Genomic DNA, 461,373 nt, shown 5'->3' with positions numbered 1-461,373 from the left:
GGACAAATCCTGCGAGATTTCGTTGTTCTAAGTAATCAAATACCTGATCGTAAATCGCCTGCCCGTACGGCTGAGCAAGCGCATTCAGAGCTAATTGCTCCAGGTCCTTCACTGAGGACTGGCGAAGCAAATATTTCACTCTGGCTACATTGGCGGTATTCATGCTCAGAGAACGATACCCTAATCCAACCAATAGTAAAGCCCCAATAGGGTCGCCCGCCAACTCGCCGCAAATGCTCACCGGGAGTTTATAAGCCCGACACGTTTTTTCGATTTGTGCCAGAGCTTGTATCACGGCTGGATGCACCGATTCATATACGCCAGACACGCGTGCGTTGTTACGGTCTACAGCAAGAAGATATTGGGTTAAGTCATTGGTTCCAACCGAAACGAAGTCTATTTTATCTGCCATAAATGACAGTAAATAGAGCATAGAAGGGACTTCTAACATGACGCCTACACGAGGTTTGCACACATTTTTGTGACTTTGCGACACCTCGTCATAGGCCTGTTGGATCAGAGCAAGTGCGTCATCCAGCTCTTGGTTGCCAGATAACATGGGTAATAAAATGTTGAGATTGTTCAGACCATCACTCGCTTTGAGCATGGCACGAAGCTGGATAAGGAAAATATCGGGATGGTCCAGAGTAAAACGTATTCCACGCCAACCCAGGAAAGGGTTGTCTTCCTCAATAGGAAGATAAGGTAAAGGTTTGTCGCCACCGACATCCAACGTCCGCATGACTACGGGTTTGTTCGGATACGTTTCGAGCACTCGACGATATTGTTGGTGTTGTTCTTCTTCAGAAGGAAAACGATGCTGAAGCAGAAAAGAGATTTCAGTTCGATAGAGCCCGACACCATTAACTCCCTGATTAACAGAAATGTTGGTGTCAGCACTCAAGCCCGCATTAAGAAGCACGTCAACTTTACAGTCATCCTGAGTTTTCGCTTCTTGATGAAGCTCTTTCTCCACCATTTTTGAGAGTTCGAATTCTTCATCTCTCAGCGAGCGATACTCTTTCAGTAACTGCGCTGGCGGCTCAACGAAAATTTCACCGCTGTAACCATCAACAATCCCTTCTTTCCCATTGAGGTTTTGCGGAGTGACGTTCGCCCCCATTATGGCAGGGATACCCAGCGCACGAGACAAAATCGCCGCGTGCGAGTTAGCCGCTCCCTCAATAGATATCACAGCAAGTAACTTGTCTTTGGGTAAGCTAGCGAGCGTAGATGCCGTAAGTTCATTGACCACCAAAATGACGGGCTGGTTGAGCTCTAGCTCCCCCACTTCACTGGTATGCAAAAAATAAAGCAGTCGCTGCCCCAGTTCACGAATGTCTTGAGCTCGCTCTCGCAAGTACACGTCCGACATCTGAGCAAACCGGTTTGAGTAGGTTTCTACGACCTGGCGCAAAGCCCAGTCTGCACGATCCCCCTTCTGGATTTGCTCTTTCAGATCGTTTCGCAGCATGGGGTCGTTCAATAAATGGGTGAAGAGGTCGAAAATTGCCAACGTATCTTTGTTGATATCGTTGTCCAGTTTCTTCCTTAAACGGCGAAAGTCTGCTTTTGCGCTTTCCATCGCCAGTGCGAGCCATTCTTGCTCCTGTTCAACATCAAGAGTACTGGCCGGGTAAACGTCTGAAAGTTTGGGCTGCGTGTCGTCCCACCAGAATTCGCCGACTGCAACACCAGGTGACGCCGCAATTCCGCTTAATTTCTGGCTGTTGGCATCATTCAGAAGCCAGTGACCTTGCGCTTGAGCATGGGCAATGATCACCGCAAGCTGAGCGGACAAAGTGACGAGAAATGATTCTTCCATTTCTGAAAACAGCCGAGGTGATTTTTGCTGAATAACCAATACACCAAGCACTTGTTTTCGATGAATAATAGGGGCACCTAAGAAGGAGTGATAAATGCCCTCCCCAAGTTGAGGAAAGAATTTAAAGCTAGGGTGAGTAGATACTTCAGCAAGGTTAAGGGGCTCGGCGGTTCTTCGGACTAAACCCACCAGCCCTTCATGATAACCAATGTGGATTTCGTCCCCTTCGAATTTCAGACCTTTGGTGGCCATCAATTCAAGGCGGGATAATTCATCGTTTGCAAAATAGACGGTGCAACACTCAGTTTGCATGGCATGACAAGTTTCGTTGACCAAGACATCTAATGCCTCATGAATGTGTTCAACTCTGGAAACCTGTTCAACTATATCCCGCAGCTGAGTGAGCATTTAATCTATCCTCTTCGATTCTTTCGCTTACCTTTTACTTTCCGCTCTCTAAACGGCATCGCCAACGTGGCAAACTCTTTCATCGCTCGTCGATAAACGTCACGTTTAAACGAAACAACCTGTCTTACGGGGTACCAATAACTTACCCATCTCCAACCATCAAATTCAGGGGTATTGCCACGTTGCATATTGATTTTAGACTCATCGCAGTCTAAACGCAGCAGGAACCATTTCTGTTTTTGTCCGATACAAACTGGTTTTGAATCCCATCGTACCAGCCGTTTGGGTAGCTTATAGCGTAACCAATGACGACTGGTCGCGACGACTTTTACGTCTTTTTGAGTCAAACCTACTTCTTCATACAGCTCACGAAACATTGCCTCTTCGGGTGTTTCGCCATCATCGATTCCCCCTTGAGGAAATTGCCATGAATGCTGCCCGTATCGTTTTGCCCAGAATACCTGACCATGGTTGTTACAAATTACAATTCCCACATTTAAGCGGTAACCATCGCCATCGATCACTGGCTAACCTCTAATATAAATCTCTGTTAAGTGTGATTTTTCCACATATCCCCAACTTGGGCAAACTTACATGTCGCATAATGCGTTTTTTTCTGTGCGACAAAGCCAGCACTGGATAACTTTTCATCAAAACCTAAGTTATCAACACAAGAATGAGACCAGCGCCACATTTATTCACCTTTTCTGTGAATAAGTGTGTGAAGAAACCGAACACAATGGGAAAAACCAGATCTGCTTACTGCGTACCACTCCAAGAATTGAGTGTTCAGATCAAAATAAAACAAAATAAAAACAAAAAGTTAAATTAAATACACACCTAATATTATCTTTAATGATTAACGAAAATGTTATTCAAATACAGATCGGTTAAAGATCCACCACACAAGCCTTTATCCACATCAAGAGGTCAAAAACTGACTAAATGTAGCCAGAACGTAACAAATACGTTCTACAAAACCCCTGAATATAGATCCAGTTGTTTTAGCTTTGGCGAGTTTTCTATTTTTTCTGTGGATAAGTTATTAAAAGATCCTTGGAATCCGAAGTGCTTTTTAAATGATCACCCCATTCACTCAGGATTATCTTCTGGCAGATGTGATAACATGCGTTTTTTAACTGAATAACCCCTCCATGAAACCGACTCCAACATCAGAACAAGAGCTCTATGAAAGAGCGTTATCCATAGCCGGCTATACTCTTTCTGAGCTAGCGGAAGAAGCCAACATGGATGTTCCTGAAAACTTAAGGCGCGATAAAGGTTGGGTTGGTCAGTTACTGGAATGGCATTTAGGCGCAAGTGCCGGTAGCAAGCCACAACAGGATTTTGTTGATCTTGGTATTGAGCTCAAAAGTATCCCAATTAGCCATAAAGGTACTCCTCTCGAAACCACTTTTGTTTCTGTCGCTCCACTCATTGGTGTGCAAGGGCTGACATGGGAACATAGCCATATCAGACAAAAGCTCTCTCGTGTTCTCTGGATCCCTGTCGAAGGAGAGAGAGAATTGCCAGTCGGCGACAGACATGTCGGTTGCCCAGTTTTGTGGTCACCCACAGAAGAAGAAGAGAAGATCTTAAGACACGACTGGGAAGAACTCATGGAGTTTATTGTGCTTGGAAAAGTTGAACAAATCACTGCCCGACACGGTCAGGCATTGCAACTGCGCCCCAAAGCAGCCAATAGCCGTGCTTTAACTGAGGCCTACGGCAGCGATGGCACGCCTATCATGACGCTCCCTCGAGGTTTCTACCTCAAGAAAAACTTTACCCAAAAGATCCTCGAACAATTCTTTGATCAATAACTCTCGCCAACATTGTATCGCCGACATCTTCAGAGGCACCTAATGAATAGACAGCTCGATATCATGATATGGAGCGACACCAGTCTCACCACATTCATCGTAAACGTTGTGTAATCTTAGATAGGCAGTATGAACACCCATTTTATGTAATGCAGCTTTCACCAGTTCCAGTGAATCAAAGTGCAGGGGTTCATTTTTACCTTTGATGGGTTCAAGCTTGTGTTTGTATTCCACAGCAAGCAAATAACTGGACAAATTTGCACAACTGATGACGAATATTTTGGGCTCTTTACCTTGCTCAATATGTTTTGCGTGCACCCAGTGATTCAGTTGTTCTCTTTGCATTTTCCCTTCCTTGGCTGGCATTCGAGCCATGCATTTTTGTTATGGGGTTTGTAAAGCATAGTCAACAACTGAGTTATTGTTAAATAAGTCATTATTAGTTTTTACTTGACCGCTGCCATAACAATCAGTTTATAGTGGAAGAAAAACGAGGAATGTTTATGCAATTAAGGAAGTTACCGCATTCAACTCTTGAAATCAGTCCGTTGTGTTTAGGAACCATGACCTTTGGTGCACAGAACACCGAGGCTGAAGCTTTCTCTCAACTTGATTACGCCTTGGAAAGAGGCATCAACTTTATTGATACCGCAGAAATGTACCCAGTTCCTCCCAAAGAAGAGACGCAAGGAAGAACAGAAGAATACATTGGGAACTGGCTTGAAAAATCCGGTAAACGCGAAAAAATAGTGCTCGCGACAAAGGTAGCAGGACCGCGCGGCATTCCCTACATCAGGGACAACATGGCGTTAGACTGGCGTAACATTCACCAAGCCGTCGATGACAGTTTGCGCCGATTAAAAACAGACTACATCGATCTCTATCAAATCCACTGGCCAGAGCGCCAGACCAACTGCTTCGGTCAACTCAATTACCCTTATCCGGAAGAGCAACACGATACACCGATACTGGAAACTCTTGAAGCGCTTGCAGACATTGTTAAGCAAGGGAAAGTTCGCTATATCGGGCTTTCGAATGAGACGCCCTGGGGAGTCATGAGTTATATAAGGCTAGCCGAAAAGCATGGATTACCAAGAGCGGTTTCTATACAGAATCCTTACAACCTGTTGAATCGAACTTTCGAAGTTGGGCTGTCTGAAATCGCTCACCATGAAGGCGTCGAGTTACTGGCGTATTCGCCTCTTGCATTCGGTGTATTAAGTGGAAAGTACCTAAATGATGCCCGTCCAGATGGAGCACGTTGTACTCTGTTTGAACGCTTCGTTCGATACTTTACCCCCAATGGCATCAAAGCAACGGAAGCTTATGTCAATCTTGCCCGAGAACATGGGCTAGATCCGGCTCAGATGGCATTAGCGTTTGTTAATCAGCGTCCATTTGTTGCTTCCAACATCATTGGAGCAACCACTATGGATCAGTTGAAGAGTAACATTGACAGCTTGGACGTGAATTTGTCAGAAGAGTTGCTGAACTCTCTACAAGAGATTGGAGTGCAATACTCCAACCCTTGTCCCTGATTGACAGGAAATTTTTTGATTGGAGGGGCTAAGCAGACTACCTGCTTAGCCCCTTTTACTACGTTGGAATTCGCGTTCGTATTAGTCGGCGAAGATGACGAACACGGCGTTCTGCTGTAGCTGAAGGTTGCTCATTCGCACCCACTAGACGACCGTCTGGGTCAAGACCAATATCTTGCAACAGGTGGGCGTTGTGCCATGGAATGTTTTGCTGTGCTCTCGCAACACGACGTTTCCAGGCTCGCTCTTCGCGTTTGATATCGGCTTTAACTAATAAAGTGGCTAGTTGAATGTAAATTGAGTGACGCATAACTTTTCTCCAGATTGTAAAACAGGCTGGATAAAGCGATCGGAAAAACAGGATTCAATAAAAGAGACTTTCCCAGTCAGACCGCTTACCCGCAGCCTGAAAGGTTACGGATTAATTAACTATCAGATGTAGGCAGTTCACTACCACGAACGTTGGTGGTATTGCCCATATCGGTGGCGACACAAATTTGCTGTGCTTTGAAAATGATTAGCATTTTGTGCCTCCCTGAGTTACTTAATCCAAAATAGAAGTGATTTGATGTGACTTGCTGTCACGGTTAAATTCTAACCCCGAAAGGATATTATTCAAGCAGTTATTTACTTTATTTATAAATAAAGCAAATACATCTGTATGCAACTGGATCGAAGCTTATTCACTGGAATAATATTTAAAGTTTCAGTTATAAAATAGAATATATGTTCATAAGAAAACGCAAATACGATAAAAAAACGCTCGCAGTTTATGCGAGCGTTTGCTTTTGGTTTTGTATCTGAATCAGGATTTATGCTCTGGTTTCAGAAATCAGATTATGCTTATTCAGCAAACGATACATTGTCGCTCGTGATACACCCAATTCTTTTGCGGCTGGCGTCACCTGACCATCATGTGATTCCAATACCAATACTAAAGCATCCCTCTCCGATCGCTCTCGTATGCTACGCAAACTTCTTTGGTTGTCAGCACGTTTTGGTAAATCGAGTTGTGACTCTTCAATAACCACTGAATCTGACATCAGTACAACGCGCTTAATCTGATTCATTAACTCACGAACATTTCCTGGCCAATGGTGCTGAGTTAATGCTCTCAGAGCCTGATCAGAGAAGCTACGCGCCTGAGCGTTGTATTCACGGGAATACACGTTCAGGTAGTGATTCGCCAGTACAGCGATATCGCCAGAGCGCTCTTTCAGACTAGGAACGTTAATTCTCAGTACATTGAGTCGGTGGTAAAGTTCTTCGTTAAAGTCATCATCGAGAAGGGCTTTTTCCATGTCGGAATGGTTTGCAACCAGAATCCTGACATCAACCTCTTTCGCCCCTTCTTTTGTTTCGACTTTTCCTTCCTGTAAGTAGAATAACAAATGCTGTTGTTGAGATAGCGGCATGTTCAAAATATCGTTGAACAGAATTGTGCCTCCATCAGCTTGCTCTAGCAGTGAGGACTCTCCCCAGTCGTCGCCTCTGCCAATGCCGAAAATATCCATTTCCATTCGCTGCTCAGATATCGCACCGCAATTCACACTGAAAAACGGACCTTTTGAACGGGCCGATGTCGTGTGGATTGCCTGAGCAACTTTTTCTTTCCCTGATCCTGATTCCCCAAATATCAAAATACTGACATCGGTAGGTCCAATTCTTCTTACCTGATCTCGCAGACGCTTTATAGGCATTGACTCCCCAATCATGCCCATATCACTAGTCTGACCATAACTCGGCCAAACTTTTTTCTCCAGTTTCAGCATTCCAAGTTGGTGGCCAATTGTATTGAGTAATTGTGCGTCTGGTATGGGCGCAGTAAAAAAATCAATACAAAAGTTTACTATGAACTGACATATGGTATCGGAACTCAGTTGAGACTCCCGAATAAATGCCAGCCAACGAACCTGCTTGTGGCTGCTGACCAAATTAGCCAATCCATTGAGACTGAACTCATCTTGGCTTAAATCAACAATCCCAATGCAAGGACCAATCTCTGAGAACAATGTTTGTGCTTCACGAAGGTCATCACATCGCTGGCAACGCCAACCTACCTGCTCTAACACTGCAAGCCAAGGTTCGTATGTGCCTCCAACAACAACAAGTGAACCCGGTACAGAATCCATTCGGAATTGAGTACCCATTAATACTTCCTTAATCAATCTATATTGTTGTTACGATCTTCATCGTGGTTTTAAGGTGCTTGACGATTTAAATATGAATTAATCTTGCGACAATAAAACGTCTCATAGTTAAGACATAGTATAGATTGTTAAACAGTCAAGCATGAACAGACTAACCAATAACTGTTGTCAATAGTGAGACACATAAAGATAAAGTGAAAAGATCGCTCGTTTTGCAGAGCAAAATCACATATTTATAAAATTTCAGCACTCAAATTAAGATCAAAAAAAGCCACCCGAAGGTGGCTTTAATTTTGAGACACAAAATTTTTACTGCTGTGGTCGCATTGCTGGGAATAGAATTACATCACGAATGGTATGCGTGTTTGTGAATAACATTGCCAATCGGTCTATACCAATTCCCTGTCCTGCTGTTGGTGGCAGACCATGCTCAAGTGCTGTGATGTAGTCTTCGTCGTAGTACATCGCTTCGTCATCACCCGCATCTTTTGCTTCAACCTGAGCTTTAAAACGAGTGTCCTGATCTTCAGCATCGTTAAGCTCAGAGAAACCATTTGCTACTTCACGGCCACCGATAAAGAACTCAAAACGGTCAGTGAAGAACGGGTTGTCGTCGCTACGGCGAGCCAATGGAGAAATATCTGCTGGGTAGCCAGTGATGAAGGTTGGCTGAATCAGCTTAGGCTCGGCTGTCTCACCGAAAATCTCTTCAAGCAGTTGACCACACGTCCAGAACTCTTCCACTTCTACGTGAACAGATTTCGCAATTGACACCATTAGGTCACGGTCTTGCAGATCCGCTTCTGTCAGTTTCTGAATTGCTTCGTGCTCTGGGTTGTAGTGTTTGATAGCTTCAAACATGCTCATACGAGCGTACTTACCACCGAATTCAACCGTTTCGTCACCGTAAGGCATAGACGTTGAACCAAGAACATCCAGCGCTACCGTACTTAGCATCTCTTCAGTCAGGTCCATTAGGTCCTTGTAGTCTGAGTACGCTTGGTAGAACTCCATCATCGTGAATTCTGGGTTGTGACGAGGAGACAAACCTTCGTTACGGAAGTTACGGTTGATTTCGAATACACGGTCAAAGCCACCCACAACCAAACGCTTAAGGTAAAGCTCTGGCGCAACACGCAGGTACATATCGATGTCTAGCGCATTGTGGTGAGTGATGAACGGGCGAGCCGTTGCACCGCCAGGAATCACGTGCATCATTGGTGTTTCAACTTCCAGGTAGCCTTTGCCACTCATGAAGTTACGGATAGAAGACACCAGCTTAGAACGGATGATGAACGCCTGACGAGAATCTTCGTTCACAATCAGGTCAACATAGCGTTGACGGTAACGCATTTCCTGATCCGTCAGGCCGTGAAACTTCTCTGGAAGTGGACGCAGTGCTTTGGTCAGCAACTCGTACTCTTCCATGTTCACGTAAAGGTCACCTTTACCAGACTTGTGAAGCGCACCTTTCACACCGATGATGTCACCGATGTCTAACCCTTGGTATTTTGCTTTCAGTTCTTTCTGAACATCTTTCGCTGCATAAGCCTGAATACGACCAGAAGTTTCCTGAATTACAAGGAAAGGACCACGCTTCGCCATGATACGACCCGCGATCGCCACTACGTGGTTCAGCTCTTCCAGTTCTTCTTTGCTCTTTTCACCGAACTCTTTCTGAAGGTCGCCAGCCAAGCTGTCACGACGGAAGTCGTTAGGGTGACCGTTAGCGTTGCAAGTCTTGCGAATTTCATCCAATTTCGCGCGACGCTCGGCAATCAGCTTATTCTCTTCTTGTGAATGGGCTTCTAGTTGCGTTTCATTTTGAACAGCATCAGTCATTTTCGATGTATCCTGTCGATTGTCGGTGAAAGCTTACAGACCTGATTTCAGGCTGGCTTCGATAAATTTGTCCAGATCGCCGTCAAGAACCGCTTGCGTATTGCGGTTTTCAACGCCGGTACGTAAATCTTTGATTCGGGAGTCATCCAGTACATAAGAACGGATTTGGCTACCCCAGCCGATGTCAGACTTGGCGTCTTCATTGGCTTGCTTCTCTGCGTTCTGCTTTTGAAGCTCAAGTTCGAATAGCTTCGCTCGAAGCTGCTTCATTGCCTGATCTTTGTTTTTGTGCTGAGAACGGTCGTTCTGACACTGCACCACAGTATTGGTTGGAAGGTGGGTAATACGTACCGCAGATTCCGTGGTGTTAACGTGCTGACCACCAGCTCCCGACGCACGGTATACGTCGATGCGAAGATCGGCAGGGTTAATGTCGATAGCAATGTTTTCGTCAATCTCTGGGTAAACAAACGCAGACGCAAATGAAGTATGACGACGACCGCCTGAATCGAATGGCGATTTACGAACCAGACGGTGAACGCCCGTTTCAGTGCGAAGCCAACCGTAAGCGTACTCACCTGAAATACGAACCGTTGCCGATTTCAGACCTGCTACTTCACCTTCAGATACTTCAATCACTTCCGCTTTGAAGCCTTTGGCTTCAGCCCAACGCAAGTACATGCGAAGCATCATGTTGGTCCAGTCTTGAGCTTCTGTGCCGCCTGAACCCGCTTGCAAGTCGATGTAGCTATCAGAGGAGTCGTGATCGCCAGCAAACATACGACGGAATTCAAGCTTCTCTAGCTTTTGTTCAAGTTCAGCCAACTCTGGCTCAATCTCGTCGAAGGTTTCCTGATCTTCTTCTTCAACCGCCAGTTCCAGAAGACCATCAACGTCTTCCACACCCTGGTCTAGCAAGTCGATGGTTTCTACCACCGCTTCCAGTGATGCACGTTCTTTACCTAAAGCTTGTGCTCGCTCTGGTTCGTTCCATACATCCGGCTGTTCAAGTTCTGCGTTTACTTCTTCTAGACGCTCTTTCTTGGCGTCATAGTCAAAGATACCCCCTCAGGACATTTGTGCGCTCAGTCACGTCCTGCAGGCGGTTTTTAATTGGATTGATTTCAAACATGTTTGCTCAACATTTTAGCGTAGAATTTAACCGAGGAATTCTACTTAAAAATGTGACAGAGATACAGGAAAAATTTGCGCAATTTGAGCTGTGAAATTGCAGATGCCCGCTGCTCTCAATCAACAGCGGGACAGGGTTGAAAGGCAATACTCGATGCGAGGTTACTTGGCTTCGATATGATCGATCATCAGCTGAAGCGACTGATTGCCACGAAACTCGTTTACATCCAGTTTGTAGGCTAAATGTACGGTTTTCACCGACGCGTCTGGCCAGCGACGTAAATCGATATTGAACGCAATGCCATCTATCATGATATTGGTCGGGTGTCCCTTATGCAGCGGTTCTAACATCAATTTGAGGTGCTTCTCACCCACCAGTTTTTGGTGCAGGACTTTGAATTCGCCATCAAAAATGGGCTCTGGGAATGCTTGACCCCACGGTCCGGCTCCACGTAAGGTTTCAGCTACGTGCATGGAAAATTCTTCGGGTAGCAACTCACCATCAGACATCACTACGCCTTTGAGTGAGGCTTCATCAAGATCTTGCCTGACCGCTTCATCGAACAGCTTGCTGAATTTTTCAAAATCGACTTCATCTATGGTCAATCCTGCCGCCATGGCGTGACCACCGAATTTAGCGATCAACCCAGGATTTTGCGTGTCGATTCTGTCCAATGTATCTCGCATATGCAGACCGGGAATAGAGCGGCAGGACCCTTTGATTGTGCCTTCTCCACCGTCGGCAAAGGCGATCACCGGGCGATGAAACTTCTCTTTAATGCGTGAAGCTAAAATACCGATGACACCCTGATGCCAGTCTCGCTGGAACAAGGCTAAGCCATAAGGTAGCTCCGCATTTTCACCAAATTGCAGACGTTCACAAAACGCCATGGCTTCTTGCTTCATGCCTTCTTCGATTTCTTTACGGGTTTGGTTGAGTCCATCCAACTCACTCGCCATGCGGCGCGCAGCGTGGATATTGTTGCTCATCAGAAGCTCAACCCCAAAAGACATGTCATCCAAACGCCCCGCCGCATTAATGCGTGGACCTAAGGCAAATCCGAAATCGGATGCCACCAGTCTACGGGCATCTCGTTTAGATACTTCAATAAGCGCCTGAATTCCTGGGCGAGCTTTACCCGCACGAATGCGTTGTAACCCTTGATGTACCAAAATTCGGTTATTCTCATCCAGAGGCACGACATCGGCGACGGTTCCAAGTGCAACTAAATCGATAAGCTCCATTAATTTGGGTTCTTGCATCCCCTGTGAGGCAAACCAGCTGAGCTTTCGCATGTGAACGCAAAGCGCCATCATCATGTAGAACGCAACACCAACACCAGCCAAAGATTTTGATGGAAACTGACAAGACTCAAGGTTGGGGTTAACAATCGCATCGGCAATGGGAAGCTCATTTCCCGGTAAGTGATGATCGGTGACGATAACCGTTAATCCCCTCTCCTTTGCGTAACGCACACCATCTATCGACGATACGCCATTGTCGACCGTCATGATGACTTCAACACCCAGTTCCAGAGCCTGATCGACCACCTCCGGGCTTAAGCCGTAGCCATCTTCAAAACGATTTGGCACCAGATAGTCCACGTTGGGGCAACCCAGCATCCGAAGCGCAAGCACTGACAACGCAGAACTGGTTGCACCATCTGCATCAAAATCCCCTACGACGATGATGCGTTTTTGTTTCTGAATCGATTCAAACAAAATCTCTACGGCTTGCTGTATTCCACCCAGTAGTTTGTATGAGTGAAGCGCTTTCGCTGCTTTCTCTAACTGGTTAATACTTTGAACACCGCGTGCGGCGTAGATGCGTTGCAATAAAGGGGGAATGGAGTCAGGTAAGGAGTGAGGCGCGTCTTGCGGACGTCTTTGAATTTCAATCATAAGAATGGCGTTTGCCTGAGGTTTCCCTCAGGCATCCGTTGGTCAATTAGTTAAGTCTTTCTAGCTGAGCAGTCAAATCTTCCGGAGACAGATAACCGCCAATCACATTACCATTACTGGTTACGATAGCTGGTGTACCACGTACACCCAACTTAGAACCAAGATCACGATGTGCAGCGATGGTGTTCTGACATTGTAACAGCTCACTGGTTTCTTGCGAGAAAGTACGCTCAAGCTTTACTTCGTCCATTGCGGCTTTCTGATCATTGGCACACCAGATTTGTGACATTTGATGCCCTACCTGACTTTGTGCACCGGCACGTGGGTAAGCAAGGTAGCGAACGGTAATACCATTCTTGTTGTAGTCTTCCATCTGACGGTGCAGTTTCAGACAGTAACCGCAATCTACGTCGGTAAATACTGTCACGACGTGCTTCTCTTCTTTGGCTTTGTATTCAATCCAGCTTGAAGAGAAATCTTTGATTTTTTCTGCGTAACGCTTGGCGATCACGTCTGTGAAGTTACCTTTGTCGTCCAGGGCATAGATTTTACCTTGAATGAAGTAGTCCCCTTTTTCTGTAGAAAGGAACAACCCTTGATTGGTTTCTACTTCGTAAAGACCCGCAATGTCACTGTCATCTACGGATGTCACCATCAGACCAAGCTTGCTGAAACGCTCTGTGATGGATTTTGTGTCTGCGTCTGCTGCGAATAGAGAAAATGAAGCCAGCGCGCCCGCTGCTACAACACCAAGTTTGCGCATGAAATGCATGTTTTCACCTTAAAAGTTAATGTACGAACTACGCCCTTGGGTGGTGCTGTTCGTGAATCTGTTTGAGTCGCTCTGTTGCGACGTGAGTATAAATTTGCGTGGTCGATAAGTCACTATGACCCAATAACATTTGCACCACTCTCAAATCTGCACCGTAATTCAACAGGTGCGTTGCAAATGCATGTCGGAGCACGTGAGGCGACAACGCATCCGTGTCGATTTCTGCCAGCGTGGCGTAAAATTTAATTCGATGCCAGAACGTCTGGCGCGTCATTTGTCTTGCCCGCTTGCTTGGGAACACCACATCCGATGACGTTTCCCCCAAAATGCTTGGACGACCATGTTCTAGGAAGGTTTCGATCCAATCAACGGCATTTTCTCCCATTGGGACCAACCGCTCTTTTCCGCCTTTACCTGTTACACGAACAACGCCCTGCCGCAGGCTAATATTTTCCATCGTCAGGCTAACCAGTTCAGTGACCCGAAGCCCGGTCGCATAAAGAAGTTCAAGCATGGCTTTGTCGCGAAGCTCTATTGGGTCATTAGGATCTGGCGTGTTGAGTAAATCTTCAACCTGCTGTTCACTCAAATCCTTGGGCAGCCGCTTGGGCAGTTTGGGGCTCACCAGCAAAGCACTTGGGTCGTCTGCTCTTATCTTTTCACGGTGAAGATACTGAAACAGACGGCGAATCGCCGAAAGCATTCTCGCTCGCGACGTCTGTTTATAGCCTTGATCCATCAGCCAGCCTTGATAGTCCTGTAACCCAGAGACGCTGATGAAATCAAGCCGGAAGTTCTCTTTCAACATCCAGCTCAGCAACTTGGATAAATCGTTACGGTATGAAGCGAGCGTATTCTCAGACAATCCACGCTCCATCCACATGGCATCAAGAAACTGCTCCATTAAGTAGGTATCTGGATGACTTGTTTCCGTCATTCTTATCTCTCTTTTTATCGGTAACACTCATGAGAGTATGTGAGGCATGAAAATAATACTATTAAAATTCACCTACAATCGTATAAACCCTGCAAATTTGAGTATGTTATGAGCATCCCCCTCCAAATACTTATGACCGAAAATCCATCTTGTCGCAGAGCCTAGCATCTGAAGGTTATTTGGGTATAGAATCTGCCATCTCTTCGACAAACAATGACAGATCATGAAAATCGGACTTTTTTACGGCTCAACAACCTGCTACACAGAAATGGCAGCGGAAAAAATTCGCGCCTTCATCGGCGAAGATTTAGTGGACATATTTAATGTAAAAGAAACACCACTATCATTGATGAACAACTATGATCTGTTATTGCTAGGGATTTCTACGTGGGATTTCGGTGAAATTCAAGAAGATTGGAGTGCGATATGGGAGCACATCGGTGGCGTGTCGCTAAACGGCAAACACGTCGCATTGTTCGGCTTAGGCGATCAAGAAGGCTATGGCGAGTGGTTTCTCGATGCGATGGGGCTTCTTCATGATGAACTGATCCCGACAGGCGTAAAATTCATTGGCTACTGGCCAAATGAAGGCTATGAATTCGAGGCATCTAAAGCCCTTACGGAAGACAAATCACAGTTTGTCGGCCTAGCTCTTGATGAGGATTCCCAGTACGAGTTCAGTGATGAGCGCATCGAAAAGTGGTGTGAGCAAATCCTGGTGGAATACCACGACTCACTGTAACTCTATACATTTATAAAAAAGGGGCTGATGATTATCAGCCCCTTTCTTGTTTTGTTTACTAAGTCGCGATTATGCCGCTTCTTCCGACAACTCTTTACGAGGTGCGCCAATGAAGAACATGCAGATGATCGCCGCCATAGTTGGCATCAGCCAAGCCATGCCCACTTCAAACAGTGGAAGCATATTGAATGCGTTGACATTGATACCCGAAACCTTCGCAGCATCCAGAAGAGCAAACACAAATGCCACCAAAACTACTACGCGGTACGCTACGCGCGGATTTGGCAAGCGATCGCGTACAAACGCCAGCGCAACCAAAGCAATGGCTACTGGGTAAAGGGCAAACAGAACTGGGACAGACAGTGAAATCAGCTGGCTCAGACCAACATTTGCCACCACTGCACACGCGACTCCAATAACCACAACCCAGGTTTTGTAGTTGATTTTGGTGATAGAGCTGAAGTAATCAGAACAAGCTGAGATCAGACCAATAGCTGTTGTCAGACACGCCAATAGAACAATCACAGACAGAACCGTCTGACCCGACGCACCGAATAGAGCCTGTACGTATAGGCTTAGGATCACACCACCGTTATCTGCACCAGCAGCCACAGTACCACTTGTAGAACCCAAGTAGAAAAGAGACACATAAACAAATGCCAGACCCGCTGCTGCGATCACCGCTGCGCTGATCAGGTATTTAGTCGTCGGTTTGGACTCGGTAATGCCTTTGCTACGCAGTGCATCCACAATCAGAATACCGAACATCAGCGCACCGAAGGTATCCATGGTGTTATAACCTTCAAGGAAACCTTTGATCAATGGCTGAGTCACATACTCGCCCTGCGCTTCTGTTGGAACGCCTTGTGGGTTTAAAAATACAGACACAGCTAATGTAATCAAACCGATGAACAGCACTGGCGTTAGCACTTTACCAATGGTGTCGATCAACTTGCCCTGAGACCAGGCAAAAAACATCGCAATGGTAAAGAATGCAATGGAGAATATAGTCAGATGCATTTGCTCTGCGTTAGCAATGAACGGCTTCACTGCCATCTCGTACGCAACCAAACCTGTACGTGGGGCAGCAAATGCAGGACCAATAATAATGAAGATCAGTACGACAATAAGTGTCGCTACCTGTTTAGGAAGGTGCTTAGAAAGATGTTCCCAAGATCCACCCGCTACTGCAATAGCAATAATGGTGATCAAAGGCAGACCTACCGCAGTAAACAGAAAACCGGACATGGCAGGAAACAAATTTTCACCTGCTAATTGACCCGCAAGAGGAGGGAAAATAATATTGCCCGCTCCTAAAAAGAATGCAAAGAGCATAAAGCCCAGAGCAACGACATCAGTTGTTTTTAGTTTTTGATTCACTTAAAACCCTTATAAAAATCTTGTGTTTGCAAATATTCTGAAATTTTATTCTAGAATTAAGGGGCGAATAATGAACAAAAGCGATAACAGAAACAAGAGAATGACAAAAAACACAATAAAAATTCAATCAGAACACCATTTAGCAGATAGAATCACTGGCTATATGTGATATTTCAGCTCATATAACTAATCAAAATCTTTATCTTTAAAATAACAAGAATTTAATATATTTAACCACTCGACCAAACCAGCATATGAAGAACAGAACCAAAGACTTTCAATTCAAACAGTTTAAGATTCGCGGTGGTCGTAGTGGAATGCCAGTCAGTACCGATGGCGTATTACTGGGTGCCTGGGCTTCAATCCCACCTGCCGGTCAACTGCTGGATATTGGTACTGGGACTGGTTTACTGTCTTTAATGTGCGCTCAGAGATCCGATGACAACCTCGTGATTACCGCAGTTGAGCTAGAGCAAGATGCCTTTGAAACTGCAAGCTTAAATTTTGCAGACAGCCCCTGGAGCCAAAAGATACGTCCTGTTTGTGGCGATATATTAAACCTGTCATTCGATACCCAATTCGACGCCATTATCTGTAATCCGCCTTACTTCAACAGCGGAGAACAAGCATCAGACACCCGTCGTGCCGACGCCCGCCACACCAATACGCTAACTCACAGCGCTTTAATGAAAACCTGCTGGGCACACCTTACTGATACAGGCATAGCAAGCTTTGTGCTGCCTGTGGTTGAAGGGGAACAATGCATCGAGATCGCACAGGCGCAAGGCTGGCACTTATCTCAGTGTTGTCGTGTTCAGACAACCGTTCGAAAACCAGTAACCCGACTGCTTTTTACCCTGACCAAACAGCCGTGTGAAACGCAAGAGTCCTCTTTAGTGATCAACCAGGGTAATGGCTACAGTTCAGAATTCATTGCTCTTACCCAAGGCTTTTACTTAAAGATGTAAAGATCCTGCTGGAAAATGCGTTTTATCTGATGGGTTATGGGTGTATACCCAAGTGACCTCAAGATGCAGGATTCAGAGCCTCATATTCTGTTTCAGTTCAAGCCTCTCTACTTAAAAATCAGGAACGCAGCGGAATGACCCGTCCTTTCCAAGTTCTTTGACGATGAAATGGGACAGAATATGGGCTCCCAAGGGCGAGTTTAGCTGGCTTTCATACTGCGTTACCGATTTTTGATTTAGAGCCACTAGATCTTCAAATCGATGCCTTGTCTGAAAGCCTGTTAAATCTCGCTGAACCTAGCATCTTGAGGTTACTTGGGTATATAATTCGCGCCCAATTAATCATTCACACGCTTGTGGAGACCCACTGTGATCAGAACTTTTGCTGAACTCGAACTCGATCCAAATCTGTTGGAAGCCATTGAAGAGATGGGATACGAACGCCCAACTCAAATTCAGGCTGAAGCAATTCCGCAAGCACTGGATGGTCGCGATATCCTCGCGTCAGCCCCTACCGGAACTGGTAAAACCGCCGCTTTCGTCATTCCTGCACTGCAATATTTGCAAGATTTTCCGCGTCGTAAAGCGGGACCTGCACGTATTCTGATCCTGACACCAACTCGTGAGCTGGCGATGCAGGTTGCGGATCAAGCCAGAGCTCTGGCGAAGTACACAAACTTGAAGATCTTCACCATTACTGGCGGGGTTCAGTATCAGGAGCACGCGGATATTCTATCCACCACACAAGATATCGTGGTCGCGACACCGGGTCGTTTGATGGAATACATTGAAGCGGAGCGTTTTGACTGCCGCGCTATTGAATGGCTGGTACTGGATGAAGCGGATCGCATGCTGGATATGGGTTTTGGCCCGACAGTTGACCGCTTATCAGCAGAGTGTCGCTGGCGTAAACAGTCTATGTTGTTCTCGGCAACGCTTGAAGGTCGTGGTGTGGAAGGCTTCACAGCGGATCTTTTGAAAAATCCAGCCGAGCTGGATGCAGAACCTTCTCGCCGCGAACGCAAAAAAATCACTCAGTGGTATCACCGCGCCGACTCCATGGAGCACAAATATCAGCTTCTTAAGCACGTGGTAACCGAACAGGCGGAACGTTCCATTGTATTCTTAAAAACACGCGATCGCCTGGCGGACTTGCGTTCTAAATTAGAGAGTGACCAAATTACCTGTGCGTGGATTCAGGGTGAGATGCCGCAAGATCGACGTAACAACGCCATTCGCCGTTTCCGCGATGGTGAAGTGAACGTTCTGCTGGCAACCGATGTGGCCGCGCGTGGTATCGATTTGCCAGACGTATCTCATGTCATCAACTTCGACATGCCTCGTACAGCGGATGTTTACCTGCACCGAATTGGTCGAACCGCTCGTGCTGGTAAAAAAGGAAATGCGTTGTCTATCGTTGAGGCGCACGACCAGCCGATGCTGGATCGCGTCGCTCGTTACACCAAAGAAGACATCAAAGAGCGCTTTATTGAAGGCATGAGACCGCAGCACAAAAAGCCAGTATTCAAGAAAAAGAACAAGAAGAAAGAAGCGAAGAAAGCCGACAAGAAAAAAGGCGCTAAGAAAAAGAAGAAGTAATCTTTTCTTCAATATTAAATATAAAGAAGTATAAAAGGCAGCGATTTCGCTGCCTTTTTGTATTCATCTTCAGACCTAGTCACCAAGAGGCTGCCTGTCTCCACCACCACGGTGTGAATCAAGCGCCACTTTCAGTCGGCGTAACCGATCACGAGATCGTCTTTTATGGCTGACGGCCAGTTCCATTGAAATCACATCCACCAGCGCCAGCATCGCGTATCGTGACGCTGAAGGTTTATAGATAAAATCCGTTTCCTGAATGACAATGGGCAATGTCAAATCACATACTTCTGAAAGCGGGCTGCCCTGACTGGTAATGGCGATCACCTTCAGGCCATACTGCTTTGCTGTTTCTGCCACTTCAAGAATCGTTGGTGTATATCCGGTAACCGACATCACCACCAGCACATCATTGCTGTCTGCGGTTGCCGCGACCATGCGTGAAAGCAAGCCGTCATTGTAAGCGGCAACCGGATAGCCTAAGCGGAATAAGCGATGCTGAAATTCCTGCGATATCATAGTGGACCCACCACCCATTCCAACCGCCAGAGTCTGGCGAGCATTGTGGATCCATTCCGCAGCCTGTTTCACGTCTGCTTCATCAATGACTTTTCGGTTGAGATCCATAGAATGCTTGATGGATTCGTAAATCCCCTGCATCCCAGTTTGATCTATCGGTTCATCAATGAAACGCTGCCCCACCGCCAGCGACTGCGCCAGTTTTATCTTGAGATCACGAACATTGATGCACCCGACGGCTTTTGCAAAACGGGTGATGGTCGCCTCACTGACACTCGCCTGTTGCGCCATCTCGGTAATACTGGCGTTAGCAGCAGATGCCAGATCATCAGCAATGAAATTCGCCACTTTTTTTTCTGCTTCGCGAAGACTGGTATATCGCTCACTGATTTTGGAAAGAATATCGATATCGACAGACACGGATTGCTCTCAGTATGAAGTTTTCATTTGGTTAGATACTTTCTAACATAATTACCACACTATCTATACCCCTAACCTCTCAAGTCGGTAGATTGCGATACAAAATACGCTTATCCCCAAGGCTTAGTATCCGTTCAAGGCAACGACTAACCCCATTACACACTATCAATTTTATCTTTATTAATTAAACAATTAGATTAAATAACTCAAAGAACGATACCTACTTCATCTGGTCTCTAATCGTGATCCATTTCAAATAACAACACAAAATGTGTGTGTTGTTACTTTTTTGCAACAAGAGGAAAAAACGAGCAAATTAAGACCACAAAACAATCAATTAGATCGTGATAGTTTTTGTTTTACCAAAACAATGTAGACTGACAATATTTTATTTTTCAATCAGTTACAAAACAACCACATTCAATGTTAGAAACTAACATATTTGTGATCGTTTTATCAGTTATAAACAATCATAGTGACTAAATTATCTTCCAAGCAAAGCACAACTCTATCAATAAAATCATTGCTGACTGGAAGGAGCCGCCGTCGCCATGTCGTTTTCTGTCGTACCTCATATAAAACAAACTCTCAATCGAGTTAACCAGTTCATCGTCGGGATCTTAATGATTATGCTGATTCTGGACGTGTGGATCGGTGTTCTTGATCGCTATGTATTTCAGTGGCAACTGGTGTGGGTTGAAGAACTCGCCCGCTACATCATGATCTGGGCGATCTTAATGGCCGTTCCCTGCTGCACCGCTGGACGAGAGCATATGGGGCTGGAGTTTGTTGTTCGACGATTTCCCCAGCCTATACAGACTCTGATAAAGCGAACACTCGGCTTACTCACCTGCCTGTTCTTTTTCTATATTGCCTACCTTGGGTACTTCTTCGCCATGAAAGGTGCAAATCAGCTTTCAACGGTTTTCGCTCTGCCTATGTCCTATGCCTATGCAGCCGTTCCGGTGACTTTTGCGCTTTCGGGTTTTCAGGCTTTATTGGTCTGGATTGAAGATTGTGCCGGGCTCACTCCCCCAGCCAATAAAATAGCTTCACAGGAGGAGACGCCATGCTAGTCGGTGGTCTATTCCTGATATTGATGCTGCTAGGTGCTCCTATTGCCATAGCGCTCGGTGTTGCTGGGCTAACAGGTATGTTCGAAATGGGGGGAGCACACTTTGCGTCTCTGGCTCCGAGTAAAGTCTTCAACGGCTTAAACATTTTCCCATTCCTTGCGATGCCATTTTTCATTCTCGCGGGTGAAATCATGAACCATACGGGCATCACTAATCGCTTGGTTTATCTGGCGGAAGCGTTGGTGGGGCATTTTCGTGGAGGCTTAGCGCACTCCAATATGGTGGCATCCGTTTTCTTTTCAGGGATTACAGGCAGCGCGACTGCTGACGCCGCAGCATTTGGAAGAACGCTGGTTCCTGCCATGGAAAAACAAGGCTACAGCCGTTCGTACGCCTGCGCTGTAACTGCGGCAGGTTCCATCATTGGTCCCACTATTCCACCTTCCGGGTTGATGGTGGTCTACGGGTCCTTAATGGGGGTATCCATTGGTGGTCTGTTTGCAACGGGTATATTGCCCGGGTTACTGGTGTGTTTTGTCTGTATGGCGATCATCGCTGCCATGGGCAAGCGTAAAAACCTGCCAAAGATGAGCGAGAAGTCTTCACTGACCGAAGTGTTAAAGCATTTCCGACATTCTGCACTGGCTCTGTTGATGCCCCTTATTATTTTGGGCGGCATTGTGTTTGGTATCGTAACCCCAACGGAAGCCGCATCCATTGCGGTAGCATACGCTCTAATCATCGGGTTTCTTATCTATCGCAACCTCACCTTTCCGGCACTGTTTCAAATGGTGGTGCGCACGGCTCAGATTTCCGCGGTAATTTATCTGATCATCGGGTCTGCATCGATTCTGGGTTGGTGGCTCAGCTTCAACCAGATTCCACAAATGATCGCCGATATCTTTATCTCGCTATCCGATAATCCAAATGTAATTCTGTTTTTGATCATCAGTTTGCTTCTGGTGGTCGGCATGCTCATGGACATCAATGTCATGTTGATCATTCTTGCCCCCATCCTTGTACCACTGACGGCAGAAATCGGTATGCACCCTCTGCATGCAGGCATTGTGTTTGTGCTGGCACTCAATATTTCTCTGATGACACCACCAATAGGCGCTTGTCTGTTCGTCTTGTCTTCGGTCACGGGCGCTCGGATAGAAGGCATATCCAAGGAGCTGATGCCCTTTTTATTCGGACAGCTGCTTTTGCTGTTCACTATCGCGTACTTCCCCGACTTAGTCCTGTTCATACCAAGACTGCTTGGGTACTAACCAAAACATTAAAGGAGTAATGATGAAGCATTTAACCAAATCGCTGCTGGCGGTAACCCTTGCCACCTCCCTACTGGCTGCCCCCTATTCTATGGCTGCAAAAGTACTTCGCATTGGTCATGACAACAAAGCCGACATGATGGAAAATCCGGCGCATGCCTTTACTGGTGTGTTTAAAAACATTGTTGAGACCGCTTCTAATGGCGAAATTAAAGTGCAGGTCTTTCCGAGTAACCAGCTTGGCAGTGCCAAAGAGCATATTCAGATGGTTAAAGATGGTCAGCTACAGGGCACTTTATCTTCCGTTGGGGCATTGGCCGGTTATTACCCTCGCATTGGTATCTTAGACGTACCTTTTGCGTTCAATAACAATGCTGCGACTTACGATGTACTGGACGGGGCATTTGGTAAGGCATTAGCCAGTGATATTGAATCTGAAATGAAAGACGTCCGCGTACTGGGTTTCCCTGATACAGGTGGCTTCTTCTCGGTGACTAACTCAAAACGTGCGCTGGAATCTCTGGACGATTTCAAAGGGCTGCGCATTCGTACCATGACGTTGCCAACACACCAGAAGATCATTCAGTCTCTGGGGGCTCAAGCTTACCCGCTGGCTTGGGGCGAAGTATATTCTTCCTTGCAAACAGGCGTAATTGACGGGCAAATGAACCCAATTCCTACCGTTTCATTTGCCAAGTTCAACGAAGTGCAGAAGTACCTGACTCTGACCAACCACCTGTTTGCCCCGTATACCTTTATGATCAACCGTGATTTCTTTGATGGCTTGTCTGCCAACGAGCAAAAAATTGTCCGTGATGCGGTGCAAATTGCTCTGAGTGCCAACCGTGGTTTATCTCGCCTGATTGAAGCCTCTGAAGACCGTGGATTGGAAGGGTTGAAGAAGAAAATGAAAGTGAACTCATTGACCGATGCACAACGCCAACAAATGCGCGACGTAACTCAGCCAACGATCAAAGCTTACATCAAAGAAACACACGGTAAAAAAGGAGAAGAACTGCTGAACCTGTTCTTAAGCGAAGTCGATAAAGCAAATCAGTCTTCCTATCTTCAGTAAAGCCATACCTTCTTTCACTATAGGGCTGCGATAATGCAGCCCTATATGCATTCAATTTAATATTGATCGCATTTCTGATCCCCGCTTCCAATAAAAGGCTGTCAAGTTGACCTTACCTCCTCAGAATACTTTCATTTGTTCAAAAGCAGTTGGAGGTAATTTTGAAAACAATGAAAGCCCTGTTGGTTGCAGCTCTGGTTAGCGTCAGCTTTTCCAGCCTCGCCACTCCTGAATTAACGTTTCTCAACGCCAAACAGTCCGCCAAAGAACTTGGAAAAAATGACGCCTTTATGCGTCGTCTGAGTCAGTTCGATATGGAAGCGCGAATGAAAACGGAAGATCACGTTATCAAGCCGGAATTTCGCCGTTTTGTTCGTTCCAACACGTTGGACTGGACCGCGGAAGACAAAACCAAAGTCACTCAAGTGTATGAGAACTTGCAAAAAGAGTTAGCAAAGTATCCGCTCGACCTGCCTAAAGAAATCAAAATGATTCTGACGACGGGTAAGGAAGAAGGTACTGCCGCTTACACGCGAGGCAAAGCCATCATACTTCAAAGAGACAAGTTGGAACTGGGTATCGAGCTAAAGCGAATTATGGCGCATGAAATTTTCCATATTTACTCTCGCCTGAACCCAGTTAAGAAAGATGAACTGTACAACAGTATTGGCTTCCAACATGTTGGGGAAATTGAATTCCCAGATGATTTGGAAGACAGAAAAATCACCAACCCTGATGCTCCCGTCAACGACTACGCCATTAAAGTCGGCTTGAATAACGAGCAGGTCTGGGCAATGCCTATCCTGTATTCAGTATCTGAAAAGTACGACCTGAAAAAAGGTGGTGAATTCTTTAACTACCTGCAATTCAAATTCTTAGTTGTCGCAGACCAACATGGCGAGTGGACCTACGATGATGACGAGCCTGTTATCGTCGGTCGTGCCGAACTGACTGGTTTCTTTGAGCAGGTGGGTACTAACACCAACTACATTATTCACCCGGAAGAAATTCTGGCAGACAACTTCGCACTATTGATGCTGCGTTCACCAGTGGTGAATTCGCCAGAAGTTATTGAGCGTATGAAAGCGATTCTTAGCCAGTAAATGCTGTCATCAGAAAGTGATATAAGAAAAGCCGCCTGATATGGCGGCTTTATTATGATTTCAATCTGAAATGATGTTCTTACTTCGCCAATGGTAGCGCCTGCTGGTCGATGTCGAACAAATGGCAATACTGCTCTCTGAGTTCCACATGCAGAATCTGACCGTTATCCAGTTTCAAGGACACCGCCTCTTCTCCATCCAGCATTAGGCTGAGCTTTTCAATGTCACCCGAATAGCAATGCACGTAAGACACCGCACCAAGATACTCAGCAACATTGATGGTCATAGGCACAATGCAACGTCCTTCTTCCACGTCGTCACGAACGGTTAAGTGCTCGGGACGAATACCAAGTGTAATGCGATCGCCTGCTGACAGATGCTCGCCATTTCTTGGCAAGGTCAATGTGTAGTGATCCGCTATGCTGACAGTGGTTTGCGATACGCTCGCCTCTAGCACGGTCACTGGAATGAAGTTCATTTTCGGCGAACCAATAAAGCCTGCAACAAACTGGTTCTGCGGATGGTAATACAGCTCCAGCGGCGGTCCTACCTGCTCAACACAACCATCTCTGAGCACCACAATTTTGTCTGCCAGTGTCATGGCTTCAACCTGATCATGTGTGACGTACACCATGCTGGTCGCTAAAGTGCGGTGCAGCTCGGCGATCTGAATTCGCATATCGACCCTAAGCTCAGCATCGAGGTTAGACAAAGGCTCATCAAACAGGAACAGTTTCGGGTTACGCACAATCGCACGACCAATCGCCACGCGCTGGCGCTGTCCGCCCGACAGTTCTTTGGGTAAGCGGTCAAAGAGCTGGTCCAGTTTCAGCAACTTACCAGCGTGATCGACTTTTTGTTTGATCTCTTCTTTGGGCTGCTTGTCGATAGACAGGGCAAACGACATGTTTTCACGCACTGTCATTTGTGGGTACAACGCATAAGACTGGAACACCATGGCAATCTCGCGATCAGCTGGTGCTTCATCGGTCACGTCTCGTCCATCAATAAAAATCTCGCCCGATGTCGGCTCTTCCAGCCCGGAAATCATTCTCAGTAAAGTGGATTTACCACAGCCAGACGGTCCGACAAAGGTGACGAATTCTTTATCATTGATTTCAAGGTCGATGCCTTTCAGAACATCCACTTTTCCATACGATTTTTTGATGTTTTTGAGTACTACTTGAGCCATGGTTATTCCTTAATTCCACCTTGAGTCAAACCTTGAATAAAGGCTTTGGATGCCAGCAAGAATGCGATCAATGTTGGTGCCATCATGATGATTAGTCCTGCGAACATCATGTGCCACTGGATGGCAAATTCGTTCTGGAACTCCTGCAAACCCAACGTCAGTGGGTAGAGATCTCTGTCTTGCAAGAATAAGAGTGGGAAGATGTATTCGTTCCAGGCACTCACAAAGGAAAGCAGCGCCACCGTTGCGATTGCAGGCTTCACCAGTGGCAGCACAATGCGCCAGTAAATCTGGAATGGCAGAGCACCATCCACCCGTGCTGCCTGTTCTATTTCTGGTGACAAGTTCTTAAAGAAGGTACTGAGAATAAATACCGCCACCGGCATCATGCTCGCTGCCTGAACCAGAATGATACCGAGCAAAGAGTTCAACAAATCTAAGCTTTGCACCACCACAAACAGAGGTGCCATTGCCAGACGAAGCGGAACAATCACTCCCAGCATAAACAGGATGAAAATCAGCTTGTTGCCTCTGAACTGAACCCGAGCCAGAACAAAGGCCACCATGGTACTGAACGCCACCGCCAGCACTACCGTACCTAAGCTGATGATCAGAGAGTTTAAGAAATAGCTGCTGAAATTCGCTTGTTCCCATGCACTGAGATAGTTCTCGAAATGCCATTCTTGCGGCATACCAAATGGCGAGCGAATCACCTGCCCAAGATTGCCTTTCACCGAGTTAATGAAGGCCAAACCAAACGGCAGAGCGACAATCAATGCCCATATCAGTAGTAGAAACTGTACAACGACCTGCTCAAGGGGTTTAAGTTTGAATATACGTTCCATGTCTTCCCCCTATCGATTACGCATGTTGCGCAGTGCCAAGTAAATCGACGCTGGCAAAATCAGAACCGATATCACCATGCCTATTGCAGCTGCCATACCAAGGTCTGCTGTTCCTGAACCACCACTGGTTCCAAAGGCAGTTCGGTACTGGAACGTCCCCATGATGTCGGTGGAGTAGTAAGGTCCAGCATCCGGTCCCATAAGAATCAACACGTATTCCGCATTATTGAATACGTCTACCATCGTAAGGATGGTAATCAGAACAAACGCAGGGGTAAGCACAGGAAATACCACGTGCTTAATGCACTGCCAGCGGTTTGCGCCATCCAGTACTGCCGCTTCTAACAAGTCGGAGCGAACGCCAAGAATGGCAGACAAAATCAACATGATAGAAAAGCCCAGTTTTTGCCATGACTGGAACATGGCAATGGTTGGCAACGCCGAACTTTCATCCCCTAAGAACATCAGAGGCGCGGTGATGACATCCCAGTTCAGAAGAAGTTGATTCAGCGGACCACGAACATCAACAATAAGCTGCCCTAAGAACGCAACCGCTACGGCGGCCAGCGGATAAGGCATAAAGAACAGCAATTTGTACCCGGCTTTACCTGCAGTATTCCAGCTCAGCAGCAAGGCGAAGGTCGTGCCTAAAATGAGGAAGACAGAGATACAAATCGCGAAAAATAGTACGGTCTGGTAAAACGAATTCCACAGTTGCGTGCTCATGTAATCATCTGTCAGCAACTTAGTGAAATTGTCGAATCCAACGAATGTGGCAGGACCTATGCCTGGCCAGTCAAAAAATGAAAGCACAAGAGTGCCGAATAAGGGCAAAAGATTAAAAACCCCATACAACAAGCAACCGGGAATCAGCAGCAACATGTACTGAATCTTTTCTTTCTGCTTGAAACTCAATCCTTTGGGGCGGGAAAACTCGGTCATACTGACTCCAGCGGTATGTAGGCGACCTGGTTATCAGGTCGCCGTCTTTCTTCTGTTTTTACAGATGTTGGCTTTTACAGATTTTTAGCTTTAAAGCCTTTTTCAATTTCACTCGACAGACCTTTGCTGTCGACTTTGCCTGCTAAGAACTTCTGGAAAGCAGGACCTACAACTTCCTCATACTGAACATTGAAAGGACCTTTCCAGGTCAGGTGTGCCTGAGCTTGGTTAGACACAAACGTCGCCGCTTCAGCCTGATGAGCACCTTCGTATTTAATGCCGCTTGCGTAGGTTGATAACTCGCCCACGTGGTCAGCAAAAAGCTGCGCAAACTCTTTGGTTGCGGTATACGCCAGCAGTTTGTCTGCTGCGGCTTTTTTCTCGCTGTTGGCATTCACCAAATACGCACCATCAGCAAAAGCATAGACCTTGCCACCTGCACCAGGGACTGGCATTAGACCCAAATTCGCATCCGGATTAGTCTGAGCAATGGTGGATAATGGCGACGTCGACCATAAGCCATCAATAATCATGGCTGAATCGCCAAGTGCCACGTTTGCACGCATGCCGTTATAGTCCTGCGCTGCCGCTGACGGGTTGATGTATGGCTTCCAGGTCGCAAATGTGTCCACCACTTTTTGGTAACCACTGGCAGTAAACGGCTCGTCACGTGTAGCCACTTTCGCCATCTCATCGCCAGATAAGCCTGCTTCTAAACCTGCACTCATCATGGCAAGTGCCCAGCCTGCACGCCCCGGAACTTCAAGAGGGGTAACACCTGCTGCTTTCAGCGTTTTCATGACCTGCTCAAACTCTTCCAGAGACTTCGGTTCTGTCAGGTTGTGCTTGTCGAAAATGTCTTTGTTGTAGATGATCTGAACGGTTTGAACAGCAAAAGGTACACCGTAGACCTTTCCGTCGGATCCCGTTGCAGCCCCAAGCGTTGCCGGAGAAATACCTGAGAGATCCACATCGCTGCCAACAGGTTTGATCACACCTGCTTTCGCGTATTGATCAATAAAAGAAGCACCCGGGCGCCCCTGAAACAGATCAGGTCCACCATCACTTTGTAAACCAAGGCGTAAACGAGAGTTGTAATCCACACCTTTAAAGACCTCGACTTTAATATCGACATCTTTCATGTTCTTTGAGACTGCTTCCCATAGAGGACGCTCCTGTTTGCGCCATGTCCATATGGTTAGGGTTTCTTCTGCAATAGCAGAGATGGGTAAAGCCACTGTAAATGCCGTAAGTGCAACCAGCGCTTTTACTCCTTTCTTAAACTTCATCGTTTTATCCTCTAGTTAGTTTACACGGGAAACTAACCATATAATCTAGGCGATTTTTTGTGCTATACAACGATCGTGATCACATTTAGTTAACAAAATTATCAACGAAAAATAAGAAAGGTCGTACGGATCATACTTCACTCAATCAAAGAAATTCGTTTACTTTTTATTCTTGATTCCTCAAATTGAAGTCGCTATAAAGAACATAATCATTTAGTTTCCATCATCAACTTAACTATGAAGCCTAGCCAAAACAGCAAGATTGTTAACTTATCCAGAGTGCTCGATTGTATCTGGCGTCATAACCGCATATCGCGGGTAGAGGTTGCCGAACAGCTGGGTTTGGATAAATCGACGATCACCAAAATTGTGAGTCTGCTTACTGAGAAAGATCTGATTTCAGAAGTCACGGCTAAACCCGCCAATAGCAAAGGCGGTCGTCCAAAAGTGTCTCTTTCACTTAACAGTGACATTGGAGTACTGGTTGGAATCGAACTGACTGACAGCGTGATCAATGTGTCAGTTGTGAATGTGGAGTGCCTGATCGTATACCGTACTATCATTCCATTTCAGCCAACCCGTGGGGTGATTTCAGAAATTGCACACGTTTTGACTCCTGTTCTGAAAGAAATTGAAGCCAAGTTCGACAACATTTTAGCTATCGGTATCGGGCTTCCTGGTCTTGTTGACCCTGAAAGCGGTCAGGTGTCGCTGTCGAACGCTCTGGAAATTGATAAGCCTCTGGCTCTGGTTGATCAATTGAGCCAGATTTTCGCGTACCCGATTTTCATCGACAACGATGCCAACTGCGCGGCGTGGGGTGAAATGATGCAGACCCGACGCGAACCGACGGACAATTTCCTGTACGTGCTGTTTACTTCACACCATAGGAACACCGACTCGGAACATTTGGGGATCGGTTTGGGGTTCGTCCTGAACAACGACTTGTTTTATGGTGACGACTTTTCTGCTGGTCAGTACAAAAGTGAGCTAGTGAATGGCAAAGAGTCTGCCGACCTGACCTTAATTCTTCAGGAGTTCGCTTCTTCGTTAGTGCTTTTGGGGCGTCTTATGAACATTCATCACTTAATTATTGGTGGTGAAGCGCAGCGTTATGGTGCGAATCTGGTTTCGTACATTGATCAAAAGCTTTCTAAAACTGATGGACCAAAAACCTGGAACCCTAACATCAGTTTCTCAACGCTTGGAACACAGGCTGTTTCAGCCGGTGCCGCAGCAATGGCCTGGCAAAAACTCATCACTAAAGACATTGCACTGTTTAGCGTCTTGCCCTCCCCTAGCCGTATTTAATCGAGGTCTGTATGGCAGATAAATGCCCATCTTTGTTTCCCGCTCCTAAATCTCTCACCTTTGAGCAGGGCGAGCTGTTTATTCCTGGTCTTTCAAAGGGCATGATCCCAAAAGTCATGGGGGAGCGAATTTCATCACCCATGGTGGAATACCAGATGTGCAGTGACTTCAGTGATCAGGCATTTGGTATTCAGATCACCAGACAACTGGTGTTGATCCAATACAAAGATGAATCTGGGATCTTGTATGCCCACCACTTGATCAATCAGCTTGTGGATCAGTGCGCCTCTTCATTGCCATTTCTGACTTTGTTCGATCAGCCGGATTTTCCGCAACGCGGCATTATTCTGGACGTGAGCCGTGACAAGATCCCGACCATGGACACGCTGTTTGAATTGATCGACTTCTGGTCTTCTCTGCGGATCAACCAGTTACAGTTTTATACCGAGCACACTTTTGCTTACCAACAGCACCACACGGTCTGGCAGGACTACGATCCGCTGACTCCACAACAAATTCGGGCTCTGGATTATTACTGTAAAACCAAAGGCATCGAGCTTATCCCTAATCAGGCAACATTTGGTCATATGGAAAAATGGCTGTGTCATCCGGAATACACCTACTTAGCTGAGCAGACGTCTGGTTTTTATGATCAACGAGGGGACTTTCGCCCGGAATCATTTGGCTTAAACCCTGTGTCGCCAGATGTACCTGGCTTTATTACTGACCTGCTGGATGAACTGCTGCCCAACTTTTCCAGTAAAACATTGAACATCAATTTTGATGAAACCATGGATTTAGGTGTAGATGGCAGTAAGGCGGAGTGTGAATCTCTCGGGCAGGGTCAGGTATACCTCAACTATCTCAATAAGGTGTTGGAACTGGCACGCCAGCGCGGAATGTATTGCCAAATCTTCAGTGACATGCTGTTCCGGTATCCGGAAATCCTGCCTCACCTCCCTAAAGAGCTGGAACTGCTCAACTGGGGATACGAAGAAGACCATCCATACGATGAAGAACACGCCAGACTGGCTGAGTTTGGTTACCCTTTTCAGGTTGTGGTTTCAACCAATACGTTTGCTTCTGTAGCGGGGCGCTGGAAGTCGGCGCAAGTGCACATGAGACGCGCCGCTATTTCTGCGTTGAAGTACGGCGGTCAGGGGTATCAAATTTCTGAATGGGGCGACATGGGGCACGCCCAGCAGTTTTCTTTCTCACTGCCCGCATACGTGTTCGGGGCGGCAATGGCCTGGGGAGAAGCCCAGCATCAGGACATTCCAATGAGCAAAGTACTGGGCGCTTTCTGGGGTAAAGAATATCAAAGCCTGACAGATGCCTTGTTAGAAGTACAAGATGCATATCTGGACTCTGGTGTCACTACCCCCAACTGCGCCTTTTATGGACCATTTGTGTTCGATCAGAAATCGCGTCGCCACATTCGCCGAGCACAGCTCGAAGGCACAGAGAAGATGCAACAAAGCATCATGTCGTTGACTGCAATGGAAAGCAAGTTAGACGGGGAAAGGGAAAGTACGCTGAAAAGTGAATTACTGTGGACGCTTAAAACCATGAAACTGGCCACTGAAATCGCTATCGGATATGCACAAAATCAGTGCCGTGAAGTGGAGAGTTTCCCAAATTCGCTCAAACGAAAACTGGTTAGAATGGTGGCTGATATCGAGTCGGAATATGCGATTCTCTGGCAGGAAAAGTTCCGTCTTGGTGGCTGCAAGCAGAGCATGGCGCGCCTTCAATATCTCAGACAGCTGCTTTCTCAATAACCTGAACTCGAGTTCAATACTAAAAAGCCCCAACAGTCATCACCGTCGGGGCTTTTTTAAATTCAGTTCTATTATTTTTGCTCTTCGCGCTTAAAGACAAGTTCTGTTGCCGTGGATTCTGCTTCGTCAAAGTAGTAGCCAGCAGTGTCAAATTTGGTCAACGCTTCCACTGAATCCACTTTGTTCTGAATGATGTAGCGAGCCATCATGCCGCGCGCTTTCTTAGCGAAGAAACTGATCACCTTGTACTGACCATTCTTACAATCTTTAAAGATTGGCGTGATGATAGTGCCATCCACGTTTTTCGCTTTCACAGCCTTAAAGTACTCATTAGACGCCAGGTTAACCAATACGTTATCACCTTGCTCTTCAAGCGCTTTGTTGACTTCTTCAGTAATGATGTTGCCCCAGAACTGGTAAAGGTTAGTACCGCGCTCATTTCCAAGCTTAGTACCCATTTCCAATCGGTAAGGCTGCATCAGATCCAGCGGCTTCAACAACCCGTAAAGACCGGATAGCATTCTCAGATGAGACTGAGCATAATCAAACTCTTCTTCGGAGAAAGACTGTGCCTCTAGCCCTGTATACACATCGCCTTTGAACGCCAGAATCGCCTGACGCGCATTCTCGGTAGTGAAGGTTTCGCTCCACTCTTCAAACCTTGCTGCATTTAGCCCTGCAATTTTATCGCTCACCTTCATCAAACCTGAAATGTCTGCAGGCGTAAGCTTTCGACATTCCTTGATAAGCTCAGCACTGTGCTCAACCAGTGTTGGTTGCGTAAAGCGCTCTGTCGCAAGCGGTGATTCGTAATCCAGTGTTTTTGCAGGTGATACAACGATAAGCATGACTTTTACTCTGTTTGGCTGTTTTTATGTAGTAAGCATATAAAAAAAGCCATGCTAAGTCAGCATGGCTTTTCCAATCGTATCGATTAGCGATGTCTATTATTTAGTCGCTTTGTCTTTGTTGTCCCAGATACCATCTTCAAGCTGAGATTGCAGCTCTGGGTAATCTTTCACATCAAAGGTAGGCACTTTGCCTGCTTTCAACTGTTTGTTGTAGTCCTTCGCCAGCTTCACCACGATGCCTGACAGCAACAGGATGGCTACAAGGTTCACAATCGCCATTAAGCCCATGGACACATCTGCCAAGCCCCAAACGGTTGGCAGTGTTGCCATTGAACCAAACATCACCATACCCAGAACAATCAGACGGAATAGGATCAAGCCCTGCTTGCGATTGTGTTCAAGGAAAATCAGGTTGGTTTCCGCGTAAGAGTAGTTTGCGATGATGGATGTAAAAGCGAAGAAGAAAATCGCTACGGCAACAAAGATGCCACCCCATTCACCCACCTGGCTGCTCAATGCACGCTGAGTCAGCTCGATACCAGTGATTTCACCGTGAGGTACATACTCACCAGACATCAGGATAATCGCTACGGTGGCTGAACAGATAACGATGGTATCGGTAAATACACCCAGCATTTGCACGTACCCCTGAGAAGCAGGGTGCGGCGGGTAAGGTGTTGCAGACGCTGCTGCGTTAGGCGCAGAACCCATACCGGCTTCGTTCGAGAACAGACCACGTTTGATACCCTGAATCATTGCCTGTGCAATCGCGTAGCCCAAACCACCAGCCGCCGCTTCTTGCAGGCCAAATGCGCTCTTGAAGATCAGAGACAGCACAGCTGGGATTTTTTCAAGGTTAGTCAGCATGACAAATAACGCCAACACAAGGTACGCCAGAGCCATAACAGGAACAATTAGCTCAGCAGTGCGAGCAATCTTGCGCAGACCACCAAAAATGATGAACGCTGAAATCACAACAAGCGCAATACCGACGAATTTAGCTTCAACACCAAATGCCGTTTGCATGGCACCTGCAATGGAGTTTGCCTGTACCGCGTTGAACACCAGACCAAACGCGATGATGAGGAAAATAGAGAACAACACGCCCATCCAACGCATGCCCAGACCTTTTTCCATGTAGTAAGCCGGACCACCACGGTAGTTACCGTCGGCATCACGGGTTTTGTATAGCTGTGCCAGAGTACTTTCGGCAAACGATGTTGCCATACCTAGCATGGCAATGAGCCACATCCAGAAAATGGCACCAGGGCCACCCGCTGTCAGTGCAACCGCTACACCGGCCATGTTACCAGTACCAACACGCGCAGCCAGAGAGGTACAAAGTGCTTGGAAAGAAGAGATACCTGCTGCGTCTGACTTTCGGCTGTTCTTCAAAACGGAGAACATGTGACCAAAGTGTCTAAACTGAATGAAACCCAGGCGCAATGTGAAGTAAACACCCACGCCGACAAGTAGATAAACCAGAATCGATCCCCAAAGAAGATCGTTCATCAAATGAATTAAATCTGCCACGATAACCTCGCATAGAGTTATGACAACGACACAGCATAGCGCTGTGCTCCCATTTTCAGTACAGAATGAGAGGAATGGATTCCTCATTGTTGTATTTTTTGCTCTGTACTGCCTCTGCTCTTTTCACCGAATCTAGTCATGTGAATGTCAGAGTGATTATTTTGACCGCGAGGATAATGCAGACCTGCATCGCAAAAATCAATATGCAATTAATTTCATTTATTTGTTATTTTTCACTATATTTGCACGAACTATTAACACAACAAACAACATATATCGCACAACAACCATACAAAGCACCTAAAAATTATTTACAAAAAAACGTATCCACTAAAGGTCAAATTCTGCGTGCCACAAATATAGCGCAACCCTTTGCGTAGCGAGCTTTTCGGTAATTTCACCAATGAACAACCATTCATCACCCACCAATATTTTTTTGCCGCGAACAAATTATGACTCGCATATTCACCCTTGTGACCAACGAGGACGCTTCTTTAACATAAATAAATGTCAGAAATTTGCTTTATTTGATGCTGATCGCGCGTTTTTTGTACATTGAAATTGCGCGCAAATTGTGAATTTACGCAGGGTTTCTCATAAAACCTTCATAAAAGAGAAACAAATGAGAAACACATCAAGGTTATTCTGCAGCCAATTATGTTACTTAAAAGTCTCCAATTAGGAGTCTTTATAACAAGAAAAGAGAGGTCGCATATGGATGGCTTTCAACTCGAAGATATCATGGCTATGGATGGTCAGCAGACACGCTCTACACGCTCTAAGCCAGCTAAAAGGAAATGGCGTGAAATAGAAGCGATTAAGGACAGACAACGCTTGCAACGTGAACTTATGGAGATGGATGTTTGTAACGAGTACGACTTAGACGACATCGATTTATAACTTAAAAGGCACCTTTCGGTGCCTTTTTCGTTTTTGTCTAATAGGGTCATGGCTCTAAGCCGTGGTCCTAGATTGCTTCATATTTGGTTTGCCGGACTCTGGCGGCAAGCTGACGGTATTGATCGGCAATCGTATCACCAAATACCGGGTCTTCATCATCGTGAAGCCACTGGTTTTCGACGACTCTCCAGTCCTCCGCCGTAAATGTCTTTGCGATTTGCGGTAAGACTTCCCTTTCTTCCAATTCCAGGTGGTTTTTCTGCCGGGAAATGAAGTCTTCCAGTTGATCCGCAAACATATCGAGAGGGATAACGGCATCGTGCAAAATCATCTCAACAGTATTCTGAAAGGCTTCTGTTACTTCAGACAGAGCTACGTGCTCTTGCTCTAAATCATCAATCTGCTGTTGCTGACCGTAATGCTTGGCATAGTGCAAATACAGAATGTCTTCTTTTGGGTGATGAACGGCTTGAGAGTGATCCGCTAAGTAATCGGTGATCTCTTTGATTAGGCTGTAGTTAATGGGCTTTTCGTTTTTCAGCTGTTCCAGTTTTCCATTTAGGATCGCCAACAAACGCACCATATAACCATGTTCTCGCCTTATTCTTTCTATAATCATGGCTTCCTTCCTCTTATTATACCCAACTGACCGCAAGATGCTGGGTATATACAGTCTAGGAACGAGAAAAGAAGCCTTCATTGATATTGATTAAAAATCAGTCAGAAATTGGTTGCCAGTTTATCGGTTTGTGACTTTGACCTAGGAGAATCTCGTTAGCTTTAGAGAAGTGCCCGCATCCAAAAAAGCCTCGGTGCGCGGAAAGTGGAGACGGATGGGGAGCAGCAAGAACATGATGTCTATTTCTATCAATCATTTTGCCTTTTTTCTGAGCATGCGAACCCCAGAGTAAGAATACGACACCTTCTCGGTGCTGGTTAACGGCTTCAATGACGCGATCGGTAAACGTTTCCCAACCTGTTTTTGAATGCGAATGCGCTTTCCCCTGCTCTACCGTGAGTACGGTATTGAGCATAAGAACGCCCTGCTCCGCCCAGCTTTTCAAGTAACCATGATTTGGGATTTCAAAACCCTGGATATCCTGAGCCAGCTCTTTGTACATATTGACTAATGAAGGTGGCGGCTTAATCCCGGGTAAAACAGAAAAGCAAAGACCGTGCGCCTGATTCGGACCATGGTAAGGATCCTGCCCTAACAAAACGACTTTCACATCTTGAAATTCGGTAAACCGGAAAGCGTTAAAGACATCGCTCTCAGGTGGATAAATCACCTTGCCATTGGCACGTTCCTGACGAACAAACTGCATAGTGTCGGCAAAATAAGGCTGTTCTTTTTCTCCGCCAATAACGTCGTGCCAAGTCAGTGACTCGCTCATAGTATCCTCGCTGTCTTTTCAAGATTAGGGACTAAAGACCCTAGATATCAGCTTGATATTCTATCGAAAAGTACAGCGAGGTGACCATACCCATGCCACAGTTTGACTTAGGTACTTTCTGGATTCCGGCTATTTTGCAGGTTGTTTTCCCTGCTGAGGCGTTCTCCAGTGTCCTGTTCCGCGTTGATGACGGTTAGGCAGAGGCAATGGTTTGGGTACACGTCCCATTGGCAATTGACTATTCATAAGTCACTCCTCACATATGAGTTACTGATTCTGATTGTTCTCATCTCAGTATTTTCTATGAAAGATCAATGCCAACTTTTTCAGCTTGTTTCAGTATTCTGATGGAATAACCGCAATGCCTGAATCTCGTCTTTCCAGATTTCTGGTTCAATTGTTTCTAAGATCAATGGGATACCGTCAAACCGGCTATCCTGAGCAATATACTGAAAGCAATCCCAGCCAATCTCACCTTTACCCAGAGAATGATGTCTGTCGACTCTTCTACCTAATTCCACTTTTGAATCATTCAGATGCATTGCACGTAGGTAGTGCATTCCAACAATGTCATCAAACGCCTTGAAGGTTTCTTCACAGGCTTCTGCTGTCCTTAGATCGTACCCGGCTGCAAATGTGTGGCAGGTATCAATACATACCCCAACACGAGCTTTGTCATCTACCTGTTCAATGATTTCCGCCAGATGTTCAAAGCGCCAGCCTAAGTTGGTGCCTTGTCCTGCGGTATTTTCGATCACGGCAACCACATTCGGTACGGCTTGGTGAGCAATATTGATGGACTCCGCGATTTTTGCCAGACATTCCTGCTCAGAGATCTTTTTCAAGTGGCTACCTGGGTGAAAGTTCAAAAGTTTGATTCCGAGCTGCTGACAGCGCTCCATCTCATCAATAAATGCGGCTCTCGACTTTTCTAATTTTTCCTGCTCTGGTGCACCTAAGTTAATGAGGTAAGAGTCGTGCGGCAGAATGTGTTCGTCGCTGTACCCTAACATTTCGCAGTTCGCTTTAAACGCCTTTATGGTTTTCTCTTCCAGTGGCTTTGCAACCCACTGACGCTGATTCTTTGTAAAGAGTGCAAAAGCGTTTGCTCCTATTTCACGCGCCCGCAATGGCGCTTGATCGACTCCGCCAGCAGCAGAGACATGTGCTCCAATGTACTTCATAGCTTCTCTTGTAATTGGTTATCGAAAGCCTTTCACCTTACCAACCAGAGCAACTGGGTTACAGAGGTTTCTGGTGAAATCTTCAACACATATTGTAGTAATATTACAACAAAATTAACGTTTAAATATTTTTGATAGTTTAAAATAAATTGTAAATACTATGTTTTATAAAGATTAATTGATTTAACTCAAGAAATTTACCTTCCAAAAATTAAGGATTTTGGTTGTTTTTTGACGCAAATCAATATTATGATTGAGGTTATTGGCTATATAATACCTAGCTCGACAAAAAACCGAAATTTACACCAATTTTAATCACCACGTAAGTGGACTAGGAGACAGGAATGATCCAGGGTATTCAAATTACTAAAGCGGCAAACGATGATCTACTTAACTCTATCTGGCTACTGGACAGCGAGAAAAACGAAGCTCGTTGTGTAGCAGCAACAGCGGGTTATGAAGCAGATCAAGTGGTTCCGGCTTCTGATCTTGGCGAGTTTGAAAGCCGCGAAGTGGCAATCGAAACCGCTCCTCGTATTGAAGGTGGTCAGCATCTAAACGTTAACGTACTTAAGCGTGAAACTCTGGAAGATGCAGTAAACAACCCAGAAAACTACCCTCAGTTGACTATTCGTGTATCGGGTTACGCTGTACGTTTCAACTCTCTGACTCAAGAGCAGCAACGCGACGTTATTGCTCGTACATTTACTGAGTCTCTATAAGACCGACAATTAAAAGAACATAAAAAAACAGCGCTCAATGAGCGCTGTTTTTATTTGAGTACTGAAAAGCGTTTACTTCTGAACTCGACGAAGTACAGCTTTCAATGCATCGAAGTCGTTATCTAATTCTTCAGACAACAGCTCCATCGCCGCGTGTTTTGCAAGCGGACCAGGAACATCTATGTCTGTTTCCAGAATATCATCAACCACTTCTTTGAATTTCGCAGGGTGAGCAGTACACAGGAACAGACCAGTTTCACCTTCTTGAAGCTGCTCGTCCAGAACGCGGTAAGCGATAGCACCGTGTGGTTCACACAGATACCCCAGCCCATTTAGATCGCGTACAGATTCCGCACTTTGCTCGTCGGTTACTGCGCCCTTACCTAAAGTATCCAGCCCCCAGCCTTTAATCTGGCATAGCTCTTCGATTCGCGGCCAGTTGTTTGGCTGGCTGACGTCCATCGCATTCGACGTAGTCGCCACGGTTGGTTTTGGATCCCACTTACCCGTTTCCAGGTAGCGTGGCACGGTGTCATTAGCATTGGTTGCCGCGACAAAGCGCTTGATTGGTAAGCCAAGCGCTTTTGCCAGCAAACCTGCAGTCAGATTACCGAAGTTACCACTTGGTACTGACACCACCAGGTTTTCGCGCTCTTCTTTGCTCATTTGAGCTGCAGCTTCAAAGTAGTAGCAAATTTGAGCCATCAAACGGCTGATATTAATAGAGTTTGCTGAGTTAAGACCGATCTCTTCACGCAGTGCTGCATCATCAAACGCGTGCTTCACCAACGACTGACAGGCGTCAAAGTCGGCATTGATCGCTACGGTGTGAATGTTTTTGCCCAGAGTACAGAACAGTTTCTCCTGCATTGGGCTGATTTTGCCTTTCGGGTATAGGATAACAACGTTGATGTTTTCCATACCGTAGAATGCATGAGCAACCGCGGCACCTGTGTCACCGGATGTTGCTGTAAGGATGGTAATTTTTCCACCGTCGGACACTGCTGCTAAAGATTGCGCCATAAAGCGGCCGCCAAAATCTTTAAACGCCAGCGTTGGACCATGGAACAGTTCCAGTGCATAAACGCCATCTTTCACTTGCTTGATTGGCGCAGGGAACTGGAATGCGGCATCTACAAGCTGGTTTACTTGCTCTGGCGATAATTCTTCACCAATAAAAGCAGAGAGGATCTTGCCACTACGCGTGACAAAATCTTCGGCAAGTAGTGCATCGACATCTTCAAACTTGGGCAATTCTGAAGGGAAAAACAGACCTTGGTTACGGCCTAGTCCCTGGCGCACGGCTTGGCCAAAGGACACTTGTTCGTCATTTTCTTTGATGTTGTAAAGCTTCATAGCTCACTTCCTGTTACGGTCGAACCCTGTTTGTCTAAACGGCAAACGTGAACGAACCCTTCCTCATTTTGTACGTAATTCTGTTCTAGCCAGCGAGCAACTCGCTCAGCGACATCTTTTTCTTTGCAAATACTAAATAGCGTCGGACCACTGCCTGAAATGCCAGTTGCCAGCGCACCTGCTGTTGCAGCGTATTTGCGAGCATCAGCGAAGCCAGGAAGCAGTTTCTCACGATATGGTTCTGCGATCACGTCTTTGATCATCTTGGCAGCCAATTCCGGTTGATTGGAATGGCAGGCATGAATGAAGCCTGCCAGATGACGACCGTGCGCGATGATGTCTTGACGGCGGTATTGCGATGGTAAAATCTCACGCGCTTCCGCAGTGGATACCTTAATTCCCGGATACGCCATCACCCAGTACCAGTCATCGAAGCAAGGTACTTCCTGTGAAATAATACCAAGCTCTTCCAGCATCAACTGAACACCGCCCAAGTAACAAGGTGCAACGTTGTCATAATGGACACCGCCAGAAATCTGCCCTTCCATTTCCCCCATCAGAGCCAGCAGCTCTGTTTCATTCAGCGGGTTTTCATGGAATTGGTTTAAAGCATCCAACGCGGCCACAATAGAACATGCACTAGACCCAAGACCAGAGCCAATCGGCATGTTCTTTTCCAGAACCATGTGCACAGGCTTCAGTTCGACGTTCTTTTTATCCAGCTCGCGTGCAAACACACGCCAGCAATCATAAACAATGTTTTCTTTCGGATTTGTTGGGAGTTTGCTGACGAAATCTCCAGCTGTATCCAAAGTAAATGCTTCACTGCCCTCTTTAACAAGGACGCGATCACCAAGCAAAGTACCATCAACCGGTGACACGGCAGCCCCCAGCACATCGAAGCCAACACTCACGTTGCCGATAGAGGCAGGAGCATAAACCACTACACTCATTTTTATACTCCTAATTTCCAGCCTAACGTACGCATCACATCTGCGAAGACACCTGCCGCAGTCACTTCTGTACCCGCGCCGTATCCGCGCAGCACCAATGGAATTGGCTGATAGTAACGGCTGTAGAATGCCAGGGCATTTTCGCCATCTTTAATCTTGAACATTGGGTCGTTTTCATCCACTGCCGCAATGCTCACTTTGCACTTGCCGTCCAGAATTTCACCGACATAGCGAAGCACTTTCCCTTCTTCTGCCGCTTTCTTAGACAACTCACTGAAATGCGCATCCGCTTCTGGCAGGCGAGCCATAAACTCTTCCACACTTCCGCTGTCATCAAAACCCGGAGGCAGAGCCGCTTCTACAACGACGTCGTCCAGCTCAAGTTCTAAACCAGATTCACGGGCAAGGATCAGAAGTTTACGTGCCACGTCCATACCCGAAAGGTCATCGCGTGGGTCTGGCTCAGTAAAACCGTTGTCTTTTGCAATGTTAGTCGCCTGACTCAAAGTCATGCCTTCGTCCAATTTGCCGAAGATGTAAGACAGTGAACCAGAAAGAATACCGTTGAATTTCTCTAGCTCATCACCCGCAGAGATTAGGTTTTGTAGGTTCTCGATAACCGGAAGACCTGCACCTACCGTTGTTTCGTACATCAGCTTGCGGCGAGACGCACGCGCCACATCGCGAAGTTGGTGGTAGTACGCCATGCTTGCTGTGTTGGCCTTTTTGTTTGGCGTAACAACGTGGAAACCTGCTGCAAGGAAGTCGGCATATTGATTAGCGATGTTTTCGCTAGACGTACAATCCACCAGCACCGGGTTGATGATGTGGTTACGCTGTACAAGTGCAATCAGACTGGCAAGGCTGAACTCTTCCGACGCGTGAGTCATTCGATCACGCCAGTGGTCAAGCGGCAGACCTTTGCTATCTAGCAGCAAGCCTTTGCTGTTTGCTAACCCACAAACCCGTATTACGATGCCTTTGTCTGCCAGTTTTGCTTGCTGACGCTGGATCTGATCCACCAGCTCACCACCGACTCCACCAACACCGACCACAAATACATCAAGGAAGTGCTTAGAATTAAAGAGATTTTCGTGACACGCTTTGATGGCTTCAGACACTTTGTCTTCTGGAATCACCGCAGAAATGGCACGTTCGGAAGAACCCTGTGCGATAGCCACTACGTTAACGTTCACTTCCGCTAATGATGCGAAGAAGCGAGACGCAACACCGCGAGAGGTACGCATACCATCACCAACCAGAGTAACGATGGCTACATCATTCATAAACTCAACTGGCTCTAGCAAGCCATCTTTGAGCTCAAGTTCGAATGCATCACTAAGTACCTGTTCAGCTTTAGCTTTATCCGCCTGTTCGATGCAGAAGCTGATGCTGTACTCAGAAGAAGACTGGGTAATAAGAACAATAGAAACGCCCGCAGATGACATCGCGCCAAACACGCGGCTCGCCATGCCAACCATGCCTTTCATGCCAGGACCTGACACGTTTACCATGGTCAGTTTGTTCAGGGTCGTGATGCCTTTGATCGCCAGGTTGTCTTCGCCTGTGTCCTGACCAATCAGCGTACCCGCACCTTGTGGGTTAAAGCTGTTTTTGATCAGACACGGGATATGGAACTGTGCGATAGGTGCAATGGTTTTTGGGTGAAGAACGGAAGCGCCGAAGTAAGACAGCTCCATCGCTTCTTGGTAGCTCAGAGACTTAAGCAGTCTTGCATCGTCAACCAGACGAGGGTCACAGTTGTATACACCGTCTACGTCTGTCCAGATTTCACAACATTCTGCGCGCAAGCACGCTGCCAGAACTGCCGCAGAGTAATCGGAGCCGTTACGACCAAGGGTTACCAGTTCACCTTTCTCATTTCCAGCGGTGAAGCCAGGCATGATGTAAACATGATCTTTAGGAAGAGGGTTAGCACGGAAGTTATTGGTTGAGACATCAACATCGACCATAGCTTCAAGGTGGTCGCCTTTAGCAACAAGGTATTCAACAGGGTCTATCAGGAAAGAAGGATGACCTTTTGCTTCCAGAACAGCTTTCATTAGCTGAATGGAAATGCGCTCACCTTTACTGATGATACGTGCATTAACATTATTTGGGCACATACCCAAAAGATTGATGCCATGTACAAACTGACGAAGCTGACTCAGAGAGGTCTTCAACTGATTGTTGAAACCCGCGCTTTCCAAATTCGGTACTTGCTTCTGTACTTCGTCAAACAGCGATTGAAGAGAAGACTCCAGCTCCGCGATTTGTAGATCCGCTTCGCCATTTCTGAGTGCACCTTCAATAACTGACACCAATTTGTTGGTGGTTTTTCCTGGGGCAGACAGCACCACTGCCACCTGCTCTTGCTTCGCGTTATTAGCAATGATGTCTGCCGCTCTTAAAAAGCGATCAGCATCTGCCAACGACGATCCACCAAACTTTAAAACTCGCATCCCTTCCTCCGGTATATTTTAAACCTGCATAAAAAAAGGCCTGTATCTTGTGGGATACAGGCCTTTTCTTGAAATTTCTTTCGCTTAACAGCCCGCCCCAACAGTTATAATGTCGGTAATAATAATGGTGGTGGTTACTGTTGTGCGGTGATTAAGCATGAATAATTTTTTTATCTTACTGTGTACGTGTGTTTGCTTAACTTTACGTTTACCGATTTTCCTCGTCTGAGTCAATGAAAAGATTATTTTTTTTACCCTTCCCTCGGTATTTTATGTAAGTTTAAATAGAACGATGAGCCTTAATTCATATATCAATCAATAAATTATCAAGCCTTGTTCTTCAATAGCCATACGAAATCATTGAAATTGTGCATACGTCAGAAAATCGTCATTCTTTGACAAAATGCAGTGATTGAGTGAGTATGATCCCAAAGCGCGATCAATCTCTAAAAAAAGATCGTGGGTACACATCAGATAAGCTATATTCACTAAGTAGATTATTCAGCAAGGAGGCAGATATGAAGAAACCACTTCTCATTTTGAGCCTGCTTGCAATGCCTGCTATTTCTCAGGCAGAAGACCTACCAAGTTTAACGCCTGAAAAGCCATCCTCGCACAATTGGTTTATCTCAAGCCAAGCGCAACCTAATACACAGTTTGATAGCTGGCAGATAGACAGTGGTTATTCCTATAACCTGTTTGATTCTGTCGATGTTTATGTGGGTGCCAGTATCACTAACTCTGAATCCCCACGCTATAACGGCTTTTTAAGTGGTGTGAACTACAAGTTCAGTGAATCTTTCTCGGTGAACAGTAGCGTTCGTGCAACTAAGCCTTACGAGCAAGACAGCCTAAACCCTCAACAAAAGCTTATCTCTGCCGAAGTATCCAGCCGATTAAAACTGTCTGAAAACCTCGACTTGCATGCCACATTAGATTATGAAGAAATTCAAAAAGGTGGGGTGGAAGTTGGTTTAGGATTTCGCTTCTAAACCAACCTCGGTATTTCCGCTTTCAGCGGGCTGATGATCTTAAGTTACTTTCAATTCTTTCTTCGAAATAACGATGCCATTCCAATCAGAATACAGGTAATCACCTGGTTGTATCATTTGCCCCTGAATAGTCAGACCAACATCGATTTCACCGATGTCTCGTTTTTCCGTTTTGAATGGGCAGGTTGTCAGTGCTTTTACTCCTAAGTCCATTTCTGACATGGCGCCAACATCACGTACCGCTCCCCAAATCACGACCCCTTCCCACTGATTGTTTATTGCAGTGAGGGCAACTTGATCGCCCATAAGTGCACGTTCACTTGACCCATTTCCGTCCACGACCAGCACTTTTCCTTTGCCGTTCTCATTCAAGGCTTCTTTAACCTTAGAGTTATCGTGATAGCAACGAACCGTGACAATTTCGCCCCAGAACGCGCCTCTTTGACCAAAGTTCTGCAATGGCAGATCCAGTAAGGTCAGTTGGTCTTCGTACTGATCACAAAGATCAGGCAGTAAGTCTTTCATGGTTCCTCCTTGAGATTATGTTGCTTCTATAACTATATACCCAACTACCTTCACCGCTTTGATATAGCGTGAGATAGAGAGCAAGCTCACATTCGATTAGGTTATATCCATTGCCCTATATATTTCATGGCGTTAGCGAACGAATCTCACTTTTTCGCTAAACGTACCGGCGTTCATTTGTTCTCCGCTCACAAAAACCAGAAACAGATCTCCATCCTCGATGTAGTAGATGGCATTCTGCTCATAGCGCTTGGCTAGCTCTATCGCTTTTTGTAGTGATATTTCTACAATGTAGCTTTCTTCACACCACTGCTTTGTTTCATCTCCGGCCAATACTGGCTGGTGAACATGCTCTGCAAGGTCGGCTTCCAACTGCTTATTTCTTAAATTGTTGTCGAAATCCGAAACCTTTTTACTTCTTGGATTACAGGCAGTTATTACACAAAACCGATGAAATGCGATCGGCTTATCAGTGTAAAAATATGTTGCCAAATACGCTTGTATGAGGGAGCTATCAATCTGCATAAAAAATTCAACTTTTTATATACATTTACTATCTATTCTTGTTAGTTTTCTTCTATTGATATAAATCAACAAAGTGAATGGAATTGGTATTTGGGCGTTGTTAGCAAGCTGTTAACAATATAAAATCCAGTTCAACAATCGGCAGAAAGCAAGCATGACATAGGATTTGGTCTTCTTAAAATCAGACTTCCAAGGACGGCGTACCGCGTGAAGGTGGTGTTTTTTTGCGTAGTATCGTTTATTATCAAAAACACTTTACCTGTATGTTATTTTTCTGCCTAGAATTTATTCTATTAGCACAGTTTTAGTTACAATTTAGGTACCGCCAATGCAAACCCCGCAGATTCTCATCGTTGAAGATGAGCAAGTAACCCGCAATACGCTGAAAAGCATTTTCGAAGCAGAGGGATATGCTGTCTATGAAGCAAGTGATGGTGAAGAAATGCATCGTGTACTTGCCGAAAACCAAGTGAACTTGGTTATCATGGACATCAACCTACCGGGTAAAAATGGTCTGTTGCTAGCACGTGAACTTCGCGAGCAAGCTAACGTTGCCCTGATGTTCCTGACAGGTCGTGACAACGAAGTTGATAAGATCCTTGGTCTGGAAATTGGTGCAGATGATTACATCACCAAGCCATTTAACCCTCGTGAATTAACCATCCGTGCTCGTAACCTTCTGAACCGCTCGATGACCAACGGAGCTGTACAGGAAGAAAAACGCAGCGTTGAGAAATACGAATTTAACGGTTGGGAACTGGACATCAACAGCCGCTCGCTAGTGAGCCCGGCTGGTGACAGCTACAAGCTTCCACGTTCTGAATTCCGTGCACTGCTTCACTTCTGTGAAAACCCAGGCAAAATTCAAACCCGTGCAGACCTTCTTAAGAAGATGACAGGTCGTGAGCTAAAACCACACGATCGTACTGTTGACGTAACTATTCGTCGTATTCGTAAGCACTTTGAGTCTGTGGCAGACACGCCAGAAATCATCGCAACTATTCATGGTGAAGGCTACCGCTTCTGTGGTGACCTGGAAGAATAATACGATTCCAGATATTCAAAAGCCGATGCATCTGCATCGGCTTTTTTGTTATTTAGAAAATCCTCTAGGAGCTTTAGCTCTAATAAACGCTATCTACTTTTACTGCTTCCTGAGTCAGCCAGTAGTTTTTTTCCGAATCAGTAAGCTGTAGACCAACATCCACCTTTTCAGCTTCATCCAATGGCATATCCGTACTGAATGCCACTTCCCAGCGGTTTTCACTGTGGTTTCTTACATCAATTGCCTCAATCTCAACCCATTGAGACATGTCCCCTTGCTTGATGATCAGTGCCTTAGCATCTAAGTGAGCAGGCAAGTCATCACGACCATCCAGATACAAAGCGCCATGCAACATATGCCCTTGTTCACCCTCTATACCTGGCATTTTATTCAGCCACAAGTTCACCGTCATACGAACCGTTGTACCGGCAACTGTCTCTTGTGCCGTCGTCTTTTCCCACGGCACTGCGCTAGAATCTTGATGTTGAGCGCACCCAGCCACAGCTAACACCGCCACTAAAGCCAGCTTTTTCATTGTTGTTTTCCTTTTTCGTTTTCTAACCACGCTTTAAGAATATCGATATCGTGTTTATAGCCACCCCGGATTTCTTCAACCCAGTCATGGATGTTTTCCCACCAGGCAGCAAGTTCTGGTGATTGTGCTTTCTGAGCCACACTCTGAATATGTTTGAGTCCAATCGACCCAGCAGCCCCTTTGATCTTATGGGCTTCAGATACGATGCCGTCTTGATCTTTTGCCATCATATTGGAGTCCAACACTTCCATGTATCCCGGCATCATGCTTTCAAACAGCTTAATGCTCTCAAGGACAGGTTGTGTACCGACGATACCGACGTAGGATTCTAACATCTCCAAATCCAAAATCTGACTGGTGAGCTGAGTTTCTGAAGATGGACTAACTTCCGGCTCTTCATTGCACACTTTTTCATCAACCACGGAAGGAAGATCGGACAGAGCTAATGCTTTTTTAATTCCTTTTACAGACAAAGGTTTACTGATGACTTCATCCATCCCTTTGCGAAGGTAATCGGCTTTGTCTTTTAGAACATTGGCGGTTAACGCAACCAAAGGCGGCAAGTGTTTGTAGTGCTCTCGAAACGATGACGCCACATCAAATCCGGTCATGTCTGGTAGCTGGATATCGAGCAGAACAAGATCATATTGTGTCGGCTCAAATTTGGCGATGGCTTCTTCACCTGTCATCGCAACTTCCACACTGTGACCAAGGCTCTCAAGCAAGGAGCGAGCAACAGTGATATTAAGTTCGATGTCTTCCACCATAAAGATGCGCAAAGACTGATTAATGTGGCTATCAATGATGGATTCATCACTGTCGATCTCTACCAATGGGGCTTTCAATGTCACGGTAAATGTACTGCCAAAGCCTTCTTCACTGGCAGCTTCGATGTCACCACCCATCATATTGATTAACTGACGGGAAACGGCCAGACCGATACCAGTGCCTACGGCATGTAGGTTGTCTTTACCCGATTTCACCTGATAATACATGGCGAAGATCTTCTCTAACTCCGCTTCCGGAATCCCAATCCCCGTATCTTCAATCTCAATGGTGATCTCGGCATGGTCATCAACAATGTCGGAACTGACACTCATGACAACGCCACCTTCTTTGGTGAATTTCATCGCATTGCTGATCAAATTCCAGAGCACCTGACGAAGCCTGGTGGCATCTACGTCAATTCCTGATGGCAGCTCGGTCAGTCTTTCTAAATCAAACCGCAGTCCCTTCTGCTCAGCCATCAGGCTCGATAGGCTTTCGATTTCTGCAACAAACTCGGTGAAATCGAGTGGTTTAGGGAAAAGTTCGAGCTTGCGACGATCAAACTTATCCATATCAATGATGTCATTGAAAATATTGCCCAAGCTCACCGCACTCACGTTGATGGTCTGCATGTACTGACGCTGTTCCTGCGACAGCTTGGTGTCGAGCAACATACGGCTTAAACCTACAATGCCGTTGAGAGGAGTACGCAGTTCGTGGCTGATGGTTGAAATAAACGTCGTTTTGTCCTGACTCGCTTTCTCTAGCGCATCCTGATATTTCTTGCGCTCAGTAATGTCACGACCAAACCCAACCAGACCAAGGTGTTTGCCTTCTTTGCTGTAGAAAGGCACCTTACGCAGTTCGAAGTACGCTTTGCGTCCATCCGGGTATTCCAGCCACTGTTCGTAAGTCAGCGAGTTGTTGTTCGAGAAGACCTGCTCATCGGTTTCCACTACCTGTTGCGCCACTTCTTTGCTGTAAACATCCCAAGGAGTCAGCCCGACCAGGTCATGCTCTCGCTTACCGGTCAAATCCTCCATCGCGCGGTTACAACCCGAAAACTCACCCTTGGCGTTTCGGTAGTAAATCAAGTCTGGAGAGGCATCGATGAATGAGCGCAAAAGTGCGGTTCTTTCTGCCAGTTCAACCTGAGCTTTTTCTCTCTGAAAAACCTCGCTTTCCATGTCTCTCAGCAATTGCTCTCTGGCGACTTCCACTTTTTGTCGTTCTTCAATCTCCAGATTCAACTGAAGAATGTTCTCCTGCAGTTGCTGGTTTAGCTCCTGATCTCGTGAACGCATGTCTTTGAGTTTTGAAACCAGCTTGGACAGACGCTGTCGGGATTCTTCAAGCTGATCCACCACAACAGAAAGGAAGTACACCGCCCAGGGTGTAATCAGAAGACCAAAGAAAACGGAACGGATTATGTCGATATCATCAACCATCCCCTGTAAGGCGAGCGTAATACCAACCTGAACAAATACGGCGAGGGCAACCAGTGCCAAAGCGAGAAGAATAGAGAAACGCACAATACCCAGTTTGACTAGCAGGTCGACATAGTATTGCGCCAGATTCTTAATCGGCTTCATGAAAGCTCCGTTTAAAATGAAGAAAGCAGCGCACAGAAACCCGTATTGTAACGGGAGTTGGGAGAAGAAACTTAATGACGCCTCACATCCGCGCTAACACAATGAAATCAAACCATTTGGGATTGATTACGCCCTTTTTGTTTGGCTTTGTAAAGCGCCTGATCTGCCATAGAAATGAGCTGACTAGGCATTTCTGTAATAGCGGGAACACAAGAGACGATTCCGATACTGATGGTGATCCGGTCGGAAACTGGCGAATGGTCATGGCCGATGTTTAAGTCGTGCACGCTTTGCTGAATGTTTTGCGCAACGTTGATCGCCCCTTCAGAGCTGGTATCCGGCAGAATAAAAGCAAATTCTTCACCACCGTATCGCGCAACACAGTCAGATGAACGTGAAAGCACTTTTTCAAATGTCGCCGCCAGTTCAATTAACGCTGAGTCGCCACGCTGATGACCGTAGTTGTCGTTGTAATCCTTAAAATGGTCAACATCACAAAGCATAACGGTGAGGGATTTTTGCTGACGAACGTGTAAACGCCACAACAATTCCAGTTGCTCGTCGAAGCGACGTCGGTTGGCGACTTTGGTTAATCCATCAATAAAGCTCAGTTTTTCCAGCTCCCGGTTCGCTTTTTCCAGTTTTTCTTCCACTAAAAAGCGTTCCGTGACATCGCGTGCCATGACCAGAACACCGTTTGTACCTGAAGCGGGGTTACGATACGGGGCTTTCACCACGTCATACCAGATTGTGTCACCACTGGTACGCTCAACACGGTCGATGTAGCGTAAGGTGGTGCCTTCCTGCATGACCTTGTCATCGCTGTCTTTGTATCTCATGTAGGCATCGCGAGAGACAACTTCTTCTACTCGTTTGCCAATCAGATCATTTGGCTTTGCCACGCCAAGGGCTTCCACATAAGGCTGGTTACAGGCTTCATAAATTCGGTTTTGATTGAACAGGCCAATAGGGTCCGGGCTGGCTTCAAGTATCGACTGCAGTATGGTGTCTCGCTGCGCCAATGCGATTTCTGTGTCTTTACTGCGCTCCATTTCGTCACGAAGTGCCTGCTGGGTATGGTGCCAGTCTGTCACATCGTAACTGATACCTATAGTGCCAATGACATCACCGTTATCGTTGGTGAGCGAATTCAATCGGGTTTCAAGCAAGCACGACTGACCGTCTTCAGAGGTCGTCCATCGCTGCTGACTGTGTCTTTGTTTGCTTAGCTGTCTGGCGCTGTTTTCACCTTCTTCTGCCCGACCTTTCCAAAACTGTTCAAACGCACGGTTGGTTCCCATTAGCTCGCCCACTTTGTCGGTAAAGAAAACAGGCTGGGAAATAGAATCTAATACTCGTTTTGCGATCACTAAAGATTGCTGAGCTTCTGTCTGTTCACGTTCAGAAAGCTGATAGGGAGTTAAATACGTTATCCAGACACTTTTGCGTTGATAGCGCGTTTTGCGTCCGGAAAAGGTTAAAACGATATCGTGATGTTCAGAGAGAGACAGGTTGTGATGAAATGTAGATTGACGAGACTTTGCGTTCTCGTTCATCAGCTTAATGAGCTCATCATTCGAAACCGTATCTGGCAAAAGATACTTTTCGCCAACCCGACGAATCGCCAGAAGTTGTAAGGCTTCTGTATTGGCATCCAGAACGCAGCCAGATGATGCATCTAATGCAACCATTGCCGTTGGAGTATCATGCAGCAAAGTGATGAGCTGTCTATTGAAATGCAGGCGGGCTGCCAAAGCCAATGATGCTCCAGCCAAGATTGCCACTATATCAATTCCAAAACCATGGGTGTTATCCCAGAGCCAGTGAACAAAGTCTTCCATTATGATATTCGCCTGTTTTGCCTGATATGCCCAAGTGACCTCAAAATACAGGATTCAGAGCTTTATCTCCTGTCTCAGTTCAAGGAAAAGAACGCAGCGTAATGAGCGATCTTTTCCAAATTCTTTAACGAAGAAATGAGTCAGGAGATAAGCTCCCAAGGGCGAGTTTGCTTGGTTTTCATACTGTGTTATCGATTTTTGATTAAGAACCACTAAACCTTCAAATCGATGCCTTGTCTGAAAAACAAGCCATCCTCGCTGAACCTAGTATTTTGAGGTTACTTGGGCATAAGATTGTACACAAAAGCAGGCATTCGTGTTTAATTGAATTCGTAGTTCTGATGAATTGAACTTCAATTATTGAGCTTTAAATATTTGGCTTTACATACTCAAACGGAGTCCCGATTAAGCTGCCCTGTACACCAAGCTTATCAAGCGAACGACCAATTTCCGTCATCGCCAGCCAACGCTGTTCACACCAATCCGGTGCCAATAAGGTCGGTTTTCTCGCAGATGCACTGACACGGTGATACACCACCTCGGGAGGCGTTCTTCTTATCATTTCAGAAGCAATGTCGACATACTCCTCCATTTTTGGAGCATTCATTCGCCCTGCTTTCCAGCTTTTGGCCATGATACTCCCCTCTACTATATGAAGGGGGTGAAGCTTGATACCGTCAGTACCTACGTCAGTCACTTTGTCTAACGTATCCAGGCAAGTGGCTTTATCTTCGCCAGGCAAACCGACAATTAGGTGAGTACAGACCTTTATACCCAGTGCCCGTGCCTTTTTGGTGATTTCAGCATAGCACTCAAAATCGTGCCCTCGGTTAATTCGCTTGAGGGTTCTGTTGTTCGCCGTTTGTAAACCTAGCTCAAGCCAGATCTCAAACCCTTGACTCACATAACCAGAAAGAAGTTCCAGAACCGCATCAGGAACGCAATCCGGTCTGGTTCCGACGCAGAGCCCGACAATGTCTGCGTACTTCAGCGCTTCTTCATACATGGATTTGAGCACCTGAACTTCGGCATAGGTACTGGTGTACGCCTGAAAATACGCCAGATACTTTTTGGCACGAGTCACCTCGCCCGCTCTATCAGTTAGCTGTTCCTGGATGCTTTTTACCTGTGCCTGTTCATCAGCAAAGGACGCGACGTTGCAGAAAGTGCATCCACCCACGCCAATCGTACCGTCACGGTTTGGGCAACTGAATCCTCCATGTAAGGTCAGCTTATGGACTTTCTCACCATATCGACGCTGTAAATCTTGCCCAAGTGTATTTACTGATTCATGCAACTGCTTCATGACTTTTCAAATTGCCTCAACAAAAGAATCTTCTTTTAGCCTGAAAACCCAGTGTCATATGAACAAAAAAACATCAAACAAGAATCATTCTCATCTGTGTAATTAAATTACAAAACACCGAAAATTATCACCATATTTTAGAAGCACGAAAAAGCTGGATTACGGACAAAAATCAATAAAGATGCAGAAAACACAGGAAAAAGTGCAGATGTTATCGTTTTGTTAAGCTAAAACTGCATAAATCCGCTGAAAAAATGTGCATTTCAAGTAAACTTTGAATGGCTTTTGCCATTACAAAAATGTAGGATAGTTACACAAATCACGTTTTTTTGAGCAATGTCGGCCAAATAAAGAACGCGAATTAATCGGAAGATATCCACTCCCCTCAATACAAACGCCTAATAATCAGGCAATTCACGATGGATATCACCAAGGAATAGTGCTCTTCGCTAATTAAACTTCCGCGAAGAGCAGAAAGGAATCAAGACCATCAACACCGATGGTTTCGAGTTCAAAAATATAAAAAGGAACAGGTGCGTTTGCGCGAGTAAGTTGCGCCTGTAAAAAACTGGAAGGATGTATCTATGGTAGATAGAGAGCAGAAGACACAAGGTCTTTATACTCCTGAACTGGAGCATGATGCTTGTGGTATCGGTTTTGTCGCTCACCTAAAAAACCGTAAATCTCATGAAGTTGTTACTCAAGCTCTAGACATGCTCGCTCGCATGGAACACCGTGGCGGTCAGGGTTGTGACCCTTGCTCTGGTGATGGTGCGGGTATTTTGCTTCAAAAGCCTCACGAGTTTCTGTTAGAGGAAACCGTCAAACAGGGCATCAAACTCCCCTCTTTTGAAAAGTACGGTGTGGGTGTTGTTCTGTTTCCTAAAGACGAACATAAACGCGCTCAGTGTCGTGACATTCTGGAACGCAATGCGAAACGCCTGGACTTAGAAATTCTTGGGTATCGTGTTCTTCCTGTCGACAACTCAATGATTGGTGCGGATCCACTCAGCACAGAGCCTCAGTTTGAGCATGTGTTTGTCACTGGTGGTCCTGGTACAACACCAGACGAGCTAGAGCGTAAGCTTTACGTGCTGCGTAACTACACCGTTCGTGTGTGTCTGGAAAGCGTGTCAAACATTGGTGATGATTTCTACATCAACTCCATGTCTTGCAAAACCATCGTCTATAAAGGTCAGCTAACAACAGAGCAAGTACCTCAGTACTTCCTGGACCTTCAAAACCCGACTATGGTTACCGCGCTTGCCCTTGTGCACTCTCGCTTTTCTACCAATACCTTCCCGAAATGGCGCTTAGCTCAGCCTTTCCGTTACATTGCCCACAACGGTGAAATCAACACGGTTCGCGGTAACCTGAACTGGATGAAAGCGCGTGAAGCCATTTTGGAATCTGACCTGTTTACTCAGGCAGAGATCGACATGCTTCTGCCTATCTGTCAGGAAGGCAGCTCGGATTCATCTAACTTCGACATGGCGCTTGAGCTCCTGGTCCTTTCTGGTCGTAGCTTGCCTCATGCGTTAATGATGATGATCCCTGAAGCATGGCAAGAAAACAAAAACATGGACCCAACGCGTCGTGCGTTCTACCAATACCACGCTAACGTGATGGAACCGTGGGACGGTCCGGCTTCTGTTTGTTTCACCGACGGTGTTCAGGTAGGTGCCACACTTGACCGTAACGGTCTGCGTCCATCTCGCTACACAGTAACGAAAGATGACTTCCTAGTGATGGCATCAGAATCCGGTGTAGTAGAAATTGAACCTGAAAACGTTGAATTCCGTGGTCGTCTGCAACCTGGCCGTATCTTCGTGGCTGACCTTGAGGAAGGTCGCATCATTTCTGATGAAGAAGTGAAAGACGGCATCGCCAACGCGCAGCCTTATGAGAAGTGGGTCGACGAAAACCTGCTTAGCCTTAAGAAGCTGCCAGACGCGAGCAACGAATTTAACCAGCCTTCTCCAGAGAAACTACTCCACAAACAACAATCGTTTGGTGTGAGCTCGGAAGAAGTGAACGAAATCATTGTTCCAATGGCAAAAGATGGCAAAGAGCCACTTAGCGCCATGGGAGCAGATTGGCCGCTGGCAGTGCTTTCGCACCAGTCACAGCACCTGTCTAACTACTTTAAGCAGCTATTTGCTCAGGTAACCAACCCACCAATCGATCCGATTCGTGAGCGTATGGTCATGTCTTTGAATACCTACCTGGGTAAAGATCAGAACCTGCTGACAGAAACACCTGTTCACTGTCAGAAGGTAGAGCTGGAATCTCCGGTTCTTTCTAACTCTGAACTTGAAAAGTTACGCGCTATCGATAACGAACACCTGCAAGCGAAAACGCTGGATATCGTATTCCAGGCGAACGAAGATGCAGGCAAGCTTGAGCGTGCTCTAAAACGTATCTGCCAATACGCAGAAGACGCGGTTATCGATGGTTACTCAATCATCCTGCTGACTGACCGTGCAGTGAACTCAAACCACGCTGCAATCCCAGCAATGCTGGCTGTCGGCGCCGTTCACCACCACCTGATTCGCAAAGGCTTACGCGCTAAGTGTGACATCGTAGTGGAAACGGGTGACGCGCGTGAAACGCACCACTTCGCCACGCTGGTCGGTTACGGTGCAAACGCTGTAAACCCATACCTTGTCGTTGAGACAATGGTAGCGCTGCAGCGCACTAAGAAACTGGATCCAGAAGCCAGTATCAGCGACCTGTTCGAGAACTACCGCAAAGCCATTAATGGCGGTCTGCTTAAGATCTTCTCTAAGATGGGTATCTCGACACTTCAGTCTTACCACGGCGCTCAAATCTTTGAAGCTCTGGGGATCAGCAAGTCTGTGGTAGAGAAATACTTCACAGGTACCGTCACTCGTATCGAAGGTCTCACCATCGATGACATCGCGAAAGAAGTTTTGGTTCGCCACCGTGTCGGTTACCCGACCCGTGAAATCCCGGTTCAGGTTCTGGATGTGGGTGGCGTTTATCAGTGGAAACAGCGTGGTGAAAAGCACCTGTTTAACCCTGAAACAATCTCATTGCTTCAGCAGTCGACTCGCAACAAAGATTTTGCTCAGTTCAAGCAATATGCAAGCGCGGTTGATGCACAAGGCGACAACGCTGCCACATTGCGTAGCCAGCTAGACTTCGTGAAAAACCCGGCAGGCTCGATTCCTGTGGAAGAAGTGGAACCAATCGAAAGCATCCTCAAGCGTTTTGCTACGGGTGCAATGTCGTTCGGTTCTATCTCTTACGAAGCACACTCAACCCTAGCGGTTGCGATGAACCGTATCGGTGCGAAATCCAACTCAGGTGAAGGCGGCGAAGACCCAGCACGTTTCGAACGCAAGAAAAACGGTGACTGGGAACGCTCTGCTATCAAGCAGGTGGCTTCAGGTCGTTTCGGTGTCACTTCTTACTACCTGACCAACTCAGATGAAATCCAAATCAAGATGGCTCAGGGCGCGAAACCGGGTGAAGGTGGTCAGCTACCGGGCGATAAAGTAGACGACTGGATCGGTGCGACTCGTCACTCCACTCCGGGCGTCGGTCTGATTTCTCCACCGCCACACCACGACATCTACTCTATCGAGGATTTGGCGCAGCTGATTTACGACCTGAAAAACGCTAACCGCGCAGGTCGCGTCAATGTGAAGCTGGTATCCGAAGCAGGCGTAGGTACGATTGCCTCTGGTGTTGCCAAAGCAAAAGCCGACGTGGTTCTTATCGCTGGCTTTGATGGCGGTACTGGTGCTTCACCAATGTCCTCTATCCGTCACACGGGTCTTCCTTGGGAACTGGGCTTGGCAGAAACTCACCAGACACTTCTGAAAAACGGTCTGCGTAACCGTATCGTGGTGCAAACCGACGGACAGATGAAAACGCCACGTGACCTTGCCGTTGCGACGCTTCTGGGTGCAGAAGAATGGGGCGTGGCGACAGCCGCTCTGGTTGTAGAAGGCTGTATCATGATGCGTAAGTGTCACAAAAACACCTGTCCAGTAGGCATCGCAACTCAGAACAAGACACTCCGTGAGCGCTTTGATGGTCGTGTTGAAGACGTTGTTACTTTCTTCCAGTACATGGCTGAAGGTCTGCGTGAAATCATGGCTGAGCTTGGCTTCCGTACCATTGATGAAATGGTTGGTCAGTCTCAGAAGCTGAAAGTACGCGACAACATCGCTCACTGGAAATACAAGAACCTAGACCTCACGCCAGTGCTGCACATTGAGCAAGCGCGTGAAGAAGATGGTGTCTTCAACCAGAAAGAACAAAACCACAACCTTGAAGAAGTACTGGACCGTAAGCTGATCGAACTGGCGCAGCCTGCGCTGGAGTTTGGTGAACCAGTCAGCGCAGAGCTGAAGATCATCAACACCGACCGTAGCGCCGGAACCATGCTGTCTAACGAGATTTCTAAAGTCTACAAAGACCAGGGCTTACCACAGCCAATGCACGTTAAGTTCAGCGGCAGTGCGGGTCAGTCATTCGGTGCCTTCCTTGCCAAAGGTGTGAAGTTTGAAGTCGAAGGCGACGCAAACGACTACTGGGGTAAAGGCTTGTCTGGCGGTACTTTGGTGCTATACCCAGACGCGAAATCCAGCATTGTTGCGGAAGACAATATCGTTGTCGGTAACGTATGTTTCTACGGCGCGACGTCCGGTGAATCTTACATTCGCGGCATGGCGGGTGAACGATTCTGTGTACGTAACTCCGGTGCCAAAGTCGTTGTTGAGGGCGTGGGTGACCACGGCTGTGAATACATGACAGGTGGCGTCGCAGTTATCCTTGGCTCTACAGGTCGTAACTTTGCGGCGGGCATGAGTGGCGGTGTTGCTTACGTTTGGGATACAGCGGGTGATTTTGAAACCAAGCTCAACCCAGAACTGGTCGACCTGGACCCAATTGAACAAGAAGACGAAGACTTGCTGCGTGAGATGCTCACTAAGCACGTTGAATTCACAGGAAGTGAAGTTGCTCAGTCTTTCCTTGATAACTTCGAAGCCAGCTTAGCCACCGTGGTGAAAGTTATGCCACGCGACTACAAAGCGGTGCTTCAGAAGCGTAAAGCGGAAGCAGAACAAAACCAAGAAGTGGAGGCAGTGTAATGGGTAAGCCTACTGGATTTTTAGAGCATGGTCGTGAGCTTCCAAGAAAGCTCGACCCTAGCGTTCGTATTGAGAACAACAAAGAGTTTGTGCTGAACGAAGAGTTTGGCACCAAAATCAATACTCAGGCTTCTCGTTGCATGGATTGTGGTGTGCCGTTTTGTCATAACGGCTGCCCGATTGGCAACATCATTCCTGAATTTAACGATGCGGTATACCGCGACAGCTGGGAAGAGGCGTGGAACATTCTAAGTTCTACTAATAACTTCCCAGAGTTTACTGGTCGCGTCTGCCCTGCTCCTTGTGAAAGTGCGTGTGTATTGGGTATTAACCAAGACCCAATCACCATCTGTAACATCGAGAAAACCATTGTTGAAACAGCCTACCGCGAAGGTTACGCCAAGCCGAAAACGCCTCGCTCGCGTTCGGGCAAAACTGTCGCCATTATCGGAAGTGGTCCTGCCGGTCTGTCTGCTGCAGAGCAGCTAAACAGCGCGGGTCACCTAGTGACGGTATTTGAGCGCGATGAAAAAGTCGGTGGTCTGCTGCGTTTCGGTATTCCTGATTTCAAACTCAGCATGTCTGTCATTGATCGTAAAATCGACCTGATGGCAAAAGCGGGCATCAAGTTTGTTGTAAATGCGCACATTGGTGTCGACATCAACGCAGTTCAGCTACGTGAAGATTTCGATGTGGTTCTGCTGACTGGTGGTTCTACTGTCCCACGTGATCTGCCAGTTCCGGGTCGTGAGCTGAAAGGCGTGCATTTTGCGATGGAGTTCTTAGGTCAGAACAACCGTCGTGCAAATGACATGGATCTGAAAACTGAAGAAATCCACGCCATAGACAAACACGTTGTCGTGATTGGTGGTGGTGACACAGGTTCTGACTGTGTGGGTACTTCTAACCGCCACAAAGCAGCGAGCATCACTCAGGTAGAAATCATGCCGATTCCACCAGAGAAGCGCCCTGCAAACATGCCATGGCCTCAATACCCGATGATCATGCGTACTTCGACATCTCATGAAGAAGGCTGTGACCGCCACTGGAATATCCTGACCAAAGAGTTCATCGGCAACGATGATGGTCAGGTAACAGGGCTTCGCATTGCAGACATCGTCTGGAAAGACGCCAAAGCGGGTGAGCGTCCAACGTTTGAAGAAATCGCGGGCAGTGAGCGCGTGATCCCTTGTGATCTGGCATTCCTGGCGATGGGCTTCCTACACCCAGAACCAACCGGCGTTCTGGCTCAGCTCGATATCAAACTGGATGATCGTGGCAACGTCGCGACTCAAGACTTCCAGACTAATCAAGATGGTGTCTTTGCTGCGGGCGATATGCGTACAGGTCAGTCATTAGTTGTTCGTTGTATCAACGAAGGTCGTGAATGTGCGCGTGCTATCGATGAACACCTGATGGGTAACACTAACTTAGAAGCGAAAGCGGATTCTTTGATGCTTTCAGTATAAAAAATAGGGAAAACTGTTCTCGGTTTTCCCAACTCCTTCCTGAACTTTGCCAGCACACATGTGCTGGCATTTTTTATACCTGTTTTTGTAAATTAATTGTTAATGCAAATATCATAACTCTTTGTTTGTAAAATATTTAAATGGAATAAAACTCCAAATTCCACCCTTATTTCCGACAAATCCCCAATAACTTGACGTTTTCTATCATTAGCTATAGGTTGTGAAGTTGGTGAAAACAAAATGACACCGCAATGTTAATAAAACAGAGAGTTTGGCAACTATAATAAATGGGTGAGAACACCCAACGCCCACTCCATATAACTATAAAAATAAGTTACACACATCCCTTACCAGGAAGGTAGGAAGCAAAGGGAGAATGCAATGGCTCTTTACGATCCACGTCTTGAAAAAGACAACTGTGGATTCGGTTTGATCGCCCATATGGAAGGTCAGCCGAGTCACAAACTTGTCCGCACGGCTATCTCAGCCCTCGACAGAATGACACACCGTGGTGGTATTGCCGCCGATGGAAAAACCGGTGATGGCTGCGGACTTTTACTTCAAAAGCCAGATTCATATCTGCGCTTAATCGCCCAGGAAAACGGTTGGAACCTAGGTAAACAGTACGCGGTTGGTATGATTTTCTTCAGCCAGGACACCGCAAAAGCACAACAAGCAAAAACCATCATCAATGAAGAGCTGGCTAAAGAGACGCTCACCATTGCGGGTTGGCGCGATGTGCCCACTAATACTGACGTGTTAGGCCCTATCGCAACAGAATCCGTTCCAACGATTGAACAAGTCTTTATATCGGCGCCCGCAGGTTGGCGCGAGCGTGATATTGAACGCCGCCTCTACATTGCCCGCCGCCGCATTGAAAAACGTATAACCGACGATGACGATTTCTACATCTGTAGTCTGTCCACTCAGGTCATCGTTTACAAAGGGCTGTGCATGCCTGCGGATCTGCCTCGTTTCTATCTCGACTTAGCCGATCTGCGTATGGAATCTGCGATTTGCCTGTTCCACCAGCGTTTCTCTACTAATACACAACCTCGCTGGCCACTGGCTCAGCCATTCCGGTATCTGGCACACAATGGGGAAATCAATACCATTGAGGGCAACCGCCAATGGGCACGCGCACGCGCCTATAAGTTTTCCTCTCCTCTCTTGCCGGACTTGCAAAGTGCCGCTCCGTTCGTGAACGAAACAGGCTCGGACTCTTCCAGTCTGGACAACATGTTGGATCTCTTCCTTGCAGGAGGAATGGACGTGTTCCGCGCGATGCGCATGCTGGTGCCGCCTGCGTGGCAAAACCACCCAGATATGGACCCAGAGCTCCGCGCTTTCTACGATTTTAACTCCAAACACATGGAGCCATGGGACGGTCCGGCCGGCATTGTTTTGTCTGACGGTCGCTACGCTGCCTGTAATCTAGACCGTAACGGACTTCGCCCGGCGCGTTATGTGATCACCAAAGACAACCTGATCACCCTTGCCTCAGAAGTGGGTATCTGGGATTACGCTCCGGATGAAGTATCCGAAAAAGGTCGCGTTGGTCCCGGCGAGCTTTTGGTCATCGACACCCGAAAAGGCAAGCTGTGGCAATCGTCTGAAATCGACAACGATCTCAAGAGCCGTCACCCTTACCGCGAGTGGATGGACAACAACGTCCACCGCCTGACGCCTTTTGCTGAGCTAAACGAAGAAGAAGTCGGTCAACGCAGCTTCGATGCCGATGAGCTGAAGGTGTACCAAAAGCAATTTGCCATGAGTAACGAAGAGGTCGATCAGGTCCTTCGAGTGCTCGGCGATATGGGCCAAGAAGCCGTCGGTTCTATGGGTGATGACACCCCTATGGCAGTGCTTTCCTCCAAAGAGCGACTGGTTACCGATTACTTCCGCCAGAAGTTCGCTCAGGTAACCAACCCACCGATTGACCCATTACGTGAAAAACACGTGATGTCACTGGCCACCAGCGTTGGTCAGGAAATGAATGTGTTCTGCGAAACCGATGGACACGCTCATCGCGTGGCATTTGATTCACCCGTGCTTCTCTACTCAGACATGCTCCAGTTGCTTGAGCTGAGCGACGAACACTACCGCAATACTATTCTGGACATCAGCTTTAACCCTGATGAAAAATCTCTGGAACAAGCCATTCTGGACTTGTGCGATCAGGCAGAAGAAGTCGTTCGTCAGGGTACGGTACTGGTGGTGCTCTCTGACCGAGACATTCAAAAAGGCAGATTGCCGATCCCTGCTGCTATGGCAGTCGGGGCAGTACAGACACGCCTTGTTGATGCCAACTTGCGCTGCGATGCCAACATTTTGGTGGAAACCGCAACCGCCCGTGACCCACACCAATTTGCGGTGTTGCTAGGCTTTGGTGCGACTGCGGTATACCCGTATCTGGCATACGAAGCGCTGGGAAAAATCATTGATGATGGCGCACTGGATCGCACCTATGGTGAAGCGATGCAGAACTATCGCAACGGCATCAACAAAGGTCTGTACAAAATCATGTCCAAAATGGGCATTTCGACCATTGCATCGTACCGTTGTTCGCAACTGTTTGAAGCTGTGGGTTTACACCAGGACGTGGTCGACCTGTGCTTTAAAGGTGTGACCACTCGAATTCAAGGGGCGTCGTTTAGCGACTTCCAACAAGACATATACAACCTTTCACGCAAAGCCTGGGCGAAACGCAAACCTATCGATCACGGCGGTCTGTTGAAGTTTGTGCACGGCGGTGAATTCCACGCCTACAACCCTGATGTAGTCGGCACCCTGCAAACCGCAGTGAAATCGGGTGAAGCATCGGATTACCAATCCTACGCCAAACAAGTCAACGAACGCCCGATTGCCATGCTTCGCGACATGCTCAAGTTGAAGAAAGCCGATAAACCTTTGCCACTGGAAAAGATTGAGCCAAACACTGAATTGTTCAAACGCTTCGATTCTGCGGCGATGTCGATTGGTGCACTCAGCCCTGAAGCTCATGAAGCCTTGGCGATGGCGATGAACCGTTTGGGTGGTTACTCCAACTCAGGTGAAGGTGGTGAAGACCCACGTAGATTTGGCACCGAGCGCAACTCCCGAATCAAACAGGTGGCATCCGGTCGCTTCGGTGTTACCCCACACTACCTGACCAATGCCGATGTATTACAAATCAAGGTCGCACAAGGGGCGAAACCCGGTGAAGGCGGTCAGCTTCCAGGCCATAAAGTGACGGCAGAAATCGCCAAACTGCGATATTCCGTACAGGGTGTCACCCTGATTTCACCGCCACCTCATCACGACATTTATTCGATAGAAGATTTGGCTCAGCTGATCTTCGACCTGAAGCAGGTTAACCCAAATGCTTTGGTGTCCGTCAAACTGGTGTCTGAACCGGGTGTAGGCACCATTGCCACAGGTGTTGCCAAAGCGTATGCCGATTTGATCACCATTTCCGGATACGACGGCGGCACCGCAGCCAGCCCACTGACCTCAGTTAAATACGCAGGTTGCCCTTGGGAATTAGGTTTGGCCGAAACCCAGCAAGCGCTGGTCGCAAATGGGCTTCGCCATAAGATTCGCCTGCAAGTGGATGGCGGATTGAAAACCGGTCTGGATGTAGTGAAAGCCGCCATTCTGGGTGCAGAAAGCTTCGGCTTTGGTACTGCTCCTATGGTCGCCATGGGCTGTAAGTTCCTGCGCATCTGTCACCTGAACAACTGCGCCACTGGCGTAGCGACGCAAGATGAAACCTTGCGCAAGCAATACTTCAAAGGCTTACCCGATATGGTGGTCAACTACTTCACAGGATTAGCCGACGAAGTAAGAACCATCATGGCTGATCTAGGGGTGGAAAAACTCACCGACCTGATTGGCCGTACTGACTTGTTGGAAGCGCTAGAAGGTATGACGGCTAAGCAAAGTAAGCTGGACCTGTCTGGCATTCTGGAAAAGCCAGTATCACCGCAAGATCACCCAGTGTACTGGACGCAGCCAAATACCCCATTTGATAACGCCGCGCTCAATCAGAAGATCATGTCCGATACCCTAGCGGCTGTTGAAGCCAAACAAAGCGCCAGCTTCTACTACGATGTGATCAATACGGATCGCTCGGTCGGAGCACGACTGTCGGGTGAAATAGCTAAGCGTTACGGTAACCAAGGCATGGCATCCACTCCGGTTAAGCTGCACCTCAATGGCACAGCTGGTCAGTCGTTTGGTGTCTGGAACGCTGGTGGTGTTGAACTCTACCTCACTGGGGATGCCAACGATTACGTAGGCAAAGGCATGGCTGGCGGTAAGATTGCCATCAAGCCGCATCTGGGTACGGCATTTACCTGTAACGAAGCCACCATCATCGGTAACACCTGCTTGTACGGTGCCACAGGCGGCAAGCTGTTTGCGGCTGGTAAAGCCGGTGAACGTTTTGGCGTTCGAAACTCTGGCACCATTGCCGTTATTGAAGGCGCAGGCGATAACGCGTGTGAATACATGACAGGCGGTGTGGTCGCGATTTTAGGCGCAACAGGCGTAAACTTTGGCGCAGGTATGACTGGCGGCTTTGCTTATGTTCTGGACACAAACGACGACTTTGCAGGGCGCGTGAATAACGAATCGGTCGAAGCCATTTCTCTGGCGGATCTCTATATCCATCAAGAGCATTTGAGAGGATTGATCGCTGAGCATCTGGACGAAACAGGTTCTGCCCATGCAGAAAACATTCTGGCGAATTTTGATGAGTGGATCCCTAAATTCTACTTGGTGAAACCGCAAGCCGCTGACCTGAGAACATTACTCGGTCACCAAAGTCGTAGCGCAGCTGAGTTGCGTGTTCAGGCACAGTAAGCAGGGAGAGATTCATGAGCCAGAACGTATACCAATTTATTGATGTAAAACGCGTAGACCCAGCTAAAAAGCCGCTTAAAGTACGCAAAATTGAGTTTGTAGAAATCTACGAACCTTTTACTAAACAACAAGCCACCGCACAGTCGGATCGCTGCCTGGACTGTGGCAACCCTTACTGTGAGTGGAAATGCCCGGTTCACAACTACATTCCGCAATGGCTAAAACTCGCCAATGAAGGGCGAATTTTAGAAGCGGTGGAACTGTCTCACCAAACCAACAGCCTGCCAGAGGTATGCGGGCGAGTATGCCCGCAAGATCGTCTGTGTGAGGGTTCTTGTACTCTTAATGACGACTTTGGTGCCGTCACCATTGGTAATGTGGAGAAATACATCACCGACAAAGCCTTTGAAATGGGCTGGAAACCAGACATGTCTGGGGTGGAATGGACAGACAAAAAAGTCGCCATCATCGGCGCTGGGCCTGCTGGTCTCGCCGCCGCCGATATTCTGGTGCGTAACGGCGTAAAACCCGTGGTCTTCGACCGCTACCCAGAAATCGGTGGTTTGCTGACGTTTGGTATCCCTTCCTTCAAACTGGAAAAAGGCGTGATGGAAAATCGTCGCCGAGTCTTCAGCGAGATGGGTGTGGAATTTCGCATGAACGTTGAAGTGGGCAAAGATGTTCAACTTCAGGAACTGGTGGATGATTATGATGCCGTTTTCCTGGGGGTCGGAACCTACAAAAACATGCGCGCCGGGCTAGAAAACGAAGACGCACCGGGCGTATACGACGCCCTGCCATTCCTTATCTCCAACACGTACAAAGTCATGGAGCTTGAAACCGATGACCCGTTTGTCGATATGGCAGGCAAGCGCGTGGTGGTTTTGGGTGGTGGTGACACCGCTATGGACTGTGTTCGTACTTCCGTTCGCCAGGGTGCCAGTAACGTTATCTGTGCCTATCGTCGAGACGAAGAAAACATGCCCGGCTCTCGCCGCGAAGTGAAGAACGCCAAAGAAGAAGGCGTTAACTTCATGTTCAACCTTCAGCCGCTGGGTGTTGAAGTAAACAAAGAAGGCAGAGTCGTCGGCGTAAAAGTCGTTAAAACAGCGTTGGGTGAACCAGACGAAGCCGGTCGCCGCCGTCCAGAACCTGTGGCTGGCAGCGAACACATATTGGATGCTGATGCAGTGATCATGGCGTTTGGTTTCCAGCCACACAAAATGAGTTGGCTCGAACCGTTTGGCGTGGACTTGGATCAGTGGGGTCGAATCAAGGCGCCTGCGGATCAAGAATTCCAGTTCCAGACCTCGAACAAAAAGATCTTTGCTGGTGGCGACGCCGTAAGAGGGTCTGACTTAGTGGTTACTGCCATAGATGAAGGTCGAAAAGCGGCAGAAGGCATTCTGGATTTCTTAGAAGTTTAACTCGCCATTTCCACACCACTTCATTAACCTAAAAGCAAAGAGCACCAAGCTCTTTGCTTTTTTATTATAAGGAGAATGCTTCCATGAAAACTCTCGGCGTCCTATTCGGCTCTCTGGTTTTCCTTACTGCTTGCAGCCAAGAACCCACCTCGATTCCAGACCGAACTGCGCATCCTTGTGGTGACAGTCCAAACTGTGTGTCCACCATTGATGAGCGCGAAGATTTTGCGATTAAGCCGTTTAAGCTCACTTCTGCGGATGTCACCTTGGAACAAATCGAAGCACTGGCGTTAACCATGCCGGGCTCAGTCACTGCCACAAAAGATGGCGACTACATACGCCTTGAGTACACCAGTGACTTCTTTGGTTTTGTCGATGACTTGGAAATCAAAGTCAGCGATGGTTATTTAATTGTTCGCTCTGAGTCACGAACTGGGCATTCCGACTTTGGCGTAAACCGCGAGCGTGTGGACGAGTTGCGTAAAATCTTGCTTGAGAAAGGGCTTATTCACTCCCACTAACCCCTTTTTACCTTTCCCTGATACCCGATAAAACGATTTGTGACCGTCATGGACACAAATCGTCCAACAACTGCTAACGAATATTCAATCTATTGAGCACAAACTGATTACCGATAAATAAGCCCGAGAATTGCGCTCAAGCCTCCTACCTACCCTGGTACTTAACGACTTGTTTTGATGTGTATTTCCTCGGTTAGTCATTACAAAAGGAATCGTTTATGTTGAATGCGTTAAAAGTGTCTGCGTCTGCCATCTTGTTGGTTTTAACGGGCTGTGGATTGGATTCGGAACAGGTGAAAAAACAGGAGAAGCCCACGGTGAATGCGGGTGCAGACCAGCAAATTGTTCTCCCAGCAAACAGCATAATATTGCGTGGCAGCGCAAAGTCTGAGCTCAGTATCTACAAAATTGAATCGCTGGCCTGGACTCAGGTCTCTGGTCCCCAACAACTTAGCATTCTCAATGCGGATACGCTCACCGCAACAGCTATGAATCCAAATATTGCAGGTACTTACGTATTTCAACTTCTTGCTCGCGACAGTGGCGACCGTACCAACAGCGATCGTGTGAAAGTGATTGTTCAAGAAAACAATGCTTCAAACCCTGCTATTCGATTTTCATCCGAATACTCGATAGGCAAAACTCAAAACCGCGAATCATTTGAAAACGAATGGGAAACCGTTGCTGAGCAGTACTCCCATCACGGGCAACTTGATGAGCAATGGCAATCCATGAATAAGCAATATAACGAAGGCGCCACTCCTGCTCCAACACTTGAACCATACCTCGTGTTTTACCGTAAGGGCTCTGATGGTGTCATTCATTTCCGAAACCTGAACACCGTTGATCTCTCTTCTCTCAAACAACAGGTCGAGAGTGCGCTATTCAAGCTCACGGATACCCCTTCGATTACACTAGACTTTTCAATGAGTGGCAAAGCAAATGATCAGGTCTTACTGACGCTTATTGAGGTACTGAGAGGCACTCAAACTGCAGAAATTATCACGCCAGAAGAGTCTGGCTTACCCAATACTCAAATTCGTGTTCAACCAAACGGAATCCATCAAAACCTCACCTTTACAGGTGGCAAATTGGCGGATCACCTTTCTCACCTTTTTGAGTACTCTGAGCTCACCTTGCCAATTCCAACAGTTCAACATGAAACAACGGATGATAAATCTCAGATTGCGTTTCACTGATAAAGCGAAAAAACAGCTCCGTCATATCATGACCAATGAGTGTCATACACCTTGAATCCTTGCCCCAGCCATTCGCTGGGGCATTCTTTTTCAGTTATTTTCCAGAATTCAAACATAGTTCACTCCACCCACCTTGCAAAAAATGGGGAAATTGAAGAAAGTATTTAGTCATTAGGTTTCATAGTGGGGTAATAATGGAAAAGAAAGTGGTCTTAATCGTCGATGACAGCCAAGAGATACTCGACGCATTAAGCGAATACCTTGAACGTTCCAACTTTTCTGTCTTAACCGCTATGGATGGGGAGCAGATGTGGGAATTACTCAAATCTCATACCCCAGATTTAATCATTTTGGACATTATGTTGCCTGGCGATGATGGTCTTACGCTTTGCCAGAAGATAAGACAAGACTCCCACGTTCCTATCATTATGCTCACCGCAGTCACTGATGATGCAGACAGAATCGCCGGGCTGGAAATCGGTGCAGACGATTACATCACTAAATCATTCAACCCACGTGAACTGCTGGCAAGAATCAAAGCGTTGCTGCGCCGGGTCACCTTTAACGCCGATCAGACGGAAAGGAAATTGAAGTTTTTAGACTGGACCTTCGATACGTTGAAAAGGCAGTTAAGACACGACGATGGTCAGCTGGTTTCCTTGTCTGGGGCGGATTATTGCTTACTTTCTCTTATGCTTGAGCAACCCAATCGCCTCCTAAGCCGTGACGAAATAGCACAAGCTCTTTGGGGACGCGATGCCGAACCCATGGAGAGGGGCATTGATGTTCAAATCAGCCGGCTGAGAAAACAGTTAAGAGACGAAAGCCGCAATATTATTTTAACTGTCCGTAACCGCGGGTACATGCTGGTAATAGATTCCAAATGATGCATAAAGGTATGCTGCACTCAATGGTGCCTAGAATTACCGTATCCATGTTTGCGGTCATTCTACTGGCTGAGGTCTTCGCAGGGATCGTCTGGTTCAAAGCAACATCAGCATCAAAAAGAGAATCAGCCAGTATCGCGGTTTCTACCATTACTTCAGCGGCAGCAGAAACCATCAACTACTTCGCTGACCTGCCTGTTAACTATCGTCATTTGATTCTTGAGCAGCTTCGTAATATCGGGGGGACCCGATTTTTTGTATCAATGAACAATAGCGCTCTCACTATGCCTTCTCTGGTGGAACACGCGCTCGTCCCTGCCATGGAAGCTCAGGCGATAGAGCAACTAGAAAGTCAGATAAAGCACTCGCAATCTTTAAAGGTTACGCTCACCAGCCGTGAAGAAATTTTATTGTTCAATACTGGGTTACATCTTGATGAGCTCCCTGCTCTCTGGAAAGACTACAGCTTGGTATTAGGCAAACTCGACTTGCCGATTATGGTGATTCAAGTCCAGCTACCCGAGGACAAATGGCTCTACCTCGCCACGGTTTTACCTCTGTCTTTTAATGACCTTAAAAACAGCGTTATCGATGGTCGGCAAATCACCTTCCTCCTGATTGTGACGGTGCTACTCGTAGGGGTTTCATACGTGGTTCTCAGCCGGGAAATTCGCCCCTTTCGCTCCCTTGCCCGTTCAGCAACGCTAATGGGAGCCAATATGGAAACTGAGGAAATTAAAGAAGAAGGTTCCAGTGAAACGCGAGCTGCTATACACGCGTTCAACAAAATGAACCGGCGTATAAAAGCCTACCTTCGCGACCGGGACATGTTCTTCAATGCAATCTCACACGACATCAAGACCCCCCTAGCTTGCTTAAAGCTTCGAACAGAAATGCTGGAAGATCCTCCAACCAAAGCCCGATTCGAAAAACTGCTTAATGAAGTAGAGCTGATGCTCAATGGCGCACTTCAATGTATGCGCGACAATGACATTCATGAAGAGCTGGAATGGTTTGATCTCAATGACTTCGTTGAACAGTGCGCTGCTGTCCACAACCAAAATCAAGAGGTGGTTCGACTGCATCAAATGCCGCCAATACGTTTATACGGAAAACCACTGGCGATTAAGCGCTGCCTGTTCAATCTGGTCGACAATGGCGTTAAGTATGGTCAGACCGTGGACATCAACATGTACGTCAATCAGGATTCTATTCAGATCACCCTACACGATGCAGGTCCTGGTATTGCCAATGATCAGTTGGAAGAAGTCTTTAAACCTTACTACCGTATTCATGATGATGTGGATGGGTCTGGGTTAGGGCTGTATATCTCCCGAAGCATTGCTCGCAGTCACGGCGGCGATGTCACTCTGTCAAATTCTCCAGATGGTGGGCTGGAAGTGGATATTGTACTGGCAAAAATTGTATGAAAATCGGATATAGCCTTATTTTGCTGCTCACCGCAGCGCCAGCTTTTTCAAAGCCTTCTTTCGAGTTACTGCATTGGTGGACAGCTAATGGCGAAAATGCAGCGTTATCCGTTATTGAAGATCGCTTTCATCATTCCCCCGTTCGCTTAGTTGGAGACTCCATTACTGGCGGGGGTGGCGCACCCGCCAAAACCATATTGCAGGCCAGAGCCATTGCAGGCAACCCACCCAACATCGCCCAGATGGAAGGCCCCGCAATACAATCCTGGGCAGCATTAGGCTTTTTACACAATGTTAATGCCGTCGCGGACGCTCAAAACTGGGATCAGGTTTTGTACCCTGAAGTGCAGAAAATCCATCGTTATGAAGGGAATTATGTCGCCATCCCGCTCAACATTCACCGATTGAACTGGATGTGGGTAAACACCGAAGTATTAACTCAACACGGTGTCGCCATTCCTCATGACTGGCATTCCCTTCTCACTTCGCTCACCGAGCTAAAAGCCAAAGGCATCACCCCTTTGGCATTAGGTAGGGAGCAATGGCAAATCGTTCAGCTTTTTGAAAACATTGCATTTGGTATCGGTGGCGCAGATTACTACCGAAAAGCTTTTGTGCAATTAGAGCCACAAGCCCTAAAAAGCCAGGAAACGGAAGATGCCTTACAGAGGTTCCGAGCAATCGCCAACATAACCAGAGAGGACATGAGCGATAAACGCTGGGATCAGGGAACTCAGTCTTTAATTGAAGGACGTGTCGCCTTCCAAATAACCGGAGACTGGGCGTTAGGAGAAATGTTATATGCAAATTCAACGATACCTGACCATATAGACTGCATTGCCTTCCCTTCTACTGAAAAAGGATTTATCTACAACATCGACAGTCTCGCCTTTTTCAAAGCGCATCAAGATGACTTAGAAACACTCAGTTATGTCACAACATCATTATCTCAGCCGGAATTTCTTTTGACATTCAGCCAAAAAAAAGGTGCAATTCCAGCACAGAAAAACATTTCTGTGGAGACATTATCTCGGTGTCAAAAAAAATCGCACTTCGAATTTAATCAGGCTATTAATACGGGGAATGCGATGCCGAGCTTTATTGACTCTATGGCAGTCAATCCTATTATTCAAAATGCAGTGTCGAAAGAACTTTATAAATTTTTTAATGATCCTTCCATTAAAACGAAAACACTCATTAACAACTTAAGTGCGTTAAGCCATAATATTTAATGAGAAATACAAAGTGTTTTTATCTTATTTTTTACAATCCAGAATAAACGTATCCATTTCTAAAAAAACACTTACAAAGTAATTACAAACTTGAACCTTTAAACATAAGTAACTCTTTAGTATCTATCAATAACGAACCGATTTGATGATATATGGAGTTACAACAATGAAGTTAACCTCGACGTTAATTAGCCTTTCAGCGTTACTTCTTTCAACCAATATTCAAGCCGAAGAATATCGCATTATTAGCCCACACCACGACGACGCGTTATTGGTCTTTTCAGGTTATATATCCAGCCTGAATCTCACTAACGAAAGTGATGAGCGAATTGTTGATGTGATGTTTGGCGCGTCCAACTACTCTACCAACCACTTAGATGTACTGACCGATAAAAGAGTACTGACTATCACCAAGGCACGCTACGCAGAAGACTATGATGCGTTAACTGACCTGTTTACGGGGTGGGATAAATTCAGATTCAGAAGTTACGGCTACTACGATGCACCACTGAGGAAATATGTAGGGGACGTCACTGCCGGAGGCGGTCCTGCTGGTACTTTCCGCAACTTCAGACAGATTGAAATTGATACTTTCAACATGATGGTGCACAACTTCACTTCCATCTTGCAGCGCGAAAACTGCACCTTACTTGTGCCAATTGCCAACGGGATTCACATTGACCACTTCATGACAAAAGAAGCGGTGATCACGGCAGCATACAAATTAGGAAACCAAGCCAAGTGTAAAATTAAGTTCGGGCAGGACCAACCCTATACAGACGCCAACCCACAAAATGTGAATTTAGAAATTGCGGCATTAAAATCACGTTTACCTGATGGAGCGATTACCGAAGAAGTTTATGATATTCCATTAGAACCTGGCACCAATGAAACCATTAAATTAAATAAATTTAAGAAACACTACGTAACTCAATACGACACCGGATATATTGGTCCACTGACATCGAATTTAAGAGAAGTGGTTTATGTTTGGGATCCTGCGACATACGGTCAGGTAAAATCTCATCGCCACTGTGATGGTTCAAGTTACTGCAGACTGGCGCCATAATCCGAATATAAATAACAAGTAGTGGCTTATTACATCACCCCTAGTCACCTTAGTGTATGGTCATTACTTCAAGGCACCTTCGGGTGCCTTTTTCATTATTAACTCTCATACATAATTTCAAAAATCACCAATTGTAATTTGTCTTTTACAAAGTGAAAGCATTTGTAACCTTGAGCATGGACTAAGTTGATATTCTTCCAAAACATAAGAAAGAAATCGAAACGTGAAATATAGAAGGATTTAACAATGTTCGAGAATATGAAAAGTGCCCTATCGCGGCTTTCTTTAATAGGGAAAGCGTTAATGCTCCCCATATCCATATTACCTGCGGCCGGTCTTTTACTGGCCTTTGGTGCAAAACTGGATATTCCATTAATGATGCGTGCAGGTGGCGTTATATTTGATAACTTGCCACTGCTATTTGCTGTAGGTGCAGCGGTTGGTTTAACTAAAGAATCAGGTATCGCAGCACTGGCAGCCATCGTGGCACTTGTTGTAATGAACGCCACCATGGGGGTTGCTTTAAACATTACCCCAGAAATGGCGATGGGCGGTGGACGCTATGCCATGGTTATGGGTATCCCATCCCTACAAACCGGTGTGTTTGGTGGCTTGATCGCGGGTATTTTAGCGGCAGTGATGTACCAACGCTTCTATCAGACCAAATTGCCTGACTTTTTAGGCTTCTTTGCTGGTAAACGCTTTGTGCCAATTATCACTGCATTTACCGCATTCCTGATCGGTCTGGTACTTCCTCACATCTGGTCTTACATTCAGTCTGGCATCGATGCCCTTTCCCATATGGCTAACAGCGGTAACATGTATGTGTCTACCTTCATCTACGGCTTTATGGAACGTGCTCTTATCCCTGTTGGCTTACACCACATCTTCTACAGCCCATACTGGTTCTCTTTCGGTGAATACACCACTGCAGCAGGTACTGTTGTAAACGGTGACCACACCATCTGGTTCAAAATGCTAGAAGACGGCGTGACCAGCTTCTCTACAGCGGAATACCAGGAAGCAGGCAAATTCCTTTCAGGTAACTTTGCTATTTACATGTTTGCATTCCCAGCTGCTTGTCTGGCGATGTACCACGAAGCCAAAGACAAAAATAAGAAGATTGCCGCAGGTATTCTAGGTTCTGCTGCACTGACTTCTTTCGTTACAGGTATCACTGAGCCAGTTGAGTTTGCGTTTATCTTTGTTGCACCACTGCTTTATGTGTTCTCTGCCATCATGGCGGGTGTGTCTTATGCGGTAACTTATGCGCTAGACGTTCACATTGGTAAGACTTTCTCTGCAGGTATCATCGACTTCGTTTCGTTCGGCGTATTGCCAGCCATGGATGGATTCAAGACAAACTGGATCAACGTCATCCTTTGGGGTAGTGCAATGTCCGTGATTTACTACGTGGTATTCCGCTTCGCTATCCGCAAGTTTGACTTTAAGACAGTGGGTCGTGAAGACCGTGACAGCGCGGCAATCACTCTAAGCAATGAAGAGTTGGCGAAAGAAATCACCGTACTGATTGGTGGTAAAGAAAACATCACAAACATCGGCGCATGTATCACTCGTCTGAGACTGCAAATTAAAGATCAGTCACTAGTGAAGGACGAGGAAATCAAAGCTCTGGGTGCTATGGGAGTGATTAAAGTAGGCTCTAATGGCTTGCAAATCATTCTAGGCTCTAAAGCTCAGTTTGTAGCAGACATCATGAACTCTGATGGCGAGGAGTCTCCTCAGACTCTATCGACTTCGACAAGCTAATAGTCAGATAACATTCCTATAAAACGTCGCGCCCAGCATGTTTAATAACAGGCTGGGCGCGATTGGTTTTACACAGAAAATATTTCGCACCTTCAGGTTAGAGAGAGCACAATATTCCTGCTACAATCCGCTGTAATTGAATCATCAACTTAGAGACAACAAATGAAAATCGGTATTATCGGTGCCATGCAGCAGGAAGTGGCTATCCTGAAAGAAGCGATGACGAATTGCGTAGAAGAAAACCGCGCAGGTTGCACTTTCTACACAGGTCAGATTAACGGCGTAGAGGCTGTTTTGCTTCAATCTGGTATTGGTAAAGTTGCCGCATCTGTCGGAACAACTTTGCTACTGGAAAGTTACAAACCAGACGTTGTGATCAACACAGGTTCAGCGGGTGGTTTTGATTCTTCTCTGAACCTTGGTGATGTTGTTATTTCAACTGAAGTGCGCCACCACGATGCCGATGTCACCGCATTTGGTTATGAAATTGGTCAGATGGCGGGTCAGCCGGCTGGATTTGCTGCCGACGAAAAACTGATGGCAGTTGCGGAACAAGCACTTTCACAAATGGAAGAAAAACACGCGGTTCGCGGTTTGATCTGCACGGGTGATGCGTTTGTATGTAGCGCAGAACGTCAGTCATTCATTCGCAAACACTTCCCAAGCGTTATCGCAGTGGAAATGGAAGCGGCTGCTATTGCTCAGACTTGTCACCAGTTCAAAGTCCCATTTGTTGTGGTTCGCGCTATCTCTGATGTGGCAGACAAAGAATCGCCAATGAGCTTTGAAGAGTTCCTGCCGCTCGCGGCGAAAAGCTCTTCAGAAATGGTTCTGAAAATGGCTGACTTGCTGAAGTAAGCGTATCTATGGAAGCGCTTTTCACCAAGCTGTATTCCAACGGCGCCCTATTGGTTTTGTGGGGCGCTTTGCTGTTCCACTTTATCCTCCCTATTCCCAAAGCCGTTCATCCGGCGACTCTATGGCATAAATTCGCAGAGCTCCTTGCCAGCAAGGTCAACAACAACCAGCAACACAACCAGAGCATGCTTTCTGGCAGCTTAGCCTGGGCGTTGATGTGTTTCCCGGCATTGGTTTTCTTCATCGCACTTAGACCATTGGTCTGGCAACCTCAACTGTTTGACCTGGCTTTGCTATTGTTGGCAATCGACTGGCGAAGTAACGAATCGCTCGCCAAACACTTGATGGAAGCGTTATACAGGGAAGATAAGAAACGCGCCCGCCGGGAGCTGGCTCCACATGTCAACCGGGTGACGAAGACATTATCCCCGCTTGGGCTGGGTAAAGCTGGCGCGGAAACTCTGATTATGGGGTACGGACGCAATGTGGTTTGCGTGTTGTTCTGGTATGCCATCGGTGGTGGTATCGGGGCATTTATGTATCGCCTGATTATGGAACTGGCAAGAGCCTGGTCACCTAGCCGCAGCGAGTTTCTTCCATTTGGGGTGCCTGCTATTAGAATGCTGGCAATCATTGAATTTATCCCTCTGCGCCTCTTCAGCCTGTTGGTTTCAGCGGGGAAGAATATGTCGGCAGCGTTATCTGGCATGATTTCTCAGGGCAGAACCTGGCCAACTCCCGGTCCTGGTTGGTTAATGGCAGCAGTCGGCAACAAGTTGGAACTGTCTTTGGGTGGTCCTGCCATTTATGGCGATAAGAAAACCGCCAGACCAAAACTTGGTGGTCGTATTGCCCCTTCTTCTTATCATCTTTCTCAAATTCAACATCTGCTGGCATGGCGTATTTGTGTCTGGGTTTTACTCCAGAGTCTGGTCATGGCGGCTATTTACCAAGGTGTCTAAATTGAAATATCGTATTGCTTTGCTGGCGACCGTGTTGTTCAGCTCAAGCTTACTGGCTGATTCCAGCGTAAAACGAATCATATCTCTGGCTCCGCACGCAACCGAAATCGCTTTTGCCGCGGGGCTTGGCGATAAACTGATTGCTGCTACCGACCACAGTGACTACCCAGACGCAGCTAAAAAGCTGGAGCGAGTCGCAAACTATCAGGGCATCAAGCTTGAGCGGATTGTTGCTTTGCAACCTGATCTCATCATTACCTGGCCAAGTGGTAACCCGGCAAAAGAACTGGATAAACTGAAAAAGCTCGGTTTTAAGATTTACGAATCGAAAACAGGCACTTTTCAAGACATCACAAACAACCTTATCCAGTTAAGCCAATACGCCGATGATCCAACCATTGGTAAGAAAGCCGCTAAAGACTTTGAGCTGGCTCTGGCGAACTTAAAGCAACGTTACGCAACCGACCAACCTGTTAAGTACTTTTACCAGTTGAGCACCAAACCCATTATTACCGTTGCCCAGCACAGTTGGCCAAGTGAAGTGTTTTCTTACTGTGGCGGCGAAAACATCTTTGTTGATAGTGCATCACCTTACCCTCAGGTAGGTGAAGAACAGGTTGTTATCCGTCAGCCCGATGTTATCTTTACATCGCGACATGCTGTTCAGAACGAATCGCTCTGGAATGGCTGGGCATCGCAAGTGCCTGCGGTTCAGCATAAGCAAGTCTGGTCTTTGAATTCCGACTGGATTAACCGCCCGACACCACGCACGGTTTACGCTGTAGAACAGGTGTGTGATTTCTTTGAACAAGCCAGAAAAAACATAAAGTAAGAACCGTCATGGATGCAACATTACTCTATCTGATTGACATGTTTGGTACGGCAGTCTTTGCCATTTCTGGTGTTCTTCTGGCTGGTCGCCTGAAGATGGACCCATTTGGCGTTGTGGTACTGGGCAGTGTGACGGCAATTGGCGGCGGCTCGATTCGAGATATGCTCTTGGGAGCCACACCCGTATTCTGGATTTCAGACACCGCTTATCTCTGGGTCATTTTGTTCACCTGTGTCGCCACTATGGCGATCATCCGGCGACCAAAGCGCCTGCCTTGGTTTGTGCTGCCAGTCTGCGATGCGATTGGTCTTGCGGTGTTTGTCGGAATTGGCGTAGAGAAAGCCTTAAGCTATCAAGACAGTGCACTGGTCGCTGTAATCATGGGTGTGCTCACAGGCTGCGGTGGCGGGATTATACGAGACGTTCTGGCAAGAGAAATCCCCATGGTGCTTCGAAGCGAAGTGTATGCCACAGCCTGCCTGATTGGGGGCATTGTTCATACCAGCGCTATTGCTCTTGGCTTAGATCACTCCCCGGCTCTGCTGTTAGGTATCTTTACCACCCTGACCATTCGCTTAGCAGCCATTAAATGGCACCTTTCACTGCCTGTGTTTGCCATCAATAAGTAACCTCAACTCAGGGTACGTAATACCCCTTCTTTCGAATCGAGCCCACATCACTGATGTGGGCTTTTTTAATCCTTAACATTCATGATGATTTCTTGAGCAACTTCTCATTTACGCTCCCTTAAAACTGATTAAGTAAAGTTTTTTGTTTACTTAATCAATATCAGGCTTATATTAATAAACAAATTACTTTACTAATAAAACATCAGTGGCAGGAAGTACTATGAGCGAAGTGAATCGCAACACCTTAGATTTGATCCATCAGGCACATCAATTTGATCCAAATTACGGAGACAGGTTAAGTAACCACCTTACAATGGCTTTGATCGCATTAGATCTGGGTGGTGCGCCAGCAAATCGAGTCACCGAGTTTTATCAGGAGTATGTCGGCAGGCTTGAACCACTTTGCTGTGATCCTTCCAATCAAAGTCGATCGCTAGGTGATCGGGCAGACTTTCCTAACTGGGTGGATTTTTATCAGCAAGAGCTAGACTCACAGGGTATTGAAGTAACCTTGTCTCTGCACTTACCGGATCTGTTTAACGGTGTTTCCGCCGCGGCTTTTCATGGATTGATCCGGCTTTCATATGCTATCGATGCACAAAGCACTCGCGAAATTGCTCATGCTCTTGCTTATCTGGCAACTGAATATCAACCGATTGGCGAGCTGCGAAATGACGCTGGTTATACGCTAAAAGAGCAGCTCAGACTTGCCCATCAGCACTATGCAGATTTCCAGTTTGGTCCGGGCATTATTGTGGATCGTATTCAGGAAGTCGCTGACTCAGAGCAGTTTCGTTTTGTTGCTTCTTCCCCTTCCGATCTGTCCAGACCTTTAGTTGCAGAAGCCGTAATCACCCCTTTTATTCACACTAACGATTTTACATTGCTGCATGGTGTCACCGGATTTCAGGCTTTTCTGAATATTGAACGCTTTCTTCCTGATCCCAATAAAGGACTACAGCAATTCTGGCAGGCGTATATCGCCGCTTACAGCACCAGCCTCCCTAATGCGGAACGTCCGAGTGACGAGCTGACTGACTCGCCATCAGAGCCTTCATGGGAAAACACCATGAAACGAGCCAGCGCCAGCCCGGATGATCACACCATAAAACTGGTCTACAGCTGTTATCGGATCCACCAAATTATTCCAACCCCTCTGTGCATGAAGGCAGCGCAAATGCGCCTTGCTAAGGAGTCATTATGAGTACCTATGTCGAACACGCGAACGTAACGGTTAACAACATCGAACGTGCCATTGCATTTTTGCAAACCGCGCTACCGGATTTTGAAATTCGCCATCAAGGAAAAAGTCAGTATCGATGGTGTCATATCGGAACGGATTCAACCTACATCGCCCTGCAAGAAGGCAACATCAATGAAGATGACAACCGTACGCCTTATCGCCATGTCGGGATCAATCACATCGGTTTTGTTGTGGATGATGCCGATGAAGTGCAGCGAAGGTTGGTTGAACAAGGTTACCGACAAAATGACATGGAGACTGAACACCCTTTTCGCAAACGCCTGTATTTCTACGATCACGACGGCATGGAGTGGGAATTTGTTCAGTACCTGAGTGAAAAGCCTTCGGAAAGAAATGATTATTTATACCCAAATACCCCAAATACTTAAAATAAGGAGAAACGTCAGTGGCTAACATCGCAATCGTGTATTTTTCGAAATGTGGCGCAACCAAGGCTCTTGCTGAGGACATTGCAGGAGGCATACGAAGTGTGCCCAATGCCGAGCCTGTTTTACTGGAAATTCAGCCGAAGGACATCATCGAGGGTCGCTACACAAACGACGTAATATTTGAACAACTGAAAGCTTGTGATGGCATTATCTTTGGGTCACCCACATACATGGGCGGACCAGCCGCTCAGTTCAAAGCATTTATGGACACCAGCAGTGATGCGTATTGTGAACAGGATTGGAAAGACAAATGGGCAGCAGGCTTCACCTGTGGAGGCAGCCTGAATGGCGAACAAGAACAAACGCTGTTCTCGTTTTTTGTTCTGGCATGCCAGCATGGCATGGTGTGGGCGGGCTTGAATACTTCAGAGCACACCAGCGACAAAGGTCTGAATCGTCTTGGTTCGAACATCGGTTTGACTGCCTGCAACAATCATATCGACGAATTGGTGGATGAAAACGATGCTCAAACGGCTCAATATCTCGGTCTGAGAGTTGCCAGGCTAGCGACTAAATAACCACTAAAGCCAAGCAAATTCAACGTGCTACAAACTTCTGAATTTGCTTGGTTATCTTCTCACTTTATTGACTGAGTTTGTGTGCATATTTGCACCTAATAAAATGTGAACCTATCTGCTATTTTTATATTGAAAAGTATTTATCCGTATTAACCTAATCACATTTATATTTTTACCGGATTCTATTTATACTATTATTAATATATATTCATTCTAAACAAAGCGTATTTTGTTTAAGAGCAGAGGAACATCTCATGAATATGTACCTTAAATGGCAATCTAAATTTCAGTTCACCTTGCTGGACTGGTATACGCTTGATCACCAAATTTCATTTCACCTGTCTTCTGAATAATCCAATCCAGCCTGACTTGAGAGCATAGGCTTCAATAGAATCAAGATCTGAGCCTTTCACGCATTGAACCCTTTCAGGATTTCGCTGCTGTTGGCTTCAGCTAATGAATAAACCTGTTGTTTATTTTCTATTATTAGTCTGGCTCTCTAAGTTCTGATTATTTCAATTTATTAAATATATTCCGACATTATTTATTTAGTGGACATCGCTACATCCCTCAAATAGCGAATTCCTAAATAAAAATGACGGCTGGATAGATCTATTCATTCACATATGTGAATTAAAAAGGCAGAAAAATGGATAATTTTAAGCACTTACCAGAACCATTTCGCATTCGTGTTATTGAGCCCGTCAAACGCACGACAAAAGAGTACCGTGAGCAAGCCATCTTAAAAGCAGGAATGAACCCGTTTTTGCTGGACAGTGACGATGTGTTTATCGACCTTCTCACCGACAGCGGAACAGGAGCGATCACCCAACAGATGCAAGCAGCCATGCTGATTGGTGACGAAGCCTACAGCGGCAGCCGTAGCTACTATGCGTTAGCCGATGCGGTCAAAAACATCTTTGGATACCAATACACCATCCCAACTCACCAAGGACGTGGTGCAGAACAAATTTATATCCCTGTATTGATTCGAAAACGAGAAAAGGAGAAAGGACTCGACCGCAATAAAATGGTCGCTTTATCAAATTACTTTTTCGACACCACTCAGGGGCACACTCAGGTGAATTGCTGTGTCGCCAAAAACGTCTATACCGAAGAGGCGTTCGACACTTCCATTCACGCAGATTTCAAAGGTAACTTCGATCTGCAAAAGCTTGAAGCCGCGATTTTAGAAGCTGGTGCTGAAAATGTTCCTTACATTGTCAGTACCATCACCTGTAACTCGTCTGGCGGGCAGCCTGTTTCTATCGCCAACCTGAAAGCCGTCTATCAGATAGCCAGACGCTATGACATTCCAGTCATCATGGATTCCGCACGATTTGCAGAGAACGCCTACTTCATTCAGCAGAGAGAACCGGGATATCAGGACTGGAGCATCGAAGCCATCACCCGTGAATCCTACCGCTACGCCGACGGCTTAGCGATGTCGGCTAAAAAAGATGCCATGGTACAAATGGGCGGGCTGCTTTGCTTTAAGGATGACTCGTTCGAAGACGTATACAACGAATGCCGCACTCTATGTGTCGTGCAGGAAGGCTTCCCTACTTATGGAGGACTTGAAGGCGGCGCGATGGAACGTCTGGCAGTCGGTCTTTACGATGGTATGCGACAGGATTGGCTGGCTTATCGAATCGGTCAAATCCAGTATCTGGTCAATGGTCTAGAAGCCATTGGAATCACCTGCCAACAGGCTGGCGGGCATGCAGCATTTGTTGACGCCGGTAAGCTTCTCCCTCATATTCCCGCCGATCAGTTCCCAGCACACGCTTTAGCTTGTGAGCTATACAAAGTTGCAGGAATTCGCGCCGTTGAAATTGGCTCTCTTTTGTTAGGGCGAGACCCGGCAACAGGTAAACAGATCCCATCCCCCGCGGAACTGCTTCGTCTGACGATCCCGAGAGCAACCTACACGCAAACCCACATGGACTTCATCATTGAAGCCTTTGAAAAAGTGCTGGAAAACACTCAGAACGTAAAAGGACTGACGTTCACCTATGAGCCAAATGTTCTGCGTCACTTCACTGCTCGACTGGAAGAAGCGGAAACCTCTTCAGCAGACCAGCAGGCAATGCCTATGACGGAAGCATAATTCAATCAGGCACACTTCGGTGTGCCTTTTCAATACTGCAAAGTCGCGTTAGCAATATGTTTGGCATTTCAAATGCTGGGCAGGGGTTGTTACGCGCCATAAAGAAGGATTTAAGGTAGTTATTATGAAAGGAAAACCCTCTATTTTAGGCGGTGCATGCATTATTGCCAGCGTCTGTGTTGGGGCAGGAATGCTTGGTTTACCCAGTGCTGGAGCAGGAGCGTGGACGGGGTGGTCGATGCTCGCCATTGCCTTCACCATGATAGTAATGACGCTATCAGGATGGATGTTACTGGAAGCATTTAAGCACTACGATCTGAAAGTATCATTCAATACCGTGACTAAAGATATGCTGGGCAACAATATGAACCGCCTGAATAACGTAGCGGTGTATTTTGTTGGCGGGATCTTGCTGTACGCTTACATCACATCTTCCGGCTTGATATTGCAAGACATGCTCTCGGTAGACAGTAAGATCGCTTCGGTTCTGTTTGTTCTGGTGTTCTCATCGTTTGTGTGGCATTCGACCCGAGCGGTGGATCGCATCTCGGTCGTGCTTATTGCTTTTATGGTTTTAAGCTTTGTGTTCGGCGTTTCAGGTTTGGTTGCCAATGTAGATCTGAGCATTCTGTTTGACCGGATCAATCAGGAAACCAGCTACGCCCCGTATGCCATGGCAATGCTGCCCGTCGCACTTACCTCATTTGGTTACCACCACTCTGTTTCTAGCATGCGCTGTTATTACGGCGAAGAAAAGCGCGCTAAGTACGCCATTCTTGGCGGCACAGTGATCGCCTTGTCTCTTTATTTTCTCTGGGTGATGAGCATTTACGGCAACCTGCCCAGAGACCAGTTTGGTCCTGTGATTGAGCAAGGCGGTAACGTCGATGCCCTTCTTTCTGCGCTGGGATCCGTCATCGAATCAGAAAAAGTCGCCAATGCCATCAATACCTTCTCGATCGCAGCCATTCTTTCATCTTTTATTGGTGTTGGATTGGGAGTCTTCGACTATCTGGCAGACCTTTTAAAATTTGAAGACTCCAAAGCGGGCAGAACCAAAACCTGGGTTGCCACCTTTCTGCCACCACTGATTCTTTCACTGCTTTTCCCGTTCGGGTTCTTAGTGGCCATTGGCTATGCCGGCGCTGCCGCTACGCTCTGGGCCTGCATAATTCCAGCCTTACTGGTGCGAAAATCCCGCCAACGAGAAGACGGAAACGAGGGCTTCATCGCCCCCGGTGGCACACCATTCATTTTTATAGTGATGGGCTTTGGAATCCTGACCGCCCTTTTCCACTTTATGTCCATGCTTAACCTCTTGCCTGCATTTGCAGGATGACACTCACCCGATTAGATATGGAACCGTTATGAAAACTCTCAATACACCACTTGCCCCTCAAGCCATTGGTCCTTACGTACAGGGTAAAGACATCGGAAATCTCGTTTTTACCTCTGGGCAACTTCCTGTTCACCCAGAAAATTCAACCATTCCGGACAGCCCGGAAGCTCAGGCCACACAGTCCTTGCGCAATGCGCTAGCGATCCTCGAATCTGCAGGTTTAGGTGCTAAGGACGTCATCAAAACCACGGTGTTTGTGCAGGACTTAGACGATTTCGGTGTTATTAACGCCGCTTACAAAGTCTTTTTCGACGCTCACGATGTCCCTTACCCCGCACGTTCCTGCGTTCAGGTAGCTCGTTTACCTTTGGATGTGAAGGTAGAAGTTGAAATGATCGCTGCCCGAACTTAAGCCACTTTCTGCCCCAATAAGCCGCTGTAAAGGCGGCTTACATTTCAAACACCAATAGTGACCCAATTCACATTCTTACCAACGCGTCTGTATCCTTTCTGACAATTCGACGGTCTGTCATATATCGGCATAACGCCTTTATTTCTATGAACTAGTGTTATTAGGGTCTGTTGACCTTAGCGTCATATCTACCCAACTGGGAGCGTCATTATGGAAAACGACTTAATCCGGGATCATCAAACCATTCTTCTAACCGGAGAAAGTGAGCAAGAAAAACGCGAAGAGCTACTGAAATATTTCGACCAGACCTGGCGTCTTTATGAGTCTCTGTTTGAAGTGATCAATAACGATGAAGCTTATTACAAAAAAGCGGAGCCACTGCGCCACCCGCTGATTTTCTACTTCGGTCACACCGCCACTTTCTTCATCAACAAACTCAAGCTCGGCAAGATCATTGAAAACCGCGTCAATGAACACTTTGAGTCTATGTTCGCCATAGGCGTTGATGAAATGTCCTGGGATGATCTGGATGACGCGCATTACGACTGGCCCGCCGTGGACGATGTGAGAAGTTACCGTGATGAGGTTAAAACACTCATCGAATCCACGATCCAATCGATGGAACTGACGCTACCCATCACTCAGGATCAGCCTGCCTGGGCGATCTTGATGGGAATAGAACACGAGAGGATCCATCTGGAAACCTCTTCCGTGATCATCCGCCAGCTTCCTCTGGAAGATGTTTCCTCACACCCCGTCTGGGCTTCCTGTACCGATACGGGTTCTGCGCCTGAAAACAGCTTGGTGAGCGTTGCCGGAAAACACGTCACCTTAGGCAAAGGTGAAGATGACCTCACTTATGGATGGGACAACGAATTCGGTCAGCAAAGCTGCCAGGTACAGGACTTTAAAGCGTCTAAGTTTTTGGTTTCCAATCAGGAATACAAAGAATTCGTCAAAGACGACGGCTATCGTCAGTTGCGTTTCTGGAACGAAGAAGGACAAGCCTGGCTTGAATATACCCAAGCCGAAATGCCCAGATTCTGGCGTTTAAAAGAGGGCGTTTACTGGCAGAGAAATCTGACTGAAGAAATCCCGCTGCCGCTGAATTGGCCGGTAGAAGTAAACCAACTGGAAGCCAAAGCGTTTTGTAACTGGAAAGCAGAGCAAAGCCAAAAGTCTGTCCGCCTGCTTACCGAAGCAGAATGGCAATTACTGCGTGACAATATCGAAGAAGACGCGCCTGTCTGGCATGAAGTCCCGGGCAACCTTCAACTGGCATTTTATGCTTCATCCTGCCCTGTGAATCGCTTTGGGCACAACGGCATTTACGACGTTATTGGTAATGTCTGGCAGCACACTGAAACGCCTATCGATGGCTTTAGCGGATTTGAAGTTCACCCACTGTACGACGATTTCTCTACCCCAACCTTTGATGGCAAGCACAACCTGATCAAAGGTGGCTCTTGGATCTCAACCGGAAACGAAGCCATTCGTGGCTCGCGCTATGCGTTCCGTCGTCATTTCTATCAGCATGCTGGTTTCCGTTATGTCGAATCGGATCAGAATCCGCAAGACATGGTATCGATGAACATCTATGAGACTGATGAGCTTATCTCCCAATACCTTGAGTTCCACTATGGTGATGAATATTTCGATGTGCCCAACTTCTGCGTCAACGGCATTGCGCAGGTAATGCAGACGATTCAGGTGAGAAACAACGCTCGTGCATTGGATATTGGCTGCTCTGTCGGACGCGCCACTTTTGAACTGGCAAAACACTTCGGTCATGTTGATGGCATCGATTTCTCGGCACGCTTTATCCAGCAAGCCTACGCTCTGACTGAGCAAGGAGAGAAACGCTACACCATTCGCACCGAAGGCGATCTCGTCGAGTTTAAGAGCGTCACGCTAGAGAAGCTGGGTTATTCACACCTGACCTCTAAAGTGAACTTTATGCAGGGCGACGCTTGTAACCTCAAGCCTCAGTACACTCAGTACGACTTGGTTTATGCTTCAAACCTGATTGACAGGCTTAACGATCCGAACGCTTTTCTGACCAGTATCAGCGAGCGCGTTAACCAAGGTGGTCACCTTGTGATTGCTTCTCCTTACACCTGGCTGGAAGAATACACTGAGAAGAGTAAGTGGCTTGGTGGTATCAAAGTGAATGGGGAGAATCACACCACGCTGGATGGGTTAACCGAGGCGTTGATAGGCGAATTTGAACTGGTGGCAGTAAAAGAAGTGCCGTTTGTTATTCGTGAAACCCAACGCAAGTTCCAGCACACCTTGTCTGAAATGAGCATCTGGCGAAAACGCTAACTCGCAGATAAGAACTTAAAACAAGGGCTCTGTTTAGAAGCCCTTTTCTTTTGCTATTTTGTTTTTTGATAACTTAACGCAATTTCTGCTGCAAAGTAAAAACTCGGACTTGGCAGTGCAGCACTTATTTATTATGTACTTACTATCGCGAATTTTTACAAACCAGCCTAAAATCGGAAGGTATCATATACAGCCCGCCAAAAATAACACCTTCATCTGTAGTCCATTTCATATCAATGCTAGCTTTAGTACCATCTTCAACTAGCTCAGTAATAGGGTACTGCTTACCTAACATATCTTTGTGAAGTGTTTTCATATCGTCGTCTAAAGTGTCAAGAAACTCAGGGTAAATATATAGCACTTCAACTACATCTCCTGCTTTAACCTCATTACCATCAATATCGACCATTTACTTACCTATACCGTAACTGCCCTTCTATATAATCGACCAAGGGTTAAACCCCATTGATTCTATGGCATCCAACCCATTTAAAAACATAGAGTTAAACAATCCCATTATCTGTTCTTGGTTGTAAAAAATAAACAAAGTCTTGCCAAAAGCAGGCACAAGATAAATTTCATGATTTTATATCGACTCGCAACATCCTTTGCTCCACTTTCTCCTTTCAAACAAGTCTGAGTTTTCACTTCTCCTAAACTCAGGTTTTCAAAGGGCTCTGGCGATCTTTTCACATTGGAATGACAGAAACCCACAACTTATTGTTCAAAAAACAACCTACCAATCTCAACAATGACACTTTACTTTGTTTATATATAAAAACAACATTTATATAGGAAAGCTTTTATCGTAACCAATTTGGATGGTAGCGACAGACATGTCATACGAAAAATCGACAAGGATAAAAGGGCTTGCCTGGGATCATGAACGCTGCTGCGGTCCGCTTGATGCCAGTATCCCTTTGTTTAAAAAGAACAACCCACATATTGAAATCCAGTGGGACAAGCAACCGCTCAGTGCATTTGGTGAAGGTGACCTGAATCAGGTGCTGAAGCAGTACGACTTGCTCATCATCGATCACCCTTTTATCGGGGAAGCCAGTGAGGGCAATTACTTCCACGATCTGAAAAACCTGCTGCCAGATGGGCTAATAAAGGCTCACTCGCTTGATGCTGTTGGTCCCTCGTTCGAGTCTTATTGCCACAATGAGCAATTGCTCGCTTTGCCTATTGATACGGCCTCTCAGGTAGCGGTCAGCCGCCCCGATATAATGGAGTCTCAGGGTTGGCATTTGCCCAGAACTTATCAGGAGCTGATTGAACTGAGCAAAGCGGTGCAGAAAAAAGGGCTTTACATCGGCTACCCTGCTGCCGACATCGACATCATGTGCAGTTACCTCACCATTAGTGCCGCACTTGGTTCTCCACTGAAAGATGATGGAGCATTTACCGATTTCACTACGTTTTCAAAAACCATTGGCATGCTCAAAGAGATGCTTTCATTTGCTCATCCTGACTCGCTCGAATGGAACCCTATCCAGTGCTATGACTATATGATCGAGCATGATGACATTCCCTATTCCCCTTTAGGTTTTGGCTACCTGAATTACTCTGCCAGTGCTTTTTCTACCAAGCTCAGTTTTCACAACATTGTGGCTTTCAACAATGAATTACCAGCCCGCTGCGGGCTATTAGGTGGGGCGGGAATTGCCATAAGCAAACACAGCGACAAGCCACAAGAAGCTACCAAGTACCTCGCCTTTCTTTGCTCTCCTGAATATCAGAGTTCGGGATACATCTTTGCGGGCGGTCAGCCAGCGTTTGGGGCAGCCTGGCGCAACAAGCAAGCCGACGAGCAGTTTGGGCATTTCTTCTCTCAAACCCTTGAGGCAACAGAGCAAGCTTACCTGCGCCCAAGGTTCTCTGGGTTTATGACCTTCTTTCGCAGCGCGATGCCAGTCATTGCCAGCCTTGTGACCAGCGACTCTGGCAATACATCTCAAGCTTGGAAAGACCTATCTGAACGATTCAAAACCTGCCAGCCATCTCAAGCCAAGACAATAAAGGATTTTTAGCATGAACAAAGCACTAAACGGCGTCAAAGTTCTGGATTTCAGCCACCTTCTTCAAGGTCCGTTTGCTACCCAGATGCTAGGAGACATGGGGGCTGACATCATAAAAATTGAGCGACATGGAAAGGGCGACTTGTTCCGTAGCCTCACGTTTTTCAATAAGTGGGTAGGAGGAAGCGAAAGCCCTAACTTCCTGGCCTGGAACCGCAATAAACGTTCTCTGGCGGTCAATTTAAAAAATCCAGACGTGTACCAGTGCATCATGGAAATGGCAAAAACGGCCGATGTGGTGGTTCAAAACTTCCGCCCGGGGGTATTGGATAAATTGGGCTACGGTTATGAAGATTTTAAAGCAGTAAATGACCGCATTATCTATTGCTCGGGTTCAGGGTACGGGGAGAGCGGACCTTACCTGAGCCGACCGGGCCAGGACATGCTGGTTCAGGGTTTGACGGGTCTGGCATCCAACACCGGTCAAGCCAGCCAGCCACCGGTACCGACTGGCGCGGGTATTGCCGACCAAATTGGTGCCATGAACATGGTTTATGCCATTTTGTCCGCTCTGTATTACCGCGAGAAAACTGGAAAAGGGCAGAAACTGGAAATCAACTTGCTGGCGGGAATGATGGCGCATCTGGGGCAGGAATACCTTACGGTACTCAACCTAGATCAGGATTTTGAACGCCCGGATTCAGGGATTGGACACCCGGGAATGGACGCACCTTTTGGTGTTTACCAGTGCAGCGATGGCTTTGTCAGCATTGCCATGAGCCCGTTTTCAACACTGATTGATGTGCTAGGTGCTGACCACCTTTCAGCCTACGACAACCCTCAGGTTCTGTTTGATAAACGAGATGAGATCTGGGAAGCCATCAACAAAGAGACCCAGAAATTCACGCAAGCCGAACTTATGCAACGTCTGTTGGAAGCCGACGTATGGTGTGGCGAAATAAAGGATTTTCGTCAGGCAAGTGAAGACCCGCAGGTCACGCACCTCGGCATGATCACTGAATATCAACACCCTACTGCGGGCGACGTAAAAGTGGTCGCACCCGCGGTAACCATGAGCGAAACCCCTCCCAAGATTGACCGCCCGGCGCCTTTAGTTGGGCAACACAGTATCGAAATCCTTCGCGAACATGGAATCGCGGAAGAGCTGATTGAAAAACTGACTCAGTCAGAAGATGTAACGGTGCAAATGAAGCATGAAAGCCAGGGGAAGTAGGTTCTGGCTGTTATGCCGTATTGCTGTCGGATGTATTCCTCATCAAGAGGTAAACACCATCTAGGAGAAGCAAAATATGAAAGGATTCATAACCAAAGCAAGCCGTCTGGCGTTGCTATCTGTCTCGCTGATGACAGCAGGAATCGCTGTCACCGCTGAAGGGCCTAAAACAGCCGGATACATAGTCAACTACGCCACCCACGAATGGTATCAGAACGTGATCAAGGGGATGGAACAGCGCGGCAAAGAACTGGGCGTCAAACTGGAAGTGATCGACGCCAATCTGGACATCGCGAAGCAGGTCTCTGCCGCCGAAGATTTCATGGCGAGAAACGTGGATGTGCTGATCATTACGCCAGTCAACGAACAGGGCGTTGTCCCTATTCTTCGCCGGGCAAAAGCTAACGGTATCCCGGTAGTGCTTGAAGGCAGCCCAGCCAAAGGCATGCAAACCTTAGTCGCCATCTGTGACTACGACACGGGTTACAACGCGGGTGTCGAAACCGGCAAGCTCGCCAAAGACACCATTAAAGGACAGGTAAGAGTAATGAACGTTGGTCTACCTCTTCTTTCTGCGACCGTGCTTCGCAGCCAGGGATTTATGGACGGCTTACAAACCATTCTGCCTGATGCGGTGATGGTGCATGATCTGGACGGAGGCGGTAACCCGGATCGCTCTCAGGAAGTCTCTTCTGCGGCACTGGCGGCAGACGCCAAAATCAATGTGATATACGGCATCAATGATTCATCGGCGTTAGGCGGTTTGCAGGCATGGCGAGCGGCTGGTCTGTCTGAAGATCAACTCATCGTAGTGGGTACAGGTGGTGAAGGTCTGGCATTTCTGAACGAAATGTCTAAAGAAAACAGCCCGCTAAAACTGGAAGCGGCTATGTTCCCTGAAAAAGTAGGATTTACCACAATGGACACCGCAGTGGCGCTCTACAAAGAAGAAAGCCTGCCTGAGCATGTTGTGAGCCCAACCACCACGCTGACTCTGGCGAACTACAGCAATTATTACTCTTACGACGGCAAGTCCCGTCAGATCCAGTGGGACACCGTCAACAGTCTGGTCCCTGCGAAAAAGTGTATGAAGTACGCGTCTGATCTTTAAAGGCTATGGCGGCAACAGGAGTTGTTGTCGCCTGTTCGCAAAAACTAGTAGGAGTAAGGCTATGGATAAGCCGTCTTCGCCTGCATTTTGGCAGAAGATCAGTCACTCAAAGTCGTTGTTTCTGGTGATATTGCTGGCAGCACTGATTATTGGACTCAGCATTTCATCGGATCGATTTCTCACGCCAGCGAATGCAGTCGCAGTGCTGCATCAGTCATCGTTGGTGCTCATCGTTGCGGTGGGCATGACACTACTTTTGATTAGTGGTGAAGTGGACATCTCAGTTGGCGCGGCAATGGGATTTGCTTCTTGTGTGGTGATGGATGTTCTCAATGCTACGCATAGTCTGCTTGCGGGTATTGTGGCTGGGGTTTTGTTTGGTGTGGCTGTGGGCGTCTTCAATGGATTGGTCACAACCCGCCTAAAAGTAAACTCACTGATTGGCACCATTGCGACCATGATGATTCTGCAGGGTGGTGTCTTTTTGTATACCCGTGAGGCTATCCAGAACCACCATCAACTGCCCGCATTTTCCAGCGTCGCTACTGGCTATTGGCTAGGCATTCCCGTTCCGATCATCATTGCCATTGTCGCAGTCATTATTGGTGGCGTGCTCTTATCCCGAACCCGTCAGGGTCGCCTTATTAGTGCCGTTGGAGCCAATCAGAATGCGGCTAAACTGTCGGGAATTTCCCCCAGTAAAGTTAAGATAACCGCGTTTATTATCTTGGGCGCATTAACAGGGATTGCCGCCGTCATTCTGGCATCACTTCTGAATGCGGGTCAGCCAACCGCCGGAAAGGGCTTTGAGCTGATTGTGATTGCGGCGGTTCTGTTAGGTGGCACCAGTCTGTTCGGCGGCAGTGGTTCTATTTTAGGGACGGTGCTGGCAGTGATGATTTTAAAAATCATCGATAACGGAATCATCATTCTTGGCTGGAATCAGGACTGGCAAATCATCATCCCGGGCGTGTTTCTTATTCTCGCGGTCTACCTCGACATAGTAAGGAGGAAGGCGTCTTATGAATGAGCAGAATCCACTAATTCAAATCGATAACCTCACTAAGTCTTTTCCTGGCGTGAAAGCGCTGGACGGTGTGTCACTAGAGCTTTTTCCGGGCGAAGTTCTGGCGCTGATTGGTGAAAACGGTGCGGGAAAATCAACGCTCATCAAGATCCTGTGTGGTGTATTTCCCGCTGATGAAGGCAGCGTTTCACTGAGTGGAGATGTGATGCATTTCCAGACCCCTTCCGATGCGCTTAAAGCCGGGATCAAGCCTGTCTTTCAGGAGATCGCTCTCATCCCTGAATTTACTGTGGCTGAGAATATCTTTATGGAGAATCACCCGCTCACCTCATTTGGGACCATTGGCTGGAAAAGCATTCGACAACAAGCCGCAGAACTGTTCGATCAACTGGGGTTCGACTTAGATCCCGACGCTAAAGTCGCTGACTTGCCCATCAGTCAGCAGCAACTTGTCGAGATCACCAGAGCCATCAGTTCAGACGCCAAAGTCGTGGTGATGGACGAGCCAACATCTTCACTCAGCCCGGCCGAAATCAAAAACCTCTTTGTGGTCATCAACAAGCTCAAAGCAATGGGTATTGCAGTGATTTACGTCAGCCACAAACTCGACGAGTTATTTGAGATCGCCCAGCGTTGTGTGGTGCTTCGAGACGGCTGCCATGTGTCCACCAAAGCCATGTCTGAACATACTCACGACACCCTAATCCGAGACATGGTGGGCAGAGAGATAAGCGACCTTTTCCCGAAAACCGAGCATCAAACCAAGGAAACTCGATTGGAAGTCAAAGGCGTGAACGCAGGGCAAAAACTGAAAAATATCGATTTTCATGCACGTTCCGGTGAAGTAGTTGGCTTTTTTGGCTTGGTTGGCGCGGGACGTACAGAACTCGCCAAAGTACTGGTTGGATACGATCCAATCAGCGAAGGCGAAATCCACATCAACGGAGACCCCCTCAAACCGCACGATACTTCAAAAGCAAAATCCTTGGGGATTGGCTTGATGAGTGAAGACCGCAAAGAGGAAGGGTTGATGCTGGAAGCCGATGTGCAAAGCAACATGAGCCTTGCCTCGCTGGAAAAACTCACCCAGTACGGATTTGTCAGCGACAGCCAAGAACAGCTGTCCTGCGATGAATTTGTCGACCGATTCAAAATCAAAATCACCTCCTTATCGCAACTGTCCGGCACCTTGTCTGGCGGAAATCAGCAGAAAGTGATGCTGTCTCGCTGGCTGATGTACGGGCTATCGGTGCTGGTGGTGGACGAACCCACAAGGGGAATAGACGTGGGGGCAAAATCGGAAATTTACGCTCTGATCGATTCGCTGGCCCAACAGGGAATGTGCGTTGTTGTCATGACCTCTGAGATGCCTGAGTTATTAGGCTTGTGCGATCGGATCTATGTGATGTCTGAGGGAAGGATCACTGCCGAGTACCCACGCAGTGAAGCAACACAGGAGAAGATACTTGATGCAGCCATCCAATAGTTCCAACTCACCCAACTCTGCCTGGAGCTGGCTGATCAAGCATAACGAGTTTGCGCTGGCGCTATCTCTTTTAATGATCATTCTGGTGTTTTCTCTGCTGTCTGAACATTTCTTTAGTGTCAGGAACCTCACCAATGTTTTTGGTCAGGCGTCGATCATTCTCACCTTGTCTATTGGCGTCAGTCTGGTGTTTATCTCCGGGGAAGTCGACATCTCTGTTGGTTCGCTGGTCGCGGCCGTCGCCATTCCTCTTATTGAGGTGATGAATGTCACCGAATCAATGACCCTTGGGATCTTAGGTGCGCTCGCCTGCGGTCTGCTCATCGGCGTGATAAACGGGTATCTGGTCGTCTACCTCAGGATCAACTCTCTCATCGTCACGCTGGGTACGCTGTTCATCATTCGGGGCGGGGTTTACCTCTACACCGGAAAAAAGGCCATTGCCGATGAAGTCTATTTAGAATCTTTCTTCCAGCTCGGAAACGGGCGTTTTATGGACGTGCTCCCATACCCTGCCCTAATTGCAGGAACTTTGGTTATCCTGCTCGCTTTTGCCTTAAGGCATACGCGCTTCGGGCGCAAAGTCTACGCCATTGGGGGCGATGCCAAAGTAGCACGGCTTGCAGGGTACAACGTGCAAAAGGTGAAGTTCACCTGCTTTGTGCTCTGCGCCTTGATCTCAACCGTAGGCGGAATACTACTGGCATCTCGATTAGGGTCGGCGGTTCACCTGGCGGGTCTGGGTTACGAATTTCAGGCAGTCGCCGCCGCGGTGCTGGGTGGAATCAGTTTAGCAGGCGGAATCGGCAGTTTGGTTGGCGTGCTTCTTGGGGTACTGATTCTGGCGTTTGTCTCTAATGGCTTAGGCATGCTCGGAGCCCCAACAGAATGGCAATTAGTGGTCACCGGCATCGTGATCATCATTGCGGTCACGCTCGATTCAATGAAAAAACAATAGGTAACACTATGACCAGACTCAATGGAAAAGTTGCGGTAGTCACTGGCGCTGCCGATGGTATCGGTCAGGTAATCGCGGAAACCATGGCAAAGGAAGGAGCGTCTGTCGTCCTCGCCGACATTCAGGAAGAGAAAGGACAGCAAGCCTCCCAAAGTATTGTGGAATCCGGAGGCAATGCCCTGTTCATCAAAACCGACGTGAGTCAGGAAAAAGACATGCAGGCACTATTGGAACAGACTGTTCAGCGCTACGGTAAGTTAGATATTTTAGTCAACAACGCTGCCGTCGCCATTGGAGGCATGCCGATAAATGAAATGACCGAAGATCAGTGGCAGAACATCATAGCCGTCAATTTCAGCAGCGTGTTCCGAGGTTGCAAGTTCGCCATTCCACATATGATAAAAAATGGCTCGGGTTCCATTATCAACATGGCGTCTGCACAGGCACACAATGGGTTGCAAGGCTGGAGTGCGTACGCAGGTATTAAGGGAGGAATCATCGCCATGAGCAAGCAGCTCGCCGTGGAGTTTGGTCCCAATAATATCCGAGTTAACACCATTTCTCCGGGCACCATCAGCACTCCTATGGTGGAGAAGGTGATCCGTGAAAGTGAAGACGGCGAATCCATTATGCGCTCCTTTGTAGACATGCACCCAATAGGTCGAATTGGCAAGCCAGAAGAGGTAGCAGAAACCGCCGTTTATCTTGCGTCTGACGCTTCTGGTTTCACTACAGGGACGGACATCCGCGTCGATGGCGGATTATGCATTACGGCTCGTTACAAGCCGGATAGCTGGTACTAAAGTCGACTAAGCAGGGGGAATCATCGTTATGAGTTTAGTAAAAGCCAATCGCCCAGAAATAACGTCACTAAAAGCGCTCGCTTCGCGGGTTGAGAGTGGAAGCCGACTGTCAGTAGGTGGTCACCATTTTGCCCGGCTGCCCATCGCTCTGATTAGAGAGGTATGTCAGCAACGAGTCACTGGTTTGCGCTATTTTAACTGGGCTGGTGGCTTGCCTCTTGAGATGTTGCTGGAAGCGGAAGCCGTCGAGAGTATCGATATCTGTTTTTCTAGCCTTGATGTGTTCGGGCTTGCGCCAAAGTTTCGCCAAGCGGTCGAAAAACAGGGAATACCGATGACCGACTGGCCGGCTTTGGCGTTGACTCAAAGCCTGAGAGCCGCCGAGCAAAACCTGCCCTTTCTCCCTATGCAAAGCCCAGTCGGCTCAGAACTGAATGAAACCTGCCCGGCACTCACTCCCTATTTCGATGAAGAAAGCCAGCAAACGCTGTCACTGGTCAAAGCCCAAATGACCGATGTATTGCTGCTTCACGCCCCTCGTGCTGATGAATCAGGAAACGTCGAACTCTATGGCGCTCATTCGCTCGACAAATTGGTTGCTGGCGCGGCGAAACAGGTGTTGGTGACCGTAGAAGAAATCGTCCCAGATGGCACCTTACAAAAGGGATTGAGAAACACCATCATTCCCCGAAATAAGATTAGCGCGATAGCGGAAGTCCGAGGCGGCTCGTACCCTTGTTCTTGTCTGCCTTACTACACCACGGACTACCAAAGATTGATGGAGATAACCCAAAGCTCGCAACCTCTGGAATCCGAATTACAGCAGCGCGAAGTGCCAACACTGATCCAGCAAGCTGCACAACTTCCATTGAGTGATCTTTTATCCTCCTACTCCGCCTTATCAACCGATGAGAAGGACTCGCCAGCAACCGCTGCCGATATCATGACCATTCGGGTTGCCAGAATGCTGAGTAATGAAAGCTACGCCAGCGCCGGGGCAGTATCCCCTCTGGCAAACGTGGCTTACCGGTTGGCAAAAGCCAGTCATGCACCAGACATGATGTTCACCACCTTTAGCGGCGGCACCGTTGATATTCAGGCAGGCACCATGAGCTTAACCTTGCTGGAATCGATGGACACGCAAAGTGCAGCAGGGCATACCGGCGGTGAAGATACCTACTGGACTGCCTATCAGGGAGGTCTGGTCAGCCATGAAATTGTGGGAACTGCGCAGATTGATGCCAAAGGCATGACAAACACCTTGTCTATCTCTAAACCCAACGGAGGCTTCGTGCGTTTACCCGGACAAGGAGGCATGGCTGATGTCGCAAACATGCATCAGCATTTTATGGTTTACTTACCCCGCCACACCCCTCAGGCACTCGTTGAACAAGTCGAGCTATGCAGTGCAGGTCGGCGACTTGTGTCAGAAGAAGAACGCAGGAAGTACGGTTATCAACCGGGCAAAATCACCCTTATCACCAATCTGTGTTTGTTCGAATACGATGAAGAAGAAGGGCAACTCGTGGTCGTGGAAACCATGCCCGGCGTGAGCAGACAGACCATCACAGAGCAAACCGGATTTAAAGTCCTGTTCTCTGACCTGTGCCGAGAAATGGAACCAATACGGGACGAGGAGTTGGCGCTACTAAGAAACCAGATCGATCCGCTGGGGATAAGAAGGCTGGAATTTGTCAGCGCTAAAGAACGGCAGACATTACTCAGCAGTATAATTAATCAGGATCGTCAGTTAGTCACTGCGTTACTCAAACCATCGGCTTAGGTTCAGAAAACATTTCGTACAGGTGCACAATGGCAAACAGAGAAAGTAAGTATTCAGTTCCGGCAGTAGATAAGGCGCTCAGTGTTTTAGAGCTGCTGTCTGAGTCCCCGGACGGAGCAACCCAGACAGAAATTGCGCGTTTGCTTGGGCGCTCCATCACCAGTCTGTATCGAGTGATTCAGGTGCTTGAAGAAAAAGGTTACATCTATTCCACGGGTCCCAAGTCCACCTATCACCTGTCTTTGAAAATGTTTGAAGTGGCCAATCGCCATTATCCGGTGCAGACTCTGGTTGAGGCTGCTCACGTGGAAATTAAGTCCGTGTGCAAAGCGACTCTTCAAAGCTGCCATATTGCGCTTCTCAACGGTGAAGAGATCATCATCATCCACCAGCAAGATCCCCCTCTCGGAACGCATTACTCTGTCGCGACAGGCAGTCGTTATCCGGCTCTGGAAACCAGTTCTGGGGCAGTAATGATCGCTTATTCAGATCAGGAAGTTCAGCAGACGTTCTACGACTCTTTGCCTTCAGACAAAGAGAGAAAAGCGCTAAAAGAAAGGCTGAATAACATCATCCAGTTAGGGCATGAGCGAATGGAATCGCAAGTGGTAGCGGGTATTCTTAATTTGTCTGTCCCTCTGTTTGACTACCGAAATCGGGTGGTTGGCGTGGCGACTTTGCCTTTCCTTTCTCAAAAATACGCTCAGGAAACCAGCCCGGAAGAAGCACTCGAACTGCTTAAAAACGCCTGTAAAACCATTTCCTGTAACCTCGGTTACCAGCATTCTTAGACAGGCAGGCATCTCATTCAGTGGCACCCGAATTCATATCAACGGACGATAATCGGAGGTAACAATGTCAAACGACAACGCCTTGTTTACCAGAATCAAGGAAGAGCTATTCAGCGCCGTGATTGGCGATGTCATGGATAAAATGGGGTATACGCAGCAGTTCTTTCCCCCTTATCTCACCACTTTGCGACGAGACATGGTGATTGCTGGCAGAGCCATGACGGTATTGGAAGCTGACGTATTTGAGGAAGTTTCTTCTGAAAGCGCCAACCCAATAATGGCAAAGCCTTTTGGGCTGATGTTTGAAGCATTGGATAGCCTGAAACCCAACGACGTATACGTCTGTACCGGCTCATCTCCGGACTACGCGCTCTGGGGAGGGCTCATGTCTACCCGAGCGATAAAACTCGGTGCCGCTGGCGCAATACTGGATGGCTACATCCGTGACAGCAATGAAATCCTCTCACTCGATTTCCCGATCGCAAGCCGCGGATGCTACGCACAGGATCAAGGTCCGCGTGGCAAGGTCATTAACTACAACGTCCCTCTAAGAGTGGGGCAAGTACAGATTCAACCTGGAGACATCATTTTTGGTGACTGCGATGGTGTGATTTGCATCCCTAAAGAAATCGAAGACGAAGTGATTTCCAAGGCACTGGAAAAAGTGCGCGGTGAAAGCGAAGTGCGAAAAGCTCTTGAAAATGGAATGAGCACCGTAGAAGCGTTTGAACGATTTGGCATCATGTGAGGTAGAAATGGAACTCTATATCGGCAGTTATTCAAGTCATCTTGAAGGAGTCATCACCAACGGGAAAGGCATATACAAAGTCAGCTTTGATCCGGAAACCGGGCAGTTTGGTCAGGCGCATTTGCATTTGAAGTGCGATAACCCCACGGCACTTGCTATCTCCTCTGACGTGAAAAATCTCTACACCGTGCGCGAGGTTTTTCAGCATAAGAACCCGGCGATGATTCACCTGCACTCAGATGAAACCCACACGGTTTGGAATGTTCAGGGTGAACTGCCTTGTCATATCGCTTTGCATGAAAATCCGAATTTTATTACCACCGCTCAATACTGGACGGGAGAAGTTTCTCTGTTTCAATTTAACGAACAGGGAGGTGCTCAACTCATTCGACATATAGAACATCAGGGCACCGGACCGAATACCAACCGTCAGGAAGGTCCTCATGCTCACTATTCCGCCTTCACAGATGGCGGTTATCATCTGCACTCTTCTGACTTAGGTGCGGATAAAATCTGGAGTTACGAACTGGACGATTCGGGCAAAATTCTTAACAGCGCATTTTGCGACGTCCCCTCTGGCTGTGGACCAAGGCATATGGTCATCAGCCCAGATGAGCGATTCGCCTATGTCTGCTGCGAACTGGATGAAAGTTTGCTGGTACTTACTCGAGAAGATCTTGGCTGGCGTTTTCATTCTCAAATCCAGGCTTTTGATTGCGATAAAGAGACCGAAGGATCGGTTTCTGCTATTCGGCTTTCTCCTAGCGGGCGGCACCTGTACGTGTCTGGAAGGCGACAATCTCGCATCGCTCATTTCACCATCGATGCCCAAACCCAGTTACCCAACCGGGCAGGCGATTTTGCAACGGGTGGTGAATGCCCAAGAGATTTTACCTTAACCCAGGATGGTCAATGGATGCTGATAGGCAATCAATACACAAATCAGGTGGTCAGTATGAGGTTGAATCAGGAAACTGGTAAACCTGAAAAGATATCTGGAAAACTCGATGTGGGAACCCCTGTTGCTATTCTCGAAATCCCCAATGCCAATTAGCACCTCATAGCACGACCCAAGTCTAATTTACTTTTCCCTGCTGCTTTTTTACTCTGTAAAGAAGCAGTCAGTTATTAGACGTTACGCAAGGAAGCCGTATGCCCATTGTATTCACCGATGTTGTTACCCAGACCCGTTCTCACCCGCTTTCCATATCTAACTGGACAATCCAAGAGAATCAGAATTGGGGGATATTTTGCGCCAAAGGCGACATCGGAGAGCAGCTTTACCATGTGCTTTCACAATCCATTGAATTGAAAAGCGGGCAGTGTGAAGCAACCGATCTTCGCATCGCTTACGTGTCTCTCAGCCAGCAGCAAGCACTTCTGGAGCAAGAACTTGCCGACGATGACACCGACTTTATGGACAGATTCGACAATGGCTCAACCGTGCGCGAGTTGCTTCTCAGCGATGAAAACAATCAGGAAGACGTGGAAAAACTCATCCAGCAACTCGATCTGGAGCATCTGCTGGATCGTGGTTTTCGTCTGCTCTCAACAGGAGAAACCCGTAGGCTAATGCTGGCGAGAGCCGTGCTGGAAAAACCAGACCTCCTGATTCTCGACGAGCCCTATACAGGGTTAGACATTGCCCACCGAACTGCCCTCGCTCCCTTTCTAGAAGCGTTGAGTGCGCAAATGCGGTTACTCATTCTGGTCTCACGTGAAAACGAGCTACCAGAATGGATAGAGCACATAGCCCTTTTTGATAATGGCAAACTCACGCAAAAATTGACCAAATCGGAATGGCGGCAGCACCCCATCATCAATCAGATCAATGCGCAGACCCAGAAACAAAGTGAGCAGGTGCTTGAGCTGTATAACAAGTACCAGCATCAGACAGAGTTTTCTGATCCTCTGGTGGAGCTGACAAATGGCAAGGTTGAGTATACGGATCAGAAGATCTTCTCTGGTGTAAACTGGCAAATCAGGCACCACCAGCATTGGCAGATCCGAGGTCCAAACGGGTGCGGGAAGAGTACTTTACTGGGGCTTATCTTTGGTGACCATCCACAATGTTACAGCAACGATATCCGACTGTTTGATATGAAGCGCGGCAATGGCGAGACGGTTTGGGATATCAAAAAACACATCGGTATGGTGTCGTCCGCGCTGCACTTGCAATATCGGGTCAGTTGCAAAGCCATCGAAGTGGTTTTGTCTGGCTTTTATGACTCCATTGGGCTTTATGAAGCATCAAGTAAAACGCAAGTTCAAATGGCGCAAGAGTGGCTCGCCATTTTCCACATGAGTGACATTGCCAATCACCCTTTCCGTGAACTCGAATACGGGCAACAACGTTTATTGTTGATTGCCAGAGCGTTGATCAAGCGCCCTGCTCTTCTCATTCTTGATGAGCCTTATCAAGGTTTGGATTTCCTGGGAAGACGCTTAGTAATGAATTCGTTAGAACTGATTGCAAAACATAACCTTAGTCAGCTTCTTTTTGTCTCTCATTACGAAGAAGACGCCATAGAAAGCATTCATCATTTCGTTGATTTTGTACCCAGCGAAGACGGTGAAAGCTATGTCGTAAAGATAACCTAATAGGTGCTATCGCTCACATAACATACAATCACTTCACCAAAATCATTGACGTTTTTTTGCTCAAACATCAACCTAACAAAAGTTCGACAATCAAACTTTTGTTAGGTTTTTATATGACAGAACGCGAACAACAAATTTTTCAACTGATTAAGCAAGATCCCATGATCCCGCAGCAGGATATCGCGGATAAACTCGGGATCAGCCGAAGTGCTGTTGCGGGTCATATCATGAATATGACCCACAAAGGCATCATCCTAGGGAAGGGGTACATTTTGTCAGAGTCTAAATATGCCGTCGTGATTGGCGGTGCCAACATGGATATTTTAGGTCAGCCACAGCAAGCCATGCACCAAGGGGACTCCAACCCTGGCGTGGTCTCATGTTCACCGGGTGGTGTAGGCAGAAACATTGCTGAAAATATTGCCCGATTAGGCACAGAGGTCCGGCTCATTTCCGTAGTAGGAAACGACACCTACGGTCAACTCATCATTGATAAAACTCGTCAGGCTGGCGTCGATGTATCTCCGGTCATGAAGCTCTCCGATGGTACTACTTCCACTTATCTTTCACTGCTGAACGAAGATGGCGACATGCAGGTTGCTGTATCGGATATGTCGATTCTGGATAAGCTGACCATCGAATCTCTGGAACCGCATATTGAAGTACTAAAGCGTGCGGAAGTGATCGTCGTAGACACCAACCTGAGCGAGTCGGTACTGGAATACATCTTTAGCCAGTTTGCAGATAAGCCGATTTTTGTGGATACGGTTTCCAGTACCAAAGCAGTCAAAATCAAACCTTATCTTTCACATATCCATACCCTCAAGCCCAATATCAAGGAAGCGCAATCCCTTTCGGATCTACCGCACCACGACGCCGATGACCTCGAAACAATTGCCGACTGGTTTTTGAATCAGGGCACGCAGCGCATCTTTTTGAGTCTTGGAGAGGAAGGAGTCTTTTACAAAGACGCTCAAGGATCTCAGCACTTTCCAACTGTGAGTACAGACATCAAAAATGCCAATGGTGCAGGTGATGCTTTCTTAGCGGGCTTAGTCCATAGCTACATCAATAAATGGTCGGTCGAGCGAAGCAGCGAATTTGCAATGGCAGCCGCCAGCGTTGCCTTGTCGGATGTCGCTACCATCAACCCTAATTTCTCAGAAAATGCCGTTAAGCGCGTTTTGAATGAAGCTGAATGTTAAAGGAGACGAAATGTTAACTCAGTATTTGGATATTGCTCCTGAAGTTGCTGACGCAATCGAATCTGGTAAGCCTGTGGTGGCTTTGGAATCCACTATTATTTCTCATGGTATGCCTTACCCGCAAAACGTCGAAACGGCACTGAAAGTCGAACAAACCGTAAGGGATAATGGCGCGATTCCAGCGACTATAGCGATTTTACAAGGTCGCCTGAAAGTGGGCATGAGCCATGAAGAAATCGAATATTTGGGCAAAGCCGGGCAAGATGTGATTAAAACCAGTCGCCGAGACATTCCGTTTATCGTGGCTAAAAAAGCAGATGGCGCTACCACGGTTGCCTCAACCATGATTCTGGCGGCAATGGCAGGCATCAAAGTGTTCGCAACAGGTGGCATTGGCGGTGTTCATCGTGGTGCTGAAACCAGTTTTGATGTGTCAGCCGACCTTCAGGAGCTTGCTAACACCAATGTTGCTGTAGTGTGTGCTGGCGCGAAGTCTATTCTCGATATTGGCTTAACACTGGAATACCTTGAAACCCATGGTGTTCCTGTCATTGGCTATCAAATCGACACACTTCCGGCATTTTACACCCGCGAAAGTGAGTTCGGCGTCGACTACACCTTAGAGACCCCAGAACAAATCGCCATTGCCCTTAAAGCCAAATGGGAACTCGGGTTAAATGGAGGTGCCGTCATCGCCAACCCAATTCCCGAGCAGTACGCGATGAACAAAGCTGAGATCGATGAGGTAATTGCTCACGCCATCGAAGAAATGGACAGCAAGGGCATCAAAGGCAAAGAATCTACCCCTTTCCTACTGGCTAAAGTCGCTGAAAAAACCGCTGGTAATAGCCTCGCTTCCAACATCCAGCTTGTCCTGAATAACGCCAAGTTAGCAGCGCAAGTGGCTTCAAGTTTTTGATTTGACACGGTGTGCTCTGCATTAGTGGGGCGCACTCTCTTCCCTTTAAATCTAAAACTTTGACCTACCTCTAAACATTCCGTATCTCATTTAATTTACACGTCTTTTTGAGTTGTAATTGCAAATATGCAACAAGGAAAGTATTGTGCAATCACTCATTAAAGATCCCATTAGAGATATTAAGAAAAACGCTCTTCTCGCTAAACTGGATTACACACTAAACAAGAAAAAGCTCTTCAAAGAAATAGATCGTATACCCGAAACATCTGGAGCGGGGGTGGTTTACATTGATAGCAATTTTACGGTAGTGGAGTTAAGGAAGTTTCAATCTACCTGCAGAATTAACCCAATAAACATTATTCTTCGAGAACCTCCAAAACAAATCACACCTCAGCAATTTGCTACCCAAATAAAGTCTTCAAATCGAGAATCCAAACTTGTTGGTGAAGCCGTTGGTGCGGGGCTAAGTTGCGTATCTGCTGTGATTGGCTGGGTTGTTGTGGTTGGCAGCTCTGCTGCAATTCCAATTACTGGTGGTACTAGCGCCGCAGTAACGTATCTTGGTTATGCAGCTGCTGTTGCATCAACTGCACAATGCGCCGTTGGCGGAGGTAGATTTATTGCAGAAATGACGAACCCTAAAGGACTAGATTGGCTCGACAGCCAAGAGTGGTATCAGAATACTGCGCGGGCACTCGATTTGGTTTCACTAGGTGGAGTTGCTGCCTCTGGAGCTCTTACTATAAAAATGGTTGCCAATCTTAGGAGTACAACCTCTAAGTCAACGATGGAAGTGCTCAAAGGTCTGAATCGTCAGGAGAGAGCTAGATTAACTAGAGAGATTTCTCGACAAAACCTTAACAATGTTTCAAATAAGGCTTATAAACAACTACTTAAGGCTGGGTTGGTCAAGCGCAGACACTCTAACATGGAAATCACTAAAGCAATCAGATTACAACTAAAGGATGCGATTGGTGCTTCGGTTAGTTTTACGGGCAGTGCTAGTTCGGGAACAGTTAACGCGCTCGCGATTGGTGTCTATGAGGAACTAAAGTTTGAGTGATGATAAACATATCCACCTAACGATTAAGAGCGTAGCTTCCGCACTTTCAGTTATCCTACTCCTTATCATTGGTGGATCGTTAACGATGTCGCTTATTGAAGCTACTTTTAACATCGGGGAACGATTTGGCTATTTTTATTACTGGGTAGTGATGATGGGCATAGCCATCATGCTCGTCTGTATCCCTAATGGAATGATGATAATCCACGGGTTGAAATTTTTTAGCCAGGTTAACATGTACAACTGTTACTTCCAATTGGCTACAGCTCTGGTTTTATTCAAAACAGGACCTGTCTGGCTATACATATCCTTGTCTAACGTCGCAATTCCACTTCTATGCTTTTTCTTATTAAGGGGAAAGTCATACAAAAACTTTGTCGAGTTCTATTATGTTCTCCAAACCAATCGACGATTAGAACGTAAACGGCTCAAAGAGCTAACGAAACAAAGATAACTTTCGATACAGACAACAAAAAGCCCGCTCATTGAGCGGGCTTTCGTATTCTAGAAGGTAAAATTTAAGCTAGGCTTTCTTTTACTTTCGCGTGCAGTTCTTGAACCGAAGTAACGTTGGTTTTCGCATCTGCAGTGTGAGCCATACAAGTTGCAAACGCTGCGTTTAGCGTTGTTGTGTAGTTCACTTTCTCTGCCAGAGCACCACGACGCAGAACCTTCGAATCTTCAATCGCCTGACGACCAGCTGCCGTGTTGACGATGTAGGTGTATTCGTTGTTCTTAATACGGTCAAGAATGTGTGGACGACCTTCGTGTACCTTGTTTACCAGGCGTGGGTTGATACCCGCTTCACCAAGGATAACTGCAGTGCCGTGAGTCGCGTCCAGTTGGTAACCTAGCTTAGTCAGCTTAGACGCTAGGTCTACAACGCGTTGCTTGTCGCCTTCACGAACAGACAGAAGTGCACGACCACCTTCTGGGTAAACATTGCCACAGCCTAGCTCCGCTTTAGAATAAGCTTCTGCGAATGTTGCACCTACACCCATAACTTCACCAGTTGAGCGCATTTCAGGACCAAGCAGTGGGTCAACGCCCGGGAACTTGTTGAATGGCAGAACCACTTCTTTCACTGAGTAGTATGGTGGAATGATCTCTTTGGTAAAGCCTTGTGACTCAAGAGACTGACCTGCCATAACACGTGCAGCGATTTTCGCTAGCGGTGCACCCGTTGCTTTCGATACGAATGGTACAGTACGTGCTGCACGTGGGTTAACTTCGATTAGGTAAACTTCGTTGTCTTTAACCGCAAACTGCGTGTTCATCAGACCACGTACACCTAGTTCGAACGCTAGCTTTTCAACTTGCTCACGCATCTTATCCTGGATTTCCTGGCTTAGCGTGTAAGCAGGAAGCGAACATGCTGAGTCACCTGAGTGAACACCCGCTTGCTCGATGTGCTCCATGATACCGCCGATAACGACGCGTTCACCGTCACAGATAGCATCGATGTCAACTTCTGTTGCGTCATCTAGGAAGCGGTCCAGAAGTACTGGGGATTCGTTAGATACGCTCACAGCTTCGTTGAAGTAACGGCGCAGGTCTTGCTCGTCGTATACGATTTCCATCGCACGACCACCCAATACGTAAGAAGGACGGACAACCAGAGGGAAACCGATTTCTTTTGATTTCTCAACCGCTTGGTCAATCGTAGTTACTGTTGCGTTTTCTGGTTGTAGCAGACCTAGGCGGTCAACTGCTGCCTGGAAACGCTCACGGTCTTCTGCGCGGTCGATTGCGTCAGGGCTAGTACCGATGATTGGCACACCTGCTGCTTCAAGAGCACGAGCCAGTTTCAGAGGAGTCTGACCGCCGTACTGCACGATAACGCCTTTTGGCTTCTCAACGCGAACGATAGAAAGTACATCTTCAAGAGTAACTGGTTCGAAGTACAGACGGTCTGATGTGTCGTAGTCTGTAGAAACTGTCTCAGGGTTACAGTTCACCATGATGGTCTCGTAACCGTCTTCACGCAGTGCTAGTGATGCGTGTACACAGCAGTAGTCGAACTCGATACCTTGACCGATACGGTTTGGACCACCGCCCAATACCATGATCTTGTCTTTATCTGTTGGCTGCGCTTCACACTCGTCATCGTATGAGGAGTACATGTATGCCGTATCAGAAGAGAATTCCGCTGCACAGGTATCCACACGCTTGTAAACAGGGTGAATATCATACTGGTCACGCAGACGACGAATTTCGCTTTCAGAAACACCCAGTAAAGTAGACAGGCGAGCATCAGAGAAGCCTTTGCGCTTCATCTTGCTTAGGACTTCTTGAGTCAGACCTGCAAAGCCACCAGCTTTCACTTCGTTTTCTAGGTTAACTAGCTCTTCGATTTGAACCAGGAACCAACGGTCAATTTGAGTCAGGTTGAATACGCCATCAACAGACAGACCGGCACGGAATGCGTCAGCCACATACCAGATACGCTCAGCGCCCGCTTCTTTAAGCTCGTGGCGGATTTTAGATAGTGCATCAGGAGAGTCCAGATCCACCATTTCATCAAAACCGTTCACGCCAACTTCCAGACCGCGCAATGCTTTTTGCAGTGATTCTTGTTGGTTACGACCAATCGCCATCACCTCGCCCACGGACTTCATCTGAGTCGTCAGACGGTCGTTCGCGCCAGCAAATTTCTCGAAGTTAAAGCGAGGAATCTTAGTCACTACGTAGTCAATGGTTGGTTCGAAAGATGCAGGTGTTGCGCCACCAGTGATGTCGTTCTGAAGCTCATCAAGAGTGAAGCCAACCGCCAGTTTCGCTGCAATCTTCGCGATTGGGAAACCTGTTGCCTTCGATGCAAGAGCAGATGAACGAGATACACGTGGGTTCATCTCGATGATAACCATACGGCCATCTTTCGGGTTAATACCAAACTGTACGTTTGAACCACCCGTTTCAACACCGATTTCACGCAGTACCGCCAGAGATGCGTTACGCATTAGCTGGTATTCTTTGTCCGTCAGCGTTTGTGCTGGCGCGACAGTGATTGAGTCACCGGTGTGAATACCCATTGGGTCGAAGTTTTCGATTGAACATACGATGATACAGTTGTCCGCTTTGTCACGAACCACTTCCATCTCGTACTCTTTCCAACCGATTAGAGATTCGTCAATCAGAAGTTCGTTGGTTGGAGACAAGTCCAGACCACGACGACAGATTTCTTCGAATTCTTCTTTGTTGTATGCGATACCGCCGCCTGTACCACCCATGGTGAATGAAGGGCGGATAATACAAGGGAAGCCAACCATATCGAGTACTTTGTAAGCCTCTTCCATGGTTTTTGCGGTGTCGGCGCGTGGACACTCAAGACCGATAGACTTCATCGCCTTATCGAAACGAGAACGGTCTTCTGCTTTATCAATAGCGTCAGCCGTTGCACCGATCATCTCGACACCAAACTCAGCAAGCACACCGTGCTTCTCAAGATCCAGTGCACAGTTCAGTGCCGTCTGACCACCCATTGTCGGTAGAACCGCATCAGGGCGCTCTTTTTCAATGATTTTACGAACCACTTCCCATTGGATTGGCTCGATGTAAGTCGCATCTGCCATTTCTGGGTCAGTCATGATGGTGGCTGGGTTAGAGTTCACCAGAATGACGCGGTAGCCTTCTTCGCGAAGTGCTTTACACGCTTGAGCACCAGAATAGTCAAACTCACACGCTTGACCGATAACAATAGGACCAGCGCCCAGAATTAGAATACTTTGTAAGTCAGTACGTTTTGGCATTTTCTCTCTACTCCAAATTACGCTGAGTGCTGTTTAATGAGGTCGATGAAGTGGTCAAATAGCGGCGCAGCGTCGTGTGGACCTGGGCTTGCTTCTGGGTGACCCTGGAAGCTGAACGCTGGCTTATCGGTACGGTGAATACCTTGCAAAGAACCGTCAAACAGAGACTTGTGCGTAGCACGCAGGTTCTCAGGCAATGTCTCTTCATCCGCAGCAAAACCGTGGTTCTGAGAGGTAATCATCACAACGTTACGGTCAAGATCTTTTACTGGGTGGTTAGCACCGTGGTGACCAAACTTCATCTTCACTGTCTGAGCGCCAGATGCCAGTGCCAGGATCTGGTGTCCAAGACAGATACCGAAGATTGGAAGCCCCTTTTCAAGGAACACTTTGGTCGCCTCGATAGCGTAAGTACATGGCTCTGGGTCACCAGGACCGTTAGACAGGAAAACTCCATCTGGGTTAAGTGCCAGAACTTCTTCTGCAGATGTTTCAGCAGGAACAACCGTTAGGCGGCAGCCTCGGTCAACAAGCATGCGCAGGATGTTGCGTTTTGCACCGAAGTCGTAAGCGACAACGTGGTATGGCAATTCACTGTCGTCTTTCGCTTCTGGAAGACCACTCTCGAGCGCCCACGAGCCTTGTTTCCATTGATACGCTTCTTTTGTAGTAACTTCTTTCGCAAGGTCCATTCCTTTCAAGCCAGGGAATTCTTTTGCTTTTGCCAGAGCCAAAGCTTCATCAAGGTTGTTGCCAGCAACAATACAACCGTTCTGAGCGCCCTTCTCACGAAGTAGACGTGTCAGCTTACGTGTATCGATATCGGCGATGCCAACGATGTTTTGAGACTTGAGGTAATCGGAAAGAGACTGTTCGTTGCGGAAATTAGAAGCGATAAGAGGGAGATCGCGAATCACAAGGCCTTGTGCGTGGATTGAAGAGGATTCTTCGTCTTCGGAGTTTGTTCCGGTATTGCCAATGTGAGGATAAGTAAGAGTAACGATTTGTTGAGAATAGGAAGGATCGGTGAGGATTTCTTGGTACCCCGTCATCGAGGTGTTAAAAACGACTTCACCAACAGCTGAGCCATCTGCTCCAATGGATTGTCCATGGAACACAGTCCCGTCTTCTAGGACTAACAGTGCTGACTTACTCAAGGCAACCTCCAGAATAAAAATGCATAATTAGTGTATTTAATTGCAAATTCTACCATGTATTCGCGATAAAAACGCGTTTTCAGGGAATTCAGACAAATTGGCGGTATTCTAGTGATCACTGTGATTTGTGTCAACATTCTCAGTAAAAGAAATTTATCATTTGTCTGCTAAAACACATTAATCGCTGTTAAAGCCATATAAATGTAACTTATCTACCTGTAAGTCGGCTCAAAACACACACTATTCATGAATTTTACCGTCATTTTTGCAGAAACCATGTAAAAACCATAAGTTGTAAAACGCAAACGTTCATCACAGTACAGTTAAATGTATTTTTAAGTCATTAAGATTGGAATTTGTACGGAAAGCCTTAAATAGCGATAAAAACAGAGCTTAATTTGACAGGTTTGCAGAGATAATTTAGAGAAGAATTGTGTCAGAAACACAATGCGCCAGAGGGCTCTGGCGCATAATTATTTAATTAAAGCTCGTTTAGACCAAGAACGTCTGTCATGGTGTAGAAGCCTGCAGGTTTACTTGCTAACCAGACTGCCGCCTTGACTGCACCGTTTGCAAAAGTCATACGATCAGTGGCTTTGTGAGTAATTTCTACTCGTTCACCAATGTCAGCAAACATTGCGGTATGCTCACCAACAATATCGCCTGCACGAATCGTAGCGAAGCCAATTTCATCTTTGGTTCGTTCACCTGTGATACCTTCACGAGCATAAACAGCGACATCACTTAACTGATTGCCCATGGCACCGGCTATTGCTTCTCCCATGCCAATTGCTGTGCCTGATGGCGCATCAACCTTATGACGATGGTGCGCTTCAACGATTTCAACATCGCAGTAGTCGCCCATCACTTTGGCAGCTTTTTCTAGCAGCTTGAATACTAGGTTGACACCAACACTGTAGTTTGGCGCCATGACGATAGGAACGGATTTCGCGGCTTCATCAATTTGAGCACGCTCTTCATCGGTAAATCCCGTCGTACCAATAACAATTTGCTTACCATGTGCTTTACACAGTTCGATGTTCGCTAAAGTGCTCACCGGAGCGGTAAAGTCAATGATTACGTCAAAGTCAGCAACTGCTTTGGCAAAGTCATCGACAACGGCGACTTCAAAGCGACCTTCGCCACACAGTTCTCCGGCATCAACGCCAATTAAGGAAGATTCTGGTCTTTCAGAGGCTGCGCCGAGCTGCGCATCAGAATTCAGGTGGGTAGCTTTAACTAGATTGCGGCCCATACGGCCTGCTGCTCCTGCAATCGCAATTTTTACCATTGCGTCAGTTCTCCATTTGTTACGATGTGATCAATGTAACGTAAAGGGCAGAAAGTTACCACAGTTAAACAAGGTTTATTATTTATACAGAAAGCAGATACAAAAAGAGCCGCAATTGCGGCTCTTTCTCGGTTCAGGGTAATTAGATCTTACCGTGACACTGTTTGTATTTCTTACCACTTCCACATGGACATGGCTCGTTTCGACCCACTTTACGCTCATCACGCTGAACTGGCTGCTGTGAACCTTCAGAAGATTCATCATCTGCGAGTTGGTTTTCAGCCTGCTGATGCTGGAATTGAGCTCGACGAGCGGCTTCCTCAGCCTGTGCACGACGCTGAGCTTCCATGCGCTCTACTTCTTCTTCCTGCTGAACTCGAACTTTACTTAATACAGTAATCACGTCGAATTTCAGAGAATCCAGCAGACCTTCAAACAACTCAAACGATTCACGCTTGTACTCTTGTTTCGGGTTCTTCTGAGCGTAGCCACGAAGGTGAATACCCTGACGCAAATGATCCATTGCCGCCAGGTGCTCTTTCCAAAGCGTATCCAGAGTTTGAAGCATCACAGATTTTTCGAAGTTGCGAAGAATGTTCTCACCCACCACGCCTTCTTTCTCTTTGTATACTTCAACTGCTGTCGCAAGAATTTTCTCACGCAGCGCTTCTTCGTACAGTTTGTCGTCTTCGTCCAACCAGCTTTGAATTGGCATTTCCAAATCGAAGTCTGCTTTCAGGCGATCTTCAAGACCTTTAACATCCCACATATCTTCCAGAGATTGTGGTGGAATGTATTCGTTGATCACGCTATCGAACACGTCCTCACGGTTTTGTTCGATCATGTCACTGATGTCATCAACGTTCATCAGTTCATCACGCAGTTCGTACACTACTTTACGCTGATCATTGGCAACGTCATCAAACTCAAGAAGCTGTTTACGGATGTCGAAGTTACGACCTTCCACTTTACGCTGTGCTTTTTCGATTGAGCGAGACAACATCTTACTTTCGATCGCTTCACCTTCTTCCATACCACTTTGGATAAGGCTGGCCATACGATCAGAAGTAAAGATACGCAGTAGGGAATCTTCCATCGACAGGTAGAAACGAGAAGAACCAGCATCACCCTGACGACCAGAACGACCACGCAACTGGTTGTCGATACGACGAGATTCATGACGCTCTGTACCAATGATATGCAGACCACCCGCTTCAAGTACTTTGTCGTGAACTTCTTTCCAGTCTGCTTTGATTTGTTCAATTTGCTCTTGAGATGGGTTGTCCAGCTTATCTAGCTTGGCCTGCCAGCTACCACCCAACACAATGTCGGTACCACGACCAGCCATGTTGGTTGCAATGGTAACTGCACCCGGTGTACCCGCTTCTGCGACAATCTCAGCTTCTTTCTCGTGGAACTTAGCGTTAAGAACGTTGTGCTTAATTTTGGCTTTCTTCAGCGCGTTAGATAGCAGTTCCGACTTTTCGATGGAAACCGTACCTACCAGCGATGGCTGACCCTTCGCGACTCGTTCTTTGATGTCCTCAATGATAGCGTTGAATTTCTCTGTTTCGGTGCGGTAAACGACATCCGGCATGTCATCACGAATCATTGGTTTGTTGGTTGGGATAACCACAGTTTCCAGACCGTAAATAGACTGGAATTCGAATGCTTCAGTATCAGCTGTACCTGTCATGCCCGAAAGTTTTTCGTACAGACGGAAGAAATTCTGGAAAGTGATGGAAGCCAGCGTCTGGTTTTCGTTTTGAATCTTAACGCCTTCTTTTGCCTCAACTGCTTGATGAAGACCTTCAGACCAGCGACGCCCAGGCATAGTACGACCAGTATGTTCGTCAACAATCACAACTTCATCATCTTCATTAACGATGTAGTCAACGTTGCGCTCAAACAATACATGGGCACGCAATGCGGCATTCACATGGTGAAGCAAGCTAATGTTTGTTGGTGAGTAAAGCGTATCGCCTTCCTCCATCAAACCGTTTTTGATCATCAGTTCTTCAACAAACTCCTGACCATTTTCGGTTAAGTGCACCTGCTTGGATTTCTCGTCCAAAGTGTAGTGACCATCACCACGATATTCTTCGGTATCTTCTTTTTCCTGACGAACAAGATGAGGAATGAGAGTATTGATTCGTGTGTAAAGATCAGAGCTGTCTTCAGCAGGACCGGAGATAATAAGAGGTGTACGCGCTTCATCGATTAGGATGGAGTCCACCTCATCGACTACCGCAAAGAAACGCTCGCGCTGAACGCGGTCTTCACTGCGGAAAGCCATGTTGTCACGTAGGTAGTCGAAACCAAATTCGTTGTTTGTCCCGTATAGGATGTCCGCCTGGTAAGCTTCTTTTTTTGCCATTGGAGGCATGTTTGGTACGTTGACGCCAACGGTCATACCAAGGAATTCAAATAATGGGCGGTTAGTTTCCGCATCACGGGAAGCCAGGTAGTCGTTCACCGTTACAATGTGAACACCTTTACCAGGTAGTGCGTTTAGGTAGGCTGGCAAGGTCGCCGTTAGCGTTTTACCTTCACCAGTACGCATCTCTGCGATTTGACCGCTGTTAAGAACCATACCACCAATCAACTGAACGTCGAAATGGCGCATGCCGTAAACACGTTTAGACGCTTCACGAACCGTCGCAAAAGCTTCTGGCAGAAGGCTGTCTAGAGTATCACCTTTTTCTAGACGCTCACGAAACTCAACGGTTTTCGCTTTCAGTTCTTCATCGGATAGCGCTTCAAACTCTGGCTCGTAATTATTAATTTCTTTAACTATTTTTCTCAGGCGACGCAGAGTTCGGTCATTGCGGCTGCCAATCACTTTTGTCAGTAGCTTAGTTATCATTTTCAGTGAATCTCTCTGTTTAGATCGTGCTCGATCTATCCTTGTAACTATCAGTCTCTACCAGTTCCAAACTAAGAATACTGAGATACATCATGTTTGTAAGAATATTGAGGCGGCTTAATGGAAATTCAAGCGCCAATCCTAATTTTCGAATTTGGCACGTATATTAAGGGATTCTCTTGTTGACAACCATGGCTAATAGCAATTGTTTGAGACAGGTATAGAAAAATTCGGTGTTCGAGCAAGAAACCCTCAAGTTTCCTTGATACGTATGCCCAAGTAACTCTAAGAAGCTTGGTATTCCTTGACTTGTGCTCTACACTCTCGACTAAACCGTTGTAAAGAGGTGGCTATGCGCGATCACCGCCCAACCCTGACAAAAGATTTACTTGAGTCCCAGCAGCTGAGCAAATTACAGGAGCACGCACGTCAAATTAATGACTTAAATACTGTGCTCAAATCTATTCTTGCTCCCAATTTGTTGGAGCATTGTCGTGCGGCCAATATCAAAGATAATCACCTGGTGATTGAGGCTGCCAGTGCATCGGTGCAGATGAAGCTGAATTACGACAGGTTGAACATCCTGAGCCAGCTTCGCTCTAAAGGCTATGCGAAGCTAATGGGAGTAGAAATTCGAATCAACCCTGCCCTTTATCGAGGGCAAGTACATCAGGAAAAAGATGAAGAGTGGCAAGAGGTGCCCGTTTCCGAAGTTGCTGCGGAATTTCTAAAGGCCACAGCCAACATGCCTTCAGCAACACCCAAGATCAAACAACGGCTGGAAAATATTGCCAAGCTTGCTGAAAAAAATAAGCAGTCATAATACAAATTCAAGACACAAAAAAGCCGAGCTTCTGCTCGGCTTTTCTAATTCTGTCTTAAGCTTACGCCAAAACCATATTTGGTTCACCGAAAGCAACTGGTGAGCCGACTTCTTCTTCGAAGGTTGCCCATTCCCAAGCTTCCTGATCGGCTAGCACTGCACGCAAGACTTTATTGTTTAGAGCATGCCCTGATTTGTAAGCACGCAACTCACCAACAATGCTGTGACCGCACATGTACAGGTCACCGATAGCATCCAATACTTTGTGCACCACAAACTCGTTGTGGAAACGCAGACCTTCTTCGTTGAGAATGCGGTATTCATCCAAAACGATGGCACAGTCAAAGCTACCACCTAAACATAGGTTTTGAGATTGCAAGTACTCAATATCTTTCATGAAACCGAAAGTACGAGCTCTTGAAATGTCTTTGACAAACGCCTGAGAAGAGAAATCGAAAAGTAGGTGCTGTTCATCAGATTCAATCGCAGGGTGGTCGAATTCAATTTCGAAATCCATGCGGAAACCATCATGCGGAACCAACTCAGCCCACTTATCGCCGTCTTCTACGCGGATTTTCTTCTTAATACGAATAAATCGCTTAGGAGCGTTTAGTGTTTCGATGCCAGCTGATTGAAGTAGGTAAACAAACGGGCTCGCACTACCATCCATAATAGGAATCTCTGGAGCGTCTACTTCAACGATAACGTTGTCGATACCCATGCCAGCAAGTGCGGCATTTAGGTGCTCAACGGTTGAGATACGGATACCGTCGTCGTTAACCAGTGCGGTACAAAGCATGGTGTCGCGAACGGACTCTGGATCGGCTGGGAAATCAACAGGTGGATTCATATCCGTTCTGCGATAGATAACCCCTGTGTTTGCCGGAGCTGGACGAAGAGTAAGTGTGACTTTTCTACCCGAGTGTAATCCCACTCCGGTTGTTTTCACCATCTCTTTCAGAGTTCTTTGTCTGATCATTACCTACCCCTACTGCGCATACAGCCTGTGCGACCGTAAAATTCGACCGCACATGCTACCACGTTTCTGACGAATATCAATATTTTCGTACAATAATCAGTCAGCTTGGCGTCTTAAGAACGCTGGAATGTCCAAGTAACCGTTTTCTTTCTCTTGCTTAGGTGCAGTGTTTGCACCACTTTGAGCAGGAGTAGAAGGGTTAGCTGGCGCTGCAGGCTGACTCTTCACCTCATCACCTTTCGGCAAGTTATTTGCTTGCAAAGGCTGTGCCGTTTTTTCTTCAACTTTGGCTGCCGGAGCAGACGCTTGTTGAGCTGGCGTGGTGTTTTGTGGTTTCGAAGCCCCTGTTACTAAAGTAATTTCTGGCTTTTTCTCGTTACCAATTCCGGTTGCAACGACCGTTACGCGGATTTCATCAGTCATATCTGGGTCCAGAGATGTACCGATAACCACCGTCGCATTATCAGATGCAAACGCTTTTACAGTATTACCGACAGTTTCGAATTCGTCCAGACGCATATCCAAACCTGCAGTGATGTTCACAAGAACACCGCGCGCGCCTGCCAAATCAATGTCTTCAAGAAGAGGGCTAGAAATTGCCGTCTCTGCCGCTTCTTCCGCACGATCTTCCCCTTTGGAAACACCGCTACCCATCATTGCATGACCCATTTCAGACATCACAGTACGAACATCTGCGAAGTCGACGTTAATCATGCCAGGGCGAGTAATCAGTTCTGCAATACCTTGAACAGCATTCTTCAGCACGTCATTCGCGCTTGCAAACGCTTCAAGTAAAGTGACACCACGTCCCAGTACTTTAAGCAGCTTTTCATTTGGAATCGTAATTAGAGAATCAACATGCTTCGAAAGCTCTTCGATACCCTGCTCGGCAAAAGCCAGACGCTTTTTACCTTCGAACCCAAACGGTTTAGTTACAACGGCTACAGTTAGAATGCCCAGCTCTTTTGCGACTTCCGCAATTACTGGTGCTGCACCTGTACCTGTACCACCGCCCATACCGGCTGCTATAAATACCATATCGGCACCGGTGAGAATTTCTTTAAGTCTGTCTCTGTCTTCTAACGCCGCTTCACGACCAACCTGAGGGTTTGCGCCTGCACCCAGACCTTTAGTGATGTCTCCACCAATCTGAATGACACTGCTGACGCTTGTTTTACGAAGTGCTTGAGCATCTGTGTTGACACTGATGAATTCCACGCCTTCAATAGATTCACGTACCATGTGCTCGACGGCGTTACCACCGCCACCACCAACTCCAACGACTTTAATTACAGCATCGTCAGACATTTCCATCATCGGTTCAAACATTTGTTATCTCCGTTTTTCCTGTTTCTCAGGTTAAAACTCTTTCTGTATCCAATTACGCATTTTCTGAAACAACCCAGTGACATTATTTTGTCGCTTAGGTTCGTTGTAGTCGCCTTCTTCAGAGAATTGACTGTCCTTTGCGTAATGAAGTAATCCAACTGCCGTAGAATGATACGGCGCTTTTACGTAATCGGTAAGACCGCTGACTTCCAGAGGCTTACCTACTCTAACCTGGTTGCGAAATACCCTTTCAGCACATTCCACAATCCCTTCAATTTGTGCGGCTCCGCCCGTTAATACAACCCCGGCAGCCAAGTGGTGTTTAATACCCTCAGCTCGCAGTTTATCCTGAACCGTATCTATGGTCTGGTTTACCAAGCCCATAAGTTCAGTATATCTGGGCTCTATCACTTCGGATAGTGTTTGCCGTTGCAAACTTCGCGATGGTCTTCCTCCAACGCTTGGCACATTTACTGTGTCATCTTTGGAAACAAGCTCACTTAATGCGCAACCGTATTTCACTTTTATCTCTTCAGCATCGCTGACAGGAGTACCAAAAGCAAATGCGATGTCGCTTGTTACGGCGTTTCCAGCATAAGAAAAGACTTCTGTATGCCTTAATGCACCGCCCGTCCATATCGATACGTCCATAGTACCCGCACCAATATCGACGACACAGACGCCGAGCTCTCGTTCATCCTCTGTAATGACCGCATTACTTGATGCGAGACCAGAGAAAACCAACTGCTCGACTTTCAATCCGCAACGCTCAACTGCTTTTATGATATTTCTCGCCATGTCGTTGTGGCAAGAAATCAGATGAACGCTTACCTCCATTCTTACTCCTGATAATCCAAGCGGGTTCTTAATGCCTTCTTGGTAATCAATAGTAAATTCTTGAGGAATTACATGTAAAATTCGCTGCTCGTCGCCGATTTTTATCGACTTTGCAGTGTGGATCGCCCGATCCATATCGTCTTGGGACACTTCTTCGTCTGAAATTGTCCCCATGCCTTTTTCAATACGGCTGGCGATGTGTCGACCAGAAAGTGAAATAAATACTTTGCTGATCTGGCATTCCGCCATGAGTTCCGCTTGATCAATAGCTCGCTGTACTGACTTAACCACAGATTCAAGATCGTTGACGCCGCCTTTGTCCATGCCTCTGGACGGACTGGTCCCAGCGCCAATAATATTTATCTGTCCATCTGGTAGACATTCGCCTACCAAGGCGGAAACGGTCGCAGTACCAATATCAAGACCAACAATGATGTTGTCATCTGTGGTTTTAGTCATCTGTGCTCTCTTGTACTAAATCCTGATCTGGAAACCAACCAATTGCCGCTCCCGTATCATATCGTAAGTCGATATGACTAATCTGTTGCGATTTTGAACCAAGCTTTTGATAAAGCGCAACAAAACGTGCTATTCGTTCAATAAGTGATTCTTTTCCCAACTCCAAGCGTATCCCGCTGGTCAAAATCACTTGCCAAGCTCGCCTGTCGTTCAGTAAAACCGAAGAAACCTCTAAATCTATTGGATTCAATTGCGCCTGAATTTTATGCCACGCTTCCAAAACTTGATGGTGACTCCCTTCGGGACCGTAGAGTTTAATCTTATCGTTTGTCAGTTCTGCAATATCGGCGTTAAAAACATTGCCTTCCATGTTCAACATGGAAATGCCATTCCAGATGGCCTGCGCTTCATGTTCAACCAGATACACTTTTACCGTGTCTGGCCACTGTTTACGAATTGAAACGTGAGAAACCCAAGGTAACGTTAACAGTGCATCTTGAAGTTGGTCGACGTCTTGGGACATAAACGTACCAATATGCTCCAGAGATGCGAATGCACTTTGCACATTCTCTGCCTTCACATGGGTTAACTCGCCTTGCAAAACCAACTTCGATAATGGCAGCCGTTGCTCATCCAACATCCAGTTTAAAGTTGAAAAGAGCAGCCAGCCGATAAACAAGACCACAATCACCAAGAAACTCAGCCCCCACCAGTTTGGTGAGGTTTTGTCTGCGACGATGTCGTACGCTTCTATTTCGTTTTCCTGGCTCACTGAGTACATACCAATGCAATCGACTTTTTCACGATATTCTTATTCAATTCGGAGCAGAACATCCAAAAACCAAAGATCATTCGCCTGATTTACTCAAACTAGCGATTATACTGACCGCTATCCCATAGTCCATTAACCATAGAAATAAATATGGTCTAGTGTGACACACCGGACAAAAAACAGGCGAATTAACGGCTTGGCTACTGGCTCTCGCGCATACGTTCCACGTTCAACTCTAAGCGTTCTAGCTCCTTGGCAACCTTACCGACATCTCCCGCACCCTGAGTCAAAACCAGATCGCCTTCTTGGATTACATTGGCAAGAACGCTTGGCAAACTGTCTCTGTCCGGGACAAATATAGGATCGATTTTTCCTCTGCTTCGGATGGTTCGACACAGTGAACGCCCATCAGCACCAGCAATTGGCGCTTCACCCGCTGAATACACATCCAGCATGAGCAATACATCCACCTTCTCTAAAACATTAGCAAAATCATCGTATAAGTCACGAGTTCGGCTGTATCGATGCGGCTGAAACACCATGACAAGGCGTTTGTCTTCCCAACCAGCTCTTGCAGCCTGAATGGTGACGTCCACTTCACTAGGGTGGTGACCATAATCGTCCACCAGCATAGCGACACCATTTCCTGTTTCGAATTCACCAAGATGATCAAAGCGTCGACCCGTTCCCTGAGTGCCCGCCATGGCTTTTAAAATCGCGTCATCAGACACATCATCTTCCGTCGCAACCGCAATCGCAGCGGAAGCATTCAAGGCGTTATGTTTACCCGGGATATTCAGAGTAATGTCCAAATCCGCTTTCCCTTGGCGAACGACAGTGAACTTACCTTGCTGCCCTTCCTGGCGGTAATTTTCTATGCGAACGTCCGCATCTTCAGAGAAACCATACGTAATTACCTGACGGCTGACGCTCGGAATCAGTTCGCGAACTACAGGATCGTCAATACACATAATTGCCTGACCATAGAAAGGCAAATTGTGCAGGAAGTCGATGAAGGTTTGTTTAAGCGTTTCAAAATCGCCACCATAAGTATCCATATGGTCGGCTTCAATGTTGGTGACGATACTCACCATTGGCTGAAGGTGCAGGAAGGATGCATCACTTTCGTCGGCTTCTGCAATCAGGATACGGCTTGAACCTAAGCGTGCATTGGTTCCTGCGCTTTTCACTAGTCCGCCGTTAACAAACGTAGGATCGAGACCCGCTTCCGAATAAATTTGAGTCACCAAAGCCGTCGTGGTGGTTTTACCATGAGTGCCAGCGACAGCAATCCCATGTCGGAAACGCATTAATTCAGCCAGCATTTCGGCACGGCGTACCACCGGTATACGTCTTTCTTTAGCGGCTACAAGTTCAGGGTTTTCCTGAGAAATGGCGGTTGATACAACCACTACGCTGGCTTTTTCAACGTTACTCGCATCGTGACCAAAATAGATGGTGGCACCTTTGCTGCTCAGTCTTTCTGTCACTGGGTTTTCAGCGAGATCGGAGCCGGAAATATGGTAGCCTTCGTTTAGCAGTACTTCGGCAATTCCACTCATACCCGCACCACCGATACCGACAAAGTGAATGGACTTCACCCTTCTCATTTCAGGCACCATTGCGCGGATTTGAGAGATATCTTGATTGTGTTCGATTGTCATAGGTGATTTCTCTTTATCGGTTTACGATTTTTGTGTCAGTTGGGCGATGGCTTGAGCCACTTCTTGATCGGCGTTTGGTTTTGCGGCTTCACGAGCCTTGATTGCCATTTCAGACAAAGCATTGCGATCTAACTGCTTGATCGCATCAGTCAGTTTTTCAGCAGTTAAGTCAGGCTGTTCAATCATCTGGGCTGCACCAGCTTCCACAAGATGATCGGCATTCAGAGCTTGCTGGCGATCTTTGTGCATGAAAGGAATGAAAATAGCCCCGACACCCGCCGCAGAGATTTCAGATACGGTTAACGCTCCAGAGCGGCAAACCACAAGATCTGCCCATTCATATGCAGCAGATACGTCATCAATGAACTCCGTCACCTCTGCCTGATTACCGGCTTTCTCATAGTCCGCCTTGACCGACTCTTGATTGCCTTTACCAGCCTGATGACGAATGGTAAATCCGTCGCCAAGCAACTTAGCTGATTCCGGTAGCGTAGTATTCAAAATTCGAGCGCCCTGGCTACCACCCATAACCAAGATTCGGATGTCTCCTACACGCGCATCTAATCGAGAGTCTGGCGAGTTGATGGCAATAACATCCTGCCTGACTGGGTTACCCACCACGGGTACACCTTTGAATGCTCCCGGAAAAGCTTGAAAGACCTTAGTAGCAATTTTTGAAAGCCATTGATTCGTTAATCCTGCTACCGCATTTTGTTCATGAAGAACAAGGGGGATACCAGACATCCATGCAGCCACACCACCAGGACCACTCACGTAGCCACCCATGCCGAGCACTACGTCAGGCTGCCAGGCTTTTATGTGTTTCTTGGCTTGAAATATGGCATTCAGGATCTGAAAAGGCGCTTTGATCAGCTTTAGAATGCCTTGCCCACGAAGCCCTTTCACCTTTATAAAATCAATTTCAATACCATGCTTTGGCACAAGGTCGGCTTCCATCCGATCCGCGGTTCCAAGCCAACGAATTTCCCATCCTTGTTCTTGCAAGCATTTGGCTACCGCCAAGCCCGGAAAGACGTGTCCTCCGGTACCGCCAGCCATCACCAGTAATCTCTTATGCTGTTTCATTTTTTATCTTTTTTGTCGATACATTCTGTTGCTGCACCATTCGCCGTTCATGGTCTATTCGCATCAATATGGCAACGGCAACAGACATTACAATTAAACTCGAGCCGCCATAACTAATCAGTGGCAGCGTCAATCCTTTGGTCGGCACCATGCCAGCGGCAGCACCAACATTCACAAGCGTTTGGAAAGCAAACCAGATTCCGATACCAAAAGCCATATAGCCTCCAAACATCTGCTTCTCATCAAAGGCTTTCTTTCCAATCAAAATGGCTTTGAGAACTAAGGCAAAAATCAGAATCAGTACAATGGTTACGCCGACAAAACCCAGCTCTTCTGCAATCACGGCAAACACAAAATCGGTGTGTGCTTCTGGCAGGTATTCAAGCTTTTGAATCGAATTTCCCAGCCCCTGACCAAACCATCCACCGCGTCCAAATGCCATCAGAGACTGAGTTAACTGATAGCCGCTTCCAAATGGGTCATCCCATGGATCCAAGAATGAGGTTACACGTCTGACACGGTAAGGCTCTACCAAGATCAGTACTACTACGCCGGCGATTCCAACCATCATAAGCGCGAGAAACTGCCAGAGTTTCGCTCCCGCAATAAACAGCAAACCAAACATGGTGACTAGCATTACGATCACAGTTCCTAAATCCGGTTGCCCAAGCAGTAAGAGTGCGACTAATCCAAACACGATAATGGGCTTCATAAACCCACCAAAGAAAGTGCTGCGAACTTCTTCTTGTTTACGCACAAGATAGCCCGACATAAACATGAAGAGCGAAAGCTTGGTTAACTCGGCTGGCTGCAGGTTAAAAATCCCCAAAGGTATCCAGCGTGATGCGCCGTTTACCGATTTACCCGCTACAAGGACGATTATCAGCAGAACAAAGCACAACCCAAGCAAGTAATGGCTGTGGCGGAACCATCTATCCATCGGAATCTGGATGACAACCGTCGCAGCAATCAAACCGGCAACACAAAAGACCAACTGCTTATACATGAAGTAAAACGGCGTGTCGGTCAGCCGACTACTCACGGGAAAAGATGCGGACGTCACCATCACCAAACCAATCAGCATTAAGCCAAAAGACAGCCAAAGTAGCTGTCTGTCAAATAGGGCTTTAGGTGCGGGTTCGAATAACCAGCTTTTGCTATCGGAGAAGAAGTCGGAGATGCGTCCCAATCGAAATTCCTCGCCAGTCACGAAGACGCATAATGCTGGGCAAGCTTGGTAAAGGCATCGCCACGCGTCATGAAATTCGGATACTGGTCAAAGCTAGCACACGCTGGGGATAGCATGACGATATCTCCCTTGCCTAAGTTTGGTGCAATGTTCTCCAGTACATCATCAATGGATTCCCATCGCTTAGCAGAAGAATGCAGATTCATAAATTCACTGCCGTCTCTTCCATAGCAATGCAACTGAGCCGGAAGCTCAGCGAGCACAGGTTTTAGCTCAGAAAAATCCGCGCCTTTGCCATCTCCGCCCACCAGCAAATGTAAAGTACCATCACACTGTAAACCAGACAGTGCCGCCAATGTACTGGCTAAGTTCGTTGCTTTTGAGTCATTAACCCAGGTTACACCATGGGATTTGGCAACGACCTGGCAACGGTGTGTTAGACCCGTATAGCTCTTTAGAGCGTCTTCCGCTTTTTTAAATTCAATGCCTACCGCATCCAGCAATGCCATTGCAACCAACGCATTCATGCTGTTGTGCTGCCCGACAATACTAAGTGAAGAAGTCGAAATAAAGGAATCTTCCCCTTTCGAAAGATACGTTGTACCTTCCACTTCTTTCAATTGATAGTCGGCTTGGCTTGGCGCAAAAGTGACGACCTGACCATCAAAGCCAGAAAAAGGATGTGTCGAACTGTCTTGTTGATTCACAATGGCTTTTTCGGCATTGAGGAAGATTCGCTGCTTGGCGTTTCCATATGCCGCTAAGTCGTCATAGCGGTCCATGTGATCTTCGGTCAGATTCAGATAAGCAGCGGCTTTGAGTGAAAGGTTAGAGGTGGTTTCTAACTGGAAACTGGAAAGCTCTAACACATACAAGTCTGCGTCTTCCAAAAGCAAATCCAATGCAGGAACCCCAATATTGCCCCCGACTTTGGTTTTGCACCCAGCAGCATTCGCCATTACACCTGTCAAATCCGTCACGGTACTCTTGCCGTTTGAACCTGTGATGGCAACAACGGGTTTAGTGACTGCCCAGCCAAACAACTCAATATCACCAACCACTGGAATACCCAGTTTGATCGCGGTTTGAATCTCTGGAGTTGCTACCGCAATGCCGGGGTTTGCAACAATCAGATCGGCTTCTGCCAGCCAGTGTTCGTTCCAACTTCCAGAGTGCAATTCAACCGAGTCTGCCAACCGTTCTAATCCCGGAGGGTTTTCTCGCGTATCAATCACTCTGATGTTCAGAGGCTTTTCTTGTCGAAGAAGGTGGTTAACTACGGATAGCCCCGTAATACCAAGCCCGACAACGACCACTTCGTTGATATTATTCCAGTTATTTTTTGCCGTCACGCTCATGTATTAACGTACCTTCAGCGTAGCCAAACCAATCAGAACCAGAATAATCGAAATGATCCAGAAACGCACAATCACGCGTGGCTCAGGCCAGCCTTTCAGTTCGTAGTGGTGATGAATCGGTGCCATACGGAAAATTCGCTGCCCGCGCAATTTGTATGAACCGACCTGAAGAATGACTGAGACGGTTTCCATCACAAAAACACCGCCCATGATTACCAGAAGTAATTCCTGACGCACCAGAACAGCAATGGTACCCAGAGCGCCACCAAGAGCCAGTGAACCCACATCGCCCATAAATACTTGAGCTGGGTAGGTGTTAAACCACAAGAAACCCATACCCGCACCGACAATAGCAGTACAGACCACCACCAATTCACTGGTGTATGGAATATGAGGGATATGCAGGTAGCTGGCGAAATTAACATTACCTGTCGCCCATGCAATCACAGCAAAGCCCGCAGCCACCATTACTGTTGGCATAATTGCAAGACCATCCAAACCATCCGTCAGGTTCACCGCATTACTGGTGCCAACAATAACAAAATAGGTAAAGACGATATAAAGCAGACCAAGTTGAGGCATGACGTCTTTAAAGAATGGCACCACTAATTGAGTTGCCGCTGTATCTTTGCCGTGCGCATACAATGCAAAAGCAACCACCAGAGCAATAGCGGACTGCCAGAAATACTTCCAACGCGCGATCAACCCATCGGTATTTTTGCGTACCACTTTGCGGTAGTCATCAACAAACCCCACCGCTCCGTAACCCAGCAAGACTGCCATTACAGCCCAGACATAAGGGTTAGACAGATCCGCCCACAGCAAGACCGTGATAGCAATGGCTGCCAAGATCATCACGCCGCCCATGGTTGGTGTACCACGCTTACTGAAGTGAGATTCCGGACCGTCGTTACGAACTACCTGACCAATTTGCAGCATCTGCAAACGCTCGATCAACCTTGGTCCCATCCATAAAGAAAGACCAAGTGCAGTCAGAACACTGAGAATGGCGCGAAATGACAAGTATTCGAACAAACGAAAGAAAGAAAAATATGGCTGAAGTAGTTCTGCAAGCCAAATGATCATTATTGAATCTCCTTCAAAGCAGCGACAACCATACTCATTCCAGCGCTGTTTGCGCCTTTGACTAATAGCGTGTGCGTTTGATTTTTTTGTATTTCCAGCTGCTGCTTAATAAATTGGATCATTGCGTCGTGAGAGGCAAAATGTTGTCCTCCACACTCTTCACTGATCACTTTCGTGTCATCCCCGTAGGTCAACACGTATTCGAAATTAAATGGTGCGGAATGTTGTCCGACTTGGCGATGAAGTTCAAGACTTTCATCACCTAATTCCGCCATATAACTCAAAATTAGCCAGCGGATCCCTTCATAGTGGCTAAGTAATTCGGCCGCTGCCTTCATTGCAGGGACACTGGCATTGTAACTGTCGTCGATCAGGCGAACATTGTCATTGAGTTCGATCACTTCTACCCGACCCGAGACATTTGTCATGTTAGCCAAGCCAGACTGGATTTCTGTCAGCGTAGCGCCAGCGTTTTGTCCAAGTGCGGCCGCGGCTACGGCATTGCCAACGTTATGTTCACCTACCAAGGTTAATGTAACGGGAACTTCGCCTTTTGGGGTATGAAGTGTAAAAGAAGGCAGCCCTTCTGATGAAATCTGAACATCTGAGGCATAGAAGTCTGCGTTGTTATCGCTTGCTGAAAGAGTGATGACTTTTTTATCGGCTAATACCTCTCTCCAGTAATCGCCGCCATTGCTATCTAAATTCACAACGGCAACATCGCCCTGCGAAAGCCCTTGATAAATTTCACCTTTTGCTTGCTTTACACCATCCATAGAGCCAAAACCTTCAAGGTGCGCTGCGGCTACATTGTTTACCAAAGCGATATTTGGCTCGACCAGTCGAGTGGTGTAAGCAATTTCTCCAATGTGGTTTGCTCCAAGCTCGATTACTGAGTAGTCATTCGCAGCTTCTGAGCGCAATAAAGTCAACGGAACGCCAATATCATTATTGAAGTTGCCTAACGTCGCCAAAACGTTGCCTTTTTGCCTCAGGATCGCACTCAGCATCTCTTTAACCGTTGTTTTTCCACAACTGCCGGTCATTGCGATGGTGAAACTATTACTTTTCTTGTGAACCCAGGCACCAAGTGAACCTAATGCTTGAGTCGTGTCTTTCACCACTATCTGAGGAAGCTCAACAGGTAACAATCGGCTAACTAATAATGCCGCCGCCCCTTCTTCTTTCGCTTGTTCACAGAAGTCGTGGGCATCAAAACGTTCGCCGATAATGGCAATAAACAGGGCCGATTCCTCGATGTTTCGAGTATCCGTCGATACGGTATCAATCTGTCTGTCTTGACCATGCAGTTGTCCGTTCAGGATTTCTGCGGCTTCTGAAAGAGAAAAACTGATCATCCTTTGATTCCTAAAAGTTGTTCTGCGGTTTCCCTGTCGGAATAATGGATCGTTTCACTGGCAAGCACCTGATAGTCTTCATGACCTTTACCTGCCAGTAATATAATATCTTGGTGGGAAGCGTTTTCTAATGCATGAAGGCACGCTTGGAAACGATCGTGTTTCACAACAGCGTTTTCCGGCGCTTTCATCCCAGCCAGCATGTCTTTCACGATTGTCTCTGGCGATTCGCTTCTTGGATTGTCATCGGTCAAAATGGCGTGGTCAGCCAAGCGCTCGGCAATTTCTGCCATCATAGGTCGCTTACCTGTATCCCTGTCACCACCACAGCCAAAGATCGCCCAAAGATTGCCTTCACAATGGACTCGGAGCGCCATCAGTGCTTTTTCCAACGCGTCTGGTGTGTGTGCATAATCCACCACAACTTTAGCTTTGCCTTCTGCCTGAAATAGCTCCATTCGACCGATTACGGGTGCCAACTTAGGCGCGACTGTTGTTAACTCAGACTTTTCAAAGCCTAACTCGAGAAGAGAACCCAAAGCCAACAACACGTTACTGGCATTAAACGCACCAATCAAAGGTACGACTAACTCCCCACTACCCCAGAAACCATCAAAGGATAATTTAATCCCCTGAGTGCTGTATTGCACGTCTGTTGCGAAGAGTGCTTTCTCAAAACCTGGCTTTTCTTGCAGAGAAACGGCAAGGGCACTATCTAATCGAGCCACCCATTCAGCTCCAACAGGATCGTCTACATTGATGACTGGCTTATGGCACTTGTGGTCACGGAAAAGACCAAATTTGGCGTCCGCGTACTCTTCCATAGTGTTGTGGTAATCAAGGTGATCACGACTCAAATTGGTGAACACACCAACGTCAAACGTCAGCGCTTTGATGCGGTTCTGAACCAGCCCATGTGAAGAGGCTTCAAGTGCGGAAAAATCAGCGCCTTGTTTGCGCAGTTCAGAGAGCGTTTCAACGACTTCGATAGCGCTGCCCGTTGTATTCAATGCAGGTTCAATATTATTCAGAAACCCGTTGCCCGCCGTCCCCATCACCGCTGCTCTTTTACCAAGTAACTCTATCCATTGAGCGATAATCTGAGTGATCGTGGTTTTTCCGTTAGTACCCGTTACCGCGACCAGCGGCATGTCAATATCGCCACAAAGTTCGATAGCTAGCGCAGAAAGCTGAGCTGGCAAGTCTTGAACGTAAACAATAGCAGCGCCATTCATCTCTTCGATTATTCCGTGAGCATGCTCTTCATTTGCCTGAGCAATCACAGCCGCCGCTCCTGACGTCAGCGCTTTAGGAATAAAATCATGACCATTAGAAACATGTCCGGAAAGCGCCACAAATACGTCGCCTTCTTGAATCTTGCGGCTATCAAGGACCAACTTGCTGACGGGGCAATCCAGTGATTCAGGGATCTTACTGTCGATATAGGGTCGAATCAAAGATGATAGGTTCTGCACGCTCAATCCTCTCGTGTCTATTATTCTGAAAACTGGTTTTCGTCTGGTGCAACATTTAAGATTTGCAGTGCGCCTTTCATAACTTCTGCAAATACTGGCGCCGCTACCGTACCGCCATAATACTGATCGCCTTGCGGTTCATTCACTAACACGACAAGTGCCAGCCTAGGATCACTCACCGGAGCAATACCTGCGGTGTAAGCAAAATATTCATCACTATAGCCACCAGCGGTCGCTTTTCTCGACGTACCCGTTTTTGCAGCAATGCGATACCCCGGAACGGCGGCTCTGGTCGCACTGCCACCTTTTTGAGTCACTTTTTCCATCATACCGAGCACCAGTCTTACGTTGCGTTCATCAATAACTTGCCGCGACACATCGTGTTGGTTGTTTTTCACAATATGAAGAGGGCGATACAAACCATAGTTGCCCAGAGTTGCGTAAGCATGGGCAAGCTGAATTGGTGAAACAGACAAACCATAACCAAAGGATAAGGTTGCAATTTCAAACTTCGACCAGCGACGACGAGAAGGGAAGATACCTGTGGTTTCGCCAACCAGATTAAGCCCGCTGACTTCACCAAACCCAACCGAGCTGTACATACCAAGTAAGGCTTCAAGAGGCATGGCTAACGCAAGTTTGGTCACACCGATATTACTGGATTTCTTCAGAATGGTCGTAAGGTCGGCTTTTCCTACTTTGGATACGTCACGAACGCGGCTACCACCAATTTGCATGATGCCGTTCCCTGTATCGATTTCGGTATTTTCATCCGCAACGCCATTTTCCAACGCAGCCAGAATCACAAATGGTTTGACGGTGGAGCCGGGTTCAAATGCGTCTGTAATGGTTCGGTTACGCATCCGATAGTTTTGAAGCTGAGAGCGGTTATTCGGGTTGTAAGAAGGCGCGTTCACCATCGCCAGAACTTCGCCTGTTTTCACATCCAATAACACGGCGGAGGCTGACGTTGCATTGTGATCCGCGACAGCCTGTTTCACCGCTCTATAAGCAATGGACTGTAATCGCTGGTCAACCGTGAGTTGCAGTGGCTGACCTTCTTCACGTTCTTCCAGAGAAATGTTCTCAACCACACGACCAAATCTATCTTTGCGAATGGTTCGTTTACCCGCTTCGCCCATCAGCCACTTATCGTAAGAACGTTCAATCCCTTCTAGACCGTGTCCATCAATTCCGGTCACACCGATTAAGTGGGCACTTACCTCACCCGATGGGTAATAGCGGCGAGACTCTTGTTTCAAACCGATACCCGCCAGTTTCAGCTCGCGAATGTAGTTTGCCATGGCGGGACTCACCTGACGCTGTAAGTAGATAAAGCGTCGAGACTTATTCTTTTTGATGCGCTCAATCAGCTTTTGGCGATCCAGCCCCAGTACGTCGGCAAGCGCATACCAACGCTCTTTGGGCTCTAAGCCAGATTCTTTAAAAATGGTTACCGGATCCGCCCAAACCGCTTCAACAGGTACGCTGACCGCCAGTTGCTCACCATTGCGATCTGAAATGATGCCACGAGCCGATGGCAATGCTTTTACCCGAACGGAGCGCAAGTCACCTTGTTTAATCAGGTTGTCTGGCTCCACAACCTGAATATAAGCCAGACGGGCAATGAGCGCAGCCATCGCGCAGAAAACAAACCCCAGCACGACGACAAAACGCCAACGGATTAAGGTTGGCGCTTCTTGTGTCGCGTTTTTCTTAGCTTTGGAAGAAGGTTTAGACTTACTCATTTAAACGAAACTATGACCTCTTTGTCTGCATCGGGTCGCTTCATATTCAGCTCTTTCTGAGCCATTTCCTGCACGCGACTGTGCTCTGCCAATGCATTTTCTTCCAGAATCAGATTTCGCCATTCGTTATCCAGACGATCACGCTCTACAAGTGCGTTATCCCTCTGGTGAATGGCTTGCCGCGTATCGTGTGTGGTATGAACCACCCACATCGCGGAAGCAAAAGCCAGCAACAGCAAGGTAGCCGGAACCCTACCGACGGTAATAATGTCGATAAAGATCAATTTAGCTAGGTTAGGCTGAAATGGCTTTTTTTCTGACATCAGATTTTTTCCGCAACCCTCAGAACAGAACTGCGAGAACGGCTGTTCATCTCAACTTCTTGAGAGGAAGGCTTCAGTGCCTTGCCAATGGTTTTCATTCGGGCACTGCCAAGAGCCTTGATTTGATCTTCGGTCATCGGAATACCGTGTGGCACTTGTGGTCCTTTGCTCTCTTTACGCATAAAGCGTTTAACCATGCGATCTTCCAGAGAATGGAAACTGATCACCGAAAGGCGACCTTCTGGCGCTAAAATCTCGGCAGCTCCTTTGAGCGCAGTGTCAATCTCTTCAAGCTCGCTATTGATGTAGATGCGAAATGCCTGAAAGCTACGGGTGGCCGGGTGTTTCTTCTCTTTGAAACTCTTTGGAGCGGCATCGGCAATCAACTTAGCCAGTTGACCTGTGCGAGTCATTGGCTCGTTTTCTTCATTTTCACGATACGCCACGATGGCTTTAGCAATGCGTCTAGCATGCTTGTCTTCACCAAACTCGCGAATCACCCAAGTAATATCATCCAGATCCGCTTCTTTCAGCCATTCAGAAACCGGAATACCCGAAGTAGGATCCATACGCATGTCTAATGGACCGTCTTTCATAAAGCTGAAGCCTCGTTCGGCATCATCCAGCTGAGGGGAGGAAACACCAAGATCTAGCAACACACCGTCCACTTTACCGACTAATTCGTAGCGCTCGGCATATTCAGCAATCCCAGAGAAAGGACCATGGATGATGGTAAAACGAGGATCGTCAATTTTGTTGGCTTCGGCAATAGCAGTAGGATCGCGGTCGATGCTGTACAAGCGACCATTTTCGCCCAGTTTGGAAAGGATTGTTCGGCTGTGACCACCACGACCAAAAGTGCCGTCTATATAAATGCCGTCTGGTTTGATCGCTAAGCCATCGATGGATTCATTTAATAAAACGGAAATGTGCTGAAAAGTCTCTGTCATGGTGTTCTCTTGTGCCAAATGGCAAAAAAAAGCAATGGTTTAGTGTACTGATTTCGGTCTAGGCTGCCAGTACTTAATCTTAATTTGTGAGGATTTGTATCCAAGTCACGCCTAGTTGTCTCAACTCAACGCCTAGTTTAGTAGGAATCGTCTGATATGCGTCAGTAAATAGCAAAAAACCCATCATCGCTCGGTAAAGTAATGATGGGTTCAGAATAGGTGGAGTCGACATATAAGCCGGGTTCTGTTCCGCTTTCGCGGCAGTAGCCATTCGTCTAGGCCAGCAATCGCTCACTGGCTCAAGCAACCTACCCGCTTCCTTACGCGAGCAACGCAATGTGGAAGCCTATTTGGTCTTGCTCCGGGTGGAGTTTACCCTGCTACGGACTGTTGCCAGCCGCACGGTGCGCTCTTACCGCACCCTTTCACCCTTACCTGTGCCCTTGCGGGTCATCGGCGGTCTTCTCTCTGCTGCACTTGTCGTGGGCTTGCGCCCCCCAGGCGTTACCTGGCACCCTGCTCTATGGAGCCCGGACTTTCCTCCCCTTCGTCAGTCTCCCGAAGGACATCAACGAAGCAGCGACTACCCAGTCAACTCCGACCGCGGATTGTATAGAGATAGCCGTCTACTGTCTACAGACTCATTAGTTTTAGGTGTATTTAACAACGAGATCGAACAAAGCTTGCGCAGTTCGCCATCAATCTTGGCTAGTCGAGGTTCGCCAGTCCCCATTTGTAGAGGGCATTTTTCTTCAGGTTGTAAATCTCTGCCGTCATCGCTGCCGCTTTCTTCAAAGGCAGCTCTTTTGTCAGAATAGTTAATGTGCGGGTAACTTCATCAGGGATTTCATCGGAAGCTTGTTCACGAAAGCCATGGATAAGCAGCACCATTTCACCTTTCTTACGATTATCATCTTCCTCGATCCACGGGATCAGTTCACCTAATAGCATTCCCTGAATTGTCTCGTAAGTTTTGGTGAGCTCACGCGCAAGCACCACTTCTCTATCAGGACCAAGAATGTCCAGCATATCCTGTAGAGAATCCATGATGCGGTGAGGGGATTCGTAGAAAATACAGGTACGTTCAGCTTTGGCAATTTCCAGGAACTTATCCTTGCGTCCTTTACTCTTAGGTGGGAGAAAACCTTCGAAGCTGAATCGGTCAGATGGCAACCCAGCGGCGCTCAAGGCAGTCACCACAGCGCATGCACCAGGTAATGGCACAACCTTGACACCCGCCTGACGACACTGATTGACCAAGTGATAACCTGGGTCACTGATCAAAGGTGTTCCTGCATCGGAAACCAATGCAATAGACAGCCCTTGCTGCAACTTATCGACTAAGACTTGCGCTTTCTGCTGTTCATTGTGATCATGCAACGCATAGGTTTTAGTCGAAATGTTGAAGTGAGAGAGTAACTTGCCAGTATGGCGCGTATCTTCAGCCGCGATCAAATCGACACTGGACAATACCTCTATGGCTCGCTGCGTAATGTCTCCCAAATTTCCAATTGGGGTGGGAACAATATAAAGAGTTGAGATCTCAGACGGGGAAGAATTATTGTCTGTCATTTGTTTACCATCACTTCAACGATTAATATAGAGACTATTTTTGTATTTTGTTTAACAAGAACTCATGGCTATGAAGCACCAGAATAAATTTAGTGTACCACGCCTTCTGACCCCTATCGCCCTAGCTGTCACTTTAGCGGCGTGTTCAAGCACTTCACAAACACCCGTGAATGTGGACATCACACAAGACCCGACGCAAAGTGCTCAAGCCTATATCATGCAAGCGGACAGCGCGAACGGTGGCATTCAAAATGATCTGTTGATCATGGCTTTAAAAGCTGCGCTGCAAGAGAACGATTTGGTCAGAGCCGATCATTTAGTAAAACGCCTGTCTAAGCAAGCATTATCACCACTTCAGATGTCTGAATGGCAAATGTCACGCTCTCAGCTCTCATTGCGCCAGGGTGAAATTCGCGAAGCACTCCAGCAATTGAACTACCAACCTTGGTGGGAACTGAGCAATACTCAGTGGGTGGAATACCACGAATTCCGAGCACGTTTGTTTGAGCTGCTTTCTGACCACGTTAATGCGAGCAGAGAATACATCGCTGCCAACCAGTATTTGGCAGAAGAAGACCAGACTCAGAACCTGCAAAATCTATGGTTAAACCTGAACTCTTATTCCGAGTTTGATATTGCTTCTCTGCAGACAGAAGAAGATGAAACCGAACTGCAGGGCTGGATTCAGTTAGCGGTATACATGAAAACCATCGCAGGCAATCCGGCTCAGCTCAAAAGCACACTAGAGTCTTGGTTTACCGCCCATCCGGATCACCCAGCCAATCGTTATGTACCAGACGAAGTTCAGGCTATTCTGGCGTTGGAAATCGTTAAACCCAAAAACACCGGGCTGGTTCTGCCATTGAGTGGCAAGTACGGCAAACAGGGGCAACTGGTTCGTGATGGTTTCATTCACGCCATGATGGATGATTTCAATCGTGAAGAGATGGCAACGTTAACGGTATTGGATTCTGCCGCGCTTTCTACAGAAGACATTCAGCAAGAGCTGGAAAAGCGTAATGTCGACTTTGTTGTCGGTCCGCTTGTCAAAGATAAGGTGGAAGTCCTGCAGCAATCAACTCAGCTTCCAATGCTGGCGTTAAACATTCCTGACGATAAACTTCCAGAGACTCGTGTTTGTTACTTCACCCTCTCTCCCGAGCAAGAAGTCGCGCAGGCGGCGAAGTATCTGTTCACCAATGGTTTCCAATACCCTCTCATCCTGGCTCCTGTTGGCGGCTTTGGCGAGCGAGTCACTGAAGCATTCAAAGCAGAGTGGGAAAAATACAGCAAGAACCCTGCAGCTTTCAGCTATTTTGGCAACCGCTCTCAACTTCAGAAGAACATTAACTCGGTATTCGGGTTAACCGATAGTCAGGTGCGTATTGCTCAGCTTAATCGCTTGATCAATATTCAGACCGAATCTCAGCCTCGTAGCCGCCGTGATGTGGATGCGGTATACGTGGTAGCCAAAAGCTCTGAGCTAACTCTGATAAAACCATTTATTGAAGTCGCGATAAACCCCGATACCACCCCGCCTAAGCTGTTTTCCAACTCACGCAGCAACAGCGGTAAAAAGCGTCAATACGAAGATTTGAGTGGCGTAGTCTACAGTGACATTCCGATGTTGATTGAACAAAACTCCGCTCTGAAAAAGCAGCTTGAAGAAACCTGGCCGAAAAGTGGAAACGTTGAAAAACGCCTTCACGCACTTGGTATGGATGCTTACAAACTGATTCTGGAGTTGCCACAAATGAAAGTTATGCCAGAATATTCGGTAAAAGGGCAGACAGGTACTCTGACGATCAACAACGAGTGTGTGGTTCAGCGCGAAGTAAGCTGGGCGGAGCATGAAGCTATTTAACCGTCGTGCACTTGGAGAAAAATACGAAGCCCTTGCCAGTAAGCATCTTATTGGTAAGGGGTTATCGCTCATTGAATCCAATTTCAATACCAAGGTAGGTGAACTGGATTTAATCATGTCTGAACAAAATACTTTGGTATTTGTCGAAGTTAAATATCGAAAGCAAAGTCGGTTCGGGCATGCGGCGGAAATGGTAACACCCGCTAAGCAAAAAAAGATCGTGAAAACAGCCATGTTGTGGCTCAGAAAAAACAACCTGTCTCAGTACAACACTGACTTCCGATTCGATGTGGTCGCAATTCACGACAATGGACGCGATATCGAATGGATAAAAAATGCAATAACTCAAGGATAATCAATGCTAGACAGCATTAAAGAAAGTTTCACTGAAAGCATTCAGATTCAAATCGCAGCCGCTGAGGCTCTGCCAGATCACATCACTCACGCTGCACAAGCGATGGTGACCAGCTTGCTTAACGGCAACAAAATCCTATGTTGCGGGAATGGCGGCTCTGCTTCTAACGCACAACAGTTTGTTTCATGTTTATTGAATCGTTTTGAAACTGAGCGCCCTAGCCTTCCGGCGATGGCTTTGACGGCAGACAACACCACATTAACTGCTGTCGCTAACGACTATCACTACGAAGAGATTTTCTCAAAGCAAGTGCGTGCGTTTGGTCAGGCGGGCGATATTCTCCTGGCTATCTCTACCAGTGGTAACAGTAAAAACATCATTAAAGCCATGGAAGCGGCAGTAACTCGCGACATGACAATCATTGCTTTCACAGGTAAAGATGGCGGTGAGATGGCTGGGTTATTGGGCGAATCCGATGTGGAGATACGAATTCCTTCGCATCGCACTGCGCGTATTCATGAAGTTCACATGGTAACGCTGCATTGTTTATGTGACCTGATTGATCAGGTACTTTTCCCATCTCATGACGAGTAAGGGAACCAATTAGAGGCTTGCTAGAGGTACGCAAAATGAAGAAATGGATTTTGGCTGCTGCGTGCAGTCTCAGCCTGACGGGTTGTGCTGGGCTACTTGTCGCTGGCGCTGCGACAACAGCAAATATTGTCACCGACACCCGAACAACTAAAGAGCAGTGGCAAGACAGTCAGCTTGAGTTTGAAGTTGCGGGTCTTGGCAACAAAGCCCCTTTTACTGGAAACGTAAAAGCAACTGCAACGTCGTTTCGTGGTAAAGTGATATTGATTGGTCAGGCAGTAACTGAAGAATACAAACAGCAGTTTGGTAGCCAGGTCAATCAGGTTGAAGGTGTACAGAGTGTCTCAAACCAACTTAGAGTGAGACCACTGCTGGATCTTCAAACCATTACTCATGACAGCTGGATCACCACAAAAGTGAAAACCAGCCTGATTGCCAATGAAGACTTAACCACCGTAAAGATCAAAGTTATCACTGAAGATGGCGAGGTTTTCCTGTTGGGTTATGTCACGCCTGAACAAGCGGATCTAGCCACCGACATCACTCGAAACATTTCAGGTGTTAAGCAAGTGATCAGAGCTTTTGAAATCTCACAACCTCAGACTCAGTCACAGTAGTCTGGCGGAAACAAAAAAAGCAGCGACTTGTCGCTGCTTTTTAGATTCTACGATAGAGAAAATCTACTTAACCACTCGTAAACTAGGGCGCCCTTTCGGTCTGGACGGAGCCTCTTCCTCAGGTTCTGCGTCTTCCACTTCAGGCTCACTGTCGACGACATCGAAGCTGACTTCTTCTGTCACAGTTGCCACAGTTTCTTCAAGATCGCTCTCTTCGACTTCCATGTAGCCCTCTTCAGGTTCGAACATGGTGCCCGCGCCATTTTCACGTGCATAAATGGCATGAACGGCATAAAGAGGTGCTATCACAGAATGCGGACGACCTCCAAAACGGGCATTGAACGTAATCGCATCATTACCCATTTCCAGGTTACCCACTGCGCGAGGGGCGATATTCAAGATAATTTGACCATCTTGAATAAATTCCTGAGGAACACGGACACCCGGTAAAGTGGCATCCACTACCAAGTGAGGAGTAAGATCGTTATCGACCAACCACTCATAAAACGCACGCACCAGATAAGGGCGGCGAGGTGTCATTTTCTCAATATCCATTAACGAGCCAGACGCATCTCACGCTCAGCTTCTGTTAGAGAAGCCAGGAAAGAATCACGTTCAAATACACGGTTCATGTACACTTTCAGTTCTTTAGAACCAGGACCGATCAAGTCGATACCAAGCACAGGCAAACGCCACAATAGTGGAGCCAGGTAGCAGTCAATCAGGCTGAACTCTTCACTCATGAAGTATTCGTATTCAGCAAAGATTGGCGCTAGTGTCAGTAAGTCATTACGCAGTTTCGTACGTGCTGACTCAGCTTCTTCCGCGTTACCTTTCTGTACCTTCTCAGCCAGTGAATACCAGTTGTTCTCAATACGGAACATCATTAGTCGGCTGTTACCACGAGCAACAGGGTATACAGGCATCAGTGGCGGGTGCGGGAAACGCTCGTCCAGATACTCCATAATAATCTTGGAGTTATACAGTGCTAGTTCACGGTCTACCAGCGTTGGAACCGTCTTGTAAGGGTTAAGTTCGATAAGCTCACTTGGTAAGTTTGCTTCATCAACCAGTTCAACTTCGAAACTCACCCCTTTCTCAGCCAGAACAATACGAACCTGGTGGCTGTACATGTCAGAAGCACTAGAAAATAGAGTCATCACGGAACGTTTATTGGCAGCTACAGCCATTGAGCCCTCCAGCACACTTAAATATAAAAAAAGCAATGGAGGCTAACGGCCTCCATTGTAGAAAAATTAGCGATGTATGATAGCACGATTAGTGAACATCACGCCAATACTCTTTCTTGAGGAATACCACCACAATAGTCAACAGGACAAGGAAGGCCATGACCCACCATCCCATCGTGTGGCGCTCCAGTTTTACTGGGTCCCCGGAGTATTCTAAGAAGTTAACCAAATCTCGAACCGCACTGTCATATTCCGTTGGGCTAAGCTCACCTCGACCATCTGTTTCAATGCCTACAACGACCTGTTTTTCTTCTCCATCGACAACTTTTGTTTCATAGATAGCAGTTGGAATGCCTTGTAGCTCTTCCAACACATGAGGCATACCGACACTTGGGAACACGACATTGTTCACACCAAATGGTCTGGATGGGTCTGCATAGAATGAGCGAAGGTATGTGTATAGCCAATCCGCACCACGAACACGAGCAACCAGAGTCAAATCTGGTGGCGGCGCACCAAACCAGTTTCCTGCCTGCTTATCTGGAATAGAGTTTTCCATCAAAGAACCGACTTTTACCTCAGGGTCAAAAATCAGGTGCTCTTTCATCAGCTCGATAGGAATCCCTAAATCCGTCGCGACGCGTTCATAACGCTGGTATTGCGCAGAGTGACAACCGAAACAATAGTTCATGAACAGCTTGGCACCGTTTTGCAGTGACGCCTGATCGGATAAATCATTGTTTGCTTTATCTAAAGGTACGTTTGCTCCTGCAGCCATGGCTAAAGACGGCAACAGTGCAAAAAGCATTACAATCCACTTTTTCATTTGAATGTCACCCTCTCTGGTAAAGGTTTCGTGGCTTCATTTTTGCTGTAGAAGTACAGCAATACGAAGAACATGAAGTAACACAAGCTAAAGATCTGCGCGAGCAATGTGTAGGTAGGAGTTGCTGGCAACGCCCCCAAAATACCCAGCGCAATAAAGCTGATGGTGAACTGAATGATATTGAACAAGTGGAACTTGCTGCGGTAACGGTAAGAGCGAACTTTACAGCGATCCAGCCAAGGCAGAACAAACAGCACTGCAATTGAAGCCCCCATGGCTACTACACCAAGGAGTTTGTCTGGAACCGCACGCAAAATTGCATAGAACGGAGTGAAGTACCAAACTGGCGCGATATGCTCAGGTGTTTTCAGCGGGTTCGCAGCTTCAAAGTTAGGCGGCTCAAGGAAGTAACCTCCCATTTCTGGGTTGAAGAACAACACGTAGCAGAATAAGAACAAGAACCCAGCGACCCCTACCAGATCTTTCACCGTTCCATAAGGATGGAATGGAATGGAATCGATGATGTCATATTTCTTACTGTAGTAATCGTGGAACTTGAACTGGGTTTTGTAATCATCACCCATGGTGCCTTTTGGAAGTTTAGTCTCAATACCATCTGGGTTATTGGAGCCCACTTCGTGCAGTGCCAATACGTGCAAAACAACCAAAAGCAGTAATACGATAGGAAGCGCGATAACGTGAAGTGCGAAGAATCGGTTCAGCGTTGCGCCTGAGATAACATAGTCACCACGAATCCAAAGTGTCAGGTCATCACCAATTACAGGAATTGCACCGAATAGTGAAATGATTACCTGCGCACCCCAGTATGACATCTGACCCCATGGTAGGAGGTAACCCATAAAGGCTTCTGCCATTAACACCAGGAAGATTAGCATCCCGAAGATCCACAATAATTCACGTGGCTTCTGGTAAGAGCCATAAATTAGACCGCGGAACATGTGTAGATACACAACAACGAAGAATGCAGAAGCACCGGTTGAGTGCATATAGCGGAGTAACCAACCGTATTCCACATCACGCATGATGTATTCAATGGAGGCAAACGCACCATCACCAGAAGGAACGTAGTTCATTGTCAACCAGATACCCGTTAGGATCTGATTGACCAACACCAGCATTGCCAAAGAACCGAAAAGGTACCAAAAATTGAAGTTCTTAGGCATTGGGTATTCAGAAAGGTGCTTTTTATAAGCATTCATTGCGGGCAGGCGTTTTTCTACCCAGTCAAGTATCGCTTGCATTAGGCTTCCCCTCCTTCATCCACCCCGATGAGGATTTTGGTGTCACTCAGGTACATATGCTCAGGAACAACCAAGTTCAACGGTGCTGGTACGCTTTGGAAAACACGACCTGCCATGTCGAATTTCGAACCATGACAAGGACAGAAAAATCCAGATTTCACGCCCTGAACTTGCTCTCCGAAAGTATCAGGAAGGTAAGTAGGCGAACAACCTAAGTGAGTACAGATGCCCACGGCAACGAAGTACTCAGGCTTTATCGAACGGTAGGCATTTTGTGCATAGGCAGGTTGCTGCTCTTCTGCCGAAGCAGGATCACGAAGTTGACCATCCAGATTCTTAAGTTCTTCTACGACTGAGCTAGCACGACGGACCACCCAAACAGGCTTGCCTCGCCACTCAACGCGAACCATTTGTCCTTCTTCCAGCTTACCGATTTCGACCTCTACAGGAGCACCGGCAGCTTTGGCTTTTGCACTAGGGTTCCAAGATTTAATGAAAGGAACGGCGACCGCGATCCCACCAACAGCGCCCACAACTGCAGTTGTGGCTGTCAGGAAACGCCGGCGTCCGTTATTTATAGGCGCATTGCTCATCCAACATTCTCCCATTTGCTCCCTGTGTCTTATTATTTTTCCGACTTCCAACAGAGCATGGCTAAAAATTACGCGTTTTTTATACTTATTTGCTTAAGAAATGATAAATAAAACCCTACTTTTTGACAAGGTAATACTACTTTTTCGTAACATACGTCACCGAAAGTGGCGATTACATCACAAAAGATGGGGTTATAGGAGAAATGTGGCGGAAGAAGGAAGAGTTACAAGGAGTTAGGTAAATGAAAACAAACAAAAAAGCCCGGCAAAAATGCCGAGCTTTTGGACCACAATCCAGTAAAAACTGGAGCGATGTCTTTCGAAATAACGAAAGATTAACGCTTAGAGAATTGTGGACGACGACGTGCTTTACGTAGACCAACTTTCTTACGTTCAACGCAACGAGCGTCACGCGTAACGTAGCCAGCTGCACGTAGAGCAGGACGTAGAGACTCATCGTACTCCATAAGAGCGCGAGTGATACCGTGACGGATCGCGCCAGCTTGACCAGAGATACCACCACCTGAAACAGTGATGTATAGGTCTAGCTTTTCAGTCAGTTCAACTAGCTCTAGTGGCTGACGAACAACCATACGAGAAGTTTCACGACCGAAGTAAACATCAAGACTACGCTTGTTGATTACGATGTTGCCGCTGCCTGGTTTGATGAAAACACGAGCTGCTGAGCTTTTGCGACGGCCAGTGCCGTAGTATTGGTTCTCTGCCATTTTCATAATCCCCGATTAGATGTCTAGTACTTGTGGTTGTTGAGCAACATGGTTGTGCTCAGCGCCAGCGTAAACTTTCAGCTTACGGTACATAGCACGGCCAAGAGGACCACGTGGTAGCATGCCTTTTACCGCTAGCTCAAGAGCCATTTCAGGCTTACGGTCGATCAATTTTTCAAAAGAAATTGATTTTAGACCACCTGGGAACTCAGAGTGACGGTAGTAGATTTTGTTCTTAGCTTTGTTACCAGTAACAGCAACTTTCTCAGCGTTAACAACGATGATGTAATCACCAGTGTCTACGTGAGGAGTGTACTCAGCTTTATGCTTGCCACGTAGGCGAGATGCAATTTCACTTGCTAGACGACCTAGAGTTTTGCCCTCTGCGTCTACAACATACCAGTCGCGTTTTACAGTTTCTGGTTTAGCAACGAAAGTTTTCATGCTAATAATTACCTATTAAAAAATTTACACTTAAGGAACAATGACTTGCTCCCACTGTCTAAGGGCTTCATTAAGCACCCCTTCGAGTGTTGATAACCCTCGGCTTAGCTACAATCTCTGTGTTGCCAGAGGCCTGCAGTAACGGTAGGTCGCAGGATTATAGAGAAGAGTGAGGAAAAAATCACCTTTTTTTCACCAAAAAACGTATTTTTTTCCTCGTTGCGATTGGAAGTGCGTGAACTGAGGTATTTTACTGACTAAGGTAAGTGCTCTTTTGCTAAATAATCATGACTTTGCATTTCAATTAGACGTGACTGGCAACGTTTAAATTCAAAGTTCAGATGCCCTTCTGTGTACAGTTCTTCGAGTGCTACTTCTGATGAAATGATGAGTTTTACGTTTCTTTCATAAAACTCATCCACTAACGCGATAAAACGACGTGCTGCATCATCGTTGGTTTTACCCATCTGCTTCACATCAGCCAAAAGAACAGTGTGATATTCACGGGACATTTCGATGTAGTCATTCTGGCTTCTCATGGATTCACAAAGCTGCTCAAAAGATGCCATTAGTACGTCATCATGACAGTTGAGAACTGCCACGTCTCTGTGATTCACCTCAATACTCAGAACTTCTTTGTGACCGTCTCCAACCAGTTGTCGGTAGTACTTTTTCAGGTTCAGTGTGGCGTCTTCATCCAATGGGTAGTGAAAGATTTCCGCTTGTTCTAGCGTTCTGAGCCGGTAATCGATGCCACTGTCTACGTTCAGTACTTCGCAATGTTTTTCAATAAATGCAATCGCTGGTAAGAAACGGGCACGTTGTAAGCCATTGCGGTAAAGGTCATGAGGAGGAATATTGGACGTTGCTACCAATACAACATTTCGGGCAAACAGTGCCTGCATCAAAGTCCCGAGAATCATGGCGTCAGTAATATCTGAAACGAAAAATTCGTCAAAGCAGATGATGTCTGCCTCTGCTTTTAATACATCAGCCACTTTTTCCAAGGGATCAGACACCTCTCCTAAAGCCCTGAGTTCGTCGTGCACGCGATACATAAACCGGTGAAAATGCACTCTGAGTTTCTTTTCCGTGGGTAAGGCTTCATAAAACGTATCCATCAGATAAGTTTTACCTCTGCCGACACCTCCCCAGAAATAAAGCCCTTTTGGAGGCTCTGGTGACTGAGGCTTTTTCCCCATCAGCTTTTGCCACGTTGATATGGGTTGAACTGGCGCACTCAAATAGTCTTGGAACTGGTGGTAAAGGGTATCCAGCTTTTCAACCGCTAACTGTTGGGCAGGGTCAACGGAAAATCCGTTTTTTTCTATATCTTGTTGGTATTTATGTTTCGGTGTCATTGGAAACTACATTCAGTCCTGGGGCATCAATGGTGTTGATATTATTAAGATTATAGCAAGACGTATAAAAAGCTTACTGTCGAATTATCGGGACAAACAGAGGACGCTTTTTCTTTATCGTATTCTGAACTCATAGTACCATGAGCCTTCGGTTGTGTAACACACCAATAACATAACTGCGTGTATTTTAGGCGTCTCTACGCCACAACTCACCAGATTACATACAAAAACACAGCCAACTGTAACGATGATAAAGGAGCACTTATGCCTGGGATGTACATTGTCATTGGGATTGTGATCGGATTGATTGCCGGTTATTTTCTGGCAAAACTCATGACACCTGACGCTAATAAACAGAAGTCCATTCAGAAGGAACTGGAAAAGTCCAAGTTTGAATTAGAGCAACAAAGACAAGAATTGGCGGACCACTTTGCTCAAACCGCCGAAATGTTGGATGTGCTAGGAAAAGACTACACCAAGCTGTATCAGCACATGGCGAAAACCTCAACCGAGTTACTGCCTAGTGTGCCAGAGCAAGACAACCCGTTTGTGAAGAAAATCGCTCAACATACTGAAGAAGCGCCTGTTCCTGAGTCTGATGATCAGCAACAGCCAAAAGATTATGCTCATGGAGCGACAGGGCTTTTGAAGGATAAAGAGAAAGAAATCGTGAACTCACCAGCGACTGAGCCCGCAGAGAAGGTTTCTTAGTTCTTCCATACTTGAAAAATCGATGATTGAACTTTATCTAGGTTACTGAGTCATAATCTTCACCTATCAAAGAGGAGCCTTATGATGAAAAAACCTTTGCTTGTTTTAAGTGCATTAACATTAAGCTTAAGTTCAATCATCGCACCACTGCCTGCAACAGCGGCATTGCCTGCAGCCGTAAGTGGTGAACAGTTACCTAGCCTCGCCCCTATGCTGGAAAAAGTAACCCCAGCGGTTGTCAGCATTGCGGTTGAAGGCAAACAGGTTGCGACTCAGCGCGTACCTGAAGCATTCCGATTCTTTTTTGGACCTGATTTCCCAGCGGAACAGGTGCAAGAACGTCCATTCCGTGGCTTGGGCTCTGGTGTTGTTATCGACGCCGGAAAAGGTCACATTGTTACCAACTATCACGTGATTAAAGGCGCAGACGAAATTCGTGTCCAGTTACACGATGGTCGTGAATACGACGCAGAACTCATCGGTGGAGATGAAATGTCTGACGTGGCACTTCTGAAGTTGGAAAAAGCTGAAAGCCTAACCGAAATTGCTATTGCTGATTCAGATAAACTTCGAGTCGGTGATTTCACGGTCGCCATCGGTAACCCATTCGGTCTAGGTCAGACCGTGACTTCGGGCATAGTATCTGCTTTGGGTCGTTCCGGGCTCAACGTGCAAAACTTTGAGAACTTCATCCAAACAGACGCAGCCATCAACAGTGGTAACTCCGGTGGTGCCCTCGTCAACCTGAATGGCGAACTGATCGGTATCAACACCGCGATCCTTGGACCTAACGGTGGCAACGTGGGTATTGGATTTGCCATTCCTTCCAACATGATGAAAAACCTCACTGGTCAGATCCTTGAATTTGGTGAGGTGAAGCGTGGTCTGTTGGGAGTACAAGGCAGTGAAATCACCTCTGAGCTTGCTGAAGCTCTTGGTTATGAATCGATTAAAGGCGCATTCGTAAGTCAGGTAGTGCCAGACAGTGCAGCGGATGAAGCTGGCTTACAAGCAGGCGACATTATCGTTTCGCTTAACGGTAAGTCCATAAGCACCTTCAGCGAATTACGCGCCAAAATCGCTACCTTGGGAGCGGGTCGCGAGATCACCATTGGTGTTATCCGTGACGGAAAGAACAAGACATTTGACGCGACTCTGCAAGAAGCTGGTGACACTAAAACTCGTGCAGATAAACTGCATGAAGGCTTAACAGGAGCCGAGTTATCCAATACGGATGCGAGTGACGATCTACAAGGTGTGAAAGTCACCAAAGTAGAAAAAGGCTCACCTGCCGATGCTTATCAGCTAAAAGAAGGTGACATCATTATTGGCGTTAACCGTACACGCGTTAAAAATCTTGGTCAGCTAAGAACTATCCTGGAAGATAACCCAAGTGTGTTAGCCCTCAATATTCAACGTGGGGACAGAACGCTTTATCTTGTTGTAAGGTAAAGATTTTCATATCACAAAGGGAAGCAGAAATACTGCTTCCCTTTTTTATGTCTGCTATTCATGCATATTCAACAAGGAGAAACGCTAAACATATTGACAGACCGCTGACATAGCGGGCACTGGCATCCTCTTACTAATCAGTGCTATGCTTTCCTTCTTAATATAATCAAATTGTTATGGGTTTCCCCCAGTCTTATTGCGCCCACTCTGAGGATGATATGTGGAAAGTCCTTTTACGCTCTTCATTATTAGGTCTGCTTACTGCGGGTTTGCTACTTACGGTTGTTCCTTCTTTGCGGACGGCGGCAGTTGAGGTCACAACAACCAATTCCCCATCAGAATTTGAAAGTCTTCAGGTATCATTTAGTCACGCAGTGCGTCGTGCGGGTCCTGCCGTCGTTAATATCTACAGCCGAAAACAAAGTGATACCGCGCAACGTGGATTCATTGTTGAAGATTTGGGTTCCGGCGTTATCGTCAGTGAAAAAGGCTACATCATCACCAATTACCACGTAATTGCGAGCGCCGATCAGATTGTTGTTGCCCTTCAAGACGGTCGCTATTCTGCCGCCCAGCTAGTGGGTAAAGATCGTAGAACAGACTTAGCCGTTTTACGTATTGAAGGTAATAACCTTCCTGTCATTCCACTAAATTCAAACTACCAGGCAAAAGTCGGTGATGTCGTATTGGCGATTGGTAACCCATATAACCTTGGGCAGACCACAACGTTTGGCATCATTTCAGCGACAGGGCGCTCATCGATTAGTGCTGATGGTCGGCAGCCGTTTATTCAAACAGACGCCGCGATCAACCGAGGCAATTCCGGCGGTGCTTTGGTGAACACCAAAGGCGAGTTAGTTGGCATCAATACCGCATCTTTCCAACAAGCCACAAATGTAGAAACCTATGGGATATCTTTTGCCATCCCATACTCGCTGGCTAATGCAGTGATGGAAAAAATCATCGCCGATGGTCGAGTTATTCGCGGTTATATCGGTATTGACGGACAAGACATTAACTCAGTTTCTTCTCGCCTATTAGGAGGCGAATATGTTGGTGGTATTATCGTTATGGGTATTACTCCCAACAGTCCAGCAGATCAAGCAGGGTTTGAGCGTCAGGATGTAATTCTGGAAATTGGCGGTGCCAAGGTGAATGGTCGCGACAGCGTTCTGGAGATAGTCACCGGCTTACGTCCGGGTATTGAAGTAGAGATGAAAGTGCTCCGAAAAGGCGAAGAGATAATGCTGAATGTACTTGTCGGAGACGACCCACAAGGTTAAATAACCTGAACTCATAAAAGAAAATCCCCGGTCATAGCCGGGGATTTTTTTATTCTGCGTTACTTTCCGTTTCCGGTTCGTCAGGCTGAGCCTGGTTTTCAACCTCGATACGGGTCACGCGTTGTAAGCCTCTCGGTAACAAGCTGCCGCGACGACCACGCTCGCCTCGGAAGTTATCCAGATCCGTAGGTTTAAGACCAAGCTTGCGCTTACCTGCATAAATGGTCACTGATACACCGCTTGGCAACGACATCAGATGAGAAACGGTTTCCTCACGAGATTTGGCTTTGGCGGAAGGAATATTGATGATCTTGTTCCCTTTACCTTTGCTTAGCTGAGGCAAGTCTTTCATTGGGAAGATCAACATTCGACCTTGGTTAGTGATCGCAAGAATTTCATCCTGATCAAGATCCGCTATCGCACTAGGTGTCATCACCTCAGATCCTTGCGGTAGGTTCACCAGAGCTTTACCACTGCGGTTCTTGGATAACAAGTCACTGCCCTTACAGACAAAACCATAGCCTGCGTCAGAACCGACTAACCATAGCTGCTCTTCTTCACCCATGATGACTCGGCTGATGGTAGTACCTGCTGTGATATTCAGGCGACCAGTAATCGGCTCCCCTTGACTTCGAGCTGAAGGCAAAGAGTGAGACTCTAGTGAATAGCTTCGCCCGTCAGTTCCAAGGAACACCGCTTGCTGGTTACTCTTACCACGCGCATGCGCCAGATATTTATCACCAGATTTGTAGTTCAAGCCTTCTGCATCCACATCGTGCCCTTTAGCATGGCGAATCCAGCCTTTCTCAGAAAGTACAACAGTGATTGGTTCGCTTGGCATGAGATCGCGCTCTGTCAGAGCTTTGGCTTCCGCACGCTCTACAATTGGAGAGCGACGATCATCACCGAATTTCTCAGCGTCTGCTTTGATTTCTTTCTTCAGAAGCGTATTCAGACGGCGCTCAGAGCCTAGCAGAAGTTCCAGCTTCTCACGCTCTTTCTCCAGCTCTTCCTGCTCACCGCGAATCTTCATCTCTTCCAGCTTGGCAAGATGACGAAGCTTGGTGTCCAGAATCGCATCGGCTTGAATATCGGTAATTCCAAAGCGAGACATTAGCACTGCTTTTGGATCGTCTTCTGTACGAATGATTTCAATCACTTCGTCCAGGTTAAGATACGCGACCAACAAACCTTCCAAGATATGCAAACGCGCAAGCACTTTGTCCAGACGATGCTGCAAACGACGGCGAACGGTCGCACGGCGGAACTCGATCCATTCTTTCAGAATCATCACCAGCCCTTTAACCTGAGGGCGGTTGTCCAAGCCGATCATGTTGAGGTTTACACGGTAGCTCTTTTCAAGATCGGTGGATGCAAACAGGTGATTCATCAATTGATCGCAGTCTACGCGATTGGATCTCGGTACGATGACAATACGTGTTGGGTTTTCGTGATCCGACTCATCACGAAGATCGTCCACCATTGGCAGTTTCTTCGCACGCATCTGATTCGCAATTTGTTCTAGCAACTTGGCACCAGATACCTGATGAGGCAACGCCGTAATGACGATTTCACCGTTATCTTTTGACCAGACCGCACGCATTTTGATGCTGCCACGACCGTTTCGGTAGATCTTCTCAATGTCGGCTTTTGGCGAAATGATTTCCGCTTCAGTCGGGTAATCCGGCCCTTGTACATGCTGCATTACATCTTGCAGCTCAAGTTTTGGATTGTCGATCAGCTGAATCGTTGCTTCCGCCACTTCACGAACGTTATGCGGTGGGATGTCAGTAGCCATACCAACTGCGATACCAGTAACACCGTTCAGAAGGATATGGGGCAAACGCGCTGGCAGCATTTGCGGCTCTTTCATTGTGCCGTCAAAGTTAGGTTGCCATTCAACAGTTCCCTGACCTAGCTCACCAAGCAGAACTTCAGCAAACTTAGACAGTTTGGCTTCGGTATAACGCATAGCAGCGAATGATTTCGGATCGTCCGGCGCACCCCAGTTACCCTGACCATCTACCAGCGGGTAGCGGTAAGAGAATGGCTGTGCCATCAATACCATGGCTTCGTAACAAGCAGAGTCACCATGTGGGTGATATTTACCTAATACGTCGCCAACGGTACGCGCTGACTTTTTGTATTTGGCCGCAGCGGAAAGACCCAGCTCCGACATTGCGTAAATAATGCGTCGTTGAACAGGCTTCAAACCATCGCCAATGTATGGCAAAGCCCGGTCCATGATCACGTACATGGAGTAATTCAGATAGGCGTCTTCGGTGAACCTGCGCATTGGCAGTTGTTCAACACCATCAAAAGTAATTTCTGTCGACATCTATTAAACCTCAGCCAAATCGCCGTTGCTTTGTAGCCAGGTACGGCGGTCATCCGCACGTTTCTTACCAAGCAACATATCCATCATTTCCATGGTTGCGTCACTGTCATCGATAGTGAGCTGCACTAATCGACGAGTGTTTGGATCCATGGTGGTTTCGCGCAACTGAAGCGGGTTCATCTCACCCAGACCTTTGAATCGCTGCACGTTGATTTTGGCTTTTTTCTTAGAAAGTCGCTCAAGGATGCCTTCTTTCTCGTCATCATCAAGCGCGTAGAATACTTCTTTACCACAGTCGATACGGTAGAGTGGCGGCATCGCAACATAGATATGCCCGGCTTCAACCAACGCTCGGAAGTGACGGGTAAACAATGCGCAAAGCAGGGTTGCGATGTGCAGACCATCCGAGTCCGCATCGGCAAGGATACAGATCTTACCGTAACGAAGCCCTTCAAGGTTATCATTGTCAGGGTCAATACCCAGTGCGACTGAAATATCGTGCACTTCCTGAGAGGCAAGCACCTGATCTGCTGACACTTCCCAAGTATTCAGAATTTTACCGCGCAGTGGCATGACTGCCTGAAACTCACGATCACGAGCCTGTTTTGCAGAACCGCCCGCCGAGTCCCCTTCCACAAAGAAGATTTCGGTACGATTTAGATCTTGTACGGAACAATCGGTCAGCTTACCGGGCAATGCCGGTCCTGATGCGACTTTCTTACGCACCACTTTCTTGCTCGCGCGCATGCGTCGATGGGCATTGGCAATACACAGTTCCGCCAGTTGCTCTGCCAGTTGAGGCTTTTCATTCAGCCATAGACTGAACGCATCTTTAACGACACCAGAAACAAACGCGGCGGTTTGACGTGAAGAAAGACGTTCTTTAGTTTGCCCTGCAAACTGAGGATCCTGCATTTTAATCGACAGTACGTAGGAACAACGGTCAAAAACATCATCACCAGTCAGTTTCACACCACGTGGCAAGAGGTTACGGAACTCACAGAATTCACGCATGGCATCCAAAAGCCCCTGACGCAAACCATTTACGTGAGTACCACCTTGTTTGGTTGGAACCAGGTTAACATAGCTTTCGGTGATCATCTCACCGCCTTCCGGCTGCCAGATAACTGCCCAGTTCGCCATTTCGGTTTCTGCAGAAAACTCACCAATGTATGGCTCTTCCGGAAGAACCGTGTAGCCTTTTACACCTTCTGCAAGGTAGTCTTTCAAGCCATCTTCATAGAACCATTTGTGTTCTTCATTATTCACCTTGTCACTGAAGGTGATTTCTAGACCGGGACAAAGAACAGCTTTAGCACGCAGGTTGTTAACCAGTCGAAGTACAGAAAATTTGGCACTATCGAAATATTTGGCATCTGGCCAGAAATGAACGGAGGTCCCGGTGTTACGCAGACCACAAGTGCCTGTTACCGTGAGGTCGCTGACTGTATTACCGTTTTCAAAAGCGATTTCGTGTATATGCCCTTCACGCTTAACAGTTACTTCTACGCGTTTAGACAGGGCGTTAACAACGGAAATACCTACCCCGTGCAAGCCACCAGAAAATTTATAGTTGTCGTTGGAGAACTTACCACCCGCATGAAGCTTGGTCATAATAAGTTCAACACCCGAGATCCCTTTCTCTGGGTGAATATCGACAGGCATACCACGACCATCATCGATCACTTCAAGTGACTGGTCGTTGTGGAGAATGACTTTTATCTTCTTTGCATGCCCAGCAAGTGCTTCGTCGACTGAGTTATCGATAACCTCTTGGGCAAGGTGGTTAGGTCGCTCAGTTTCGGTATACATACCAGGACGATGTCGTACTGGGTCGAGACCTTCGAGAACGGACAGGTCTTTCGCATTATATTGTTCAGTCATAATACGGATTAATACTCAAAATGATTAGAATGCAATCAGCACCTTGATGCGTGATTGTTAAGTTTTTTGGTGACATTGTGGAAAATTGCGCCTAGTTGGAGAAAAAGACATCAAAAGCACAATGATAAAACTATGATGGAACATAGTCTGGAACAGACAAGGGGATGTCAAGTGACTGCGAGAAGTTAACCTCAAAATTATGACCCCATCCCCACTTGGGTTATCTACCCATGCATGTTTGATTTTATGGGCTACAGAGCCTAGGGTCTGTTAACCTTTCGCGGTTAAATTTTGTTCGAGTTCTATGTGTTTTAATCGCGGCGCAAGGTCTTTAGCTTAGTCATTCTAAGCAAATATCTTGCAACAAAGAGTAAAGCGCATAGAACCGAACCCTTTGGGCAGCATTTGTGGCTCCTTTCTACTGTGTTACCGCTTATTGATGTAGAGCGACTACACCGAATAAGCGGTGCCTTGTATAAAGAACCCACAAATGGCTGCAAAAATCAGCTCGAAAGGTCAACAGACCCTATAGCTTGAGGAACTGAATGATTTGTTTGGGGTATCTTTCAAAGTCCACAAAGCTATGATCTCCCCCCGCCTCTACAGTCTGTTTGGCACCCTTATAACGCTCTACAGCCTGACGATAATCCAATACTTCGTCTTCTTCTTGTTGAAGTAACCAAAAGTCAGAAGGTTGTTTAATTTCATCCACATCAAGCGCTTTGAGCTCATCCATGTGATTGGCTTCCAACACATACTCTTCCTGCGTATAAGGATTAGTCTGTGGACCCAGAAAATCTGCAAGTAGTTCATAAGGTTTCACTGCCGGGTTCACCAGCACCGCTTTGAATCCGTATAAGCTGTTCAGCCAGGTCGACAGATAGCCCCCAAGTGAGCTACCAATCAAACCAATTTGATAATCGGACTGATATTTTTCAATGGTTTCCAACAAAAACGACTCTGCCAGCTTTGGGTAACATGGCATCTGCGGAGCAACTACTTTGATGTCTGGTCGATTAGCCCTGCACCATTCAATCATCACATTGGCTTTGTGTGACTGTGGAGAGCTGTTAAAACCATGAATATAAAGCAGAAGCGATGGCTTAGCAGACATTCGACTAATACCCCCCAGCCGAGAAATCAGGAAGAAACTCGCCATCGGGCAGGCGACCTACTTCTAGTTCTAACTCGCCATAATGAGTCAGAGTCAGCATACGCCAGCCTGGTGAAAGGTTGTCTAACGCAAAGTCATCGCTGTTGGGTTTAAACTGGACACAGGTTGATGGCGTAGCAACAACTCGAACGCCTTGATAAATGACGTCGAAATCCTGATGTACGTGCCCACACAACACGGCTTCAACCTTATCGTACTTGCTCAATATCGACCAAAACGCATCGGCGTCTTTTAAAGAGTGTTGATCAAGCCAGTGGCTCCCCACCAAAACAGGATGATGGTGAAGTAAGACAACCGTCTTGTGATTTGGGTATTCGCTCAGCTTTGCGTCAAGCAGGGCGAGCTGCTCCTCGCTCAGTCGACCATGGGGCACACCTTCTACCTGGCTGTCCAATAAAATGATCTGCCATTTATCGTTAAGAACAACGTGCTGAGTGGTCTGAATTTGAGTAGAAGGCAGAATACTGTGCATTTCCGGTTTAAAGTCGTGGTTACCAGGCAACCAGAAACATGGTTTCTTTAGCAATGCGATTCCATCTTCAAATCGCTGGTATGACACAGCAGTATGGTCCTGAGAAATATCACCGGTAGCCAAAATAGCATCAAATTCAATTTCATTTGAACGGATAGCATTAACCACAGCCTTGAAGCTCTCAAAGGTGTTAACGCTCAACAGACATCCGTCTTCAGGCTCAAATAAATGCGTGTCTGTAATCTGCAATAGTTTGATATCGCGACTTGAATCTAAGGACAATTTCAAAATATAACCCAGTTAAATCTCTCTACACTGTTTTAGTAAATTGGCGTTCGGCTGATACCGTTTTTTAGACAGAACGTAAGCCACTCACCTAAGAATTGGTTAAGTTGAAACTTTTCGTCCTTTTGCGCCATTTTTGTATTGGGATAATCATAACGAGCAAAGACCCGTGAAATCTGCTCGCTTGCACACACTTCTGCAACGCGAGCATCGTGATAGAGACGCACCGTCATCCTCGGAAGTGGAAAAACGGGCTGTTCGTCACATTGGCATACGTCGATGAGTGTTGTGTACTTGGTGACTTCGCTCACCTCTAACTGATAAGCCATAGACGCCACCTGATAAGAACGCACATCCCCCACGCTGGGTTGCCCAGGCAGCAATGCATTCAGTTTGGCGTAATTGGTCTCATACACTCTCATAAGAGCGGCGAGATCAACGTGATATGGCTTATTCAACATGGTTTACTTCCAACGGGATTTTAGTTCTTCGTGATGCAGTTCCAACCATTGCAATGCAATTATTGAGGCACCATTCTCAATATTTCCGTCTCTGACGAGCTGATAAGCATCCTGGCGACTCATAACGTGCACTTTTATGTCCTCGTCTTCATAGTCTAAGCCATGAATGCCCTGAGCGCTCGCTGCATCAACCTGCCCAACAAAAACGTCCAGTTTTTCAGAGCACCCGCCAGAAGAGGGATAATAACTTGTTATGGATTCAATTTTCCCAACTTCAACCCCTGCTTCTTCCATGGCTTCGCGCCTTACCACTTCTTCAGAAGACTCATCAGTATCGATAACGCCGGCAACAATTTCCATTTGCCATGGGTTGGCGTGTTCCAGAGCCCCGACTCGGATTTGCTCGATCATCACCACTTTATCTTCGATAGGGTCGTAAGGCAGTAACGCCGCAGCGTGACCTCGCTCAAACATTTCTCGTTCGACGGGCTCGCTCCAACCACCAGCAAACAATTTATGCTGGAAGGTGTATTTCACCATCGAGAAAAAGCCTCGATAAAGCGATTTTCTTGAGATGATTTTTACATCTTGTGGAGTAAACTGTTGATGTTTGTTGTCTGATTGCTGCATTCCATGTCTCCGGAGATGAGAATTCTAATCATTGTATCCTTTAATCTCCAATGATTGCGCTCAACTTTTTTGATAATGATTGCAAAAATATTTAAATGAATAATTTAATTGCTGTGCTTTCCAGCGATTAATTGCTAAAAAATGCAAAGATAGGCATAAAAAACAAGCGAGTTAGGTTAAACTCGCATTGCTTCAATTTTTATTTTCACAAGGCAGGATAGGCAAAATGAAAAAGCTGCTTCCACTATTGATTACCGCCGCACTGAGCAGTAATGCAGCCTGGGCAGATAACCTGGCAGAGATATACGATCTAGCAAAACAAAACGACCCACAATTACTTGGCGCCGCCGCACAACGTGAAGCAGCCTTTGAAGCCGTGAATAGCTCTCGCAGTACCTTGCTTCCTCAAATTAACCTCACTGCTGGATATAACATCCTTGAGAGCAGTAAAAACGAACGTGATGGCAATGCATTGACTGCCGGCGTTGCTTTTAAACAAGAATTGTATGACCGTAGTAGCTGGGTAAGCTTGGATCAAGCAGAAAAAACTGCCCGTCAGGCAGACTCAGTATACGCAGCAGAGCAACAAGGTTTGATCCTTCGTGTTGCACAAGCCTATTTCGAAGTGCTTCGAGCACAAGACAGCCTTGACTTCGTTCGAGCTGAAAAAGCTGCGGTTGCTCGTCAGCTTGAGCAGACTAAACAACGCTTTGAAGTCGGTCTGTCTGCAATTACAGACGTGCATGATGCACAAGCACAGTATGACAGTGTTCTTGCTTCGGAAGTACTGCAAGAAAACACTCTGGCGAATAGCTACGAAGCGCTTCGTGAAATCACAGGTGAAGAGCACCAAAATCTCGCCATTCTGGACACTAAACGTTTCTCTGCAAGCCGCCCAGAGTCCACTACAGAATCTCTGATTGAAAAAGCTCAGCAAGAGAACCTCTCATTGCTGGCAAGACGTATTTCACAAGATATTGCTAAAGATTCCATTTCTCTGGCAGATGCTGGTCACTTACCGAGTCTGACTCTAGACGGTGGTTACAAGTATACAGATAACTCTGGCTCTTCATTGCCAGGTGGAAACGATAACTTTAACGACTTCAATATTGGCATTAATCTAGCCGTACCGCTTTACACTGGTGGCAACATCACTTCTAAAGTGAAGCAGGCTGAAGCCAATTACGTTAAATCGAGCCAAGAGCTTGAGCAAACCTACCGCACGGTAGTGAAAGATGTGCGTGCACACTACAACAACATCAACGCAACTATTGGTGCTATCCGTGCTTATAACCAGTCTGTGGTTTCTGCAAGGTCAGCGTTAGAAGCGACCGAAGCAGGCTTCGATGTTGGTACTCGTACTATTGTCGATGTACTTGATTCAACACGTCGTTTGTACGATGCTAACCGCAATCTATCTGATGCACGTTACAACTACATCCTGAGTGTTTTACAGCTTCGTCAGGCTGTCGGCACATTGAGCGAACAAGATATTCTAGATATCAATGCTGGTTTGAAATCCGCGAGCTAATCGCTAGGATTGAAGATATAAAAAACGACGCTTAAGCGTCGTTTTTTTGTTTTAAAAGAAGGGAAGACTAACCGCGTCCACCTTTGATGGCTTCAATAATTTCTGTCGTTGAGCAACCATCTTCGAAATTAAGAACCCGAACTTCACCGCCAGCAGCAATCACTTCCTCACCCCCCGCAATTTCTTCCGGTTTGTAATCACCACCTTTCACCAGCAGGCTCGGCAGAACTTCAGAAATTAAGCGTTGTGGTGTTTCTTCGCTGAACGGCACAACCCAGTCCACCGCGCCCAACCCAGCCAATACCGCCATACGGCGATCAGTAGAGTTTACAGGTCGACCTGGACCTTTTAACGCCTTGACCGACTCATCGGTATTGACGGCAACAATCAGTCGATCACCCAGTTCTGCTGCATGATTTAGGTAAGAGACATGACCTGCGTGCAGGATATCGAAGCAACCATTGGTCATGACCACTTTCTCACCTTTTGCACGGGCTTTCTTCACTGCATCGATTAGGTCAGCTTCAGTAATTACACCAAAATCGGTGTCCTGAGAGCCGTGTACTGCTTCAGCTAGCTCAATAGTAGAAAGCGTCGATGTACCCAGCTTGCCAACCACCACACCTGCTGCTGCATTCGCCAGCGCACAAGCTTCATCTAGTGGCTTACCAGCCGCAACAGACGCTGCAAGTACCGAAATAACGGTATCACCCGCGCCTGTTACATCGAACACCTCTTTTGCCTGTGTTGGCAGGTGGAAAGGTTCTTGGCCTTTGCGAAGCAGAGTCATGCCGTGTTCACTTCGAGTGACCAGCAGAGCTTCAAAATCGAACTCCTCGATCAGAGCTAAGCCCTTTTCAACCAACTCTTCTTCGTTTTTGACTTTGCCTGCAACCAGCTCAAACTCCGCCATATTAGGGGTAAGCAACGTGGCACCGCGATAGCGCTCAAAATCTGCCCCTTTAGGGTCAATGAAAACCGGCACATTCGCAGCGCGTGCTTTCTGGATAAACTGTTGAACGTGTTCCAGAGCGCCCTTTGCATAATCAGACAAAATCACTGACTTCACGTTTGGCAACGCTTTTTCCATACGCTCTAAAACGTATTGCGCATCGGTATTTTCGAAGCTGTCTTCAAAATCAAGGCGAATCAACTGCTGCCCACGGCTCATCACTCGAAGTTTGGTGATGGTCGGGAAATCAGGCAGCGCGACAAAATCGCATTTCACTTTCAGAGACGACAACTTATCATTCAGAACTTTTGCAGGCTCATCTTCACCGGTTAACCCAACAAGGTGGGCATGGCCGCCCAGTGCTGCAATGTTCATGGCCACGTTTGCCGCACCGCCAGGACGCTCTTCGTTGTCTTCGACCTTAACCACAGGTACTGGGGCTTCTGGGGAAATGCGTCCCGTTGGTCCGTACCAGTAGCGGTCAAGCATCACGTCGCCAACAATAAGCACTCCTGATTGAGCGTAATCCGGCAAAATTGGTTTCATGTTTGTCTCCAAAAATACAATTCCGGCGGCATAGTAACATAGCCACCAGAACCAAAAAAAGTGGGGTTCAGGCGTAACAGTCAGTCCTGAACATGTTGTCTTTTAGTCGATTAGCCACTCACGCCATGAATGGATAACGCATTCACGTTCTTCTTTAAGTCGATTTTCTGCAATATCCGCATCTTGATTCAACAAGTTACGGTGATGAATTTCATCCCGAATCGTAGTGTATGCCGACGTTAACTTCGCGGCTTGCTGTGCTGGCAACAATGACAGGTTTGCTGCGGCTTCAAGAATGCGCACATTATCGGAGTAAGTCAGTAAAGATTCCGATTGCGAACTGAAGTTTAGGACAAGGTATTGCACCAGAAATTCAATATCCGTGATGCCGCCGGGATCCTGCTTCAACATAAAGCGACCCGCTTTCTTTCCGCCTAAGTGGTCGCGCATTTTTTCACGCATCTCCACCACTTCTTTCTTCAGTTTGTCCTGTTCACGAGATTGCGACAGAACCTTAGCGCGAGTTGCTTCAAAGGCTTCTTTTAAAGGCGCATCGCTATAAATTGCGCGCGCACGCACTAACGCCTGATGTTCCCATGTCCAGGCATCCTGAAGCTGATACTCTTCAAACGCATCCGTTGGACTCACCAACATTCCAGACGCACCAGACGGGCGAAGACGCGTATCGGCTTCATACAAAATACCCGACGCTGTCCGAGTAGAGAAAATGTGGATGATTCGCTGAGCAAGGCGCAGGTAGAACTGTCGACCATCGATTTCTTTCTTGCCATCGGTGTACACGTGAACTGGGCAATCGTGCATGAACACGATGTCCAGATCCGAGTTGTAACCCAGCTCCCAGCCACCAACTTTGCCATACCCAATCACCGCAAAGCCTTTTCCATCTCTGTCTTTAAGGTGGGTAGGTTCACCGTACTTTTCCGTAACTTGTAGCCAGGCTTGCCCAACGACCGCTTCAACAATGGCTTCTGCAAGATACGTTAAGTGGTCACTTACTTTCATGACGGGCAACACACCAGCAATGTCAGCCGCCGCAATTCGAAGAATGCAGATCTGCTTAAACTGACGCAGCGCTTCCATCTGCTGCTCCATATCGTCCTCGGGGATTCGAGCAAGATAATCACGCAGCTCCGACTTGTATTCCGTTAAGGGGATTGGATTATAAAGGTGCTGGGGATCGAGCAGCTCATCCAGAAGAATGGGGTAGCGGGAAAGCTGCTCGGATATCATTGGGCTAGCAGTGCAAAGCCTTACGAGCTGAGTCAGTGCAGCCGGGTGTTCGTCCAGAAGTTCAAGATAGGTTGTACGAGTACAAATATTGTGCAGAAGGTGTAACACTCGTGGTAAACCGAATTCCGCATCCTTGTGGTTATACAAAGCATGGAAGATTTTCGGCATTAGGCGGTTTAAAACTTCACGCCCTCTCGGTCCCAACGTTTTTTTCGCCAGATCGGTTTTAAAGCCAACAATGGTTTGCACCATGGGCTCTGGGGCTTCGACTTTTAAGTCATCTTCCAGAATGTGAGTAAGCACTTCCTCTTTATGAGCAAGATCCCACATTTCACTGAAGTGCTTGGCGACGGTTTGTGTCTCTTCCTCTTCTTCGCCAATCAGCAGATCGAACACACCATGAATGTTCTCCATGTGCTGGCTGATTTGCGCTCGCAATGCTTCCCAACTTTCCGCTTTGAGAGCAAATGCCAGTCTCTGCCTATCCAACTCTTTGTCTGGCAAAGTCTGGGTTTGTTTGTCCCCAATTGCCTGAATCAAATTTTCTAGTTTTCTGAGGAACAGATAACCTTCGCGCAGTTGCCCAACTTCTTCTGAGTTGAGCAAGGCTTTGTCTTCGATAGCATTCAACGTTTCAAGCAAGCCACGGCCACGCAAGCTTGGCTCACGACCACCGCGAATTAATTGGAAAACCTGGGCGATAAACTCCACTTCCCGAATACCGCCAGCACCCAGTTTAATGTTGTCCGACAAACCACGACGACGCACTTCGGTGCTGATCATTGACTTCATCCGACGCAATGACTGAATGGCACTGAAATCAATGTAACGGCGGAAAACAAACGGGCGTAACATCCCTCGAAGTTCCTGATATTCCGGGTACATTTCCCGCCCCATGACACGGGCTTTGATCATGGCGTAGCGCTCCCAGTCACGCCCCTGCTCTTGGTAATAATCTTCAAGAGCAGCATAACTCATTACCAATGGACCACTTTCGCCAAACGGACGCAGTCGCATATCAACTCGGTAACAGAAACCGTCGAAGGTTTGTTGATCCAACGCTTTAATTAAACGCTGACCTAATCGTGTGAAGAATTGCGCATTAGCAATACTGCGTCTGGCACCTTGAGTTTCGCCGTTTTCCGGGTAGGTAAAAATCAGGTCGATATCAGACGAGAAATTTAACTCGCCGCCACCCAGCTTTCCCATACCAATGATGAGCATTGGTTGAGCTTCACCATTTTCATTACATGGGGTCCCCCACTCGTTGCAGCAGGTTTGATAGAGATGGTGGTAGGTTTCAAAAATCAATGCTTCTGCTAATGCCGACAAATGAAGCAGACTGTTTTCCAATGACCAGGAAGAAGTGAAATCTCGCCACGCAATGTAGACCATTTCCCGACGACGGAATTCTCGAAGCCTTTTCATCATGGCATTCTCGTCTTCCGTTTTCGCCAGAAGCTTCTTCAATCTATCGCGATAATCCACCGATCGATTCTGCGTCGCCAGCATCTCTGGCAGGCGTTTACACAGCTTTTCATCTCGCTGCAAGCTGTCGGAAATAAAATCGCTTAATCCAAGAACACGTTCCAACTCGACCAGTTTGTTCTCTGGCCAGGTTTCAAACACGGATGGGTATTGTTCTTCGATCTTTTGACGTGAGAGTTGGGCTTGTTCGGCAATCGGCGTCGGTAAGGTCATTGTCTATCCCTGTCAACGAGTTAGGTTGTTTTTATTCGATTTACCATATCACATAAAAAAACGCCCACATATGGAATGTGGGCGTTATTTAGCGATTTTACAATCAAACATTAAACGACTGTATTTTACCATCCAGCTCTTCGGCATTGGTCTGCATGATTTCGGAGGTTTCAAGCAGCTCGCCGACAACCACAACCGAAGCTTCAACCAGTTCACGGACATTGGTCAGGTTCTGGTTCATCTCTTCAGCAACCGTACTCTGCTGACCCGCAGCGGTGGCGATCTGGAAGTTCATGTCGTTGATTTCACTTACCTGAGCCACAATACCATCAAGCTCGGTGCCAGCATTGGTAACCAGGTCGACCCCTTCAGCCGCTTCCACAACACTTTTTTCCATCAGCTCTACCGCAGAATTGGCACTGCTTTGTAGCTGAGTAATCATTTCCTGAATTTCAACTGTTGCTTGCTGAGTACGTTGTGCAAGATTTCGAACTTCGTCGGCGACGACTGCGAAACCACGACCTGCTTCACCAGCACGAGCCGCCTCAATAGCCGCATTCAATGCCAACAGGTTAGTCTGCTCAGAAATCCCCTGAATCGTTCCTACTACGCTACCAATGGATTCAACACGCTCTTCCACTTGGTTAACTGCTTGTGCCGACTCGGAAATGTCTCCTGATAGCTCACTCATTTTGCCAACTGTGTCCTGAACAAATCGTTGACCTTGCTGAGCTTGTTGAGAGGCATTTTCTGTCACAGATGAAGCGTTTTGTGCATGCTCTGCGACGGTTTGCACCGTTGTTGTCATCTCGCTCATCGCAGTTGCGAGCTGGTCGATTTCGTTAAACTCTTCTTGTGCCGATTCTTTTGTCTCAGACATGCTGATCGTCATGACTTCGGTAAGACCAGACAACTCTTGTGATGAGTCGATCTGCATCTTGATCACTTCTTGCAACTGAGCTCGTGTCTTTTCCAGCTCGCGAGCCAGATCGCCGTACTCATCTTTGCATTCCATGTTGATCGGTGTGGAAAGATCTTTGTCCGCCATACGCTGGATGCTGGATGCGATGTATTGAGTCTGGCGAAGCATGATTCTTGCCGCGCCCAGTAGCAATACAACAAATACGATGATCATCACAATGGTTTGCCAGAACACTTGCATTAGGTATTCGTCGTAACGCATCTGTGCAACATCGCCGCTTTGCGAGGCGACAACAAACCAGTCGGCACCATTGATCTTACTGGCATATTCAAAACGATTACCGTTTTCCAGCTCAAAACCAAAGCCCGAAGAAGCACTACCAATCAGACTGGAAAGCTGTTGACCATTTTCTGTGGTTTGAGAAAGATCCGAGATTTGTCTGGCAGAAGGATGACCTAATACCTTGCCAGTATTGCGTTCCACCAGATAAACATAGTGATAGTTGTCTGAATTCTTAACCAGAGCGGTGATTGTTTTTTCTGCCAGAGACTTGGCATCTGAACCGTTACTCGCTAATACGCTATCAATAAATGAAGCTTGAGCGTGAGAAACTTCTTTGGCTTGGTCTTTTTGGACAATTACCAAGGAGTCATAAAAAGTGCTCGCATCCCACAATTGTTTCGCAATGATCAAAACGGTACTGAATACCATCAACATTACGAGTTTTGGGACCAAACGAATGTCAGTAATGACTCGTTCCCACGGCTTGAATTTCATGCTCGCCATCGCACCTACTCCACCTTTTGTTCATCTTTCATTGCGAACGTTCATTTTTAATAGGGCACGAACGTTGCCGCATTCCTTATAAGACGTAGCTTTATCGTTGTTGAGGATTTATTTTACGCCTCGTATGAAAAAAGCATGATAACAAAGACATCAGACAGTCATTGAGCTACCAGTCACTTTTCGTCTACGGATTGCCCTAATTGTGATCCAATGCTTGTTGTTCACGCATTTTGTTGAGAAACCCGTGATTTTTGTATCGGCATTGATACAGAAACCTGAAGTAACTTTTTGAGTTAGATAAAGAAATGAGCTCGAATTGAGCTAAAAAATAAAGAGCTGATATTAAACTTGTCACATAGATTACCCAAGTGATGGAAATTCACTTGGGTAATGGATTTTAGATTTTTGCTATTTATTGCCAGTAAGGTGTGGCATCGATGCTCATCTGGCGAGTCTGTTCCATGGCATGCAAGATGGAGTTCTCCTGGCGAATCAGCCAACGCTCCAGTTGCGCTTGCTCATCACCTTCCAATTGCTCCAACAACGCATGCAAAGGTTCTAACATTAAAAGATCATCAATTCCCTGCCTGAGATCTTCCCATGGCAGCCGGAAAGCATTGCGGTCTTCAAAGTCATAAATAGCTGCGAAGCAGACGCCAGTGTAAAGATTGCGGGTCAATCGGTATTGCTGGTCAATGTATTCCTGTCGGTTCAATTGACGCTCCGGTGGAAACGCTTCAACCAGCTCAGCCCAAGTTCTGTCGAGTTGTTTTGCCGAGAACTGTCGCACACCTTGTGCCATTTTCTCTCTTGCTTTGTCATCAAGAAACGGCTGCCAGCCACGGGTCAGAATCCAGCGGCTCAGATCCAACAACAAACCTGTGTAGCGCGATGAACAAAGTAACTTAAGTGCCTGTTCTCTGTCTGGCAGGGCGTCCCGTTGAATACCAAGCTGATCCACCAGCCATTTCCGAGCATCCAGTTTACGCAGAACGTGCCCTTTGTCTTCCATCAGATCGTCAAGGTAAACCGCAGTTTTCAACCAGTTCAGTTCTTCTTCTAGCCACATCAGTTCTTGGCGAAGAATTGCACTGGCGCGGCGGGGGACAATGCCGCCAAACACAGAAAGAGTCTGACGAATGAATCCGATGGAATGTGCAATTTCATGAAGCGCGTTGAATTCATCACGCTCAACATAAATTTGTTCGTGATAATGCCAATGTTCCAGTGCATGTTCTAACGACTGAATGAAGCAGTATTCCGCGTTGTGCGAAGTTTCTGTAGAAACCAGAGGTAGCGGTTTTACTTTGTCACCTTCATAACCATAAGCAAGTCGGTAACCGCGTGCGGCTTTGCTTAAGTTACCTAATCGCATCCCACCATTTTCACTCAAGTTGCGGGCGAGATTGAAAAGCGCATCTGTCTGACCAGACTTAAGCTCAAGTTCAACTTCACAGATCTCATCCCGGTTGCCACTTGCACTCACCCACCCCTGATCAAACGCGACTTCAACCTGACTGCCGTCAGACATACTGATAAGCCATTGCTCGCGTTTGAAATCGGTAGAAAAAATGGGAGTAAGCTCTTGCTGAAGCACGTCTAATTCTTTGCCTACTGGCCATATGTCGTTAGGATGAAGTGTCAGGTCGGGAGAATTGCTGGAATGTTCTGCATTATATTCAGGTCGTTGATGCAAACCTGCGACAACACGCCCTGCGGTTTTGACTGTCTGAACAAAGACATCGTCGTAGCGTCGAATCCGTAGGCCAGTGTCGTGTTGTCTTAACCAATTATCCGGTGTATCAAAGTAGGTGTTACCCAGCTCTCGACAACTGTGCTGAAGAACTTTTTCCTCAGCTATTTTGGCAACCAAAGTCGTTGAAAATTCAGGTGAAACAAAAAACTTCAGTTCTATCTCGGTTTCCATATTTTTACCTTTAACGGATGACCCTGACAGCATATTGCCTAATACCATCATCGGCAAGTGGCAAATATAGCCCAAATGATGATCTAAAACAGTTTTAATGATGGATTGATTAGGTTAACATGCGCGACTTTATAGCCATCGTTCAAGATTTCGCCTTATGGCAGAAGTTTCTATAGGTTATATTTTTTAGGTTGAATAACCATGCCAGTAAATACAATTATGGGGTTATTTGCAAAGTCCCCAATTAAACCTTTGCAACGCCACGTTGTGTGTGTGAATGAGTGCTGCTCCCACCTGGTAAATTTCTTTGAAGTTTGCTCTCAGGGCGATTGGGAAAAAGCCAGTGAAATTCGCGCACAAATTTCTCATCTGGAGAAGGAAGCGGATTCCCTTAAGCGAGAAATTCGCTTAAAGCTGCCTCGTGGTTTGTTCTTACCTGTAGACCGCACAGACATGCTTGAACTGCTGACTCAGCAAGACAAGCTGGCCAATCTGGCGAAGGATATTGCCGGTCGCGTCGTCGGACGTCAGCTGCAAATTCCAGAGCCGCTTCAGGAAAACTTCATTTTGTATGTCAAACGTTGCCTTGATGCTGCCGAGCAGGCGCAGAAAGTGATCAACGAACTGGACGAATTACTGGAAACTGGCTTTAAGGGTCGCGAAGTCACTTTGGTGGCAGAGATGATCCATCAACTGGATGCCATCGAAGATGATACAGATGCCATGCAGATTGAACTGCGCCAGCAACTTATGGCGATCGAATCGAAGTACAATCCGATCGACATCATGTTCTTATACAAGATTTTAGAATGGGTAGGTGGCATCGCCGATCAAGCTCAGCGCGTTGGCGCAAGGCTTGAGCTGATGTTATCTCGTTCATAAACGAAAACTGAAACACATAACATGAGATGGGATTGTAATAAGGCGCACGGAGAGCTTGTGTGCCTTTCTTGTGCGCTTGTACAAAACTCCCCTCATACGTTATCCAACAACTAGGTATTACGATGGATATCCTCGCGAACTACGGCACTATCATTATTTTAGTTGCAGCATTATTTGGCTTCATGATGGCTATCGGTATTGGTGCAAATGATGTAGCAAACGCCATGGGTACATCAGTCGGCTCAAAAGCGCTGACTGTAAAACAAGCGATCATCATCGCGATGATTTTCGAATTTGCCGGTGCTTACTTAGCAGGCGGTGAAGTAACGGATACGATCCGTAAAGGGGTAATCGAAACCTCTCTGTTTGCTGATCAGCCAGACGTTTTGGTCTACGGTATGATGTCTGCCCTTCTGGCAGCGGGTACCTGGCTACTATTGGCTTCCTACATGGGCTGGCCAGTATCTACAACACACTCTATCATTGGTGCCATTATTGGTTTCGCCTGTATCTCCGTTGGTACTGAAGCCGTTGACTGGGCCTCTGTTCAAGGCATCGTAGGTAGCTGGATCATCACGCCAATCATTTCTGGTTTCTTCGCTTACGTGATCTTTGTGAGTGCACAGCGCCTGATTTTCGATACGGAAAACCCACTGATCAACGCGAAACGCTTTGTCCCTGTGTACATGTTCATTACCACCATGGTTATTGCGCTTGTTACTATCAAAAAAGGTCTAAAACACGTTGGCTTACACCTGAGCAACACAGAAGCATGGCTATGGTCTGCCGGTGTCTCTGGTCTAATTATGATCGGCGGTTACCTGTACATTCAGAAGAAATTTGCTCACCGCGAAGACGACCACAGTTTTGCTGGCGTTGAAAGTATCTTTAGCGTACTGATGGTTATCACTGCGTGTGCCATGGCTTTTGCACATGGTTCTAACGACGTTGCGAACGCAATCGGTCCTCTTTCAGCGGTAGTATCCACAGTTGAAAATCTGGGTGAAATCACCACGAAAAGCTCTATTGCCTGGTGGATCCTTCCTCTTGGTGGTATTGGTATTGTTGTCGGTCTGGCGACTATGGGTCACAAAGTAATGGCTACCGTAGGTACAGGCATTACAGAACTGACTCCAAGCCGTGGTTTCGCTGCTCAGCTTGCAACAGCTTCAACCGTTGTTCTGGCATCGGGTACTGGTCTGCCAATTTCAACTACTCAAACTTTGGTCGGTGCGGTTCTGGGTGTAGGTTTCGCCCGTGGTATCGCAGCACTGAACCTAGGTGTAGTGCGTAATATCGTTGCTTCCTGGGTCGTAACACTACCAGCAGGCGCGCTGCTTGCTGTTGTGTTCTTCTATGCAATCCAAGGGATGTTTATGTAAGGCTTTTGTTAGCCACATGTCATTATTGACTCAAACGCACAGAAAGGGAGGCTTTGCCTCCCTCTTTTGTTGCACCAGTGCCTGAAACTTCATACTATCTGTGTCTAATTAAGAATAAAGGGGTAGCGTCAAAGTGTTATCCCACCTCATCATCAGTTAAGGGACGTACCGTGAAAAAACTTATTTGTCTGGTCCTCTTTAGCATGCTTGCCGCACCAGTCAGTTTTGCCAAAGACCGCTACATTTCAGACAACCTATTCACTTACATGCACGCTGGACCGAGTAACCAGTTTCGTATTATTGGCAGTGTAAATGCAGGCGACAAAATTACCTTAGTCGCGACAAACCGTGAAACAGGATACAGCCAGGTCGTTGACTCAAAAGGTCGTAAGGGTTGGGTAGAAAGCAAATACGTATCGACCAGACCAAGCATGGCAGAACGCTTACCTAAGCTGGAAAAAGAGCTGGGTGAAGTAAAAGAGAAGCTGGCTAACGCCCGTAAAAATTCAGATGATGAAAAAGCAGGGCTGGTGGATTCTCTTGAATCGCGTAATGAACAAATCAAAGAGCTTGAGAAAAACTACGCAGACATGAACAAGCAGTTGACCGCGTCTCAGAGCGAAGTACGTGAACTGCGCGCCAAGCTAGACACTCAAAAAGAAGACTTGCTGCTTAAGTACTTCATGTACGGTGGTGGTGTTGCCGGAATTGGACTTATCTTGGGTTTGATTCTTCCGCACCTTATCCCGCGTAGAAAGAAATCCCCTTCTGGTTGGGCATAATTGAATTATCTAGATTCTGATGACATTAAAAAGGGCTCCTCTCGGAGCCCTTTTGCTATTTAACCTGTTCTCGGGATAAGAGAATAGCTAACGCCACTCATACAATGCAGGGATTTCTATCTTCTCCCCTTCAAAGTCCACCACTACGGTTCTTGGAGTGATACTTTCAATCTTGACTCGCTCATCCACCCAATCGCCTTCTTTCACTTCCTGACCATTGACCTTCACCCAACGTCTGTCACTGCTTGAGGCGTACATGTGAGTCTGAAGGTTCAGCGCGGGTAATTTTCCACGAAAACGACGTTCATTCCCCACTAACTCTGTGACTTCATATTGAGCATCGTCCCGATCGCGCGAACTTCCGGAGGTAGATGTGTCGCTGATCGCAGACTGAACCATTTGCGCCAACTCAGGAGAGAGTTCAGACAAATCAAGATTATCCAGCGACTCACCTGAGCGTTCAGGCTTGGCAGATTCCGTTTCTACAGGTTGGTAGACAAATTCCTGTGGCGTATTGTCAACAAGTTGCCCGTCAACCGCTGGAAGCGCCACAAGTTCACCAAACTGAGGAAAGTCCAGAATCTTAGCCTGCTGCACTTTCACACTTTCAACCTGAACAATAGGAGACGTGTCTGGCTGGTAGTTTAAGTAGTGCCAACTGGCAACCAAAATCGCCGGAGTGAACAGTATGACTGTTTTAAAAAATCCAGACCCACTTGCTGCTCGTGCTGGTTCTGCGCGAACCTGAGCCGCCTGAGGACGCTGATACCCCGATTCTGTTTGCTTGAGCCTTTGCAATACATTAGACATCGGTTGGCTCCTCTTTCTTTGGCGTTAATGTGGGTGCCGATTCATTGGTGATCAAATCCAAAAGCTGCAATGTTTTTGCTCCGACTATTCCATCCACAAACAACCCCTGCCAACGCTGAAACGCCTCCACTTTCTCTTTGAGGCTTTCATCGAAAATGCTGTTACTTTCTGAGCTTTCCCCAAGAGCCTTCGAAAGCATACCTTCTAACGCCGCCACAGGCCCACCCTGATTTCCTAACTTTAAGGTCTGAGCGATAGGGTCGTGCCAGATTGTTCGATACTCTCCTGCCCACTTTTCTTCTAGCCAGAAGCGGGGAATTTCCACTCGCTCATCGCCTAGAAGCAGTTGCGCGTTATCGTTGTTCAGGGAGAACAACACAGCGTAATGACGTTGGTTATTCACGTTCAGTGCAAACACCACTGGGCGATTCTGCTTGCCCACTTCATCCAAGGTGCCCGTTTCAACGGTACAGTAATAGGCTGACTCTGTCCTTTCGCATTCAGAATCTCTTACCGAGCCCTGAAGCCCCCAGACATTAAATAGCTTCAACGTTGCTGCAATCGCATCATGACTGCCAGACAATATGGGAGAGAGCGTCTGCTCAACTGGCACTTTGACTGTCTGAGTTTCTACACGTACTTCCCTTGGCGCTTCTGGCATCCATTTTTGTAGGGCAAGTGGCGTAGCAAAGTAAGAAAAAGCTGCCAGTGCAGCACTCGAACCCAATAACATCAGAGAGGGTAGCACACTAGTTCGTGAGGATTTTGTGGTTATGACTGATTCGACAGGTGCTTGAAATGCCATCACGTCTTCACTCGCCGCCTGAGCGATCGTCTTATTCACCGTTTTCACGCCACTTTGGCTGGCGTATTGAAGGCACTTGTCACACACCAGGTTAATCAACCTTGGAATGCCCTGAGTAAATCGGGCTATGGTTTTCACCGCAGCAGGTTCAAACAGTTCAGAAGACCCATTCGCCAGCGCCAGACGAAAGTCAATGTATTCGCCGATTTCCGCGGGATTAAGCGGCAATAAGTGATAACGCCCTGTTATCCTTTGCGCTAACTGACGCAGCTCTGTGGTTTGCAATTTGGCTTGCAGTTCTGGCTGACCGATTAACAACACTTTCAACAGTTTCTGGCTGTCAGTTTCAAGGTTGGTCAGCAATCTGAGCTGCTCTAGAACGTCAGGTAAGAGGTGCTGTGCTTCATCAATAATCAGAAGCGTCTGAAACCCGTTGTCATGGTTGTCGAGCAGGAATTGCTGAATCGACTGAGTCAGAATCTTCAGAGAAGCTTCATCTGGATACTCAATCCCAAACTCATCACAAATCGCTTCAAGTAAATCCTGACTGGAATAGGTAGGGTTGAGAATCAACGCTGCTTTGGTCTCTTCACCCAGAGCAGACAACATGGCTTTTGACACGGTAGTTTTCCCCGTGCCTACTTCGCCCGTCAGCATCGCAAAACCGCCCCCCTCACCTAAACCGGATTGAAGGTGGTTCATCGCTTCACGATGACGAGCGCTTAAATACAGGTACTTTGAACTGGGTACTATTGAGAATGGCAATTCAGTAAAACCGAAAAAATCCTTATACATGCTCATCTCTCTTCGCTAAGATTCTGGCAAATTACCATTGTGACGAGGTTTGTAAAGCCTCACGACAAATTAGGGAGTCAAACTTGGACGTATATTTAGTCGGTGGCGCCGTTCGTGACCAATTACTGGGCATTTCTGTCCACGACAAAGATTGGGTAGTCGTAGGCAGTTCACCTGAACAAATGCTGTCACAAGGCTTTCAGACCGTAGGGAAAGACTTTCCGGTTTACCTGCACCCTAAGACTCATGAAGAGTACGCACTAGCGCGAACAGAACGTAAATCAGGTCATGGGTACACCGGATTCGAATGTCACTTTTCTCCTGATGTGACCATCGAAGATGATCTTCTGCGTCGTGATTTAACGATCAATGCCATGGCACAGCATGAAGACGGCACTATTATCGACCCCTATGGCGGGCAACAAGATCTTCAAAACAAAGTGCTAAGACACGTATCGGATGCGTTTGTCGAAGATCCATTACGCGTTCTTCGTGTTGCGCGTTTTGCCGCCAAGCTTGCGCCTTTAGGATTTACCGTGGCGGATGAAACCCTAGAATTAATGAGCAAGATAGCGCAATCCGGAGAACTCTCACACCTGACAGCGGAGAGGGTCTGGCAGGAATGGCATAAGTCTCTCACTACCGAAAGACCTGACGTTTTTCTTGAAGTGCTCAGACAATGTGGCGCTATGAAAGTCGTTCTTCCTGAATTGGATGTTCTGTTTGGTGTACCACAGCCTGCGCAATGGCATCCGGAAATTGATACGGGGATCCACACTTTAATGGTTGCAAGGCAGGCTGCCGATTTGAGCAAGGATCCAGTCATTCGCTTCGCCGCACAGGTGCATGATCTTGGAAAAGGCGTGACACCGGAGGAAGAATGGCCAAGTCATAAAATGCACTGCCATACCGGTCTCAAAGTGATCAAGCAGCTGTGTAGTCGCATCAAGATCCCAAATGAATATCGCGACACGGCTTTGGTGGTGTGCGAACACCACACCAACATTCACAGAGTAGAAGAACTTCGAGCGAATACGAAACTCAAGATCCTCAATAAACTGGATGTATGGCGAAAACCTGAAAGGCTAAAGCAACTGTTGATCTGTTGTGAGGCGGATCATCGTGGACGTTTAGGTTTGGAAGACAACCCCTACCCTCAGACCCACATTTTCAATCAAGCCTACCAAGCGGCATTAAGAGCCGACGTGCAAGATGTGATTCGGGATGGGTTTACCGGAAAGAACATCCGGGAAGAGCTAGACAGAAGACGCTTGAATTTTATTAAAGAAATATAAGCCACGAAAAAGCGCCACCTTCTAAGAAAGTGGCGCTTTTTGCTCTAAGCTCTAAGCTCTAAGCTCTAAGCTCTAAGCTCTAAGCTCTAAGAAATTATTCTTGAGGTACCACTTTACCAATGTAAGGCAAGTTACGGTATTTCTGAGCGTAATCAATACCAACACCGACAACAAACTCGTCTGGGATTTCAAAACCGATAAATTTCGCATCTACTTCCACTTCACGACGAGAAGGCTTATCCAGCAACGTACAGATTTGAATAGACGCAGGCTCACGAATCTCAAGGATCTCACAAACTTTGCTTAGCGTATTACCTGTATCGATGATGTCTTCCACCAGCAGCACGTCTTTGTCCTTAATGTCGTCATCCAGATCTTTCAGGATGCGGACATCGCGTGAACTTTCCATCGCATTGCCGTAACTTGATGCTGTCATAAAGTCCACGGTGTGGTTTTGACCGATAGTACGGGTAAGGTCAGCCATAAAAACAAACGAACCACGCAGCAGTCCCACCAGCACCAGTTCTTTGTCTGAGTTCTTGTAATGTTCGGTGATTTTCTCGCCCAATTCGACAACGCGCTTCTGAACATCTTGCTCAGAAATCATGACTTCAACTGTATGTTTCATACTGCTCTCAATTTATTAGTGACTGATTTTGTAGAATAAATCACATTATCTAAAATTTATATTTTCGTTAATGTGCGTCCATTAACACATTTTACCATTGCAAACTACTCAGGGAAATTTTTAACTTGGTCATGAAAATGAGTACTTTCCGACATTTCTTCATTGACACTTTTATATGCACCATTACACTCATAATGCAAATCTAATTATAAAATAATCATTAAACTTTATATGTTGGCAAGGAAATAAAAACTATGGATACAGTAAAAAAACGTCCAAGAACAAGGCTATCTCCACAAAAGCGTAAAGAACAGCTTCACGATATTGCTATCGAAGTGTTCGCAAAACGCGGCATCGGTCGCGGGGGTCACGCTGATATCGCAGAAATTGCACAGGTTTCTGTTGCAACCGTATTCAACTACTTCCAAACACGTGAAGATTTGGTTGATGAAGTACTGAGTCAGGTTGAAAAGCAATACGCGCTATTCATCAATGAAAGCTTGAAGGTTGACGCAACAGCTGAAGAAAACCTGACAAGCCTAACGCAAAACATCATCAAAGCGGCACTGGATGGCACTCACTGGATGAAAGTCTGGTTTGAGTGGAGCACATCCACTCGTGAAGAAGTGTGGCCACTGTTCCTGTCTAGCAACGAAGAGTCTCAAAAACGTATTGAAGACATGTTCCTGACAGCAATGGAGCGTGGTGAAGTATGTGACGAGCATAAAGCCGAAGACTTAGCGAAACTGCTTCACGGCATCTGCTACTCATTGTACGTACAGGCAAACCGTAACCCGGATCCTGAGTACTTAGAAGGTTTGGTTGGAAGCTTCCTTGGCATGCTTTGCATTTACAAGCAAGACCACTAATCATTAATCAAATACTGCTGAATTGAAAAACGGAGGGTTTACCCTCCGTTTTTATTTCCGTTAAACAAAATCGGGTTTTCAACACAACAAAAAAACCGCTGACAAGCAGCGGTTTTCATCATTCAGTATTAAGAAAAATTACTTTTTCTTCTTAACCGCTTTTTTGTTTGGAAGGTCAGTGATTGAACCTTCAAACACTTCTGCAGCCAGACCCACAGACTCATGCAGAGTTGGGTGAGCGTGGATAGTCAGAGCGATATCTTCTGCATCACAACCCATTTCGATTGCCAGACCGATTTCACCCAGTAGCTCACCACCGTTAGTACCAACGATAGCACCACCAATTACACGATGAGTGTCTTTGTCGAAGATAAGCTTAGTCATACCATCTGCACAGTCAGACGCGATTGCACGACCAGACGCTGCCCATGGGAAAGTTGCTGTTTCGTAGTTGATGCCTTCTGCTTTCGCTTCTTTCTCAGTCTTACCAACCCACGCCACTTCTGGCTCAGTGTAAGCGATTGAAGGAATAACTTTAGGATCGAAGTAGTGCTTCTTACCAGCAATAACTTCTGCAGCAACGTGACCTTCATGCACACCTTTGTGAGCCAGCATTGGCTGACCTACAACATCACCAATTGCGAAGATGTGAGGGATGTTAGTACGCATCTGCTTATCAACATTGATGAAGCCACGTTCGTCAATTTCGATGCCCGCTTTTTCGCCATCAATCAGAAGACCATTTGGCACACGGCCGATAGCAACAAGAACTGCATCGTAACGCTCAGCTTCTGCTGGCGCTTTCTTGCCTTCCATTGAAACGTAGATACCGTCTTCTTTCGCTTCAACCGCAGTTACTTTGGTTTCAAGCATCAGGTTAAATTTGTCTTTAACGCGCTTGGTGTAAACCTTAACGATGTCTTTGTCTGCAGCAGGAATAACCTGATCAAACATTTCAACAACGTCAACTTTTGAGCCAAGAGACTGGTAAACCGTACCCATTTCAAGACCGATGATACCACCGCCCATGATAAGCAGTTTGCCTGGAACTTCTTTCAGTTCAAGAGCATCCGTTGAATCCCAGATACGTGGGTCTTCATGTGGGATGAATGGCAGTTTAATTGGACGAGAACCAGCGGCAACGATAGCGTTGTCGAAGTTAACTGTAGTTGCTTCGCCTTCACCCTCTACAAGGATAGAATTAGGACCAGTGAACTTACCGTAGCCGTTAACAACAGTCACGTTACGCATCTTAGCCATACCGCCAAGACCGCCAGTCAGCTGGTTAACCACTTTTTCTTTCCAGATACGGATTTTGTTGATGTCCGTTTGTGGTTCACCAAATACCACACCGTGATCAGCCATTGCTTTCGCTTCTTCGATCACTTTTGATACGTGCAGCAGTGCTTTAGATGGGATACAACCCACGTTCAGACACACACCACCAAGGGTGGTGTAACGCTCGATAAGTACTGTTTCCAGACCTAGATCCGCACAACGGAATGCAGCAGAGTAACCAGCAGGACCAGAACCAAGTACAACAACTTGGGCTTTAATTTCTTTGCTCATTTTGACCTCTTGTAGTCATTATCCCTAACAGGCTGAGTGGGTGTTCAATGAATTCTTTTTAGAACGTTCTATTTTCAGACCGAAACAGTTTACAGAGTTGTTAAAGGTGTGAAAAGTAAATCCATTTAGCCTGTGAGCCAGACAACAGTTCGATTGTGAAACGCCTGTAGCGAACAAGGTTTAATCAAACTATTTTGAGTAACTAGAGGGCGGCATATAGCCGCCCTGTTTCAACCTATATTGACTTATAGCACCAAGCGGCGAATGTCGCTCAGGCAATTGTTCAAGTAAGTGATGAAGCGCGCACCTTCTGCGCCATCGATCACACGGTGATCGTAGGACAGAGAAAGCGGAAGCTGAAGACGAGGAGTGAAGTCTTTACCATTCCACACAGGCTTCATTTCAGACTTAGATACACCAAGGATACCTACTTCTGGAGCGTTTACGATTGGCGTAAATGCAGTACCGCCGATACCACCCAGGCTAGAGATAGTGAAACAGCCACCTTGCATATCACTTGCCGTTAGCTTGCCAGCACGTGCTTTCTTAGACACTGCCATCAGTTCTTCTGAAAGCTCGTAGATACCTTTCTTGTTCACATCTTTGAAGACAGGAACAACCAGACCATTTGGTGTATCTACTGCGATACCGATGTTCACGTATTTCTTCAGAATGATGCTTTCGCCGTCTTCTGATAGAGAAGAGTTGAACGCAGGGAAGGCTTCAAGTGCTTTAGCAGCAGCCTTCATGATGAACACAAGAGGTGTGATCTTCATTCCTGATTCTTTCTTCGCTTCAATCGCGTTCTGCTCTTTGCGGAATGCTTCAAGCTCTGTGATGTCTGCGTTGTCCCACTGTGTAACGTGAGGGATCATTACCCAGTTACGGTGTAGGTTCGCACCAGAAATCTTCTTAATCTTAGAAAGCTTCTGTACTTCAGTCTCACCGAACTTGCTGAAATCAACTTTCGGCCATGGTAATAGACCAAGTGCACTGCCGTCGCCACCTGATGCTCCCGCACCAGATTCAAGGCGCTTAAGCGCTTCTTTAACGTAGCTTTGAACGTCTTCTTTCAGGATACGGCTCTTACGACCCGTGCCTTTAACCTTAGACAGGTTAACGCCAAACTCACGAGCAAGACGACGAACCACTGGAGACGCATGTGCGTATTCGTTGTTTTCCTGGAAGTCGCCCGTTGATGCTGCTGGAGCAGCTTTTGGTGCTTCAGAAGGCGCTGGTGCTGCCGGTGCCGCTGGTGCTGGAGCCGCTTGAGCAGGAGCTGGCGCTGCTGCCGGAGCTGAGCCCGCTACTTCGAAGACCATGATTAGAGAGCCAGTAGACACTTTGTCGCCAGCTGCAATCTTAATCTCTTTTACCGTACCTACAAATGGTGCAGGAACTTCCATAGAAGCCTTATCGCCTTCTACAGTGATCAGAGATTGCTCTTCTTCAACTGTGTCGCCAACAGCAACCATGATTTCTGTCACTTCGACTTCGTCACCACCGATGTCTGGCACGTGAACTTCTTTCAGTTCTGCCGCTGCCGCAGGAGCTGGAGCCGCTTCAGCAGCTGGTGCTTCCGCCGCCGGAGCAGGCGCAGCTTCAGCTGCACCTTCTGCTTCGAAGACCATGATTAGAGAGCCAGTTGAAACAGAGTCACCTTCAGCAACTTTGATTTCTTTTACGATACCCGCTTGAGAAGCAGGAACTTCCATAGAAGCTTTATCACCTTCTACAGTGATCAGAGATTGTTCTTCTTCAACCTTGTCGCCAACGCTTACAAGAATTTCAGTAACTTCAACCTCATCGGCACCGATGTCAGGTACATTAATTTCGATAGCCATTGCTTATCTACCTTCTAAATTAAGCGTTGTCTTATGCGTATAGCGGGTTTGTTTTTTCAGTGTCGATGTCGAACTTCTTAATCGCTTCAACAACCACTGATTTCTCAACATCACCGCGCTTAGCAAGCTCAGTTAGTGCTGCTACCACTACATAGCCTGCATTCACTTCGAAGTGACGACGTAGGTTCTCACGGCTGTCTGAGCGACCAAAGCCATCAGTACCCAGAACCTTGTAAGACTCAGAAGGCATAAATGAACGAACTTGCTCTGCGTAGTTTTTCATGTAGTCCGTTGCTGCAATCGCAGGTTCAGTACCCATCACTTCTGTAATGTAAGGCACTTGCGCTTCTGCTTCTGGGTGAAGCATGTTGTAGCGCTCTGCTGCCTGACCATCACGAGTTAGTTCATTGAACGATGTAACAGAGAACACGTCAGATGCGACGCCATATTCTTCGCTTAGGATAGTCGCTGCTTTGCGCACTTCGTTCATGATAGTACCAGAGCCCATTAGCTGAACTTTAGACTTATCACCTGCGTAAGACTCAAGCTTGTAGATACCCTTACGAATGCCTTCTTCAGCGCCTTCTGGCATTGCTGGCATTGCGTAGTTTTCGTTCATTACCGTTAGGTAGTAGAACACGTTCTCTTGGTTCTCACCGTACATGCGACGGATACCGTCTTGCATGATTACCGCAACTTCATAAGCGAATGTTGGGTCGTAAGAGATACAGTTAGGAACCGTACCAGCCATGATGTGTGAGTGACCGTCTTCGTGCTGCAGACCTTCACCGTTAAGTGTTGTACGACCTGCTGTTGCACCCAATAGGAAGCCACGAGCTTGCTGGTCACCAGCCATCCATGCCATATCACCTACACGTTGGAAACCAAACATTGAGTAGTAGATGTAGAAAGGAATCATTGGTAGATCGTTGGTGCTGTACGAAGTCGCCGCAGCAACCCAAGAAGCCATTGAGCCTAACTCGTTGATACCTTCTTGTAGAACCTGACCAGAGGTCGCTTCTTTGTAGTAAGAAACGATGCCTTTATCTTCTGGCGTGTATTCCTGACCGTGTGGGTTGTAGATACCGATCTGACGGAATAGACCTTCCATACCGAACGTACGCGCTTCATCACAGATGATAGGAACAATGTTCTTACCAATGTTCTTGTTCTTAAGCAGAATGTTAAGGGTACGAACGTAAGCCATTGTTGTAGAGATGTCGCGCTTTTGCTCATCCAGCAAAGGCTTGAACTCTTCTAGCTCTGGTACTTTAAATTCTTGAGTAAATTTAGGCAGACGCTGTGGCGTGTAGCCTTTCAGTTCTTTACGACGAGCGTGCAGGTATTCGTACTCCGCTGAGCCTTCTTCAAGTTTCAGGTAAGGAAGTTCTTTAACCGCATCGTCAGTTAGGATGTCTTGAAGACCCAGACGATCACGTAGGTGCAGTACGTGAGTCATGTCCATCTTCTTAACCTGGTGCGCGATGTTCTTACCTTCAGCCGCTTCACCCATGCCGTAACCTTTAACAGTCTTCGCAAGGATTACCGTAGGACGACCTTTGGTGTCCGCTGCGTTTTTGTATGCCGCGTACAGTTTAGAAGACTCATGACCACCACGCTTAAGCGCGAAGATTTCGTCGTCAGTCATGTCAGCAACAAGTGCTGCTGTTTCTGGGTACTTACCAAAGAAGTGCTCACGTACGTATGCGCCATCTTTAGATTTAAATGTTTGGTAGTCACCGTCCACAGTTTCGTTCATTAGCTGTAGAAGCTTGCCAGTCGTATCTTTAGCAAGTAGTGCATCCCAGTTGCTACCCCAGATAACTTTAACAACGTTCCAGCCAGCGCCTTTGAACAGACCTTCTAGCTCTTGAATGATGCTACCGTTACCCATAACAGGGCCATCTAGACGCTGTAGGTTACAGTTCACTAGGAAACATAGGTTGTCCAGCTTCTCACGCGCAGCGAAGGAAAGAGAACCACGTGATTCTGGCTCATCCATCTCACCGTCGCCTAGGAACGCGTATACGCGTTGTGCAGACGTATCTTTCAGACCACGACCGTCAAGGTATTTAAGGAAACGAGCTTGGTAGATCGCTGAGATTGGACCAAGACCCATAGATACGGTTGGGAACTGCCAGAATTCAGGCATCAGTTTAGGGTGCGGGTATGACGGGATACCTTTGCCGTCTACTTCTTGACGGAAGTTGTCTAACTGCTCTTCAGTCAGACGACCTTCAACAAATGCACGCGAGTAGATACCAGGAGAAATGTGACCTTGGTAGTATACGAGATCGCCACCGTCCGTTTCATTTGGAGCACGGAAGAAGTGGTTGAAACATACTTCGTAAAATGCCGCAGAAGATTGGAAAGACGCCATGTGACCACCTAGGTCCAGGTCTTTCTTTGAGGCACGCAGAACAATCATGATTGCGTTCCAGCGGATGATAGAGCGAATACGGCGCTCTAGCGTGGTATCACCTGGGTAAGCAGGTTCTTGATCGGCTGGAATAGTGTTGATGTAGTTGGTTGTTATACCTGTTGGCATATCAACGCCATCTAGGCGTGCTTTGTCTAGAACTTGCTCTAGTAGGAACTGGGCACGCTCTACACCTTCTTCACGAACTACTGACTCAAGTGCTTGAAGCCATTCTTGAGTTTCAAGTGCGTCTACGTCATGCTTCATATCAGACATGGCGATCTATCCTTCTGTTGGTTGGATCTACTTTAAACTTGTAATAGCCGGTTATGACGGCTCATTACCTCGTTGAATTCGACGCAAAGAGCGTTCTCTTCGTGACTCCTCACGAGTCAAATCCAACAATGTTTCTTCGATATAAGCTAAGTGTGAATGAGACATTTCACGTGCCTTCTCAGGGTGACCTGAAACAATCGCATCCACAATATTAGCTCTGTGTTTACTGACTCTATCCACCACTTCATCGCGGCGGTGCAATAGTTTTAAATTCTGTAAGACATTCTGCTCAAGCAAAGGAGACAAGCTACGCACAATATGGAGCAATACCACGTTATGCGCCGCTTCGGTTAAGGCAATCAGAAACGCCATTACCGCAGAGGCTTCTGCTTCTACGTCTTTCTTCTCTTGCGCCTGGCGAATTTGCTCTAAGCAAAGCTGAATTCGCTCGAAGTCTTCATCGGTACCACGTAATGCCGCAAAGTATGCAGAAAGCCCTTCCATCGCATGGCGCGCTTCCAACAAGTCCAGTTGAGTTTCAGAATGGGTGGACAATAAATTCAGTAAAGGATCGGAGAAGCTCTTCCAAAGAGATTCACTCACGAAGGTTCCACCACCTTGACGACGGGTTAACAAACGCTTTGCTTCCAGCCTCTGAATTGCTTCTCGGACAGAAGGACGTGAAACATCAAATTGTTTCGCTAACTCCCTTTCCGGTGGCAATTGCTCGCCCGGAGAAAGTGTTCCTTCCAGTATCAACCGCTCCAACTCCTGCTCAATGACATCGGAGAGTTTCGGCTGACGAATCCTTTGATAAGCCATATTTATTGTTCTTCTACTCTTGCAGTCAATTGGTAATACCAATTTCAAATTGGGCGAAAAAATAACATAATTAAAACGATACTGTCCAGATAAAACTTGACTCACATCATTGAACGCGGCACAAATTAACCTGAATGCAACAAGAGCTTATTAAAACAGCAATAAAATTGGTCTTACCAATTAATATGTCGTTCTGTGTGACATAAATTAGAGTTATGACAATTTGTTTTTAATCGTAGGTTGAGCTTAGTCACAACTTATAGATTTGACATCTGGGAAAGCGACGGTTTCAGTTAACACACTGAAATAGTGCTACTTCGATCCAGAATTGAGAAGTTTGCGAAAATGCCGCCAGTCAAATGTGAGCCCAGGGTCAGATTTGCGAAGTGGCGCAATAAACTGATGACCAGTAATTCGATGGTCGGTCACTTGCGGGTATTTTTTTTGTATCAATTTGGTTAGCAGGATAAGCGACTGGTACTGAGTATCGGTATAGCTATCAAACTCACAGCCTTCCAGTTCGATTCCTATGGAGTAGTCATTGCAACGCTCCCTTCCAGCAAAACTCGACACGCCCGCATGCCAGGCTCTCTTATTAAAGGGGACGAACTGTACAATATTGCCATCTCGACGAATCAAGCAATGGGCGGAAACATTCAAATCCTTTATTACTTTAAAAAAGGGATGGAGGGTGCTGTCTAACTTCCCTTCAAAAAACGCTTCTATATAAGTGCCCGTATAGTCTCTGGGAGGCAGGCTAATGTGATGAAGTACAAGTAACGATATGTCTTCTTCGTTTGAACGCGAATCACAAAAAGGCGAAGGTACCCGTTTTACGTCTGTTAACCATTGTGTTTCATCAATCTGCATTACTTTTACGCCCCATGCCCTTCTTGTTTTGTCAGCAAAGTATAAAGGAGTGAGAGAAATAGCTGAATTCTCACTTCTCAAAGAGTATCATTCACACCAATTAAACTTCACTTAACTCCCAAACTGCGATGAAACACACACACAATAGCGAAGAACGTCTTGAGTATTTGAAGCAGCAACTGCCACTAGAAATCACACGTTCGGTTGAAGACACAATTAAAGAAGACTTAGGTGGCACACTTGATCCTGCCGCTGACATTACCGCTGCTTTGATTCCTGAGGACGCACAAAACACAGCTACAATCATCACCCGAGAGCACGGTATTTTCTGTGGTCAGGCATGGGCTGATGAGGTATTTAAACAGTTGGGTGGTGAAGTAAAAATCGACTGGTACGTTAACGATGGCGACAAAGTGGAACCAAACCAGACACTTTGTACTTTGACTGGTCCTGCACGTATTCTGTTGACGGGTGAGCGCAATGCGATGAACTTTATTCAAACCCTCTCAGGTTGTGCGACCATTGTTGCTCAATACGCAGAAAAGCTTGAGGGGACAGGCTGTCGCCTTCTTGATACACGAAAAACCATTCCGGGTCTGCGCAGCGCTCTGAAATACGCCGTGACATGTGGCGGAGGATTCAATCATCGCATCGGTGTATTTGATGCTTACCTAATCAAAGAAAACCACATTCTGGCGTGTGGTGGTATTCAAAAAGCCATTGAAACCGCTAAAAACCTAAACCCCGGAAAACCCGTTGAAGTTGAAACGGAAAATCTTGATGAGTTACGCCAGGCCATCGATGCCGGCGCAGACATCATTATGCTGGACAATTTCTCCACTGACATGATGCGTGAAGCGGTCAAAATCAACAATGGCAAAGCCGCATTAGAAAACTCAGGGAACGTAACACTGGAGACCATCCGTGAATACGCTGAAACTGGCGTTGATTACATTTCCGTTGGCGCACTAACAAAACACCTCAAATCGATGGATTTATCCATGCGTTTTCAATAAGTTACACAGTAGACCATTATCACAAATCTGTCATCTTTTATAAAAATAAACTAACGGATGAAAAGAGAGCCTAGCTCTCTTTTTTGTTACCTATCGCAACCTTGCGAGACACATCACTCATCTCATTTGAAGTAACTCGCACAAGATTCGTAACCTCATGAAACAGCTGAAAAATTCTTAAAGCCTCCTCCAGCAATTCTTTAATTAGTGTTTCATTACCCTTGGCACGCTCATATTCTCGCCTTGTTTTTATACGACCTTTTAAATGGAGTTATTTATGAAAAATAAAAAACAACAGGGCTTTACGCTGATAGAGCTAATGATTGTTGTGGCGGTAATCGGAGTTTTAGCGGCAATTGCTGTACCTCAATATCAAAAATATGTAGGGAAGTCAGAAGCAGCAACAGCTTTGGCTTCCATCACTGGCCTAAGAACAAATGTTGAAACTTATGTGGTAGAAATGGGAGCTTTCCCTACAATATCCCAAGTAGTTCCACCATCTTCTGCTTTGGGCACTATTACCTTCCCTAATGCTGCGAGTGCAGCTGGTGATATCAAATTTGAGTTTAAAAGTACTGGTGTTAGCCCTTCTGTTGTAGGTAAACATGTAACACTGGTTCGCTCTAGCTCTGGAGGCTGGTCATGCTCTACTGACGTTGGTTCTGACATTAAACCCAAGGGCTGTTAACAATAATAATGCATACCAACTTAGCTAGCATTCTTCGCCAAGCTGATATTATTAGCGAAGAACATGAGCAAGCTATAGTCGAACGCATTGAAAGTTCCGGGGGCAGTGTCCCCGGAGCTATTCTTGCTCTTGGCATTCTTCCTTCTTTTGAGCTGACTCAGCATATTGCTGAGATTTTTGGTTTATCGGTCATCGAAACCAACCAATACGATTATACTCAGCTATGTGAGCAGTTAGGACTTCGAGACTTAATTACCCGTTACAACGCGTTACCCGTTGAATCCACTAATAACACGCTTTTTATTGCTTTATCGGACCCTACTGTCGTTGAAGCAGAAGAGGAATTTCGCTTTGCAACTAACCAACAAGTAGAAATATTGCTCTGCGACGAAAGAGAGCTTACAAGCTGTATTCGTCGCATGTATGGTAAGAATCGAGTTGAAAGCGGAACTGGTGGTAAAGAGATCACTCAAGACGAGTTAGCAGACCTGGTTCAAATCAGTGACGATGAATTTGAGTCTGTAGAAGACTTGAGTCAGGATGACGCCCCCGTAAGTCGTTTTATTCACCAGGTCCTTCTGGACGCTGTACGTAAAGGTGCATCGGATATTCACTTCGAGCCTTACGAAGACACATACCGCATCCGTATGCGATGCGATGGAATACTGATTCAGGCCAATAGCCCTGCTCCACAGCTCGGACGGCGTTTGGCTGCTAGGCTCAAAATTCTTTCTAAACTTGATATTGCCGAACGCCGACTTCCACAAGATGGTCGTATCAAACTCAGGCTAAGCGAAAAAGCCGCCATCGATCTGCGTGTATCCACACTGCCTACCCTATGGGGGGAGAAGGTGGTGCTTCGGTTATTGGACAGCAGCAGTGCTAATTTAAACATAGATATGCTTGGTTACAGTGCTGAGCAAAAAGCCCTTTATTTAGAAGCTTTACGCCGCCCCCAAGGAATGATTCTGATGACGGGACCTACTGGTAGCGGTAAGACCGTATCCTTGTACACCGGCTTAAGTATCCTCAACACCGTTGAAAGAAACATTTCCACAGCCGAAGACCCTGTCGAAATCAACCTTGCCGGAATCAATCAGGTTCAGGTTAGCCCTAAGATTGGGTTTACCTTTGCCGCAGCACTTAAGTCCTTTCTTCGACAAGATCCCGATATTGTTATGCTTGGAGAAATTCGAGATTTCGAAACCGCTGAAATTGCTATCAAGGCAGCGCAAACGGGTCACTTAGTGCTTTCTACATTACATACCAATTCTGCGGCTGAAACCGTTATTCGACTCGGTAATATGGGAGTTGAGCCATACAACTTAGCCTCATCTCTGAGCCTCATTATTGCTCAAAGGCTCGCAAGGCGGCTGTGCCCTCATTGCAAACAACCCCATCAATTACCTTCTACTGTATTGGAAAAACATTTAATCCCAGAAGACACCACTATTTATCAAGCTTCTGCTGAAGGCTGCGCAGACTGCAATGCGGGTTATAGCGGGCGTATAGGGATCTATGAAGTCATGCCGTTTGATACCGATATGCAGCAAGCCATTTCTCACAAAGCGAGTATTGTGGAGATAGAAAGCCTTGCAGTTAAAAATGGAATGAAAACATTAAGCCAGTCTGGAATTGAGATCCTCAAACAAGGAATAACCAGTTATCAAGAACTCCAACGCGTTCTGTATCTGTAAGGAGACATTTTGGAACAGTCATCCTCCCCAAAACTCAAACTGCACAACTTTAAATGGAAGGGTATCAATAGCTCTGGCAAGAAAGTGTCCGGGCAGTTTTTGGCTTTTACCGAAATAGAAGTAAGAGACAAACTTCGCACCCAACAAATTCAGATAAAAAAAGTCAGAAAGTCAGGTATTTCACTCCTTGATAAGCTCAGCCACAAAGTCAAAAAAAGAGACATAATGGTTTTCACCAGACAAATGGCGACCATGATGGGAACAGGTGTGCCTATTGTTCAGTCGTTGAAGATGGTGTCAGATAATCACAACAAAGCGGAAATGAAATCCATTTTGTCTCAAGTCACCAAAGCAGTAGAAGCTGGCACACCAATTTCTAAGGCATTAAGTACATCAAGCAGTCATTTTGATGGTTTCTATACTGACCTTATAGAGACAGGAGAGCAGACGGGTAACCTTTCGGAAGTTTTTGACCGTATTGCCACCTATCAGGAAAAAAGTGAACAGCTAAGATCCAAAGTCATCAAGGCAATGATTTACCCTGTAATGGTTATCTTAACAGCGATTGGTGTGACATTCTTAATGCTCAAATTTGTTATTCCTGAATTTGAAAAAATGTTTTCAGGGTTTGGAGCAGAATTGCCTTGGTTTACGCAACAAGTCCTCAAGCTCTCTCACATTGTCCAAAACGATGCCTGGAAGATGGCATTGGCGCTGATTGTTTTTAGCGTTGGCTTTAAACTATTAAGAAAGCGTTCTTTTAAGTTCCGGTTGAGGAGCTCTCGCTGGGGACTAAAATTTCCAATTGTGGGGGGCGTATTTAGTAAGGCAGCCATCGCCAAATTTAGCCGGACACTGGCCACCAGCTTTAACGCAGGCATTCCTATATTGAATGGTTTGAAAACCAGTGCCAAAACAGCGAGTAACCTGCATTATCAAGTCGCCATTGAACAGGTTTATAAAGACACAGCAGCCGGCATGCCCATATACATTGCCATGCGAAACACCGAAGCTTTCCCGGAAATGGTATTGCAAATGGTGATGATTGGAGAAGAATCCGGTTCGCTCGATGACATGCTCAATAAAGTCGCCAACGTCTATGAGTTTGAGGTTGATAACACAGTCGATAACCTTGGGAAGTTGCTTGAGCCTTTGATCATCATTTTCCTTGGGGTCGTCATTGGTGGTCTTGTCGTTTCTATGTACCTACCAGTATTTAACTTAATGAGTGTATTAGGCTAATATTCTGCTTCGCCTTAGGTTTACCCGTTAGAGATCATTTATGGAAGTTTTTCACTACTACCCATGGTTATTCCCTGTGATGGCCGCAATCTTTGGATTGGTCATTGGCAGTTTCTTAAATGTAGTGATCTATCGGTTGCCTAAAATGATGGAAAACGAATGGAGGCAGGAGTGCGCAGAATCGTTTCCTGAGTACAAAATTGAACCTCCAAAGGAAAAGCTGACGTTAAGCGTCCCGCGTTCCAGTTGCCAAAGTTGTAAAACGCCAATTCGTGTTCGAGATAACATCCCTGTATTGAGTTGGCTGCTTTTAAAAGGGAAATGCCATGCATGTGACGATAGCATCAAGGTTCGATATCCTTTAATCGAGTTGCTCACGGCAGGGCTAAGCTTCGCGGTAGCCTGGCAATTTGGATTTAGTTACTTTTCTGTTGCTCTGCTCTTTTTCACCTTCGTACTGATTGCTGCCACGTTTATTGACCTTGATACACTACTGTTACCCGATCAACTGACTCTGCCTTTGATGTGGGCAGGCATTGCGTTATCTCTTTTTGAAATTAGCCCAATCTCTCTTACCGACGCCATCATTGGTGCCATGGTGGGCTATCTCTGCTTATGGAGTGTCTACCAGTTGTTTAAGCTCGCAACAGGCAAAGAAGGGATGGGTTATGGCGACTTTAAATTGCTGGCTGCGCTCGGAGCATGGTTAGGCTGGCAAAGCCTCCCTATTATCATCCTGATGTCCTCTCTGGTTGGCGTAGTCTTTGGCGTTATTCAGCTCCGTCTGCAGAAGAAAGGCATCGAACAAGCCTTTCCTTTTGGTCCTTACCTTGCGATTGCTGGGTGGATTACTCTGATGTTTGGACAAGACATCACTAACTGGTATTTCTCACATTTTCTTGGCATTTAACCACCAATCCCCGCTAGACTAACCTCAATATTGACTCAAAAGGTTTCGAATGACATTTGTAGTAGGCTTGACTGGTGGGATTGCCAGTGGCAAAACAACGGTAGCCAATCTCTTTCAAGAGCACTTTGGTATTGAGATCGTCGATGCTGATGTGATTGCGCGTGAAGTCGTGGAACCAGGCTCTGAAGGGCTGTCAAAAATCGTTGAACACTTTGGCTCAGACATCCTTTCCACCGATGGCTCGCTGGATAGAAGTCAGCTCAGATCGCGAATTTTTGAGAATGAAAATGAAAAACTTTGGCTCAATGACTTGCTTCATCCCATGATTCGCCAGAAAATGAAACAGAACTTGGCGCTTGTTCAGTCGCCTTACGCTCTTTTGGTGGTGCCTCTCTTGGTAGAAAATAACCTTCAGTCCATGGCAGATACTGTTTTGGTGGTGGATGTGGAGAGAGACACACAAATTTCGCGTACAATGAACAGAGACGGTGTTGCAAAAGCTCAGGTAGAATCGATTTTGAGCTCTCAAGCATCTCGCGACGAGCGACTGGCTCATGCCGATCATGTGGTTGATAATAACCAAGCGGATTCGGATTTACTGTCTCAAGTGACTCAGTTACATCAACAGTTTATGTCTTTAAGCGGGCAGGCTTAATAAATGCAGGAAGGAGCAATAAGGCACTTTTCATGACCACTCACAAATTTGAACATCCATTGAATGAAAAAACTCGAATTTACTTAAGAGTGGAATCGCTATTGCGTCAAATGAGCCACGCTGCCACCAAAGTGGATACCGTTCAGTACCCGCTTTTCTTCCGACCTATTTTTGATTTGCTGGAAATCTTTGAGCAAATTCAGATGAAAGCTGAGCTGGCAAAAGATCTTGAAAAACAGCGCCTTTCCTATAAATCCTGGTTAAATGTTGAAGGCGTGAATCAGGACATGCTTCAGGCAGTTCTAGCCAATATCGACGACGTGCATAAAGACCTGATGACAGCAGAACGTTTTGGTCAGTCGCTAAAAGAAGATCGATTCCTTAGTACTATCCGTCAGCGATTTAACCTTCCTGGTGGTTCTTGTTGCTTCGATTTACCTTCCCTGCATTTTTGGCTTCATCAACCAGACGAAAACCGCCGCAGAGATATTGAAGGATGGCTAGAGACACTACAACCTCTGACGTCCGCTTTGCACTTATGGCTGCAACTCACCCGGGAAACCGGTCATGATAACCCCGTCATTGCTCGCGCGGGTTTTTATCAAAGTGATGCAGAAGAAGCCAATATATTGCGTCTCAACATTCCTCTCGAATACGGTGTATACCCAATGATTTCGGGTCACAAAAACCGGTTTGCTATTAAGTTCATGAGCTTTGAATCTGGGCAGGCTTACCCTCACGACGTGGAATTTGACCTCTCAATTTGTAGCTAAAGAATCCTCAAAGCGTGCTAAAATCTCGCTTTAACAAAACGACCAAAGAAGCCGCTATGAGCAACATCACCATCGTAAAATGTCCGACTTGCCAAGCCGATGTTCAATGGGTAGAACAAAGTACTTATCGACCATTTTGCAGTAAAAAGTGCCAGCTGATTGATTTTGGCGAATGGGCAGAAGAGGAAAAGTCTATTCCCGGCGCCCCAGACATGTCGGATTCAGACGGCTGGTCTGAAGACAATTATTAGAGAGCTCCGTCCCTAACAGCGGCTTTCCCCAGAATACAAAAAAGAGACGATTAAACGTCTCTTTTTCTTTGTGCGTAAAAGGGCGGTTAGGCTCCGTAAGTCTCAAGTACTTTTTCCAGTACTGGCACATTGGCTTCCGGGAAGTCATAGTCTTTCAGTTTTTCTAACCTGACCCACTCTCCTTCCTGACCTTCTTTGCCATAGGGCTCTTCATCAAAGTCGGTTACTACGAAGAAATCAAACGCTAGTGACTTGTCTGGGTAGTCGTGTTTAAGAGCTTCAAAATGCGTAATTTCCGTTACATGAATACCGATTTCTTCATAAAGCTCTCTGACCGTTGCTTCCTGAGCACTTTCCCCTTCTTCGACCTTACCACCGGGAAACTCCCAAAAGCCGCCTTTGTGCGCTTTTGCCGGTCTTTTGGTGATGAATACCTGGTCACGTGATGCATTCAGAATAACCGCAGCTGCGATATGAACACGTTTCATTCATTGTCCTTTTGTTTTTATGTTGAGGTAGTTACCGTTAGGTATAACAACTGCAAGTGTATACCCAAATCCCCTGAAAGCGCTATGTTCAGTTAGATGTATACCCAAGTGACCTCAATGTTTTCCTAGCATAAAAAAACGGGTTCCCAAATGGGAACCCGTTTTTACTATGAGAATGCAATCAGCATTACTTCTTAGCAAGTTTCTCTTTAATACGAGCTGACTTACCAGAACGCTCACGTAGGTAGTACAACTTGGCACGACGTACTGCACCGCGGCGCTTAACTTCAATGCTGTCAACTAGAGGAGAGTGAGTTTGGAACGTACGCTCAACGCCTTCGCCGTTCGAGATCTTACGAACTGTGAATGCAGAGTGTAGACCACGGTTACGAACTGCGATTACAACGCCTTCGAAAGCCTGTAGACGCTCACGGTCACCTTCTTTAACTTTTACCTGAACTACAACAGTGTCACCTGGTGCAAATTTAGGTAGGTCTGATTTCATTTGCTCTTGCTCAAGAGCTTTGATGATGTTGCTCATTTTTTAAATTCCTAGAATAAACTGATACTAAATTCAATAGGTTACTTGCTTCGATATTCTCTGATGAACTCGGCAAGCAATAATTCCTGTTCGTCAGTCAGAGCTAGGTTTTCCAGAAGCTCTGGTCTTCTAATCCAGGTGCGACCCAGCGATTGTTTTAACCGCCAGCGACGAATGTCCTTGTGATTACCGGATTTCAGTACACTTGGTACCTCTTTTCCATCCAACACTTCAGGACGTGTGTAGTGAGGACAATCCAGTAAACCATTCGCAAAGGAATCTTCCTCTGCCGACGCAAAATCCCCCAGCACCCCAGGCACAAACCTGGATACTGAATCGATAAGCGTCATGGCTGGTATCTCACCACCCGTCATCACAAAATCTCCGATTGACCATTCTTCATCAACCTCAGATTGTATGATGCGCTCATCTACCCCTTCGTACCGACCACAAATGAGAAGCAAGTTCTCGTTGGTAGCCAGTTCTTCCACTCCTTTCTGGTCGAGCTTTCGACCTTGGGGAGAAAGGTAAATGACTTTCGTCTTACCCGGTGAGGCTTGTTTGGCAGTGTGTATGGCATCGCGCAAAGGCTGAACCATCATCAACATACCAGGACCACCACCGTAAGGCCTGTCATCGACAGTGCGATGCTTGTCGTGAGTGAAATCTCTCGGATTCCATGTCTCAATCGACAGTAGACCTTTTTTAACCGCTTGACCTGTTACTCCAAAATCAGTAACAGAACGGAACATTTCAGGAAACAGGCTTATTACGCCAACCCACATGTGTTCTCTCGCTCTGAAATTTTGAAGCTAGAATCCAGGATCCCAGTCAACTTCGATCCGTTGAGCCGAGCGATCAACTTGTTTGATCACTTGCTCTTCAAGGAACGGAATTAAACGTTCCTTTTGGCCAAAAGCATCTTTTAGATTCGCTTTCACTACCAAAACATCGTTCGAGCCAGTCTCTAATAGGTCAACGACCTCACCAAGGTTATACCCTTTGGTGGTGACAACTTGCATACCGAACAATTCACGCCAGTAGAACTCGTCTTCTGACAATTCAGGTAATGACGCGGGGTTGATTGCAATTTCAAAATTGGTTAGCAGGTGGGCTTCCTCGCGGATATCCAAACCTTCTAATTTACACACCATACCTTTGTTATGGCGTTTCCAACTTTCAACTTTGCACTCTACCCACTCACCCTTTTGTTTAATAAACCAAGGGCTGTAGTCGAAAATACTTTCAGCATTGTCTGTGTAGGAAAAAACTTTAAGCCAGCCGCGAATGCCGTAAGAAGCACCAAACTTACCTACAACAATTTTGTCGCCTTGCTCACTCATCGTTTCTTTATCCTTCATCGACATAAACTAATTAACTTCTTTAAAAAGAATTAAGCCGCTGCTTTAGCGTCTTTAACTAGCTTAGCTACGCGGTCAGATACTGTTGCGCCTTGGCTTACCCAGTGCTCAACGCGATCTAGATCTAGACGTAGACCTTCTTCTTGACCTTGTGCAGTTGGGTTAAAGAAACCCACTTTCTCGATGAAACGGCCAGTTGCAGCTTTGCGGCTGTCCGCTACTACGATTTGATAGAATGGACGCTTCTTAGCGCCGTGACGTGCCAAACGAATGGTTACCATGTCGTCCTCTTTGCTTTCTCAAAAATAAAATTAACCCCAGCAACTTCTCATCTTACTGAGCAGTTTGGGGTCTCGTGCCAAAATAAAGCTCCGGAATTTTACTCTTATTGCTAGGTATTGCAAGGCTTTTAGCTATTTTTTCACCACTTGTAGGGTCGACATTTTTCTGTGAGGTCGATAACAAGTTGAAAAAATACTTATCCTCGCAAGGGTTAGCGCTTTAAGCCCGTAATTCACTGTTGTTTGCAACCTAAAAACAAAAAGGGAAGCGACTGATTCGCTTCCCCTTGAAAATTGGTTTGTGGATTATCGACCGAACGGATTAAAACCGCCGCCCATGCCTCCCATTCCACCCATCATGCCTTGCATGTTACGCATCATGCCTTTCATCCCACCTTTCTGCATTTTCTTCATCATTTTCTGCATTTGAGTGAACTGCTTCAGCAAGCGGTTAACATCCTGTACCTGAGTACCGGAGCCCGCTGCGATACGCTTTTTACGTGAGCCTTTGATGATTTCAGGGCGCTGACGCTCTTTCATGGTCATGGAATTGATGATGGCTTCCATCTGCTTGAACATTTTGTCGTCAACTTTGTCTTTCACATTATCAGGAAGCTGAGACATGCCCGGAAGCTTGTCCATCATTCCCATCATGCCACCCATATTCTGCATCTGACCAAGCTGCTCGCGGAAATCCTCCAGATCGAAGCCTTTCTTTTCTTTAAACTTCTTCGCCAGTTTTTCGGCTTTATCCTGATCGACATTGCGCTGCAAATCTTCGATAAGAGACAGTACGTCGCCCATACCCAGAATTCGCGATGCAACACGGTCCGGATGGAAAGGTTCTAACGCATCGGTTTTCTCGCCGACACCCAAGAACTTGATTGGCTTACCCGTGATGTGACGAACCGACAAAGCCGCACCACCACGTGCATCACCGTCTACCTTCGTCAGAATCACACCGGTTAGTGGAAGAGCATCACCAAACGCTTTTGCAGTATTTGCTGCATCCTGACCAGTCATGGCATCAACCACGAACAGCGTCTCCACTGGAGTGATGGCTGAGTGCAGCTCTTGGATCTCTTCCATCATTTCGTGGTCAACCGCCAAACGACCCGCGGTATCGACCAATAGCACGTCGTAGAATTTCTTCTTCGCGTGATCAATGGCTGCATTAGCAATGTCTATCGGCTTCTGATCAGCAGAAGACGGGAAGAAATCAACGCCCACATCACCGGCTAGTGTTTCCAACTGTTTGATCGCTGCAGGGCGGTATACGTCGGCAGACACAACAAGCACTTTCTTCTTATCGCGTTCACTTAACAGTTTGGAAAGCTTACCGACACTGGTGGTTTTACCCGCACCTTGCAGACCCGCCATAAGAATTACAGCAGGCGGTTGCGCCGCAAGGTTAAGAGCCTCGTTTGACTCTCCCATGACCGCTTCAAGTTCGTTTTGAACGATCTTGATGAATTCCTGACCTGGGGTCAGAGATTTAGAAACTTCAACGCCAACGGCGCCTTCTTTTACGCGCTTGATAAAATCGCGCACAACCGGAAGCGCAACGTCCGCTTCCAACAATGCCATGCGTACTTCGCGCAGGGTATCTTTGATATTGTCTTCGGTCAGTCGACCTTTGCCGCTGATGTTCTTCAGCGTACTGGATAGTCTATCCGTTAAATTCTCAAACATTACTTACTTCGCTCAATCAATGCGATACTTTGCCGCGAGTATACATTATATGCAGACAAGTGTCTGTCTAACCTTCCCTCAATCTTTGAAGTTACAAGTCACTGCTATACCCAAGCCACCTCATGATGCTGAATCTAGCATCTTGAGGTGGCTTGGGTATATAATCCTCTACCTTGACAGTAAAATTGTGAAAACCATGGAAAACTTGATTGCGGTTACAGCTGTTATTCTCTATTTCTTGGCCATTTCGACTATCGTCCCTGGTCTTGCCAATCAAACTGGCATAAAAACGCGTACCGTTTTCATCAGTGCTTTGGTTGCATTGGTTTTCCATGCATGGCTGCTGAGTGACCTTATTTTCGATGGCTCCGGGCAAAACCTCAGTATTCTGAACGTTGCATCATTGATCAGTTTTATCATTTCGCTGGTCATGAGTGTTTCCATGTTTAAAACCCGATTGTGGTTTTTACTGCCCGTTGTATATGGGTTTTCTGCCATTAATTTATCTGCAGCGACTTTTCTTCCCAGTGCATACATAACGCATCTTGAAAACGATCCTAAGCTACTGATTCACATCTCGCTGGCTTTGTTCTCCTACTCCACACTCACCATTGGTGCGCTGTATGCCCTTCAGCTTGCCTGGTTAGATCACAAACTCAAGGCAAAGAAAGCATTAGCCATAAACCCTAACCTCCCTCCTTTAATGATGGTGGAGCGACAGCTTTTCAAGATCATTTTGATTGGCACGGTGTTGCTAACGGCAACTCTGGTGACGGGCTATGTATTTGTGCAAGACATGTTTGCTTCAGGCAAGGCTCATAAAGCCATTTTGTCTTTCGTCGCCTGGATTGTGTATAGCGTGTTGCTGTGGGGGCATTACCAGCAAGGTTGGCGTGGAAAGAAAGTCACCTGGTTTGCGGTCAGTGGAGCGACGTTGCTCACTCTTGCATACTTCGGAAGCCGCTTTGTGCGAGAGATCATTCTTAACTGATTTTAACTTGCTTTTCTTTTTCAACCGCTCTAAAAGTTGGGGAAGATAGCTTTGCTCATAAATTCACCAATTAAGTAATATAAGGACAGTTACAATTTGGATGATATATCTACGGGTGTCTTATTTGCCCTCCTGGCGGTATTGATCGTCATTTCCGGTTACTTTTCTGGTTCTGAAACGGGGATGATGTCTTTAAACCGATATCGCCTCAAACACCTCTCTAAGGAAGGTCATAAAGGAGCTCGCCGAGTAGAAAAACTACTGGATCGCCCAGATCGGTTAATTGGTCTTATTCTGATTGGCAACAACCTGGTCAATATTCTTGCATCGGCTATTGCCACCATTATCGGTATGCGATTGTATGGGGATATAGGTGTAGCCATCGCAACAGGTGCATTAACCATGGTGGTTCTGGTATTTGCAGAGGTCACACCAAAAACTCTTGCTGCCCTATACCCAGAAAAAGTGTCGTATGCCAGCTCAATCGTTCTGACGATACTCATGAAGCTGCTCTCACCTCTGGTTATGTTAGTGAACTTCATTACCAATGGTTTCCTGCGCATTCTCGGTATTCGAGCCAATCATGGTGATGATGATCATTTGAGCTCGGAAGAATTAAGAACCGTCGTAAATGAAGCAGGTGGTTTGATTCCCCGCCGTCACCAGGACATGCTGATCTCTATTCTGGATTTAGAGCATGTTACCGTGAATGACATCATGGTGCCGCGTAATGAGATAACGGGAATCGACATCAACGACGATTGGAAGTCCATTGTTCGTCAGCTCACCCACTCTCCTCACGGGCGAATAGTTCTTTACCGTGATCAGATTGATGAAGTCGTCGGCATGCTCCGATTGCGCGAAGCCTATCGTTTAATGCTCGACAAAAACGAGTTCAACAAAGAAACGCTACTGCGCGCCGCCGACGAAGTGTACTTCATCCCAGAAGCGACGCCGCTGAATGTCCAGCTGTTAAAGTTCCAGCGTAATAAAGAACGTATCGGTCTTATCGTGAACGAATATGGCGATATCATCGGGTTGGTGACTCTGGAAGATATTCTGGAAGAAATCGTGGGGGAATTCACTACCTCAATGGCACCAAGTCTGGCAGAAGAGATTACGCCACAGAATGATGGCAGCTTCCTGATTGAAGGCAGCGCCAACATTCGTGATATCAACAAAGGGCTGGACTGGACGCTTCCAACCGATGGACCAAGAACTCTGAATGGCTTAATTCTGGAACACTTAGAAGACATTCCAGAGAGCAAGCTGAGCGTGCAGGTGGCTAACCACCCTATGGAGATCATTGATTTCACCGAGAACAAGATCAAGCTGGTCAAAGTTTATCCGTCTCAGTAATCTCAGCACTCACTCAAAAACGCCCTGCATTTGCAGGGCGTTTTGTTTTTGGCTCATTTTTCTCACCCTAAGTAAGTCAGAAATGAGACACATTAGGAACTGAATAGCAGGAATTATCGAATGCGTGAGCAATACCGCAAACCTGATTTATGATTAAGGCTAATAAATAGACACGTGTCGCTTTTAGCAATGGAGGGCATCAAATGACACTTTCTATGGACAATATGTCAGATCAAATTAAGCAGTTGAAACAACAACTCAAGCACGACCTACCCGACTACCAAAAGGCTTACACCGCCGTTTCAGAAGCGTTAGAGAAGGAAGTCGAGCGTATTCAGGAAGAAGAGGAAAAAGGTCACTCTGTTCCTGTTTATTCCTTTCAAGAAGTGGAACGTGGCTTTTCAGACCAACAAAGACAAAAAATTCAGCAAGCAGGCTGCGTCGTTATACGCGGCACGTTACCTAAAGAAGAAGCAGTACAACATAATCAGGAACTGGAACGATACATCATCGATAATGGCTACTACGACCATACGCCAAAGGTGGAAGACAACTATTTCAGTCAGCTCAAATCAGACAAACCACAAATTTTTGGCTTGTACTGGTCTAAAGCTCAAATCTGGGCAAGACAGCATCAGAATATGGCAACGCTGCGCAGCCACTTAAATCGACTTTGGGATTTTGAACACGATGGCGTAAAGCAATTCAACCCAGACCTGGAAGTCAGCTATGCCGACCGAGTTCGTCGTCGTAGTCCGGGTGACACCTCGTTAGGGCTGTCGCCACATGTTGATTCAGGCTCAATCGAGCGCTGGCTGGAGCCAAACTATCGCTCTGTTTACCGTCATGTTTTCACTGGTCACTGGCAAGACTATCAAGCCTTCGATGCTCGACACCGAATTGATGTGGAAGAGTTCAATTCGTCGGCAGTATGTAGCGTCTTTCGTACTTTTCAGGGCTGGGTAGCACTAACTCCTCAGGGGGCAGGAGACGGTACGTTACAGTTGATTCCCAGCACGCTTTCCATGCCTTACATGCTGCTTCGGGCGCTGCAAGACGATGTTGCCGACGATGACTTGTGTGGCGCTCAGCCCGGCAGGGCTCTAACGGTCAACAAACAGTGGCATGAACTATTACTTAAGGGTTTAGTCAGTATTCCCAAAATGGAACCCGGAGATACCGTCTGGTGGCATCCGGATACGGTTCACGCTGTCGAGGATAAGCACAGTGGCGAGGGCTATTCGAATGTTATGTTTATAGGCTCTGCACCTGATTGTGATAAGAACCGCCAGTTCTTACCAAAACAAAAATCTGCCTTTCTGGAAGGAAGAAGCTGCCCGGATTTCGCCCCTGAAGATCATGAAGTGACATACACCAATCGCGCCACGGAAAACGACCTCACTGCTCTAGGAAAACGCCAGATGGGGCTCTAAAAACAACAAAGCCCACATAACGTGGGCTTTGTAATCAAAAGAATGAGGTTTACTTCACGCTCAGCTCTTTCAGCATAGATTCTGGTAGTGCAAGATCTTCATTTTTGTTTACCGAAATTCCTGCTTCGATAATTGCTGTTGCAATCTCTTTTGCTTCATCCAGAGAGTGCATCGCAGCAGTACCACACTGGTATTCGTTCAGCTCGGGGATCTGATCCTGGTTTTCAACTTTTAACACATCTTGCATAGCTGCAAGCCATGCCTCTGCCACTTGAGATTCAACAGGCGTGCCGATAAGACTCATGTAGAAACCAGTACGACAACCCATTGGTGAAATATCGATAATTTCGATATCAGCGCCATTCAGGTGTTTACGCATGAAACCTGCGTACAGGTGCTCAAGTGTGTGGATGCCCGTCTCAGACAGAATGTCTTTGTTAGGTGCCGTAAAACGAAGATCAAAAACGGTAATCGTGTCCCCTTTTGGCGTTTGCATGGTTTTAGCCACACGAACGGCAGGAGCATTCATCTTGGTGTGATCAACGGTAAAACTATCTAGTAATGGCATCGGATGAATTCCTTGTAATAACTGTTAAAAGAACCAGCTTCGGCTGCTTTCCAGTTCGTCTTTGCACTGCTTTAACTGCCAACCGTACTCTTTCGCTTGTCGCTCCACTTTTCGGGCAACCTTTTGAACGGTAGGTTTGCTTGCATATGTCTTGCGTTTAAAGCCACCTCGTCCTTCGTGGTAGGCTAAATACTGATTATAGGCATCCCATTTTGAAACGCCTAACTGCCGCTGGGTTTCGTGAGTATACCAACCTACGAACATAATGGAATCATCGAAATTGGTGCGTGAGCCGCCATGACGAGTCGCTTTTTGAAAATCGCTCCAAGCAGGATCCTGTGCCTGAGCGTAACCGTATGCGCTACTGACTCTTCCCCAAGGAATAAACCCAAGAACATAGTCCTTGGGTGGTCTTGCATCATGGATAAAGCTGCTTTCCTGTTTGATGAACGCCATGGCGATGTGGATGGGCGTTCCCCACTCATCTTCCATGTCTTTTGCATCGTCATACCAACTTGGTTTTTCCCTAAAAATGTTACACAGGTTACCTTGTTGCTTAGGCGGCGGGGTCGCGCATCCTGTCAACACAACCCCAGTAATCAATAACAGAAACAGCGACTTTATTTTCATTCCATTTATTGTTTCAAATAGGCAAAGTAATCATCCAGAAACTCATCAAACGGTTGAGTTTCTGACGCTTCAATTTGTTCTTGTTTAGCGCGCGAACGGATCACTTCTTTTTCCATGATGTCGTCGCTGTAAACTTGGTATTGGTGGTCCTGATGATGCGCTTTGTAGGCTCGCCCTAAGTGCATTCCTATTCCTACAATGCCACCATGTGCTTTCGTCTCTGCCAGCAATTGACCTGAGATGGTCAGCTCTGGTTGATCTATCCAGCGCTCTAGCTCATCACAGACATCCTGATAATCAGAAGTACCATGTTGCTTATCCATCACTTCCGCGATTTGGCGCAGATCTTTGAAGACACGATGACCCCAGTCTTGCAGTGTCAGGCGTTCGCCTTTGCATCCGATTTGCAGTTCCAGACCAACTTTTCGACCTTCAAGGATGACCTTGCTCCAGTTATCGCGCCAGCACTCCAGCTCGCAATTATCCATTTCTTCGGACTCTGAAAGCGCGCACCAGGTCAGGAACAGATCCAGAAAACGAATCTGCTGTTCGTTTACGCCAACCGGGCTGAATGGGTTGACATCTAAAGAGCGAACTTCGATGTATTCCACCCCACCACGTTGCAGTGCTTCAGAAGGTTTTTCACCAGAACGGGTGACTCGTTTTGGTCGAATAGGAGCATAGAGCTCATTTTCTATCTGCAATACATTTGAATTGAGCTGTCGGTACTCACCGTCCACTTTGACTCCCAGTTCTGCAAACTCTTCAGAAGGGGTATGAATAGCGGCGTTCAGACCATCGAGATACTGACCTAGACTGTTGAAACCAATTTTAAGTTCACTCTGTGCGCTGTTGGTGTAGCCGAGGTCGCTCAGTCGCAATGAGGTTGCTTCTGGCAAGTAAAGGGTTTCACCGATGTTCTGGAAAGGCAGTTTAGTGTCGCGCCCTTGAATAAAAGAAGGGCACAAAGCTGGAGAAGCGCCGTAAAAAAACGGAATCATCCAGCCAAAGCGGTAATAGTTTCGAATAAGGGCAAAGTAAGCTTCAGATTTGGCATCCTCACGATCTTTCTCGCCTTGCTTTCCGTAAAGCGCGTCCCAGAAAGTTTCCGGAAAGGAGAAATTGAAGTGCACACCAGAAATAACCTGCATCAGACTACCGTAGCGACGTTTCAACCCTTCGCGATACAGTGTTTTCATCTTACCTGTGTTCGACTGACCGTACTGAGCTAATGCAATGTCGTCTTCATTTTGAATAAAACACGGCATTGAAAGCGGCCACAGCTTTTCGCCATCCAGCTTTTTCTGAGTGAAATGGTGCACATCCGAAAGCTGATTCAGAACCGTTTTGACGGAGTAAGATACTGGAGTAATGAATTCCAGTAAAGACTCAGAGAAATCCGTCGTAACCCAATCATTGGTTAATGCTGAGCCGAGCTCGTAAGGGTGAGGCGTTAGTGCTAGGTGACCATCTGGCGTGTATCGCAGCGACTCTCTTTCGACGCCACGTCCATACTGCTCAAAAATAGAAGGGTCTTGTGCAACTTTCTGCAGTCGCTCGGTGAATACAGTCAAAACTCAGTTCACTTATCTGTTTAGTATCTCGCTAGAATAATCATTCTAAGCATTGATTACTATGGGATTGAAGCAAATACCAAAAAATGAGATTAGAGATCTCTTATTAAAGGCTACAGTACTGGAGGTACTTAGGGTCTGCTGACATAGCAGCCCCTACTGACATTGCAGAAAGTACCTCAGATCACTGTTATGTGTGCTTTACTTGACGATTTCAAGCTTTTCGATAGGCAGATCGAACTTTTTCAACTTCGGTGCAAGTTTTTTGGCATCACCAACCACAATGATTTGGAAATCAGAAGGGTCAAACCACTTGGCTGCAACCTGATTCAAAGTCTCGATATCAACCGTTTGAAGTAACTCATCTCGCTGCTCTAAATAATCTTCTTCCAGTGAATAAGTCAGAATACTGGAAAGCAATTGAGCCTTTTTCGACGGTGTTTCATACTTTAACGCGTCCGCCTGACCACGAGCGAGCCTCATAAACTGCATCTCTTCTTCAGTCAGACCACTGGTCGAGATTTCGTTCATTTCATTGATGATTTCCTGAATCGACTCAATGGTCACGTCTGCCCTGACTTCTGCTGAGAATACGATAAGCCCTGTCTCACGCAAACCGTAGACATAGCCGTAGGCTCCGTAAGTGTAGCCCTTATCTTCACGAAGATTCTGGTTGATGCGACTGTTGAAGTTGCCTGACAGGTTATAGTTCGCCAGCTGTCCTAAGTGCATTTCCCCTACCGTATCAAACGGTAAGCCCTGACGTACCAGCCTGATGACGCTTTGCGGCGCTCCCGGCTTGTCTATCAGATAAATCTTCTGCCCTTCTGGCGCTTTGATCACCTGAGGTGTAAACAGCGGTGCTGAATGCCCTTCCCATTTATTCAGAAACTCCAGAGACTTTTTGGCTTCACGCTTTTTAATGTCTCCGACAATCACGACTTGCGCACCTTGCGGCGTATAGTGTTCCTTGTAGAACTGCTTCACATCATCCAGCGTCAGGCTGCTGATGGACGCCATGCTTCCATCGCTGGAACGGCTGAATCGGCTTCCTGCAAACAGTACTTGTCGGGTCGCTTGTGATGCTAACCAACTTGGCTTCTGGTGTTCATAAACAATGCCCTGAATCGCCTGCTGTTTGATTCTGTCAAAATCGGCTTCTTCAAAGGCAGGCTGACGAATCATTTCTTCAACCAGTTCTATAGTTGCCGACAAATTCTTTTCTAGCGCAGAAACACTGATCACCGTGGAGTAAGAGCCTGCATCAAATGAGATGTAACTGCCTAGTCGATCAAGCTCGGTTTGAATTTCCTGAGCAGAACGCTTTGCCGTACCTTCCATCATCATTTCGGCAGTGAGATTTGCTAAGCCTTCCTGACCCTCTGGGACATATCGATTGCCAGCCGGGAGTTTTATATCCAGTTGTACCGTTGGTGTTTCGTCACTGACGGTTCCAAGGATCTCAACCCCACTGTCCAGGAAGATACGATACAAATCGGGCATGGTTCCTTTCACCGCGCCGGACACAGGCGGCATAACTGAACGATCAAAGTCGTCCACCGCTTTGCGGTATACCAAATCTGACTCTTTAACTTCTTGGTATTCAGGTAAAGTTCGAGGTGGAGTAGTGAAAGTGGCAGGTTTAACAGCCCAGTTCGTTTTGCTTCGTGGTACAACGCTGAGCACCACTTTGTGCTGGTTAGCTAAGTAGTCCTGATAAGCTGTGGCAACGCTTTCTGGCGTGACTGCACGCAGCTGCTCCAATTCGTATTCAATTCGATCTGGTTGCCCAAAAAAGGTTTCGTTCGACGCCAATTGCGTTACCTTGCCACGCACGCTTTCCAGGCTGAAAATTGCATTCGCTTCAGCACGCCCAATCAGGGTCTCAAGCTGAGATTCAGACACGCCCTCTTTGGACCAGTCAGACAAAGTTTCCATCAATTCATCATAAAGCGGCTTCAGCTTGCCTTTCTCTCCGGAATTGCCCATCAAATAAACACTCATGGAACACGCGAGCTCAGCACAGTTGTGATACGCACCTGCATTGACAGCTTTACCCGTCTGAACAAACTGTTGGTACAACACACTATTTTTGCCATCGCCTAATATTGTGGAAAGCATTTCCAAAGAGGCGTCAGACTCGTGCCCCTGATATTCCGTTGGCCAAGACACAACTAGCATCGGTTGCTGAATGCGATCTTCCAGCGTGATGAATTTATCTTCCGTCAAGTTGGCGGGCTGCTTTTCTGCGGCTTTAACTTCTGGACCTACAGGAATGGTACCGAAGTACTTGTTGATCCATTGAAGTGTCTCTTCAGTATCAAAATCACCGCCAATAGTCAGCGTTGCATTATTAGGACCGTACCATTTTAGGAAGAACGCTTTCAGGTCGTTGACGTTTACACGATCAAGATCTTCGACATAACCGATCGGTTGCCACGAATAAGGATGACCTTCTGGGTACATAGCTTCGCCGATGCGTTCCCACATTAGACCGTAAGGGCGGTTATCGTAGTTTTGGGCGCGTTCGTTTTTAACGGTATCACGTTGAATTTCAAACTTTCTTTGAGAAACCGCATCAAGCAGGAACCCCATTCGGTCGGACTCTAGCCACAGGATTTTCTCTAACTGGTTCGCCGGAACGGTTTCAAAATAGTTAGTGCGGTCGCGATTCGTCGTACCATTTAAGGTTCCACCTGCTTCAGTGATCAACCTGAAATGCTCTTGATCACCTACGTTTTCACTTCCCTGAAACATCATGTGCTCAAAGAAATGAGCGAACCCAGACTTTCCGATTTCTTCTCTGGCACTGCCCACGTGATAAGTGACGTCTACGTGTACCAAAGGATCAGACTCATCGGGAGCCAGAATAACAGTTAAGCCGTTGTCCAGTACGTATTTACTGTAGGGAATAACAACCTTGTCAGATTGTGGTTTAACTTCTTCAACAAGGGTGATCCCTTCTGGTACAGAAGAGAAAAATGAAACAGGTGCAAGAGAGGAACAGCCCGCAATGAATACGGACGCAGCTGTACCAAACCAGATTTTTCTCATGAATGCTCCTTAAAAACCTGCGAATGCCGCCGCAATAACGCTATAGCGTATTGCTTTACCTATGGCGATGAGAATTAAACAAGGCAAAAACTTCATTCTGAGCCACCCTGCCGCAAGGCATAATGGGTCGCCAATAATGGGAAGCCAGCTAAATAGAAGAGTGATATAGCCATATTGCTTTAGCCACTGTAAAGCTTTATGACCATGTTTTTCCGATTGGGTTCGATTTGGTAAGAAAAGTCCTATCCAATAGTTAGTTAAACCGCCCAGCGTGTTGCCAATGGTGACGACAAATATCAACTGAGCTATTGGATATTGATTGAGTTTTAGCGCGGCAACTAAGCTGGCTTCTGAACCTCCCGGTAGGAGAGTTGCCCCCAAAAAACCTGTTGAAAATAAGACCCAGAGTACAGATTGGCTAAACCATTCGGTCAAGCCATCTAGCATTTCATATCAAGCAGTATCTTGCCTCTGGTGTGCCCGGTTTCAACTTGATCATGAGCTTTGGCGACATCAGTGTATGGGAAGATCTGCTGGACTTCGGTTTTCAAAATGCCTACGCCGACCATGTACAACATGGTATCCATCTGCTCGATGTCTGGCTCAACCAACATGCCTGTGGCTTCAAAGCCCAGCATTTTGGCTTTTTCGCAGATCAAATCTGCTGTGATGGTAGGAACCGTCACAACTCGAGCGTTGTCTTTAAGGCACTTGAGTGCATCAAGCGCAGCATCACCACCGACAAGATCAATCAACACGTCGACGTCTTCGACACGCTCAGAAACAGGGGCAAATTGGTAGTTGATAGCGTGAGCGCCAAGCGTGGCAAGGTAATCCAGATTGTCTTCGCCACAAGTAGTAAATACCTCGGCTTGCGCCGCAACGGCTATCTGAACGGCAAGGTGACCAACACCGCCCGCTCCCGCCAGAATCAATACGCGATCATTAGCAGTAACACCCGCCAAGTTCAAAGCCTGCGCGGCAGTTTGACCGGCAACAGGTAACACCGCAGCAGCTTCTAGGGTGACGCTATCTGGCACAAGACTGAGTGAGTCTTCTTTTACACAAATATATTGGCTATATCCGCCAGCATCGGCAGGAAACCCAACTAAACCCGCAACAAAGTTTCCGACTTCAAAGGTCTTGGTTCCGGTACCACATTTCTCAACCACACCTGAGACGTCGTAACCCGGTGTCCAGGGTAGGTTGTCTTTATTAGCTTCGGCTGCCCAACCCAACCCTTTACGCGTTTTCACATCAATGGGATTCACACCTGCGAAATGGACTTTTACCAGCACTTCACCTTCTGCGGGTTCTGGGATAGCCTCACTTTGAATGGCTAATACGTCAGTCTCACCAAACTGGGTTATCACCACTTTTTTGTTGTCCGTCATACACAAGTTCCCTTGATGCTCAAAAAAAAGAAAGGGATGCAGAAGCATCCCTTTGACTATAAACCATTTTACGACGATTGGTTAACCACCAGATCGCAAATTCATTGAACGTTATCCCACTAATGCTAATAAGATACCCGCAGCAACAGCACTTCCCAGTACCCCAGCAACGTTTGGTCCCATCGCGTGCATCAGCAAGAAGTTCTGTGGGTTTGACTCAAGCCCCACCTTGTTAACCACTCGCGCAGCCATAGGGACAGCAGATACGCCAGCTGCGCCAATCAATGGGTTGATATCTTCTTTAGAGAACTTATTCAATAACTTAGCCATCATAACACCAGCGCCCGTACCGATACTGAATGCCACAGCACCTAACCCCAAGATACCCAGAGTTTCAAAGTTTAGGAACTGCTCTGCCTGCAGCTTGGAACCCACACCCAATCCAAGGAAGATGGTCACGATATTGATAAGCTCGTTTTGTGCAGTGTTCGACAGACGATCAACTACACCCGCTTCTCTCATCAGGTTACCCAAACAGAACATACCCACTAGTGGTGTTGCAGCAGGGAGGAACAGGATCGTCATAACTAGAACAGCAAGTGGGAATAACACCTTCTCCACTTTGCTGACGTGACGAAGTTGCGCCATCTGGATCTTGCGTTCTTCTGGATTGGTCAGCGCTTTCATGATTGGTGGCTGAATAATCGGCACCAACGCCATGTAGCTGTATGCCGCCACTGCAATCGCACCAAGCAGATCAGGCGACAGCTGACTTGCCAGGAAGATAGCCGTTGGACCATCCGCACCACCGATGATGGCGATGGAGGATGCATCCTGCATGGAAAACTCCATCCCAGGCACATAGTTAAGCAAGATAGCGCCAAACAGCGTGGCAAAAATACCAAACTGAGCCGCCGCCCCTAGCCACAAGGTTTTCGGGTTAGCAATCAGGGCACCAAAGTCCGTCATCGCCCCCACGCCCATAAAGATGAGCAGCGGGAAGACTCCGGATTCGATTCCGATGTAGTAAACGTAATAAAGCAGACCGCCTTCATCGGTGAACCCCGCATTGGGGATATTTGCCAACACGGCACCAAACCCAATCGGAAGCAAGAGCAAAGGCTCAAAGCCTTTGGCAATAGCAAGATAAAGCAGAATACAACCTACAAGGATCATGCATAGCTGACCAAACTCGAAGTTAGCGATCCCTGTTTCAGCCCATAAGGTCAACAATCCTTCCATGATGCTCCCTTACGCAAGGCTCAGTAGTGGCGCGCCAACTGTCACGGCATCACCTTCTTTCACGTGGATATCCTGAACGACTCCGCCGCGTGCAGCTCGTACTTCAGTTTCCATCTTCATGGCCTCCAGAATCAAAAGCACATCACCTTCTGATACCTCAGAACCCGGCAAAACATTCACCTTGAAAATGTTACCAGCGAGAGGTGCTGGCACAGCTTCTCCTGCAGATGGAGCAGGTGCCGCGGCTGGAGCAGCCAGAGGCGCAGACGCAGGAACGACAGAAGTAAGCTGACCTTGAGGACCAACTTCAACATCGTATACCTGACCGTCCACTTTCACGCTGTACGCTTCAACGCTGCCTACCGTATTAGCCGCTGGTGCCGCTTCAGGTGCAGGAGCAGGAGCAGGTTCATTTCCTGGTGCTGGTTCAAATGCGTCTGGGTTGTTACGGTTTTTCAGGAATTTCAAACCAACTTGTGGGAACAGCGCGTAAGTCAGTACGTCATCGACTGTCTCATCCGCAAGGGAGATGCCATCTTCTTTTGCTTTGACTAGTAATTCATCGGTAAGCGTGTGAAGCTCTGCTTCCAGAAGATCCGCTGGTCGGCAAGTTACAGGCTCTGCACCTTCAAGCACCTTAGCCTGAAGTTCAGCGTTCAGCTCTGCTGGCGCAGCACCATACTCACCTTTTAGTAGACCTGCAGTCTCTTTAGTGATGCTCTTGTAGCGTTCGCCAGTTAGGACATTGATCACAGACTGTGTCCCTACAATCTGAGAAGTAGGTGTTACTAATGGAATGTAGCCAAGATCTTTACGAACGCGAGGAATCTCTTCCAATACTTCATCTAAGCGATCCGCAGCTCCCTGCTCTTTCAACTGACCTTCCATATTCGTCAACATGCCACCAGGAACCTGGGCAATAAGAATACGAGAGTCTACGCCCTTCAGTTGACCTTCCCATTTTGCGTATTTCTTACGCACTTCACGGAAATAAGCAGCTATCGGCTCAAGCTGGTCAAGTTTCAGGTTGGTGTCGCGTTCAGTGCCTTCCAGCATTGCAACGACTGTTTCCGTTGGCGTGTGACCGTAAGTACAACTCATTGAAGAGATTGCGGTATCCAGAATATCGACACCGGCTTCGATTGCTTTCACTGCCGTTGCAGTAGAAAGACCCGTTGTAGCATGACAGTGAAGTGCCAGTGGAACATCACAAGAGGCTTTGATTCGGCTTATCAGTTCTTCCGCTTCATATGGTTTGAGAAGACCAGACATATCTTTGATACATAAAGAGTGACAACCCAGATCTTCCAATTCTTTGGCAAGATCCACCCAAGTATCCGCGTTATGAACCGGGCTGGTTGTATAAGAAAGTGTGCCTTGAGCGTGCGCGCCTACATCCACAGTCGCTTTTACCGCTTTCTGGAAGTTACGTACATCGTTCATTGCATCAAAGATACGGAACACGTCCATGCCATTTGCATGAGCGCGCTCGACAAATTTCTCGACTACATCATCGGCATAATGACGGTAGCCCAGTAAGTTTTGACCACGCAATAGCATCTGCATTGGCGTATTTGGCATTGCCTTTTTTAGTTCGCGCAGGCGCTCCCAAGGATCTTCCCCTAAAAAGCGAATGCACGCGTCGAACGTAGCGCCACCCCAAGTTTCCAGTGACCAGTACCCAACTTTATCTAGTTCCGCCGCGATGGGTAACATATCTTCAATACGCATGCGCGTGGCAAACAAAGACTGGTGTGCGTCGCGCAGCACCACGTCAGTAAGAGCAAGTGGTTTAGACATGCTGATTAACTCCTTTTAATTTTTATCCGACATTACTTCGCAGCGGACGTACGATGCTGGTGAATTGCAGCAGAAATAGCAGCAACCACTTGCGGCTGTACGCCAGAAGTACTGGATTGAATTTTTTTTGCTTGTACTGGTGCAATACTCGGCTGGGGTGCTTCTTCAGGCACCAACTTGGACATTAGCCGAACAAGAAAAACGAGAATGGTTAGGAAGATAAATACCACGGCCATGCCAGTAAGCATAAGAACCGCTGCATCTCCTAGCAGGCTTCCAATATTAGTCATGTTGCTTCCTTTCTATGTCATCCTGACAATACTTATGCTCACCTTCCCTCAATATGGTGGACATAAGTGGTCTAGGATTATCGCGATTGGTAAAATTTTGTCAATTTTGTTTAATAATGTAACCAAGATCCTGCACAAACATGCGACTTTTTTGAGTACTTATTACATACAAATACGCCACATATCCGGAATTTCACCATAGTTACTATGGCTTTTACCAAACATAATGAAATTCTGTATCGAATACTGAGAGGAAGTTAAAAAAATAATTTTTATTCTTTTAAAACAATAGGATGTAATAATAAAGATAAAAAAATGCTACAGAATTGTTAAAGACATAAAAAAGCCTCGCGATTGCGAGGCTTAAGGAATGATGGCGCGCTCGGAAGGATTCGAACCTTCGACCGCCTGGTTCGTAGCCAGGTACTCTATCCAGCTGAGCTACGAGCGCGCTGTTTTCGATATCACTTTAAGTAATATCAGGACTGTAAAGCCCTAAATAGTGGCGCGTCCTGGAGGATTCGAACCTCCGACCGCCTGGTTCGTAGCCAGGTACTCTATCCAGCTGAGCTAAGGACGCGAAGTTTGTATGACAGATTGTCAGACAATTAAAATTAATGGCGCGCTCGGAAGGATTCGAACCTTCGACCGCCTGGTTCGTAGCCAGGTACTCTATCCAGCTGAGCTACGAGCGCGCTGTTTTCGATATCACTTTAAGTAATATCAGGACTGTAAAGCCCTAAATAGTGGCGCGTCCTGGAGGATTCGAACCTCCGACCGCCTGGTTCGTAGCCAGGTACTCTATCCAGCTGAGCTAAGGACGCGAAGTTTGTATGACAGACGTCAGACAAATAAATAATGGCGCGCTCGGAAGGATTCGAACCTTCGACCGCCTGGTTCGTAGCCAGGTACTCTATCCAGCTGAGCTACGAGCGCGCAGGTTGTGAACTATATCACATTTCATTTCATCAGAAACAAAAAAATTGACCTCAGGCCAATAAATGGCGGTGAGGGAGGGATTCGAACCCTCGATACGGCTACAAACCGTATACTCCCTTAGCAGGGGAGCGCCTTCAGCCTCTCGGCCACCTCACCGACGTAGTATTCCAAATAAGGAATAATGGCGCGCTCGGAAGGATTCGAACCTTCGACCGCCTGGTTCGTAGCCAGGTACTCTATCCAGCTGAGCTACGAGCGCGCTGATTCTTATTTTTGTGTTGAGAGTATCAACTTTATAAGAAGTGCAAGAATGGCGGTGAGGGAGGGATTCGAACCCTCGATACGGCTACAAACCGTATACTCCCTTAGCAGGGGAGCGCCTTCAGCCTCTCGGCCACCTCACCGTCTTGCGGAGGCACATATTACGATTTACCGAAAATATGTCAAACATTTTCTTGGCAAAAATAGCAAAAAACAGCTTAAGCGTTGGGTATTTAATCAAAGTGGCGGGAAATCAAACTTTTCCCTGAACGCGTGATTTTGATGCCTATTAAAAAGGCCAGCTTCTGCTGACCTTCTTAGTGTTAGTAGTTACCAGAAACTGAACCACCGTTGCCCTTCTCGGCTTGTATACGCATGTAAATTTCTTCACGGTGTACAGATACTTCTTTAGGTGCATTAACACCGATTCGAACCTGGTTACCTTTAACACCAAGCACGGTGACAGTTACTTCATCACCGATCATAAGAGTTTCACCTACGCGGCGAGTCAAAATTAGCATTCTTGTGCTCCTTGAGTAATCTCTGAGTTATTTTTCTCTATGATGTCACCATCTTAGAAAATTAACAATTCCATAATCCCTTCTGACTATGAAACCATTAGCTTTTGATGACCATCAAGCTCTAAATGTCCAGCTACTATAAAACTGTGAAGAAGATTGGAAATCTCTTCTATTCTCTCAGGTTCAATAAAGTAAGTGCAAGAACGGACGTCCTTTACTTCACCTAAAAGTGGAATTTGGTGCTGTTCAAACACATCTGTCAATAAAGGTTGTGCTTGTTGCGCTTTGCAACCAACACAGCTTACCGCAGATACAGGTGTGGACTTAGCTATGCTATCGGCAGCAATCAGTGAAAGCTTAGCCAAAGATGAGTTTGGAATCACAATATCGGTTACGCCGGATTCGTCCGCTGCTGCCCATACCTCAATACCAAGCATCTGACACTGATCCAGAATAGACTGCTTGGCACTGGATTTGACTTCCACTACCACCAAATCACGCTGGATCGCTAATCCACTGATTGGACTATCAGACTCTTCTCCAACCACCAAAGTTCCAGACTCTTCAGAAAATGAAGATAGGACTCTCAGAGGGACGCCATGTTTCCATGCATGTATCACAGATGGAAGATGAAGCACTTTCGCTCCTTTTCTTGCCATCTCTTCCATGCTTGGGAAATCAATCACATCCAGTTTTAACGCATCTTTAACGACACGAGGATCGCAGGTATAGATCCCATCCACATCTGTAAAGATTTGGCACTCGGACGCACGCAGTTCACCTGCCAATGCTACCGCAGATGTATCCGATCCTCCCCGACCCAGGGTTGTGATATTTCCGCTTTCAGACATCCCCTGAAAACCAGCAACTATCACCACGTGATCTTTCTCTAAATAGTTCAGAATCGTTTCTGTTTCTATCGATTCAATTTTCGCATCATTGTGAACATTATTGGTTTTCACACCAGCTTGAGCACCTGTCAAAGAAACGGCATTTACACCTTTCTTATTCAGTGTCATGGCTAACAACGCCATCGAAACCTGTTCACCTGCTGACAACAGCACGTCTAACTCTCGGGCAGTTGGTACAGCATCAACCTGATGAGCCAACCCTAATAAGCGGTTTGTTTCGCCTGACATGGCCGAAACCACAACCACCAATTGTTTTCCCTCTTGCCTGGTTTTAATGATTCGATCCGCTACCGCTTCAATGCGCTCGATAGATCCAACTGAAGTTCCGCCGAACTTCTGAACTACTAGAGATTCACGTAATGACTGTGTCACCTTTCTTCACCTTCCTGGGGCTTAATCCCCGTTGTCGTTATACACAAATGCCACTGACTTTATCAGCCAGTGGCATTCAAAAAAATAAAAGTTACAAACGCTCTTCTAGCCAGGCATCAACTGAGTCTAGCGCTGCTGGAAGTGCATTGGCATCAGTACCACCGGCTTGCGCCATATCTGGACGACCACCGCCTTTACCACCAACTTGTTGCGCAACCATATTAACCAGTTCGCCCGCTTTCACTTTGCCCGTCAGATCTTTGGTCACGCCCGCGATCAGACCAACTTTGTCGCCAGCAACATTACCTAACATGATGATACCGCTACCAAGCTGATTCTTTAGCTCGTCAACCATGCCGCGCAGTGCTTTGTTGTCTGCGCCGTCCAGCTTAGACACAAGTACTTTCACGCCAGCAATTTCTTTTACCTGACTAGTCAGGCTTGCACTAGCCTGAGACGCCAACTTGTCTTTCAACTGTTGGATCTCTTTCTCAAGAGCTTTCGCTTTGCTTGCTGCTTCAGAAAGCTTCTCTTCGTATTTACTATTTTCGGCTTCGATAGCGTCCAGCGCACCTTCACCTGTCACAGCTTCAATACGGCGAATACCTGCTGCGATACCACCTTCTGAAGTAATCTTGAATAGGCCAATATCACCCGTGCTTGATGCGTGAATACCACCACACAGTTCGGTTGAGAATTCACCCATGGTAAGAACACGCACTTGGTCGTCGTATTTTTCACCGAACAGAGCCATCGCACCTTTCGCTTTTGCGTCTTCGATGTTCATGATGTCTGTCTGGATATTATGGTTACGGCGAACGTGAATGTTTACCAAACGCTCAACTTCTTTGATTTCTGCTGGTGTCATTGCTTCAAGATGAGAGAAGTCGAATCGTAGACCTTCAGCTTTTACAAGCGAGCCTTTCTGAGCAACGTGTTCACCCAGTACATGGCGAAGCGCCGCGTGCAGTAGGTGAGTCGCTGAGTGGTTAAGGATAATCGCTGCGCGACGCGCGGCATCAACGGTTGCAGCAACACTATCACCTTTGGCAAAAACACCTTCAACCAACACACCGTGGTGCGCAACTGCGTTGTTTAGCTTTTGAGTATCTTCAACCTGGAAAAGACCAGCGTCAGTTTTCAATGTACCTGTATCGCCACACTGACCGCCTGACTCGCCATAAAATGGCGTTTCTTCAAGAATTACGATTGCTTTGTCGCCCGCGGATAGTGCTTCGACTTCGTTACCTTCAACGAACAGTGCCGACACTGTGCTGCTGCCTTCGGTGCTTGTGTATCCGCAGAACTCGGTGGATGCATCCACTTTGATGGCAGCATTGTAGTCCGTACCAAACTGACCCGCTTCACGTGCACGCTGACGCTGAGCTTCCATTGCTTTCTCGAAGCCTTCTTCGTCGATAGCAAAGTCACGCTCACGCGCTACGTCGTTGGTTAAATCTGCTGGGAAGCCGTAGGTATCGTAAAGTTTGAATACTGTTTCGCCATCAAGTACTTTGCCGTCCAAACCATCTAACGCTTCGTTTAGGATAGACATGCCACGCTCTAGCGTGCGACCAAAGTTCTCTTCTTCAATGCGAAGTACTTTTTCAACCAGTGCTTGTTGCTTCTTAAGTTCAACACCCGCCGTACCCATCACCTCTGCCAGTACACCAACCAGCTTATGGAAGAACGCACCTTGTGCTCCCAGCTTGTTACCGTGGCGAACAGCGCGGCGGATAATTCGGCGAAGCACGTAGCCACGACCTTCGTTTGACGGCATTACACCATCAACGATCAGGAAAGCACATGAACGGATGTGGTCAGCAACTACGCGGAGCGATTGGTTAGACAGATCTTCATGACCCGTCACCTCAGCAGCGGCTTTAATTAGGGTTTGGAAAACGTCGATTTCGTAGTTGGAATGCACGCCCTGCATGATGGCAGAAATACGCTCGATACCCATGCCCGTGTCTACCGAAGGTTTTGGTAGTGGTTCCATCGTGCCATCGGCATGACGGTTAAATTGCATGAATACGTTGTTCCAAATCTCGATAAAACGGTCACCGTCTTCTTCTGGTGTGCCCGGACGACCGCCCCAGATGTGATCGCCGTGATCGTAGAAGATTTCAGTACATGGACCACATGGACCTGTATCACCCATTTGCCAGAAATTGTCTGACTCGTATGGCTTACCGCCTTCTTTGTCGCCGATGCGAACAATGCGATCAGCTGGAACGCCTACTTTTTTGTTCCAGATATCAAAAGCTTCATCGTCGGTTTCGTATACAGTCACCAATAGACGGTCTTTCGGAAGTTGAAGAACTTCTGTCAGAAATTCCCAGGCAAACGAGATCGCATCTTCTTTGAAGTAATCACCGAAGCTGAAGTTACCCAACATTTCGAAGAAGGTATGGTGGCGAGCTGTAAAGCCCACGTTTTCAAGGTCATTGTGCTTACCGCCAGCACGTACACAGCGTTGGGCCGTAGTCGCTCGAGTGTAGGCTCGTTTTTCTAAGCCTAAGAAACAATCTTTAAATTGGTTCATACCTGCGTTAGTAAATAGCAGGGTTGGATCGTTATGTGGTACTAACGATGAACTGTCTACGATTTGGTGTCCTTTGCTTTCAAAGAACTTGAGGAACGCGTTACGAACCTCATCTGTGCTCATGTACATGCAGCTCTTCCTGAAAATAGTCGAGTTAGAATTTTGCCACATTGTATACCCAACCGACCTCAAGATGCGAGATTCCACAAGAATTTATTCTTGTGTGAAATCGCTATTTATAAAAGAAACGTGAAAACAGGATCTTAGGCGGTTTGATTCAAAAGAAGATGGACAGAAAAATCCGTTTTTTCATGAGAGAAGAATAGAAAAAGATGGGGAAGCCAAAAAAGGCTCGTTTAACTCGGTAGTTCAAGGCTTAGATAAGACTATTCCTCATCACTTAAGGCGTAACTGATCTGGTCAAAGCTGTAGCCCCGATATTGTAAAAACCTGACTTGCTTGGCGTATTCTTTCTGATCTTTGGCTTTTATGCCTTTGAACTTTTTTTCCGCCGCCGCTTTGGCAAGTTCAAACCAGTCTTGTGGTTCTTCTTGCAACGCTTCTTCAATCACCGATTCTGATACACGTTTTTGGCTGAGTTCCTGGCGAATTCGACGTTCACCATGCCCTTTGTAGACATGTTGTCTGATCTGGCTTTTGGCATAACGAAGATCGTCTAAGTAATTATGATCAATACAGAAATTCACCGCATCTTGGATCTGCTCTTCATCGTATCCTTTAAAAGCCAGCTTTTGGTAAAGTTCGTACTCACCATGGTCACGTCGGCTGAGTAACTGAATCGCGGCTTCTTTACTTGAGAGGGCGGGAGGATTTTTCTTTGGATACATACTCAAAACTTCAATAAAAAACAGTAGATGTGGTTTTTAGCCAGATACGCAAAAGCCCTGCAATGCAGGGCTTTTGGTAATTGAATGAGTGATTAAAACTCTTCTTCTTTTGGCATTTCGCCTTGTTCTGGCTCTTCAGGCTGAGCCGTCGTGAGTAGCATCTCACGCAGTTTACTATCGATTTCTAGTGCAATGTTCGAGTTTTCACGAAGGAATTTACCTGCGTTTGCTTTACCCTGACCAATCTTGTCGCCGTTGTAGCTGTACCAAGCACCCGCTTTCTCAACCAGCTTGTGCTTCACACCCAGATCAATCAACTCACCTTCACGGTTGAAACCCTGACCATACATGATTTGTGTTTCAGCTTGCTTGAACGGTGCAGCAATCTTGTTCTTCACGACTTTAATGCGGGTTTCGTTACCAACAACTTCGTCACCATCTTTGATAGAACCAGTACGGCGGATATCAAGACGAACAGATGCGTAAAATTTCAGTGCGTTACCACCTGTGGTGGTTTCTGGGTTACCAAACATCACACCAATCTTCATACGGATCTGGTTGATGAAGATACACATACAGTTAGACTGCTTTAGGTTACCTGTTAGCTTACGCATAGCCTGAGAAAGCATACGTGCTTGCAAGCCCATGTGGCTGTCGCCCATTTCACCTTCGATTTCCGCTTTTGGTGTTAGAGCTGCTACGGAGTCAACTACCATTACGTCGATAGCACCAGAACGTGCCAGCGCGTCACAGATTTCCAGCGCTTGCTCACCTGTATCAGGCTGAGAAACAAGCAGTGCTTCGATATCGACACCAAGCTTCTTCGCGTAGATAGGGTCTAGCGCGTGCTCTGCATCGATAAATGCACAGGTTTTACCTTCACGTTGTGCTGCTGCGATAAGCTCAAGAGTTAGCGTGGTTTTACCCGAACTCTCAGGACCGTAGATTTCTACGATACGTCCCATCGGCAGACCACCAGCACCCAAAGCGATATCCAGTGACAGAGAACCCGTTGAGATGGTTTCAACATCCATCGCGCGGTTGTCACCAAGGCGCATAATAGAGCCTTTACCGAATTGCTTTTCAATTTGACCAAGTGCTGCGGCTAACGCCTTTTGTTTGTTATCGTCCATCCGTATCTCCACACAACGTGTTCGTGATTATGCTGGCTATTATACTGTTGATTCATACAGTGTCTATACCTGTATGAAAAAATTTTTCGATTCTGGCTTTATCCGCCAAATTACTCTGTTAGGTACTGTAGCAAAACCTGAAGAGCATGAAGGACTGCTTGTCTGCGGACTTGAGCCCGATCACCCTCAAAGTAACAAGTTTCAATTTTTTGCCAGCCCTGCTCCGATTGAAATCCGAAGCACACTGTACCCACTGGTTTCTCTTCGCTACCGCCACCCGGTCCCGCAACGCCACTAATAGAAACGCCTATTGAAGCTTGGGAATTCACCAGTGCTCCTGCCACCATTTCGGTTACTACAGGTTCACTAACCGCACCGTGAGCTTCTAGTGTCGACGCATTTACGCCCAGCATCTCCATTTTGGCTTCATTGCTGTAGGTCACAAACGCTCTGTCAAACCAGGCAGAACTGCCCGCAATGTCCGTCACCGCCGTCGCAACACCGCCGCCAGTACACGACTCAGCAGTGGTCATGACCAGCCCTTTATCGAGCAACGCTTCACCCAATTGCTGGCTTAATTGATTCATCAACGCCATGTTTTCTCTCCATTAAAAAGCCGAGAACATCGGTACGATATTCTCGGCATTTAGGGTATCAACAACAAGCCTTAGCTTTCGAGAGTTTGCGACAACGCGTCTTTCAGCTCTTGCTCTGCCTGCTCAATCACCGTCTGAGCATGCGCACGTTGTTCTCTGCCCTCTTTCACGCGAGATAACGTGTTATTCAGGGTTTCGATGGTCAGTTGGTTGACCGTTTCCAGAGATTCCAGATCCAGAATGCCACGCTGATAGTTTTCAGAAATTTGCTCTTCCAGCACTTTCAGCTTTTCAGCGTTCTTCACGTACTGCTCATTGGTGTAGTCTTTCACCGCACGCGTCACTTTTAGTGCTTTCTCTTTCTCGTAATTGGAAATCGCAATCAGGAACTGACGCTTCCACAATGGGAAGGTGTTGTGCACGATGTCCTGAATGTCTTCCATCAGCATCTTATTGCCTTCCTGAGAAAGGCGAATCTGAGGAGCAGTTTGAATCGCCGCCATTCGAGTCAATTCAAGGTTGTGAATCCGTTTTTCCAAACGAGCGACTGCCTGAACGGCGTCACGGTGCTTTTGTGCATCCAGAGCATCTGCGGACTTTTCGGCTTCAGCCAGTAGCGAAGGCAATACGTCCGTATTCATCTGATTCAGTTTCCACTTACCCGCGGAGATGTAGTTGTCCAGCCCATTGAGCAGGTTCAGGTTCTCATCGTACAAGGTATCCAGACGATTGATGTCGTGTCCCAGTTTCAGTTCCTGAGCTTCCAGCTTATCGGAAAGCTGCTCCAAGCTGCTCTTTACGGAATCAAAGCTGTCAGAGAACTTTTTGAAGGAATCAAATAGCTCGCCGATAAGCGGCAGGCTCGCCAAAAAGCTTTTGTCTTTGAGGTAATCAAATTCCGCACTGCTCATGGCGCTGACCATGGATTGCAGGATTTCTCCAGCTTCTCCGCTGTCTCGCACTCTTACTTGCTCAAGCACGCTATCAGAAAATGCGGTAATACTTTCCAGTGCTTCTTTACCAAAAGTGATGGTCGCTACCGTATCAAACGGGTCGAAATTTTGCGCCAGTTCCAATACCTGAGGGCTCAGGGCTTCTTCTTTTAACTCTTCGGTTTGAACCATGTCTGTCATTGTGAATTCTCCTTATGCTAGCTCAGGTTGATGGAACGGGAATTTCTGCCAAAGTTCTTCAAACTGCTTTTGGAAAGGCTGTACAAAACGCATGTCATCAGTCAGCGTGATGTCTTCCTCGTTGTACTTAGACGCGCTTCGGGTCCAGTTAAAGCTGCCGTTCAGCATGCGTACGCCATCAAAAATCGCGAACTTATGATGCATGTGATAAGACGTGGTATCGACTTTAACCTCTACACCTTGTTCCACCAGATAATTCACGTCATTGCCTTTATCGAAGATCTTATCGTTGTCGGTCACCACGCGCACTTTCACGCCACGTTTGTGTGCCTTCACGATGTGCGCCGTAAGGTTGTCATCGGCAATGGTAAATACACAGATATCAATGGTGTGACGTGCCTGGTTTAGCTGCTTAATGATGCCTTCTGCGCAGGAACGCCCCGGAGAGAACCAGCACCCAACCAGATCACCACCTGCATCCGACTTTGAGTTGTCCAAGACTTTGATGGTTTTCTCTAACCAACGAACGATGTCACTGGCGTCCGCCCCCTCTTTGAGGGATTGCTGCGCCAGTTTGAAGCTCTGATTACGCAGAAATGAACGGTCTTCCTGTTTTAACTCGGCGTTGCTCAACTGGTCGTTAAGTTCGCGCCTTTCTGAATCATCCAGACGATGATCTTCAATAGAAGATTGGAGGAGTTGTTGCAGTTGTTCCCTATTCATTATTTTCTCCTAGCCCTTGAGTCACTCGACTCATGGTTTGGTTCAATGCCGCCAGTTGCTGGACAACCTGCCCTGCTCTGTCTTCTGAGTCACCCATCAACTGATTACGCTGATACCCTTCACGAATTTCATTCCAGCGAGCCTGCTGCTCATCAGTCATGTCCCCTCGAAGTTCAGCCAGTTTCAATAAGTTCTCTTCTGTACCATTGGTCAGTGTTTGCGCTTCACCTTGATAGTGATCTTGCAGAAGCGTTTGCAGCTCTTCTTCAGTCATGACAGACGAAATCTTCTCCGCCAGCTTATTCATGTTTCGATAAGAACCCTGAAGCTTAAACGGTGGTTCAACACGATACTGATCCGCAGTTGCCGCTGAGGCAATGTACTGCTGGTTGACTTTGAGTACGGTCTGCTGAACCGTCAGAAGCTTCTGCAAGGTAGAGACAATTTCGGAAGACTCGGTTGCTGAATACGAGTGAGACATGTCACTCAGTGGTATACCTTCACCGTTAGCCATCCTGACAAAGCGATACAAATCGTTCAGGTCACGAGTCGCCAGCGGTGCCAGAACAGGATGCGACGTCAAGGAGTTCTCGACGAAACTGAGCTCAAACGCAGCTTTCTGATCCGACAGCATGTCACCCAGGTTGTAGATGTCGGCACGGTTTGCCAGCATGTCTGGGATTCGGAACATGTCTCCCGATTCGGTGTATGGGTTACCTGCCATTACGACTGAAAACTTCTTGCCACGCATGTCGTAAGTTTTGGTTTCGCCACGCCATGTCCCTTCGATTCGACGAGTACCATCACACAGAGAAATGAATTTCTGTAAGAACTCGGGATGGGTATGCTGAATATCATCAAGATACAGTAAGACGTTGTTGCCCATCTCAAAGGCTAAGTTGATCTTCTCGATCTCACGGGCAGCATTCTGATCAGGTGCATCTTTTGGATCGAGCGATGTCACCTGATGACCAATGGAAGGACCGTTGATCTTCATGAACACAAGACCAAGCTTGTGCGCCACGTATTCAATCAGGGTGGTTTTACCGTAACCCGGAGGTGAGATAAGCAGGAGCATACCCATCAAGTCGGTACGTTTGTTGTCGCCAACGGTACCCATCTGTTTGGCGAAGTTGTCACCAATGAGTGGTAAGTAGCTCTCGCTGATCAACTTGTTACGCACAAACGACGTCAGTGGACGTGGTTTGAATTCATTCAGACGGAAATTCGATTTCGCGTCTTGCAGCAGGTCTGCACGTTTATTGAGGTACGATTCAAACTGAGGAATCGTTACGCTTCGGTGCTGTTCACAACGCTGTAAAAATCCATCCAATACCAGATTCAGTTTACCCTGCTCAATATTGAGATGCTCCCCCAGTAGACCTTCCACTTCACAAGTGAGTGAGAAATCAACCGGGCTCAGAGGCGCATTGTCCTGCTCTTTCCATACTGCTATCGCAGCCGCTTCAGTCACAAACGCTTTGCCCAGCGATTTTTGCTGAGTGTACGCTGTTAGCCATTGAAGGTGATCTTGCATACTGACACTTGGAGAGTGTTGATTGCCAGACCAGCCAAGGCTTCGGCGGAACTGAAGGTAATCATCGCACAGCTCCATGGCATCACGGCTGACCTCGATTCGAGATTCACTTTTGGCGAGCAGCTGAATCAGGTAATCACTGGCGTCAGACAACAATCCACTGCCCGACTCGCCAAGTTCTTTTTCTAGCTCGGATTGCAGACTTTGGTATGCGTCTGGCGACTGAAGGTGCACTTTGAGCAGGTTGGCGTTGTTAGCTTTGCTCTTCCAATCTTCAAGCGATTTACCATCTTGGGCTATCAACCACATCCAAGCGGTGGCTCGCTCTTGCTGACCAAAGCGCAGCGACCCCGCCTGTTCAAAAACAGGGAGAAGCTGGTTCAGTATTTTCTCTGCATCGTGATCGTGAATACCTTTGATATAGCCTTCTTTGTACCTAGGCGAAGCAAAGCGTTGTACTAGGCTTAATAGCTCACCCGACTTTCGCGCGTGCAGCAAGGCTTCGGTATCGAAGTCGTCACTGAGGTTCATGGCAGAATGCAGAATCAGATAAGCCAGGTATTCGGAGCGATAAATGTCGTCGGTTTCGGAAGCAATATCCAGCTTCGAAATGTTCTGAAGTGCCAGAAACGTTTCGTCTTCAATCGGCTGATAGAAATCGGTGCCTGAGATGTGGGTACACAGCTCGTCATCGTGCTCAACCAGCGTCACATCTAAAGGCTGCTGGTTCACGCTGAATCGGTGCTTACCCAAGCGCAGGATTTTACCGCCGTCTTCGAAGATATCCTGATTATCACGAAGCGATCTCAGTGACTGGTCCTGAACGGATTTGAGTTTAGCGTCGACGCTGTCGGCTTTCACGCTGTCACCAAGTTCACGGATGGATTCCGACAACTGGCGCAGCTTCATCACCATGGCGTCGGTGGCAAAATAGCTGTTCAGAGACGCAACATCATCGAATCGTGCTACGCGCTTTTCGATGCTGTTAAAGGTAACATTCGCCGCTTGAAGCAAATTCTGAATGCGTCGCTGCTGAGCGCTCACCAACTGCTGCTTGTGGTTTTCTAGTGTTGACTGAATTTCATCGCGCTTGGTGTAGATTTCTCCCAGAAACTCGTCGAAATCCGCAAAGCGAGATTCTAGCTTCTCTAGCTGTCCAATCAACTTCGCAAGCTGGTTATCACACTCATCGGGTGTGGTAGCCTGCTCCATCGCGCTGTTTACCGACTGAGCCAGCAGCTTAAACTGCGCCCCAAATTCCGCTTTCGCTTCGTCGCTGCGTAGCCCGCTGTTTTTGTTGCGCAGCTTGGCAGACACGGCATTCAGCATGGACGACACTTCGGTGGTCAAATCCAGAATTCGGGTCGACTGAGTTGGATCTTCGGTTTCGATGTCGGTGACTTCTTCGGTCACCAATTGCAGCTCAGCACGAAGCTTTTCAATCTGCTCTTGAAGCTCCTGAATATCAGAAGTTTTCTCAACCGTTTCCAACTGCTCTTCCACAGTATGGATTTGCTTTTTGAATGGCTGATAGGCTTTTTCATCTTGCAGCAACTCAAGCAACTGCTGATTTAGATACTGGCGTTGTTCGTCCAGCGAACCAAGCAACTCATCGACTTTAGCAATATCGATGTAATGTTGCTGGCGCAAAGCCATGGTGTTGCCGACTTGCGTTTTCACTTCTGAAAGCAGAGTTAGCAAACTCGCCGCCTGATCTTTGGGCGCAAGTTTTACTTTGCTAATCAGAGTGGCGACGGATTCGGATTCTTCTTCAATCGCATGCTGAGCATGAGCCTGAAGCTGCTGAACTTTGGCGAATTCATCGATGATCTTGTCAGAAGTTGACATTACATCCTGAATCGCATCCCCCAGCCCCATCGCATAATCGTGAGCAAGCCAATGATAGTGATCAAGAGTCGCCTGGCACTGCTTCAGCAGTGCTTCATACGCCGCTTGAGTGACTTCTTCGGTCGAAGCGAAGTGACAAATTGACAGTACGGAAGACAAAGCACGTACCAGCTCTGCATTCCCTAGGTTAAACAAGGGGCTGGAGGCATCACTTTTTGCACTGTGACGGCTGTAATGCTCAGGGGTGGCAAATGGTGTGTCCCAGATTCGCAGCGGATGAATGGTGGACGCTTCTGCGTTTTCAGACAGTTGGAATACCAGCATGCGACCGTCTGGATACAGGCTGTAACCGTGGCTGTCCATTGGGGCAGAAAACGACTTTTCTATCATGTTGTAGGTATAAACAACGTAATACCCTTTCACCATGTTAAAGAAGAAGTACATCAGGTCTTCGCCGTTTGGTGAGGCGATTTTCTGGAAGAACTTAAGATCTGCCCACGGCATATCAAAGTGTTTGGCTTCTCCATTCGCCAGTACGTAACCATGCGAGTACAAAATTCCGTGCTCTTCAGGCAGTTCTTTGGCACTGACGCCAAGTGCATCAGCGCGAGTCACGGTCTGATTTAATGGGTTGTACAGGAAGTAGCGTTCCGTTTTTTCACGGTTCGGCAAAACGCGAAGGGCAATCAAATCACCCACAAACGCGTAGGCAATGCTGGCATCTGCCACACTTTGGTGTGGGTCTTCGACCTCTTCTCGGTAAACCCCTTTGCCTTCTTCGGTGTTGTCTTCCACCTTAATGGTCAGGTCGCCACCAACACACTCGACAAAGAGCTTGTCTTTGATAGACACATGGGGGTGCTTACCAAGCACGTGGTCTTCTCGCGTGGTTTCAATCCAGTCAAAGTCGCGCTGAACCGCTGATTCCAACGACTTATGTCCGAGAGAATCTATGTACTCAATCGAATGCTTGTTCAGTTGAAAGCGAAATACTTTGCGGTCTTCGGCGCGCATGCCGATTTGAAATGCGATGTAGAGGGTGCTTTCCTGACGAGAGATCTGAGAGAGCTTGGCATCCTGATAATAGGTAAACAGCTCGGTAAACTCGTGAACAAAACGAGTGTCTGACAGGAAGCTGCCTTCCAGGCTGACGGGTTCAATGCGGAAGGTGCCATCTTTTTCATGAAGTTGATACAGCCCGAATACGTCTTCTAAGGAAGGCTGGGCTTTCATTCCCACATGCACTTCGTAACCAAACAGAAGTTGCTCGTTGACCTGCGCCATGTCGACAGGCACACAACGCGCTTCGGTTTGCACATTGGCTTTACCGATAAGGGAAAGCTCCTGACCACCGAAAACTTGCTGCCTTTCCTGATTGAACTGGTGGGAAATGTCTTTAAGTTTGCTGCCTTGTTGCGAAAGGCGTGACTTGAGTACCTCGTAGGCACCGCCTTCTGTGACAGCCTGCTGGGTTGATTCTGACATGCTTATACCTTTAAAACCCACACTTACGGGTGGTAAGTGTGGGTGTATGACTCAAGATGGGCGATTAAGACTCAGTAGAATCTGAGCTGCTGACGGACTGCTGAATTTTCTTCAGAAGCTCTGTCGCGCCACCTTGTGAATTCAGCAGGCTTGCCAAAGCTACGTTGCTTAGGTCACTACTTTTCAGTTCGGTATTTTCAAGGATGTCCTTGATGTCTTGCGGCAGGCTGCGGTTGCCATTCACGTACTCAGACACCAGCGGGTTAAGGACTTTAGATTCCTCAAACTTGGTATCCATTGAAGCAGAATCGATAACCGTGCGGCGGATTTGTTCCATACCGTCGCCACCAAACAGTTTGATGTCGGCCGCTGCCAGTGCTTGTGCCAGTGCTTTCGCGTTCTCTGATGCCACGTCTTTTTGTGCGTCGATACGCGCCAGATCCAGCTCTTTCTCTTGCTGCAGCTGCATAACCCACTTGTCGTGCTCACGCGTTTGGTCATCGTATTTCTGAGCCGCTTCAAAACGAGCGGTTTGCGCTTCTGCTTCCGCCAAGCCTTTCGCACGTAGTGCCTGTGCTTCTGCTTCACCTGCGCTTTGCAATGTGTATGCTTCCGCTTCACCCGTTTCACGAATCGCCTGTGCACGCTCACGATCCACTTCCACTTGCGCCAGACCCGTCGCACTGATTTGTTCTTTCTCAGCGTGAGCCATGCGCTCTTTCGCTGCCGCTTCACGCTCTTTCAGCATGTATCGTGCTTCAGCTTCTTTGGCTGCCGCTTCTAGCTCTGCTTCCGCCTGACGCTGACGAACCACTTTCTCAGCATCCGCTTGCTTGGTCGCAACAATATGCGCCGCTTCGGCTTCACGAGTCTTCACTGCCAGCTCATTTTCCGCATCACGCGTCTTCACTTTCAGTTCAGCGTCTTTCTCGATCAGCAGGCGTTCAGCTTTTTCTTTCGCTGCATCTTTCTCGGCGCGGGCTGCCACCAGAAGCTCCAGCTGTTTCGCTTCAGCTACCGCTTCGGCTTCTACCATGGACACGCGCTTCTTACGGTTCACTTGCTCGTTCACTCGAAGGTTTTCAGTTTCTTCTTCTTCACGAGCAATCTTACGTTCAATTTCAACACGCTGAGAACGCGTTTCTGCCACAGATTTCAGCGCTTCTTCAACCGTGGTTTCTTTTTCCATCTCTTTCTGAGCCACTTCAGAAGAAGTACGAACCTTCTCTGTCTCAACAGCACGGCTCAGTTCTTCCTCCTGAATCGCGACCTGACGCTTATTGGCAATACGCGTCATTTCGACTTCCATTTCTACGCTTTCACGCTTTTTCGCTACTTCTTCTTCAGTTTCCAGTTTCGCCAAAGAGGAAATGCGCTCGTATTCCTGACGCTTTTCTTCAGACAGGGCATTCTCTTGCGCTTCGATGATCTCGATTTCACGCTGAGTTCGGGCGATGCTTTCTTTCTCTTGTTTATCCAGTTGCAGACGGTTCGCTTCCGCTTCTACGTCTTTCTTCTTAATGGTGGTGCGCTCATCCTGACGGATCGCGTTGGTTTCCGTGTTCTTCTGCGCTGTAATGGAAGAGATCTTACGGATACCTTCTACATCAAGAATGTTGTCTGGGTTGTGGGCTTCCAGAGAAGTCTGGTCAATTTTGTCGATTACCACATCGTAGATTTTGAAGCCATCCATTTCGCTACCGATAACCTGAACAACAGCATCACGGAACGCGCGGCGGTTGGTCAACAGCTCTTCAAATTCGAACTGCTTCACTGCGGTTTTTAGTGCTTCGGAGAATTTAGGTTGGAAGTGCTCTTTCAGACGCTCAAGGTTTGATGCTTCAACTGCCGTAAACAGTTTTGCCACGCGTACAATGTCGTCTTCTTCGTGATTTACACCGATGTAGAAGTCTACTTTTAAGTCCGCACGAATATTATCGCTGCAGTGAAGACCTTCATATTCTTCGCCTTCTTGATCTTTACGACCACTGCGGATGACGGAAATCTTCTTACGGGTAATATCCATGTATTCGAATCGGTTCACGACCGGCCATACAAAGGTACCGGTTAGCGAAGCTCGGGTGCGATCCACACCGTTCACAATAAGCGCTTCACCTTCAATTCTTACCTTCTTATAACGAGAGGTAAGAAAAATCAGAACCAATAAAAATAGTGCAACACCAGCTAAGATGAACATCATACTGGGGGATAAAGCCATGACCAACTCCTTGAGAGGTTTAATTGTATTTATGCTTTCGCGACGAAATAACGCTGCGATTCATTATCTTTAGAGACGATGACGACTTCGTCGCCGTATCGGATTTCCTGAGTGCTGTGTGACATCACGTCCAGAAGCACTTCATTGCCATTGTGTACGACAATGACTTCACCGCCCGCTTCCTGACTAACCTGACTGCTGTGCACTTTGGCACGCAAACCAACGTAATCGATTGAAGCAAACGCATTGTTCTTATTGAAAAATGGAGCCAGAGGCTTAAGCAAAATAGCGGCGATATACAAGGCTATGTACGCCACGACAGGAAGAGATATAACGCCTGAAATCAGTGACAGCGTTTCAGAGAGAGAAGACAGAAGATAGGTGTCGAGATAAAACTCAATAATAGTCGCGATAAACAGGCTAACGCACAGCGCAATAGGCAGTGGTACCTTGGTTAATATCGGCGGTAATATCAGGCTGCCACCGGTTATATTGTCTAAATCAACAATATCTAACTCACCCAAAAGACCTTCGAATACATCGAAGATCAGATCGATAAGCATGATGACAAAAAATATTATAAAAGGAATAAAGAATACGTTTGTCGGGAACGAAAGTAACACCGACAAAAACAGTTCAAAAGCCATGTCCCTATCCAACTTGTATTTCAGTCACAATCAAGCCGAATCGTGCTGAAATTTTTCTATCTATGATTTTAATATCAAAAAGATACAGAACGCTTTGGAAAAATAAAACCTGCTTTCAGGGTTTATTGATGCGCTTCAAAAAAAATTAATGAAATTATTATCAATGAGAACTCAACATAAATAACTTAATAAGTATTTGCTGATGAATATTTTCAATAAAGTCCGCCATTCTGTTTGTAAAATCGAATTTTGGTAAAGCGTTTTTAACCCGCGAAGTACGACCTCTGTGCAAGATTGCGACCCACACCAAAACTCCATTGCTTTCTGACGGTCTGATTAATATCATTTGCCTTTGCTGAGAATTCACTTCAGCTCAGATATAACTAAAACAAGGATAATTCAGTGACCACCAGCACCGCGACGCAAAAACACACGCCGATGATGCAACAGTATCTTAAGCTCAAGGCGGAAAATCCCGATATCTTGCTTTTCTATCGTATGGGGGATTTTTACGAGTTATTTTACGACGACGCGAAACGTGCTTCTCAGTTACTGGATATCTCCTTAACCAAGCGTGGTTCTTCTGCTGGCGAGCCAATCCCAATGGCTGGCGTACCTTTTCATGCAGTAGAAGGTTACCTGGCAAAGCTGGTTCAGCTTGGTGAATCTGTCGCAATTTGTGAGCAAATTGGCGACCCAGCCACCAGCAAAGGTCCGGTGGAAAGAAAGGTTGTACGCATTGTTACCCCAGGTACAGTAACCGACGAAGCCTTACTGGCTGAGCGTGTTGATAACCTGATCGCAGCCATCTACAGCCACGATGGTAAGTTCGGCTACGCCACGTTAGACATGACTTCGGGTCGCTTCCAGTTGATGGAACCAGAAACCGAAGAAGCGATGTCGGCAGAATTGCAGCGCACCTCTCCAAAAGAATTGTTGTTCCCAGAAGATTTCGAAGCGGTGCATTTGATGGCAAGCCGAAACGGCAATCGCCGCCGCCCTGTCTGGGAATTTGAATTAGATACAGCGAAACAGCAGCTTAACCAGCAGTTTGGCACTAAAGATCTGGTCGGTTTTGGAGTAGAACACGCTGAACTTGGTCTGTGTGCCGCGGGCTGTTTGATTCAGTATGTAAAAGACACGCAACGCACGGCCTTACCTCACATCCGCTCACTGACATACGACCGACAAGACCATTCGGTCATTTTAGATGCTGCCACGCGCCGCAATCTAGAGATTACGCAAAACTTAGCGGGCGGAACCGACAATACGCTGGCAGAAGTGCTTGACCACACTGCAACGGCAATGGGCAGCCGGATGCTGAAGCGTTGGTTGCACCAGCCAATGCGCCAACTCGATACTCTTAACCAGCGCCTTGACGCCATTACCGAAATCAAAGACACCGCGCTGTTTAGCGACTTACATCCAGTGCTCAAACAAATCGGTGATATTGAGCGTATCTTAGCTCGCTTGGCAATTCGTAGTGCTCGCCCACGCGATTTGGCTCGCCTTCGTCATGCCATGCAGCAGCTTCCTGAACTTTCGGAGATTCTTGGTCAGGTTAATCACCCATACCTTGGCAAGCTTGCAGGTTTTACCGCACCACAAGATGAACTTTGCGACTTGCTAGAGCGTGCCATTAAAGAAAACCCACCTGTGGTGATTCGAGATGGTGGTGTAATTGCAGAGGGTTATAACGCCGAGCTGGACGAATGGCGAAAACTGGCTGACGGTGCAACTGAGTACCTTGAGAAACTAGAAGCCGATGAACGCGATCGCCACGGCATTGATACCCTAAAAGTGGGATACAACAATGTTCATGGCTTCTACATTCAGGTAAGCCGTGGTCAGAGCCACCTTGTTCCTCCTCATTATGTACGTCGCCAGACACTAAAAAATGCCGAACGCTACATCATCCCGGAACTGAAAGAACACGAAGATAAGGTCTTAAATTCTAAATCCAAAGCACTGGCGATTGAAAAACAGCTTTGGGAAGAACTGTTCGATCTTCTGCTTCCACACTTGGAATCAATGCAAAACCTGGCTTCTGCCCTGTCGCAACTGGATGTTCTACAAAACCTAGCGGAACGCGCAGAGAGCTTAGATTACTGTAAGCCAACACTGAACGAAGACATTGGCGTTCGAATTCAGGGCGGTCGCCATCCGGTGGTGGAACAGGTTATGGACGAACCTTTCATTGCTAACCCTATTGAGCTGGGTGAACAGCGTAAAATGCTGATTATCACGGGACCAAACATGGGTGGTAAATCGACCTACATGCGTCAGACCGCACTGATTGCGTTGATGGCACATATTGGTTCTTACGTGCCCGCTGAGTCTGCCACCATTGGCTCTATTGATCGTATATTCACTCGTATTGGCGCATCGGACGATCTGGCATCTGGTCGCTCTACCTTTATGGTAGAAATGACCGAAACCGCGAATATTCTGCACAATGCCACAGATCGAAGCCTGGTTTTGATGGATGAAATTGGTCGTGGAACCAGTACTTACGATGGTTTATCACTGGCATGGGCGAGTGCAGAGTGGCTGGCTAAACAGATCAGTGCGATGACCTTATTTGCTACTCACTACTTTGAGTTAACCGAACTGCCGAATCAGATCCCGATGTTGGCGAATGTTCATTTAGATGCGGTTGAACACGGTGACACTATCGCCTTTATGCACGCTGTACAGGAAGGGGCGGCAAGTAAATCTTATGGTCTGGCAGTGGCTGGATTGGCAGGCGTACCTAAAACCGTGATCAAAAATGCGCGGGCGAAGTTGAACCAGTTGGAACAACTTACTAACGATCAACCAACGACGCCAAACCAAGTGGATGTAGCCAATCAATTAAGCTTGATTCCGGAGCCGAGTGATATTGAATTGGCGCTTGCGGATATCGATCCTGATGATCTCACACCAAGACAAGCACTGGATGCACTATATCGATTGAAGAAGATGCTTTGATTGAAGTAGCGGCAGTAATTTGACAAACAAAAAGGGCGAGATGTTTCTCGCCCTTTCTTATATATCAATGAACTAATTTTGATGCTTTAGTCATTTTCAACGTTGAACAATGATTCCATGTTCAGACCTTGCTTCACAAGGATCTCACGAAGTCGACGAAGACCTTCTACCTGGATCTGACGTACACGCTCCCGAGTCAAATTGATCTCACGACCTACTTCTTCCAGTGTTGAAGGTTCATACCCCAGAAGACCAAAACGGCGTGCAAGTACTTCTTTCTGCTTGGGATTCAAATCATCCAGCCAATCGATCAGAGAATGTTTGATGTCATCGTCTTGAGTACAGACTTCAGGATCAGAGTTGTTGACGTCTGGAATGATATCAAGGAGTGCTTTCTCACTTTCACCACCGATTGGGGTGTCCACGGAACTGACTCTTTCATTCAGACGAAGCATTTTGCTGACATCATCAACGGGCTTATCAAGTTGCTGAGCAATTTCTTCTGCCGTTGGTTCATGATCCAGTTTTTGCGATAGCTCCCGAGCCGTTCTTAAATAGATATTCAGCTCTTTCACTACGTGTATGGGCAAACGAATAGTGCGAGTTTGGTTCATCAATGCACGTTCGATGGTTTGACGAATCCACCATGTTGCGTACGTTGAAAAACGGAAACCTCTTTCAGGATCAAATTTCTCAACTGCACGGATCAGCCCTAGGTTACCTTCTTCGATCAGATCGAGCAGTGCCAGCCCTCTGTTACCGTAACGGCGAGAGATTTTAACAACTAAACGAAGGTTACTTTCGATCATGCGTTTGCGTGCGGCTTCGTCTCCTCGAAGTGCGCGACGTGCATACAGGACTTCTTCTTCTGCTGTGAGAAGAGGTGAGAAACCGATCTCTCCGAGATACAGTTGAGTGGCGTCTAAACTTTTTGCACTTACCTCAAATTCTTCTTTCTGTTCAGACTGTTTTTCTTGAGTGAGAGTAGATTCTTCCCTGGTGGTTTGTTCCATACCTACCGCTTCGTAATCAAACTCTTCTTCGACTTTCGTTACTGCATTGCTGATACTCATAGTGCCTCCCCCTGGCGAGTTCGCAAGACATTACTACTATCAATGTCGTTGAAATGTTTTAGGGTAAGTAGCGCTTTGGATTCACTGACTTTCCCTGATAGCGAATTTCGAAGTGCAATCTCACGCTGTTAGTACCAGACGATCCCATGGTAGCAATCTTCTGACCAGCTTTTACACTTTGTCCTTCTCTTACTAGCAAGCGTTCATTATGGGCATAAGCACTGAGGTAGTTGTCATTATGTTTGACGATGACAAGATTGCCATATCCGCGCAGCGCATTACCTGAATAAACGACTGTTCCTCCCGCAGTGGATACTATGGATTGACCTCGCTGTCCCGCAATGTCGATCCCTTTGTTTCCTTGATCCCCTGTGGAAAAACCTTTAATGATCCGACCCTTTGTAGGCCATAACCATTTGGAAATTTTAGTATTATTCTTTTTTGTTGTTTGAGCAGGTTTGTTAACAACCTGTTTACTTTTATTTTCAACATACTCCTTTGATCTGGATTGATCAAGCTTCTTTGTTGATTCTTTTTTAGACGATGCTGATTCTTTCTTTTTCGGCTCAGAGCTTTTCGTTTTCGGTACAGAAGACGCTGTCGATGCCGTACTTGTTGCGGCTACTGCTGCCGTTGATGCTGTGGTTTTTGTGGCAGCTGTTGCGACACCAGCACCTGTACCGGAAAAATCGGGTGCAGAATAAGCAGGTCTCCAGAGACTGATTTTCTGACCGGGATGAATGGTATAAGGAGGAGAAAGTCGATTGTATTTAATCAGTTGGTTAACGTCTTTCCCTGTTACGTAAGCAATAAAGTAGAGCGTGTCACCTTTTTCCACTTCATAGTAGCTGCCACGATAGCTACCTCTTTCAACCTGATCATAGCTCTTCCCTAAGCTAGTAACGGGTGCGGGATTATGCGCAGCACATCCAACCAGCGTTGTAGCGAGAATAACTTGAACAAGAGACGCTTTTCGTTTCAGTGACACTCAATACCCTTAAGCCAAATCACCTGCGACCAAAGGTACAAATCTAACCATTTCAATCAGTTCTGTAACTACATTGCCATTCATTTTTTGTACTTTGATCAAAGTTTGTTCGGCTTCACCGACAGGGATCACCATGATCCCACCTTCATTTAGTTGATCTACCAATGCTTTTGGGATCTCACTGGCAGCTGCTGTAACAATAATGGCATCAAATGGGGCTTTCGCTGACCAGCCCTGCCATCCATCACCATGTTTTGTGGATATGTTGTAGATATCCAGTTGCTTCAGGCGACGTTTCGCATCCCATTGCAGAGATTTGATCCTCTCTACGGAGTATACATGGTCAACGATCTGCGCCAGCACCGCGGTTTGATAACCGGAACCTGTACCAACCTCAAGCAACTTGCTATCAGGTTTTAGCTGAAGCAGTTCTGTCATCTTCGCCACAATGTAGGGCTGAGAAATGGTCTGACCCGCACCAATAGGCAATGCATTATTGTCGTAGGCTTGATGCATCATGGCTTCAGAAACAAAAGATTCCCGAGGCAAGCGCTTGATGGCTTCCAATACCTTGTGGTCTTGGATTCCCATTTCTTGCAGAAATTCAATTAATTTATGGGCTTGCGGATGGCTCATTCAATTGCTCCCTTTCAACCAATTCTCCATGCTTGGTAAAGATTCATGCGCCGTCAGGTCCACCTGCAATGGCGTCACCGAAACCAGACCGCTGGTAATCGCATGGAAATCCGTTCCCTCTCCGGCGTCTTGCTCCTTACCCGGAGGACCAAGCCAATAGATATCAAGCCCTCTTGGATCTTTCTGCTTAATCATGTCTTCAGCATGATGACGTGCACCAAGGCGTGTCACCTTGTAAGGCTTTAATTCGGAAACTGGAATATCAGGCACGTTGACATTAATCAGGCGATTGGTCGGGATAGGATGAGAAAGATGTTGTTCGACCAACTGCTTAGCTACATGAGCTGCGGTTTTGAAATGTTGCTTGCCAGCTAAGGAGATGGCGATGGCCTGAACACCAAGAAAGTGCCCTTCCATCGCGGCTGCCACGGTTCCTGAATACAGAACATCGTCGCCAAGGTTAGCACCATGGTTAATGCCAGACACAACCAGATCAGGTTTATCGTCCTTCATGAGTTCATTCAAAGCGAAATGAACACAATCTGTCGGTGTACCCTGTACAGAAAAGACATTGGGCTCCAGCTCGATAACCCTTAGAGGACTTTCGAGTGTCAGGGAGTTCGAAGCCCCTGAACGATTTCGGTCCGGAGCCACCATTACAACTTCGGCGATGTCTTCCAAAGCTGATTTGAGTTCATGTATTCCTTGAGCATGAACACCATCATCATTGCTCAACAATATTTTCATCGGAATCTTTTCCTGACATTCAGAAGGTTAAAATTGTCGCTCATCTTCTACCGCATTGACTAATTCACGCATAATAGATGTAGCAAAACATCCCGAAGGTAACCAGAATTTGAGTACGATCTCATTATCCTGAACTTCCCACGCGAAATCTTTCGCAAAGAGTGTGGCTGCACGGCGCTCATGACGCATACGGTTACCACGGATAAGCGCCATCAAATCAGGCTCTTTTTCCAGACACGGCTGCTCCAATGCCAAAGCTTCACCGCTGGTTGGTAATGCGTTGTCGCCAGCCATCGCGATGCTGATATCTGCACTGCCCTCGAGTACCTGAGCCTGGCTCTGGTCTAAATTCTCGCTTGTGACTGTTAGCTGCTCACCCTGTGTTAACAGGATGTCGCCATCAACAGGAGTCGTCCAGAGCTGTTTCTCAATACGAGAAGACAGGATGTGATTGAAAATCCACGAACGGGCAGAAGACAAATACAGGCTGCGTTTGTTTTGGTTACGAGTTCGAACGTTTTCTCTGCCCCAGCGACGCGCTTCATCAACATTGTTGCCATCGCGTCCGAAACGCTGAGCCCCAAAGTAATTAGGCACACCTTGTTTTTCTACTTTCTCCAGACGAGACACTATGTCTTGAACATCTGTTACTTCTGTTAACGTGATTTCAAAGTGGTTACCACGGAGATCACCTGGACGCAGTTTCTTGTTGTGTCTCTCTGTTGACAGAATTTCAATACTTGGATACTGCGTTAGAAACTCGGAAAGATCAGGAGTTTCCCCTTTCGGTAGATGAGCACTTAGCCATTGTTCTGTCACCGCGTGCCTGTCTTTTAAGCCCGCCCAGCTTACGTCTTTTGATTTAACACCGCAGGCTTTTGCCAGTTCATTCGCTACAAAACTGGTGTTCTCACCCGTTTTGCGAATGCACAGCATTAGGTGTTCACCATCGCCTGAAAAATCAAACCCTAAGTCTTCTTTAACGATGAAATGCGCCGGCTGAGCTTTCAACTTGGCGTCGGATTTTGGTTTGCCGTAGGCATAAGCAAAGGGTGCGAGAATATCTGTCATGGTTTATTTCTTGATAATTAAGGCAACCGCTTCAGTCGCAATGCCTTCTTTTCTACCAGTAAAGCCCAAACGTTCAGATGTTGTGGCTTTTACGTTCACATTCGTGATGTCGGTTTCTAAATCTTCTGCAATGGTTTTGCACATGGCTTGAATGTGAGGAGCCATCTTTGGAGCCTGAGCTATGATGGTGACATCTACGTTACCGACGACATACCCTTTCTCTTTCACCAAACGGTAGACATCACGCAGAAGAGCTCGGCTGTCTGCGCCTTTCCACTTATCGTCGGTATCCGGGAAGTGACGACCAATATCACCTTCCGCGATGGCACCTAATAAGGCATCTGACAACGCATGTAAGGCAACGTCACCATCGGAGTGAGCAACCAGACCCTGTTCATAAGGAACGTTAACGCCACCTATGATAACCGGACCTTCTCCACCAAATTTATGTACGTCAAAGCCGTGTCCAATTCGAATCATGTTGTTTCCTTAACCATTTCGGTTCAAATAGAACTCGGCAAGCGCCAAGTCTTCTGGTTGTGTGATTTTGATGTTGTCAGAACGTCCTGCCACCAGCAATGGCTGATGACCCAGCCATTCCATTGCCGACGCTTCATCGGTAATCGCAACGCCTTTTTCTAATGCGTCTTGCAGCGCGTCTTTTAGATCTTGGCAGCGGAACATCTGTGGTGTCAGGGCATGCCACAAGTTTTCACGCTCTACCGTTTTCTGAATAGAATTTGTAGCGTCGCTGCGCTTCATCGTGTCTTTGACAGGTGCTGCCAATATGCCCCCAACGGAATGACTGCGACATTTGCTGATCAGCTTGTCGATATCCTTATGGGTGACGCACGGTCTGGCGGCGTCATGTACTAATACCCATTCGGTACTGGAGAAATGCTCATTGACGTGTTTCAGACCCGACAACACCGAATCCGCACGCTCTGAGCCACCCGCCACTCGCGTAATTTTAGGGTGATTTGCGACATCTAGCTCATGGAAATACTCGTCTCCCTCGCTAATGGCTACGACTACGTGCTCAATCTCTGAGTGCGACAATAAGAGGGTTAGCGTGTGCTCTAAGATCGTTTTTGAGCCAATGGTGAGATACTGCTTGGGGCAATCTGCCTGCATTCGGCTACCCACGCCTGCCGCAGGAACGATGGCAACAATGCCATTCGGATTAGAATCTGTTTTGTTCATTACTTCGTTTAGGGTCTGTTTTCATCACCGATGATTCGGTAGAAGGTTTCGTCGTCTTTGATCAATCCGAGCTCATTACGTGCCCGCTCTTCGATGGCATCGAGACCTTGTCGTAAATCATCGATTTCAGCGTACATTTCTTGGTTTCGCTGGCGCAGCTTCTCGTTTACTTCTTCCTGGATCTGAATATCTCGCTGAGTGGTTGCCAAATCGAGTTCTCCGTTTTTGCTGAACCAGACCGCGTATTGCAACGCAATCAACAATCCAACTAAAACTATGGCAAATATTCTCATGATGTCATCCAAGAAAAAAGAAAGGTGTATTGCCTGAAGTCTTCGCATTCAGGTCAACGGGGTATATATACCATATTCAGACGCTTATCGCGAAGTCGGTCACATGAAAACAGAATGCATCCGATACAAAAATGCCCTGCATTTGCAGGGCATTTTTTAAAGCATAAAAGCTAAGCTAATCATTCAATTCAGAATTAAGCTTGACCTTTTACTTCTTTAAGACCGTTGTAAGGAGCTTTCTCGCCTAGTGCTTCCTCGATACGGATAAGTTGGTTGTACTTAGCAACACGGTCAGAACGGCTCATAGAACCAGTCTTGATTTGACCTGCAGCAGTACCTACCGCTAGGTCAGCGATAGTTGCGTCTTCAGTTTCGCCAGAACGGTGAGAGATTACAGCTGTGTAACCTGCGTCTTTAGCCATCTTGATTGCAGCTAGAGTCTCAGTTAGAGAACCGATTTGGTTGAACTTGATAAGGATAGAGTTAGCTACGCCTTTCTCGATACCTTCAGCTAGGATCTTAGTGTTAGTAACGAATAGATCGTCACCTACTAGCTGAAGTTTGCTACCTAGTAGTTCAGTTTGGTGCTTGAAGCCATCCCAGTCAGACTCGTCTAGACCGTCTTCGATAGAAACGATTGGGAATTGGCTAGCTAGCTCAGCAAGGTAGTGGTTGAACTCTTCAGAAGAGAAAGTCTTACCTTCGCCTTTCATGTTGTAGATGCCAGCTTCTTTGTCGAAGAACTCAGATGCAGCACAGTCCATAGCTAGAGTTACGTCTTTGCCTAGCTCGTAACCAGCATTAGCAACAGCTTCTGCGATAACTTCTAGAGCTTCAGCGTTAGACTTAAGGTTAGGAGCGAAACCACCTTCGTCACCAACTGCAGTGCTGTAGCCTTTAGACTTAAGAACTTTAGCTAGGTTGTGGAATACTTCAGCACCTACACGTAGAGCTTCTTTAAGAGTCTTAGCACCAACTGGCTGAATCATGAACTCTTGGATGTCAACGTTGTTGTCTGCGTGCTCACCACCGTTGATGATGTTCATCATTGGAAGAGGCATAGAGAACTGACCAGCAGTACCGTTTAGCTCAGCGATGTGCTCGTATAGAGGCATGCCTTTAGCAGCAGCTGCTGCTTTAGCGTTCGCTAGAGAAACCGCTAGGATTGCGTTTGCACCGAAGTTAGATTTGTTCTCAGTACCGTCTAGGTCGATCATTACTGCGTCGATAGCAGCCTGGTCTTTCGCGTCTTTGCCAGTTAGAGCTTCAGCGATTGCACCGTTTACTGCTTCAACAGCTTTAAGAACACCTTTACCTAGGAAACGTGCTTTGTCGCCGTCACGTAGCTCAAGAGCTTCGCGAGAACCTGTAGATGCGCCAGATGGAGCTGCCGCCATACCTACGAAACCGCCTTCTAGGTGTACTTCAGCTTCTACAGTTGGGTTACCACGTGAGTCGATGATTTCACGACCTAGAACTTTAACGATCTTAGACATTAATGTTTCCTCTCGTTCAAATATAAATGTCAAATTTAAAGGGCAGTAGCACTACACTCGCTACTGCCCGTATCCTTTTACTTCTCTAATTCGTCGCGCTGATATTCACCAGCGGCTTTCACGAAACCTGCGAATAGTGGGTGACCATCGCGAGGTGTTGAAGTGAACTCTGGGTGGAATTGAGCCGCTACAAACCATGGGTGAGCTGGGTTCTCAATCACTTCGACCAACTTCTTGTCTGCTGACAAACCAGATACTTTCAGACCTGCTTTTTCGATTTGTGGACGAAGGTTGTTGTTCACTTCATAACGGTGACGGTGACGCTCATGAATCGTTGCGTTACCATACAGTTCACGAGCTTTCGTTCCTTTTTCCAGGTGACATAGCTGTGAACCAAGACGCATAGTACCACCAAGGTCTGAAGTTTCAGTACGCTCTTCGACTTTACCTTCACCATCAACCCATTCTGTGATCAAACCTACCACAGGGTACTTGGTCTCTTTGTTAAATTCTGTTGAATGTGCACCTTCCATACCCGCAACGTTACGCGCGTATTCGATCAGTGCCACTTGCATCCCCAGACAGATACCCAGGTAAGGTACGTTATTTTCACGAGCGTATTGTGCTGCACGAATCTTACCTTCTACACCACGATCGCCGAAACCACCAGGAACTAAGATTGCATCTAAACCTTCTAGTGCTTCTTCGCCTTTGCTTTCGACGTCCTGAGAATCAACGTACTTGATCTTAACGCTCAGGCGGTTCTTCAGACCTGCGTGTTTCAGAGCTTCGTTCACCGATTTGTATGCGTCTGGCAGTTCGATGTACTTACCAACCATACCAATGGTCACTTCGCCTGTTGGGTTTGCTTCTTCGTAGATTACCTGCTCCCACTCAGACAGGTCTGCTTCTGGCGCATCAATGCCAAAGCGAGTACATACAAGGTCATCAAGACCTTGAGCTTTAATAAGCTGAGGGATTTTGTAGATGGAATCTACGTCTTTCATTGAGATAACCGCTTTTTCTGACACGTTACAGAAAAGCGCGATCTTCTTACGTTCGTTCGCTGGGATCATGCGATCTGAGCGACAAACAAGGATGTCTGGCTGAATACCGATAGAAAGCAGCTCTTTAACAGAGTGCTGAGTCGGCTTAGTTTTCACTTCACCTGCTGCTGCTAGGTAAGGAACCAGTGTCAGGTGCATGAACATTGCACGCTCACGACCCAGTTCAACAGCTAGCTGACGAATCGCTTCCATGAATGGCAGAGATTCGATATCACCAACCGTACCACCTACTTCAACGATAGCCACGTCGTGACCTTCAGAACCTGCGATTACACGGTCTTTGATGGAGTTAGTGATGTGCGGGATAACCTGAATAGTAGCGCCTAGGTAATCGCCACGACGTTCTTTACGTAGAACGTCAGCGTAAACACGACCTGCAGTAAAGTTGTTACGCTTAGTCATCTTGGTGCGAATGAAACGCTCATAGTGACCAAGGTCAAGGTCAGTCTCTGCGCCATCTTCTGTAACGAACACTTCACCGTGCTGAGTTGGGCTCATTGTGCCTGGATCAACGTTGATGTAAGGGTCAAGCTTCATCATAGTCACTTTAAGACCACGAGCTTCAAGAATGGCTGCTAGAGATGCTGCAGCAATACCTTTACCTAGAGAGGATACGACCCCGCCAGTAACAAAAATGTAATTTGTCGTCATGTTTAACCTGAAATTGGTTGAATGAGGGAAATGGATTTCTTCTGGACGGGATGTAAATATACCAGAAGCCAGTTACCGCCACAACGTGAAACTTATCACACTCAAAATTTTTATTTTTTGCTTCAAATCAAATCAGCAAAGTTCAACAAGTTAGTTAATTTCACGTGCTACTGCAAAAGAAATTTCCCTTTTGTGGCAATGGTAAAACCAGTATTTACGCTTAAGAGTTCTCAAGCGCCTAGGGTCACTTTTTATTTTTTTCGGCGATTTTGACCTGATCCCAAATAGAATCAAGCTCTTCCAGCGAGCAGTCCTCCAGTACCTTGCCGTTTTGGCGCACCTGCTCTTCCACTTGTCTGAAGCGGCGCTCGAATTTGGTATTGGCTTTGCTGAGTGCCGATTCCGGATTGGTATTCAGGTGGCGGGAGAAATTTACTACCGCAAAAAGCAGATCGCCCATTTCTTCTTCCACCAAATCCGAATTCGGTGAGACTTGCAGTGCTTCATCCATGACTTCATCGATCTCTTCACGCACTTTGTCTACAACAGGACCTAAGGTTTTCCAGTCAAAGCCGTATTTAGCGCATTTCTTCTGAATTTTGTTGGCTCTAGCCATGGCGGGAAGCGCAACGGGAACTGCATCGAGGACGCTGCTTTCGGTGATCCCTTTTTCTTCTTTTTCCTTAGCTTTTTCCCGCTCCCAGTTGGCATTGATTTCAGCGTCATTTTCAAACTCAGCATCGGAAAAAACATGAGGATGACGGCGGGTGAGTTTTTCATTGACCTCTTCCACAACCTCATCAAAATCAAACAAGCCTTTTTCGTTTGCCAGTTGGCTGTAGAAAATCACATGAAACAACAAGTCACCCAACTCTTCTTTCAAATTGTTCCAGTTGCGCTTATGAATGGCATCCACCACCTCGTAGGTTTCCTCAATGGTATGAGGCACGATGGTGTCAAAGTCCTGCTTCAGATCCCAAGGGCATCCACCATCAGGATTTCTTAGCTGCGCCATAATTTGCTTAAGCTGTTCAATTGGATGACTCATTTCTGTTCCTTGGACAAAGTTATATAAAGAAAAAGACGAGCAATATAACTGCTCGCCTTTCATTTTACTGTTCTCTTTCGCAAAGCAGTTGCCGTTTTAACAAGGCAACAAGCGAGTGAGACTCCTGAGCATAGCTGGCTATGTGATGAGCCTGGGCCGGCACTCCGGAATGAGCGCCGTTAACGCAGTAAAAATGGCAAATGCGAAGTGAAAGTTAGCCTAAACGTTTCACCGTCATCACATCTTTGATCTGTTCAACACGCTTAGTAACTCGCGTAAACACTTCCACGTTAGTGACTTCCAAATCAAAATCCATCACCGACATCTGCTTTTTGTAGTCCACCCGGCTACGCATGCTGGTGACCTTGATTTTTTCGTTAGCAAACAAGGTGGTGATGTCTTTTAGCAGACCACCACGCTCTAACCCTTCAACCCGAACTGTAATGATATAAGACCCGACAAAACCACTGCCCCAGACGGTATCAATGATACGTTCTGGCGCATGATGGCGAAGCTCTTCAAGCTGTTCACAGTCGCTACGGTGGACTGAGATACCACGCCCTTGAGTGATGTATCCGGAAATCTCATCTCCAGGGATAGGCTGGCAACAACGTGCAAGGTGCGTCATCAGGTTATCAACCCCCTCGACGACAACCGCATCTTTCTTTGGCCGGCTTTGCGCTGGCGTTTTGTTCTCGGTTTCTTGAAGACGTTCAAGCGCTTGCTGATCTTCTTCTTCCGCCGTGGGTTTGTTTACAAGCGCATTGATGTGGTTGACGATCTGGTTGATACGCAAATCACCGCTTCCCACACCGGCGTAAAGCTCGTCTGGCGTGTTTACGTTGAATCGTTTTAGCGCGTACTGGTCAGCGTCTTTCAACGATGCGCCAATCTTAGCGAGTTCGGTTTCTAAGATCTCTCGACCCGCTTCTAAGTTCTTCTCGCGACTTTGCTTACGGAACCATGCATTGATTTTTGCACGTGCTCTGCCTGATGTCACAAAGCCCATGGATGGGTTTAACCAGTCACGAGATGGATTCGGCACTTTCGAGGTGATGATTTCTACCTGATCGCCCATGGTCAGTTTATGAGTGAATGGAACAATTCTCCCTGCTACTTTGGCACCGATACAGCGATGACCCACTTCAGAGTGAATGTGGTAAGCGAAATCTAGTGGTGTTGCGCCCATCGGCAAATCGACGACATCACCGCGAGGGGTAAAGGCATACACACGATCATCGAATACCTGACTACGAAGCTCATCCAGCATTTCGCCAGAGTCGGACATCTCTTCCTGCCAGTCGATTAGCTTGCGAAGCCATGTAATTTTTTCGTCGTAACCGCTGCGACCGCTTGAAGAGCCTTCTTTGTATTTCCAGTGCGCCGCGACCCCTAGTTCCGAATCTTCATGCATCTGCTTAGTTCGGATCTGGATTTCAATGGTTTTGCCTTCCGGACCAAGAATCACCGTATGGATCGACTGATACCCATTGGGTTTAGGGTTAGCGACATAGTCATCAAACTCGCTCGGAAGATGTTTGTATTTGGTGTGCACGACACCTAGCGCTGCGTAACAATCTTGCAGTTTGTCGGCAATGATTCGCACAGCACGAACATCAAACAGTTCATCAAACGCGAGACTTTTCTTCTGCATTTTTCGCCAGATGCTGTAGATGTGCTTAGGGCGACCACTCACTTCTGCGTTGATGTGTGAGGTCTTCATTTCGCTTGCTAAGTCAGAAACGAAGTCTTCGATGTATTGCTCACGCACAATTCGGCGTTCAGAAAGCTGTTTGGCGATCTGTTTATAGGTTGTCGAGTGCTGGTAGCGGAACGCGTAATCTTCGATTTCCCACTTTAACTGACCAATACCCAGACGGTTGGCAAGTGGTGCGTAGATATTGGCACACTCTTTTGCGGCCGCCTGACGCACTTCGTCGGATTCATCTTTAACTTCACGAAGGTTACAGATTCGTTCTGAAAGCTTGATGACCACACAGCGGAAATCATCCACCATCGCCAGTAGCATACGGCGAACATTATCCACCTGGCTGGAAGCAGCTTCACCGTCAAGCGTGACATTCAGTTGCCCGATGGCGGCCATTTCTTCAACGCCATCAATCAGCTTGACGGTTTCTTTGCCATACTTTTCTTCAAGCGCTTCGCGTTCATAAAAGCCAGATGTAACAACAGGGAAAAGCTGAGCAGAAACTAAGGTCGCGGTATCCATGGATAGGGTGATCAGAATTTCGATCATTTCACGCCCACGCCACAGCAATAGCTGAGCCTGTTCGTTTTCACCAAGTAAGTCTTCACAGTGACGATATACGTCCAGCAATTTTCGGCTGGTTTTGTCGTCCTGTTTCAGACTGGTGATCCAAGTGTCCAGTTCAAACTCTTCGGTATTTAAATGTGCACCGCGTACTGCGACCATGTTTTTTTCCTAATTTCTAGCAACAGACATACAAGCTTTTTTGCCCGTAAGTTCTTCTCTAGGGTCTGTTGACCTTTCGCGGTTAAATTTTGTTCGAAAGGCCAACAGACCCTAAGTTAGAGAAGTTAATCTTTTTCGAATAACGCCATACTTTCCAGATGGCTGGTGTGTGGAAACATATCAAGCATGCCCACTTTTTTTAATTTGTAGCCTTGGTTCAGCAGGCTTTGGCTGTCACGTGCAAGCGTAGCAGGATTACAGGAAACATACACGACTGCTTTCGCTCCCAAGCGCGAAAATTGGTCGACGATACCTGCTGCTCCAGCGCGAGCCGGGTCGAGCAAAATCTTATCAAACTGTTTCTTTGCCCAAGGTGAATGGGTCATGTCTTCTGCGAGGTTTGCCTGATAGAAACTCACATTTTCTATTCGGTTTAACTGAGCGTTTCTGGTCGCAACATCGACCATCTCCTGCACACCTTCAACACCAATCACGGAGCTTGCTTGTTTCGCCAGTGGCAGACTGAAATTCCCCAATCCACAAAAAAGATCGAGAATGTGCTCATCGGATTTGGCGTTTAGCCACTCCAAAGCCTGCGCCACCATTTTCTGATTGACCTCTTCATTCACCTGAATAAAGTTGGTGGGTTCAAACGGCAATTCAACCCCTACTTCATCATAAATGGGTTGCTCGCCACGTACTCGCTCCAGCTCATCGGCTGAAGGCATTAAATAGAGAGTCAGATCGTGCTCGTCCGCGAAAGCAAGAAGGCTTTGTTTGTCTTTATTTTTGAGTGCCGCGGTATGTCTTAACAGCAGCACGCGAGTGTTTGACGCTTTAACCAGTTCAACATGACCTAGATTTTCCTGACCTGCAAAGCCAACTAAAAGCTGCCTAACAGGAATAAGCAAGACTTCCAGATCGGGATGCAGCACCGCACAGTTGTCGATATTGGTGATCCGCTTGCTCATTTTTTCTCGAAAGCCAAATTGCAGTTCTCGGGACTTTTTATCGACAAATAAGCTGATTCGGGCACGACGTCGGTAACCGAGGTTACCTGCAGTCACTTCTTTTTCAGCCGTTAATTCGCTACCGGAGAATTTTTTCATCAATTGCTGAAGAGTCTGATTTTTATGCTCAACCTGACTTTGACGGGCTAAGTGTTGCAAATTACAGCCACCGCAGGTTTGATAGTGCTGGCAGAAAGGCGTTACGCGTTGCTCACTTTCTTTTTGGATTTTAATGAGCTTTGCACGGGCAAACTTGCTTTTCTGCTCGGTAAACTGCCCAATGACAGATTCTCCGGGAAGCGCACCATCAATGAAAACAGGCTTCTTATTGTGATAGGCAATACCAGCACCATGATGATCTAGCTTTTCGATATTGAAAATCTGATGCTTGGTATTCACTGCGGACTTTTTCTTCGGCTGATAAAAACGCGCCATATTTTATTTGCTCATTTTGCTTCAGTGTTTTCTCATTCAGGGTCACTATTTCACCCCTGAGAGATTGTCGAATATAGCAGACTTGATTAAGCTAGCCGCTTATTCGTTTATAATGTTAGTAATCAAGCCATTCACGCTTGTTAGAGCTCGCGGCTTGAATAATTTGCCGCTATTTTCCCATATCCAGACAGTAATGAGAACATGACACGATACGGCTTAAGAGCACGCGTAATAACTCTCACCCTAGCCCCTACTCTTATCGTTGGTTTGCTGCTCAGCGCCTTCTTTACTTCAAATCGTTATAACGATCTGGAATCTCAGTTGATTTCGACGGGTAAAAGCATCATCGAACCGATTGCAATTGCAAGTGAATATGGAATGACTCAGCAAAGCCGTGAAGCCGTGCGAAGGCTGATCAGCTACGCTCACAGAAAGAATTCTGACATCGTACGCAGCATTGCGGTATTTAATGCACGGCACGAACTGTTCGTAACGTCTAACTTTCACCCAAATTTCGAGTCTCTTACTTTTCCGAAAGATCAGCCAATCCCATTACTTAGTACAATAAAACTGGTGGATACCGATTTGGTCATCCGCACCCCCATTTTGGCTGAAGGACAGTTCACCAATAACGTCGGGAACAAGACCGAGCTGAATCAGGCATTAGGTTATATTGCGATTGAGCTGGATTTATCCGCAGTGCGTTTGCAGCAGTATCAGGAAATTTTTGCAGCACTTCTGGTATTGCTTCTTGGCTTAGGTTTGTCTGCCCTCTTTGCTTATCGACTGATGCGCGACGTAACATTGCCGATCACTCATATGAAAAACATGGTGGACCGCATTCGCCGCGGTCATCTGGATGTCCGAATTGAAGGCAAAATGCACGGGGAACTGGATGCTCTGAAAAACGGCATCAACGCGATGGCGATGTCACTGTCTGAGTACCATGTGGAAATGCAGCACAGTATTGATCAGGCCACATCTGATTTGCGTGAAACTTTAGAACAGCTTGAGATTCAGAACGTGGAACTGGATATTGCGAAGAAGCGGGCTCAAGAAGCGGCGCGGGTGAAATCAGAGTTCTTAGCAAATATGTCTCACGAGCTGCGTACGCCGCTTAATGGCGTGATTGGCTTTACCCGGCAAATGCTGAAAACCCGTTTGTCTTCCAGCCAACAAGATTACCTGCAAACCATTGAGCGCAGTGCCAATAACCTGCTTAGCATCATCAATGACATTCTGGACTTCTCCAAACTGGAAGCTGGAAAACTGGCACTAGAAAACATTCCATTCGACTTCCAGGAATGCCTAGAAGAAGTCGCCAGTCTGCAAGCCACCAGCGCACACGAAAAAGGTCTGGAACTGACACTTAAGATCGATCCTAAGATTCCGGCTGGCGTGGTGGGTGACCCGCTTCGAATTCAGCAGGTCTTGACCAACCTTGTGGGCAACTCCATCAAGTTTACTGAGCGAGGCAATATCGACATCAGCGTCGAGCTACGCACTCAGAAAGAAGATTTCATCGAATTACAATTCATGGTTCGGGATACTGGTATCGGTATTTCTGAGCGCCAGCAGGCGCAATTGTTCCAGGCATTCAGTCAGGCGGATGCCAGCATTTCGAGACGCTATGGCGGTACCGGATTGGGTCTGGTTATCACTCAGAAACTGGTCGGACAGATGGGAGGCGAAGTCAGCCTGACCAGTCGTCTGCATCAGGGTTCAACCTTCTGGTTTACACTCAGACTGGCAACCAGCGATATGCCTGTAGCCAGCGATGTGGATACGCACCAGCTCAATGGCAAGAAGATCCTGCTGATAGAACCAAATATGCAGGCTGCCTCTGTGATTCAGCAGCAGTTGATCAACGAAGGGTTACTGGTGACCTATCGCTCAAACATGCCAGAACATATAGAACCTCACGAATTTGTGCTGCTTAACCTGCCGCCGAACCAACGCTTTGATATTACGTCTGTCGAGCAATGGATCAGCCGGGCTAAAGAGATTGCCAATAACATCGTTCTTGGTCTGCCAAGCACCGAGCTCGCTCTTTCTGAACAGCTGGTGTCTGAGCATCAGGTACAGTGCATCACCAAGCCTCTTTCTCGCAGAAAGCTGCTTCAGTCGCTGACCCAATGCCATATTACTGAAGATGCTGCACTCCCTCTCATTGATCAGTTGGACTCTGAGAGCAAGCTGCCACTCAAAGTTATGGCGGTAGACGACAATCCTGCCAACCTGAAGCTGATTTCCGCACTATTACAGGAACGAGTTGAACAGGTCGTCACTTGCAGCAATGGTGAGCAAGCTGTCGCGGCCGCTCAGCAACAGGCTTTTGATATGATCCTAATGGACATTCAAATGCCCAAAATGGACGGCGTGACTGCGTGTCAGGAAGTGAAAAACACCAAACTCAACTCTCATACTCCGGTTATCGCTGTCACCGCTCACGCTATGGTGGGTGAACGAGACCGACTACTTAAAGCGGGTATGGACGATTATCTGACCAAACCGATTGAAGAGCACATTCTTCAGCAGGTTCTGGTGCACTGGAGCCCTCACACCGATGAACAGCAGGTCGACAAACTGGAGATCAGTGAGCAGGCGTCACCGGAAGTAACTCAGGACGAAAGCAATAACAACGTCATTATCGATTGGAACCTAGCCCTGAAACAGGCAGCGAATAAGGAAGACTTAGCCAAAGAAATGCTGCAGATGCTGGTGGATTACATTGGCGAGGTTGATCAGTTTGTCGAAGGTGTTTTGAACGATGACAGTCAGGACAGCGATCAGCTTATTCATCACATCCATAAGCTGCATGGCAGTTGCTCCTACAGTGGCGTGCCCAGATTGAAGCAGGTTTGTGCAACCATTGAGAAAGCCCTTCGTTCTGGTTCAGATGTGGAATCCATTGAACCGGAGTTGTTTGAACTTCAGGATGAAATGGAAAAAGTGACTGCCAGCGCGCAACACTATCTGGATAGCGAAACAAGCTAAGCGCGGCGAAGCTCCGGGTTATAAAACGCATAGCCGTTTTTGCCGTTTTCCTTAACCTGATACATGGCTTCGTCAGCTTGCTGAAGCAAGGCATCAAATTCAATATCATTCACTCCAGCGTAGGCGACACCTACGCTGCCGCCAATCCGAACGGTTGAACGGGAAGGCAGCTCAATCGGTCTGGCGCAGATCTCTACAATTTGTTCGGCAATACCTGCCAGTACATCCGGATTGATCTGCTCCAAGGCGAGAATCACCAACAGTTCATCGCCCCCTATCCGCCCAATGACATCCTGCCCGCCACGCGCAACTTTCTTCAAGCGCCTGGCAATGGTGCAAAGCACTTCGTCGCCTGCAGCATGTCCATGAGTATCATTGACATCCTTGAAGCCATCCAAATCCAGCATCATGGTCGCGATGTATGCGGCTTTTTTCTGGCTGGCGAGAGTGGCAACGAATCGTTCACACCCGCGACGGTTTTTGAGACCTGTCAGATTATCTTCTAACGCAAGCAGCAAAGTGTCTCTCTCTTTCTGCACTCGCACTGTGATGTCATACATAATGCCTTCAATGAGCCATTCCCCACTGTGTTCATCCTTATGAGCCGAGAGCAGTAGGTGCACCCATTGGTCCGCGCTGTAGCGTTTGTTAATACGCAAATCACCCGACGCCATATCACCACTGGATATGGTCTGCTCTGACATTTGCCACGCGAGTTCTGGGTTCTGAAAAACGTGTTCAAAAAATGGCTGAGTTTCAAGAATAGCCGTCAGCTCAAAACTCTCTTTGATTAATCGGCCAAACAGCGTTGGGTTGCTGTGAATTAAATGCCCATTTTTATCGAGAACCAGAATTCCAACCTGCGTGGTTTCGAATATATGTCGATAATGACGCTCCATGCGTTCGATAGTGGCTCTGAGGTTGCGCTCGGTTTCTATAGCCTGATGCGAGGCTTCAACAAAACGGTTTACGCTGGCGGTAACCAACCCGATTTCGTTGTCGCGGTTTTCGTTATTATAAGGAAGTAATTCATCTTTACCCGGCTCCACTTTAGACAGGTTTTCAGCCAGCTTCTGAAGCGGAAAACCAATGACTTTTCGAACCGCAAACGCCGTCACAATCAGCAGCATCAGCAACTGACTAATCAGCATCACTAGCTGGATGAAAACTTTCTCCTGAGTGACCGAATCCAGATACTCCTGATTCACATCCAGAATCAGATGACCAATCACTTCATCTTTCACCGGAGAAACCAGCGGAAATCGTTCCAGGTTCTGCCATTGCTCTCGATTGCTGGTGAGCTTTGACAAGCTAAACTCAATACCATCGATTCCTTTGAGTTTTACCCCATTGAACTCATCGTGAAGAAGCAACGAGCTCATGACTTCGTCTGCAATTTCAGGGTTATCGACATACAAGGCGATAGAAGCAGAGTTGGATACCGTCAGGACCAATTTCTCTTCCATATCACGAACATTCAGACTGGCTCTCTCAAAATAGAACAGAGTCAAAAAACTCGCTGCCAATACCAGGTACATGAGCGAGAATATGACAACGGTAACTAAAAGCCGATTAGCAAGCGCTTGTTTATTCATCATTTTTAATCGTTAGTATGACTCTTATATCTGAACCGACAGGTTTCTGAGTTACGTAACTGAGCGCGTTTTTGTCTACCCTTAAGCGCTCCACCAATTGCTCGTCGCTCTTCATCACCAAAGGTGCACGGACGCGACCAGAGAACTTCAACTTTGCCCAGTGTGCATTTACCTGACTGATTGAAAGCCCTGTCACCTGATCGAAAAAATCTTCTCTCAACGAACCGTCTCTATCCAATATAGTGATTCGCTGCTTTTTCATCCCACGGCTGTTTCCAAGATAAAGCTTACCGAGCTGCTCTTTTGTAATGCTTTGCAATTTACTATTAGCCCCAACCACGACATAAATGTCTGCAAAGGCTGCAGGTGACATCAGCAGTAAAACAAAACTCAGTAATCTCATTTCACCACCTAGAATAAGAAGCTAGCAGACAACGAATAAACCTGTGCTCGCGTATCTGGTTTAGGCTCTAGTAATCGAGTTGCCCACAAACCGTGACCGTTTTCGCTTATGTGTACCCAATCCACCTGGGCTTTGAGGCTTATCTGATTGGTCACGTCCCAGCGAGCACCTAAAGACCAGACCGATTGATCGATCCGGGTTGCATTGATTGAGGTAATCGCTGCATTCTGGAGTTGTGCTAACTGAGGGTCGGGCAAGACACTCCAGTCGTTTTGAGCTTGCAACGTGTCTGTACTTGGCTTGAACCATGAACGGGTCAGATATGGCGTCACGGTATCAAAACGCTTGCCCAAGGTAATGTATCCACCCTGCCCCGCAGGTAGAACGGGCTTGTCTGTTTTTACTTTGACGAGTTCACTCAGAACCTGCCAGTTGCCGTCATTATATTCGAGTCCAATCTGACCGTAGCGCACCATGCTACCGATGATGTCCAAACCGGCATTCAGCTCATTTGCTTCGCGGCTAATGGGACCCAACCCTGAATTACCGACATTAGTTAAACCGTTTCGCATGACATTAACCTGTTCAGGGAATCCAGAGTCTACTCTGAGCTGTGCGTAAGAAATTCTTGTTCGCCACACATCCCAATTCGCTACAAGGCTCAGAGATAAAGCACTGTTGCTGTAAAAGCGATTGGGTTCATAACCTTCTTGCAAGTCGGTGGTCGCTTGAGTTGACCCGTACTGGAAAGCGGCTGAAAAACTGATGTCGTCAACATAAAACCGGTAGGTGATATCAGCACCATCGATATTTTGAAGTGGGATCCAACTGTAGATTTCCTGAGGAAGTCGGACCCATAAATGGCCGTAATCAACTCGCCGGGTTTCGGCAAACCAGAAAACGTTGTACCCAAGACGACCGAGACGAATATCCAGATCCGGGTTTGGACGATAAGCGAGAAATGCCAGTTCAAGCCCATCTAGCGCATTATTTCCTGCCCGTTCGGCGATCACATATTGTGCAGATACATCCCATTCATAATTAATGTTGTAGTTGACCTGAGCACCAATTTTAGAATCCGGTAGGAAAGACCCATCGCTATCGGGATCCGCTTTTTGGGTAAGATCACGCATATAGCCAAAGCTATCACTGGTGTCATAGCTATAACCGACGTTACCAAACCCTGAAAAACTCCAGTCCTCAGAAAGAACCGGAAATGAAAGCAATGCGAATAGTAAACTTGTCCCTGTTAACCTCATACACTCTTCTCATGGCAATGTGTTTTCAGCTCAAGTGCTTAAGGAGCCACTAATATGAGTGTAGAACAGTGATGGAATTATCGCTCAAAGATTACGGTTGCTACCGCATAATGACGTTCATCGGAAATGGAAAGATGAACCTGAGTTACGCCGTTCTCATTGGCGTAAGTGAGAGCTTGATTATGCAGTGATAAGAGAGGTTTACCATTTTCATCATTGGTAATAACAAAATCGTGGAAGGTTACGCCTTTGGCAATTCCAGTGCCAAGAGCTTTTGAGGCAGCTTCTTTGGCGGCAAAGCGCTTTGCCAGAAACCGAGCCTGTTGTTTGGTTGAATTGTACTGCGACAACTCTATTGTGGTCAGAATCCGCTTAGCGAAGGCTTCACCAAGCCGGGATAAGGATTTTTCAAATCGCTCAATTTCTGCGATGTCTGTCCCTAATCCAAATATGGACATCTTTACTCCGCTCCGCTTGTAAGTAGCCACCGTGTTACCACAATGGCTATAAGTGCATTGTCTAACGGCGAGCTTCAACCATCACGGCTTTCATGTCGGCAACGGCTTTGTGTAAGCCATCAAACACTGCACGACCAATAATCGAGTGACCGATGTTCAACTCATAGATCTCTGGCAGTGCCGCGATAGGCGCAACGTTGTGATAGGTTAAGCCGTGACCCGCATTCACCTTGATGCCAATACTGTCCGCGTAGCTTGCACCTGCGGCAATCTTCTTCAGCTCGTTAACCTGCTCGGCTTCAGACTCTGCGTCTGCATAGTGACCGGTGTGAAGCTCAATGTAAGGCGCACCGCACGCTTTTGACGCGTCAATCTGTTCGCGGTCAGCATCAATGAATAAAGACACTTTGATACCAGCTTCCGACAGCTTCTGTGTTGCCGCTTTTATTTTCTCAAGCTGACCAACTACATCCAGCCCGCCTTCTGTTGTGAGTTCTTCGCGTTTTTCTGGTACCAGACAAACAAATTCCGGTTTCGTCTTGAGCGCGATTTCGACCATTTCGTCAGTCACCGCCATTTCCAGATTCATACGTGTTTGTAGTGTTTCACGCAGAATTCTAACGTCACGATCCACAATGTGACGGCGATCTTCACGCAGGTGAATGGTAATGCCGTCTGCACCCGCACGTTCTGCGATCTCTGCCGCATGGACGGGATCCGGGTATTTTGTGCCACGTGCGTTACGCAAAGTAGCAATGTGATCGATGTTTACCCCGAGTAAAATTGAGCTCATTTTTCAATACTCCGTGCTCCGGGAAAGCCTGTTCTTGGGAGAAACAGTTCCCTGCTTTTTAGTGGTTTGCCGCCAAGATAAGGCTTTAGTGCCATGCGTGTAAAGCGTTTTGCGGCTTTTAGTTGTTCTTTGGTAGTGAAGCGTCTTTCACTAATGGCAATCAGTTCATTTCCAAGAAAAGTGAGGTTGTCTTTTCGCACGCTGGCGATGAAGCCTTTTTGCTCGCGATAGCGATAAGTCATGTCGGGTTCGACCATTTCTCCAGTGCCAGCACAGTGGAGAAAATCGACGCCATACCCCATTGCTGACAGCAATGCCAATTCAAAACGACGCAGTGCTGGCTCAGGGTTATTGGCCTGAGCCAGTTCAGTCAGAGCAAAGAGATAATCATGGAACAATGCGGGGTATGGTGTTTCGCTTTCCAGTACACGCCCGACCAATTCGTTGACGTACATAGCTGAATAGAGGTGAATACCGGCCAACGGAAGCCCCAGGCTGATGGGTTCTGCCTGCCTTAACGTTCGCATACTGCCTTTACCAGACCATTTCATCAGCAAAGGAGTAAAGGGCTGCAACGCACCTTTCAAATTGGAGCGTTTGCTGCGTGCACCTTTCGCCATAATCGACATACGACCGTATTCTTCACTGAATACATCCAGTATCAGGCTGGTTTCACTGTAAGGTCGGCGATGCAGTACAAAACACCGCTGTAACCCGTCAGACATACACGACTCTCTTCATTATTACTTTTAGTCGAATCCTTTTCGCCACGATCACATTATGTGAAATTCAGGTACAAAAAAGGGAGTGCAACACTCCCTTTAACTTACACCAGAATGGCGTTACAGGTCATCAATGTAACCTAAGCTGCGAAGCGCACGTTCGTCGTCTGCCCAGCCAGATTTCACTTTAACCCAAGTCTCTAAATAAACTTTACGCTCAAAAAGCGCTTCCATATCTAAACGAGCTTCACGACCAATGGTTTTGATCTTCTCGCCGCCTTTACCGATGACCATTTTCTTCTGACCATTGCGCTCAACCAAAATCAACGCGTTGATGTGGAAACCATCAGTCTCGGGGTTGTAGTCGAAACGCTCAATCTCAACCGTTACCGAGTAAGGCAGTTCTTCACCCGTAAAGCGCATCAGCTTTTCACGTACGATTTCAGACGCCATAAAGCGCTGAGAACGATCAGTGACATACTCTTCTGGGAAGTGATGCGTTGCTTTGGGTAAGTGCTCACGTACATGCTTGCGTAGCACATCGATGTTCTTATCGTGCTTCGCAGAGATAGGAACAACGTCAACAAAATCCATCTTTTCAGACAGCGTTTGCATGTGAAGCATCACTTCGTTGCGGTCTTTCACGTTGTCAACCTTGTTAACGCAAAGCACAACAGGGAAGTTCGACTTATTCAGCTTGGTGAAAACCATCTCATCATCACTGGTCCAGTGCGTACCGTCTACCAGGAAGAAAACCAGGTTTACATCACTTAAAGAACTGTTCGCAGCACGGTTCATCAAACGGTTGATGGCGCGCTTCTCTTCAATATGAAGACCGGGAGTATCCACGAATATCGCTTGATAATCGCCTTCGGTATCCACACCCATGATGCGGTGCCGTGTCGTTTGTGGTTTGCGCGACGTGATGGAAATCTTCTGGCCAAGAAGCTGGTTAAGCAGCGTCGATTTACCCACGTTTGGGCGACCAACAATGGCGACAAAACCACAGTGTTGGTTTTCAGTAGAGGTTTCCTGACCTTCTGACGCAAAGTACGCGTCAAGATCGAATTCTTTTTCATCAGACATTGGTAAGTTGTCCTAATGCCAGTTCAGCCGCTGCTTGCTCCGCTTTACGACGGCTGGTGCCTTTACCGATTACAGGCTTTTCCAGTCCTGCTACTTCACACGTGACAGTGAATTCCTGATTGTGTGCTTCACCCTTAATTTTAGTCACAGAATACGCTGGCAGGGGTTTTCTTCTGCCCTGCAAGAATTCCTGTAAACGAGTTTTCGGGTCTTTTTGCGATACGCCAGGCTGAATGGCATCCAAACGAGTCTGATACCAGCTCAGAACAATGCCACGCACCACTTCGATGTCACTATCCAGATAGATAGCACCGATGATAGCTTCAACTGCATCCGCTAAGATCGAATCACGACGGAAACCGCCACTCTTCAGTTCACCTGGACCTAATTTTAAGTACTCTCCCAGGTCAAACTCGCGACCCAGTTCAGCAAGGGTATTGCCACGAACCAATGTTGCACGCATGCGGCTCATATCACCTTCGTTCACCTTAGGAAAACGATGATACAAATCATCAGCAATGACAAAACTTAAAATTGAATCGCCCAGAAATTCAAGACGCTCATTGTGCTTACTGTTGGCGCTGCGATGAGTCAGCGCCAAATGAATCAGCTCAGCATCCTGAAATTGGTAGCCGAGCTGTTTTTCTAACTTACTAATAGGAGTATTCATACTCTCTCGATTAATGTATACCACCGACGCGACTGAATCTTACGCCAGTTGGGATCCAAGACGGCAGAACGCTGTCTGAATCACGTTCAAATTCAAAGCTGATCCAAATACCGACCGCTTTGCCTACTAAATTGCCTTCAGGGACAAAGCCCCAAAAACGGCTATCAGCACTGTTGTCACGGTTATCGCCCATTACAAAGTACTGATCTTGTGGCACAACCCACTCACGAACACCTGGGCGAGGTTGGTAAGCTCTCACATCATCACGAGTCAGTGGGTGAACCAGAATCTGGTGGGTTTCCTCACCCAATTTTTCATCCATCTGAATCATCGGTACACCGATGCGCTCATCCTTGAAGATACTTTCTTGAACATTAGACAACTCAATTGCTTCACAGCTTGAGCCACCTTTACGTTGCACACAAAGCTCTTTCTTTTCGCTGTAGCGAACTACATCACCCGGTAGTCCGACAACACGTTTGATGTAATCAATACCCGGGTTAGGTGGGTATTTAAACACCACAATATCACCACGTTCTGGCTTACCTGTTTCCACCAACTGGGTACGCCAAACTGGGTCTTTTAAGCCATACGCGTATTTTTCCACCAAAATAAAATCACCCACAAGAAGGGTTGGCATCATAGAACCCGATGGGATTTGAAATGGCTCGTAAATGAATGAGCGCAATACCAACACAAACGCAATAACCGGGAAAATGGAGACACTGTTTTCTACCCACCAAGGCTGAGCCGCGACTTTCGCTTGAAGAGAGGCGTCTAAACCTTCGTTTGTCTGACCTTCAATCGCACCAAGCTTTTCCTGACGTCTTTTTGCCAGAACCAACTTCTCAAGCGCCCATACAATGCCAGTTACCAAGGTAACAATCACAAGGATGAGTGAAAATGTATTTGCCATTTACTTCCCTTCGTATTCTTTAGTGGAAAAAGAAGAAAGGGTATCCGATACCCTTTCTGCCTAAGTCTTTGTTTGAGTGCAAAAGTACGAAAAAGTTTAGTCTTTTCCTACATGAAGAATGGCAAGGAATGCTTCCTGAGGAAGTTCCACGTTACCAATCTGCTTCATACGCTTCTTACCTTCTTTCTGTTTCTTCAGAAGTTTCTTCTTACGGCTCACGTCACCACCGTAACATTTTGCGATTACGTTCTTACGCAACTGCTTAACGGTGGAACGAGCAATGATGTGGTTGCCTATCGCAGCCTGAATCGCAATATCAAACATCTGACGAGGAATGAACTCTTTCATTTTCTCTACCAGCTGGCGACCACGAGTCTGAGAATGATCTTTGTGCGTAATCATCGCCAGTGCATCGACAGTATCGCCATTCAGCAATACGTCTACACGAACCATGTTCGATGCTTCAAAGCGCTGGAAGTTGTAATCCAGAGAAGCGTATCCACGAGATGTCGACTTCAGACGGTCGAAGAAGTCCAGAACCACTTCTGCCATTGGAATATCGTAAACAACGGCAACTTGATTACCGTGGTAAACCATATCCACCTGAACGCCACGCTTCTCTACACATAGGGTAATCACGTTACCTAGGTAGTCCGAAGGCACAAGAATGTTACAGCGGGCAATTGGCTCACGAATTTCTTCGATGTCGTTCACCGCTGGCAGTTTCGCTGGGCTGTCAACATACAGCACACCGCCGTCAGTTTTCTCAACTTCGTATACCACGGTTGGCGCGGTGGTAATCAGATCCAGGTCGTATTCACGCTCCAGACGTTCCTGAATGATTTCCATGTGCAGCATGCCAAGGAAGCCACAACGGAAACCAAAACCAAGTGCTGCTGAGTTCTCTGGCTCATAGAACAGAGACGCATCATTCAGGCTAAGTTTGCCCAATGCATCACGGAAGCTTTCATAATCGTCTGAAGATACAGGGAACAGGCCAGCGTATACCTGAGGCTTCACTTTCTGGAAACCCGGTAGTGCTTCTTCACAACCGTTTTTCGCTAGAGTCAGCGTATCACCAACAGGCGCACCAAGGATATCCTTGATACCACACACTACCCAGCCTACTTCGCCAGTTCTGAGAACGTCAGTGTCAACTTGTTTAGGCGTGAAGATACCTAAACGGTCAACGCCCCAAACCTGACCAGTGCTCATTACTTTGATTTTGTCGTTCTTCTTCAGCTCGCCGTTTTTGATTCGAACCAAGGAAACAACACCAAGGTAGTTATCGAACCATGAATCAATGATAAGCGCTTGCAGAGCCCCTTCAGGATCACCTTCAGGTGCCGGGATTGAAGAAACGATGTTTTCAAGAACATCATCAACACCGATACCGGTTTTCGCACTACAACGCGTTGCTTCCATCGCGTCGATGCCGACGATTTCTTCGATTTCTTCTGATACACGCTCAGGATCGGCCGCTGGTAGGTCAATCTTGTTCAGGATTGGCACGACTTCCAGATCCATTTCGATAGCGGTGTAACAGTTTGCCAGGGTTTGTGCTTCTACACCTTGCCCGGCATCGACAACCAATAATGCGCCTTCACACGCAGCCAGAGAGCGAGATACTTCGTACGCGAAGTCTACGTGCCCTGGGGTGTCGATAAAGTTAAGTTGATACGTTTCACCATCTTTTGCTGTGTAGTTTAGGGTCACACTTTGAGATTTAATGGTGATGCCACGTTCACGTTCAAGATCCATGGAATCAAGAACCTGGGCTTCCATCTCGCGATCACTGAGTCCACCACATACTTGGATCAAACGATCAGATAGGGTCGACTTACCGTGGTCGATATGGGCGATAATCGAAAAGTTACGAATGTGCTTCATAGGTTGGTGTGACTAAACTCTTACAAAAATGGATGGGAGAAATACCGATCATTTGTTGGTATTTCGATCAAGTTGGCAGATTCTACCCAATTTCAGGGCTTGCCGCTATCCTGAAATGTACCAATTCCTGTCAAAGGCTTTCCCAGCACTCGAATCAGCGACACTTTTTCTTCTGATTCTTGCTCAAGTTTGCCTATCCAGTGCTTCGCAGAGAGGGTACCTATCCATGCAAACAACACAGACATGCCAATGACAGCAAGCTCACCTGCGCCAAGCAGTGGCTGAAGCCAGAAATGACCAAGCGCCGCACCAACAAACAGAAATGCGATGGGTGACAAATAAATCAATGCCGCAGATTGCAACAGTTGCTTTTCAGGTAAGCCAATTTCAACAACCTGACCAGGAGCAAGAGCTTTTTTGCTCTCCAGATACCAGGCGTGCGCTTTGTTTCCAAACGCTTTGCTCACCACACCTGTACCGCAGCTTTTTTGAGATGAACAACTGGAGCAACTGGTTTGTTGCTCACAGCTGAGTTGGATGCGAAATCCTGATTTAGAGGGGTGACTTGCGACCACAGTCGCCAATGCCGTCATCATAGAGATTATTGGGTTGTCGTTGCCTTCATGGTGACAGATTGTGCCACACGTTTGGCGGTAGAGGGAGGAATATCCCCGACAACGGATATTTCAACGTTACCATTTACAAAGCTGTGCAGAGTTCTGCGCCCCTGACGAACCAGTTGTCCTTTCAGTGAAAGTTCATCTTTTTCAGAAATATAAACGGAAAAGCTGAACAGACCATCGCTGAACATCTGGCTTTCAACCACTTTGTTGGTTCTCGCCATTCGATAACGATTCATTGGGTTAGCTTTAAACCCATTAGGTACCCAGCCAACCTGCCAGAAAGAATTGTCCGTATGGTTTTCTGGAAGCGTGATGACATCAGGCAATTTGACATCGTTCAACCCCGCCAACAAATCAAAGATTTTATCGTTCACCGCATAAGAAATGGTGCGGTACTGCTCTAAAACTTCGCCATCGCGATCGACCAGATCGGCTCGTAATGGTAAGTGGCTACGTTCATCTACCCATAAAACGTATGAGTAACGCTGACCATCTTTTGGCACGACTCGAATCACCTGACAAGGAGTGCCCGCTTCACGAGCTCGCCCGAGTTTGACGAAATCATAGTGCTCTTCGAGTGTGGTTATCTGGGTGTTCAGCAGTGGAATCAGCGGTGCGACCATTTGCCCAGATTCGATAGAAAACGGATCTACATCTGGCTCAATATAGCTGATTTCATTGTTGCGCTTGATGACCTCACGAGAAGGTCCACTTAAATACACTAAATGCGCGAGTTGCTGTTTGTCACGACGACCGTGACGATAAAGAAGGGGTTCAATACTGTTTTTTTTGATTTGAATATAAGACAGCTCGTAGCTCAATTGCTGGCTTGCTTCGTTCATTTGATGCAACAACGCCTCAGCAGAGTCTTCTTCTGCAGAGGCGGCGTATCCATTCAAACTGAACAGTGCCAACACACTGATCAGGATTTTCTTCATTCTATATCCGACTTAGTTGGGTGTACGGCTTCTTCTATTTCTGCGCTGTTGAAGCGAAGCTGCATGTTGTAATCCTGCAGCAATGCATTAACGCGTTTACGTTGCTCCATAAGCTGAGCTTCGTTAGAAGAAGGGGTTGCAGATTCACGTGCTAAGCTTACTGGTTCTGCACTGCCAATCACTGGAATGGTTTGCAAAACAGGCAATTCACTTTGAGATTGAGCGCCATTTTCACCGTTATATTGCTGGACACCAAGAATCACGACCAGCGACACACACGCCGCCATCGCAACCTGACCAAACTGATTTAACCAGCCAGGCATGCTGACACGTGCAACATCAGGTGTTGGCTGTGACTCAACCGCCGGCGTGACGACTTGTTCACTCACATGAACAGGAGAGTGAGCAGGCTCATTCTCTAGCGCGAGTGCTACGCTGTTTGCAATGTCCCAATCAGTGCGCTCTGGGGCTTCCCCCCTCATCACATCACCAATTAAGTGATAGTTCTGCCAAGACTTCAGACCTTCCGCATCGTGTTCAAGCTCAGAAATTAAAGCCTGATCCACGCTTTCTCCATCCATGAGTGCTGAAAGTTGTTCTTTGTCAGCCATTATTTTCACCATTTAACTCATTGACCTAACGCTGTAAAAGAGGCTGAATTTTCTTTTCAACCGCTTCACGAGCTCGGAATATACGAGAACGAACCGTCCCGACTGGGCAATCCATAACCTCGGCTATTTCTTCATAGCTAAGACCATCCAGTTCTCGCAATGTCATTGCTGTTTTCAAATCTTCTGGTAGTGCTTCAATCGCATCAAAAACAACGCTTTTCAATTCTTTGGACAACGTAATGTTTTCTGGGTTCGATATTTCTTTTAATGCACTACCGGTTTCGTAATATTCTGCCTCTTCAGCATCCAAATCGGTTGCTGGCGGTCTGCGCCCTTGGGCAACAATATGATTTTTAGCTGTATTAACGGCGATCCGATATAACCAAGTATAAAAAGCACTTTCTCCCCGAAAATTCGGGATGGCTCTATACGCCTTAATAAAAGCCTCTTGTGCTACGTCTGCGACATCACCAGAGTTGTTTATGTATCGAGAAATCAAGTTGCAAACTTTGTTTTGGTATTTAATGACCAAAAGATTGAATGCTTGTTTATCTCCTCGTTGGACCCGCTCAATTAGTACTTGATCAGTTAACTGCTCGCTCATTCGAGCGTCCACTCCTATTGTTATTTGCACTTACCTTCGCAGGTATGAACATTAAGTTCTGTCAAATGTAGTATTGACACCACCGCCTACATGAGCACTATTGTGACTGATATAGTCAAAGAAAGTTCAACACGACGAATTTTTTTTGCCAAATTTATCTAGCAATGTGATGTAACCTTCATTGTATTTGCCCAAGCAGGTGCAGATAAAGATAATAAACACCACCAAGAAGAAATATTTAATCAGGGGATCGGCGTAGGCTGATTGCCGTAAGAGAGTCAATTTGGGCAGGCTCTAAGATAACCTGGGATTTTTAAAGTTATATGAACGATATCCGAGAACATGAGTGCGACGTGCTGGTGATTGGCAGCGGTGCAGCGGGTCTATCGCTTGCATTACGAGTGGCGCCACACGGGAAAGTCATCGTACTGAGTAAAGGACCGCGCAGCGAGGGAGCAACCTATTATGCTCAAGGTGGTATCGCTGCAGTATTTGATGAGTCCGATAGCATTGAATCACATGTTCAAGACACCCAAATTGCTGGCGGTGGCATTTGTGAAGAAGACACAGTCAAATTCATCGCCGAAAACGCAAAAGAGTGTGTGCAGTGGCTGATAGACGGTGGTGTTCCGTTTGACCGCGAAGAAGATGACTCCGATGAAAGCCCACGCTATCACCTTACCCGTGAAGGGGGTCATAGTCACCGACGCATTCTGCACGCTGCTGATGCGACAGGCATGGCAATGCAGACATCACTGCAAGATAACGCACACAGTCACCCGAACATTCAGGTTTTAGAGCGTCACAACGCGCTGGATTTGATTACCGAAGACAAAGTCGGCGGTGATAAGAAGAAAGTGATTGGTGCCTATATCTGGAACCGTAACCAAGAGCACGTTGAAACAGTGCGAGCTAAGTTTGTTGTGCTGGCTACAGGTGGAGCGTCCAAGGTATACCAATACACCTCTAATCCGGATGTTTCCTCGGGCGATGGTATTGCGATGGCCTGGCGTGCAGGTTGTCGGGTAGCCAATATGGAATTCAACCAGTTCCACCCAACTTGTCTGTTCCACCCGGAAGCGCGTAACTTCCTTTTAACCGAGGCTCTTCGCGGAGAAGGCGCTTATCTAAGACGCCCTGACGGTTCTCGCTTCATGAAAGATTTTGATGAGCGTGAAGAACTTGCGCCACGTGATGTGGTTGCTCGTGCTATCGACTTCGAAATGAAGCGTTTGGGTGCAGACTGCATGTACCTCGACATCAGCCACAAAGATCCAGAGTTTGTCACTAAGCACTTCCCGACTATCGATATGAGATTGAAAGATCTGGGTATCAATATGACCAAGGAGCCAATCCCCATCGTGCCAGCAGCCCATTACACCTGTGGTGGCGTGATGGTCAGCCAGCAGGGCGCAACGGATCTTACTCATCTTTATGCGATCGGAGAAGTCAGCTACACCGGGTTGCATGGCGCGAACCGTATGGCTTCTAACTCACTGTTAGAATGTGTGGTTTACGCTCGTTCAGCAGCAGACGACATTATCAGCAAGCTGGATGAGGCAGAATTAGCCGTTCGCTTACCGGCGTGGGATGAAAGCCAGGTCACATGCTCAGATGAAGAAGTAGTCATCCAGCACAACTGGCATGAGCTGCGCCTGTTTATGTGGGACTACATGGGCATCGTTCGAACGGATAAACGTTTAGAGCGAGCGCTACGTCGTATTCAGCTGCTTCAACAGGAAACTCACGAGTATTATAGTAACTTCCGCGTATCCAATAACCTTTTGGAATTGCGAAACCTGCTTCAGGTTGCGGAGCTGATGGTTCGTTGCGCGATGGAACGCAAGGAAAGCCGTGGGCTCCATTACACTCTGGATTACCCGAATCTTGCCGAAAACAGCGGCCCGACTATTCTGGTTCCGGAAAAGTTTTAATCTGAATATAAATAATTGCACTCAAAGAGCACTCCGGTGCTCTTTTTTATTGCTCCTTAGGATTTGTTGTTCCTAATAATCCAAGGCAGCGTAGCAGCTCTCGATATTCCTCATCGCTGCATGCATCTCGCCAGACAAATAGCCTTGATTTGTCTTCGAAAATCAAAAGCACGCCAACAAACGCTACCTCTGTCCAGGCATGGCTTAACACTCGTTTGTCGCGATTAACATAGAATGTTCGCTCATTCTCCCAGCGCATCAAACCGGTCGGTTCACGAGCCGCAAGAACCCTTCGAAAATAAGGAAAAAGCGTTAAAAATACAAAACAGGTGAGGACGAGTGGAGCAGGTGATGCAACAAATGCCCAGCTTAAGAATGCCAAAAAGGTCAGTTGGCAGAGCCGGGCATAAAATGAATACGAGAGGTTAACGGACTTTACTGAGGTTGTAAGCAACGACTTTGTCTACCATTGCTGCGTGACTCAAATTATCACTCCTGCCATGCCCCATTATCCACGTAAACAGATCAGGATCGTCGCACTCCAAAAGGGAGACGAAATCTTTTTGTTCTTGTTCTGATAGGCTTTCAAACTGCTCTTCATAAAAAGGCATGATCACCACGTCGAGTTCCAACATTCCACGTCGACACGCCCATTTAATCCGTGCTTTTTCTTCGGCGGTGTACATTATTATTCCTTAGCTGACTCCTTTGTAGGTGAAGTGTACCAATCTCATCAGGTCACAACTATTATGCGAGTCACAGAGTGTGATTTGCTTTGATCATTTTGGAGGCTGACAAACCGTCACACTCCGATTACCATACTCTCATCAAACATCTTTTAAGGTTCTGAAACAATGGATTGGCTTGAAACGTTAACGCCCTTTACCCTCTCTTCACAATCCGAGCTGCCCGAGTTAGCCATTTGTCCGCTTTCTTCTTGGGGTACCATTACCATGGTCGGTGATGACAAGAAGTCGTACCTGCAGGGTCAGGTAACGTGTGATGTTGTCTCACTGGAAGCCAATGAGTCGACTTTCGGGGCGCACTGTGATGCTAAGGGAAAAATGTGGAGCATTTTTCGTATCTTCCACCACAATGGTGGTTATGCACTGATTCACCGAAAAAGCGCTTTGAAGACCGAGCTGCATGAAATAAAGAAGTATGCCGTGTTTTCAAAAGTCACGATTGAAGAAAGTGACGAATGGCTTGTAGGCGTGACAGGCATTAATGCGCAAAGCTGGATTGATGCTCGTACGGAATCTCGTGACGATGTTCGTACTATCGAAGGCGGAACCGCGGTAAAAGTCAGCGACGTCCGCTGGGTTCTTTTATTGAACCAAGATGCCGCAAAATCGGTTTTCGATGCCGAGAAAGCACATTGCGTATCTGACACAATCTGGGACAAGTACGATATTTCTGAAGCGCATCCTCGAGTCGACGAAGAAGAGCAATCTCAGTATATTCCTCAAGCAATGAACCTTCAGGCACTAGGTGGTATCAGCTTCACTAAGGGCTGTTACACAGGTCAGGAAATGGTTGCGCGTGCAAAGTATCGCGGAACAAACAAACGGGCACTGTATAAGGTCTCTGGCAGCACCGAGGAAGCCTTACCAAAACACGCGGAACTAGAGCGTGCGGTAGGAGAAAACTGGCGTGGTGCAGGTAAACTGATCGTACAATTTGAGTACGAAGACAACGCAGCTGAAGGCTTGCTGATATTGCCAAATAACTTGGAACCAGACACTGTTCTCCGAGTTAAAGGTCAGGAAAACTCCAAATGGACCATTTCTGCACTTCCATACTCTCTTGATGACGAATAACCTCCACACTCAGGTTACCGAGTATTTAGATAAACAGCAGGTGAGCTTTCGCCTGCTGCCTCACCAGACTCCAGCAGTCAGCATTGAAGACGCAGCGCATCAGCGTGGAATCGATCCTCGCATCATGGTCAAATGCATTCTGCTCAAAGACATGGGCGGGCAATTTGCTCTAGCTTGCGTTCCCGGAGATAAGCAAGCTGACCCCAAAAAAGTGCGAGCCGTTTTGAGCTCAAGACGAATGACATGTGCATCCGCTCCCGAAATTGAGAGCCTGACTGGCTATTCACTTGGATGTGTCACTCCCCTCTTACTCGCAACCCCCATGCCTATCATTTTTGACAGGCAAATCACTTCTTTAACACGTGTCACAATTAGCAGCGGCTCCAACATGGCAGGTATTGAATTGCTCACAAGCGATCTATTGTCTCTTTTATCGCCAACTTTTGCTGAAATTACGCGCTGATTTCTTACTCAAAGTTAATAAACATGTTTCAGAAAACAAAAATAATTGACACAAGTCACATTTAGTAATTTTGATAAGTGAATTTTTATTTTATTTTTATGAATAAATAGTGATCTCGGTAATTATGATGTAGTGTAAATGTTACTTGTTAATATGAGTTCCCCTTGCTCATTTGAGCTTAAAGCCCTCATTTAACAAGGAAAGTGAATCCGCTGAATCAATCAGTTAAATCCACTTTTTGTGTAATGCATCTGTGACTATTCGCCCGATTTTCCTATCGGGCATTTTTTTGCCTGAAACTTTTTTATTTCTGACATGGTCTATTCTTATAAATGTCATAAAACTATGGCAAAGCAATGCAGTTCTTGCTGAAGGGGTTTGTGGCATAAAGTGAGGAGAGTGTCACAGATGAAAGGCATTTATATCATCGAAATGCCGACGGCGGCACAAAACGCTAAAAACATCGCATTAAGCTGTGTTTAACCCCTGTTCAGTCACAATACTGTCACACGAAGTTTCGTATAATTCGTGGCGCAACAAATAATAAGGATAAAAGTATGAGACTGTTTAAGCGCTATACACCTAGTATGATAGCTAAACACATAAGTCGGTTGTTTAAAGGTAGAATTTATATATATGGCGTAGGGAAATTTGAATTCGACAATGGCAAATTGATTCTTCCTGAAAAAGCGGAAAAGCGTCATTTCCAGGCAGTGAAAGAAATCAATCAGGAAATCATGCGGTTAAGATGCGCTCATGCATAATTATTAAATGCATAACAGAGAATTCTAAAGGGTCGGATTACCGACCCTTTTTCATTGCTTCAATTTAGTGAGATGATTTTTTAAGCTTAGTCGCTTCAGGCAAGTGCCCTTTCATTCCCATGGCGTGTTGTATCAGTTCATTTTTGACAACCGGAACCGCATTACTCACAGACAGCCCCACTCCACGGACAAACTTCTTAAGCGGATTGTCACCAGAAAATAGCTCTTTAAACCCTTGCATCGCTGCAATCATTTTTGCGGCTTCTGCTTTTCTCCATCGCTCGAAGGGGCGAAGGTTGCGTTTCAGTCCAATATCTTCACCCTTTTGCCATAGTTGCATGATCTCCTGCACCAGGCTAGCAGCGTCGAGTAACCCCAGGTTCACTCCCTGACCAGCAAGCGGGTGAATGGTGTGTGCAGCATCGCCAACCAGAACAATTCGATCACGTACAAAGTCGCGAGCGTAGCGCATTTTAAGTGGATAAGCCTGACGCTCTCCTTCTACCTGACATAAACCAAGCTTGCCATCAAATGCACTGGTTAGAGCTTTGTTGAACTCTTCTTCCGCCATATCCACCAGCAATTCGGCTTTGAGTGAGTCGATAGACCACACGATCGAACATAAATTAGCTTCTCCTAAAGGAAGGAACGCCAAAGGTCCATCGGGCGTGAAAATCTGCCTCGCTACCCCTTGATGTGGCTCTGCTGTGCGAATATTGGCAACGATGGCTGAATGACCATAATCCCAATGCGTCAGCGGAATGTCGATTTTGTTTCTCAACCAGGAATTCGCGCCATCCGCTCCTACCAGTAACTTGGTGGTCAGTGAGCTTCCTGACTCTAAGGTGACCCAAGCTTCGCTCTCACCCAGCACCACGTCTTTACAACGTTCAGGGGCAAACAGAGTAACGTTATCCTGCTTTTCAACCTGCTCTAGCAGAGCAAGTTGAATGACGCGGTTTTCAACGATGTGCCCTAAGTTTTTCTGATAAATATCAGCGGCATCAAACTCAATCTTGGCAAAGCTATTCTGCTCCCAGACATTCATCGCTTCGTAAGGCGCAGCACGTCGGTTTTCAATACCCTGCCATGCTCCAACATTTCTTAAAATGTTTTCACTCGCCCTGCTTAAAGCGGAAACGCGCACATCCGGCAAATCATATAGCTTGGTATCTGGCAATCGACCTTCAATGACGGCGATTCTTAAATCTGTATCCTGCAACAGCGCGGCAACTGATAGGCCGACCATGCCACCACCAATGATGGTGATATCAAAACTTTGCATCATTATCTTTCTACCATTCCTAGCGCTCTGGCGAGCAAAGATGCTTTTGCCGCCCCTGAGGCTTCAAATGCCATTAATCCTAGATTGCGACCAACACGCATCGGCACGTAGTCGTTAGAAAACAAGTGAACCAGCCCGGAAGTCAGATCCATGGTTTTGTTTCTGTCTTGTTCGCGTCGGGTCCGATAGGCGCTCAGCACCGAGTAGTGACCTGGGTCTTCCAAATGTTTGTTGATTTGTTCAGCCAGTGATGCCACATCACGGATACCGAGGTTAAAACCTTGCCCTGCGATTGGGTGAAGTGTCTGGGCAGCATTGCCGACAGCAGCAAAGCGATGGGATATGATTTGATCACGAGACCGCATCAGCAACGGATACGACGCCCTCTCCCCCACTTTGGTAAATTCGCCAAGTCGCCAGCCAAAGCTTTTTTGCAACGCAGTAAGAAACGCGTCATCAGGCATGCTCAATACTTCTTCGACCTTGTCTGGTCTGAGACACCAGACCAATGACATCCGATTGTCGGACATAGGTAACAAAGCGAGCGGTCCCGAGTCAGTGAATCGTTCAAATGCCTGACCCTGATGTGGCTGCGACAAGCTGATATTAGCGATCAAAGCCACCTGCTCAAAATCGTGCTCGCTGAGCGGCAAGTTCAAGCTTTGTGCCGACGGCGACAAAGCACCATCAGCCGCAACCAACAGTTTGGCTTCAATGTTTTCACCAGATGCCAGTGTAATGATGACCTTTTCGGTGTGCCTTTCGACAGCTTTGACCGATTCAGGGCATAAGAAATCTACATTTGGAGCGGCATCTAGCCTTGACTGATAAATACGACCAACATCAGCTAATTCAACCACATACCCTAAAGCAGGGAGGCTAACGTCGCTTTTGTCAATGTTCGCAATACCAGCATGGCTACGGTCAGAAACATGAATATGTTCGATCGGGGTCGCCAGAGGACGCACCTGTTCCCACAGACTCATCTTTTCAAGTAAAAGTGAGGTGCCATGGGACAAGGCAATAGAGCGCGCATCGTAACCAGGGTGACTGGTATGCTCGACTTTATAGGGCTCAATAACAGCAATCGACAAAGATGAATCGCTGTGTTGCTCCAATGCCAGAGCCAGAGTGGCTCCCGCCATGGCTCCACCAGCGATAACAACATCATACTGCTTCATAACTAATTCCGGTTAGTGGATCGTCGGCTTTTTCACTTCACTCGGTTTTACGCCAAATTCAGCGTGAACGGTCAATACACATGCTTTGACGTGTTCAATCACCTGTTCCAGCAAAATAGCTTGCTCATTCAAGTCGTCTTCTTCATCAATACCAAGCTTGGAGATCTCTTCCAAATCGCCCAGCGCTTCTTTTACGTCTGTAGGAACCTTTTGCAAAGCCTGATTTGCTAAACCAAAACCAGAGATGAAATGGTTGATCCAATCAGATAGACCGTCGGCAGTAGCAAACAAGTCACCCTCTTGATCAGCAAGCAGTAAAGTGAGTTCAAACTGATTAGCAGCAAGCTCTTTCAAGGTTGCTTTTAGCAGGTTTTCAGCAGTACCAACCGTACTGATTGGCCAGCCCATACCGTCGTTTGTGTAATCAAAAAGAAGTGGTTGCCAGCTATTGTCATTCGCTGTTAACCCACCACTTAGCATACCTGTTAACAAACCGTGCAATTCCGCAGGAGAAACCGCCAGTTGTGCCGACTTGAGCTCATTGGTGAGTTGTTGATAGGTTGGATGGGTCACGTCACTCATAAAGTATTCGCTATAATTAAGTTAATTGGGCTAATCGTATCACTTAAGCTGCTGAGCGAAAATGTAAAGCGTCAGGTATCTGGAAATCCAGTCACCAAATTGACGATTTCGTGTGTAGTTAGTCCCGCAATCTGGGGAAACGATCATGGAAAGGCTTGAATCTTATAGTCGCTTTACCTATAGTTTCCTCCCTGACAGACGCGTTCAGTCGCGCTCTGTTTTTGGTTTGGTCGAGAGTGTACCGTAATGAGTAATCAGGCAGTTGAAGTTGAAATTCTGGGAAAGCTGACGCGAGTGAATTGTCCTCCGGGGCAAGAAGAGTCCTTGCTTAAAGCCGCTGAAGATCTGAATACGCGATTGAATGAAATGGCGGAAAGAACTAAGGTAACCAATACAGAAAAACTTCTCACTATTGCTGCATTGAACATCTGTTACGAACTTCAGCTCTCCAATCAGGAAAAGCAAGGTCAAGCCAGCGAAATTACAGAGCGAATGGAACTGCTCTCGGCGTCACTAGACGGTGCGCTCAAACAGCTAGGACGCGAATAACGATTTTACCCTGGGGTGTGCGTCAGCGGATTTAAGTCCCTGAGCCGATAAGCAATACTTAAGGGTTAGTACTTGATAGCTATTGAGCAAGCTCGGCTCGAACCGAGAAGCCTACGGTTACCATTGCTGATCCGCCTTGAACCAGCTGGTTCAAGGGCCACAATCCTCAACGGCACCCTGGGGTTCCTCAATGCAAAACTTCTCTCTTTCCGCTGAATCTGCAAAGCAAAGACAAACCATACGCAAAAAAATCCGTCAGAAAAGACGTAGCCTTTCGGCACAAGAACAACAACGCGCCTCTGATGACCTTTTGTTCCAATTCCAACAGCTTCCGATGGCAACATCAGCCAACACTGTCGCGTTATATCTTGCCGTTGACGGAGAGCTGGATTTATCGCCCGTCATTGAGTGGTATTGGCAGCAAAATAAAACGGTCTGTCTGCCGGTTATTCACCCCTTCTCAAATGGTCATCTGTTATTTTTAGAATACACACCAACAACTGTTATGGTGCCAAATCAGTACAACATTGATGAACCAAAACTCAGTACTCAGGACATTATTCCTACCTCACAAATAGACGTGATTTTCACGCCGCTCGTTGCCTTTGACGACAGTGGGCAACGTCTAGGCATGGGAGGTGGTTATTATGATCGGACATTATCGACGTGGCAGTCCGCATCCGATAGCCATGCCATTGGTTTGGCACATAACTGCCAGCAGGTTGGTGCCCTTCCTGTTGAGGCGTGGGACGTTCCTCTTCAAACCATCATCACACCCGCCAAAATCTGGCAATGGCACCAGAACTAAGCTTTAAAATTTAAATGATCAAAAAGACAATATATTCGCGCTGATCACTGCATATCGCGTTGGAATGAGTATATAATCGCGCGGATTTCATTAGTTCACTAAATTCTGGAGATAGGCATGACTCAAGATGAAATGAAAAAAGCCGCGGGCTGGGCAGCACTTAAGTATGTTGAAAAAGGCAGTATTGTCGGTGTTGGTACTGGTTCGACCGTTAATCACTTCATCGATGCGCTAGGCACAATCAGAGAAGAAATCAAAGGTGCTGTATCTTCTTCAGAAGCGTCTACCCAGCGCCTGAAAGAACTCGAAATCGAAGTTTTTGAATGTAATGACGTTTTTGAGCTGGACATTTATGTCGACGGCGCAGACGAAATCAACCCAAACCGCGAAATGATCAAAGGTGGCGGCGCGGCGTTAACACGTGAGAAGATTGTCGCAGCCATCTCGAAAAAATTCATTTGTATCGTCGACGGTACGAAAGCGGTTGATACTCTAGGCGAATTCCCACTGCCTGTTGAAGTGATTCCAATGGCACGTTCATACGTAGCTCGCGAATTATTGAAGTTGGGTGGCGATCCGGTTTACCGAGAAGGTGTACTTACAGACAACGGTAACGTGATTTTGGATGTATACGGTATGAAAATACAAAATCCGAAAGAAATGGAAGATAAAATCAACAGCATTGCAGGTGTCGTCACCGTAGGTCTGTTCGCCCATCGCGGTGCTGATATTGTTATCACTGGCACTCCGGAAGGTGCAAAAATCGAAGAGTAAAAGTGCATACTTTGATTGGAGATATTTGCATTTTTATGCGCCTTCAATCATGCATTTCCGTCATTTGATTACAAACGGCACCAAAAGGTGCCGTTTTTGTTTCTTTTCATAGAAGAAATTATTCCTTATTCCGTAATTTTCTTACCCAAAGCGAATATTTTTTGTTACTTTATTGTTCAATACATACATAAGGAAAACGTTTGCGTCTCTCCTCTGTGTATCGCTTTTAGCCCGAAGTTTAAGGACGATAATCAATGGCCAAAGTTTCACTGCAAAAAGATAAGATTAAAATTCTCCTCCTTGAAGGTCTTCACCCTTCTTCTGTAGAAGTATTCCAAGCGGCTGGATACTCCAACATTGAATACATCAAAGGTTCTCTTGCCGAAGAAGACTTACTCGAAGCAGTAAAAGATGTACATTTCATTGGTATCCGTTCCCGTACCAACCTGTCAGAAAAGGTTTTTCAGGCTGCTGAAAAGCTAGTAGCCGTTGGCTGTTTCTGTATTGGTACAAACCAGGTTGATCTAAAAGCGGCTGCAAAACGCGGTATTCCAGTATTTAATGCCCCATTCTCCAACACGCGTAGTGTTGCGGAGCTTGTGCTTGGTCAGATTTTGCTTCTACTTCGTGGTATTCCAGAGAAGAATGCTCTTGCTCACCGAGGTATCTGGAAGAAGAGCGCAGACAGCTCATACGAAGCTCGTGGTAAACGTCTTGGTATTATTGGTTACGGACACATTGGTACTCAGCTGGGTATCATTGCTGAAAACCTGGGTATGCGCGTTTACTTCTACGACATTGAAAACAAGCTGTCTTTGGGTAACGCAACCCAAGTTCACACAATGAGCGAACTGCTGAACAAGTGTGACGTGATTACTCTGCATGTGCCAGAAACAGATGGTACTAAGAACATGATGGGCGAAGCGGAATTTGCTCGCATGAAGCCAGGTTCGATCTTTATCAACGCCGCTCGCGGTACGGTAGTAGACATTCCAGCCTTGGCTTCCGCTCTGGATACGGGTCATCTTTCAGGTGCGGCCATCGACGTATTCCCTGTTGAGCCGAAAACTAACGCTGACCCGTTCGAATCTCCACTCATTCAGTTCGATAACTGTATTCTGACACCACACGTTGGTGGTTCGACTCAGGAAGCGCAGGAAAACATCGGTGTGGAAGTAGCAGGTAAGCTGGCGAAATACTCAGACAACGGTTCGACGCTATCAAGTGTGAACTTCCCTGAAGTATCACTTCCTGAACATCTGGACGCATCTCGTCTGCTTCACATCCACGAAAACCGCCCGGGTATCCTGACTCAGATTAACACCATCTTCGCTGAAGAAGGCATCAACATCGTAGGTCAGTATCTACAAACCAACTCAGAAATGGGTTATGTAGTTATTGATGTTGAATCTGATCGTTCAGAAGAAGCTCTGAAAAAGCTGAAGAGCATTGAAGGCACAATCCGTGCCCGCATTCTTCACTAATTCAAGTCGTATATAACTAAACGGGGACGCTTGATGCGTCCCCGTTTCTATTTCACTCGATTCACTTAAAGGCGTCAGTTCAGTCTTTAAGCTTGTATACCACGTCCACTCTGTCACGAATGACAATACTGGAATCCTGATAACTGTTAGACGCTTTCTCGGCACCCAGTGCCATGCTGCGCATCAAAGCCGGGCTATGAGAACTGTTGTTGTAACTGATTCGCCAGACGCTATCGACATCAAGTTCAAAACCTTCTGCCAGTGAGCGCGCTTTATCATTGGCATCTTTTATCGCAGCTAAACGGGCTTGCTGCTGATACTTGGACTCATCTTTTACTTTGAGCTGAATATCATCGACACGGTTAATTCCATCGCCCAAAGCGCCATCTAGGTAGCTGTTGAGGTTCTCCAACACCTCAACAGTAACCGTCACACTGCGCGACGCCTGATAACCCACCAACTCCACTTTACCGCTTTTGGGATAGTGATATTGAGGTGCCAGGTAGAGGTTAGTGCTGGAAATGTTGTCTCGCTTCACACCTGCCTGAGTTAGACGTTCAACAAACGAGCTGACTGCCTTATCTACTGCTTGCTTCGCCTGCTCCGCGGTCATCATGGTTTCCACTACCTGAACGGTAAATTCTGCCATATCAGGGACTGCCGTCACTTCTCCGTATCCCGATGTAGAAATATGTGGAAAAGAGAGCTCTTCTGCGTTAACGGGTGTCATTATCACGCCCATCAACAATACGCCGATCATCGATAGTTTTTTCATGCCGTTCTCCTCGGTTGCTTCGCTATAATAGACGCACAAGTGTTAATTTGATTCCACTCTGAATCATAATTGACACAAACTTTACTGAGGCAAATGTGTACGCGCATAGTCAATGATCGATTGAGACACTTCTTTTAACACTCCACTCTCTAATTGCCAGTGATGCCAGTACATTCGGTGAGACAGAAAGAACCCAGGCGTAATGTCTATCAGCACCCCTTTCTCCAATTCGGTTTCAATTTGCTGCCTTGGAATTAAACAATACGCTACGCCACTCAACGCCAACTTAACAAATGCCTCTGAGCTTCGGACTGTGTGCTTTAACACGCTACCCGTAGGCAAATTAAAGTGCTGGTGAACAAATCGCTCGTGCATGTCGTCATGCTGATCAAAAGCAACGGCGGGGGCACGTTTTAACGCTTCGCGATTTACGCCTTCTGGAAAATAAAGTGCGCAGAATTCTGGGCTTGCAACACAAAGATAATCGACACGCCCCAGATAATCGGCATCACAACCGGGAATAGGCTGGTCTTCCAAGCTGATGGCTCCGACCACTTCCCCACTTCGCAACTTGTCTATGGTTCTCCCCTCATCATCCACCACCAAGTTCAGCTCCACACGCTTTTGTCTTAACAAAGGAGAAAGACTTGGCAGTAACCAAGTTGCCAGGCTATCGGCATTCGTTGCTAACGCCACAGATAGGGGACGCTCACTGTTTTCGGTACTGAGTTCGGGCAGTAACTCTTCTTCAAGTAGGCAGACACGCCTGTATAGCCCCAACAACTTCTTACCTGCCTGAGTCGCTCTGGGTGGCTGCTCACGAACTAATACTGGCTGCGCTAGCCATTTCTCAAGTTGTTTAATTCGCTGTGATACCGCAGACTGAGAAATACAAAGCTGTTCAGCGGCCCTCTCAAATCCGCGCTGAGTAATCACACAGTCCAGTGCCTCAATCCATCGATAATCTAATCCGCGCATCACTTTTTCTCCTAGCTCTTCTCAGAACATAAGTCTAACTTATCTATCATTAAAATTATTAGCTTAATTTATTTTGCGCAAACAATTATCCTCGCCACTCATTTTTGATATTTCTATTTTTTGGTAAGGGTAAAGCTGTGAACTTCTGGGTGTTATTACAAGGTTTTGGGTTGGGAGCAACGATGATCATTCCTATCGGTGCGCAAAATGCCTACGTTCTAAACCAAGGCATTAAACGTAATCATCACCTGACAACCGCGACAATTTGCAGTTTGCTGGATGTCTTTTTTATCTCGCTGGGCATCTTTGGCGGCGGTGCTATTTTGTCACAGAATGAAGTATTGCTGACTTCAGTCACTCTTGGTGGTATCGCTTTCCTGACGGTCTATGGTTTGATGTCCCTGAAGAGCGCATTTGCATCTGCTGAGAAAAAAGAATCCACTGCACAAATTACGGCTCGTGGAAAACGTGCTGTCGTTTTAGGTGCGCTGGCGGTAACTGTTTTAAACCCGCACTTGTATCTGGATACTGTTGTAATACTAGGCTCTATCGGTGGGCAATATGAAGGTAACGACCGCATTGCTTTCGCCATTGGTACTATTCTGGCGTCATTCGCCTGGTTCTACAGTTTATCGATGGGTGCAGCCAAATTAGGACCGACGCTATCAAAACCTAAGGTGAAAAAAGGCATTGATATTGGCGTCGCGGCTATGATGTTTACTATCGCCTTTATTCTTGCTAAAGGCTTGTGGCAACAATACATGATTTAACAGCACACGAATCGCACGCTCTGAAATCAAAAAGCGCTTAACTTTCGTTAAGCGCTTTTTGGTTTTCGAGTAACCCTAAAATTGAGCTCGACAGTTAGTCGGCTTTGTTTAGGTTTACATCCATTTGTGGGAATGGAATTTCGATACCAGCTTCATCAAGAGCTTCTTTGATTGCTTGCAGAGAATCGAAGTAAACATTCCAGTAGTCTGCAGTTTTCACCCATGGACGAACCACAAAGTTAACTGAAGAGTCAGCCAGCGCAACCACACCAATAGTCACACCTGGTTCTTTCAGGATACGCTCATCTTTTGCCAAAGTTTCAGCAATGATCTCTTTGGTTTTCTTCAGGTCAGAACCGTAAGAAACACCAATAACGTGGTCGATACGACGTGTCTGATGGCGAGAGTAGTTTGTGATTGGACCACCAATAACACCGCCATTAGGCACTACAACCATCTTGTTGTCTGGTGTAGTAAGAACCGTTTGGAAAATCTGAATGGAATCAACAGAACCAGATACGCCGCCAATTTCAACGTAATCGCCCGATTTGAATGGACGGAACGCTACAATAAGCACACCCGCAGCAAAGTTAGACAATGAGCCCTGAAGTGCAAGACCAACAGCCAAACCAGCCGCACCAATTACAGCAACAACTGAAGCGGTTTGTACACCAAGGCGACCTAACGCCGCAATAAGAACGATAACGAACAACAGGTAACGAACCAGCGCGTGGATAAACTCCACTACCGCTTTATCCATGTTCTTCTTCTTCATTACCTTAGCAACGCTGTTTGCGATTGCTTTAACAATGATGTTACCGATAAACAGTATCAGAACTGCTGAAAGAATATTCACACCGTACTGGATGATCAGATCCGAGTTATTTGTCAGCCAAGATTCCATTTCACTGACTCCTCCTGCTAAGTTTAAGTTATCAACCACTGATGGTTCGCTTGCCATTCCTATTTACCTCTAGGTTTTATTTTGATTTGTTGTGTTTCATTCCCCGTCAGCTATGAACTGCTAATTTAGGGAACGACGTCTCTGCGACAGAATTTCGACAAAATATCTTACAATTGAACATATGAAAAGTCATAGTCTCGTTAATATTGAGACAGCGGCTTAAAAATTTGGTCTTTTTAAGAAAGACTTATGCAACCCTACAGATAAACCCTCATCAACTTTAGCTGGCTTTACCAAGATCGCAAGCATAAAAAAACCCGCTCGAAAGCGGGTTTTTGAAGTATGTAAATGACTATCTTATAGCACGTCTACAGCGTTAAGGTCTTTAAATGCCTGCTCTAGACGAGTAACCATTGAAGTTTGTGCTGCACGTAGCCATACACGTGGGTCGTAGTACTTCTTGTTAGGTGCATCTTCGCCCGTTGGGTTACCGATTTGACCTTGTAGGTAGTCGCGGTTTTCTGCTTCATACGCGCGGATACCATCCCAAGTTGCCCACTGAGTATCAGTGTCGATGTTCATTTTGATAACACCGTAGCCGATTGACTCTTGGATTTCTTCTTGAGAAGAACCAGAACCACCGTGGAATACGAAGTTTAGAGCGTTTGGAGCAATACCAAACTTCTCTGCACAGTAAGCTTGAGAATCACGTAGGATAGTTGGAGTCAGTACAACGTTACCTGGCTTGTATACACCGTGTACGTTACCGAAAGATGCAGCGATAGTGAAACGTGGGCTGATAGCGTTCAGTTTCTCGTAAGCGTACGCTACGTCTTCTGGAGAAGTGTAAAGCTCAGACGCGTCCATGTGAGAGTTGTCTACGCCGTCTTCTTCACCACCAGTACAACCTAGTTCGATTTCTAGAGTCATGTCTAGCTTAGCCATGCGCTCTAGGTACTTAGCAGAGATTTCGATGTTCTCTTCTAGAGACTCTTCAGAAAGGTCAATCATGTGAGAAGAGAATAGAGGCTTACCAGTTTGCTCGTAGAACTCTTCACCAGCGTCCAGTAGACCGTCGATCCATGGAAGCAGTTTCTTAGCAGCGTGGTCAGTGTGTAGGATTACTGGTACACCGTAAGCTTCAGCTACAGCGTGCACGTATTTCGCACCAGCAACAGCACCAAGGATTTGAGCACCTTGACCTTCAAGTTTTACGCCTTTACCAGCGAAGAAAGCAGCACCGCCGTTCGAGAACTGAACGATAACAGGCGCTTTAACTTTAGCTGCTGCTTCTAGTACTGCGTTTACAGAGTCAGTACCAACACAGTTAACCGCTGGAAGTGCAAAGTTGTTTTCTTTAGCAACTTCAAAAACTTTCTGAACGTCATCACCAGTAATAACACCTGGTTTTACGAAGTCGAAGATCTTAGACATGGATGTAATCCTATTTATCTGTCGTTTTAAAAATAAAACTGGGTAAGTTTAAATTCTTGCAAACGTTTGCTCACAACGCGGGGTATTCTAACAGAGAACCATTCGGCATGCAGCAAACAAGAAAGCGGGAGAATGCTCCCCCGCTCTCGATAATTCTTTACTTAGCGCGCTCTTCTAGCATCGCTACTGCAGGCAGAACTTTGCCTTCAACGAATTCAAGGAACGCACCGCCACCTGTAGAGATGTAAGAAACGTCGCCCTTGATACCGAACTTGTCGATAGCGGCTAGTGTGTCACCGCCACCTGCTACAGAGAAACCTGCAGATTCAGCGATTGCTTTAGAGATACCCGCTGTACCCGCTTCGAAGTTCTTGAATTCAAATACGCCAACAGGACCGTTCCAAAGGATGGTTTTCGCGTTACCGATGATTTCAGCAAGAGCAGCTGTTGAGTCTGGACCCAAGTCGAAGATCATGTCGTCATCAGCTACTTCAGAAACTGGCTTGATTTCCGCTTCTGCATTTTCGTCAAACGCTTTTGCACATGCCACGTCAGTCGCTACTGGGATAGAACACTCTTTCATTAGTTTCTGTGCAGTTTCAACCAGGTCTGCTTCGTATAGAGATTTACCTACGTTGTGACCATCAGCCGCGATAAAGGTGTTTGCGATACCACCACCAACAACAAGTTGGTCTGCGACTTTAGAAAGAGACTCAAGAACAGTCAGCTTAGTAGAAACTTTAGAACCACCAACGATAGCAACCAGAGGACGCTCTGGGTTATCCATCGCTTTACCTAGTGCTTCCAGTTCAGCCGCAAGAAGAGGACCCGCACATGCGATTGGCGCGTTCATGCCAACACCGTGAGTAGACGCTTGTGCACGGTGAGCTGTACCAAATGCATCCATTACGAAGATGTCACAAAGTGCCGCGTATTTCTTAGACAGTTCTTCTTCGTTTTTCTTTTCGCCTTTGTTGAAGCGAACGTTTTCCAGAACAACTAGCTCACCAGTGTTTAGCTCAAGACCGTCAAGGTAATCTTTTGCCAGTTTCACGTCGCAATCTAGTGCGTCGTTAAGGTAGTTAACTACAGGTTGTAGAGAGAACTCTTCAGCGTATTCACCTTCAGTTGGACGACCTAGGTGAGAAGTCACCATTACTTTCGCGCCTGCTTCTAGGCAGTGCTTGATAGTAGGCAGAGAAGCAAGGATACGTGCATCAGAAGTCACTTTGCCTTCTTTTACCGGTACGTTTAGGTCAGCACGGATGAATACACGTTTACCTGCTAGTTCCAGGTCAGTCATCTTGATTACAGACATGATTTGTCCTCTCAACGTTCAATTTATAAAGTCTGAAAGCTCAGCTTCTTGCTAAGCCAATAAATTCTAAAACTGCTTGCATAAATTGGGGCGAATTGCATTTATTTCAAGCCCCAAAATTAAACTTTTACTACGTTGTATAGCCCAATTTGTGCATGGTCAACGCCGTATCAAGCATCCTGTTAGCAAAACCCCATTCGTTATCACACCACACCAGCATCTTCACAAGATGTCCGTTGCTCACACGCGTTTGTGAGCCGTCTACAATGGCACTGTGGGAGTCGTGATTAAAGTCGATGGAAACTAACGGCGCCTCAGTATAGTCAACAATGTTGTGTAATGTACACCGAGATGCGTTAATAATGGTTTGATTTACGTCATTAACTTTCACATTCGTATTTATTGTTACACTTAAATCCATTGCGGTGACGTTTACTGTGGGAACACGCACCGAAATTGCTTCAAATTTGTTGGAAAATTTCGGAAATATACGTTCGATTCCCAAATGTAACTTAGTATCGACAGGAATGATAGATTGGCTCGCAGCCCGCGTACGACGCAGGTCCGAGTGGTACGCATCAATGACCTGCTGGTCATTCATAGAAGAGTGAATGGTAGTAATGGTACCAGAGTCGATGCCAAAGGCTTCATCTAACACTTTGATAATTGGGACAATACAGTTCGTGGTACAAGAACCATTCGAAACCACATTGTGTTCTGCCACGAGAGATTCGTGGTTCACTCCATAAATAATGGTGTTGTCTAAATCACTTGCACCTGGGTGTGAAAACAGCACTTTTTTAGCACCTGCTGCAATGTGCTTCTGGCCATCTTCCTGAGAGCCATATACGCCAGTACAATCAAGCACTACATCGACCTCAAGATCACGCCATGGTAATAAGTTGATGTCTTCCAGATGCAGAATTCTAATAGAGTCATGTTCACCACTTTCGTGATGAATAAACAGATGCTCTTGATCGTGAGAAACTTTTTTGAAAAACCGACCGTGAGAAGTGTCGTATTGAAGTAGGTGTGCCATGGCTTCAGGCTGAGCCAGTTCATTCACCGCAACCACTTTGATCTGCTGGTTCTTATTGCTTTCATAGACTGCACGCAAAACATTGCGTCCAATTCGACCAAATCCGTTGATCGCGACTTTTAGCATCACCGCTGTCCTCACATAAATTGCGTGGAACAGATAGTAACTGATATTACTAAAACTTCACAAGCTAACTGAGGTTAACCTTTGTCTGAACCTGCCTTCATCGCACCAAAACCGCACCTGATGCCTTGCTGTGAATGGCACAAATGATAGGATTCAATTTTGACTTACTTGGAACTTGCAAAGCAACAAGTTAAAAACATGAAGTCACTCGCATCAAATCATCTAACTCTTTGAACATTAGAAATTTATTCTAGTACATTAATCACGTGCAACTTTTGGCGCTTTCTAAAATCATTTTTTCACCAAAAGGACACGCACATGACAGAATGGCCAGCCGAACAGTATTGTGATACCTGTAGGACGACCACCAGCCACAAAGAAATGATGGTACGTAAGCCAAGCCGCTACGATACCGACTATTCTATATCCGGCAGAATAAAGCTGTTTCTCCATTCATGGATAAACGCAGGTGAATACCACGATATGAATCGCTACGTCACCTGTAAAGCGTGTAACACCAAATCGCTGGACAATCGCGGAAACGAATTCGAGTGATAAAAAAACCGAGCCACTGGCTCGGTTTTTTTCTTTTGGCTACTTGATTAAGCCAACAGTTCGTTTGCCGTCTCAACCACGTTTTCTACGGTGAAACCGAACATCTTGAACAGTTCGCCTGCTGGTGCAGATTCACCGAATGTCGTCATACCGATGATGCGACCGTCGAAGCCTACGTACTTGTACCAGAAGTCAGCGATGCCCGCTTCAACTGCGATACGCGCAGTCACGTCTGATGGCAGTACGGATTCACGGTAAGCTGCGTCTTGCTTGTCGAATGCATCCGTAGAAGGCATAGATACGACGCGAACTTTCTTACCTGCTTCAGTCAGTTTTGCTGCTGCTTCAACAGTCAGCTCCACTTCTGAGCCAGTTGCAATCAGGATAAGATCAGGCTTGCCATCGCTGTCTTTCAGGATGTAGCCGCCTTTGGCGATGTCAGCAACTTGTGCCGTGTCACGCTCTTGCTGGGCAAGGTTCTGACGAGAGAAAATCAGAGACGTAGGACCGTCTTTGCGCTCAATCGCCAGTTTCCATGCTACCGCAGATTCTACCTGGTCACATGGACGCCATGTGCTCATGTTTGGCGTCAGGCGAAGAGAAGCGATTTGCTCAACCGGCTGGTGAGTCGGACCATCTTCACCCAGACCGATAGAGTCGTGCGTGTACACCTGAATGTTCTGCACTTTCATCAGTGCCGCCATACGCATCGCGTTACGCGCGTATTCCATGAACATCAGGAAGGTCGCGCCGTAAGGGACAAAACCACCGTGAAGCGCGATACCGTTCATGATGGCCGTCATTCCGAACTCACGCACACCGTAGTGGATGTAGTTACCGGACGCATCTTCTGCCGTCAGTGACTTAGAGCCAGACCACATGGTCAGGTTTGAAGGCGCAAGGTCAGCCGAGCCGCCCATGAAGTCAGGCAGGATAGCGCCGAACGCTTCCAGTGCGTTTTGAGACGCTTTACGTGATGCGATGTTGGCTGGGTTTGCCTGAAGGTCAGCAATGATTTGGTTCGCTTTCGCTTCCCATTCTGCTGGCAGGTCGCCGTTTACTCGACGCTTGAATTCAGCGGCAAGCTCTGGATACGCTGCTTCATAAGCTGCAAATTTCTCGTTCCACGCTGCTTCCTTAGCTGCGCCTGCTTCTTTCGCAGACCACTCTGCGTAGACTTCCTGCGGAATTTCAAAAGGACCGTGCTCCCAACCTAAAAACTCACGTGCTGCTGCAATTTCTTCATGACCCAATGGTGCACCGTGACAGTCGTGCGAACCGGATTTATTTGGTGAACCGAAACCGATGATGGTCTTAGTACAAATCAACGTCGGGCGAGGGTCAGCTTTCGCCGCTTCAATTGCTGCATTAATGGCTTCAGCATCGTGACCGTCGACCGCTGGAATCACATGCCAGCCGTACGCTTCAAAACGCTTAGGCGTGTCGTCAGAGAACCAGCCTTCCACTTCACCGTCGATAGAGATGCCGTTGTCATCCCAGAACGCAATCAGCTTGCCAAGACCCAATGTGCCTGCAAGTGAACACGCTTCGTGCGAGATGCCTTCCATCAGACAGCCGTCGCCCATGAAAGCGTAAGTGAAGTGGTCAACAATGTCGTGACCGTCTTTGTTGAACTGCGCCGCCAGAGATTTCTCTGCCAGTGCCATGCCCACTGCGTTGGTGATGCCCTGACCCAGAGGACCTGTCGTCGTCTCAACACCTGGTGCGTAACCGTATTCCGGGTGACCTGGGGTCTTAGAGTGCAGTTGACGGAAGTTCTTCAACTCTTCGATTGGCAAATCGTAACCCGCCAGATGAAGCAGAGAGTAAATCAGCATAGAGCCGTGACCGTTAGACAGCACAAAGCGGTCGCGGTCTGCCCACTCAGGGTTCGATGGGTTGTGGTTTAGGTGAGAGCGCCAAAGAACTTCAGCGATGTCTGCCATACCCATAGGTGCGCCTGGGTGACCGGAGTTCGCTGCTTGAACGCCATCCATGCTCAGAGCACGAATTGCGTTAGCCAGATGTTTACGAGAGGACATGTCTGCTCCTGAATGCATTAAGCGAATTGAAAGTAGAAATTGTGAGGGCGTATTGTCGCAAAGCACAATAGGTGCTGCAATCGATTTACCGACCATTTTCGTGACGTTCACTACTCTTTTTCTACAATCTGCGCCAACGTCTTCGAAAATACGCAACATTGCGCAATCGATTGGTTATGAGATATGTACAAAATTTGCTTGAAATCTGCCTTTTCGAAATTAGAATAGACGTCTAGATGTAGAAACACCTACAAAAAATACTGTATTTAAACGAGATGGGTTACATAAAACCGGTCTCTTCACCTTTTTTAGTGGAGCTATCATGGCAAAGCACCTATTCACTTCTGAGTCTGTTTCAGAAGGTCATCCAGATAAGATTGCAGACCAAATTTCTGATGCAGTTCTTGATGCGATTCTGGCACAAGACCCAAAAGCTCGCGTAGCGTGTGAAACCTATGTGAAGACGGGCATGGTAATGGTGGGTGGTGAAATCACCACTTCAGCATGGGTAGACATCGAAGAGCTGACACGCCAGACGGTTCGTGACATCGGCTATGTTCACTCAGACATGGGTTTCGATGCAGATTCCTGTGCGGTTCTGAACACCATTGGTAAGCAGTCTCCAGACATCAACCAGGGTGTTGATAAGTCTGACCCTAAAGAACAAGGCGCGGGCGATCAGGGCATCATGTTTGGTTACGCAACCAATGAAACTGATGTATTCATGCCAGCTCCAATCACTTACTCTCACCTACTGGTTCAAAAGCAAGCGGAAGTTCGTAAAAACGAAACACTTCCTTGGTTGCGCCCAGATGCAAAATCTCAGGTAACGTTCCAATACGATCAAGGTAAGATCGTAGGCATCGATGCAGTTGTACTTTCAACTCAGCACTGTGATTCGGTTTCAACGCCTGACCTTCGTGAAGCAGTAATGGAAGAAATCATCAAGCCAGTACTGCCTTCTGAGTGGCTGAACAAAGAGACTAAGTTCTTCATCAACCCAACCGGTCGTTTTGTTATCGGTGGTCCTATGGGTGACTGTGGTCTGACTGGTCGTAAGATCATCGTTGATACCTACGGTGGTGCAGCTCGTCACGGCGGCGGTGCATTCTCTGGTAAAGATCCATCAAAAGTTGACCGCAGTGCCGCTTACGCTGCACGTTACGTTGCGAAGAACATCGTTGCTGCAGGTCTGGCTGACCGTTGTGAGATTCAGCTTTCTTACGCTATCGGTGTTGCTGATCCAACGTCTATCATGGTGGAAACTTTCGGTACTGAGAAAGTGTCTCACGACATCATCATCGAAGCCGTTCGTCAGAACTTCGACTTACGCCCATACGGTCTTCAGGAAATGCTGAACCTGCTTCAGCCTATCTACCAGAAGACAGCAGCTTACGGCCACTTCGGTCGTGAAGAATTCCCATGGGAAGCGACAGATAAAGCCGTAATTCTGCGTGAGTTTGCTGGCCTGTAAGGTTCTTACCTTTTCTGACAAATAACGTATTCGAAAGCCTCTGATTCTCAGAGGCTTTTTTACATCCATTTCACCTCTCGAATACCTGCTACATCATTAATTTAATTTGAATTTGTGGGGATTTTACGTGCCTAGATCAAAGTCACGCAAACGTTAACCCGATAGATTGCAGAGACGCATTAAATAACTATCATTCTCTGCTGCTCATGCTCCATTGCCACAACCTTTCTGTCCAGTTACAACAGGCACTTGTGCTTCATCCTTTGGATCTTGAAATTCAAAGAAATGAGCGCTGGGTGATCATCGGGCGTAATGGTTCTGGCAAAACCTCTCTACTGAAAGCCATCGCCAATTTACTCCCGTTTACTGGTGACGTGACCTTTAATCAGAAGTCGCTCAGTCGCATGAAGCATGAGGAAAAAGCGAAACTCATCAGCTATGTCCCTCAACATAGTAATGTCGATAGTCGCTTAACGCTGCAAGAGTACATTCGACTGACTTCCTCACCGCCACTCCCCTCCCAGCCATTTATCGAGACAGTGACCAGTGCATTGAAAATCGATTCCTTGCTGGATAAGAGGCTCGGGCAATTATCGGGAGGTCAGAAGCAGCGGGCACATATCGCCAGAGCGCTATGTCAGCAAACCGAATTTATGGTTTTAGATGAACCGCTTAATCATCTGGACCCATGTGCACAAGGTGAAGTGCTATCACTACTCAAACAAAAGAACACCACTCTGATTTGTTCGCTCCACGACATTACCCTTGCCGCTAAATTTGCTACTCACATTGCCATACTGGAACGCGGCAGGCTTATCGCCAAAGGTCGCTCTGAAACCTTGCTTTCTCAACAGCAGCTTCAATCCATTTTTGATGTAGACGTCATCCATGCCACCAACACACGGACTTTAAACACCAGCCCTTTTCTTGATATAGAACTGGTCCAAGGAACGACTTAAGATGAAAAGAATTTTCGCCTCAGCACTCTGCTTACTTTTTACTGCGCCCATTCACGCTCAAATCACCGTCGATAACTGCGGAACACCGCTTACTCTGGATACTCCTCCGAAAACCTTGATCACTCACGATATCAATATGTCGGAGATGGCTTTTGTGCTAGGGCTTAATGAACACATGATTGGCGTAACCGGCATCAGTGGGTACTACAAAACCACTCCAGCTTTTAAGCAGTTGCAAGGCAGCATTCCAGAGTTGGCGCCGAAGTACCCTTCTCTGGAAGTTTTGGTCAATGCCAAACCCGATGTGTTTTTTGCTGGTTGGAATTATGGGATGAGACTTGGCGGCTCCGTAACACCTGAAGCACTGAAAGAGTTTGGCACCGATACCCTTATCCTGAATGAAAGCTGCAGCCATATTCTGAAAAACAAAAAGCCCGCCACCATGGAGCAGATGTTCGATGATGTGAACCGCCTTGCCACCTTATTTGGTAAACAGGACAAAGCAACTCAACTGATCTCGGACTGGAAAAACCAGTTAACCAAGATTCAGAACAGCACCAAAGGACAAAAACCTCTCAAAGTCTTTCTTTACGATTCAGGCGAAGACAAGCCTTTTACGGCAGGAAAATACGCCATTGTCAGCGCCATGATTGAAGCAGCGGGTGGCGAGAACATTATGAAAGATCTCGACATAAGCTGGGGTGTAACCTCTTGGGAATCCGTGGCATTGCATAACCCGGATTTGATTATTCTTTTGGATTATCAAAATGGTACGGGAGCCAAAGGGATGCAGCGTTTCCTAGAAAAGCACCCAGCTATGAAAACCACAGCTGCGGTGAAATTCAGTCAATACGTACCCTTGCGCTATGAGGAAATCACGCCGGGACCGGCTAATCTAGATGCCATTGAGAAACTGGCAATACGCATTCAGGCGATCAATGAACAGCCGTAGCCTTCTTTTCAATCCAGTCACGCTGAGCACCACCATGTTCAGTGTACTGTTCATGGCGTTAGCCTTGCTTTCCTTGAGCCTGGGGAGCGTTAACCTTTCCCTGGCGCAGGTTATCGAGGTTGTCTCGAAGGCATTGGAATCCAATATAGATACGCCTATCGCTCAAGTGGTGTTGCATTTGCGCCTTCCCAGAACTTTAGTAGCAATGATCTGTGGAGCGGGTCTGGGGGTTGTCGGGGCGCTGTTGCAAACCGTCACTAAAAACGATCTTGCCGACCCTTTTATCTTTGGCTTGTCATCTGGTGCGGCGACCGGCGCCGTATTTGTCATCACGGTTATCGGGAGCACCATAGGCATCTGGACGCTTCCCCTCGCCTCATTTATCGGTGGCATAGTTTCCGCCACCGCGGTGTTGTTTCTGGTCAGAAAAGTGCGCGGGCAAGCGTCATCTCAGATCGTTCTGGCTGGGCTAGCGATTTCGTTCCTGTTCACTGCACTCACGAATTTCTTAGTTTTTAATGGCGACCAACGTGCCGCTCACTCCATCCTTTTCTGGTCGCTGGGCGGTTTAGGCAGTGCACGTTGGGACAACCTTCTCATCGTGATTACCGGACTATCAGTATTGGGGATATTGGGGGCGCACTGCTACCGCCAGCTCGACTGTTTACTTGCCGGAGATGACGTTGCTCAAACCATAGGCGTCAATACCAAAAAGCTGCAAACCGTGGTGTTTGTTGTCTGTGCTTTTGCGACTTCATGCTTCGTCTCGATCATCGGCGTCGTGGGTTTTATCGGTCTGATGGTGCCGCACATCGCAAAGAAAATAGCCGGACCATTACACAAAAAGCTGCTCATAACATCGGCACTGATAGGTGCGCTGGTGATGCTGCTTAGTGACATTCTCGCCAGAACGCTTGTTGCACCACAAGAATTGCCTTTAGGCGTCGTCACCACCGCATTTGGTGCCTTGTTTATTATCTCGATTCTGATGGAGAAGCGAGATGGTAACTAGAAAACGGAGAAGACAGTAAAACGTAGATTGTAATGTAAACAACCCTCAGGGAATCAGGTGTAACTCCTGAACTGTACCCGCAGCTGTAAGCGATGAGCGTTTTACAAGCCACTGAATCAAAGGATTTGGGAAGGAGTAAGACGCGGCGAGTTCCTCGACATCGTAAGTCAGAATACCTGAACACACATGAATACCGAGCGGGATTACTCAAATACCTTTTACTTCCTTGTGACCTCAGGGGAGCGCTCTGTATTCAAAAAAAGTTCGCTAGCTTAGATGAGAATACAGTGGTCACGAAAGTTAAACGCTCAAAAAACAAGTCAGAACTCCGAAGTGGATTTACCACAGGAGCTTGCGCCGCAGCTGCGAGCAGAGCTGCGGTCCAGACTCTGTTGACAAGCCACCAGCCTGACTACATTTCCATCACCTTACCTAACGGTGAACCCGCTACGTTTAAAGTGGCTTTTATCCACACAATGGAACAAACAGTAACCGCCAGTGTTATAAAAGATGCGGGCGACGACCCTGATTGTACTCATGAAGCGCACATTCAGTGCATTGCTCGATGGCAACCCACCCCTGGGTTCACCATAGAAGGAGGAGTTGGCGTGGCGCGGGTAACTCTGCCCGGTCTGGAGCTTCCAGTTGGAGAAGCTGCCATCAACCCGGTTCCACGCAAAAACATTCTGGATATGGTGATGCTGGAATGGAATCAGTCCACCTCATCGCAAAGACAAGCTGCGGGCATATCTCTGGAAATTTGTGTTCCAGATGGTGAAGATCGGGCTAAGGAAACGATTGGTCCAAGGCTTGGGCTCATCGGGGGTATCTCCATTCTGGGCACTCGCGGCACGGTGAAGCCCTACTCAACGTCCGCGTTCTCGGCGTCTGTCCGTCAATCGGTTCAGATCGCTCGGCAGAATGGGCAGAATCATTTAGTGCTTACTACCGGGTCGCGAACGGAAAAATCAGCAATGACCATGCTCCCCGACTACCCTTCTATGTGTTTTATTCAGGCTGGGGACTTTGTCGGTGTGGGGCTTCGCTCTGCCAAACGCTATCAGGTAGATAAAGTGACCGTCGTTGCCATGATTGGCAAGCTAGGAAAAATGGTTGCAGGGCACATGATGACTCATGTTTCAGGCAAAGCGATCGATTTTTCACTGCTGGCTGACCTCGCCATTCAGGTTGGCGAATCGAGTGACTTTGCCAACCAGATCAGGCAAGCCAATACGGGAAGACATGTGCTTGAAATCTGGAAAGATGCGCAAAGCACTCGCTCAGCTCCTAACCCTCTGTTTTTATCGGTTCTGTGCCAACAAGCGGCTGAACATGCCGCCATCTACGTGAAACATGCTGTGAGTATCGAATTCAAACTGATCGACTTTAATGGCGATTTGCTGGCGGAACACGCCTGTCCGAAAGGGGATATACCGAAAACCCCAGACTCATCAAATACCCATGCCACTCAACAGGAGGCTCAATGACCAACGATATGCGTCAAATGACCAAGCAAGGTCAGCAAATAGAAAGTGACTCGTTCTCGATCATCGACCACGAAATAGAGACGCTTCACGGAGGGCATTCATTTCAAAAGGGTGAGTGGAATGTCGTTCGTCGCGCCATTCATACCACAGGCGATTTCGAATACGCGCAGCTCTATCGATTCAGCGACAACGCCATCGAAACAGCCATTTCCGCACTAAAATCTGGTGCCAATATCATCACGGATGTCAGCATGATCGTCACAGGTCTGAATCAGGCTCGGCTAAAAGTGTATGGCAATCAGGCACACTGCTTTATCAGCCACCCCGAAGTCATCCAAACCGCAAAAACGACTGGAGAGACACGTGCGATTCACGCCATGCGCTATGCACGAGATAGTGGGCAACTTGACGGTGCGATTGTCGGGGTCGGGAACGCTCCAACGGCTTTGCTGGAACTGCTTCGAATGATAGAAGCTGGCGAGGCAAAGCCCGCATTAATCATTGGTATCCCCGTGGGTTTCGTTAAAGCCGATGAATCCAAACAAGCACTGACAGAGCAAAATCAAGTGCCTTACATTGCGAGCTTAGGTCGCAAGGGGGGTAGCCCGCTGGTGGTGTCTACTATCCATGCTCTGCTCGCGGAGTCGATACAATGACTTGCGCGACATTACCAAATGCCGCTGTCACGGTAGTTGGTGTGCCCGAAGACGGGTGCCTGAGCTTAACCAGCCGAGCTGTGAATGCCGTGGAATCGGCAAGGGTCATCGCAGGTAACGACCGTCTTCTGGACTGGTTCCCACAATTCAAAGGGGAACGTTTGTCCATGAATCAGGGCTACCAACCTTGGTTTGCTCAGGTATTAGAAGAAAGTGAGGAAGGTGGCGTTGTTGTGCTTGCCTCCGGCGACCCGCTTTTCTTTGGTATCGGTCAGTCGATATTGAATAAGTTACCTCATCACGAAGTGCGCTTTATTCCCTCCCCGTCATCCATGCAACTGGCCTGCAGTCGAGTCGGGCTCCCGTGGCAGGACATGAAAGCCATCTCGCTGCATGGTCGTAAACAGCATGACGACGTCATTCAAGGACTAGCCAGCCAGATCCAGTGGGGAACAAGTTACTGCCTGTTAACTGATGCTCACAACCACCCCGCAAGAATTGCAGTACATCTAATCAACTACACCCAGCAAGGCTGGCTGGTTTGGGTTTGCGAGAATCTGGGTTCAACCGAAGAAAAAATCACGAAATGGTCGATAGACGATCTTGCCAGATGCGGTTCAGGGGACTTTTCTTCGCTCAATGTACTGATTCTACACAGAGCAGAACCTCATGCCTGGGGGATAGCGGGTCAGTACGCCAGTGATGATGACTTTATGAAGCGAACCCCCAAACGCGGGCTAATCACTAAGCAGCCTGTTCGCCATTTAGCTCTCTCATCAATGCGCATACAGCCCCAATCTGTGGTGTGGGATGTCGGTACTGGTTCTGGTTCTGTCGCTATCGAAGCGGCGAAACAATGTTATCTGGGGCAGGTGTTCACCATCGAGTCCAACCCGGAATGTTACGAGTCGATCGAAGCCAACCTAAGAGCTCACGGCACAGACAATGTCAGGTTGATTAAGGATAAAGCGCCTAACCAGCTTGAACATCTCCCGGCACCCGACAGCATCTTCGTTGGTGGGAGCCGAGGCAATATGACATCGATTCTGAATACCTGCTGGGAGGCACTGAAACCCGGAGGCGTCATTGTTGGCTCTGCCGTCACGGTGGACTCTACCTGCGAGCTTCATCAGTGGAGCAAAGAGAATCATGCACCGACTCACGTTCAGCTGGTCAACGTTTCTAACGGTGTTCCTTTGGCGCATTACACGCGTTATCAGGCAGAGAACCCCATTCACTTATTCACATTCACCAAACCGCAGGCTGGATAAATACCGCGGTCAGGAAAACACAACATAAAAATACAATAATGAGAAAGTCAAAATGAAATTAGGAACTATGTATGCGGTCGGTGTGGGTACCGGTGACCCAGAGCTATTAACGCTAAAAGCACACCGCATTTTAAGCCAGGCTGATGTTGTTGCCTTCCCGGAAAAAGACGCCGGGAGTCAGCAGTCCTTTGCTCAACACATTGTCGATGGCAGCCTGAGAAGAAACGATATGCAAGGCGAAGTGATGTTTCTCCACTTCCCGATGACGCGTGATCCCAATGTCAATATTCCCGCCTGGCAAAAAGCCGCTGAGACTATTGCGTGCCTGCTAAGACAAGGGAAATCCGTCGCGTTTGCGACCGAGGGCGATCCTTCCGTCTACAGCACCTGGGCTTATATTCAGGAAGAACTTTCTGAGATTTTGCCCGAGCTCGACCCAGTAATCATTCCGGGCATTACCTCGGTTACGGCAATCCCGTCTCAGACCAAAATCCCTCTGGCAGACGGTCAGGAGCGTTTCTGTGTGGTTCCCGCCACTTGGGGGCTGGAATGTCTTGAGAGGCTGGTGCTGGATTTTGACACCATCATGCTCATCAAAGCCGGTCGGGTTATTCCTAAGCTCACTAAACAGCTTCAGGCGATGAACATGCTGGACTGCGCAACGTATGTTTCTCACGCCACCACCGAGCAGCAAGAGGTGTACACCGATCTCAATGATGTGCCGAATGAGCACCGTTATTTTTCCATGGTTCAGCTCTCTGTCCGCTCGCGTCGCGGAGTGCTTCGGGGTACAACGCAGTCGCAACCCTGTGCCGTATTGGAAAGCAGGAGAGCATGATGAAGATTGCGATTTACGCCATTACCTTGCACGGCGCAAAGCAAGCTCAAAGGCTGGCACAAACCTTTCCTTTTGCAGACGTGTTCGTCGCACCTGTGGGGAAAGAAGAATACCCAGATGCCAATAGTCTTACCCTGCCTTTATCTGGTTTCTTTACCGAAAAATTCACCGATTACGACCACCATATCTGCTTTTTCGCAGCAGGGATCGTTAGCCGAATGATAGGTCCCCTTCTTCGGGACAAACGAACCGATCCGGGGGTGATTTGTATTGATGATCACGGGCAGTTTGTGATTCCAATACTTTCAGGTCATCGAGGCGGAGCAAACGCCATTGCATTGCAAATATCACAAGCGCTTAGTGCCACACCCGTGATTACTACCGCATCGGATGTCGCTGGCAGCCTGTCGGTTGATATGTTGGGAGCCCCTTTTGGCTGGACGCTCGATCCTGAATGTGAGCCAGCCATCACGGCAACCAGTGCTGCCGTCGTCAACGAGAAACGTGTATTGATTGTTCAGCATGCTGGTGAAAAAAACTGGTGGCAACACAAACGCTCAATGCCCCGACACATCATGACGTACCCGGATTTGTCTCATGCAGATCTCACGAAAGTAGAGCCTGCTGAGTGGGATGGACTGGTGCTTATCTCAGATGAGGAGACCCCAAAGGGCTATGCGTTATGGCAAAGCAAAACTGTACTGTGGCGACCTAAGTCATTAGTCCTTGGTATTGGATGCGATCGCAATACACCGTTGAAGGTACTTCAGGCAGGCATTCATCAATTTCTTGAAGAGCATAACCTGTCTAAATACAGTATTTCCGCACTGGCAAGCATCGCGTTAAAAGCCGACGAACAAGGTATTCTGGCGCTTTCTGAGCAGGAGCAGATTCCATTTCACACTTATTCCACCAGCGAGTTAGATGGAGTGGAAGGGATTGAGAACCCTTCAGATTACGTAAAGAAAATTACGGGTGTTTCATCAGTGGCAGAAGCGTCTGCACTCAAACATTCTGCCCGTACTCAACTCCTCGTTCCTAAATGGAAGTTCAAGCAGGATGGCTTCAACATGACTCTTGCGTGCTGTCGCATCACTTATGATGAACCTCTTGCCAAAAAGAAATGGAAAAACTGGCTCGACAAAGACGTCAAAATCAACCTGCATGGTAACGAAGTGGTTGATGGATTCCAGTGCAAACCCAAACACGTCGATCTCAACCGCCCCATGCTTTATCACCGCCACCACATTCTGCTCTGCGAGGGAGGGCGCTGCGCCAAAGAAGGCAGTAAGAACCTCGCCCATGACCTACGGCAAGTACTCAAATCAATTGGTTTTGCCAGTGGGGAGCAGCGAATCAAAATCAGCCGTACGCACTGCGCAGGCACCTGCCGAAACCGTGCGGCGATGGTGATCTACGAACGCCTTCAACCCAATGAAACACCCATCAACAACGGCCTATGGGTGAAAGGGATTGATCAGTTTACCGAGCAGACCTGGAAAGAACTTTTCACACATCTGGTCGAGCGTAAGCCACTCAAACAATGGCTCGCTCCGCAATACATCGCACCTATCGAAAGTGCCGATGAGCAAAACAAGCTATAAGACCAAAACAAACAATAAGACCAATACAAAAAATAAGGATAGTTAACCCATGAAACGACTTCGTCATTACAATCAAGGCACCGCCATTGTTCTTAGCTGCTTTGGCAGTGTGATTGAACAGCAGCGGTATGAAGACTTGGCTGAGCGTGTTCGCGAGACCTACCCCGACACCCATGTTCGTGTCGCCACCAGCTCGAAAATGGTGATCAAAAAGCTGGCGCGTAAAGACAATCAATGTTTTAGCCTTCCGCAAGTTCTGGCTGATCTTGATACGCAGGGTTATGAGCGAATTCTAGTGGTTTCCGTGTACTTGTTCCCGACCGATGAACACCGATACCTGACATCCATTGTCGACGGATTCAAGCAATTCTCCTTAGCCCGTATCGAACAGACACCAGCCATCATGCACCATAGCCAGCTCGCCACCCGACTGATTTCTGCCTTGCACGAACGTTTCATGCCCAGAGAGCATTTTAATGTGTTCATTCATCACGGTGCCCCTATGCTCGACAACCCGGGGCATCAGGCGATTCACTACAGCGCTGACTTTCTGAGTAGCCTGTCTGAACGCAACTTCGCCTGTTCACTCGAAGGAGCGTGGCCTTTCCAATTGCTGAAAGATGAAATGCTCAGCCGCATAAAAGCGCTCCATACCGGTGGTGGCAAGCCAGTACTTAACTTAGTTCCGTTACTTTTGGTTTCAGGCAACCACTTTATTAATGATCTCAACGAGATCAAAGAGGCTTTGTCTCAAGATGCCGAAGTGAAAATTGCCGAACCCGTTCAAGGTGACAAATTCTGTATGCTGGATATACCTGAGCTTCTGGACGTTATCGACAGACAAATTAAAGAAGGATTGATTCGTCTTAACGCTCCCGAAGGAGTGCTCTAGTCATGGCAAAATTAACCTTGGTTGGTCTTGGACCGGGCTCTATTGAACTTGTTACGCCAGCCGCGCAGCACGCCATTAAAACCGCTGATGTAGTCGCAGGTTACAAAGCGTATGTTGAGCTTATCGACGCACTGATTGCAGAGCAGGAAGTCATCCAAAGTGGGATGACACGCGAGTGGGATCGCGCGCAGGCGGCGGTAGAAGAAGCCGCCAAAGGCAAGCAAGTGGTTCTGGTGTGCTCAGGAGACTCGGGCATGTACGCCATGGCGCCACTGGTGCTGGAACTGCTTGAGCAAAACCCTCAGCTAAATCAGCAGATTGAGTTAGATATTATTCCCGGCATTACCGCAGCCAACGCGTGTGCATCATTGGTTGGTGCTCCGCTCGGTCACGACAGCTGCACCATCTCTTTGTCGGATCTACTCACTCCTTGGGATGTGATCACCAAGCGCATTGAAGCCGCTGCTATCGCTGATTTTGCCATCACGTTTTATAACCCGAGATCCAAAAAGCGAACCCAACATATCGAAACTGCTCGTGAGATCTTGCTGAAACATAAAGATCCAAGTACACCCGTTGCCGTCGTCAATGCTGCCTACCGCGAAGATCAGCAAGTCACACTGACCACTCTGGCTGAGTTTACTCAGGTGGAGTTTGGTATGAATGCGGCAGTCGTGGTCGGCAATAGCAACAGCTATCGCTTTGGCGACTGGATCATTACACCCAGAGGCTACACCAATAAATATCAGCTTAAAGACGGTTCGGTACTCGACGGGCAGAAACGTGGACACTCACTGAAAATAAAAAATGAGGTGAACTGACATGACGGTTTATTTTATTGGTGCCGGTCCGGGCGATCCAGATTTGATCACCGTGAAAGGGGCTAGGCTTGTCGAAGAGTGCCCCGTTGTGGTTTACGCAGGTAGCCTGGTGCCCAGAGCGGTCATTGATCGCGCTCGACCTGATGCGCAGGTTTACAACTCTGCGGACATGGATCTGGATGATCTGACTCGCGTTTACCAGATCGCTCACGAGAAAGGGGAACATGTTGCCCGGGTTCAAACTGGTGATCTTTCTATTTACTCATCGTTGGCTGAACAAACTCGCCGCTTAAATGAGTTAGGAATCGACTGGAAGGTCGTACCTGGGGTGAGCTCATTTCAGGCCAGCGCAGCAGCACTCGGGCAAGAGCTGACGCTTCCTGAAAAGTGTCAGACCATTATCCTCAGCCGAGCATCAGGTCGCACGCCGGTTCCAGAGAAAGAGAACTTGCGCTCACTGGCGTCTCATGAGGCAACATTATGTTTATTTCTCAGCGCCACACTCATTCGCAAAGTCGTGAGGGAACTGTCCGATGTCTACCCTCCTGACTGGCCCGTCGCAGTGGTCGAGAAAGCCAGCCATCCTGAACAACGAATTTTTCGTGGTACATTAAGCACCATTGCTCAAATCATGCATGATGAGGGGATTCGCTCAACCGCAATGATTATTGTCAGCAAAGTGCTGAGCGACAACAGCTTTGTCGATTCTAAACTTTATGACCCCACTTTCTCACACGCCTGTCGACAGGCGCGCATCGTCACGAATGAATCTGAGTGATTGGTAGCTGAAGATAAGGAAAAATATATGGAAACCGCTTATTGCTCTGCTTTGGTTGTCGGGGCACCGTCATCTGGAAGTGGCAAAACCACGGTTGTTGCTGCGCTGGCGCGAGCACTGACTCAGCAGGGAAAAAAGGTTCGCGTCTTTAAAACGGGTCCTGACTTTATCGATCCCCAGTTTCTATCTTTCGCTTCAGGGGCTCCAGTCTATCAACTGGACTTATGGATGTGCGGAGAAGCCGAGTGCCAGCGTTTGCTCTTCAAGGCGGCTCAGGAAGCAGATGTCATTCTTATCGAAGGTGTCATGGGCATGTTTGATGGCAAGTGCTCCAGTGCTGACATTGCCGCCAAATTTCAGTTACCCATGCTCGCCGTGGTGGATGCTGGCGCAATGGCTCAAACCTTTGGTGCTTTGGTGCATGGCTTGTCGACTTACCGGGATGATGTTGATGTCTTTGGGGTAGTGGCAAATCGTGTGGGGTCAAAAAGACACTCTGAAATGCTGAAAGAAAGCCTGAAACCAGAAACGGCTTTTTGCGGTTGGTTACCGAAAGACATGGATCTTTCACTGCCCGAGCGTCACCTCGGACTGGTGCAGGCACAAGAACTGGATGACATTGAACAGCGGCTTGATCGCGCCGCACAATTGATTAGTGAGTTTGGTGACATTCCCTTACCTCCTCCCCAATCATTTCATCCACCAACTCTATCCAAACCAGACGTCACAGGTACACTGAAAGACCAGACAATTGCCATCGCCAACGACGCCAGCTTTGCTTTTTTGTATCAGGCGAACATTGACCTGCTGGAATCATTAGGCGCAACGCTGAAATACTTTTCGCCCCTTGCGCAGGACGAGCTACCCCAGTGTGATGCGATATACCTGCCAGGCGGCTATCCAGAACTTTATATGGAGAAACTGGCGAGCAACGAGTCTCTGAATCAACAGATCTTAGAGCACATCAAGCAGGGTAAGCCTTGTCTGGCTGAATGTGGCGGCATGCTATATCTGAACAAAACACTGACGGATAAGAACGATCAGACGAAAAAGTTAGTGGGCGCTTTGAATGCCAACGCTTACATGCAAAATAAGCTGGCTGCCCTAGGCATTTTGGAAGCCAGTATCCAGGGTCAGCCATTACGCGGACACACTTTTCACTACTCAAAGACCGTTAGCGAAGAAAAAATACTGTCTGAACCACTCTCTCAATACGGAACTCCAACCGATCCTGTATGGGTAAAACACGCCACGGTAGCCTCATATGCTCACTGGTATTTTCCTTATAACCCTGATCTTATTGTAAAAATATTCCGAGGCACTTTATTCTGAAGTCAACCCATCTCTCTTGTGATCAATAACAAATCCCAGAATTGAGCCGAAAGAAGTTTGATATTTATCTCTGGATAGTTAATAGTTAACATAATGTTAACAACCTTTCTCAGAAAAAGGGTATTGTTAACGTTGTAAAGTCGATGCGCCGCTTACAAAAATTGATCGCCTGCGAGGCATCGAGCACCTATGGATGATGGGTGTGTGACCCCTGTTGAGAAAGTTGAACCACAAAAGGTCGGCACGCCCTGGGAAAATTCAAACTCGGTTTTGTGAGTAAGCTCCGCCAGCGTTGAGTACTCCGGAGTTCAAGCAGAATCGGTCATGGAGGGTCTATGCCTCGTACACTCAGTCCAAATGACGTCTCTGATAAAAAAGAACACGTCATTCCAGATTCAGAATACGCCAGAACCATACCTTGTAATAAAATCGGCATCACCGAGCCATTTCACTGGCTTGCCATGGCTGTAAACGACTTAATGCGAACACCTTTAATCAGCGCTTTTTATGGTCTCTGTTTTACCGCAGCGGCAATTGGCGTTGTGGGTCTGGTGTACTGGCAAGGTACGCACTTAGTGGTACTGCCAAGTCTTATCGTCTACATGCTTATTGGTCCGTTCCTCGCACTTGGCTTATATGATGCAGCGTGGGAACTTGAAAAAGGACACAAACCTAAGCTGCTCCATTCCATGCACGCCATCGGACGTAATTCAGTATCACAGTGGGGATTTGCCCTGATGCTCAGCATCGCCATGATATTCTGGATGCGAATAGCAGCGTTACTTCATGCGCTCTACCCTTCTGTAGAAGGTGCACCTATCGCTGACTTCCTGCCGTTTCTGGTGATCGGGTCCCTTATCGGGCTTGTGCTTTCAACCATCATTTTCTGTATCTCTGTCTTTTCCATTCCAATGATGATGGAACGCAGAGTGGACATCATGACCGCAGTGTTCACCAGCTTCAACGCGGTGAAATCCAATATTCCAGCCATGATTGTTTGGGCATTCATCATTTGTGGTGGGCTTATCATCGGTTTTGCGACCTTTGGTCTGGGTATGATGATCGTCATGCCTATTCTGGGCTTTGGCACCTGGCATGGCTACGAGGCAACAATACAGCGTCGTCACCATTAACAAGCTCCGCATTTTCAGTACAATAGCAGCCTCGTCACAGAGGCTGCTTTTTTATGCTCAATCCAACCACCAGCTACACCATCAACCAGATCATTCGGCGTTGCATTCGACAGGCTGAAAGCAAGTTCGGATGCTCCTTTCCCGTCCCGGTCTGGAATTTCAACGTGCGTGGGAAAGCGGCTGGAAAGGCTTATCTTCAAAGCTGGGAAATCCGGCTAAACCCCACCTTGTTTGCGGGCAATCAGGAAGCGTTTTACAAAGAGGTCATCCCGCATGAAGTGGCGCACCTCATCACTTACCAACAATTCGGGCGTGTAAAACCACACGGTGCGGAATGGCGATATGTGATGGAAGAAGTGCTGGGGGTGAAAGCCAATACCACTCACCAGTTCGATGTAAAAGACGTACAAGGGAAGACCTTTGAGTACCGCTGCGAGTGTCAGGTTCATGCTCTGACGATACGCAGGCACAACAAAATACAACGCGGTCAGACGAGCTATCAATGTCGTTCCTGTAAGGGAGAGCTCAAATTTACAGGCACTCAACTGTCTTAGTTTTGTTAATTTAACGCTTATCTATAGATAAAATTATCATCTCATTGCTAGACTTCATTTTATTAATAATCCTAATTATCAATAACTATGAAGCTCTACCCAATTTTAATCACGCTTGCTGTTCTACCCGTTACTTTAAATGCTGCTCCTCCCTCTTCTTTTTCTAAAGCCAAAAAAGAAGCGATGAAGATTTACGCCGACCACCCCATCAGTTTTTACTGCGGCTGCGATATTCAGTGGAAAGGAAAGAAGGGCATTCCCGACCTTAATGGCTGTGGTTATGAAGTAAGGAAACAACTCAAGCGTGCCTCGCGAATTGAGTGGGAACACGTGGTGCCAGCCTGGCAGTTCGGTCACCAGAGACAGTGCTGGCAAAATGGTGGCAGAAAGAACTGCACCCGAAACGACAAAACTTTCAAACTGATGGAAGCCGACTTACACAATCTGGCACCCGCGATTGGCGAAGTAAACGGTGATCGCTCTAACTACAATTTCAGTCAGTGGAATGGGATAGATGGAGCCACCTATGGTCAGTGTGAAGTTCAGGTTAACTTCAAGCAACGGAAAGTAATGCCACCCGATCGCGCCAAAGGCTCCATTGCACGCACCTACCTTTACATGAGTAAAGAGTACGGTTTTCGACTTTCAAAGCAGCAGACCAATCTGATGAATGCCTGGAACAAGCACTTCCCTGTGGACGAATGGGAATGCACGCGCGATGAGCGCATCTTCCGCATTCAGGGCAACCATAATCCTTTTGTTTATCAAGCCTGCCTAAATCGCTCTTAACTCTAACCAAAGGGGCATTCGCCCCTTGTTTTTTCCCTGCGTAGCATCCATGTTAGTCACTAATCACTTAGGGTCTGATGACCAATAGCACGCAGGAAAAAGTAGATGCGAATCCCTCGAATTTATCACCCCGAAACGATATCAGAACTGGGCTTGGTGAAATTAAGCGACGATGCCGCAGGTCATATAGGCAGAGTGCTTCGTATGGGCGAGGGTCAGGAAGTGCTATTGTTTGATGGCAGCAACGCAGAATTCCCCGCCGTTATCGTTGAGTCGAGTAAGAAAAACGTGACCGTCGAGGTACGTGAGCGCATTGAATCGAGTATCGAATCCCCTCTGAACATCCACCTTGGGCAGGTGATCTCTCGTGGCGAAAAAATGGAATTCACCATTCAAAAGTCGGTGGAATTGGGTGTAAATACTATTACCCCTTTAATTTCAGAGAGATGTGGCGTAAAACTAGACGCCAAGCGATTCGAGAAGAAATTGGCTCAGTGGCAGAAAATTGCAATAAGCGCGTGTGAACAATGCGGTCGTAATACGGTGCCAGAAATTCGCCCTATCATGCAGCTTGAAGAATGGTGCGCAGAACCCAGCGAGGCTTTAAAACTCAATCTGCACCCCAGAGCCAAATATTCCATCAATACCCTGCCAGAACCAATGACACGCGTGCGTTTGCTTATTGGTCCGGAAGGAGGTCTGTCTGCTGAAGAGATCGGTATGACAGAGAAATACAAATTTGAAGAAACGTTGCTAGGCCCTCGAGTACTGAGAACCGAAACTGCAGCGTTAACCGCAATTACAGCATTGCAAGTCCGCTTTGGCGACCTTGGATAAACGGAGACAAACGAATGATAAAAATCGGCATAGTCATGGATCCTATTTCTTCTATCAACATCAAGAAGGATTCCAGTTTCGCCATGATGTTAGAAGCTCAGCGCCGTGGCTGGGAAATCCACTACATGGAGATGAATGATCTTCATCTGGATCAGGGCACTCCAATTGCGGACACCAAAGTGGTCTCGTTAAAAGAAGATCCCACTGGCTGGTATGAATTCAAATCCGAACAGACTATCGAGCTTTCCGAGCTTGATGCGGTTTTGATGAGAAAAGATCCTCCGTTTGACACAGAGTTCATCTACGCGACGTACATTCTTGAGCGCGCGGAAGAAAAAGGCACGCTTATCGTCAACAAGCCACAGAGCCTTCGCGACTGCAACGAGAAGCTGTTTACCGCATGGTTCCCAGAATTGACACCAACGACAATTGTTACACGCAAAGCGGAAAAAATCCGAGAGTTTCAGGAAAAACACGGTGACGTAATCCTTAAGCCGTTGGATGGTATGGGTGGATCGTCTATCTTCCGTGTGAAACAAGGTGATCCAAACGTATCGGTGATCATTGAAACCCTGACCAACCACGCGCAGAACTACGCCATGGCACAAACTTTTGTACCGGACATCAGTAACGGCGACAAACGTATCTTGGTGGTGGATGGCGAGCCTATGCCTTACTGCTTAGCGCGTATTCCAGCGAAAGGCGAAACCCGCGGAAACCTTGCCGCAGGGGGCAGAGGGGAAGCGAGACCATTAAGTGAAACAGATTTACAGATAGCGAACGCAGTAGCTCCTACACTTAAAGAAAAAGGGCTTATCTTTGTTGGCTTGGATGTGATTGGCGACAAACTGACTGAAATCAATGTCACCAGTCCAACCTGCATTCGTGAAATCGAAGCAGCGTTCGACATTTCTATCACAGGTAAGTTGATGGATGCCATCGAGCGTCGAGTCCAAAAATAATTAAGTAGGCTCACACTGGAGATATTATGAATTTAGCGAATCATTTTCTGGTCGCCATGCCCGGCATGAAAGACCCGTTTTTTAAGCGCACTGTGGTTTACTTATGTGAACACAGTGACGATGGCGCTATGGGCATTGTCATCAATGCTCCGATTGATATCTCCGTGGGCGGCATGTTGAAGCAGGTTGAAGTGGATCCGGTGCATCCTCAGCTCAATACCGACAGTTTAGAGAAACCCGTTCTCAATGGCGGTCCGGTTGCGGAAGATCGCGGATTCATACTTCATGAACCCAAAGATCATTACCAGTCCAGCATTCAGATGACCCAATCACTTGCGGTTACTACCTCTAAGGACATTTTAAGCGTTCTAGGTACTGAAGCGGAACCAGACAACTATGTAGTGGCTTTGGGCTATTCAGGCTGGGAAGCGGGTCAATTAGAAAGTGAGTTAGCGGATAACTCCTGGCTCACTATCGAAGCGGACCCGAATGTCATCTTTAACACACCAATTCACGAGCGCTGGAAAAAAGCGGTTCAGATGTTAGGCATAGATGCCAGCCAGCTTTCTTCACAGGTTGGACACGCCTAACTAATTCAAATAACCGAAAATACCAGCACTCGAACAGACACACCGAGATATTCATGACATCAAGAACCATCATGGCTTTCGACTATGGCACCAAAAGCATTGGCAGTGCCATTGGTCAGGAAGTCACGGGCACAGCCAGCCCGCTGAAAGCGTTTAAAGCCAACGATGGCATTCCAAACTGGGATGACATCGAAAAGCAGATCAAAGAATGGCAGCCAGATCTAATCGTTGTCGGTTTGCCTGCCGATTTGCACGGTCGCGCACTTGAAACCATCACACCACGAGCCAAAAAGTTCGCCAACCGTCTGCATGGTCGATTTGGTTTACCCGTTGAATTGCATGACGAACGGCTTTCAACTACCGAAGCTCGCTCCGAGCTGTTTGCTATGGGCGGATACAAAGCGCTGAGCAAAGGTAATGTCGATTGCCAGTCGGCTGTGGTGATTTTGGAAAGCTGGTTTGAAGCTCAGTGGGGCTAAGCTTTTACCCGGAACTCAGGTTGAATATAAAAAGGGAAGGTATAAAATCCTTCCCTTTATTGTTTTTGGAGAAATCAGACATCTAGTTCATGTCTATTTTCACACCATCAAGCGCGCCACCTGAGAAATCTCCGCCTTGCTCGGTTTTCATCATCAACCTCAAATCATTCGCAGAGTCAGCGCTGTGCATTGCATCCTGCTCGGTGATCTTGTCTGCCGACAGAAGCTCATACAAACACTGATCGAAGGTTTTCATTCCCGCCTCGTTGGACTTCGCCATCGTAGCTTTCAGCTCGTGCAGCTCACCGCGACGAATCAGGTCGGACACCCTTGGGGTATTCAGAAGGATTTCGAATACACCGTGGCGCCCTTGCCCGCTCTTATCGCGAATCAGTTGCTGCGCTATCACACCGCGCAAGTTCATGGATAAATCAAACAGGAACTGCTCTTTCTGCTCTTTTGGCACTAGGTGAAGAATACGTTCCAACGCCTGGTTTGCGTTGTTAGCGTGCAGTGTTGCCATGCAGAGGTGACCGGTTTCCGCAAAAGTCATGGCATATTCCATGGTTTCACGGGAGCGAATTTCACCAATCAGAATCATGTCTGGCGCCTGACGGAGTGAATTCTTCAGTGCGACTTCATAGCTCTCGGTATCCAAACCCACTTCACGCTGGGTGATGATGCACTGGTTATGCTCGTGAACAAATTCAATCGGGTCTTCCACCGTCAGGATATGACCTGTGCGATTCTGATTTCGAAAGCCCGTCATCGCAGCCATCGTGGTGGACTTACCTGAGCCGGTCGCACCAACCACCAGCACTAAACCTCGTTTAGCGATAGCAAGATCCTGCAGAACATCCGGTAATTTAAGCTCTTCGAAGGTAGGGATTTGCGTCTCTATTCGGCGTAGTACCGCACCAGGCAGTTCACGCTGGAAGAACGCACTCACACGAAAACGTCCAACATCTCGAACGATGGCAAAGTTGGACTCTCTTTCTTTACGAAATTCCGCGCGACGCTCTTCATCCATCATAGTATCGAGCAGATGAAAGGCAGACTCCTCGGTTAGTGGTTCACCCAATGGCTGCAGTTCTCCGTGAACACGCAACAAGACAGGTGCACCCACTGTGATGTAGATGTCTGATGCCTTCAGAGACACCATTTCTGATAAAACTTGGTTCAGTTCCATGTCGCCACCTAAAAGCCCATAGAATCGGATTCAAGTTTGGTGCGTACCTCGTCAGCATCGACCACCCCTTGAGCAATCAACTGTTTGGCATGCTGCTCTGTGGTCTGCATCCCCATAGCGCCACCCGTCTGGATAACCGAATACATCTGAGCGACTTTGTCTTCACGAATCAGGTTTCGAATCGCAGGTGTTGCCAGCATGATTTCGTGACAGGCGGCACGACCACCACCCAAACGCTTAAGCAGCTTTTGAGAGATAACCGCACGTAGCGATTCAGAGAGCATCGAGCGAACCATGTCTTTGTCGGTGCCCGGGAACACATCGATAATACGGTCGACGGTTTTGGCTGCACTGCTGGTGTGCAAGGTACCAAATACCAAGTGACCCGTTTCCGCAGCCGTCAATGCAAGGCTGATGGTTTCCTTATCACGAAGCTCACCCACCAGAATCACATCCGGATCTTCACGCAGTGCGCTTCTAAGCGCCGCATTAAAGCTGTGCGTATCGCGATGAACTTCACGTTGGTTGATCAAGCATTTATTACTTTGGTGTACAAACTCAATTGGATCTTCGATCGTAAGAATGTGTTTGTTGTGATTGCGGTTGATGTGGTCAACCATGGCGGCAAGTGTGGTGGATTTACCCGAACCCGTAGGACCGGTTACCAGCACTAACCCTTTCTCATAATTAGAAATTTGAGTAAAAATATCAGGCGCACTGATTTGCTCCAGGCTTGGCACTTCGGTTGGAATGGTTCGAAATACCGCCGAGCACCCGCGTGACTGATTAAAAGCGTTCACACGGAAGCGACCAACATTAGGCAGTTCAAAAGAGAAGTCCGTTTCCAGTTTTTCTTCGAACTCAGCGCGTTGCGCGTCGTTCATAATATCGAAAACCAACCGGTGAACATCAGCATGAGTAAAAGCAGGCACGCCCAACTTACGTACATCGCCGTCTACGCGGACCATTGGAGGAACTCCAGCAGAAAGATGTAGATCTGATGCATTATGCTTTACACTAAAATCCAGTAACTCAGCGATATCCATAAAAATCCTTAATTAAGTCAATTATGTGTAGTATTCAACAAAACATTAAGCAGATCACCGCACAAATTCGCAGTCTCGAAGAAAAGTGTGGTAGAGCTTCTGGCTCGGTGCAACTTTTAGCCGTAAGTAAAACAAAACCTAACGCCGCCATTGCCGAGGCACTCGAAGCTGGGCAGGTTGCATTTGGGGAGAACTACGTACAAGAAGGTGTTGATAAAGTTCAGTATTTTACTGAACACTATAGCGACAAAGATATCGAATGGCACTTTATCGGTCCGATACAGTCCAACAAAACTCGACCTATCGCAGAAAATTTTGCATGGGTACACTCGGTCGACAGAGCCAAAATCGCACAACGTCTCAATGATCAACGCCCGGAAGGCATGGCACCGCTAAACGTGCTGATTCAAGTCAACACCAGTGGTGAAGCCTCCAAATCAGGAATCAATGAAGAAGAATTGTTTGAACTGGCAGCATTGATAAACGACCTTCCCAACCTCACATTAAAAGGGTTGATGTCGATTCCTGCCAATGTCAGCGACTACGATTCCCAACTTGCTGCTTTTAATCAGTTATCTGAACTCAAAACTAAGCTGGCAAATCTATATTCAGATGTAGATGTGTTGTCCATGGGAATGAGTGGCGATATGGAAGCGGCTGTTGAGGCAGGCAGTACTATGGTTCGCATCGGCACCGCCATCTTCGGTGCTCGGGATTACAGCAACAAACAATAAAGCATTTAAATCGGACAGAAATAACCTCTGAACGCCGATTAACATTTAGGATCTTTTGAACATGGAACACAAACACATTGCGTTCATTGGTGCGGGCAACATGGCGCGTTCCATTATTGCAGGCTTGGTTGCTAGCGGTTACCCGTCAGACTTTATTACTGCAACAGGCAGAACAGAGTCCAAGCTCGCCCTGCTGGCAGAGCAATACGGGGTAAACACCTCTTTGAATAACCTGCAAACCGCGCGTGATGCCGATGTCATTGTGTTGGGGGTAAAACCTCAGATGATGGAGGAAGTTTGTGAAGGTCTGCAAGAAGTGGATTACAGCAACAAACTGGTGATTTCGATTGCTGCTGGTATCTCGGCTGCGCGATTGGAAGAAATGCTGGGTTCTAAGCTCAATCTGGTTCGTGTGATGCCTAATACGCCTTCACTTGTTGGTAAGGGAATGAGTGGGCTTTTTGCGCTACCCTCAGTATCAGAAGACGACAAAAATTTTGCTCACGAACTTCTCGAAGCCGTTGGCAAAGCATGTTGGGTAGAAGAAGAAGCAGGTATCAACAATATCATTGCCGCTGCGGGCAGCGCACCAGCCTACTTCTTCCTGTTTATGGAAGCGATGCAAGCTGAAGCCATAGCGCAAGGCTTTGACGAAAATACCGCCAGGCTGCTCGTGCAGCAGTCGGCATTAGGTGCTGCAGAAATGGTTGTCGCCAATCCAGACACCGAATTGAGCACTCTGCGTGAACAAGTAACATCGAAAGGTGGTACCACCGCAGAAGCACTGCGCACCTTCAACGAACATCAATTGACTGATATTGTCTCTAAAGCAATGAAAGCGGCAGTAGCCCGTGCTGAAGAGATGGAAAAATTATTCTAACGCTAACTCTAAATCACTAAGGGTAAAGAATGAATTCTGTACATTTTCTGGTATCCACCCTGTTTGACCTATACATCATGGTGGTCATATTGCGCATCTGGCTTCAAATGGCTCGCGCAGATTTCTACAACCCGTTCTCACAATTTATCGTGAAAGCCACTCAGCCTGTTGTGGGTCCACTGCGTCGGATCATTCCTTCCATTGGCAGTATTGATGTCGCGACGATTCTGTTTGCGTACCTGCTGTGTGTGCTTAAGTTCGTCGCTATTGTTGCGATTTCCTCCAATGGCAATTTCGCATTTGGCGCAGAATTCCTATACCTAGGCGCACTTTCTTTAGTGAAAGCGGCTGGTGGATTGCTTTTCTGGGTTCTGCTGATTCGCGCCATCTTAAGCTGGGTCAGTCAGGGACGCAGCCCAATTGAGTATGTATTCCACCAACTGACCGAGCCAATGCTGGCGCCGATTCGTCGTATCTTGCCTGAAATGGGTGGTTTCGACTTGAGCGTGCTGGTACTCTTTATCCTTCTTCAGTTTGCCAACATCATGATGGGTGACGTGATCGGAGACATCTGGTTCCGCCTATAATGTCCAAGGCTTTAGAAATAGAAAATGATGAGGTTTTGTTGCGGCTGTACATTCAACCCAAAGCCAGCCGGGACAAAATTGTAGGCAAGCATGGCGATGAACTAAAAATCGCCATCAGCGCACCACCAGTCGACGGTAAAGCAAACAGCCACCTCATCAAATATCTGGCGAAGCAATTTAAAGTTCCCAAAGGGCAAGTAAAAATAGAGAAGGGAGAGCTCGGGCGACACAAGCAAGTCCGAATCATTTCCCCGCAAAACCTGCCCAATGAAATTCAAGCCCTCCTCTGAGGGCTTTTTTAGAGGAAGCAATCATGAGCAAATGGCTAACCGCCCTGTTGGCGCTGTGTCTTGTCGCACCAGTAACAGCAGGTCAGTTCAAAACCATCAAAAACGTCGAAGTTCATTACTCGGCATTTAACACCGCTTTTCTTACTCCAAAAATCGCAAGGCAGTACAACTTATCCCGAGATGGCTACCACGCTTTGCTGAACATCAGCATTCTGGATAACGCTCAGGTCGGCAAACCCGCTATTACTGCTGGAGTGAAAGGCAGTGCCAAAAACCTGCTTGGGCAAATGAAGGAGTTAACTTTTCACGAGGTTAAAGAAGGCGACGCCACCTATTATCTGGCGGAGTTTTCTATTTCCCACGAAGAAACCTTTACCTTCACCATAGACATTGATGCCGGCTTATCCGGTAAAGGACCGATACGATTCACTCAGAAGTTCTATGTAGAAGAATAATAGAGCGCATCCGCAGAAAAATGCTATCCTTGCGCCGCTTCCAATCAACCAGACAGGAAACTTCGAATGACTAAATTGGTACTGGCCACTGGCAATCAGGGCAAAGTAAAAGAAATGGCGAGCTTGCTGGCTGAATTTGGCTTTGATGTGGTTGCACAGAGCGACTACAACGTATCGTCGGTTGCCGAGACAGGTACAACTTTCATTGAGAATGCCATCATCAAGGCACGCCACGCCGCCAAGGAAACGGGTCTGCCAGCCATTGCAGACGATTCAGGCTTGGAAGTGGATTTTCTGAAAGGTGCTCCGGGCATTTACTCTGCACGCTATGCCGGCGAAGACGCCAGCGACCAACAAAACCTTGAAAAACTGCTTGAAGCAATGACAGATGTGCCTCAAGAACAACGCACAGCGCGTTTCCACTGTGTATTGGTTTTGATGCGCCACGAAAACGATCCAACTCCTATTGTGTGCCACGGTAAGTGGGAAGGTCGCATCCTGACGAAAGCGCATGGCGAAAACGGGTTTGGTTACGATCCAATCTTCCATGTACCGGAAGATAACTGTGCGTCTGCCGAGCTTGAGCCTAGCCGCAAGAAAGAGCTTTCCCATCGCGGTAAAGCCCTCAGCCAGCTTTTTGACCAGCTTAAACAGCAAGGCATCTAAGGTTTTATGCTCCAGCCACCAGCGTTAAGTCTTTATGTACACATCCCGTGGTGTGTACAAAAGTGCCCCTATTGCGATTTCAACTCTCACGCTCTTAAAGCTGACATCCCTGAAGCGGAATACATCGCAGCCCTATTAGAAGACTTAGAGACAGATATTGAGCGTTACAAGCTCAATGAGAATCCAAGGTTACTGCATTCAATCTTTATCGGAGGCGGAACCCCCAGCCTCATTTCTGCTGAGGGTATTGGCGATCTGCTTTCTGGGATCGAGCAAAGACTGCCGTTCAAACCTGATATAGAAATCACCATGGAAGCCAACCCTGGCACCATTGAAGCAAAGCGGTTTGCAGGGTATCGAAAAGTCGGTGTCACGCGCATTTCTGTTGGGGTACAAAGTTTTGAACAGGAAAAACTCGACCGGCTCGGGCGTATTCACGGGCAGGACGAAGCCGTTAATGCTGCCAAACTCGCACATGAGATCGGATTGAACAGTTTTAATCTGGATCTCATGCACGGCCTGCCTGATCAAAGCATTGATCAGGCGTTGGATGATCTTGATAAGGCGATCGCGCTCGATCCTCCGCACCTCTCGTGGTATCAGCTGACGATCGAGCCCAACACCATGTTTTACTACAAGCCGCCGACTCTGCCCGATGACGATGACTTGTGGGATATTTTTGATTTAGGGCACAAGAAGTTAACCGATGCGGGCTATGTGCAGTATGAGATTTCGGGCTACAGCAAACCGGGATTTCAATGTCAGCACAACCTGAATTACTGGCGTTTTGGTGACTACCTCGGTATTGGTTGTGGCTCGCACGGCAAAATCAGCTTTGCTGACGGGCGAATCGTTCGCACAACCAAAGTCAAACACCCGAGGGGCTACCTCGCCGCTTATCAGAACATGGTTAAACCTTATCTGGATAAAGAGCATCAGGTGGAAGACAGAGATCGACCATTCGAGTTCTTTATGAACCGCTTTCGGTTACTTGAAGCCTGTCCAAAGCAAGATTTCCCTGACACCACTGGGTTAGAGATTTCCTATATTCAGGAAACCATCAACGACGCATTGGATCTGGGCTATTTGTCTGAAACCGACACTCACTGGCAGGTAACGGAGAAAGGAAAGCTGTTTCTCAACGATTTGCTTGAAGCCTTTATGGCAGAGGAAGACGAATAAGGCAGGAATAGGAATACCCTGCCTTATCTATTTCTGATTGGCTTATTACTAGAAGATTGAGCGTCCAATTCGCTCAGACAAAAGCTCTAACGCACGAGTTCCGGCGAGAGAGTTACCAGACGGGTCTAACTCTGGTGACCATACAGCGATGGTCATTTCTCCCGGAACAATCGCAATAATGCCGCCACCCACACCGGACTTGCCCGGCATTCCTACACGGTAAGCAAACTCCCCTGCGCCATCGTACAGCCCACACGTTGCCAGAAGCGCATTCAACTGTTTGGTTTGCGTAGGTGTGATCACTTGCTTACCCGTTTGAACGGATACCCCTTTGTTCGCCAAATAACTGAAGGTTTTCGCCAAATCCACACAACTCATCTTCACGGCACAAGCGTGGAAGTAGTTGTTCAGCACAGGTATTACCTCATTCTGGAAGTTACCAAATGATCGCATTAGATACGCAATGGCTGCGTTTCGGTCGCTATGCATCATTTCAGACGCCGCTACCACTTTGTCGTAAACAATATGAGTGTCGCCCGAAAGCTGACGCACAAACTCCAAAAGACGCTGTCTGGGCGCGGATAGGCGGCTGTGAAGCAAATCGGCGACAACAATCGCACCAGCGTTGATAAACGGGTTTCGCGGGATCCCATGCTCCATCTCAAGCTGGATCATTGAATTAAACGCCTGCCCTGAGGGCTCCTTTCCGACTCGCTCCCAAATTTCTTCCGGCTTGTAGAGCACCATTGCCAGCGTAAGGCTCAGCGCTTTTGAAATTGACTGAATCGAGAACGGTTCATCCGCATCACCAGACTGATACACCTTGCCATCGTTGGTGTACACCGCAATGGCAAGTTTGTCGTTCGGAACTTTTGCTAAGGCAGGAATATAGTTAGCAACTTTGCCCTGCCCAATGAGCGGGCGCACTTCATCTAAGATGTTAGCAAGCAACAAGTTTGTAGGTTTCATTTTTGACCTTTTATTGTTATTCCTCTGCAACAGAGGGCAAAAAAGCCAACATAACGTTGGCTTTTTATTGTTGAGCATCGATTTCCCGCATAAAGCGGCAATGTGCTCTTAAAACTATTGGATTAAGCGTCGCTTAGCTTACACGCTTGAATTTAATATCCCAGACGCCATGCCCCAAACGGTGACCTCGAGCCTCAAATTTGGTTAGCGGGCGATCTTCTGGACGAGGAACAAAATCCCCACCTTCTGCTGTATTCTCAAAACCTGGCGCTTCGTTCATTACTTCGATCATGTGCTCAGCGTAGTTTTCCCAGTCTGTCGCCATGTGGAAAATACCTTCTTCCAGCTTCAGCTTCAGCTTCTGACGTACCATTTCAGCAAAGTCTAGCTGAACAATGCGGCGCTTATGGTGGCGCTTTTTATGCCATGGGTCAGGGAAGAAAAGTTGCAGAGTAGTCAGGCTACTATCAGGAATCATGTTCGCAAACACTTCTACCGCATCGTGACACATAACTCTCAGGTTGGTGACGCCTTCTTCACGCGCAGCCGCTAAACATGCACCAACACCCGGGCTGTGCACTTCAATACCAATGAAGTTCTTTTCAGGAGCATTTTTTGCCATCTCAACCAGAGAAGCACCCATACCAAAACCGATTTCCAGAACCACAGGGTTGTCGTTACCAAACACTTCTTTCCAATCCAGAAGTTTTTCCTGGTAATCAATACCCATTGTCGGCCAGCACTCGTTCATCGCGTTTTCCTGACCTTTAGTAAGGCGTCCTTCACGGCGAACAAAACTGCGAACTTTACGTACCAGTTTGCCGTCTTCTGTGTATTCGTTAGTGGTGACTTCACTCATTGATTATTGCCTGCGCATTAATTGATCAAAGCGGGGATTATCCAAAGAATTGGCTTTGGTGCAAGTGTTATTCGAAGAAAAACCACACTTCATTTCCACACATTTTGTCGGTTTTACATCCAGCCGTAAGTGTGGTGCAATTTTGTTCTTAATAAAAGCAAAAAGCAGAGCAAGTCGTGACCCCATTCGCAAAGGCAATTCTGACATGGTATGACGCTTACGGGCGGAAGAATTTACCCTGGCAGCAAAACAAAACCGCATACTCGGTTTGGCTATCAGAGATCATGCTTCAGCAGACTCAGGTAGCCACGGTAATCCCCTATTACGAGCGATTTCTGAAACGTTTTCCAACGGTGACTGATCTCGCCAACGCGGAGCAGGATGAAGTCCTCCATCTATGGACAGGATTGGGCTATTACGCCCGAGCCCGTAACCTTCATAAAGCCGCCAAAGAAGTCGCTGATAAGTACAACGGAGAGTTCCCACAAGACCTGGAAAGCATGAACGCTTTACCGGGAATTGGGCGTTCAACCGCCGCTGCTGTGCTTTCTTCTGTCTATAAACTGCCCTACGCCATTTTGGATGGCAATGTAAAGCGCACACTGGCACGCAGTTTCGCTGTTGAAGGCTGGCCTGGGCAGAAAAAGGTGGAAAACCAACTTTGGGAATACGCGGAAGCACATACTCCATCAACTGATGTCGATAAGTACAACCAAGCGATGATGGATATGGGTGCCATGATCTGCACCCGAAGCAAGCCTAAATGCACACTTTGCCCGGTTTCCACTCTTTGTGAGAGCAACAAAAACGGGAATCAGTTGGATTACCCGGGCAAAAAGCCGAAGAAAGAGAAACCAGTAAAAGAAACCTGGTTTGCTCTGCTCTACCATGATAACCACATTTGGTTAGAGCAGCGCCCGCAGAGTGGCATTTGGGGCGGACTCTTCTGCTTTCCACAAAGAGAAGATGCAGAACTGAAAGTTGAATTAGACAATCGCTCTGTTTCTGAATCCACAGTGGAAGATGAGAAAACCCTCATCGCATTCAGGCACACCTTTAGCCATTATCATCTAGATATCACTCCAGTGCTGTTCAAACTTTCCAAGCAACCCGATATGGTCATGGAAGGAACGAAAGGTCTCTGGTATAACTTGTCTCAACCTGAAGAAATTGGCTTAGCTGCTCCGGTAAAGCAGCTGATTGAAAGCCTACCTTTTGAAATTAATTAAGGAGCCGCTATGAGCCGCACTGTTTTTTGTGCTCGATTGCAGAAAGAAGCCGATGGACTTGATTTTCAGCTTTACCCTGGCGATCTGGGTAAACGTATTTTCGACAACATCTCTAAAGAAGCATGGGGAATGTGGCAGCACAAACAGACCATGCTGATCAACGAGAAAAAGCTGAACATGATGGACCCAGAGCATCGCAAAGAGCTCGAGGTGGAAATGGTTAACTTCCTGTTTGAAGGTAAAGACGTTCACATTGAAGGTTACACACCACCGAGTGAGTGATCACTTAAACGCATAACCTCACTTTACCTTTATGCTTTTAAAAGACATCATTGCTGAAAATAATGGTGTCTTTTTTTAGGGAAACGATGAAAAAACTCGTCTACTTTTTTACCGCTTTGCTGCTGGTTGGCTGCAGCCGTGAATTCATCGAAAATATCTACGATATCGACTACGAGCCCACCAATCGATTTGCCAAGAATCTAGCTGAGCTGCCGGGACAATTTCAAAAAGACATCGCTGCCCTGGACGCTTTGATGAACAGCTTCTCTTTCAATATCGAAAAGAAATGGGGTAAAGCTGAAATTCGAATAGCGGGAAAAAGTAACTACGTAAAGTACATCGACAATTATCAGAGCCGCGCTGAGGTCGACTTTGCTAAGGGTAAAGTCACGATAAGTACCGTTTCATCAACAGAGCCCAAAAAACACCTGAAGAACGCCATCGTTACCACTTTGCTTACGCCGGACGACCCTGCCAGCGTCGACCTGTACTCTTCTTCAAGTATCAAACTGGAAGGCAGACCTTTCCTTTACCAACAGGTTGTCGATCAAGACAAGAAGCCCATCCAATGGTCATGGCGCGCCAACCGTTTTGCGGACTACTTAATTGCCAACCAATTGAAAACCCGCAATATCGATTTCAAAAAGTCTTACTACGTTGAAATCCCAATGGTGAAAGACCACTTCGAGAAACGTAGCTACAAGTACGCGGATATCGTCCAACGAGCCTCACGTAAATATGACATCCCGGAAGATCTCATCTACGCTATCATCAAAACCGAAAGCAGTTTCAATCCTTACGCAGTCAGTTGGGCAAATGCTTATGGCTTGATGCAGGTTGTGCCTAAAACTGCTGGTCGAGACGTATTTAAGCTCGTGAAAAAGAAACCCGGACAACCGACTCCCGAATACTTATTCGACCCGGAAAAGAACATCGATACAGGAACGGCTTATTTCTACATTTTGAAAAATCGTTACCTGAAAGACGTAAACCACCCCCTATCACTCGAATACAGTATGATTTCAGCTTACAACGGTGGAACTGGTGGCGTGCTCAAAACTTTTCATCGAAGCGACAGAAAACGCGCCATGCGAGACCTGAACTCATTGAAGCCTAATCAGGTTTACTGGGCACTCACCAAAAAACACCCAAACAGCGAAGCAAGGCGATACCTTGAAAAAGTGACGAATTTTAAGCGCGACTTTAATTCTGGTAAGGGGTAATGTGGCGTATCGTTTACTTTCTCGACAAAAACGCACTTTTTTGATTTTTTTTGCAAAAAGAAGTTGACGCTAAGGCGGAAAATCCGTTTAATAGCGCTCCGTCGCCCGGATAGCTCAGTCGGTAGAGCAGAGGATTGAAAATCCTCGTGTCGGTGGTTCGATTCCGCCTCCGGGCACCACAATTTAGATTGTTGGTGTTTAGCACGAACAGTTTTAGAAAGAATACAGTGTGCCGACTTAGCTCAGTAGGTAGAGCAACTGACTTGTAATCAGTAGGTCACCAGTTCGATTCCGGTAGTCGGCACCATTCTTTTGCCTCGATAGCTCAGTCGGTAGAGCAGAGGATTGAAAATCCTCGTGTCGGTGGTTCGATTCCGCCTCGAGGCACCATTATTTGGTGCTTATCTTAATAGATGACACAAATAATTCCCCCTTAGTTCAGTTGGTAGAACGGCGGACTGTTAATCCGTATGTCGCAGGTTCGAGTCCCGCAGGGGGAGCCACATTCAAGAAGCCAAGTCGAAAGACTTGGCTTTTTTCGTTTCTAATTGTCTTTAATACGCAAACCTTCCGTCAGGTGGCATCAGTTTAAAGCAAAGACCATTCCAAAATACTCTCAGTTCAAGACATCTCTTCTATTAAAAATTCATGAAATTTTCTTTTTAAAATCAAAATTTAACCTCTTTGTTTTCTTAAAAATCAGAAAGGTCATCATCCTAAAAGAAGTAAGTCATCTAACAATTAAGAGCTCGTTTCGTTCTACTGTAAGTTTTATTGATTCTCATCCAAAAGTTACGATTTTATTAATAACCATACCTTCTTATCAAAACAAAATAAGATAAGAGATCCTATGATTTATCTTTAGCCAAATAGAACAAAAGCTCAAATAATATATGTGTGCAGTATCATTCAATCTAATACGTATGCATGACTAATTAATAATCAAAAAGTCAATTATTTCGCGCTAAAAATTTAATCCAACTCATACTTTGATATTTAAGCATTATTAAATTATTAAACTCTACCCTAATATGCCGATACAGAGACAGCAGGCAGAAACCGCTCTTTGGTTTCGGCTGACTTTGATTAGGCACACTGCCGAGGGGACACCATGAAACTAAAAACTCAATCTTATTTGCTATCTGCGATCATTCTTGTATCGCTGCTAGCATTGACCGCGACAGGTCTATGGACGTTGCGAGTTGCCAGTAACCTGGATAATAAATCGCGCGTTACCGAGCTCTTTACTAGTACTTACAGTATCTTGAGCGAAATGGAAAAGATGGCGCAAGACGGCACCCTCACGGAAGAGCAGGCTAAAGCTATTGCAACGCGTGTATTGCGAAACAATATCTATAAAGATAACGAATACGTTTATGTTGCTGACGAAAATATGGACTTCATCGCAACGCCACTGGATCCACAACTTCACGGCACCAGTTTCCATGACTTTAAAGATGGAAATGGCGGTAGCGTAGGTAGCATTCTACAAGATGCAGTTGCAAAGAATCCTAACGGCATTGCCGAATACGTATGGACTCAGAAACAAGCAGACGGTTCTATTGAAGAAAAGCTATCCATTGCCGAAAAATCCAAAGTTTGGGGTTGGTATGTAGGTACAGGTATTGGCTTTAATGAAGTCAATGAGAGATTCTGGTCTACAGCGAAGTGGCAGCTCACACTTTGTATCATCATTGGCGGTGCCATTTTTGCACTCCTTCTTTTTGCAATCCGCCGCATCATTTCACTTCTTGGTGGAGAACCACAAGAAGTACGTACCGCGGTTCAAGCCGTAGCAGCTGGTAAAATCCGGGCGAACTTTGAAGAAGAAGCCGAAGAAGGCAGTATTTATCATGCCGTTCAGCAAATGAGTCGTTCTTTGGCACAGTTAGTGACCAACCTCGAAGCCTCAATGGTTGCACTGCGAGGTGAATTGTCTGATGTAGAGTCTCGTGCTGGTACAATTGCAGGATTGACCGACACTCAGCAACAATCTACAGAAATGATCGCAACAGCGATGACTGAAATGGCTTCGTCTGCGAACAACGTAGCGGAATCTGCACGTGATACGGCAGCGAATACTGATGAAGCAGACAAGCAAAGCCAGGTAACACAGCAGCTTATTCAGAGCACAGTAGGAAACATTGAAGGTCTGGCGACTCAACTGGGCACCGCAAGCCAAGCCGTTTCTGATCTGGATAACGATGTAAACAATATCGCTAAAGTTCTGGATGTGATCGGTGATATTGCTGAACAGACCAACCTACTTGCACTTAACGCAGCTATCGAAGCAGCTCGAGCAGGTGAACAAGGTCGTGGCTTTGCGGTTGTAGCAGACGAAGTACGTAACCTTGCAGGAAGAACTCAAGGCAGTACTAAAGAGATCCAACAAATGATCTCCAACCTGCAGGAAGGCTCTCGAAACGCCATTAATACGATGGAAGTGTGTGCTGAAACCAGCCAAAACACCGTTGTTGAATCTCGCAACGCTTCAGAAGCTTTGCAGCACATTGTTGAAGCACTAGAGTCCATCACCTCAATGAGCCACCAAATCGCGACCGCAGCGGCTGAGCAAACTCAAGTGGGCGACGACATTTCTAAACGCATCAACATGATCGAGGAAAGTGGCAACCAGCTAAGTGGTGTTGTATCTGAGAGTCATAACAGCACTCAGACCCTCTCTTCTCTGTCGAATGAACTCGAAACTTGGGTAAACAAGTTCACCGTTCAAAAGTAGATAACTAGACGATAATAGCAAGGCTAAGAGTGTTTATTACATTCTTAGCCTTTTTTATATCCAATGCGAAGCTTTAGCTGGAAGATTTGATCTGGTTATTCTCACAAGCCACTCCCAAACCACCTTATATTTGATGGCATTTCCATCTCTAATGCCTAAAAACGTGCCACTAAGTACAGAAAAACATCAAACGATAGCTTTTTTACAATTTTATATTGACCTCTAAGCCGAAAAGCCTTTTAATACACCCCGTCGCCCGGATAGCTCAGTCGGTAGAGCAGAGGATTGAAAATCCTCGTGTCGGTGGTTCGATTCCGCCTCCGGGCACCACAATTTAGATTGTTGGTGCTTAGCACGAACAAACAATGAATAAAGTGTGCCGACTTAGCTCAGTAGGTAGAGCAACTGACTTGTAATCAGTAGGTCACCAGTTCGATTCCGGTAGTCGGCACCATTTATTGTTCCCCCTTAGTTCAGTTGGTAGAACGGCGGACTGTTAATCCGTATGTCGCAGGTTCGAGTCCCGCAGGGGGAGCCACTTTTCAAATTCAGATGTTAATCTGGATTTATCGGAGCCGACTTAGCTCAGTAGGTAGAGCAACTGACTTGTAATCAGTAGGTCACCAGTTCGATTCCGGTAGTCGGCACCACTCTTGATAGAGTCTAAATAATCAATTCCCCCTTAGTTCAGTTGGTAGAACGGCGGACTGTTAATCCGTATGTCGCAGGTTCGAGTCCCGCAGGGGGAGCCACATTCAAGAAGCCAAGTCGAAAGACTTGGCTTTTTTCGTTCTATTCAGAAAAACCTGCCATTTTACTTCTTTCACTTACCACAAATTCATTATATATTTCATCAGGCGTTACCTGCGCCACCTGCTCGCGGAAAGAGTTATACTCAAGGTCTTACAACATTACCCTTATGGGAAAGCCACAATCCGGTTTTACCTTCTCTTCTGATAAGCGAGTACAGAAGCTATGAGACGGTGAATATATGAATCCTTTTTCTCTAAACCTTACCTATCTAAAGAAACAAGCCAAAACTCGCCTGAAGGCAATTAAAGCCGGGTCTAATGTCGACCTCGAATGGCTACATGAAAATCATCTATCTCAGTCGATAACTCAAGAAAGCGTAAAGCTTGCGGATGTACAGCTCGCTATGGCTCGAGAGTTAGGGCTTTCTAGCTGGAATAAGCTCAAACATCATGTAACTCAACTAGAAAGCAACAGAAGCTTATCTGGAGAGCCTTTACCTTCATTAGACAGCGATATAAGCACTCTCCATGTTCGTTGTGGTCATGATATTCAAAACACTTTGAAAGAATCTGGGTTCTCAGGAGACTTCCTTCCTTATATAGATCCATTCTGTGTTGGACCGCTAACTGATAATGAAGAATACTTCCTGACCCTACGAGCCCAGTATGTCTGTAATAATCTGATATCTGAAATGAGTGAGTTGGATAAGTCGGTTGAACAAGTAAAGGATGAAGAAACAAAAAACACTGAACAACTTCAAAGTGCGAAGTATCGAAGAGTCGTTATTTGGGTCGAACATGATAACTACGATCAATTAATGTTGATTCGTGTGCTTAACTTGCTGTCGTACCAGAATCTTACAAAAATTGAGATCATCGAAACCGATAAGTTTCCAGGAAGCGAACGTTTCATAGGGCTTGGTCAACTTCCTCCTGAAGCATTACGTACCTTATGGGAAACACGTAAAGAGCTGACCATAGAGCACATCTCTGCAGCAAAGAAGATATGGCTGGCTTTTTGCTCATCCACCCCAACTCAACTTGTAAAAATGTACCATGACCTAGATGAATCATTATTTCCAAACATCAAACCCGTCATATTTAGGCACTTACAAGAGCTTCCTCAGACTGATTCTAAGCTTGGTTTGACTCAATCCATTGCTATTCAAATACTCAAACAGAACAACAACGCTCTGAGCTTTAAAGCACTTTTCAGGCAATACATGAAACAAGAGTCACTAGTTTACCTAGGTGATGTCATGTTTTGGGCTGTTATCAAGCCTCTAAGCTTTGGTGTAGAGCCAATACTTACTATTAAGGGAGTTGAATCAAACGACTGGCAAAACGCGACGATTGAGTTAATAGATGCCAATTTCGAATCAGTATCTGCCGTCGAAAAAAAATGGATAGGTGGAATTCAGCTAACTCAAAATGATTACTGGAGCTGGGATCATCAGGATCTTTCCACATTAGCTTTGAACAGCGACTCATAACTCTCAATTAAGTGGTGAGTGTTAATTCACTCACCACTTATAAATCGGTAGTTGAGAACCTTTCTATCGGAACCGACCAACTTTTCTTTATAGGGCTAAACTTATACTTGTGTCTAGTGCCTGGCATACTCAGATAACGATACCGTTAAAGAGAGTACCGCAGTATACGTCTTGTATGTAATAGCAATTCGAGTTACTTAATAAGATGATGCAATCCCCTTTCTTCTCCTTTTCCCTACGGAAATATACCTTTCGGTTAGACTTCCTTAAATAAAGAATAACTAGGCTAGCATTAATAATCAGATTGCATATAACGGTTCCAACTTGGCATATCTACTGAGGTCTTTCATATAAAGACTCTCTTTACCAAGCCGAATACCTAGCACAAACCTACTATTAGACTGGCTTAGAAAGCGAAAAGTACGTCTTAGAGAAAAGATGCCAGCCTCTATTCGTACATCCATTAGTTGATAAACACTAATTTCTACTGAGGCTTTGTAAAATAAGGGACAAGGAATCTAAGGACGTATGGCTGGATGAGGGTTCAAGTGGGATTCATTCGCCTATTGGGGGAATTAAATGGCAAATACGAAAAAGCCCTAGCATTGCTGCTAGGGCTTCGTCTGAATAAATGGCGGAGTGGACGGGACTCGAACCCGCGACCCCCGGCGTGACAGGCCGGTATTCTAACCAACTGAACTACCACTCCGCAGTGGAAGACCTGCTTATCATAAGCAGATGTTCAAATATAAAGCCTGGCGATGTCCTACTCTCACATGGGGAAACCCCACACTACCATCGGCGCTATTGCGTTTCACTTCTGAGTTCGGCATGGAATCAGGTGGGTCCACAACGCTATGGTCGCCAAGCAAATTCTTTAATCTGGAAAGCTGTTTTTAAGTTCTATTTCTACACATTCAATGTTCTTATCTGAGTCCACTCAAAACCCCTTGGGTGTTGTATGGTTAAGCCTCACGGGCAATTAGTACAGGTTAGCTCAACGCCTCACAACGCTTACACACCCTGCCTATCAACGTTCTGGTCTCGAACAACCCTTCAGGATACTTAAAGTATCAGGGAAGACTCATCTCAGGGCTCGCTTCCCGCTTAGATGCTTTCAGCGGTTATCGATTCCGAACTTAGCTACCGGGCAATGCCATTGGCATGACAACCCGAACACCAGAGGTTCGTCCACTCCGGTCCTCTCGTACTAGGAGCAGCCCCCTTCAATCTTCCAACGCCCACGGCAGATAGGGACCGAACTGTCTCACGACGTTCTAAACCCAGCTCGCGTACCACTTTAAATGGCGAACAGCCATACCCTTGGGACCGACTTCAGCCCCAGGATGTGATGAGCCGACATCGAGGTGCCAAACACCGCCGTCGATATGAACTCTTGGGCGGTATCAGCCTGTTATCCCCGGAGTACCTTTTATCCGTTGAGCGATGGCCCTTCCATTCAGAACCACCGGATCACTATGACCTGCTTTCGCACCTGCTCGAATTGTCATTCTCGCAGTCAAGCGGGCTTATGCCATTGCACTAACCACACGATGTCCAACCGTGTTTAGCCCACCTTCGTGCTCCTCCGTTACTCTTTGGGAGGAGACCGCCCCAGTCAAACTACCCACCAGGCACTGTCCTCACTCCCGATAAGGGAGCCAAGTTAGAACATCAAAGCTACAAGGGTGGTATTTCAAGGACGGCTCCACGCAATCTGGCGACTGCGTTTCAAAGCCTCCCACCTATCCTACACATGTAGGTTCAATGTTCAGTGCCAAGCTGTAGTAAAGGTTCACGGGGTCTTTCCGTCTAGCCGCGGGTACACTGCATCTTCACAGCGATTTCAATTTCACTGAGTCTCGGGTGGAGACAGCGTGGCCATCATTACGCCATTCGTGCAGGTCGGAACTTACCCGACAAGGAATTTCGCTACCTTAGGACCGTTATAGTTACGGCCGCCGTTTACCGGGGCTTCGATCAAGAGCTTCGTCCGAAGACTAACCCCATCAATTAACCTTCCGGCACCGGGCAGGCGTCACACCGTATACGTCATCTTACGATTTTGCACAGTGCTGTGTTTTTAATAAACAGTTGCAGCCACCTGGTATCTGCGACTCTCGTCAGCTCCATCCGCGAGGGACTTCACCGATAAGAGCGTACCTTCTCCCGAAGTTACGGTACCATTTTGCCTAGTTCCTTCACCCGAGTTCTCTCAAGCGCCTTGGTATTCTCTACCCGACCACCTGTGTCGGTTTGGGGTACGATTCCTTACAATCTGAAGCTTAGAGGCTTTTCCTGGAAGCATGGCATCAATGACTTCATCACCGTAGTGACTCGACATCGTGTCTCAGCCTTAAAGAGAGCCGGATTTACCTAACTCTCAAGCCTACGCACTTGAACCTGGACAACCGTCGCCAGGCCCACCTAGCCTTCTCCGTCCCCCCATCGCAATTGTAAGAAGTACGGGAATATTAACCCGTTTCCCATCGACTACGCTTTTCAGCCTCGCCTTAGGGGTCGACTTACCCTGCCCCGATTAACGTTGGACAGGAACCCTTGGTCTTCCGGCGAGGGAGTTTTTCACTCCCTTTATCGTTACTCATGTCAGCATTCGCACTTCTGATACCTCCAGCAGCCCTTACAGACCACCTTCAACGGCTTACAGAACGCTCCCCTACCCCGCATACAAAGTATGCAGCCGCAGCTTCGGTGTATTGCTTAGCCCCGTTACATCTTCCGCGCAGGCCGACTCGACCAGTGAGCTATTACGCTTTCTTTAAATGATGGCTGCTTCTAAGCCAACATCCTGGCTGTCTGAGCCTTCCCACATCGTTTCCCACTTAGCAATACTTTGGGACCTTAGCTGGCGGTCTGGGTTGTTTCCCTCTCCACGACGGACGTTAGCACCCGCCGTGTGTCTCCCGGATAGTACTTACTGGTATTCGGAGTTTGCAAAGGGTTGGTAAGTCGGGATGACCCCCTAGCCTTAACAGTGCTCTACCCCCAGTAGTATTCGTCCGAGGCGCTACCTAAATAGCTTTCGGGGAGAACCAGCTATCTCCAGGTTTGATTGGCCTTTCACCCCTAGCCACAAGTCATCCGCTAATTTTTCAACATTAGTCGGTTCGGTCCTCCAGTTGATGTTACTCAACCTTCAACCTGCCCATGGCTAGATCACCTGGTTTCGGGTCTATATCCAGAGACTGAACGCCCAGTTAAGACTCGGTTTCCCTACGGCTCCCCTAGATGGTTAACCTTGCCACTGAATATAAGTCGCTGACCCATTATACAAAAGGTACGCAGTCACCCCGAAGGGCTCCTACTGCTTGTACGTACACGGTTTCAGGTTCTATTTCACTCCCCTCACAGGGGTTCTTTTCGCCTTTCCCTCACGGTACTGGTTCACTATCGGTCAGTCAGTAGTATTTAGCCTTGGAGGATGGTCCCCCCATATTCAGACAGGATATCACGTGTCCCGCCTTACTCGATTTCACTTTAAATCCGCTGTCGGTTACGGGGCTATCACCCTGTATCGCGCTCCTTTCCAGAAGCTTCACCTGACGCATAAAAAGCTTAAGGGCTAATCCAATTTCGCTCGCCGCTACTTTCGGAATCTCGGTTGATTTCTCTTCCTTCGGGTACTTAGATGTTTCAGTTCCCCGAGTTCGCTTCACTGAGCTATGTATTCACTCAGCAATACTTACTTATGTAAGTGGGTTTCCCCATTCGGAAATCCCAGACTCAAATGACTCTTACTGTCTTATCTGGGCTTATCGCAAGTTAGTACGTCCTTCATCGCCTCTGACTGCCAAGGCATCCACCGTGTACGCTTAGTCACTTAACCATACAACCCCAAGAGGTTTCGTATGTTCAAACAACCAAGGTTTGTGTCTCTCATTATTGAATGAGCGAGAGACATTCGATTTTGCCGGACTCAAATATAAACATCCTATGGATGTTTCCAAGAACACTTGAATGTGTGTTGGTACCTAAAACACAGTTTTAGGATTTGAGAACTTTTAATTTGAATAACAACGCTTATCCGTAGATAAGGGGATTGTTGTTATTCGTCAGCTTTCCAAATTGTTAAAGAGCGAATCACTTCGTAAGGAAGTAACCATTTTTAAAGGCACTTAAGTCTTTCTGTTTCAAAAGAAATGCGCTTAAAGATGGTATCCCGTAGGGGAGTCGAACCCCTGTTACCGCCGTGAAAGGGCGGTGTCCTAGGCCTCTAGACGAACGGGACACTAGTTGTGAGTGTTTGGGAACACTCTGCTCTCTTACGTTATAAACCGTACCAATCTGTGTGAACACTCATCGCAATAATCATCGTATAAGGAGGTGATCCAGCCCCAGGTTCCCCTAGGGCTACCTTGTTACGACTTCACCCCAGTCATGAACCACAAAGTGGCAAGCGTCCTCCCGAAGGTTAAACTACCTGCTTCTTTTGCAGCCCACTCCCATGGTGTGACGGGCGGTGTGTACAAGGCCCGGGAACGTATTCACCGTGGCATTCTGATCCACGATTACTAGCGATTCCGACTTCATGGAGTCGAGTTGCAGACTCCAATCCGGACTACGACGCACTTTTTGGGATTCGCTCACTCTCGCAAGTTGGCCGCCCTCTGTATGCGCCATTGTAGCACGTGTGTAGCCCTACTCGTAAGGGCCATGATGACTTGACGTCGTCCCCACCTTCCTCCGGTTTATCACCGGCAGTCTCCCTGGAGTTCCCACCCGAAGTGCTGGCAAACAAGGATAAGGGTTGCGCTCGTTGCGGGACTTAACCCAACATTTCACAACACGAGCTGACGACAGCCATGCAGCACCTGTCTCATAGTTCCCGAAGGCACCAAAGCATCTCTGCTAAGTTCTATGGATGTCAAGAGTAGGTAAGGTTCTTCGCGTTGCATCGAATTAAACCACATGCTCCACCGCTTGTGCGGGCCCCCGTCAATTCATTTGAGTTTTAATCTTGCGACCGTACTCCCCAGGCGGTCTACTTAACGCGTTAGCTCCGAAAGCCACGGCTCAAGGCCACAACCTCCAAGTAGACATCGTTTACGGCGTGGACTACCAGGGTATCTAATCCTGTTTGCTCCCCACGCTTTCGCATCTGAGTGTCAGTATCTGTCCAGGGGGCCGCCTTCGCCACCGGTATTCCTTCAGATCTCTACGCATTTCACCGCTACACCTGAAATTCTACCCCCCTCTACAGTACTCTAGCCTGCCAGTTTCAAATGCAGTTCCGAGGTTGAGCCCCGGGCTTTCACATCTGACTTAACAAACCACCTGCATGCGCTTTACGCCCAGTAATTCCGATTAACGCTCGCACCCTCCGTATTACCGCGGCTGCTGGCACGGAGTTAGCCGGTGCTTCTTCTGCAGCTAACGTCAAAATGTGCATCTATTAAATACACACCCTTCCTCACTGCTGAAAGTGCTTTACAACCCGAAGGCCTTCTTCACACACGCGGCATGGCTGCATCAGGCTTGCGCCCATTGTGCAATATTCCCCACTGCTGCCTCCCGTAGGAGTCTGGACCGTGTCTCAGTTCCAGTGTGGCTGATCATCCTCTCAGACCAGCTAGGGATCGTCGCCTTGGTGAGCCTTTACCTCACCAACTAGCTAATCCCACCTGGGCATATCCTGACGCGAGAGGCCCGAAGGTCCCCCTCTTTGAGCCGAAGCTATTATGCGGTATTAGCCATCGTTTCCAATGGTTATCCCCCACATCAGGGCAATTTCCCAGGCATTACTCACCCGTCCGCCGCTCGACGCCGTTGTCGTTCCCCGAAGGTTCAGACAACTCGTTTCCGCTCGACTTGCATGTGTTAGGCCTGCCGCCAGCGTTCAATCTGAGCCATGATCAAACTCTTCAATTTAAGATTTGGTCGGCTCAATGAATACTGATTACATTACATAGTAATGTTGAATTGACTGTGCTCTTATTGGTTTTCACTTTTGAAAAGTAAAACAAAACAGCTCAAGGCTGCTTCCCAATTCGAATGGTCACTCAGTTCATTGAAACCTAAATCGATACCGAAGTATCTATTTGGATTATCATCAACGAGTGCCCACACAGATTGATAGGTCTATATTGTTAAAGAACTTGGCTTTTCGAGAAGTTTTTCTCTCAAAGCGGAGGTGCATTCTAGCGAGATAATTTGAAGAGTCAAACACTTTTTCAAATTTATTTTCTCAGAAGTTTTTCACCTCTCTGATTCAGCTGAAGCCTTGTGGCGTCTGCCGTGTCAGTGAGGCGGCATTATAGAGACACGAATCACATTGGCAAGCCTTTTTTAGAAAAAAACCGAAAAAAACGCCTTTTTCTTCAAATCTTTTCTAAACGCCTTATTTATCCATATTTTGCCCCAGACTTAACACATGTTATCCACAAAGTTATTCATTTTGGTACAAAAAACGTTCAGCTCTATTTAGACTGAAAAAAGAAAAGCTGCCTAAGCAGCTTTCAATACGTCTATATAAAGGTGGAATTTAGATTCCTGAGCCGTCGCTCTCTCCTTCATCTTCATGGAGACCACATTCACGTTTGAGTCCAAAGAAGCGTGTTTCTTCTTCGCTCATACCAGGTTCCCATTTACGAGTAGTGTGAGTATCACCTACTGATAGGTAGCCTTCGTCCCAAAGTGGGTGGTAAGGCAGGTCGTTCTCTTTGAGGTAATAGTGGACGTCTTTATTTGTCCAGTCGATCACAGGTAAGAACTTAAATACGCCATTTTGAATCGCTAAGATAGGAAGATTGGCTCGCGAACTTGACTGTTCACGGCGTAAACCAGAGAACCAGGTCCCTACCTTTAATTCGTTAAAGGCACGACGCATGGGTTCCACTTTGTTTATCTTGTTGTACTTCTCTATACCTTCAACACCTTGTTCCCACAATTTTCCGTAGCGAGCTTCCTGCCAGTTAGGGCTGCTCTCTGCTCGGAAGATTTGTAGGTTGAGGTTAAGCTTTTCTGTCAATTCATCAATAAAGCGGTATGTTTCTGGAAACAAGTAACCGGTATCAGTCAGAATCACTGGTACATCTGGCTTTACCTGTGAAACAAGATGAAGCATTACAGCGGCTTGGATTCCGAAACTGGATGAAACTACATAATTGCCTTCCAGATGCTCAATCGCCCAAGCCACTCTCTCTTGTGCTGTTAGTGTTTCTAAGTAGCCATTCAGTTCCGCAAGGCGCAGCGACTGCTCCGCCTTGGTCATGGACAGTAACTCAGAAAGCTGTGGTTTCTTAGTTGCTGTAGTATCAGGCATGCAAATCCCTCTTGGATACGAAGACTTCTTCTATAATGCCCGCACGGATCGTGAAGTCACCGAAGCATTCGCCTTCGTTACGCTCTTTCGCCCAGCGACCGACTAACTGATCGATCTCTTCTAGGATTTGAGCGTCGGTAATGTTCTCTTTATACATCTTAGGAATACGAGTCCCTGCACGGTTACCGCCTAAGTGTAAGTTATATCGACCCGGAGCTTTACCAACCAGACCGATTTCCGCAAGCATGGCGCGACCACATCCGTTAGGACAACCTGTCACACGTAAGATGATGTTTTCATCTTCTGGCAGACCGTGCTTTTCCAGAATGTCTTCTACGTCGGTGACAAACTCTGGAAGGAAACGTTCTGCTTCTGCCATCGCCAATGGACACGTTGGGAATGCCACACATGCCATTGAGCTTTTGCGCTGCTCACTCACACTGTCGTCCATTAGACCGTGTTCACGAGCAATCTTTTCGATCTTCGCTTTCTGGCTCTTTGGAACACCAGCGACAATTAGGTTCTGGTTTGCGGTCATACGGAAATCGCCTTTGTGGATCTTCGCGATTTCTGCCATACCGGTTTTCAGTGGTTTACCTGGGTAGTCGAGTAGACGACCATTTTCAATAAAGATTGCCAGGTGGTATTTGCCATCTACACCTTCTGTCCAACCAATGCGATCGCCTCGGTCAGTGAATTCGTATGGACGACTCTCTTCAAACTTCACTCCGGCTCGTTTTTCAACTTCCGCTTTGAAAACGTCAATACCTACACGATCAAGCGTGTACTTTGTTTTCGCATTCTTACGATTAGAACGGTTACCCCAGTCTCGCTGAGTTGTGACTACTGCGGCAGCGACATCAAGCGTTTTGTCTAGGGAAACGAATCCGAAATCATCCGCACGACGTGCATAAGTAGAGGTGTCACCATGGGTCATAGCCAGACCACCACCCACAAGGACGTTAAAGCCTACTAACTGACCATCTTTCTCAATTGCTACGAAGTTTAGGTCGTTAGCATGCACATCGACGTCGTTTTGCGGTGGAATAACCACTGTTGTTTTGAACTTACGAGGCAGATAGTTATTACCCAGAATCGGCTCTTCGTCTCGGTGCCCTTCAATTTTCTCGCCGTCTAGCCAGATCTCGGCATATGCTTTGGTCTTTGGCAGTAGGTGCTCAGAAATTTTGGTTGCCCAGTCGTAAGCCTGCTGGTGCAGTTCAGATTCTACAGGGTTGGACGTACACAGTACGTTTCGGTTTACGTCACCCGCAGTCGCGATGGAGTCGATGCCGTATTTATGCAGAGTCTGGTGCATCAATTTGATGTTTGGCTTCAATACACCGTGAAACTGGAAGGTTTGACGCGTTGTCAGACGAACACTTCCGTACATGGTGCTTTCATCAGCAAACCTGTCAATGGCAAGCCACTGTTCAGGCTTGATGATACCGCCAGGCATACGAGCGCGTAACATCACGTTATGCAAAGGTTCTAGCTTCTGCTTCGCACGCTCTGCACGAATATCGCGGTCGTCCTGCTGATACATTCCGTGGAAACGGATAAGCTGGAAGTTATCCGCAGTGAAGCCACCGGTTGTTTTGCCGCTAAGATCTTCGGTAATTGTACCTCGAAGGAAATCACTCTCACCCTTCAAGCGCTCGTTGTCAGATAATGGGCCAAGCTCTGTACCCAGTAGATTCTTATCGCTCATTAGTACACGTCCCTTTGATAACGTTTAGCTTTACGAAGATCGTTAACGAACTCTTCGGCTTTCTCTTGACTTAAACCGCCCTGATCTTGAGCCACTGTGATAAGTGCATCGTTCACGTCTTTCGCCATGCGCGTTGCATCACCACATACGTAGATGTAGGCACCATCCTGAATCCATTGCCATACTTGCTCTGCATGCTCCAGGATTCGGTGTTGTACGTAGACTTTCTCTTGCTGGTCACGGCTGAATGCCACATCAAGCTGAGTCAAAATGCCCGACTTGAGGTATTTCTGCCATTCGACCTGGTATAAGAAATCTTGTGTGAATGTGCGATCACCAAAGAACAGCCAGTTTTTGCCTTCCGCATCACGGTTATCACGCTCTTGAATAAAGCTGCGGAAAGGTGCAATACCAGTGCCTGGACCAATCATTATTACTGGTGTGTTGTCGTCTTGTGGTAGCTTAAAGTTGTTGTTGTTCTCAACAAACACTTTTACTTCACCGCCTTCTTCTAAGCGGTGAGAAAGGAAGCTGGAAGCTCCGCCGTAACGAGTCTCTTCACCAACATCGTATTCCACAACACCTACCGTCAGGTGTACTTCTTCATCTACCTCGCTTTGAGCAGATGCGATGGAGTACAAACGAGGTGTCAGACGACGCAAGATACCCACTAGCTCTTCCGCTGAAAGCTTAGTTTTCTTCTCACCAAGAACATCAACAACCTGAGTATTACCCGCGTATTCACGGAGCTTGTCTTTATCTGCAACCAGCTTTTCAAGCTTTTTACTGCCAGACAGTTCTGCGTATTTCGTAACTAGCTGAGGATTTGAAGTCGTGATTTCATACTTGCTGATTAGCGCCGTACGAATAGACAGGCTTTCGCCATCTACTTCTATTGTTTCAATGCCCGATAGCCCAGCTTTTTCAAGAATGGCATCGACCAGTTCAGCGCTGTTTTCGTACCAGACACCTAATGCATCGCCAGGTTGGTAAGTAATACCAGACTCATCAAGATCAATTTCAATATGACGAACGTCTTTACCAGAATCACGACCCGTGATTTTCTGGCTAGCCAAGAGCGTTGCTGTGTACGGTTTCTGTTTGGTGTATTGGCTGTGCGCAGCGGCTGGCTGACCCGCAGCATGAAGCTGAACCACTTCTGCTTCTGCACCTGCAGAAAGCATATCTTTGGCTTTTTCTAATGCGCTCTTACGCCAATCTGCTGCTGGTTCTTCATAATCAACATCACAGTCCAGGCGTTCGATAAACGACGTTGCGCCCAACTTAGACAGATACTCATCGAAGTCTTTAGCGGTTTGACAGAAAAACTCGTAGCTTGAATCACCCAAACCAATGACACCATATTGCAGGTTAGGCAGTTTCGGTGCTTTTTTCGATTGAAGGAACTCGTGAAGTTCCATCGCGTTATCTGGCGGCTCACCCTCGCCGTTTGTAGACGCTACCACGATAACGTGGGTTTCTTTTGCTAAGTTCTTACCTTTGTAATCACTTGCGTCGAATAGCTCTACTGCAATTCCTTCTGCTTGCGCTTCTTCTTTCAGCGCTTCAGCAACGCCTTTTGCGTTACCCGTTTGAGAGGCGAAAATGATGCTTAGTTTGCCCGCAGGTTTTGCGGCAACTGTTGCGGCGGCTTGATTAATTGGCGCTGCAGCACCAGCCGTCTGATTTTGACTTATACCCCAGAAATAACCACTTACCCACGCTAACTGCTGTGGAGATAGTTCAGAAATAGCTTGTTGTAATTGACCTATTTGCTGATCATTAAGTGGGCTTGCGAGGGCGGAAAGTTCCTTAAGTAACATGGTCACGACATCCCTATTCATTGCGTGATGATAGATTAACCACTCCCTCTAATAATAAAAAAGAATAGATGAGCATGTTTTATAACTTTTTGGAAGTAAGAAACGGGTCAGGAGGTAAGAGTTCAGTACTCTTCAATGCGAACTTGGCGAAATCCAACCGCCAAAGCAGACTTGGATGCTTTATCTAAGTCGATGTAATGACACTCTTCACCATGAGAATCTGTAAGGAGTATAAAGCCTCCCCGGGCGTGGCGAAATTCCACAATCCAGGTGCCTTCTTGAATGGAGGGTTCGATAATCGCTTCAACCAGCTGGTTATCTTGATACAGGCTTCGCAATTCAGAAATCGTCATCTGTCAATCCTTGCTAACAAGTATGTTATTAAGAATGACGGAAAACCATCGAATTGCAAATACAATGTTAATACAAATAACAAAAAGGCATATCAATTAATATCAATATGCCTTCTAGTTTCAATATGAGAGACCGATTTTAAAAGTCGACTTCCAGACCGACAAATGCACCGTGCGTTAGATAAGTGTCACTCGGACCTGAGAATAAGTTGAAGCGATAGTCCATCACTCGGTAGCCGGCGCGAATAGCAACGTCTGCTTTATCAAATTCGAATCGATAGCGCATACCTGCGGTCACATCGGCTGTTTTGTCGCCATCGCTGTTCCCGAAATCGAATTCACCAATAATATCTAAGTTGGTATCTGGAACTGTAATGGCGGCATTGGCATACCAGCTAAACAGCAATTTGCTGAAATCCTGAGTCGGGTCGACAGGGTTGGAGTAAACACCACTGGAATATTGAGACAGTGTTAGACCCGCATCGAAATGCAGCAGTTCATGCTCAATCAGATCGTAATAAAAGGTGAAGTCCGTTTTATTGAAACTGATGTATTCCATCTCGACAGGGCTAAAACGAATACGGAAATCTGGCACGTAAGAGATGTCGTGTTTCAATGCTAATGAACCTGTGAACTTAGTATCTCTGTCACTGGAAAGAATCACATCGGCATCATGCTTGTAATCAGTTTTTGCTACCCATGCGTCTGCTATGGCTGTTACTTCAAAGCCAGACTCAGCAAAACCAGGGAACGTACATAAAGCTATAGAAGAGGAGAATAAAGCCGCAAAAACGCGATTTTTCATTGAAGGAAACCCCACCCGTCAAACGTGAACACAGTGGGGATACTATCATACTTGCACTGCACGAAAAGCCATCTTGTACAGCGCTAACCCAAAATTAACGTGGGCAGTAGACTTTATTTCGGAAGAACCACCAGGCAACCGCCAGAACGATCAACCAAGGCAGTAACTTAAATACCATGCCTACCATTCCGAGAACCAACATCACTGCGAACGCTACTGCACCCGCCGCAAAAATCGACACTAAGGTGACGCCGGTAAAAAACAACACACCCAGAAATACCAACACAAATAGCAGTTCAATCATTGTTTGCCTCTCTTTGCATTTCACTTTCAACTGTATGTCTTAGCTATTGCAGGAAGCAGACCAACTTTTAAAAAATGGCATTTTTTCTTTTTATAACAAGCAAATAAAAAGAAACCCTAAGGTTAAGCCTCAGGGTTCCAATTATTCTGCTTGGCAAAATACACCAACTGGTAGCGATTTTTACACACCCAGTTCCGATGGAATTTTAGCTAAAGCGGTTTCGACTACTTCTAAGCCAGATCCTTTCTTGTGCGCGTTCTCACTGATGTAGCGACGCCACTGCCGAGCACCCGGCATACTTTGGAACAGCCCTAACATATGGCGAGTCATATGCCCCAGGTAAGTTCCTTTAGACAGCTCTTTCTCAATGTAAGGGTACATAGCGCGAACGATATCAGAGCGTTTTTTGATTGGTTTATCGGATCCGAAAAGCTCTTGATCGACAGATGCCAGAATATAAGGGCTTTGATACGCTTCGCGCCCAATCATGACACCATCCAGATGCTGTAAATGCTCTTTGGCTTCTTCCAGAGTTTTAATACCACCATTGATTGCAATGGTCAGGTTTGGAAAATCTTTCTTGATTTGATAAGCGCGAGGGTAATCCAGTGGCGGGATCTCTCGGTTTTCTTTTGGGCTAAGACCACTGAGCCAAGCTTTACGTGCATGAATAGTAAACTGCTCACAGCCACCCTTTTCAGACACGATGGAAACGAAATCCGTCAGAAACTCATAAGAATCCTGATCATCAATACCGATACGTGTCTTTACAGTAACAGGCACATCCACCACTTCGCGCATTGCCGCAACGCATTCGGCAACTAAATCTGGCTCTGCCATCAGGCAGGCACCGAAGCGACCGTTTTGAACACGATCAGATGGGCAGCCTACGTTCAGGTTAATCTCATCATAACCACGTTCCTGTGCCAGTTTGGCGCAAGTGGCTAAATCCGCTGGGTTAGAGCCACCAAGCTGCAATGCTACAGAGTGTTCTTCTTCGCTGTACGCCAAGAAATCGCCTTTGCCATGAATGATCGCCCCCGTTGTAACCATCTCGGTATACAACAATGCATTATCAGACATTAAGCGGTGGAAGTAGCGGCAGTGTCTATCAGTCCAGTCGAGCATGGGTGCAACGGAAAAGCGGCAAGGGTCGTATTTACTGGAGTTTTCAGGTTTCATCATGGTTTACTACAAATCTGGATACTGTATAAATATACACTAGTTTGCTAGAATTGCTCCCGATTTCTCTTATCAGTACGTATATAGTACGCATCAAAAGAGTAGGACAATGGCATCATTTAGCATAAAAAAACGCCAGCTAAAAAGCGGAGAATTTCGCTTTACAGCAGACATCATCGTTAAAAAGAATTCGGCGATTATACATAGAGAATCCAAAACATTCAGGAAAAAAGAACTCGCTAGAACCTATGCACTAAAAAGGGTTGGTGAGCTTGAGTCAACCACGCCAGAAGTTCAAAAATCCGTACCGTTATACGTACTACTGGATATGTACATGAATGACAGGGATTTATGGGATAGAACAGGTCGCACAAAACAATATGTGATCCGCATGCTGCGAGACTGTGACATAGCCAATATTGAGAGCAACAGACTAAAATCTAGCGACATCATAGAGCACTGTAGAAACCGTAAGGGAGCAGGAGCAAAACCCGTCACTATTTATCATGATATTGCTTACCTTCGTTCTGTGATGAAGAAAGCGAGTCCTGTATTCGATATCAGCGCCAATTTTTCTGTATTTGAGGAAGCGGTTCCCGTATTAATAGACATGGGGTTGATAGGCAAAAGCGAAAAGCGTACACGACGCCCTACCGATGCAGAATTAGCAAAACTCAAGGAAGGGTTAAGAGCTCGTCAAGAATACCGCTCTAACGGCAAGATTCGCATCCCGTTTATAGACATATTGGATTTCAGTATTTTGACCTGCATGCGCATTGGTGAGGTGTGTAGTTTGCGTTGGGAAGATATCAACAAAGAACACAAAACCGTTCTAGTTCGTGACCGAAAAGACCCAAGAAAGAAGCAAGGAAATCATATGATTGTTCCGTTACTCGCAGAATCATTTGATATTGCAATGAGACAACCAAAAGACGGCGCTCTGATTTTCCCATATAACTCACGTAGTGTTACAGCAGGATTTCAAAGGGTTAGAAATGCACTTGGAATTGAGGATTTGCGCTATCACGATTTAAGAAGAGAGGGAGCAAGTAGGCTGTTTGAAAAAGGCTATTCGATTGAGGAGGTAGCTCAAGTTACAGGGCATCGAAACTTGAACATACTCTGGCAAGTATACACTCAGCTATTCCCTCACAAACTTCACAACAAATAGTAAAGGCTCCAATCGGAGCCTTAGTTATAGAAATAAGTAACTATAAAATAAAATTTTCACTTATTTTATGACCCGTTATTGACCACATAAAAACAAACATTCATTTGCGTAACGTGTTTTGGGCAGAAATGTGTTAACCAACATGACTTAGTAACATCAGTTCAGATAAGGGAGAGTATCTTAAAACCTTGTACGCTTGAGATACCTATTACTCCATATTTTCCCATTCGGTGTAAACATTAATTATTGGCTTGTATCGCGAAGTCAAAGAATCAAAGTATCCTTTAAGCTCTTTATTTTCCAATAAATTTCGTATCTCGAATCGATAGTTCTTCTTAAATCTAACTTTGTCGACCTTACCATCTATGTATTTGGAACAAGCATCATCGTATGTATTCATCAAAGCTTGAACAGCAGCATCGAAGTTTTTCCGATAGATCTCCAATGTTTTAGCGTCCTCAGCACTAAAATCTTGCCCATTTTCCTCTCTTGCAACTAGAGGAGCCATTAAAACTGATATCTCGCTGACTTTCGACTTTGCATTTTCAATAGCTTGTCTCATTTCTAGCTCTACCATACCATTTTGTAAATCTAGGTTTTCTTTAGATATTTTATTTGCAGCCTTACTTGAGGTCTTAGCAAAGTACGCAGCTCCAATTGATACTAACAGGCTTCCAAATGCAATGACGTCAGATAGTTCTAAACTCATTTTCCACCTTTGCTTCGTTTCATTGCACTGATGACATCCAGAATGTCGCTGTTGTCCGAAGCTGTCGTATCACTTTTCTGAAAATAGTCTAGATCTGTCTGGGAGCGATTCTCATAAATTGGATACGGTAATTGTTTTATCAGACGCTCTAACTCTTCGATAATTCGGATTTTTTCCGCGTCATCAAGAGGCTTTTCAGAAGATGCGTAAACTAAACTATCTATGTCTCGAAATATTCTTTCCAGTTCAGCTTTAGGATTGGAAGATGCCAAAAGTCTATCAAAGTATGACTTTGCTCTTTCAGCTCTGTTCATTGGTGCCATATTCAACCTTACTTATATTCGTTCAGAACAATAGATTATAATTTCATTGTTGGAACAATTACTAGACTTGTATCATATTCAAGAGGTATGACGCTTATTAATCAAAGAATTGGCGACTTCCTACGACTTCAGGTCGCATGGGCATATAAGAGTTAGAATTAAGGATATCGTGAAAATACTTACCGATTTTAAATAGCAAGAATGAGCCTTTCGGCTCCTTCTTTATCTCCTTTACAGTTATCACAAAAAACATAATCGAGACATATACAGTTTGTCCGAACACTACCCCATGAGTAAATCGTCATTAACTACCTTTCGAGTGACATCATTTTTCATCATGTGTTTTTAAGCCTACATTCCGGTCTGAGTACAACCTAAGTTCAAGCTTACCCACTTTTTCCACCAGTCTGTCTAGAATGTTTCGCGTGTTCTTGATGTTTTGCCAGAGCATAAACAAAATCAGCAACTCGGTAGGCTTGAGCCCTAAATCCGCAATTATTGGTAAGATGTCCGTCATAGTTTCCCACTTAACTTTTTCTCTATCCATTTCTCGAATGTGTTTCTGAGCATCCGCCTAAACCCAAAGGTATCAATGTAAATCCCCGCCAACAGATACCAGTAATAGTCCGGCACCTTTTCCAATGCATCAAAACCCGCGTAGGCGTATTGGGCGTAGTCAGGAATGAAGCAGAGCAACACGGGGATGGTGGTCAGAATCAATAAATACTCATCTTTCCAGCCACGCGTTTTCACGCTGAGGGCATCGAGGTCACTGGCGCTTATATTGCCCTGCCGGATACCTTCAAGGCGCTTGCTGTGAAGCTCACGTTTGATTTCAGCGTGTTGCTGGCGCTCTTCCCTCCGTCCTTGGAAGAAATCGCCAATCAGGGAAACAACCCCAAGCAGCGGGAACGCCATCACACTATCCCCGCAAGTCGGCTACCTTCCATCACTAGAGCGCGGTCAACGTACACCCCGCATTCAAACTTAATCATTTCGTAGACAAGATCGGGTATGTGAGCATGGGTTAACGGTTGGCGCACTTCCACGCCCATTCTTGCCGCGACAGTATCGGCGTAAACATTCGTCGGGTTCTCGTGGTCGGGTGCCCATCGGTTGATGATGTCGAACACGGTGATTAAGCCGTATCGGGTCATGTAGTTTTTGATGAGCTTGGCACCTGCACGAATGCCGTATTTCATGTGCGAAAAGGTGGCAAAGCGCCCGAGCAGTTCGACGCCCGTTTGCCCTGTCCACTGGTTGTTTTTGTTGTACTCAATATTGAGCGGGTTGTTGTTGCGGATACCGCGTGGCGTTGTGGTCATGGTAAGGGCTCCCCCAAATAAAAGAATCAGAACGACGGGCAAGGCAAATTTAAGCGTCATTGTCCTCACCCTCATCAAAGGGCAGGATGTCGCCAAACTCGCCCGCTTTGGCGCGAGCAAACAGCGCTCTGCCGTGCGTTTCGCAGTCATTGGCGCAGGCAACGAAATCAAACACGGTTTCGTTGTCTTCGGTCATTTGAAAAATCAAAATCGTGTGGTCAGGATCTGCCCACTGTGGAAAATTGGTCACTTTCATTGTGTTACCTCACGCGTTGAAACAATCCATAAAGCAGCTCACCGCCTCCGGTGTTGGCTTTGCCTGTCACGCCGCGAAATGCCCATGTGCCGACCAAAGACAGCACGGAAGGCAAACTGTCATCGTAGCGATAGGGCCAGTTCGACCCCTGCATATTCTTAAGCGTCACCAGCTTGTTCACGGCAATGAGCTGATTGCCTGCAAGCGACGCTGACAGCGTATGACCAATGGGAAAAACGGTCTGATTGGCGTCCGCGCCTTTGTAAACGCGGTTGGCTTCGGCGTCGTCCGCTTTTTGCTCGATACGGGCAAGCTCATTGCGCAGCGCGGTGTCTTTGTTGGTGACATCCTGCGTTAAGCTATTTAACGAGTTCTTTAAATCCCGTCCCCCTCGCGCCGACAGAGAGATGGACGTACTGCCATTGGCCAGACTGCTGGTGATGCCGCGGTGCGTATTGGGCGAGAGTCCGGCTCGCGCCTCGGCAATCACGTCTTCAAACGTTTTGCCATCAAACAGCGCGGTGTTTGCGGCTTTTTCGCTTTTGCCAAGCTTCTGGCTGATGGCGCTCTGAATCGCGGCGATGTAGTCGGCGTTTTGCTGGTACGCCCGCGCCAGCTCGACAATGGTATCGAGCGCGGCGGTCGTACCCTGGCCGAGCAGTTCATCAAACTTGGTTTCGGTAAAGGCGTTTGCCTCGGCGATGGCGTCGGCTTTGGTGACCACGGCAGTGCGCCCAACCAGCTTTCTGGCGTAGGTGATTTGGTCATTGAGCACATCATCGGCACTGGTTAACGCGCGATACGCGTCCCCCACGCCTTTTTCAGTGGCGGCGACACTGGTACGGTTGCCATCAATGGCACTGCTGAGCGCCACCTGCTCCGGAAATTCGATTTTGACAGGGGGTGGGATGATACTGCTCATGCGGTCACCTCCGTTACGTAAAGCACACAGTCCGTGGGAATGAGCACGTCGAGTTTTGCCCCGTTGGACAATACCCAGCCTTCCCCTGCCCGCAGTGGGTAGCCTTTGTTTTCAAAACCCCCAATCCAGATGGTGGACGGGTTGGCATCGGCAGCGCGAATGATGAGCTCTTCGCGGCGCGTGTTCCCGGTGATGGTGCCGCTTTGGGTCATGGCATCAAAGGGCACCAGCGTCAAATCGGCGCGACTTTGCGCCACCACATTGACCTTTTGAATGTCCGGCGGCGGCGCGGGGTTGGTGAGCTCGACCTTTTGCACTTCGGGCAGATTGTCCACACTGGCGTTCACGTGCTGATCAGAAGGAAGCGCCACAGGCTGACGCCCCAAAAACTCCACCAGAACATCTTTCACCGTGAGACTGGATTCAATTTCCAGCTTCGAGCCGTCAATCGAGGGCTGATAGATGCCATGGACGTGCACCAGTGACAGCTCGCCCTTTCTGCCCAGATTGGTGATGTTGAGCGCGGTGAAGCTCTCCCCGTCGGGCAGGGTAATTTGGTCACGCTCACGCAACTGATACACGCGCCCGGTGGGCACGGTCGTCACTTCGACCGACTCCCCTTTTTCCAGATACAGGGAGGTGCCTGCCGCGTCCACCGTGATGCGTTGATGTTCGTCTAACTGGCGTTCAATACGCATGGCTTACCCCTTAAACATAAAAACGATGACCAACAGCACCACCACACCCGACAACATCAGATAGGTGTCTTTGTTGGCGTCAATCAAATCTGACTGCCCATTGGTGTTATTGGATTTCACCAGACTGGTGATGCCCTCAAGCAGTCGAAACTCATTGCTGGCGCTGGTCGCCTGCAATTCACTGAGTGAATTGAGCGAGGCGTTGTTTTGCGCTTTGAGCGCGTCAATCGATTCGCGCGACAGATTGCCCCCGTACGCCAGCGCCACGTCCAGCGCCTTATCACTGGAGTTAAGCGAGCGTTCAATCAATGCCTGATTGGTGTCGCTGTACTGCTTTGCGCTCTCGGCATTGAGCCTGAGCGCTTCCAGTGACAGAGCTTGATTGGCGTCGGTGGCGTCCCGTTGCCCGCTCAGCGCCTGCTCTAACAGTCGTTCATTGGTCGCCAGCGCCGTGGTGGTGAGCTCGTTGCCGTTTTCCAGCGCGTCAGCGGTAGTCTGACTAATGACGTCAAACGCCTCATCGCTGTTTTGGGTGGCAAACGCCAGCGCGTCCCCAATACTCTGGGTGGCGTTGCTGCCCGCCTGCTCCGACAAATCGGCTATCCGCTCCAGCGCTTCGCTGGCACTGTCCACCGCCCGCTCGGCGTTGAGGTTGACGGCATCGAGCGCCGATTCGCTGAAATCAAACGCCCTATCGCCCAAGTCATCGACCGTATCGAGCGCCCGCGCGGTGTTGGTTTCGCTGCTGTCGAGCAATGCCCGCGTGGTGTCATTGAGTGAGTCAAACGCCTCATCGGTGACCCTTTCGGCAAAATCAAAAACGCCACCATCCAACACGTTGTTGATGTTGGTGCTGGTTGTGGTCGTGTTGTTGACCTGACTCGAACTGGAGTTGCCTCCGCCAAACAGTCCCATACCGACCCCCTATTTGAATTTGAACAGCAAGATAATCATGACCAGCACCACCCCAATCAGGGCGTAATTCATGCCCGAGTTGCCGCGGCGGTTGTCAAAGGTGACGCGCCCCAGATGCGCGCCGCCGCCTGAAAACGGGCCATTGGACGCCGACGAGCTGGACTGAATGCCCAGACTGCCGAGCTCAGGCAAACTTGGGATAGGGCTGCCCGGCACAGGTGGCGGCATCATAACCACCCCCGACGCCACGCAATGAAGAGCAGCACCACCACAATCACCACGCCATACGACTGGAACCATGACGGGGACGATTGATTGGTGACTTTCCCCACCACCACCTCAGTGGCGGCGGCTTCGGCGACGTTTTCCGCGGTGTAGGTCGTGGCACCCCACGCCGCTCCGGCGGCCGCCACCCCGGCAATAATTAGCGGTAACATGTCCTCTCCTTACTTCATCAGCACAACCAGCAACACAATCAGCACCAAGAGCCCCAGACCGCCATACAAAAACAGCTTGGTCTGCTCGTCTTTTTTGCTGGCGCTTGCCTGAGCGAGCGCCTTTTGTGTCTTGAGCTGGTCTTGCAGCGTGTTGTTGTCGTTGGTGACTTGGTTCACCACGCCGCCCGCTTTGGCTTTTTCGACTTCCACATAGGTGTCGGCGGCGAGGCTGAGGATGTCCCAGCCAAATTCACCGAGGCTTTCGTTTTCACCCATAGTGCCCCCTTACATTGAGACTTGGCGTTCAATGTCCAGATAGTCCAAGTGCACATTGATGTTGCCCGCGGTGCGCTTGGTCACCACAAGCTGTAAGCTGCTCGCCGCAATCGGCACAAACGCCTGTTCGGCTGCCCACCCGCCAGAAATGAAGTCCACAATCACGTAGTCATCCGTGACGTGCTTGTCATGGAAGCGCTTCAAATCGAAGTTCAAGTCGTCCACGTTGATTTCGTAAATGGGCGTATTGTCGCGGCGGATTTCCACTTTGGTGATGTCGTTGTTCTCGGTTTCTAAGAACATGCGGCGCAAACGCACGTTGCCGCCCTGCAATGGGAAAGTGTGCTTTTGCTCGCCTGCCAGGGTGTGGTCAATCACCACCTCAGTCAGACGCTGCTGGAAAAAACGCACCGACTGATACGGCAAAACGCGAGCGCGCGCCGTAAACTCCGGGGTGTTTGGGTCGGTGGCGTGCTTTTGCTTAATCGCCACTTTCAGCACCAACTGTTCACCGGCCAGATGCACCAGCTCGCCGCGGCGAATGCCCGTTAGGGTGCGCAGCGTCTCGTCGGAGAAATCCAGCACAAGGCGGGTGTGGGTGGCACTGTCCACGCCCTTTTTCTGCACAGGCAGTTCAAGGTATTCATCGCGAACGTGAAACAGCTTGGCGTCCCAGCCAATCAGCTCGGAGCCGTTGCGCTCCAGCGAGACGCGACCAAGGCGCGCCAGTGGCAGGTCGGTTTTGATTTCAATGGCGGCGTACGCCACCAAATCCTTTAAATCCAAGATGGCGTGCTTGCCGTACTGGATGGCGCGAAACGGATCGAGCTCTTTAGGGGTTGGGGTGAACGCGCCTTTGATTTTGTTCACCACCGCATTTGCGTGTTGTTCGTTCATAGCGCCCCCTTATTTGATTTTGGCTTTGCGAGCGACGTCTTTGACAGCGCTGACGTTGTTCATTGACCACATCAGAAGCAGGACAATCACCACAGCAACGATGACGGTTGTCCATTGCGCTTTGGATAGTTTCGGCATAGCGGATATTCCTTTGGAAATAAACAAATTAAAAAACAGGGTGTGCATAGAAAGCCCTTGCTTGTCAGGGTTTCGAGGGGCAAACGATAGAAAGGAAATCGCAAAGAAAAAAGCGGGGGTAACCTATAGGTTAAGCGGCTAACCTATAGGTTACATTGGGGGGGTTATCGGTAGTCGAGGGGGAGTTTTTTGCCCGTCACGCAGTGAAACGCGCGGTGCTCTAGGTTGCCAATGCCATCACGCGCCAGCACGTATTCGGCAATGGGTTTGCCGATGCACTTTTTGTTGACTTTGGCGGATTTGAGCCCGGCAATGATGTTGAAATCCAAACCGCGCTTGTCGGCGAGCCACTGGGCGTCCGATTTGGTGTTGACCGCTCCCATCCACCAGACGCTCGATTGCTCGGTGACGGTTTTCGGCACTTCCTGACCGCGCTGAAACACGGTGTGCACCACCAGACCATACTGACGTCCCCCGCGCAGCAGCTCCCCGGCGCGCCCTTTGAGTTTGCCGACGGTTTCCACGCACGACGCCAGCTCTTCAATCACCACAAAGAGTTGCGGCGCGTTGCCATTGCCGAGCGCCCACACCACCGACGAGAAAAACTCCAACTCGTCGTAGGTTGCCCCGCCAGTTGGGTTGTACGCCAGCTTAAACGAGCCGCGGCGGCGGCGCGCCAGCACCAGCGATTTCAAAAAGGCGGCACGCGATGAAGTGCCGTGGCACATTTGCCCCTGAAATTTTGAGCCCGTGTAATTGCGGTACGGGTCGAAAAACACCGCCTGTGAGGCTTTGGGCACCAGACCCAAGTGTTTCACGGCGGAGGTTTTCCCGCCACCAGTCCCCGCCACGTAGATGGTGTGCTCGGCATCGTGTGACGGGTTGGAGTTGATGGGATTAGGCAGATTGAGCGGCGCTTTCACGGTGTTCCTCTTTGGCTTTTTCGGCTTTGAGCTTCTGTAGGTTGAATCGGGCGGTGTACATCAGACCGATGATAGCGAGAATCAGCGTGCCCTCTTCGAGGTAGCGCCCCATTAAGCCCGCCACCACGCCGTCGTGTTTATTGAGCACCGGACCCACCGCCGCCGCGACCGACGCCCGCCCTTTAGCATCGAATTCAAATTCCAGCCCGGTGGCAAAGCTGGTTATCTGCTCAATCACCACCAGTGCGGTTTCTGCCAGCGCCGCCCCGGCTTCGGTTTTGTCCACCTCGGGCGCGGCGCTTTGTGGCTCGGTCAGTTCGCTTGAAGCGGGATTCTCTTCCTGCTCAAACTGGCGGATGACGCTGGAGAAATCGCCCCAGTCATCGCCGCCGTTAGGCGCGTCCAGCAAGACGCCATCAGGTTGGCTCATGCTCACCCCCTTGGATGTCGGTGTGTGGCTCGCGCTTGGGTTTGAGCTGAAACAGTACCCAGACGATGAACATCAGCACCCCAAGCCCCGCCAGTACGCGCTTAACGGGAAAGCCCCCACTCGGTTTAGGCGGTGGGGTATCGGTGACGTCTCGGTTTAAAGCCGCGTCCTGACTGGCTTCAAGCTCGCCCGCAGATTCGGTTACGGTCGGTGTGTCCGGTTCGGTTATCTCGTCAAACTGGCGCACCTGCTCCGGCGCGGCTTCCAGTGGTAACAGTTCGGTTGATTCGTCCACTCGATGGGTCTCCACGTATTCACTCACCTTTTTGCTGATCGGGCTGTTCCCACATTCGGGGCAGCGGTAGTAAAGCAAACCAATGTTGCGGCTGTTTTTGGGCGGCTCTCCGGTCGCAATGAGCTGACCTTCCCCGCACTGGTGCGCGGTCGCCACCGAATGGCAGACCGGGCAGCGCAGTTTTCCCCGTATCGGGTTGTCGTATTTAGGCATTCAGTGTCCCCTCAGTGGTGTGCGCCTCTTCGATGCTTTCCAGTTCGTGCTGGTCGGCAACAATGCGCGCTCTTAGCTTGCCGCGCGCCACGCCATTGATGCGCTCTAACTGCTCAAGCTGTTCAAAGAAATTGCTGGGCAGTCCCAAGGCTTCCAGCGACAGGTTGCCGCTCATCAGCATCGGCATGGCTTGTTTCATCAGCCCTTTCATGTCCATCTTGCGAAAGCGTTCGATTTCGCCTTTCAGGTTTGAGGTCAGTACCTCCGCCGCCTCCAGTGCTTCAAGGTCGCGGCGGCATTCGGTAAGAGAAAGTGTTTTCATGGTGTTGTCCGTTATCAGGTGGTTGAGAGTCGTCCGTTTCGCAATTGGAAACGGGTGTATTTGTCGATGGGGACGCTGGCCCCGAGAGAAAGTGGCTTGATCAGGCATTGCACCCCTTTAACGCTCCATCCGGTCGCGTCCATCAATGCCTGCTCTAAGGGTGAAATCGGCTTTTCAGCCTCTTGGTTACACTTATTTTCAGTGCTCCAAGGAAGGGCTCCGCCCTTTGAAAGAGCCAGAGCGCGGCGATTCACGTCTTTCTTTTTCACGAGGCTGAATTGTTCGCTGCACGTTTCGATGATGGTGCCGAGCCAGTTGATACCAATGACCCGTTTCACTTGGTCACCGTACTGGTTGAATTTGTCTTCGTAAGCGAGCTTGGCTTTGAAGCCCAGTTCGCAAAAGCCTTTCCAGCGAGAGTTATCGGCGTGGTCTCGCAGCGCGTCGAGCTCGTCATCAAAGGCGGTGTCCATGGCATTGGCGCGGCGCAATTGACGCCACAACCCCACCGAGGGCGAGCCCGATTGCGAAAACTGCTTAATGCGGTGGGTACGCGCCCAAGCAGTGGCAGACATCGCCAGTTTTTCCGCTTCGGTTTCCGGCATGTGTGCGCCGTTGATGTTCTTGGAAATGTATTTGATGATGTAGCCTGTCGCCGTGCCTTTGGACGGGTCGCAATCTTTAATGGTGATGCGCGGCGTGATGTCGAGCTTGCCATTCACAAAGAGCTCGTCTTTGTCTTCGTCGATGGCAATGCCCTCAATAATGTCAATCAGGGCTTGCTTTTGGTCGGGGCGGACATACAAAAACATATGAGCGTGAGGCGTGCCGTCCTTGTGTGGCTCTGCCACGCGCAGACCAAACCACTGAATATCAATCTTGGGCTTCTTAAACCAAGCGCGCGCCAGCTTCCATTTGTCCATCAGCACTTCGTGCGCTTCCTTTGGGGTGCAGCCGTTCCACCTGTCTGAATTGCGGTGGTACTTACTCGGCAGTGTCCAGTTGACAAACACCCCTTCATAACCCAAATCAATGGCACGCTCTTCATCGCCCCGGCTTCGCACCACCAGTTCAATGCGGCGGTTTTCCGGGTTGGCGGTGGTGCGCTTGACCACTTCGGCAAGGTCGAACACCTGCCCGGTGTCGTCGCTCATCACCGCCATGGCATTCACAAATTGCTCTACTTCGATTTGCTTCTTTTCCCAGCGAGCAAAGGTGCGCGCGGATACGTACTGGCGCTGACCTTTGCGACCGCCGACGCGCCCCAAAGCAATTTGTGAATACTCGATGTATTGGGTGCGCAGAAACTTGAATTTGCGCACCAGATAATTGATGTCCAGACAACGGCGAATGGCGCGTTCTAACTCGCGCTCGGCGTCTTCAATCGTGTCGTGTTTTTTCTTGATGGCGGGCGGCTTGAGGTAGACGCGGCGCATGTCAGCGCAGATGCCTCTGAATGCGGTTTGCAGCGCCTCCAGATAACTGCACTCCTCGTCTCCCAGTTCAATCATCTGGATTTGACGGGTAAACATTTCGGTGAGGTTAGAGGCGAGATGCTCCAGCGCTTCATCACACATCAGCACGCTGTGACTGAGCTCGACCGAGGTGCGCGCACTGCTGTGAAAGCGCGGCTTGTCCGGTGCGTGGGTGCGCTCATCCACAAAGTGGTATTTGTCTTCAATGTACTTTGACCACTTGAGCCCATGTTTCACCGCGTCGTTAGTGAAACGCTCTATGTTTTCTTGGGTGGCGTTGGTGCGGCGCTTTCGGCAAGACACTTGAAACCTCACATCGTCTTGAACAATGCGAGGTAAACGCGGCATGAATTTGCGGGAAAAGACGGTTTGCATTAACCAACCTCACCGCATGAGCGATTCCATGCGTCAATGGCAGCAGGGGCGCTGATGCACTCTTCCCCTTCAAAACCGCAATCGTCACACACAACAAAGTATTGCGGCTCATCGTCCAAGGTCGATTCACAGAAAGCGGAATCACTGGCGCATTGCTTACATTGACCAATGGAATGCACTTTGATGTAGGTGCTCATGGCTGAACACCTCCCACATGGATCCAATCGAAAATAAAACCCATGCACCCAATGGTTGCCCAAACCGCCAGCATCATCACGCCTGTATCTTTGAGCGTAAATTTAAACGCTCTCGGGTTGTAATCTCTGCCCATGAAGAAACAGAACATGCCAACCAAGAACAGTCCCAAAGCGTCAATACTCATGAAATCACCTCACGGTGTTTGATGGCTTGAAGTTGGGCAGCGCGCTTAAACTCCGCCTGACCTTTGCGGCTAAAGCGGTAATCTTTGCCGCCTTGGCGCTTTGAACGAAACCCTTTTGGGAAATGTTCCGCCTTTAAGCGTTCTAGTGTTTCGAGTCCTTTTGTCGTTGGCATCCTATACCTCCAAGCTTTCCAGCAATTCGGCAGCGTCTTGCAACTGCTTATATATCGGGTGCAGAAACTCAAACTCAGGAGAGGAAGGGCTTAACCATGACAAGCGCCCTTTTACAATCTGGGACAGTTCTTTTGCTTCACTGGAATGAGAGAAATCAATGTTGATTGCGTGTATTGGAGTATTCATTTAGCCACCTCAACCATTCACCGATTGCCATTCGTTTTTGGCTTGCTCGTATCTTTCATCGATGTAAGCCGCCAAATCTTCAACTTTCATAAGGGTTGGGCTTCGTTCAGATTCACGCAACTTGAAAGTTGGTACAGGAAAGTCACATGCTTTAGCTTTCTGTTCTGCTGTCTTCGGGGTGATCCCAAAAAACTCTTTGCATACTTGTTTCAGTTCAATTGTGGGACTTCCGAAGCGAGCGAGAAGTGCAAATTGTGTGTTCATAGTGCCTCCATGTAGTACACTTAGAGCAACTCAAAGAAGCTCTAATGTACATCAAAAGTAGTTACGATGTATTTATGATGATATTAACATCAAAGAAGCACTTTTCAACAACAAAAATACATCGGAGTACATCATGACCAAGACAATAGATGAACAAATTGATGAACTTAAGGCACTCACAAAAACAGCTAAAAACGTTGATTTGGCAGGGGCTTTAGGGATTGCACCTAGGTCAATTCAAAACTGGAGAGCTAGAGGAAACATACCGAAAGACATATTCCTAAAAGCGAGACTTGTGTCGCAAAATCCCATCACAGAATCAGAAGGAATGGTTGAGCTTACCTACTACGATGTAGAAGCTAGCGCTGGTGATGGAGCTCTAATTGAAATAGAAACTGCAACTGATATGAGCTTTGCAGAAAGGTATCTTCGTGAGGAATTACACGTTAATCCAAGCGAGGTATTTTTGATGAGAGCAAAGGGTGATTCGATGTATCCAACCCTAAAAGATGGCTCTCTGATGATGATCAAACGAGTACAAGATTTTAGTGGGGACGGTATATACGTATTTAGAGTCAACGGGCAAGTGATGGTAAAACGCCTTCAATTCCAACCCACTAAAATTATCTTCAAAAGTGACAACGCTCAGTTTTATGAACCTTGGGAACTGACACACAAAGAAATTGAATCCACTGATTTCGAAATTCTCGGACAAGCGGTTTGGGGCGGCGGAAAACTTTAAATAATCAATAAAATACAAAGGATAAATAATGAAAAAACGTCTAAGGCTAGGTATTACCCTTTTGGCATGCACGCCAATTTTAACTCATGCGAATATATGGGAAGAGCTAAATTCTATGCCAGCAACCCAATATGACGTGGGTCGTATATACACAGATATTACAGCATTAGAACTCGATAAAATGCTTAAAGGTGAAAAGCTAAAAGGAAGTAAATACAGTTTTAAGAAAGTGGCTAGCACAAGCCTAGAAGGGGGTATTGGTTTTAAATTTAGTTTTGAAGCTAGAGGAAAGTACATAGACCCAGCTGACTGTAATAACTTTGCAGCATCATTCAAACAGCGCTTCGTTAGTTCAACTTTTATAAAGGGGATTTGGCCAAATCTATCGGCAGAGCAGTATGATTCTCTTTACAAAAATTTTGTATTTCAAGTAGAACTAGTCAATACAGATAATAGTGCCGTAATGGCAACTTGTGTGGCTTCGTAGTAACGAAATACGGATATAGTACGTATGACTCACTATCAAGCCTTATAGAACCTTAATAGTGAGTCCCATCGAGCATGGGCGCAACACTAAAACGCTGCATTGGGAAATCGCTTGTATTCTCTGGCTTAGACACTGTTTTACCTCAACATTTACCAAAATCACCCCAGTAAGGCTCTATCCACTCTAGGGCAAGGCTATAAAAACTGCCGGATTATACACTTTGAAATGGGATTTTTCAGGAAAAAGGTAGAGGTACAAATAATGGACAGGCCGGTTTGCCTGCCCCCCTCGTTGCTCTCATTTAACTACAATATCCGTAACTCATTTTGTGTTGGTGTACCCAGCCTGTAATGTTTAACACTTTTCCATATTTTTATTGCGAGATCGTGCAGAAATCTGGTAGAAAAGCCACCTTGAGTTACTTACCGCACGCATGCCAAATATGTGACACTTTGTTGCATGGTGCACATTTCCTAGATAGGTAAGTGATTTACAATCACAAAACGTTTTTCGCCATCCATTCATTGCTTGATTGGTCGACATCTTTTGCTTAGGGTTAAAAAAAACGCCCTTTACTGCCTAACTTGCTAGATAAATGGTATATTATTAATAATGTGCACCAAAATAGGTGAGCCAATTGGAGCTGTCGTTGCTAGAACAAATTGAAGGCATCTGCCAGAGCCGTGGTGTAAGGCTGACACCGCAGCGGAAAAGAGTGTTCGAACTTATCTACTCAAGCAAAAGTGCATCCAGCGCTTATGATTTGCTGGATAAGCTGAAAGTAAGTGAACCTCAGGCAAAACCACCAACGGTCTACAGGGCGTTGGATTTTTTATTGGAGCAAGGCTTCATCCACCGCGTCGAGTCCACGAACAGTTTTATTTCGTGTTGCTCGTTTGGTGCTCACAAACACTTCTCTCATCTTCTCATATGCGACAAGTGCGGGAATGTTTCCGAACATCAGGATGACCAACTGGTAGCCTTGTTGGCAAAAAACAGTGAAAAGCAGGGGTTTAACGTAACCAATCACGTTATTGAAACCCACGGTACTTGCAAAAGTTGTTTTTCAGACTTTACGGATAAATAAAAGATAGAACGTTATGCGCGCTGAATTTGTAAACCCGTTTTTAGCTTCATTAATGAATGTACTGAAAACTATGGCTTCTCTGGAGCTTAAGCCCCAGAAACCTCGTGTAAAGAAAGATGAAATTGCTCGTGGTGATGTGTCTGGTTTGATTGGTATGGTCGGTGACCAAACCCGTGGTTCAATGTCGATTACTTTTGATGAGTCTCTGGCTTTGGAAATCATGCAGAACATGCTGGGCGAGCGACCAAATGGTTTGAACGAAGAGGTGACCGATATGGTGGGTGAAATTACCAACATGGTAACTGGCGGTGCAAAGCGTATTCTTTCAGAAAGCGGCTTTGACTTCGATATGGCAACGCCAGTTGTGGTTTCAGGTAAAGGTCACACCATCCGTCATAAGTGTGAAGGCGCAATCATTATCATGCCTTTCTCTTCTGAATGGGGTAACGCATTTATCGAGATCTGTTTCGAATAAGACAGAGACTCATACGTAAAGGCTGTTGCATGGCAACGGCCTTTTTTGTTGCCTGAGATTTTATTTTTAAACGCCTATAAAAAAGGTCAGCACTTTTGCTGACCTTTGTATTTTTAACGGGATTAAACTTAAGCTTTAAATGCTTTGAATGCGTTAATCAAACCGTTGGTTGAACTGTCGTGAGATGCGATTTCTGAATCGTCTGCCAATTCTGGTAGGATTTGGTTCGCTAGCTGCTTACCAAGCTCCACGCCCCACTGATCGAAGCTAAAGATATTCCAGATAACGCCTTGTACGAAGATTTTGTGCTCGTACATGGCAATCAGATTACCTAGCGTGCGAGGAGTAATCTGCTTAACCAGAATCGAGTTGGTTGGGCGGTTACCTTCAAACACTTTAAATGGAACCATAGACGCCACTTCTTCTTCGGTTTTACCTGCTTTTGCAAATTCTGCTTTTACTGTTTCTTCAGCTTTACCAAATGCCAGTGCTTCTGTTTGAGCAAAGAAGTTCGACATCAGTTTTTGGTGATGATCGCTTGCTGGGTTGTGGCTTAACGCCGGAGCAATAAAGTCACAAGGAATCAGTTTGGTACCCTGATGAATTAACTGATAGAAAGCATGCTGACCGTTAGTACCTGGCTCACCCCAGATGATTGGACCCGTTTGGTACGTCACTGCGTTACCATCGCGGTCCACGTATTTGCCGTTCGATTCCATGTTGCCCTGCTGGAAGTACGCAGCAAAGCGGTGCATGTATTGATCGTAAGGCAAAATAGCTTCCGAATCCGCACCATGGAAGTTGTTGTACCAAACACCGATCAGCGCAAGAATCACAGGAATGTTGCTTTCCAAATCTGTGCTTGCGAAATGGTTGTCCATCTCGTGCGCACCATCCAGTAATTCAACAAAGTTTTCGTAGCCAACAGACAGTGCGATCGACAAACCAATCGCAGACCACAGTGAGTATCGACCGCCAACCCAGTCCCAGAATTCGAACATGTTGTCTGTATCGATACCAAACTCTGACACTGCTGTCGCGTTAGTTGAAAGAGCGGCAAAGTGTTTCGCTACGTGTGCTTCGTCACTCGCTGCTTCAAGGAACCAGTCACGTGCTGTGTGAGCATTCGTCATGGTTTCTTGAGTAGTAAATGTCTTAGACGCAATCAGGAACAAAGTTGTTTCTGGGTTCACTTTTTTCAACGTTTCAACGATGTGCGTGCCGTCTACGTTAGAAACAAAGTGTAGGTTCAGGTGATTTTTGTATGGCGCCAGCGCTTCCGTCACCATGTAAGGACCTAAATCTGAACCACCGATGCCGATGTTAACAATATCGGTAATGGCTTTACCTGTGAAGCCTTTCCATTCGCCATCAATCACGCGGTTGGTGAAAGATTGCATTTTCTCAAGCACTGCATTTACAGCCGGCATCACATCTTCGCCATCAACCAATACAGGTTTGTTGCTGCGGTTGCGCAAAGCCGTGTGCAGCACTGCACGATCTTCAGTCTGGTTGATCGCTTCACCATTGAACATTGCATCAATGGCGGTTTTTAATTCGGTTTCTTTCGCCAGAGCAAACAGTTGCTTAAGCGTTTCCTCGTTGATGAGGTTTTTAGAGTAGTCTACAAGGATATCCGACCCAAAGCGTGTAGATAGTTTCTCGAAGCGTTGGGCATCTTCCGCAAACAGCGCTTTCAGATCCATGTCTTGTGCTGATTCGAAGTGCGCAGTCAGCGCATTCCAAGCTTGGGTCTTGGTAGGGTCAATGTTTTTTAACATGGTTACTTTTCCAATGTTCGTTCGATTGTGTTCTCTTCAGCCAGATAAATTTATATGATGCTGAGTGAATTCCAGATTAAGCGAAATAAAGAATCGTCTGTTTTGTGTTTGTTATATCCTATCGACACAAAACAACGTAATAAATTTTCAGATTCCGGATTATGGCTCAACCCGTTGTTACTGACATTGAGGTTTATCACGTAAACTCAATTGTACCTAATCGGAATCAACTATTAATGCGATTGTTTATAACAATTAGTGATTAGAAACAACAAGGCACAACCTATGTGGTATCAAACTACCTTTTCTCTCACCGCGAAACGCCGAGGCTTTCATCTTGTTACTGATGAAATTGAACAACATTTACCACAAATTCGTCAGTACTCGGTAGGGCTTTTACATCTTTTCATACAACATACGTCTGCAAGCTTAACTTTGAATGAAAATGCAGATCCGACTGTTCGTGCCGATATGGAACAACACTTTAATAAATTTGTGCCAGAAAGAGCGCCATATTATCAGCACACCTATGAAGGGGATGACGATATGCCCGCGCATATTAAAGCTTCCACGCTAGGTTCAAGCGTCACCATTCCAATTACCAATGGAAGGTTAGCTGTGGGGACATGGCAGGGAATTTACTTAGGTGAACACCGAGATCACGGCGGAGCGCGAAGAATTGTGGCAACTATCCAGGGTACGACTGAATAATTAGTCGTAAATACAAAATAAAACAGGCGCTTAGAGCGCCTGTTTTTTGATTCGAATTGACTGATTTAGAACGGCTGATTGATCATCACACGGAACATGTTTTCTTCATCACCGAATGCCATTTCGGTTCTGACCACAATGCCCTCGACCTGGAATCGAACGCCGCCGCCCAAGTTGTATTTCATGTTGTTGTGAAGCTCGCGGAAATCAAACTCATTGGCGACTCTACCCGCATCCACAAACGCTACCCACTGCCACCAAGGCACTTCGTACCAATTAAAAATTGGCCAGTTTTGAAGCGGCTGCCATTCCGGCATAACCCGGTATTCCAGGCTATAGTGTACGGCGCTACGTCCATGATACCGATTGGCAGAATAACCTCTTAGATGATACAAGCCACCCAGTGAGACACCAGCATACTCCGGTGGGCGCTCACAAGTCCCAGAGCCACATAGTCCCCAGGTTGGCGTGTCTGCAATGTACATATCAAATGCCAGAACCTGGCGAGAAAACACGTCATCCAGTTTGCCTAAGCTAAAGAAATGACTTTGCTCGACTTCAACTTTGGTCCATGGATTATCATTCCCCGTATCCGGTGCGTGAGCCACATTGATTTTCAACTTTGCACCCTGACTTGGGTTGCGGACGTCGTTGCGGTTATCCCACTCAAACCCTAGATTAATGCCCCATGTGGAATCCGGGGACGTATCACCTGCCACATTCAGGCTGCGCTTGGAAAGAAAAGGCTCAATACGAACCGTCGATATTCCGCTGGTCGCTGGCGACGCCCCCTGAATACGCCTTTTGGGTTCATAGGCTGCTCTCGCTCCTTTGAACGCGGCTGCTCCCCAGGGGATGATATAACGCATAGTGAAATGGTATTGCGCTTCATCCGCATCTGTCACAGTCTTTTGGGATAACTGCGAATCATTACTTCCGGCAGTGCCCAGATGATAAGGGAAATCAGAATAACTGGCATTGTATGCGTCAAAACCAAGCAGCCATGCTTTCCCTACCTGATAGTTGTTGAGCCCGATAAAAGTCATGTTACTGCCTTTATCAGAAATCAAGCCGGCGCCAATTAACCCAGTTTGAGGCTGACCTACGCCTTTTAGCAGCCCCGCGACACCAATGGTGTTGCCCAGTGTGCTGGATGAAAACGCAAAAGGTACTGCTGCTGTGTCTGGCATCCAAGGAGGCAGCCATTCGTAGGCGAACGCATTGCCAGATAAGCAAAATGACGTGACGAGAAAGGTGGCGAGTGAGCGTTTAAACATAACTTAATCGGTGTATTCCATGGCAACACGTGAAGTAAGCTTAGTCACCAACTCATACGCTATGGTGCCAATATGATGTGCAACTTCTTCAGAAGGCAAGTCTTGCCCCCAAAGGATTACTTCGTCTCCGACTTTGTCTTCGCAGTCCGGTCCCAAATCGACCGTTAACATGTCCATCGAAACCCGACCAGCAACGGGTACTCGCCTGCCATTCACTAAAACTGGTGTCCCAGCAGGAGCCGTTCTTGGGTAACCATCGCCATAGCCAATGGCAATTACTCCGACCTTGGTGTCACGCTCACTGTGCCAGATAGCTCCGTAGCCGACTGGTTCGCCCTTTTTCAGGTCTCGCACTGCAATCAGGTGCGATTTTAAGGTCATGACGGGTTTAAAGCCGAGTTCTTTGGCGCTCTTGTCGGAGAAAGGAGAAACGCCATACATAATGATACCTGGACGTACCCAATCCAGATGGCTCTCTTTCCAGGCCAATAAACCAGAAGATGCCGCCAGTGAACGTTCACCTTTACAGCCTTCTGTCAGTGCAAGAAAGTTGTCAATTTGAGCTTGAGTAACCGGGTTCTCCAGCTCGTCTGCACACCCAAAATGGCTGATATAACGCAATGGTTTGGCGACGTTTTCACACGCTTTCAAGCGCTCAACAAACTCAGAATACACTTCGGGGCGCACACCTAAACGATGCATCCCAGTATCGACCTTAAGCCAGACTTTTACTGGGTTTTCCAGTGTTGCCTGCTCCAGAGCTTCAAGTTGCTCCTCACAATGCACCACAGTTTGAATATTGTTGGTAACCAGAATCGGCAAATCTCTTGGCGAGTAAAAGCCCTCGAGCAACAGAACAGGCCTGACGATGCCACCTGCCCGCAGTTGTAGTGCCTCTTCAATACGTGCCACGCCAAATGCATCTGCCCCTTCTGCTGCCTGAGCAATTTCGAGCAGACCATGTCCGTAAGCATTGGCTTTCACCACAGACATGACTTTGCTTTGCGGTGCGTGCTCTTTCACCATTCTGAGGTTGTGTTTCAGTGCAGAAAGGTCGATACACGCCGACGCAGCTTTCATATAACTCATGTTCGGCGATTACTCTTCGTCAAACGCAGGACCTGCGTAGTTATCGAAACGGGAGAACTGCCCCTGGAAGGTGAGTCGAACCGAGCCGATAGGACCGTTACGCTGCTTACCTATGATGATTTCTGCGATGCCTTTGAGTGAGCTATCTGGGTTGTAAACTTCATCTCGATAAATAAACATGATCAAGTCGGCATCCTGCTCGATGGAGCCCGATTCACGAAGGTCGGAGTTTACCGGGCGTTTGTCGGCACGTTGCTCTAGGGAACGGTTAAGCTGCGACAGTGCCACCACAGGTACATTCAGCTCTTTTGCCAATGCTTTCAAAGAACGAGATATTTCGGCGATTTCCAAGGTACGGTTATCCGACAGCGCTGGCACGCGCATAAGCTGAAGGTAGTCGACCATGATGAGCGACAAACCACCGTGCTCACGAGCAATACGACGGGCACGAGAACGCACTTCGGTTGGAGTCAGACCCGAGCTGTCATCGATGTACATGTTCTTCTTCTCCATAAGAATTCCCATGGTAGAAGAAATGCGTGCCCAGTCTTCATCGTCCAGCTGGCCGGTACGGATTTTGGTTTGGTCAACGCGAGACAGGGAGGCCAGCATACGCATCATGATCTGTTCGGAGGGCATCTCAAGAGAGAAAATCAGTACAGGTTTGTCCGACACCATGGCGGCGTTTTCACACAAGTTCATGGCGAATGTGGTTTTACCCATCGAAGGACGTGCCGCCACGATAATAAGGTCAGAGCCCTGAAGACCTGCTGTTTTCTTGTTGAGGTCTGAGAACCCAGTATCCACACCTGTCACACCGTTTTGCGGCGTCTTATACAGAATCTCAATACGCTCCAGAGTTTTCTCTAGGATGTTATCGACGTTTTGAGGACCTTCGTTCTCGTTGGTTCTGTCTTCTGCAATGGCGAAAACCTTACTTTCTGCCAAATCCAGAAGGTCTTCCGAACTGCGACCTTGTGGGTCATAACCCGCATCTGCGATTTCGTTAGCCACACCAATCAGGTTACGCACCAACGCCCGCTCTGCCACGATATCAGCATACGCATTGATGTTTGCAGCACTTGGTGTGTTTTTAGCAAGATCAGCGAGGTATGCAAAACCGCCGACATCGTCGAGTTGCTCTCGCTGTTCAAGGAATTCAGATAAGGTAATCAGATCAAGCGGTTTGCTTTCTTCAAGCAAGGTTCGAACACCATCGAAAATCATGCGGTGTGGGCGACTATAGAAGTCTTTTGCCACTACCCTTTCCGCTACCGAGTCCCAGCGTTCATTGTCCAATAGCAGACCACCGATCACAGACTGCTCTGCCTCAAGAGAGTGCGGCGGTACTTTGATAGCGTCTACCTGGCTATCCACTGGCTTCTTGTTACGATTATCTCGGTTTTCTGACATGGGTGTTCTCAACAGCTTATCTTGACCGTTCATTATAGCTAAGTTCTATACCCAAGTAACTTCAAGATACAAAGCATGGTTAAGAAAATCAGAAATTAACAGTGACCTGACCCATAACCAAAAGGCTATGAATACAATTCCGTATCAAAAGAATCTGTAAGGGGTATTGGGTGTCGAAAAATTTGCTCGCGTTGAGCCTGGTGGTGGTCAGTGCCAGTCTGTATGCAGAGGAAAACTCAGACACGGATACGTCGAGCCCCTCCCCTCTGAAAACCGAGGTGGAATTTGGCTATCAGGCACACAGCGGTAACTCTGATTCAGAATCTTTAAATAGTCGTCTTGAAGGAGTTTATACAGAAGGGCGTCACCGGCATTCCGGTGAATGGAAGTTTTACAAACTCAATAAGAATGGTAAGGAAGACAAACGTCAGTCCACCTACCAATTGCAAAGCGATTACAAGCTCGGTTCTCGCACTTACCTTTATGCTAATTTCAAAGGCATCGATTCCAAATACAGTGCTTACTTCAAAGATTACACTTGGTCTAGCGGGTTGGGTTATCAGTTTTCTTATACCGACGATTTAAAGCTTTCGATGGAATTAGGCCCGGGCTATCGTCACCAAAAGCCGAATCTGGATGAGTTGGACGACGACGATTTGATCTTTCCTCATAACGTGGATGAGTTCATTTTTCGTGGTCTGTTCAAGGGGGATTGGAAGATGCTTCCTTCACTCTCTTTAAGTGCAGAAATTTCAATAGTCAGTGGTCAATCCAATACGCGATTCGACAATGAAGCGAGTATTACCAACACTATTACGGAGAATATCGCACTGAAGCTGACTCACTCTCGCCAGTATTTGGATCGCGTCCCTAATAATTTGAGTAACACGGATACGGTTGTCTCAGCCAACTTGTTGGTGAAGTTTTAGCTCCTCTTCCCTCTTACAGGCATAAAAAAAGCTGGCATAAAGCCAGCTTTCTCAAATCGCTTGGTACTGAATTACTCAGCAGCAACAACTTGTAGGTCAACTTTAGCAAATACTTCAGAGTGAAGTTGGATGCTAATTTCGAACTCACCAGTGTTACGTAGAGCACCTTCAGGTAGGCGAACTTCGCTCTTAGCAACTTCAACACCTGCCGCTGTGATAGCGTCAGCGATGTCGCGAGTACCGATAGAACCGAACAGTTTACCTTCGTCACCAGCTTTAGATGCGATAACAACAGCTTCAAGAGCGTTTACTTTCTCAGCGCGAGCTTCAGCAGCAGACAGTTGCTCAGCAACTTTTGCTTCTAGTTCAGCACGACGAGCTTCGAACATTTCAACGTTAGCTTTAGTAGCCATTACTGCCTTATTCTGAGGGATAAGGAAGTTACGAGCGTAACCAGATTTAACGTTAACAGTATCGCCAAGACCACCTAGGTTACCGATTTTATCAAGTAGAATAACTTGCATTGTTTAATCCTCTTTCTTAATAAAACGACCGATTACTGATGCTTATCAGTGTACGGTAGTAGTGCTAGGTAGCGAGCACGCTTGATAGCGCGAGCTAGTTGACGCTGGTATTTAGCGCTTGTACCAGTGATACGGCTAGGTACGATTTTACCAGCTTCAGTGATGTAGTTTTTAAGAGTTGCTACGTCTTTGTAATCAATCTCTTGTACGCCTTCTGCAGTGAAACGGCAGAATTTACGACGACGGAAGAAACGAGCCATGGGCTATCTCCTGATCTTAAATATGTATGATGTTGTCGGCATGTAACACTAATTTCCCGTTGCCATTTCGGCTGGTTTGATAAGCGACAAATCCGCTTACCTTAATGTGACTGCCTATAACGAGTTCTTGAGTTAATTCTTTTGACTTTTGCCCGCTGATGACGACCGGCATACGACAATACACTTGTCTCGGAAGGTCAGCTTCTAACACTGTGGAGCGATGTTCCAGCCAAAATCGGCAATGTGGAACGCCCGCAGGGCTTTGGCTTCGAATTGGTGCTTTCGCGACAGTGCCACTCAGCTCCATTCGATTGGTCATTGAATGAATTACTCAGCAGCAGCTTCTGGTTTAGCTTCTGTACGCTCAGAACGCTCTGCACGCTCTTCACGACGAGGAGCACGCTCAGCACGCTCTTCTTTCTGCTTAAGCATGATAGATTGCTCAGTTACAGCAGCTTTAGTGCGCATGATCATGTTACGTAGAACTGCATCGTTGAAACGGAAAGCAGTTTCTAGCTCGTCGATCACTTCTTGACCAGCTTCAACGTTCATTAGAACGTAGTGAGCTTTGTGAAGCTTGTTGATTGGGTAAGCCATTTGACGACGACCCCAGTCTTCTAGACGGTGGATAGTACCGCCAGCTTCAGTGATTGAACCAGTGTAACGCTCGATCATACCAGCAACTTGCTCGCTTTGATCAGGGTGCACCATGAATACGATTTCGTAATGACGCATTGGTTGCTCCTTACGGATTATTCAGCTTCCACAAATGGCTCGGTCGTCCAGAGGAAGCAAGGAACTAAAGAAAATTGACCGAGAATTAAGGACGGCAAATAGTATAGAAAAACACCGCTAAGAGCAAGGAGTATTTGAAGGTCTAAAATAGATATTTTCGAAGACAAAAGTAAGGCACCGACAGAGACTGACGATGCCTTGTAAAAATAATAAGTAACAACGCTATGTTAACTGTCTGTACTTTCGAAAATCTTGTCTGCTGATGCCGCAACAAATCCAGGGTAAAGCTCGCCATTTGCCATTGGGTAACGCTTGGCGAATTCATAAAAACCACCAGGAACGACTTCTGTGCCTTCAATGAAGGTCACGGGGACTTTGTCCGCCATGGTCGAGGACTGCTCTAGCAGTACATCTGGTGAGCCTTTCACTTCTCCACCAAATTCATTGATGGTGAAGCCCGAGTTACGAAGGTGATCGTTCACCCCTTTCACTTCTTCAAAAGCATTCAGTTGGTTGACGCTAACGGTAAAGTGGTTAGCACCGTAACCGTGTGCCGCCAGCCAGGATGCGTATTCGCTTTCTTTAGCCAGCTCTTTATAGTCGATGTGGCTAATGTCCCACAGCCGACCACCGTACAGAAATTCGCTGCCTGTTAGCTTGGAACTGTCGACCTGTTTAACCAGGCTATTGACAATATCCTGAACGGTTTGAGAACACTTGTGAACTTCCAGTTCACTGATGAACACTTTTGGCTGTTTAGGATCCGGATGCTCAAAGTGTTTGGCCACCAGCTTCTTCGATTCAAAAACATAGTCACCGGCAGGTTTGTAACCGATCTCTAGCAAAGGTTTGGCTAGCGTTTCAATCCCTAATGGCTCGACACCAAAGGTGCGCAGTGCAATGTGATCGTTAATGAGTGGCTCGTCTTCTTGCAGTAACTCATGCACTTTGTGTGCAGAGGGGCAAAGACGAGTGATGTAGTCATTCCAAAGTGAAGCAAACAAATTGTCTGGCGACATAACGCCTCCTTGTTAAATCTACCAAGACAGGTAGGGGTTATTGGCAGTCACCTCAACCCGAGGTGACCTCAGCCTGTGACAGAGTTCTGGTTGACTTCCAGTTATTATTATTTTGGCTCGAATTGTTAGGGGCTAATTACCTATGTGGATAGCCCCGATATTATTTTGTTTACTATTTTAGCTCGACACCTGGGCTGAGCGTGGCTGGCAATACTGTCTCTTGCCCTTCCATAGATGCCATTGGGTACGCACAGTAATCTGCGGCGTAGTAAGCGCTCGGGCGTAAGTTGCCAGAGGCTCCCGGTCCGCCAAATGGGGCATCACCACTTGCGCCCGTTAGCTGACGGTTGCGGTTTACAATGCCAGCTCTGATGTGCTCGACAAAGTAGTCCCAGTCGCTATCCAGGGTAGAAACCAAACCAGCAGACAGACCAAATCGGGTGTCATTTGCCATGTCCACTGCGGACTCCAGCCCTTCATAACGAATCACCTGAAGCAGGGGACCGAAGTATTCTTCGTCTGGCAGGTTTTCAATCTCTGTGACATCAATGATGCCCGGAGTGACAAACGCTTCTCCTTTTGATGCTGCCTCAATCAGGCTCACACCGCCCAAACCTTGTAGGTTGGTTTGCGCTTCAAGAATACCGCTCGCAGCCTGAATGGAAATTTGAGGTCCCATGAAGGGAGCGGGATCTGCAAATGGTTCATCGACTCGGATGTTAGCAGTAGAAGCCACCAGCTTGTCGATCAAAAGATCGCCCTTTTCGCCGACAGGCACGTACAGACGACGAGCACAAGTACAGCGTTGGCCCGCACTGATAAATGCAGATTGAATGATGGTATAAACCGTCGCGTCCACATCGCCGTAATGATCTGCGATGACCATTGGATTATTGCCGCCCATTTCAAGCGCCAGCATCTTATCTGGCTGACCAGCAAACTGACGATGTAGAACATGACCCGTATTGGCGCTACCAGTGAAAAGAACACCGTCGATTTTTCTGGCATTCGCCAGCGCAATCCCTGTTTCTTTTGCACCTTGTACCAGGTTAATCACACCATCAGGCAAGCCTGCCTGTTGCCATAACTTCATCGCGAATTCACCAGTCCAGGGTGTTTGCTCTGAAGGCTTGAATACCACTGTGTTGCCTGCCAATAAAGCTGGAACAATGTGACCATTAGGCAAGTGACCCGGGAAGTTGTAAGGACCAAATACTGCCATCACACCAAGTGGACGGTGGCGAAGTACAATTTGGTTGCCTGCGGCTTCGCGCTGCGCTTCGCCTGTACGGTCGTGGTAAGCGCGAACTGAGATGGCAATTTTTCCTGCCATAGCGCCCGCTTCAGTACGAGTTTCCCAGATGGGTTTACCCGTTTCTTTGGCAATGATGGTCGCGATTTCTTCGCTGTTCTCTTTCACCAGCTCGGCAAACTTTAAGACAACGGATTCACGCTCAACGAATGGTAGTTTCTTCCATTGCAAAAACGCGGTGCGTGCGGCATCAACTGCCGATTCCACCTGATCTTCCGTCGCGCCTTTACCTTCCCAAATCGTCTCGCCATTGTATGGACTGGTTGAAGCCAGTGCTTCGCCTGCGCCTTCTACCCAAGACCCGTTTATCCAGTGCGTGCTCATACTGCTAATCCTTCTATCCTGTTCACGTTACTGTGCGAGCAAACGCACGTAATCACCGTCTTTGACTTCCAATGCATTCGCCACTTCCTGGCTCAGCATGACGGTGTCGGTTGCTTTGTCGTACGCAGCAGTCGCTGCGGTCGCTCTGAAGTTTTCGAACGATGAATTACACATCAAATAATGCTGTGCGCTTGAATGTTCCTGTACGCTGACTTTTGCCCGGAATGAGTGGCGTACCGATTCAATATTTCGAAGGTCGCACTCCACCGACGGACCAGCATCAAAAATGTCGACATAACCACGGCATGAGAAGCCTTCCTGTTCGAGCAAACGAAGCGCTGGACGGGTGTTGTCGTGCACTTTACCAATCACTGCCTGTGCTTCTGGTGACAGTAAGTTGATGTAAATAGGCAGCTTAGGCATGAGGTCGGCAATAAAGCCTTTCTTACCAATACCCGTCAGATAATCTGCCATGGTGAAATCAATCGAGAAGAAATGCTCTTGCAGCCATTGCCAGAATGGTGAGTTGCCTTCATCGTCTGACACTCCTCGCATCTCTGCAAATACGGTTTCTGAAAAACGATGCGGGTGCTCAGCCATCATCAAGAAACGACATTTGGACATCAGGCGACCGTTTAACCCCTGACGAAATTGCGGGCGTAAGAACAGGGTACAGATCTCACTGCACCCGGTGTAATTGTTACCAAAGGTCAGCAGTTTAACGACGTTATTCACGCCTAACTTGGGTGACGAATGCACTACTTTGCTGATGTGGTATGTGTAAAAAGGCACATCCCAGCCAATGGATGCTTCAATGCCCGTTGTGCCGGCTACTTCACCCGTTTCGCTGTCGAAACCGACCATTAAGTAGCCTTCATCTCCGGGTTCGGTGACTTCAGATTTGCCGAAACTGTAGACCGAGTGGTCAATGCGATTGGTTAATAATTCTTCGTTGACAGGAAGAGAAGTAAATCCATGTCCTGATTCTACGGCACAGGTATTCAGTGCCTCATAATCTTGTTTCGTAATAGGACGAACTACCAGCATCACAACTCCCTCCAGATGCTATTGCAGAATCTCGCGCCAAGAAAAAGGCCGGGTACGTTCACACCCGACCAGTTCGATGTGTCGAGCTTCTGCCTTAAACTAAGCTTGCGATGGCTTTTTCTAGTCTTGCCAGCCCTTCTTCGACTTCTTCTTTTGAAATCACAAGAGACGGGGTAAATCGAACGACGTTGGCACCAGCAACCAGAACCATCAGCCCTTCATTACCTGCTGCAACCAGGATGTCGCGAGCACGACCTTGCCACTCTTCATTCAGAGCTGCACCTAGCAGCAGACCTTTACCGCGAATTTCAGAGAAAATCGGGTACTTACTGTTAATTCTAGACAATCCTTCACGGAACAGCGCTTCACGTTCTTTCACGCCTTCCAGAACGTCTGGCTGGCTCACAACATCAACCACAGCTTCTGCTACCGCACAAGCCAGTGGGTTACCACCGTATGTTGAACCATGAGTACCGATTTTCAGATGCTGAGCCAGTTCTGTTGTGGTCAGCATTGCACCGACAGGGAAACCACCACCCAGTGATTTTGCCGTGCTTAGAATGTCTGGTGTGATACCAAGACCCTGGTATGCATAAAAGTCGCCTGTACGACCATTACCTGTCTGAACTTCATCAAAAATCAGCAGCGCATTGTGTTTGTCACACAATTCACGTACCGCTTTTACGAATTCTGGAGTTGGGGAAACAATGCCGCCTTCCCCCTGAAGAGGTTCCATCATGATGGCACAGGTGCGATCTGAGATATGCGCTTTCAGCGCTTCGATGTCGTTATATGGAAGGTGAGTAACATCACCCGGCTTAGGACCGAAACCGTCTGAGTAAGCAGCTTGCCCACCCACAGTTACAGTGAAGAATGTGCGACCGTGGAAGCCTTGTTGAAATGCGATGATTTCAGATTTTTCTTCGCCATGCTTATCTGCTGCCCAGCGACGTGCCAGTTTCAATGCCGCTTCGTTTGCTTCTGCACCTGAGTTTGCAAAGAAGACTTTCTCAGCAAAGCTTACTTCGGTCAGCTTCTTCGCCAAACGTAGCGCTGGCTCGTTGGTCATCACGTTACTTAGATGCCAGATTTTGTTCGCCTGATCTGTAAGAGCAGAAACCATCGCGGGGTGACAATGTCCCAAGCAGCTCACAGCGATACCACCAGCAAAGTCGATGTATTCTTTACCAGCTTGATCCCATACTCGTGCACCTTCACCACGAACAGGAATGATCTCCATCGGGTTGTAACAAGGCACCATTACGTCATTAAACAGGCTGCGTTCTACTTTGTTTTCCATTGTCATCACATACTCCATTCCGATCCCAATGTATTTGAGCAATAGCCAGAATCCGATACCACGTGGTATTTTCTACTGCTCAAACATTGTATTTACATTAAATTAACTATTTCAATAGTGATTTGTTCTTTTTATAGAACAAACAACACGCTAGCTGCCAAGAGCCATGAGTATTTATGCACCAGCCAAATGCTTTTATGAAGCAATTTATACTTATACGTAAAATAAGCTGGGGTTAACCATATATAGATAGAAGGGTTACGAAGACAAGCGAATCGTATTGCGAATAGTTTTGCATAGAACGCTATTAAGAAAAAAAGCGGAAAAAATGTTAAGAAAAGTGACCCGAAGCAGGCTTTAACGACGCAGAAAGTTGGCGAGCAGCTCGTGCCCTTGCTCTGTTTTGATGGATTCAGGGTGAAATTGCACCCCTTCAATAGGCAAAGTGTTGTGCTGAAAGCCCATGATTTCGTCGAATTCACCGTCAACGTCTTTTGTCCAGGCCGTCACTTCAAAGCAGTCTGGAAGTGTTTCTGCTTTGACCGTCAGAGAGTGATAACGCGTGACCGTCAACGGCATATTCAGTGCTTCAAACAATCCTTGCTGCTCGTGCCAGATTGGTGAGGTTTTTCCGTGCATCACTTTCTTCGCACGAATCACATCTCCACCAAATACCTGAGCAATTGCCTGATGACCCAGACACACACCTAATATAGGCAATTTGCCAGCAAAGTGTTCTATAGCCTGCAGCGAGATCCCTGCTTCATTCGGAGTACACGGCCCGGGAGAGATAACTAAGTGGCTAGGTGCCAGTGCTTCGATACCTTCTATGGTGATTTCATCATTACGCACGACTTTGACATCCGCACCCAGCTCGCAGAAGTACTGATACAAGTTGTAGGTGAAAGAGTCGTAGTTATCGATGATTAACAACATAAAGGCAGTTTATAGACATGTTACTTAAGGGCGGTATTGTGCAGCAGAGTCACGGAAAGGCAAGTGAAAATTCAGGTTAGTTTGGGTCTGCTGACCTTTCTAGGTTAAATTTTACCCGAATGGGATGCTTGGTCAGATACGTTTTGATCGCGGTGCAAGATTTTAAATCTCGCCGATTTATCCGGTTATTTTTCCGAACATCATTCCAACACTTTAAACCCTTCGGTTGTCAACAGATTGAAATCAAAGTCGGTGAAAAGAAAGCGCTTTTTCACTTTGTTCTACGATCAATGTCTCCTATCAGCACCTTCCATAAACATCCAAGTTCGAGATATTAATAAATATGAATCTCATTGCTATGCGATTCGATTAATATTACTAACAATAAACATAGGATGTACGATGCATAAAAAACGGATTATCTCATTAGCAATTGGGGCAGCAATTGCTTATGCCGGCACAGCAGGCGCAACTGATAGATTCCACGCCGACCGTTGGCTAACACCAGGTGACCCTCTATTACAACATCAGTGGAACTTACTGAACACTGGTCAGGCGGCTTTCGCAGCACAGGGTGGTGTTGCAGGACATGATTTGAACTTGTGGCAAACGCACTTGTTTGGATATGGCGGTCAGGGCGTGATTGTTGCCGTGGTTGATGACGGGCTTGAGATTGCTCATCCAGATCTGGCACCAAACATTAAACCGGGTTCCTGGAACTTGGTTACAAATACCAACGATCCAACGCCAACAAAAGCGTCAGCCAGCCACGGTACGTCAGTAGCGGGTATTATTGCAGCGGCGGGTGGCAACAATGAAGGTGTTCGTGGTGTTGCTCCACAAGCCGGTCTGAAGGGTTATAACTACCTAGATGAGCAGTCTATCGAAAGCTGGCTCATTACCCACGGTAAAGATCCAAGAACGGCTGATGTGCGCGTGTTCAACCAAAGCTATGGTTCTCAGCCTCTATTTAGTATCCCTTACGACTTAACCAATAATCTGAACCTGGCAGTTCAGGATGCGGTTCACCAAGAAGTCAGTACCACAGCACATCAGGGCAAAGGGGCACTGTTTGTTAAGTCTGCTGGTAATGGCTTCGGACGCACCAGTGTTCGATTCACCAGTGGCGCTACTTTCCGCATTCTTCCAAAAGATTACGATACTGCAGAAGTGCCTAATGAAGGGCTGCCATGGCAGAACAGTAACCTTTCTTTCAACAACGCCAACTACTGGAATATGACGATAAGTGCGATGAATGCCGATGGTAAGCTGTCTTCATACTCTTCCGTTGGTAGTAACGTCTTCCTGACTGCTCCTGCGGGTGAGTTTGGACGTGACAAACCAGCTCACGTTACCACTGACCTAATGGGTTGTGATCGTGGTTACAACACCATCGAGCGAGCAGATCGTAACGGCTTGCATGGCGGAACAGCGGACGATCCAAACTGTAACTACAACGGCGTTATGAACGGTACGTCTTCTTCCGCGCCGAACACATCTGGTGCCGCTGCTTTGCTTATGAGCGTACGCCCAGATTTATCTCAGCGTGACATTCGCCACCTATTGGCGACAACAGCAACCAAAATCGACGCAGAGCACGTGAATACTGACATTTCTTACACCACTTCATCCGGTGTATCACGAACTGTCACAGGGTTAGAAGGATGGTCTGCCAACGCTGCAGGTTATGACTACAGCCCATACTACGGCTTCGGTCTTATTGATGTAGATAAAGCGATGTTTGCCGCACGCACTGCGCAGCCTCTGCCACCATTACAGCTCACTGAATGGAAGACCACTACAGCAAACATCACTGTGCCAGACGCGGGTGATCAAGCCGTTACGGATACAGTAGCCATCAATGATGCGCTTAAAGTGGAGTCAGTTCAGGTTAAAGTTGATATTGACCACGAGCGTACCAGCGATCTGCTGATCGAATTAGTCTCTCCTTCCGGTACCAGCAGTGTTCTGATGTCTCCTCGTAACAGCCTGGTTGGACGTTCTCTACTGCAAGGTATCGGACAAGCGATTGGTGACGAAAGCCGCGGTTACCGCGATCATCTGTTACTGAGCCATAAGTTCTATGGTGAAGATGCTGCGGGTGAGTGGACATTGCGAGTGACAGATACCAGCGGTGAGCACAGCCACTGGATCCTGCGCAACCGCAATGACGAAACTCAGAGCTTCAACATCCCTCACTTAAACAACAGCGTACCGGGCACGATCAACCATTGGTCAATCCGTATTATTGGTCACCAAGGTTAATCAAGGAGATACCTATGAAATTTAAAGCGATTGTACTTGCCTCTGTTTTGGTTTCAGCATCGGCAATGGCAAACTCAGACATTAGAAATGAAATTGGTATTTCCGCCGCGCCGGGTGAAAAAGTGCTTATTAACGGTCAAACCTTTTTCAAAGAGAAAGAGGAATCTTTTTCACTGCTTCGTTTCCTAGGCTTCGACAACCCTGTTGAAGTGTATGCAGGTGACGCACTTACTGATGAAACGGGCATCGAGACTCACAAAGCCAGTGGTGTCATTTTGGTAAGAGCAAGCCAGGATCAAGCGAAAGCTCTGGCGAAGGAGTACGGCTTAGAGGTGGTATCTCAGGCAGGTTCTATTTCTGTATTGAAAGCATCTACATCCACTGAACTGCTTAACTTAGCGTCTCAGTTGGAAGCTAAAGGTGTCACTTTACAAGTCGAGCTTGTGAACAGCGCTGAGCAGCCAGAATAAATACAGCCACAGTAAACATACAAAGCCTTGGTACTCCACCAAGGCTTTCTTGTTTAAGCGTGACCAAATAGAAATAAAAAACCAGCAGAGGGTACCTGCTGGCTTTGTGATGATCTCAATCTCGTATAAGCGAGTTACTTACAAGAAATTTGGTCCCAGTTCCAACCAGAGTTTGGATTGCTGCCCGGAGTATCCCAGACACCTGGGTTATTTTTCGCGATATAGCACTTACCTGCATGAGTCACTTTGTCACCATTGGCAACCTGGCTCACACCTTCTTGCCACTCAATGAATCCATTTGGATTTGTTGGTGGAGGTGTTGGTGTTGTTGTGCCGTTAAACACTTCCCATGCACCGCCTAGCGCTGGGTCATCACCCTGAGTCCAGTTTTTCGCTTGGTAAACCACACCTTTACGTGCCGCTTTGTCGCCTTTGTTGTAAACCTTGTTCACATCCCAACCCGCAACGCCATCAACTGCTGGCTCACCAGGCTCTACTGGAATTGCTTTATCCACAACTCGAACTTCAGGCCAGATGGTATGAGAACCATAGAAGTTAGTCACACACTTCTCGTAGTCACCTGGAACAAGAGCAGAATAAGCCGTTTGGAAAGGTACCAGTTCACATTCAAACGATGCGCCTCCCGGGCGTTCTGGGTGTGGTTTCCAATTACCATCCCAGTTGGTGTAAAGCACGTCTGTTGAACCTTTCAGGTTCAAGCTGCCAAATGGCGTTTGCTGATAGCAAGTGTTCTTCTCATCTGCTTCAATTGGGATCTGGTAATGAGCCGCTAAGCCTTCCCAGTAGCTGATGCGGTTAACTGGCTGACCTTTTGTCTTATTGTGCTCACCACACTCAATACCACCGTTGATCACATTGATGGTAGTACCAAAGCCATAACCAATACCGGCTTCGATTTCACGCTGTGATGGTTTCCATGTACGGTCAATAACATGAAGCATGGCTGGTTTTGGTGCCTGAGGAGTCAGGAAGAACCAGATAGCAGAAGCCATGTTCAACCAGGAATCTGCCACCAAAGCAGGATTCTTAAGAAGCACAGTCGCATCACCATCGAACATCACTTCTGAGAATGCGCCGTAGTTAAAGTGGTAAGACAGCTGCTTCGCACCACGACCAAAGTAACCTTGTCCAGGTTCGCACGGCCAGCGTCTGTTCTGCCAATCATCAGAACCACACCCTGTTGTGTAGCCTTCCTGACCTTCAGCCCAACCCATCTCTCTTACATGGAATAGGGCTTGCTGCCACTTTTCCAGACCAAGAGGGTTATCTGAAACATTACTTACTTCAACGTGACCACCTGTTTCCTGCGCAAAGTGCGCAAAAGCCGTCACAATCGATTTCTTACAGATAGCATCTGAATCACGACCGTCAGTGTATTCGCCACAGAACGCTGGGAATTTGCCAATCGCACGCAGGAAACGTGTGTAAGAGTATTCTGGTGCCGCCATGTGAGTTAAGAAATCCCACTCGGTTTGCGGGAAGACACGCTCAACACGTTTAACGTTTTCTGGGTTGGTCGTCAGCCCTGGCTGAATCGCTTCAACTATCGTGTTTGGACGAGTTTCGAGCGCTTTCGACCAGATGGCATACATAGGATCGGAAGTTAATGATTTTTCAACGGCTTGAATATCTGCACGAGCAATGATGTAACCGTTTGGATTTGTAGGGTCCGGTTGGATGTTCATTGCAGCAAATGCATTTGCAGACAACAAACCACCAATCAATACTGAAAGGTAACGTTTTGTTTTCATTCCTATTCCTCTCGCTCCATAAAAATAAGGAAATTAGCAGAATGATAATTTAGTCAATGGATTATTCGCAGTGAATTCTATAAGCGTAATGAATATCTCCGAGTCACTTCTACCAAATGAAAACCGAACACCAACTGGCTACATTTTTATTGAGCGATTTATCGAGGAAATAACAGGTTTAGTAAACAACTCTATTGATATGACAAGATCACACTTTGAGCCATAAAGAAAAACAGAAGCCAAAAGCTTCTGTTTTAAAGGGAAATGCGAGTTGATGTTAAATCCTGACTTGTTCCAGTACATTTTCTGCGTAGTTTTTGAGGCTTGTGATCCCTATAGTTGGGATATACTCCTCAAGTACTTCAATCGCTTCTGGGTACTGCACTGCCATGTTCCCTAGCAAATCAACCAGTTGCTTAATCACTTGCTGGTTGGTTTCAGCAAATAGGCGCTCTTTGTATACCTGAACAAACTCAGATCTCGGCGTGGTGAAACTCAGACCTGCTGATGCGATTTCTCGAACACGTTCATCTTCAGCTTCCAATGAGCTCAGCAATACAGACTGAGCTTCTGGCGTATTGACGAACCGGAGTGAATTGACGGCCGCATGGCGCACGGATTTATTCTCATGGCTTAAGAAGGGCGTCACCTTGTCTGTTTGGTTCGGTGAACCAATGTTACCAAGCACACTCAGTGAATCAGCAATATCACTCGCGTCTGAAGCCTGACTCAATTCAAGTTCAAACTGTTCATAGAGCTTATTCGCCCTGTCTTCATCTCTGTCCAGTAAGTTATTCGCCATGCTACCCAAAACCAATTTTGCCTGGACTTGATCTTCATGTTTAAAGAGCGTTCGAGACATTGTCTGAACCGCATCAACACTTGCTGGAGTCGGCTCTTTTAGGAACGCAAGCTTTAGCATGATTGCCTGTTGCTTCGATATTGACGAGGTATTGAGTACATCCAGCAGAATTTGCTGAGCTTCAGGTGAGCCAATATTGACCAGAAGTGCACTCAGCATTTGAAAAGACGGATGGCTGGCGTTGTACATCCTCATCCACTCTTCTATCTGAGCCAGCTTTGACGGGTCCAACGCAACCCAGGCACGAAGCTCGAAGAACAACTGAGAGCGCTCTTTATTGCCATAAGACGGCGTTGCGCGCAGACGACCTTTGAAAGTATCAGGATCAGCGTTAGACAAGGTATTTTCATACATTTGAGTCTTCAACAGCGTTTTCTGATAGTGACCAGCCAACGTATCCTGGACGACTTGCCCAACCAAAGCCGTTCTGGTGTCTGCTATTTTTGACTGAGAGAGGTAGTTCAGGCTGAGAGACATGCTCTCTTTCGCCATCAAACGGTTAGCGGAGAAGGTACTTCGTTCTCTGTTAGTTTGAATCTGCTCGATACGCTTAAAGAACCGACTGATCACCACATTCGTGGATTGATTCATACGGACTTGCGGGTTAAGTGCAATATATTCTTTTAAGATCGTCGTATCTAACGTTGGAGAAGAACCTTCCTGCAAGCGGTAACTCACATCGTAATCTGAAGTAAAGTCGCCTTCCACAGTCTGCCAGCTGGCTTTACCGTCGTTGGTAAGTGAAACCTGAAACTGCCCTATCCACTCCTTTAATACAGGAGAGAACTCAGCGAAGTAGCGCTCCTGAAACTCTAAGTCGGATAAAAGACCATCTTTACTCAGAGTACCTGTTGCAACGATGTCTTTCGGCCATACCCAATTCACTTCTTCGTTGATACTGGCTTTAAAAGTGTCTGCATCAAATGAAAATTCCAATTGATAGCCCAATGCATTTTCCTCGATAACATGGATATGCATCTTACCTTTGAAGGCATAATCCACGTTTATCGAAGAGGCAATAAGGTTGGCAGCTTCGGCATACCCCGAAGCATGACCAGATGCATCACTGGTGTACTCTAACCCGTAAGTGTATGTATTACCGGGCTCGAAACGGATCAAGTAGTTTTGCTCCGTTCCTTTGAGATACCCAATCAAAATCAAAGCAACAACCGCTGCCATTGCAGCCAAGTACAGCGTTACCTTTTTTGTCATTCTTTACCAACCTAACTGTTTTTAGTGTAAGAAACCGTGCAGGCTTCTTAGCACATTTGCGTTATCAATTTTTTCTTGCTCAGTGACCGAAGTCGATGAGGTGCCACTAAGCGAACTTACAGGCACGGAATCACTGAAGCTCTCAGCTTCCATATGCCAGTCGGCGGAGTTTCGAGCCATCACACCCTGAGCACGCGATTGCGCCGAGTTGTGATCAATCGTCGCCGCAAGCCAGGATTCATACTGCTCCAGGTTTTGCTTAGCCGATTGGTCATTTAACTGAAACTCTGCACGTTTTTGAGGAAGTAAGGTAACAGATGCACTTTCAAGTTCCTCTTTCAACTTCGAAAACGTATTTTGAATTCGAACCTGAGTCTTAGAGCTATAGTCATTCAGAGCGACATGTCTTTGATACAAATTCACTTTGCCTTTTAACGCATCCGCTTCACGTCGGTCGGTCTGATCGATCAGAGACCCGGTCATCTGAACACCCTGATAACCATACACCAGTTGCCAGTTCATAATAGATTTTGACCATGAATAGCCACCGTAACTATATAAGTTCTTTGACGTACGCTTGGTTCTAATACATGGATAAGGGATCTTTATAAAGCCTATTTTCTTTTTACAGATCTTGATCCACGGATATTCGATGTAGCCACTAATACTCCCATTCATGGCCCTGACTGTCGCATCAGACGTTAAGCTCAATTTAAGATAAGGCTCTCCCGTCTTGGCAAAAAACAAACCTCCTTTCCCACGAAGTGGAGCAGAGAAGTTAAGAACATCAATTGTTCCTCTAGCCCCAGCAGAAAGGACTTTCTTTATCCCTACGGCTCCTTCAGCAAATGCACCGGCTCTTGCTATTGGCATTAACTCGGCGAAGACTTGAGTATAATAAAGTCCCCAATTTAATCTTGCATTTGCACTAGCATATACCCCAACTGAGACATAAACTGGAATCGGTCCTATAGTAAATTGACTGGTTTTACTAAAAGAATAGCTATGACCATCTCCTCCACCAAGAAGATCCGTGCTTTCTTTTATAAGCCAGCTATCTTTTTCTTTTTGCCCATTTTTATCCTTACCATCTTTCTTTTCATGTTTGTTAACCAGCTGATGACCAAGTACTTTTACCAAGACTCTCCCTTCAAGCTTCTCTGGACCAACCTCTGCTGTCGCATATGCACCAACCGCATTATTTTCTTTATTAAATATGTATACGTCCGCTTGCCCTGAAGCAATAGCCCATTGGAGGTCTTCTGACCCGCGAATCTCATAGTATGCAGATGCTTTAGTGCCAGCAATGCTCCGATTACCTAAATCAAAACCAATCCAGTCTTTGCGCTTCTTGAGAGCTAAGTCTTCCCGAGTTGGCGGTTTAAAAGATTCGTTGAAACTAATTGAAGGTACATCTGGGATATCCCAATCAGCAGGAATGCTAAGACCTAAATCCTTAATGGTATTTTTGATGAATTCAGGAGAAGGTAAAGTTAACTTTATTTTTAAACCATCCAGCTCTAAGAATTCTTTTCCCCACTCCATCGCTTTAACCAATGGAGACCAGGTTAATATGCTATCAATGGCTGGTAAATCAAAACCCATTTCTACCAAGGTACTATTGATTTTATCTTCGATATAAGTAATCACTGCCTGAGCATGATTTATTCCAGTTCCAGTTCCAGTTCCAGTTCCAGTTCCAGTTCCAGCATTACCAATAATAGATTGAACTAACCGATCAACATCTACTTCAGTTACTCCATTTACCGTTTTCATTGGCAAATTCATAGCTTCGTAAACTGTATATCCAAGGGCACAAAAGATTTTATTAGTGTTGTTAGCAGCTCGAATGTACTGATCAAATTTAGTTAAATCACCTGATTTTAATCTGTATGGTTTATCTAAAAACTCTTCAAGTTTACCATCCACATGTTCCGCTATATGTCCGTTTAACTTACTAACCAATTTATCCACATCAATTTGAGCACAACTTTTAGGATCGACAGAGTCTAATTTTTGCATCAAATTTTCGTAGGCTTTAATTTCCAATGCATCTAATAACCGCTTTCGAGTTGCTTTAGGATCGTTATATAACTCATATAGGTTTATTGGTAAGTCTTCATACGAATCATCACGCATAGTATACCCATATGGTGTAATCTGAGATTCTATGCTGTTTGTAATCTCAAGATATTCATCTATTGCGATACGCACTTTTTCAGGCTGTGAAGGAATCTTCAAGAGTATGTAGTTTTTACCAGACTGGACAATCAAATCTAAATCATCTTCTGGCTGCTTGTTGGCCCAATCTATAATTTCATTCTCAGTAAACGGGAAAAACTCCTTAGGCTCCAACGTACCGTACACTAGCTTTAGTATTTCTCCACTTGACGGTGCTCCTGCGTTTTGTGCAAACACGGAAGGCACATTAAAGAAAGTGAATAGAGCAAAGAGACAAAGCAGTTTCTTCAATGTAGATATCATTGTGTCACCTCCGAGAAAGGTGCTTGAGGAACGCGAGATAACTGAGCATGCAGATAACGCTGCTGATCAAGCGTCATTTTTTGAATAGCGGTTCTATCCAACCCAATCAAACTTTTCAGTAACGCGCAGTTATATTTCTGGTGGTTTGCCGAAATTTTGCATTGCGGCGCATACCGAGACACGGTGGTTCGATAATTGTTATACAGTGAAATATATGCTCGACGTTTACCAGAAGCTAAGCTGCGCTTGGCGTTGTTATACTGACTATCAATAAAACTAATGCTGGGCTGCTTTAAAGAAGCATCTAAAGGACTATTTAAAATTCGTTCACGATCTTTAAGGTACTTCTTCTCAAATATTAAAAACTTCGCATCTGCAAGAAACCAATTTCGTCTCACTTGAGATCTTATGTAGGACGCTGATGCCGAAGCAGTTTTCTCTGGCTCAGCAACTAAAGCTTGTACTGCAAAAAGTTGCTTCAGTTTAGATAGAGATTGCTCCAACTCAGGAAACTGTAACCTTGAGAGATTAACAATAGACTGCAATACATCATTGGTAAGTAAAAGAGTTTGTTCAAGTCTAGCCATCTTCTCTACAGTGAAGCTGTTGCTAAGATCTTCAAATGCCTCATAGGTAACTGTTACATTGTTGTTTAGTGCTGGAATTGACGCTTTAAACTCAGCGACATAGTCTGCTGGGTACTGAGGAATATCGTTTAACAGTGCCATCCCTCGATTAGCTTTGCTTCTAATTTCATCAGACTCATCTATTACTTTATAAAGCTCATTTAGCAATAGAGAAATTTCACTTTTAAACGCTCCAGCATCAGACTTAGCTAAGCTCTGGTGGTCGCTTAAACGACGCCTTAGGTCGTTCATCTTATTCATCCAAGCATTATGATCGGTATACCAATTTGACACTTGGTCTGACACACCATTTTGTCCTAAATAGTGTTCATCTCTTGCGAGTTTGTATTGACTTAATGATTGTAATATTTGATCAATTCGATAATTGATTTGATTGAGAGACTTTTGCTGACTATCCAACTGTTCAGAGGTTATGTTTGCCGCAATTACATTTCCCTGAAATAGCGTCAATAGCAAAGCCGCTCCAACTAGCCTAACTTTCATGTTATACCCAGTAGAAGTAAAAGTAATATATAAGGAAGCCACTTACAGTTTTGACTGTAAGTGGCCAATTTATTTAAAGCTCTAAGAGCTTCGCCCGAAGCTCACGAATCTTCTTGTTTTCGGCTTCCCGTGCTTTTTCCGCAACAGATAAAGTATGATCAATAACGCGGGAAAGGCTTAATACTTTGTTAGTATTAATTTCCTGCATTCTAGCTATCACTGCTTTAAGCTCATTATTGGTTGAATTCGAATTATTGATATTTTCATTAATTTCAGCTAAATCAATAACAAAATTCCACGTCGCATAGTGAATTCCTGGGTAAGGGTCATAACTATAAATGTCAATCAAACTGTCAAAATCAGGATTGAATAAAGCTTCAACAGCAACCGGCTCTTCGAACCCTTGCTCTTGAGTTAGTTGAGTAGCAAAGAGTTCAAGTTTCTCAAAGTTTGGTAGAGTTAGTTCGTTGCTAGCAGCATCTAACTCCTTAATTGTTATATCCACTAGAGCTGAGGCATACCCATACTTCAAGTCCTTTTTCCAAGCATATCCGTAGTATTCGAAGTTTTTATTCTTATCGAAATTATCTCCGAATATGAAATCTCCGTTGCTATCTACAGCTCTGTATTCTTCTGGTAGAAGCGTCCCATCAAAGAAATGTAAGTTTTGCACCTCCAAAAGGGTTCCCCAAAGAGCTGAAATTTGAGATTTAATTGCATCCTTTATACTCATATCTCCACGAGATATAGTGGCTAATGATTCTCGCTCAACTATTACAGCCTGTGCTTCGGCAACTAATATACTGGCTAATCTTTCTAATTCAGGTATGTACCCTAAATTGTCCGTAATTCCTAAGTGTACCTTCCAGCCCGCTTCGCTGATATCCTGACTGTTAACAACCGTAAACTTTGCAGGGTTAGTACCACATGCGGTAGCAAAATTACTAATCGCTTGAGAACTGAAACCACTTAACCCAGAGTCTGAGTGAACGCCAATCTCTGATAACCTGTCATTTTTGTACACCAAAGGTATTTTCAGGGGCGTTACTCTTGAATTATTTGGACAACTCAGCTCATAGTAGGCTGATGGAATAACCTCTGAGGTAAATTCCTCTCCACTCGCTCCCCAGCGAGATGTCACTCGAGTAGGAAGAGGGGATAAGTTTGTGACTTCAGCTGGTATAAACGTTGTAATATCCCCAACTTGGATCGGAACCAAACCAAGGTTTTTTATAATGCGGTTTTTCTTTTCTATTTCTCGTAGCTCCCCACCAAAACTGGCTTGAGGGACTTTAAACCTTAGATCGACACTTTTTGCCTCTACGCGCAGCTCTTTATTTATACAAGTCTCTATATTTCCGGCTACACGACAATGAGGGCTCCCGCTATAATGCGAAGACTGTTCAAACTGATAAGCGCCACTTCCACAATGAGTTACATTTGCTGTTTTCCCTTCTTGGCGATTAAACGATTGATAAATTTCTGAACAGTTCTGAGTTTTTTTCTCAACCAAGAAGGTTGGCGAACTTTGCCTTACACTTATACTTCCCAACAACTCTAAGTTTTCTGGAAATAATTCCACCGAAGGCTTAGCAGAGGATAAAGTTTTATTTATGGTTGGTGTAATATTCCCACTCACCCAGTCGTCCAAACTGCAAGACCACTGAGCGTGAGCAGGATATTTATTGGCAGGATATTCATCGGGTTTTAGCGTGCATGCGTTAGCAGCGCTAGTGAAAGACACTGCTGAAAGTACCGCTCCGACGGCAAGGTATAAGTTAGATAGTTTCATAGAGCTGATCATCCCTTAATCATTTGATAACTCTGAACAACAGGGCTGCCCTGCTCACACGCTTCAGATATATGAAATTTCACTTTGGTTTGCGTAAACATTGCAGACGCTAGTACCGAAATAGTTTGCTGTTCAGAGGTAGAAACCAGTACCTGATTACCTGCGCAGTCACTTTTAATATTGAGTGCATTCGGCAACACAATTTCGCAATACTCGCTGTCCATAGCGCACTGTATATTGCTGATTTCACTGACATGAGTACCAGCGGCATTCACTCCTACGGAAAACAAAGCAAGACTGAGAAGAGTTTTGAGTCTCATACTCCCCCCTTACTTAACGCTTTTGCGCGCAAGTACATTAAAAGAAGCCAGTTCAGGCAGGGCGTTATAACAAGCGTTGGAAAGTTCGATCTCAACCTGATGGTTAGTCATCATGGCAGATGAGAGCAGCGCTACAGCTAGCTTTCCTTGCTCGTTATCAGATTCCCATGTGATTTGGTTGGCAGTACATTCAGCCGGACCCACCTGTTCTAAATTCAAGGTCAAAGAACAACGGTTAGTTGCCTGATCGCACCCCAGGCTTTGAATGGATGCTGGTGGAAGACTCTGAGCCATCGCGGCTGTTCCAAATAAGGACAACCCCAACGCGATAAATAACTTATGTTTCATTTCTAAACCTATGTACGTTGTTAATGAATTTCCATGAACGTCGAATTTGAGCCAGTGCTTAAAACCATCTGCCGAGCTTCTTTCGAAGTGTTCACGGATTTTTTAATAGGTAGGTACTGGCTAATTAAATGACATGCCAGTCAATATGCATATCAATCAATATCTTATGCTAACTTATAATTCTTGGTCGATATATGGACACCAAACAGTGATTCATAGGATTCTGATGCATATCACTATTTTGAATATTCTCTTGTCAGCTTATAAATATCTTGTCTGCTATTTAGGTATAAGAAATTGATTAAAGATAAAATTTGGTTATCGAGGTGTAGAAAAAATGAAGAAAGCCAGCATTACGCTGGCTTGTGTTTACAAATCGTTTTACAACTAACTGGCTCGGTTAAACTCAGCCATATTGTGTGGCTGCCAAGGAGAGTTGACCGACTTCGGCTGGAGCTGCATTCGCCACAATTCGCGTTTTCCGATAAAGGCTTCCGCTCCCATCAGTGTTGAATGATTATTTACCAGTAACAGGTCGCCTTCTTGAATTTGATGTCGGGTTTGTAATCGTTCATCACCACATATCTGGTTCATACGATTTTCCAAAGGAGCGATCTGGTCGTAAGTTGGCGAAGCGACAATCTCTGCATTGATGGAAAAGAGAATTTCTGACTGAGCATGCTCACCTTCGCTTTGAGCCCAGCGTACAACATCCTGTTTACTCCATGGGCACTGGGTAACCAATGGGTAAACCATAGATTCCGGCTCTGGATGTTGAGTCTGAGGGGAATAACAAAGTGAGGTATTTCGTAGGGCTTCCCGCTCAAGACCGTGAACACTGATCGCAGCAAGAGCGGCATCCACTGAAATGATGGCGCCAACCCCATCGTGTTGTTGGTTTGAGTGACAACGGCAGTACAAGATGAATTCGTCTGGAGTGTAATCTTCGTAACGGTATTTATCCTGATTCACTCCCATGTATGAAGGCGGACACATCAAATTCCAGTGAAGCGGCAACGCAGCGTGCTCGGTATGTTGAGATGCCATGATTTGAACCTGTCCAAATTGCCAGGGAATAGCAGAGCCTCGCTCACAGTACCAGTTTTCCATTTCGGTAGGTTCACTGAACTCGTCGAACCCGCGCAACGTGACTGTGCCAAACTCTTTCATCAGGTGGCGTAGCTCTTTTTGATTGAGTACACTCACAGGCAAGTCGGCTGTATTGCTTTCAAGAACTAAACCGGACTTTTCATGGTAAAGCGTGGCAGAAAGCTGCTTGAGCTGATGAGCCATTTCCTCTGTTCTGGCTGATAATTTCAGATAACACCACGCTCTCTCTTGATGCATCACAGGAATGATCACCCCGCGACTGTTCAAATGTTTTTCTCGCGAATCAACCACGAACTTTCCTGTTGTCGAATCAAACATCATGGTGCTGTGCCAGGGCGTTTTGAACTGCTTTTCTTCGAAAAGAAACAAGGAGTATTTTTTGCCTACCATTGGGTGTTCATGAATGCTCAAGCGTATACAATCACCGAAATTCGCTTGCAGAAAACTATCCAGTGCTTTGCCTTGAACCATCATGCCTTTCGCTATTTCAGCCAAACGCTGACGACGAGATTTGTACGAGTATTTAGACAAAACATGCTTCTGGTCTTGGTTCATAAATTTCTTCAAACCCAGATAGGTGTTGTTCATTTTGTTGTTGCGCAGTTTGAGCTCTGCAAAATTCTGCTCGTAGCTAGGGTCACCAAATTTATCTTTCAGTCCTCTGAAATACTGATCGTCTGTCAGCCCGTCAAAAGCTTCAAAATGCTCGAAATTAACGATCTTTAGATAGTCTCTGCAATTCATGCTTTCGACCATCTTTCTTAACTCATCCGAGTATTCGTAATGATGCTCAAGGTCGACTGAGATGTAATCTGAAAACGTATGGTAATCAGAGAAGATGTAAAAAGTGACACCCGGTTTATACACTGCTTGAATGTCGCGGATGGCTTTCACGAATTTTCGCAGTACTAAGTACTCCCCCATATCCGGTTTGTGCCCCAGAACTTTGTCCAGGTTGTTGGTTTTACACGGGAAAGCAGGAAGAAGCAGTTTTATCTGACCGTCATTCGCAACATAATCGCGTATCTGCTGTTTAAGCTTAACCAACCCCTGAAAGCTGGCATCGGTTTGTGCAAGTAATTGGTTGAGCAAAATAAAGGATATATTTTCCACGCATTGCTCACGTTGAATATCTAGCATAACTAACCCTTAAAATATATTTAAGACTTAAATTTGATGAGAATTTAATTTCAGATATATTCAACATTCAATAAATAACATGATAATAATTAGAACCTTTCTATTATTTACAAGTCATTAATTTAGACATGAATATATTTAGCTAATGGTTATTATTGAATAGTCAGATTGACCATTGTTCTAATAATATTTCGACGTTTTCTAATGGCGTTATAGATTCAATATAACCATCCGGGCGAATAAGTATCGCATTACCTTGATAATGTGCGTCTCTAGCCCAAAATCTTCCATTGCCTTTTTGATTATGAATCGCTAAGACTTGAACCCAGGCAGGGATATTTTTTAGCAGCTCGTCGCTCTGCCCTATCAAGAGCAGGGTGAATTTGGTGTAGTCCAGTAGGCTGTACAACCGTGTTTTGCTCTCTCCATCAAAGACTTCAAAATCAAAGACACGTGACCCTTCAATCCCAGATTCCCCATAGCGAATCCCCATCCCAGTAATATTACCAGCACGCTTTTCGACAATTTTTACATAGTCCTGCGCATGGGTTCCGGTGTCTGAGTATTTGGTGGAACGTACTAATTCCCCAGAACTGTCAATCACACTGCGAGCTACAGGCTGGCGTTCACTTTCATAGCTTGTTAACAGATCTTCAGAAGTATGATTATTAAGCACCATATTAAGCTTCCACATTAGATTAAACGCGTCCGCCAATCCGGTATTCAGCCCTTGCCCCCCATTGACCGAGTGAATGTGACTGGCATCGCCTGCCAGGAATACTCGGTCATTCACAATGAATTTCTCTGCTACCGATTCTTTCACCGTGAATTGTGAAAACCAGACAACCTCTTGAAAACTCAGCGTATGCGGTGACATCGCCCGGTTTATCTTGGCAATGGCTTCTTCCATGGTGAAGTCTTTGGTATCCATACGAATATAGAATCGGTCAATGTCACCTTCTCTCGGGATCCAGGCTACATCCGACGTTTCAGCCTGAAATACGATGATCTCAGGCACTTTTGGAAAGTCTGTTTCCAGAACGCCGTCGATCACCGCCCAAATAATCTGTGGCCGCACAATTTCGAACGGCACTTTAAAGTGATTACGCACAAAGGATTGTGAACCATCGGCTCCAATCACATAACGAGACCGGATAGTTTCACCATTGGTGAGTGTGGTCAGGCAGCCATCTTCGTCTGTTTTGATGTTTTCAATTGACGTAGAGCGCATGACTCCTTGCTTCATAGCTGTCAGATTTTTATCTAAAAGCTGCTCCACAAAAGACTGCCCAAGCATTAAAAAATGCTTGTGAAAGCACCCTTCCAATTCTTCCCACCAAGAGGACTGGCGAGATACAAACTCACCATTCGCCCACACTGAACTGGTGTTACATGGCTTGCCTAATGGATACAGATCATCAAACAAGTTTACGATTTCCAGAAGTTGTAGCGTACGGGCATTCAATGCATCTGCACGACCAACTTGAAGCGGAGCGTCAGACTTATCAACCACCACTGAGCTGAGCCCGCACTGCTGCGCCAGATAGTGACACATGAGCCCCACAGGTCCTGCGCCAACGATCATTATGTCTGTCTGTTTGGTCATTGATACGACTCCAGGCTTGGGTTATCAAACGGGGGATTGCTCAGTACCTGAACACGTCGAATGTGGCGTGGCGATTGAGAAATAAAGGCTTCACGACCATGCAGCAAGTTAAAGTTATCGGTAATCACGATGTCACCGGTTTGCCATTCATGAGCATAAAAGTTTTGAGGGTCGTAAAGGGCTTCTCGAAGAGTCTGATGGAAGTACTCGACTTCCTCTTGAGTAATACCAGTGAACTGGGTATCAGGTGGATTAAGGAGGTCGCCTCTCTCTTCGAAATGCGGTTCGTTGTAGCGGATAACTAGATGCTCTTGCAGCGGGTGTTTGGTAATAATCGGGGAAACGGTTCGGCTATTGTAAAACTCCATTTTTCGTTCGTAATTACCAATGACTTTCTTCCAAAACTCGACGTGTTCTTCCGGCGCATTTTCAAGTGCCATAATGGTGTTCGTGAACGTTGTTCTACCACCTTGTCCGGGCTTAGGTGCCTGCACACACTGAAAGATTTGATATTCAGGCACCTGTTGTCGATACATACCATCCCAGTGAAGCGGCATGTAACTGCTGTCAAAAATATGGTCGCCAGGATCATCTTTCTGAATCAAATCCAGCACTTTCCCGAATGGCCAGATACTGATTTCCCCCCATCCTTCACAATAATCCGCAAAATCATCGGACTCTTCGAAGGTTTCAAAGCCTCTTAATAAAACCAGTTGCCTTTGTTTGAACAAATCACGCATCTTTTCAATATTCAGATCTTTTACACTGGTATTTTTGCTTATGGGTTCAACGATGACACCAAATGGTTCGAGAGGAGTTATTTTGTAATTCATAATTATTTACCTTTGTAGGGTTCGGTTATCCATTTATTTATCTATGGAAAGTACCATTGGGAATTAATTACTAAATCCTAATTTACAGCGTGAAAATATTTACAAAAATTTTGATTTTGGATCGTTGACATTGCATGACATATATTTAAGGCACAGAGAATAAGGAAGTAAGATCTCATTAATTAAAAATTCAATCTCTCCTTCGTCGATATTATTTATTTTTTTGAAACCAAAGACGCTTCTCTATATCCAAATATCGTATTCATTATTTTCATAAATGTGGGTTTTGACTAGATAACAAAATAAGAACCAAAAGTTACCGATAAAGGAACAATCATGTTGAATGAATTAAAACGTATAGCGATATTCAACAAAGTCGTGGAGTGTGGCTCTTTTACGATGGCAGGCGAATCCCTCGGCTTAGCGAAATCCAAGGTCAGTGAGCAGATAACGTCTTTAGAGTCGACATTAAACGTCCGCTTATTGCATCGCACCACGCGCAAAATCAACCTCACTACCGAAGGCATTACATTTTATCAATACAGTAGCGGGCTGCTAAAAGTTGCGGAGGAGGCTTTTAGTTCAATTAATCACTTAGCTTCTGAAGTGTGTGGCACCATTCGAATTGGTACGACGATAGACGTTGGCTCTTTCGTGCTCACGCCCCTGCTTTCAAAGTTTTCGGAGCAATACCCGAACGTGGTGTTTGATATTCAGCTGGACGATGGTGTGCAAGATCCTGTGGAAGCCAATCTGGACATCGTACTCAGGATAGGCGAACTCACCGCTTCTTCATTGGTCGGCAGAGTGTTGGCTCCATTTGAGCTGGGTGTGTATGCCAGCCAGGATTATCTCAGCAAAGCACCGCCGATTCGCCAATTGCAGGACATTGAAAAACACAATTGGGTCTGCCTGACCCGCTCAAATCTGCCTAATGACATACTTCCACTCACTAGCGGCTCTGGCGACATTCACCGGGTTAAAACCCACCCAAAACATATATGTAATGCCCCACTGGGATCGATGTCGATGGTGCAGCAGGGTATGGGAATTGGTCTGATTGCTAACTTCCTGGTCGAGGAAGTGAACGACCCGACACTAGTGCGGCTGTTTCCGGACTTTTATCAAAAAGGTCCGACAATGAATATTCTGTATCCGAGTCGTAAAAATCTGGCTCCTAGAGTCAGGCTATTCATCGATTATCTGATCGAAAAAATACAGCCTCAATAACAAAAAAAGCCAGCATTCGCTGGCTTTTACATAAGAGGAACTCGGATTATTTACGACGACGCCATAATCCCAGACCAAACAGTGCCATCAAACCAGCAAAGCCGACAGAAGCGCCTCGCATGTTCAGATCCAAGACAGCTGGGTCATGATCTGAAGAGCGGAAGTGATCCTCATACTTAGGAAAATCACCTTTGAACTCATTGTTGTAATCAAACAATGTGGATTCACCACCATTGATGTGCCAGTCGGTCGCATCAACCACTTTCTTCTTCAGGCTCTTACTGATCAGCAGATGATCTAGTGCGCCCACTTCGTCATTAAACGAGTAGCTCCAGCTGTTCGGATGCTTCATCTCTACTGCGTTGATGTAACCATAGTTCTGGTTGATCACCGCACCAGCATCACCAAACTGCTCGCTGTCACCGATGACGGTATTACGCGCGGCTTTGATCTCTTTGCCGTATTTCTCTTGCGAGTAATCGGTCAGCACCAACAGCGGATCTTCTTTCCCGTAAGCATTCAGATCGCCCAAGATCACTTTGTGACCTTTGATCTCTTTCATCGCGTCACCAAGCGCGACCGCTGCAGCCACACGGAATGCTTCACAGGAACCTTGTTTGTCGACATCCACACCGCCCTGACCGCCTTGGTCTACCGGCGCAGCGTCTTCCCAGCATTTCGAACCTTTCGATTTGAAGTGGTTTACTGCAATGGTGATTTTCTCTTTCGTGCCTTTCACTTTAAAGGTCGGCGCGAAGCTGTCACGCTGGAAGTTCTTACCGTCTTCAATCACTTTACCGTCATCATCCAGTACAGGTGGTGCATCCTGACGAGGCATAGGGATAACGCGAGTTTTCTTCAGTTTCACTTTCGCGCTGCGGTAAATCACACCGGTAGTGATGGCATCCGTACCTACGTAATCCATCTCGTCAATCGTGCCGTCTTCGTTAGTATCCAGAGAAACAAACTGGTACTGCTTGTGTTTCTTGTCGATGTTTTTATTCAACTCTTCAACAAGCTGACGAATCGCCGCACCCTGACCGAAGCCATTGTTTTCAATTTCCATCAAGCCGATGATGTCCGCATCCAAACGCAGGATAGCGTCAACAATCTTGGCTTGCTGAACCTCAAACTCACCTGGTTTGTTGGCACCACGGTTTTGACCTCGTGGGTTTTGGTCACCACCTTGTGGAGAGTTGAAGTAGTTCAGTACATTGAACGTAGCAATGCGCAAATCACCGCCGCGTTTCAGCTTAGGTTTTTCTGTGCGCGGATCGTTGTGTACAAAGTTGTCATCGTTCAGAGTGTTGGTCGCGATAAGGCGATAATCACCGAAGCTGTAAGAGACCACCCCTTCCAGACCGACTACGGAATCATCAATACGGATGTAGTCTTCGGTAGAGCCATCCTGATCAACGTCTGTACGACCAAAATCTGGGTAATAAGGGATTACGCCACTTGGCGCTTTGGCATCTGACTCGACGAATAAACGGCGATGAGCATTTTCTTCCGCCTGCGCTTTCGCTTCGTCAGAACCTGCCACGTTGTTCTGGTTTGGCTGCATATTTGGACGACCCTGCGCCAGTACCATGTTGTTGCGACGCGCGGCATAATCAAAGCCAAAGGTGCGGGTGACGCGCATATCCAGCTCTTGCGAAGTTTTCACCAGCATGCCTTCGTAACGCTCTAACGTTTCATCGAAGTTTGCGTCAGATTCGGCAATTTGCATCGCTACTGCTTCAGGCGCTGTCGTTTCACTTTGCTTAACGTAGTTGCCGTCTTCCACTTTCAGTTGGGTCAGATTGTAGAACTCTTGGACTTTACCGCGTGCACATACCACATCACCTGGTTGCAGGTTGATGCTGGTTTCGCCAGTGTAAACAAACAGACCTTCAGACGTATTCGGGTTGCTGTCGTCGGTTTCTGCCTGCAGGTAGAAGCCTTTGGTCAACCCAGTGGTTACTGCACTGACAACACCACGGACAAAATACTCGTCGTCGGTGATGTATGGGTAACCGTTAATGAATGGCGATGTCGCGCCTTCACCCTGAATTTCCTGAATTGAAGTAAAGCTTGGAGCGCGCCCGTCTACCGTACAGTTAAAGACGACCGGAGGTGTACCTCCATCCAACTCGCCCAAGCCTTCAATATTGTCTTTACCCAATACCGTCCACTGGCTTGCAACGTAAGTTGACGAAGGGGTTAAGCTGTCCGAATTTCGCACCAGCGTTTTGTCTTTAGCGAAGTCAACGTCCCCCATCACACCGATGATGTCATGGACGGAGTTGTCAGAATTCAGCAAGGCTACTGGGTCATCACCATTGAAATTGACCACAGAACCGTTGTTCTCGTCGGTTACGGCTTGAATCGCCGCGTTCGCACTAGGGTGAGAGATTACCAGAACGTCATTGGCTGCGATGGTTTTCCCATCGAGCGACAGTGTCTGAGTCCACGAACCTCCACCATTTGTTGATTTAGCAAGCTGAAAGCCATTCAGGCTGACTTCCACATTACTCGTATTTGCAATCTCGATAGCTTTGTTAAAGCTACCACCTTCAACGTATTGGGAGAGCACGACATCTGCAAATGCGGGTGTGGAGAGAGCACCACTAATAGCAAGCGCAAGGAATGTCCTTGTTGTTTTGGTTTCCATTGTCCACCTCTTGTCACTAAGGATGTGTCGACCGCTTTCATCCGTAGCAGTTCTTTGTCACAAAATTGGAATGTTGCTGGCTCCAGCAACGTGCGAAGTGTTTACCTTTTATGTAACTGACAAAAGCGTTTACCCATTCAATCGAGACACCTATCGCATTGTTAGAGTAAATACTTGAATCAACCCCTAAATTTCAACAGAAACGGTAACTAGCCCATATGACAATTGCAGGAATGATTGATGAAGTTTATGTGTGGACTTGGAAGAGAATCAGAATTGAGAAATTAGAAGGGAAAAGTAGAGAGCAAGGAGAATTAAAAAAGAATAGAAAATTGAGAGAGCAGACAGCAAAAAGCCCTCGGAAATTTCCGAGGGCTCAGGGTAACCAGATATAGTTTAAAGGTCGGTTGACCCTATGGACGCGCTACAAAACCCACCGCTTTGTACACTTGTTTTAGTGTTTCAGCAGCACGGGCAGACGCTTTTTCAGCCCCTTGCTTCATTACGCTGTCCATGTAAGCGCGATCTTCACGAATGCGCTTGTATTCAGCTTGGATCGGTTCCAGCATCGCAACCAACGCTTCGCCCACATCTTTCTTGAACGGACCGTACATTTCAACGCCCTGATATTTCGCTTCAATCTCTTCGAAGCTCATACCTGTTGCTGCAGAGTACAGCCCCATCAGGTTAGAAATACCCGCTTTGTTTTCAATGTCGTGCGCAATACGCGGCGGGGTCTCTGTGTCAGTTTGTGCTTTGTTGACCTTCTTCAGAATCGACTTCGGATCTTCTAGCAGAGTGATTACGTTCTTGCGGTTGTCGTCAGACTTAGACATCTTCTTCGTTGCATCCTGCAGGCTCATAACTCGCGCATTAACCTTAGGAATGTACGGCTCAGGAACAGTAAAGATCGGCTGCTCCGGGCTGTAGATGTTATTGAAACGAGTCGCGATGTCGCGCGCCAGCTCTAAGTGCTGCTTTTGATCGTTTCCGACAGGCACCTGATGCGCGCCATAAATCAGAATATCGGCAGCCATCAATACCGGGTAGCCAAACAAGCCAGCATTTACGTCGTTCGCATAACGCTTCGACTTGTCTTTGAACTGAGTCATACGGCTCAGCTCGCCCATTTGGGTGTAGCAGTTAAGGACCCACCCCAGTTGAGCATGCTCAGGTACGTGTGACTGAACGAATAGCGTGCTCTTTTTCGGATCAACACCAACAGCCAGACAGATAGCCAGTGCGTCGAGTGTCGCTTCATGCAATGCTTTCGGGTCCTGACGAACCGTGATCGCATGAAGGTCTACTACGCAGTACTGACAATCGTACTCGTCTTGCATTTGTTGCCATTGACGTAGAGCACCCAAGTAGTTACCGATACTTAGTTCACCTGACGGTTGAACACCACTCAATACGATGGGTTTGCTCATGAGGATGGTTTCCTTGCTAAATTCAAATGGATATAAAAAGACGCATACCCTATCAGGGCATGCGTCTAAGCAGTGTACTCATTGATGAGTAATTTACTAGTGCAAACGCAGTATTTCGTTACGAATACTCGGTGACTGGCACAATATTCAAAATTTCGGCAATGTTGTCTGCAACAAAATCCGGATTCGCGTTCGAAATTGGCTCGCCATGGTTGTAACCATAGGTCAGAGCAAACGAATGGCATCCGGCATTTTGCGCCGCAAGAATGTCATTTTTTGAGTCGCCCACCATCAGCATTTCTTCTGCCTTTACTCCATGCTTCTCAAGCAACCAGTTCAGCGCAACTGGGTTAGGTTTTTTCTCTGGGAAAGCATCGCCGCCTAACACGTCTGAGAACAACTCTGTCATCTGATGTTGCTCCAACACTTCGGGCACGAATTTGGAAGGCTTATTAGTCACCAAAGCTAGTGTGTAGCCAGACTGCTTTAGTGCCACTAACGTTTCTCGAACATTATCGTAAAGGTGGCTAAGTTTATGGCCGCCCTGCTCGTAGAAATCATCAAATTTGGCGCGTGCATCCTGAATGGTTTCAGGAGACAGGTTCGAATCGATTTTAATGTTCTGGGATAACGCGCGTGAGATAAGTACATCAGCGCCATTACCCACCCAGTCTCTGACTTGTTCTTCGGTCACTGAAGCGAAGCCCATCGCCTGTACCGCCTGATCAGCGGCGACTGCCAAATCCGGCACACTGTCTAGCAGCGTTCCATCTAAATCAAAGGCAATCAGCTTGATTCCATTTAAAGACATATTTTTCTCTATTCCTAAAAAAGTGATGCAGTGCCTGAGCACTGCATTCAATCTACGTAATCTGACCGCTTAACGGTTCACTTTGGCGAGCTCACCGCGCATTTCTTCAATCACAGCTTGGTAATCCGGCTTATCAAAGATGGCGCTTCCCGCAACAAACATATCCGCACCGGCTTCTGCGATTTCTCGGATGTTTTCGACTTTCACGCCGCCGTCGACTTCAAGGCGAATATCGCGACCAGAAGCATCGATGCGTTTGCGTACTTCGCGTAGCTTATCCAAAGTATTAGGAATGAAAGACTGACCACCAAAACCTGGGTTCACTGACATCAAAAGAATCAAGTCGATCTTGTCCATGATGTAATCCAGATGATGAAGAGGTGTAGCAGGGTTAAACACCACGCCTGCTTTACAGCCGTGCTCTTTGATCAACTGTAGAGAGCGATCAATGTGATTGGTTGCTTCAACATGGAAAGTAATCATCGATGCGCCCGCTTTCGCGAAATCTGGGATGAGTCGGTCGACTGGTGTACACATTAAATGTACGTCGATAGGCGCTGTAATGCCGTAATCGCGTAGCGCTTTACAAATAGGAGCACCGAAAGTCAGGTTTGGCACATAATGGTTATCCATTACGTCAAAATGGACCACATCCGCGCCTGCCGCGAGTACTTTTTCTACGTCCTCACCCAGACGAGCAAAGTCCGCAGAAAGAATGGAAGGAGCGATTAGAAAGTCTGACATACCTGACCTCAATATAAGAATTTCGAGTAATAATTGCTCGCAATTTTACATAAGCGTAAGTCCAAATCCTAGCAATTTCAGAATCGCTTGGATTCATTCCACCTAGTTCAAGCATTTTAAATTGAATCAGGTCAAACATTTCTCTGTTTACTTGTATTTTCCATACCTGAAGAAGTATTCAAGCGGTATCATATTTAACAAATATTGCAGAGGAAGAACCATTCATGGCTAATTGTTCGTGTTGCGGTAAAAGATTAAACCTATCGTTGAAAACTTCAGATGGACGCTTTAAATCCTGTCCTAGGTGTTCAAGCACTCATGGTGAATATCACGTTTTTCTTCCGTACCCTGGCATGTTCGGAACTTCGGAAGCTCGGGTAAGTGATACAAATCCAGACGGTATTCAAAGCTATTGCATTGACTGTCGTAAGCTAGATAAACAAGAAAGTTCTAAAGTCTACAAAAACTACACAACGTGCAATAACATCAATAAATAGCTAGTGGTCACTGACAATTAGTCTTTTTTCAAAATGATTGTGGGCTGAATCAGAGATATCTGTTCCGGCAAAAGATCTATGTAGCTTGTTTGCTGCTACGAGAGTGGTTCCTGAGCCGAAAAAAGGGTCAACAACTACGTCTCCTTTGTTCGAGCTTTGGGATATAAGTAATTCAACTAGTTCGACAGGCTTTTCTGTAGGATACCCCCTCCAAACCCTCTTGTACTCTAAGATATCTGGAACGCTCAAATCTTTGAGCTTTCGTTTTCCTTTTTCAAAAAAGAGTATGAATTCGTATCTGGCCCTATAGTGGTATCCCATGCCAATCGCACACTTATCCCAGACAATAGGTTTCCAGAATCTAAAACCTACTTTTTCCGCTATAGGTTTAAGGAAAAACATCGTTTCCTGATCACAAAATAAATAAAAGTGGGTGTTTTTTTTCAAAACTCGGAATATTTCCCGAAGTAACTCTTCAAATCTCTCATTGGGAAATATCTCAAACCACTCATTACTTGAACTCTTACTTTTAGCAAGGCGAGTAGTTGTTCCCACCTTTCTATGCTTCTCGAGAGACTCATAAGGAGGATCTGTAATAACTAGATCAACAGAGTCAGATGGAAGACTCTTTAGCCAAAGAACAGCATCACATTTAGATACATTATTTAGGTAAAACGAAATTTTAGACTGTTCAGGTTTCATTTCTGTACAAAGCCAATATTTCGTTAACTTTTCGACGATTTGTTCCTTTGCTACTAATAAACCTATTTACTTCAATCTTGGTTTTTGTGCTCGCCTTCTCATACCACTTCTGAGTTAACTTCGTATCATGATTGGAGATGAGGACTGGAATATTACGAGTAAAAGCTGCATCTTCAGCACATTTGGCTAGACTAACTTGTTCATTAATACCGAACCCATTCCCAGCATATGAAGTAAAACTAGCGGTAACCGAAAGTGGTGCATACGGAGGATCACAATAAACTACGGAGTCTGAAGTCGCCCTATTTATTGTTTCTTCAAAATCAAGAACTTCAAATGTAGCCCTTTTAGCTTTATTAGCGAAAAATTCCAATTCCTCTTCCGGAAAATAAGGCCTTTTATATCTTCCGAATGGCACATTAAAGCCACCTTTTTTGTTATATCTACACAGACCGTTATATCCAAATCTATTCATATAAAGAAAAATGACAGAACGCCTAAACTTATCAGAAGATTGATTAAATTCTTCTCTAAAAGAGTAATAGGCTTCAGGTCTATTGTTTTCAATAGTAAAAAGGCGCTTCGCTTCTTCGATGTACTTTTCTGGGTGCTCTTTCAGCAGGTTGTACAGATTGATCAGGTCGGGGTTGATGTCGGCCAGCAGGTATTGTTCGTAGTCGGTATTCAGAAACACTGATCCAGCCCCAACAAAAGGCTCAACCAGTTTTCGCGCAGGTGGCAGATGGCGCTGGATGTCTTCCACCAAGCCATATTTGCCACCAGCCCACTTTAGAAAGGCGCGTTGTTTCTTCATCGACCGTTCAATTCCAACTACTCAAAATAAGGCTGCGGAATGTAACATATTTTACGACAAACCTCAGCGTTATTTGCCACGTTCAATCTCTCGTTGAACCTGAACCATCGATTTTGCCCATGGACCCAGTGCCTGAATGTCCAGAGACAGTTCCGACACGGCATCCCTTGCCTGTTGAATGGTAGGAAAATCTTTATAAGTCACAATAAACCATTCCACACCATTGCGAATGGTTGGGTAAATTCGGACCTGCTCCTGAATCTGGTGCAAGTCTATGAATTCCTGTACTTCTTCTTTAGAAGTCAGTGCTGCCAACTGAAGGGTGTAGTTTCGGCTGGAAACCGCTGCCAGTTCTTCACGAGCGTAAGAGAAAGTCACCGCTTTCGGCGCTTCTTCGGCAGGCACGTCATCCTCTGCCAGCTGAACCTGAACCTGAGCCTGAGTTTCTTCCCGCGTAATGGCATCTTCTCTGGCATCATCAATCGCGGAATCAATCACGGTGATAGTCTGCGGTGGTCTTTCTTCCTGAAGCAACGCGTCGACAACATCCGAAGGTACGACAACACGTTTTCCTCCGTCGCTTTGCCCAACTTCAGCCGTTAAATCCGTAACCTGGGGTGGCAATGAAGCAAAATCATCTGTGCTTTCATCGTCAGCGGACGCTTCACCATTCCCTGAGGTGACGTCATCCAGTTTTGTGCCAGGAGCCAACTCGCTACCCGCACCGGCAACCGTCCCTGTCTGACTATCTGAGCTTTCGTTTCCAGCTTGTTCGGTGGCAGCTAAGTCGCGGTCATCAAGTAAATTGGGTTGGCTAAGATACCACCAGTATCCCCCGCCAATCAGAAGAAGCAGTAGCAAAATCACAATAGCTATACGAATCGGCGACTCTATGACCGAACGAATGATGATCCTTCTTTCCACTTTCTTATTCCCCAATTCCATTAGCTGCCCCGGAAATTTTTGCGTTTTAGCGACGGCTTTTCTGATCTTTTTCTTGGCGTCTTCTCCAACGGTATAACGCACTACCAGCGCTTCAGTAAAAGCGATGGCTTCGTCAGCAGAAAGCGGTTCGATCTCTAAATCTATCGGCTTAGTTTCCTGACCATAACTGATGCGAGTCAGTATGTGCTCTAAGCTATCCCCTTTGGAAAACAGCACCACATTGACTGACCACTTAGGGTGATTTTGCGCCTCAATAACCAGCATCCACAATTCTGCCAGTAAGTCTTCACTAAGAAGTTCGGCGTCATCAACCACAAACACGACATCACAGGCTTCGTCACCGACCAAACGGGAAAAGCTATCGATGATGGCGTCGTGTTCGTTAAACAGAGGGTCGGACACAATCTGATTGAGCATCATTGCACGTTGCTGCTCATCGGTTTGCGTGGGGAAACAGAGAAGAAGAGATTGATTTTTTTCGGATGCCCAAGCTTCTAAATATCGCTGGGCAAGCCAGGTTTTGCCTGAACCACTGACTCCATTGATGTTAATCAGGTTGGAGCCAAAACGAGTCAGGAGCTGCAATCGATCCAGCAGCTCGGTTTGTGTTTCTAATTCCAGTACTCGCAGTTCATGAGCAAGACTCATTGACGTCACCTTAGGTAATTGGCAGACGTATTACTCACTCACTCGACATGCGTCGATCGCCTGCTCAATAACATGATTTGGAACATCTGAGACAACTTTTGACGTCCCGATACCCGTTGGCAGCACCAATCGGAGCTTGCCAGAAAGTACTTTTTTATCACGCATCATGTGTTTGATAAAGTCTTCAAAACTCATACTGTTAGGCGTGTGCACTGGCAAACGGGATTTCTTAAGTATAGAAAGGATTCGCTCAAACTGTTGCTCATCAATCATTCCCTGTAACAGCGCGGTCTTTGCAGCCATTACAGTTCCTGAAGAAACAGCTTCACCATGCAACCAGTTCCCGTACCCAAGTTCTGCCTCGATGGCATGCCCAAACGTGTGACCTAAATTAAGCAACGCGCGAATACCAGACTCTTTTTCGTCCTGTTCAACAACGTCCGCTTTAATCTGGCAACAACGGGCAATGGCGTAAGTGAGCGCTTCTTCTTCCAGCGCATACAGACGCTCCAGGTTATCTTCTAACCAGGCAAAAAATTCACCATCGTAGATAATGCCGTATTTGATCACTTCGGCAATACCCGCAGCAAACTCACGCTCTGGAAGCGACTTCAAACAGTTGGTATCGATTACCACCGATTGAGGCTGGTAAAACGCGCCAACCATGTTCTTACCCAAGGCATGATTCACGCCCGTTTTACCACCAACGGAAGAATCAACCTGAGAAAGCAAAGTCGTTGGAACCTGAATAAACTCAACACCACGTTGGTAACTGGCAGCAGCAAAGCCAACCACATCGCCAATCACACCACCACCCAGCGCAACAATCGTCACGTCGCGACCATAATTGCCTTCAAGCAGGAAGGTCATGATGGTATTGAAGGTATCGAGGTTTTTGTACTGTTCCCCATCCGGCAACTCTAACAACTTGGTTTCATGACCCAGTGATTCAAGCTTGCTTGTAATGGTTTCAGCATAAAGAGGAGCCACTGTTACATTACTGATAACAACGACTTTCTTTGAAGAGATGTTAGAAAAGTACGCCGAGTCATCAAATAACCCGGCGCCAATAGAAATTGGGTAGCTACGCTCACCAAGATCAACCGTAATCCGTTCCATGGTTTGCTCTCCGAAATTGAACTTAACGTTCTTCTAGCATTTTTACGATTTGGTTGGCTACTACTTTTGCACTTTGATCGTCGGTACGTACCACGTAATCAGCCACTTCTTCGTACAGACCGTTACGCTCGCCAGCCAAAGCTTCAAGTACGTCGCGAGGATTGTCAGTTTGCAGCAGAGGACGCTTTTTATCGCGGTTAGTGCGTGCAAGCTGTTTTTCAATAGTGGTTTCCAGATAAACCACCACACCGCGAGCCGACAGGCGGTTGCGGTTTTCTTTACTTTTGACTGAGCCGCCACCTGTCGCCAGAACAATACCTTGTTGCTCTGTCAGATCATTGATGACCGCTTCTTCACGTTGGCGGAAGCCATCTTCACCTTCCACATCAAACACCCAAGCAATATCGGCGCCCGTGCGCTCTTCGATAACCGTGTCAGAATCAACAAACTCCATATGAAGTTGTTGAGCCAGGTGTCTACCAATTGTACTTTTGCCGGCGCCCATTGGGCCAACAAGAAAAATATTACGTTTTTCAGCCATGTTCAGCAGTTATTTACAACGTTAATTCAATGACATCGCCTTGAAGTAAGCCGGATTGGCCACTGTATGAAAGCCTTCAAGGCACCTTTTCCTCACAGATAAATTCGTGATCAGACCCAAAATTATCTCAATTATGATGCCTCGAATGCAACCTTATTTTTTGTCGATGATTGAGAATTTACCCAAACCCTACTGTAGAACGACCTTTGGCGTAATGAAAATAAGGAGTTCGCTTTTTCCTAAATTTTCGTAGCTTCGACGGAAAAGTGCACCTAACAGAGGTAAATCACCCAAAAGTGGCACTTTATCGACCGTATTTGTCACACTTTGTTGATAAATACCCCCAAGAACCACCGTTTCTCCATTGTCTACCAACACCTGAGTACCGATTCTTTGAGTTTCAATGGCCAGGGCTTCACCATTGCCTGTTTTTACGACTTTGCCGGGTCTGTCCTGAGTAACACTCAAATCCAGCACCAGTTTGTTGTCTGGGGTAATCTGTGGCGTCACCTTTAAGCTCAGCACAGCCTTACGGAATGCGACTGTAGTTGCACCACTGGATGAAGCTTCAAGGTAAGGAATTTCAGTACCTTGCTCGATGTAGGCCGGTTTCTTGTTGGTGGTAATCAGTCTCGGGCTGGAGATAATTTCCGCTTTGTTTTCCGTTTGCAGAGCAGACAGCTCCAAATCCAACAGGGTGTCAGAGCCAAGTTTTGCCACTTGGAACGCGATACTGGCTGCATTGGCATTTGTCGCCCCCAGGTTGACGGCAAGGAAGTCATCAATACTGGTGCTGCCTCCACCTTCACCGCCGCCTTCGCCTCCAGAATCACCACCTGAGCCACCAGCCTGATAAAGACCGACCGTCGCGAGGTTATTTTCAATGGTCGCGCCCACAGAGTTTGGTCCACTTGTTGAACTGAAGCCCCAGCGGACACCCAACTCTTCAAGTTCACCTTCTGTGACAGTCACAATACGAGCTTCTATCTGAACCTGTTTAACAGGGATATCGAGAGATTCCACAATATCTTCAATAACGCTGATGTTTTCCGGCAAGTCGCGTACCAGAAGGGAATTGGTACGTTCATCAATGGAAATACTTCCGCGCTCAGAAAGCATGGAAATTTCACCGTCGCCACCTATCATTTCCGCAATGTCAGACGCTTTGGCAAATTTTACTTCAACGATTTTGGATTCCAGCGTACCGAGCTCTTGCGCCAAGCGTTCTTGTTCAAGATCTTGCTGCTCTCTTTGGTCAAACTCTTCTTTTGGGGCAACCAGAATTACATTGCCTTCAACACGCTTATCCAACCCTTTTACTTTCAGGATGATGTCTAGCACTTGCTGCCACGGTACATCATCCACCTTAAGCGTTAAGTTGCCTGTGACTGAGTCAGAAACTACCAGATTGAACCCGTTATAGTCAGCGATAAGCTGTAATACGCTTCGAACAGGGATGTCCTGGAAGTTAATAGAAATGAGCTTGCCTTCTTTTTCTAGAATGCTCGCCTGCTCTGGTTCGTCTTTGGGTTTCGCAGAGACGGTGATTTCCAGAAAACGATCCCGTAAGCGGTAGTCGTAGTTATAAGCCGCGTTTGTGCTGGCAAATAAACGGGTGTTAGAGCCCTCACGGAACACTTCCACATTTTCTACGCTAGTTGCAAAATCGGATACGTCGACCACGAAAAGCTTTTCGTCCACCACGCTGGTTTCATGCAGGGAGATGTTTAAGCCATCTGGCATCGGCTGAATGTCTACCGCTGCCGCATTCGATGCTAACTCCACGACCAGCAGAGCATGTTTTTCTTTACTGAGCCTAAAATCGATACCAACGAATTCGTTGGACTGGGCATGAACCCCGGTTGTCGAAAACAACCCGATAAAGATAAGCAGAGCACAACGATATATATGCGCCCGACAAAACTCCGCCATAGTTACTTCTTCCCTTCTAATCTTAATTCCTAAAATCTATTTCAACGCGAGCTTAACGTTACGCTGCTGCCAGCACCCCAACCCATCAGGCAAGGTTTCCTGAATGGTGAGATGCTTAGGTGTTATCTTGATGATCTTGCCGTTGTTCAGCCCGAGATAGTGTCCTTTTTTCACTTTGACGACCTGACCGGTAGGCACCTGGATGATGCCCGAAACAGAGTTCCCACTTCCCATTACGCCTTTCAGTTGAAGCTGAGTGAGAGCAAAGCGTTCCAGCTTGCCATTTTTGCGTCGTGAAGAGGGCTGCCAGCAATCTTTAACCAGTGAAGGCTGAGTCTGAACGACCGCAATCTTAGGCAACGCAAACGGTGCCCGTGTCGCCAACGGATTGAATTCACTGGCCTTAAAGGTTTGCTCTGCCTGCAGCTTTGATACCTGTGTCGAAGCACTTTGCTGCGTTTTTAAGATGAAATCCTGCAGCGGTTCCTGATTGGCGCGGCATCCGGATAAAGCCACCACTACTATGATTCCCAATAGTGCTTTATTCATCGGTCACCTCCGGTTTGAACTGATAGGTGTACGCCCTTACCCTGAAGTGAAGGGTGCTGCTTTCCTGACTGACCCGCTGCCAGTCAACATCGTCGAAGTTTATGATCCGCGGTAGGTTGGCAATGGCCGCTGAGAACTTACCAATGTTTTCGTAAGTTCCGGTGAGTTCAATATTCAAAGGCAGACGATAAAGAAACTCCTGATTCTGCTTCTTACCCCAATCGATACGGGTAAAAGTCAAGCCATGCTGAATACCCAGCTCGTTTACAGAAGCCAGCATACTTGCCAACTCTTTCTGTTCAGGAAGCTGTTTTAACAGATAGTCATAACGGCTATTGAGCTCATCCAGCTGCTCCTGCAATTTTGGCAGTGCCGCTACCTTATTGGTTTTGATAATGAGGGTGCTTTTGAGTGTCTGCTCTTTCTGCTTGAGCTGCTCAAGATCGGCTTTCATGGGAGAGAGATAAAACCAGCTGCCCACCCCTTGAAGAATCAGAAACAACAGCGCCAGCACTAAAACCTGTGCAACAAGCGGCCATTCCGGTAAGTCTTCGAAATCAAGTTCTTGCCAATCGATCATGATTTGTCTTCCTTGATAGGCGCAAAAATGAAGGATACTTTGAAGGTTTTGAATACTTTGCCAAACAACTTCTTGCCCGAAACAATGGAGTGCATTTCCACATCTGCCAGCTTGGCGGAGCGCTCCATACTGTCGAGCATTGTGGTGATATTGGCTGTGCTGTCACTGATGCCATTCACTTCAACTTCAAAATCGTTCATTTCAATTTTGTCGACGTAAACACCCGGTGGAATAGTATCTGGCAGGTGGGACATGAAATCCGTGGTTTTGTTACGCTTGATTTGAAGCGCCTCGACCGAGCGCAGTCGGGTAAGAATAGACTCGTGCTGATCGCGAACCTCACTCAAACCGCGTAGTTGCTGGTCTAAGTAGGAGATGTGACGAGCCAGCTCAGCATTGCGTTCTTCCTGAACACTCATTTGCTGCGAGAAATAAACGCCAACGCCCCACTGCACTCCGACTGCGGCGAGTATCGCGGCAGCCAGATAAGAAAAAAACTGGCGGCGGTATCTGGCGCGCATTTCATCACGCCAGGGCAGTAAGTTAACGCTATGCATGGTGATTTCCTTTCAGCCATTCTACTCCACTGATTGCCAGCCCCATGGCCACACCATACGCGGCAGAATCAGATAACTGCTTTATCGACTTCTTAGTGCCGTTTTCCACTAGACCAAACGGATTCAGCTGTGCTACTTCCAGAGAAAGTTCGATGCTTAGCATGTCCGCAATACCAACCAGATTGGCACCACCACCACTGATCCAGATACCGTCGACATTTTGCTGAGGATTAACGGAGTTATAAAGGCTAATATGGCGCTGCAGCTTTTCGCCTAACTCTCTGACAAACCCTTGTGTAAGAGAATCGCTGCTTAAAGAGATGGATTCAGAAACTTCTTGTGACTGAGCCACGTTCTGAGTACCGAAAGGCACTTCTTTATAGAAAGGGGTTCTTCCCGCGGCAACCGTGCATAAAGACGTTTGATTCAATCCGATATCCACCAGCATCCATTGTCGGCGTTCCGGATGAACCTGGCTGGCAAGACGCCAGACTTTTAGCAGGCTGTTGGCGTGCACATCAACCGTCAACGGTTTTAACCCAGCCTTCGTTAATGCCGCAACTCGCGAATCAACCACCTCTTTTCGAGTTGCATAAACCTGAAAGGTAGATGTGGTGCTGCGCGTGGTGACTTTTTGGTCCACTTCGAAGAAGTCTAAACTCAGCTCTTCCAGTGGAATGGGAGACTGCTGACCAAAAGCCTGATGAACGGCAAACTCTTGTTCTCTGCCATCCATATCCTGTTCAATTTGCAGAACTTTGCTGATAACAGCCTTGTCTGGTACGGAAACTGCGACTTGTTGACTAAAAAGAGGCAAACCCTTTTTAAGTTCTTTGAGTTTCTTTACAATCTTCTGATAATCGAGCGTATGGTTTTCAGAGAAAATATCTTCGGGTACAGTAAGCTCATTATAACCAACAAGTTGCATTAACTCGCCAATGGGTTTCATGGCGACAGCTTTGATACTGTGATGACCGAAATCGATGCCAACTACTAAAGATCTACCCATGGCGATTTGGCTCCTCAAAGAGTGTTACACTCGGCAAGTTGGAAAAAACGAGTTGATTAATACATATCCAAAAAATAATCCTGACGTTTTATCGCAGTAGCAATAGATATGTAACTAGATAGCCAAACTAAACAGGGATTCTCCGGTGAAGTTCATAAAGCATTTGTTAATATTTTCATTGGTTTGCACCATTTTGGGAGTGACCACAATTATTGGATTTTACTTTTACGTAAAGCCCGAACTCCCCGATGTGGCAACGTTGAAAGATGTAGAGCTGCAAACACCGATGCAAGTTTTCAGTGAAGATGGAAAGCTGATCTCACAATTTGGCGAAAAACGCCGTGTTCCTGTTGCTCACGATGACATTCCTCAAGAGCTCATTGATGCACTTATCGCGACCGAAGACAGCCGCTTTTATGATCACCCGGGTATCGACCCTATTGGTATTGTGCGTGCAGCCATTGTTGTAGCCACCACTGGCTCAGCAAAACAAGGGGCGAGTACCATTACTCAGCAGTTGGCAAGAAACTTCTTTCTGACCAACGAAAAGAAGATCATGCGAAAAATCAAAGAGATTTTTATCGCAATCCACATTGAGCAGCTTCTGACAAAAGAAGAAATTCTCGAACTTTACATCAACAAAATCTTCCTTGGTTACCGCTCTTACGGCTTTGGAGCGGCGGCGCAGGTGTATTTTGGTAAAGAACTGAACGAACTCAGTTTAAGTGAACTGGCGACATTGGCCGGTATGCCTAAAGCACCATCCAGCATTAACCCTATCCGTTCACTGGAACGTGCGACCAAACGTCGTAACGTTGTGCTGATGCGTATGCTGGAAGAAAAGTACATCACCAGAGAGCAGTACGACAACGCTCGTGCAGAAACGATTGTCGCTAAGTATCACGGTGCTGAAATCCAGCTTAGCGCGCCTTATGCAGCCGAAATTGCGCGTGCCTGGGCTCTGGAAAACTACGGTGAAGATGCTTATACCTCTGGTATTCGTATCTACTTAACTGTTAATTCCAAGCTTCAACAGGCGGCCAATGAGGCGGCGATCAATAACCTGCTTGGTTACGATGAGCGCCATGGCTATCGCGGCGCAGAAAAAGTGTTGTGGGAGTCCGGAGAAGTGCCTTGGACCGAAGACAACATGCGCAAGCAGCTTAGAACGGTGCCTACTTACGGTAAGCTGATCCCGGCAATCGTGACTGAGGTTGGTGAAAAGTCGGCGAAGGTATACATCAAAAATCAGAACTACGCTTCTTTGGACTGGGATGCCATGAAATGGGCGCGCTCGTTCAGAAGCGACAACCGTCAGGGCGCGGCACCAAAGAAAGCTTCAGACATTATGACTGCTGGCGAGCAAATCTGGGTACGTAAAATCTCTCTTCCTGCTACGGATGAACAGTTAGAACAGCAGTCGACATGGAAGCTGGCTCAGGTGCCAGACGCAAACACTGCATTTGTTGCTATGAGCCCGAATGACGGCGCGGTTCTTTCGCTGGTGGGTGGATTTAACTTTGTTCACAGCAAGTTTAATCGCGCGACTCAGTCGGTACGCCAGGTCGGTTCCAGCATTAAGCCTTTCATCTATTCCGCTGCTATCGATCAGGGTCTGACGCTGGCGAGCCTGGTTAACGATGCGCCAATCAATCAGTGGGATAAAAGTCAGGGCACGGCGTGGCGACCAAAGAACTCTCCGCCTACATACACCGGTCCGACTCGTCTTCGAATTGGTTTAGCGCAGTCTAAAAACGTCATGGCCGTGCGCGTATTAAGAAGAGTGGGTCTCGATAACACCATTGATTACCTCACCCGTTTTGGGTTTGAAAAAGACCAGCTTCCGCGTTCTGAGACCATCGCACTGGGTGCGGGCAGTCTGACTCCCGTAAAAGTTGCTCAGGGCTTCTCGGTATTTGCAAACGGCGGTTACTTCGTTGACCCGTATTACATTGCTAAGGTTGAAGATGCGTTTGGTAACCCGATTTTTGAAGCCACTCCGAAGGTGGTCTGCCACTCCGATTGCCAGCAGGCAAAAACGGAGAATGAATTCAATGAGCAAGACGTTGATTCACCTTACGCACCTCAGGTTATTTCCGAGCAAACCGCTTTCCTAATGCGTGAAATGTTGTACAGCAACGTATGGGGTGGTGGTAACTGGCGTCAGGGTACAGGCTGGAACGGCACAGGTTGGCGTGCACAAAAGCTGGGGCGTCGTGATATCGGGGGTAAAACCGGTACTACTAACGATTCTAAAGACACCTGGTATAACGGTTATGCACCCGGTATGGTTGCGGTTGCCTGGGTTGGGTTTGATAACCACCAGCGTGAACTGGGGCGCAGTGTCGCTAACCCGAACTTGGGTAAAGACCAGATCACTGGGGCTGAATCGGGAGCGAAAACCGCTCAACCTGCGTGGATTGAATTTATGAAAGTGGCACTGGAAGACATTCCGGTTGAAAGGAAGAAGCTGCCACCAAGTATTATTCGAACTCGGGTTGATCGTGAATCTGGCATGCTGACAAACAAATCGGACAGTTCAACCATGTTTGAATATTTCCGCCGGGGTACAGAGCCGCGTGAATACGCGCACGACCCAATCAGCGAAGCCATTTACAGTGAAGATGGTGAAGAGCTGTTCTAATCCATTCCATTCGATCTAAAAAGGCGCTTACGCGCCTTTTTTAATGTCTTTTCATCTACACCAGCTCTGCAATACTGCCTGCCAGTTGCTCAAAACGGTTGCGTAGCGGTGACCCAGGGCGATACACCAACACTATCTTTCGGCTGGGCTGCGGATTGCTGGCGCGCACATAGCAAACGCCATCGCGTTTCTTCTCAGAAGGCACTGACAACTCTGGCAACAAAGTGATTCCGCCCCCTGCCGCTACCATGTTTCTTAGCGTTTCAAGGCTGGTCGCTTTAAATCTTTCATCGTCTCTGGCACCAGCAGCAAAACAGAATCCCAGCGCCTGATCTCTTAAGCAGTGTCCATCCCCCAGTGCAAGCACAGTTTTGCCGTTGAGTTCCAGCATATCGATTTCATCTCGCTCTGCCCATTCATGGTCACAAGGCACCGCAACACTCATCGGCTCATCGTATAAAGCGAGCTCTTTAAAAGGGGCGGTTTCGGCAACTGAAGCCAGTACCAAACAGTCTAATCGCCCCTCTTCAAGCTGGCGTACCAACTGATGAGTCTGGGCTTCATGCAGAAATAACTCTAAGTCCGGAAACTGCTCTTTGAGGTTTGGGATGATTTTTGGCAAAAGATAAGGCCCGACTGTTGGAATGAATCCAATGTGCAGCGGTCCGCTCATCTCCTTGCCTTGCAGGGTGGCCATATCCGTGAATACCTTTACCTCGCCGAGTATCCTCTTTGCCTGCTCGACGAGCTGTAAGCCTGCTTCCGTAAACAGAACTCTTCGACTGCTGCGCTCTAACAGAGCCGTGCCCAGTTCATCTTCCAGCTTTCGGATCTGTCCACTTAACGTAGGCTGACTTACAAAACACGCTTCCGCAGCTTTACGAAAATGTTTGTGTTCAGCCAAAGCGACCAGGTACTCGAAATCACGAATATTCATTTTTCCACCCTAAATAGAAAATATCTATCAATACCATAACAATAAACGATTAGAACTATCAACACGATCGTTGAATAATGGACTCAACAAAACGAAACAGGCTGAACGAACAAAGGCCAACTACGCTGATTAAAGTCGGCTCACAGTAAGAATTCAAAAATCCATAGAGGAAACCAACATGTTCGCACCAAAAGAAGGTCAAACTGTACCACAGGTCACTTTTCCAACTCGCAAAGGCGATGCTTGGGTAAATGTTACAACAGATGAGCTTTTCAAAGATAAAACGGTCATCGTGTTTAGCCTGCCAGGTGCGTTTACACCGACTTGTTCATCCAGCCATTTACCTCGCTACAACGAACTGTTTCCTGTGTTCAGAGAACACGGTGTAGACGAGATTTTGTGTCTGTCGGTAAACGACACTTTCGTTATGAACGCATGGAAAGAAGACCAGGAAGCAGAGCACATTTCTTTCATCCCAGATGGAAATGGTGAGTTTACTGACGGCATGGGCATGCTTGTAGACAAAAATGACCTTGGTTTCGGTAAGCGTTCATGGCGCTACAGCATGCTGGTGAAAAACGGCGTTGTAGAAAAAATGTTCATCGAACCAAACGAGCCAGGCGACCCGTTCAAAGTATCGGACGCTGATACCATGCTGAACTACATTGCACCGAATTACAAAACACAAGAATCCATCACGGTTTTCACTAAACCTGGTTGCCCTTTCTGTGCAAAGGCGAAACAAAATCTGATTGATAACGGTCTTCAGTATGAAGAAGTGATTCTGGGTAAAGACGCAACCACGGTTAGCCTGCGTGCCATTTCTGGACGTGCGACTGTTCCTCAAGTGTTTATCGGTGGTAAGCATATCGGTGGCAGTGAAGAACTAGAGAGCTTCCTACTTAAATAAGTACTCACTACGTGTTTAAGCAATTTACCTAGTTTAAGCCCGGATTTTCCGGGCTTTTATTTCGATACCCGACCCAAACAATACGAGAACCCATTATGAAACAATTGAATGTTGATGTAGCAATCATTGGCGGCGGCACAGCGGGGCTTGGCGCTTATCGTACGGCGAAAGCACACACTGACAGTGTCGTTATGATTGAAGGCGGTCCTTATGGCACAACCTGTGCTCGCGTAGGTTGTATGCCATCTAAGTTGCTCATTGCTGCTGCAGAAAGTGTTCATCAGATCGAAAAAGCCCCGGGCTTTGGTATTCACCCTCAAGGTGAGATTGTGATCAATGGTCGTGAAGTCATGGATCGGGTAAAGCGCGAACGCGATCGCTTTGTTGGGTTTGTACTTGAAGGAGTAGACGAAATCCCTGCCGAAGACAAAATTGCAGGCTACGCTAAGTTTTCCGATGACAACACTCTGATCGTCGATGATCACACAGAAATTAAAGCTCAGCGTATTGTCATCGCAACCGGTTCTCGTCCGGCTTATCCACCAGTCTGGAATGAGCTTGGCGATCGACTGATCGTTAACGACGACGTCTTTGACTGGGGTGATCTACCAGGTTCTGTTGCGGTTTTCGGACCGGGTGTCATTGGACTGGAACTGGGTCAGTCTCTGCATCGTCTAGGTGTGGATGTGAAGCTATTTGGTCTGGGTGGACAAGTAGGACCGCTGACCGATCCAGAGGTAATGGCGTACGCAAATAAGGCATTCAGCGAAGAGTTCTATCTGGATGCCGATGTCAAAGTCGAAAGCATGAAACGCGTGGATGACCATGTCGAGATCCAGTTCATAAATCACGATGGGGATCTGGAAACGTTCAAAGCGGATTACGTGCTTGCTGCAACGGGACGTCGCCCGAATGTCGATAAGTTGGATCTGCAAAATACATCGGTTGAACTGGATGATCGCGGCGTACCTAAAGCGGATCACTACACCCTACAAACTTCTGCAGAAAATATTTTCATTGCTGGCGACGCAAGCAATCAGATCCCACTGCTTCATGAAGCGGCGGATCAGGGTCGTATTGCAGGTGATAACGCAGGTCGATTCCCGGATATTCGTGCTGGCCTTCGTCGCTCCGCAATCTCTGCTGTGTTCTCTGATCCTCAAATTGCGATGGTAGGGGAAACATACAGCCAGATTACTAAGCGATTGGGCGATTGCGGATGTTTTGCAACGGGTGAAGTATCGTTTGAAAATCAAGGTCGTTCCCGCGTTATGCTCCGTAATAAGGGCGTTCTGCATGTGTACGGTGAACAAGGTACTGGTCGCTTCCTCGGCGCTGAAATGATGGGACCGAATGCTGAACATCTGGCACACCTGCTGGCTTGGGCACATCAAAACAAGATGACTATTTCTGACATGCTGGACATGCCTTTCTATCATCCGGTCATTGAAGAAGGGGTTCGTACCGCGCTACGTGACCTGAACGCCAAGCTGCATCTGGGTCCTGAGATGATTAAGCACTGTCTGGATTGCGGTCCGGGTTGTTAAGACTCCATTTCCAATACTAGCGATTACAATAATAACTAAGGGTCTGTTGACCTTTCGAGCTGATTTTTGCAGCGATTTGTGGGTTCTTTATACAAGGCAGCGCTTATTCGGTGTAGTCGTTCTACATCAATAAGCGGTAACACAGTAGAAAGGAGCCACAAATGCTGCCCAAAGGGTTCGTTTCTATGTGCTTTACTCTTTGTTGCAAGGTATTTGCTTAGAATGACTAAGCTAAAGACCTTGCGCCGCGATTAAACCACATAGAACTCGAACAAAATTTAACCGCGAAAGGTCAACAGACCCTACTCTAAGTCCCCTTTTCCCCTGACTTTTTTCTCCAGAGTCAGGGGCTTTTCACATTAATTTCATCTAAATATCGACTTTCATCTCTTCGATATACCATACGATTAGCTATACTAATTACAGGATTTGTTTAGTAAAAAATGGCAATTTATGGCTTGTCAGTCATGTCAGGAACACTGGTTCTGGAAAAAAATCGGTCGTTGCCAGCGATGCCTGGATCAGCTTACCGTTCTATCGGTTATTTGCTGGATTATCTGGTGGGTTGCATTCAGAGAATCCCCCAAAAGCATTGAGTCGCTCTCGTTAATCATGGCGGGATTCGCCTTTAACTTTTTGCTTGCATTGCATTTGTGGATGAGGTTTGTAATCTTCCCTTGGCAGGAACGCAGTAAAAAACCGCGCTGAATAGCGCGGTTTTCATTTTGACTGATTTTTATTTTGTCAGCTTCAAAGCTTCATCAATCACGTGGTAAATGTAATTTTGCTCAACCACTCCCTGGAATAGCCAGGCTTGCGGTCCGCGAGCAAAGATAGCCACGTCTTCACCTGAGTGAGTTTCAGAACTCAACTTCACCAGCGCCTGTTGTAAGTAGCCTAACTTTTGTACGTCTTTTTCTGTCAAATCGGTTCGACCACCTTCCACTGCCCCCGGACCATTACCATAAGCCAGTGTGGTGTAGTTCTTACCAAATTCGTCTTTGTTGAGCTTACCTTTAGAGCGGGACAAGCCAAGGATTGGGTTGCCGCGCTCGGCATAACCGTTAGAAATCAATGTGTGAGCGTGGTCAGCGGTCACAATGATCAAGGTATCTTTCGGATCCGTCATTTCCAGTGCCGCTTTGATAGCACGGTCATATTCCACCGTATCTTCCAAAGCACGAGCTGCGTTACCTGCGTGGTGGGCATGGTCGATTCGTCCAGATTCCACCATCAACAAGTAGCCCTTGTTATTGTTTTTCAGAATCTCGATCGCTTTCGATGTCATTTCTGCCAGTGAAGGCTCTTTGTTTTCTTTGACACGATCCGCTTCGTACTGCATGTGACTGCTTTCAAACAGCCCGAAAGCGCGCTGGGTGTTACCGCTCAGCTTGTCGAAACCTGTGCGATCATAAACGTAGTTACCTTCCGGGTAGCGCTGTTGCCACTCATCAACCAAGTTACGACCATCTTTACGCTTACCTTTTTTACCTTCTGGATCCGTCATGGTGTTAGGTATGAATTCTCGACGACCGCCACCAAATGCCACCTGGAAACCGTCACCATAGTCAAAGTTAACGAACTGATGAGCGATGTCTGTACACCCGGTATCTTTGGCAATGTTGGTCAGCTTTCCGTCGTTCTCCCAGTTACGATCTGCACTGTGAGCGTAAGTGGTAGCGGGTGTGGCGTGCGTTAGACGCGCAGTAGATACCACCCCCAGCGACAACCCTTTTTCCGCTGCCATCTGGAACGCTGTTTTCACTTCATTGCCTTTCTGGGTGTTACAGAAACCGCGCTGCACATTGTCGTTCACATTAATGATGCCGGCTTTGGTTTTCACCCCAGACACCATGGCTGTTGCTGTACCCGCCGAGTCAGGAGTTTGCATGTCCGTATTGTAGGTTTTGGATAGCGCTGTGTGTGGCAATCGCTCCATAGCCAGAACGTACTCTTCACCCTTTTCACCTTGTTGCTGACCAGCGTAGATGCGCGCCGCAGTGATTGTGCCGACACTCATGCCATCCCCTACAAACAGGATGACGTTTTTTGCCGGTCCATCAATGGGTTTGCGCTCTTTCGCAGCGGCAATGGCGCTTTTAGCTTCCTTGTACCAAGAGTCTGATTGTTGAGGAACATTTGCGTATGTCGTGCCCGCAGCGATTAAGCTTGCTGCCAGCAGTGAGATTTGAAGTCCTTTCACGGGAAGTCTCCGAAGTCTATGATTAGTAACGGGCTAACTTTAAATTCCGAAAAGAACGCGTAGGTATCAAACTGGTGAATGTTTCATGAAAGTTTCATGAAAATGTAATGTTATAACAACTCATTAAAAGTAGGATGAATTTGACATTGAGCTGGAACAGAAAAAGAAAAAGCCCCTAAACCAAATTTGGTTAGGGGCTTTCTTAGATTCATCTAAGAAAAAGCAGTGGTACAAATATGACCGCGCTTTCTCTCAATAAGTTCCCAAAAAAGATCAATTTTCTTTAAAAAGATCTGAGCTGATTCAAAAACCGTTGCCAATCACAAAGTTATGCAACACTTGCCTTAGTAATCACTTGTTCTGCAAGGTTGATCTCTAGTGCAACTTCATCACAGGCATGCGTTCTTGGACATTGATCACAATCCTTCAGTACTTTCTCTGGAAGCAGAGATTTGGACGTCGGAATGAAGTTGTACTTCATGAAGAATTCAGGCACACGAGTCAGAACAAAGACTTTCTTGATTGCCATCTGACGCGCTTTTTCAACTAAGTGAGCCACAATAGCACTGCCCTGCCCCTGACCTTGCCAGCCTGCTTCTACACCAAGAGTGCGAATTTCTGCCAGCCCGGAATCATAAACATAAAGTGAGCCACAACCGGTGACTTCGCCCTGATGCTCGGCTACCGCAAACGAACCGATATCTCTGACCAGTTCATTTCGGTTACGTGGCAAGTTTTCACCCAGCCCGGCCCAGTAAGCCACCATGCCATCTAACGCATCAATGTCAGTCAGACGCGCCGCACGCACTTTCACTCCAGAAGCGTCGCGCTGAGACAAACGCTGCTGCGCCTGATCCACGGCATAAGCCACCTGAGTTGGAGAAACACCACCCAAGGCAGAGCGCTTTTCAAGGCAAGATTCGATGGTCAGAATGTCATAGACGTCCTCTTCAATGACCTCGGAAAACTCTTTGAGCTCTGAAATCGACAGCTCTTCCAACGCACACCCTTTGGCAATGGCTGCAACCACAGCTACACCGACAATATGGTGCGCTTCACGGAATGGGATGTCTTTCGCGACCAGATAATCCGCAAGCTCTGTTGAATTGGCATAACCTTGTTTCGCGGCTTCCAGCGTGCGCTCGCCGTTTACTTTGATGCCGTCGAAACACAGTGCTGCCATTTCCATACACTCATTCCAGGTGTCTAGCGCGTCGAATAAGCCTTCTTTGTCTTCCTGCATGTCTTTGTTGTAAGCCAGTGGAAGGGCTTTCACGGTCATCATCATGCCCGCCATGGAGCCGTATACACGACCACATTTACCACGGATCAATTCAAGTGCATCCGGGTTTTTCTTTTGCGGCATCAGAGAGGAACCGGAAGTCACTGTGTCTGCTAACTCAATGAAATTCGATTCACCCGAGTTGTAGAAGATCATGTCTTCTGCCAGACGGGAAAGGTGCAGCATAGAAATGGACGCAACAGACATCAGTTCCATCACGTGGTCGCGATCAGATACGGAATCGAGGCTGTTTCTGGTCGCACGGCGAAAACCTAAGCTATGAGCCAGTTTTTCACGGTCCATTGGGTAAGCGGTTCCTGCTAAAGCACCCGAACCTAACGGGCAAGTATCCAAACGCTTAATGGCATCAGACAGACGAGAATAATCACGCTCAAACATTTCGACGTACGCAAGGCACCAGTGAGCAAAGGTCACAGGTTGTGCACGCTGAAGGTGCGTATAACCAGGAAGTACGGTGCCCTGATGCTCTTTCGCTACCTCAACCATTTGACCTTGCAAACGATCCAGCGCCATCAAAAGTTGATGACCTTGCTGGCGACACCAAAGCTTAAGATCCGTTGCCACTTGGTCGTTACGAGAACGCCCAGTGTGAAGTTTCTTACCCAAGTCGCCCACTTTGCCAATCAACTGCTGTTCAACCCAGCTGTGAATATCTTCGGCATCAGAACGCAAGATCTTCTCTGGGTTTTCCATGACTTCCAGCTTCAACTCGTTCAGAGCCAGCTCTAATTTCTGCTGTTCGCCTTCAGAAAGGACGCCAACGGAAAGCAGTGCTTTGGACCAAGCAATGGATCCAACAATGTCTTGCTCCGCCAATCGGTAATCGAATCGCAAGGAGTCATTGAATTGTTTGAATCTGGTGTCTGCTGCTTGGGTAAATCTCCCGCCCCATAATGCCATGGCGTCTCTCCTGAGTTGTGGCTCTGAGTGTTCTCAGAGCCGCATTGCTGCGTGTAATTAGCTTAAAATTAAATACTGTGAAAAAGTGGTGCTCGATTATTTTTTGTTTTCGTTCAGTGCACGGATACGACTCGCCAGAGAATACAGACGAATGAATCCGCCTGCGTGGCTTTGATCGTACACTTCGTCTTCACCGAATGTCGCAAATTCTTCCGAGTACAAGCTGTTGTCTGAACGCTTCTGAGTCACGGTTGCCTGACCTTTGTACAGCTTGATCACCACTTCGCCGTTCACATCTTGAGCCAACTCTTCCGTTGCTGCAAGAAGGGACTTACATAGTGGTGTGAACCAGCGACCATCGTAAACAAGGTGAGAAGCCTTCAAACCTAGCTCTTCACGAAATTCATAAGAGGCTTTGTCGAGCACTAGTTGTTCAACGGCACGCAGCGCTTCCATGATGATGGTGCCACCCGGAGTTTCGTAACAACCACGCGATTTCATACCAACCAGACGGTTTTCTACGATATCGATACGACCGACACCATGCTTGGCACCTTTTTCATTCAGGTAAACCAGCGCGTTGTATGGCGTCATTGCTTCACCGTCAACGGCAACTACCGCGCCTTTTTCCACTTTCAGCGTCACACTTTCAGATTCGTTTGGTGCTTGCTCTGGGTCTACCGTCCATACCCAGCAATCTTCGTTTGGTGCATTCCACGTGTCTTCAAGAACGCCACCTTCAGTTGAGATGTGCCACGCGTTGGCATCACGAGAATAAATCTTAGTCAGAGAAGCAGTACATGGGATGTTGCGCTCTGCCAGATAATCCAGACACTCTTCACGGCTTACCAAATCCCACTCACGCCATGGTGCAATTACATGTAGATCCGGTGCAAGTGCAGCAAACGCACCTTCAAAACGCACCTGGTCGTTACCTTTACCTGTACAGCCGTGACACAAAGCATCTGCGCCCACTTTACGTGCCACCTCAACCTGAGCCTTAGCAATGATTGGACGCGCCATAGACGTACCCAACAGGTATTTGCCTTCGTACAGCGCACCCGTTTTCAGTGTCGGGTAGATGTAATCGGCGACCATTTCTTCTTTCAGGTCAGCGATGTAACATTCAGATGCACCAGACGCTTTGGCTTTCTCTTCGATGCCTTCCAGCTCTTCTTCGCCCTGACCGACATCCGCAACGAATGCCACAACTTCACAGTCATAGTTTTCTTTCAACCATGGAATGATCACTGACGTGTCCAGACCGCCAGAGTACGCTACAACTACTTTATTTACGTTTACTTTGCTCATTTTACTTCTCCTAATCCCTGGGTCTGCACTTGGCGGTCAGCGCCCAAAAGGTCATACAATATTCGTTTTATTCGGGTAGAAACTGGGTACCAATGTTGGTGCCCGCAAATAATTCGGTGAGTTTTTCAGGGTAGCGCCACGTGGCTACCTGGATTGGACGCCCTAAGTCGTTCGCCGCTTGCAGTGCCGCATGCACTTTGACAATCATGCCGTCGGTAATAACTTTGCCTTCAATTAACTGTTCGGCTTCGGTTTTATCCAAGCTGCTCAGTAGGTGTCCTTTGCCATCCAGCACACCACTCACGTCTGAAAGCAGAACCACTTCAGCATCCAAAGCACCAGCAACGGCAACAGCGGCTTGATCGGCATTCACGTTCATGAGCTGACCTTCATTGGTCATGCCAATGGAACTGATGATGGCAATCGCACCCGTATTCATGACGGCTTGCAAAACCTCTGGGTTGCCCGGTGTGGCATTCCCTACTGCGCCCAGTTCTGGGTCCAGCTCTGTTACGTCGCACAACCCGCCATCCGCCAAGCTTAAGCCAACGGCTTTCACGCCCGATTTAATGGCTTCGCCTTGCAGCAATTTATTGGCAGTACCAGCTAAAGCACCGGCGATAACAGGAATCTGGTCGTAAGGAGTGACACGCAGTCCGTCTTTTTTCACGGTTTCCAACTGGAGTTTGCCCATCAGATCGTCCACCAGATAGCCGCCGCCATGAACTATTACTATCGCTCGCTGCGCTGACTGCTGATAATCCTTGATGGCACCAAACAATTTTCCCAGCGTTTCGCTGCACTCTAATGCGGCTCCGCCCAGTTTCACGACAAGTGGATTCTGTGTACTCATCATCAAATTCCTTATATCAGTGCTGTCATTGGCTCATAGCCAAAACGCAGGTTAAGGCATTGCATTGCCTGACTGGATGCGCCTTTCAAAAGGTTATCTATTGCTGAAACCACAATGACGTGCTCGCCCTGTACCTTCCAGCCCAAGTCGTTAAACGGCGTGTTTTCGACTTGCTGAATCGCAGGTAATTTGTCACCGAACAAACGCACTGCAGGTTTGTCGCCATAAGCATTGTGGAAAGCGTCAGCGACGGCTTGCTCCGTCACACCTGCTTTTAGCTTCATAGTAATAGTCGCCAGAATGCCACGCTTAAAGTTGCCAAGGTGAGGCGTGAAGATAACGTCACAACCTAAGTGAGACGCAATTTCTGGTTGGTGACGGTGCGCAAATACACCATAAGCCTGCATGGACACTTCACAGAAACTATTGGTCATTGTCGCTTTTCTGCCTGCGCCAGATACGCCGCTGGTCGCGTTAATCACTGGCCATTGATTGGTGTCGACTAATCCTGCATTCAGCAATGGTTTAATAGCCAATTGGGAAGCCGTAGGATAACAACCCGGAACCGCAACGAGTTGAGCTTCGGCAATATCGGCTTCATTCCATTCAGCTAGCCCGTAAGCAGCTTTATCTAGCCATTCTGGATTGCTGTGCTCGAAGCCATAAAAAGTCGGATAAAAATTTTCTTTCTGAACACGGTATGCGCCGGACAAATCAAAAACGGTGCACCCTTGTTCTAACAAAGTCGGCGCTAAGTCGTGGCTGACTTCGTGGGCAGTAGCAAGAAAGACGACATCAGAGTCTTTAGCCACTGCCTCAATATCAGTAAGAGGTGTTACAGGCATATCCACGACACCGGTCAGTTTTTTGTGTAGCTCTGAGACAGGCTTATTTGCGTCGACACTATTGGCGGACACATACAAACCTGATAGCTTGAGATTCGGGTGTTTGGCAACCATTAAGGCAAGTTCTGCCCCTGTATATCCGCTGGCACCAATGATCGTGGTTTTTAACATCTGCAACACATCCAATTCGCGGGTCACTTCATTTAGTGAAAAGTGACTATCCATACTTGATTATTAGCTCAATTTGAGTTTTTATTCACTTATTGTGATTTAATATGTGTTTTATCGTTTTCAGCTTTATCTGTCAACAGTGGAAGTGAAGTTAATATGCAATTACCTGGTTTTATCGATATCTACGGTGGCTTAATTTCCACCTCTTCTATTAGCTCAAGTGATCCAAGTTGGGATGAAGGGAACTGTGAAGTTATTGCCAAGCTGGCTACCTGGTTTGAAGATCTGGGGTTTGAAACTCAGGTTGTCGAGGTAGAAAAAGGCAAGCACAATCTGATCGCCAAGATGGGGAAAGGGGAAGGTGGTCTTTTACTGGCAGGGCATACGGATACCGTTCCTTTCGATGAAGGGCGATGGAATTACGACCCACACGCACTAACCGAAGCCAACGATCGCTTTTATGGTTTGGGCACAGCAGATATGAAAGGTTTTTTTGCTTTTATATTAGAAGCAGTAAAAAAGACAGACTGGAGCCAGCAAGCCAAACCTCTTTACGTATTGGCAACCTGTGACGAAGAAACCACCATGCTTGGTGCAAGACACTTTACCGAAGATGCTCCCTTCAAACCGGACTATTGCATCATTGGGGAACCAACCAGTCTCGTCCCGGTTCGTGCGCACAAAGGTCACGTCGCAAATGCCATTCGCGTAACGGGTCACTCGGGTCACTCTTCAAACCCTGCACTTGGTGTAAACGCCATTGAAGTCATGCATGAGGTGTTGTTTGCTTTAATGAAGCTGCGCGATGACCTGATTAAAGCGTACCATCACCCTGGTTTTGATATTCCCAACCCAACTTTAAACCTTGGGCACATTCATGGTGGAGACAGCGCCAACCGAATTTGTGGATGCTGCGAGCTGCACTACGATGTTCGCCCTCTTCCGGGAATCAGCTTAGATGGCTTAGACAATATGTTGCGAGAAGCGCTCAAAGAGGTCGAAGCCAAATGGCCGGGCAGAATAGAAATTAAACCACTGCATGAACCCATACCGGGCTATGAGTGCGATCACGAACATCCGTTTATAGAAGGCATGGAACAAATTTGCGAGCAGCCTAGCGAAACCGTGAATTACTGCACTGAAGCACCATTTCTTCAACAACTCTGCCCGACTCTAGTGTTAGGTCCAGGTTCCATTGACCAGGCTCACCAGCCTGATGAGTTTCTGGCGTTTGAATTTATCGACCCAACCATCAAGATTCTCGACAAAGCCATTCATCAATACTGTTTCTAAACATTTCAGAAAGTTATTAATGGGAGCGACCTTATTCGCTCCCTTTTTAACCACGCCTAAACCTGATTGCAGCAAGCCTCAGCAAAAATTGAAAGAAAATTTCACAATGCAGTTACATTGACCGTATCAAAAGTGAGCAATATCAATAGTTGCTCGAAATCAGCCCTTTCAGTGTCGGATTATTTGACTCACGCCAAACAATTTCGCTAGATTGTGTCCTTACACACAACAACGGATGTAATAAATTTACGAGGCGGGACACAATGAATGAAAAATATGCCGCGCTAAAAAGCAATGTGAGCATGTTAGGTCGATTGCTTGGCAATACCATTCAAGATGCACATGGCGAAGCGATCCTAGAGAAAGTCGAAACCATTCGTAAACTCTCAAAATCAGCGATGGCTGGTGGTCAGGAAGACAGAGAGAACCTCATCAAAGAAATTGAAAGTCTGCCCGATGAGCAACTGACACCAGTTGCACGCGCATTCAATCAGTTCCTTAACCTCACTAACATGGCAGAGCAATACCACACGATTTCTCGCCATTGTGAGGAACACGTCTGTGAACCAGACGCTTTAAATAGCTTATTCTCAAAACTCAGCCAGAACAGCATCAGCAAGCTCGACACGGCACAAGCCGTTCGTGACTTAAACATTGAGCTTGTGCTGACCGCGCACCCGACTGAAATCACGCGCCGCACCATGATCAACAAGCTGGTGAAGATCAACGAATGCTTGTCGAAACTGGAGCTGAGTGACCTTTCTTACAAAGAGCGTCAGAAAACTGAGCGCCGTCTGGAGCAGTTAATCGCTCAGGCATGGCATTCTGACGTTATTCGTCAGCAACGCCCTACACCTCTTGATGAAGCAAAGTGGGGCTTTGCCGTTGTAGAGAACTCTCTATGGCAAGGCGTTCCTGACTTTCTGCGTGAACTCGACGAGAAGCTCGAAGGCTACCTGGATGAAGGGCTTCCAATTGACGCTCGCCCAGTGCACTTCTCTTCCTGGATGGGTGGTGACCGAGACGGCAACCCGTTTGTTACCCATACCATCACGCGTGAAGTAATGCTGCTCTCTCGCTGGAAAGCGGCAGACCTTTACCTGAATGACATCAACGAGCTGGTCAGCGAACTGTCGATGACCAAGTGCAGCGATGCGCTACGCGAACTGGCAGGCGAAGGACAACACGAACCTTACCGCGCCATTCTGAAACGCATTCGCGATGTTCTGACTGAAACTCGTGACATTCTTGAAGCTAAAATCAATGGTGAGCAATTAGCAGTCAAAGCGCCGCTTAAATCCGTTGATCAGCTTTGGGAACCACTGCACGCATGTTACCAGTCATTACATGAGTGTGGCATGGGCGTCATTGCTGACGGCTCTCTGCTTGATACACTTCGCCGAATCAAAGCGTTTGGTATTCATCTGGTTCGTCTGGATATCCGACAGGAAAGTACCCGTCACTCAGACGTACTGTCTGAATTGACTCGTTATCTTGGTATCGGAGATTACGATCAATGGAGCGAGCAGGACAAAGTTGCCTTCCTAACCGCAGAGCTGAGCTCTAAGCGTCCTCTTCTCCCACGCGACTGGGAGCCTTCAGAACCTGTTAAAGAAGTACTGGATACTTGTCGTATCGTAGCAAGCCAGCCTCGTGAGGCATTCGGTGCTTATGTCATCTCGATGGCGAGAACCGCATCTGACGTTCTCGCTGTGCACCTTCTTCTGCAAGAATCAGGCTGTCCTTACCGTATGGACGTATGTCCTCTGTTTGAAACTCTGGACGATCTGAACAATGCGGAAGCGGTGATTACCCAGTTAATGGGTATCGACCTGTACCGTGGCTTCATCCAGAACCATCAAATGGTGATGATTGGCTATTCCGATTCCGCCAAAGACGCTGGTGTAATGGCAGCAGGCTGGGCACAGTATCGTGCCATGGAAGCCTTGGTGAAGGTTTCTGAAGAAGCAGGCATTGAGCTGACTCTCTTCCACGGTCGTGGCGGTACGGTGGGTCGTGGTGGTGCTCCTGCGCACGCTGCACTGCTGTCTCAGCCACCTAAGAGCCTTAAGGGCGGCTTACGCGTAACGGAGCAGGGCGAGATGATTCGCTTTAAGCTGGGCTTGCCAGAAGTCGCAGTGAACAGCTTTAACATGTATGCCAGCGCAATTCTTGAGGCAAACCTGTTGCCACCACCAGAGCCGAAGCAAGAATGGCGTGATCTGATGGATGTGCTTTCAGAGGTCTCCTGTGAAGCTTACCGAGGCGTGGTACGTGGTGAACCTGACTTCGTCCCTTACTTCCGTGCTGCGACGCCAGAGCTGGAACTGGGCATGCTGCCACTGGGTTCTCGCCCGTCCAAGCGTAACCCTAAAGGTGGCGTAGAAAGCTTGCGTGCGATTCCGTGGATTTTCTCATGGAGCCAGAACCGTCTTGTTCTTCCTGCGTGGCTAGGTGCTGGTGAAGCCATTCAGTACTCAGTAGATAAAGGGCATCAGTCTCTATTGGAAGCTATGTGCCGCGAGTGGCCATTCTTCTCGACTCGCTTAGGCATGCTGGAAATGGTGTACTCGAAATGTAATATCGAGATTTCCCGCCTCTACGATCAGAAGCTCACAGACGAATCATTGTGGCCTTTAGGCGATAAACTGAGAGCTCAATTGCAAAAAGATATTAAAGCTGTTCTTAATGTTGAGAATAACGAAAACTTGATGCAAAGTGATCCATGGGGATTGGAATCTATACGCCTTCGCAACATCTATGTAGAGCCGTTGAATATGCTACAAGCAGAACTGCTATACCGCACAAGGCAGACAGAAACTCCGTCATCTGAGCTTGAAGAAGCATTAATGGTCACAATTGCTGGTATTGCTGCAGGAATGCGCAACACCGGCTAGGCAGTGTATTATTCTTCAAATGAGACAAAAAGCCGCTAAATGCGGCTTTTTGTATGGCACTAAAACACTATTGAGAATTTTGTCAGTTTTTACAACCAATCATATTCTTTATTCTACTTAATGCTTATTATTATTGATAAGCTATCTAATCGCTGTAACTATTTCTAATAACTATCCGCAGCATCTCTATGGCATTGAATTTGATCTTTTAGGTCTCATATTCAATAGCTGCCATTTTCTAGGTGATATAAGGCTAAGAAGGTGACAGGGCCATCTAAATTTGTCTTTAGATTGGTATGAGCACTAATTCACACAACATAAACGTACCGTAGAAGTACAACCGGTGAATTGGCGTTCAAGTTTTACAGTTTGATTGACCATTGGATTGAAGACATGTCATTACCGCACGTAATCCTTACTGTTTTAAGCACTCGAGATGCAACTGGATACGACATCACTAAAGAGTTCTCATACAGTATTGGCTATTTTTGGAAAGCGAGTCACCAACAGGTATACCGCGAGCTAAATAAAATGGCTCAAAACCAACTTGTGACTTGCGTGCTTGAGCCGCAAGAGGGCAAACCAGACAGGAAAGTTTATTCGATAACAGAAGAAGGACGCCGAGCACTTGGGGAGTGGTTTGACCAACCTACTGCACACCCAACCGTTCGCGATGAGTTCTCTGCCAAGTTAATGGCATGTTCCGTACAACCTTCTACTTCTTATATCGAACAGTTGACTGGTTTGATTGAAGAGTCCCGTCAGCTAGTAAACCACTACAAAGAAATTGAGTCGGTTTACTACGCAACGCCAAGTACTTTGGACAAGCAGGCTCGTTTAGAGCGCCTGACTTTGCGTCGCAACTTGTTGCTACGTGAAACTTGGGTAACCTGGGCTGAAGAAGTGCTTGCTGAACTTGAGGCGATGGCGTAATTACTCGCCTCTCACAAACAACAAAGGTTGGCGTATGCGCCAACCTTTTTTTATTTCTATAGAGCAGCAATTAACCCTGCGGGCGAACGCCTAGGGTGTGGCACAGCGCGTACGTCATTTCTGCACGGTTCAGAGTGTAGAAGTGAAAGTCTTTCACGCCTTCACGACTCAGGATACGCACCATATCAATCGCCTGACTCGCACCCACTAGCTGACGAGTAGTCGGATCATCATCCAAACCTTCGAATTGCTTCGACATCCACCCAGGAACTTTCACGTTGTTGATGGCAGCAAAACGAGACGCTTGCTTAAAGTTCGACACTGGCAATATCCCAGGTACGATTTCCACATCAATGCCCGCTGCAACACAGCGATCGCGGAAGCGAAGGTAGCTCTCTACATCAAAAAAGAACTGAGTGATGGCACGGTTTGCGCCTGCGTCTACTTTGCGCTTCAGGTTAAGCAAGTCTGCCTGAGCACTTTTCGCTTCTGGATGCACTTCTGGGAATGCCGCTACAGAGATGTCGAAGTCGTGCTGAGATTTCAGCAGCTCAACTAAATCTGATGCGTACATGTCTGGCGCACCGCCACCCGGTGGAATATCACCACGAAGCGCAACAATGCTTTCAATTCCATTGTTCCAGTAATCGTTCGCGATGTTCACCAGTTCGTCACGAGTAGCGTCAATACAGGTTAGGTGCGGCGCAGCAACCAGGCCAGTCTGGTCTTTGATCTCTTTAATGATGGAGTGCGTACGGTCTCGCTCACCAGAGTTTGCACCATAAGTTACAGACACAAACTTAGGTTGAAGGGTTTTCAGGCGGTGAACGGAGTTCCAAAGGGTCTCTTCCATCTTTTCACTGCTAGGCGGAAAAAACTCAAAGGAAACGTTGATGTCATCAGAAAGTTCAGCAACGTTCTGATTCAAAGCATCTATATGACTGGCGTGGGTATAACTCATGCTTCTCTCCCTGTGGCACCACCACAAAAAAACTCTTTTTTAATCCGTAACGACGTTTAGACGTCTATATGTCCAAAGAATGTCTTTTATCCGATTTAATGTCAACTGGATCACTATGAATTTTATTCATGATGCTGCTGAACATTTTTCAACATGAAAAATTAGGGCATTTTTAAGAGATTGGGAATATATACCCAAGTGACCTCAAGTTGCAGGATTCAGAGCTTCATATACTGTTTCAGTTCAAGGAAAAGAATGCAGCGGAATGACGAGTCCTTTCCAAATTCTTTGACGCCGAAATGGGACAGTATATGAGCTCCCAAGGGCGAGTTTAACTGGCTTTCATACTGCGTTACCGATTCTAGATTTAGAACCACTAGATCTTCAAATCGGTGTCTTGTCTGAAAACCAGTTAATTCTCGCTGAACCTAGCATCTTGAGGTCACTTGGGTATGAAAAAGGGCGTTGCACGCCCTTTTCTTAAAGAAGACCAGATAGCCTATTGAGGTCTGATTGAATTGCCCCAGCGGTCACCGCTTTACCTGCACCAGGCCCGCGAATCACCAGCGGGTTATCTTTGTACCATTTACTCTCGATAGCAAAGATGTTGTCACAAGGAAGCAGGTTCGCTAAAGCATGCTCTCGTGGAAGCGCCTCAACACCGACAGAGGCTTTGCCGTCTTTTTCCAGCCTTGCTACATAGCGAAGCACTTTGTCTTCTCTCTGAGCCTTTTCAAGGCGCTCTGCAAGGAGCTCGCTTAAGATTTGTCCGTTGTCTAAGAAGTCATCCAGAGGCAAATCTCTCAAAGACTCTGGTACCAAGGATTCGACTTTGACGTTTTCTGGTTCAAGCTCTAAACCCGATTCACGCGCCAGAATCACCAGCTTACGCATCACGTCGGAGCCATCCAGGTCGCAACGTGGGTCAGGTTCAGTTAAACCCTGCTGCCAGGCCAGGTCCACCAAGTCGCTGAATGGTACCTGTCCATCAAACTGCTGGAACAACCAAGATAACGTGCCTGAGAAAATACCGGACAACGCCAATATGTCATCGCCACTTTCACGCAAATCACGAACAGTATGGTTAACTGGTAAGCCTGCACCTACCGTAGCATTGTAGAACCAGTGGCGACCCGTTTTTGAAAACGCGTCCTGCACCTGATGGTAAACCTCACCCGGTGCCGAACCAGCCACTTTGTTTGCAGAAATCAAATGAAAACCGTGTTCCGCAATACTTACGTATTGACCGGATAGTGCTTCACTTGCCGTCACATCCAAAACAATGACTTCATCGTACTTCTGTTGATGAGCAAGTTTGTCCAGCCACTCTGTGCCGTCATTGCTGATCGCTTCATCGTCGAAGCGACTGAATACTTCATTGGCATCAATGCCACTAAAGTCGAGCCAGTAGGTCTGACTGTCTACTACCGCTACCAGATCAAAGGTTTTGCCGTAGCGCTTTTCCAGTTCGTCTTTCTGCTCTGAAAACAATTCAAGCCAGCTGGAACCGATGTTGCCCTTACCACACAGTGCGATAGCCACACGCTTCTGCGCCTGAAATAGCTGGCTGTGAATGCCGGTGATCAATCGAGAAGTGTCGGTCTTGCGAAGAATCGCCACCAGACTCAGTCCAGATTCTGCTTCGCTGATAAACTCCACCGGACCATTTTTTAGCTGCTGGTAGAAACCGTAGCAGTGGTTCGGGTTATTGGTCACACCCGCACCCACAGCAGCAACCAGGGAATAGCCTTCTTTTAGTTTAATCTCGGCACCAATCGACACATCCTGAAGGTGGGCAAGCGCATCCCCCGCCACTTCGCTGGTGTAAGCCAGAAGTAAACAGCCCTGATCTTCCTGTGCTTCAAAAGCCAGTGGGCTTAATTGAGCGCGAGTTAGAGTGGTGAGTACTTCTTTCGAGTGATGATCAAAATCGTGACCGTGCCCGAAGTCCACCTTCACTAACAACACTTCATCCAGAGAAGTAATGATTTTTGCGCCGCGACCAGACGCCAGAACGCGCTCGATACGGGTCGAACCCGATTCAGGCTGGTAACTACAACGCAAATGCAGTTCCATCGCACTTTGAGCGACAGGCTGAAGTGTACGGCTATGGAGTACAGGGGCAGCCAGACGAGCCAGTTCACTGGCTTCATCAAGACGAAGTAATGGCAACAGACAAGCATCAGATACCTTGCGCGGATCTGAGCTGTATACCCCGGCGACATCACTCCAGATGGTCACGCGAGTAGCTTCAGCTAAAGCGCCGATTACCGTTGCAGAGTAGTCCGAACCATTACGACCGAGCAAAACGGTTTCACCATCGTCGTTTTTTGCCATAAAGCCCGTAATCACCACTCGGCACTGACGGTGCTGCGCCAGCGACTCTTTGATAAGTGGGTAAGAGCGCGCGCGATCCACTTCGGGCTGCGCACCGTGCTCTGCTCGAAGAAAGTCACGCGAATCCTGAGAGACGGCTTCGAGGTTATTGTGATTCAGCAGTTCAGCCAGCAGTCTTGCCGACCAAAGCTCACCGTGCCCCATTGCGGAAGATTTTTGCGCACTTGTGAGTGGGAACGAAAGCTCACCCAATCCGGAGAATTCGGTATTCAGGGCATCCAATAACCCGGCAGCACGCTCTTCAGGCAATAGGCTTTCAATCAGATTAGTCTGGTATTGTCTCAGTTCTTGCAACATCTCATGAGCGACACGACCGTCTTTTTCTAACGCCCCTAACCAGGCAATCAGTTGGTTGGTGGTGCTTCCTGCCGCCGACACCACCACAAGGTCGTTCGGCTGAGAATATTCTTTCAGAATGTTGACTACGCGCTGGTAGCACTCTGCATCAGCCAGGCTGCTACCACCGAATTTGTGTAATTGGCGTTCAACCGTCATTACGCCACCTCCCTGGCTTTGACAAACGCTTGTTCTAGGTCAGCGATCAGGTCATTCACGTCTTCAAGACCGACAGAAAGACGCAACAATGTTGGTGCAATGCCAGCTTCAGCTTGAGCTTCATCGCTCATGGCACGGTGCGTCATAGAGCCTGGATGACAGATCAGACTTTCTACGCCACCCAGCGATTCTGCTAACGAGAACAGAGTCAGCGAGCTGGCAAAGACCTTCATCTGCTCCACGCTTCCGTTAAGTTCAAAACTCAGCATAGAACCAAATCCAGACTGCTGCTTTTTGGCAATATCATGACCTGGGTGCTCTGGCAAACTTGGGTGATAAATGGTGCCCACCAGCTCGTGCTCTTTCAGGTAAGCCAGAATCGTGTTTGAGCTTTCTTCATGCACGCGCATACGAGCGCCCAACGTACGTAATCCACGCAATGTCATGTAGCTGTCGAAAGGCGTACCAGTTGCACCAATACAGTTACCCCACCACGCCAGTTCTTCTGCATGTTTTTCGTCTTTGCAAATCAGTACACCGCCAATCACATCCGAATGACCATTAATGTACTTGGTGGTCGAGTGGATAACGAAGTCAGCACCAAGCGTTAAAGGCTTTTGGTACACAGGTGTCAGAAAGGTGTTGTCGACCGCAACAAGTGCACCAACCGCTTTGGCTTGCTGGCAGATTTTTTCAATATCCACCACGCGAACCAATGGATTTGAAGGGGTTTCCAGCAATACCAGTTTTGGTTTCTTGCTGATTGCCGCAGCCAGCGCCTCATCGTCTGACTGATCAACAAACTCAACGTTGAAATCTCCTTTCAAAGCGCGAGTGTTGAATAAGCGATGGGTTCCGCCGTAGCAGTCGTGTGGCGCAACGATAAGATCATCAGGACCCAGAAATGCCGTTATCCACAGATTAATTGCTGCCGTACCTGTGTTGGTAATGATGGCATTTGCGCCTTCTTCGAGTTCAGAAAGTGCTTGTTCCAGTAACCCACGGTTTGGGTTTCCAGAGCGGGTGTAATCGTATTTTGGTACTTCACCAAAAGACGGAAAACCATAGTTTGTCGACAGATAAATCGGTGGGACAACCGCGTGATACTGGGTATCCGCTTCAATACCAGTTCTTACGGCAATAGTGGCTGGCTTTCGTTGGCTCATATAGTTGGTCTTCCTTTCCAGTGGTGCGTTTTACTTGAGCATCTGTTATACCAATTACAAACGCTGGATAACATGCAAGTGACGTGTTTTAACTGAGAGTGTCACGATTAATGTGCAACACTTTAGCGCCATCATTTTGGGACGTCAACACTTCTAGACGTCCATATGTCTTTGCTTATGGCGGTAAAAGTCGCTAAAATCCCACTTTATGAAAGGCTAAGTCGCTAAAACACATGAAAACAGCTTGCTGGGCGAACTAGTCATCCATTTTAGATAAATTATAACTGAAGGTGCGCAATGGCAGATTGGAATGGCGAGTACATCAGCCCCTATGCTGAACATGGCAAAAAAAGCGAACAAGTCAAAAAAATTACCGTATCAATCCCGCTAAAAGTACTAAAAGTACTGACTGACGAGAGAACCCGCCGCCAAATCAACAATTTGCGTCACGCGACTAATAGCGAACTGCTTTGTGAAGCCTTTCTTCACGCCTACACAGGTCAGCCTCTTCCAACGGATGAAGACTTGCGTAAGGACCGCCCGGATGACATTCCAACCGAAGCGAAAGCCATTATGACGGCAATGGGCATCGAGTTCGAAGCTTACGATGACGAATAAAAAGAAGGGACAGCAAATGCTGTCCCTTCTTTATTGAATCGCACGACTTGGCAATTTATCCAAGTCGTTTTTTATTCCAGTTGGCTTTTATTGCATATAGCTTTCTGGCATGTCGATTCTCGCAACCCCAGAATCAATCGCTGCTTGAGCAACCGCTTTTGCCACTCGAGGCAACAAACGTGGATCCATAGGTTTAGGAATAATATAGCCAGCGCCAAATTCCAGGTTCTCTACTCCAGCTGCTTTTTTCACTTCTTCCGGCACGTCTTCTTTTGCCAGTTGGCGAATCGCGTCAACGGCAGCCAGTTTCATTTCATCATTAATCTCGCTGGCACGAACGTCCAATGCACCGCGGAAAATGAATGGGAAACAAATAACATTGTTGACCTGGTTCGGGTAATCACTGCGACCAGTTCCCATGATCAAATCGTCACGAACTTGGTGCGCCAGCTCGGGCTTGATTTCCGGATCCGGGTTAGAACACGCGAACACCACTGGTTTGTCTGCCATTAGCTTTAACGCTTCTGCTGGCAGTAAATCAGGACCAGATACACCCAGGAACAAATCGGCACCGTCAATGACATCCTCAAGCGTGCGTTTGTCGGTGTTATTGGCAAACAGTTGCTTGTACTCGTTCAAATCGTCACGACGGGTGTGAATCACCCCTTTGCGGTCCAGCATGTAGATTTTCTCACGCTGCGCGCCACATTTGATCAAAAGCTCCATGCAGGCAACGGCTGCTGCACCAGCGCCCAGACAGACGATAGTGGCATCTTCCAGCTTTTTACCTTGCAGTTCGATGGCATTCAGCATACCTGCAGCAGTAACGATAGCTGTACCATGCTGGTCATCGTGGAAAACAGGCACGTCACAACGCTCTATCAAGCGTTGCTCAATCTCGAAACAGTCTGGGGCTTTGATGTCTTCCAGGTTAATGCCGCCGAAGGTGTCGGCAATGTTGGCAACCGTATCGACAAACTCGTCGATGGTGCGATGCTTTACTTCAATATCAATCGAGTCCAGACCAGCAAAGCGTTTAAACAGAAGGGATTTCCCTTCCATCACAGGTTTTGACGCCAGAGGACCCAAGTTACCCAAACCAAGGATGGCGGTTCCGTTAGATATAACGGCAACCATATTTCCTTTAGCGGTGTACTTGTAAACGTTATCGGCGTTTTGCGCGATTTCACGGACTGGTTCTGCCACACCAGGACTGTACGCAAGAGCGAGGTCTTCGACGGTATTGGCAGGTTTTGTCAGTTCGACAGAAATCTTTCCGGCTGTAGGTTGAGCGTGATAGTCCAGAGCTTGTTGGCGAAAATCTTGTAGGGTGTTGTCTTCAGACATGTGGGGACGTTCCAATTATTGTTTTTTGTTGGGGTAAAGTGCATTTGTTGCATGGTGAGCTGATACCGACCGCAAAAAAGGCTCAAGCTCTGTTGTTATACTAAAGTATGACTTGCATTCTTCATAGATTAGCTAAGTTAAAGAAAGGCAATTTTGGAAGAGCTAAGACCACTTAACCGAGAGCTAAATCAAAAAATATTTATTTCATCAACGAAAAAAGGACGCCGAGGGCGTCCTTTTCAAATTTGGTCAGTATTACGAGTACGTAATTACTTCTTGCTGCTTAGAGCACCGAAACGCTTGTTGAAGCGATCTACACGGCCGCCAGTATCAACGATACGCTGCTTACCTGTGTAGAATGGGTGACATTTGTCACATACGTCCAGGTGGATTGACTCTTTTTCTAGAGTTGTCTGGAACTCAAACGTGTTGCCACAAGAACAAGTTGCTGCAACAGATTTGTATTCTGGGTGAATACCTACTTTCATGGGATAACCTCAAATTGGGCCGTGTCGCTATCCGATTCTATGCCGGACACCACACGTAGTTTAGATAATTCGATGCAGAATGACCACATCATCAAGGCGCAGTATAGTAATGAAACATGAGGGTAGGATCAACCTATTTGGCAGTTTTTTCGCCAACTATTTTCACAAACAGTGTGGTTTTATTTCGCCTTACCCTAAAGGGTAAGGCATTCGAATTTCAGTAACACAACACCGTTAGGTTACCTGACCTTACTAACTCAGTTATAATCAGATCATTCCTATCAGGTTCATTATAAAAGATTTATGCGCCCTTCTATTGCCAGAGTCGCCTTGCCCGTCCCATTAGACAAGCAATTTGACTACCTTATCGCTTCCCACCAGTTCCCGGTTATTGGCGGGCGCGTTAGCGTACCTTTTGGCAGGCAGACTCTGGTAGGCGTTGTGACCGAGCTTGTTTCTCAGTCGGAGTTTCCTCTACATCAGCTCAAAACCATTAAAGAAGTGCTTGATGACAAGCCTGTGTGGTCAGACTCGTTATATTCTCTTCTTCAGTGGTGCAGCCAGTTTTACCTTTATCCACTGGGTGACACGCTAGCTAACGCCATGCCTGCAATGTTACGAAAAGGGCGTGCCGCCGACTTTACTGCATTGAAAGAATGGTTCATCACTCCTGCAGGTAAAGACCGCTTGATGACTGGTTTTGGGCGCGCGGTTCAGCAAGCCAAGGTAATGGGATTACTGGAAAATGGACCGGTTTCCCATCAGGCGATGCTGGATAATGAAGTCTCCAGCTCCGTTTTGAATACCTTAGAGGACAAAGGCTGGATAGAGCAGCGAGAACGCCAGCCCAAAGCCATTAACTGGTCAAACGAAGTAGAGAGTGACGACGACAAGCCCAAGTTGAATGAAGAACAGTCCGTCGCGATTGCTGCGGTAAACAGCCATCAAAGTTATGGCTGCTTCTTACTTGAAGGGGTGACAGGTTCAGGCAAAACCGAGGTTTACCTCAATATGATCAAGCCTGTTCTGGAGAAAGGCAGGCAGGCATTGGTACTGGTTCCTGAAATCGGGTTAACACCGCAAACCATTAATCGCTTCAAACGGCGCTTTCAGGTTCCGGTTGAAGTCATCCACTCCGGGCTGAACGATACCGAGCGCCTTAACGCCTGGTTGGCAGCGCGGGATAAGCACGCAGGCATCGTAATTGGCACTCGCAGTGCGCTCCTGACGCCGTTTGCTGACCTGGGCATCATCATCGTCGATGAAGAACACGATGCCTCCTACAAGCAACAAGACAGCCTTCGTTATCACGCACGTGATGTGGCAGTGATGCGCGCAGCCAAAGAAAGGATTCCTGTGGTTTTGGGTAGCGCAACACCCGCACTCGAAACGCTGCACAATGCCCTAACGGGCAAATATCATCACTTAACGCTTTCAAACCGAGCAGGGTCTGCCGTACCCACCACCAATAAAGTATTGGATGTAAAAGGGCTGTATCTCGAAAGCGGGCTGTCTGCTCCGCTGATAGCGGAAATGCGTAAACACCTCAATGCGGGCAATCAGGTGATGTTGTTTCTTAACCGACGCGGTTACTCCCCTGCTCTGATGTGTCATGAATGTGGGTGGATAGCGGATTGCCATCGCTGCGATGCTTATTACACCTTTCATCAGCACAGCCGTGAAATGCGTTGTCACCACTGTGGGGCACAACATCCTGTCATACACCAATGCCAGGGCTGTGGCTCAACACAACTGGTTTCCGTGGGAGTGGGCACAGAGCAGCTGGAAGAACAGTTAGCCACTTTATTCCCCGATTTTAAAGCCATTCGAATAGACCGAGACAGCACTCGTCGAAAAGGCAGCCTGGAAACCGCACTTAAGGCGATTCGCAATAAGGAGTACCAGATTCTGATTGGCACACAAATGCTGGCAAAAGGGCATCACTTCCCAGATGTCACGTTAGTAGGGCTTATCGATGTGGACAGCTCACTCTATAGCTCAGATTTTCGTGCGTCAGAAAGACTGGCTCAATTGTTCATTCAAGTTGCGGGACGAGCAGGGAGAGCCAGTAAAGCCGGTGAAGTTATCCTTCAGACTCATCACCCAGATCACCAACTTCTACAGGCGCTCATTCATAAAGGCTATCGTCATTTCGCCAGCACAGCTTTAGAAGAAAGGAAGCTCGCGCTGCTGCCGCCTTACGCTTTCTTGACCTTATTTCGCGCTGAAGCGAATCAGGAAGGAGCTGGAGAATTATTCCTGCGTCAGGTCAGGCAAACTATTGAATCACATCCGCTTTTCAATGATGAATGTATGGTATTGGGACCAATGCCTGCACCTCTGGCACGCCGTGCGGGAAAATCACGATGGCAATTAATGTTGCAAGCCCCATCACGTTCTTTAATGCAACAGTTACTGTACAGTTCAAAACCAGTCATCGACACATTGCCGATGGCGAAAAAAGTGCGCTGGACCACTGACATCGAACCGCAAGATCTCTCCTGATAAGTAAAATCTCTGTAAATTGATGTGATGTCAGTTCTGTTACTGGATCAGACTTTGTAGCTAGTTTGAGAAAACGAATATGATCCTATGTGATTGATGTCACGGTACTCATGCAAAATTTGTTAATCTGCCCGTAAATTAATCTTAATTTAGAGCATAAAATATCCAATAAAAAAGTTGCTCACGTCAGCGCTAGGTTTAATTGTTATAGATGCTTAAATACAGCCATGAAAAATAAAGAGGACAACTTATTATGGCGACAATGAAGGATGTTGCCCAGCTAGCAGGAGTTTCAACTGCAACGGTATCGAGGGCTTTGATGAATCCTGAAAAGGTTTCGTCGACGACACGTAAACGTGTGGAAAGCGCCGTTTTGGAAGCTGGTTATTCGCCGAATTCACTGGCAAGAAACTTACGACGTAATGAATCCAAAACTATCGTTGCAATCGTCCCTGACATTTGCGACTCCTACTTTACAGAGATCATTCGCGGCATTGAGGATGTGGCCGTGGAAAACGGGTATCTCGTATTGTTAGGAGACAGCGGTCAGCAGAAGAAACGAGAGAGCTCACTGGTCAACCTGGTCTTTACCAAACAAGCAGACGGCATGTTGTTATTGGGGACACACCTGCCGTTTGATGTCAGCAAACCGGAACAGAAGAACTTGCCACCACTGGTCATGGCTTGTGAATTCGCACCGGAACTGGAATTGCCGACAGTGCACATTGATAACCTAACGTCTTCGTTCGAAGCGGTGAACTACCTCACCCAAATGGGTCATTCGAAGATTGCTCAGATTTCAGGACCTGACGATGCAGCATTGTGTCAGTTCCGTAACCAAGGTTATCAGCAGGCTTTACGTCGCGCTGGCATCACCATGAATCCAACTTACAAAGAAATGGGCGATTTCACCTTTGAATCAGGGCAAAAGGCAATCGCAAAACTTCTGGCACTTCCGGAACCACCAACTGCCGTTTTCTGCCACAATGACGCCATGGCAATCGGCGCTATTAAGGGAGCAAAAGCGGCTGGATTGAAAGTACCTCAAGACCTGTCTGTTGTCGGGTTTGATGATATTCAGTTCGCAGAGTTCTGTGATCCACCATTGACGACGATTACCCAACCTCGCTATGAGATTGGTCGTCAGGCAATGCTGATGCTGCTTGAGATACTCAAAGGCAGAGATGTACATGCCGGATCACGTCTACTGGAAACAGAACTGAAAATCCGAGACAGCGCAGCGCCTCCAAGAAGCTAAGGCTTCATGGGTCTGTGACCCAAAAGATGGACACACCTGCAAGCTTTTCAATGGTAACACTGGTTTTCCAGAGTAATTCTGGATTACCATGTTACCCGTTTTTTATTGAACGCAAGCTGTTAAACCGTGGCAAATAAAGATTACGTAAGAAGAGGACGTGGGCAAAAAAAGCCTACCAGAAAACAAACATCCAATAAGAAGCCGTGGAAAGCAGGCATCGTCGCCATATTACTGGCTGGCGCATTTGGTTATGGGCTTTATACACTAAGCCAGGACCCGGAACCGCCTAAACCACAAGTGGCGGAAAAACCGAAAAAGCCCGTAAGCAAACCAAAACCACTGCCGCCTCCACCAGAGGAAAAGTGGGAGTACGTTGAATCACTACCCAAACGTGAAGTACAGGTCGAAGCCAAAGAACAAGTGGTTTCTGATATTCCTTACATCATGCAGTGTGGTGCCTACAAAACTCTGGCGCAGGCAGAAGCTCGTAAAGTGGATATTGCTTTTCAGGGGATCAGTAGCAAGATTCGCAAGAAAGAAGGCAGTAGCTGGTATCGCGTCGTATTGGGGCCTTACACCTTCAAACGCGATGCGGAGCGCGATCGCCATAAGCTACAACGGGCAAAAATCGAACCGTGCGCTATTTGGAAAGAATCGCAATAACCGATGTATAAAACACAAAACATCAAACATTCTCAGGGGAGCCAGCCGGCTCCCTTGTTTTTTTCTCTCCTGCCCTCATATTTCACATATATCGCGAGCGAAACAAAAGGTTAATAAAAGTGACTACTATCGTATCTGTACGCCGAAATAATAAAGTCGTCATTGCTGGAGACGGTCAGGTTTCTTTAGGAAATACCGTCATGAAAGGCAACGCAAAGAAAGTACGCCGCCTCTACAATAATAAAGTACTGGCAGGTTTTGCTGGTGGTACGGCTGACGCATTCACACTATTTGAGCGCTTCGAAAGCAAACTGCAAATGCATCAAGGGCATCTGACCAAAGCCGCAGTAGAACTGGCAAAAGACTGGCGCAGTGACCGCGCACTGAGAAAACTCGAAGCACTACTTGCGGTCGCGGATGAAACCGCTTCACTGATCATCACAGGTAACGGTGATGTGGTTCAGCCAGAAAACGACTTAATTGCTATTGGCTCTGGTGGTAACTTTGCTCAGGCAGCCGCTACCGCATTACTGGAAAACACCGAGCTTGATGCCCGAGAAATTGCTGAAAAATCACTGAAAATTGCTGGTGATATCTGTGTATTCACCAATCATCACCACACGGTCGAAGAACTCGACGCAGCAGCGCAAGAATCATAAGGAATTCAATATGTCTGAAATGACGCCAAGAGAAATTGTTCACGAATTGAATCGCCACATCATCGGACAAGACAAAGCAAAGCGCGCTGTGGCGATCGCCCTTCGTAACCGCTGGCGCCGTATGCAGCTTGAAGAAAGCTTACGCGTCGAAGTCTCCCCCAAGAACATTCTGATGATCGGTCCGACTGGTGTTGGTAAAACAGAAATCGCTCGTCGCCTTGCTAAGCTGGCCAATGCCCCATTCATGAAAGTGGAAGCCACTAAATTCACGGAAGTGGGTTACGTGGGTAAGGAAGTGGAAACCATCATTCGCGATCTGACGGATGTAGCCATCAAGATGACTCACCAGCAAGCGATGGAAAAAGTAAAATTCCGCGCTGAAGAGCAGGCAGAAGAACGCATTCTGGATGCCCTACTTCCGCCACCGCGTGAAGGCTGGGGTTCCGGCGATGCCACTGAAGAAAAGTCTAACACACGTCAGATCTTCCGTAAGAAACTTCGCGAAGGTCAGTTAGACGACAAAGAGATCGACATCGAAATTGCGGCTCCGCAAATGGGCGTAGAGATTATGGCGCCTCCTGGCATGGAAGAGATGACCAATCAGCTTCAGGGCATGTTCCAGAATCTTGCCGGCGACACCAAGAAAAGCCGCAAGATGAAGATAAAAGACGCGTTCAAAGCTCTGACAGAAGAAGAAGCAGCAAAGCTGGTCAATCAGGAAGAGTTGAAAGAACAAGCTATCTACAATGTTGAAAACAACGGCATTGTCTTCATCGATGAAATCGACAAGATTTGTAAACGTGGTGAGAGCTCAGGTCCGGACGTATCTCGTGAGGGGGTTCAACGTGACTTGCTTCCTCTTATCGAGGGCAGCACCGTTTCCACCAAGCACGGCATGGTTAAAACTGACCATATCTTGTTCATTGCATCTGGTGCATTCCAGGTAGCGAAACCATCAGACCTGATTCCAGAATTGCAGGGTCGTCTGCCAATTCGTGTGGAACTAGAAGCGCTAACCAGTGATGATTTCAAACGCATTCTGACAGAGCCTAAAGCTTCTCTGACCGAGCAGTATTCTGCTCTGATGGCGACAGAATCCGTTGACGTTTCATTCACTGAAGAAGGTGTTGATCAAATTGCCAACGCCGCGTGGCAAGTGAACGAAACCACTGAAAACATTGGTGCTCGTCGTCTTCACACTGTGATGGAGCGTCTGATGGAAGAGATTTCGTTTGAAGCAACCGACAAGAGCGGAACGGCTGTGAAAATTGACGCCGAATACGTGAAATCCAAGCTGGGTGAGTTTGTTGAAGACGAAGATCTCAGCCGCTTTATCCTGTAAGCCTGCATTCGATACATCCAAATATTTGATGTAAAACAAGCCCACCTCAGTTAGGTGGGCTTTTGGTATTCCCCTCTGCTGGCGCGTTGATATACTGGATACAAATCGGTCAACGACGTACGACGCATGAGACAATCACTAAGTGTATGGCTTGATGCCGCTCGCCCCAAAACACTGCCACTAGCGTTTGCTTCTATCGCAACAGGCAGCAGTGTTGCTTTATTTAATGGTCACTTTTCATTCCCAGTCATGGTACTGGCTCTTCTTACCGCAATACTGCTACAAATCCTTTCCAACCTTGCGAACGACTATGGTGACGCAATAAAAGGGACGGATAATCAGGACCGTATTGGTCCAACTCGTGCCATTCAGTCTGGTGCGGTGACTCCACAGACCATGAAACAAGCCATCATCATCAACATTATTCTGACTGTTGCATCAGGTCTCGCGCTTATCTTCTATGCCCTGCAAACGCCCACCAGCATCATGGCATTCATCGGGCTTGGGCTTTTGGCTATCATCGCTGCCATTGCTTATACCGTGGGCAACAAACCTTATGGCTATATCGGTTTGGGGGATTTGTCGGTGTTTATCTTCTTCGGTCTACTTGGCGTAGCGGGCACGTTCTTCCTCCATACAGGGTTTATTGATGCCACCACATTTTTACCCTCAGTCGGGTGCGGTTTGCTGGCAGTAGCCGTTCTGAACATCAATAACATGCGAGATATTGAGAATGATGCGGCATGCGGGAAACGCACTATGGCCGTTCGTCTGGGAGCAAAGCGAGCCAAGCGCTACCACCTGCTTTTACTCACTGGCGGGATTGTTCCTTTTATCGCATTTTTAGCTCTGCACAATACCGCGCTGGCCTGGGGTTTAGCCATGCTGCTGGCGGTGCTTCTCACCGTTAATCACGGTAAAGCGGTACTGGCCGCGACGACCCCAACAGAGCTTGCGCCTATGATGCCAGTTATCGTCAAATGTGCTCTGGTCACTAACCTGTTGTTCTCAATCGTGATCACGGGTCAAACTCTGATGACTTAATTGAGTCTTGTCATTGCATTGACTTACTAGGCATATATACTCGAATACAGAACTGTGTAACAGAAGACGACATTGCTTATGGAATACAACACATCAGCACTATGCGATATCTATCAGGATCAGGTAGATGTAGTGGAGCCTATGTTCAGCAATTTTGGTGGTAGCGCCTCATTTGCAGGTCAGATTACAACCATCAAATGTTTTGAAGACAATGGGTTGATCCGTAACACGCTTGAACAAGATGGTGTTGGTCGAGTATTGCTGATCGATGGTGGTGGCTCATTACGCCGCGCGCTTATCGACGCTGAGCTTGCGTCTCTGGCAGAAGAAAACGAATGGGAAGGCATTGTAGTTTACGGATGTGTTCGCGAAGTTGATGAACTGGAAGACATGAATCTCGGTATTCAGGCTCTAGCCTCAATTCCCGTAGGAGCCGCGCAGCAAGAAATTGGCGAGCAAGATCTAGCCGTTAATTTTGGTGGAGTTACCTTCTTACCTGACGACTACCTCTACGCTGACAACACAGGCATCATCATCTCTCAGGAACCTCTTGATTCCGACCTAGAAGGCGAAGAAGAAGACGAATTCACCGAAGAAGACGAAGAATAAGACTTCCGTTCACCCAATACCAAAAAAGCAGCCATCGGCTGCTTTTTCACTTCTTGAACCAATTACTTGCAAGCTAAACATTGGTTCAATCAGAAAATCATGAACTAAGTGCTGCTTCTATCTTTTTAGAGCTAGGAAGAAGCGCGGAGTTTACGCATGTAAATGAGCACTTCTGACAACGCTATAAAATGATAGAGCAAACTTAGACGTGATTTACTCCACTTCGTCCATCTTGCCTAATAGATTCCGAATGCGCTCCTGCCATGCATTATGCTCTTCACGCATTTTAAGGTTTTGGCTTTCCAGTTCTTCACGGCTGTTTTTCAGCTCGTTTGCTTCAGAGTTAAGTTGAGCGTTCTGCTCTTTCAACTCTTCTACTTCCATTTGTAGAAGTGCGATGGTATCAACTGCGGTTTGGATTTTTGCTTCTAGCTGCTCTAGGACTTCTAAAGACATGTTAGCCACCTGTTTATTTTGATTCAGTCTACGTGAATGAAAGTTCACAAATTATTCCACATTCTACTCAGCATCCCGCGTCGACACACGTTCAAAATTGGTGATCTTTGCTCGGTTGGTCAAAAAAAAGGCTATCTTTAACCAAAATTTGACGTTCGCTATCAATCTATTGGCGATCACTGGAAAAAATTGATGCTGAGCAATCCACGGGGCGTTTCACGGATGAAATAGCAAACGTTTCAATATGGCTGTGTTAGAATCGCCGCCAATTCTTTCCTGTTTTGGTTTCGTATCTGGAGTTCAAATGAAACGCGATTTGGCGATGGCTTTTTCCCGAGTCACTGAAGGTGCTGCACTGGCTGGTTATAAATGGCTGGGACGTGGTGATAAAAACGCAGCGGACGGCGCTGCTGTTGAGGTCATGCGCGCGCTACTGAATAAAACGGAAATCTCGGGTGAAATTGTCATCGGTGAAGGTGAAATCGATGATGCGCCTATGCTGTACATTGGTGAGAACGTCGGTATTGGTGGCGATGCGGTTGATATTGCTGTTGACCCGATTGAAGGCACTCGCATGACCGCTATGGGTCAGTCCAATGCATTAGCGGTATTGGCGGCAGGTGAAAAGGGCAGCTTTTTGAAAGCACCTGACATGTACATGGAAAAACTGGTTGTTGGTCCGGGTGCAAAAGGGGTGATCGACTTAGACAAACCTCTGGCTGAAAACTTAGCCAACATAGCTGAAGCTCTCGGAAAAACGCTGGACACTCTGACGGTAATCACTTTGGCGAAACCAAGGCACGATGATGTGATTGCAGAAATGCAAAAAATGGGTGTACGTGTATTTGCAGTGCCAGACGGCGACGTGGCGGCATCTATTCTAACGTGTATGCCAGACAGTGAAGTAGACGCTATGTATTGTGTGGGTGGTGCGCCAGAGGGTGTGGTTTCTGCTGCGGTTATTCGCGCACTAGACGGCGACATGCACGGTCGCTTATTGCCACGCCACGAAGTGAAAGGTGATACGGAAGAAAATCGCGCTCACGGTGAGCAAGAGCTGGAACGTTGTAAAGAAATGGGCGTCACGGCTGGCATTGTTTTGCGTATGGAAGACATGGCACGCAGCGATAACGTGGTATTTTCAGCAACAGGTATCACCAAGGGTGACTTGCTTGAAGGCATTACTCGTCAGGGCAATATTGCAACAACGGAGACGCTATTGATTCGTGGTCGTTGTCGTACCATTCGTCGTATCAAATCGATTCATTACCTTGAAAGAAAGGATGATGAAGTCCGCGACATCATTTTATAGCCCAGGCTCAAATCGAGTGTTATCAAAGCGCAGCCAGGCTGCGCTTTTTTAATCCTGAACATGGCGATTTTTCCTGAAAAAATTAACTATCAAGGTCACGGGTTAATGCGTCTTTAAGTTCTGATACCAAAGCTTCAGCACTATTGCGGATTTAATCAAGAGTTTGCTTTATTAACTTCATACCTCATAATAGTCCCAAGGGTGAATGCCCTAGCTATGAGGGGAAGAATGAAAACAACGGATCGTATCTTACATAAAATCAAGCGTGAAGGTGCCATCACTGCAAAGAAGCTATCGCAAGACTTTTCCATGACTACCATGGGTGCTCGCCAGCACCTACAGAGCCTAGAAGAAGATGGCTTGTTGATTTTTGAGGATGTGAAAGCCAAAGTTGGACGCCCCACTCGCCACTGGTCGCTGACAGATAAAGGTCATGAACAGTTCTTTGATGGTCATAGCGATCTGATGATCAACATGATTGATGCTGTCGAAGCGGTGTTCGGTAAAGAGGGGATGAAAAAAGTCACCGCCGAACGTGAAGCCAGCACACTTCGTCAATACCGCTCAGCCATGGCGCATTGTCAGACTCTCGAAGAAAAACTCAACATTCTTGCAGAGCTCCGCGAAAGTGAGGGCTATATGGTTGAGTTGCTAAAAAACGATCAAGGGTTTGAATTAATTGAAAATCACTGCCCAATTTGTCGTGCTGCAAAGCGCTGTCCTAGCCTCTGCCTTTCCGAGATAAATGTCTTTCGTAAGCTTTTAGGAAAAGAATACTCCATCGAGCGCACCGAACATATCATCCAGGGTAAACGTCGGTGTAGTTACCAAATAAGCGCGCAATAATTTCCCAACGGTATCATTTACTTATACAGCAAGCTCATCTTGTCGCTTTACTTATTAGTGCAATTGCATATATCAATTGTGAGACTGGACAATAATAGAGCAATTAAAGTGCATTTTTTGAGCTAATTTTATCGTATGCTCTGCTCATGTGCTGTAACAAAGAAGTAGGAGGGTGCAGATGGGACGCGCTCAATATGATCAAACTTTACCTCCATTTGAGGAGCTTGTCGCTCTGGCTCAGGATGACCCAGAAGCGTTTAACGAATTTCGTCAAAAGATGTGTGAAGAGATGATCACTTACGCTTCGGTTGAGATGCAGCCTCGATTAAGAGCTCAGCAAAGCCATATCGAGAGAGTGATCGACCGATGCAAGAATCCAACGCATGCCAATGTGGCATTAATGAATGAGCTGACAATTCAAATCGGCAAGTTTCAAGATGCGTTGCACGGTGATATCACCAAAGAATCCGCCGATATTGTTCCGTTCAATCTAGAACGCAAGCAATAAGGTATGAAAACAAAAACGGACCTGAATTCAGGTCCGTTTTTTCATTCGTAGGAAAATCACCTTTCAGGTGGCTTACCGTACTGGTTCTCTTTTTGGTCGCCGGGTAAAAATCCACATTCGACAAGAATCCATGCTCCTGCAACTAAAGCGAGTAAAGAAGCAACCGTCTCGATTGCGGTTGTCTGCATCTGAACGCCCGGAGCCGCAACTGGCGCGAGAACACGTCCCGCAATAACTGGGATGTGCAGCGCAAGCCAGTACACCGATTTACCTCTGTCATGCCAGCGCTTTGCGGTGATTGCCAGATCGGGATAAAGCATACATGCCAAAAAGAAAATGGCGATAACGTTGCCCAGCTCTGGGAACAGCCCTCCTGCCCCGTAACTGAATCCAATCACTATTAAGTAGTAAAACGCGTTCCAGATCCAGAATACCTGACGTCCGACACGTCCTTGAAAAGAAAACAAATATTGCTTAATCGACATCTCTTACCTTTGCTCAATTGAGCACTTTTTGAAAACATTTGGTGTCCATATCCCGGACATTGATCGTCAAACTATGAACGGCGCTTGCCTGCTCTTGGAGAATATCCATCAGTTGACGGGACAGGTTGCGCTTTTGTTCTTCTGTTCGTCCACTTAGAAGATCGAAGGTAATGTGGATGAAATCCACCGTATCTTCCTGATCGCCTACCAGCCAGTGGTGACAGCGGAAAGCTCGTGACTTAACAGAAGCGACGTCAAACAACCCACTCTCTATGGCTGCCTGATGCAGATCTTCCAATAGAAGAGGGACATTAACGCGCTCGTCCACTGAATTTGAATACTCCATCACTAAATTTGGCATTGCTACATCCCTGTTATTCTTCATTGTGACAGCGCTTAACATACAGGAAAATAAGCGCCTTGGTGCACCACAGACTGGATTTTGCCTGCCTGATCACTGCAAATTACTTTCTTAGTGACAACATGAGATCTGACCTTACAGCCAGATCGCGGAAAGACATGACACCAGTCATGATTTAGCCGTATTAATCTGTTATATTCTTTCGCAATCACGTTTATTTTTTACATTAATTAATGGAGATATTCCTATGCGTCGTCCTGTAGTGATGGGTAACTGGAAACTTAATGGCAGCAAAACTATGGTCACTGAGCTGCTAAACGGCCTTAATGCGGAACTTGAAGGCGTAACTGGCGTAGACGTTGCAGTTGCTCCACCAGCACTTTACATTGATCTGGCTGAGCGCTTGATCAAAGAAGGCGGCAACAAAATCATCCTAGGTGCGCAAAACACTGACGTGAACAACAGCGGTGCATTCACAGGTGATACTTCTCCAGAAATGCTGAAAGACTTCGGTGCGTCTCACATCATCATCGGTCACTCTGAGCGTCGTGAATACCACGTTGAGTCTGACGAGTTCGTTGCTAAGAAATTCGCTTTCCTAAAAGAAAACGGTCTGAAGCCAGTTTTCTGTATCGGTGAGTCTGAAGCACAAAACGAAGCAGGCGAAACTGAAGCAGTTTGTGCTCGTCAAATCAACGCAGTAATCGACGCTTACGGCGTTGAAGCGCTAAACGATGCAATCATCGCATACGAGCCAATCTGGGCTATCGGTACTGGTAAAGCAGCAACAGCTGAAGATGCACAGCGCATCCACGCTTCTATCCGTGCTCTAATCGCACAAAAAGATGCAGCAGTTGCAGAGCAAGTAATCATCCAATACGGTGGTTCTGTTAAGCCTGAGAACGCAGCTTCTTACTTCGCACAACCAGACATCGATGGTGCTCTAGTTGGCGGTGCGTCTCTAGACCCTAAAGGTTTTGCTGCTATCGCAAAAGCAGCAGCGGAAGCAAAAGCTTAATTTCGCTTTTCCTCCAGAATGACAAAGACCAGCCTCGGCTGGTCTTTTTTGTTGTATGTGTTTACCTTCACTCAAACTGCACTTTTGCCAAAGCATTAGCGGCTTTATTAAGAAAGGGGAGGTAAAGCCTTAGCTCTTCCAAAGATTTGCGGATTTTAGGGGCATGCACAGACACGGTAAAACAGACACTGCCTTGTTTGTCTCTCACAGGAACGGCAATCGCCACCATACCTTCCATAAATTCTTCCCGGTCAAATGCAATACCTTCACGACGAATCTGATCCAGCTCTTCTTGCAGTTGATTAGAGTCCGTTAAGGTAAAAGGAGTGTAAGACTTTAATGGCGTCGCGTGAACGAGCTTATCCCGCACTTTGGGCGTCATATGTGCCAACAGCATTTTCCCGCTGGCGGTACAGTGCAGTGGCAACTGCGACCCGACGGGCAGTTGTATTCGATAAGGCCAGTTGGCTTCCACGCGATCAAAATAAACCGTGTGGTCCCCATCCAGCATGGTGCAGTTGCAGGTTTCATCTACCTCCTGAGACAGCACTTTTAAGATGGCGTGCCTTGGAGCACTAAGCGCATGATTCGACATGATGCCCAGTGAAAACTCCCTTGCTCTGAGACCAGGAATGTAACGTCGGCTGACGGGTTCTCTTTCCACCAGCCCTTCCTGTTCCAGTTGCTGAAGAATACGATTTAACGTGGGCTTGGGCAGCCCAAGCTCCTCAATTAAATCGGATGTTGATACGGGTTTGGGGGCCTGTACGACTTTCTCCAGAACCACAAACCCTCGCATGATAGTGGGATGTGTTGCTCGTTCCCCGTCCATCTGCCTTTCCTTCTTTTATGCACCACCACATTGGAGGTGATTGACTTAACCAGCTCCGCCGAATTGCAGCAGGAATGTTGAAAGCGGAGGCCAGAAAGCAATAATAAGCCAAGCCACCATCAATGCGAACAGATACGGTAAAACATGACGAACAATCGTGAAGTACGGTATCCCTGTCATCCCACTGGCCACATAGAGATTTAGCCCGTAAGGCGGTGTGATAAACCCGATGGCATCGCCCACTAAGAACACCACTGCAAAGTGAATCGGATCAACACCCACACTGTAAGCAATCGGTGCCAGAATAGGGGCTAAGATGATAGTGTTGGGCAAACTTTCCAGTACGGTTCCCGCCATTAATACCAAGAACATACACGCTAATAGCACGAATGTTGGATCGCCGATACTCGACATCCAGCCATTCACTACCTCCCCAGCCCCTAGTAAAGACAACAACTGTTGCATCACCACAGAAACCGCAATCAAAGGCGCAAGCATGCCTGTGATCTGACCGGAACGAAGCAATATTTCAGGTAACTTAGACAGCTTTATCTGACGTGTCACCAACACACCCGCTATCAGGCAAAAACCGACGGTTACGCCTGCCGCTTCTGTTGGTGAAAATGTACCGGAATAGATGCCGTAAATAACAATCGCAATTGCCAGTATCCCTAGATACGCCCTAAACCCTGCGCGCACAATGCGTTTCGGCTCAAAGCGAATCATGTCGCCCCAGTTATTGCGTCGGCTGACAAGATAGCAGGTGACCTGCATGGCAATCACCATCAAAATGCCTGGAAGCATGCCTCCGATGAACAGGTCACTGATCGACAAATCGAGCAAGAATCCGTACACGATAAAGATAATGCTGGGCGGAATGATGATTCCGACCGTCCCTCCGGCTGCCACTGTTGCCGCCGCGAATCGCTTATCGTATTTGTTGTTTTCCATTTCAGGCTGCATGATCGAGCCGATAGTGGCCGTTGTTCCGGCATTCGAACCAGAAATAGCCGCAAACATCCCACAAGCTCCGATGGTTGCCATCCCCAGTCCGCCTCGCACCCAGCCTAATATGGAATAGGCAAAGTCCGACATTCGCTTCGCAATCCCCGCGGCATTGATCAGGTCGCCCGTCAGAATAAAAAGCGGGAGCGCCAGCAAACCAAAGAAGCTCAACCCTTCAAACAAGGTGACCCCCACGTTTGCCAGTGTAAAGTCAATCACCAGGCTGCACCCTACAACCCAGAAACCGATCACCAGAAAAATCGGCACTCCCAGTAAAAATAGCCCCGTGACACCAATCGATATCAGGGTAATTAACGTTCCATTATCCATTTGTACTCCTTAATCCAATAGCGATGCTTGGAGCACAAACGGCTCTTTGTTGCGGTAACGTGTAATGTCCTGCATCAGATTCTGCAGCACCCGAATCACAATCAGCCCCCAAGCCAGAGGAGTCGCAAGGTAAAACCACCACTCCATTACGTTGTCTGTACCTCCGACAATGGCAAAGTTGTCATAGGCGAGCCAGGTTTGCTGGTAGGTGTAGTAAATGACGATGATGGCGAACGTAATCCAGAGAACCGCATCGAGTACAAAGCAGAAAAACTGCATGCGATACGACAGACGAGACCGAATTTCAGTCAGTGCCAAGTGAGTGCGCTTTTTAATGTTGTATGACGCACCAAACCAAGTAACCCATAAGAACAGCAAAACAGGAACCGTCGTACTCCATGGCACCTGCTGGTTGAATAAGAAGCGTCGAATCACCTCAACAAAGATGATTCCCGCCATGGAAATGTAAGTAATCAGAATGATCACTTTTTCGGTGTTGTTATCCAGCCAACGAAAAAGCACTCGAAGAAACGTCATATCCCTATCCTGTATTCCATTGAATGAAAGCGGCAGCGGATGCACAACACATCCGCCTCGCTGTATTTAGCTTTGCCACCAGCGCTGTGGCTCAACATTTACCGGAGCCATGTCTTTAGGGATCTCGCGAGCAATGTCATAAATTTCCTGATAGGTATCATGACCACCCGACCATTTGTTCAGGCGCTCACGCCATGCTTCCCAAGGTTTTGGATTGAATTCTGGCGAACACATCTCTTCCGCTTTTCTCAACTCGGCATCGGACAGCGTTGCCACGCGGACGTTGTTCTCGGCAAAGATGGTGCCTGGCTTTTGTGGGTTGGTTGCTCCGACAATGTCGTACAAACCTGCCTCATTCATCCCCTGAGTGTAGATTTGAGCAAGATAGGCAGACTCCATCACCGCGTCTTGCAGCTCCGAACCCAGCTTGTCGAACACCGACAGGTTCATGGCGGTGTGCTCCGTACCACAGAAGAATTTCAAGTCGACACATTGCGAAACCACCGGCGCCATACCAGCGTACGCCACTGCACCCATCCAGGTTTCAGCGCCATCGATTAAGCCTTGCTTCAATCCGTCTAACGTTTCTTCCCACGCAATGGGAACCGGATTCAGGTTCATTAGCTCCATGGCGATTCGCCCAAGCTGAGTCCCCGTGACTCGGTTCTTTGTTCCCGCTAACTGGTCGACAGATGTCACGGTCGGTTTGTCCTGCCACTTCAACCCAAGCTGTATGCCGCGCAATTCGCAGTGGGTAAACAAGAACTGGACGTTATGGCGTTTTCGCAAAGGTTCACGAAGCAGTGCCTCACTCTTTTTGCTGTAGAAGAAATGGTATTGCGCCGCGCGAGACGGAAACATGTAGGCGTAATCCAATACATTCAGATATGGTGCGCCACCGGCTGAGTTCTGAGTCGAGGCAGAATAGACATCAACAATGCCCTGCTGGGTCTTCTTGATGCAGTTGGTCTGTCCACAGATTTGGTTGCTGCCAATAAACTCCACCCGAATGGCACCGTTGGTACGCGCTTCCAGATCTTTGGCAAAGAACAACTGACCCGACTTCTGAATATCAAGGTTTTTCTCGTTAAAGCCCGACGCACCGAACTTCAACTGAAACTTGGGTTTCACGGCATAGCGCTTTTTGGCGGTTTGCTCAGCAGCATTTGCCAGCTGAGACAAGGTTGCTCCGGCACCTAATGCGCCAGCAGCCAGTAGTGTGGATGTCGCCCCGTATCGGGCAGACACTTTCATAAATCCACGTCGGGTTAATTTTTCGTCTCTCATGGTTATCACTCCATTGACTAAAAATGAACAGCGCTTCCCTATTTCTGACTACCGCTTTTCGACAAACTCAGGGGTTTCTCACCTCAATACACAAGCATTGCAATAGGTCGAACAACACGCCGTTGTAGTTATTGAATCTCCTCACATTGCCCATTTTTAACCCAAGCAAATGTTAAATTTTTTGATTCAACGTTGCTCATTTATTACACAAAAAAATAAAAAAACAACCCTTGACTTAAAAAATTGAGCCATTTAGTCTCAATAAATGAAACTTAAGACTTATTGGATTTGATGGCGAAAATTTCTGAGTCGCCATCACACGATGACAGGGAATGTGAAAAAATGAGCACATCGGAAACGCAGTTTGACTACATTGTGGTTGGGGCAGGATCCGCTGGATGCGTGTTAGCCAACCGGCTTTCTGCTAACCCCAAAAACAAGGTTCTATTGTTGGAAGCGGGAGGGAACGACAACAACCCATGGCTGCACATTCCGGTTGGGTATTTTAAAACCATGCACAATCCGAAAACCGACTGGTGTTACCTCACCGCCCCCGACAAAGGCATCAATCATCGCCAATTACAATGGCCGCGAGGGAAAGTTATTGGCGGTTCCAGCGCTCTCAATGGTCTGTTGTATGTTCGTGGTCAGGCGGAAGATTATGATCGCTGGGAAAAGCTGGGGAACAAAGGCTGGTCATACCTAGAGGTGCTGCCATATTTCAAAAAGTCTGAAGATCAAGAGCGCGGAAAGAGTGAGTTTCACGGTGTCGGTGGACCGCTCAAGGTATCGGATTTGCGGTTGCGTCGCCCCATAGCGGATTTTTTCATTCAGGCTGCCGTGCAGGCAGGCATACCAGAAAACCCAGACTACAACGGAGCATCTCAGGAGGGAGTGGGCTATTTTCAGCAAACTGCTTACAAGGGCTTTCGCTGGAGCACAGCAAAAGGTTTCCTGAAACCGGTACTTTCCAGACCGAACCTGACAGTGGCATTGCACGCTCAGGTTCACAGAATACTCTTTGAGGGAAAAACGGCGATTGGGATTGAGTACCAGCAGAAGCAATCCAAAGCCATCGCCAAAGCTTCAAAAGAAGTCATCCTGTCTTCTGGTGCCATTGGATCGCCTCAGATTCTTCAACTGTCTGGAATTGGTGATCGTGATCTGATGGCTCAACTTAACATACCATTGATCCACGCCTTACCCGGAGTGGGTCAAAACTTGCAGGATCATCTGCAAATCCGCTTAGTGTTCAAAACCAGCCAACGCACACTAAATGACGAGGTCAACAGTGTATTCAAACGCCTGTGGGTAGGCATGCAGTACGCGTTTAACCGCACTGGACCTCTTACCTTAGCCGCCAGTCAGGTGGCGGTATTTACCCAATCCAATGAATCGCTTTCCAGACCTGATATTCAGTTTCACATGCAGCCGCTGAGTGCTGATAAACCGGGTGAAGGTGCACATCCATTTTCGGCTTTTACGTCTTCGGTTTGTCAGCTTCGCCCGTACAGCCGTGGGTATGTGCAGATAAAGTCTAGTGATCCGGCGGAGCACCCAGAGATACAACCGAATTATTTGTCGGATGAAAGAGATGAAAAAACAGTGGTAGACGCCATCAAGGTGGCCAGAAAAATTTCGGCACAGCCAGCGCTGGCAAAGCACATTCTCGAAGAGTTCGTCCCGGGAAGCCAGTATCAGACTGATGAGGAGTTACTGGAAGCCGCAAGAAACTTCAGCCAGACCATTTACCACCCCACCAGCACCTGCAAAATGGGCAATGATGATATGGCAGTGGTGGATGAACGTTTAAGAGTTCATGGGGTGAAACAGCTTAGAGTGGCAGACGCATCCATCATGCCGGAGATCGTGTCGGGCAACACCAACGCCCCCACTATCATGATCGCTGAAAAAGCCGCCGATATGATTCTGGAGGACAATGGAAACTAGGGAGTTAGTCACTGACTTTCAATAGGATGCGAATAAAATGTTCGTCTTCGTAATCGACGTCGTAATCAAACTGACTATTGGCGTATATCGCCCCTAAAAAGGTGTGTCGGTGAGACTGATTGCCACGAAACAGCATGGGAATGCCCACCTGAAGCTGGTTGGTATCGTTAAAGTGTACGTTTAAATCTTGTGAAAGCACCGCCACCAGACAGCCGTTTTTATTGTGGTCGAGATCCAGCGCTTCAGGCGTTGAAAGCACAACCGTTGTCCCGAGTTTCTTTTCTATCTCATTGATCAGCAGCAGGTAGCCATCAAGATGCGGGTAACCGGGTTTTCCGTCTTCACCCAATACCAACCCTTCCAGAAATCGCTCTAAATTGGCGTTCGAATGCTTATTTAGCTGTACAAAAAGCTTGATTTGTTTGCGAATGGATTTGTATTTATTGAGCTTTAACTTGGGTTTGAACCAACGCACCAACGCCTCGTTTTTCTTTGCCGTTGAAAGCAAAGTGCGAGGGTTTGACTGAATTTGAAACTGAAGATGCAGCAACGCATGTAGAGTCAGAGTTTTAAAAAGTTGCGAGTGTTCCATTTAACCGACGTTATGATTTTATTATTAGAATTGTGAAGAAGGAGTTTACAGACTCCAAAGACTATAAAACCACTTGAGCGACAATTACTCAAGTGGTTCAGTTGGCGATGTGGGCTATATACCGTCTCCGCCGATGAAAGTCTGGGATTTGCCGTTAAATTGCTGATCCATGTCGAGCGAGGGCTTGTCGCTTTTTGGTCGACCGACGATTTTGGCCGGTACACCAGCGACGGTGGTATGCTCAGGAACCGCCTGTAAGACAACAGAACAGGATCCAATCTTAGCGCCTTCACCTACTTCGATGTTGCCAAGAATCTTAGCACCAGCTCCGATCATGACACCTTCGCGGATCTTCGGATGTCGGTCGCCGCTTTCTTTACCTGTACCACCTAACGTCACGTCCTGCAAAATAGACACATCATCTTCAACCACCGCGGTTTCACCAATGACGATACCCGTTGCGTGGTCGAGCATGATGCCTTTTCCTATCCGCGCCGCCGGGTGGATATCCACCTGACACGCCACGGAAATCTGGTTTTGCAGGTAGGTGGCTAGCGCAACGCGTCCTTGTTTCCACAACCAGTTCGCCACTCGATAGCCTTGAAGTGCGTGAAACCCTTTCAGGTAAAGCAATGGCATAGAATACATGGCAACCGCTGGATCTCGATTGACCGTTGCACAAATGTCGCATGCTGCAGAGGCTGTCAGATCGGGATCTGAATTAAATGCCTGTTCCACCACTTCACGTACTGCCATGGCTGGCATTGAGGCTGTCTTGAGTTTGTTGGCTAAGATGTAACTCAGCGCAGCCCCCAGACTGTCATGATTGATGATGGTTGCATGATAGAAACTGGCAAGCATCGGCTCTTGCTCCGATTGCTCTCTCGCCTCTCTGACGATGGCTTTCCAGACCTTCTGTTTTTCACATTGCTTCATTGTGGTATTCCGATCTTCCTTGAAAATGAGGCAGCGCCAACTGCCACAAAGTCATTTAAGCTTCTGCTTTTTTGTCACGCGCGAGCAGGTCTTGGGCCGCCATGCGCGCATCTTTACCTTGATACAATACTTGATAGATTTGTTCAACTATTGGCATTTCAACACCCATGCGCTCTGAAAGTACCCACACTTCTTTGGTGTTGCGATACCCTTCGACTACCTGACCAATTTCTTCCTGAGCAGTATCTACATCTTTGCCTTGCCCAAGTGCCAAACCGAATCGACGGTTTCGAGACTGGTTGTCGGTACAGGTCAGTACCAAATCGCCTAATCCGGCCATTCCCATAAAGGTTTCAGGCTGAGCTCCTAATGCAGCGCCTAACCGGGTCATTTCAGCCAGACCTCGGGTAATCAGTGCTGTTCTTGCGTTAGCACCAAATCCGATACCATCAGACATACCAGCACCGATGGCAATCACGTTTTTCACTGCACCGCCAAGCTGCATACCAATAAAGTCGCTATTGGCGTATACGCGGAATGTCTTGCTGCAATGGATTTTCTCCTGCAGATCTTTCACAAAGTCTGAATCTGGAGACGCCACTGAAATAGCCGTTGGCAAACCTTGAGCTAATTCTTTTGCAAACGTAGGACCAGACAGCACTGCTAAAGGATAACTCTCGCCAAGTTGTTCTTGCGCCACCTCTTTTAACAAACGACCCGTTTCCGGCTCCAAACCTTTCGTCGCCCAGCAAATTCTGGAATCTTCACGTAATACAGGTTTGATGCTTTCCAGCACAATACCAAAGACATGACTTGGTACCACCACCAGCAGATCTCGGCTTGCCTGTACGGCTTTCTCTAAGTTGTCTTCGATAATCAGTGTGGGTGGGAATTCAATCCCTGGCAGGAATTCGTGGTTTGCTCTTTCGGCTTGAAGGCGTGCCATGTGCTCCGGCTCGTGCCCCCACAGAATCACATTTGCACCATTGCGCGCTAATGAAATAGCCAGAGATGTGCCGTAAGAACCAGCGCCAATCACAGTCATGGCTATCTCTTTGCCATTGTAATTATTGGTACTGTGTTGGTTGCTTTGAGGTTGTGTCATCGTTCCACCCGATACATGTCGTGAGTATGGAGTTAGTATACTCAAAAAACGTTACCGTATGCTTGTGAGGCAGGTACATAATAAAAATGCACATCGCATCGTGAGATTTGATGTGCATAACAATCAAAATTCCACTGCCTTTTCAGGCTGTGGTTAAGGCGATTAAGCTTGCGCTTCGCCTTCCTGAGCTTGCTGCTGTAGGTAGTTCATGAACAGAGCGTCAAAGTTAACTGGCGCTAGGTTCAGTTGAGGGAACGTACCTTTAACTACTAGGCTGGAAATCGTTTCACGAGCGTATGGGAATAGGATGTTCGGGCAGAAAGCACCTAGGCAGTGAGCCAGTTGACCCGCTTCCATGTTTTCTGCTGTGAAGATACCGCCTTGCTGAACTTCACATAGGAAAGCAGTTTTCTCATTTTCTGTGTCACCGTTTTTCACAGTAACAGTCAGACGAAGTACAACTTCGTATACGTTCTCACCCAGTTCACGGCTTTGCGTGTCCAGATCCAGTTTTACGTCTGGCGTCCATTCTGTTTGGAAAATTTCTGGAGAGTTTGGCGTTTCGAAAGAAACGTCTTTTAGGAAGATACGTTGAATTGCAAAGTTTTGGTTTGCTTCTTGAGGTGCTGCTTCAGCCATTGTCAAAATCCTTTAATCAATATATTTGCCCCGGCAACGCCAAGGCATGAAAACCTGTGTAGGTATCTGTGAAAATTATTTCTTACCACGAACCTTATTTCTTACCACGTACCAATGGTAGATTCGCTTCATTCCACGCAATCAAGCCATTTTTCAGTAAGTAAACCTTCTCAAAACCAGCTTTGTTCAGCTCATTCGCACTTGCTTGCGCAGTTTGACCTGTTTTGCATACCACAATGATTGGGTTCGATTTATGCTTTTCAAGGCTCGCGATGGAACCATTTTTGATATCTGAAGGCAAAATGTGAACTGCGCCTGTAATATGACCTTTCTTGAATTCGTCCTTGGAACGAATGTCAACAACCACACCATCTTCGCGGTTCATCATGTTGGTCACTTCTGCGGCAGTAACTTCTTTGTAGCCTGCGGTTTTGCTCTTAAAAATATTGACGACAAGGGCGACGAAAATACCGGCCCATACCATCACTAGAATGGTGTTATTGGAAATAAAATCTAAATATTCTTGCATGTCCTACGCTCTTGCAACGCTTACGCGGGTGTCTGTAAAGGGCAGAGTATAACGTCGAAGGTGCCGAAATTCGATAATGGTTGTTGAAAGAAGTGAAATAAGAGGCAATGCTCACCTTTCAGGTCTCCAATCTTTGGCTTCTGACCCAAGATTGACAATAGTTTTGGGGTTTTGAACCAAACTCATAAAAATCGATACTATTGAATTAAATCAACAACATATGCAATGACATTTATACAAACCGTTGGAGATATTGTATAGTCTGCGCACAATTGCAATTAAATACGACCAGTTGAACTATTCGGTAAAGGAACCGCCATGAGACGACTTGTTCAAATCACGCTTGCTTTCGCTTTGACCCTTTGCTCATTTCTGTCATGGGCAGACGCCAAAATCAGCTACCTCGGGAATTACACACACAATGGTGCTTCCGCCATTATTGTTCAGTTTGATGAGCAGGTGCCTTTCCAGAATGCGGTGTCCATCTCGACTAAAGATGGTGAAGAACTGCCGAATACTTGGGTATTCAATAAAGCCAAGACTGCGCTTATCTATGCTGACATCGAGGTGGGGAAGAATTACGTTCTCACTTTGAATCAGGGGCTGAAATACGAGGATAAGTCAGAACACGCGGTCAGCATCTATCGAAAAGACCCAACGGTGGAAGTCATCGGGCGAGGTCCTGTGGTACCAGCCAACGGAAAGCGTAGTATCCCGATTTCTACGGTGAACGTTGAACAGGTTTCAGTTGAAGTATTGAAGGTGTCTAACCCTGCAGCGTTTCTCAACACTTCGCATTACTCTTCACAACCTGATCGCTGGGCACTGAACCGGCTGACCAGTTCAACGGCTCCGATAACGGTTCTGAATTTCGATATTCCTGCTGGCAAAGCCAATCAGTCCCAATACACTGAGCTTTTCTTACCTGACGAGCTGGTCAATGGCTGGTACCTGTTGATTGTTAAACCGACGGGCAGCTACAGTTACGACAGTGAAAAAGCCATTCAGGTGGCACTGACCGATGTCGGTATTCAAACCAAAGTCTTTCCTAAGCAACTGGCGGTCTACCTCTCTTCTTTCTCAGATTCATCTGCTATTACCGATGCCAACATTTCGGTTCATCACAGAGACGGCAATGTCACGGCACTTGGCAAGTCGACAGACGGTTTTGCTCAATTCGATTACGAAGTCAAACAGGGCGATATCCTGTTCGTTCAGAAAGGTGAAGAAGTCAGCCTTCTTCCACTTCGTGAAATGCCTCTGGATCTCTCGGATTACAAAGTGGCAGGCAGACAATATCAGGACCATGAAGCCTTTATTTATTCCAATCGGGATCTGTTCCGTCCGGGAGAAGTTCTGCCTCTCAATATCATTGCCCGAGATCAGGATGGTGAAGTACTGCAAGACGTGCATCGCTTGTATGTGGAGTACATCAAGCCCGACCAGAGTATTGCCGCAAGTCGTTGGTTAAACCCTGCTTCAGCAAATGGCTTCTTCAGTGACGAATACGCTATTCCAGCCAGTGCGCCATTAGGTAAGTGGGTCGCACAAATCAAACTGCACAAAAAAGCCAAAGCGCCGATCAGCACATTCACGTTTGATGTGAGTGAATTTGTTCCAGAACGTATGGATTTGACGGTGGATATACCTAAATCCATTGAATTAGGTGCCGCTAAAACTACGGCAGAACTGGACGGTCAATATCTGTTTGGCTCACCGGCAGCACAGAATCGCGTCTCGATAGACACGCATTACCTGCCAACCCATTACTTTGACACCGACCTGAGTGATTTTTATGTCGGTCAGCCGTTTAACATTTCTTACTGGCGCGATGTTCCTGATATCGAAGACATCAAGCTTGATGACAATGGTAAGTACTCCCTAACCTTCCCACTGTACGCGCCTGAACTGATGAAGTCGCCAGTCAATGCTCTGTTCACGTTTGAACTGTTTGAGACGGGTGGTGCAAGCGTTTCTCGCAATCAGCAGCGTCAGTTGTGGTCAGGAAAACCATTAGCCGGAATTAAAGCACCAGATGATGACATTAACTCATACAGCAGCGTTGAATTTCAGGTGGGTTTGCTCAGCGGAGATGGTAAAACCCTGCAAGCAGGCAACCTTGATTATGTTTTAGAGCGCAATGCGGGCGGATACTACTGGGTTTACAGCGAAAGCAGTGGCTGGGATATTCGCAGTGACGATAAATGGCGACCAGTCCAAGCAGATAACCTTCTCACTGAAGCAGGAAAAGCCATTCCACTTCAGCTGAATGTCGAGTGGGGACGCTATCGCCTTACGATAACCACCGAGCAAGGTACAGTTACACGATTCCCTTTCTGGGCTGGTTGGAATGAAGGCAGTGCACAGCAACCTGTAAAACCTGATCAGTTGTCTATGACGCTTGATAAAAAGCGTTACACGGCAGGCGATGACGTTCAGGTAACCGTATTCAGCAAGCAAGCGGGTGAACTTCAGTTGAGCCTGGATGGCGGACAGTCGCTTTTGCAGCAGCGTCATGTGATTGAAGCAGGCGAACATCAGTTCACTCTGCCAATTGATGCCAGCCTGAATCGTCACGACCTTTATGTCACTGCCACGTTAGTCAGCAGTGCCGCTGAGCAGCAAGCAGGAGCTAAAGCTCTGCCTAGACGTTTCTTTGCTATTGCCCCCGTAATGCTTGATCGCAAAGACAGGGTTTTACCTGTGAGTATTGAGCACGCAGATAAGCTGCTGCCACTAGAGCCTGCTACCATCAAGGTCAAGCTGGACAAACCCTTAGAGCAAAAAGCGTGGGTCACGCTTTCTTTGGTAGACAGAGGCATCATCAATCTCGCGAAGTATGAGCCGCCTGTGATGGCAGACTGGTTCTTCTCGCACCGACGTTACCAAAGTGATGTCATCGATATGTATTCCCGCTTCTACCAGACTCGTCCGGATTCCTTCGTGACGCGTCACCGTTATGGCGGCGATCAGGAGATTGACCTGAACGTCAGCAACGATGATCTGGTGGAAAGCAAAACCATCACCATTATGTCTGAATTGGTGCAGTTCGACCAAAATGGTGAAGCCAACATTACCGTGAATATCCCGGATTACAATGGTCAGGCTCAGGTTGTGGCGATGGCATTTACCGACAGCCAATATGGTCAGTCGGAGTCTAATGTAACTATTTCGGCACCTATTGTGGCGGAGTTGGCAGTACCACGTTTCCTGACTCCAGAGGATTCAAGTCAAACTTATATGGAGCTGTTTAATACCTCCGGTACAAATCAGACGGTGAAAGCTTCGATAGAAGGTGGAGACATTCTCTCTTTACCGGGGGAAACGTCGTTCGAGTTTACCCTTCAGGATGGCGAACGCACTGGTGTGCCCGTTCCGTTCAACATTGGCAAAATCCAATCAAACTCAGAAGTTATCACTCTGAAACTCACCATAGATGCGAAGGGTGATGATGGTACTCGCTACCACCAGCAGCGTGACTGGGATGTTCCAGTGCGTATTGGGCAGCCGATGGCAAGCCAGCGCACTCTGATTACACTAGCGCCCGGTTCGGATGCTGTTGATTCAGGTACAGCCGAAGGCAGCACTTACACCCTTACACCGGACTTGTGGAAAGATTACCAGGACTTCACTGAACAGTTTGCCGCTGTCACCTTCTCACGCTCTCCTCAGGTCAATATTGCTGAATACGCTCAGGGGCTGTTCCGCTACCCGTATGGCTGTGCTGAGCAGACCACCAGTAAAGCAATGCCGTGGTTGTTTGATGATTCAGACTTAACGGCAATAAAAGCCAAAGCGGCGGGCGACAAACCCGTTCGTCAAATTATTGAAGATTCGATGAACCGTTTGTCCACCATGCAGAAAAGCAACGGCAGCTTTTCTCTGTGGAGCAGGCATGGTGACGCGGACGACTGGCTCAGCATGTACGTGACCGAATACCTCCTGGAAGCCAATGCACGCTTTCATGATGTGGTTCCTGCCAAGATGCTGGAGCGAGCAAAAGAAAACCTGACACGACTAATCCGAAATGGCAAAGCCGATCAAGCCAGTCATTTCTATGCCTTATGGCTCGGAGCTAAAGCTGGTCTGGTCAACAATGCTCAGCTGTACAACACATCGCAGCAGTTGACCGACAAACCGAATCACGCCATTTCACGTTTATCCGCAGCGCATTTTGGCGGCGCATTCCTTCTGAATGGTCAAACTAAGCAGGGGGAGAAATTCTTCAGTTGGACAGAGTCGGACACGATGCGCAGCCGGACTCGTTATTACGAATACGGCAGCAAAATTCGTGATATGGCGATGACGATTGCGATCCTGGAAGACGTTCGCAAGGTGATTAAACTGAGCCCTGAAATGCTTTCGCTGAGAAACCGACTGGCAATTCGCGTTATGGAACTGTCTGCTCAGAGAAACTGGCTCAGCACTCAGGAACGCATGGCGCTGGTTCGTGCAGGTATTGCATTGAAGCAAGATAACGGAACATCGGTTTCCATCGAGATTTCTGAAAATGGCACTCAGCGTGAGTCGACGGCGAAATCTTCTGGGCACGAGCTGCTGGCAGAAGGAAGTACCCTTTCCAATCCGAGTAATCAGCCCGTTTTCATTCAGATCGCAACCAAAGGGCTAGCTAAACCGGAATACTTACAATCCACGATTCAGTTCCGACAAGCCATCCGTTCTTACCGCTATGAAAACGGCGATAAGTACAAGGGAGAACCACTCAAGGTCGGTGACAAGCTGATAGTGTCTGTCGATTACAATCTTAGGGAAAAAACAAACAATGCACTGATTGTTGAGTACCTTCCGACGGGCTTTGTGCTTGAGAACCCTCAATTCACCAACAGCGCAGAAATCATCAAAGCAGCGAAAGTGGTGAAAAGCAGCAGTTGGGACATGCTTGAGTATCGCAACGATCGCCTAGTGGCTTCCACCAACATGAAATCGGGCAGCCAGTATCGCATTAACTATGTATTGCGAGCTGAAACCCCAGGAGAATCGGCAATTCCAGCTATGTTTATGGAAAATATGTATCAGCCTGAGAAGCTGATTTACAAGCCTTATCAATCCATTCCGTCGATCACCATTCGACCATAGAGGCTAAGCCGAGGTATGGCTTTGAAACTCAGAAAAGGATTGGTTTGGACTGTAAGTATCACCGGCATCATGGTGGTACTTGCAGTCTTGTCCTTTTTTGTTGCCAATGCTTGGTCTCCTCTGGATCTTGAGGAAAAATTTGACCACAGCACGACAGTCTACAGCCGCTATGGTGAAGTCCTCAGACAGTTTTCTAACTCCAAAGGTGTATTTCGCATTCCAATCCATCATCAGATTGAGGGAGAAGTTGTAAGCCGACCAGTGTCTGAGGTTTATCTCAGCGCCCTTTTGGAGTACGAAGACAAGTATTTTTACTACCACCCGGGGTTTAATCCCTTTTCGTTGGTTCGCGCCCTTGCTCAGCAAGTCGTAAACGGACGGGTCATTTCCGGCGGTTCAACTATTACCATGCAGGTCGCTCGTATGTTTTACCCATATGAGCGTTCTTATTGGGGTAAGGTTGAGCAAATTTTCCGGGCTCTCCAGCTTGAACTTCACTACTCGAAGGAAGAGATTCTCGACCTTTACCTGACGCACACCCCTATGGGTGGCAACATTGAGGGAGTGGAAGCAGGTGCCCAGCGATATTTTGGCAAGTCGGCTCAGGATTTAAATTTAACGGAAGCACTGACTCTGGTGGTACTTCCACAGCGCCCCACCAGCACCAGACCAGATCGCCACCCCGAAAGAGCTCTGGCAGCAAGAAACAAAGTGTTGAAGCGCGTTCAGAGTGAGTTAGCACTTACCGATGAAACCTTGAAGCTATTGTTGGCAACACCTCTGGATGCCTCTCGCTATTTCCCGCCCGTTTTAAGCCCTCTTCTGGCAAGAAGGCTTCATTTAGCCAGCCCTGAACAGCCAACATTTAACACTTTTGTTGATCATACTTTGCAGGCATCGATTGAAGATTTGATAGCACAGCGTTCGGTGAGTTGGTCAACCGCGCTGTCGAGCGCTGTTTTAGTGATAGATAATGAGTCAGGGGAAGTGATTGCTTACAAAGGCTCTGCGGATTTCAATAACCTGCGTCGTTATGGTCATGTGGATATGGTTCATGCATTACGCTCTCCTGGTTCCACACTCAAGCCTTTTATCTATGGTCTTGCTCTGGAAAAAAGGCTGGTTCACAGTGGCAGTTTGCTGATGGATATCCCCATTTCGCACGGAGACTATCAACCGCAAAACTTTAATCGCTATTTCAGTGGTCCCATTCGGTTAGACCGAGCGTTGCAGCTTTCAAAAAATGCCACTGTTGTTCAGGTGCTAAGTCAACTGGGATCACAACAATTTCTCGACTGGCTCACCAGCAGCCACATTCCCTTAAAAGCGAATGACCCGAACCTTACGGTTGCACTTGGCGGGGTGGGTACTAACTTATCGGGATTAGTTTCTTTGTATTCAACGCTTGCCCGACAAGGCACCGCTGTTCATCCCAGATATGTAAAAGACGCACCCAGCCATGTAACACCATTACTCTCCCCCTCTGCAAGCTGGGTAATTTTCGACATCCTCTCGCAGATCCCGCCACCCGAGCGTTTCGCGCCAGCCTATGGCAGAAAGGTGGCATGGAAAACAGGCACCAGCTACGGTTTTCGCGATGCCTGGTCTATCGGGGTCAGCAAAAAATATACGGTCGGTGTATGGGTTGGCAGACCGGATGGCTCTCCTAACGTTGGAAAGACTGGCGCCAAGCAAGCAGCGCCCATTATGTTTGATATCTTTGACCTGCTCCCACCAGAAAGCGAACCAATACTCAAGCCAGAAAATGTCACTGCCGGTGAGGTTTGCTGGCCAAGTGGACTAATGAAAAACAGTGTTGAAAGCGAGCACTGTATCAGTGCACAACCAGCCTGGCTCATTGATGAGCAAGCGCCACCGACGTTGCGCTTCCAGGAGCCTTTAAACACGTTACACAAGTGGCCGACACCACTTCTTCAGTGGTCTTTAGCCAAAGGTGTTTCCTTAACGGACGAGACAGAAAGTGCCACCAAAAAAGTGAAGGTACTCTCCCCACAAAGCGGGATGCAGTTTTTTCCTTATCCAAACCAAACTTTTCAATTGAAAGCATCGATAGAACAGGTTGACTGGTATTTGAATGATGTACCGATAGAAAAATCTATTCTAACCTTTGATTCTATGCCAACAGGCAGCCATACGCTGACAGCGTGCTCTATTCATTGCGATAGCATAGACATTTATGTTTACAAGTAACACTGAGCCAGCAGAATTCGCCCCCTCCCCAATTGCGCTACTGATGAAAATCATTTTCTTTATGGTGCATAATTCGCAATAATTCCCGGCAGATAGCGGTGATTTTGAAAACTTGTAACAGCCAAGCCTCATCATTATTTGATCTAAGGCTACAGTTTGCCCTAAGAAGTGTAGTAAAATTACGCTAATTTGATTTAACAGTTACTTTGAATTTGACGAGGTTAGAACTATGTCAGCTAAGAAGCCAATGGCTCTTGTTATTCTGGATGGGTGGGGACACCGTGAAGAAATCGAAAGCAACTCGATTGCGAATGCAAATACACCGGTAATGGACGATCTGCTTGCCACTTGCCCAAACACTCTGATCTCTTCATCTGGTATGGATGTGGGTCTGCCTGACGGTCAAATGGGTAACTCAGAAGTGGGTCACACCAACATTGGTGCTGGTCGTATTGTCTACCAAGACCTAACCCGCATTACAAAGTCTATCGCGGATGGTGAATTTGAGCAGACAGAAGCACTCGTTAGTGCTATCGACAAAGCAGTTGAAGCTGGCAAAGCAGTTCACCTGATGGGTCTGATGTCACCAGGTGGTGTTCACAGCCATGAAGATCACATCTACGCAGCGGTTAAAATGGCAGCAGCACGTGGCGCTGAAAAAATCTACCTACACTGCTTCCTAGACGGTCGTGACACTCCACCACGCAGTGCAGAGAACTCACTAAAGCGTTTTGATGCACTGTTCGCAGAGCTAGGTAAAGGTCGTATCGCTTCTCTGGTTGGTCGTTACTACGCTATGGACCGTGACAATAACTGGGATCGCGTACAAGCAGCATATGAGCTTCTAACTGAATCAAAAGCAGAATTCAGCGCAGACAGCGCTGTTGCTGGTCTTGAAGCGGCTTACGCTCGTGATGAAAACGATGAGTTTGTTAAAGCGACGGCAATCAAAGCAGAAGGTCAAGAAGACGCAAGTATTCAAGACGGCGATGCAGTACTCTTCATGAACTACCGCGCCGACCGTGCTCGTCAAGTCACCCGCACTTTCGTTACAGATTTTGCTGGTTTTGAGCGCAACGTATTCCCATCTGTTGAATTTGTCATGCTGACTCAATACGCTGCAGACATTCCTCTTGCAACAGCTTTCCCACCAGCATCTCTAGACAACACGCTAGGTGAGTGGCTATCTAAGCAAGGTAAAACTCAGCTTCGTATGTCTGAAACTGAAAAGTACGCGCACGTTACCTTCTTCTTCAACGGCGGTGTTGAAACTGAATTTGAAGGTGAAGATCGCAGCCTGGTTGCTTCTCCAAAAGTCGCAACTTACGACCTTCAGCCAGAAATGAGCTCTGAAGAACTGACAGACAAATTTGTTGAAGCGATTAAGTCTGGTAAGTACGACTCTATTATCTGTAACTACCCTAACCCAGATATGGTTGGTCACACAGGTGTTTACGAAGCAGCTGTAAAAGCTATCGAAGCAGTAGATACATGTGTAGGTCGCGTAGTTGAAGCCATTCGTGAAGTAGGCGGTCAGGTTCTGATCACTGCGGACCACGGTAACGCAGAAATGATGATTGACCCAGCAACAGGTGGCGTTCACACGGCGCACACTACTCTTCCTGTACCACTGGTGTACGTAGGTGAGCGCAACGTTGAGTTTGTTGAAGGTGGCAAGCTTTCTGACCTTGCTCCAACTATGCTTGAGCTAACAGATACAGAAATCCCTGCGGAGATGACTGGTCAGGTAATCGTTAATCTGAAATAATCATTGGCATAATCAAGAGGCTGAAGAGATTCAGCCTCCCCTTATGGCGGAATTATTGTTAAGGATGAACCTGTTTCAATCACAGCATTCATTTAACGCCAGTGCCTTTCGCACTGGCGTTTTGTCATGTTTTCTGGCTCTCATTTTCCCAGCTCTCAGCGTCAATGCCGCAACGCAAACCGAGTTAAAAGGCGTTAAGTCAGAGATTTCACGCCAGCAGACGCAACTCAACAAGAATCAAAAGCAGCTCAATCAGCTTCAAAGTGCGCTAAAGAAACACGAGCTTTCTATCAACGCGATAGAGAAAGCAATCAGCCAGACTCAATCTGCCCTCAAAAAAGCCAATGGCAACCTGACTCAGTACCAAAAACAGAAATCTGAATTAGAAGCCCAGCAGAAGGTGCAAAGCGATACGCTAAAAGAGCTGGTCAAAACCTACTACATTACCCGTCGCAAGTACGATGCCGCCACACTGCTTCAAAGCGACAATAAAGCCGAATTAGATCGAATTGGTCACTACTTTCAACACCTTGCTAAAGAGCGCACTAAAGCCATAGAAGCGCTCCAAAAAACAGAAGCCGACTTAGAACACAACCACCGTGCACTGACTCAAAAGCAAAAAGAAATCTCTGACTTGTTAGCGACTCAGAAATCTAAAAAGAAAGAGCTAACCACATCGCAATCAAGCCGCAAGAAAACCGTTTCTAAAATTAAAAGTACGATAAAAAACGACAAAACTTATCTAGCCGAACTTCAACGCAACGAAAATCGCCTGAAAGCCGAGATAGCCAAAGCCGCCAAGCGCGCCTCCATTCCAATGAATGGTCTAAGCAGACAGAAAGGCAAGCTACCATGGCCATTAAGAGGCAGAGTGCTTCACAACTACGGCACTAAGCAAACCGGTCAGGTAAACTGGAAAGGCATGGTGATTTCCGCCAAGCACCAGCAGCCAGTTAAAGCGGTGTACCCAGGTACAGTTGTCTTCGCTGAATATCTTCGTGGGTATGGATTATTGGTACTTCTAGACCACGGCAAAGGGGATATGACACTGTATGGCTTCAATCAAACCTTGATGAAAAAAGAAGGCGATAAAGTCACCGCAGGTGAAACCATTGCATTAGCAGGGGACACTGGCGGGCAAGACAAAACATCACTTTACTTCGAAATCCGCCGCAACAGCAAAGCACAAAATCCTAAGTCTTGGTTGGTGCGGTAATCCAATATTCAGATAAAAAGAAAGGGAGCGTTGAAGCTCCCTTTCTTTTAGTTAGTCGAATAACCGGATTTAGTCACTACCAAATAAATCACGTGTGTAGACTTTTTCCGTAACATCGTTGAGCTCTTCAACCATACGGTTAGATACAATCACGTCAGAGACTGACTTAAACTCTTCAAAGTCAGTCATTACACGCGAGTTAAAGAATTGCTCTTCTTTTAGCACAGGCTCGTAAACGACCACTTCAATACCCTTAGCTTTCAGGCGTTTCATAATCCCCTGAATACTTGAAGCGCGGAAGTTATCAGAGCCCGCCTTCATTATAAGACGATAAATGCCTACGACTTTTGGCGACTTCTTGAGAATCGACTCGGCAATAAAATCTTTACGAGTGCGGTTGGCATCAACAATCGCCTGAACGATGTTATTCGGTACATCCTGGTAATTCGCCAGAAGCTGCTTGGTGTCTTTTGGTAAACAATACCCACCATACCCAAAAGATGGGTTGTTGTAGTGGTTGCCAATTCGGGGATCCAGCCCAACACCTTCAATGATTTGTCTTGTGTCTAGTCCCAGAGATTCTGCATAAGAATCCAATTCATTAAAATACGCCACGCGCATCGCAAGGTAAGTATTAGAGAACAGTTTAACAGCTTCTGCTTCTGTCGAGTTAGTGAACAAAACTTCGATATTTTCTTTTTCAGCGCCTTGCACCAACAAGCTGGCAAACTTTTCTGCTCGTTCACTCTGTTCACCGACAATAATACGAGAAGGGTGAAGGTTATCGTAGAGAGCACGTCCCTCTCTCAAGAACTCTGGAGAAAATATCAGATTCACACAATCTAGTTCTTTTCTAATACGTTCGGTATAACCCACGGGCACTGTAGACTTAATCACCATTGTCGCATTGGGATTGATTGCCATAACGTCTTTGATAACAGCCTCAACTGAAGAGGTATTGAAGTAGTTAGTAACCGGGTCGTAATCCGTTGGAGTGGCGATGACGACAAACTCAGCATCTTTATATGCTTTTTCTTTGTCCAATGTAGCAACAAGGTTTAATGGTTTGTCTTGAAGAAAAGATTCGATCTCACTGTCTGATATCGGTGAGAGCTTGTCATTGATTAGGTTTACTTTTTCTTCAATGACATCCACTGCTATTACTTGGTTATGTTGAGCTAACAAAACTGCATTGGATAAACCTACGTATCCCGTCCCTGCTATCGCAATTTTCATCTATACCTACCCTACCGACAAAATCAGATGCGCACCTTTATCGTAAGTACAGCATCAATCTAGATTTGCGCAAATTACACGCTTATTTCGCTCAATGAAAAAGACAATGAGCTTTGTGGTAAATCTAGCAAACTAGATTAGGGTAGGATTATGAAACGGGGATGAAATCAAAGACTAAGAGAGTATGAGTTTTAAAAGAAGACACTGTCAAGTTCATTCAGAGATCATCATGAATCAAAACTATCTTAATACTTAACAGTTACACAACACTAGATTTCCGAGTGTTAGTTTTGTTTCCAAGTTTACTTCGTATAAATGTAGTTATCTTCCATATATAGCTCAATGTAACTGAATAAACCAAGAAGCATCCTATAAAAATACTGAACATAATCACTTCAGATACTTTTTCTATTTCCCCATAGATACCAACCCCAGCAAAGAGAGCTGAGATCAAGCAAATAGCAACAAGTGTTTTTCTTGGACCTAGACCCAAACGTTGAAAAATGTGGTGTAAGTGTTCCCTATCAGGTTTGAATGGAGAGTGTCCTCTTCGAATACGGCGAACCATAATTGCTGCCATGTCCATCAATGGCAGAGCAATTAACCACAACGCGGTAACAGGTCTAATGGAAGCTTGAGCAGCTCCTTGATCCTGACTTGCAATTAGAAGAATCCATATAACACTAAATCCAATTAACATGCTACCAGCATCCCCCATAAACACTTTACGAGTTTTACCCAACAAACCTAGGTTCATACAAATGTAAGGGATCATCGCAACAACGATAACTAAACAAAGATAAGCCAAGTCATGATGACCATCAAATCCTACCAAAAGTGAAATCGCACCAAATGTAACAATTGACAATCCTCCTAGTAATCCATCAATTCCATCTACCATATTAAAAGCGTTAATAGATCCTATAACAGCGAGAGCAGTTACGAGTACACTAATCCATAAAGACTCAAAGATTATATTTCCAACACCAAACATATCTCCAAGAAAATATAGGCTTAATCCACCGAAATAGATCATTACAAAAGAAAGTATAGCTTGGCATGCTATTCTTATCTTGAAGCTGATATCAAATCTATCATCAAGAGCCCCCAAAAGGGTAAGGAATGTGATACAAGCCAAAAAAAGCTCGCTATTTGGAATTATGTCACGCTTGAAAAGAATAAAGTGACAAAGAGTAATACAGACAGAAATACCACCAACAAGAGGAACTGCGCCTATATGGTGTTTTCTGTTATTCGGTATATCAACCAAACCAATATGCCTAGCCACCTTCCGCATCAAAAATAGTGTGGCAAATGAAGAAAAAAATACAAATATAAGTTCTAGTAACATGACGTAACTTTGACTGTTGTTTAGAAATGAAATTAATTAGCACATATTCTATCTTGTTCAGCGAACATACCCTGAAAATAGATTGCAGTCTATATCAACTAAAGTAGAGAATAATAAGCTAGCTTAAACTTTAACACTATGAGTCTTTATGTCTGGAGACAAATCACCACCCCCGACTCTAGAAAATATTACAAATATAAACTTTCATAGAATAACCTAAGGATTGAGATTTAATTCTTCTAAGATTTTCAGCATTTTTTCAGCTTGTATTTCACGGCTATAGAATGGAGCACACTTAACACTGTTTAACCTCAATGTTGAATAATATTCTGAATTACTCTTCATAGTTAAAATAGAATTGATTATTTCACCTATATTTTCAGATTCAACAACACATCCCGAATTTGTATCATGGATAATTCTAGTTGCCTCACCTTTAGGCACACTTATTACAGTTGGAATTCCCATACCTAAACATTCAAATATTTTAGATGGAATTACTGTTTTAAATAAGCTGCTATTTTTCAAAGGAACCAAAGATATATCGCATAAACTCCATATACGTGGCATAACCTCTTTAGGTTGGCGATCTATTAATATAACGTTAGTTAGTTCCTTTTCTAAAACCAAATCTATAACTTTTTGCTTCGCAGCTCCTCCGCCTGCAAATAAAAATCGGATATCATCATAGTCTTTTAACTGTTCTGCGACTCTAACAATATCTTCTAAGCCATGAGCTAAGCCATGAGTTCCAATATAACCTGCAACAAATTTATCTTTTAATCCATACAATCGAGCTAATTCTTCATCTTTGCTTTCAACCGGTTTGTACTTAGTTAGGTCAACACCATTCAGTACAACATCAATTTTATCGCTATCAATGCCGCGCTCTATAAGCTCGTCTTTGAATGAATGAGTCACAGAAACTATCGAATCCGCTTTGTGATATAAGAATAGCTCAATTTTTTCTAATAAACGGATTACCAAGCTTTCCTTCATGACGCCAACTGCAGTTATCGAAGCTGGCCAGATATCCCTGAGCTCAAAAACAAAAGGTTTTCTCTTAAAAAAAGATAGTAACCAGCCAGCGCACGCACAGAAAAACTGTGGAGACGTAGCAACAATCACATCAGGTCTTCTCTGGAATAACCCGGCAAAAAAAGCAGTTACCATAAACGACAAATAATCCAATATACGTTTGACAAAGCCTTCATTCGCAGTGATATAGGTTTTTACTCGAACAACCTCAATACCATCCATATTTTCTCTTTGGTAAAGTTTGTTTCTATAACCTTTAAACACTTTACCTTCAGGAAAATTAGGCGCACAAGTGATGACTGTCACCTGATGTCCAGCTTTCACCCAGTGGATGGCATGTTCATAAGTACGAGTTGCGGGAGCATTACCTTCAGGTGGAAAGTTATCGGTAAGAAATAATATATGCATTAATTAACTCGGGATATTATTAAAGAGACTTCTGGTTGATTAAAACTTAAAACCAATTTCTTGTTGTCAATTGAAAGTCCAAATTCTGGATGCCAAGTAGTATCTAAAATTTCAACATTGGCTCCTTTTATGGTTAGCTTTATAAGAACCCCATCAGGTAAAGTTAAATAAATAAAATCTGAATTTTTCTTTATCTTTATACTGGGATGTAAATGATAATGTGCTTTTGCAGTAGAAAATACTCCTGACAATTTATCAGTTAATACAAAAGTGTCAGCATTCATCTCCCATTTTCTTTCATGGCTAACTTTACCGGGTAAACGCATGTACCCATCGTGCGAACACACGATTTTAGCAGTTTTCTCATTTGACTCAATAATTGAAATATCTGGGTATGCTCTTCTAGCAACGCGAAACCCACTCCACACTTCAGACGAATCTAGTTCATCCACAACAACAGTATTGTGAGCCGCAGTCTTACGTTGCCTCAATCTTTCATCACCTGTACCATAAATTGAAGTTCCACTGTTTACAAAAACGCGTTGTTGACCATAATTCCATTCGAAAGAAAGCGTATCTGCGTGAGCATGTCCAGGGATATAATCAGGACCAACCTTAGCTACATCTAAAAACGCAGTTTGTTGGTCAATCGATATTTTTATGTAACCAGAGCTATCAAGATGAGTAACAACTTTGTTATCACACTTGTCTATTTTAATATCAAGTTGAGAAGCATAATCATTTAATTTGGTGGCTGTCGCAGCAATACCATTTGCTGAGTCGTTAAATAAAACTATGTCGCCATTAGGATGAGTCATCGTGTTCATCCAAGATAGCATTTTTTTAGCAAGGCTACGCCAATTAGTAATTCGCTTCACCAGCTCAGGGTGCTGATATACAAATGTGAGGTTAATGAGATCTAATACGTCAGCAAGAATAGTATTGTGATACATTGGAGTAAGTTCAAAGTTACCACCATCATCCAAAATCTGTTCTTTTAACTCTTTATCAACAATTAATAGCCCAGTATTCAACCAACGAGATGCATCTGGACCATCGAAATAACAACCCGAAAAAACCAACGCTTTAGCATTTGCAAAGAGATGATTACCAAGCAAATGATATTCAAGATCTTGCTCTAAAACCGAAACCTGTTGCCATAGGCTCTGCTGCCAAGTTAATTCAGGGCAATTACCTGACATAAACCACTTTATCCAATTAACTATACGCAAAGATAGTGGGTATGGCTCCCAGCCATTACCTGCTATAGGCGCATTTTCAGCAATCCAACGATTGATTAACTTACGATGTATCTCTCTTCGTTGAGCATTACCTTCAGCATTTAGATCATCAAAGTAATGCAAATTATAGAGCCAAAGCTTTTCTTGGCTAGGATCGTTCCAATCTGTTACATCCCCAGAATGGTTTAAGAAGTTATAGACATTTTCATTGATGTAAGAGGTTTTTGATAGCTCAACGGCTAACCATGAGTTTGCAGAATTACGTGTAGATATCTTGGAGGGGAGAGATACTACCTTTGGTTTAAAAAATTTCCTCTTAAACCGATTTGTTAGCTGGGTAGATTTAAGATGCTTAACAGTGTGATATAGATTGTGTATCTTCTTCATATAAAAAGGGAGGTAACACCCCCCTGCCTTTTTCTACAAATGTATTATCTCAGGCTCTCAGCCACTTGACATGAAATACGCGCGACTTCAATAATTTCATCGAAGCTAATTGGTGAAGCAGCTCCTTTCTGGATACTTTCAACAAATGCTTTAGAGCAATGTTTTTGGCCTTTATCTTGACTCGATAGTTTCATTTTAGAGAACCCTCTCCAACCAAACCCAGTCAGCTTCCTGAAGTTATCAAGTTGTAATACTGCGTCATTAGCAAACACCTCAATACGCTCTTTTGGGAATGCTTTGCCACCATTAGCAAAGTAGTGAATAGTGCCAAAAGATCCATCTTCAAACGAAAGAGTAATACTTGCTTTGTCTTCACGAATAGCGATACCAGGGGTATCACCTAAACACACCGCCTTAAAGGCGGTGATTTTACTTCCTGTTAAATGGCGCATGAGGTCAATATAATGACAAGCTTCGCCAATTATGCGACCTCCGCCAATAGCAGGGTCTTGAGTCCAATGTTCAGCAGGGATATCACCAGCATTCATTGTCATAATAAACGTTTTGGGTCCCTTGACAGAAGCCAACAGTTCTCTCATTTTTACAATATGAGGAGCAAAACGACGATTATAGCCGACCATTAATTTTGGTTTAGTTTCACTTTTATTGTAAGCAGATTCAATCTCATCAATTTCGGACTCGACTAATGCTAATGGTTTCTCAACGAATACGTGTTTTCCATTTGTTAACGCAGCGACAGTTTGCTGAGCATGTAAATTATGCTGGGTTGCGATAACCACTGTATCAACGGCGTCATCTGACAGTACATCAGCATAGTCCGTTGATGCTTTGACAAAACCTTGCTTTTTACCGTGATGAATAGCACTCATACCTGCACTAGTGACCACGGTATTTAGAGAAGCACCGGCTCCTTTAAATGCTGGCATTAGGACACGAGAAGCATAGTTACCTGCACCAATAAAAGCACAGGTTGCTGATGTCGAAGAATTAACAAGAGTCGAGTCTAACTGAACTGAGCGGGCTGTCAGCACCTCAACATCATTATTTGGGTAATCCAACACAATACCCAAAGACGTTCCGTCATCTAAACACTTATAAGCATCTAATGCATCTTCAATTGTGAAACGGTGCGTGATTAATGGCTTAACGTCTAAAACTCCCTCAGCCATCATATCTAGGATCGCTTCAAAGTTTCTTTGCTCCGTCCAACGTACAAAACCTACTGGATAATCATTACCCTTATCTTCATAGTCAGTATCATATCGACCAGGGCCATACGAGCACGATACTTGGAATGTGAGTTCTTTAGCAAAGAAATCTGCGCGGGAAATTTCTTGCCCAATTACACCAACAAGAACGATTCTGCCACGTTGACGACACATAGTCGCTGCTTGGCTTAAAGGCTCACTACTTTTCGTCGATGCGGTAATAATAACGCCATCAACACCACGTCCACGAGAAAAAGCTTCAGCGACCTTAATAGGATCTTCATTTTTTGACAGATCGACGGTTTCTGCACCAAGTTGACGAGCCAACTCACATTTCGACGAGTCAAAATCAATACCCAGTACGCGACAGCCATTAGCTTTGAGTAACTGAACAGTGATAAGTCCAATTAATCCAAGTCCCGTCACAACGACACATTCGCCTAATGTAGGATTAATTAGGCGGACACCTTGAAGGCCAATCGCGCCAAGTACCGTAAATGCAGCCGATTCATCATCAACGTTTTCTGGCACTTTGGCGCATAAGTTTTTAGCTACGCGAACGACTTCAGCATGATTGCCATTTGAAACTACACGAGTACCGACTTCAAAACCTGTACCACCATTATCAAGCACGGTACCAACATTACAGTAACCAAGAGGAAGGGGTTGATCCAACTTTGAACGAACGGCTTCAACAGTTGGCATCAGACCATCGGTTTTGATCTTACCAAGCACCATTTTAACTTTATCGGGCTGCTGCCTAGCCTTATCTAAAAGATTTGCCTTTCCAAAATCAATTAGCATTCGTTCGGTGCCAGAGGAAACTAGAGTTTTAGAGGTTTTAACTAGCACTGTGCCCTGTTTACTTTGAGGGCAAGGGAGGTCTACCAAGCTTGTTTCTCCATTGGAGATATTTTGAAGTACTTGTTTCATTTAATTTCCTTGACAGAAAAATCTTTCTCTAAAATAATTTGTGTCCCGTTTTCGACGGCTTGCTTCGCACACAAAGATAGAAGGGTTGTAGTTCTTATGTAATCCAAACTAACAGGGGTATCCATGTTAGCTGAGTTCAATATATTAAACTCGTGGCCATGATCCCTTTTTCCTAATGTTATTCTTCTCTTTTTATCAATAACATCTATGCCGAGTTCTTCGAAATCATTAATATATGCAAGGCAGTCACCTTTGTGAACATTTAGCTTTTCTCTAACACCCTCGAAGGTATGCCCTTTGGCAGAAAAAGTTAGACTAGCAGAAGAACCGTCACCGAAATTCAAATTAACTATGAAGTTAGAGTTATCATTTGGATTTGAAGCTGAGCTAATACGACAAGGTAAAGCGTTACCTAAGCCAACAATTTCGAGAGATAAGTCTAACCAATGGCATAAGTTGCCCAAAACTCGCCCACCTTCTTTCTCCTCGAAATACCAATGTCCATCTTCTATTTCGTGGCCTGCTATAAACCAGTTAATCATCACAGAGCCAGATTGTTTATGAAGTTCATCTTGTAATGTAAAAAACAATGAAGAGTTAGGTCGGTTAAAGCCAGTGAATATTTTGCTATTTGGGTTTAACTCAATTGCATTAAATAATAGTTCAGCTTGCTCAAAGTTCACAGCTAGTGGCTTTTCAATATGAACTGACTTACCTCTATTTAAACAGTCAACAGCGTAAGGGGCATGCGATGCATGATTTGAAGCAATAAAGACTAAGTCAACATCTTTGTTATTTATAACGTCATCTATAGAGTGAGCCTTTACAGAACCTTTATAAACATTTATAAAAATATCCGAACGATCACTGTCTACGTCATAAACGGGACCAATAGTATTACCAAAATTCCTAGCCAAATAATAAGAAATAGTGGTAAAACAAAAATTACCGAGGCCAATCAAACCTATTTTATTACGACGACTATTTTTTGAACGTTTAAAAACAAGAGATGCAACTTTATAAAACCATCCATTATCACGCTTAGCATAATAGAGCTGACCTAGTATTTTTATTATCGTCCTCTTTAACCCATAAATTCTTAAATACCTAATAACTTTTTTAATTTTAAAATATCTATTGGCTGACAAATAATCCATGAAATTTCCTCAAATACAAAAAATAAACCAAAAAAAACACCGAATAAAAAACCAAAGGGAATATAAAATAATTACTAAAAAAATAAATAGAAACCAAAGATATAAAAAAGGACAGCATACCAAAAAAGTGGAATGAAACCAGCCCTAAAAAAGAGAACCTACAATAAGTGTAAGCCCCCAGAGTAAATATACAAGAACCTATACAATATCCCAAAAGCACGAGTAAGGAGTTGTAATCAAGTTCGTGTGAGGACATAATCTTGTTCACGACGAAAAGGCAAATAATAGAAACTAAACAGAAGGCGGCTGACATCCAGAAGCTCTTAAAAAGAAAGCTATATGTCAGATTGTTACGCTCTCCTCTACCAAACCATGAAGGTAGCAAAGGTTGTATTTGTATAGTCTGTACCATCATATGAAAAACTTGCCCTATAGCTGCATAGAAGGCATACTGACTATACATACTTGGAAGCATAACAAACGCAAAAACAAACCTGTCCATATTATAATAGCTCCCTCTCAGTAAAACCACTGAAAAGTACTTTCCAAAACCTTTACCTCTAAATAGTGATATATTCCGTGACTTTAAAAACCTAGAAAAATCACCAAAGCCTCTTTTCAAAGGAGACAAAAGCCTAAAAACACCAAACAATATAGAAAAAACACAAAATAAAATAATACTTGTGAACAATTCATCAATATTTTCAGAGAAAACCAAGAAAAGTAAGTAAGGAAACAAATTTCTTAGCGAGAGAACTATGAGCTGTCCAAAAACATCTACAACTTGCAAATATCTTACTATATCATTTATTACCCCATCTAGAATCAAAATGACTAAGAATAAACAAAAGTAAGTGTAAGAGAAGTAATCAGGAAAATAAACGCCAAGGGTAATATAAAGTAAATAATACATCGCTAAGAATGGGATAGCTCTTAGGAGGAACAACTTGACGTGGTTTAATAAGATAAATAGTTTATATGAAGCATGTTTCGTACGACTAAACTTTTGCAAAAATGGAATGTAAGCATCAAAAGACATAAATTGGACAGATATTGCAATACAAGAGTGAAAAAAGAAAACCAATGCGACATCTGTATCAGAATATATACCAGCTATAAGAGTAAAGAAGACAAACTTAAAGCCAGTAATAGCAAGCTTTATAATCGTTAAAATCTTATATCTGTCCAAAATACCGAACTCCAGTAATAAACACAGCAAATATTAAATAGACGTTCTTTATTAAAGCAGATCTACCCTTGTAAACAACCAAGGCTTCCAGTATAAAAGCCATAGAAACTATTCGGCCAGATATTATTGGGAATGGCCACATCGCTAATGAAATCAACACGCAAAAAGTATAACATTTAAGATAAAAATCTTTCTTGCAGAAAAATGAAGACAAAGAAAAAATCGACAAGAATAGGAAAAGTCTAATATAAGAAAAATATGTCAGCCCATCCACCTCAAAAGATAGATAGGTATAGACCTTGCTAAATACATATACATCAGGGTAATAATGTAACAATGAAAAAAGCAAAGGCTTAAATAAGAAAAATAAAGCTATCGAAAAAACAACCAACCATCGTAGTCTAAACCAAGCAGCAATCGTATACAAAATAGATTGAGTATGAAATAAAAACCCACCTAAAGACAATATTTTTGAGTAGCCAGCACGCTTATAAGAAAAAAGATGTTCATTGATAATAATGAAAAAAAACACTGAAAGAAGCATCTTATATTGACTAAACATAAGATTTGAACCATAAAATCCTAAACTCATGAAAATGAATGCTACTCGTCCTCCAAAACTATCAATACGAGATGTTATATATAATGCTATGCTAATTGATAAAAATACAAGGTAGAACTCTGGGTTTAATCCTAATACCTTCGGAACTAAAGCAATAAAAATATAACTACCAAGCTCAATGAAATTAAAAACCTTTATCGAATCTAATAAATTTAAAGATGAAAGAGTAGTATATGTCTCTAAATCAATAGGGTATTTCAACCCTATTGATAGCATAGATAAAACAAAGGAAAGAGAAACCAGAAACAACCAATCGATTAATGCCTTTTTCCTAATCTTTAGTAATTTCACGAAAATGTTCCATGTTAACTTTGTTAATTATATGATCACCTTGCTTCCAAGTATTTTCGCTAGATTTCAGACGATTATATAAATAATTGTTAAATCCAATTCTATTTAAGAACACTGCAAACCGAGAACTAAAAAATTTCAACAACATCAGAGACAAATCTTTTAAAAAGCGCATATTATAGTTGAAGCGATGATTTTTACTAGTTATTTCAAGAAGTGCGCTAGCCACTTTCTCTGCACAGTGATTCGAGTCTACATAGAAGTCTGCCCCTTTATCTCTAAGCACTGACGAACCTGATATCTTATGTAACTCTCCCAGAGACAGTCGAACCATGAAATCGTCTTGTGTGTGAAGATCAAATAGTTCTTTCGGCTCTCCTGTATACTCACTATCGCCATTACCAAATTGTACAGAAATCCAGTTTGCTCCATAGCTTTCTAACTCAAAAATAGATGTTGAATCTTGAAGTATCGAGTACTCAGAATGTTCAACATCTTCTATCAAAGCATTATCTTGGCTCAATGATACATTCGAATGTTCAAGAGCGAAGGACTCGTATATCGATTTGTTTTCTCCTGGATGCCTACGAATAAGTATTTTTTTTTCTGGATACTCTCTAGATATCCTTGATACGAGAGCCAACATACCTTCTCTTGATGATGAGAAATAGTCTGCGGGCTCCCACTCAGAACCAACGCTGAACTCCTTTCTAAAATGCTCTAATTTTTCTTTACTATAATCCGCTAGAACGAAATTAGCTATAAACAAGAAATCGTATTTTTTCTTTCTTTGAGCTGTCGAAGCACTTGCTCGCTTAAACTGTGCAAGCTCGTCTTTAACACTCCCAACAACATAAATTTTGTTTGCATCTACGCCTATTTCTAAAAGCTTCCTTTTATAGTACTCTCCCCAAACAAGGTGATAATGAACATCTTTAAGATAGTCATCTAAAAAAGAAAGGTTAAGCTTTTCATCGTTGAAGCACTTATTATAAAATTGTTCAGAGTGATAAACTATAAGAGGTAGTCTATTAATCTTGCTACGCAAAGCTATGTTTGGTGTTCTTTTTACATTAAAAGACGGTGTTAAAATAAAATCTTTATCTTTTGAAAAACGTTTAAATAAGCTATCGAAATCATCACTCACAGGGTAATAAAGATCTTGATGGTCAAAATAGAACGAAGATATATCTTTAGTTTTTTTCTCAACCATCAAGAAGCCAGGTATTTCTCGATGAGGATGGTCTACAAGTATAGTTGCCATCAGACTCTCTTTATGGATTTTCTACAAGCGCAAATTGATATTGTAGTATACAACGTTCATTACCTTTAACTGGCGAGCTTCCTCTATGTAAGCCAAACGTATCTTCAAAAATCATGCTTCCTTTATTACCTAAAATACCAACTTCTGGAACATGAAAACCATTTTTTTCCAAGTCTTCATCGGTAAAACGACCAAATGAAAGAAGTCTATTAACTCTATGTGAGCCTGCACTGTAATGGTGTGGTCCACAATTTTCATTGACGTCAGTCAAATAGATAAAACACTTTAAGAAGAATATGTTATCAATATCTCGATGCCACATTTGTGCTTCTCTTTCTTCCCTATCAGAGAAACTCCACCAAATCTGTTTGTTTTGAATTTTAGGTGTACGACCGAAGTAATCGATAACTGCAGGGTGATTTCGAATTTGCTCACCAATTTTATCTGTAATTTGGTGTAGCTCATGGTCCATTTCGACTAGCGCTGTATTAACATTCTCAGGTATATTTGAGTAACTATATTTCTGTCCACTTCTAGACCACTGATCTAGCATTGGTAATTGTTTCGTTTTCTCTAAAATGCCATCTATATCGATTGTTATTCCTTCATCTTCAACGTTAGTTATATAGTTCCCTTCCTTTAGAATATTTTTTGCTTTGCCATTCAAATCTCCTTTTTTTATAAAGTTTAA

At 46.7% G+C, this 461,373-nt stretch carries 401 protein-coding genes, 19 tRNA genes, 3 rRNA genes, 2 other RNA genes, 1 riboswitch and 1 other annotated feature (2 of these 427 running past the window's edge); of the genes, 165 read left to right on the top strand and 260 right to left on the bottom strand.

What is annotated here, in order from left to right:
* Together ptsP and rppH are read right to left on the bottom strand one after the other, a co-directional pair.
* Positions 1-2,233, bottom strand: the 5' portion of a protein-coding gene (ptsP, locus tag INR79_RS03170; protein WP_223095984.1) for a phosphoenolpyruvate--protein phosphotransferase. Its footprint begins 17 nt before the window's first position; only the first 2,233 of its 2,250 coding nucleotides appear in the window; the start codon lies at positions 2,231-2,233; the stop codon falls past the left edge of the window.
* 5 nt (positions 2,234-2,238) lie between these two features.
* The gene (gene rppH / locus INR79_RS03165) at positions 2,239-2,757 is read right to left on the bottom strand and encodes an RNA pyrophosphohydrolase (protein ID WP_004397908.1); all 519 of its coding nucleotides are present in this window, start codon (positions 2,755-2,757) and stop codon (positions 2,239-2,241) included.
* Between the two features lie 630 nt (positions 2,758-3,387).
* Here rppH and mutH point away from each other — a divergent pair.
* On the top strand, positions 3,388-4,056 hold the full coding sequence (gene mutH, locus INR79_RS03160; RefSeq protein ID WP_004397904.1) for a DNA mismatch repair endonuclease MutH: 669 nt from the start codon (positions 3,388-3,390) through the stop codon (positions 4,054-4,056).
* Positions 4,057-4,095: 39 nt separating this feature from the next.
* Here mutH and INR79_RS03155 read toward each other — a convergent pair whose 3' ends face one another.
* The gene (locus INR79_RS03155) at positions 4,096-4,401 is read right to left on the bottom strand and encodes a DUF6482 family protein (RefSeq protein WP_022549685.1); all 306 of its coding nucleotides are present in this window, start codon (positions 4,399-4,401) and stop codon (positions 4,096-4,098) included.
* Positions 4,402-4,559: 158 nt separating this feature from the next.
* Here INR79_RS03155 and INR79_RS03150 point away from each other — a divergent pair, with 158 nt between their 5' ends.
* Entirely contained in the window at positions 4,560-5,594 is a 1,035-nt protein-coding gene (locus INR79_RS03150; RefSeq protein ID WP_223095983.1) for an NADP(H)-dependent aldo-keto reductase, read from the top strand.
* Between the two features lie 58 nt (positions 5,595-5,652).
* On the opposite strand, the gene INR79_RS03145 is transcribed toward INR79_RS03150, so the two are convergent.
* From INR79_RS03145 to xerD, 7 genes are all read right to left on the bottom strand, one after another.
* Positions 5,653-5,904, bottom strand: a complete 252-nt coding sequence (locus INR79_RS03145) for a hypothetical protein (RefSeq protein ID WP_004397899.1) — start codon at positions 5,902-5,904, stop codon at positions 5,653-5,655.
* 502 nt (positions 5,905-6,406) lie between these two features.
* A complete protein-coding gene (gene vpsR, locus INR79_RS03140) occupies positions 6,407-7,744 on the bottom strand; it encodes a cyclic-di-GMP-binding transcriptional regulator VpsR (RefSeq protein ID WP_004397895.1) in 1,338 nt (445 codons plus the stop codon).
* A gap of 309 nt (positions 7,745-8,053) precedes the next feature.
* A complete protein-coding gene (gene lysS, locus INR79_RS03135) occupies positions 8,054-9,586 on the bottom strand; it encodes a lysine--tRNA ligase (protein WP_223095982.1) in 1,533 nt (510 codons plus the stop codon).
* A 33-nt stretch (positions 9,587-9,619) separates the two neighbouring features.
* Positions 9,620-10,718, bottom strand: a protein-coding gene (prfB, locus tag INR79_RS03130; protein WP_139063201.1) for a peptide chain release factor 2 whose coding sequence is annotated in 2 segments (ribosomal slippage) — positions 9,620-10,642 and positions 10,644-10,718 — 1,098 coding nt in all. Because the reading frame shifts where the segments join, the coding sequence is not laid out codon by codon here.
* A 161-nt stretch (positions 10,719-10,879) separates the two neighbouring features.
* Positions 10,880-12,619 (bottom strand): single-stranded-DNA-specific exonuclease RecJ, encoded by a 1,740-nt coding sequence (gene recJ / locus INR79_RS03125; protein ID WP_223095981.1) that lies wholly within the window; start codon positions 12,617-12,619, stop codon positions 10,880-10,882.
* Positions 12,620-12,665: 46 nt separating this feature from the next.
* Positions 12,666-13,391 carry a bifunctional protein-disulfide isomerase/oxidoreductase DsbC gene (gene dsbC, locus INR79_RS03120; protein WP_022549681.1) on the bottom strand — a complete coding sequence of 242 codons (726 nt, stop codon included), beginning with the start codon at positions 13,389-13,391 and terminating at the stop codon, positions 12,666-12,668.
* 28 nt (positions 13,392-13,419) lie between these two features.
* Positions 13,420-14,328: a site-specific tyrosine recombinase XerD gene (xerD, locus tag INR79_RS03115; protein ID WP_022549680.1), complete on the bottom strand. Its 909-nt coding sequence runs from the start codon at positions 14,326-14,328 to the stop codon at positions 13,420-13,422.
* A 223-nt stretch (positions 14,329-14,551) separates the two neighbouring features.
* Here xerD and fldB point away from each other — a divergent pair, with 223 nt between their 5' ends.
* Positions 14,552-15,070 carry a flavodoxin FldB gene (fldB, locus tag INR79_RS03110; RefSeq protein ID WP_022589833.1) on the top strand — a complete coding sequence of 173 codons (519 nt, stop codon included), beginning with the start codon at positions 14,552-14,554 and terminating at the stop codon, positions 15,068-15,070.
* A gap of 69 nt (positions 15,071-15,139) precedes the next feature.
* Here fldB and brnQ read toward each other — a convergent pair whose 3' ends face one another.
* Positions 15,140-16,450, bottom strand: coding sequence for a branched-chain amino acid transport system II carrier protein (gene brnQ, locus INR79_RS03105; protein WP_022549678.1), 1,311 nt, complete (start codon positions 16,448-16,450; stop codon positions 15,140-15,142).
* 254 nt (positions 16,451-16,704) lie between these two features.
* On the opposite strand from brnQ, the gene INR79_RS03100 reads away from it, so the two are divergent.
* Together INR79_RS03100 and srmB are read left to right on the top strand one after the other, a co-directional pair.
* On the top strand, positions 16,705-17,418 hold the full coding sequence (locus INR79_RS03100) for a tRNA1(Val) (adenine(37)-N6)-methyltransferase (RefSeq protein WP_223095980.1): 714 nt from the start codon (positions 16,705-16,707) through the stop codon (positions 17,416-17,418).
* Positions 17,419-17,787: 369 nt separating this feature from the next.
* On the top strand, positions 17,788-19,017 hold the full coding sequence (srmB, locus tag INR79_RS03095) for an ATP-dependent RNA helicase SrmB (protein WP_223095979.1): 1,230 nt from the start codon (positions 17,788-17,790) through the stop codon (positions 19,015-19,017).
* Positions 19,018-19,092: 75 nt separating this feature from the next.
* Here the strand turns inward: srmB and INR79_RS03090 are convergent, their stop codons facing one another.
* On the bottom strand, positions 19,093-19,956 hold the full coding sequence (locus INR79_RS03090) for a MurR/RpiR family transcriptional regulator (protein WP_022549675.1): 864 nt from the start codon (positions 19,954-19,956) through the stop codon (positions 19,093-19,095).
* Between the two features lie 551 nt (positions 19,957-20,507).
* Between INR79_RS03090 and INR79_RS03085 the strand changes: the two genes are divergently transcribed.
* The 4 genes from INR79_RS03085 to INR79_RS03070 all read left to right on the top strand — a co-directional run bounded on the left by INR79_RS03085 (position 20,508) and on the right by INR79_RS03070 (position 24,481).
* Positions 20,508-21,032: a TRAP transporter small permease gene (locus INR79_RS03085; RefSeq protein ID WP_022593924.1), complete on the top strand. Its 525-nt coding sequence runs from the start codon at positions 20,508-20,510 to the stop codon at positions 21,030-21,032.
* Positions 21,026-22,303 carry a TRAP transporter large permease gene (locus tag INR79_RS03080; protein WP_022549673.1) on the top strand — a complete coding sequence of 426 codons (1,278 nt, stop codon included), beginning with the start codon at positions 21,026-21,028 and terminating at the stop codon, positions 22,301-22,303. The genes INR79_RS03085 and INR79_RS03080 overlap by 7 nt, the downstream gene beginning before the upstream one ends.
* 19 nt (positions 22,304-22,322) lie before the next feature.
* Entirely contained in the window at positions 22,323-23,378 is a 1,056-nt protein-coding gene (locus INR79_RS03075; protein WP_262415377.1) for a DctP family TRAP transporter solute-binding subunit, read from the top strand.
* A 170-nt stretch (positions 23,379-23,548) separates the two neighbouring features.
* Positions 23,549-24,481 carry a hypothetical protein gene (locus INR79_RS03070; protein ID WP_004397862.1) on the top strand — a complete coding sequence of 311 codons (933 nt, stop codon included), beginning with the start codon at positions 23,549-23,551 and terminating at the stop codon, positions 24,479-24,481.
* 79 nt (positions 24,482-24,560) lie between these two features.
* On the opposite strand, the gene INR79_RS03065 is transcribed toward INR79_RS03070, so the two are convergent.
* The 4 genes from INR79_RS03065 to INR79_RS03050 form a co-directional block, all read right to left on the bottom strand.
* Entirely contained in the window at positions 24,561-25,673 is a 1,113-nt protein-coding gene (locus INR79_RS03065; RefSeq protein WP_022589828.1) for an ABC transporter ATP-binding protein, read from the bottom strand.
* A gap of 2 nt (positions 25,674-25,675) precedes the next feature.
* Positions 25,676-26,518: a carbohydrate ABC transporter permease gene (locus INR79_RS03060; protein ID WP_004397860.1), complete on the bottom strand. Its 843-nt coding sequence runs from the start codon at positions 26,516-26,518 to the stop codon at positions 25,676-25,678.
* Between the two features lie 9 nt (positions 26,519-26,527).
* Positions 26,528-27,460 carry a carbohydrate ABC transporter permease gene (locus INR79_RS03055; protein WP_004397859.1) on the bottom strand — a complete coding sequence of 311 codons (933 nt, stop codon included), beginning with the start codon at positions 27,458-27,460 and terminating at the stop codon, positions 26,528-26,530.
* Between the two features lie 74 nt (positions 27,461-27,534).
* Entirely contained in the window at positions 27,535-28,749 is a 1,215-nt protein-coding gene (locus INR79_RS03050) for an ABC transporter substrate-binding protein (RefSeq protein WP_004397858.1), read from the bottom strand.
* Positions 28,750-28,986: 237 nt separating this feature from the next.
* On the opposite strand from INR79_RS03050, the gene INR79_RS03045 reads away from it, so the two are divergent.
* Together INR79_RS03045 and INR79_RS03040 are read left to right on the top strand one after the other, a co-directional pair.
* Positions 28,987-30,060 carry an ROK family transcriptional regulator gene (locus INR79_RS03045; RefSeq protein ID WP_004397857.1) on the top strand — a complete coding sequence of 358 codons (1,074 nt, stop codon included), beginning with the start codon at positions 28,987-28,989 and terminating at the stop codon, positions 30,058-30,060.
* Positions 30,061-30,071: 11 nt separating this feature from the next.
* Positions 30,072-31,841 (top strand): family 20 glycosylhydrolase, encoded by a 1,770-nt coding sequence (locus INR79_RS03040; protein WP_223095978.1) that lies wholly within the window; start codon positions 30,072-30,074, stop codon positions 31,839-31,841.
* A gap of 71 nt (positions 31,842-31,912) precedes the next feature.
* Here INR79_RS03040 and yaaA read toward each other — a convergent pair whose 3' ends face one another.
* Positions 31,913-32,689 (bottom strand): peroxide stress protein YaaA, encoded by a 777-nt coding sequence (gene yaaA, locus INR79_RS03035; RefSeq protein WP_223095977.1) that lies wholly within the window; start codon positions 32,687-32,689, stop codon positions 31,913-31,915.
* A 99-nt stretch (positions 32,690-32,788) separates the two neighbouring features.
* Positions 32,789-34,225: an alanine/glycine:cation symporter family protein gene (locus INR79_RS03030; RefSeq protein ID WP_004397854.1), complete on the bottom strand. Its 1,437-nt coding sequence runs from the start codon at positions 34,223-34,225 to the stop codon at positions 32,789-32,791.
* 714 nt (positions 34,226-34,939) lie between these two features.
* Here INR79_RS03030 and INR79_RS03025 point away from each other — a divergent pair.
* Complete coding sequence (locus INR79_RS03025; protein WP_004397853.1) at positions 34,940-35,125, top strand: DUF3545 family protein; 186 nt, start codon at positions 34,940-34,942, stop codon at positions 35,123-35,125.
* 67 nt (positions 35,126-35,192) lie between these two features.
* Here INR79_RS03025 and INR79_RS03020 read toward each other — a convergent pair whose 3' ends face one another.
* From INR79_RS03020 to nfo, 3 genes are all read right to left on the bottom strand, one after another.
* Positions 35,193-35,744 (bottom strand): hemerythrin domain-containing protein, encoded by a 552-nt coding sequence (locus tag INR79_RS03020; RefSeq protein ID WP_004397852.1) that lies wholly within the window; start codon positions 35,742-35,744, stop codon positions 35,193-35,195.
* Between the two features lie 97 nt (positions 35,745-35,841).
* Positions 35,842-36,519 carry a uracil-DNA glycosylase gene (gene ung / locus INR79_RS03015; RefSeq protein ID WP_223095976.1) on the bottom strand — a complete coding sequence of 226 codons (678 nt, stop codon included), beginning with the start codon at positions 36,517-36,519 and terminating at the stop codon, positions 35,842-35,844.
* Positions 36,520-36,845: 326 nt separating this feature from the next.
* Positions 36,846-37,703, bottom strand: a complete 858-nt coding sequence (gene nfo, locus INR79_RS03010; protein WP_045966059.1) for a deoxyribonuclease IV — start codon at positions 37,701-37,703, stop codon at positions 36,846-36,848.
* Between the two features lie 344 nt (positions 37,704-38,047).
* Between nfo and grcA the strand changes: the two genes are divergently transcribed.
* A complete protein-coding gene (gene grcA, locus INR79_RS03005) occupies positions 38,048-38,425 on the top strand; it encodes an autonomous glycyl radical cofactor GrcA (protein ID WP_045966060.1) in 378 nt (125 codons plus the stop codon).
* A gap of 72 nt (positions 38,426-38,497) precedes the next feature.
* Here grcA and thrC read toward each other — a convergent pair whose 3' ends face one another.
* The 3 genes from thrC to thrA are packed head-to-tail and all read right to left on the bottom strand — an operon-like array spanning position 38,498 to position 43,196.
* Entirely contained in the window at positions 38,498-39,781 is a 1,284-nt protein-coding gene (gene thrC, locus INR79_RS03000; RefSeq protein WP_223095975.1) for a threonine synthase, read from the bottom strand.
* The gene (thrB, locus tag INR79_RS02995) at positions 39,778-40,734 is read right to left on the bottom strand and encodes a homoserine kinase (protein WP_022593907.1); all 957 of its coding nucleotides are present in this window, start codon (positions 40,732-40,734) and stop codon (positions 39,778-39,780) included. The genes thrC and thrB overlap by 4 nt, the downstream gene beginning before the upstream one ends.
* Before the next feature lie 2 nt (positions 40,735-40,736).
* Positions 40,737-43,196: a bifunctional aspartate kinase/homoserine dehydrogenase I gene (thrA, locus tag INR79_RS02990; RefSeq protein ID WP_022590301.1), complete on the bottom strand. Its 2,460-nt coding sequence runs from the start codon at positions 43,194-43,196 to the stop codon at positions 40,737-40,739.
* Positions 43,197-43,225: 29 nt separating this feature from the next.
* Positions 43,226-43,348: a sequence feature (Thr leader region), on the bottom strand.
* 366 nt (positions 43,349-43,714) lie between these two features.
* Between thrA and INR79_RS02985 the strand changes: the two genes are divergently transcribed.
* Entirely contained in the window at positions 43,715-44,188 is a 474-nt protein-coding gene (locus INR79_RS02985) for a hypothetical protein (protein WP_004397831.1), read from the top strand.
* A gap of 39 nt (positions 44,189-44,227) precedes the next feature.
* Here INR79_RS02985 and INR79_RS02980 read toward each other — a convergent pair whose 3' ends face one another.
* Together INR79_RS02980 and INR79_RS02975 are read right to left on the bottom strand one after the other, a co-directional pair.
* Positions 44,228-44,713 carry a putative 4-hydroxy-4-methyl-2-oxoglutarate aldolase gene (locus tag INR79_RS02980; protein WP_004397829.1) on the bottom strand — a complete coding sequence of 162 codons (486 nt, stop codon included), beginning with the start codon at positions 44,711-44,713 and terminating at the stop codon, positions 44,228-44,230.
* A gap of 132 nt (positions 44,714-44,845) precedes the next feature.
* Positions 44,846-45,238: a DUF3293 domain-containing protein gene (locus INR79_RS02975; RefSeq protein WP_223095974.1), complete on the bottom strand. Its 393-nt coding sequence runs from the start codon at positions 45,236-45,238 to the stop codon at positions 44,846-44,848.
* 328 nt (positions 45,239-45,566) lie between these two features.
* Between INR79_RS02975 and arcA the strand changes: the two genes are divergently transcribed.
* Entirely contained in the window at positions 45,567-46,283 is a 717-nt protein-coding gene (gene arcA / locus INR79_RS02970) for a two-component system response regulator ArcA (protein ID WP_004397825.1), read from the top strand.
* A gap of 79 nt (positions 46,284-46,362) precedes the next feature.
* On the opposite strand, the gene INR79_RS02965 is transcribed toward arcA, so the two are convergent.
* The 4 genes from INR79_RS02965 to INR79_RS02950 form a co-directional block, all read right to left on the bottom strand.
* The gene (locus INR79_RS02965; RefSeq protein ID WP_223095973.1) at positions 46,363-46,818 is read right to left on the bottom strand and encodes a hypothetical protein; all 456 of its coding nucleotides are present in this window, start codon (positions 46,816-46,818) and stop codon (positions 46,363-46,365) included.
* Positions 46,815-49,178 carry an aerobic respiration two-component sensor histidine kinase ArcB gene (gene arcB / locus INR79_RS02960; RefSeq protein ID WP_223095972.1) on the bottom strand — a complete coding sequence of 788 codons (2,364 nt, stop codon included), beginning with the start codon at positions 49,176-49,178 and terminating at the stop codon, positions 46,815-46,817. The genes INR79_RS02965 and arcB overlap by 4 nt, the downstream gene beginning before the upstream one ends.
* 107 nt (positions 49,179-49,285) lie before the next feature.
* Positions 49,286-51,019 (bottom strand): diguanylate cyclase domain-containing protein, encoded by a 1,734-nt coding sequence (locus INR79_RS02955; RefSeq protein WP_223095971.1) that lies wholly within the window; start codon positions 51,017-51,019, stop codon positions 49,286-49,288.
* A gap of 367 nt (positions 51,020-51,386) precedes the next feature.
* Positions 51,387-52,325 (bottom strand): TIGR01212 family radical SAM protein, encoded by a 939-nt coding sequence (locus INR79_RS02950; RefSeq protein WP_223095970.1) that lies wholly within the window; start codon positions 52,323-52,325, stop codon positions 51,387-51,389.
* Between the two features lie 584 nt (positions 52,326-52,909).
* Here INR79_RS02950 and gltB (INR79_RS02945) point away from each other — a divergent pair.
* The 22 genes from gltB (INR79_RS02945) to ovoA all read left to right on the top strand — a co-directional run bounded on the left by gltB (INR79_RS02945) (position 52,910) and on the right by ovoA (position 84,977).
* Positions 52,910-57,451, top strand: a complete 4,542-nt coding sequence (gltB, locus tag INR79_RS02945) for a glutamate synthase large subunit (protein WP_223095969.1) — start codon at positions 52,910-52,912, stop codon at positions 57,449-57,451.
* Positions 57,451-58,920, top strand: coding sequence for a glutamate synthase subunit beta (locus INR79_RS02940; protein WP_223095968.1), 1,470 nt, complete (start codon positions 57,451-57,453; stop codon positions 58,918-58,920). Before gltB (INR79_RS02945) ends, INR79_RS02940 begins: the two co-directional genes overlap by 1 nt.
* Positions 58,921-59,301: 381 nt before the next feature.
* The gene (gltB, locus tag INR79_RS02935) at positions 59,302-63,765 is read left to right on the top strand and encodes a glutamate synthase large subunit (RefSeq protein WP_223095967.1); all 4,464 of its coding nucleotides are present in this window, start codon (positions 59,302-59,304) and stop codon (positions 63,763-63,765) included.
* Positions 63,766-63,779: 14 nt separating this feature from the next.
* Positions 63,780-65,192 (top strand): FAD-dependent oxidoreductase, encoded by a 1,413-nt coding sequence (locus INR79_RS02930; protein WP_045966069.1) that lies wholly within the window; start codon positions 63,780-63,782, stop codon positions 65,190-65,192.
* An 83-nt stretch (positions 65,193-65,275) separates the two neighbouring features.
* Complete coding sequence (locus INR79_RS02925; protein WP_223095966.1) at positions 65,276-65,713, top strand: DUF1499 domain-containing protein; 438 nt, start codon at positions 65,276-65,278, stop codon at positions 65,711-65,713.
* A 218-nt stretch (positions 65,714-65,931) separates the two neighbouring features.
* Positions 65,932-66,912, top strand: coding sequence for a PKD domain-containing protein (locus tag INR79_RS02920; RefSeq protein ID WP_223095965.1), 981 nt, complete (start codon positions 65,932-65,934; stop codon positions 66,910-66,912).
* 194 nt (positions 66,913-67,106) lie between these two features.
* Positions 67,107-67,799 carry a response regulator transcription factor gene (locus INR79_RS02915; protein WP_004397813.1) on the top strand — a complete coding sequence of 231 codons (693 nt, stop codon included), beginning with the start codon at positions 67,107-67,109 and terminating at the stop codon, positions 67,797-67,799.
* A complete protein-coding gene (locus tag INR79_RS02910) occupies positions 67,796-69,229 on the top strand; it encodes an ATP-binding protein (protein WP_022549646.1) in 1,434 nt (477 codons plus the stop codon). Before INR79_RS02915 ends, INR79_RS02910 begins: the two co-directional genes overlap by 4 nt.
* Positions 69,226-70,461 carry an ABC transporter substrate-binding protein gene (locus INR79_RS02905; protein WP_223095964.1) on the top strand — a complete coding sequence of 412 codons (1,236 nt, stop codon included), beginning with the start codon at positions 69,226-69,228 and terminating at the stop codon, positions 70,459-70,461. The genes INR79_RS02910 and INR79_RS02905 overlap by 4 nt, the downstream gene beginning before the upstream one ends.
* Positions 70,462-70,627: 166 nt before the next feature.
* Positions 70,628-71,530, top strand: a complete 903-nt coding sequence (locus INR79_RS02900; RefSeq protein ID WP_004397809.1) for a PIG-L family deacetylase — start codon at positions 70,628-70,630, stop codon at positions 71,528-71,530.
* Positions 71,531-71,776: 246 nt separating this feature from the next.
* The gene (locus tag INR79_RS02895; protein ID WP_022549643.1) at positions 71,777-73,300 is read left to right on the top strand and encodes a PTS transporter subunit EIIC; all 1,524 of its coding nucleotides are present in this window, start codon (positions 71,777-71,779) and stop codon (positions 73,298-73,300) included.
* 162 nt (positions 73,301-73,462) lie between these two features.
* Positions 73,463-74,158: a 5'-methylthioadenosine/S-adenosylhomocysteine nucleosidase gene (gene mtnN, locus INR79_RS02890; protein WP_004397805.1), complete on the top strand. Its 696-nt coding sequence runs from the start codon at positions 73,463-73,465 to the stop codon at positions 74,156-74,158.
* 8 nt (positions 74,159-74,166) lie between these two features.
* Positions 74,167-75,120 (top strand): cobalamin biosynthesis family protein, encoded by a 954-nt coding sequence (locus INR79_RS02885; protein WP_223095963.1) that lies wholly within the window; start codon positions 74,167-74,169, stop codon positions 75,118-75,120.
* Between the two features lies 1 nt (position 75,121).
* Positions 75,122-75,952, top strand: coding sequence for a vitamin B12 ABC transporter substrate-binding protein BtuF (gene btuF / locus INR79_RS02880; protein WP_262415376.1), 831 nt, complete (start codon positions 75,122-75,124; stop codon positions 75,950-75,952).
* An 8-nt stretch (positions 75,953-75,960) separates the two neighbouring features.
* On the top strand, positions 75,961-76,581 hold the full coding sequence (locus INR79_RS02875; protein WP_022549640.1) for a trimeric intracellular cation channel family protein: 621 nt from the start codon (positions 75,961-75,963) through the stop codon (positions 76,579-76,581).
* 220 nt (positions 76,582-76,801) lie between these two features.
* A complete protein-coding gene (locus tag INR79_RS02870) occupies positions 76,802-77,785 on the top strand; it encodes a questin oxidase family protein (RefSeq protein WP_223095962.1) in 984 nt (327 codons plus the stop codon).
* The gene (locus INR79_RS02865; RefSeq protein ID WP_022598837.1) at positions 77,782-78,213 is read left to right on the top strand and encodes a VOC family protein; all 432 of its coding nucleotides are present in this window, start codon (positions 77,782-77,784) and stop codon (positions 78,211-78,213) included. Before INR79_RS02870 ends, INR79_RS02865 begins: the two co-directional genes overlap by 4 nt.
* A gap of 17 nt (positions 78,214-78,230) precedes the next feature.
* Positions 78,231-78,791 (top strand): flavodoxin family protein, encoded by a 561-nt coding sequence (locus tag INR79_RS02860; RefSeq protein WP_223095961.1) that lies wholly within the window; start codon positions 78,231-78,233, stop codon positions 78,789-78,791.
* Positions 78,792-79,440: 649 nt separating this feature from the next.
* Positions 79,441-80,901: a tryptophanase gene (gene tnaA / locus INR79_RS02855; protein ID WP_022549636.1), complete on the top strand. Its 1,461-nt coding sequence runs from the start codon at positions 79,441-79,443 to the stop codon at positions 80,899-80,901.
* Positions 80,902-81,025: 124 nt separating this feature from the next.
* Positions 81,026-82,240: an aromatic amino acid transporter gene (locus tag INR79_RS02850; protein ID WP_223095960.1), complete on the top strand. Its 1,215-nt coding sequence runs from the start codon at positions 81,026-81,028 to the stop codon at positions 82,238-82,240.
* A gap of 28 nt (positions 82,241-82,268) precedes the next feature.
* Entirely contained in the window at positions 82,269-82,652 is a 384-nt protein-coding gene (locus tag INR79_RS02845) for a Rid family detoxifying hydrolase (RefSeq protein ID WP_223095959.1), read from the top strand.
* Positions 82,653-82,862: 210 nt separating this feature from the next.
* Positions 82,863-84,977, top strand: coding sequence for a 5-histidylcysteine sulfoxide synthase (gene ovoA, locus INR79_RS02840; protein WP_223095958.1), 2,115 nt, complete (start codon positions 82,863-82,865; stop codon positions 84,975-84,977).
* Positions 84,978-85,119: 142 nt separating this feature from the next.
* On the opposite strand, the gene INR79_RS02835 is transcribed toward ovoA, so the two are convergent.
* Complete coding sequence (locus INR79_RS02835; protein WP_223095957.1) at positions 85,120-85,386, bottom strand: hypothetical protein; 267 nt, start codon at positions 85,384-85,386, stop codon at positions 85,120-85,122.
* Positions 85,387-85,813: 427 nt separating this feature from the next.
* Between INR79_RS02835 and INR79_RS02830 the strand changes: the two genes are divergently transcribed.
* The 15 genes from INR79_RS02830 (at position 85,814) to INR79_RS02760 (ending at position 102,727) form a co-directional block, all read left to right on the top strand.
* Positions 85,814-87,010, top strand: a complete 1,197-nt coding sequence (locus INR79_RS02830; protein ID WP_223095956.1) for an ABC transporter substrate-binding protein — start codon at positions 85,814-85,816, stop codon at positions 87,008-87,010.
* Between the two features lies 1 nt (position 87,011).
* Positions 87,012-88,232, top strand: coding sequence for a CaiB/BaiF CoA transferase family protein (locus tag INR79_RS02825; protein WP_223095955.1), 1,221 nt, complete (start codon positions 87,012-87,014; stop codon positions 88,230-88,232).
* A gap of 76 nt (positions 88,233-88,308) precedes the next feature.
* A complete protein-coding gene (locus tag INR79_RS02820; RefSeq protein ID WP_223095954.1) occupies positions 88,309-89,343 on the top strand; it encodes a sugar ABC transporter substrate-binding protein in 1,035 nt (344 codons plus the stop codon).
* A gap of 61 nt (positions 89,344-89,404) precedes the next feature.
* Positions 89,405-90,373: an ABC transporter permease gene (locus tag INR79_RS02815; protein WP_223095953.1), complete on the top strand. Its 969-nt coding sequence runs from the start codon at positions 89,405-89,407 to the stop codon at positions 90,371-90,373.
* Positions 90,366-91,856, top strand: coding sequence for a sugar ABC transporter ATP-binding protein (locus INR79_RS02810; protein ID WP_223095952.1), 1,491 nt, complete (start codon positions 90,366-90,368; stop codon positions 91,854-91,856). The genes INR79_RS02815 and INR79_RS02810 overlap by 8 nt, the downstream gene beginning before the upstream one ends.
* Positions 91,840-92,814, top strand: a complete 975-nt coding sequence (locus INR79_RS02805; RefSeq protein WP_223095950.1) for an ABC transporter permease — start codon at positions 91,840-91,842, stop codon at positions 92,812-92,814. The genes INR79_RS02810 and INR79_RS02805 overlap by 17 nt, the downstream gene beginning before the upstream one ends.
* A gap of 8 nt (positions 92,815-92,822) precedes the next feature.
* Positions 92,823-93,617 (top strand): SDR family NAD(P)-dependent oxidoreductase, encoded by a 795-nt coding sequence (locus INR79_RS02800; RefSeq protein WP_223095948.1) that lies wholly within the window; start codon positions 92,823-92,825, stop codon positions 93,615-93,617.
* Between the two features lie 28 nt (positions 93,618-93,645).
* On the top strand, positions 93,646-95,400 hold the full coding sequence (locus tag INR79_RS02795; protein ID WP_223095946.1) for a CoA-transferase: 1,755 nt from the start codon (positions 93,646-93,648) through the stop codon (positions 95,398-95,400).
* A gap of 29 nt (positions 95,401-95,429) precedes the next feature.
* The gene (locus INR79_RS02790) at positions 95,430-96,191 is read left to right on the top strand and encodes an IclR family transcriptional regulator (RefSeq protein WP_223095944.1); all 762 of its coding nucleotides are present in this window, start codon (positions 95,430-95,432) and stop codon (positions 96,189-96,191) included.
* Positions 96,192-96,255: 64 nt separating this feature from the next.
* Complete coding sequence (locus INR79_RS02785; protein WP_223095942.1) at positions 96,256-96,939, top strand: RraA family protein; 684 nt, start codon at positions 96,256-96,258, stop codon at positions 96,937-96,939.
* 7 nt (positions 96,940-96,946) lie between these two features.
* Positions 96,947-97,993, top strand: coding sequence for a lactonase family protein (locus INR79_RS02780; protein ID WP_223095940.1), 1,047 nt, complete (start codon positions 96,947-96,949; stop codon positions 97,991-97,993).
* Positions 97,994-98,091: 98 nt separating this feature from the next.
* Positions 98,092-99,540, top strand: a complete 1,449-nt coding sequence (gene modF / locus INR79_RS02775; protein ID WP_223095939.1) for a molybdate ABC transporter ATP-binding protein ModF — start codon at positions 98,092-98,094, stop codon at positions 99,538-99,540.
* Positions 99,541-99,653: 113 nt separating this feature from the next.
* On the top strand, positions 99,654-100,745 hold the full coding sequence (locus INR79_RS02770) for a PfkB family carbohydrate kinase (RefSeq protein ID WP_223095938.1): 1,092 nt from the start codon (positions 99,654-99,656) through the stop codon (positions 100,743-100,745).
* 10 nt (positions 100,746-100,755) lie between these two features.
* A complete protein-coding gene (locus INR79_RS02765; RefSeq protein ID WP_223095936.1) occupies positions 100,756-101,664 on the top strand; it encodes a pseudouridine-5'-phosphate glycosidase in 909 nt (302 codons plus the stop codon).
* Between the two features lie 145 nt (positions 101,665-101,809).
* A complete protein-coding gene (locus INR79_RS02760; protein WP_223095935.1) occupies positions 101,810-102,727 on the top strand; it encodes a hypothetical protein in 918 nt (305 codons plus the stop codon).
* A gap of 518 nt (positions 102,728-103,245) precedes the next feature.
* Here INR79_RS02760 and carB read toward each other — a convergent pair.
* From carB to secA, 4 genes are all read right to left on the bottom strand, one after another.
* The gene (gene carB, locus INR79_RS02755) at positions 103,246-106,476 is read right to left on the bottom strand and encodes a carbamoyl-phosphate synthase large subunit (protein ID WP_004397766.1); all 3,231 of its coding nucleotides are present in this window, start codon (positions 106,474-106,476) and stop codon (positions 103,246-103,248) included.
* 17 nt (positions 106,477-106,493) lie between these two features.
* Entirely contained in the window at positions 106,494-107,633 is a 1,140-nt protein-coding gene (gene carA, locus INR79_RS02750) for a glutamine-hydrolyzing carbamoyl-phosphate synthase small subunit (protein WP_022613420.1), read from the bottom strand.
* 481 nt (positions 107,634-108,114) lie between these two features.
* The gene (dapB, locus tag INR79_RS02745; protein ID WP_022549617.1) at positions 108,115-108,924 is read right to left on the bottom strand and encodes a 4-hydroxy-tetrahydrodipicolinate reductase; all 810 of its coding nucleotides are present in this window, start codon (positions 108,922-108,924) and stop codon (positions 108,115-108,117) included.
* A gap of 142 nt (positions 108,925-109,066) precedes the next feature.
* On the bottom strand, positions 109,067-111,790 hold the full coding sequence (gene secA, locus INR79_RS02740) for a preprotein translocase subunit SecA (protein ID WP_004397759.1): 2,724 nt from the start codon (positions 111,788-111,790) through the stop codon (positions 109,067-109,069).
* A gap of 352 nt (positions 111,791-112,142) precedes the next feature.
* Between secA and INR79_RS02735 the strand changes: the two genes are divergently transcribed.
* Positions 112,143-112,613 (top strand): DUF721 domain-containing protein, encoded by a 471-nt coding sequence (locus tag INR79_RS02735; RefSeq protein WP_223095933.1) that lies wholly within the window; start codon positions 112,143-112,145, stop codon positions 112,611-112,613.
* A 61-nt stretch (positions 112,614-112,674) separates the two neighbouring features.
* Here INR79_RS02735 and lpxC read toward each other — a convergent pair whose 3' ends face one another.
* The 16 genes from lpxC to rsmI all read right to left on the bottom strand — a co-directional run bounded on the left by lpxC (position 112,675) and on the right by rsmI (position 130,798).
* Entirely contained in the window at positions 112,675-113,592 is a 918-nt protein-coding gene (lpxC, locus tag INR79_RS02730; protein ID WP_022549615.1) for a UDP-3-O-acyl-N-acetylglucosamine deacetylase, read from the bottom strand.
* Between the two features lie 96 nt (positions 113,593-113,688).
* Positions 113,689-114,921, bottom strand: coding sequence for a cell division protein FtsZ (ftsZ, locus tag INR79_RS02725; protein WP_004397753.1), 1,233 nt, complete (start codon positions 114,919-114,921; stop codon positions 113,689-113,691).
* Positions 114,922-114,951: 30 nt separating this feature from the next.
* Complete coding sequence (ftsA, locus tag INR79_RS02720; RefSeq protein ID WP_022549613.1) at positions 114,952-116,217, bottom strand: cell division protein FtsA; 1,266 nt, start codon at positions 116,215-116,217, stop codon at positions 114,952-114,954.
* Positions 116,210-116,998, bottom strand: coding sequence for a cell division protein FtsQ/DivIB (locus INR79_RS02715; protein ID WP_004397749.1), 789 nt, complete (start codon positions 116,996-116,998; stop codon positions 116,210-116,212). The genes ftsA and INR79_RS02715 overlap by 8 nt, the downstream gene beginning before the upstream one ends.
* A 191-nt stretch (positions 116,999-117,189) precedes the next feature.
* Positions 117,190-118,653: a UDP-N-acetylmuramate--L-alanine ligase gene (gene murC, locus INR79_RS02710; protein ID WP_022599563.1), complete on the bottom strand. Its 1,464-nt coding sequence runs from the start codon at positions 118,651-118,653 to the stop codon at positions 117,190-117,192.
* A 21-nt stretch (positions 118,654-118,674) separates the two neighbouring features.
* Complete coding sequence (murG, locus tag INR79_RS02705) at positions 118,675-119,739, bottom strand: undecaprenyldiphospho-muramoylpentapeptide beta-N-acetylglucosaminyltransferase (RefSeq protein WP_223095931.1); 1,065 nt, start codon at positions 119,737-119,739, stop codon at positions 118,675-118,677.
* Complete coding sequence (ftsW, locus tag INR79_RS02700) at positions 119,726-120,919, bottom strand: cell division protein FtsW (RefSeq protein ID WP_223096943.1); 1,194 nt, start codon at positions 120,917-120,919, stop codon at positions 119,726-119,728. Before ftsW ends, murG begins: the two co-directional genes overlap by 14 nt.
* A 26-nt stretch (positions 120,920-120,945) precedes the next feature.
* Complete coding sequence (gene murD / locus INR79_RS02695; RefSeq protein ID WP_223095929.1) at positions 120,946-122,286, bottom strand: UDP-N-acetylmuramoyl-L-alanine--D-glutamate ligase; 1,341 nt, start codon at positions 122,284-122,286, stop codon at positions 120,946-120,948.
* A 3-nt stretch (positions 122,287-122,289) separates the two neighbouring features.
* Positions 122,290-123,372, bottom strand: coding sequence for a phospho-N-acetylmuramoyl-pentapeptide-transferase (gene mraY, locus INR79_RS02690; RefSeq protein ID WP_004397727.1), 1,083 nt, complete (start codon positions 123,370-123,372; stop codon positions 122,290-122,292).
* Entirely contained in the window at positions 123,372-124,730 is a 1,359-nt protein-coding gene (gene murF / locus INR79_RS02685; RefSeq protein ID WP_223095927.1) for a UDP-N-acetylmuramoyl-tripeptide--D-alanyl-D-alanine ligase, read from the bottom strand. The genes mraY and murF overlap by 1 nt, the downstream gene beginning before the upstream one ends.
* Entirely contained in the window at positions 124,727-126,205 is a 1,479-nt protein-coding gene (gene murE / locus INR79_RS02680) for a UDP-N-acetylmuramoyl-L-alanyl-D-glutamate--2,6-diaminopimelate ligase (RefSeq protein WP_223095925.1), read from the bottom strand. The genes murF and murE overlap by 4 nt, the downstream gene beginning before the upstream one ends.
* 20 nt (positions 126,206-126,225) lie before the next feature.
* Positions 126,226-127,953, bottom strand: coding sequence for a penicillin-binding transpeptidase domain-containing protein (locus tag INR79_RS02675; RefSeq protein WP_223095924.1), 1,728 nt, complete (start codon positions 127,951-127,953; stop codon positions 126,226-126,228).
* Positions 127,950-128,276, bottom strand: coding sequence for a cell division protein FtsL (gene ftsL / locus INR79_RS02670; protein WP_223095922.1), 327 nt, complete (start codon positions 128,274-128,276; stop codon positions 127,950-127,952). The genes INR79_RS02675 and ftsL overlap by 4 nt, the downstream gene beginning before the upstream one ends.
* Positions 128,276-129,226 carry a 16S rRNA (cytosine(1402)-N(4))-methyltransferase RsmH gene (rsmH, locus tag INR79_RS02665; RefSeq protein WP_004397713.1) on the bottom strand — a complete coding sequence of 317 codons (951 nt, stop codon included), beginning with the start codon at positions 129,224-129,226 and terminating at the stop codon, positions 128,276-128,278. The genes ftsL and rsmH overlap by 1 nt, the downstream gene beginning before the upstream one ends.
* Positions 129,227-129,443: 217 nt before the next feature.
* An RNA gene (gene rnpB, locus INR79_RS02660) (RNase P RNA component class A) lies at positions 129,444-129,825 on the bottom strand.
* 109 nt (positions 129,826-129,934) lie between these two features.
* Positions 129,935-130,798 carry a 16S rRNA (cytidine(1402)-2'-O)-methyltransferase gene (gene rsmI / locus INR79_RS02655; RefSeq protein WP_223095920.1) on the bottom strand — a complete coding sequence of 288 codons (864 nt, stop codon included), beginning with the start codon at positions 130,796-130,798 and terminating at the stop codon, positions 129,935-129,937.
* A gap of 64 nt (positions 130,799-130,862) precedes the next feature.
* Here rsmI and INR79_RS02650 point away from each other — a divergent pair, with 64 nt between their 5' ends.
* The 4 genes from INR79_RS02650 to INR79_RS02635 are packed head-to-tail and all read left to right on the top strand — an operon-like array spanning position 130,863 to position 134,228.
* Positions 130,863-132,662 (top strand): penicillin-binding protein activator, encoded by a 1,800-nt coding sequence (locus tag INR79_RS02650; RefSeq protein WP_410482892.1) that lies wholly within the window; start codon positions 130,863-130,865, stop codon positions 132,660-132,662.
* The gene (locus INR79_RS02645) at positions 132,649-133,017 is read left to right on the top strand and encodes a YraN family protein (protein WP_223095916.1); all 369 of its coding nucleotides are present in this window, start codon (positions 132,649-132,651) and stop codon (positions 133,015-133,017) included. The genes INR79_RS02650 and INR79_RS02645 overlap by 14 nt, the downstream gene beginning before the upstream one ends.
* Before the next feature lie 3 nt (positions 133,018-133,020).
* A complete protein-coding gene (locus tag INR79_RS02640; RefSeq protein WP_004397708.1) occupies positions 133,021-133,611 on the top strand; it encodes a phosphoheptose isomerase in 591 nt (196 codons plus the stop codon).
* A gap of 35 nt (positions 133,612-133,646) precedes the next feature.
* Positions 133,647-134,228: a BON domain-containing protein gene (locus INR79_RS02635; protein WP_022613192.1), complete on the top strand. Its 582-nt coding sequence runs from the start codon at positions 133,647-133,649 to the stop codon at positions 134,226-134,228.
* A gap of 63 nt (positions 134,229-134,291) precedes the next feature.
* Here INR79_RS02635 and sspB read toward each other — a convergent pair whose 3' ends face one another.
* From sspB to zapE, 8 genes are all read right to left on the bottom strand, one after another.
* Positions 134,292-134,783, bottom strand: a complete 492-nt coding sequence (sspB, locus tag INR79_RS02630; protein WP_022549600.1) for a ClpXP protease specificity-enhancing factor — start codon at positions 134,781-134,783, stop codon at positions 134,292-134,294.
* Positions 134,783-135,418, bottom strand: a complete 636-nt coding sequence (gene sspA, locus INR79_RS02625) for a stringent starvation protein SspA (RefSeq protein WP_004397705.1) — start codon at positions 135,416-135,418, stop codon at positions 134,783-134,785. The genes sspB and sspA overlap by 1 nt, the downstream gene beginning before the upstream one ends.
* An 88-nt stretch (positions 135,419-135,506) precedes the next feature.
* A complete protein-coding gene (locus INR79_RS02620; protein WP_004397704.1) occupies positions 135,507-136,244 on the bottom strand; it encodes a cytochrome c1 in 738 nt (245 codons plus the stop codon).
* A complete protein-coding gene (locus INR79_RS02615; protein WP_004397703.1) occupies positions 136,241-137,506 on the bottom strand; it encodes a cytochrome b in 1,266 nt (421 codons plus the stop codon). Before INR79_RS02615 ends, INR79_RS02620 begins: the two co-directional genes overlap by 4 nt.
* Complete coding sequence (petA, locus tag INR79_RS02610; RefSeq protein ID WP_004397702.1) at positions 137,506-138,099, bottom strand: ubiquinol-cytochrome c reductase iron-sulfur subunit; 594 nt, start codon at positions 138,097-138,099, stop codon at positions 137,506-137,508. The genes INR79_RS02615 and petA overlap by 1 nt, the downstream gene beginning before the upstream one ends.
* Before the next feature lie 335 nt (positions 138,100-138,434).
* Entirely contained in the window at positions 138,435-138,827 is a 393-nt protein-coding gene (rpsI, locus tag INR79_RS02605) for a 30S ribosomal protein S9 (RefSeq protein WP_004397701.1), read from the bottom strand.
* 15 nt (positions 138,828-138,842) lie between these two features.
* On the bottom strand, positions 138,843-139,271 hold the full coding sequence (gene rplM, locus INR79_RS02600) for a 50S ribosomal protein L13 (protein WP_004397700.1): 429 nt from the start codon (positions 139,269-139,271) through the stop codon (positions 138,843-138,845).
* A 257-nt stretch (positions 139,272-139,528) separates the two neighbouring features.
* The gene (zapE, locus tag INR79_RS02595; RefSeq protein WP_223095914.1) at positions 139,529-140,632 is read right to left on the bottom strand and encodes a cell division protein ZapE; all 1,104 of its coding nucleotides are present in this window, start codon (positions 140,630-140,632) and stop codon (positions 139,529-139,531) included.
* A 264-nt stretch (positions 140,633-140,896) separates the two neighbouring features.
* Here zapE and zapG point away from each other — a divergent pair, with 264 nt between their 5' ends.
* From zapG to degS, 3 genes are all read left to right on the top strand, one after another.
* On the top strand, positions 140,897-141,343 hold the full coding sequence (gene zapG, locus INR79_RS02590) for a Z-ring associated protein ZapG (RefSeq protein WP_223095912.1): 447 nt from the start codon (positions 140,897-140,899) through the stop codon (positions 141,341-141,343).
* A gap of 84 nt (positions 141,344-141,427) precedes the next feature.
* Positions 141,428-142,795: a Do family serine endopeptidase gene (locus INR79_RS02585; RefSeq protein WP_038124737.1), complete on the top strand. Its 1,368-nt coding sequence runs from the start codon at positions 141,428-141,430 to the stop codon at positions 142,793-142,795.
* Between the two features lie 218 nt (positions 142,796-143,013).
* Entirely contained in the window at positions 143,014-144,078 is a 1,065-nt protein-coding gene (gene degS, locus INR79_RS02580) for an outer membrane-stress sensor serine endopeptidase DegS (protein ID WP_022599589.1), read from the top strand.
* Positions 144,079-144,127: 49 nt separating this feature from the next.
* Here degS and parC read toward each other — a convergent pair whose 3' ends face one another.
* The 6 genes from parC to nudF all read right to left on the bottom strand — a co-directional run bounded on the left by parC (position 144,128) and on the right by nudF (position 151,322).
* Entirely contained in the window at positions 144,128-146,416 is a 2,289-nt protein-coding gene (gene parC, locus INR79_RS02575) for a DNA topoisomerase IV subunit A (RefSeq protein ID WP_022549596.1), read from the bottom strand.
* 3 nt (positions 146,417-146,419) lie between these two features.
* Complete coding sequence (parE, locus tag INR79_RS02570) at positions 146,420-148,300, bottom strand: DNA topoisomerase IV subunit B (protein WP_223095910.1); 1,881 nt, start codon at positions 148,298-148,300, stop codon at positions 146,420-146,422.
* Positions 148,301-148,826: 526 nt separating this feature from the next.
* Positions 148,827-149,414 carry an esterase YqiA gene (yqiA, locus tag INR79_RS02565; RefSeq protein ID WP_223095909.1) on the bottom strand — a complete coding sequence of 196 codons (588 nt, stop codon included), beginning with the start codon at positions 149,412-149,414 and terminating at the stop codon, positions 148,827-148,829.
* Positions 149,415-149,418: 4 nt separating this feature from the next.
* Entirely contained in the window at positions 149,419-150,234 is an 816-nt protein-coding gene (cpdA, locus tag INR79_RS02560; protein ID WP_004397686.1) for a 3',5'-cyclic-AMP phosphodiesterase, read from the bottom strand.
* Positions 150,235-150,266: 32 nt separating this feature from the next.
* Positions 150,267-150,692 (bottom strand): DUF1249 family protein, encoded by a 426-nt coding sequence (locus INR79_RS02555; RefSeq protein WP_004397685.1) that lies wholly within the window; start codon positions 150,690-150,692, stop codon positions 150,267-150,269.
* Positions 150,693-150,695: 3 nt separating this feature from the next.
* Positions 150,696-151,322, bottom strand: a complete 627-nt coding sequence (gene nudF, locus INR79_RS02550) for an ADP-ribose diphosphatase (protein WP_004397683.1) — start codon at positions 151,320-151,322, stop codon at positions 150,696-150,698.
* A 226-nt stretch (positions 151,323-151,548) separates the two neighbouring features.
* Between nudF and tolC the strand changes: the two genes are divergently transcribed.
* Complete coding sequence (gene tolC, locus INR79_RS02545) at positions 151,549-152,853, top strand: outer membrane channel protein TolC (RefSeq protein ID WP_022549591.1); 1,305 nt, start codon at positions 151,549-151,551, stop codon at positions 152,851-152,853.
* Between the two features lie 67 nt (positions 152,854-152,920).
* On the opposite strand, the gene hldE is transcribed toward tolC, so the two are convergent.
* The 4 genes from hldE to INR79_RS02525 all read right to left on the bottom strand — a co-directional run bounded on the left by hldE (position 152,921) and on the right by INR79_RS02525 (position 160,938).
* Entirely contained in the window at positions 152,921-154,351 is a 1,431-nt protein-coding gene (gene hldE / locus INR79_RS02540; RefSeq protein ID WP_022599595.1) for a bifunctional D-glycero-beta-D-manno-heptose-7-phosphate kinase/D-glycero-beta-D-manno-heptose 1-phosphate adenylyltransferase HldE, read from the bottom strand.
* Positions 154,352-154,453: 102 nt separating this feature from the next.
* Positions 154,454-157,303 (bottom strand): bifunctional [glutamate--ammonia ligase]-adenylyl-L-tyrosine phosphorylase/[glutamate--ammonia-ligase] adenylyltransferase, encoded by a 2,850-nt coding sequence (gene glnE / locus INR79_RS02535; protein ID WP_223095908.1) that lies wholly within the window; start codon positions 157,301-157,303, stop codon positions 154,454-154,456.
* Between the two features lie 103 nt (positions 157,304-157,406).
* Positions 157,407-159,011, bottom strand: a complete 1,605-nt coding sequence (locus tag INR79_RS02530; protein WP_223095906.1) for a methyl-accepting chemotaxis protein — start codon at positions 159,009-159,011, stop codon at positions 157,407-157,409.
* 412 nt (positions 159,012-159,423) lie between these two features.
* Positions 159,424-160,938 (bottom strand): inorganic triphosphatase, encoded by a 1,515-nt coding sequence (locus INR79_RS02525; protein WP_223095904.1) that lies wholly within the window; start codon positions 160,936-160,938, stop codon positions 159,424-159,426.
* A 201-nt stretch (positions 160,939-161,139) separates the two neighbouring features.
* On the opposite strand from INR79_RS02525, the gene INR79_RS02520 reads away from it, so the two are divergent.
* The 3 genes from INR79_RS02520 (at position 161,140) to INR79_RS02510 (ending at position 163,984) form a co-directional block, all read left to right on the top strand.
* Positions 161,140-161,820, top strand: coding sequence for a TIGR00153 family protein (locus INR79_RS02520; protein ID WP_004397676.1), 681 nt, complete (start codon positions 161,140-161,142; stop codon positions 161,818-161,820).
* A 122-nt stretch (positions 161,821-161,942) separates the two neighbouring features.
* The gene (locus INR79_RS02515) at positions 161,943-163,202 is read left to right on the top strand and encodes an inorganic phosphate transporter (protein ID WP_004397675.1); all 1,260 of its coding nucleotides are present in this window, start codon (positions 161,943-161,945) and stop codon (positions 163,200-163,202) included.
* 170 nt (positions 163,203-163,372) lie between these two features.
* Positions 163,373-163,984 carry a TIGR04211 family SH3 domain-containing protein gene (locus tag INR79_RS02510; protein WP_004397674.1) on the top strand — a complete coding sequence of 204 codons (612 nt, stop codon included), beginning with the start codon at positions 163,373-163,375 and terminating at the stop codon, positions 163,982-163,984.
* Between the two features lie 87 nt (positions 163,985-164,071).
* Here the strand turns inward: INR79_RS02510 and INR79_RS02505 are convergent, their stop codons facing one another.
* Both INR79_RS02505 and INR79_RS02500 read right to left on the bottom strand, forming a co-directional pair.
* On the bottom strand, positions 164,072-164,794 hold the full coding sequence (locus INR79_RS02505; protein ID WP_223095902.1) for a general secretion pathway protein GspB: 723 nt from the start codon (positions 164,792-164,794) through the stop codon (positions 164,072-164,074).
* Positions 164,787-166,394: an ExeA family protein gene (locus tag INR79_RS02500; protein ID WP_223095900.1), complete on the bottom strand. Its 1,608-nt coding sequence runs from the start codon at positions 166,392-166,394 to the stop codon at positions 164,787-164,789. Before INR79_RS02500 ends, INR79_RS02505 begins: the two co-directional genes overlap by 8 nt.
* An 83-nt stretch (positions 166,395-166,477) precedes the next feature.
* On the opposite strand from INR79_RS02500, the gene INR79_RS02495 reads away from it, so the two are divergent.
* A complete protein-coding gene (locus tag INR79_RS02495) occupies positions 166,478-167,689 on the top strand; it encodes a multifunctional CCA addition/repair protein (RefSeq protein WP_223095898.1) in 1,212 nt (403 codons plus the stop codon).
* 94 nt (positions 167,690-167,783) lie between these two features.
* Here the strand turns inward: INR79_RS02495 and hpt are convergent, their stop codons facing one another.
* Positions 167,784-168,317 carry a hypoxanthine phosphoribosyltransferase gene (gene hpt, locus INR79_RS02490; protein WP_004397670.1) on the bottom strand — a complete coding sequence of 178 codons (534 nt, stop codon included), beginning with the start codon at positions 168,315-168,317 and terminating at the stop codon, positions 167,784-167,786.
* Positions 168,318-168,571: 254 nt separating this feature from the next.
* Between hpt and INR79_RS02485 the strand changes: the two genes are divergently transcribed.
* On the top strand, positions 168,572-169,186 hold the full coding sequence (locus INR79_RS02485) for a TetR/AcrR family transcriptional regulator (protein ID WP_004397669.1): 615 nt from the start codon (positions 168,572-168,574) through the stop codon (positions 169,184-169,186).
* A 138-nt stretch (positions 169,187-169,324) separates the two neighbouring features.
* Here INR79_RS02485 and lpdA read toward each other — a convergent pair whose 3' ends face one another.
* From lpdA to ampD, 5 genes are all read right to left on the bottom strand, one after another.
* Positions 169,325-170,755: a dihydrolipoyl dehydrogenase gene (lpdA, locus tag INR79_RS02480; RefSeq protein WP_022589429.1), complete on the bottom strand. Its 1,431-nt coding sequence runs from the start codon at positions 170,753-170,755 to the stop codon at positions 169,325-169,327.
* Positions 170,756-171,000: 245 nt separating this feature from the next.
* Positions 171,001-172,599: a pyruvate dehydrogenase complex dihydrolipoyllysine-residue acetyltransferase gene (gene aceF / locus INR79_RS02475; protein ID WP_223095896.1), complete on the bottom strand. Its 1,599-nt coding sequence runs from the start codon at positions 172,597-172,599 to the stop codon at positions 171,001-171,003.
* Positions 172,600-172,630: 31 nt separating this feature from the next.
* Positions 172,631-175,294 (bottom strand): pyruvate dehydrogenase (acetyl-transferring), homodimeric type, encoded by a 2,664-nt coding sequence (gene aceE, locus INR79_RS02470; protein WP_022549581.1) that lies wholly within the window; start codon positions 175,292-175,294, stop codon positions 172,631-172,633.
* Positions 175,295-175,345: 51 nt separating this feature from the next.
* Positions 175,346-176,116, bottom strand: coding sequence for a pyruvate dehydrogenase complex transcriptional repressor PdhR (pdhR, locus tag INR79_RS02465; protein WP_004397664.1), 771 nt, complete (start codon positions 176,114-176,116; stop codon positions 175,346-175,348).
* Positions 176,117-176,428: 312 nt separating this feature from the next.
* Positions 176,429-176,986, bottom strand: a complete 558-nt coding sequence (ampD, locus tag INR79_RS02460) for a 1,6-anhydro-N-acetylmuramyl-L-alanine amidase AmpD (protein ID WP_223095894.1) — start codon at positions 176,984-176,986, stop codon at positions 176,429-176,431.
* A 128-nt stretch (positions 176,987-177,114) separates the two neighbouring features.
* Here ampD and nadC point away from each other — a divergent pair, with 128 nt between their 5' ends.
* The 8 genes from nadC to yacG all read left to right on the top strand — a co-directional run bounded on the left by nadC (position 177,115) and on the right by yacG (position 184,218).
* Positions 177,115-178,002: a carboxylating nicotinate-nucleotide diphosphorylase gene (nadC, locus tag INR79_RS02455; RefSeq protein WP_223095892.1), complete on the top strand. Its 888-nt coding sequence runs from the start codon at positions 177,115-177,117 to the stop codon at positions 178,000-178,002.
* Positions 178,003-178,279: 277 nt separating this feature from the next.
* Positions 178,280-178,690 carry a pilin gene (locus INR79_RS02450; RefSeq protein ID WP_262415375.1) on the top strand — a complete coding sequence of 137 codons (411 nt, stop codon included), beginning with the start codon at positions 178,280-178,282 and terminating at the stop codon, positions 178,688-178,690.
* A gap of 8 nt (positions 178,691-178,698) precedes the next feature.
* Positions 178,699-180,387, top strand: coding sequence for a type IV-A pilus assembly ATPase PilB (gene pilB, locus INR79_RS02445; RefSeq protein ID WP_223095887.1), 1,689 nt, complete (start codon positions 178,699-178,701; stop codon positions 180,385-180,387).
* Positions 180,388-180,396: 9 nt separating this feature from the next.
* The gene (locus INR79_RS02440) at positions 180,397-181,629 is read left to right on the top strand and encodes a type II secretion system F family protein (RefSeq protein WP_223095884.1); all 1,233 of its coding nucleotides are present in this window, start codon (positions 180,397-180,399) and stop codon (positions 181,627-181,629) included.
* Positions 181,630-181,669: 40 nt separating this feature from the next.
* Entirely contained in the window at positions 181,670-182,539 is an 870-nt protein-coding gene (locus INR79_RS02435; protein WP_045966127.1) for a prepilin peptidase, read from the top strand.
* 49 nt (positions 182,540-182,588) lie between these two features.
* On the top strand, positions 182,589-183,194 hold the full coding sequence (coaE, locus tag INR79_RS02430; protein ID WP_022599625.1) for a dephospho-CoA kinase: 606 nt from the start codon (positions 182,589-182,591) through the stop codon (positions 183,192-183,194).
* Positions 183,195-183,226: 32 nt separating this feature from the next.
* Positions 183,227-183,967 carry a cell division protein ZapD gene (gene zapD, locus INR79_RS02425; protein ID WP_223095880.1) on the top strand — a complete coding sequence of 247 codons (741 nt, stop codon included), beginning with the start codon at positions 183,227-183,229 and terminating at the stop codon, positions 183,965-183,967.
* Between the two features lie 56 nt (positions 183,968-184,023).
* On the top strand, positions 184,024-184,218 hold the full coding sequence (gene yacG, locus INR79_RS02420; RefSeq protein WP_022549572.1) for a DNA gyrase inhibitor YacG: 195 nt from the start codon (positions 184,024-184,026) through the stop codon (positions 184,216-184,218).
* Between the two features lie 86 nt (positions 184,219-184,304).
* On the opposite strand, the gene mutT is transcribed toward yacG, so the two are convergent.
* From mutT to ffh, 6 genes are all read right to left on the bottom strand, one after another.
* Positions 184,305-184,706: an 8-oxo-dGTP diphosphatase MutT gene (gene mutT / locus INR79_RS02415; protein WP_022599630.1), complete on the bottom strand. Its 402-nt coding sequence runs from the start codon at positions 184,704-184,706 to the stop codon at positions 184,305-184,307.
* Between the two features lie 187 nt (positions 184,707-184,893).
* Positions 184,894-185,247, bottom strand: coding sequence for a 50S ribosomal protein L19 (rplS, locus tag INR79_RS02410; protein ID WP_004408890.1), 354 nt, complete (start codon positions 185,245-185,247; stop codon positions 184,894-184,896).
* Between the two features lie 41 nt (positions 185,248-185,288).
* The gene (gene trmD, locus INR79_RS02405; protein ID WP_223095875.1) at positions 185,289-186,032 is read right to left on the bottom strand and encodes a tRNA (guanosine(37)-N1)-methyltransferase TrmD; all 744 of its coding nucleotides are present in this window, start codon (positions 186,030-186,032) and stop codon (positions 185,289-185,291) included.
* Positions 186,033-186,059: 27 nt separating this feature from the next.
* Positions 186,060-186,614: a ribosome maturation factor RimM gene (gene rimM / locus INR79_RS02400; protein ID WP_022599632.1), complete on the bottom strand. Its 555-nt coding sequence runs from the start codon at positions 186,612-186,614 to the stop codon at positions 186,060-186,062.
* A 26-nt stretch (positions 186,615-186,640) separates the two neighbouring features.
* Entirely contained in the window at positions 186,641-186,889 is a 249-nt protein-coding gene (gene rpsP, locus INR79_RS02395) for a 30S ribosomal protein S16 (RefSeq protein ID WP_004408887.1), read from the bottom strand.
* A gap of 306 nt (positions 186,890-187,195) precedes the next feature.
* The gene (ffh, locus tag INR79_RS02390) at positions 187,196-188,581 is read right to left on the bottom strand and encodes a signal recognition particle protein (protein WP_004408886.1); all 1,386 of its coding nucleotides are present in this window, start codon (positions 188,579-188,581) and stop codon (positions 187,196-187,198) included.
* A gap of 196 nt (positions 188,582-188,777) precedes the next feature.
* On the opposite strand from ffh, the gene INR79_RS02385 reads away from it, so the two are divergent.
* The 3 genes from INR79_RS02385 to INR79_RS02375 all read left to right on the top strand — a co-directional run bounded on the left by INR79_RS02385 (position 188,778) and on the right by INR79_RS02375 (position 192,364).
* The gene (locus tag INR79_RS02385; protein ID WP_004408885.1) at positions 188,778-189,572 is read left to right on the top strand and encodes an inner membrane protein YpjD; all 795 of its coding nucleotides are present in this window, start codon (positions 188,778-188,780) and stop codon (positions 189,570-189,572) included.
* 96 nt (positions 189,573-189,668) lie between these two features.
* Entirely contained in the window at positions 189,669-190,931 is a 1,263-nt protein-coding gene (locus INR79_RS02380) for an HlyC/CorC family transporter (RefSeq protein WP_004408884.1), read from the top strand.
* A gap of 203 nt (positions 190,932-191,134) precedes the next feature.
* Positions 191,135-192,364, top strand: coding sequence for a YbiU family protein (locus INR79_RS02375; RefSeq protein ID WP_022549570.1), 1,230 nt, complete (start codon positions 191,135-191,137; stop codon positions 192,362-192,364).
* A gap of 49 nt (positions 192,365-192,413) precedes the next feature.
* On the opposite strand, the gene luxS is transcribed toward INR79_RS02375, so the two are convergent.
* From luxS to INR79_RS02235, 28 genes are all read right to left on the bottom strand, one after another.
* Entirely contained in the window at positions 192,414-192,932 is a 519-nt protein-coding gene (luxS, locus tag INR79_RS02370) for an S-ribosylhomocysteine lyase (RefSeq protein WP_022549569.1), read from the bottom strand.
* Between the two features lie 24 nt (positions 192,933-192,956).
* Entirely contained in the window at positions 192,957-193,562 is a 606-nt protein-coding gene (locus INR79_RS02365; RefSeq protein WP_004408878.1) for a hypothetical protein, read from the bottom strand.
* Between the two features lie 5 nt (positions 193,563-193,567).
* Positions 193,568-195,136: a glutamate--cysteine ligase gene (gene gshA, locus INR79_RS02360; RefSeq protein ID WP_223095873.1), complete on the bottom strand. Its 1,569-nt coding sequence runs from the start codon at positions 195,134-195,136 to the stop codon at positions 193,568-193,570.
* Between the two features lie 201 nt (positions 195,137-195,337).
* Positions 195,338-198,190 (bottom strand): M16 family metallopeptidase, encoded by a 2,853-nt coding sequence (locus INR79_RS02355; RefSeq protein ID WP_223095871.1) that lies wholly within the window; start codon positions 198,188-198,190, stop codon positions 195,338-195,340.
* A gap of 9 nt (positions 198,191-198,199) precedes the next feature.
* Positions 198,200-198,637, bottom strand: a complete 438-nt coding sequence (locus tag INR79_RS02350) for a YqaA family protein (RefSeq protein ID WP_022589448.1) — start codon at positions 198,635-198,637, stop codon at positions 198,200-198,202.
* Positions 198,631-199,584 carry an NADP-dependent oxidoreductase gene (locus INR79_RS02345; protein ID WP_022599638.1) on the bottom strand — a complete coding sequence of 318 codons (954 nt, stop codon included), beginning with the start codon at positions 199,582-199,584 and terminating at the stop codon, positions 198,631-198,633. Before INR79_RS02345 ends, INR79_RS02350 begins: the two co-directional genes overlap by 7 nt.
* A 111-nt stretch (positions 199,585-199,695) precedes the next feature.
* Positions 199,696-200,826: a sodium ion-translocating decarboxylase subunit beta gene (locus tag INR79_RS02340; RefSeq protein WP_004408867.1), complete on the bottom strand. Its 1,131-nt coding sequence runs from the start codon at positions 200,824-200,826 to the stop codon at positions 199,696-199,698.
* 9 nt (positions 200,827-200,835) lie between these two features.
* Complete coding sequence (oadA, locus tag INR79_RS02335) at positions 200,836-202,626, bottom strand: sodium-extruding oxaloacetate decarboxylase subunit alpha (protein WP_223095869.1); 1,791 nt, start codon at positions 202,624-202,626, stop codon at positions 200,836-200,838.
* 32 nt (positions 202,627-202,658) lie between these two features.
* The gene (locus tag INR79_RS02330) at positions 202,659-202,916 is read right to left on the bottom strand and encodes an oxaloacetate decarboxylase subunit gamma (RefSeq protein ID WP_223095867.1); all 258 of its coding nucleotides are present in this window, start codon (positions 202,914-202,916) and stop codon (positions 202,659-202,661) included.
* 374 nt (positions 202,917-203,290) lie between these two features.
* Positions 203,291-203,367: transfer RNA gene (locus INR79_RS02325), tRNA-Arg, on the bottom strand.
* Positions 203,368-203,419: 52 nt separating this feature from the next.
* Positions 203,420-203,496 (bottom strand) — tRNA-Arg (locus tag INR79_RS02320).
* A gap of 38 nt (positions 203,497-203,534) precedes the next feature.
* Positions 203,535-203,611 (bottom strand) — tRNA-Arg (locus INR79_RS02315).
* A gap of 52 nt (positions 203,612-203,663) precedes the next feature.
* A tRNA-Arg gene (locus INR79_RS02310) sits at positions 203,664-203,740 on the bottom strand.
* A 35-nt stretch (positions 203,741-203,775) separates the two neighbouring features.
* Positions 203,776-203,852 (bottom strand) — tRNA-Arg (locus INR79_RS02305).
* A gap of 66 nt (positions 203,853-203,918) precedes the next feature.
* A tRNA-Ser gene (locus tag INR79_RS02300) sits at positions 203,919-204,011 on the bottom strand.
* 26 nt (positions 204,012-204,037) lie between these two features.
* Positions 204,038-204,114 (bottom strand) — tRNA-Arg (locus INR79_RS02295).
* 52 nt (positions 204,115-204,166) lie between these two features.
* Positions 204,167-204,259, bottom strand: a tRNA-Ser gene (locus INR79_RS02290).
* Positions 204,260-204,439: 180 nt separating this feature from the next.
* The gene (gene csrA / locus INR79_RS02285; RefSeq protein ID WP_004401290.1) at positions 204,440-204,637 is read right to left on the bottom strand and encodes a carbon storage regulator CsrA; all 198 of its coding nucleotides are present in this window, start codon (positions 204,635-204,637) and stop codon (positions 204,440-204,442) included.
* An 86-nt stretch (positions 204,638-204,723) separates the two neighbouring features.
* Positions 204,724-205,920: an aspartate kinase gene (locus tag INR79_RS02280; RefSeq protein ID WP_004401291.1), complete on the bottom strand. Its 1,197-nt coding sequence runs from the start codon at positions 205,918-205,920 to the stop codon at positions 204,724-204,726.
* Between the two features lie 91 nt (positions 205,921-206,011).
* The gene (gene alaS / locus INR79_RS02275) at positions 206,012-208,594 is read right to left on the bottom strand and encodes an alanine--tRNA ligase (protein ID WP_223095865.1); all 2,583 of its coding nucleotides are present in this window, start codon (positions 208,592-208,594) and stop codon (positions 206,012-206,014) included.
* A gap of 257 nt (positions 208,595-208,851) precedes the next feature.
* The gene (gene recX / locus INR79_RS02270; RefSeq protein ID WP_004401293.1) at positions 208,852-209,313 is read right to left on the bottom strand and encodes a recombination regulator RecX; all 462 of its coding nucleotides are present in this window, start codon (positions 209,311-209,313) and stop codon (positions 208,852-208,854) included.
* A 92-nt stretch (positions 209,314-209,405) separates the two neighbouring features.
* Complete coding sequence (gene recA, locus INR79_RS02265; protein ID WP_004401294.1) at positions 209,406-210,446, bottom strand: recombinase RecA; 1,041 nt, start codon at positions 210,444-210,446, stop codon at positions 209,406-209,408.
* Between the two features lie 110 nt (positions 210,447-210,556).
* Positions 210,557-211,042, bottom strand: a complete 486-nt coding sequence (gene pncC / locus INR79_RS02260; protein ID WP_022591235.1) for a nicotinamide-nucleotide amidase — start codon at positions 211,040-211,042, stop codon at positions 210,557-210,559.
* Between the two features lie 71 nt (positions 211,043-211,113).
* Positions 211,114-212,175: a toxic anion resistance protein gene (locus INR79_RS02255; protein ID WP_223095864.1), complete on the bottom strand. Its 1,062-nt coding sequence runs from the start codon at positions 212,173-212,175 to the stop codon at positions 211,114-211,116.
* 12 nt (positions 212,176-212,187) lie between these two features.
* The gene (locus INR79_RS02250) at positions 212,188-212,898 is read right to left on the bottom strand and encodes a phospholipase D-like domain-containing protein (protein WP_223095862.1); all 711 of its coding nucleotides are present in this window, start codon (positions 212,896-212,898) and stop codon (positions 212,188-212,190) included.
* Positions 212,891-217,768 (bottom strand): DNA repair ATPase, encoded by a 4,878-nt coding sequence (locus INR79_RS02245; protein WP_223095860.1) that lies wholly within the window; start codon positions 217,766-217,768, stop codon positions 212,891-212,893. The genes INR79_RS02250 and INR79_RS02245 overlap by 8 nt, the downstream gene beginning before the upstream one ends.
* Before the next feature lie 64 nt (positions 217,769-217,832).
* Complete coding sequence (locus tag INR79_RS02240; RefSeq protein ID WP_200766172.1) at positions 217,833-219,986, bottom strand: peptidase; 2,154 nt, start codon at positions 219,984-219,986, stop codon at positions 217,833-217,835.
* 29 nt (positions 219,987-220,015) lie between these two features.
* On the bottom strand, positions 220,016-220,633 hold the full coding sequence (locus INR79_RS02235; protein WP_022549552.1) for a DUF1449 family protein: 618 nt from the start codon (positions 220,631-220,633) through the stop codon (positions 220,016-220,018).
* 438 nt (positions 220,634-221,071) lie between these two features.
* Between INR79_RS02235 and mutS the strand changes: the two genes are divergently transcribed.
* Entirely contained in the window at positions 221,072-223,603 is a 2,532-nt protein-coding gene (gene mutS / locus INR79_RS02230; RefSeq protein ID WP_223096941.1) for a DNA mismatch repair protein MutS, read from the top strand.
* Between the two features lie 86 nt (positions 223,604-223,689).
* On the opposite strand, the gene rpoS is transcribed toward mutS, so the two are convergent.
* From rpoS to rlmD, 13 genes are all read right to left on the bottom strand, one after another.
* Complete coding sequence (gene rpoS, locus INR79_RS02225; RefSeq protein WP_004401303.1) at positions 223,690-224,676, bottom strand: RNA polymerase sigma factor RpoS; 987 nt, start codon at positions 224,674-224,676, stop codon at positions 223,690-223,692.
* Between the two features lie 58 nt (positions 224,677-224,734).
* Positions 224,735-225,664, bottom strand: coding sequence for a murein hydrolase activator NlpD (gene nlpD / locus INR79_RS02220; RefSeq protein WP_410482891.1), 930 nt, complete (start codon positions 225,662-225,664; stop codon positions 224,735-224,737).
* 9 nt (positions 225,665-225,673) lie between these two features.
* Positions 225,674-226,300: a protein-L-isoaspartate(D-aspartate) O-methyltransferase gene (locus INR79_RS02215; protein ID WP_022597716.1), complete on the bottom strand. Its 627-nt coding sequence runs from the start codon at positions 226,298-226,300 to the stop codon at positions 225,674-225,676.
* Complete coding sequence (surE, locus tag INR79_RS02210) at positions 226,301-227,047, bottom strand: 5'/3'-nucleotidase SurE (protein WP_223095858.1); 747 nt, start codon at positions 227,045-227,047, stop codon at positions 226,301-226,303.
* 27 nt (positions 227,048-227,074) lie between these two features.
* On the bottom strand, positions 227,075-228,118 hold the full coding sequence (truD, locus tag INR79_RS02205) for a tRNA pseudouridine(13) synthase TruD (RefSeq protein ID WP_223095856.1): 1,044 nt from the start codon (positions 228,116-228,118) through the stop codon (positions 227,075-227,077).
* A 3-nt stretch (positions 228,119-228,121) separates the two neighbouring features.
* Positions 228,122-228,598, bottom strand: a complete 477-nt coding sequence (gene ispF, locus INR79_RS02200; protein ID WP_004401308.1) for a 2-C-methyl-D-erythritol 2,4-cyclodiphosphate synthase — start codon at positions 228,596-228,598, stop codon at positions 228,122-228,124.
* A 9-nt stretch (positions 228,599-228,607) separates the two neighbouring features.
* Positions 228,608-229,321 (bottom strand): 2-C-methyl-D-erythritol 4-phosphate cytidylyltransferase, encoded by a 714-nt coding sequence (ispD, locus tag INR79_RS02195; protein WP_223095854.1) that lies wholly within the window; start codon positions 229,319-229,321, stop codon positions 228,608-228,610.
* Between the two features lie 8 nt (positions 229,322-229,329).
* Positions 229,330-229,614: a cell division protein FtsB gene (ftsB, locus tag INR79_RS02190; protein WP_004401310.1), complete on the bottom strand. Its 285-nt coding sequence runs from the start codon at positions 229,612-229,614 to the stop codon at positions 229,330-229,332.
* A 194-nt stretch (positions 229,615-229,808) separates the two neighbouring features.
* Positions 229,809-231,110 (bottom strand): phosphopyruvate hydratase, encoded by a 1,302-nt coding sequence (eno, locus tag INR79_RS02185; protein ID WP_004401311.1) that lies wholly within the window; start codon positions 231,108-231,110, stop codon positions 229,809-229,811.
* A gap of 77 nt (positions 231,111-231,187) precedes the next feature.
* Entirely contained in the window at positions 231,188-232,828 is a 1,641-nt protein-coding gene (locus tag INR79_RS02180) for a CTP synthase (protein ID WP_004401312.1), read from the bottom strand.
* 244 nt (positions 232,829-233,072) lie between these two features.
* Positions 233,073-233,876: a nucleoside triphosphate pyrophosphohydrolase gene (gene mazG / locus INR79_RS02175; RefSeq protein ID WP_223095852.1), complete on the bottom strand. Its 804-nt coding sequence runs from the start codon at positions 233,874-233,876 to the stop codon at positions 233,073-233,075.
* Positions 233,877-234,090: 214 nt separating this feature from the next.
* Complete coding sequence (gene relA, locus INR79_RS02170; protein ID WP_022606011.1) at positions 234,091-236,310, bottom strand: GTP diphosphokinase; 2,220 nt, start codon at positions 236,308-236,310, stop codon at positions 234,091-234,093.
* 125 nt (positions 236,311-236,435) lie between these two features.
* Complete coding sequence (gene rlmD / locus INR79_RS02165) at positions 236,436-237,755, bottom strand: 23S rRNA (uracil(1939)-C(5))-methyltransferase RlmD (protein WP_223095850.1); 1,320 nt, start codon at positions 237,753-237,755, stop codon at positions 236,436-236,438.
* 201 nt (positions 237,756-237,956) lie between these two features.
* Between rlmD and barA the strand changes: the two genes are divergently transcribed.
* Positions 237,957-240,752 carry a two-component sensor histidine kinase BarA gene (barA, locus tag INR79_RS02160; protein ID WP_223095848.1) on the top strand — a complete coding sequence of 932 codons (2,796 nt, stop codon included), beginning with the start codon at positions 237,957-237,959 and terminating at the stop codon, positions 240,750-240,752.
* Here barA and INR79_RS02155 read toward each other — a convergent pair.
* The 14 genes from INR79_RS02155 to rpoE all read right to left on the bottom strand — a co-directional run bounded on the left by INR79_RS02155 (position 240,749) and on the right by rpoE (position 253,320).
* Positions 240,749-242,350 carry a sensor domain-containing diguanylate cyclase gene (locus INR79_RS02155; protein WP_022613415.1) on the bottom strand — a complete coding sequence of 534 codons (1,602 nt, stop codon included), beginning with the start codon at positions 242,348-242,350 and terminating at the stop codon, positions 240,749-240,751. The genes barA and INR79_RS02155 overlap by 4 nt on opposite strands.
* Positions 242,340-242,750 carry a hypothetical protein gene (locus tag INR79_RS02150; RefSeq protein WP_223095846.1) on the bottom strand — a complete coding sequence of 137 codons (411 nt, stop codon included), beginning with the start codon at positions 242,748-242,750 and terminating at the stop codon, positions 242,340-242,342. Before INR79_RS02150 ends, INR79_RS02155 begins: the two co-directional genes overlap by 11 nt.
* A gap of 8 nt (positions 242,751-242,758) precedes the next feature.
* Positions 242,759-244,009, bottom strand: coding sequence for a hypothetical protein (locus tag INR79_RS02145; RefSeq protein WP_223095844.1), 1,251 nt, complete (start codon positions 244,007-244,009; stop codon positions 242,759-242,761).
* Between the two features lie 77 nt (positions 244,010-244,086).
* Positions 244,087-244,467, bottom strand: a complete 381-nt coding sequence (gene acpS / locus INR79_RS02140) for a holo-ACP synthase (protein WP_004401320.1) — start codon at positions 244,465-244,467, stop codon at positions 244,087-244,089.
* A 61-nt stretch (positions 244,468-244,528) separates the two neighbouring features.
* Entirely contained in the window at positions 244,529-245,260 is a 732-nt protein-coding gene (pdxJ, locus tag INR79_RS02135) for a pyridoxine 5'-phosphate synthase (RefSeq protein WP_004401321.1), read from the bottom strand.
* On the bottom strand, positions 245,257-245,985 hold the full coding sequence (recO, locus tag INR79_RS02130; protein ID WP_004401322.1) for a DNA repair protein RecO: 729 nt from the start codon (positions 245,983-245,985) through the stop codon (positions 245,257-245,259). The genes pdxJ and recO overlap by 4 nt, the downstream gene beginning before the upstream one ends.
* A gap of 117 nt (positions 245,986-246,102) precedes the next feature.
* Positions 246,103-247,068, bottom strand: a complete 966-nt coding sequence (era, locus tag INR79_RS02125) for a GTPase Era (protein ID WP_004401323.1) — start codon at positions 247,066-247,068, stop codon at positions 246,103-246,105.
* Positions 247,061-247,738, bottom strand: coding sequence for a ribonuclease III (gene rnc / locus INR79_RS02120; protein ID WP_004401324.1), 678 nt, complete (start codon positions 247,736-247,738; stop codon positions 247,061-247,063). Before rnc ends, era begins: the two co-directional genes overlap by 8 nt.
* Before the next feature lie 10 nt (positions 247,739-247,748).
* A complete protein-coding gene (lepB, locus tag INR79_RS02115) occupies positions 247,749-248,654 on the bottom strand; it encodes a signal peptidase I (protein ID WP_004401325.1) in 906 nt (301 codons plus the stop codon).
* A 96-nt stretch (positions 248,655-248,750) separates the two neighbouring features.
* Positions 248,751-250,544: a translation elongation factor 4 gene (gene lepA / locus INR79_RS02110; protein ID WP_004401326.1), complete on the bottom strand. Its 1,794-nt coding sequence runs from the start codon at positions 250,542-250,544 to the stop codon at positions 248,751-248,753.
* A 92-nt stretch (positions 250,545-250,636) separates the two neighbouring features.
* Entirely contained in the window at positions 250,637-251,140 is a 504-nt protein-coding gene (locus INR79_RS02105; RefSeq protein ID WP_223095842.1) for a SoxR reducing system RseC family protein, read from the bottom strand.
* Positions 251,141-251,145: 5 nt separating this feature from the next.
* A complete protein-coding gene (rseB, locus tag INR79_RS02100; protein ID WP_004401328.1) occupies positions 251,146-252,105 on the bottom strand; it encodes a sigma-E factor regulatory protein RseB in 960 nt (319 codons plus the stop codon).
* Positions 252,102-252,728 (bottom strand): RseA family anti-sigma factor, encoded by a 627-nt coding sequence (locus INR79_RS02095; protein WP_223095840.1) that lies wholly within the window; start codon positions 252,726-252,728, stop codon positions 252,102-252,104. The genes rseB and INR79_RS02095 overlap by 4 nt, the downstream gene beginning before the upstream one ends.
* Positions 252,729-252,741: 13 nt before the next feature.
* Positions 252,742-253,320: an RNA polymerase sigma factor RpoE gene (gene rpoE / locus INR79_RS02090; protein WP_004401330.1), complete on the bottom strand. Its 579-nt coding sequence runs from the start codon at positions 253,318-253,320 to the stop codon at positions 252,742-252,744.
* Between the two features lie 323 nt (positions 253,321-253,643).
* On the opposite strand from rpoE, the gene nadB reads away from it, so the two are divergent.
* Positions 253,644-255,254, top strand: a complete 1,611-nt coding sequence (gene nadB, locus INR79_RS02085; RefSeq protein ID WP_223095838.1) for an L-aspartate oxidase — start codon at positions 253,644-253,646, stop codon at positions 255,252-255,254.
* A 46-nt stretch (positions 255,255-255,300) separates the two neighbouring features.
* On the opposite strand, the gene INR79_RS28235 is transcribed toward nadB, so the two are convergent.
* Both INR79_RS28235 and INR79_RS02075 read right to left on the bottom strand, forming a co-directional pair.
* Positions 255,301-255,636, bottom strand: coding sequence for a protein YgfX (locus INR79_RS28235; RefSeq protein WP_316606956.1), 336 nt, complete (start codon positions 255,634-255,636; stop codon positions 255,301-255,303).
* A 43-nt stretch (positions 255,637-255,679) separates the two neighbouring features.
* Positions 255,680-255,940, bottom strand: a complete 261-nt coding sequence (locus INR79_RS02075) for a succinate dehydrogenase assembly factor 2 (RefSeq protein WP_004401332.1) — start codon at positions 255,938-255,940, stop codon at positions 255,680-255,682.
* Between the two features lie 168 nt (positions 255,941-256,108).
* Between INR79_RS02075 and ygfZ the strand changes: the two genes are divergently transcribed.
* The 3 genes from ygfZ to INR79_RS02060 all read left to right on the top strand — a co-directional run bounded on the left by ygfZ (position 256,109) and on the right by INR79_RS02060 (position 258,301).
* Positions 256,109-257,074, top strand: coding sequence for a tRNA-modifying protein YgfZ (gene ygfZ / locus INR79_RS02070; RefSeq protein ID WP_223095834.1), 966 nt, complete (start codon positions 256,109-256,111; stop codon positions 257,072-257,074).
* Positions 257,064-257,537 carry an aminoacyl-tRNA deacylase gene (locus tag INR79_RS02065; RefSeq protein WP_223095832.1) on the top strand — a complete coding sequence of 158 codons (474 nt, stop codon included), beginning with the start codon at positions 257,064-257,066 and terminating at the stop codon, positions 257,535-257,537. The genes ygfZ and INR79_RS02065 overlap by 11 nt, the downstream gene beginning before the upstream one ends.
* Positions 257,538-258,094: 557 nt before the next feature.
* The gene (locus INR79_RS02060) at positions 258,095-258,301 is read left to right on the top strand and encodes a DUF1107 domain-containing protein (RefSeq protein WP_004401335.1); all 207 of its coding nucleotides are present in this window, start codon (positions 258,095-258,097) and stop codon (positions 258,299-258,301) included.
* Between the two features lie 64 nt (positions 258,302-258,365).
* Here the strand turns inward: INR79_RS02060 and INR79_RS02055 are convergent, their stop codons facing one another.
* Genes INR79_RS02055 through INR79_RS02045 form a run of 3 tightly spaced genes read right to left on the bottom strand, consistent with a single transcriptional unit; the run spans position 258,366 to position 261,349 of the window.
* Complete coding sequence (locus INR79_RS02055; RefSeq protein WP_223095830.1) at positions 258,366-259,589, bottom strand: FAD-dependent 2-octaprenylphenol hydroxylase; 1,224 nt, start codon at positions 259,587-259,589, stop codon at positions 258,366-258,368.
* Positions 259,589-260,767: a 2-octaprenyl-6-methoxyphenyl hydroxylase gene (ubiH, locus tag INR79_RS02050; protein WP_223095828.1), complete on the bottom strand. Its 1,179-nt coding sequence runs from the start codon at positions 260,765-260,767 to the stop codon at positions 259,589-259,591. The genes INR79_RS02055 and ubiH overlap by 1 nt, the downstream gene beginning before the upstream one ends.
* Before the next feature lie 12 nt (positions 260,768-260,779).
* Positions 260,780-261,349, bottom strand: a complete 570-nt coding sequence (locus INR79_RS02045; RefSeq protein WP_004401338.1) for a YecA family protein — start codon at positions 261,347-261,349, stop codon at positions 260,780-260,782.
* Positions 261,350-261,595: 246 nt separating this feature from the next.
* On the opposite strand from INR79_RS02045, the gene zapA reads away from it, so the two are divergent.
* From zapA to serA, 5 genes are all read left to right on the top strand, one after another.
* A complete protein-coding gene (zapA, locus tag INR79_RS02040; RefSeq protein WP_004401339.1) occupies positions 261,596-261,898 on the top strand; it encodes a cell division protein ZapA in 303 nt (100 codons plus the stop codon).
* A gap of 4 nt (positions 261,899-261,902) precedes the next feature.
* A non-coding RNA gene (gene ssrS / locus INR79_RS02035) (6S RNA) lies at positions 261,903-262,086 on the top strand.
* A gap of 2 nt (positions 262,087-262,088) precedes the next feature.
* Positions 262,089-262,706, top strand: coding sequence for a 5-formyltetrahydrofolate cyclo-ligase (locus INR79_RS02030; protein WP_223095826.1), 618 nt, complete (start codon positions 262,089-262,091; stop codon positions 262,704-262,706).
* 117 nt (positions 262,707-262,823) lie between these two features.
* Positions 262,824-263,480, top strand: a complete 657-nt coding sequence (gene rpiA, locus INR79_RS02025; RefSeq protein WP_022549527.1) for a ribose-5-phosphate isomerase RpiA — start codon at positions 262,824-262,826, stop codon at positions 263,478-263,480.
* Positions 263,481-263,734: 254 nt separating this feature from the next.
* Positions 263,735-264,964, top strand: coding sequence for a phosphoglycerate dehydrogenase (gene serA / locus INR79_RS02020; RefSeq protein WP_004401342.1), 1,230 nt, complete (start codon positions 263,735-263,737; stop codon positions 264,962-264,964).
* A gap of 79 nt (positions 264,965-265,043) precedes the next feature.
* Here serA and INR79_RS02015 read toward each other — a convergent pair whose 3' ends face one another.
* Together INR79_RS02015 and INR79_RS02010 are read right to left on the bottom strand one after the other, a co-directional pair.
* The gene (locus INR79_RS02015; RefSeq protein ID WP_004401343.1) at positions 265,044-265,739 is read right to left on the bottom strand and encodes an oxidative stress defense protein; all 696 of its coding nucleotides are present in this window, start codon (positions 265,737-265,739) and stop codon (positions 265,044-265,046) included.
* Positions 265,740-265,820: 81 nt separating this feature from the next.
* Complete coding sequence (locus INR79_RS02010; protein ID WP_223095824.1) at positions 265,821-266,717, bottom strand: LysR family transcriptional regulator ArgP; 897 nt, start codon at positions 266,715-266,717, stop codon at positions 265,821-265,823.
* Positions 266,718-266,854: 137 nt separating this feature from the next.
* On the opposite strand from INR79_RS02010, the gene INR79_RS02005 reads away from it, so the two are divergent.
* The gene (locus INR79_RS02005) at positions 266,855-267,487 is read left to right on the top strand and encodes a LysE/ArgO family amino acid transporter (RefSeq protein ID WP_223095822.1); all 633 of its coding nucleotides are present in this window, start codon (positions 266,855-266,857) and stop codon (positions 267,485-267,487) included.
* A gap of 94 nt (positions 267,488-267,581) precedes the next feature.
* On the opposite strand, the gene mscS is transcribed toward INR79_RS02005, so the two are convergent.
* From mscS to epd, 4 genes are all read right to left on the bottom strand, one after another.
* Positions 267,582-268,448 carry a small-conductance mechanosensitive channel MscS gene (gene mscS, locus INR79_RS02000; protein WP_022600526.1) on the bottom strand — a complete coding sequence of 289 codons (867 nt, stop codon included), beginning with the start codon at positions 268,446-268,448 and terminating at the stop codon, positions 267,582-267,584.
* Positions 268,449-268,748: 300 nt separating this feature from the next.
* Positions 268,749-269,825, bottom strand: a complete 1,077-nt coding sequence (gene fbaA, locus INR79_RS01995) for a class II fructose-bisphosphate aldolase (protein ID WP_004401347.1) — start codon at positions 269,823-269,825, stop codon at positions 268,749-268,751.
* 157 nt (positions 269,826-269,982) lie between these two features.
* Positions 269,983-271,143, bottom strand: coding sequence for a phosphoglycerate kinase (locus INR79_RS01990; protein ID WP_004401348.1), 1,161 nt, complete (start codon positions 271,141-271,143; stop codon positions 269,983-269,985).
* Between the two features lie 130 nt (positions 271,144-271,273).
* The gene (epd, locus tag INR79_RS01985; protein WP_223095820.1) at positions 271,274-272,308 is read right to left on the bottom strand and encodes an erythrose-4-phosphate dehydrogenase; all 1,035 of its coding nucleotides are present in this window, start codon (positions 272,306-272,308) and stop codon (positions 271,274-271,276) included.
* 318 nt (positions 272,309-272,626) lie between these two features.
* Between epd and INR79_RS01980 the strand changes: the two genes are divergently transcribed.
* Complete coding sequence (locus INR79_RS01980; RefSeq protein ID WP_022549524.1) at positions 272,627-272,863, top strand: hypothetical protein; 237 nt, start codon at positions 272,627-272,629, stop codon at positions 272,861-272,863.
* Positions 272,864-272,910: 47 nt separating this feature from the next.
* Here the strand turns inward: INR79_RS01980 and tkt are convergent, their stop codons facing one another.
* The gene (gene tkt / locus INR79_RS01975; protein ID WP_262415374.1) at positions 272,911-274,905 is read right to left on the bottom strand and encodes a transketolase; all 1,995 of its coding nucleotides are present in this window, start codon (positions 274,903-274,905) and stop codon (positions 272,911-272,913) included.
* A 322-nt stretch (positions 274,906-275,227) separates the two neighbouring features.
* Between tkt and metK the strand changes: the two genes are divergently transcribed.
* The 20 genes from metK (at position 275,228) to ruvX (ending at position 294,325) form a co-directional block, all read left to right on the top strand.
* Positions 275,228-276,379, top strand: a complete 1,152-nt coding sequence (gene metK, locus INR79_RS01970; protein ID WP_004409338.1) for a methionine adenosyltransferase — start codon at positions 275,228-275,230, stop codon at positions 276,377-276,379.
* A 251-nt stretch (positions 276,380-276,630) separates the two neighbouring features.
* Positions 276,631-277,338 (top strand): ABC transporter ATP-binding protein, encoded by a 708-nt coding sequence (locus INR79_RS01965; RefSeq protein WP_262415373.1) that lies wholly within the window; start codon positions 276,631-276,633, stop codon positions 277,336-277,338.
* A 1-nt stretch (position 277,339) separates the two neighbouring features.
* Complete coding sequence (locus tag INR79_RS01960) at positions 277,340-278,290, top strand: ABC transporter substrate-binding protein (protein ID WP_223095818.1); 951 nt, start codon at positions 277,340-277,342, stop codon at positions 278,288-278,290.
* Positions 278,277-279,302: a FecCD family ABC transporter permease gene (locus INR79_RS01955; RefSeq protein WP_410482890.1), complete on the top strand. Its 1,026-nt coding sequence runs from the start codon at positions 278,277-278,279 to the stop codon at positions 279,300-279,302. Before INR79_RS01960 ends, INR79_RS01955 begins: the two co-directional genes overlap by 14 nt.
* 47 nt (positions 279,303-279,349) lie before the next feature.
* Positions 279,350-279,480: riboswitch (cobalamin riboswitch) on the top strand.
* 109 nt (positions 279,481-279,589) lie between these two features.
* A complete protein-coding gene (locus tag INR79_RS01950; protein ID WP_223095815.1) occupies positions 279,590-280,789 on the top strand; it encodes a cobalt-precorrin-5B (C(1))-methyltransferase in 1,200 nt (399 codons plus the stop codon).
* Positions 280,786-281,445: a precorrin-8X methylmutase gene (locus INR79_RS01945; protein WP_022601644.1), complete on the top strand. Its 660-nt coding sequence runs from the start codon at positions 280,786-280,788 to the stop codon at positions 281,443-281,445. The genes INR79_RS01950 and INR79_RS01945 overlap by 4 nt, the downstream gene beginning before the upstream one ends.
* Positions 281,442-282,716, top strand: coding sequence for a precorrin-6y C5,15-methyltransferase (decarboxylating) subunit CbiE (gene cbiE, locus INR79_RS01940; protein ID WP_223095813.1), 1,275 nt, complete (start codon positions 281,442-281,444; stop codon positions 282,714-282,716). Before INR79_RS01945 ends, cbiE begins: the two co-directional genes overlap by 4 nt.
* 52 nt (positions 282,717-282,768) lie before the next feature.
* Positions 282,769-283,554: a precorrin-2 C(20)-methyltransferase gene (gene cobI / locus INR79_RS01935; RefSeq protein WP_223095811.1), complete on the top strand. Its 786-nt coding sequence runs from the start codon at positions 282,769-282,771 to the stop codon at positions 283,552-283,554.
* Positions 283,551-285,158, top strand: a complete 1,608-nt coding sequence (locus INR79_RS01930; RefSeq protein ID WP_262415372.1) for a cobalamin biosynthesis protein — start codon at positions 283,551-283,553, stop codon at positions 285,156-285,158. Before cobI ends, INR79_RS01930 begins: the two co-directional genes overlap by 4 nt.
* A 49-nt stretch (positions 285,159-285,207) precedes the next feature.
* Positions 285,208-286,050, top strand: a complete 843-nt coding sequence (locus INR79_RS01925) for a sirohydrochlorin cobaltochelatase (protein ID WP_223095809.1) — start codon at positions 285,208-285,210, stop codon at positions 286,048-286,050.
* A gap of 2 nt (positions 286,051-286,052) precedes the next feature.
* Positions 286,053-286,871, top strand: a complete 819-nt coding sequence (cobJ, locus tag INR79_RS01920; RefSeq protein ID WP_223095807.1) for a precorrin-3B C(17)-methyltransferase — start codon at positions 286,053-286,055, stop codon at positions 286,869-286,871.
* 1 nt (position 286,872) lies between these two features.
* A complete protein-coding gene (gene cobM, locus INR79_RS01915; RefSeq protein ID WP_223095806.1) occupies positions 286,873-287,649 on the top strand; it encodes a precorrin-4 C(11)-methyltransferase in 777 nt (258 codons plus the stop codon).
* Positions 287,650-287,676: 27 nt separating this feature from the next.
* Positions 287,677-288,981, top strand: coding sequence for a cobyrinate a,c-diamide synthase (locus INR79_RS01910; protein WP_223095805.1), 1,305 nt, complete (start codon positions 287,677-287,679; stop codon positions 288,979-288,981).
* A gap of 335 nt (positions 288,982-289,316) precedes the next feature.
* Entirely contained in the window at positions 289,317-290,114 is a 798-nt protein-coding gene (locus INR79_RS01905; RefSeq protein ID WP_004409309.1) for a DUF2189 domain-containing protein, read from the top strand.
* A 53-nt stretch (positions 290,115-290,167) separates the two neighbouring features.
* Positions 290,168-290,668, top strand: coding sequence for a SprT family zinc-dependent metalloprotease (locus INR79_RS01900; RefSeq protein ID WP_223095804.1), 501 nt, complete (start codon positions 290,168-290,170; stop codon positions 290,666-290,668).
* 87 nt (positions 290,669-290,755) lie between these two features.
* Entirely contained in the window at positions 290,756-291,457 is a 702-nt protein-coding gene (locus INR79_RS01895; protein ID WP_223095802.1) for an endonuclease, read from the top strand.
* Between the two features lie 105 nt (positions 291,458-291,562).
* Positions 291,563-292,294, top strand: a complete 732-nt coding sequence (gene rsmE / locus INR79_RS01890) for a 16S rRNA (uracil(1498)-N(3))-methyltransferase (RefSeq protein ID WP_223095800.1) — start codon at positions 291,563-291,565, stop codon at positions 292,292-292,294.
* Between the two features lie 14 nt (positions 292,295-292,308).
* Complete coding sequence (gshB, locus tag INR79_RS01885) at positions 292,309-293,256, top strand: glutathione synthase (protein ID WP_223095798.1); 948 nt, start codon at positions 292,309-292,311, stop codon at positions 293,254-293,256.
* A 26-nt stretch (positions 293,257-293,282) separates the two neighbouring features.
* Complete coding sequence (locus INR79_RS01880; RefSeq protein ID WP_004409298.1) at positions 293,283-293,846, top strand: YqgE/AlgH family protein; 564 nt, start codon at positions 293,283-293,285, stop codon at positions 293,844-293,846.
* A gap of 53 nt (positions 293,847-293,899) precedes the next feature.
* A complete protein-coding gene (gene ruvX, locus INR79_RS01875) occupies positions 293,900-294,325 on the top strand; it encodes a Holliday junction resolvase RuvX (RefSeq protein WP_022549508.1) in 426 nt (141 codons plus the stop codon).
* Between the two features lie 82 nt (positions 294,326-294,407).
* Here ruvX and INR79_RS01870 read toward each other — a convergent pair whose 3' ends face one another.
* Positions 294,408-295,514: a PilT/PilU family type 4a pilus ATPase gene (locus INR79_RS01870; RefSeq protein WP_223095796.1), complete on the bottom strand. Its 1,107-nt coding sequence runs from the start codon at positions 295,512-295,514 to the stop codon at positions 294,408-294,410.
* Positions 295,515-295,522: 8 nt separating this feature from the next.
* A complete protein-coding gene (locus INR79_RS01865) occupies positions 295,523-296,560 on the bottom strand; it encodes a type IV pilus twitching motility protein PilT (RefSeq protein ID WP_004398311.1) in 1,038 nt (345 codons plus the stop codon).
* 23 nt (positions 296,561-296,583) lie between these two features.
* Here INR79_RS01865 and INR79_RS01860 point away from each other — a divergent pair, with 23 nt between their 5' ends.
* From INR79_RS01860 to hemW, 7 genes are all read left to right on the top strand, one after another.
* Positions 296,584-297,294 (top strand): YggS family pyridoxal phosphate-dependent enzyme, encoded by a 711-nt coding sequence (locus INR79_RS01860; RefSeq protein ID WP_022591346.1) that lies wholly within the window; start codon positions 296,584-296,586, stop codon positions 297,292-297,294.
* Between the two features lie 61 nt (positions 297,295-297,355).
* Positions 297,356-298,174, top strand: a complete 819-nt coding sequence (gene proC / locus INR79_RS01855) for a pyrroline-5-carboxylate reductase (protein WP_223095794.1) — start codon at positions 297,356-297,358, stop codon at positions 298,172-298,174.
* A gap of 29 nt (positions 298,175-298,203) precedes the next feature.
* Complete coding sequence (locus INR79_RS01850) at positions 298,204-298,761, top strand: YggT family protein (protein WP_004398314.1); 558 nt, start codon at positions 298,204-298,206, stop codon at positions 298,759-298,761.
* Positions 298,761-299,051 carry a DUF167 family protein YggU gene (gene yggU / locus INR79_RS01845; RefSeq protein ID WP_223095792.1) on the top strand — a complete coding sequence of 97 codons (291 nt, stop codon included), beginning with the start codon at positions 298,761-298,763 and terminating at the stop codon, positions 299,049-299,051. The genes INR79_RS01850 and yggU overlap by 1 nt, the downstream gene beginning before the upstream one ends.
* A 23-nt stretch (positions 299,052-299,074) precedes the next feature.
* A complete protein-coding gene (locus INR79_RS01840; protein WP_223095790.1) occupies positions 299,075-299,506 on the top strand; it encodes a DUF4426 domain-containing protein in 432 nt (143 codons plus the stop codon).
* Between the two features lie 66 nt (positions 299,507-299,572).
* Positions 299,573-300,172 (top strand): XTP/dITP diphosphatase, encoded by a 600-nt coding sequence (locus INR79_RS01835; RefSeq protein ID WP_223095788.1) that lies wholly within the window; start codon positions 299,573-299,575, stop codon positions 300,170-300,172.
* A gap of 6 nt (positions 300,173-300,178) precedes the next feature.
* Entirely contained in the window at positions 300,179-301,354 is a 1,176-nt protein-coding gene (gene hemW / locus INR79_RS01830; protein ID WP_223095786.1) for a radical SAM family heme chaperone HemW, read from the top strand.
* A 48-nt stretch (positions 301,355-301,402) separates the two neighbouring features.
* Here hemW and glsB read toward each other — a convergent pair whose 3' ends face one another.
* Together glsB and trmB are read right to left on the bottom strand one after the other, a co-directional pair.
* Positions 301,403-302,323 (bottom strand): glutaminase B, encoded by a 921-nt coding sequence (gene glsB / locus INR79_RS01825; RefSeq protein WP_004398319.1) that lies wholly within the window; start codon positions 302,321-302,323, stop codon positions 301,403-301,405.
* A 133-nt stretch (positions 302,324-302,456) separates the two neighbouring features.
* Positions 302,457-303,182, bottom strand: coding sequence for a tRNA (guanosine(46)-N7)-methyltransferase TrmB (trmB, locus tag INR79_RS01820; protein ID WP_223095784.1), 726 nt, complete (start codon positions 303,180-303,182; stop codon positions 302,457-302,459).
* 176 nt (positions 303,183-303,358) lie between these two features.
* Between trmB and mutY the strand changes: the two genes are divergently transcribed.
* The 14 genes from mutY (at position 303,359) to INR79_RS01750 (ending at position 310,898) form a co-directional block, all read left to right on the top strand.
* Entirely contained in the window at positions 303,359-304,411 is a 1,053-nt protein-coding gene (gene mutY, locus INR79_RS01815) for an A/G-specific adenine glycosylase (protein ID WP_223095782.1), read from the top strand.
* A gap of 9 nt (positions 304,412-304,420) precedes the next feature.
* Positions 304,421-304,693: an oxidative damage protection protein gene (locus INR79_RS01810; protein WP_004398322.1), complete on the top strand. Its 273-nt coding sequence runs from the start codon at positions 304,421-304,423 to the stop codon at positions 304,691-304,693.
* 86 nt (positions 304,694-304,779) lie between these two features.
* Positions 304,780-305,916: a membrane-bound lytic murein transglycosylase MltC gene (gene mltC / locus INR79_RS01805; RefSeq protein ID WP_045961021.1), complete on the top strand. Its 1,137-nt coding sequence runs from the start codon at positions 304,780-304,782 to the stop codon at positions 305,914-305,916.
* 103 nt (positions 305,917-306,019) lie between these two features.
* Positions 306,020-306,095, top strand: a tRNA-Phe gene (locus INR79_RS01800).
* A 52-nt stretch (positions 306,096-306,147) separates the two neighbouring features.
* Positions 306,148-306,223, top strand: a tRNA-Thr gene (locus INR79_RS01795).
* A 7-nt stretch (positions 306,224-306,230) separates the two neighbouring features.
* Positions 306,231-306,306 (top strand) — tRNA-Phe (locus INR79_RS01790).
* A gap of 37 nt (positions 306,307-306,343) precedes the next feature.
* A tRNA-Asn gene (locus INR79_RS01785) sits at positions 306,344-306,419 on the top strand.
* 608 nt (positions 306,420-307,027) lie between these two features.
* On the top strand, positions 307,028-308,653 hold the full coding sequence (locus tag INR79_RS01780; protein WP_004398324.1) for a methyl-accepting chemotaxis protein: 1,626 nt from the start codon (positions 307,028-307,030) through the stop codon (positions 308,651-308,653).
* A gap of 254 nt (positions 308,654-308,907) precedes the next feature.
* Positions 308,908-308,983: transfer RNA gene (locus tag INR79_RS01775), tRNA-Phe, on the top strand.
* A 48-nt stretch (positions 308,984-309,031) separates the two neighbouring features.
* Positions 309,032-309,107, top strand: a tRNA-Thr gene (locus INR79_RS01770).
* Between the two features lie 8 nt (positions 309,108-309,115).
* Positions 309,116-309,191 (top strand) — tRNA-Asn (locus INR79_RS01765).
* A 36-nt stretch (positions 309,192-309,227) separates the two neighbouring features.
* Positions 309,228-309,303, top strand: a tRNA-Thr gene (locus tag INR79_RS01760).
* Positions 309,304-309,329: 26 nt separating this feature from the next.
* Positions 309,330-309,405 (top strand) — tRNA-Asn (locus tag INR79_RS01755).
* Between the two features lie 239 nt (positions 309,406-309,644).
* Complete coding sequence (locus INR79_RS01750; RefSeq protein WP_223095780.1) at positions 309,645-310,898, top strand: DUF1835 domain-containing protein; 1,254 nt, start codon at positions 309,645-309,647, stop codon at positions 310,896-310,898.
* A 632-nt stretch (positions 310,899-311,530) separates the two neighbouring features.
* Here the strand turns inward: INR79_RS01750 and INR79_RS01745 are convergent.
* From INR79_RS01745 to dusA, 12 genes are all read right to left on the bottom strand, one after another.
* Positions 311,531-311,607 (bottom strand) — tRNA-Asp (locus INR79_RS01745).
* A gap of 44 nt (positions 311,608-311,651) precedes the next feature.
* Positions 311,652-311,767, bottom strand: a 5S ribosomal RNA gene (gene rrf, locus INR79_RS01740).
* A 92-nt stretch (positions 311,768-311,859) separates the two neighbouring features.
* Positions 311,860-314,745, bottom strand: a 23S ribosomal RNA gene (locus tag INR79_RS01735).
* A gap of 326 nt (positions 314,746-315,071) precedes the next feature.
* Positions 315,072-315,147: transfer RNA gene (locus INR79_RS01730), tRNA-Glu, on the bottom strand.
* Between the two features lie 88 nt (positions 315,148-315,235).
* A 16S ribosomal RNA gene (locus INR79_RS01725) occupies positions 315,236-316,787 on the bottom strand.
* The 16S, 23S and 5S rRNA genes sit together here with 2 tRNA genes alongside, the layout of an rRNA operon.
* Positions 316,788-317,400: 613 nt before the next feature.
* The gene (locus INR79_RS01720; protein ID WP_022593866.1) at positions 317,401-318,180 is read right to left on the bottom strand and encodes a phosphoadenylyl-sulfate reductase; all 780 of its coding nucleotides are present in this window, start codon (positions 318,178-318,180) and stop codon (positions 317,401-317,403) included.
* Positions 318,173-319,891, bottom strand: coding sequence for an assimilatory sulfite reductase (NADPH) hemoprotein subunit (gene cysI / locus INR79_RS01715; RefSeq protein ID WP_004405225.1), 1,719 nt, complete (start codon positions 319,889-319,891; stop codon positions 318,173-318,175). The genes INR79_RS01720 and cysI overlap by 8 nt, the downstream gene beginning before the upstream one ends.
* The gene (locus INR79_RS01710; protein ID WP_022591792.1) at positions 319,891-321,714 is read right to left on the bottom strand and encodes an assimilatory sulfite reductase (NADPH) flavoprotein subunit; all 1,824 of its coding nucleotides are present in this window, start codon (positions 321,712-321,714) and stop codon (positions 319,891-319,893) included. Before INR79_RS01710 ends, cysI begins: the two co-directional genes overlap by 1 nt.
* 122 nt (positions 321,715-321,836) lie before the next feature.
* On the bottom strand, positions 321,837-322,067 hold the full coding sequence (locus tag INR79_RS01705) for a hypothetical protein (RefSeq protein ID WP_004405228.1): 231 nt from the start codon (positions 322,065-322,067) through the stop codon (positions 321,837-321,839).
* 139 nt (positions 322,068-322,206) lie between these two features.
* Entirely contained in the window at positions 322,207-322,872 is a 666-nt protein-coding gene (locus INR79_RS01700) for a TIGR04219 family outer membrane beta-barrel protein (RefSeq protein ID WP_223095778.1), read from the bottom strand.
* A 94-nt stretch (positions 322,873-322,966) separates the two neighbouring features.
* A complete protein-coding gene (pspG, locus tag INR79_RS01695; RefSeq protein WP_004405230.1) occupies positions 322,967-323,176 on the bottom strand; it encodes an envelope stress response protein PspG in 210 nt (69 codons plus the stop codon).
* 180 nt (positions 323,177-323,356) lie between these two features.
* Complete coding sequence (gene dusA, locus INR79_RS01690; protein WP_223096936.1) at positions 323,357-324,358, bottom strand: tRNA dihydrouridine(20/20a) synthase DusA; 1,002 nt, start codon at positions 324,356-324,358, stop codon at positions 323,357-323,359.
* A gap of 109 nt (positions 324,359-324,467) precedes the next feature.
* Here dusA and INR79_RS01685 point away from each other — a divergent pair, with 109 nt between their 5' ends.
* Positions 324,468-325,529, top strand: coding sequence for a site-specific integrase (locus INR79_RS01685; RefSeq protein WP_223095776.1), 1,062 nt, complete (start codon positions 324,468-324,470; stop codon positions 325,527-325,529).
* A gap of 208 nt (positions 325,530-325,737) precedes the next feature.
* On the opposite strand, the gene INR79_RS01680 is transcribed toward INR79_RS01685, so the two are convergent.
* The 24 genes from INR79_RS01680 to INR79_RS01570 form a co-directional block, all read right to left on the bottom strand.
* The gene (locus INR79_RS01680) at positions 325,738-326,238 is read right to left on the bottom strand and encodes a hypothetical protein (RefSeq protein WP_223095774.1); all 501 of its coding nucleotides are present in this window, start codon (positions 326,236-326,238) and stop codon (positions 325,738-325,740) included.
* On the bottom strand, positions 326,235-326,561 hold the full coding sequence (locus tag INR79_RS01675; protein WP_223095772.1) for a hypothetical protein: 327 nt from the start codon (positions 326,559-326,561) through the stop codon (positions 326,235-326,237). Before INR79_RS01675 ends, INR79_RS01680 begins: the two co-directional genes overlap by 4 nt.
* A 325-nt stretch (positions 326,562-326,886) precedes the next feature.
* Positions 326,887-327,078 carry a hypothetical protein gene (locus INR79_RS01670; RefSeq protein WP_223095770.1) on the bottom strand — a complete coding sequence of 64 codons (192 nt, stop codon included), beginning with the start codon at positions 327,076-327,078 and terminating at the stop codon, positions 326,887-326,889.
* Positions 327,075-327,479, bottom strand: a complete 405-nt coding sequence (locus tag INR79_RS01665) for a hypothetical protein (RefSeq protein WP_262415371.1) — start codon at positions 327,477-327,479, stop codon at positions 327,075-327,077. The genes INR79_RS01670 and INR79_RS01665 overlap by 4 nt, the downstream gene beginning before the upstream one ends.
* On the bottom strand, positions 327,479-327,946 hold the full coding sequence (locus INR79_RS01660; protein ID WP_262415370.1) for a structural protein P5: 468 nt from the start codon (positions 327,944-327,946) through the stop codon (positions 327,479-327,481). Before INR79_RS01660 ends, INR79_RS01665 begins: the two co-directional genes overlap by 1 nt.
* Positions 327,936-328,142 carry a hypothetical protein gene (locus tag INR79_RS01655; protein ID WP_045961388.1) on the bottom strand — a complete coding sequence of 69 codons (207 nt, stop codon included), beginning with the start codon at positions 328,140-328,142 and terminating at the stop codon, positions 327,936-327,938. The genes INR79_RS01660 and INR79_RS01655 overlap by 11 nt, the downstream gene beginning before the upstream one ends.
* 4 nt (positions 328,143-328,146) lie before the next feature.
* Complete coding sequence (locus INR79_RS01650) at positions 328,147-329,064, bottom strand: hypothetical protein (protein WP_223095768.1); 918 nt, start codon at positions 329,062-329,064, stop codon at positions 328,147-328,149.
* Positions 329,061-329,762, bottom strand: a complete 702-nt coding sequence (locus INR79_RS01645; protein WP_045961386.1) for a hypothetical protein — start codon at positions 329,760-329,762, stop codon at positions 329,061-329,063. Before INR79_RS01645 ends, INR79_RS01650 begins: the two co-directional genes overlap by 4 nt.
* Before the next feature lie 3 nt (positions 329,763-329,765).
* Positions 329,766-330,677, bottom strand: coding sequence for a hypothetical protein (locus INR79_RS01640; protein ID WP_223095766.1), 912 nt, complete (start codon positions 330,675-330,677; stop codon positions 329,766-329,768).
* 9 nt (positions 330,678-330,686) lie between these two features.
* Positions 330,687-330,908: a hypothetical protein gene (locus INR79_RS01635; protein WP_155400566.1), complete on the bottom strand. Its 222-nt coding sequence runs from the start codon at positions 330,906-330,908 to the stop codon at positions 330,687-330,689.
* Positions 330,905-331,114, bottom strand: coding sequence for a hypothetical protein (locus INR79_RS01630; RefSeq protein WP_223095764.1), 210 nt, complete (start codon positions 331,112-331,114; stop codon positions 330,905-330,907). The genes INR79_RS01635 and INR79_RS01630 overlap by 4 nt, the downstream gene beginning before the upstream one ends.
* A gap of 9 nt (positions 331,115-331,123) precedes the next feature.
* The gene (locus INR79_RS01625; RefSeq protein WP_045961382.1) at positions 331,124-331,390 is read right to left on the bottom strand and encodes a hypothetical protein; all 267 of its coding nucleotides are present in this window, start codon (positions 331,388-331,390) and stop codon (positions 331,124-331,126) included.
* Positions 331,391-331,399: 9 nt separating this feature from the next.
* Complete coding sequence (locus tag INR79_RS01620) at positions 331,400-332,287, bottom strand: major capsid protein P2 (RefSeq protein ID WP_223095762.1); 888 nt, start codon at positions 332,285-332,287, stop codon at positions 331,400-331,402.
* 9 nt (positions 332,288-332,296) lie between these two features.
* On the bottom strand, positions 332,297-332,425 hold the full coding sequence (locus tag INR79_RS28100; protein ID WP_262415369.1) for a hypothetical protein: 129 nt from the start codon (positions 332,423-332,425) through the stop codon (positions 332,297-332,299).
* Positions 332,426-332,589: 164 nt separating this feature from the next.
* Positions 332,590-333,348, bottom strand: coding sequence for a hypothetical protein (locus INR79_RS01615; RefSeq protein WP_223095760.1), 759 nt, complete (start codon positions 333,346-333,348; stop codon positions 332,590-332,592).
* Positions 333,323-333,778 carry a hypothetical protein gene (locus INR79_RS01610; protein WP_223095758.1) on the bottom strand — a complete coding sequence of 152 codons (456 nt, stop codon included), beginning with the start codon at positions 333,776-333,778 and terminating at the stop codon, positions 333,323-333,325. Before INR79_RS01610 ends, INR79_RS01615 begins: the two co-directional genes overlap by 26 nt.
* The gene (locus INR79_RS28095; protein WP_262415368.1) at positions 333,765-334,073 is read right to left on the bottom strand and encodes a hypothetical protein; all 309 of its coding nucleotides are present in this window, start codon (positions 334,071-334,073) and stop codon (positions 333,765-333,767) included. The genes INR79_RS01610 and INR79_RS28095 overlap by 14 nt, the downstream gene beginning before the upstream one ends.
* 205 nt (positions 334,074-334,278) lie before the next feature.
* Positions 334,279-334,608: a hypothetical protein gene (locus INR79_RS01600; RefSeq protein WP_045961377.1), complete on the bottom strand. Its 330-nt coding sequence runs from the start codon at positions 334,606-334,608 to the stop codon at positions 334,279-334,281.
* A gap of 14 nt (positions 334,609-334,622) precedes the next feature.
* The gene (locus tag INR79_RS01595; protein ID WP_223095754.1) at positions 334,623-336,458 is read right to left on the bottom strand and encodes a replication endonuclease; all 1,836 of its coding nucleotides are present in this window, start codon (positions 336,456-336,458) and stop codon (positions 334,623-334,625) included.
* The gene (locus tag INR79_RS01590) at positions 336,458-336,655 is read right to left on the bottom strand and encodes a hypothetical protein (RefSeq protein WP_223095752.1); all 198 of its coding nucleotides are present in this window, start codon (positions 336,653-336,655) and stop codon (positions 336,458-336,460) included. Before INR79_RS01590 ends, INR79_RS01595 begins: the two co-directional genes overlap by 1 nt.
* Complete coding sequence (locus INR79_RS01585; protein ID WP_223095750.1) at positions 336,652-336,840, bottom strand: hypothetical protein; 189 nt, start codon at positions 336,838-336,840, stop codon at positions 336,652-336,654. The genes INR79_RS01590 and INR79_RS01585 overlap by 4 nt, the downstream gene beginning before the upstream one ends.
* Positions 336,837-337,013, bottom strand: a complete 177-nt coding sequence (locus INR79_RS01580) for a hypothetical protein (protein ID WP_223095748.1) — start codon at positions 337,011-337,013, stop codon at positions 336,837-336,839. Before INR79_RS01580 ends, INR79_RS01585 begins: the two co-directional genes overlap by 4 nt.
* A gap of 1 nt (position 337,014) precedes the next feature.
* Positions 337,015-337,200, bottom strand: coding sequence for a hypothetical protein (locus tag INR79_RS01575; RefSeq protein WP_223095746.1), 186 nt, complete (start codon positions 337,198-337,200; stop codon positions 337,015-337,017).
* A gap of 9 nt (positions 337,201-337,209) precedes the next feature.
* Positions 337,210-337,464 carry a pyocin activator PrtN family protein gene (locus INR79_RS01570; RefSeq protein WP_223095744.1) on the bottom strand — a complete coding sequence of 85 codons (255 nt, stop codon included), beginning with the start codon at positions 337,462-337,464 and terminating at the stop codon, positions 337,210-337,212.
* A gap of 133 nt (positions 337,465-337,597) precedes the next feature.
* Here INR79_RS01570 and INR79_RS01565 point away from each other — a divergent pair, with 133 nt between their 5' ends.
* The 4 genes from INR79_RS01565 (at position 337,598) to INR79_RS01550 (ending at position 340,255) form a co-directional block, all read left to right on the top strand.
* Entirely contained in the window at positions 337,598-338,206 is a 609-nt protein-coding gene (locus INR79_RS01565) for a helix-turn-helix transcriptional regulator (protein WP_223095743.1), read from the top strand.
* Positions 338,207-338,234: 28 nt separating this feature from the next.
* Positions 338,235-338,693 carry a hypothetical protein gene (locus tag INR79_RS01560; RefSeq protein ID WP_223095741.1) on the top strand — a complete coding sequence of 153 codons (459 nt, stop codon included), beginning with the start codon at positions 338,235-338,237 and terminating at the stop codon, positions 338,691-338,693.
* Positions 338,694-339,330: 637 nt separating this feature from the next.
* Positions 339,331-339,780 (top strand): zinc uptake transcriptional repressor Zur, encoded by a 450-nt coding sequence (zur, locus tag INR79_RS01555; RefSeq protein WP_004405239.1) that lies wholly within the window; start codon positions 339,331-339,333, stop codon positions 339,778-339,780.
* Positions 339,781-339,793: 13 nt separating this feature from the next.
* Positions 339,794-340,255, top strand: a complete 462-nt coding sequence (locus INR79_RS01550; RefSeq protein WP_004405240.1) for a chemotaxis protein CheX — start codon at positions 339,794-339,796, stop codon at positions 340,253-340,255.
* A gap of 128 nt (positions 340,256-340,383) precedes the next feature.
* On the opposite strand, the gene pgi is transcribed toward INR79_RS01550, so the two are convergent.
* Positions 340,384-342,036 carry a glucose-6-phosphate isomerase gene (gene pgi, locus INR79_RS01545; protein WP_223095739.1) on the bottom strand — a complete coding sequence of 551 codons (1,653 nt, stop codon included), beginning with the start codon at positions 342,034-342,036 and terminating at the stop codon, positions 340,384-340,386.
* Between the two features lie 285 nt (positions 342,037-342,321).
* Between pgi and INR79_RS01540 the strand changes: the two genes are divergently transcribed.
* Positions 342,322-342,747 carry a secondary thiamine-phosphate synthase enzyme YjbQ gene (locus INR79_RS01540; protein WP_022593040.1) on the top strand — a complete coding sequence of 142 codons (426 nt, stop codon included), beginning with the start codon at positions 342,322-342,324 and terminating at the stop codon, positions 342,745-342,747.
* A gap of 65 nt (positions 342,748-342,812) precedes the next feature.
* Here INR79_RS01540 and INR79_RS01535 read toward each other — a convergent pair whose 3' ends face one another.
* Genes INR79_RS01535 through INR79_RS01525 form a run of 3 tightly spaced genes read right to left on the bottom strand, consistent with a single transcriptional unit; the run spans position 342,813 to position 346,526 of the window.
* On the bottom strand, positions 342,813-344,024 hold the full coding sequence (locus INR79_RS01535; RefSeq protein WP_262415367.1) for a BamA/TamA family outer membrane protein: 1,212 nt from the start codon (positions 344,022-344,024) through the stop codon (positions 342,813-342,815).
* 3 nt (positions 344,025-344,027) lie between these two features.
* Complete coding sequence (alr, locus tag INR79_RS01530; protein ID WP_022606473.1) at positions 344,028-345,113, bottom strand: alanine racemase; 1,086 nt, start codon at positions 345,111-345,113, stop codon at positions 344,028-344,030.
* 9 nt (positions 345,114-345,122) lie between these two features.
* Complete coding sequence (locus tag INR79_RS01525) at positions 345,123-346,526, bottom strand: replicative DNA helicase (RefSeq protein ID WP_038124632.1); 1,404 nt, start codon at positions 346,524-346,526, stop codon at positions 345,123-345,125.
* Between the two features lie 170 nt (positions 346,527-346,696).
* On the opposite strand from INR79_RS01525, the gene INR79_RS01520 reads away from it, so the two are divergent.
* A complete protein-coding gene (locus INR79_RS01520) occupies positions 346,697-347,455 on the top strand; it encodes a DUF481 domain-containing protein (protein ID WP_223095737.1) in 759 nt (252 codons plus the stop codon).
* A 71-nt stretch (positions 347,456-347,526) separates the two neighbouring features.
* Here the strand turns inward: INR79_RS01520 and rplI are convergent, their stop codons facing one another.
* The 9 genes from rplI to INR79_RS01475 form a co-directional block, all read right to left on the bottom strand.
* Positions 347,527-347,979 (bottom strand): 50S ribosomal protein L9, encoded by a 453-nt coding sequence (rplI, locus tag INR79_RS01515; protein WP_004405255.1) that lies wholly within the window; start codon positions 347,977-347,979, stop codon positions 347,527-347,529.
* Positions 347,980-348,011: 32 nt separating this feature from the next.
* A complete protein-coding gene (gene rpsR / locus INR79_RS01510; RefSeq protein ID WP_000090471.1) occupies positions 348,012-348,239 on the bottom strand; it encodes a 30S ribosomal protein S18 in 228 nt (75 codons plus the stop codon).
* 16 nt (positions 348,240-348,255) lie between these two features.
* The gene (gene priB / locus INR79_RS01505) at positions 348,256-348,558 is read right to left on the bottom strand and encodes a primosomal replication protein N (protein ID WP_004405287.1); all 303 of its coding nucleotides are present in this window, start codon (positions 348,556-348,558) and stop codon (positions 348,256-348,258) included.
* An 8-nt stretch (positions 348,559-348,566) separates the two neighbouring features.
* Positions 348,567-348,974 (bottom strand): 30S ribosomal protein S6, encoded by a 408-nt coding sequence (gene rpsF, locus INR79_RS01500; RefSeq protein ID WP_004405288.1) that lies wholly within the window; start codon positions 348,972-348,974, stop codon positions 348,567-348,569.
* 227 nt (positions 348,975-349,201) lie between these two features.
* Entirely contained in the window at positions 349,202-349,993 is a 792-nt protein-coding gene (locus INR79_RS01495; RefSeq protein WP_223095735.1) for a DUF1338 domain-containing protein, read from the bottom strand.
* A gap of 172 nt (positions 349,994-350,165) precedes the next feature.
* Positions 350,166-351,629 carry a succinylglutamate-semialdehyde dehydrogenase gene (gene astD / locus INR79_RS01490; RefSeq protein ID WP_200766232.1) on the bottom strand — a complete coding sequence of 488 codons (1,464 nt, stop codon included), beginning with the start codon at positions 351,627-351,629 and terminating at the stop codon, positions 350,166-350,168.
* Positions 351,630-351,656: 27 nt separating this feature from the next.
* Positions 351,657-352,676 (bottom strand): arginine N-succinyltransferase, encoded by a 1,020-nt coding sequence (astA, locus tag INR79_RS01485; RefSeq protein WP_004405292.1) that lies wholly within the window; start codon positions 352,674-352,676, stop codon positions 351,657-351,659.
* Between the two features lie 94 nt (positions 352,677-352,770).
* Entirely contained in the window at positions 352,771-353,982 is a 1,212-nt protein-coding gene (locus INR79_RS01480; protein WP_223095733.1) for an aspartate aminotransferase family protein, read from the bottom strand.
* Between the two features lie 351 nt (positions 353,983-354,333).
* Positions 354,334-354,912, bottom strand: a complete 579-nt coding sequence (locus INR79_RS01475; protein ID WP_022593049.1) for an aminodeoxychorismate/anthranilate synthase component II — start codon at positions 354,910-354,912, stop codon at positions 354,334-354,336.
* Between the two features lie 402 nt (positions 354,913-355,314).
* Between INR79_RS01475 and INR79_RS01470 the strand changes: the two genes are divergently transcribed.
* Both INR79_RS01470 and INR79_RS01465 read left to right on the top strand, forming a co-directional pair.
* A complete protein-coding gene (locus tag INR79_RS01470; protein WP_223095731.1) occupies positions 355,315-357,177 on the top strand; it encodes a S8 family serine peptidase in 1,863 nt (620 codons plus the stop codon).
* Between the two features lie 14 nt (positions 357,178-357,191).
* Complete coding sequence (locus INR79_RS01465; RefSeq protein WP_223095729.1) at positions 357,192-357,647, top strand: hypothetical protein; 456 nt, start codon at positions 357,192-357,194, stop codon at positions 357,645-357,647.
* A 134-nt stretch (positions 357,648-357,781) separates the two neighbouring features.
* On the opposite strand, the gene INR79_RS01460 is transcribed toward INR79_RS01465, so the two are convergent.
* From INR79_RS01460 to INR79_RS01415, 10 genes are all read right to left on the bottom strand, one after another.
* Positions 357,782-359,419, bottom strand: a complete 1,638-nt coding sequence (locus tag INR79_RS01460) for a glycoside hydrolase family 19 protein (protein WP_022596961.1) — start codon at positions 359,417-359,419, stop codon at positions 357,782-357,784.
* 277 nt (positions 359,420-359,696) lie between these two features.
* Positions 359,697-361,493 (bottom strand): HEAT repeat domain-containing protein, encoded by a 1,797-nt coding sequence (locus INR79_RS01455; protein ID WP_223095727.1) that lies wholly within the window; start codon positions 361,491-361,493, stop codon positions 359,697-359,699.
* A 21-nt stretch (positions 361,494-361,514) separates the two neighbouring features.
* The gene (locus tag INR79_RS01450) at positions 361,515-363,977 is read right to left on the bottom strand and encodes a hypothetical protein (RefSeq protein WP_223095725.1); all 2,463 of its coding nucleotides are present in this window, start codon (positions 363,975-363,977) and stop codon (positions 361,515-361,517) included.
* The gene (locus INR79_RS01445; protein WP_223095723.1) at positions 363,974-365,107 is read right to left on the bottom strand and encodes a hypothetical protein; all 1,134 of its coding nucleotides are present in this window, start codon (positions 365,105-365,107) and stop codon (positions 363,974-363,976) included. The genes INR79_RS01450 and INR79_RS01445 overlap by 4 nt, the downstream gene beginning before the upstream one ends.
* Positions 365,108-365,180: 73 nt before the next feature.
* Positions 365,181-366,899, bottom strand: a complete 1,719-nt coding sequence (locus INR79_RS01440; protein WP_223095721.1) for a hypothetical protein — start codon at positions 366,897-366,899, stop codon at positions 365,181-365,183.
* 8 nt (positions 366,900-366,907) lie between these two features.
* Entirely contained in the window at positions 366,908-367,219 is a 312-nt protein-coding gene (locus tag INR79_RS01435) for a hypothetical protein (RefSeq protein WP_022551962.1), read from the bottom strand.
* A 9-nt stretch (positions 367,220-367,228) separates the two neighbouring features.
* Positions 367,229-367,567, bottom strand: a complete 339-nt coding sequence (locus tag INR79_RS01430) for a hypothetical protein (protein ID WP_223095719.1) — start codon at positions 367,565-367,567, stop codon at positions 367,229-367,231.
* A 387-nt stretch (positions 367,568-367,954) separates the two neighbouring features.
* Positions 367,955-369,817 (bottom strand): L-tyrosine/L-tryptophan isonitrile synthase family protein, encoded by a 1,863-nt coding sequence (locus tag INR79_RS01425; RefSeq protein ID WP_223095717.1) that lies wholly within the window; start codon positions 369,815-369,817, stop codon positions 367,955-367,957.
* Positions 369,818-369,980: 163 nt separating this feature from the next.
* A complete protein-coding gene (locus INR79_RS01420; protein ID WP_223095715.1) occupies positions 369,981-371,423 on the bottom strand; it encodes an FAD-binding protein in 1,443 nt (480 codons plus the stop codon).
* Positions 371,420-372,256: a TauD/TfdA dioxygenase family protein gene (locus tag INR79_RS01415; RefSeq protein ID WP_223095713.1), complete on the bottom strand. Its 837-nt coding sequence runs from the start codon at positions 372,254-372,256 to the stop codon at positions 371,420-371,422. Before INR79_RS01415 ends, INR79_RS01420 begins: the two co-directional genes overlap by 4 nt.
* A gap of 336 nt (positions 372,257-372,592) precedes the next feature.
* On the opposite strand from INR79_RS01415, the gene INR79_RS01410 reads away from it, so the two are divergent.
* Complete coding sequence (locus INR79_RS01410; protein WP_223095711.1) at positions 372,593-373,486, top strand: LysR family transcriptional regulator; 894 nt, start codon at positions 372,593-372,595, stop codon at positions 373,484-373,486.
* 46 nt (positions 373,487-373,532) lie between these two features.
* Here the strand turns inward: INR79_RS01410 and INR79_RS01405 are convergent, their stop codons facing one another.
* The 14 genes from INR79_RS01405 to pilM all read right to left on the bottom strand — a co-directional run bounded on the left by INR79_RS01405 (position 373,533) and on the right by pilM (position 389,017).
* On the bottom strand, positions 373,533-376,139 hold the full coding sequence (locus INR79_RS01405) for an ExeM/NucH family extracellular endonuclease (RefSeq protein WP_223095709.1): 2,607 nt from the start codon (positions 376,137-376,139) through the stop codon (positions 373,533-373,535).
* A 413-nt stretch (positions 376,140-376,552) separates the two neighbouring features.
* The gene (gene trpS, locus INR79_RS01400; RefSeq protein WP_022551969.1) at positions 376,553-377,569 is read right to left on the bottom strand and encodes a tryptophan--tRNA ligase; all 1,017 of its coding nucleotides are present in this window, start codon (positions 377,567-377,569) and stop codon (positions 376,553-376,555) included.
* A gap of 118 nt (positions 377,570-377,687) precedes the next feature.
* Positions 377,688-378,380: a phosphoglycolate phosphatase gene (locus INR79_RS01395; RefSeq protein ID WP_223095707.1), complete on the bottom strand. Its 693-nt coding sequence runs from the start codon at positions 378,378-378,380 to the stop codon at positions 377,688-377,690.
* A 69-nt stretch (positions 378,381-378,449) separates the two neighbouring features.
* The gene (gene rpe, locus INR79_RS01390; RefSeq protein ID WP_004405318.1) at positions 378,450-379,124 is read right to left on the bottom strand and encodes a ribulose-phosphate 3-epimerase; all 675 of its coding nucleotides are present in this window, start codon (positions 379,122-379,124) and stop codon (positions 378,450-378,452) included.
* Positions 379,125-379,621: 497 nt separating this feature from the next.
* Complete coding sequence (locus INR79_RS01385; RefSeq protein ID WP_223095705.1) at positions 379,622-380,323, bottom strand: DNA-methyltransferase; 702 nt, start codon at positions 380,321-380,323, stop codon at positions 379,622-379,624.
* Complete coding sequence (locus INR79_RS01380; protein ID WP_022596942.1) at positions 380,313-381,137, bottom strand: Dam family site-specific DNA-(adenine-N6)-methyltransferase; 825 nt, start codon at positions 381,135-381,137, stop codon at positions 380,313-380,315. The genes INR79_RS01385 and INR79_RS01380 overlap by 11 nt, the downstream gene beginning before the upstream one ends.
* Before the next feature lie 69 nt (positions 381,138-381,206).
* A complete protein-coding gene (locus tag INR79_RS01375; protein WP_223095703.1) occupies positions 381,207-382,730 on the bottom strand; it encodes an AAA family ATPase in 1,524 nt (507 codons plus the stop codon).
* A gap of 30 nt (positions 382,731-382,760) precedes the next feature.
* A complete protein-coding gene (gene aroB / locus INR79_RS01370; protein ID WP_045962995.1) occupies positions 382,761-383,849 on the bottom strand; it encodes a 3-dehydroquinate synthase in 1,089 nt (362 codons plus the stop codon).
* Between the two features lie 22 nt (positions 383,850-383,871).
* Complete coding sequence (aroK, locus tag INR79_RS01365) at positions 383,872-384,390, bottom strand: shikimate kinase AroK (protein WP_004405322.1); 519 nt, start codon at positions 384,388-384,390, stop codon at positions 383,872-383,874.
* A gap of 189 nt (positions 384,391-384,579) precedes the next feature.
* Positions 384,580-386,322, bottom strand: a complete 1,743-nt coding sequence (locus INR79_RS01360) for a type IV pilus secretin PilQ (protein WP_004405324.1) — start codon at positions 386,320-386,322, stop codon at positions 384,580-384,582.
* A gap of 36 nt (positions 386,323-386,358) precedes the next feature.
* Entirely contained in the window at positions 386,359-386,871 is a 513-nt protein-coding gene (locus INR79_RS01355; protein ID WP_022603536.1) for a pilus assembly protein PilP, read from the bottom strand.
* Positions 386,864-387,451: a type 4a pilus biogenesis protein PilO gene (locus INR79_RS01350; RefSeq protein WP_022593067.1), complete on the bottom strand. Its 588-nt coding sequence runs from the start codon at positions 387,449-387,451 to the stop codon at positions 386,864-386,866. Before INR79_RS01350 ends, INR79_RS01355 begins: the two co-directional genes overlap by 8 nt.
* Positions 387,448-388,008, bottom strand: coding sequence for a PilN domain-containing protein (locus INR79_RS01345; protein WP_223095701.1), 561 nt, complete (start codon positions 388,006-388,008; stop codon positions 387,448-387,450). The genes INR79_RS01350 and INR79_RS01345 overlap by 4 nt, the downstream gene beginning before the upstream one ends.
* A complete protein-coding gene (pilM, locus tag INR79_RS01340) occupies positions 388,001-389,017 on the bottom strand; it encodes a type IV pilus assembly protein PilM (protein ID WP_223095699.1) in 1,017 nt (338 codons plus the stop codon). The genes INR79_RS01345 and pilM overlap by 8 nt, the downstream gene beginning before the upstream one ends.
* Before the next feature lie 145 nt (positions 389,018-389,162).
* Here pilM and INR79_RS01335 point away from each other — a divergent pair, with 145 nt between their 5' ends.
* Positions 389,163-391,661 (top strand): penicillin-binding protein 1A, encoded by a 2,499-nt coding sequence (locus INR79_RS01335; protein WP_004405333.1) that lies wholly within the window; start codon positions 389,163-389,165, stop codon positions 391,659-391,661.
* Positions 391,662-391,716: 55 nt separating this feature from the next.
* Here the strand turns inward: INR79_RS01335 and oxyR are convergent, their stop codons facing one another.
* On the bottom strand, positions 391,717-392,598 hold the full coding sequence (gene oxyR / locus INR79_RS01330; protein ID WP_004405335.1) for a DNA-binding transcriptional regulator OxyR: 882 nt from the start codon (positions 392,596-392,598) through the stop codon (positions 391,717-391,719).
* A gap of 178 nt (positions 392,599-392,776) precedes the next feature.
* On the opposite strand from oxyR, the gene INR79_RS01325 reads away from it, so the two are divergent.
* The 3 genes from INR79_RS01325 to INR79_RS01315 all read left to right on the top strand — a co-directional run bounded on the left by INR79_RS01325 (position 392,777) and on the right by INR79_RS01315 (position 395,763).
* On the top strand, positions 392,777-393,508 hold the full coding sequence (locus tag INR79_RS01325) for a glutathione peroxidase (protein WP_004405337.1): 732 nt from the start codon (positions 392,777-392,779) through the stop codon (positions 393,506-393,508).
* A 95-nt stretch (positions 393,509-393,603) separates the two neighbouring features.
* Positions 393,604-395,055 carry a dihydrolipoyl dehydrogenase gene (locus INR79_RS01320; RefSeq protein ID WP_223095697.1) on the top strand — a complete coding sequence of 484 codons (1,452 nt, stop codon included), beginning with the start codon at positions 393,604-393,606 and terminating at the stop codon, positions 395,053-395,055.
* Positions 395,056-395,508: 453 nt separating this feature from the next.
* Complete coding sequence (locus INR79_RS01315) at positions 395,509-395,763, top strand: DUF3624 domain-containing protein (protein WP_038123830.1); 255 nt, start codon at positions 395,509-395,511, stop codon at positions 395,761-395,763.
* A 28-nt stretch (positions 395,764-395,791) separates the two neighbouring features.
* Here the strand turns inward: INR79_RS01315 and INR79_RS01310 are convergent, their stop codons facing one another.
* The 5 genes from INR79_RS01310 to argC form a co-directional block, all read right to left on the bottom strand.
* A complete protein-coding gene (locus tag INR79_RS01310) occupies positions 395,792-397,258 on the bottom strand; it encodes an alkaline phosphatase (protein WP_223095695.1) in 1,467 nt (488 codons plus the stop codon).
* A gap of 328 nt (positions 397,259-397,586) precedes the next feature.
* Positions 397,587-399,461, bottom strand: a complete 1,875-nt coding sequence (gene argH / locus INR79_RS01305) for an argininosuccinate lyase (protein WP_004405346.1) — start codon at positions 399,459-399,461, stop codon at positions 397,587-397,589.
* Between the two features lie 96 nt (positions 399,462-399,557).
* A complete protein-coding gene (locus INR79_RS01300) occupies positions 399,558-400,772 on the bottom strand; it encodes an argininosuccinate synthase (RefSeq protein WP_004405348.1) in 1,215 nt (404 codons plus the stop codon).
* Positions 400,773-400,839: 67 nt separating this feature from the next.
* A complete protein-coding gene (argB, locus tag INR79_RS01295) occupies positions 400,840-401,625 on the bottom strand; it encodes an acetylglutamate kinase (protein ID WP_038123829.1) in 786 nt (261 codons plus the stop codon).
* An 11-nt stretch (positions 401,626-401,636) separates the two neighbouring features.
* Entirely contained in the window at positions 401,637-402,641 is a 1,005-nt protein-coding gene (argC, locus tag INR79_RS01290) for an N-acetyl-gamma-glutamyl-phosphate reductase (RefSeq protein WP_223095693.1), read from the bottom strand.
* A 156-nt stretch (positions 402,642-402,797) separates the two neighbouring features.
* Here argC and argE point away from each other — a divergent pair, with 156 nt between their 5' ends.
* The 3 genes from argE to INR79_RS01275 all read left to right on the top strand — a co-directional run bounded on the left by argE (position 402,798) and on the right by INR79_RS01275 (position 407,764).
* Positions 402,798-403,934, top strand: coding sequence for an acetylornithine deacetylase (argE, locus tag INR79_RS01285; RefSeq protein WP_223095691.1), 1,137 nt, complete (start codon positions 402,798-402,800; stop codon positions 403,932-403,934).
* Positions 403,935-404,197: 263 nt separating this feature from the next.
* The gene (gene ppc / locus INR79_RS01280) at positions 404,198-406,831 is read left to right on the top strand and encodes a phosphoenolpyruvate carboxylase (protein WP_022596933.1); all 2,634 of its coding nucleotides are present in this window, start codon (positions 404,198-404,200) and stop codon (positions 406,829-406,831) included.
* Positions 406,832-407,224: 393 nt separating this feature from the next.
* Positions 407,225-407,764: a PadR family transcriptional regulator gene (locus tag INR79_RS01275; protein ID WP_022551979.1), complete on the top strand. Its 540-nt coding sequence runs from the start codon at positions 407,225-407,227 to the stop codon at positions 407,762-407,764.
* A 70-nt stretch (positions 407,765-407,834) separates the two neighbouring features.
* Here the strand turns inward: INR79_RS01275 and metF are convergent, their stop codons facing one another.
* The 3 genes from metF to INR79_RS01260 form a co-directional block, all read right to left on the bottom strand.
* Positions 407,835-408,725 (bottom strand): methylenetetrahydrofolate reductase, encoded by an 891-nt coding sequence (metF, locus tag INR79_RS01270; protein ID WP_223095689.1) that lies wholly within the window; start codon positions 408,723-408,725, stop codon positions 407,835-407,837.
* A 480-nt stretch (positions 408,726-409,205) separates the two neighbouring features.
* Entirely contained in the window at positions 409,206-411,617 is a 2,412-nt protein-coding gene (locus tag INR79_RS01265; protein ID WP_223095687.1) for a bifunctional aspartate kinase/homoserine dehydrogenase II, read from the bottom strand.
* Complete coding sequence (locus tag INR79_RS01260) at positions 411,617-412,783, bottom strand: O-succinylhomoserine (thiol)-lyase (protein WP_223095686.1); 1,167 nt, start codon at positions 412,781-412,783, stop codon at positions 411,617-411,619. Before INR79_RS01260 ends, INR79_RS01265 begins: the two co-directional genes overlap by 1 nt.
* 297 nt (positions 412,784-413,080) lie before the next feature.
* Between INR79_RS01260 and metJ the strand changes: the two genes are divergently transcribed.
* Positions 413,081-413,401, top strand: coding sequence for a met regulon transcriptional regulator MetJ (metJ, locus tag INR79_RS01255; protein WP_004405361.1), 321 nt, complete (start codon positions 413,081-413,083; stop codon positions 413,399-413,401).
* Between the two features lie 87 nt (positions 413,402-413,488).
* Here the strand turns inward: metJ and INR79_RS01250 are convergent, their stop codons facing one another.
* Both INR79_RS01250 and rpmE read right to left on the bottom strand, forming a co-directional pair.
* The gene (locus INR79_RS01250; RefSeq protein ID WP_022591194.1) at positions 413,489-414,748 is read right to left on the bottom strand and encodes a malic enzyme-like NAD(P)-binding protein; all 1,260 of its coding nucleotides are present in this window, start codon (positions 414,746-414,748) and stop codon (positions 413,489-413,491) included.
* Positions 414,749-415,017: 269 nt separating this feature from the next.
* Positions 415,018-415,236 carry a 50S ribosomal protein L31 gene (rpmE, locus tag INR79_RS01245; protein WP_004405363.1) on the bottom strand — a complete coding sequence of 73 codons (219 nt, stop codon included), beginning with the start codon at positions 415,234-415,236 and terminating at the stop codon, positions 415,018-415,020.
* A gap of 303 nt (positions 415,237-415,539) precedes the next feature.
* Here rpmE and priA point away from each other — a divergent pair, with 303 nt between their 5' ends.
* The 7 genes from priA (at position 415,540) to rraA (ending at position 423,316) form a co-directional block, all read left to right on the top strand.
* The gene (priA, locus tag INR79_RS01240; protein WP_223095684.1) at positions 415,540-417,741 is read left to right on the top strand and encodes a primosomal protein N'; all 2,202 of its coding nucleotides are present in this window, start codon (positions 415,540-415,542) and stop codon (positions 417,739-417,741) included.
* A gap of 253 nt (positions 417,742-417,994) precedes the next feature.
* Entirely contained in the window at positions 417,995-418,999 is a 1,005-nt protein-coding gene (cytR, locus tag INR79_RS01235) for a DNA-binding transcriptional regulator CytR (RefSeq protein ID WP_004405365.1), read from the top strand.
* A 126-nt stretch (positions 419,000-419,125) separates the two neighbouring features.
* A complete protein-coding gene (locus tag INR79_RS01230; protein ID WP_022551984.1) occupies positions 419,126-419,662 on the top strand; it encodes an SPOR domain-containing protein in 537 nt (178 codons plus the stop codon).
* Between the two features lie 119 nt (positions 419,663-419,781).
* Positions 419,782-420,321, top strand: a complete 540-nt coding sequence (gene hslV / locus INR79_RS01225; protein ID WP_022551985.1) for an ATP-dependent protease subunit HslV — start codon at positions 419,782-419,784, stop codon at positions 420,319-420,321.
* A 10-nt stretch (positions 420,322-420,331) separates the two neighbouring features.
* Positions 420,332-421,663 carry an HslU--HslV peptidase ATPase subunit gene (gene hslU, locus INR79_RS01220; protein WP_022591190.1) on the top strand — a complete coding sequence of 444 codons (1,332 nt, stop codon included), beginning with the start codon at positions 420,332-420,334 and terminating at the stop codon, positions 421,661-421,663.
* A 126-nt stretch (positions 421,664-421,789) separates the two neighbouring features.
* Positions 421,790-422,707, top strand: coding sequence for a 1,4-dihydroxy-2-naphthoate polyprenyltransferase (locus INR79_RS01215; protein ID WP_223095682.1), 918 nt, complete (start codon positions 421,790-421,792; stop codon positions 422,705-422,707).
* A gap of 78 nt (positions 422,708-422,785) precedes the next feature.
* On the top strand, positions 422,786-423,316 hold the full coding sequence (gene rraA / locus INR79_RS01210) for a ribonuclease E activity regulator RraA (RefSeq protein ID WP_223095680.1): 531 nt from the start codon (positions 422,786-422,788) through the stop codon (positions 423,314-423,316).
* 213 nt (positions 423,317-423,529) lie between these two features.
* Here the strand turns inward: rraA and zapB are convergent, their stop codons facing one another.
* Positions 423,530-423,772: a cell division protein ZapB gene (zapB, locus tag INR79_RS01205; RefSeq protein ID WP_004405374.1), complete on the bottom strand. Its 243-nt coding sequence runs from the start codon at positions 423,770-423,772 to the stop codon at positions 423,530-423,532.
* 304 nt (positions 423,773-424,076) lie between these two features.
* Between zapB and glpX the strand changes: the two genes are divergently transcribed.
* The 3 genes from glpX to INR79_RS01190 all read left to right on the top strand — a co-directional run bounded on the left by glpX (position 424,077) and on the right by INR79_RS01190 (position 426,438).
* Positions 424,077-425,084: a class II fructose-bisphosphatase gene (gene glpX / locus INR79_RS01200; RefSeq protein ID WP_223095678.1), complete on the top strand. Its 1,008-nt coding sequence runs from the start codon at positions 424,077-424,079 to the stop codon at positions 425,082-425,084.
* A gap of 228 nt (positions 425,085-425,312) precedes the next feature.
* Positions 425,313-425,930, top strand: a complete 618-nt coding sequence (locus INR79_RS01195) for a helix-turn-helix transcriptional regulator (RefSeq protein WP_004405376.1) — start codon at positions 425,313-425,315, stop codon at positions 425,928-425,930.
* A 178-nt stretch (positions 425,931-426,108) separates the two neighbouring features.
* Entirely contained in the window at positions 426,109-426,438 is a 330-nt protein-coding gene (locus INR79_RS01190; protein ID WP_004405378.1) for a DUF3135 domain-containing protein, read from the top strand.
* Between the two features lie 56 nt (positions 426,439-426,494).
* Here the strand turns inward: INR79_RS01190 and INR79_RS01185 are convergent, their stop codons facing one another.
* Positions 426,495-426,923, bottom strand: coding sequence for a DUF805 domain-containing protein (locus INR79_RS01185; RefSeq protein WP_022591187.1), 429 nt, complete (start codon positions 426,921-426,923; stop codon positions 426,495-426,497).
* A 13-nt stretch (positions 426,924-426,936) separates the two neighbouring features.
* Positions 426,937-427,284: a 5-carboxymethyl-2-hydroxymuconate Delta-isomerase gene (locus INR79_RS01180; RefSeq protein ID WP_022551991.1), complete on the bottom strand. Its 348-nt coding sequence runs from the start codon at positions 427,282-427,284 to the stop codon at positions 426,937-426,939.
* A 247-nt stretch (positions 427,285-427,531) separates the two neighbouring features.
* On the opposite strand from INR79_RS01180, the gene tpiA reads away from it, so the two are divergent.
* Positions 427,532-428,302 (top strand): triose-phosphate isomerase, encoded by a 771-nt coding sequence (tpiA, locus tag INR79_RS01175; protein ID WP_004405381.1) that lies wholly within the window; start codon positions 427,532-427,534, stop codon positions 428,300-428,302.
* Positions 428,303-428,369: 67 nt separating this feature from the next.
* Here the strand turns inward: tpiA and INR79_RS01170 are convergent, their stop codons facing one another.
* The 4 genes from INR79_RS01170 to INR79_RS01155 all read right to left on the bottom strand — a co-directional run bounded on the left by INR79_RS01170 (position 428,370) and on the right by INR79_RS01155 (position 432,293).
* A complete protein-coding gene (locus INR79_RS01170; protein ID WP_004405382.1) occupies positions 428,370-429,134 on the bottom strand; it encodes an IclR family transcriptional regulator in 765 nt (254 codons plus the stop codon).
* A gap of 45 nt (positions 429,135-429,179) precedes the next feature.
* Complete coding sequence (locus INR79_RS01165) at positions 429,180-430,469, bottom strand: TRAP transporter large permease (protein ID WP_022551992.1); 1,290 nt, start codon at positions 430,467-430,469, stop codon at positions 429,180-429,182.
* A 9-nt stretch (positions 430,470-430,478) separates the two neighbouring features.
* On the bottom strand, positions 430,479-431,006 hold the full coding sequence (locus INR79_RS01160) for a TRAP transporter small permease (RefSeq protein WP_223095676.1): 528 nt from the start codon (positions 431,004-431,006) through the stop codon (positions 430,479-430,481).
* Between the two features lie 66 nt (positions 431,007-431,072).
* Positions 431,073-432,293 carry a TRAP transporter substrate-binding protein gene (locus INR79_RS01155; protein ID WP_022590495.1) on the bottom strand — a complete coding sequence of 407 codons (1,221 nt, stop codon included), beginning with the start codon at positions 432,291-432,293 and terminating at the stop codon, positions 431,073-431,075.
* A 342-nt stretch (positions 432,294-432,635) separates the two neighbouring features.
* Here INR79_RS01155 and INR79_RS01150 point away from each other — a divergent pair, with 342 nt between their 5' ends.
* A complete protein-coding gene (locus INR79_RS01150; protein ID WP_223095674.1) occupies positions 432,636-434,243 on the top strand; it encodes a GMC family oxidoreductase in 1,608 nt (535 codons plus the stop codon).
* Positions 434,244-434,247: 4 nt separating this feature from the next.
* Here the strand turns inward: INR79_RS01150 and INR79_RS01145 are convergent, their stop codons facing one another.
* From INR79_RS01145 to INR79_RS01125, 5 genes are all read right to left on the bottom strand, one after another.
* Entirely contained in the window at positions 434,248-434,835 is a 588-nt protein-coding gene (locus tag INR79_RS01145) for a DUF2913 family protein (RefSeq protein ID WP_004405393.1), read from the bottom strand.
* A gap of 114 nt (positions 434,836-434,949) precedes the next feature.
* A complete protein-coding gene (cysE, locus tag INR79_RS01140) occupies positions 434,950-435,771 on the bottom strand; it encodes a serine O-acetyltransferase (protein WP_004405395.1) in 822 nt (273 codons plus the stop codon).
* Positions 435,772-435,826: 55 nt separating this feature from the next.
* Positions 435,827-436,876, bottom strand: a complete 1,050-nt coding sequence (gene gpsA, locus INR79_RS01135; RefSeq protein WP_223095672.1) for an NAD(P)H-dependent glycerol-3-phosphate dehydrogenase — start codon at positions 436,874-436,876, stop codon at positions 435,827-435,829.
* A gap of 162 nt (positions 436,877-437,038) precedes the next feature.
* Entirely contained in the window at positions 437,039-437,515 is a 477-nt protein-coding gene (gene secB, locus INR79_RS01130; protein ID WP_004405399.1) for a protein-export chaperone SecB, read from the bottom strand.
* A gap of 94 nt (positions 437,516-437,609) precedes the next feature.
* The gene (locus tag INR79_RS01125; protein ID WP_004405401.1) at positions 437,610-438,044 is read right to left on the bottom strand and encodes a rhodanese-like domain-containing protein; all 435 of its coding nucleotides are present in this window, start codon (positions 438,042-438,044) and stop codon (positions 437,610-437,612) included.
* A gap of 318 nt (positions 438,045-438,362) precedes the next feature.
* Here INR79_RS01125 and INR79_RS01120 point away from each other — a divergent pair, with 318 nt between their 5' ends.
* The 4 genes from INR79_RS01120 to INR79_RS01105 all read left to right on the top strand — a co-directional run bounded on the left by INR79_RS01120 (position 438,363) and on the right by INR79_RS01105 (position 448,336).
* The gene (locus INR79_RS01120; protein ID WP_223095670.1) at positions 438,363-443,141 is read left to right on the top strand and encodes an alpha-2-macroglobulin family protein; all 4,779 of its coding nucleotides are present in this window, start codon (positions 438,363-438,365) and stop codon (positions 443,139-443,141) included.
* A gap of 21 nt (positions 443,142-443,162) precedes the next feature.
* Positions 443,163-445,352 (top strand): penicillin-binding protein 1C, encoded by a 2,190-nt coding sequence (gene pbpC, locus INR79_RS01115; RefSeq protein ID WP_223095668.1) that lies wholly within the window; start codon positions 443,163-443,165, stop codon positions 445,350-445,352.
* Between the two features lie 229 nt (positions 445,353-445,581).
* Entirely contained in the window at positions 445,582-447,120 is a 1,539-nt protein-coding gene (gpmM, locus tag INR79_RS01110) for a 2,3-bisphosphoglycerate-independent phosphoglycerate mutase (protein WP_223095666.1), read from the top strand.
* 64 nt (positions 447,121-447,184) lie between these two features.
* A complete protein-coding gene (locus INR79_RS01105; RefSeq protein WP_223095664.1) occupies positions 447,185-448,336 on the top strand; it encodes a murein hydrolase activator EnvC family protein in 1,152 nt (383 codons plus the stop codon).
* A gap of 69 nt (positions 448,337-448,405) precedes the next feature.
* On the opposite strand, the gene INR79_RS01100 is transcribed toward INR79_RS01105, so the two are convergent.
* The 10 genes from INR79_RS01100 to INR79_RS01055 form a co-directional block, all read right to left on the bottom strand.
* Positions 448,406-449,572, bottom strand: a complete 1,167-nt coding sequence (locus INR79_RS01100; protein ID WP_223095662.1) for a nucleotide sugar dehydrogenase — start codon at positions 449,570-449,572, stop codon at positions 448,406-448,408.
* A 259-nt stretch (positions 449,573-449,831) separates the two neighbouring features.
* Positions 449,832-450,923, bottom strand: a complete 1,092-nt coding sequence (gene wecA, locus INR79_RS01095) for a UDP-N-acetylglucosamine--undecaprenyl-phosphate N-acetylglucosaminephosphotransferase (protein WP_223095660.1) — start codon at positions 450,921-450,923, stop codon at positions 449,832-449,834.
* A gap of 216 nt (positions 450,924-451,139) precedes the next feature.
* Positions 451,140-452,369, bottom strand: a complete 1,230-nt coding sequence (locus INR79_RS01090) for a glycosyltransferase family 4 protein (protein ID WP_223095658.1) — start codon at positions 452,367-452,369, stop codon at positions 451,140-451,142.
* Entirely contained in the window at positions 452,369-453,997 is a 1,629-nt protein-coding gene (locus tag INR79_RS01085) for a heparinase II/III family protein (protein WP_223095651.1), read from the bottom strand. The genes INR79_RS01090 and INR79_RS01085 overlap by 1 nt, the downstream gene beginning before the upstream one ends.
* Positions 453,998-454,041: 44 nt before the next feature.
* Entirely contained in the window at positions 454,042-456,159 is a 2,118-nt protein-coding gene (locus INR79_RS01080; protein WP_223095649.1) for a bi-domain-containing oxidoreductase, read from the bottom strand.
* Positions 456,156-457,316: a Gfo/Idh/MocA family protein gene (locus INR79_RS01075; protein ID WP_223095647.1), complete on the bottom strand. Its 1,161-nt coding sequence runs from the start codon at positions 457,314-457,316 to the stop codon at positions 456,156-456,158. The genes INR79_RS01080 and INR79_RS01075 overlap by 4 nt, the downstream gene beginning before the upstream one ends.
* A complete protein-coding gene (locus INR79_RS01070; protein WP_223095645.1) occupies positions 457,294-458,505 on the bottom strand; it encodes a hypothetical protein in 1,212 nt (403 codons plus the stop codon). Before INR79_RS01070 ends, INR79_RS01075 begins: the two co-directional genes overlap by 23 nt.
* Positions 458,492-459,418, bottom strand: coding sequence for a hypothetical protein (locus INR79_RS01065; protein WP_223095643.1), 927 nt, complete (start codon positions 459,416-459,418; stop codon positions 458,492-458,494). The genes INR79_RS01070 and INR79_RS01065 overlap by 14 nt, the downstream gene beginning before the upstream one ends.
* Positions 459,399-460,682, bottom strand: coding sequence for a hypothetical protein (locus INR79_RS01060; RefSeq protein WP_223095641.1), 1,284 nt, complete (start codon positions 460,680-460,682; stop codon positions 459,399-459,401). Before INR79_RS01060 ends, INR79_RS01065 begins: the two co-directional genes overlap by 20 nt.
* Positions 460,683-460,692: 10 nt before the next feature.
* Positions 460,693-461,373 carry the 3' portion of a hypothetical protein gene (locus tag INR79_RS01055; RefSeq protein WP_223095639.1) on the bottom strand. Its footprint extends 99 nt past the window's final position, so the window shows 681 of its 780 coding nt (coding positions 100-780); its start codon lies off the right edge, out of view — the gene reads right to left on this strand; it ends in the stop codon at positions 460,693-460,695.

This window comes from Vibrio sp. SCSIO 43132, assembly GCF_019904195.1.
In the GTDB taxonomy this organism is placed as follows: Bacteria; Pseudomonadota; Gammaproteobacteria; order Enterobacterales; family Vibrionaceae; genus Vibrio; species Vibrio nigripulchritudo.
This window is presented reverse-complemented; position numbering and strand designations above follow the sequence as displayed.

Coding starts and splice junctions, on each gene's coding strand:
- INR79_RS02105 (WP_223095842.1), bottom strand. CDS start 251,140: ATGATGACGGCATTGGCGACTGTGGTCGCAAGTCACCCCTCTAAATCA.
- rpsI (WP_004397701.1), bottom strand. CDS start 138,827: ATGGCAGAGAACCAATACTACGGCACTGGCCGTCGCAAAAGCTCAGCA.
- nfo (WP_045966059.1), bottom strand. CDS start 37,703: ATGAAGTACATTGGAGCACATGTCTCTGCTGCTGGCGGAGTCGATCAA.
- INR79_RS02585 (WP_038124737.1), top strand. CDS start 141,428: ATGAAAAAACCTTTGCTTGTTTTAAGTGCATTAACATTAAGCTTAAGT.
- recX (WP_004401293.1), bottom strand. CDS start 209,313: ATGTATCCAAAGAAAAATCCTCCCGCCCTCTCAAGTAAAGAAGCCGCG.
- INR79_RS01560 (WP_223095741.1), top strand. CDS start 338,235: ATGAAAAAACGTCTAAGGCTAGGTATTACCCTTTTGGCATGCACGCCA.
- INR79_RS01595 (WP_223095754.1), bottom strand. CDS start 336,458: ATGCAAACCGTCTTTTCCCGCAAATTCATGCCGCGTTTACCTCGCATT.
- INR79_RS02530 (WP_223095906.1), bottom strand. CDS start 159,011: ATGGCGAGCATGAAATTCAAGCCGTGGGAACGAGTCATTACTGACATT.
- INR79_RS02075 (WP_004401332.1), bottom strand. CDS start 255,940: ATGTACACCGCCGAAGAAAAAGCACGGATTAAATGGGCGTGTCGACGT.
- pncC (WP_022591235.1), bottom strand. CDS start 211,042: ATGGCGTTGATGAATCAATTAAGCCAGCAATTGGGTGAAGCGTTGCTC.
- INR79_RS02615 (WP_004397703.1), bottom strand. CDS start 137,506: ATGCAAGCGATACTTGACTGGGTAGAAAAACGCCTGCCCGCAATGAAT.
- surE (WP_223095858.1), bottom strand. CDS start 227,047: ATGAAAATATTGTTGAGCAATGATGATGGTGTTCATGCTCAAGGAATA.
- INR79_RS02825 (WP_223095955.1), top strand. CDS start 87,012: ATGAACAAAGCACTAAACGGCGTCAAAGTTCTGGATTTCAGCCACCTT.
- fbaA (WP_004401347.1), bottom strand. CDS start 269,825: ATGTCTAAGATCTTCGACTTCGTAAAACCAGGTGTTATTACTGGTGAT.
- INR79_RS01180 (WP_022551991.1), bottom strand. CDS start 427,284: ATGCCAAATTTAGTGATGGAGTATTCAAATTCAGTGGACGAGCGCGTT.
- yqiA (WP_223095909.1), bottom strand. CDS start 149,414: ATGTCTGCTAAGCCATCGCTTCTGCTTTATATTCATGGTTTTAACAGC.
- INR79_RS03055 (WP_004397859.1), bottom strand. CDS start 27,460: ATGACCGAGTTTTCCCGCCCCAAAGGATTGAGTTTCAAGCAGAAAGAA.
- ffh (WP_004408886.1), bottom strand. CDS start 188,581: ATGTTTGAGAATTTAACGGATAGACTATCCAGTACGCTGAAGAACATC.
- serA (WP_004401342.1), top strand. CDS start 263,735: ATGGCCAAAGTTTCACTGCAAAAAGATAAGATTAAAATTCTCCTCCTT.
- aroB (WP_045962995.1), bottom strand. CDS start 383,849: ATGGAACGGATTACGGTTGATCTTGGTGAGCGTAGCTACCCAATTTCT.
- degS (WP_022599589.1), top strand. CDS start 143,014: ATGTGGAAAGTCCTTTTACGCTCTTCATTATTAGGTCTGCTTACTGCG.
- priB (WP_004405287.1), bottom strand. CDS start 348,558: ATGACCAATCGAATGGAGCTGAGTGGCACTGTCGCGAAAGCACCAATT.
- INR79_RS01850 (WP_004398314.1), top strand. CDS start 298,204: ATGAATTCTGTACATTTTCTGGTATCCACCCTGTTTGACCTATACATC.
- INR79_RS01955 (WP_410482890.1), top strand. CDS start 278,277: ATGAACAGCCGTAGCCTTCTTTTCAATCCAGTCACGCTGAGCACCACC.
- INR79_RS01415 (WP_223095713.1), bottom strand. CDS start 372,256: ATGAATTACAAAATAACTCCTCTCGAACCATTTGGTGTCATCGTTGAA.
- thrB (WP_022593907.1), bottom strand. CDS start 40,734: ATGAGTGTAGTGGTTTATGCTCCTGCCTCTATCGGCAACGTGAGTGTT.
- INR79_RS02150 (WP_223095846.1), bottom strand. CDS start 242,750: ATGAGATTACTGAGTTTTGTTTTACTGCTGATGTCACCTGCAGCCTTT.
- INR79_RS01460 (WP_022596961.1), bottom strand. CDS start 359,419: ATGAAAACAAAACGTTACCTTTCAGTATTGATTGGTGGTTTGTTGTCT.
- INR79_RS02365 (WP_004408878.1), bottom strand. CDS start 193,562: ATGAAAATAAAGTCGCTGTTTCTGTTATTGATTACTGGGGTTGTGTTG.
- INR79_RS01610 (WP_223095758.1), bottom strand. CDS start 333,778: ATGAGCCAACCTGATGGCGTCTTGCTGGACGCGCCTAACGGCGGCGAT.
- INR79_RS01150 (WP_223095674.1), top strand. CDS start 432,636: ATGAGCACATCGGAAACGCAGTTTGACTACATTGTGGTTGGGGCAGGA.
- INR79_RS01905 (WP_004409309.1), top strand. CDS start 289,317: ATGCCTCGTACACTCAGTCCAAATGACGTCTCTGATAAAAAAGAACAC.
- INR79_RS01085 (WP_223095651.1), bottom strand. CDS start 453,997: ATGAAGAAGATACACAATCTATATCACACTGTTAAGCATCTTAAATCT.
- rplS (WP_004408890.1), bottom strand. CDS start 185,247: ATGAGCAACATCATCAAAGCTCTTGAGCAAGAGCAAATGAAATCAGAC.
- cobI (WP_223095811.1), top strand. CDS start 282,769: ATGAAATTAGGAACTATGTATGCGGTCGGTGTGGGTACCGGTGACCCA.
- rpe (WP_004405318.1), bottom strand. CDS start 379,124: ATGTCAGACTTTCTAATCGCTCCTTCCATTCTTTCTGCGGACTTTGCT.
- INR79_RS01635 (WP_155400566.1), bottom strand. CDS start 330,908: ATGATGCCGCCACCTGTGCCGGGCAGCCCTATCCCAAGTTTGCCTGAG.
- petA (WP_004397702.1), bottom strand. CDS start 138,099: ATGAGCAATGCGCCTATAAATAACGGACGCCGGCGTTTCCTGACAGCC.
- rpsR (WP_000090471.1), bottom strand. CDS start 348,239: ATGGCTCGTTTCTTCCGTCGTCGTAAATTCTGCCGTTTCACTGCAGAA.
- rpsF (WP_004405288.1), bottom strand. CDS start 348,974: ATGCGTCATTACGAAATCGTATTCATGGTGCACCCTGATCAAAGCGAG.
- INR79_RS02780 (WP_223095940.1), top strand. CDS start 96,947: ATGGAACTCTATATCGGCAGTTATTCAAGTCATCTTGAAGGAGTCATC.
- zapG (WP_223095912.1), top strand. CDS start 140,897: ATGCCTGGGATGTACATTGTCATTGGGATTGTGATCGGATTGATTGCC.
- wecA (WP_223095660.1), bottom strand. CDS start 450,923: ATGTTACTAGAACTTATATTTGTATTTTTTTCTTCATTTGCCACACTA.
- aceE (WP_022549581.1), bottom strand. CDS start 175,294: ATGTCTGATATGAAGCATGACGTAGACGCACTTGAAACTCAAGAATGG.
- INR79_RS01430 (WP_223095719.1), bottom strand. CDS start 367,567: ATGAAACATAAGTTATTTATCGCGTTGGGGTTGTCCTTATTTGGAACA.
- murF (WP_223095927.1), bottom strand. CDS start 124,730: ATGATCAGTTTTTCTCTTTCAGAAGCCGCAGAAATCCTGAACGGACAA.
- INR79_RS01350 (WP_022593067.1), bottom strand. CDS start 387,451: ATGATCGATTGGCAAGAACTTGATTTCGAAGACTTACCGGAATGGCCG.
- INR79_RS02520 (WP_004397676.1), top strand. CDS start 161,140: ATGCCAGTAAATACAATTATGGGGTTATTTGCAAAGTCCCCAATTAAA.
- sspA (WP_004397705.1), bottom strand. CDS start 135,418: ATGGCTGTAGCTGCCAATAAACGTTCCGTGATGACTCTATTTTCTAGT.
- INR79_RS03065 (WP_022589828.1), bottom strand. CDS start 25,673: ATGGCTCAAGTAGTACTCAAAAACATCAAAAAATCGTATGGAAAAGTG.
- INR79_RS03145 (WP_004397899.1), bottom strand. CDS start 5,904: ATGCGTCACTCAATTTACATTCAACTAGCCACTTTATTAGTTAAAGCC.
- INR79_RS02145 (WP_223095844.1), bottom strand. CDS start 244,009: ATGAGGTTAACAGGGACAAGTTTACTATTCGCATTGCTTTCATTTCCG.
- tnaA (WP_022549636.1), top strand. CDS start 79,441: ATGGATAATTTTAAGCACTTACCAGAACCATTTCGCATTCGTGTTATT.
- nudF (WP_004397683.1), bottom strand. CDS start 151,322: ATGCAGCAATCAGACAACAAACATCAACAGTTTACTCCACAAGATGTA.
- secA (WP_004397759.1), bottom strand. CDS start 111,790: ATGATAACTAAGCTACTGACAAAAGTGATTGGCAGCCGCAATGACCGA.
- yggU (WP_223095792.1), top strand. CDS start 298,761: ATGTCCAAGGCTTTAGAAATAGAAAATGATGAGGTTTTGTTGCGGCTG.
- INR79_RS02045 (WP_004401338.1), bottom strand. CDS start 261,349: ATGAGTGACGTGACCCATCCAACCTATCAACAACTCACCAATGAGCTC.
- INR79_RS01980 (WP_022549524.1), top strand. CDS start 272,627: ATGACAGAATGGCCAGCCGAACAGTATTGTGATACCTGTAGGACGACC.
- INR79_RS02975 (WP_223095974.1), bottom strand. CDS start 45,238: ATGCAGATTGATAGCTCCCTCATACAAGCGTATTTGGCAACATATTTT.
- INR79_RS01445 (WP_223095723.1), bottom strand. CDS start 365,107: ATGAAAGTTAGGCTAGTTGGAGCGGCTTTGCTATTGACGCTATTTCAG.
- INR79_RS01380 (WP_022596942.1), bottom strand. CDS start 381,137: ATGAAGAAACAACGCGCCTTTCTAAAGTGGGCTGGTGGCAAATATGGC.
- INR79_RS02785 (WP_223095942.1), top strand. CDS start 96,256: ATGTCAAACGACAACGCCTTGTTTACCAGAATCAAGGAAGAGCTATTC.
- INR79_RS01345 (WP_223095701.1), bottom strand. CDS start 388,008: ATGCATAGCGTTAACTTACTGCCCTGGCGTGATGAAATGCGCGCCAGA.
- INR79_RS02515 (WP_004397675.1), top strand. CDS start 161,943: ATGGATATCCTCGCGAACTACGGCACTATCATTATTTTAGTTGCAGCA.
- INR79_RS01465 (WP_223095729.1), top strand. CDS start 357,192: ATGAAATTTAAAGCGATTGTACTTGCCTCTGTTTTGGTTTCAGCATCG.
- INR79_RS02955 (WP_223095971.1), bottom strand. CDS start 51,019: ATGGAAGACTTTGTTCACTGGCTCTGGGATAACACCCATGGTTTTGGA.
- ispF (WP_004401308.1), bottom strand. CDS start 228,598: ATGATTCGAATTGGACACGGCTTTGACGTACATAAATTTGGTGGAGAA.
- gpsA (WP_223095672.1), bottom strand. CDS start 436,876: ATGACACAACCTCAAAGCAACCAACACAGTACCAATAATTACAATGGC.
- cobJ (WP_223095807.1), top strand. CDS start 286,053: ATGGCAAAATTAACCTTGGTTGGTCTTGGACCGGGCTCTATTGAACTT.
- INR79_RS02010 (WP_223095824.1), bottom strand. CDS start 266,717: ATGCGCGGATTAGATTATCGATGGATTGAGGCACTGGACTGTGTGATT.
- pgi (WP_223095739.1), bottom strand. CDS start 342,036: ATGTTAAAAAACATTGACCCTACCAAGACCCAAGCTTGGAATGCGCTG.
- INR79_RS01355 (WP_022603536.1), bottom strand. CDS start 386,871: ATGAATAAAGCACTATTGGGAATCATAGTAGTGGTGGCTTTATCCGGA.
- INR79_RS03045 (WP_004397857.1), top strand. CDS start 28,987: ATGAAGCCTAGCCAAAACAGCAAGATTGTTAACTTATCCAGAGTGCTC.
- INR79_RS01165 (WP_022551992.1), bottom strand. CDS start 430,469: ATGGATAATGGAACGTTAATTACCCTGATATCGATTGGTGTCACGGGG.
- tkt (WP_262415374.1), bottom strand. CDS start 274,905: ATGTCCTCTCGTAAACATCTGGCTAACGCAATTCGTGCTCTGAGCATG.
- dapB (WP_022549617.1), bottom strand. CDS start 108,924: ATGGTAAAAATTGCGATTGCAGGAGCAGCAGGCCGTATGGGCCGCAAT.
- INR79_RS02015 (WP_004401343.1), bottom strand. CDS start 265,739: ATGAAAAAACTATCGATGATCGGCGTATTGTTGATGGGCGTGATAATG.
- INR79_RS01895 (WP_223095802.1), top strand. CDS start 290,756: ATGAAGCTCTACCCAATTTTAATCACGCTTGCTGTTCTACCCGTTACT.
- epd (WP_223095820.1), bottom strand. CDS start 272,308: ATGCTAAAAGTCGCGATCAACGGATTTGGTCGAATTGGACGCAATGTT.
- INR79_RS02435 (WP_045966127.1), top strand. CDS start 181,670: ATGGAAGTTTTTCACTACTACCCATGGTTATTCCCTGTGATGGCCGCA.
- rsmH (WP_004397713.1), bottom strand. CDS start 129,226: ATGACAGAGACTTTTCAGCACATTTCCGTTTTATTAAATGAATCCATC.
- INR79_RS01410 (WP_223095711.1), top strand. CDS start 372,593: ATGTTGAATGAATTAAAACGTATAGCGATATTCAACAAAGTCGTGGAG.
- cbiE (WP_223095813.1), top strand. CDS start 281,442: ATGACTTGCGCGACATTACCAAATGCCGCTGTCACGGTAGTTGGTGTG.
- INR79_RS01385 (WP_223095705.1), bottom strand. CDS start 380,323: ATGAAACCTGAACAGTCTAAAATTTCGTTTTACCTAAATAATGTATCT.
- nadB (WP_223095838.1), top strand. CDS start 253,644: ATGAACGATATCCGAGAACATGAGTGCGACGTGCTGGTGATTGGCAGC.
- mltC (WP_045961021.1), top strand. CDS start 304,780: ATGAAAAAACTCGTCTACTTTTTTACCGCTTTGCTGCTGGTTGGCTGC.
- INR79_RS02985 (WP_004397831.1), top strand. CDS start 43,715: ATGAAGAAACCACTTCTCATTTTGAGCCTGCTTGCAATGCCTGCTATT.
- recO (WP_004401322.1), bottom strand. CDS start 245,985: ATGTCTGACGGGTTACAGCGGTGTTTTGTACTGCATCGCCGACCTTAC.
- xerD (WP_022549680.1), bottom strand. CDS start 14,328: ATGACGGAAACAAGTCATCCAGATACCTACTTAATGGAGCAGTTTCTT.
- rpsP (WP_004408887.1), bottom strand. CDS start 186,889: ATGGTAACCATTCGTTTGGCACGTCACGGCGCTAAGAAGCGTCCATTC.
- INR79_RS01680 (WP_223095774.1), bottom strand. CDS start 326,238: ATGAGTTTAGAACTATCTGACGTCATTGCATTTGGAAGCCTGTTAGTA.
- INR79_RS02555 (WP_004397685.1), bottom strand. CDS start 150,692: ATGTTGAATAAGCCATATCACGTTGATCTCGCCGCTCTTATGAGAGTG.
- zapD (WP_223095880.1), top strand. CDS start 183,227: ATGACCACTCACAAATTTGAACATCCATTGAATGAAAAAACTCGAATT.
- recA (WP_004401294.1), bottom strand. CDS start 210,446: ATGGACGATAACAAACAAAAGGCGTTAGCCGCAGCACTTGGTCAAATT.
- aroK (WP_004405322.1), bottom strand. CDS start 384,390: ATGGCTGAAAAACGTAATATTTTTCTTGTTGGCCCAATGGGCGCCGGC.
- INR79_RS02895 (WP_022549643.1), top strand. CDS start 71,777: ATGTTCGAGAATATGAAAAGTGCCCTATCGCGGCTTTCTTTAATAGGG.
- INR79_RS03040 (WP_223095978.1), top strand. CDS start 30,072: ATGGCAGATAAATGCCCATCTTTGTTTCCCGCTCCTAAATCTCTCACC.
- INR79_RS01930 (WP_262415372.1), top strand. CDS start 283,551: ATGATGAAGATTGCGATTTACGCCATTACCTTGCACGGCGCAAAGCAA.
- proC (WP_223095794.1), top strand. CDS start 297,356: ATGGAACACAAACACATTGCGTTCATTGGTGCGGGCAACATGGCGCGT.
- glnE (WP_223095908.1), bottom strand. CDS start 157,303: ATGACCTTACCGACGCCGATTGCCGAACAAGCCCAACTCTCACGTCAA.
- INR79_RS01685 (WP_223095776.1), top strand. CDS start 324,468: ATGGCATCATTTAGCATAAAAAAACGCCAGCTAAAAAGCGGAGAATTT.
- INR79_RS02240 (WP_200766172.1), bottom strand. CDS start 219,986: ATGGCTTTATCCCCCAGTATGATGTTCATCTTAGCTGGTGTTGCACTA.
- murD (WP_223095929.1), bottom strand. CDS start 122,286: ATGAGCGTGACGGCAAAAAATAACTGGAATAATATCAACGAAGTGGTC.
- INR79_RS01455 (WP_223095727.1), bottom strand. CDS start 361,493: ATGACAAAAAAGGTAACGCTGTACTTGGCTGCAATGGCAGCGGTTGTT.
- INR79_RS01780 (WP_004398324.1), top strand. CDS start 307,028: ATGAAACTAAAAACTCAATCTTATTTGCTATCTGCGATCATTCTTGTA.
- INR79_RS02450 (WP_262415375.1), top strand. CDS start 178,280: ATGAAAAATAAAAAACAACAGGGCTTTACGCTGATAGAGCTAATGATT.
- INR79_RS01585 (WP_223095750.1), bottom strand. CDS start 336,840: ATGAGTATTGACGCTTTGGGACTGTTCTTGGTTGGCATGTTCTGTTTC.
- murC (WP_022599563.1), bottom strand. CDS start 118,653: ATGACAATCGAACACAATCAAGATATCTCTCAAATCCGCGCAATGGTG.
- INR79_RS01495 (WP_223095735.1), bottom strand. CDS start 349,993: ATGTCGCCAGACAATTTGTTTGCTTCACTTTGGAATGACTACATCACT.
- argC (WP_223095693.1), bottom strand. CDS start 402,641: ATGTTAAAAACCACGATCATTGGTGCCAGCGGATATACAGGGGCAGAA.
- thrC (WP_223095975.1), bottom strand. CDS start 39,781: ATGAAGCTTTACAACATCAAAGAAAATGACGAACAAGTGTCCTTTGGC.
- INR79_RS02500 (WP_223095900.1), bottom strand. CDS start 166,394: ATGTATAAGGATTTTTTCGGTTTTACTGAATTGCCATTCTCAATAGTA.
- relA (WP_022606011.1), bottom strand. CDS start 236,310: ATGGTCGCAGTACGCGGTGCACATTTAAATACCGAAGAGTTTGAACTG.
- INR79_RS01900 (WP_223095804.1), top strand. CDS start 290,168: ATGCTCAATCCAACCACCAGCTACACCATCAACCAGATCATTCGGCGT.
- INR79_RS03080 (WP_022549673.1), top strand. CDS start 21,026: ATGCTAGTCGGTGGTCTATTCCTGATATTGATGCTGCTAGGTGCTCCT.
- ygfZ (WP_223095834.1), top strand. CDS start 256,109: ATGGATTGGCTTGAAACGTTAACGCCCTTTACCCTCTCTTCACAATCC.
- modF (WP_223095939.1), top strand. CDS start 98,092: ATGCCCATTGTATTCACCGATGTTGTTACCCAGACCCGTTCTCACCCG.
- argB (WP_038123829.1), bottom strand. CDS start 401,625: ATGAGTACACAGAATCCACTTGTCGTGAAACTGGGCGGAGCCGCATTA.
- INR79_RS02215 (WP_022597716.1), bottom strand. CDS start 226,300: ATGAGCCATCCGCAAGCCCATAAATTAATTGAATTTCTGCAAGAAATG.
- rnc (WP_004401324.1), bottom strand. CDS start 247,738: ATGAATACTCCTATTAGTAAGTTAGAAAAACAGCTCGGCTACCAATTT.
- INR79_RS01170 (WP_004405382.1), bottom strand. CDS start 429,134: ATGGACGGGGAACGAGCAACACATCCCACTATCATGCGAGGGTTTGTG.
- rplI (WP_004405255.1), bottom strand. CDS start 347,979: ATGCAAGTTATTCTACTTGATAAAATCGGTAACCTAGGTGGTCTTGGC.
- INR79_RS03050 (WP_004397858.1), bottom strand. CDS start 28,749: ATGAAGTTTAAGAAAGGAGTAAAAGCGCTGGTTGCACTTACGGCATTT.
- arcA (WP_004397825.1), top strand. CDS start 45,567: ATGCAAACCCCGCAGATTCTCATCGTTGAAGATGAGCAAGTAACCCGC.
- INR79_RS02715 (WP_004397749.1), bottom strand. CDS start 116,998: ATGTACTCAGTGAGCCAGGAAAACGAAATAGAAGCGTACGACATCGTC.
- ftsZ (WP_004397753.1), bottom strand. CDS start 114,921: ATGTTTGAACCGATGATGGAAATGTCTGACGATGCTGTAATTAAAGTC.
- INR79_RS02800 (WP_223095948.1), top strand. CDS start 92,823: ATGACCAGACTCAATGGAAAAGTTGCGGTAGTCACTGGCGCTGCCGAT.
- INR79_RS02795 (WP_223095946.1), top strand. CDS start 93,646: ATGAGTTTAGTAAAAGCCAATCGCCCAGAAATAACGTCACTAAAAGCG.
- INR79_RS01425 (WP_223095717.1), bottom strand. CDS start 369,817: ATGCTAGATATTCAACGTGAGCAATGCGTGGAAAATATATCCTTTATT.
- INR79_RS02805 (WP_223095950.1), top strand. CDS start 91,840: ATGCAGCCATCCAATAGTTCCAACTCACCCAACTCTGCCTGGAGCTGG.
- rimM (WP_022599632.1), bottom strand. CDS start 186,614: ATGTCGATGAAGGATAAAGAAACGATGAGTGAGCAAGGCGACAAAATT.
- INR79_RS03155 (WP_022549685.1), bottom strand. CDS start 4,401: ATGCAAAGAGAACAACTGAATCACTGGGTGCACGCAAAACATATTGAG.
- hslU (WP_022591190.1), top strand. CDS start 420,332: ATGTCTGAAATGACGCCAAGAGAAATTGTTCACGAATTGAATCGCCAC.
- INR79_RS01275 (WP_022551979.1), top strand. CDS start 407,225: ATGTCATTACCGCACGTAATCCTTACTGTTTTAAGCACTCGAGATGCA.
- luxS (WP_022549569.1), bottom strand. CDS start 192,932: ATGCCATTACTAGATAGTTTTACCGTTGATCACACCAAGATGAATGCT.
- alaS (WP_223095865.1), bottom strand. CDS start 208,594: ATGTACATGAGCACAGATGAGGTTCGTAACGCGTTCCTCAAGTTCTTT.
- gshB (WP_223095798.1), top strand. CDS start 292,309: ATGATAAAAATCGGCATAGTCATGGATCCTATTTCTTCTATCAACATC.
- INR79_RS02675 (WP_223095924.1), bottom strand. CDS start 127,953: ATGAGTAAGTCTAAACCTTCTTCCAAAGCTAAGAAAAACGCGACACAA.
- INR79_RS01840 (WP_223095790.1), top strand. CDS start 299,075: ATGAGCAAATGGCTAACCGCCCTGTTGGCGCTGTGTCTTGTCGCACCA.
- INR79_RS01540 (WP_022593040.1), top strand. CDS start 342,322: ATGTGGTATCAAACTACCTTTTCTCTCACCGCGAAACGCCGAGGCTTT.
- barA (WP_223095848.1), top strand. CDS start 237,957: ATGACACGATACGGCTTAAGAGCACGCGTAATAACTCTCACCCTAGCC.
- fldB (WP_022589833.1), top strand. CDS start 14,552: ATGAAAATCGGACTTTTTTACGGCTCAACAACCTGCTACACAGAAATG.
- INR79_RS02815 (WP_223095953.1), top strand. CDS start 89,405: ATGGATAAGCCGTCTTCGCCTGCATTTTGGCAGAAGATCAGTCACTCA.
- INR79_RS02055 (WP_223095830.1), bottom strand. CDS start 259,589: ATGATGCAAAGTTTTGATATCACCATCATTGGTGGTGGCATGGTCGGC.
- INR79_RS02735 (WP_223095933.1), top strand. CDS start 112,143: ATGCGCGATCACCGCCCAACCCTGACAAAAGATTTACTTGAGTCCCAG.
- INR79_RS01625 (WP_045961382.1), bottom strand. CDS start 331,390: ATGGGTGAAAACGAAAGCCTCGGTGAATTTGGCTGGGACATCCTCAGC.
- INR79_RS01190 (WP_004405378.1), top strand. CDS start 426,109: ATGGGACGCGCTCAATATGATCAAACTTTACCTCCATTTGAGGAGCTT.
- INR79_RS01600 (WP_045961377.1), bottom strand. CDS start 334,608: ATGAAAACACTTTCTCTTACCGAATGCCGCCGCGACCTTGAAGCACTG.
- INR79_RS01630 (WP_223095764.1), bottom strand. CDS start 331,114: ATGTTACCGCTAATTATTGCCGGGGTGGCGGCCGCCGGAGCGGCGTGG.
- INR79_RS01090 (WP_223095658.1), bottom strand. CDS start 452,369: ATGCATATATTATTTCTTACCGATAACTTTCCACCTGAAGGTAATGCT.
- INR79_RS01470 (WP_223095731.1), top strand. CDS start 355,315: ATGCATAAAAAACGGATTATCTCATTAGCAATTGGGGCAGCAATTGCT.
- INR79_RS03075 (WP_262415377.1), top strand. CDS start 22,323: ATGATGAAGCATTTAACCAAATCGCTGCTGGCGGTAACCCTTGCCACC.
- INR79_RS01525 (WP_038124632.1), bottom strand. CDS start 346,526: ATGTCAGAAAACCGAGATAATCGTAACAAGAAGCCAGTGGATAGCCAG.
- hpt (WP_004397670.1), bottom strand. CDS start 168,317: ATGAAACATACAGTTGAAGTCATGATTTCTGAGCAAGATGTTCAGAAG.
- INR79_RS02910 (WP_022549646.1), top strand. CDS start 67,796: ATGATGCATAAAGGTATGCTGCACTCAATGGTGCCTAGAATTACCGTA.
- mtnN (WP_004397805.1), top strand. CDS start 73,463: ATGAAAATCGGTATTATCGGTGCCATGCAGCAGGAAGTGGCTATCCTG.
- INR79_RS02835 (WP_223095957.1), bottom strand. CDS start 85,386: ATGGTCGATATTGATGGTAATGAGGTTAAAGCAGGAGATGTAGTTGAA.
- INR79_RS01435 (WP_022551962.1), bottom strand. CDS start 367,219: ATGAGACTCAAAACTCTTCTCAGTCTTGCTTTGTTTTCCGTAGGAGTG.
- rseB (WP_004401328.1), bottom strand. CDS start 252,105: ATGAAGAAAATCCTGATCAGTGTGTTGGCACTGTTCAGTTTGAATGGA.
- INR79_RS01645 (WP_045961386.1), bottom strand. CDS start 329,762: ATGCGTATTGAACGCCAGTTAGACGAACATCAACGCATCACGGTGGAC.
- INR79_RS01945 (WP_022601644.1), top strand. CDS start 280,786: ATGACCAACGATATGCGTCAAATGACCAAGCAAGGTCAGCAAATAGAA.
- INR79_RS01450 (WP_223095725.1), bottom strand. CDS start 363,977: ATGATATCTACATTGAAGAAACTGCTTTGTCTCTTTGCTCTATTCACT.
- INR79_RS02645 (WP_223095916.1), top strand. CDS start 132,649: ATGAAGCTATTTAACCGTCGTGCACTTGGAGAAAAATACGAAGCCCTT.
- eno (WP_004401311.1), bottom strand. CDS start 231,110: ATGTCTAAGATCGTTAAAGTTCTAGGTCGTGAAATCATCGACTCACGT.
- INR79_RS02900 (WP_004397809.1), top strand. CDS start 70,628: ATGAAGTTAACCTCGACGTTAATTAGCCTTTCAGCGTTACTTCTTTCA.
- priA (WP_223095684.1), top strand. CDS start 415,540: ATGCGCCCTTCTATTGCCAGAGTCGCCTTGCCCGTCCCATTAGACAAG.
- INR79_RS01675 (WP_223095772.1), bottom strand. CDS start 326,561: ATGGCACCAATGAACAGAGCTGAAAGAGCAAAGTCATACTTTGATAGA.
- rpmE (WP_004405363.1), bottom strand. CDS start 415,236: ATGAAAGTAGGTATTCACCCAGAATACAAATCTGTTGCAGCAACTTGT.
- mutS (WP_223096941.1), top strand. CDS start 221,072: ATGATGCAACAGTATCTTAAGCTCAAGGCGGAAAATCCCGATATCTTG.
- INR79_RS01660 (WP_262415370.1), bottom strand. CDS start 327,946: ATGACGCTTAAATTTGCCTTGCCCGTCGTTCTGATTCTTTTATTTGGG.
- csrA (WP_004401290.1), bottom strand. CDS start 204,637: ATGCTAATTTTGACTCGCCGCGTAGGTGAAACTCTTATGATCGGTGAT.
- trmD (WP_223095875.1), bottom strand. CDS start 186,032: ATGTGGGTTGGCGTAATAAGCCTGTTTCCTGAAATGTTCCGTTCTGTT.
- argH (WP_004405346.1), bottom strand. CDS start 399,461: ATGGCATTATGGGGCGGGAGATTTACCCAAGCAGCAGACACCAGATTC.
- INR79_RS01125 (WP_004405401.1), bottom strand. CDS start 438,044: ATGCAAGAATATTTAGATTTTATTTCCAATAACACCATTCTAGTGATG.
- INR79_RS01265 (WP_223095687.1), bottom strand. CDS start 411,617: ATGACGGTTGAACGCCAATTACACAAATTCGGTGGTAGCAGCCTGGCT.
- INR79_RS02845 (WP_223095959.1), top strand. CDS start 82,269: ATGAAAACTCTCAATACACCACTTGCCCCTCAAGCCATTGGTCCTTAC.
- argE (WP_223095691.1), top strand. CDS start 402,798: ATGCAATTACCTGGTTTTATCGATATCTACGGTGGCTTAATTTCCACC.
- INR79_RS02030 (WP_223095826.1), top strand. CDS start 262,089: ATGCAAAACTTCTCTCTTTCCGCTGAATCTGCAAAGCAAAGACAAACC.
- INR79_RS01705 (WP_004405228.1), bottom strand. CDS start 322,067: ATGACGATTTCTGAATTGCGAAGCCTGTATCAAGATAACCAGCTGGTT.
- ftsA (WP_022549613.1), bottom strand. CDS start 116,217: ATGACTAAAACCACAGATGACAACATCATTGTTGGTCTTGATATTGGT.
- ovoA (WP_223095958.1), top strand. CDS start 82,863: ATGGAAAACGACTTAATCCGGGATCATCAAACCATTCTTCTAACCGGA.
- yacG (WP_022549572.1), top strand. CDS start 184,024: ATGAGCAACATCACCATCGTAAAATGTCCGACTTGCCAAGCCGATGTT.
- INR79_RS01750 (WP_223095780.1), top strand. CDS start 309,645: ATGAATCCTTTTTCTCTAAACCTTACCTATCTAAAGAAACAAGCCAAA.
- INR79_RS01535 (WP_262415367.1), bottom strand. CDS start 344,024: ATGTTTAAACGCTCACTCGCCACCTTTCTCGTCACGTCATTTTGCTTA.
- yaaA (WP_223095977.1), bottom strand. CDS start 32,689: ATGCTTATCGTTGTATCACCTGCAAAAACACTGGATTACGAATCACCG.
- INR79_RS02650 (WP_410482892.1), top strand. CDS start 130,863: ATGGCTATGAAGCACCAGAATAAATTTAGTGTACCACGCCTTCTGACC.
- nadC (WP_223095892.1), top strand. CDS start 177,115: ATGAAACACACACACAATAGCGAAGAACGTCTTGAGTATTTGAAGCAG.
- astD (WP_200766232.1), bottom strand. CDS start 351,629: ATGAGCACGCACTGGATAAACGGGTCTTGGGTAGAAGGCGCAGGCGAA.
- cysI (WP_004405225.1), bottom strand. CDS start 319,891: ATGAGCGATAAGAATCTACTGGGTACAGAGCTTGGCCCATTATCTGAC.
- rsmE (WP_223095800.1), top strand. CDS start 291,563: ATGCGAATCCCTCGAATTTATCACCCCGAAACGATATCAGAACTGGGC.
- grcA (WP_045966060.1), top strand. CDS start 38,048: ATGATCCAGGGTATTCAAATTACTAAAGCGGCAAACGATGATCTACTT.
- carB (WP_004397766.1), bottom strand. CDS start 106,476: ATGCCAAAACGTACTGACTTACAAAGTATTCTAATTCTGGGCGCTGGT.
- INR79_RS01325 (WP_004405337.1), top strand. CDS start 392,777: ATGTTCGCACCAAAAGAAGGTCAAACTGTACCACAGGTCACTTTTCCA.
- INR79_RS03085 (WP_022593924.1), top strand. CDS start 20,508: ATGTCGTTTTCTGTCGTACCTCATATAAAACAAACTCTCAATCGAGTT.
- INR79_RS02340 (WP_004408867.1), bottom strand. CDS start 200,826: ATGGAAGGATTGTTGACCTTATGGGCTGAAACAGGGATCGCTAACTTC.
- INR79_RS01480 (WP_223095733.1), bottom strand. CDS start 353,982: ATGACAATGGAAAACAAAGTAGAACGCAGCCTGTTTAATGACGTAATG.
- INR79_RS02180 (WP_004401312.1), bottom strand. CDS start 232,828: ATGACGACAAATTACATTTTTGTTACTGGCGGGGTCGTATCCTCTCTA.
- zapA (WP_004401339.1), top strand. CDS start 261,596: ATGAGTAATCAGGCAGTTGAAGTTGAAATTCTGGGAAAGCTGACGCGA.
- cysE (WP_004405395.1), bottom strand. CDS start 435,771: ATGAAGCAATGTGAAAAACAGAAGGTCTGGAAAGCCATCGTCAGAGAG.
- INR79_RS02245 (WP_223095860.1), bottom strand. CDS start 217,768: ATGTCAGAATCAACCCAGCAGGCTGTCACAGAAGGCGGTGCCTACGAG.
- rplM (WP_004397700.1), bottom strand. CDS start 139,271: ATGAAAACTTTCGTTGCTAAACCAGAAACTGTAAAACGCGACTGGTAT.
- INR79_RS01565 (WP_223095743.1), top strand. CDS start 337,598: ATGACCAAGACAATAGATGAACAAATTGATGAACTTAAGGCACTCACA.
- sspB (WP_022549600.1), bottom strand. CDS start 134,783: ATGGATATTGAGAAAATGACACCTCGCCGCCCTTATCTGGTGCGTGCG.
- mscS (WP_022600526.1), bottom strand. CDS start 268,448: ATGGCAAGCGAACCATCAGTGGTTGATAACTTAAACTTAGCAGGAGGA.
- INR79_RS01860 (WP_022591346.1), top strand. CDS start 296,584: ATGTGTAGTATTCAACAAAACATTAAGCAGATCACCGCACAAATTCGC.
- INR79_RS01395 (WP_223095707.1), bottom strand. CDS start 378,380: ATGTCTTTAAATGGAATCAAGCTGATTGCCTTTGATTTAGATGGAACG.
- INR79_RS02915 (WP_004397813.1), top strand. CDS start 67,107: ATGGAAAAGAAAGTGGTCTTAATCGTCGATGACAGCCAAGAGATACTC.
- INR79_RS02925 (WP_223095966.1), top strand. CDS start 65,276: ATGAAAACTCTCGGCGTCCTATTCGGCTCTCTGGTTTTCCTTACTGCT.
- hldE (WP_022599595.1), bottom strand. CDS start 154,351: ATGAAACCAATTTTGCCGGATTACGCTCAATCAGGAGTGCTTATTGTT.
- ppc (WP_022596933.1), top strand. CDS start 404,198: ATGAATGAAAAATATGCCGCGCTAAAAAGCAATGTGAGCATGTTAGGT.
- ampD (WP_223095894.1), bottom strand. CDS start 176,986: ATGCAGATTGATGAAACACAATGGTTAACAGACGTAAAACGGGTACCT.
- INR79_RS02885 (WP_223095963.1), top strand. CDS start 74,167: ATGGAAGCGCTTTTCACCAAGCTGTATTCCAACGGCGCCCTATTGGTT.
- INR79_RS01570 (WP_223095744.1), bottom strand. CDS start 337,464: ATGAACACACAATTTGCACTTCTCGCTCGCTTCGGAAGTCCCACAATT.
- INR79_RS02155 (WP_022613415.1), bottom strand. CDS start 242,350: ATGATGAATAAACAAGCGCTTGCTAATCGGCTTTTAGTTACCGTTGTC.
- INR79_RS02250 (WP_223095862.1), bottom strand. CDS start 212,898: ATGAATAGGGAACAACTGCAACAACTCCTCCAATCTTCTATTGAAGAT.
- INR79_RS02765 (WP_223095936.1), top strand. CDS start 100,756: ATGTTAACTCAGTATTTGGATATTGCTCCTGAAGTTGCTGACGCAATC.
- zapE (WP_223095914.1), bottom strand. CDS start 140,632: ATGACACCGAAACATAAATACCAACAAGATATAGAAAAAAACGGATTT.
- parC (WP_022549596.1), bottom strand. CDS start 146,416: ATGTCGACAGAAATTACTTTTGATGGTGTTGAACAACTGCCAATGCGC.
- astA (WP_004405292.1), bottom strand. CDS start 352,676: ATGCTGGTAGTTCGTCCTATTACGAAACAAGATTATGAGGCACTGAAT.
- INR79_RS01835 (WP_223095788.1), top strand. CDS start 299,573: ATGACTAAATTGGTACTGGCCACTGGCAATCAGGGCAAAGTAAAAGAA.
- INR79_RS01075 (WP_223095647.1), bottom strand. CDS start 457,316: ATGGATTATTTGTCAGCCAATAGATATTTTAAAATTAAAAAAGTTATT.
- mutH (WP_004397904.1), top strand. CDS start 3,388: ATGAAACCGACTCCAACATCAGAACAAGAGCTCTATGAAAGAGCGTTA.
- rsmI (WP_223095920.1), bottom strand. CDS start 130,798: ATGACAGACAATAATTCTTCCCCGTCTGAGATCTCAACTCTTTATATT.
- oadA (WP_223095869.1), bottom strand. CDS start 202,626: ATGTCTAAACCACTTGCTCTTACTGACGTGGTGCTGCGCGACGCACAC.
- INR79_RS01195 (WP_004405376.1), top strand. CDS start 425,313: ATGAAAACAACGGATCGTATCTTACATAAAATCAAGCGTGAAGGTGCC.
- INR79_RS02980 (WP_004397829.1), bottom strand. CDS start 44,713: ATGAAAGACTTACTGCCTGATCTTTGTGATCAGTACGAAGACCAACTG.
- INR79_RS03100 (WP_223095980.1), top strand. CDS start 16,705: ATGAAGAACAGAACCAAAGACTTTCAATTCAAACAGTTTAAGATTCGC.
- INR79_RS02355 (WP_223095871.1), bottom strand. CDS start 198,190: ATGAGAAAAATCTGGTTTGGTACAGCTGCGTCCGTATTCATTGCGGGC.
- tolC (WP_022549591.1), top strand. CDS start 151,549: ATGAAAAAGCTGCTTCCACTATTGATTACCGCCGCACTGAGCAGTAAT.
- INR79_RS01145 (WP_004405393.1), bottom strand. CDS start 434,835: ATGGAACACTCGCAACTTTTTAAAACTCTGACTCTACATGCGTTGCTG.
- INR79_RS01865 (WP_004398311.1), bottom strand. CDS start 296,560: ATGGATATCGCTGAGTTACTGGATTTTAGTGTAAAGCATAATGCATCA.
- lpxC (WP_022549615.1), bottom strand. CDS start 113,592: ATGATCAGACAAAGAACTCTGAAAGAGATGGTGAAAACAACCGGAGTG.
- INR79_RS02950 (WP_223095970.1), bottom strand. CDS start 52,325: ATGAAGCAGTTGCATGAATCAGTAAATACACTTGGGCAAGATTTACAG.
- gltB (WP_223095969.1), top strand. CDS start 52,910: ATGGTAGATAGAGAGCAGAAGACACAAGGTCTTTATACTCCTGAACTG.
- INR79_RS02830 (WP_223095956.1), top strand. CDS start 85,814: ATGTCATACGAAAAATCGACAAGGATAAAAGGGCTTGCCTGGGATCAT.
- INR79_RS01580 (WP_223095748.1), bottom strand. CDS start 337,013: ATGCCAACGACAAAAGGACTCGAAACACTAGAACGCTTAAAGGCGGAA.
- metK (WP_004409338.1), top strand. CDS start 275,228: ATGGCAAAGCACCTATTCACTTCTGAGTCTGTTTCAGAAGGTCATCCA.
- trpS (WP_022551969.1), bottom strand. CDS start 377,569: ATGAGCAAACCCATCGTATTGAGTGGTGTTCAACCGTCAGGTGAACTA.
- glsB (WP_004398319.1), bottom strand. CDS start 302,323: ATGAAACCTACAAACTTGTTGCTTGCTAACATCTTAGATGAAGTGCGC.
- INR79_RS01590 (WP_223095752.1), bottom strand. CDS start 336,655: ATGAGCACCTACATCAAAGTGCATTCCATTGGTCAATGTAAGCAATGC.
- dusA (WP_223096936.1), bottom strand. CDS start 324,358: ATGAAACCTGAAAACTCCAGTAAATACGACCCTTGCCGCTTTTCCGTT.
- INR79_RS02235 (WP_022549552.1), bottom strand. CDS start 220,633: ATGGCTTTTGAACTGTTTTTGTCGGTGTTACTTTCGTTCCCGACAAAC.
- vpsR (WP_004397895.1), bottom strand. CDS start 7,744: ATGGGTACTCAATTCCGAATGGATTCTGTACCGGGTTCACTTGTTGTT.
- INR79_RS01700 (WP_223095778.1), bottom strand. CDS start 322,872: ATGAAAAATCGCGTTTTTGCGGCTTTATTCTCCTCTTCTATAGCTTTA.
- INR79_RS01105 (WP_223095664.1), top strand. CDS start 447,185: ATGAACCTGTTTCAATCACAGCATTCATTTAACGCCAGTGCCTTTCGC.
- INR79_RS01475 (WP_022593049.1), bottom strand. CDS start 354,912: ATGTTGTTAATCATCGATAACTACGACTCTTTCACCTACAACTTGTAT.
- INR79_RS02930 (WP_045966069.1), top strand. CDS start 63,780: ATGAGCCAGAACGTATACCAATTTATTGATGTAAAACGCGTAGACCCA.
- INR79_RS02850 (WP_223095960.1), top strand. CDS start 81,026: ATGAAAGGAAAACCCTCTATTTTAGGCGGTGCATGCATTATTGCCAGC.
- trmB (WP_223095784.1), bottom strand. CDS start 303,182: ATGAGTGAAGTCACCACTAACGAATACACAGAAGACGGCAAACTGGTA.
- INR79_RS02865 (WP_022598837.1), top strand. CDS start 77,782: ATGAGTACCTATGTCGAACACGCGAACGTAACGGTTAACAACATCGAA.
- ftsL (WP_223095922.1), bottom strand. CDS start 128,276: ATGTCAGAAAAAAAGCCATTTCAGCCTAACCTAGCTAAATTGATCTTT.
- rlmD (WP_223095850.1), bottom strand. CDS start 237,755: ATGGCGCGTTTTTATCAGCCGAAGAAAAAGTCCGCAGTGAATACCAAG.
- INR79_RS02255 (WP_223095864.1), bottom strand. CDS start 212,175: ATGACAGACATGGTTCAAACCGAAGAGTTAAAAGAAGAAGCCCTGAGC.
- INR79_RS02485 (WP_004397669.1), top strand. CDS start 168,572: ATGGATACAGTAAAAAAACGTCCAAGAACAAGGCTATCTCCACAAAAG.
- INR79_RS01405 (WP_223095709.1), bottom strand. CDS start 376,139: ATGGAAACCAAAACAACAAGGACATTCCTTGCGCTTGCTATTAGTGGT.
- INR79_RS02870 (WP_223095962.1), top strand. CDS start 76,802: ATGAGCGAAGTGAATCGCAACACCTTAGATTTGATCCATCAGGCACAT.
- INR79_RS28100 (WP_262415369.1), bottom strand. CDS start 332,425: ATGCCGAAACTATCCAAAGCGCAATGGACAACCGTCATCGTTGCTGTG.
- INR79_RS02095 (WP_223095840.1), bottom strand. CDS start 252,728: ATGGTGAAAATAATGGCTGACAAAGAACAACTTTCAGCACTCATGGAT.
- parE (WP_223095910.1), bottom strand. CDS start 148,300: ATGACTGAACAATATAATGCGAAAGACCTGTCCGTTCTCGAAGGTCTC.
- hemW (WP_223095786.1), top strand. CDS start 300,179: ATGCTCCAGCCACCAGCGTTAAGTCTTTATGTACACATCCCGTGGTGT.
- INR79_RS01420 (WP_223095715.1), bottom strand. CDS start 371,423: ATGACCAAACAGACAGACATAATGATCGTTGGCGCAGGACCTGTGGGG.
- lepB (WP_004401325.1), bottom strand. CDS start 248,654: ATGGCAAATACATTTTCACTCATCCTTGTGATTGTTACCTTGGTAACT.
- rpoE (WP_004401330.1), bottom strand. CDS start 253,320: ATGAGCGAGCAGTTAACTGATCAAGTACTAATTGAGCGGGTCCAACGA.
- rpiA (WP_022549527.1), top strand. CDS start 262,824: ATGACTCAAGATGAAATGAAAAAAGCCGCGGGCTGGGCAGCACTTAAG.
- ispD (WP_223095854.1), bottom strand. CDS start 229,321: ATGAACAAAACAGATTCTAATCCGAATGGCATTGTTGCCATCGTTCCT.
- oxyR (WP_004405335.1), bottom strand. CDS start 392,598: ATGAATATTCGTGATTTCGAGTACCTGGTCGCTTTGGCTGAACACAAA.
- arcB (WP_223095972.1), bottom strand. CDS start 49,178: ATGAAGCCGATTAAGAATCTGGCGCAATACTATGTCGACCTGCTAGTC.
- mazG (WP_223095852.1), bottom strand. CDS start 233,876: ATGAGTCATCCAATTGAACAGCTTAAGCAAATTATGGCGCAGCTAAGA.
- INR79_RS01620 (WP_223095762.1), bottom strand. CDS start 332,287: ATGAACGAACAACACGCAAATGCGGTGGTGAACAAAATCAAAGGCGCG.
- INR79_RS02875 (WP_022549640.1), top strand. CDS start 75,961: ATGGATGCAACATTACTCTATCTGATTGACATGTTTGGTACGGCAGTC.
- INR79_RS03025 (WP_004397853.1), top strand. CDS start 34,940: ATGGATGGCTTTCAACTCGAAGATATCATGGCTATGGATGGTCAGCAG.
- INR79_RS01665 (WP_262415371.1), bottom strand. CDS start 327,479: ATGGCGTTCCCGCTGCTTGGGGTTGTTTCCCTGATTGGCGATTTCTTC.
- truD (WP_223095856.1), bottom strand. CDS start 228,118: ATGACAGATATTCTCGCACCCTTTGCTTATGCCTACGGCAAACCAAAA.
- pdhR (WP_004397664.1), bottom strand. CDS start 176,116: ATGGCTTATCAAAGGATTCGTCAGCCGAAACTCTCCGATGTCATTGAG.
- INR79_RS01215 (WP_223095682.1), top strand. CDS start 421,790: ATGAGACAATCACTAAGTGTATGGCTTGATGCCGCTCGCCCCAAAACA.
- INR79_RS01650 (WP_223095768.1), bottom strand. CDS start 329,064: ATGAGCAGTATCATCCCACCCCCTGTCAAAATCGAATTTCCGGAGCAG.
- INR79_RS01550 (WP_004405240.1), top strand. CDS start 339,794: ATGCGCGCTGAATTTGTAAACCCGTTTTTAGCTTCATTAATGAATGTA.
- INR79_RS02905 (WP_223095964.1), top strand. CDS start 69,226: ATGAAAATCGGATATAGCCTTATTTTGCTGCTCACCGCAGCGCCAGCT.
- INR79_RS01640 (WP_223095766.1), bottom strand. CDS start 330,677: ATGGGACTGTTTGGCGGAGGCAACTCCAGTTCGAGTCAGGTCAACAAC.
- secB (WP_004405399.1), bottom strand. CDS start 437,515: ATGGCTGAAGCAGCACCTCAAGAAGCAAACCAAAACTTTGCAATTCAA.
- INR79_RS01155 (WP_022590495.1), bottom strand. CDS start 432,293: ATGAGAGACGAAAAATTAACCCGACGTGGATTTATGAAAGTGTCTGCC.
- INR79_RS02375 (WP_022549570.1), top strand. CDS start 191,135: ATGACACTTTCTATGGACAATATGTCAGATCAAATTAAGCAGTTGAAA.
- INR79_RS02920 (WP_223095965.1), top strand. CDS start 65,932: ATGTTGAATGCGTTAAAAGTGTCTGCGTCTGCCATCTTGTTGGTTTTA.
- dsbC (WP_022549681.1), bottom strand. CDS start 13,391: ATGCATTTCATGCGCAAACTTGGTGTTGTAGCAGCGGGCGCGCTGGCT.
- lpdA (WP_022589429.1), bottom strand. CDS start 170,755: ATGAGCAAAGAAATTAAAGCCCAAGTTGTTGTACTTGGTTCTGGTCCT.
- coaE (WP_022599625.1), top strand. CDS start 182,589: ATGACATTTGTAGTAGGCTTGACTGGTGGGATTGCCAGTGGCAAAACA.
- INR79_RS02810 (WP_223095952.1), top strand. CDS start 90,366: ATGAATGAGCAGAATCCACTAATTCAAATCGATAACCTCACTAAGTCT.
- INR79_RS02635 (WP_022613192.1), top strand. CDS start 133,647: ATGAAGAAATGGATTTTGGCTGCTGCGTGCAGTCTCAGCCTGACGGGT.
- aceF (WP_223095896.1), bottom strand. CDS start 172,599: ATGGCTATCGAAATTAATGTACCTGACATCGGTGCCGATGAGGTTGAA.
- INR79_RS02060 (WP_004401335.1), top strand. CDS start 258,095: ATGAGACTGTTTAAGCGCTATACACCTAGTATGATAGCTAAACACATA.
- metJ (WP_004405361.1), top strand. CDS start 413,081: ATGGCAGATTGGAATGGCGAGTACATCAGCCCCTATGCTGAACATGGC.
- acpS (WP_004401320.1), bottom strand. CDS start 244,467: ATGTCCATATTTGGATTAGGGACAGACATCGCAGAAATTGAGCGATTT.
- INR79_RS02940 (WP_223095968.1), top strand. CDS start 57,451: ATGGGTAAGCCTACTGGATTTTTAGAGCATGGTCGTGAGCTTCCAAGA.
- INR79_RS02345 (WP_022599638.1), bottom strand. CDS start 199,584: ATGACGGACAACAAAAAAGTGGTGATAACCCAGTTTGGTGAGACTGAC.
- INR79_RS01575 (WP_223095746.1), bottom strand. CDS start 337,200: ATGAATACTCCAATACACGCAATCAACATTGATTTCTCTCATTCCAGT.
- INR79_RS02790 (WP_223095944.1), top strand. CDS start 95,430: ATGGCAAACAGAGAAAGTAAGTATTCAGTTCCGGCAGTAGATAAGGCG.
- INR79_RS02065 (WP_223095832.1), top strand. CDS start 257,064: ATGACGAATAACCTCCACACTCAGGTTACCGAGTATTTAGATAAACAG.
- mraY (WP_004397727.1), bottom strand. CDS start 123,372: ATGATCATTTGGCTTGCAGAACTACTTCAGCCATATTTTTCTTTCTTT.
- rpoS (WP_004401303.1), bottom strand. CDS start 224,676: ATGAGTATCAGCAATGCAGTAACGAAAGTCGAAGAAGAGTTTGATTAC.
- pspG (WP_004405230.1), bottom strand. CDS start 323,176: ATGATTGAACTGCTATTTGTGTTGGTATTTCTGGGTGTGTTGTTTTTT.
- INR79_RS01300 (WP_004405348.1), bottom strand. CDS start 400,772: ATGAGCAAAGTAAACGTAAATAAAGTAGTTGTAGCGTACTCTGGCGGT.
- recJ (WP_223095981.1), bottom strand. CDS start 12,619: ATGATTGAAATTCAAAGACGTCCGCAAGACGCGCCTCACTCCTTACCT.
- glpX (WP_223095678.1), top strand. CDS start 424,077: ATGAAACGCGATTTGGCGATGGCTTTTTCCCGAGTCACTGAAGGTGCT.
- ubiH (WP_223095828.1), bottom strand. CDS start 260,767: ATGAAGCAGTATGATGTTGTTATCGCTGGTGGAGCCATGGCGGGAGCC.
- ruvX (WP_022549508.1), top strand. CDS start 293,900: ATGACATCAAGAACCATCATGGCTTTCGACTATGGCACCAAAAGCATT.
- INR79_RS01880 (WP_004409298.1), top strand. CDS start 293,283: ATGAATTTAGCGAATCATTTTCTGGTCGCCATGCCCGGCATGAAAGAC.
- gltB (WP_223095967.1), top strand. CDS start 59,302: ATGGCTCTTTACGATCCACGTCTTGAAAAAGACAACTGTGGATTCGGT.
- INR79_RS01655 (WP_045961388.1), bottom strand. CDS start 328,142: ATGAAAGTGACCAATTTTCCACAGTGGGCAGATCCTGACCACACGATT.
- INR79_RS01160 (WP_223095676.1), bottom strand. CDS start 431,006: ATGACGTTTCTTCGAGTGCTTTTTCGTTGGCTGGATAACAACACCGAA.
- INR79_RS01960 (WP_223095818.1), top strand. CDS start 277,340: ATGAAAAGAATTTTCGCCTCAGCACTCTGCTTACTTTTTACTGCGCCC.
- lysS (WP_223095982.1), bottom strand. CDS start 9,586: ATGACTGATGCTGTTCAAAATGAAACGCAACTAGAAGCCCATTCACAA.
- INR79_RS01185 (WP_022591187.1), bottom strand. CDS start 426,923: ATGTCGATTAAGCAATATTTGTTTTCTTTTCAAGGACGTGTCGGACGT.
- INR79_RS02385 (WP_004408885.1), top strand. CDS start 188,778: ATGGAAAACTTGATTGCGGTTACAGCTGTTATTCTCTATTTCTTGGCC.
- ftsB (WP_004401310.1), bottom strand. CDS start 229,614: ATGAGAATATTTGCCATAGTTTTAGTTGGATTGTTGATTGCGTTGCAA.
- INR79_RS02820 (WP_223095954.1), top strand. CDS start 88,309: ATGAAAGGATTCATAACCAAAGCAAGCCGTCTGGCGTTGCTATCTGTC.
- INR79_RS01260 (WP_223095686.1), bottom strand. CDS start 412,783: ATGAGCCAACGAAAGCCAGCCACTATTGCCGTAAGAACTGGTATTGAA.
- INR79_RS02505 (WP_223095902.1), bottom strand. CDS start 164,794: ATGTCTAATGTATTGCAAAGGCTCAAGCAAACAGAATCGGGGTATCAG.
- pilM (WP_223095699.1), bottom strand. CDS start 389,017: ATGGGTAGATCTTTAGTAGTTGGCATCGATTTCGGTCATCACAGTATC.
- INR79_RS02330 (WP_223095867.1), bottom strand. CDS start 202,916: ATGACTAATATTGGAAGCCTGCTAGGAGATGCAGCGGTTCTTATGCTT.
- lepA (WP_004401326.1), bottom strand. CDS start 250,544: ATGAAGCACATTCGTAACTTTTCGATTATCGCCCATATCGACCACGGT.
- INR79_RS03150 (WP_223095983.1), top strand. CDS start 4,560: ATGCAATTAAGGAAGTTACCGCATTCAACTCTTGAAATCAGTCCGTTG.
- zapB (WP_004405374.1), bottom strand. CDS start 423,772: ATGTCTTTAGAAGTCCTAGAGCAGCTAGAAGCAAAAATCCAAACCGCA.
- era (WP_004401323.1), bottom strand. CDS start 247,068: ATGTCTGATGAAAAAGAATTCGATCTTGACGCGTACTTTGCGTCAGAA.
- INR79_RS01810 (WP_004398322.1), top strand. CDS start 304,421: ATGAGCCGCACTGTTTTTTGTGCTCGATTGCAGAAAGAAGCCGATGGA.
- INR79_RS01080 (WP_223095649.1), bottom strand. CDS start 456,159: ATGAAACAAGTACTTCAAAATATCTCCAATGGAGAAACAAGCTTGGTA.
- INR79_RS03020 (WP_004397852.1), bottom strand. CDS start 35,744: ATGATTATAGAAAGAATAAGGCGAGAACATGGTTATATGGTGCGTTTG.
- INR79_RS01360 (WP_004405324.1), bottom strand. CDS start 386,322: ATGGCGGAGTTTTGTCGGGCGCATATATATCGTTGTGCTCTGCTTATC.
- INR79_RS01100 (WP_223095662.1), bottom strand. CDS start 449,572: ATGAAAATTGCGATAGCAGGGACGGGATACGTAGGTTTATCCAATGCA.
- INR79_RS01060 (WP_223095641.1), bottom strand. CDS start 460,682: ATGGCAACTATACTTGTAGACCATCCTCATCGAGAAATACCTGGCTTC.
- INR79_RS02770 (WP_223095938.1), top strand. CDS start 99,654: ATGACAGAACGCGAACAACAAATTTTTCAACTGATTAAGCAAGATCCC.
- INR79_RS01315 (WP_038123830.1), top strand. CDS start 395,509: ATGGCTTGTCAGTCATGTCAGGAACACTGGTTCTGGAAAAAAATCGGT.
- INR79_RS01250 (WP_022591194.1), bottom strand. CDS start 414,748: ATGTCTGAAGACAACACCCTACAAGATTTTCGCCAACAAGCTCTGGAC.
- ung (WP_223095976.1), bottom strand. CDS start 36,519: ATGAGCGAGTCACTGACTTGGCACGACGTTATTGGCGGAGAAAAAGAA.
- INR79_RS03070 (WP_004397862.1), top strand. CDS start 23,549: ATGAAAGCCCTGTTGGTTGCAGCTCTGGTTAGCGTCAGCTTTTCCAGC.
- INR79_RS02525 (WP_223095904.1), bottom strand. CDS start 160,938: ATGGAAACCGAGATAGAACTGAAGTTTTTTGTTTCACCTGAATTTTCA.
- gpmM (WP_223095666.1), top strand. CDS start 445,582: ATGTCAGCTAAGAAGCCAATGGCTCTTGTTATTCTGGATGGGTGGGGA.
- INR79_RS01720 (WP_022593866.1), bottom strand. CDS start 318,180: ATGCCTGATACTACAGCAACTAAGAAACCACAGCTTTCTGAGTTACTG.
- rraA (WP_223095680.1), top strand. CDS start 422,786: ATGGAATACAACACATCAGCACTATGCGATATCTATCAGGATCAGGTA.
- INR79_RS01375 (WP_223095703.1), bottom strand. CDS start 382,730: ATGAGTCTTGCTCATGAACTGCGAGTACTGGAATTAGAAACACAAACC.
- INR79_RS02965 (WP_223095973.1), bottom strand. CDS start 46,818: ATGAAAAAGCTGGCTTTAGTGGCGGTGTTAGCTGTGGCTGGGTGCGCT.
- pdxJ (WP_004401321.1), bottom strand. CDS start 245,260: ATGAGCTCAATTTTACTCGGGGTAAACATCGATCACATTGCTACTTTG.
- thrA (WP_022590301.1), bottom strand. CDS start 43,196: ATGCGAGTTTTAAAGTTTGGTGGATCGTCGTTGGCAGATGCTGATCGC.
- INR79_RS01440 (WP_223095721.1), bottom strand. CDS start 366,899: ATGAAACTATCTAACTTATACCTTGCCGTCGGAGCGGTACTTTCAGCA.
- INR79_RS01670 (WP_223095770.1), bottom strand. CDS start 327,078: ATGACGGACATCTTACCAATAATTGCGGATTTAGGGCTCAAGCCTACC.
- INR79_RS02620 (WP_004397704.1), bottom strand. CDS start 136,244: ATGAAAAAGTGGATTGTAATGCTTTTTGCACTGTTGCCGTCTTTAGCC.
- cytR (WP_004405365.1), top strand. CDS start 417,995: ATGGCGACAATGAAGGATGTTGCCCAGCTAGCAGGAGTTTCAACTGCA.
- INR79_RS01910 (WP_223095805.1), top strand. CDS start 287,677: ATGGAAACCGCTTATTGCTCTGCTTTGGTTGTCGGGGCACCGTCATCT.
- INR79_RS03060 (WP_004397860.1), bottom strand. CDS start 26,518: ATGGAACGTATATTCAAACTTAAACCCCTTGAGCAGGTCGTTGTACAG.
- INR79_RS02350 (WP_022589448.1), bottom strand. CDS start 198,637: ATGCTAGATGGCTTGACCGAATGGTTTAGCCAATCTGTACTCTGGGTC.
- cobM (WP_223095806.1), top strand. CDS start 286,873: ATGACGGTTTATTTTATTGGTGCCGGTCCGGGCGATCCAGATTTGATC.
- INR79_RS01990 (WP_004401348.1), bottom strand. CDS start 271,143: ATGTCTGTAATCAAGATGACTGACCTGGAACTAGCAGGTAAACGTGTA.
- mutT (WP_022599630.1), bottom strand. CDS start 184,706: ATGAAACGTGTTCATATCGCAGCTGCGGTTATTCTGAATGCATCACGT.
- INR79_RS01710 (WP_022591792.1), bottom strand. CDS start 321,714: ATGTTACTTAAGGAACTTTCCGCCCTCGCAAGCCCACTTAATGATCAG.
- INR79_RS01870 (WP_223095796.1), bottom strand. CDS start 295,514: ATGGAACTGAACCAAGTTTTATCAGAAATGGTGTCTCTGAAGGCATCA.
- INR79_RS01120 (WP_223095670.1), top strand. CDS start 438,363: ATGAGACGACTTGTTCAAATCACGCTTGCTTTCGCTTTGACCCTTTGC.
- metF (WP_223095689.1), bottom strand. CDS start 408,725: ATGAGTTATACCCACGCCAGTCATATAGATGCTTTGAATCAGAACGTT.
- tpiA (WP_004405381.1), top strand. CDS start 427,532: ATGCGTCGTCCTGTAGTGATGGGTAACTGGAAACTTAATGGCAGCAAA.
- pilB (WP_223095887.1), top strand. CDS start 178,699: ATGCATACCAACTTAGCTAGCATTCTTCGCCAAGCTGATATTATTAGC.
- murG (WP_223095931.1), bottom strand. CDS start 119,739: ATGAAACAGCATAAGAGATTACTGGTGATGGCTGGCGGTACCGGAGGA.
- alr (WP_022606473.1), bottom strand. CDS start 345,113: ATGAGTTATATGAAAGCTGCGTCGGCGTGTATCGACCTTTCTGCACTG.
- INR79_RS01320 (WP_223095697.1), top strand. CDS start 393,604: ATGAAACAATTGAATGTTGATGTAGCAATCATTGGCGGCGGCACAGCG.
- INR79_RS02640 (WP_004397708.1), top strand. CDS start 133,021: ATGCTAGACAGCATTAAAGAAAGTTTCACTGAAAGCATTCAGATTCAA.
- INR79_RS01925 (WP_223095809.1), top strand. CDS start 285,208: ATGAAACGACTTCGTCATTACAATCAAGGCACCGCCATTGTTCTTAGC.